Origin of the sequence: Leptolyngbya sp. NIES-2104 (assembly GCF_001485215.1) — a bacterium.
GTDB lineage: Bacteria > Cyanobacteriota > Cyanobacteriia > Leptolyngbyales > Leptolyngbyaceae > Leptolyngbya.
Map to the genome: position 1 here is coordinate 1,722,543 of NZ_BBWW01000001.1, position 461,373 is coordinate 2,183,915.

At 47.5% G+C, this 461,373-nt stretch carries 434 protein-coding genes, 5 tRNA genes and 1 other RNA gene (1 of these 440 cut by a window edge); 219 read left to right on the top strand and 221 right to left on the bottom strand.

Annotation, left to right across the window (positions count from 1 at the left end; genetic code table 11):
- Positions 1–1,159, top strand: partial view of an FAD-dependent oxidoreductase gene (locus NIES2104_RS07895; protein WP_058997380.1) — the 3' portion only. It extends 188 nt beyond the left edge of the window; the window shows 1,159 of its 1,347 coding nt (coding positions 189–1,347); its start codon lies beyond the left edge, outside the window; its stop codon occupies positions 1,157–1,159.
- 18 nt (positions 1,160–1,177) lie between these two features.
- Here the strand turns inward: NIES2104_RS07895 and NIES2104_RS07900 are convergent, their stop codons facing one another.
- The 6 genes from NIES2104_RS07900 to acpP all read right to left on the bottom strand — a co-directional run bounded on the left by NIES2104_RS07900 (position 1,178) and on the right by acpP (position 7,479).
- Complete coding sequence (locus NIES2104_RS07900; RefSeq protein WP_058997386.1) at positions 1,178–3,118, bottom strand: diguanylate cyclase domain-containing protein; 1,941 nt, start codon at positions 3,116–3,118, stop codon at positions 1,178–1,180.
- 138 nt (positions 3,119–3,256) lie between these two features.
- Positions 3,257–3,406 (bottom strand): hypothetical protein, encoded by a 150-nt coding sequence (locus NIES2104_RS31635; RefSeq protein WP_192843568.1) that lies wholly within the window; start codon positions 3,404–3,406, stop codon positions 3,257–3,259.
- A complete protein-coding gene (locus NIES2104_RS07905) occupies positions 3,407–3,616 on the bottom strand; it encodes a type II toxin-antitoxin system HicB family antitoxin (protein ID WP_263970927.1) in 210 nt (69 codons plus the stop codon).
- A gap of 89 nt (positions 3,617–3,705) precedes the next feature.
- Complete coding sequence (gene tkt / locus NIES2104_RS07910; RefSeq protein ID WP_058997390.1) at positions 3,706–5,715, bottom strand: transketolase; 2,010 nt, start codon at positions 5,713–5,715, stop codon at positions 3,706–3,708.
- Between the two features lie 169 nt (positions 5,716–5,884).
- A complete protein-coding gene (fabF, locus tag NIES2104_RS07915) occupies positions 5,885–7,138 on the bottom strand; it encodes a beta-ketoacyl-ACP synthase II (RefSeq protein ID WP_058997391.1) in 1,254 nt (417 codons plus the stop codon).
- An 89-nt stretch (positions 7,139–7,227) separates the two neighbouring features.
- Positions 7,228–7,479 carry an acyl carrier protein gene (acpP, locus tag NIES2104_RS07920; RefSeq protein WP_058997393.1) on the bottom strand — a complete coding sequence of 84 codons (252 nt, stop codon included), beginning with the start codon at positions 7,477–7,479 and terminating at the stop codon, positions 7,228–7,230.
- A 276-nt stretch (positions 7,480–7,755) separates the two neighbouring features.
- Here acpP and NIES2104_RS07925 point away from each other — a divergent pair, with 276 nt between their 5' ends.
- The 4 genes from NIES2104_RS07925 to NIES2104_RS07940 all read left to right on the top strand — a co-directional run bounded on the left by NIES2104_RS07925 (position 7,756) and on the right by NIES2104_RS07940 (position 11,462).
- On the top strand, positions 7,756–8,640 hold the full coding sequence (locus NIES2104_RS07925; protein ID WP_058997396.1) for a CoB--CoM heterodisulfide reductase iron-sulfur subunit B family protein: 885 nt from the start codon (positions 7,756–7,758) through the stop codon (positions 8,638–8,640).
- Between the two features lie 76 nt (positions 8,641–8,716).
- Entirely contained in the window at positions 8,717–10,099 is a 1,383-nt protein-coding gene (locus NIES2104_RS07930; protein ID WP_058997398.1) for a serine/threonine-protein kinase, read from the top strand.
- Entirely contained in the window at positions 10,096–11,133 is a 1,038-nt protein-coding gene (locus NIES2104_RS07935) for a PstS family phosphate ABC transporter substrate-binding protein (protein WP_058997400.1), read from the top strand. Before NIES2104_RS07930 ends, NIES2104_RS07935 begins: the two co-directional genes overlap by 4 nt.
- 74 nt (positions 11,134–11,207) lie before the next feature.
- On the top strand, positions 11,208–11,462 hold the full coding sequence (locus NIES2104_RS07940; protein ID WP_058997402.1) for a hypothetical protein: 255 nt from the start codon (positions 11,208–11,210) through the stop codon (positions 11,460–11,462).
- A 162-nt stretch (positions 11,463–11,624) separates the two neighbouring features.
- On the opposite strand, the gene NIES2104_RS07945 is transcribed toward NIES2104_RS07940, so the two are convergent.
- Positions 11,625–12,098: an NAD(P)H-quinone oxidoreductase subunit N gene (locus tag NIES2104_RS07945; RefSeq protein ID WP_058997403.1), complete on the bottom strand. Its 474-nt coding sequence runs from the start codon at positions 12,096–12,098 to the stop codon at positions 11,625–11,627.
- A 118-nt stretch (positions 12,099–12,216) separates the two neighbouring features.
- Positions 12,217–12,960 (bottom strand): MinD/ParA family protein, encoded by a 744-nt coding sequence (locus tag NIES2104_RS07950; RefSeq protein WP_058997404.1) that lies wholly within the window; start codon positions 12,958–12,960, stop codon positions 12,217–12,219.
- A gap of 274 nt (positions 12,961–13,234) precedes the next feature.
- Here NIES2104_RS07950 and NIES2104_RS07955 point away from each other — a divergent pair, with 274 nt between their 5' ends.
- The 4 genes from NIES2104_RS07955 to NIES2104_RS07970 all read left to right on the top strand — a co-directional run bounded on the left by NIES2104_RS07955 (position 13,235) and on the right by NIES2104_RS07970 (position 17,027).
- On the top strand, positions 13,235–14,329 hold the full coding sequence (locus NIES2104_RS07955; RefSeq protein WP_225895217.1) for an MFS transporter: 1,095 nt from the start codon (positions 13,235–13,237) through the stop codon (positions 14,327–14,329).
- A 513-nt stretch (positions 14,330–14,842) separates the two neighbouring features.
- A complete protein-coding gene (locus NIES2104_RS07960; protein WP_082689950.1) occupies positions 14,843–15,664 on the top strand; it encodes an antibiotic biosynthesis monooxygenase in 822 nt (273 codons plus the stop codon).
- A gap of 60 nt (positions 15,665–15,724) precedes the next feature.
- Positions 15,725–16,507: a YoaK family protein gene (locus tag NIES2104_RS07965; protein ID WP_058997406.1), complete on the top strand. Its 783-nt coding sequence runs from the start codon at positions 15,725–15,727 to the stop codon at positions 16,505–16,507.
- 19 nt (positions 16,508–16,526) lie between these two features.
- Entirely contained in the window at positions 16,527–17,027 is a 501-nt protein-coding gene (locus NIES2104_RS07970) for a hypothetical protein (protein ID WP_058997411.1), read from the top strand.
- A gap of 82 nt (positions 17,028–17,109) precedes the next feature.
- Here NIES2104_RS07970 and NIES2104_RS07975 read toward each other — a convergent pair whose 3' ends face one another.
- Positions 17,110–18,123 carry a glycosyltransferase gene (locus tag NIES2104_RS07975; protein WP_058997414.1) on the bottom strand — a complete coding sequence of 338 codons (1,014 nt, stop codon included), beginning with the start codon at positions 18,121–18,123 and terminating at the stop codon, positions 17,110–17,112.
- A 69-nt stretch (positions 18,124–18,192) separates the two neighbouring features.
- Positions 18,193–18,675, bottom strand: coding sequence for a Cys-tRNA(Pro) deacylase (gene ybaK / locus NIES2104_RS07980; RefSeq protein WP_058997415.1), 483 nt, complete (start codon positions 18,673–18,675; stop codon positions 18,193–18,195).
- Positions 18,676–18,752: 77 nt separating this feature from the next.
- On the opposite strand from ybaK, the gene NIES2104_RS07985 reads away from it, so the two are divergent.
- Positions 18,753–19,640 carry a transporter substrate-binding domain-containing protein gene (locus tag NIES2104_RS07985; protein WP_058997416.1) on the top strand — a complete coding sequence of 296 codons (888 nt, stop codon included), beginning with the start codon at positions 18,753–18,755 and terminating at the stop codon, positions 19,638–19,640.
- Positions 19,637–21,466, top strand: coding sequence for an ATP-binding protein (locus NIES2104_RS32955; protein WP_058997417.1), 1,830 nt, complete (start codon positions 19,637–19,639; stop codon positions 21,464–21,466). The genes NIES2104_RS07985 and NIES2104_RS32955 overlap by 4 nt, the downstream gene beginning before the upstream one ends.
- On the opposite strand, the gene NIES2104_RS07995 is transcribed toward NIES2104_RS32955, so the two are convergent.
- Positions 21,461–21,958 carry a DinB family protein gene (locus tag NIES2104_RS07995; RefSeq protein WP_058997419.1) on the bottom strand — a complete coding sequence of 166 codons (498 nt, stop codon included), beginning with the start codon at positions 21,956–21,958 and terminating at the stop codon, positions 21,461–21,463. The genes NIES2104_RS32955 and NIES2104_RS07995 overlap by 6 nt on opposite strands.
- 9 nt (positions 21,959–21,967) lie before the next feature.
- Positions 21,968–22,156, bottom strand: a complete 189-nt coding sequence (locus NIES2104_RS08000; RefSeq protein ID WP_058997422.1) for a hypothetical protein — start codon at positions 22,154–22,156, stop codon at positions 21,968–21,970.
- 119 nt (positions 22,157–22,275) lie between these two features.
- Here NIES2104_RS08000 and NIES2104_RS08005 point away from each other — a divergent pair, with 119 nt between their 5' ends.
- Positions 22,276–23,691 carry a PLP-dependent aminotransferase family protein gene (locus NIES2104_RS08005; protein WP_225895218.1) on the top strand — a complete coding sequence of 472 codons (1,416 nt, stop codon included), beginning with the start codon at positions 22,276–22,278 and terminating at the stop codon, positions 23,689–23,691.
- A 2-nt stretch (positions 23,692–23,693) separates the two neighbouring features.
- Here the strand turns inward: NIES2104_RS08005 and hpsU are convergent, their stop codons facing one another.
- From hpsU to NIES2104_RS08020, 3 genes are all read right to left on the bottom strand, one after another.
- Positions 23,694–24,281: a hormogonium polysaccharide biosynthesis acetyltransferase HpsU gene (hpsU, locus tag NIES2104_RS08010; protein ID WP_058997425.1), complete on the bottom strand. Its 588-nt coding sequence runs from the start codon at positions 24,279–24,281 to the stop codon at positions 23,694–23,696.
- Entirely contained in the window at positions 24,278–25,204 is a 927-nt protein-coding gene (locus tag NIES2104_RS08015; protein WP_058997428.1) for a glycosyltransferase family 2 protein, read from the bottom strand. Before NIES2104_RS08015 ends, hpsU begins: the two co-directional genes overlap by 4 nt.
- 332 nt (positions 25,205–25,536) lie before the next feature.
- Positions 25,537–26,814, bottom strand: coding sequence for a glycosyltransferase family 4 protein (locus NIES2104_RS08020; RefSeq protein ID WP_058997430.1), 1,278 nt, complete (start codon positions 26,812–26,814; stop codon positions 25,537–25,539).
- A gap of 475 nt (positions 26,815–27,289) precedes the next feature.
- On the opposite strand from NIES2104_RS08020, the gene NIES2104_RS08025 reads away from it, so the two are divergent.
- Positions 27,290–27,937: a Uma2 family endonuclease gene (locus NIES2104_RS08025; RefSeq protein ID WP_058997433.1), complete on the top strand. Its 648-nt coding sequence runs from the start codon at positions 27,290–27,292 to the stop codon at positions 27,935–27,937.
- Between the two features lie 18 nt (positions 27,938–27,955).
- Here the strand turns inward: NIES2104_RS08025 and NIES2104_RS08030 are convergent, their stop codons facing one another.
- A complete protein-coding gene (locus NIES2104_RS08030; protein ID WP_058997434.1) occupies positions 27,956–28,828 on the bottom strand; it encodes an NAD(P)-dependent oxidoreductase in 873 nt (290 codons plus the stop codon).
- A 45-nt stretch (positions 28,829–28,873) separates the two neighbouring features.
- A complete protein-coding gene (locus NIES2104_RS08035) occupies positions 28,874–29,791 on the bottom strand; it encodes an Hpt domain-containing protein (RefSeq protein ID WP_058997436.1) in 918 nt (305 codons plus the stop codon).
- Positions 29,792–30,103: 312 nt separating this feature from the next.
- Here NIES2104_RS08035 and NIES2104_RS08040 point away from each other — a divergent pair, with 312 nt between their 5' ends.
- Positions 30,104–31,036, top strand: a complete 933-nt coding sequence (locus NIES2104_RS08040; RefSeq protein ID WP_058997437.1) for a type IV pilin-like G/H family protein — start codon at positions 30,104–30,106, stop codon at positions 31,034–31,036.
- Positions 31,037–31,232: 196 nt separating this feature from the next.
- Here the strand turns inward: NIES2104_RS08040 and map are convergent, their stop codons facing one another.
- Genes map through NIES2104_RS08060 form a run of 4 tightly spaced genes read right to left on the bottom strand, consistent with a single transcriptional unit; the run spans position 31,233 to position 34,713 of the window.
- Positions 31,233–32,039: a type I methionyl aminopeptidase gene (gene map, locus NIES2104_RS08045; protein WP_058997438.1), complete on the bottom strand. Its 807-nt coding sequence runs from the start codon at positions 32,037–32,039 to the stop codon at positions 31,233–31,235.
- Positions 32,040–32,080: 41 nt separating this feature from the next.
- The gene (locus tag NIES2104_RS08050; protein ID WP_058997441.1) at positions 32,081–33,607 is read right to left on the bottom strand and encodes a hypothetical protein; all 1,527 of its coding nucleotides are present in this window, start codon (positions 33,605–33,607) and stop codon (positions 32,081–32,083) included.
- Positions 33,608–33,640: 33 nt separating this feature from the next.
- Complete coding sequence (locus NIES2104_RS08055) at positions 33,641–34,117, bottom strand: GNAT family N-acetyltransferase (protein ID WP_058997443.1); 477 nt, start codon at positions 34,115–34,117, stop codon at positions 33,641–33,643.
- Entirely contained in the window at positions 34,117–34,713 is a 597-nt protein-coding gene (locus NIES2104_RS08060; RefSeq protein WP_058997444.1) for a tRNA-(ms[2]io[6]A)-hydroxylase, read from the bottom strand. The genes NIES2104_RS08055 and NIES2104_RS08060 overlap by 1 nt, the downstream gene beginning before the upstream one ends.
- Before the next feature lie 9 nt (positions 34,714–34,722).
- Here NIES2104_RS08060 and NIES2104_RS08065 point away from each other — a divergent pair, with 9 nt between their 5' ends.
- On the top strand, positions 34,723–35,586 hold the full coding sequence (locus NIES2104_RS08065; RefSeq protein ID WP_058997445.1) for a DMT family transporter: 864 nt from the start codon (positions 34,723–34,725) through the stop codon (positions 35,584–35,586).
- A gap of 210 nt (positions 35,587–35,796) precedes the next feature.
- Positions 35,797–36,732, top strand: a complete 936-nt coding sequence (locus tag NIES2104_RS08070; protein ID WP_225895219.1) for a phosphodiester glycosidase family protein — start codon at positions 35,797–35,799, stop codon at positions 36,730–36,732.
- A gap of 47 nt (positions 36,733–36,779) precedes the next feature.
- Here NIES2104_RS08070 and NIES2104_RS08075 read toward each other — a convergent pair whose 3' ends face one another.
- The gene (locus NIES2104_RS08075; RefSeq protein WP_058997449.1) at positions 36,780–38,648 is read right to left on the bottom strand and encodes a M48 family metallopeptidase; all 1,869 of its coding nucleotides are present in this window, start codon (positions 38,646–38,648) and stop codon (positions 36,780–36,782) included.
- A gap of 100 nt (positions 38,649–38,748) precedes the next feature.
- On the bottom strand, positions 38,749–39,351 hold the full coding sequence (locus tag NIES2104_RS08080; RefSeq protein WP_058997451.1) for a Uma2 family endonuclease: 603 nt from the start codon (positions 39,349–39,351) through the stop codon (positions 38,749–38,751).
- Positions 39,352–39,928: 577 nt separating this feature from the next.
- Between NIES2104_RS08080 and NIES2104_RS08090 the strand changes: the two genes are divergently transcribed.
- From NIES2104_RS08090 to rplO, 19 genes are all read left to right on the top strand, one after another.
- Complete coding sequence (locus NIES2104_RS08090) at positions 39,929–40,237, top strand: hypothetical protein (RefSeq protein ID WP_058997455.1); 309 nt, start codon at positions 39,929–39,931, stop codon at positions 40,235–40,237.
- Positions 40,238–41,068: 831 nt separating this feature from the next.
- Positions 41,069–41,707 (top strand): 50S ribosomal protein L3, encoded by a 639-nt coding sequence (rplC, locus tag NIES2104_RS08100; RefSeq protein WP_059001617.1) that lies wholly within the window; start codon positions 41,069–41,071, stop codon positions 41,705–41,707.
- Positions 41,708–41,709: 2 nt separating this feature from the next.
- Complete coding sequence (gene rplD / locus NIES2104_RS08105; protein ID WP_058997460.1) at positions 41,710–42,345, top strand: 50S ribosomal protein L4; 636 nt, start codon at positions 41,710–41,712, stop codon at positions 42,343–42,345.
- Positions 42,335–42,634: a 50S ribosomal protein L23 gene (locus NIES2104_RS08110; protein WP_058997462.1), complete on the top strand. Its 300-nt coding sequence runs from the start codon at positions 42,335–42,337 to the stop codon at positions 42,632–42,634. The genes rplD and NIES2104_RS08110 overlap by 11 nt, the downstream gene beginning before the upstream one ends.
- An 18-nt stretch (positions 42,635–42,652) precedes the next feature.
- Positions 42,653–43,516, top strand: coding sequence for a 50S ribosomal protein L2 (rplB, locus tag NIES2104_RS08115; protein ID WP_058997464.1), 864 nt, complete (start codon positions 42,653–42,655; stop codon positions 43,514–43,516).
- A 20-nt stretch (positions 43,517–43,536) separates the two neighbouring features.
- Positions 43,537–43,815, top strand: coding sequence for a 30S ribosomal protein S19 (rpsS, locus tag NIES2104_RS08120; RefSeq protein WP_058997466.1), 279 nt, complete (start codon positions 43,537–43,539; stop codon positions 43,813–43,815).
- Positions 43,816–43,820: 5 nt separating this feature from the next.
- A complete protein-coding gene (gene rplV / locus NIES2104_RS08125) occupies positions 43,821–44,180 on the top strand; it encodes a 50S ribosomal protein L22 (RefSeq protein ID WP_058997468.1) in 360 nt (119 codons plus the stop codon).
- An 11-nt stretch (positions 44,181–44,191) separates the two neighbouring features.
- Complete coding sequence (gene rpsC / locus NIES2104_RS08130) at positions 44,192–44,944, top strand: 30S ribosomal protein S3 (RefSeq protein ID WP_058997469.1); 753 nt, start codon at positions 44,192–44,194, stop codon at positions 44,942–44,944.
- A gap of 142 nt (positions 44,945–45,086) precedes the next feature.
- The gene (gene rplP / locus NIES2104_RS08135) at positions 45,087–45,515 is read left to right on the top strand and encodes a 50S ribosomal protein L16 (RefSeq protein WP_058997470.1); all 429 of its coding nucleotides are present in this window, start codon (positions 45,087–45,089) and stop codon (positions 45,513–45,515) included.
- A 3-nt stretch (positions 45,516–45,518) separates the two neighbouring features.
- Positions 45,519–45,725: a 50S ribosomal protein L29 gene (rpmC, locus tag NIES2104_RS08140; protein ID WP_058997471.1), complete on the top strand. Its 207-nt coding sequence runs from the start codon at positions 45,519–45,521 to the stop codon at positions 45,723–45,725.
- Positions 45,726–45,730: 5 nt separating this feature from the next.
- Positions 45,731–45,976, top strand: coding sequence for a 30S ribosomal protein S17 (gene rpsQ / locus NIES2104_RS08145; RefSeq protein WP_058997472.1), 246 nt, complete (start codon positions 45,731–45,733; stop codon positions 45,974–45,976).
- Between the two features lie 18 nt (positions 45,977–45,994).
- Positions 45,995–46,360, top strand: coding sequence for a 50S ribosomal protein L14 (rplN, locus tag NIES2104_RS08150; protein WP_058997474.1), 366 nt, complete (start codon positions 45,995–45,997; stop codon positions 46,358–46,360).
- Positions 46,361–46,711, top strand: a complete 351-nt coding sequence (gene rplX / locus NIES2104_RS08155) for a 50S ribosomal protein L24 (RefSeq protein ID WP_058997476.1) — start codon at positions 46,361–46,363, stop codon at positions 46,709–46,711.
- 50 nt (positions 46,712–46,761) lie between these two features.
- Complete coding sequence (rplE, locus tag NIES2104_RS08160) at positions 46,762–47,307, top strand: 50S ribosomal protein L5 (protein WP_058997478.1); 546 nt, start codon at positions 46,762–46,764, stop codon at positions 47,305–47,307.
- A gap of 23 nt (positions 47,308–47,330) precedes the next feature.
- Positions 47,331–47,732 (top strand): 30S ribosomal protein S8, encoded by a 402-nt coding sequence (rpsH, locus tag NIES2104_RS08165; RefSeq protein WP_058997481.1) that lies wholly within the window; start codon positions 47,331–47,333, stop codon positions 47,730–47,732.
- Between the two features lie 12 nt (positions 47,733–47,744).
- On the top strand, positions 47,745–48,293 hold the full coding sequence (gene rplF / locus NIES2104_RS08170) for a 50S ribosomal protein L6 (protein WP_058997483.1): 549 nt from the start codon (positions 47,745–47,747) through the stop codon (positions 48,291–48,293).
- A gap of 3 nt (positions 48,294–48,296) precedes the next feature.
- Positions 48,297–48,662, top strand: coding sequence for a 50S ribosomal protein L18 (gene rplR, locus NIES2104_RS08175; RefSeq protein ID WP_058997485.1), 366 nt, complete (start codon positions 48,297–48,299; stop codon positions 48,660–48,662).
- Positions 48,663–48,674: 12 nt separating this feature from the next.
- Complete coding sequence (gene rpsE / locus NIES2104_RS08180) at positions 48,675–49,202, top strand: 30S ribosomal protein S5 (protein WP_058997487.1); 528 nt, start codon at positions 48,675–48,677, stop codon at positions 49,200–49,202.
- Positions 49,203–49,211: 9 nt separating this feature from the next.
- Positions 49,212–49,655: a 50S ribosomal protein L15 gene (rplO, locus tag NIES2104_RS08185; protein WP_058997489.1), complete on the top strand. Its 444-nt coding sequence runs from the start codon at positions 49,212–49,214 to the stop codon at positions 49,653–49,655.
- 116 nt (positions 49,656–49,771) lie between these two features.
- Here rplO and NIES2104_RS08190 read toward each other — a convergent pair whose 3' ends face one another.
- Entirely contained in the window at positions 49,772–51,031 is a 1,260-nt protein-coding gene (locus tag NIES2104_RS08190; RefSeq protein WP_058997490.1) for a carboxypeptidase regulatory-like domain-containing protein, read from the bottom strand.
- 850 nt (positions 51,032–51,881) lie between these two features.
- On the opposite strand from NIES2104_RS08190, the gene NIES2104_RS33360 reads away from it, so the two are divergent.
- Complete coding sequence (locus NIES2104_RS33360; protein ID WP_263970928.1) at positions 51,882–52,190, top strand: hypothetical protein; 309 nt, start codon at positions 51,882–51,884, stop codon at positions 52,188–52,190.
- Between the two features lie 52 nt (positions 52,191–52,242).
- Here NIES2104_RS33360 and NIES2104_RS31640 read toward each other — a convergent pair whose 3' ends face one another.
- Positions 52,243–52,419, bottom strand: a complete 177-nt coding sequence (locus NIES2104_RS31640; protein WP_156426894.1) for a hypothetical protein — start codon at positions 52,417–52,419, stop codon at positions 52,243–52,245.
- Between the two features lie 64 nt (positions 52,420–52,483).
- Here NIES2104_RS31640 and NIES2104_RS08205 point away from each other — a divergent pair, with 64 nt between their 5' ends.
- The 7 genes from NIES2104_RS08205 to NIES2104_RS08230 all read left to right on the top strand — a co-directional run bounded on the left by NIES2104_RS08205 (position 52,484) and on the right by NIES2104_RS08230 (position 54,632).
- Positions 52,484–52,669 carry a hypothetical protein gene (locus NIES2104_RS08205; RefSeq protein WP_058997494.1) on the top strand — a complete coding sequence of 62 codons (186 nt, stop codon included), beginning with the start codon at positions 52,484–52,486 and terminating at the stop codon, positions 52,667–52,669.
- A 105-nt stretch (positions 52,670–52,774) separates the two neighbouring features.
- A complete protein-coding gene (locus tag NIES2104_RS08210; protein ID WP_058997497.1) occupies positions 52,775–53,050 on the top strand; it encodes a hypothetical protein in 276 nt (91 codons plus the stop codon).
- Positions 53,044–53,484, top strand: coding sequence for a PIN domain-containing protein (locus NIES2104_RS08215; RefSeq protein ID WP_058997498.1), 441 nt, complete (start codon positions 53,044–53,046; stop codon positions 53,482–53,484). Before NIES2104_RS08210 ends, NIES2104_RS08215 begins: the two co-directional genes overlap by 7 nt.
- Before the next feature lie 9 nt (positions 53,485–53,493).
- Positions 53,494–53,658 (top strand): transposase, encoded by a 165-nt coding sequence (locus NIES2104_RS33795; RefSeq protein ID WP_082690112.1) that lies wholly within the window; start codon positions 53,494–53,496, stop codon positions 53,656–53,658.
- Positions 53,659–53,685: 27 nt separating this feature from the next.
- Positions 53,686–53,880 (top strand): hypothetical protein, encoded by a 195-nt coding sequence (locus NIES2104_RS08220; protein ID WP_058997500.1) that lies wholly within the window; start codon positions 53,686–53,688, stop codon positions 53,878–53,880.
- A gap of 255 nt (positions 53,881–54,135) precedes the next feature.
- Positions 54,136–54,372 (top strand): type II toxin-antitoxin system Phd/YefM family antitoxin, encoded by a 237-nt coding sequence (locus tag NIES2104_RS08225; RefSeq protein WP_058997502.1) that lies wholly within the window; start codon positions 54,136–54,138, stop codon positions 54,370–54,372.
- A complete protein-coding gene (locus NIES2104_RS08230) occupies positions 54,348–54,632 on the top strand; it encodes a Txe/YoeB family addiction module toxin (RefSeq protein ID WP_263970929.1) in 285 nt (94 codons plus the stop codon). Before NIES2104_RS08225 ends, NIES2104_RS08230 begins: the two co-directional genes overlap by 25 nt.
- 31 nt (positions 54,633–54,663) lie before the next feature.
- On the opposite strand, the gene NIES2104_RS08235 is transcribed toward NIES2104_RS08230, so the two are convergent.
- Both NIES2104_RS08235 and NIES2104_RS08240 read right to left on the bottom strand, forming a co-directional pair.
- Entirely contained in the window at positions 54,664–55,062 is a 399-nt protein-coding gene (locus NIES2104_RS08235; protein WP_058997505.1) for a hypothetical protein, read from the bottom strand.
- Positions 55,063–55,072: 10 nt separating this feature from the next.
- Positions 55,073–55,348: a hypothetical protein gene (locus tag NIES2104_RS08240; protein ID WP_058997507.1), complete on the bottom strand. Its 276-nt coding sequence runs from the start codon at positions 55,346–55,348 to the stop codon at positions 55,073–55,075.
- A gap of 334 nt (positions 55,349–55,682) precedes the next feature.
- On the opposite strand from NIES2104_RS08240, the gene NIES2104_RS31645 reads away from it, so the two are divergent.
- Positions 55,683–56,477, top strand: coding sequence for a CAP domain-containing protein (locus NIES2104_RS31645; protein WP_225895220.1), 795 nt, complete (start codon positions 55,683–55,685; stop codon positions 56,475–56,477).
- Positions 56,478–56,520: 43 nt separating this feature from the next.
- Positions 56,521–56,646 (top strand): biotin/lipoyl-binding protein, encoded by a 126-nt coding sequence (locus NIES2104_RS30750; protein WP_225895221.1) that lies wholly within the window; start codon positions 56,521–56,523, stop codon positions 56,644–56,646.
- A gap of 1 nt (position 56,647) precedes the next feature.
- On the opposite strand, the gene NIES2104_RS08250 is transcribed toward NIES2104_RS30750, so the two are convergent.
- The 4 genes from NIES2104_RS08250 to NIES2104_RS08265 form a co-directional block, all read right to left on the bottom strand.
- Positions 56,648–59,959, bottom strand: a complete 3,312-nt coding sequence (locus tag NIES2104_RS08250) for a filamentous hemagglutinin N-terminal domain-containing protein (protein WP_058997509.1) — start codon at positions 59,957–59,959, stop codon at positions 56,648–56,650.
- Positions 59,960–60,058: 99 nt separating this feature from the next.
- Positions 60,059–61,249: a sugar MFS transporter gene (locus NIES2104_RS08255; protein ID WP_058997511.1), complete on the bottom strand. Its 1,191-nt coding sequence runs from the start codon at positions 61,247–61,249 to the stop codon at positions 60,059–60,061.
- A gap of 3 nt (positions 61,250–61,252) precedes the next feature.
- On the bottom strand, positions 61,253–62,584 hold the full coding sequence (locus NIES2104_RS08260; protein ID WP_058997513.1) for a hypothetical protein: 1,332 nt from the start codon (positions 62,582–62,584) through the stop codon (positions 61,253–61,255).
- A 152-nt stretch (positions 62,585–62,736) separates the two neighbouring features.
- Positions 62,737–63,093, bottom strand: a complete 357-nt coding sequence (locus NIES2104_RS08265; protein ID WP_058997514.1) for a DUF1257 domain-containing protein — start codon at positions 63,091–63,093, stop codon at positions 62,737–62,739.
- Between the two features lie 199 nt (positions 63,094–63,292).
- Here NIES2104_RS08265 and NIES2104_RS08270 point away from each other — a divergent pair, with 199 nt between their 5' ends.
- Complete coding sequence (locus NIES2104_RS08270) at positions 63,293–63,754, top strand: DoxX family protein (RefSeq protein ID WP_058997515.1); 462 nt, start codon at positions 63,293–63,295, stop codon at positions 63,752–63,754.
- Positions 63,755–63,848: 94 nt separating this feature from the next.
- Here the strand turns inward: NIES2104_RS08270 and NIES2104_RS33365 are convergent, their stop codons facing one another.
- Both NIES2104_RS33365 and NIES2104_RS08275 read right to left on the bottom strand, forming a co-directional pair.
- Positions 63,849–63,977, bottom strand: a complete 129-nt coding sequence (locus NIES2104_RS33365; protein WP_263970930.1) for a hypothetical protein — start codon at positions 63,975–63,977, stop codon at positions 63,849–63,851.
- A 165-nt stretch (positions 63,978–64,142) separates the two neighbouring features.
- Positions 64,143–64,223, bottom strand: a tRNA-Leu gene (locus tag NIES2104_RS08275).
- Between the two features lie 378 nt (positions 64,224–64,601).
- Here NIES2104_RS08275 and murF point away from each other — a divergent pair.
- The 4 genes from murF to NIES2104_RS33800 all read left to right on the top strand — a co-directional run bounded on the left by murF (position 64,602) and on the right by NIES2104_RS33800 (position 70,112).
- The gene (murF, locus tag NIES2104_RS08280; RefSeq protein WP_058997516.1) at positions 64,602–65,939 is read left to right on the top strand and encodes a UDP-N-acetylmuramoyl-tripeptide--D-alanyl-D-alanine ligase; all 1,338 of its coding nucleotides are present in this window, start codon (positions 64,602–64,604) and stop codon (positions 65,937–65,939) included.
- Between the two features lie 189 nt (positions 65,940–66,128).
- A complete protein-coding gene (locus NIES2104_RS08285; RefSeq protein WP_058997520.1) occupies positions 66,129–69,326 on the top strand; it encodes a hypothetical protein in 3,198 nt (1,065 codons plus the stop codon).
- A gap of 211 nt (positions 69,327–69,537) precedes the next feature.
- Positions 69,538–69,816 (top strand): hypothetical protein, encoded by a 279-nt coding sequence (locus tag NIES2104_RS08290; protein WP_058997522.1) that lies wholly within the window; start codon positions 69,538–69,540, stop codon positions 69,814–69,816.
- An 11-nt stretch (positions 69,817–69,827) separates the two neighbouring features.
- Positions 69,828–70,112, top strand: a complete 285-nt coding sequence (locus NIES2104_RS33800; RefSeq protein ID WP_225895306.1) for a type II toxin-antitoxin system RelE/ParE family toxin — start codon at positions 69,828–69,830, stop codon at positions 70,110–70,112.
- Positions 70,113–70,250: 138 nt separating this feature from the next.
- Here the strand turns inward: NIES2104_RS33800 and psb27 are convergent, their stop codons facing one another.
- Positions 70,251–70,649, bottom strand: a complete 399-nt coding sequence (gene psb27, locus NIES2104_RS08300) for a photosystem II protein Psb27 (protein ID WP_058997523.1) — start codon at positions 70,647–70,649, stop codon at positions 70,251–70,253.
- A gap of 184 nt (positions 70,650–70,833) precedes the next feature.
- Between psb27 and ssrS the strand changes: the two genes are divergently transcribed.
- The 3 genes from ssrS to NIES2104_RS08310 all read left to right on the top strand — a co-directional run bounded on the left by ssrS (position 70,834) and on the right by NIES2104_RS08310 (position 73,954).
- Positions 70,834–71,018, top strand: a non-coding RNA gene (ssrS, locus tag NIES2104_RS30585) — 6S RNA.
- Between the two features lie 324 nt (positions 71,019–71,342).
- Complete coding sequence (locus tag NIES2104_RS08305) at positions 71,343–72,641, top strand: pitrilysin family protein (protein WP_225895222.1); 1,299 nt, start codon at positions 71,343–71,345, stop codon at positions 72,639–72,641.
- Positions 72,642–72,670: 29 nt separating this feature from the next.
- Positions 72,671–73,954 (top strand): pitrilysin family protein, encoded by a 1,284-nt coding sequence (locus NIES2104_RS08310; protein WP_059001622.1) that lies wholly within the window; start codon positions 72,671–72,673, stop codon positions 73,952–73,954.
- A gap of 54 nt (positions 73,955–74,008) precedes the next feature.
- On the opposite strand, the gene NIES2104_RS08315 is transcribed toward NIES2104_RS08310, so the two are convergent.
- Both NIES2104_RS08315 and NIES2104_RS31650 read right to left on the bottom strand, forming a co-directional pair.
- Positions 74,009–74,698, bottom strand: coding sequence for a pentapeptide repeat-containing protein (locus NIES2104_RS08315; protein WP_082689951.1), 690 nt, complete (start codon positions 74,696–74,698; stop codon positions 74,009–74,011).
- Between the two features lie 436 nt (positions 74,699–75,134).
- Complete coding sequence (locus NIES2104_RS31650; RefSeq protein WP_156426896.1) at positions 75,135–75,308, bottom strand: hypothetical protein; 174 nt, start codon at positions 75,306–75,308, stop codon at positions 75,135–75,137.
- A 380-nt stretch (positions 75,309–75,688) separates the two neighbouring features.
- Between NIES2104_RS31650 and NIES2104_RS08320 the strand changes: the two genes are divergently transcribed.
- Together NIES2104_RS08320 and NIES2104_RS08325 are read left to right on the top strand one after the other, a co-directional pair.
- Positions 75,689–76,099 carry a hypothetical protein gene (locus NIES2104_RS08320; RefSeq protein ID WP_156426897.1) on the top strand — a complete coding sequence of 137 codons (411 nt, stop codon included), beginning with the start codon at positions 75,689–75,691 and terminating at the stop codon, positions 76,097–76,099.
- A 59-nt stretch (positions 76,100–76,158) separates the two neighbouring features.
- Positions 76,159–77,358: an S-layer homology domain-containing protein gene (locus NIES2104_RS08325; protein WP_058997532.1), complete on the top strand. Its 1,200-nt coding sequence runs from the start codon at positions 76,159–76,161 to the stop codon at positions 77,356–77,358.
- Positions 77,359–77,499: 141 nt separating this feature from the next.
- On the opposite strand, the gene NIES2104_RS08330 is transcribed toward NIES2104_RS08325, so the two are convergent.
- The gene (locus NIES2104_RS08330; RefSeq protein ID WP_225895223.1) at positions 77,500–79,458 is read right to left on the bottom strand and encodes an AarF/ABC1/UbiB kinase family protein; all 1,959 of its coding nucleotides are present in this window, start codon (positions 79,456–79,458) and stop codon (positions 77,500–77,502) included.
- Between the two features lie 330 nt (positions 79,459–79,788).
- Between NIES2104_RS08330 and recN the strand changes: the two genes are divergently transcribed.
- On the top strand, positions 79,789–81,624 hold the full coding sequence (gene recN / locus NIES2104_RS08335) for a DNA repair protein RecN (RefSeq protein WP_058997536.1): 1,836 nt from the start codon (positions 79,789–79,791) through the stop codon (positions 81,622–81,624).
- Positions 81,625–81,631: 7 nt separating this feature from the next.
- Here the strand turns inward: recN and NIES2104_RS08340 are convergent, their stop codons facing one another.
- Both NIES2104_RS08340 and NIES2104_RS08345 read right to left on the bottom strand, forming a co-directional pair.
- Entirely contained in the window at positions 81,632–82,051 is a 420-nt protein-coding gene (locus tag NIES2104_RS08340; protein WP_058997537.1) for an HNH endonuclease, read from the bottom strand.
- Positions 82,048–82,395 carry a hypothetical protein gene (locus tag NIES2104_RS08345; RefSeq protein ID WP_058997538.1) on the bottom strand — a complete coding sequence of 116 codons (348 nt, stop codon included), beginning with the start codon at positions 82,393–82,395 and terminating at the stop codon, positions 82,048–82,050. The genes NIES2104_RS08340 and NIES2104_RS08345 overlap by 4 nt, the downstream gene beginning before the upstream one ends.
- A 50-nt stretch (positions 82,396–82,445) precedes the next feature.
- Between NIES2104_RS08345 and NIES2104_RS08350 the strand changes: the two genes are divergently transcribed.
- Positions 82,446–82,676 carry a hypothetical protein gene (locus NIES2104_RS08350; protein ID WP_058997539.1) on the top strand — a complete coding sequence of 77 codons (231 nt, stop codon included), beginning with the start codon at positions 82,446–82,448 and terminating at the stop codon, positions 82,674–82,676.
- On the opposite strand, the gene NIES2104_RS08355 is transcribed toward NIES2104_RS08350, so the two are convergent.
- A complete protein-coding gene (locus tag NIES2104_RS08355; protein ID WP_225895224.1) occupies positions 82,673–83,380 on the bottom strand; it encodes an anti-sigma factor domain-containing protein in 708 nt (235 codons plus the stop codon). The two genes, NIES2104_RS08350 and NIES2104_RS08355, sit on opposite strands and share 4 nt — an antisense overlap.
- A 16-nt stretch (positions 83,381–83,396) precedes the next feature.
- On the bottom strand, positions 83,397–83,960 hold the full coding sequence (locus tag NIES2104_RS08360) for a sigma-70 family RNA polymerase sigma factor (RefSeq protein WP_058997544.1): 564 nt from the start codon (positions 83,958–83,960) through the stop codon (positions 83,397–83,399).
- Between the two features lie 194 nt (positions 83,961–84,154).
- Here NIES2104_RS08360 and NIES2104_RS08365 point away from each other — a divergent pair, with 194 nt between their 5' ends.
- A complete protein-coding gene (locus NIES2104_RS08365; protein ID WP_058997547.1) occupies positions 84,155–84,694 on the top strand; it encodes a thioredoxin family protein in 540 nt (179 codons plus the stop codon).
- Here NIES2104_RS08365 and NIES2104_RS08370 read toward each other — a convergent pair.
- On the bottom strand, positions 84,691–85,251 hold the full coding sequence (locus tag NIES2104_RS08370; protein WP_058997549.1) for a thioredoxin family protein: 561 nt from the start codon (positions 85,249–85,251) through the stop codon (positions 84,691–84,693). The two genes, NIES2104_RS08365 and NIES2104_RS08370, sit on opposite strands and share 4 nt — an antisense overlap.
- Positions 85,252–85,274: 23 nt before the next feature.
- Positions 85,275–86,015 (bottom strand): HAD family hydrolase, encoded by a 741-nt coding sequence (locus tag NIES2104_RS08375; RefSeq protein ID WP_058997551.1) that lies wholly within the window; start codon positions 86,013–86,015, stop codon positions 85,275–85,277.
- A gap of 82 nt (positions 86,016–86,097) precedes the next feature.
- Here NIES2104_RS08375 and NIES2104_RS08380 point away from each other — a divergent pair, with 82 nt between their 5' ends.
- Positions 86,098–86,868, top strand: coding sequence for a hypothetical protein (locus tag NIES2104_RS08380; protein ID WP_058997553.1), 771 nt, complete (start codon positions 86,098–86,100; stop codon positions 86,866–86,868).
- Here NIES2104_RS08380 and NIES2104_RS08385 read toward each other — a convergent pair.
- Both NIES2104_RS08385 and NIES2104_RS08390 read right to left on the bottom strand, forming a co-directional pair.
- Positions 86,865–87,971, bottom strand: coding sequence for a molybdopterin-dependent oxidoreductase (locus tag NIES2104_RS08385; protein ID WP_225895225.1), 1,107 nt, complete (start codon positions 87,969–87,971; stop codon positions 86,865–86,867). The two genes, NIES2104_RS08380 and NIES2104_RS08385, sit on opposite strands and share 4 nt — an antisense overlap.
- Positions 87,972–87,981: 10 nt before the next feature.
- Positions 87,982–88,929, bottom strand: a complete 948-nt coding sequence (locus tag NIES2104_RS08390; protein ID WP_058997555.1) for a calcium-binding protein — start codon at positions 88,927–88,929, stop codon at positions 87,982–87,984.
- Positions 88,930–89,207: 278 nt separating this feature from the next.
- On the opposite strand from NIES2104_RS08390, the gene NIES2104_RS08395 reads away from it, so the two are divergent.
- Positions 89,208–90,674, top strand: coding sequence for a serine/threonine-protein kinase (locus tag NIES2104_RS08395; RefSeq protein ID WP_058997557.1), 1,467 nt, complete (start codon positions 89,208–89,210; stop codon positions 90,672–90,674).
- A gap of 144 nt (positions 90,675–90,818) precedes the next feature.
- On the opposite strand, the gene glmM is transcribed toward NIES2104_RS08395, so the two are convergent.
- The 7 genes from glmM to fraC all read right to left on the bottom strand — a co-directional run bounded on the left by glmM (position 90,819) and on the right by fraC (position 97,713).
- Entirely contained in the window at positions 90,819–92,273 is a 1,455-nt protein-coding gene (glmM, locus tag NIES2104_RS08400) for a phosphoglucosamine mutase (RefSeq protein WP_058997558.1), read from the bottom strand.
- Between the two features lie 87 nt (positions 92,274–92,360).
- The gene (locus NIES2104_RS08405) at positions 92,361–92,660 is read right to left on the bottom strand and encodes a hypothetical protein (protein WP_058997560.1); all 300 of its coding nucleotides are present in this window, start codon (positions 92,658–92,660) and stop codon (positions 92,361–92,363) included.
- Between the two features lie 18 nt (positions 92,661–92,678).
- Complete coding sequence (locus tag NIES2104_RS08410; protein WP_058997562.1) at positions 92,679–93,284, bottom strand: DUF3177 family protein; 606 nt, start codon at positions 93,282–93,284, stop codon at positions 92,679–92,681.
- A 57-nt stretch (positions 93,285–93,341) separates the two neighbouring features.
- Positions 93,342–95,129 (bottom strand): ATP-binding protein, encoded by a 1,788-nt coding sequence (locus NIES2104_RS08415; RefSeq protein WP_058997564.1) that lies wholly within the window; start codon positions 95,127–95,129, stop codon positions 93,342–93,344.
- 143 nt (positions 95,130–95,272) lie between these two features.
- Positions 95,273–96,073 (bottom strand): ABC transporter permease, encoded by an 801-nt coding sequence (locus NIES2104_RS08420; protein ID WP_059001624.1) that lies wholly within the window; start codon positions 96,071–96,073, stop codon positions 95,273–95,275.
- Positions 96,074–96,127: 54 nt separating this feature from the next.
- Positions 96,128–97,168, bottom strand: a complete 1,041-nt coding sequence (locus tag NIES2104_RS08425; protein WP_058997565.1) for a DUF5357 family protein — start codon at positions 97,166–97,168, stop codon at positions 96,128–96,130.
- Between the two features lie 11 nt (positions 97,169–97,179).
- On the bottom strand, positions 97,180–97,713 hold the full coding sequence (gene fraC / locus NIES2104_RS08430) for a filament integrity protein FraC (protein ID WP_058997566.1): 534 nt from the start codon (positions 97,711–97,713) through the stop codon (positions 97,180–97,182).
- A gap of 151 nt (positions 97,714–97,864) precedes the next feature.
- Between fraC and NIES2104_RS08435 the strand changes: the two genes are divergently transcribed.
- A complete protein-coding gene (locus NIES2104_RS08435; RefSeq protein WP_058997568.1) occupies positions 97,865–98,737 on the top strand; it encodes an S-methyl-5'-thioadenosine phosphorylase in 873 nt (290 codons plus the stop codon).
- 268 nt (positions 98,738–99,005) lie between these two features.
- Here NIES2104_RS08435 and NIES2104_RS08440 read toward each other — a convergent pair whose 3' ends face one another.
- A complete protein-coding gene (locus NIES2104_RS08440; protein ID WP_192843569.1) occupies positions 99,006–99,482 on the bottom strand; it encodes a hypothetical protein in 477 nt (158 codons plus the stop codon).
- Between the two features lie 144 nt (positions 99,483–99,626).
- On the opposite strand from NIES2104_RS08440, the gene pyrE reads away from it, so the two are divergent.
- From pyrE to NIES2104_RS08455, 3 genes are all read left to right on the top strand, one after another.
- Entirely contained in the window at positions 99,627–100,244 is a 618-nt protein-coding gene (gene pyrE / locus NIES2104_RS08445) for an orotate phosphoribosyltransferase (protein WP_058997572.1), read from the top strand.
- An 87-nt stretch (positions 100,245–100,331) separates the two neighbouring features.
- Positions 100,332–100,532 carry a cation transporter gene (locus NIES2104_RS08450; protein ID WP_058997574.1) on the top strand — a complete coding sequence of 67 codons (201 nt, stop codon included), beginning with the start codon at positions 100,332–100,334 and terminating at the stop codon, positions 100,530–100,532.
- A 75-nt stretch (positions 100,533–100,607) separates the two neighbouring features.
- A complete protein-coding gene (locus NIES2104_RS08455) occupies positions 100,608–101,150 on the top strand; it encodes a pyridoxamine 5'-phosphate oxidase family protein (RefSeq protein WP_058997576.1) in 543 nt (180 codons plus the stop codon).
- 89 nt (positions 101,151–101,239) lie between these two features.
- Here the strand turns inward: NIES2104_RS08455 and NIES2104_RS32250 are convergent, their stop codons facing one another.
- Positions 101,240–101,851: a hypothetical protein gene (locus NIES2104_RS32250; protein ID WP_058997577.1), complete on the bottom strand. Its 612-nt coding sequence runs from the start codon at positions 101,849–101,851 to the stop codon at positions 101,240–101,242.
- A gap of 107 nt (positions 101,852–101,958) precedes the next feature.
- On the opposite strand from NIES2104_RS32250, the gene zds reads away from it, so the two are divergent.
- Both zds and NIES2104_RS08470 read left to right on the top strand, forming a co-directional pair.
- Positions 101,959–103,428, top strand: a complete 1,470-nt coding sequence (zds, locus tag NIES2104_RS08465; protein ID WP_058997578.1) for a 9,9'-di-cis-zeta-carotene desaturase — start codon at positions 101,959–101,961, stop codon at positions 103,426–103,428.
- 303 nt (positions 103,429–103,731) lie between these two features.
- Positions 103,732–103,980: an RNA-binding protein gene (locus NIES2104_RS08470; protein WP_058997579.1), complete on the top strand. Its 249-nt coding sequence runs from the start codon at positions 103,732–103,734 to the stop codon at positions 103,978–103,980.
- 152 nt (positions 103,981–104,132) lie between these two features.
- On the opposite strand, the gene NIES2104_RS08475 is transcribed toward NIES2104_RS08470, so the two are convergent.
- The 3 genes from NIES2104_RS08475 to NIES2104_RS08485 all read right to left on the bottom strand — a co-directional run bounded on the left by NIES2104_RS08475 (position 104,133) and on the right by NIES2104_RS08485 (position 106,573).
- On the bottom strand, positions 104,133–104,402 hold the full coding sequence (locus tag NIES2104_RS08475) for a GlsB/YeaQ/YmgE family stress response membrane protein (protein ID WP_058997584.1): 270 nt from the start codon (positions 104,400–104,402) through the stop codon (positions 104,133–104,135).
- Positions 104,403–104,526: 124 nt separating this feature from the next.
- Positions 104,527–105,609 carry a lipopolysaccharide heptosyltransferase II gene (gene waaF / locus NIES2104_RS08480; protein ID WP_058997589.1) on the bottom strand — a complete coding sequence of 361 codons (1,083 nt, stop codon included), beginning with the start codon at positions 105,607–105,609 and terminating at the stop codon, positions 104,527–104,529.
- The gene (locus tag NIES2104_RS08485; RefSeq protein ID WP_058997591.1) at positions 105,590–106,573 is read right to left on the bottom strand and encodes a bifunctional heptose 7-phosphate kinase/heptose 1-phosphate adenyltransferase; all 984 of its coding nucleotides are present in this window, start codon (positions 106,571–106,573) and stop codon (positions 105,590–105,592) included. The genes waaF and NIES2104_RS08485 overlap by 20 nt, the downstream gene beginning before the upstream one ends.
- 172 nt (positions 106,574–106,745) lie before the next feature.
- Between NIES2104_RS08485 and NIES2104_RS08490 the strand changes: the two genes are divergently transcribed.
- From NIES2104_RS08490 to NIES2104_RS08545, 12 genes are all read left to right on the top strand, one after another.
- On the top strand, positions 106,746–106,994 hold the full coding sequence (locus NIES2104_RS08490; RefSeq protein WP_059001625.1) for a DUF4351 domain-containing protein: 249 nt from the start codon (positions 106,746–106,748) through the stop codon (positions 106,992–106,994).
- A 167-nt stretch (positions 106,995–107,161) separates the two neighbouring features.
- On the top strand, positions 107,162–107,533 hold the full coding sequence (locus NIES2104_RS08495) for a cation:proton antiporter subunit C (protein ID WP_339375079.1): 372 nt from the start codon (positions 107,162–107,164) through the stop codon (positions 107,531–107,533).
- 4 nt (positions 107,534–107,537) lie between these two features.
- Positions 107,538–108,980 (top strand): cation:proton antiporter, encoded by a 1,443-nt coding sequence (locus NIES2104_RS08500; protein WP_058997595.1) that lies wholly within the window; start codon positions 107,538–107,540, stop codon positions 108,978–108,980.
- A complete protein-coding gene (locus NIES2104_RS08505; protein ID WP_058997597.1) occupies positions 108,977–109,360 on the top strand; it encodes a Na+/H+ antiporter subunit E in 384 nt (127 codons plus the stop codon). Before NIES2104_RS08500 ends, NIES2104_RS08505 begins: the two co-directional genes overlap by 4 nt.
- Positions 109,357–109,614 (top strand): hypothetical protein, encoded by a 258-nt coding sequence (locus NIES2104_RS08510; protein ID WP_058997600.1) that lies wholly within the window; start codon positions 109,357–109,359, stop codon positions 109,612–109,614. The genes NIES2104_RS08505 and NIES2104_RS08510 overlap by 4 nt, the downstream gene beginning before the upstream one ends.
- Positions 109,611–109,919 (top strand): monovalent cation/H(+) antiporter subunit G, encoded by a 309-nt coding sequence (locus tag NIES2104_RS08515; RefSeq protein ID WP_058997603.1) that lies wholly within the window; start codon positions 109,611–109,613, stop codon positions 109,917–109,919. Before NIES2104_RS08510 ends, NIES2104_RS08515 begins: the two co-directional genes overlap by 4 nt.
- Positions 109,912–110,433, top strand: a complete 522-nt coding sequence (locus tag NIES2104_RS08520; RefSeq protein WP_058997606.1) for a DUF4040 domain-containing protein — start codon at positions 109,912–109,914, stop codon at positions 110,431–110,433. The genes NIES2104_RS08515 and NIES2104_RS08520 overlap by 8 nt, the downstream gene beginning before the upstream one ends.
- Positions 110,430–111,089 (top strand): Na(+)/H(+) antiporter subunit B, encoded by a 660-nt coding sequence (locus NIES2104_RS08525; protein ID WP_058997608.1) that lies wholly within the window; start codon positions 110,430–110,432, stop codon positions 111,087–111,089. The genes NIES2104_RS08520 and NIES2104_RS08525 overlap by 4 nt, the downstream gene beginning before the upstream one ends.
- A gap of 118 nt (positions 111,090–111,207) precedes the next feature.
- Positions 111,208–112,155 (top strand): GDSL-type esterase/lipase family protein, encoded by a 948-nt coding sequence (locus tag NIES2104_RS08530; protein ID WP_058997610.1) that lies wholly within the window; start codon positions 111,208–111,210, stop codon positions 112,153–112,155.
- A 287-nt stretch (positions 112,156–112,442) separates the two neighbouring features.
- Positions 112,443–113,069 carry a Uma2 family endonuclease gene (locus NIES2104_RS08535; protein WP_058997612.1) on the top strand — a complete coding sequence of 209 codons (627 nt, stop codon included), beginning with the start codon at positions 112,443–112,445 and terminating at the stop codon, positions 113,067–113,069.
- Between the two features lie 77 nt (positions 113,070–113,146).
- A complete protein-coding gene (gene polA, locus NIES2104_RS08540; protein WP_058997614.1) occupies positions 113,147–116,059 on the top strand; it encodes a DNA polymerase I in 2,913 nt (970 codons plus the stop codon).
- An 84-nt stretch (positions 116,060–116,143) separates the two neighbouring features.
- Complete coding sequence (locus NIES2104_RS08545; protein WP_058997616.1) at positions 116,144–116,722, top strand: Uma2 family endonuclease; 579 nt, start codon at positions 116,144–116,146, stop codon at positions 116,720–116,722.
- 4 nt (positions 116,723–116,726) lie between these two features.
- Here NIES2104_RS08545 and NIES2104_RS08550 read toward each other — a convergent pair.
- Positions 116,727–116,808: transfer RNA gene (locus tag NIES2104_RS08550), tRNA-Leu, on the bottom strand.
- A gap of 111 nt (positions 116,809–116,919) precedes the next feature.
- Here NIES2104_RS08550 and NIES2104_RS08555 point away from each other — a divergent pair.
- A complete protein-coding gene (locus NIES2104_RS08555) occupies positions 116,920–117,918 on the top strand; it encodes a glycosyltransferase family 2 protein (RefSeq protein WP_059001626.1) in 999 nt (332 codons plus the stop codon).
- On the opposite strand, the gene NIES2104_RS08560 is transcribed toward NIES2104_RS08555, so the two are convergent.
- Positions 117,857–118,738 (bottom strand): beta-1,6-N-acetylglucosaminyltransferase, encoded by an 882-nt coding sequence (locus NIES2104_RS08560; RefSeq protein WP_058997617.1) that lies wholly within the window; start codon positions 118,736–118,738, stop codon positions 117,857–117,859. The genes NIES2104_RS08555 and NIES2104_RS08560 overlap by 62 nt on opposite strands.
- Positions 118,739–118,741: 3 nt before the next feature.
- Entirely contained in the window at positions 118,742–120,655 is a 1,914-nt protein-coding gene (locus NIES2104_RS08565) for a S9 family peptidase (protein ID WP_059001627.1), read from the bottom strand.
- A 231-nt stretch (positions 120,656–120,886) separates the two neighbouring features.
- Here NIES2104_RS08565 and NIES2104_RS08570 point away from each other — a divergent pair, with 231 nt between their 5' ends.
- The 3 genes from NIES2104_RS08570 (at position 120,887) to NIES2104_RS08580 (ending at position 122,260) form a co-directional block, all read left to right on the top strand.
- Positions 120,887–121,207, top strand: a complete 321-nt coding sequence (locus tag NIES2104_RS08570) for an RNA-binding protein (protein WP_058997620.1) — start codon at positions 120,887–120,889, stop codon at positions 121,205–121,207.
- Between the two features lie 67 nt (positions 121,208–121,274).
- Positions 121,275–121,568: a hypothetical protein gene (locus NIES2104_RS08575; RefSeq protein ID WP_058997622.1), complete on the top strand. Its 294-nt coding sequence runs from the start codon at positions 121,275–121,277 to the stop codon at positions 121,566–121,568.
- A 32-nt stretch (positions 121,569–121,600) separates the two neighbouring features.
- Positions 121,601–122,260, top strand: a complete 660-nt coding sequence (locus tag NIES2104_RS08580) for an HAD family phosphatase (RefSeq protein ID WP_225895226.1) — start codon at positions 121,601–121,603, stop codon at positions 122,258–122,260.
- On the opposite strand, the gene NIES2104_RS08585 is transcribed toward NIES2104_RS08580, so the two are convergent.
- On the bottom strand, positions 122,226–122,420 hold the full coding sequence (locus NIES2104_RS08585; protein ID WP_058997624.1) for a hypothetical protein: 195 nt from the start codon (positions 122,418–122,420) through the stop codon (positions 122,226–122,228). The two genes, NIES2104_RS08580 and NIES2104_RS08585, sit on opposite strands and share 35 nt — an antisense overlap.
- Positions 122,421–122,603: 183 nt before the next feature.
- On the opposite strand from NIES2104_RS08585, the gene NIES2104_RS08590 reads away from it, so the two are divergent.
- Positions 122,604–123,155, top strand: coding sequence for a peroxiredoxin (locus NIES2104_RS08590; protein WP_058997627.1), 552 nt, complete (start codon positions 122,604–122,606; stop codon positions 123,153–123,155).
- Positions 123,156–123,821 (top strand): SDR family oxidoreductase, encoded by a 666-nt coding sequence (locus NIES2104_RS08595; protein WP_058997629.1) that lies wholly within the window; start codon positions 123,156–123,158, stop codon positions 123,819–123,821.
- A 4-nt stretch (positions 123,822–123,825) separates the two neighbouring features.
- Here the strand turns inward: NIES2104_RS08595 and NIES2104_RS08600 are convergent, their stop codons facing one another.
- Both NIES2104_RS08600 and speA read right to left on the bottom strand, forming a co-directional pair.
- On the bottom strand, positions 123,826–124,482 hold the full coding sequence (locus NIES2104_RS08600) for a type I restriction endonuclease subunit R (RefSeq protein WP_263970931.1): 657 nt from the start codon (positions 124,480–124,482) through the stop codon (positions 123,826–123,828).
- A 23-nt stretch (positions 124,483–124,505) separates the two neighbouring features.
- Positions 124,506–126,530, bottom strand: a complete 2,025-nt coding sequence (gene speA, locus NIES2104_RS08605; RefSeq protein WP_082689952.1) for a biosynthetic arginine decarboxylase — start codon at positions 126,528–126,530, stop codon at positions 124,506–124,508.
- A 142-nt stretch (positions 126,531–126,672) separates the two neighbouring features.
- On the opposite strand from speA, the gene ndk reads away from it, so the two are divergent.
- The gene (gene ndk, locus NIES2104_RS08610; protein WP_058997633.1) at positions 126,673–127,122 is read left to right on the top strand and encodes a nucleoside-diphosphate kinase; all 450 of its coding nucleotides are present in this window, start codon (positions 126,673–126,675) and stop codon (positions 127,120–127,122) included.
- Between the two features lie 287 nt (positions 127,123–127,409).
- Here the strand turns inward: ndk and NIES2104_RS08615 are convergent, their stop codons facing one another.
- On the bottom strand, positions 127,410–128,159 hold the full coding sequence (locus tag NIES2104_RS08615; RefSeq protein WP_058997635.1) for a TerC family protein: 750 nt from the start codon (positions 128,157–128,159) through the stop codon (positions 127,410–127,412).
- A gap of 670 nt (positions 128,160–128,829) precedes the next feature.
- Between NIES2104_RS08615 and NIES2104_RS08620 the strand changes: the two genes are divergently transcribed.
- The 3 genes from NIES2104_RS08620 (at position 128,830) to NIES2104_RS32255 (ending at position 130,141) form a co-directional block, all read left to right on the top strand.
- Positions 128,830–129,054 (top strand): DUF2811 domain-containing protein, encoded by a 225-nt coding sequence (locus NIES2104_RS08620; RefSeq protein ID WP_058997636.1) that lies wholly within the window; start codon positions 128,830–128,832, stop codon positions 129,052–129,054.
- Between the two features lie 36 nt (positions 129,055–129,090).
- Positions 129,091–129,885 (top strand): PD-(D/E)XK nuclease family protein, encoded by a 795-nt coding sequence (locus NIES2104_RS08625; RefSeq protein WP_058997638.1) that lies wholly within the window; start codon positions 129,091–129,093, stop codon positions 129,883–129,885.
- Between the two features lie 115 nt (positions 129,886–130,000).
- Positions 130,001–130,141, top strand: coding sequence for a hypothetical protein (locus NIES2104_RS32255; protein WP_192843570.1), 141 nt, complete (start codon positions 130,001–130,003; stop codon positions 130,139–130,141).
- A 359-nt stretch (positions 130,142–130,500) separates the two neighbouring features.
- Here NIES2104_RS32255 and NIES2104_RS08630 read toward each other — a convergent pair whose 3' ends face one another.
- Positions 130,501–131,958, bottom strand: a complete 1,458-nt coding sequence (locus tag NIES2104_RS08630) for a hypothetical protein (protein ID WP_058997640.1) — start codon at positions 131,956–131,958, stop codon at positions 130,501–130,503.
- Positions 131,959–132,212: 254 nt separating this feature from the next.
- Between NIES2104_RS08630 and NIES2104_RS08635 the strand changes: the two genes are divergently transcribed.
- Positions 132,213–132,509 (top strand): hypothetical protein, encoded by a 297-nt coding sequence (locus NIES2104_RS08635; RefSeq protein WP_072218043.1) that lies wholly within the window; start codon positions 132,213–132,215, stop codon positions 132,507–132,509.
- A 55-nt stretch (positions 132,510–132,564) separates the two neighbouring features.
- Here NIES2104_RS08635 and NIES2104_RS08640 read toward each other — a convergent pair whose 3' ends face one another.
- A complete protein-coding gene (locus NIES2104_RS08640) occupies positions 132,565–134,841 on the bottom strand; it encodes an MASE1 domain-containing protein (protein WP_058997645.1) in 2,277 nt (758 codons plus the stop codon).
- Between the two features lie 249 nt (positions 134,842–135,090).
- Between NIES2104_RS08640 and NIES2104_RS08645 the strand changes: the two genes are divergently transcribed.
- Genes NIES2104_RS08645 through NIES2104_RS08655 form a run of 3 tightly spaced genes read left to right on the top strand, consistent with a single transcriptional unit; the run spans position 135,091 to position 137,245 of the window.
- Complete coding sequence (locus NIES2104_RS08645; protein ID WP_304608000.1) at positions 135,091–135,756, top strand: ABC transporter ATP-binding protein; 666 nt, start codon at positions 135,091–135,093, stop codon at positions 135,754–135,756.
- On the top strand, positions 135,744–136,370 hold the full coding sequence (locus NIES2104_RS08650; protein WP_058997648.1) for an ABC transporter permease: 627 nt from the start codon (positions 135,744–135,746) through the stop codon (positions 136,368–136,370). The genes NIES2104_RS08645 and NIES2104_RS08650 overlap by 13 nt, the downstream gene beginning before the upstream one ends.
- Complete coding sequence (locus NIES2104_RS08655) at positions 136,367–137,245, top strand: glycine betaine ABC transporter substrate-binding protein (protein ID WP_058997651.1); 879 nt, start codon at positions 136,367–136,369, stop codon at positions 137,243–137,245. Before NIES2104_RS08650 ends, NIES2104_RS08655 begins: the two co-directional genes overlap by 4 nt.
- Before the next feature lie 2 nt (positions 137,246–137,247).
- Here the strand turns inward: NIES2104_RS08655 and NIES2104_RS08660 are convergent, their stop codons facing one another.
- Entirely contained in the window at positions 137,248–137,871 is a 624-nt protein-coding gene (locus NIES2104_RS08660; RefSeq protein WP_058997653.1) for a Uma2 family endonuclease, read from the bottom strand.
- A gap of 273 nt (positions 137,872–138,144) precedes the next feature.
- Here NIES2104_RS08660 and NIES2104_RS08665 point away from each other — a divergent pair, with 273 nt between their 5' ends.
- Positions 138,145–138,363 (top strand): hypothetical protein, encoded by a 219-nt coding sequence (locus tag NIES2104_RS08665; RefSeq protein ID WP_058997655.1) that lies wholly within the window; start codon positions 138,145–138,147, stop codon positions 138,361–138,363.
- 101 nt (positions 138,364–138,464) lie between these two features.
- Here NIES2104_RS08665 and NIES2104_RS08670 read toward each other — a convergent pair whose 3' ends face one another.
- From NIES2104_RS08670 to NIES2104_RS08710, 9 genes are all read right to left on the bottom strand, one after another.
- Positions 138,465–139,220, bottom strand: coding sequence for a phycobilisome rod-core linker polypeptide (locus NIES2104_RS08670; protein WP_058997656.1), 756 nt, complete (start codon positions 139,218–139,220; stop codon positions 138,465–138,467).
- An 87-nt stretch (positions 139,221–139,307) separates the two neighbouring features.
- Positions 139,308–140,048: a phycobilisome rod-core linker polypeptide gene (locus NIES2104_RS08675; RefSeq protein WP_058997658.1), complete on the bottom strand. Its 741-nt coding sequence runs from the start codon at positions 140,046–140,048 to the stop codon at positions 139,308–139,310.
- A 266-nt stretch (positions 140,049–140,314) separates the two neighbouring features.
- Positions 140,315–141,157: a phycobilisome rod-core linker polypeptide gene (locus tag NIES2104_RS08680; RefSeq protein WP_058997660.1), complete on the bottom strand. Its 843-nt coding sequence runs from the start codon at positions 141,155–141,157 to the stop codon at positions 140,315–140,317.
- Between the two features lie 24 nt (positions 141,158–141,181).
- Positions 141,182–141,814, bottom strand: a complete 633-nt coding sequence (locus NIES2104_RS08685) for a HEAT repeat domain-containing protein (RefSeq protein ID WP_058997663.1) — start codon at positions 141,812–141,814, stop codon at positions 141,182–141,184.
- Positions 141,815–141,885: 71 nt separating this feature from the next.
- The gene (locus NIES2104_RS08690) at positions 141,886–142,710 is read right to left on the bottom strand and encodes a HEAT repeat domain-containing protein (RefSeq protein ID WP_058997665.1); all 825 of its coding nucleotides are present in this window, start codon (positions 142,708–142,710) and stop codon (positions 141,886–141,888) included.
- A 5-nt stretch (positions 142,711–142,715) separates the two neighbouring features.
- Positions 142,716–142,952, bottom strand: coding sequence for a phycobilisome linker polypeptide (locus NIES2104_RS08695; protein WP_058997668.1), 237 nt, complete (start codon positions 142,950–142,952; stop codon positions 142,716–142,718).
- A gap of 199 nt (positions 142,953–143,151) precedes the next feature.
- Positions 143,152–144,015 (bottom strand): phycobilisome linker polypeptide, encoded by an 864-nt coding sequence (locus tag NIES2104_RS08700; RefSeq protein WP_059001630.1) that lies wholly within the window; start codon positions 144,013–144,015, stop codon positions 143,152–143,154.
- A gap of 183 nt (positions 144,016–144,198) precedes the next feature.
- A complete protein-coding gene (gene cpcA / locus NIES2104_RS08705) occupies positions 144,199–144,687 on the bottom strand; it encodes a phycocyanin subunit alpha (RefSeq protein ID WP_058997669.1) in 489 nt (162 codons plus the stop codon).
- A gap of 64 nt (positions 144,688–144,751) precedes the next feature.
- On the bottom strand, positions 144,752–145,270 hold the full coding sequence (locus tag NIES2104_RS08710; RefSeq protein ID WP_058997671.1) for a phycocyanin subunit beta: 519 nt from the start codon (positions 145,268–145,270) through the stop codon (positions 144,752–144,754).
- A 651-nt stretch (positions 145,271–145,921) separates the two neighbouring features.
- Between NIES2104_RS08710 and serS the strand changes: the two genes are divergently transcribed.
- The 3 genes from serS (at position 145,922) to NIES2104_RS08725 (ending at position 148,037) form a co-directional block, all read left to right on the top strand.
- Positions 145,922–147,193: a serine--tRNA ligase gene (serS, locus tag NIES2104_RS08715; protein WP_058997673.1), complete on the top strand. Its 1,272-nt coding sequence runs from the start codon at positions 145,922–145,924 to the stop codon at positions 147,191–147,193.
- A 124-nt stretch (positions 147,194–147,317) separates the two neighbouring features.
- Positions 147,318–147,581 (top strand): hypothetical protein, encoded by a 264-nt coding sequence (locus tag NIES2104_RS08720; protein WP_058997675.1) that lies wholly within the window; start codon positions 147,318–147,320, stop codon positions 147,579–147,581.
- Positions 147,582–148,037 (top strand): HNH endonuclease, encoded by a 456-nt coding sequence (locus NIES2104_RS08725; RefSeq protein ID WP_058997677.1) that lies wholly within the window; start codon positions 147,582–147,584, stop codon positions 148,035–148,037.
- A 36-nt stretch (positions 148,038–148,073) separates the two neighbouring features.
- On the opposite strand, the gene NIES2104_RS08730 is transcribed toward NIES2104_RS08725, so the two are convergent.
- The gene (locus NIES2104_RS08730; RefSeq protein ID WP_263970932.1) at positions 148,074–148,358 is read right to left on the bottom strand and encodes a Uma2 family endonuclease; all 285 of its coding nucleotides are present in this window, start codon (positions 148,356–148,358) and stop codon (positions 148,074–148,076) included.
- Positions 148,359–148,536: 178 nt separating this feature from the next.
- Between NIES2104_RS08730 and NIES2104_RS08735 the strand changes: the two genes are divergently transcribed.
- The gene (locus tag NIES2104_RS08735; protein ID WP_058997680.1) at positions 148,537–150,084 is read left to right on the top strand and encodes a serine/threonine-protein kinase; all 1,548 of its coding nucleotides are present in this window, start codon (positions 148,537–148,539) and stop codon (positions 150,082–150,084) included.
- Positions 150,085–150,108: 24 nt separating this feature from the next.
- Here NIES2104_RS08735 and NIES2104_RS08740 read toward each other — a convergent pair whose 3' ends face one another.
- The 17 genes from NIES2104_RS08740 to NIES2104_RS08825 all read right to left on the bottom strand — a co-directional run bounded on the left by NIES2104_RS08740 (position 150,109) and on the right by NIES2104_RS08825 (position 166,839).
- The gene (locus NIES2104_RS08740) at positions 150,109–150,837 is read right to left on the bottom strand and encodes a glutathione peroxidase (RefSeq protein ID WP_058997682.1); all 729 of its coding nucleotides are present in this window, start codon (positions 150,835–150,837) and stop codon (positions 150,109–150,111) included.
- 146 nt (positions 150,838–150,983) lie between these two features.
- Positions 150,984–151,865, bottom strand: a complete 882-nt coding sequence (locus NIES2104_RS08745) for an alpha/beta fold hydrolase (RefSeq protein WP_058997684.1) — start codon at positions 151,863–151,865, stop codon at positions 150,984–150,986.
- Positions 151,866–152,014: 149 nt separating this feature from the next.
- The gene (locus tag NIES2104_RS08750; RefSeq protein ID WP_058997686.1) at positions 152,015–152,365 is read right to left on the bottom strand and encodes a DUF1815 family protein; all 351 of its coding nucleotides are present in this window, start codon (positions 152,363–152,365) and stop codon (positions 152,015–152,017) included.
- A 444-nt stretch (positions 152,366–152,809) separates the two neighbouring features.
- Complete coding sequence (locus tag NIES2104_RS08755; RefSeq protein ID WP_058997688.1) at positions 152,810–153,022, bottom strand: DUF2839 domain-containing protein; 213 nt, start codon at positions 153,020–153,022, stop codon at positions 152,810–152,812.
- 30 nt (positions 153,023–153,052) lie between these two features.
- Entirely contained in the window at positions 153,053–154,639 is a 1,587-nt protein-coding gene (locus NIES2104_RS08760; protein WP_263970933.1) for an ATP-dependent DNA helicase, read from the bottom strand.
- 38 nt (positions 154,640–154,677) lie between these two features.
- Positions 154,678–155,532 (bottom strand): hypothetical protein, encoded by an 855-nt coding sequence (locus tag NIES2104_RS08765; protein ID WP_059001632.1) that lies wholly within the window; start codon positions 155,530–155,532, stop codon positions 154,678–154,680.
- A gap of 103 nt (positions 155,533–155,635) precedes the next feature.
- Positions 155,636–156,241 carry a DUF1517 domain-containing protein gene (locus NIES2104_RS08770; RefSeq protein WP_058997691.1) on the bottom strand — a complete coding sequence of 202 codons (606 nt, stop codon included), beginning with the start codon at positions 156,239–156,241 and terminating at the stop codon, positions 155,636–155,638.
- 294 nt (positions 156,242–156,535) lie between these two features.
- Positions 156,536–157,072 (bottom strand): YqeG family HAD IIIA-type phosphatase, encoded by a 537-nt coding sequence (locus tag NIES2104_RS08775; RefSeq protein ID WP_058997692.1) that lies wholly within the window; start codon positions 157,070–157,072, stop codon positions 156,536–156,538.
- A 188-nt stretch (positions 157,073–157,260) separates the two neighbouring features.
- Entirely contained in the window at positions 157,261–158,370 is a 1,110-nt protein-coding gene (mltG, locus tag NIES2104_RS08780; RefSeq protein WP_058997694.1) for an endolytic transglycosylase MltG, read from the bottom strand.
- Between the two features lie 229 nt (positions 158,371–158,599).
- Positions 158,600–159,163 carry a DUF3727 domain-containing protein gene (locus NIES2104_RS08785; protein WP_058997696.1) on the bottom strand — a complete coding sequence of 188 codons (564 nt, stop codon included), beginning with the start codon at positions 159,161–159,163 and terminating at the stop codon, positions 158,600–158,602.
- Positions 159,164–159,357: 194 nt separating this feature from the next.
- Positions 159,358–161,244, bottom strand: coding sequence for an ATP-dependent zinc metalloprotease FtsH2 (ftsH2, locus tag NIES2104_RS08790; protein WP_058997697.1), 1,887 nt, complete (start codon positions 161,242–161,244; stop codon positions 159,358–159,360).
- Between the two features lie 443 nt (positions 161,245–161,687).
- Positions 161,688–163,127 carry a glutamate--tRNA ligase gene (gltX, locus tag NIES2104_RS08800; RefSeq protein ID WP_058997702.1) on the bottom strand — a complete coding sequence of 480 codons (1,440 nt, stop codon included), beginning with the start codon at positions 163,125–163,127 and terminating at the stop codon, positions 161,688–161,690.
- 40 nt (positions 163,128–163,167) lie between these two features.
- Positions 163,168–164,334, bottom strand: coding sequence for an ATP-binding protein (locus tag NIES2104_RS08805; RefSeq protein ID WP_058997704.1), 1,167 nt, complete (start codon positions 164,332–164,334; stop codon positions 163,168–163,170).
- A gap of 434 nt (positions 164,335–164,768) precedes the next feature.
- The gene (locus NIES2104_RS08810) at positions 164,769–165,293 is read right to left on the bottom strand and encodes a DUF1643 domain-containing protein (protein ID WP_058997706.1); all 525 of its coding nucleotides are present in this window, start codon (positions 165,291–165,293) and stop codon (positions 164,769–164,771) included.
- Positions 165,259–165,870 (bottom strand): hypothetical protein, encoded by a 612-nt coding sequence (locus NIES2104_RS08815; protein WP_058997708.1) that lies wholly within the window; start codon positions 165,868–165,870, stop codon positions 165,259–165,261. The genes NIES2104_RS08810 and NIES2104_RS08815 overlap by 35 nt, the downstream gene beginning before the upstream one ends.
- Positions 165,871–165,948: 78 nt before the next feature.
- Positions 165,949–166,503 carry a thylakoid membrane photosystem I accumulation factor gene (locus NIES2104_RS08820; protein ID WP_059001633.1) on the bottom strand — a complete coding sequence of 185 codons (555 nt, stop codon included), beginning with the start codon at positions 166,501–166,503 and terminating at the stop codon, positions 165,949–165,951.
- Between the two features lie 42 nt (positions 166,504–166,545).
- Positions 166,546–166,839 (bottom strand): hypothetical protein, encoded by a 294-nt coding sequence (locus NIES2104_RS08825; RefSeq protein WP_058997710.1) that lies wholly within the window; start codon positions 166,837–166,839, stop codon positions 166,546–166,548.
- Positions 166,840–166,948: 109 nt separating this feature from the next.
- Here NIES2104_RS08825 and NIES2104_RS08830 point away from each other — a divergent pair, with 109 nt between their 5' ends.
- From NIES2104_RS08830 to pruA, 3 genes are all read left to right on the top strand, one after another.
- Positions 166,949–167,404: a hypothetical protein gene (locus NIES2104_RS08830; RefSeq protein WP_058997712.1), complete on the top strand. Its 456-nt coding sequence runs from the start codon at positions 166,949–166,951 to the stop codon at positions 167,402–167,404.
- Positions 167,394–167,774: a type II toxin-antitoxin system RelE/ParE family toxin gene (locus NIES2104_RS08835; protein WP_058997714.1), complete on the top strand. Its 381-nt coding sequence runs from the start codon at positions 167,394–167,396 to the stop codon at positions 167,772–167,774. The genes NIES2104_RS08830 and NIES2104_RS08835 overlap by 11 nt, the downstream gene beginning before the upstream one ends.
- Positions 167,775–167,938: 164 nt before the next feature.
- Entirely contained in the window at positions 167,939–170,908 is a 2,970-nt protein-coding gene (gene pruA / locus NIES2104_RS08840) for an L-glutamate gamma-semialdehyde dehydrogenase (RefSeq protein WP_058997716.1), read from the top strand.
- Positions 170,909–170,983: 75 nt separating this feature from the next.
- Here the strand turns inward: pruA and NIES2104_RS08845 are convergent, their stop codons facing one another.
- The 6 genes from NIES2104_RS08845 to NIES2104_RS08870 all read right to left on the bottom strand — a co-directional run bounded on the left by NIES2104_RS08845 (position 170,984) and on the right by NIES2104_RS08870 (position 179,981).
- A complete protein-coding gene (locus tag NIES2104_RS08845; protein WP_225895227.1) occupies positions 170,984–172,606 on the bottom strand; it encodes an alpha/beta hydrolase in 1,623 nt (540 codons plus the stop codon).
- 131 nt (positions 172,607–172,737) lie between these two features.
- Positions 172,738–173,916: a glycosyltransferase gene (locus NIES2104_RS08850; RefSeq protein WP_058997718.1), complete on the bottom strand. Its 1,179-nt coding sequence runs from the start codon at positions 173,914–173,916 to the stop codon at positions 172,738–172,740.
- 152 nt (positions 173,917–174,068) lie between these two features.
- The gene (locus NIES2104_RS08855) at positions 174,069–176,288 is read right to left on the bottom strand and encodes a polysaccharide biosynthesis tyrosine autokinase (RefSeq protein WP_225895228.1); all 2,220 of its coding nucleotides are present in this window, start codon (positions 176,286–176,288) and stop codon (positions 174,069–174,071) included.
- A gap of 249 nt (positions 176,289–176,537) precedes the next feature.
- Positions 176,538–177,347 (bottom strand): WecB/TagA/CpsF family glycosyltransferase, encoded by an 810-nt coding sequence (locus NIES2104_RS08860; RefSeq protein ID WP_058997720.1) that lies wholly within the window; start codon positions 177,345–177,347, stop codon positions 176,538–176,540.
- Positions 177,348–178,072: 725 nt separating this feature from the next.
- On the bottom strand, positions 178,073–178,687 hold the full coding sequence (locus NIES2104_RS08865) for a serine O-acetyltransferase (protein ID WP_058997723.1): 615 nt from the start codon (positions 178,685–178,687) through the stop codon (positions 178,073–178,075).
- A gap of 28 nt (positions 178,688–178,715) precedes the next feature.
- Positions 178,716–179,981: a glycosyltransferase family 4 protein gene (locus tag NIES2104_RS08870; protein WP_263970934.1), complete on the bottom strand. Its 1,266-nt coding sequence runs from the start codon at positions 179,979–179,981 to the stop codon at positions 178,716–178,718.
- Positions 179,982–180,413: 432 nt separating this feature from the next.
- Here NIES2104_RS08870 and NIES2104_RS08875 point away from each other — a divergent pair, with 432 nt between their 5' ends.
- From NIES2104_RS08875 to NIES2104_RS08885, 3 genes are all read left to right on the top strand, one after another.
- Positions 180,414–181,472: a Gfo/Idh/MocA family protein gene (locus NIES2104_RS08875; protein WP_058997727.1), complete on the top strand. Its 1,059-nt coding sequence runs from the start codon at positions 180,414–180,416 to the stop codon at positions 181,470–181,472.
- Positions 181,469–182,533, top strand: coding sequence for an NAD(P)-dependent oxidoreductase (locus NIES2104_RS08880; protein WP_058997729.1), 1,065 nt, complete (start codon positions 181,469–181,471; stop codon positions 182,531–182,533). The genes NIES2104_RS08875 and NIES2104_RS08880 overlap by 4 nt, the downstream gene beginning before the upstream one ends.
- A gap of 234 nt (positions 182,534–182,767) precedes the next feature.
- Complete coding sequence (locus NIES2104_RS08885) at positions 182,768–184,000, top strand: glycosyltransferase (RefSeq protein WP_058997732.1); 1,233 nt, start codon at positions 182,768–182,770, stop codon at positions 183,998–184,000.
- Between the two features lie 204 nt (positions 184,001–184,204).
- On the opposite strand, the gene NIES2104_RS08890 is transcribed toward NIES2104_RS08885, so the two are convergent.
- The 4 genes from NIES2104_RS08890 to NIES2104_RS08905 form a co-directional block, all read right to left on the bottom strand.
- Positions 184,205–185,512, bottom strand: a complete 1,308-nt coding sequence (locus NIES2104_RS08890) for an O-antigen ligase (RefSeq protein WP_072218044.1) — start codon at positions 185,510–185,512, stop codon at positions 184,205–184,207.
- A 247-nt stretch (positions 185,513–185,759) separates the two neighbouring features.
- Positions 185,760–186,884 carry a hypothetical protein gene (locus NIES2104_RS08895; RefSeq protein WP_058997734.1) on the bottom strand — a complete coding sequence of 375 codons (1,125 nt, stop codon included), beginning with the start codon at positions 186,882–186,884 and terminating at the stop codon, positions 185,760–185,762.
- Positions 186,885–187,129: 245 nt separating this feature from the next.
- A complete protein-coding gene (locus NIES2104_RS08900) occupies positions 187,130–187,453 on the bottom strand; it encodes a hypothetical protein (protein WP_058997735.1) in 324 nt (107 codons plus the stop codon).
- A gap of 78 nt (positions 187,454–187,531) precedes the next feature.
- Positions 187,532–189,424 carry a tetratricopeptide repeat protein gene (locus NIES2104_RS08905; protein ID WP_225895229.1) on the bottom strand — a complete coding sequence of 631 codons (1,893 nt, stop codon included), beginning with the start codon at positions 189,422–189,424 and terminating at the stop codon, positions 187,532–187,534.
- Between the two features lie 135 nt (positions 189,425–189,559).
- Here NIES2104_RS08905 and NIES2104_RS08910 point away from each other — a divergent pair, with 135 nt between their 5' ends.
- Complete coding sequence (locus NIES2104_RS08910; protein ID WP_058997739.1) at positions 189,560–190,048, top strand: hypothetical protein; 489 nt, start codon at positions 189,560–189,562, stop codon at positions 190,046–190,048.
- Positions 190,049–190,108: 60 nt separating this feature from the next.
- Complete coding sequence (locus NIES2104_RS08915) at positions 190,109–191,311, top strand: glutathione S-transferase family protein (protein ID WP_058997742.1); 1,203 nt, start codon at positions 190,109–190,111, stop codon at positions 191,309–191,311.
- Between the two features lie 192 nt (positions 191,312–191,503).
- On the opposite strand, the gene NIES2104_RS08920 is transcribed toward NIES2104_RS08915, so the two are convergent.
- From NIES2104_RS08920 to NIES2104_RS08930, 3 genes are read right to left on the bottom strand one after another with little or no spacing between them, the layout of a single operon-like run.
- Positions 191,504–191,917 (bottom strand): DUF2752 domain-containing protein, encoded by a 414-nt coding sequence (locus NIES2104_RS08920; protein WP_058997743.1) that lies wholly within the window; start codon positions 191,915–191,917, stop codon positions 191,504–191,506.
- Between the two features lie 3 nt (positions 191,918–191,920).
- Complete coding sequence (locus tag NIES2104_RS08925) at positions 191,921–192,637, bottom strand: DUF429 domain-containing protein (RefSeq protein ID WP_058997745.1); 717 nt, start codon at positions 192,635–192,637, stop codon at positions 191,921–191,923.
- Positions 192,634–193,020, bottom strand: a complete 387-nt coding sequence (locus NIES2104_RS08930; protein WP_058997747.1) for a hypothetical protein — start codon at positions 193,018–193,020, stop codon at positions 192,634–192,636. Before NIES2104_RS08930 ends, NIES2104_RS08925 begins: the two co-directional genes overlap by 4 nt.
- A 207-nt stretch (positions 193,021–193,227) precedes the next feature.
- Here NIES2104_RS08930 and NIES2104_RS08935 point away from each other — a divergent pair, with 207 nt between their 5' ends.
- The gene (locus NIES2104_RS08935; RefSeq protein ID WP_058997749.1) at positions 193,228–194,298 is read left to right on the top strand and encodes a DMT family transporter; all 1,071 of its coding nucleotides are present in this window, start codon (positions 193,228–193,230) and stop codon (positions 194,296–194,298) included.
- Between the two features lie 49 nt (positions 194,299–194,347).
- Positions 194,348–195,256, top strand: coding sequence for a HEAT repeat domain-containing protein (locus NIES2104_RS08940; RefSeq protein WP_058997752.1), 909 nt, complete (start codon positions 194,348–194,350; stop codon positions 195,254–195,256).
- Here the strand turns inward: NIES2104_RS08940 and NIES2104_RS08945 are convergent.
- Complete coding sequence (locus tag NIES2104_RS08945; protein WP_058997754.1) at positions 195,253–198,477, bottom strand: caspase family protein; 3,225 nt, start codon at positions 198,475–198,477, stop codon at positions 195,253–195,255. The genes NIES2104_RS08940 and NIES2104_RS08945 overlap by 4 nt on opposite strands.
- A 359-nt stretch (positions 198,478–198,836) precedes the next feature.
- Here NIES2104_RS08945 and NIES2104_RS08950 point away from each other — a divergent pair, with 359 nt between their 5' ends.
- The gene (locus NIES2104_RS08950) at positions 198,837–199,328 is read left to right on the top strand and encodes a CGLD27 family protein (RefSeq protein WP_058997756.1); all 492 of its coding nucleotides are present in this window, start codon (positions 198,837–198,839) and stop codon (positions 199,326–199,328) included.
- Positions 199,329–199,627: 299 nt separating this feature from the next.
- Here the strand turns inward: NIES2104_RS08950 and NIES2104_RS08955 are convergent, their stop codons facing one another.
- Positions 199,628–199,837 carry a chlorophyll a/b-binding protein gene (locus NIES2104_RS08955; protein WP_058997758.1) on the bottom strand — a complete coding sequence of 70 codons (210 nt, stop codon included), beginning with the start codon at positions 199,835–199,837 and terminating at the stop codon, positions 199,628–199,630.
- Positions 199,838–200,137: 300 nt separating this feature from the next.
- On the opposite strand from NIES2104_RS08955, the gene NIES2104_RS08960 reads away from it, so the two are divergent.
- The 4 genes from NIES2104_RS08960 (at position 200,138) to NIES2104_RS08975 (ending at position 204,498) form a co-directional block, all read left to right on the top strand.
- Positions 200,138–200,452 (top strand): hypothetical protein, encoded by a 315-nt coding sequence (locus NIES2104_RS08960; protein ID WP_058997760.1) that lies wholly within the window; start codon positions 200,138–200,140, stop codon positions 200,450–200,452.
- Between the two features lie 64 nt (positions 200,453–200,516).
- Positions 200,517–202,031: a pitrilysin family protein gene (locus tag NIES2104_RS08965; protein WP_304608001.1), complete on the top strand. Its 1,515-nt coding sequence runs from the start codon at positions 200,517–200,519 to the stop codon at positions 202,029–202,031.
- Between the two features lie 7 nt (positions 202,032–202,038).
- Positions 202,039–203,493, top strand: coding sequence for a pitrilysin family protein (locus NIES2104_RS08970; protein ID WP_058997764.1), 1,455 nt, complete (start codon positions 202,039–202,041; stop codon positions 203,491–203,493).
- Positions 203,494–203,862: 369 nt separating this feature from the next.
- A complete protein-coding gene (locus tag NIES2104_RS08975; protein ID WP_156426902.1) occupies positions 203,863–204,498 on the top strand; it encodes a hypothetical protein in 636 nt (211 codons plus the stop codon).
- On the opposite strand, the gene NIES2104_RS08980 is transcribed toward NIES2104_RS08975, so the two are convergent.
- Positions 204,475–205,161 carry a class I SAM-dependent methyltransferase gene (locus tag NIES2104_RS08980; RefSeq protein ID WP_263970935.1) on the bottom strand — a complete coding sequence of 229 codons (687 nt, stop codon included), beginning with the start codon at positions 205,159–205,161 and terminating at the stop codon, positions 204,475–204,477. The genes NIES2104_RS08975 and NIES2104_RS08980 overlap by 24 nt on opposite strands.
- Here NIES2104_RS08980 and NIES2104_RS08985 point away from each other — a divergent pair.
- Positions 205,148–205,552 (top strand): hypothetical protein, encoded by a 405-nt coding sequence (locus NIES2104_RS08985; RefSeq protein WP_156426903.1) that lies wholly within the window; start codon positions 205,148–205,150, stop codon positions 205,550–205,552. The two genes, NIES2104_RS08980 and NIES2104_RS08985, sit on opposite strands and share 14 nt — an antisense overlap.
- A gap of 51 nt (positions 205,553–205,603) precedes the next feature.
- Positions 205,604–205,888, top strand: a complete 285-nt coding sequence (locus tag NIES2104_RS08990; RefSeq protein ID WP_058997772.1) for a type II toxin-antitoxin system Phd/YefM family antitoxin — start codon at positions 205,604–205,606, stop codon at positions 205,886–205,888.
- Here NIES2104_RS08990 and NIES2104_RS08995 read toward each other — a convergent pair.
- The 4 genes from NIES2104_RS08995 to NIES2104_RS09010 form a co-directional block, all read right to left on the bottom strand.
- Positions 205,885–206,226 (bottom strand): transcriptional regulator, encoded by a 342-nt coding sequence (locus NIES2104_RS08995; protein WP_058997774.1) that lies wholly within the window; start codon positions 206,224–206,226, stop codon positions 205,885–205,887. The two genes, NIES2104_RS08990 and NIES2104_RS08995, sit on opposite strands and share 4 nt — an antisense overlap.
- A gap of 250 nt (positions 206,227–206,476) precedes the next feature.
- On the bottom strand, positions 206,477–206,851 hold the full coding sequence (locus NIES2104_RS09000; RefSeq protein ID WP_058997776.1) for a hypothetical protein: 375 nt from the start codon (positions 206,849–206,851) through the stop codon (positions 206,477–206,479).
- Between the two features lie 88 nt (positions 206,852–206,939).
- Positions 206,940–207,218 carry a hypothetical protein gene (locus tag NIES2104_RS09005; RefSeq protein ID WP_058997777.1) on the bottom strand — a complete coding sequence of 93 codons (279 nt, stop codon included), beginning with the start codon at positions 207,216–207,218 and terminating at the stop codon, positions 206,940–206,942.
- Positions 207,219–207,282: 64 nt separating this feature from the next.
- Positions 207,283–207,636, bottom strand: coding sequence for a hypothetical protein (locus NIES2104_RS09010; RefSeq protein WP_058997779.1), 354 nt, complete (start codon positions 207,634–207,636; stop codon positions 207,283–207,285).
- A gap of 400 nt (positions 207,637–208,036) precedes the next feature.
- Here NIES2104_RS09010 and ahcY point away from each other — a divergent pair, with 400 nt between their 5' ends.
- Positions 208,037–209,314, top strand: a complete 1,278-nt coding sequence (gene ahcY, locus NIES2104_RS09015) for an adenosylhomocysteinase (RefSeq protein ID WP_058997780.1) — start codon at positions 208,037–208,039, stop codon at positions 209,312–209,314.
- Between the two features lie 117 nt (positions 209,315–209,431).
- Here ahcY and NIES2104_RS09020 read toward each other — a convergent pair whose 3' ends face one another.
- Complete coding sequence (locus tag NIES2104_RS09020) at positions 209,432–212,278, bottom strand: cation-translocating P-type ATPase (RefSeq protein ID WP_058997784.1); 2,847 nt, start codon at positions 212,276–212,278, stop codon at positions 209,432–209,434.
- Positions 212,279–212,449: 171 nt separating this feature from the next.
- Between NIES2104_RS09020 and NIES2104_RS09025 the strand changes: the two genes are divergently transcribed.
- Positions 212,450–213,538 carry an ATP-binding protein gene (locus NIES2104_RS09025; RefSeq protein WP_059001636.1) on the top strand — a complete coding sequence of 363 codons (1,089 nt, stop codon included), beginning with the start codon at positions 212,450–212,452 and terminating at the stop codon, positions 213,536–213,538.
- Between the two features lie 95 nt (positions 213,539–213,633).
- Positions 213,634–213,873, top strand: a complete 240-nt coding sequence (locus NIES2104_RS09030; protein ID WP_058997786.1) for a helix-turn-helix transcriptional regulator — start codon at positions 213,634–213,636, stop codon at positions 213,871–213,873.
- A gap of 3 nt (positions 213,874–213,876) precedes the next feature.
- Here NIES2104_RS09030 and NIES2104_RS09035 read toward each other — a convergent pair whose 3' ends face one another.
- From NIES2104_RS09035 to NIES2104_RS09045, 3 genes are read right to left on the bottom strand one after another with little or no spacing between them, the layout of a single operon-like run.
- Positions 213,877–214,968 carry a Gfo/Idh/MocA family protein gene (locus NIES2104_RS09035; RefSeq protein WP_058997788.1) on the bottom strand — a complete coding sequence of 364 codons (1,092 nt, stop codon included), beginning with the start codon at positions 214,966–214,968 and terminating at the stop codon, positions 213,877–213,879.
- A gap of 37 nt (positions 214,969–215,005) precedes the next feature.
- On the bottom strand, positions 215,006–215,437 hold the full coding sequence (locus tag NIES2104_RS09040; protein WP_058997790.1) for a PIN domain-containing protein: 432 nt from the start codon (positions 215,435–215,437) through the stop codon (positions 215,006–215,008).
- A gap of 8 nt (positions 215,438–215,445) precedes the next feature.
- On the bottom strand, positions 215,446–215,703 hold the full coding sequence (locus tag NIES2104_RS09045; protein WP_058997792.1) for a hypothetical protein: 258 nt from the start codon (positions 215,701–215,703) through the stop codon (positions 215,446–215,448).
- Between the two features lie 176 nt (positions 215,704–215,879).
- Here NIES2104_RS09045 and NIES2104_RS09050 point away from each other — a divergent pair, with 176 nt between their 5' ends.
- Both NIES2104_RS09050 and NIES2104_RS09055 read left to right on the top strand, forming a co-directional pair.
- On the top strand, positions 215,880–216,722 hold the full coding sequence (locus NIES2104_RS09050; RefSeq protein ID WP_058997794.1) for a M48 family metalloprotease: 843 nt from the start codon (positions 215,880–215,882) through the stop codon (positions 216,720–216,722).
- Between the two features lie 7 nt (positions 216,723–216,729).
- Positions 216,730–217,269 carry a DUF456 domain-containing protein gene (locus tag NIES2104_RS09055; RefSeq protein WP_058997796.1) on the top strand — a complete coding sequence of 180 codons (540 nt, stop codon included), beginning with the start codon at positions 216,730–216,732 and terminating at the stop codon, positions 217,267–217,269.
- On the opposite strand, the gene NIES2104_RS09060 is transcribed toward NIES2104_RS09055, so the two are convergent.
- Genes NIES2104_RS09060 through NIES2104_RS09070 form a run of 3 tightly spaced genes read right to left on the bottom strand, consistent with a single transcriptional unit; the run spans position 217,266 to position 222,514 of the window.
- The gene (locus tag NIES2104_RS09060) at positions 217,266–218,759 is read right to left on the bottom strand and encodes an HlyD family efflux transporter periplasmic adaptor subunit (protein ID WP_072218045.1); all 1,494 of its coding nucleotides are present in this window, start codon (positions 218,757–218,759) and stop codon (positions 217,266–217,268) included. The genes NIES2104_RS09055 and NIES2104_RS09060 overlap by 4 nt on opposite strands.
- A 15-nt stretch (positions 218,760–218,774) precedes the next feature.
- The gene (locus tag NIES2104_RS09065) at positions 218,775–221,717 is read right to left on the bottom strand and encodes a type I secretion system permease/ATPase (RefSeq protein WP_058997798.1); all 2,943 of its coding nucleotides are present in this window, start codon (positions 221,715–221,717) and stop codon (positions 218,775–218,777) included.
- A complete protein-coding gene (locus NIES2104_RS09070; protein WP_082689953.1) occupies positions 221,714–222,514 on the bottom strand; it encodes a peptidylprolyl isomerase in 801 nt (266 codons plus the stop codon). Before NIES2104_RS09070 ends, NIES2104_RS09065 begins: the two co-directional genes overlap by 4 nt.
- 715 nt (positions 222,515–223,229) lie before the next feature.
- On the opposite strand from NIES2104_RS09070, the gene NIES2104_RS31665 reads away from it, so the two are divergent.
- Positions 223,230–231,446, top strand: a complete 8,217-nt coding sequence (locus NIES2104_RS31665) for an Ig-like domain-containing protein (protein WP_058997799.1) — start codon at positions 223,230–223,232, stop codon at positions 231,444–231,446.
- A gap of 307 nt (positions 231,447–231,753) precedes the next feature.
- Here NIES2104_RS31665 and NIES2104_RS09080 read toward each other — a convergent pair whose 3' ends face one another.
- From NIES2104_RS09080 to NIES2104_RS09105, 6 genes are all read right to left on the bottom strand, one after another.
- Positions 231,754–234,441, bottom strand: coding sequence for an isopeptide-forming domain-containing fimbrial protein (locus NIES2104_RS09080; RefSeq protein WP_202815040.1), 2,688 nt, complete (start codon positions 234,439–234,441; stop codon positions 231,754–231,756).
- A 73-nt stretch (positions 234,442–234,514) separates the two neighbouring features.
- Positions 234,515–237,895: a hypothetical protein gene (locus NIES2104_RS09085; RefSeq protein ID WP_058997802.1), complete on the bottom strand. Its 3,381-nt coding sequence runs from the start codon at positions 237,893–237,895 to the stop codon at positions 234,515–234,517.
- Positions 237,892–239,388, bottom strand: coding sequence for a DUF11 domain-containing protein (locus NIES2104_RS09090; protein WP_225895230.1), 1,497 nt, complete (start codon positions 239,386–239,388; stop codon positions 237,892–237,894). Before NIES2104_RS09090 ends, NIES2104_RS09085 begins: the two co-directional genes overlap by 4 nt.
- A gap of 67 nt (positions 239,389–239,455) precedes the next feature.
- Positions 239,456–240,016, bottom strand: a complete 561-nt coding sequence (locus NIES2104_RS09095; RefSeq protein WP_058997807.1) for a DUF11 domain-containing protein — start codon at positions 240,014–240,016, stop codon at positions 239,456–239,458.
- A gap of 21 nt (positions 240,017–240,037) precedes the next feature.
- Entirely contained in the window at positions 240,038–242,491 is a 2,454-nt protein-coding gene (locus NIES2104_RS09100; RefSeq protein ID WP_058997808.1) for a hypothetical protein, read from the bottom strand.
- A gap of 536 nt (positions 242,492–243,027) precedes the next feature.
- On the bottom strand, positions 243,028–244,215 hold the full coding sequence (locus NIES2104_RS09105; RefSeq protein WP_058997810.1) for a tetratricopeptide repeat protein: 1,188 nt from the start codon (positions 244,213–244,215) through the stop codon (positions 243,028–243,030).
- A 175-nt stretch (positions 244,216–244,390) separates the two neighbouring features.
- Here NIES2104_RS09105 and ftsH3 point away from each other — a divergent pair, with 175 nt between their 5' ends.
- Both ftsH3 and NIES2104_RS09115 read left to right on the top strand, forming a co-directional pair.
- Positions 244,391–246,232, top strand: coding sequence for an ATP-dependent zinc metalloprotease FtsH3 (gene ftsH3, locus NIES2104_RS09110; RefSeq protein ID WP_058997811.1), 1,842 nt, complete (start codon positions 244,391–244,393; stop codon positions 246,230–246,232).
- Positions 246,233–246,351: 119 nt separating this feature from the next.
- The gene (locus tag NIES2104_RS09115) at positions 246,352–248,394 is read left to right on the top strand and encodes a prolyl oligopeptidase family protein (RefSeq protein ID WP_058997813.1); all 2,043 of its coding nucleotides are present in this window, start codon (positions 246,352–246,354) and stop codon (positions 248,392–248,394) included.
- Between the two features lie 111 nt (positions 248,395–248,505).
- Here the strand turns inward: NIES2104_RS09115 and NIES2104_RS09120 are convergent, their stop codons facing one another.
- The 11 genes from NIES2104_RS09120 to NIES2104_RS09170 form a co-directional block, all read right to left on the bottom strand.
- Positions 248,506–251,307, bottom strand: coding sequence for a PAS domain-containing protein (locus tag NIES2104_RS09120; RefSeq protein WP_058997815.1), 2,802 nt, complete (start codon positions 251,305–251,307; stop codon positions 248,506–248,508).
- 135 nt (positions 251,308–251,442) lie between these two features.
- Positions 251,443–251,793, bottom strand: coding sequence for a co-chaperone YbbN (locus tag NIES2104_RS09125; protein WP_058997817.1), 351 nt, complete (start codon positions 251,791–251,793; stop codon positions 251,443–251,445).
- Positions 251,794–251,840: 47 nt separating this feature from the next.
- Positions 251,841–252,554 (bottom strand): NnrU family protein, encoded by a 714-nt coding sequence (locus tag NIES2104_RS09130; protein WP_058997820.1) that lies wholly within the window; start codon positions 252,552–252,554, stop codon positions 251,841–251,843.
- A gap of 30 nt (positions 252,555–252,584) precedes the next feature.
- Positions 252,585–254,378 carry a serine/threonine-protein kinase gene (locus NIES2104_RS30590; protein WP_225895231.1) on the bottom strand — a complete coding sequence of 598 codons (1,794 nt, stop codon included), beginning with the start codon at positions 254,376–254,378 and terminating at the stop codon, positions 252,585–252,587.
- Positions 254,379–254,397: 19 nt separating this feature from the next.
- Positions 254,398–255,054, bottom strand: coding sequence for a V4R domain-containing protein (locus NIES2104_RS09140; protein WP_058997822.1), 657 nt, complete (start codon positions 255,052–255,054; stop codon positions 254,398–254,400).
- Positions 255,055–255,058: 4 nt separating this feature from the next.
- Positions 255,059–255,556, bottom strand: a complete 498-nt coding sequence (locus NIES2104_RS09145) for a hypothetical protein (RefSeq protein WP_058997825.1) — start codon at positions 255,554–255,556, stop codon at positions 255,059–255,061.
- Positions 255,557–255,573: 17 nt separating this feature from the next.
- On the bottom strand, positions 255,574–255,882 hold the full coding sequence (locus NIES2104_RS09150; RefSeq protein ID WP_058997826.1) for a hypothetical protein: 309 nt from the start codon (positions 255,880–255,882) through the stop codon (positions 255,574–255,576).
- Positions 255,879–256,559, bottom strand: a complete 681-nt coding sequence (locus NIES2104_RS09155) for a V4R domain-containing protein (RefSeq protein WP_058997828.1) — start codon at positions 256,557–256,559, stop codon at positions 255,879–255,881. Before NIES2104_RS09155 ends, NIES2104_RS09150 begins: the two co-directional genes overlap by 4 nt.
- Positions 256,560–256,849: 290 nt before the next feature.
- On the bottom strand, positions 256,850–257,323 hold the full coding sequence (locus tag NIES2104_RS09160; RefSeq protein WP_058997830.1) for a phycobilisome protein: 474 nt from the start codon (positions 257,321–257,323) through the stop codon (positions 256,850–256,852).
- Between the two features lie 48 nt (positions 257,324–257,371).
- The gene (locus NIES2104_RS09165; protein ID WP_058997832.1) at positions 257,372–257,857 is read right to left on the bottom strand and encodes a 2Fe-2S iron-sulfur cluster-binding protein; all 486 of its coding nucleotides are present in this window, start codon (positions 257,855–257,857) and stop codon (positions 257,372–257,374) included.
- A 5-nt stretch (positions 257,858–257,862) separates the two neighbouring features.
- On the bottom strand, positions 257,863–258,567 hold the full coding sequence (locus NIES2104_RS09170) for a hypothetical protein (protein ID WP_058997834.1): 705 nt from the start codon (positions 258,565–258,567) through the stop codon (positions 257,863–257,865).
- Between the two features lie 225 nt (positions 258,568–258,792).
- On the opposite strand from NIES2104_RS09170, the gene NIES2104_RS09175 reads away from it, so the two are divergent.
- Complete coding sequence (locus NIES2104_RS09175; RefSeq protein ID WP_058997836.1) at positions 258,793–259,815, top strand: LysR family transcriptional regulator; 1,023 nt, start codon at positions 258,793–258,795, stop codon at positions 259,813–259,815.
- A 292-nt stretch (positions 259,816–260,107) separates the two neighbouring features.
- Here NIES2104_RS09175 and NIES2104_RS09180 read toward each other — a convergent pair whose 3' ends face one another.
- Entirely contained in the window at positions 260,108–260,794 is a 687-nt protein-coding gene (locus NIES2104_RS09180; protein WP_058997838.1) for a Bax inhibitor-1 family protein, read from the bottom strand.
- Between the two features lie 785 nt (positions 260,795–261,579).
- Here NIES2104_RS09180 and NIES2104_RS09185 point away from each other — a divergent pair.
- Positions 261,580–262,560: an RNA polymerase sigma factor, RpoD/SigA family gene (locus NIES2104_RS09185; protein ID WP_058997840.1), complete on the top strand. Its 981-nt coding sequence runs from the start codon at positions 261,580–261,582 to the stop codon at positions 262,558–262,560.
- Between the two features lie 163 nt (positions 262,561–262,723).
- Here the strand turns inward: NIES2104_RS09185 and NIES2104_RS09190 are convergent, their stop codons facing one another.
- Together NIES2104_RS09190 and NIES2104_RS09195 are read right to left on the bottom strand one after the other, a co-directional pair.
- Entirely contained in the window at positions 262,724–263,473 is a 750-nt protein-coding gene (locus NIES2104_RS09190; protein ID WP_202815041.1) for a CAP domain-containing protein, read from the bottom strand.
- 78 nt (positions 263,474–263,551) lie between these two features.
- Positions 263,552–264,421, bottom strand: coding sequence for a DMT family transporter (locus NIES2104_RS09195; RefSeq protein ID WP_058997841.1), 870 nt, complete (start codon positions 264,419–264,421; stop codon positions 263,552–263,554).
- Between the two features lie 154 nt (positions 264,422–264,575).
- Here NIES2104_RS09195 and NIES2104_RS09200 point away from each other — a divergent pair, with 154 nt between their 5' ends.
- The 6 genes from NIES2104_RS09200 to NIES2104_RS09225 all read left to right on the top strand — a co-directional run bounded on the left by NIES2104_RS09200 (position 264,576) and on the right by NIES2104_RS09225 (position 270,355).
- The gene (locus tag NIES2104_RS09200; RefSeq protein WP_058997843.1) at positions 264,576–265,478 is read left to right on the top strand and encodes a LysR family transcriptional regulator; all 903 of its coding nucleotides are present in this window, start codon (positions 264,576–264,578) and stop codon (positions 265,476–265,478) included.
- A 124-nt stretch (positions 265,479–265,602) separates the two neighbouring features.
- Entirely contained in the window at positions 265,603–267,810 is a 2,208-nt protein-coding gene (locus NIES2104_RS09205) for a PAS domain S-box protein (RefSeq protein WP_058997846.1), read from the top strand.
- A complete protein-coding gene (locus NIES2104_RS09210) occupies positions 267,782–268,363 on the top strand; it encodes a response regulator (RefSeq protein ID WP_058997847.1) in 582 nt (193 codons plus the stop codon). The genes NIES2104_RS09205 and NIES2104_RS09210 overlap by 29 nt, the downstream gene beginning before the upstream one ends.
- 13 nt (positions 268,364–268,376) lie before the next feature.
- Positions 268,377–268,832, top strand: a complete 456-nt coding sequence (locus NIES2104_RS09215) for a response regulator (protein ID WP_058997850.1) — start codon at positions 268,377–268,379, stop codon at positions 268,830–268,832.
- Between the two features lie 467 nt (positions 268,833–269,299).
- On the top strand, positions 269,300–269,515 hold the full coding sequence (locus NIES2104_RS09220; protein WP_156426906.1) for a hypothetical protein: 216 nt from the start codon (positions 269,300–269,302) through the stop codon (positions 269,513–269,515).
- A 69-nt stretch (positions 269,516–269,584) separates the two neighbouring features.
- Positions 269,585–270,355, top strand: coding sequence for an Rpn family recombination-promoting nuclease/putative transposase (locus NIES2104_RS09225; protein WP_058997855.1), 771 nt, complete (start codon positions 269,585–269,587; stop codon positions 270,353–270,355).
- Here NIES2104_RS09225 and NIES2104_RS09230 read toward each other — a convergent pair.
- Together NIES2104_RS09230 and NIES2104_RS09235 are read right to left on the bottom strand one after the other, a co-directional pair.
- Positions 270,352–272,049, bottom strand: coding sequence for an ATP-binding protein (locus NIES2104_RS09230; RefSeq protein WP_058997856.1), 1,698 nt, complete (start codon positions 272,047–272,049; stop codon positions 270,352–270,354). The genes NIES2104_RS09225 and NIES2104_RS09230 overlap by 4 nt on opposite strands.
- 78 nt (positions 272,050–272,127) lie before the next feature.
- Positions 272,128–272,667, bottom strand: coding sequence for a 5-formyltetrahydrofolate cyclo-ligase (locus NIES2104_RS09235; RefSeq protein ID WP_058997858.1), 540 nt, complete (start codon positions 272,665–272,667; stop codon positions 272,128–272,130).
- A gap of 84 nt (positions 272,668–272,751) precedes the next feature.
- Between NIES2104_RS09235 and NIES2104_RS09240 the strand changes: the two genes are divergently transcribed.
- The 5 genes from NIES2104_RS09240 to NIES2104_RS09260 all read left to right on the top strand — a co-directional run bounded on the left by NIES2104_RS09240 (position 272,752) and on the right by NIES2104_RS09260 (position 279,196).
- Complete coding sequence (locus tag NIES2104_RS09240; RefSeq protein ID WP_202815042.1) at positions 272,752–274,317, top strand: peptide ligase PGM1-related protein; 1,566 nt, start codon at positions 272,752–272,754, stop codon at positions 274,315–274,317.
- Between the two features lie 50 nt (positions 274,318–274,367).
- Positions 274,368–275,540 (top strand): M20 family metallopeptidase, encoded by a 1,173-nt coding sequence (locus tag NIES2104_RS09245; RefSeq protein WP_058997861.1) that lies wholly within the window; start codon positions 274,368–274,370, stop codon positions 275,538–275,540.
- A 507-nt stretch (positions 275,541–276,047) separates the two neighbouring features.
- Entirely contained in the window at positions 276,048–277,097 is a 1,050-nt protein-coding gene (locus NIES2104_RS09250) for a Fe(3+) ABC transporter substrate-binding protein (RefSeq protein WP_304608002.1), read from the top strand.
- A 10-nt stretch (positions 277,098–277,107) separates the two neighbouring features.
- Complete coding sequence (locus tag NIES2104_RS09255) at positions 277,108–277,749, top strand: MotA/TolQ/ExbB proton channel family protein (RefSeq protein WP_058997865.1); 642 nt, start codon at positions 277,108–277,110, stop codon at positions 277,747–277,749.
- Between the two features lie 58 nt (positions 277,750–277,807).
- Positions 277,808–279,196 (top strand): PQQ-binding-like beta-propeller repeat protein, encoded by a 1,389-nt coding sequence (locus NIES2104_RS09260; RefSeq protein ID WP_058997868.1) that lies wholly within the window; start codon positions 277,808–277,810, stop codon positions 279,194–279,196.
- A gap of 32 nt (positions 279,197–279,228) precedes the next feature.
- On the opposite strand, the gene NIES2104_RS09265 is transcribed toward NIES2104_RS09260, so the two are convergent.
- From NIES2104_RS09265 to NIES2104_RS09305, 9 genes are all read right to left on the bottom strand, one after another.
- Positions 279,229–280,020 (bottom strand): IS5 family transposase, encoded by a 792-nt coding sequence (locus tag NIES2104_RS09265; protein ID WP_058997871.1) that lies wholly within the window; start codon positions 280,018–280,020, stop codon positions 279,229–279,231.
- A gap of 293 nt (positions 280,021–280,313) precedes the next feature.
- On the bottom strand, positions 280,314–281,666 hold the full coding sequence (locus tag NIES2104_RS09270; protein WP_058997873.1) for an anthranilate synthase component I: 1,353 nt from the start codon (positions 281,664–281,666) through the stop codon (positions 280,314–280,316).
- A 51-nt stretch (positions 281,667–281,717) separates the two neighbouring features.
- The gene (gene treY / locus NIES2104_RS09275) at positions 281,718–284,474 is read right to left on the bottom strand and encodes a malto-oligosyltrehalose synthase (RefSeq protein ID WP_058997875.1); all 2,757 of its coding nucleotides are present in this window, start codon (positions 284,472–284,474) and stop codon (positions 281,718–281,720) included.
- A 10-nt stretch (positions 284,475–284,484) separates the two neighbouring features.
- Complete coding sequence (gene treZ, locus NIES2104_RS09280) at positions 284,485–286,341, bottom strand: malto-oligosyltrehalose trehalohydrolase (RefSeq protein ID WP_058997877.1); 1,857 nt, start codon at positions 286,339–286,341, stop codon at positions 284,485–284,487.
- A 142-nt stretch (positions 286,342–286,483) separates the two neighbouring features.
- Positions 286,484–287,008 (bottom strand): DUF2808 domain-containing protein, encoded by a 525-nt coding sequence (locus tag NIES2104_RS09285; protein ID WP_156426907.1) that lies wholly within the window; start codon positions 287,006–287,008, stop codon positions 286,484–286,486.
- Positions 287,009–287,285: 277 nt separating this feature from the next.
- Entirely contained in the window at positions 287,286–288,671 is a 1,386-nt protein-coding gene (locus tag NIES2104_RS09290) for a hypothetical protein (protein WP_156426908.1), read from the bottom strand.
- A gap of 372 nt (positions 288,672–289,043) precedes the next feature.
- On the bottom strand, positions 289,044–290,507 hold the full coding sequence (locus NIES2104_RS09295; RefSeq protein ID WP_058997883.1) for an HlyD family type I secretion periplasmic adaptor subunit: 1,464 nt from the start codon (positions 290,505–290,507) through the stop codon (positions 289,044–289,046).
- Positions 290,504–293,491, bottom strand: a complete 2,988-nt coding sequence (locus tag NIES2104_RS09300) for a peptidase domain-containing ABC transporter (protein WP_058997885.1) — start codon at positions 293,489–293,491, stop codon at positions 290,504–290,506. Before NIES2104_RS09300 ends, NIES2104_RS09295 begins: the two co-directional genes overlap by 4 nt.
- A gap of 33 nt (positions 293,492–293,524) precedes the next feature.
- Positions 293,525–294,295, bottom strand: a complete 771-nt coding sequence (locus NIES2104_RS09305; protein ID WP_058997886.1) for a peptidylprolyl isomerase — start codon at positions 294,293–294,295, stop codon at positions 293,525–293,527.
- A gap of 808 nt (positions 294,296–295,103) precedes the next feature.
- Between NIES2104_RS09305 and NIES2104_RS09310 the strand changes: the two genes are divergently transcribed.
- The 4 genes from NIES2104_RS09310 (at position 295,104) to NIES2104_RS09325 (ending at position 298,138) form a co-directional block, all read left to right on the top strand.
- Positions 295,104–296,009, top strand: coding sequence for a hypothetical protein (locus NIES2104_RS09310; protein ID WP_058997889.1), 906 nt, complete (start codon positions 295,104–295,106; stop codon positions 296,007–296,009).
- A gap of 250 nt (positions 296,010–296,259) precedes the next feature.
- On the top strand, positions 296,260–297,120 hold the full coding sequence (locus tag NIES2104_RS09315) for a hypothetical protein (RefSeq protein WP_156426909.1): 861 nt from the start codon (positions 296,260–296,262) through the stop codon (positions 297,118–297,120).
- A 10-nt stretch (positions 297,121–297,130) separates the two neighbouring features.
- Positions 297,131–297,574 (top strand): hypothetical protein, encoded by a 444-nt coding sequence (locus NIES2104_RS09320; RefSeq protein WP_058997892.1) that lies wholly within the window; start codon positions 297,131–297,133, stop codon positions 297,572–297,574.
- Positions 297,575–297,781: 207 nt separating this feature from the next.
- Entirely contained in the window at positions 297,782–298,138 is a 357-nt protein-coding gene (locus NIES2104_RS09325; RefSeq protein WP_059001640.1) for a hypothetical protein, read from the top strand.
- 19 nt (positions 298,139–298,157) lie between these two features.
- On the opposite strand, the gene NIES2104_RS09330 is transcribed toward NIES2104_RS09325, so the two are convergent.
- The 3 genes from NIES2104_RS09330 to NIES2104_RS09340 all read right to left on the bottom strand — a co-directional run bounded on the left by NIES2104_RS09330 (position 298,158) and on the right by NIES2104_RS09340 (position 302,196).
- Entirely contained in the window at positions 298,158–298,982 is an 825-nt protein-coding gene (locus tag NIES2104_RS09330) for a hypothetical protein (RefSeq protein WP_058997894.1), read from the bottom strand.
- A 67-nt stretch (positions 298,983–299,049) separates the two neighbouring features.
- A complete protein-coding gene (locus tag NIES2104_RS09335; protein ID WP_058997896.1) occupies positions 299,050–300,393 on the bottom strand; it encodes a hypothetical protein in 1,344 nt (447 codons plus the stop codon).
- Positions 300,394–300,681: 288 nt separating this feature from the next.
- Positions 300,682–302,196 (bottom strand): PAS domain S-box protein, encoded by a 1,515-nt coding sequence (locus tag NIES2104_RS09340; RefSeq protein WP_058997899.1) that lies wholly within the window; start codon positions 302,194–302,196, stop codon positions 300,682–300,684.
- Between the two features lie 707 nt (positions 302,197–302,903).
- Here NIES2104_RS09340 and NIES2104_RS09345 point away from each other — a divergent pair.
- The 3 genes from NIES2104_RS09345 (at position 302,904) to NIES2104_RS09355 (ending at position 308,254) form a co-directional block, all read left to right on the top strand.
- Entirely contained in the window at positions 302,904–304,760 is a 1,857-nt protein-coding gene (locus NIES2104_RS09345) for a serine/threonine-protein kinase (RefSeq protein ID WP_058997901.1), read from the top strand.
- A gap of 362 nt (positions 304,761–305,122) precedes the next feature.
- Positions 305,123–306,817 (top strand): hypothetical protein, encoded by a 1,695-nt coding sequence (locus NIES2104_RS09350; protein ID WP_058997903.1) that lies wholly within the window; start codon positions 305,123–305,125, stop codon positions 306,815–306,817.
- 33 nt (positions 306,818–306,850) lie between these two features.
- The gene (locus NIES2104_RS09355) at positions 306,851–308,254 is read left to right on the top strand and encodes an FHA domain-containing protein (protein ID WP_058997905.1); all 1,404 of its coding nucleotides are present in this window, start codon (positions 306,851–306,853) and stop codon (positions 308,252–308,254) included.
- Here the strand turns inward: NIES2104_RS09355 and NIES2104_RS09360 are convergent.
- The 3 genes from NIES2104_RS09360 to argS are packed head-to-tail and all read right to left on the bottom strand — an operon-like array spanning position 308,251 to position 310,754.
- Positions 308,251–308,739 carry a GNAT family N-acetyltransferase gene (locus NIES2104_RS09360; protein ID WP_059001641.1) on the bottom strand — a complete coding sequence of 163 codons (489 nt, stop codon included), beginning with the start codon at positions 308,737–308,739 and terminating at the stop codon, positions 308,251–308,253. The genes NIES2104_RS09355 and NIES2104_RS09360 overlap by 4 nt on opposite strands.
- A gap of 25 nt (positions 308,740–308,764) precedes the next feature.
- The gene (locus NIES2104_RS09365) at positions 308,765–308,995 is read right to left on the bottom strand and encodes a hypothetical protein (protein WP_058997907.1); all 231 of its coding nucleotides are present in this window, start codon (positions 308,993–308,995) and stop codon (positions 308,765–308,767) included.
- A gap of 1 nt (position 308,996) precedes the next feature.
- A complete protein-coding gene (gene argS / locus NIES2104_RS09370; protein ID WP_058997909.1) occupies positions 308,997–310,754 on the bottom strand; it encodes an arginine--tRNA ligase in 1,758 nt (585 codons plus the stop codon).
- A gap of 199 nt (positions 310,755–310,953) precedes the next feature.
- Between argS and NIES2104_RS09375 the strand changes: the two genes are divergently transcribed.
- The 4 genes from NIES2104_RS09375 (at position 310,954) to NIES2104_RS09390 (ending at position 313,904) form a co-directional block, all read left to right on the top strand.
- The gene (locus tag NIES2104_RS09375) at positions 310,954–311,739 is read left to right on the top strand and encodes a C39 family peptidase (RefSeq protein WP_058997911.1); all 786 of its coding nucleotides are present in this window, start codon (positions 310,954–310,956) and stop codon (positions 311,737–311,739) included.
- 128 nt (positions 311,740–311,867) lie between these two features.
- Positions 311,868–311,939, top strand: a tRNA-OTHER gene (locus tag NIES2104_RS09380).
- Between the two features lie 2 nt (positions 311,940–311,941).
- Positions 311,942–312,018, top strand: a tRNA-Phe gene (locus tag NIES2104_RS09385).
- A gap of 350 nt (positions 312,019–312,368) precedes the next feature.
- Entirely contained in the window at positions 312,369–313,904 is a 1,536-nt protein-coding gene (locus NIES2104_RS09390) for a slipin family protein (RefSeq protein WP_058997913.1), read from the top strand.
- A 117-nt stretch (positions 313,905–314,021) separates the two neighbouring features.
- Here NIES2104_RS09390 and NIES2104_RS09395 read toward each other — a convergent pair whose 3' ends face one another.
- Entirely contained in the window at positions 314,022–317,501 is a 3,480-nt protein-coding gene (locus tag NIES2104_RS09395; protein ID WP_058997915.1) for a filamentous hemagglutinin N-terminal domain-containing protein, read from the bottom strand.
- A gap of 203 nt (positions 317,502–317,704) precedes the next feature.
- Here NIES2104_RS09395 and NIES2104_RS09400 point away from each other — a divergent pair, with 203 nt between their 5' ends.
- The 3 genes from NIES2104_RS09400 to NIES2104_RS09410 are packed head-to-tail and all read left to right on the top strand — an operon-like array spanning position 317,705 to position 320,081.
- Complete coding sequence (locus NIES2104_RS09400; RefSeq protein ID WP_058997917.1) at positions 317,705–318,658, top strand: S1C family serine protease; 954 nt, start codon at positions 317,705–317,707, stop codon at positions 318,656–318,658.
- Positions 318,658–319,500: a S1C family serine protease gene (locus NIES2104_RS30755; protein WP_072218046.1), complete on the top strand. Its 843-nt coding sequence runs from the start codon at positions 318,658–318,660 to the stop codon at positions 319,498–319,500. Before NIES2104_RS09400 ends, NIES2104_RS30755 begins: the two co-directional genes overlap by 1 nt.
- Entirely contained in the window at positions 319,497–320,081 is a 585-nt protein-coding gene (locus tag NIES2104_RS09410) for a response regulator transcription factor (protein WP_058997919.1), read from the top strand. The genes NIES2104_RS30755 and NIES2104_RS09410 overlap by 4 nt, the downstream gene beginning before the upstream one ends.
- Here NIES2104_RS09410 and NIES2104_RS09415 read toward each other — a convergent pair.
- Positions 320,078–322,420: a tetratricopeptide repeat protein gene (locus NIES2104_RS09415; protein WP_058997920.1), complete on the bottom strand. Its 2,343-nt coding sequence runs from the start codon at positions 322,418–322,420 to the stop codon at positions 320,078–320,080. The two genes, NIES2104_RS09410 and NIES2104_RS09415, sit on opposite strands and share 4 nt — an antisense overlap.
- Before the next feature lie 108 nt (positions 322,421–322,528).
- On the opposite strand from NIES2104_RS09415, the gene NIES2104_RS09420 reads away from it, so the two are divergent.
- From NIES2104_RS09420 to NIES2104_RS09430, 3 genes are read left to right on the top strand one after another with little or no spacing between them, the layout of a single operon-like run.
- Entirely contained in the window at positions 322,529–323,278 is a 750-nt protein-coding gene (locus NIES2104_RS09420) for an HAD family hydrolase (protein ID WP_058997922.1), read from the top strand.
- Positions 323,275–323,637 (top strand): hypothetical protein, encoded by a 363-nt coding sequence (locus tag NIES2104_RS09425; protein WP_058997924.1) that lies wholly within the window; start codon positions 323,275–323,277, stop codon positions 323,635–323,637. Before NIES2104_RS09420 ends, NIES2104_RS09425 begins: the two co-directional genes overlap by 4 nt.
- Positions 323,638–324,027: an MGMT family protein gene (locus tag NIES2104_RS09430; protein WP_058997926.1), complete on the top strand. Its 390-nt coding sequence runs from the start codon at positions 323,638–323,640 to the stop codon at positions 324,025–324,027. It abuts the gene before it with no gap.
- Positions 324,028–324,128: 101 nt separating this feature from the next.
- On the opposite strand, the gene NIES2104_RS09435 is transcribed toward NIES2104_RS09430, so the two are convergent.
- A complete protein-coding gene (locus NIES2104_RS09435) occupies positions 324,129–324,554 on the bottom strand; it encodes a hypothetical protein (RefSeq protein ID WP_058997928.1) in 426 nt (141 codons plus the stop codon).
- 148 nt (positions 324,555–324,702) lie between these two features.
- On the opposite strand from NIES2104_RS09435, the gene NIES2104_RS09440 reads away from it, so the two are divergent.
- Positions 324,703–324,774: transfer RNA gene (locus NIES2104_RS09440), tRNA-Gln, on the top strand.
- A gap of 109 nt (positions 324,775–324,883) precedes the next feature.
- Here the strand turns inward: NIES2104_RS09440 and NIES2104_RS09445 are convergent.
- The 3 genes from NIES2104_RS09445 to NIES2104_RS09455 all read right to left on the bottom strand — a co-directional run bounded on the left by NIES2104_RS09445 (position 324,884) and on the right by NIES2104_RS09455 (position 327,016).
- Complete coding sequence (locus NIES2104_RS09445) at positions 324,884–325,648, bottom strand: COP23 domain-containing protein (RefSeq protein ID WP_058997930.1); 765 nt, start codon at positions 325,646–325,648, stop codon at positions 324,884–324,886.
- A gap of 181 nt (positions 325,649–325,829) precedes the next feature.
- Positions 325,830–326,462: a hypothetical protein gene (locus NIES2104_RS09450; protein WP_058997933.1), complete on the bottom strand. Its 633-nt coding sequence runs from the start codon at positions 326,460–326,462 to the stop codon at positions 325,830–325,832.
- Positions 326,463–326,806: 344 nt separating this feature from the next.
- Entirely contained in the window at positions 326,807–327,016 is a 210-nt protein-coding gene (locus NIES2104_RS09455; RefSeq protein ID WP_058997935.1) for a hypothetical protein, read from the bottom strand.
- Between the two features lie 110 nt (positions 327,017–327,126).
- Here NIES2104_RS09455 and NIES2104_RS09460 point away from each other — a divergent pair, with 110 nt between their 5' ends.
- Genes NIES2104_RS09460 through plsY form a run of 3 tightly spaced genes read left to right on the top strand, consistent with a single transcriptional unit; the run spans position 327,127 to position 329,264 of the window.
- Positions 327,127–327,516 (top strand): DUF3119 family protein, encoded by a 390-nt coding sequence (locus tag NIES2104_RS09460; protein ID WP_058997937.1) that lies wholly within the window; start codon positions 327,127–327,129, stop codon positions 327,514–327,516.
- A 16-nt stretch (positions 327,517–327,532) separates the two neighbouring features.
- Entirely contained in the window at positions 327,533–328,582 is a 1,050-nt protein-coding gene (locus NIES2104_RS09465; RefSeq protein WP_058997939.1) for a DUF3086 domain-containing protein, read from the top strand.
- 1 nt (position 328,583) lies between these two features.
- Positions 328,584–329,264: a glycerol-3-phosphate 1-O-acyltransferase PlsY gene (gene plsY, locus NIES2104_RS09470; protein ID WP_058997940.1), complete on the top strand. Its 681-nt coding sequence runs from the start codon at positions 328,584–328,586 to the stop codon at positions 329,262–329,264.
- Here plsY and pgsA read toward each other — a convergent pair.
- The 3 genes from pgsA to NIES2104_RS09485 all read right to left on the bottom strand — a co-directional run bounded on the left by pgsA (position 329,261) and on the right by NIES2104_RS09485 (position 331,803).
- Positions 329,261–329,827 (bottom strand): CDP-diacylglycerol--glycerol-3-phosphate 3-phosphatidyltransferase, encoded by a 567-nt coding sequence (pgsA, locus tag NIES2104_RS09475; RefSeq protein WP_339375082.1) that lies wholly within the window; start codon positions 329,825–329,827, stop codon positions 329,261–329,263. The two genes, plsY and pgsA, sit on opposite strands and share 4 nt — an antisense overlap.
- A 46-nt stretch (positions 329,828–329,873) precedes the next feature.
- Positions 329,874–330,581 (bottom strand): sugar transferase, encoded by a 708-nt coding sequence (locus NIES2104_RS09480; RefSeq protein WP_082689954.1) that lies wholly within the window; start codon positions 330,579–330,581, stop codon positions 329,874–329,876.
- Between the two features lie 181 nt (positions 330,582–330,762).
- Positions 330,763–331,803, bottom strand: coding sequence for a hypothetical protein (locus NIES2104_RS09485; RefSeq protein WP_058997944.1), 1,041 nt, complete (start codon positions 331,801–331,803; stop codon positions 330,763–330,765).
- Positions 331,804–332,178: 375 nt separating this feature from the next.
- Here NIES2104_RS09485 and NIES2104_RS09490 point away from each other — a divergent pair, with 375 nt between their 5' ends.
- Complete coding sequence (locus tag NIES2104_RS09490; protein ID WP_058997946.1) at positions 332,179–332,880, top strand: Crp/Fnr family transcriptional regulator; 702 nt, start codon at positions 332,179–332,181, stop codon at positions 332,878–332,880.
- Between the two features lie 22 nt (positions 332,881–332,902).
- Here NIES2104_RS09490 and NIES2104_RS31670 read toward each other — a convergent pair whose 3' ends face one another.
- Positions 332,903–333,052: a hypothetical protein gene (locus NIES2104_RS31670; protein WP_156426911.1), complete on the bottom strand. Its 150-nt coding sequence runs from the start codon at positions 333,050–333,052 to the stop codon at positions 332,903–332,905.
- A gap of 95 nt (positions 333,053–333,147) precedes the next feature.
- On the opposite strand from NIES2104_RS31670, the gene NIES2104_RS33370 reads away from it, so the two are divergent.
- The 4 genes from NIES2104_RS33370 to NIES2104_RS09505 all read left to right on the top strand — a co-directional run bounded on the left by NIES2104_RS33370 (position 333,148) and on the right by NIES2104_RS09505 (position 336,233).
- Positions 333,148–333,282, top strand: a complete 135-nt coding sequence (locus NIES2104_RS33370) for a hypothetical protein (RefSeq protein ID WP_263970936.1) — start codon at positions 333,148–333,150, stop codon at positions 333,280–333,282.
- A 34-nt stretch (positions 333,283–333,316) separates the two neighbouring features.
- The gene (locus NIES2104_RS09495; protein ID WP_058997948.1) at positions 333,317–333,817 is read left to right on the top strand and encodes an orange carotenoid protein N-terminal domain-containing protein; all 501 of its coding nucleotides are present in this window, start codon (positions 333,317–333,319) and stop codon (positions 333,815–333,817) included.
- Between the two features lie 173 nt (positions 333,818–333,990).
- Entirely contained in the window at positions 333,991–335,568 is a 1,578-nt protein-coding gene (locus tag NIES2104_RS09500) for a B12-binding domain-containing radical SAM protein (protein WP_058997951.1), read from the top strand.
- Positions 335,568–336,233, top strand: coding sequence for a glutathione S-transferase family protein (locus NIES2104_RS09505; RefSeq protein WP_058997953.1), 666 nt, complete (start codon positions 335,568–335,570; stop codon positions 336,231–336,233). The genes NIES2104_RS09500 and NIES2104_RS09505 overlap by 1 nt, the downstream gene beginning before the upstream one ends.
- Here the strand turns inward: NIES2104_RS09505 and alr are convergent.
- Positions 336,230–337,432 carry an alanine racemase gene (gene alr, locus NIES2104_RS09510; RefSeq protein ID WP_058997955.1) on the bottom strand — a complete coding sequence of 401 codons (1,203 nt, stop codon included), beginning with the start codon at positions 337,430–337,432 and terminating at the stop codon, positions 336,230–336,232. The two genes, NIES2104_RS09505 and alr, sit on opposite strands and share 4 nt — an antisense overlap.
- A gap of 277 nt (positions 337,433–337,709) precedes the next feature.
- Here alr and NIES2104_RS09515 point away from each other — a divergent pair, with 277 nt between their 5' ends.
- The 5 genes from NIES2104_RS09515 (at position 337,710) to NIES2104_RS09535 (ending at position 343,246) form a co-directional block, all read left to right on the top strand.
- Positions 337,710–338,222: a hypothetical protein gene (locus tag NIES2104_RS09515; protein WP_058997957.1), complete on the top strand. Its 513-nt coding sequence runs from the start codon at positions 337,710–337,712 to the stop codon at positions 338,220–338,222.
- 67 nt (positions 338,223–338,289) lie between these two features.
- Entirely contained in the window at positions 338,290–338,799 is a 510-nt protein-coding gene (locus tag NIES2104_RS09520) for an HNH endonuclease (RefSeq protein WP_058997960.1), read from the top strand.
- A gap of 276 nt (positions 338,800–339,075) precedes the next feature.
- On the top strand, positions 339,076–340,344 hold the full coding sequence (locus NIES2104_RS09530) for a bifunctional oligoribonuclease/PAP phosphatase NrnA (RefSeq protein ID WP_058997964.1): 1,269 nt from the start codon (positions 339,076–339,078) through the stop codon (positions 340,342–340,344).
- Between the two features lie 424 nt (positions 340,345–340,768).
- Positions 340,769–340,885: a 4-Cys prefix domain-containing protein gene (locus tag NIES2104_RS33805; protein WP_370561179.1), complete on the top strand. Its 117-nt coding sequence runs from the start codon at positions 340,769–340,771 to the stop codon at positions 340,883–340,885.
- Positions 340,886–340,888: 3 nt separating this feature from the next.
- Positions 340,889–343,246, top strand: a complete 2,358-nt coding sequence (locus tag NIES2104_RS09535; protein WP_058997965.1) for a bifunctional serine/threonine-protein kinase/ABC transporter substrate-binding protein — start codon at positions 340,889–340,891, stop codon at positions 343,244–343,246.
- Positions 343,247–343,305: 59 nt separating this feature from the next.
- Here the strand turns inward: NIES2104_RS09535 and gpmI are convergent, their stop codons facing one another.
- The 6 genes from gpmI to NIES2104_RS09560 form a co-directional block, all read right to left on the bottom strand.
- Positions 343,306–344,904, bottom strand: a complete 1,599-nt coding sequence (gpmI, locus tag NIES2104_RS09540) for a 2,3-bisphosphoglycerate-independent phosphoglycerate mutase (protein ID WP_058997967.1) — start codon at positions 344,902–344,904, stop codon at positions 343,306–343,308.
- 252 nt (positions 344,905–345,156) lie between these two features.
- Positions 345,157–346,875 carry an ABC-F family ATP-binding cassette domain-containing protein gene (locus tag NIES2104_RS09545; RefSeq protein WP_058997969.1) on the bottom strand — a complete coding sequence of 573 codons (1,719 nt, stop codon included), beginning with the start codon at positions 346,873–346,875 and terminating at the stop codon, positions 345,157–345,159.
- A gap of 66 nt (positions 346,876–346,941) precedes the next feature.
- The gene (locus NIES2104_RS09550; protein ID WP_058997971.1) at positions 346,942–347,271 is read right to left on the bottom strand and encodes a DUF952 domain-containing protein; all 330 of its coding nucleotides are present in this window, start codon (positions 347,269–347,271) and stop codon (positions 346,942–346,944) included.
- Positions 347,271–347,417 carry a hypothetical protein gene (locus NIES2104_RS31675; protein ID WP_156426912.1) on the bottom strand — a complete coding sequence of 49 codons (147 nt, stop codon included), beginning with the start codon at positions 347,415–347,417 and terminating at the stop codon, positions 347,271–347,273. Before NIES2104_RS31675 ends, NIES2104_RS09550 begins: the two co-directional genes overlap by 1 nt.
- 331 nt (positions 347,418–347,748) lie before the next feature.
- Positions 347,749–348,204: a VOC family protein gene (locus tag NIES2104_RS09555; protein WP_058997973.1), complete on the bottom strand. Its 456-nt coding sequence runs from the start codon at positions 348,202–348,204 to the stop codon at positions 347,749–347,751.
- Positions 348,205–348,232: 28 nt separating this feature from the next.
- Positions 348,233–349,405: a pyridoxal phosphate-dependent aminotransferase gene (locus tag NIES2104_RS09560; protein ID WP_058997975.1), complete on the bottom strand. Its 1,173-nt coding sequence runs from the start codon at positions 349,403–349,405 to the stop codon at positions 348,233–348,235.
- A 60-nt stretch (positions 349,406–349,465) separates the two neighbouring features.
- Between NIES2104_RS09560 and NIES2104_RS09565 the strand changes: the two genes are divergently transcribed.
- Positions 349,466–349,753, top strand: coding sequence for a DUF3288 family protein (locus NIES2104_RS09565; protein ID WP_058997977.1), 288 nt, complete (start codon positions 349,466–349,468; stop codon positions 349,751–349,753).
- Here NIES2104_RS09565 and NIES2104_RS09570 read toward each other — a convergent pair.
- Complete coding sequence (locus tag NIES2104_RS09570) at positions 349,750–350,373, bottom strand: cadmium resistance transporter (RefSeq protein ID WP_058997978.1); 624 nt, start codon at positions 350,371–350,373, stop codon at positions 349,750–349,752. The genes NIES2104_RS09565 and NIES2104_RS09570 overlap by 4 nt on opposite strands.
- Positions 350,374–350,427: 54 nt before the next feature.
- On the opposite strand from NIES2104_RS09570, the gene NIES2104_RS09575 reads away from it, so the two are divergent.
- The 4 genes from NIES2104_RS09575 (at position 350,428) to NIES2104_RS09590 (ending at position 354,208) form a co-directional block, all read left to right on the top strand.
- Entirely contained in the window at positions 350,428–351,252 is an 825-nt protein-coding gene (locus NIES2104_RS09575) for a creatininase family protein (RefSeq protein WP_058997980.1), read from the top strand.
- Positions 351,253–351,334: 82 nt separating this feature from the next.
- Positions 351,335–351,535: a hypothetical protein gene (locus tag NIES2104_RS09580; RefSeq protein WP_058997982.1), complete on the top strand. Its 201-nt coding sequence runs from the start codon at positions 351,335–351,337 to the stop codon at positions 351,533–351,535.
- 92 nt (positions 351,536–351,627) lie between these two features.
- The gene (locus tag NIES2104_RS09585) at positions 351,628–353,760 is read left to right on the top strand and encodes a cation:proton antiporter (protein ID WP_058997984.1); all 2,133 of its coding nucleotides are present in this window, start codon (positions 351,628–351,630) and stop codon (positions 353,758–353,760) included.
- Positions 353,744–354,208 (top strand): hypothetical protein, encoded by a 465-nt coding sequence (locus NIES2104_RS09590; protein ID WP_058997986.1) that lies wholly within the window; start codon positions 353,744–353,746, stop codon positions 354,206–354,208. The genes NIES2104_RS09585 and NIES2104_RS09590 overlap by 17 nt, the downstream gene beginning before the upstream one ends.
- A gap of 90 nt (positions 354,209–354,298) precedes the next feature.
- On the opposite strand, the gene scpB is transcribed toward NIES2104_RS09590, so the two are convergent.
- Entirely contained in the window at positions 354,299–354,838 is a 540-nt protein-coding gene (scpB, locus tag NIES2104_RS09595) for an SMC-Scp complex subunit ScpB (protein ID WP_058997988.1), read from the bottom strand.
- A gap of 98 nt (positions 354,839–354,936) precedes the next feature.
- Here scpB and NIES2104_RS30760 point away from each other — a divergent pair, with 98 nt between their 5' ends.
- From NIES2104_RS30760 to NIES2104_RS09620, 6 genes are all read left to right on the top strand, one after another.
- Positions 354,937–355,113 (top strand): DUF3285 domain-containing protein, encoded by a 177-nt coding sequence (locus NIES2104_RS30760; RefSeq protein ID WP_072218047.1) that lies wholly within the window; start codon positions 354,937–354,939, stop codon positions 355,111–355,113.
- Positions 355,113–355,607 (top strand): rRNA maturation RNase YbeY, encoded by a 495-nt coding sequence (gene ybeY, locus NIES2104_RS09600; RefSeq protein ID WP_058997990.1) that lies wholly within the window; start codon positions 355,113–355,115, stop codon positions 355,605–355,607. Before NIES2104_RS30760 ends, ybeY begins: the two co-directional genes overlap by 1 nt.
- Positions 355,608–355,804: 197 nt before the next feature.
- Complete coding sequence (locus tag NIES2104_RS09605) at positions 355,805–356,263, top strand: diacylglycerol kinase family protein (protein ID WP_058997993.1); 459 nt, start codon at positions 355,805–355,807, stop codon at positions 356,261–356,263.
- A gap of 32 nt (positions 356,264–356,295) precedes the next feature.
- Positions 356,296–356,892, top strand: coding sequence for an aminodeoxychorismate/anthranilate synthase component II (locus tag NIES2104_RS09610; protein WP_058997995.1), 597 nt, complete (start codon positions 356,296–356,298; stop codon positions 356,890–356,892).
- Positions 356,893–356,916: 24 nt separating this feature from the next.
- Positions 356,917–357,663 (top strand): MBL fold metallo-hydrolase, encoded by a 747-nt coding sequence (locus NIES2104_RS09615; protein WP_058997997.1) that lies wholly within the window; start codon positions 356,917–356,919, stop codon positions 357,661–357,663.
- Positions 357,664–357,890: 227 nt separating this feature from the next.
- Positions 357,891–359,528: a glycosyltransferase family 39 protein gene (locus NIES2104_RS09620; RefSeq protein ID WP_058997999.1), complete on the top strand. Its 1,638-nt coding sequence runs from the start codon at positions 357,891–357,893 to the stop codon at positions 359,526–359,528.
- Between the two features lie 104 nt (positions 359,529–359,632).
- Here NIES2104_RS09620 and NIES2104_RS09625 read toward each other — a convergent pair whose 3' ends face one another.
- Together NIES2104_RS09625 and NIES2104_RS09630 are read right to left on the bottom strand one after the other, a co-directional pair.
- On the bottom strand, positions 359,633–362,161 hold the full coding sequence (locus NIES2104_RS09625) for a peptidase domain-containing ABC transporter (protein ID WP_058998001.1): 2,529 nt from the start codon (positions 362,159–362,161) through the stop codon (positions 359,633–359,635).
- A 46-nt stretch (positions 362,162–362,207) separates the two neighbouring features.
- Complete coding sequence (locus NIES2104_RS09630; RefSeq protein ID WP_058998003.1) at positions 362,208–362,969, bottom strand: peptidylprolyl isomerase; 762 nt, start codon at positions 362,967–362,969, stop codon at positions 362,208–362,210.
- 375 nt (positions 362,970–363,344) lie between these two features.
- Here NIES2104_RS09630 and NIES2104_RS09635 point away from each other — a divergent pair, with 375 nt between their 5' ends.
- Positions 363,345–363,986, top strand: a complete 642-nt coding sequence (locus tag NIES2104_RS09635; protein ID WP_058998005.1) for a peroxiredoxin — start codon at positions 363,345–363,347, stop codon at positions 363,984–363,986.
- 159 nt (positions 363,987–364,145) lie between these two features.
- On the opposite strand, the gene NIES2104_RS09640 is transcribed toward NIES2104_RS09635, so the two are convergent.
- From NIES2104_RS09640 to NIES2104_RS09665, 5 genes are all read right to left on the bottom strand, one after another.
- Positions 364,146–365,003, bottom strand: coding sequence for a polysaccharide deacetylase family protein (locus NIES2104_RS09640; protein ID WP_058998007.1), 858 nt, complete (start codon positions 365,001–365,003; stop codon positions 364,146–364,148).
- On the bottom strand, positions 365,000–365,821 hold the full coding sequence (locus NIES2104_RS09645) for a WecB/TagA/CpsF family glycosyltransferase (RefSeq protein WP_058998009.1): 822 nt from the start codon (positions 365,819–365,821) through the stop codon (positions 365,000–365,002). Before NIES2104_RS09645 ends, NIES2104_RS09640 begins: the two co-directional genes overlap by 4 nt.
- A gap of 397 nt (positions 365,822–366,218) precedes the next feature.
- Positions 366,219–367,145, bottom strand: coding sequence for a MarR family winged helix-turn-helix transcriptional regulator (locus NIES2104_RS33375; protein ID WP_156426913.1), 927 nt, complete (start codon positions 367,143–367,145; stop codon positions 366,219–366,221).
- Between the two features lie 197 nt (positions 367,146–367,342).
- Positions 367,343–367,831 carry a phosphohistidine phosphatase SixA gene (gene sixA / locus NIES2104_RS09660; protein WP_058998010.1) on the bottom strand — a complete coding sequence of 163 codons (489 nt, stop codon included), beginning with the start codon at positions 367,829–367,831 and terminating at the stop codon, positions 367,343–367,345.
- 26 nt (positions 367,832–367,857) lie between these two features.
- On the bottom strand, positions 367,858–369,123 hold the full coding sequence (locus NIES2104_RS09665; protein ID WP_058998012.1) for an NB-ARC domain-containing protein: 1,266 nt from the start codon (positions 369,121–369,123) through the stop codon (positions 367,858–367,860).
- 177 nt (positions 369,124–369,300) lie between these two features.
- On the opposite strand from NIES2104_RS09665, the gene NIES2104_RS09670 reads away from it, so the two are divergent.
- Both NIES2104_RS09670 and NIES2104_RS09675 read left to right on the top strand, forming a co-directional pair.
- Positions 369,301–370,626: a hypothetical protein gene (locus tag NIES2104_RS09670; protein WP_058998014.1), complete on the top strand. Its 1,326-nt coding sequence runs from the start codon at positions 369,301–369,303 to the stop codon at positions 370,624–370,626.
- A 93-nt stretch (positions 370,627–370,719) separates the two neighbouring features.
- Positions 370,720–371,694, top strand: coding sequence for a glutathione S-transferase family protein (locus tag NIES2104_RS09675; protein ID WP_058998016.1), 975 nt, complete (start codon positions 370,720–370,722; stop codon positions 371,692–371,694).
- Here the strand turns inward: NIES2104_RS09675 and NIES2104_RS09680 are convergent.
- Both NIES2104_RS09680 and NIES2104_RS09685 read right to left on the bottom strand, forming a co-directional pair.
- Positions 371,685–372,269, bottom strand: a complete 585-nt coding sequence (locus NIES2104_RS09680; protein ID WP_058998019.1) for a DUF99 family protein — start codon at positions 372,267–372,269, stop codon at positions 371,685–371,687. The genes NIES2104_RS09675 and NIES2104_RS09680 overlap by 10 nt on opposite strands.
- A gap of 151 nt (positions 372,270–372,420) precedes the next feature.
- Complete coding sequence (locus NIES2104_RS09685) at positions 372,421–373,068, bottom strand: DUF2996 domain-containing protein (RefSeq protein ID WP_058998021.1); 648 nt, start codon at positions 373,066–373,068, stop codon at positions 372,421–372,423.
- Between the two features lie 78 nt (positions 373,069–373,146).
- Here NIES2104_RS09685 and NIES2104_RS09690 point away from each other — a divergent pair, with 78 nt between their 5' ends.
- Positions 373,147–373,971: an alpha/beta fold hydrolase gene (locus NIES2104_RS09690; RefSeq protein ID WP_058998023.1), complete on the top strand. Its 825-nt coding sequence runs from the start codon at positions 373,147–373,149 to the stop codon at positions 373,969–373,971.
- Between the two features lie 70 nt (positions 373,972–374,041).
- On the opposite strand, the gene NIES2104_RS09695 is transcribed toward NIES2104_RS09690, so the two are convergent.
- From NIES2104_RS09695 to carA, 6 genes are all read right to left on the bottom strand, one after another.
- Positions 374,042–374,311, bottom strand: coding sequence for a DUF1816 domain-containing protein (locus tag NIES2104_RS09695; protein ID WP_304608003.1), 270 nt, complete (start codon positions 374,309–374,311; stop codon positions 374,042–374,044).
- A gap of 170 nt (positions 374,312–374,481) precedes the next feature.
- A complete protein-coding gene (gene rlmB, locus NIES2104_RS32650) occupies positions 374,482–375,366 on the bottom strand; it encodes a 23S rRNA (guanosine(2251)-2'-O)-methyltransferase RlmB (RefSeq protein ID WP_082689955.1) in 885 nt (294 codons plus the stop codon).
- Complete coding sequence (locus NIES2104_RS32655; protein ID WP_058998027.1) at positions 375,342–376,145, bottom strand: hypothetical protein; 804 nt, start codon at positions 376,143–376,145, stop codon at positions 375,342–375,344. Before NIES2104_RS32655 ends, rlmB begins: the two co-directional genes overlap by 25 nt.
- 101 nt (positions 376,146–376,246) lie before the next feature.
- A complete protein-coding gene (locus NIES2104_RS09710) occupies positions 376,247–376,642 on the bottom strand; it encodes a Mini-ribonuclease 3 (RefSeq protein ID WP_263970937.1) in 396 nt (131 codons plus the stop codon).
- 347 nt (positions 376,643–376,989) lie between these two features.
- Positions 376,990–377,361: an STAS domain-containing protein gene (locus NIES2104_RS09715; protein ID WP_058998029.1), complete on the bottom strand. Its 372-nt coding sequence runs from the start codon at positions 377,359–377,361 to the stop codon at positions 376,990–376,992.
- A gap of 72 nt (positions 377,362–377,433) precedes the next feature.
- The gene (gene carA, locus NIES2104_RS09720) at positions 377,434–378,567 is read right to left on the bottom strand and encodes a glutamine-hydrolyzing carbamoyl-phosphate synthase small subunit (protein WP_263970938.1); all 1,134 of its coding nucleotides are present in this window, start codon (positions 378,565–378,567) and stop codon (positions 377,434–377,436) included.
- Between the two features lie 131 nt (positions 378,568–378,698).
- Here carA and NIES2104_RS09725 point away from each other — a divergent pair, with 131 nt between their 5' ends.
- On the top strand, positions 378,699–379,541 hold the full coding sequence (locus NIES2104_RS09725) for a TIGR02281 family clan AA aspartic protease (protein WP_058998031.1): 843 nt from the start codon (positions 378,699–378,701) through the stop codon (positions 379,539–379,541).
- A 459-nt stretch (positions 379,542–380,000) separates the two neighbouring features.
- Here NIES2104_RS09725 and NIES2104_RS09730 read toward each other — a convergent pair whose 3' ends face one another.
- The 4 genes from NIES2104_RS09730 to NIES2104_RS09745 form a co-directional block, all read right to left on the bottom strand.
- Positions 380,001–380,210, bottom strand: coding sequence for a hypothetical protein (locus NIES2104_RS09730; protein ID WP_058998033.1), 210 nt, complete (start codon positions 380,208–380,210; stop codon positions 380,001–380,003).
- Between the two features lie 62 nt (positions 380,211–380,272).
- Entirely contained in the window at positions 380,273–380,755 is a 483-nt protein-coding gene (locus NIES2104_RS09735; protein ID WP_058998035.1) for a CAAD domain-containing protein, read from the bottom strand.
- Between the two features lie 11 nt (positions 380,756–380,766).
- Entirely contained in the window at positions 380,767–381,204 is a 438-nt protein-coding gene (locus NIES2104_RS09740) for a DUF2382 domain-containing protein (protein WP_058998036.1), read from the bottom strand.
- A 63-nt stretch (positions 381,205–381,267) separates the two neighbouring features.
- The gene (locus NIES2104_RS09745) at positions 381,268–382,092 is read right to left on the bottom strand and encodes a DUF2382 domain-containing protein (protein ID WP_058998037.1); all 825 of its coding nucleotides are present in this window, start codon (positions 382,090–382,092) and stop codon (positions 381,268–381,270) included.
- A 166-nt stretch (positions 382,093–382,258) separates the two neighbouring features.
- On the opposite strand from NIES2104_RS09745, the gene NIES2104_RS09750 reads away from it, so the two are divergent.
- Positions 382,259–382,837 carry a Uma2 family endonuclease gene (locus NIES2104_RS09750; RefSeq protein WP_058998038.1) on the top strand — a complete coding sequence of 193 codons (579 nt, stop codon included), beginning with the start codon at positions 382,259–382,261 and terminating at the stop codon, positions 382,835–382,837.
- Here the strand turns inward: NIES2104_RS09750 and NIES2104_RS09755 are convergent.
- The 3 genes from NIES2104_RS09755 to NIES2104_RS09765 form a co-directional block, all read right to left on the bottom strand.
- Complete coding sequence (locus tag NIES2104_RS09755; protein WP_063270204.1) at positions 382,834–384,216, bottom strand: HEAT repeat domain-containing protein; 1,383 nt, start codon at positions 384,214–384,216, stop codon at positions 382,834–382,836. The two genes, NIES2104_RS09750 and NIES2104_RS09755, sit on opposite strands and share 4 nt — an antisense overlap.
- A 48-nt stretch (positions 384,217–384,264) precedes the next feature.
- On the bottom strand, positions 384,265–384,504 hold the full coding sequence (locus tag NIES2104_RS09760) for a hypothetical protein (protein WP_058998039.1): 240 nt from the start codon (positions 384,502–384,504) through the stop codon (positions 384,265–384,267).
- A 75-nt stretch (positions 384,505–384,579) separates the two neighbouring features.
- Positions 384,580–384,954: a ubiquinol-cytochrome c reductase iron-sulfur subunit gene (locus NIES2104_RS09765; RefSeq protein WP_202815043.1), complete on the bottom strand. Its 375-nt coding sequence runs from the start codon at positions 384,952–384,954 to the stop codon at positions 384,580–384,582.
- 289 nt (positions 384,955–385,243) lie between these two features.
- Here NIES2104_RS09765 and NIES2104_RS09770 point away from each other — a divergent pair, with 289 nt between their 5' ends.
- From NIES2104_RS09770 to NIES2104_RS09815, 10 genes are all read left to right on the top strand, one after another.
- On the top strand, positions 385,244–387,193 hold the full coding sequence (locus NIES2104_RS09770; RefSeq protein WP_058998041.1) for a ferredoxin--nitrite reductase: 1,950 nt from the start codon (positions 385,244–385,246) through the stop codon (positions 387,191–387,193).
- 84 nt (positions 387,194–387,277) lie between these two features.
- Positions 387,278–388,609: a CmpA/NrtA family ABC transporter substrate-binding protein gene (locus NIES2104_RS09775; RefSeq protein WP_058998042.1), complete on the top strand. Its 1,332-nt coding sequence runs from the start codon at positions 387,278–387,280 to the stop codon at positions 388,607–388,609.
- 263 nt (positions 388,610–388,872) lie between these two features.
- Positions 388,873–389,706: a nitrate ABC transporter permease gene (gene ntrB, locus NIES2104_RS09780; protein WP_058998043.1), complete on the top strand. Its 834-nt coding sequence runs from the start codon at positions 388,873–388,875 to the stop codon at positions 389,704–389,706.
- 21 nt (positions 389,707–389,727) lie between these two features.
- On the top strand, positions 389,728–391,743 hold the full coding sequence (locus tag NIES2104_RS09785) for a nitrate ABC transporter ATP-binding protein (RefSeq protein WP_058998044.1): 2,016 nt from the start codon (positions 389,728–389,730) through the stop codon (positions 391,741–391,743).
- Positions 391,744–392,013: 270 nt separating this feature from the next.
- Complete coding sequence (locus NIES2104_RS09790; RefSeq protein ID WP_058998045.1) at positions 392,014–392,850, top strand: nitrate ABC transporter ATP-binding protein; 837 nt, start codon at positions 392,014–392,016, stop codon at positions 392,848–392,850.
- Between the two features lie 417 nt (positions 392,851–393,267).
- Complete coding sequence (locus tag NIES2104_RS09795) at positions 393,268–393,513, top strand: DUF1830 domain-containing protein (RefSeq protein ID WP_058998046.1); 246 nt, start codon at positions 393,268–393,270, stop codon at positions 393,511–393,513.
- Positions 393,514–393,527: 14 nt separating this feature from the next.
- Entirely contained in the window at positions 393,528–395,738 is a 2,211-nt protein-coding gene (locus tag NIES2104_RS09800) for a molybdopterin oxidoreductase family protein (protein WP_058998047.1), read from the top strand.
- Positions 395,739–395,879: 141 nt separating this feature from the next.
- Positions 395,880–396,344, top strand: coding sequence for a phosphate-starvation-inducible PsiE family protein (locus tag NIES2104_RS09805; protein WP_058998048.1), 465 nt, complete (start codon positions 395,880–395,882; stop codon positions 396,342–396,344).
- Positions 396,345–396,355: 11 nt separating this feature from the next.
- Positions 396,356–396,808 (top strand): nitrate reductase associated protein, encoded by a 453-nt coding sequence (locus NIES2104_RS09810; protein ID WP_058998049.1) that lies wholly within the window; start codon positions 396,356–396,358, stop codon positions 396,806–396,808.
- 134 nt (positions 396,809–396,942) lie between these two features.
- The gene (locus NIES2104_RS09815) at positions 396,943–397,554 is read left to right on the top strand and encodes a DUF938 domain-containing protein (RefSeq protein WP_058998050.1); all 612 of its coding nucleotides are present in this window, start codon (positions 396,943–396,945) and stop codon (positions 397,552–397,554) included.
- 209 nt (positions 397,555–397,763) lie between these two features.
- On the opposite strand, the gene NIES2104_RS09820 is transcribed toward NIES2104_RS09815, so the two are convergent.
- From NIES2104_RS09820 to lpdA, 4 genes are all read right to left on the bottom strand, one after another.
- Positions 397,764–398,672, bottom strand: coding sequence for a hypothetical protein (locus tag NIES2104_RS09820; RefSeq protein ID WP_156426915.1), 909 nt, complete (start codon positions 398,670–398,672; stop codon positions 397,764–397,766).
- Between the two features lie 63 nt (positions 398,673–398,735).
- On the bottom strand, positions 398,736–398,999 hold the full coding sequence (locus NIES2104_RS09825; protein WP_058998052.1) for a DUF5340 domain-containing protein: 264 nt from the start codon (positions 398,997–398,999) through the stop codon (positions 398,736–398,738).
- Between the two features lie 118 nt (positions 399,000–399,117).
- A complete protein-coding gene (gene trpC / locus NIES2104_RS09830) occupies positions 399,118–400,002 on the bottom strand; it encodes an indole-3-glycerol phosphate synthase TrpC (RefSeq protein ID WP_058998053.1) in 885 nt (294 codons plus the stop codon).
- Between the two features lie 249 nt (positions 400,003–400,251).
- Positions 400,252–401,676: a dihydrolipoyl dehydrogenase gene (gene lpdA / locus NIES2104_RS09835; RefSeq protein ID WP_058998054.1), complete on the bottom strand. Its 1,425-nt coding sequence runs from the start codon at positions 401,674–401,676 to the stop codon at positions 400,252–400,254.
- A gap of 187 nt (positions 401,677–401,863) precedes the next feature.
- On the opposite strand from lpdA, the gene NIES2104_RS09840 reads away from it, so the two are divergent.
- Complete coding sequence (locus tag NIES2104_RS09840; RefSeq protein ID WP_058998055.1) at positions 401,864–402,073, top strand: hypothetical protein; 210 nt, start codon at positions 401,864–401,866, stop codon at positions 402,071–402,073.
- Positions 402,074–402,108: 35 nt separating this feature from the next.
- Here NIES2104_RS09840 and NIES2104_RS09845 read toward each other — a convergent pair whose 3' ends face one another.
- The gene (locus NIES2104_RS09845) at positions 402,109–402,297 is read right to left on the bottom strand and encodes a hypothetical protein (RefSeq protein ID WP_202815044.1); all 189 of its coding nucleotides are present in this window, start codon (positions 402,295–402,297) and stop codon (positions 402,109–402,111) included.
- Positions 402,298–402,572: 275 nt separating this feature from the next.
- Here NIES2104_RS09845 and NIES2104_RS09850 point away from each other — a divergent pair, with 275 nt between their 5' ends.
- Positions 402,573–404,012 carry a TerB family tellurite resistance protein gene (locus NIES2104_RS09850; RefSeq protein ID WP_058998056.1) on the top strand — a complete coding sequence of 480 codons (1,440 nt, stop codon included), beginning with the start codon at positions 402,573–402,575 and terminating at the stop codon, positions 404,010–404,012.
- Between the two features lie 74 nt (positions 404,013–404,086).
- Here NIES2104_RS09850 and NIES2104_RS09855 read toward each other — a convergent pair whose 3' ends face one another.
- Positions 404,087–404,272, bottom strand: a complete 186-nt coding sequence (locus tag NIES2104_RS09855; RefSeq protein WP_058998057.1) for a hypothetical protein — start codon at positions 404,270–404,272, stop codon at positions 404,087–404,089.
- A 300-nt stretch (positions 404,273–404,572) separates the two neighbouring features.
- On the opposite strand from NIES2104_RS09855, the gene ileS reads away from it, so the two are divergent.
- Positions 404,573–407,443 (top strand): isoleucine--tRNA ligase, encoded by a 2,871-nt coding sequence (ileS, locus tag NIES2104_RS09865; protein ID WP_058998058.1) that lies wholly within the window; start codon positions 404,573–404,575, stop codon positions 407,441–407,443.
- Between the two features lie 131 nt (positions 407,444–407,574).
- On the opposite strand, the gene leuB is transcribed toward ileS, so the two are convergent.
- Together leuB and NIES2104_RS09875 are read right to left on the bottom strand one after the other, a co-directional pair.
- Positions 407,575–408,654, bottom strand: a complete 1,080-nt coding sequence (leuB, locus tag NIES2104_RS09870) for a 3-isopropylmalate dehydrogenase (RefSeq protein ID WP_058998059.1) — start codon at positions 408,652–408,654, stop codon at positions 407,575–407,577.
- Between the two features lie 249 nt (positions 408,655–408,903).
- Positions 408,904–413,727, bottom strand: coding sequence for a caspase family protein (locus NIES2104_RS09875; protein WP_058998060.1), 4,824 nt, complete (start codon positions 413,725–413,727; stop codon positions 408,904–408,906).
- Between the two features lie 392 nt (positions 413,728–414,119).
- Between NIES2104_RS09875 and NIES2104_RS09880 the strand changes: the two genes are divergently transcribed.
- The 3 genes from NIES2104_RS09880 (at position 414,120) to glmS (ending at position 418,511) form a co-directional block, all read left to right on the top strand.
- A complete protein-coding gene (locus NIES2104_RS09880; protein ID WP_058998061.1) occupies positions 414,120–415,340 on the top strand; it encodes an MFS transporter in 1,221 nt (406 codons plus the stop codon).
- A 25-nt stretch (positions 415,341–415,365) separates the two neighbouring features.
- Positions 415,366–416,523: a hypothetical protein gene (locus tag NIES2104_RS09885; protein WP_058998062.1), complete on the top strand. Its 1,158-nt coding sequence runs from the start codon at positions 415,366–415,368 to the stop codon at positions 416,521–416,523.
- Between the two features lie 101 nt (positions 416,524–416,624).
- Entirely contained in the window at positions 416,625–418,511 is a 1,887-nt protein-coding gene (glmS, locus tag NIES2104_RS09890; RefSeq protein WP_058998063.1) for a glutamine--fructose-6-phosphate transaminase (isomerizing), read from the top strand.
- A gap of 402 nt (positions 418,512–418,913) precedes the next feature.
- Here the strand turns inward: glmS and NIES2104_RS09895 are convergent, their stop codons facing one another.
- From NIES2104_RS09895 to NIES2104_RS09905, 3 genes are all read right to left on the bottom strand, one after another.
- On the bottom strand, positions 418,914–419,813 hold the full coding sequence (locus NIES2104_RS09895) for an alpha/beta fold hydrolase (RefSeq protein ID WP_058998064.1): 900 nt from the start codon (positions 419,811–419,813) through the stop codon (positions 418,914–418,916).
- Between the two features lie 39 nt (positions 419,814–419,852).
- A complete protein-coding gene (gene glcD / locus NIES2104_RS09900; RefSeq protein ID WP_058998065.1) occupies positions 419,853–421,325 on the bottom strand; it encodes a glycolate oxidase subunit GlcD in 1,473 nt (490 codons plus the stop codon).
- A 135-nt stretch (positions 421,326–421,460) separates the two neighbouring features.
- Entirely contained in the window at positions 421,461–424,970 is a 3,510-nt protein-coding gene (locus NIES2104_RS09905; protein ID WP_058998066.1) for an NB-ARC domain-containing protein, read from the bottom strand.
- Between the two features lie 296 nt (positions 424,971–425,266).
- Between NIES2104_RS09905 and NIES2104_RS09910 the strand changes: the two genes are divergently transcribed.
- Positions 425,267–425,794 (top strand): LuxR C-terminal-related transcriptional regulator, encoded by a 528-nt coding sequence (locus NIES2104_RS09910; RefSeq protein WP_058998067.1) that lies wholly within the window; start codon positions 425,267–425,269, stop codon positions 425,792–425,794.
- Positions 425,795–426,067: 273 nt separating this feature from the next.
- On the opposite strand, the gene pdhA is transcribed toward NIES2104_RS09910, so the two are convergent.
- Positions 426,068–427,099: a pyruvate dehydrogenase (acetyl-transferring) E1 component subunit alpha gene (pdhA, locus tag NIES2104_RS09915; protein ID WP_058998068.1), complete on the bottom strand. Its 1,032-nt coding sequence runs from the start codon at positions 427,097–427,099 to the stop codon at positions 426,068–426,070.
- 349 nt (positions 427,100–427,448) lie between these two features.
- On the opposite strand from pdhA, the gene NIES2104_RS09920 reads away from it, so the two are divergent.
- The 9 genes from NIES2104_RS09920 to NIES2104_RS09965 all read left to right on the top strand — a co-directional run bounded on the left by NIES2104_RS09920 (position 427,449) and on the right by NIES2104_RS09965 (position 438,537).
- Complete coding sequence (locus tag NIES2104_RS09920) at positions 427,449–429,530, top strand: IMS domain-containing protein (RefSeq protein WP_072218049.1); 2,082 nt, start codon at positions 427,449–427,451, stop codon at positions 429,528–429,530.
- A 95-nt stretch (positions 429,531–429,625) separates the two neighbouring features.
- Complete coding sequence (locus NIES2104_RS09925; RefSeq protein WP_058998070.1) at positions 429,626–430,594, top strand: AEC family transporter; 969 nt, start codon at positions 429,626–429,628, stop codon at positions 430,592–430,594.
- Positions 430,595–430,673: 79 nt separating this feature from the next.
- A complete protein-coding gene (locus tag NIES2104_RS09930) occupies positions 430,674–431,435 on the top strand; it encodes a response regulator transcription factor (RefSeq protein ID WP_058998071.1) in 762 nt (253 codons plus the stop codon).
- A gap of 33 nt (positions 431,436–431,468) precedes the next feature.
- The gene (locus tag NIES2104_RS09935) at positions 431,469–432,749 is read left to right on the top strand and encodes a cell wall metabolism sensor histidine kinase WalK (protein WP_058998072.1); all 1,281 of its coding nucleotides are present in this window, start codon (positions 431,469–431,471) and stop codon (positions 432,747–432,749) included.
- Positions 432,750–432,910: 161 nt separating this feature from the next.
- Positions 432,911–433,702, top strand: a complete 792-nt coding sequence (locus NIES2104_RS09940; protein ID WP_058998073.1) for a pseudouridine synthase — start codon at positions 432,911–432,913, stop codon at positions 433,700–433,702.
- Positions 433,699–434,508: a RodZ domain-containing protein gene (locus NIES2104_RS09945; RefSeq protein WP_058998074.1), complete on the top strand. Its 810-nt coding sequence runs from the start codon at positions 433,699–433,701 to the stop codon at positions 434,506–434,508. Before NIES2104_RS09940 ends, NIES2104_RS09945 begins: the two co-directional genes overlap by 4 nt.
- Before the next feature lie 43 nt (positions 434,509–434,551).
- The gene (locus NIES2104_RS09950) at positions 434,552–436,381 is read left to right on the top strand and encodes a DNA/RNA helicase domain-containing protein (RefSeq protein WP_082689960.1); all 1,830 of its coding nucleotides are present in this window, start codon (positions 434,552–434,554) and stop codon (positions 436,379–436,381) included.
- 334 nt (positions 436,382–436,715) lie between these two features.
- On the top strand, positions 436,716–437,960 hold the full coding sequence (gene sigC / locus NIES2104_RS09960; RefSeq protein ID WP_202815045.1) for an RNA polymerase sigma factor SigC: 1,245 nt from the start codon (positions 436,716–436,718) through the stop codon (positions 437,958–437,960).
- Between the two features lie 112 nt (positions 437,961–438,072).
- Positions 438,073–438,537, top strand: coding sequence for a Fur family transcriptional regulator (locus tag NIES2104_RS09965; RefSeq protein ID WP_058998078.1), 465 nt, complete (start codon positions 438,073–438,075; stop codon positions 438,535–438,537).
- Between the two features lies 1 nt (position 438,538).
- Here the strand turns inward: NIES2104_RS09965 and NIES2104_RS09970 are convergent, their stop codons facing one another.
- On the bottom strand, positions 438,539–439,585 hold the full coding sequence (locus NIES2104_RS09970; protein WP_058998079.1) for a peptidoglycan-binding protein: 1,047 nt from the start codon (positions 439,583–439,585) through the stop codon (positions 438,539–438,541).
- A 244-nt stretch (positions 439,586–439,829) separates the two neighbouring features.
- Here NIES2104_RS09970 and NIES2104_RS09975 point away from each other — a divergent pair, with 244 nt between their 5' ends.
- Positions 439,830–441,191, top strand: a complete 1,362-nt coding sequence (locus NIES2104_RS09975; RefSeq protein ID WP_058998080.1) for an APC family permease — start codon at positions 439,830–439,832, stop codon at positions 441,189–441,191.
- A 19-nt stretch (positions 441,192–441,210) separates the two neighbouring features.
- Positions 441,211–441,831, top strand: a complete 621-nt coding sequence (locus NIES2104_RS09980; RefSeq protein ID WP_082690121.1) for a cyclopropane-fatty-acyl-phospholipid synthase family protein — start codon at positions 441,211–441,213, stop codon at positions 441,829–441,831.
- Between the two features lie 240 nt (positions 441,832–442,071).
- Here the strand turns inward: NIES2104_RS09980 and NIES2104_RS09985 are convergent, their stop codons facing one another.
- Together NIES2104_RS09985 and NIES2104_RS09990 are read right to left on the bottom strand one after the other, a co-directional pair.
- Entirely contained in the window at positions 442,072–442,923 is an 852-nt protein-coding gene (locus NIES2104_RS09985) for a hypothetical protein (RefSeq protein WP_072218050.1), read from the bottom strand.
- Positions 442,924–442,986: 63 nt separating this feature from the next.
- Positions 442,987–443,526, bottom strand: coding sequence for an NADPH-dependent FMN reductase (locus NIES2104_RS09990; protein WP_058998082.1), 540 nt, complete (start codon positions 443,524–443,526; stop codon positions 442,987–442,989).
- Positions 443,527–443,647: 121 nt separating this feature from the next.
- On the opposite strand from NIES2104_RS09990, the gene NIES2104_RS09995 reads away from it, so the two are divergent.
- A complete protein-coding gene (locus tag NIES2104_RS09995) occupies positions 443,648–445,450 on the top strand; it encodes a M3 family oligoendopeptidase (RefSeq protein WP_058998083.1) in 1,803 nt (600 codons plus the stop codon).
- A gap of 37 nt (positions 445,451–445,487) precedes the next feature.
- Here NIES2104_RS09995 and glgA read toward each other — a convergent pair whose 3' ends face one another.
- Positions 445,488–446,966: a glycogen synthase GlgA gene (gene glgA / locus NIES2104_RS10000; RefSeq protein ID WP_058998084.1), complete on the bottom strand. Its 1,479-nt coding sequence runs from the start codon at positions 446,964–446,966 to the stop codon at positions 445,488–445,490.
- 155 nt (positions 446,967–447,121) lie between these two features.
- On the opposite strand from glgA, the gene NIES2104_RS10005 reads away from it, so the two are divergent.
- A complete protein-coding gene (locus NIES2104_RS10005) occupies positions 447,122–448,555 on the top strand; it encodes a hypothetical protein (protein ID WP_058998085.1) in 1,434 nt (477 codons plus the stop codon).
- Between the two features lie 250 nt (positions 448,556–448,805).
- Here NIES2104_RS10005 and NIES2104_RS10010 read toward each other — a convergent pair whose 3' ends face one another.
- Positions 448,806–450,035, bottom strand: coding sequence for an LL-diaminopimelate aminotransferase (locus tag NIES2104_RS10010; RefSeq protein WP_058998086.1), 1,230 nt, complete (start codon positions 450,033–450,035; stop codon positions 448,806–448,808).
- 182 nt (positions 450,036–450,217) lie between these two features.
- Between NIES2104_RS10010 and mrdA the strand changes: the two genes are divergently transcribed.
- Both mrdA and NIES2104_RS10020 read left to right on the top strand, forming a co-directional pair.
- On the top strand, positions 450,218–451,993 hold the full coding sequence (gene mrdA / locus NIES2104_RS10015; protein WP_058998087.1) for a penicillin-binding protein 2: 1,776 nt from the start codon (positions 450,218–450,220) through the stop codon (positions 451,991–451,993).
- 56 nt (positions 451,994–452,049) lie between these two features.
- On the top strand, positions 452,050–453,858 hold the full coding sequence (locus NIES2104_RS10020) for a DNA polymerase III subunit gamma/tau (protein ID WP_058998088.1): 1,809 nt from the start codon (positions 452,050–452,052) through the stop codon (positions 453,856–453,858).
- 42 nt (positions 453,859–453,900) lie between these two features.
- Here NIES2104_RS10020 and NIES2104_RS10025 read toward each other — a convergent pair whose 3' ends face one another.
- The gene (locus NIES2104_RS10025) at positions 453,901–454,740 is read right to left on the bottom strand and encodes a fatty acid desaturase (RefSeq protein ID WP_058998089.1); all 840 of its coding nucleotides are present in this window, start codon (positions 454,738–454,740) and stop codon (positions 453,901–453,903) included.
- A 172-nt stretch (positions 454,741–454,912) separates the two neighbouring features.
- On the opposite strand from NIES2104_RS10025, the gene NIES2104_RS10030 reads away from it, so the two are divergent.
- Positions 454,913–456,112 (top strand): TetR family transcriptional regulator, encoded by a 1,200-nt coding sequence (locus NIES2104_RS10030; protein WP_058998090.1) that lies wholly within the window; start codon positions 454,913–454,915, stop codon positions 456,110–456,112.
- Positions 456,113–456,378: 266 nt separating this feature from the next.
- On the opposite strand, the gene NIES2104_RS10035 is transcribed toward NIES2104_RS10030, so the two are convergent.
- Positions 456,379–457,143 (bottom strand): ABC transporter ATP-binding protein, encoded by a 765-nt coding sequence (locus tag NIES2104_RS10035; protein ID WP_202815046.1) that lies wholly within the window; start codon positions 457,141–457,143, stop codon positions 456,379–456,381.
- A 2-nt stretch (positions 457,144–457,145) separates the two neighbouring features.
- Positions 457,146–458,267, bottom strand: coding sequence for a branched-chain amino acid ABC transporter permease (locus tag NIES2104_RS10040; RefSeq protein ID WP_058998092.1), 1,122 nt, complete (start codon positions 458,265–458,267; stop codon positions 457,146–457,148).
- A gap of 93 nt (positions 458,268–458,360) precedes the next feature.
- On the opposite strand from NIES2104_RS10040, the gene NIES2104_RS10045 reads away from it, so the two are divergent.
- The 3 genes from NIES2104_RS10045 (at position 458,361) to NIES2104_RS10055 (ending at position 459,659) form a co-directional block, all read left to right on the top strand.
- On the top strand, positions 458,361–458,603 hold the full coding sequence (locus NIES2104_RS10045) for a hypothetical protein (RefSeq protein WP_263970939.1): 243 nt from the start codon (positions 458,361–458,363) through the stop codon (positions 458,601–458,603).
- On the top strand, positions 458,600–458,902 hold the full coding sequence (locus NIES2104_RS10050) for a cytotoxic translational repressor of toxin-antitoxin stability system (RefSeq protein WP_082689961.1): 303 nt from the start codon (positions 458,600–458,602) through the stop codon (positions 458,900–458,902). Before NIES2104_RS10045 ends, NIES2104_RS10050 begins: the two co-directional genes overlap by 4 nt.
- 64 nt (positions 458,903–458,966) lie before the next feature.
- On the top strand, positions 458,967–459,659 hold the full coding sequence (locus tag NIES2104_RS10055; RefSeq protein ID WP_082689962.1) for a phosphoribosylanthranilate isomerase: 693 nt from the start codon (positions 458,967–458,969) through the stop codon (positions 459,657–459,659).
- A 4-nt stretch (positions 459,660–459,663) separates the two neighbouring features.
- Here the strand turns inward: NIES2104_RS10055 and folE are convergent, their stop codons facing one another.
- Together folE and NIES2104_RS10065 are read right to left on the bottom strand one after the other, a co-directional pair.
- The gene (gene folE / locus NIES2104_RS10060) at positions 459,664–460,341 is read right to left on the bottom strand and encodes a GTP cyclohydrolase I FolE (protein WP_058998093.1); all 678 of its coding nucleotides are present in this window, start codon (positions 460,339–460,341) and stop codon (positions 459,664–459,666) included.
- Between the two features lie 55 nt (positions 460,342–460,396).
- A complete protein-coding gene (locus tag NIES2104_RS10065) occupies positions 460,397–461,122 on the bottom strand; it encodes an SDR family oxidoreductase (protein ID WP_058998094.1) in 726 nt (241 codons plus the stop codon).
- Positions 461,123–461,373 lie beyond the last annotated feature (251 nt).

The following is a 461,373-nucleotide window of genomic DNA, read 5'->3' on the forward strand; positions in this document are numbered from 1 at the left end:
GAACTACAGTCTAGAAAAAGCGCTCAAAGTGCGGCGATCGGCAGACATGCTCGTGCGCTATGCCACCGAATTACCCTCTGAGATTCGCGATCGCGTTATTTATCGCTTTGACAAAATGGTCATCGGTGTCGGAGCCGAAGAATGCAACATCGTCCGGCAACGCTACGAGACTTTTAAGCCGCACTTTACAGGAATGCAACTGCTCGAAAAGTCACAGATTGCAGAGATTGAACCGCACGTCGTCAAGGCGAACGGACACGATCGACCTGAAGAATTAGTCGCGATCGCGGTTCTAAATGAACACAGCGCGGTGAACTATGGCACTCTAGCGCAGTCGATGGTCGAGCAAGCTCAGGAAGTTTCAGATAAGACCGTGAACCTGATTTTAGGGAGTCCGGTGCAAGCGATCGAGCAAGTGGGGGAAAATTATCAAATTACGATCGCCAACGATTCGATCACGGCTCGATTTGTGGTGGTTTCTGCTGGAGGGCACAGTCTATTATTCGCTCACCGAATGGGCATTGGATTGGAATATTCTTGTTTACCTGTTGCGGGAAATTTCTACTACACGCCTCAAGTTCTAAATGGCAAAGTGTACACGGTTCAAAACGATAAACTGCCGTTTGCGGCGATTCATGGCGATCCGGATGTGACTGAGCCTGGAAAGACTCGATTTGGTCCGACTGCGCTCCCGTTGCCCTTGTTAGAGCGCTACAATCTCCAGACTTTTGTGGACTATCTAGAAGTGTTGCGGCTCGATCGTAGTGTGAGTGCTGTGCTTTGGGATTTGTTCAGCGTGCGAGACATTCGCAACTATATTTTCAAGAATTTCGCCTTTGAAGTGCCGCTGATCAATCGTCGTCTGTTCCTCAAAGATGCGCGGAAGATTGTGCCATCGTTGCAGCTAGAGGATTTGACCTTTGCTCAAGGGGTCGGCGGCATTCGTCCTCAGCTTATTGATAAAACTCAGAATAAGTTAATTCTGGGACAAGCAGAAATTGATCCAGGTCACGGCATTCGATTTAATGTCACTCCTTCACCGGGCGCGACTACTTGTTTAGGGAATGCCGAAACGGATTTGCTACGAATTCAGCAACATTTAGGGTGCAATGTCGATCGGACTTGGTTTGATGCAGCGGATTTTGCGCGATCGATCTGATTCACTTCAGAAAAATTTCTACTTCTCAGCAGCGATCGAACATGGCTCACACCCCATTTGAATTCGATCGCGCCCCTGCTGCTTTGCACTGTAAAGAGCTGCATCAGCCTGCTTGATTAGGGATACAAACGTTGTTTCTGAATGGGGGATGAAACTCACGACACCAAGACTCAGCGTTACGAATTCGCTGATTTTAGAGCCAGAGTGAGGAATCTGAGCCTGCAAAATTTGCGCTTGAATTTTTTTCGCAACAGTCACCACTCCAGTCAACGAAGTATTCGGCAAAATCACGGCAAACTCTTCACCCCCGTAACGCGCCACTAAATCCGCTGGACGAGCGATCGCACATTTGATGTGCTGCGCTACCCGCTGCAAACACTCATCTCCCGCTAAATGTCCATAGCAATCATTGTACTGTTTGAAAAAATCGACATCACAAAGAATCAGTCCGAGCGGTTGCTGTTCACGACGGAGCCGCAACCATTCCTGAGCTAAATACTCATCAAAACACCGCCGATTTGCAACCTGAGTGAGTCCGTCTAGGTGCAAAAGTTGCTGAAGTTCTTGATTGGCAGCCTCTAGCTCAACCGTCCGCTGAGCAACCTGCTCCTCTAGGGTGGCGAACATCATTTTTAACTGGTCTGACATTTGGATAAATGCTTTCGACAGTCGTCCCAGTTCGTCCTGCCTTGAGGTCGGTAACTGCACCTCAAAATCGCCCTGAGTTAACTGCTCGGTCGAGTGCAGAAGTTGAGCGAGGGGTTGGGTGACTTGCACATTTAAAGCACGATAGATAAACACCATTTCGACCAAGAGCGCAATTCCGCCAGACAGCAAAACGAATCGTGCTGCACTCCCGGCACTACCCTGCATCAAAGATTGAGGATAAACCGTGACAAAATACCAGTCCGGACCCGCTAGTCGAGTCACTGCAATATATTCGCGATCGCGATCGTTTTCAATCACTCGTGCAGTCTGCAACTGATCATCCGAGTTGGTGGATTGAATCAAAGCGAGAATACGACTGAGATGGGGATCGGCTAGGTCTTGTACTCTCAATGTTCCGCGCTTTGCCGCGATCTGAGTCGTGAAATCGGGATGAGCAATCAATTGACCATCCTGCCGCACAATCAGGTTATACGTTCCAGCTAAGCGATCGACATTTGTGCGGTCGATCAAACTGTTCAACACAATATCATTGCCCACACTGGCAACGTGCTCTCCTGCGGCATTGTCGATCGGAGTGACGACAGAAACGACCCAATCTGGGCTAGCTGGATCTTGATAAGCATCTGTCCAAACGGTTTTCCGCTGCGGATCATGATCGCGATCGGAGAGGTAGAAAAACTTTTCATTGCGAACATCAAAATCACCCGCGACCATTAGCGGTCCGGGCACTTCGGGCCAGTAAGTGACAGCGACATTTTCCGGGGATGCGATCCAGGTATTGATAAAGCGATCGCGCCATGCAGGGGCATACTGCAACAGCAACTGCTCAAAGCGCTGAATCTGACGTTGAAGCGGTACAGTTAGAGGAACATTTCGCCCGACAAAAATCGATGGCTTTGACTGACCCTCAAACTGATGCCAATCCTGGTGTTCTGGAAAATTGCGGTGCGTGCCATCTGACCAATCAAGCAACCGCGTCAAAGGTTGAGCAGGCGAGGGTTGAGCAGCAAAAGCTTGCTTGAGCAAATTATGACGATCGGCGGCAAGTTGAAAGATAGCTTCCTCACGCTTACCCCGCTCAGTGACGTATTTCTGAAGCTGTTCCTGTGTGGCAAACTGCGCTTGTCCGACAATGTGCCCATAAGTCAGCAGCGCAGAAATGAGGAATATTCCTGTCATCCGAATCAGCAAATTGATCAAGGTATGGCGCGTCAACGAAGGCTGAACTTGCACAAGCGGAATCAATGGCTGAATCAAGAATTTTCCAGCTTGGCGCACCGTAAACATCATTGAAGCAATCTGAGTCAACTAAGATGAGAGACAGGAGAAGGTTAGTCAGTTCGTAGTGTACCTGTCAGGGAAGATTTCCGACACACAAAAATTTTCATTTCTTGTGAAAAAGCCAGCCAGGCTGAGTTTTGGTTAGTTTTAGCGTGCTGCGATCGTACTCAAAAATTTTCCGCTTTGCAGATTCAACCGCAGTGTTGATTGGTCTAATAGCTCGATCGACATTCGATCGGTTTCAATTGACCAATCTGTTGCAACATCAAGCAGTTCTTCAAACCGTAGTTGCATCATTCAAGCTTCTACATCGTTGCAAAGCGTTGTAGGCTCTGGGATTTGTAATTCTTCTTCCCGCATTCCCTCTAAATGAAACTCTACTGCTTCCCGGATTTGCTGTTCGATTTCTTCAAGCGTTAATCCAGTTGCCACGCAGCCAGGTAAATCCGGCACGTAGGCAGAATAATTTCCAGGTGCTTTTTCTATCACAACTGCGTAGCGCATCATAATCTTCCTCCTTGAAATCTTCAGTAAACAGAAAAGCCCCCAGAATTTCTGAGGGCTTGCAATTTATCACTCAAAGCAAAACTTGCAGGTTATTTGCCGATGACCGCTTTCGCACGATCGACAACATTTTCAACGGTGTAGCCGAATTTCTTCATCGCTTCACCGCCCGGAGCCGAAATTCCGAAGCGCTCGATGCTGATCATGTCGCCTTCGCTGCCCATGTATTTCTGCCAACCGAAGCTAGAAGCTGCTTCAACGACGAGACGTTTTTGATCCGCTTTCGGGAAAATGGTGTTCTTGTAAGCTTCGTCTTGCTCCTCGAACAGTTCCCAACAGGGCATCGATACGACGCGAACTTTGTGACCTTCAGCCCGAAGTTTTTCAGCCGCAGTGACACAAAGACTCACTTCGCTTCCAGTTCCTACCAAAATGATGTCGGGTAGGTCGTCGCTGCCAGAAAGGATGTAAGCACCGCGAGAAACGGCATCGATCGAGCTTCCATCCAAGTTCGGTAACGCCTGACGAGTCATTGCCAAAAGTGACGGCTGATTGCGACGCTCGATCGCAATTTTGTACGCGCCAGAGGTTTCGTTACCATCTGCGGGACGGAACACTAAGAGATTCGGGATTGCACGTAAAGATGCGATCGTTTCAACCGGTTGGTGAGTCGGACCGTCTTCACCTAACGCCACTGAATCGTGCGTCATCACATAGATCACTTGAGCTTCGGACAGTGCCGAGAGACGAATCGCTGCTCTCATGTAGTCGGCAAACACCAAGAAAGTCGCGCAGTACGGAATCAGACCGGAACCGTGTAGAGCAATCCCGTTACAGATTGCGCCCATACCGTGTTCGCGCACTCCGAAGCGGAGGTTACGATTTTGGTAAGAGCCTTTTTGGAAGTCACCGAAGCCTTTGAGTAAGGTCAAGTTCGAGTGAGTCAAGTCAGCGGAACCGCCGATCAGTTCGGGAACAACTTGAGCGATCGCATTCAGCGTTTTTTCTGAAGTTTGACGAGTCGCCAGTCCTTTATCTTCGGGGGTGTAAGTCGGTAAAGCTTTCTCCCAACCATCAGGAAGTTTGCCGCTGATTTGCCGCTCGAATTCTGCCGCTTCGTCTGCATACTTCGATTTATAGTTTGCAAATGCTGCATTCCAGTCTTCTTCGAGTTTTGCACCGCGCTCGATCGCTTTACGCCAGTGGTTCAGTGCATCTTCAGGCACTTCAAACGGTTCGTAATCCCAACCTAAATTCTTCCGAGTTGCGCTCACTTCATCGCCACCCAACGCTGCACCGTGAACGCCTGCGGTGTTGGCTTTGTTCGGTGAACCAAAACCGATCGTGGTTCTGACTTTGATCAGGGTCGGTCTTTCGGTGTCTTTTTTCGCTTCTTCGATCGCTGCTTGAATGGCTTCTAAATTAGTATCCCCATCGGGAACGACAATGACTTGCCATCCGTAAGCTTCATAACGCTTACCGACATCTTCAGTAAACGAAACAGCGGTGTCACCATCGATCGAGATGTGGTTATCGTCGTACAGTGCGATCAGTTTGCCCAGTCCCAAGTGTCCAGCCAGCGAACACGCTTCACCGGAAACGCCTTCCATATTGCAGCCGTCGCCCAAAATCACATACGTGTAGTGATCGACGATCGTGGCATCGGGCTTGTTAAACTTCGCGGCTAAGTGCGCTTCCGCCATTGCCAGACCGACACCGTTACAGATGCCTTGACCTAAAGGACCTGTGGTGACTTCAATGCCCAGAGTTTCAAAGTTTTCGGGGTGTCCAGGAGTGCGCGATCCGAGTTGGCGAAACTGTTTGATATCCTCGATCGTTACACTGTCGTAACCCGCCAAGTAAAGCAGTGCATATTGCAGCATCGAACCGTGACCCGCGGACAGAACGAAGCGATCGCGATTAAACCATTTCGGATTCTTCGGATTGAACCGCAGGAACTTATCCCACAGCACGAACGACATCGGAGCCGCACCCATCGGCAAACCTGGGTGTCCGGATTTTGCCTTTTCAACGGCATCGATCGCTAAAAAGCGAATCGAATTAATGCAAAGTTCTTCGAGTGACTGGGCTGCAACGACCATGATTTCTAGTAAGAATGAACGACGAGTGAGCGATAACGGAACAATCCTATTTACCTGGTTCCATTATGTAGTTAAGTAGGTAAAGATACCTAATCAGAAAAAACTATCGAGGATCGGAGATTCGATAACGGCTTCCTAATAATCCTCGATAACGGTAGACAGTTCAAGCTCAAGGCACAAACTTTTTAAACGCCAGCGTGACATTGTGACCGCCAAACCCAAACGAGTTTGAGAGTGCCACATTGACAATATGATCGCGGGACTCATTCGCCACGTAATCCAAGTCACACTCTGGATCGGGTTCGACTAAGTTGATGGTCGGAGGAACGCGATCGTGTTGAATCGCCATCACGGTCGCGACTGCTTCGATGCCACCCGAACCGCCAAGTAAGTGTCCGGTCATGGATTTGGTCGAACTGACGAGAATTTGACGAGCGCGATCGCCCAATGCCGTTTTAATTGCCATCGTCTCATTTGGATCGTTGACAGGTGTACTCGTTCCATGAGCATTCACGTAGTCCACCTGATCCGGAGTCAATTCTCCGTCTTTCATGCAGAATTGCATTGCTCTAGCGGCATCTTTTCCACCTGGAGTCTGGCTTGTAATGTGGTACGCATCGCAGGTGACACCATAGCCGACAATTTCCGCGTAAATCTTCGCACCACGGGCTAAAGCGTGTTCCATTTCTTCGAGCAAGAGGATTCCTGCACCTTCACCAAGAACGAAGCCATCACGATCTTTGTCAAAGGGACGACTGGCATGAGTGGGATCGTCATTTCTCAATGAAAGCGCTTTACAGGCGGCAAATCCAGCGACCGCCAGCGTAGTCACAGCGGCTTCTGTTCCACCGCAAATCATCGCTTGAGCATAACCGCGCCGAATCCATTGGAACGCATCCCCGATCGCATTTGATCCTGCCGCACAAGCGGTGACAGAACAGGAGTTTGGACCTTTTGCGCCGATGTGAATCGCGGTTAAGCCTGCTGCCATGTTCGCGATCATCATCGGAATCATGAACGGACTACAGCGATCGGGTCCTTTGGTCAGATTTACTTCTTGCTGATCTTCGAGGACTTTCAAGCCGCCGATTCCAGTTCCAATCAAGACTCCGACCTGTTCCGCGTTCAGATCAGTGATTTTGAAATTTGCGTCTTCAAGGGCTTGTTTGGTGGCTGCGATCGCGAATTGACAAAAGCGATCCATGCGTTTCGCTTCTTTGCGATCCATATACTGATGCGGGTCGAAGTTTTTGACTTCCGCCGCAAACCGGCAATCGTGCCGAGCCGCATCAAACAGCGTAATCGGACCAATTCCGTTACGCCCCGCCATTAAGCCGTCCCAATATTCAGAGAGCGTATTGCCGATCGGTGTAACCGCACCCAGACCAGTCACAACGACGCGCTTATTTACCGAATTTGTCATGATGTCCAAAAAAGAAAGGGAGTAGGGAGTAGGGAATTAGGGAGTAGGGGAGGGTAACGATTCTGCTCCTGACTCCCAACTCCCGCTCATTATGCGGAGGCTGCAACTTTTCCGCTGATGTAATCAACCGCCGATTGAACGGTGGCAATTTCTTCTGCCGCTTCGTCGGGGATTTCGATGTCGAATTCTTCTTCGAGTGCCATGACTAACTCGACGGTATCGAGTGAATCTGCCCCTAAATCATTCGCAAAGCTTGCAGCAGGAACGACTTTCTCAGCATCTACGCCGAGTTGGTCCGCCACGATTTTCTGGACTTTATCAAAAATTTCAGTCTCGCTCATATTTCCTCTTGGGTTGCAGCAGCAACAAATCTGACTAAATGAAAGAACTTACTCAGCCGATGTCTGGTGTTTGTGACGATACGGTTTTGAGCATTTTTTCATCTTAATCTGAATTGTGGATACACTCATCAGATTCAAGGACGCGGAAAATATTTTGCCATGTTTCTGTGTTGAATCTTGAAATTCCTAATGATTGATCGCGATCGCACGAGAAAGTTTCCCAGCGGGAATGATTCGGCAGTACCATCAGAGGCGAACGCTTCTCTATAGAATGTTATGGCACTGAAGTACGCTTATTTTCCCGGTTGTGTGGCGCAGGGAGCTTGCCGCGAGTTGGATCAATCGACGAAAGCCGTGACGCGATCGCTCGGTATCGAGTTGATCGAACTCAAAAAAGCCTCGTGTTGCGGATCGGGAACGTTTAAGGAAGATTCTCAACTGCTCGAAGATACGGTCAATGCTAGAAATATCGCATTAGCTGAAGAATTAAATCTGCCGTTATTGACGCATTGCAGTACGTGTCAGGGTGTGATCGGTCATGTCGATGAACGGTTAAAGTCGGCGGATTCAGAGTATTTGAATCAGGTGAATGGATTTCTGAAAAAAGAAGGCTGTTCGCCGTACAAAGGAACGAGCGAAGTTAAACATTTACTGTGGGCACTGGTGGCAGATTACGGATTAGAAGCGATCGCCCAAAAAGTCACAAATAAACTCTCTGGGCTAAAATGTGCAGCGTTTTACGGTTGTTACTTACTGCGCGGACAAGAACACCCCTACGATGATCCGTTTAATCCGAAATCGATGGAAAACTTGTTTGAAGCGATCGGCGCAACTCCAATTTACTACCGGGGTCGGACTCAGTGCTGTGGATGGCCGCTTTCGAGTTATGCGACTGAGCAATCTTTCAAAATGGCAGGAACGCATATCGAAGAAGCGATCGCTGCGGGAGCCGATTGTATCGTTACCCCTTGCCCGCTCTGTCACTTAAATTTAGATTCTCGTCAGCCGGAAGTCGAACAAGTGATCGGAAAAACGCTCGGTTTACCCGTGTTGCATTTATCGCAATTGGTGGCACTCGCGATCGGCGTTTCACCGCAAGAATTGGGACTCGATCGACATATTGTTTCGACGAAATCCGTTCTGGCAAAACTGGGACGATAGAGAATTCCTGATACATAGTGCCAGCCCTGGACAGACTGAGTTAATTTAGACCTAAACGCCCCGAATCCAGGAATTTATGCAGCTACACTGCACCCGTCCGAGTTGTGCCCGTCCGTTGAATCATCTAGCTGACTTAGATGATCCGAATGTGTTGAAGTCGGTTCCGCAAAAGTTTTGTACGTGCTGTGGAATGCCTTTGATTTTGGCTGGACGATACCTGCCGATGAAGCTGTTAGGAAAAGGCGGATTCGGGGCGGCATTTTTGGCACGCGATCGCTACACTCCAGGATTCAGACAGTGTGTGGTCAAACAGTTTCAGCCTTCTGGTAATCTAAGTTCTACTCAACTTAAAATCGCTCAGGATCTGTTTGAGCGAGAAGCCGAAGTTTTAGAACAATTAGGGCGTGAACATCCACAAATCCCCGATTTGTTTGCATTCTTTGAACTCACAGTTCCAAATTCTCAGAACGGAAAAGACGAAAAGTTTTTCTATCTCGTTCAAGAATATATCGACGGACAAACGCTCGAAGAAGAACTCGCACAAACCGGAAAATTTCCAGAAACAGAAATTCAAAAAGTGCTGGAACAAGTTCTAAAAATTCTGGACTTTGTTCACGAAAACGGTTCCATTCACCGAGATATTAAACCCTCAAATATTATTCGACACAAAAACGGGCGATTTTATCTACTCGATTTTGGTGCAGTGAAATTTGTCACCAAAGCGGTTGGACAGCCTCAGAATTCAACCGGAATCTATTCAGCCGGATTCGCACCACCCGAACAAATGTCAGGCGGTCAAGTGTTGCCCTGCAGCGATTTGTATGCGTTGGCAGTAACGTGCTTGATGTTTTTAACGAACAAGCTGCCGCAAGAATTGTTCGATAGTTATAACAACACTTGGAAATGGCGAAATTATGCCCAAGTAAATTCGCAATTAGCAGATGTCCTCGATCGTATGTTGCTTTATGCGCCCGCCGATCGCTATCAATCTGCGACAGAAGTTTTAGACGCGCTCACTCCAAAACCCGTTGTGACTCCGCCGCCAATCAATCCACCGCCGCAGAAAGTAAAGGCGCGTCCTACGATGCCGCAGTTTTCAACGATCGAACTGCTCAGTAGTGCATTATTTACCGGATTCGAGAGCGGAATTATCGCGATCGCGCTTGTAAGTTTACTTGGAACGACTTTGATTAGTGCCGGATTTTGGTTTGTGCTAGTTGGCATTCTGATCGGGGCACAATTGGCACGATTTATCGAAAAAGTTGATTTCTTAATTCTGGCGGTAATTTCTCTCTTAGTCGTAGGATTTGTGGGACAACTGAACTGGGCGAGTTGGTTCATTCAAGCTGGACATCCATTTCTGAATATCTTGGTCATTGCTGGATTTACAGGATTATTAGCGCTGGCGATCGCGATTCTATTTCGTCTGATTTATAAACTCATCTCTCGACTTTTATGACCCAGAAAAACGAAACTCCCGCTCTCATTGCGTCGTTGTTGATTACTGGTGGATTGATCGGTGGAGGAATTTGGTGGTTTACGAATCGATCGGGCTTCAATTTGACTCAGATCAACAATTCATCGCCTCAATCTACAGCAACAAACAACGCCAATTCTCAAACTTCCAATACAGATTGGTCAAGCGTTCAGAATGTGCCATCTGGTATTTTTAACTACGGTGGCAGTACCAGTTGGGCACCGATCCGATTAAGTGTGGATTCAGCGTTGCAAGCGGCTCGCCCTGAATTTCGGTTGCGCTATATTGATCCCGCAGGTAGCGCAGCGAGTTCGACTTCTGGAATTCGGATGCTGATCGACGGTCAGATTCAGGTTGCTCAATCGTCGCGTCCGGTGATGACTCAGGAACAACAAGAGGCACAGCAAAAAGGATTTAGTTTAAGAGAAATTCCGATCGCGATTGATGGACTCGCGATCGCGGTCAATCCCTCGCTGAACATTCCTGGTTTAACGTTCGATCAACTCAGAGGCATCTACACCGGACAACTCACGAACTGGAAACAAGTCGGCGGCACTGATTTGCCGATCACTCCTTTTTCTCGCGATGCTAAATCCGGCGGAACAGTCGAACTTTTTATCGAGCAAGTTCTAAACAAACAATCTTTTGCCCCGTCGGTTCAAATCGTTTCAACGACCACGGAAGCTTTGAGAAAACTGGGATCAACTCCGGGTGGAATCTATTTTGCGTCGGCTCCGGAGGTCGTTCCACAATGCACAGTCCGACCGATCCCGATTTCTAGAGGCAGTCAATTTGTTTCACCGTATCAAGAGCCGCTTGCTACTTGTCCGACTCGCAACCAACTGAACACGGGTGCTTTTCAGGATGGAACTTATCCGCTGACTCGCAATTTATCGGTGATTGTGAAACAGAACAATGGCACAGAACAGAAAGCGGGTGAAGCGTATGCGAATTTGTTGCTGAGTGCACCCGCGCAAGATGCGATCGCGAAAGCCGGATTTGTCCGAATTCGTTAAATTCTTTCCTGTGGGGGAGACTCGATCGCGTACGTATCTTCCAAACTAGATTCCATTGAATTTAGGAGTTTCCGATGGCTTCTCCCACTCGTTTGACCGGATTAGATTTAGTCGATTGCGCGAGAGCAAACGCTAAACAAGGAATCGAAACCGCTGCAAATCTCTGTGGTTATGGAACGGATTTAGAAGGATTTCGATCGCAGTTAAAGCAAGCCTGTGATCATATGCGGATCGAGTTTCACGAACTCAGCGATTTGATTAAAGATCAGCCTGTTGCCGTGAGTTTAGATGGGGTGATTGTTGAGCCAGATTCACCGGGAGAATTGTAGGGTTTCTAAAACTACAGCAGTTCGATGAAATTTTTCGCTTCGCAGACAGCGAAGCGAAAAATTTCATCGAACTGACATTAATTCATCGATTTTTGTGTAACAAACGAAAACCTCCCATTCTTGTAAGACAATAGGGGGCTTCCATAAAACTAATTAGTTTATCTACGCCGCAATCACTTGTGCTAAAGGTTGCCAACGGAAATATCGCTCACCACCAACTTCAATCACAACCTTGACACGCGGTTCAATCTTCGGCAGATTCGCTAAATACTCAAGCTCTTGGCTCGACAGAATGTGCCCCTCAATAATCCAGAGCAACAAGCCTTTCGATTTTGGCGGCAACTGTTCGATCTGCGTCGTCACGATCGGCGGAATGAAATAGGTATACCCTACTGCCGCTCCCGATCCCGTACTCTTCTTACCCAAGTGAGCCGGACGAACGCCATGCACTCCGGTCAAATATGCCGCGACATCTCCTAATCCCCGTGCCGTAATGCTGAGCGACTTGTAGCCAGCGGAGCGAATTCGACGACGATACCGACCTTCAAAGCCACCTTCGAGCGGCACATAAGCAGCGATCGCGCCGTGAGTTTCCAGGTCTTTGATCAATTGTCCACCAGTGGTCAAAAGTGCCATGTCGCCCGAACCTTCCTAAATAACGAGAGTGACCAATGCTTTTTCAAGACGCGAAGCATCCATTGATATTCTAATGGGTTATCCCACCGGAAACCTTCAAGAATCTCTATATTGGGTATCAATTACTCACGATTTGCACGACCAGCGATCGGAGTGCGATCGTAAAGGGATGCTCTGGATACTGTAAGCAAAATAATCGGCTACTGCCCGTTTGTGCAACCTCTTTCGTCCACTCAAATACTCCCGCAACCGGAAGCCGATAAGCCCGCTCAACTTGATCTTTCAAACTTTGACTCTGCGATCGATCCGCGACTTGATTCAAAATGACCCGAACCGAACCGCCAAAGCCCTTTAATGCGGTCGCGATCATCGCAGTGCCCTGAAAATCCTGCTGGTCTGGACGCATCACCAGCAAAACGAGATCCGCAACGGTCATCCAGGGCGCGTCGATGCCAGGATAGGTATCAATTAATAAATAATCGAGATCCAATGCTCGAATTAATTGTCGGCTGCCTTGTCTGAGTTGCATTGGATCGTAGCTCTCTTTCAAAGTTTGCGTGAGGACGGGAAGCGTGGCACTGGATGGAACGATGAATAATCGACCTCGATCGCTCAAGAAATGCGTTGCATCGTAAGCGAGTTCTGCGATCGGTTGTCCATTTTGTAAATATGCAGCATTGAAGGTTCGATTCAGAGATTCGCCAGTGATGCCAAATAGTAAGTGCAATCCAGGCGTATACAAGTCCGCATCAATTACGCCTACTCGCGCTCCACGCATGGCGAGCAAGATCGCTAAATTTGCAGTTAAGCTCGACGTTCCCGATCCGCCTCGATAGGCATGAAGAATCACAGTTTTGGGCATCTAAAACCTCAAATGCACAGGATTGACTTATCTCAATGGTTGTGCATTACACATTTTCAGATTAAACAAAATTGCGCTTGATTTCTTCTCCCTATAGGAATGATGAAGACTTCTTTAAACTTGACCTGCCTTTAGAGGGGTGAGATTTCTCGATCTCCAGTTTATTTGTATACAGTATGCCTTTCTACAAATTAGTGATAAAGTACACCGCTTCATTCGCTTGTATACAGGATACTCTTGAAGTAAAAAAGCCATCCCTTGCCCGACGAAACTCATGAATTCAGCGATATCTCTGCATCAGAAAACTCTTTGGCTAATCACGATCGCTTGTACGATTTCAATCGGTAGCCTCTATTACAATCAACCGCTTCTAGCACTGATCAGTACTGATCTTCAGATTTCCGTGTCAGATGTCAGTGCAGTGCCAACTTTGACTCAGATTGGATACGCGATCGGGCTTTTATTATTTGTGCCATTAGGCGATCGCATTGATCGAAGAAAGTTGATCGTGGGACTGAGTGGGCTAAATGCGATCGCGCTCATTCTGGCTGCTCTTTCTCCAAGTTTATTTGGATTGTTAACGGCGAGTTGTGCGATCGGGCTGACCGCAGTGGTTCCTCAGTTGCTAATTCCATTTGCAGCACAGTTAGCGGATGCTGAACAGCGAGGGCGAATCGTAGGAACGGTGATGAGCGGGTTACTCGTTGGAATTATTCTAGGTCGGGTTGCAGGGGGATTGGTTGGCGGCTCGTTGGGTTGGCGATCGATGTTTTGGATTGCAGCCGCGTTGATGATTACATTAGGAATCGTGTTACTTAAACAATTGCCGTTTACGGTTCCTTCAGCGATTAATATTTCATATTTTGGCTTACTACGATCGTTACCGCTGCTGTTGTCGGAACATGCTGCCTTGAGAACGCGATCCATTGCCGGAGCAGTTTTATTTGCATCTTATAGTGGGTTCTGGGCAGTGTTGCCTTTCTTGTTAGAGCGTCCGCCGTTTGAATTTCACAGCGAGGTTGCGGGATTGTTCGGCTTGGTTGGAATGATTAGCGCCACGGCTTCTCCTTGGCTGGGACGAATGACCGATCGAACCAGTCCACGCTTAACGTTGAAGATTGCGATCGGGCTTTTTGCGATCGCGCTTCTGATTCTCTGTCAGTTCTACACCACTCTTTGGGGACTGATCCTAGGCGCGGTCTTACTAGATTTGGGAACGCAAACCGGGCAAATCTCGAATAAAGCAAAAATTTACAGTTTACCGATCGAGTTTCACAATCGTCTCACCACAATCTACATGGTGATCTTCTTTACTGGAGGCGCGATCGGCTCTTGGCTATTCGCTTATGGTTTGCGATTCACAAGTTAATACAATTCTCAATATTTTTAATAATTTTAAGCATCTGGAAGAATGTAAAAAATATACATACAGCACACTACCGCGGTGGTCAATTTGTATTGAAGAAAACAGTTTCATGATTTTCTTGCCGCTATAAGTAGTATCGAACGTACTCAATATACGGTATACGCTTCTCAAAAGATTGCTCGATCGCTTCATGAAGCCCGCTCATTCCTAGTCCATATTCACAATTTGTAAAACAGATCTATCTTGAGAGGAACAAGACTCTTTTGTATACTGCATACCTAAGAGCGAATCAATCTCAATTTGTAAACAGAGCCAAAGTTCAGAGCGCCCGTTCTCGCAAACTATATGATCACTTTTGTATTCGTTTAACTAATTAAAAAGTGTTGTAGCATTCGATACTGTTTGCGTTGTTTCAAATATTGTAAAAGTCTTCAAAGTTCTTAAGACTTTTAATTCTGTACGATGTTTTTAACAATCTTTTATGTAGCTTTTCTTGCAAATAACTAACATCGAAAAATGGAGAAAGATAGTCCTATGGGTAGCTTGTTCCGCCGTCAGTTCAGTGCGATCGCACTGTCGATTCTCCTGAGCTTGATGATCCTCATCGGGTTTCCCGCTCGTGCGGAAGCGATGAAAGCTCTAAAAGCGATCGCATTTGATCCAGGTGCAACCGCTGTGAATGTGGCAGCGATCTACGAAACCACCCCTACCACGCAGAAATCGACGATGAAATCGCTCAAAAGCACGAACAAAGCCCTGAAGAAAGCACCGGGTTTTGCTGGATCTGCAATGCTACAAGGCGATGACGGAACTCGATTCATTGTTCTGTCACAGTGGCAAGATCTCGCGAGTTATCAAGCCGCGATCGCCACTCCAACCGCTGAGAGCAGCAAAGAAACAAACACAGAGAAAGCCACTGCGATCGCGCCCTCTCGCACCGTTGTCTTTGAAATTAGTAAAGCGCAAACCGCTCGTGAAGGACTGGTTCCCGCTGTAAAAGGCAAGCAGGCTGTCGTGGAATTTAGCGAGTTCAAGCTAAAAGCTCCCGAAGATCAGGCAAAGATTGTTGCGAGTGCTGAGAAGCTTATTCCTGCAACTTTACTGAAACAACCAGCGCCCCAGTCCGTTGTGTTGTTGAACAGTACGGATAGCACCGATGTCGCGCTGATGGCGAACTGGAACTGTACGGCTGACTTTGCAGAAGGCGAAAAGCCCGCTGCATTCGATGCGCTCGATGCTGAGGTCGCTGCATTAGTCGATGTCGATGAACATCTGTACAACGTCGTTGGAATCATGCCCGCAGAAGTCAAAAAACCGAAAGAATCCGAAGAATCATAACGGCTCGATCGATGACGGCAATCATTTCCTCTTTCCCTTGCATCCCAGAGAGATCTCGCCATGACTGTTACTCTGCCAGAAAAAGAATCCTTTAGCCTCAGTGCGTTTCTCATTCGCGATAATCCTGCTCGATTTTTGCTGAGTTGGGTTGCTGGATTTGTTGATACTGCTGCGTTTATTGTCTTATTTGGTATCTTTACGGCTCACGTCACCGGAAACATCGCGCTGGCAGGTTCCGCCTTTGCCAGTTCAGAACCCCAAACTACCGCTTTACGGCTTTCGATGCTGCCGATCTTTATGCTGTCGGTAGTTTGTACTTCGTTGTTAGCGCGGCTTGCCCGCAAAAAAGGGTGGGATGTGCTGACGGTGTTGCTCAGTGCTGAAGCGATCGCGCTCGGTTTGTTTATGGTGGTCGGGTTGCAGTATTCTGGAACGCTGATCATTGATGCTCAGAGTGATCTGATTTTTCCGATCGCGGTTTCAGGCGTGATTGCGATGGGGATTCAAAACGCGCTGATGAAGGAAGCGGCTTCTGCGTTTACCGGATATTTTCCAACAACTGTAATGACCGGAAACTTTACGCAGTTCACGATCGATCTCGTTCATTATTTCAGCGCAAAACTATCCGAGCAAACCGAAGAAACGAAGACAGAAGCCGAGGACGCGATCGTCAAAATCAAGCGGGTTGCTCCTTTGTTGGTTGGATTTTTTCTCGGTGGAACGGGCGCGGCTTATTTCGTGCCATCGGCTGAATTCTGGTCTTTATCAATGCCGTTGTTGATTGTCAGCATGATGGCAGTTGCAGCCTATATTCAGGCTGGTGTGAAAGCTCAAAGTGTTTAATAACTGAGGTAATGAAAGGATGAAACGGATTTTAGTGAGTGTATTGGCTTGTGTGATGATGGGGCTGAGTTTTGCGGTAGCTCCGCTGGCTCATGCAATTCCATTATTTGCAGCGGTGGAAGCACCCCCTACAACAACTGATCCTTTAGCAGAGTTGAAAGCGAAGATTGTGCCGCAGCTTGAAGCGATTTTAACTCCAGAGCAGCGCACCCAGCTTGAAGATGCGATCGCGAATGGGACGAGTGTGAAAAAAGCGTTTAAGTCGATCGCGCTCACTCCAGAGCAAAAAGGCAAAGTCGGAATGATGATGAAGTCGGTGCCGAAAGATTACTTTACGTCTCTGACTCCGGCTCAAAAGCGTGAGTTGTTTATGCAGAAGAAAGATTTCTTCATGACGAGCGGTAAGGCGAAAGCAGAAGCGGCGATGCAAGCAGCAAGCGAGAAGGTTGAAGAGGTTACGAAAGCGGCAAGCGGTAAAGTTGATGATGCGGTGAAAGCGGTTCAAGACGTGGTGGATTAGAGTATGTTTTGAAATTTCTCGCTTCGCTTCGACCTCGCCCCGGAATGAAATTTGCGGCGGTTGGACGACGAAGCGAGAAGACTCATCGAACTGACTCTTTTTTCCCAACCACTTCACGGACGCGATAAATCGGACGACCTTGAGATTCGTGATAGGTTCGCATCGAAATTTCAGCTAACAAGCCAAAACTGAAAAGATTTAAACCTGCAAGAAAGAGCACGACCGCAAGAATTAACAGGGGGCGCTGTCCGATTTCTTCACCAAAACCGAGCTTCAAAATTGCGAGATAAAGCCCGATCGACATTCCCGATAACAGCGACACTAATCCAAACAAGCCGAAAACGTGCATCGGACGAGTGAGAAACTTCCGCATGAAGGATACAGTAAGCAAATCCATCACCACGCGGAATGTGCGATCGAGTCCATATTTACTTTTGCCAAACTGCCGTGAATGATGTTTGACCGGAACTTCTGCAATTCGCGCTCCTTCGATAAACGCCAAGGCAGGTAAGAATCGGTGCAATTCTCCATAAAGGTTCATATCGGCAACGAGTTCCGATCGATAAGCTTTCAACGAACAGCCGTAATCGTGCAATCGCACACCCGTCACCTGTCCAATCAGCCAATTCGCAATCTTAGAAGGCAAAACGCGGGTGAGAGAAGCATCCTGTCGATTTTTCCGCCAGCCGCTGACGAGATCGTATCCTTCGTCTAATTTTTCCAACAGCATCGGAATATCGCTCGGATCATTCTGCAAATCGCCATCGAGTGTGATGATCACTTTCCCGATCGCTTGCCCGAATCCGGCTGCCATTGCGGGAGTTTGTCCATAATTTCGCCGCAGAATCACCGCTTTGAGATCGTTCCGAGCGTGTGCCAGTTGTTTCAAGAGCGCATCTGAGCCATCACGAGAGCCATCATCGACGCAGATGATCTCATAGGTGAGCGCGGCATTTCCTAAATGAGTCGCGATCGCATCAATCAATCTGGGAATGCTTTCGACTTCGTTATAGATCGGAACCACGATCGACACATTAGGCTGAAGCGTGGATGCAAGCGCAGTCGATACTCCGTCGGGAATCAAGGGCGAATTCATGAATGGTTCAAATCTAAACGATATGCAATCAGGATTTAGCTTAGAGCATTCGGACGATTTTAAAGCAAATTAAGTTGCAGATTTGTCTTGAGCAATTGCCCCGATCGTTCCTTTGACTGCCCGTAAATAATCACTGGGAGCTAATAAAATCTGCAATCCGCGCATTCCCGCCGAAATCGAAATCACGTCAAATAGCTCGATCAATTCATCAACGTAAACGGGATAGTCTTTTTTGCAGGCAAGAGCCGTTACACCCCCTCGAATATATCCGGTGAGCGGTTGAACTTCTTTGAGCGGAACGGTTTCAATTTTGCGATCGCCCGTTAATTTCGCCAACGCTTTGAGGTCTAGCTGCATATTGCCACCAATGACAGCGAGACAAATCCCGTTTCTGTCTCCCCGTGCAACTAATGTTTTGAACACTTGTTCGGGTGGAAGCCCGATTTTTTGGGCAACGGATTCTGCTGCTAAATTGTCGGGATCGACTTCGTATTCTCTTAGTTCGTAAGCGATTCCTAAGTTGTCTAAGATACGAGCAGCATTCGTTTTCATGGTTGACGATAGTAAATTCTTGAGCGGATTACTAATGGGCTGGGAAATCTACAGACAGTCCTTTACCGCGATCGATCATGACAATTCCTAGACGGTTCGTGCTTCAGACTGGAGCAAGTTTTTTAGTTACGGCAGGGTTTCAAGGCTGTATCCAAACCGCGCAAACTCAGCAATCCACCTTTAAAGTCAGTCAAACGTTAGCAGACCGAGTTCAACGACGCGGATATTTAAAGGTTGCGACCGAAGATGATTATCCACCGTTCGAGTTTTTGGTCAACGGTAAACCGACCGGATTTGATCATGAATTACTAGCGCGATTTCGGCAAGTCGTTCCATTCCAAATTCAGCAAGAGATCATGGCTTGGCAGGGATTGCTTCCCGGAGTCGGTGAGGGTAAATACGATGTCGCGCTCACCGCAGTTGGTGTGACCGACGATCGCGCTAAATTTCTCGACTTTACGATGCCGATTGCAGAATCGACGATCGCTTACATCAAACGCAAAGACGATGCCTCGATTACGGGAGTTAAATCGCTTTCAGGAAAAGTTTTGGGTGTCCAGCAGGGCGGAGTGTCTCAAGCTGCCGTCCCAGATTTAGAAGCCGAACTGAAAAAGCAAGGCGGAACGCTTGGAACAGTGAAACAATATCGAGGATTTTCAGAAGCTTATCAGGATTTGATTAGCAAAAAATTAGATGCTGTTTTGCATAACATTGTGTCGCTCTCGGTGTTGGTGAGTGAGAAACCTGCAATTTTTGAGCTAGGAGAGCGAGTCAGCCGGAAATCCTACGCGGCTTGGGCGGTGAAAAAAGGCGATCGAGAATTATTAGCATTGCTGAATCAATTTTTGCAGCAACAACGCGATCAAGGAGAAATGCGAAAACTTCAGCAAGATTGGTTTAAGTTGACGTTTGACAATCTACCGCAAGAACCGCTTCTGCCAGGAGATCGTCCGATTGCATCATGAAACTAAATCTCCGCAAATTGGCTTCGCGGCAGCGTCCTTTGTCGATGCGATTTCTGATCGGCAGTACGATTTTGATCGTGAGTTGTGGCGCTTATTACAGTTATCAATTAGTGCGGAATACGCTGCTTGAGAGCTTAAAAAAGAATGCGTTTCTCGAACTCGCTCAAGGTCGAGAAAGTCTCGATCGCTGGCTGTCTAACCAGAAAACCCATATCGAAACTCTGGCGAACACGCCTCAAGTCCGATCGATGAATTGGGCGGAAACGGAACCTTACTTAAAAGCAGAAACCTTACGATTTAGTGATCTTTATGCGCTTGCGATCGGCAAGCCTGATGGCTGGCGGAATGTGATCGGCGGTGAGACTGCTTATATTGGCGATCGCGACTATTTCAAGAAAGCGATGGCGGGTATTACCAATGTCAGCGATCCGATGATTAGCCGAGTGAATAACCTACCCGCAATCGCGATCGCTGCACCGATTCGACAAAGTTTTGACACCACGAGTAAACCGATTGGGGAAATTCACAGCGCGGTACGATTAGAGCGAGTTAATCAGGTTGTGAGCAGTGTGAGATATGGTCAATCTAGCTATGCGTTCGCGATCGATTCTCAAGGGCGAATTGTGGCTCATGCGGATCGCTCTTTTAATTTCAGTGAGCAGCAATCTCATGACGACCGACTACTCGCGGTGATTCAGCACATCAGCAAGCATCGAGAAGGCATTGAGCTACTAAGGATGGGTGACCAGAATCAGTATGTTGCTTATCTTCCGCTTCAAGAGGCAAGCTGGTCGGTCGCGCTGGTAATTCCGAGGGAAAATATCGAATCTCAACTGCGATCGCTCGATACAATCGCGCTGATTCTTGCAGGAATGGCGATCGCGCTTTTGATCATTCTGGGGCAGATTCAATCGATCGAACAGCGACACCTGAAGAAATCAAATGAACTGCTAGAGCAGCGAGTCGAAGAGCGAACGGCGGCACTCTCTGACGCACTGTCACAGCTCCAACAATCCCAACTGCGCCTGATTCAAACTGAGAAGATGTCAGCGCTTGGAAATTTAGTTGCGGGAGTAGCTCATGAGATCAATAACCCGGTGAGTTTTATCTATGGCAACATTAACCACGTCAACGAGTATGCTAGAAATCTGCTGCATTTGATTGATTTGTACCAACAGCATTTCCCCGCTGCGTCAGACGCGATTCAGGAGTATTTAGAAGAGATTGATTTTGAATTCGTCGCCAAAGATTTACCGAAAACGTTGACCTCAATGCAGGTGGGAACCGATCGCATCAAAGAGATTGTGTTGTCGCTGCGGAACTTTTCTCGATTAGATGAAGCCGAAGTTAAACCCGTTGATATTCACGATGGTATTGATAGCACGCTGCTGATTTTGCAACATCGAACGAAAGCAACTCCTAATTTAGCGGCGGTTGAGGTAATCAAAGAGTATGGAGATTTGCCGCTCGTTGCCTGCTATGCCAGTCAGTTAAATCAAGTATTTATGAATATTTTGGCGAATGCTTTGGACGCGCTCGAGGACCAACGCGCTCAATCGCATCTCTGTACGATTCGGATTAAAACTCAACTGCTCGAACAAAACTGGGTGCAAATTGCGATCGCAGACAATGGTTCAGGAATGCCGCCAGAAGTACAGCAACGAATCTTTGATCCTTTCTTCACAACAAAACCTGTCGGCAAAGGAACAGGGATGGGAATGTCAATCAGCTATCAGATCGTGACCGAACGGCATCGAGGAAAGCTGTATTGCGTTTCCGAGACAGGTAAGGGTACGAAATTTCTTATTGAAATTCCGATTTCATAATGTTGGCATATACGGAAGATCAGTAATTCCCGGATCATAGCCGAGTTGATTTAATAAGGTCGTTAGCTGCCCTCGGTGATGGGTTTGATGATTGAAAAAATGTGTCACTAACAACCATGCAGAGCGAGTAACGTGTTTCGTCGGAGTTGTAATTGTTGTGTAGGTAAATGAAGCTTCAAGCCATTCGGATGTAAATTGCTGTGACCAGTTGAGAATATCTTGGTCAGTACGATCGCGTTCTCGTCGCAATTCGTCAAAGTCAGAGTACAAAGCGTCATTGAGCTTTGAGACAAAAGGCTTCTGAGTGAAACGACCGAGCCATATCCGATCTGCTACCAGAATATGATTGAGCGTTCCATCGATCGATTTAAAGAACGCACCTAAGTTTTCATTACGTTTTGCATTTGGAATCTCAGCACAGATTGTATAAATCTTCTGATTCATCCAGTGATTATACTTTGCTAGCGTTGTGTAATATTGTGTGCTGGTCATTTTATCTTCTCAATGATGACGTTGATCAAGCCACATTCTAACTTCTTGCTCTGTTCCGAATGCGTTATGTTTATCAGCTTGTGGATCGTAGATTTGATAATACCAATTTCCTTGATGATCTTGGCGGTGATTGACTTGAGGTTCACCGCTGTTAGAAATTCGACTAACAACAGCATTCCAAAATTGATTGAGCTTCATGATGAGTATTTTCGATCAATGATTTATTTTCTTCTCGATCGCATCTAGCCAACCAGGGACAGTTCGCCTAAATTGTAATGGTTACAGTTCAAGTTCTAGAAACTGTTATGCTCAAAAAAATGGAGAATTGTGATGCTTCGACGCTTTATGAACAAGTTGCCAATCGCATTCGCACCCTGATTGAGGAAGGAACACTAAGGTCAGGCGATCGTTTACCGTCCGTCCGCAAACTGCATCGACAATTCTCAGTCAGCATTTCAACTGTTCTAGAAGCCTACCGATTATTAGAAGATCAGGGCTGGATTGGAGCACGTCCGCAATCGGGCTATTATGTCAAACCGTTGCAGAATCGAGCAGAACCGAGTTCCTGCACCTCACTGAGGTATGACAATCCCGTGGATGTCTCTTTGGCGTTTCGAGTCATGCGCGATCCGAGAAGTTTGGGATTAGGTCATGCGATTCCAGGATTGGAACTTTTACCGATCGCTTCTCTCAATCGCATCGCCAATCGAATTGTTCGAGAACAACCAACTGCTCTACATTCTTACAATGCACCACAAGGATCAGAAATATTACGGCATGAAGTGGCACGTCGATCGATCGAATCGGGCTGTACGTTCTCACCCGATGACTTAATCATCACTAATGGTGCAACCGAGGCGATCAATTTAGCGCTGCGGGCGGTGACTCAACCTGGAGATATTATTGCGATCGAGTCCCCAACCTACTACGGCTTTCTCGAAATTCTGGAATCACAGCATTTGAAGGCGTTAGAGATTCCCACTGAGCCGAAAGACGGCATTGTGTTAGAGCATTTAGAATTCGCGCTGAAGCATCAGAAAATTGCAGCTTGTTTGATTGTCTCCAACTTTAGTAATCCGCTGGGAAGCTGTATGAGCGATCGTAAAAAACAGCAGCTTGTGAATTTACTCAATCAATACGATGTGCCTTTAATTGAAGACGATGTTTACGGAGAACTCTATTTCTCGAATGTGCGCCCCAAAGCGATTAAAGCGTTTGACACGGACGATCGCGTCTTGTACTGTGCATCGGTGAGTAAAACGCTCTCACCTGGATTGCGTGTAGGTTGGTGTGCCGCAGGGCGATATCACGTTAAAGTTGAACGATTGAAAATGGCGATGAATTGGACAACTGCTATCGTGCCTCAGTTAACGGTTGCCGAATTCTTATCGAATGGCGGATGCGATCGACATCTGCGGCAAATCCGGCGATCGTATCAAACTCAAATGCTGAGAATGATGCAAGCGATCTTTGCAGAATTCCCGATCGAAACGCGAGTGACTCAACCGAATGGCGGTCAAGTTTTATGGTTAGAGTTACCGATCGAGTTCGATGCAATGGCACTCTATGACACTGCGTTACAGCATCAAATTACGGTTGCTCCAGGAATGATGTTTTCCCCATCTGGAGCGTATCGCAACTGTTTACGGTTAAATTGTGGCTTACCTTGGTCAACAGGAATCGAAACTGCAATGAAAATGCTAGGAAAACTCTGTAAAGAACAGTTAGCCTAGCACTAATTCATTTCTCGGAAATAGTGCGATCGACAAGGTGATCCCCAACAGACAAATTGAGCAGGCATTGATTTCAACACCGTACTTCGAGCACCAATCACGGCATTTGAACCGATTTGAACTCCCGGAGCAATAAAGCAATCTGAGGCAATCCAAGCACCGTGACCGATTTCGATTGAACTGGTTTCGAGTCCAAATGCTCGATCGCTAAGATCATGACTCCCAGTGCAAAGGTAGCTTTTTTGAGAAATCACACAATGATCGCCAACGGAAATGCGATCGAGACTGTAAAAGACAACATTATCGCCAATCCAACTGTGATCGCCAATCTCAACTTTCCACGGATAAGTAAATCGCGCCGTTGGACGAATTAGAACATCTTCGCCAATCTTGGCTCCAAATAATCGCAAAATCGAGCAGCGAACCGAATTAAGCGTTTGAGGCGTGATCGGAAATACGATCGCTTGCACCAGCCACCAGAGCAGCACATACCAGCCTGGACGACCGCGATCGTACCAGGACTGATCATAGTTACGAAGATCGACGAGCGGTGGCGCGTTTAAGTCGATCGAAGGTCTGATTTGCGTCATGATTCTGGTTGTACGATCGCTTGAGGAGTCATCGGTTTTGGAGTGTTCAACGTGCCGCCGAACTGCTGCAACTCGTACAATTTCACCCCAATCTGAAATTCGTACTGACTCAGCAGACGAGCATAGATATAGCCCGCTCTGCCGTCGAGGAATCCCAACCGAAACACGTACGCTAATAAAAATCGCAATGTTGGCTTGAACGGCAATCTCACCCAAATCCGTTTCAAGAACCGCTTGCGCTGCACTGAATCCCCGAACAAATCAGCACCGATCGTGCCGTGATCGCCTTTGCCTGTAAGCAAGTTGAGATACACCTGAGCTTCCCAATTTGAGTAGCGATTGTGCCGTTCTAACCAGTGATACAAATCCTTGAAGTCGATGTGCAGCATATCGTTTTTCAGATAGCCAACTTTGCCCGACATCACGACGTGTTCATGAACTTCGTTATCTCCAGTGTTCCGAATCGCTTCGGTGCTGAGATTTTCGTAGCGTCCTTGCTTGTGTTTGAAAAGTCTCAAATTCCAGTCTGGATATTTGCCACCGTAGCGAATCCATTGACCTAGAAAGAACACTCTACGATTCAGGTAATAGCCTTCAAACTCTGAATTCTGAATCGCTGTCTCAATCTCGTCCCACAATTCCGGCGTGATCCGCTCATCACAATCAACAATCAGCACCCATTCATTCCGAAACGGTAAATTTTCCAGTGACCAATTCTTCTTTTTGGGCCATCGCCCATTGAAGTGAAACTGAACTACCGTTGCCCCGTAGCTTTCTGCAATTTCAACTGAGCGATCGCTACTCTGCGAATCCACGACGAAGACTTCATTGGCTCTTGCAACACTCTCAAGACAAGCAGGCAAGTTCGCTTCTTCATTGCGGGCAGGAATGAGAACCGAAACCGGGAGTTTGGAGACAGTCATAATCTGAGTACAAAGAGGGCACGACACAGCTAAATCAACGTTAGTTCGACAGGTTTTTCCGCTTCGATTCGACCTCGCCCGTGACTGGAAGTCTGGGCTAACAGTGCGAAGCCCACTGAAGGGGGCTAAAGACCAATTACTATCGGACTTGTAGTCCTGGAGGGACTTCGCACCGTTAGCCCCGAATTCTATTCCGGGGCGGGTGAGCAACGAAGCGAAAAGCTTTGTCAACCTCACGTTAAATCAGCTATGACAGCCTCAGTATTCCCATTCACACTAAAAAAATCGGAGCCATTTTCAGACTCCGATCGACGAACTCAGGGGATCACACCTTAACTACTCGACTTATCCACACTGAATCGATAAGCAGGCTTGACCGCTGGAGTGTTCGCCACTTTCTCGAACAAGGTTTCATACTGCGTTAATGCCTGCTCGAATGAATAGCGCTCGATCGCATACTGTCTTCCTTGTTTTCCCAGTCGGGTCGCTAATTCTGGATTCTGATACAGTTCCAAGATCTGATCGGCTAACGCTTCTGGATTTTCTGGCTCAACCACAACGCCACCGCGACTTTTCTCGATCGCTTTCGCCGCACTTCCAGTACTCGGAACTGATGCAATTACAGCCCGACCGCTGGCAAGCAAGACCTGAGTTTTTGACGGCATATTAAACGAAACGACATTTCGCTTCTGCACAATCAAGCCCACATCCGCCGCCGCTAACATTTCAGGCAATTTCTCGCGAGGTTGGAATGGTAAAAGTTTCACATTGTCCGCGCCGAGTCGTTCACAGTGTTTTTTTAACTGCTCGATCGCTTTCGGCTCTCCCACGATCGCAAATGCAATCTCTGGAATATGTCGCACCTTTGCAGCCGCCTCGATCACCGTCTCTAAGCCTTGTGTGAGGGCAATATTCCCCGCATAAAGCACGACAAATTTTCCATCTAGCCCGTTCTCTGTCCGAAACGCATTGTCTTCCTTGGACATTGGACGAATGAAGCCTGTATCGACCCAGTTTGGAATACAAGCCAATTTATTCGAGGGTACACCCTTGTTTTCTAGATTTTCGACAAAGCCATCTGCAATCACACTAATCGTATGAGCCGTTCTGTAAGCAAACTTCTCCAATGCTTCAAACACTCGAATCATCGTCTTACTCTTCAGCAATCCGACGTGAACTGCTGCTTCAGGAAGAATATCTTGGACATTAAGCACGATCGGGCAATTGTGCAACCAGCTTAGAAGAGCGGCAGGAACGCAAACCGGGAGCGGCGGAACCGTGAGTAAAATTACATCCGGTCGCCAACCTTTCAGCGCTTGAAAGAAACTGGTAAAAACAAAACTGCTGTCTAATAGAACTCGATCGATCAAACTCGGTTTCGGTTTAACCCACATATAACTGCGCTGAATTGTTACGCCGTTGCGTTCTTCAGTGGTGTAGAGCTTGCCGCGATATCCTTCGTAGATCTGGCGTTGTGGATAGTTCGGCATTCCGGTGATGACTCTGACTTGATGCCCCCGTCTGACTAGCCCTTCAGCAAGTTCTGTCATTAAAGGCGCGATGCCTATCGGTTCTGGATGATAGTTATAGGAATAGATCAAAACACGCATAGCTTAGGAACCCAAACGGCAATGGTCGCAGTATCGAAACTCAGCCGCCAAGCGTTCAGAAGCCACAGATGACTTGAACAAAGTCGATATTCAGATGTGCTAGGGGGGTCACATGATGCAGAGCTAAATCTGCGATCGGGTTCAATCAATCCTGTGAGTTCTGGGCTGAACGTTCGGAAGAAATTTAGGGACGCTGGTTCTAGATTGCCCAGAAAACAATAGTCTTCACATTGCTTTCTAAAAAGCGCTCATTTCAGCTTTTCTCTGATGTGTTGAATTTGGACAAATACGATGAGAATCTGACCTTTTGCGGGGGCGGTCTATATTCCATTTCAACCTAAAATGTGCAACTCCGGAAAGTGTTGGATGTTACAAACGTAAAGTATTTAGAGAAAAAACATATTGCAGTTCATCAAAACTTGCTTCTGATAGGATCTGGTAAAGTAACAGGACACACGTTTAGGGGCTTCGGGCTATGGTTTCCAATCTGCAAGAAACCGTCGTTTATCCGGACAGTGACGGGAAATTAATGTCAGATAATACCAAGCAGTTTCGTTGGATTGTTGAGATTAAACAGAATTTAGATTGGCTATTTGCTGATGACCCGACAGTTTTTGTTGCAGGGGATTTACTGTGGTATCCGATCGAAGGTCGTCCTGATATCCGAAATGCTCCGGATGTGATGGTGGTGTTTGGTAGACCCAAAGGAGATCGCGGCTCTTATCAGCAATGGAGAGAAGAAAATATCCCGCCTCAAGTGGTGTTCGAGATTCTGTCTCCAGGAAACACAAAGACGGAGATGGAAAAAAAACTCTTATTCTACGATCGCCATCGAATTCAGGAGTACTACATTTACGACCCGGATACGAACGCGCTGAGTGGTTGGCAGAGAACTGAAGATGGACTGGATGCGATCGCAGATATGACAAATTGGACAAGTCCACGCCTAGGAGTTCGCTTTGATCCTTCGCATGAGGAATTACAAATTTATTATCCGGATGGAACTCGATTTCGTTCTTTTAATGAAATAAACGAATCGTTAGAGCGAGAACGCCAAAGAGTAGAAGATTTAGAGGCGACCTTACAGCAATACCGAGAGCGTTTCGGAGAATTACCAAATTGATTTCTTTAAGAAGCACGTTTAAAGATTCTTTTTGTTGCTATCAATAGGACAAACGATCGCAAATAAAGCTGCATAGTCAAGATCTGATAAATTCTCGGAAATTGCCTGGTTTAAGATTTCTTGAACTCCCTCAACTGATGCGGTTTCAAGATTTGACGATCGCGCCGCTTCAATAAATAATCCAATGTCTTTTTGTAAGTGCTTTGTCGGAAAATTCGGATTTTCAAAATCTCGATCGATCATTCTTTGTAATTTCTTGTCAAAAGTCGGTGCATACAATGCACTTTGCCGCAGAATCTTCATGAATGCTTCAACATCAACATTCTGACGCAGCACTAATCCAAGACTCGCAGCAAACGCACTTGTTAACGATCCAATCAATTGATTTAACGCCAGCTTCACAGTCGCAGCGGAACCGACTGAACCTAGTAAAACTGGATTTTCTCCGAATATTTGCAGAAGTGATCGCCATTTTTCAAACTGTTCGGGTTCTGCCCCAACCATCACGATCAATTTTCCCGATCGCGCTTCGGGAATACTGCCTAGCACCGGAGCTTCGAGATAAGTTCCACCAGCGGCGATGACTTGATCCCGAATCGATTGGCTTTCATCAGGCGCGATCGTACTCATTTGAATCACAGTGCGATCGCGTAAAACGGACGAATCAGCAAGCAGCGTTTCTTGAATTGCCTGAGCGTTCGTGAGCATCAGGACTACACACTCAGAAGCCGTGATCGCTTCCGAAGCAGAAGAAGCAATCACGGCTCCAGTCAAGGATTCTAATTTTGCAGCGGTGCGATTGTAAGCGGTGACAGAATGACCAGCATCGATTAGGCGTTGCGCCATCGGTAAGCCCATCAATCCGGTGCCGATAAATCCAATCTTTGCCATTGCTACACTCCAGACTGCTCTTTCACCAGTCTAGAGGCAAAGGCACTATTGGATCGCTTTCATAATGAAGTCGGCAATTTCAATCAACTCCGATTTATTAAAGGATTCGAGGAGCGATCGGGCAGCCGCTCTCGGTTCAAGCGGAATCGAAATTTGCTGTTTAGTGGTAGGTGCAGATGGAGATTTTGCAGGCTGTGCAGGCGGATTCACCAGATTTTTCAGATTTGCGCTGACGGCGATCTTGTTTGCGCTTCCGGTGAGAAGAAGATCGCTCGCTTGTTTGAGATTTTTGATGACGATCGGCGCAAGAGTTGCGTAAGTATTTCTGGGATTCGCGATCGCTCTTTGCGCCGTTTGCAGGAGTGACACCCAGGTTGGTGTGGTGCTGCTGATTTGGATCAATCGATTGCAGAGCGCGACTAGTTGCTGCCGACTTTTTTGAGAATCACCCTGTTTGAAGAGTTGCAGCATCGCCTTGAGAACGGCTGTGATTTGGGTAGCAGCATTCTGAGAAGAAGCAGATCTTGAAGCAGTGCTTTTTCCTGCAATCAGCTTGTTGAGATAGGATTGCAGCTCTCGGAAGGTTGGTTCTGCCTCGGAAACCGCTTGTTGGGCATCTTCTTCTCGTAAGCCAAAGGGACTTTGAAGCGCTTCGATCAATTCTTTCAGCGTGTCGAAGCCTTTGAGAAATAGATCTTCTAACCGCTGATCAATCTTAACAGGATGCTCTTTGAGAATTTTGAAGCAATCCTCGAAATGGTGCGCGGTTCTTTGAATGCCATCAAAACCGAGCATTGCAGCGCCACCTTTAACCGAGTGAGCCGCTCGAAACAGTTCGTTCACGCGCTCAGAATCTGCCATCGTTGCTGCTAGATCGACTAAGCCTTGCTCGATCGTGTCCAGATGTTCTTTCGCTTCTTCGATGAAATAGCCGAGAATTTGCTGTTGCTTAACAGATTGCACCGGGGACGCTCCTGACGTGACAGATCCACAAAATTCTGGGGCGACTTGCCCATATAACTTGAGTGTTCCCTGGCGCGGTAAGAATTCACAGCAAAAATAGGCTAAATTGCTGGTATGACAAATCTTTACTGCAATTTCATTAGATCGCGATGAAATGTTAATTCCTGATTGAGAAGCTTAAAATTCTCTAAATCAAATGGTTCTAATCCTGAACGATCGTCGATCGAGCGGATAATTAGACAGAACCGGGGTTACAGCGGTAAAGTAAGGCATTCCCGCAACTACCCTTTTATCACTGCCCGTTTAGTGTCTATGGAACAGTCCAATCTCTTAGAACTCGCCAAGCAGGGTGAACCAAATGCGATCGCTGCTTTGATGAATGCGGTGTTGTCCCCGAAAGGTATCACGGCGCATGCGGGAATGGATGAGGACTGTTTGTGTATCTTTCTAGAGTCGCAAAAGCCGCTGAATCAAGAAACGCTAGTGGCGTTTATTCAGAAAGGGTTATTGGAATTAGGAAATGACTCGATTCGATCCGTTCGAGCGCAAGGGAAACGCATCGGGGAAGAAGGCGTTGCTTGGACACGGGAATTTACAGTGCGATCGACGGAACCCACTTCACGAGTAGCAACCCTAACTCCTCCGGCTGAAATTGAAGCGCATGAAGAAGAAATCGTAGAAGAGCATCTCGAAGAGGAAGTTGAGGAAGAGCCGCTATCGTTCCGAGGATGGCTAAAAACTCGGTGGCGCGTTTATGCGATTCCAGTGGTGTTGGTCGTGATTGGTGGCTTTATCGCAGGTGGAACAACTGCTTTTTGGTCAACGGCAAAAAGTCAGTCTCAGAGCGATGCGAATCCTGTGGTGAACGCCTCTCCGGATGGTGCCCTTGAAAAACAAAAAGAGGCAGAGGTTTATCTCAAGGCAATGACCGCTGCACAACAGAAGTTTTATCAGCAGAATAATCGCTTTGCGAACAGTTTAGAAGAGCTGGAGCGATCGGCAAATATCATTTCTCAAAGCTATAGCTATGCGTACCGATTACGAGTTGGAAAGGATTCGGTGATCACAGCAATTCCAAGAGAGGCAGATCTTCAGAGTTATGTTGGCGTAGTAACAGTGACTGCATCGGGGACAGAGAGCTTGATCTGTCGATCTTTGAAACCTTCTGTTCAAGCTCCTGAGAAACCGCCATTGGCGAAGGGCAGCAGGAAATTGGCTTGTCCGGCTCGATCGCAGAAACTTTAGAGTGTGTTTTAGGATCTTCTCGCTGCGTTGCGAGTCCGCCCCGGAATGGAATTCGGGGCTAACAGAACGAAGTCCACTAAAGGGGACTGAAAGCCAAGATTAGTATCTTTAGTCCTTTGAGAAGGACTTCGCACGATTAGCCCCAAATTTCATTCCGGGGCGGGTGTGAACGAAGCGAAGAATTTCAAAACGTGCCTTAGAGTTTTGTGCGATCGGTCAAGATTTCATATCCAGTTTCAGTCACTAACACCGTGTGTTCAAACTGAGCGGAAAGCGATCGATCTACGGTCACCGCTGTCCAGCGATCGGGCAAAATTCGCGTATTTTTTGAGCCAGCATTAACGATCGGCTCGATCGCTAATGTCATTCCCGCTTTTAGTTTCACATTCGGCATCTGATAAGTTCTGAAGTTAAACACAGACGGTTCCTCGTGCAAATTCCGTCCAACTCCGTGACCCGTGAAATCTTCTACCACCTTGCAGCCGTTGGATTCGACATAATCTTGAATTGCACCAGCAAGATCTAATAAAAATGCACCTGCTCGAACTTGCTCAATGCCCTTATAAAGCGCTTGTTCGGCAACGTGAATCAGTTTTGCGGCATCGGGAGAAACTTCACCGACTGCGATCGTGACACAGGAGTCGCCATGAAACCCTTCATAGAATGCGCCCGTATCTACTTTCAGCACGTCACCCGTACGAATGGTCTTCTTCTTATTCGGAATGCCGTGAACGACTTCGTGATTGATGCTAGAACAAATCGAGGCGGGAAAGCCGTGATAGCCCTTAAAGCTCGGTGTTGCACCCATTTCGCGGATCCGCTTTTCGGCGTGAACATCCAGGTCCCAAGTCGTCATTCCGGGTCTAACAAGTTCGGAAATCTCTTTTAGTACAGTGGCAACAATGCGAGAAGCCTGCCGCATCGTCTCGATCTCGTGCTCAGATTTAATTTCAACGGTGCGACGTTTTTTGGGAGTCGGTAGAAGGTTGGTCAGAATGTTCATGAACTGCGATCGCTAAGAGTCCTTTACTAAGTTAACTCAAACTACGGCAACCATCGCGGGTGTAATCCCCGGAACGGAAGTTCTTCAGGCTGAGTTTTGTTGTTCAGATCACCTTTGAGCGGAAGTAACCAGAGTTTACTTCCTGCGAGTGCTTGACTCACTTCGGCTTTAGCGCGATCGTCTGCCTGAGTTTGATCGAAAATTAACGCCTTGCCATCAGGAGCGAGGTCAACCTGAATTTCTCGCTGATTGGGTAGTAGAACTAGAGGGCGCAAGGTTTGTTCCATTGGCTTGCCTTCGCGTGCAGCTTTGAGGTCAACTGCGGCGAGAAACGGCTGTTCTTGGAATGTATTGCCTGGAACGAGATTGGTTAATAGGCAATACAGAATGTCACCATTTGGATCAAAATTCGCGCTGATGATTGATCCTGGAATTTTGAGGATTTCTTTTTGAACGCCTTGAGAGACGAGGAACATCGATCGAGTGTAGTCGGTGTTGAATTTCACCATGACCGCTGATGTTCCATCCGGCGAAAAGCTCAGAACCGTTCCAAACTTTGGCAAAAAGTCTAATGGGTCTGCGGGTTGTTCGGATTCGGGCTGGAGGGGCAAAATGGCGAGTCCTTGCCCTTGAGCGACTGCCAGCGAATCGCCATCGGGTGTGATAAGAAAATCGCCGCCTGTTTGTTGATTGCTGATCGCTTTTGCAGGTTGACCATCTCGAATTAACCACGCTCCGGCATCATTCGGATCACGGCGACTCAATCGCTGAACCACAATCGATCGACCATCTTTCGACAAGTCAAATCTCAAATTCTGATAGTCTCGATTGTCTAGAATTTGCGTGATTTGTCCGGGTTGGGATGGAGACGCAGACGCGGTTGGAGTGGATGTGTCTCCAAGCTGTGCGGGATCGTTGATTTGAATCCCAGTTGTGACCGTGTAGATTTTTTGTTCTGCTAGAGACTGTGGTGGATTGGTGCGCTCAATTGCACTAAATACAATCTTGTCGCTACCTGGATAAGTTCTAAAATCCATGACAGCAAGATTTTCTGGTGTCAAAATTTTCTTGTCTTGCTGCGTCAAGTTGTACAGAATTAGCCGTCCTGCTTCATTGCCTTCGGCTCCGATGAATGCGAAAACGCGATCGCGACTTTTAAACTTTTCATTGAAGTCTCGCAAAATCCCATGATCAGATCCTTCTTTGCTGAATCGATCTCTAGCATTGGTTAGCGAAACTGTGAATTCTGTTCCATAGGGAGCAGGCTGATCGAGCGTGTAAGCCATTCGTCGTCCTGCCCAACTCACTTTTCCTTTCAAATCGGGCTGAATCTTCAAATTCTGCTCGACGCTCGGATGATCCATTGGGCGGCTAAACGTGAGCAGAAAAGCGCGATCGTCGGCTCCGACTTGTTTTCCTTGCCAGTTGAATTCTCGAACTCTAGGGGCACTGCGATCGCCGCTCAGCAGTAGAATTCCAATCAGCACAATGAGAACTAGCATTAAGCCGATCGCCACTCGATCGAGCGGTTGCGGAAACTTGCGGAACGATTCAGAGGACGGTTGCATAGGGTTGTGATCCACTCGATCAACGTGAGTTCCTTAGACCAAGTATTTTACATAAACTCGATCGCATCTCAATGTTTCTACTCCAGTACTCGGCTGATATCCGGCACGTTCATAGAGTTGAACTGCTTCTTTGAGAACGCTTGCAGTTTCGATCCAGATTTGCTCAAAGCCTTTTTTAGCGATCACATCTTCCAACTGATTCAACAAAACTTTTCCGAGTCCAACGCCTCGCGCTTCAGGCAGCAAATACATTTTGCGAATTTCAACTGCGTTCTGACCGCGTGAAATCGGATAATAGGCTCCAGTTCCAACCAGTTGATGATTACGCTCAATCACCCAAAATTCGCCGTTTTTCTTTTGATAAAACTCTTCAACTTCCAGAACATCGCGATTGGCTCCTTCGGGTTCTTGTTTCAAATCGTATTCAGCCAGCACAGATCCAATCAGATTGAAGGCAGCCTCCCGATCTGACCGTTGCCAATTACGAATCAGAAAATCTTTATACTGCATTAGCTATGAATTCTCGGTTGAGGATAAAGCGTGGAGAGGATTTCGCTTTCGATCGCGCCTAATTCTTCTAAGCGTTGATTGACCTGCGATCGCTCAAAATAAGTATCCGCCAGTGTCCAATACATGCCATAATGCCGCGCTTCGGATGCCATCAATGCCCGGTAAAATTTTGCCAATTCTTGATCGTCGCAATGTTGCGCTAGTAATCCTAAACGCTCGTGGCTCCGGGCTTCAATCAATCCTGAAACTAACAATGAATCCAACATACGATCGGGTTCTTCACGTCGAATTTGTTTATTGAGACTCGCACCGTACGGAGGTGCGGCAAGTGGCGCGAGAGGGATAGACCGACGCTCTAAAATCTGGTTTACTTGCTCAAAGTGTTCTAACTCTTCTTGCGCGATCGCGGTTAACGATCGAACTAATTTCGCGCTAGATGGATAACGAAACATTAGATTAAGTGCGACTCCTGCGGCTTTTCGCTCACAGTGAGAATGATCAAGCAAAATCGTATCTAGGTTTGCCACTGCCTGATTGACCCAAGCTTCAGAAGTAGGCTGTTGAAGAAAGCGAATCGTCGCAAAAGAAGAAACCACGGAATTCTCATGATTTGGTTAGCATTTGCAATTTTAACGGCTTTCTTTGAGTCTTTGAAGGATGTTTCTAGTAAACACAGTCTCAAAAATCTAGATGTTTACATTGTTGCTTGGGTTGCAAATATCTTTGCTGTAATTTTTCTGATCCCATTACTGCTATTGGCTGGAATTCCCAAGATAGAACCTCAGTTTTGGATAGCATTGCTGATTGGTGGTAGTTTGAATGTGGTTTCCTTTACGCTCTATATTCGTGCGCTTCAGGTTGCAGATTTATCATTAACGGTTCCACTAGTAACGCTCACACCGTTGTTTCTTTTGGTCACTTCACCGTTGATCGTGCATGAAAATCCGACGTTTACCGATGCGATCGGGATTTTTCTCATTGTGGTTGGCTCTTATGTGTTGAACTTACGAGAGCGTAAAAATGGGTACTTTGCACCCTTGAGAGCTTTGTTTCGCAATCAAGGCAGTCGCTTTATGTTGATGGTTGCATTTATCTGGAGCATTACTTCAAACTTCGACAAAGTGGGTGTAGTTCACTCCTCACCGTTGCTTTGGTCTACGGCTTTGTATAGCTATTTAGCAGTGGGAATGTTTCCGATCGCGCTTTTCAACTCCCGCCACAAGTTCCATCAAATCTTCCCTAATCTTAAACCGTTGATGGTGATCGGATTCTTTCATGCGATCGCGATTACATTTCAAATGATTGCTGTCACTTATACCTTGGTTACACAAGTAATTGCAGTCAAACGGATGAGCGCTTTAATCAGTGTTTTATTCGGACACTTCCTCTTTCATGAACGAGGATTACGAGAGCGATTATTCGGAGCCACGATCATGGTATTGGGCGTAATTGTGATGACCTTGTTCTAACTTTATCGATCGATAAATTTTTGCTGAACTGGGATGAGATCTCTCGGTCAAGTCCGTATTTCTATGGAGAATAAATCCAGGTGTGAGAAAAGCAATTCTTCCTCTATCTATAGGAGGACTTTCGCTAAAAGATATTACGTATTTTTAATCAGTTTTTGAAAAATACATAAGCAAGGCATGATTGACAGAGTTTCTCATCGCAAACGCTTCATGATTCGCTGGTTGTCGTCTGTTCCCGGTAGCTTCTTAGTTACAGCGACCTGTACGCTCTTTACTTGTGCAATCCTGTTTCCTCGGCTCTCGATCGCACCCGAACCTGTTGCGATCCCGATCGCGGTTGCAAGCACTGAACGTTCTGGAATTGCTCGCCCGATCTCGGTAATTAAAAAGACGATCGAAGGTGTTCCGATTCGAGTTGCGACAATCGATCTCACTGATCCCAAAACCTTTATCAGCATCGGACTTGCAAACCGGGCAACTCAGGCGAATAGTTCTCGATCGACTCGTGGTGATGAACCTTTTGAAGCAATGGTACGCCGTCATAAAGCCGCTGTTACAGTGAGCGGAACTTTCTTCAGCATGGATGCTCAAAAGCGCGTCATGGGGAATATGGTCGCAGGTGGGCGCATTCTCAAATACAGTCCTTGGGAGAACTATGGAACGACTTTAGGGATTCGTCGCGGCAATCGTCCTGAGATGATCACAGCCCGAACTGAAGGGAAACCCCAATGGGATCAGCACTGGTTTTCGTTGACTGCGGGTCCTCGACTGTTAAAACAAGGCAAGATTTCGATCCATCCGAAACAAGAAGGTTTTAGTGATCCAGCGGTTTCAGGTGTGGCATTGCGAGCAGCGATCGGCTTTCCCGAAAATGGAAACCGATTGTATCTAGTCACGTTTCACAAGCCAATCACGCTAGAAAAAGAAGCGGCAATTCTACGATCGATCGGTGCTTATGAAGCAATGAACTTAGATGGTGGAACTTCGGTTGCTTTAGCGGTTGGAAATCGGATTATAAAACCTGCGGGACGTGAACTTACAAATGTCATTACCGTGTATGATTCGCGGTTTCCTGCACCAGAGGAGTTAAAGCGATCGTGGGTCGAGTTTCAGGAAAGCAATCCAGTTCCACTACAGTTCAAATAGCTTAAAAAATTAGAAGTGTAGACTAATCTACACTTCTAATTTGATTATTACCGCTGAAGAATCAGAGCGTGATCGACCTTTGCCATTCTGCTCTTCAGGTCATCATCTTCGAGAATCACAATGTAAAAGCCCTCGATCGGGAACTGAACTTCTTGAGCAATTCGCCCAAAGAGTTCGCGATCGCCATCTTTACCATCGAGTATTCCCTTCTTGCGGACAATGCCCAAAACACAGAATCGATCTTCAGGAAAATAGTGCACTACCTTCTCAACAACGTAAGCTTCTTTGATCTCTGTGTATGCTTCTAACTGTTGCTTCAGTTCATCTAGCTCCGAGGTTGTTAAAGAATGAGGCTTCAGCTTGTCTTGAGGGCTAATGCTTTCTCGTTCTAGCTCGGCTTTTTGCACCAATTCGTAATGTTGTTCTGCTCGATCGCGATATTCGTCTGCTTTCTCAGTTTGACCTTGCTCGATGTAGAAATCGTGAATGAGCTTGCATCCATCAACGACTAGATTGTATTGTTGTGCGATCGCAGTTTCCACACATTCAATTCCCGCTGCATCTCCTTGCTTCAACAACACACCACCATATAGATAGTTCGCTGCAATATGCTTCGGTTGGCGCACTAAAACATCTCTAAAATAAGGTGTTGCTGCTTCTGTTCCGCGCAGTTCCATCACATAGTAAGCCCGCTTCCACAGTTCGGAGTCAGAAAGCTCTGTTTTTTGTTCCAAAGCTTCTAACTTAGCTTTCACCTCAGACAACTCAGCATAGCGCTGTCTCCAAGGGGTTGCTTGTGTTTCCTTCCACGATTGATCAAACACTGCAACAAAGTCTTTCACAGTGTTTCCTAATAGTTGTTCGGCTGCACTCACTTCAATTGGCGCAGGTTGAACGGGTTCGAGACAGCCTAATGCTTGAAGTCGATCGCGAAAACAAGGATGAGTATCTGCATTCGTTGTTTGTTCTGACAATGCTTCTTGAATCCATTGATTGCTCTTTTCTTGGGCGATCAGGTGGCGTAATGCAACCAGCATCGAAGAGTAAGCATCATCAGGCGGATCAGCTTGATTTTCCACTTTCTCGTAAACCGTTGACCAAAATTCCCGCTCTAGATATCGTGCTTTCAGTTCAACATTCGTCAGTGCATCAGCGGTCGCTTGTCTTCCTGCAAGTTCCACCGCACAGCGATCGGCATCATATTCATTCAATCGCCCTAAAACGAATGAGTAAGCATTGAATCGAGGAAAGTACCAATCGAGAAAGCGATCGAACAAGACCGAAGTGCTTCTACGATCGCTTTGATGAATGCGATCGTAAAGCTGATACCAAGTTTTCCGCAGTCGATAAATCCAACCTGCAAAGCGTGAGTGATTCCCCGAAAGATGCCCTAGTTCATGTGCTAAAACAGCTTTCAATTGATCAAGCGTCAGTCCTTGTAATAGTGGAAGCCCCAAAATCAGATAGTTCTCTTGCCATCCAAAAATCCCTAATCTTGGAACTTGAACAACCGCTGCATTGAAATCGGAGGTTAGCAGAATGTTATGGAACTGTGGGGCTTGTAGTTTAGCAGTGAGTTCATCAACGAGATTAAACAATTGAGGAACTTTTTCGCGATCGAGCTTCAATCCTTCAGGCGGCGGGAATGTCACCCACAGCGATCGCGCAATCATCCACGCAGGAACCAGCAGAAGGAACATCAATTGTACGATCGTAGAATTGACCCGACGCACTGACAGCGCCAACGTCACCACGAGCCAAATCCCAATCAGTAATGCAGCTAAAATTAAAAAGATGTAACCGTAACCGAGAACTGCAAGGAGTGCAACTCGAAAGCGATAACTTTCAGGTGACTTTTGCGAAAAGACTTCTAACTTTTTGACAAGCTGATCAAATTGTTCTTGTGTAATTGCCATTCGGATTATTCTCTAAGAACCATTTCGAGTCGTGGTTTGATTACCTGACTTGAATTATTGATTCCCGAAAATCGCGATCGAATCCGAAACAATTTCCGATCTACCAAATCTTTGCCATTCGCAATACAAATCCTGGTAACTCTGGCTCACCACTCACCGTTTCAGGTTTTTCTGGAATTTCAGGTGTGTGATTTGGACGATAAACGTGAACTGTACTGTTTTTACGATCGATTAAAAACCCTAAAACCGCTCCATTCTCGATGTATTCCTGCATCTTGGCTTGTAGTCCAGTCAATGTATCGCTTGACGATCGCAGTTCAATGACAAAATCAGGACAAATGGGAGCAAACGACGCTTTCTGCTCATCGGTTAAAGCATTCCACCGCTCAGATCGAATCCAGGACGCATCCGGCGATCGCGTTGCTCCATTCGGCAGCGTAAACCCACTACTAGAGTCGAATGCTTCACCTGTTCCATCTTCATCAGCCCAGTTCGCGACCTGCTGACTGATTCTCATGTTCCGATTTCCTGTATCTGAAAAAGCGGGCGGCATAATAATCAATTCTCCTTTTGCCGATCGCTCAATCCGTAAGTCTCGATTGGCTTGGCAAAACTCATAAAACTGCTCATTGCTCATGTCTACCAATGCTGGAAAGCTAACCGTCAAGGGAATCTGTTCGGTCTGAATCAGTAGTGTTGTCATCGCTCCTGCTCCTGAATAAGTTCTGCGCTTTCACAGCTTGTGTGTCGATTGATTGTAATTCAAATAAATTCAACTCGCCCCCGCATCTCATTTGGCTCAAGCACTTCTCAAATCAATGTCAGGCTTCTGATAATGTCGCCAATGGAGCGACTACTTTTCGCACAATACACAATGCCTGCATTGAGTTCAACAGCACCGTGTGCGTTGGTTCTTTATGTTGCAGACCCTTACTTCCCTAAACGAATAGGCTCAATAATCCTTGGGGTGATTGTGGGAGCGATTGTTGGTTTTTGCAAATCTCCTTTCATTGCTCTTACCGCTTTCGTACCTAAACTGGTTTGGCGCAGAAGAGTAATTCTAATTCTCGCAGCAGTATCAGCGGTAGCGGAAGGACAGCTATACTATGATTTAGCACTCGTCTGGTGAAAGCACTGAGCGATCGTGTAGACTTGACAAAATCAAATTTCTTCCAATCTACATAAAACTTTTAGACAGTTTCGGCGCTCACATCTGCAATTTTCTCTACTGTCTGTCGTTCGATTGAGATGTCCATATAGCTTTGAAAGGAAGTAAGTCAATGTCTTCTCACCAGCTTCGATATAGCAATGAGGAAATTGCTCGACGGGGACGCGAAATTTATGAATCGCAAGTACGATCGCAAGTCGAAGAAGGCAATCACGGTAAGATTGTCGCGATCGACATCGAAACCGGAGCCTTTGAGGTTGCCAAAGATAGCTTAACCGCTTCTGATCTCTTACTCGCTCATCATCCTGATGCTCAAATCTTGTTCGTGAGAATTGGACATCGTGCAGTTCATCAGATATCACTTCTTACCAGATTGTTAACACATCATCAGCCGAAAGGAAGCGTCAAATTCCAGATGTAATAATAGGTAGCTCCTTCTAGCAAAGATAGAAACAGTGTTCCTCCCAAAATTAACCACCATCGAATCTCGTCAGAGCGTATGCTGCCAGCAAGTACAGCAACAATGAAGGCTTTGAATACTCCTACACTGATGGTTGTGGCTAAAAGGATGAGTACAGGTACAAGTGGACTAAAGAATACATCGAAAAAATTACCTGGTTTAGAACCGATGACTAATAAATGCGTAAGCACTGAACTTACCACACAGCAAATTAGAGAAGCAGATGGAACTTGATACGGGGGTAACGGAGGTAGCATTGTTCTAAATTACAAAACAGAATTCAGATCGCTTTATTTTCCTCCAAATCTCCCCACCTTAAAAAATTCCTGGACAGTTTTGCCAATCTTGGCTTACACTGTTTAATTGTCGCTAAAATTCAGTTGGGCGGATTCCGGGAACTCTCTCTGGAAAAGATTCAGAGAGCATTTTTATCGTGTGGCGCGATCGCACAATAAAACAATTCCCAAAATTCGCACCTCTTCAAGCGTTGAAGCTGATTCTTTCGATAATCAGTTTTTCTTCGCGAATGAAATTCCATCACCGGAAACTGAATGGTTCGCTATTCAAGTCCGATCGGAATTCGCAGTTTTAGAGCATGATGCACCATCAGCTTTAGTCCGCTTTGAAGAACCAACTTAAACAAACGCGGAATCCGCTGCCTCTAATCTCCTAGAGGCAAGATTCTTCTGGTTGTCCGACCGTGGAATCCGTTGGAGTGACAGAGACACAAATCGGCGATCGCTAATCCCGTTCGCTGTATTTGTCATGATGTGTAAACAAGGAGAAAAAACAGTGGCTGTCGGAATTGTCGGCACGAAACTGGGCATGACTCAAGTGTTTGATGAGCAGCGGCGAGCAATCCCCGTTACCGTCATTCAAGCAGGTCCTTGCCCCGTCACCCAGGTCAAAACAAAGGAAACAGACGGGTATTCTGCAATCCAAATCGGATATGGCGAATGCACAGAGAAAGCTTTGAACAGACCGGAATTGGGTCATTTGAAGAAATCGGAATCACCGCCTTTGAGACACTTGATCGAGTATCGAGTGGACAATGCGGGAGAGTATACCCTTGGTCAGCAATTAAAGGCTGATTTGTTCGAGGCGGGTCAAACTGTCGATGTGATTGGAACGAGCATCGGGCGAGGTTTCGCAGGCTATCAAAAGCGGCATAACTTTGCGCGAGGTCCGATGTCTCACGGTTCTAAGAATCACCGTGAACCCGGTTCGACCGGAGCGGGAACGACTCCCGGACGGGTTTACCCAGGGAAGAAAATGGCGGGTCGTTTGGGTGGCACTCAGACTACTGTTCGCAAATTGACGATCGTGCGTGTGGATGTCGATCGCAATGTGATTTTAGTCAAAGGTGCTGTTCCCGGAAAGCCTGGTGCGCTGGTTCAAATCGTACCTGCTACGATCGTCGGGGGTAACTAGAAATGGCAGACTTTACAGTAAAAACGTGGGACGGAACGGACGCGGGAACTGCCGCGATCGAGCTTAAAACCGCAAGACCCGAATCCGCTGCTGGGATTTTGCATCGGGCAGTGATTCGCCAGATGGCAAATTCGCGTCAAGGAACGGTTTCGACAAAAACCCGCGCAGAAGTTCGGGGGGGTGGTCGCAAGCCTTGGAGACAGAAAGGAACTGGACGCGCTCGTGCAGGTTCTAACCGTTCTCCGTTGTGGAGAGGGGGCGGTGTGATCTTTGGACCAAAACCCAGAGATTACTCGATTAAAATGAACCGCAAGGAGCGGAGATTAGCGCTCAGAACGGCATTCCAAGGACGAGCAGAAGATTTGATCGTGGTGCAGGACTTTGCAGATAAGCTGCCTCGCCCGAAAACGAAAGAGCTGGTTCAAGCGTTATCGCGTTGGGGTGTTGAAGCAGGATCGCGGGTTTTGATGATCGTGGCTGAACGGGATGAAAACGTTTATCTCTCGGCTCGAAACGTTGAGCGTTTGAGACTCATTTCAGCGAACAACCTCAATGTTTATGATTTGCTCCACGCGGATCATATTGTTGCGACTTCCGCAGCACTCGAAAAAATTCAGGAGGTGTACGGTGAAGACTGATCCCCGCAATCTAGCTGATATCATTCGTCGCCCTCTGATCACAGAAAAAGCGACACGGTTGCTCGAACTGAATCAATATACATTTGAAGTTCAGCCGAAAGCCACTAAGCCCGACATCGTAGCTGCGATCGAATATCTTTTCGACGTTAAAGTAACGGGCATCAGCACGATGAATCTTCCTCGCAAGAAGAAGCGCGTCGGTAAGTATCTGGGCTATAAGCCGCAGTACAAAAAAGCGATCGTGACCTTAGCTGAAGGCAACACGATTACTCTGTTCCCCGAAGTATAACCATCCAGAGAAAAAACTATGGGAATCCGAAATTTTCGACCCTATACCCCTGGTACACGCCAAAGAAGCGTCTCTGACTTCAGCGAAGTCACCAAATCGGAACCCGAAAAGTCTTTGGTGGTGTACAAGCACCGTAACAAAGGACGGAACAATCGGGGCGTGATTACCTGCCGTCACCGGGGCGGCGGTCACAAGAAGCTGTACCGCATGATCGATTTCAAACGCGATAAGCGCAATGTCGTCGCAACCGTTGCCGCGATCGAGTACGATCCCAACCGCAACGCCCGGATTGCATTGCTGTTTTACGCGGATGGTGAAAAGCGCTATATCTTGCAGCCTGTCGGTTTGAAGGTTGGCACGAAAGTGCAAGCGGGCGACAATGCCCCGATCGAAGTTGGAAACGCTTTACCGTTGGAAAAGATTCCGCTCGGTACGATCGTTCACAACGTCGAACTACAAGCGGGTAAAGGCGGTCAGATTGTTCGTGCTGCGGGTGCTGCCGCGCAAGTTGCCGCAAAAGAAGGTGACTATGTAACTCTGAAACTGCCTTCGACTGAAGTTCGGATGGTGCGGAAAGAGTGTTACGCCACGATCGGACAAGTGGGCAACACCGATCACAGAAACCAAACGCTTGGAAAAGCGGGACGTAAACGCCATTTAGGTCGTCGTCCTGAAGTGCGTGGTAGTGTGATGAACCCTGTGGATCACCCACATGGTGGGGGTGAAGGACGTGCGCCAATTGGTCGATCGGGACCTGTCACGCCTTGGGGTAAACCGACCTTGGGCGCGAAGACTCGCAAGAAGAAGAAACTGAGTAACGCCTTGATCGTGCGTCGTCGTCGTAAGACTTCTAAGCGCGGACGTGGCGGACGCGAATCGTAAGTTAAGGAGACGCACAAACGATGGCACGTTCATTGAAAAAAGGTCCCTTTATTGCTGACCACTTGATGAAAAAAGTGGAAAACGCAAGAGCAAAAGGTGACACGCAAGTGATCAAAACTTGGTCACGCGCATCGACAATTCTGCCGCAAATGATCGGTATGACATTTGGCGTTCATAACGGGAAAGTTCATGTTCCCGTGTACGTGAGCGAACAAATGGTCGGTCATAAGCTGGGAGAATTTGCGCCAACTCGGACTTACCGAGGACATGGCGGCGGCGATAAGAAATCGCGGAGGTAGGAACAATGGCGACACAAACACCAGGAGAAGTCAAGGCGGTAGCCCGCTATATTCGGATGTCACCGTTTAAGGTGCGCCGAGTGCTGGATCAAATTCGCGGTCGTTCCTATCGGGAAGCGCTAATTATCCTCGAATTTATGCCGTATCGCGCTTGTGAGCCTGTTCTTAAAGTTCTAAGATCGGCTGCTGCTAACGCAGAACACAACGAAGGTTACAGCCGGGGCAATCTGGTCGTGAGTCAAGCATTCGCTGACCAAGGACCAGTCTTGAAGCGGTTTAGACCGAGAGCACAAGGACGGGCATATCAAATCCGCAAACCGACGTGCCACATCACGATCGGCGTTGCACCTAGCGCAGATTCATAAGGGAGAACAACATGGGACAGAAGATTAACCCGAATGGATTTCGGCTCGGTGTGATCAAAGAACATCGATCGCGCTGGTTTGCAGATTCCGATCGTTATCCCGACTTGCTTCAGGAAGACCACAAAATTCGGCATTTCTTCACCAAGAATCCGAGAAATCTGGACAACCTGAAGAAGCCAGGGATTTCTGAAATCCGCATCGAGCGCAAAGCCGATCAAATTGATTTAGAAATCCGTACCTCACGTCCCGGCGTTGTCGTCGGTCGCGGTGGTGCTGGAATCGAAGTGCTAAGAACCAATCTTCAGCAAGCATTGGGAGCCAGCGATCGACAAATCCGCATCAACGTCGTGGAAGTTGCTCGTGTGGATGCCGATGCTGCGTTGATTGGTGAGTACATTGCTGAACAGCTAGAGCGTCGGGTTTCGTTCCGTCGCGTCGTGCGTCAAGCGATCCAACGCGCTCAACGGGCAGGTATTGAGGGCATCAAAATCCAAGTGAGCGGTCGTCTGAACGGAGCTGAAATTGCTCGTCCAGAAGCTTCTCGCGAAGGAAGTGTCCCGCTGCACACCTTGAGAGCAGATATCGATTACGTTTGCACGACTGCCCAAACGATCTACGGAACGTTGGGCATCAAAGTTTGGGTGTTCAAGGGAGAAATCTTACCCGGACAAGAGCGTGAAGCGGAAGTCGTTGCACCGAATCAACAGCCGCGTCGTCGTCAACAGCGTCGTCAGCGTTTTGAAGATCGATCGAACGAAGGGTAGGTAAGAAGGTGCGAGGTGTGAGGTTTGAGGTGTGGGGTGTAAGAGGGCAAGAGAACTTGAAATTTCTTCCCACACCCCGCACCCCACACCCCACACCCCACACCCCACACCCCACACCCCCAAACCTTACAGGTATCGACCAATGTTAAGCCCAAGAAGAACAAAATTCCGTAAGCAGCAGCGCGGTCGGATGAAAGGATTGGCGACACGCGGAAGTCAACTCAACTTCGGTGACTTCGGCTTACAAGCCCTAGAGCCAACCTGGATCACATCGCGCCAAATTGAAGCCAGCCGTCGTGCGATGACGCGCTATATCCGCCGGGGTGGACAAATCTGGATTCGGATTTTCCCCGATAAGCCCGTCACCGCTCGCGCCGCAGAAACCCGGATGGGATCTGGTAAAGGTGCGCCCGAATACTGGGTCGCAGTCGTGAAACCTGGTCGGATCATGTTTGAAATCGCTGGAGTGCCCGAAGAGACTGCAAGAGAAGCCATGCGACTCGCACAGTATAAGCTCCCGATCAAAACCAAATTCATCACCCGTCAGCAAGTCGTTGAGGAGGAATCATAAACGATGGCACTTCCAAAAATTGCAGACGCTCGATCGCTTAACGACGAGGAACTTTCGGAACAGATTCTTTCCACTAAGAAAGACCTCTTCCAGCTCCGAATGCAGCAAGGGACTCGTCAACTCGAAAAACCCCATCAGTTCAAACACCTGAAACACCGCCTCGCGCAGTTGCTGACGGTGGAACGTGAAAGACAGTTGAAAGGTGAGTAACTCCAATGGCAGTCAAAGAAAGAACGGGTGTCGTAGTTAGCGACAAAATGGATAAAACGGTGGTGGTTGCAGTGGAAAACCGCGCAGCACACCCCAAATACGGAAAAATCGTAGTTCGGACAAAGCGCTACAAAGCACATGACGAAGAAAACAAGTGCAGACAAGGCGACCGCGTCCGAATTCAAGAAACTCGACCCTTGAGCCGCACCAAACGTTGGACTGTGCTTGAGATCGTGAGCACTAAAGCCTAACCCTACTAGGAGACGGACATGATTCAGCAGGAAAGCTATCTCAATGTGGCAGACAACAGCGGCGCTCGGAAGCTCATGTGCATTCGTGTACTGGGTGGAAATCGTCGCTATGCCGGAGTTGGCGATGTGATTGTTGCTGTCGTGAAGGATGCAATTCCGAACATGGCAGTGAAAAAGTCGGATGTTGTGAAAGCCGTGATTGTTCGCACTCGTAAAACCTTACGACGCGACAGCGGTATGAGCATTCGATTTGATGACAATGCCGCCGTGATTATTAACGCAGACGGCAACCCCAGAGGAACCCGTGTGTTTGGTCCCGTGGCGCGTGAACTCCGCGAAAAGAACTTCACCAAGATTGTTTCTCTAGCGCCGGAGGTGCTGTAGATGGCATACAAACAGAAAAAATCTCTCGTTGCACTCAAAATGCACGTTAAAGCGGGCGACACAGTTCAAGTGATTTCTGGAAACGACAAAGGAAAAGTGGGCGAAATTATTCGCGCATTTCCGAAGCTCAGCAAAGTGATTGTCAAAGGGGTCAACCTTAAGACCAAGCACATCAAGCCGAGACAAGAAGGTGAATCCGGTCGGATTGAAACTTATGAATTTCCGATTCATAGTTCCAATGTGATGCTGTACTCCGAAAAAGAAAAAGTGGCTTCTCGCATTTGCTACACTTTCACCGAAGATGGACGCAAAGTGAGAAAGCTCGTCAAAACAGGCGAAATCATCGATTAAGCCTTTTCAACTCTTAGCCCTGACCAAGCCCAGGGAGGAACTAACAAACCATGTCCAACAGACTGAAAACCTCGTACCAAGAAAAAGTCGTTCCTAAGTTAACCGAGCAGTTTGGTTACAAGAACATTCATGAAGTCCCGAAAGTCGTCAAAATCACCGTAAACCGGGGTTTAGGCGAAGCGTCTCAAAATGCGAAAGCGCTTGAAGCATCTGTCAACGAACTCGCAGTCATCACTGGTCAGAAACCCGTCGTCACTCGCGCCAAAAAAGCGATCGCCGGATTCAAAATTCGTCAAGGAATGCCAGTTGGGGTGATGGTGACGCTCAGAGCCGATCGGATGTACAACTTCCTGGATCGTTTGATGAACCTCGCACTGCCTCGGATTCGGGACTTTCGCGGCATCAGCCCGAAAAGCTTTGACGGACGCGGAAACTATACCCTCGGTCTGAGAGAGCAACTGATCTTCCCCGAAATCGAATACGACAGCATCGATCAAATCCGGGGGATGGACATCTCGATCATTACGACTGCAAGCACCGATGAAGAAGGACGTGCCCTGCTGAAAGAAATGGGCATGCCGTTCCGAGATAACTAACGCAGTCACACACAGAGGCAACTATGGCAGCAAACGATACCATTTCAGATATGCTGACGCGCATTCGGAACGCAAGCTTAGCGCGTCACCAAACGACCGAAGTTCCATCGACCCGCATGACTCGCAGTATTGCTCAAGTCCTAGTCGCGGAAGGCTTTATCGCTTCCATCGAAGAAGTGGGCGAAATTCCGAAAAAGAATCTCGTTCTCGGACTCAAGTACAAAGGCAAAAGTCGCAAACCGATTATTACTGCCTTAAAGCGCATTAGTCGCCCTGGATTGCGCGTCTACTCGAACCACAAAGACCTCCCTCGCGTCTTAGGTGGAATCGGGATCGCGATCGTATCAACATCAAGCGGCATTATGACCGATCGCGAAGCTCGTAAATCGGGTGTTGGCGGTGAAGTCCTTTGCTACGTCTGGTAGGAGGAAAAAACAATGTCTCGTATTGGAAAACGTCCGATTACAATCCCTGCAAAAGTAACCGTCACGGTGAATGGTCAGGAAGTCGTCGTCAAAGGACCGAAAGGCGAACTATCGAGAGTGCTTCCGGCAGGAGTCACGATCAATACCCAAGACGACGTGGTTAATGTGAATCGCGTCAACGAATCCCGCATGGCTCGTGAGCGTCATGGTCTATGTCGTACGCTGGTCGCCAACATGGTCGAAGGAGTCTCTAACGGATTTCAACGCCGTCTAGAGATTCAAGGGGTCGGTTATCGTGCCGCAGTTCAAGGTAGAAATCTGAACCTGAGCATGGGTTACAGTCACCCTGTCTTAATCGAACCGCCCGAAGGAATTCAATTCCAAGTGGAAAACAACACTAACGTGATTGTGACCGGAATTGATAAAGAGATTGTCGGCAACACGGCTGCGAAAATTCGATCGGTGCGTCCCCCGGAACCTTACAAGGGCAAGGGAATTCGCTATCAAGGCGAAGCAGTTCGCCGCAAGGTTGGTAAGACTGGCGGTAAAGGGAAGAAATAAACTATGAGCAAAGTAAGTCGTCGAGAATCTACACGGGTTCGCCATGCTCGGATTCGCCGCCGTATGTCTGGCACTCCAGAGCGTCCCCGGTTAGCGGTCTTCAAGTCGAATCATCATATCTATGCTCAATTGATTGATGATGTGGCGCAACATACGATCGCATCTGCTTCCACAGTCGATCCTGAACTCAAAGAAAAGATCGAATCAGGAGCAAACTGTACGGCTGCATCAGAAGTCGGCAAATTGATCGCTGAACGTGCGAAAGCGAAAGGGATCGAGCAAGTGGTGTTCGATCGCGGTGGGAACTTATATCATGGTCGCATCCAGACCTTAGCGGATGCTGCCCGTGAAGCGGGTCTGAACTTCTAGGAGCAAACACAAATGGCTAAGGCAAAAGGAAAAGAAAAGAAATCGCGTGAAAAGGAATCTGAATTCCAAGAGCGCGTGGTTCAGATCCGCCGGGTAACCAAAGTGGTGAAAGGTGGTAAAAAGCTCAGTTTTAGAGCGATCGTGGTCGTCGGTAACGAGAAAGGTCAAGTCGGTGTCGGTGTCGGCAAAGCGAGTGACGTGATCGGAGCCGTGAAAAAAGGGGTTGCAGACGGTAAAAAACATCTAATCGATGTCCCTCTAACCAAAGCAAACTCGATTCCTCACCCTGCGACTGCAACAGGCGGCGGCGCGAAAGTGCTGATGCGTCCTGCGGCTCCGGGGACTGGGGTAATTGCGGGTGGTGCGGTTCGTACCGTGTTGGAACTTGCTGGCGTGAAGAACATTCTGGCGAAACAGCTTGGATCAGATAACCCGCTGAACAATGCGCGTGCGGCGGTGAATGCGTTAGCTGGACTCCGCACTCTATCGGATGTAGCACAAGAGCGCGGCATTCCGGTTGAACAACTCTACAGCGTTTAGGAGTCACAAATGAGATTAGAAGATGCTGTGCCCCAACCAGGCTCTACCAAGCGGAAACGTCGCATCGGTCGCGGCATTTCTGCGGGTCAAGGCGCGAGTGGTGGCTATGGAATGCGGGGTCAAAAATCTCGATCGGGTCGTCCGACTCGTCCGGGGTTTGAAGGGGGTCAAACGCCGCTGTATCGTCGCTTGCCGAAGTTGAAATACTTTACGGTGATCAATCGTAAGTTCTTCACGGCGATCAATGTGGGCGATTTAGCTGAGTTGGATGCCAATTCTGAGGTGACGTTATCTTCGCTGATGGATGCGGGGATTGTGACACAAGATGATGGACCGCTGAAGATTTTGGGCGATGGTGAGTTGTCGGTGAAGCTGAGCGTGAAAGCGGCAGCGTTTACTGAGGGCGCGAAGTCGAAGATCGAAGCGGCTGGCGGAACTTGTGAAGTGGTTTAACTTCCTAAGCTTACTTCTGATGAAACCTACATCGAGCTTTTAATCTTGATGTAGGTTTCATGTTAAAGATTGCCGTGATATTGCGAACTCTCATTTCGTTCCTCTAATGCACTAAACTAAGCTTGATCTAAGCTGATAGTCACTCTTGTCTCTGTATTCTCTTCATCATTTAACAGAGGTACAAGAGTTTCAGATCCTCTGTGCCCGTTTGATTCTACAATTACGCGAACTGTATCTTTGGAGCTTTGAAAAGAAAAGAAGAAATATCCATTTTCGTCTGTATTCGTAACCTGTGGTACACCTTGAGCTTCCAGAATTACACGCGCCCCTTTGATTCCAAATTTACTATTATTCACTACGCGACCAACGATTGTTCTGTTTCTGCGTAGCTGCGAAATCGAAAGTGGAGATAATTTGATGTCTTTAGTTATTTCTTGTTCATCAGCAAGATTGATCAGTTGATCGAATCTTGTATAACCATTTGCGTCTACACATACACGTACTTCATCTCTAGTACTCTGAAAAGAAAAAAAGAAATATCCATTTGAATCTGTACTCCTACTCAATGGTGCGCTCCCTGTCTCCAAGATCACTTGCGCTCCTTCAATTCCAATATTAGTTACGTCATTTAGCACCCGACCGATGATTCTTCTGTCTGCGCGTTGAGGCGTTTTCGTATTCCCTTGTATCCAACTACGTATCGTGCTAATAATTGCGCCAACAAACTGAGGATTGAGAACAGCAACAACAATTGATGCAAAAGCAGCAACTAGAGCAGCAACGATTCCAGGCTCTTTCCACCAGCCTTTAGTCCCCTGATCTGTTGTAGAACCTGTTGGATTTGTAGGTGACGAGTTGCTTTGCGATGGGCTATTCTGCGGATTCAAAGATTCTTGAGTCTTCAAATAGTCTTGAGCCTTTCTCAAGGTGGTTTCTGGCTTATTTAAGTCACTCAAAGCATCATCAATTAATCTTCGTAACTCATTGGTGTTGTTGGTTCCTGCTCTCACTGCCATTGCATAAGACTCCCTATCTGTTCTCGGTAAGTACTCTTTATTGTCAGGAGACTTGAACTCTCTGGAAGGAAAGACAGCGAACCCTTGATTTTTGAATGCAGATCTTCCACGTACAAAATTCATTTCTCCTTGTTTTCCTCCTTCTGCTACACCCTCTTCTAGAAAGGACTGAACAATAGGAGCGTCACTAGCAAGTGCATCAATTTCTCGCTTTTCCAAGCTCTCTAGAGCTTTTTCTAAAGCGTTTGTACCTAGTTTTGGAGTAGTTGGATCGGGAGTAAATGGTTCGATGGGACGAATGTTATAGTAATTTCTCCTATAGTCGTCTTGAAGCTGCTTCAAAGTTGTTGTGCCACTCATAACTCCAATCTTGAGATTTCTAAGATCTGTTTCAAGAGAATTAGAAGAACTTAACCGTTGAGCAAGCTCTCTAGAAAGAAGTAGCCTTATACCTGTTCTGTGAAAGTCATTCGAGAAAGTAATGTCCCTAGAAAAAAATCATTACTTTTTGGATTGAGAAGATTTGCCGATGCTGTAGAGTTTGGTCCACATTCGATATCAATTCTCTTATCACTTGAGAGATCCATTAGTAACCCAAAGTATCTAGAGTAAAAAGCATTCATATACTGATTTGCTATACCTCTAGGCTCTATCTGTATTCCCTCTTGTAGTCTTCTCCTTAATGAAACCTCAAATGCGTAACAGAACTGAGCTACTGGAGATGATATAGTCCGAATACCCAAAATAATAGTATTGTTCGGTAAGTTAAGGTTGTATCGATTCGGTTGGGGAAAGGCACTTGTAGAAAGGGCAACACACAAAAGAAGCGAAATAGTAAAAATAGCTACAGACTTCATCATTTTCTTCTTAGCGCACCACAGAGCCATAGAATAAACACGGGTAGAATTCACTAATTATTATCCACTAGATTTTATGAAAATCAGGGTATAAATTTGAAATTTCTCCGAGAGAGCGCCCTTGACATTATTTCAAGTCATACATCTAACCCGATCGCAAATTCTCAATCTTTAAGGGATAATGGTTGAATGGCACCGTTAGATATTAATTGCACTTCTGCTCTTTATTCCTTGTGGCTTAATCAGTCTTACCCCTACGCTTCTCGCTCTGAGGAACGTAGAGGATGAAACAGCGCTTGAGGGCACAGGGTAGTGTGGTTCGACGGCTGTTGAATGCAATTATGCTGCGTTAGATGGGATTGTTCGACCTCTTTATTGGATTGTCGATCGCATATCCGTGTAGCAAAACCAAAATCCAAATTCTAGATCGCCTTTTTGTCCGCCATTCTTGGCATCGACGGGTGAAGCGTAAAAATATGTTGGATGAAACCGAGATCGAACATCGTTTAGCAAAAATTGAGCAGGAAGTAGCAGCCCTCAAGCAGAAATCAGCCTCGACGAACTGGCTGGAAAATCTGATTGGCTCGATTTCAGACGAAGAAGTGTTCCTAGAAGCCTTAAAGTATGGACGGGAGTTTCGAGATTCTGACCAAGCGATTTAGGGGGGTACCTTTTGATGCACTCGCGATCGCTCAACTTCTCGATCGCCCTCTCCTAAAAAATCGTAAATGCTAAATTCTGACCATCAAACTCAATCCGATACCGATTCATCAAATCGCGTCCAATGATCAACAGTTCGCCAATATCATCAATCGGACAGCCAAAGACTTCAATCCCGGCAAGATTGTATTGGTCAAATTGCAAGCCGACTAAATGAGGAATTGCGATCACCCAATCTCTTGATCGCCTTTCTATCAGTAAGCTATTCTTGATATTGACGGTAAAGCGTAGACCTATGCTGGATGAAACTGCGATCGAATATCGTTTAGCAAAACTTGAGCAAGAAGTAGCTGCACTTAAGCAGAAATCAGTCTGGGCGAACTGGCTTGAAAATCTGATTGGTTTGATTTCAGATGAAGAAGCGTTCCTAGAAGCCTTAAAGTATGGACGGGAGTTTCGAGATTCTGACAAATTGATTTAGAGAGTATCTTTTAGAGATCGCTAGTTTTTTGCTTGAGTTTGACGGTGAAGCACAATGACACGATCGAGGGATAAGATCAATTCACTATCGTTTGGAGCTTGCAAAATGCTGGACATCGATAAGCAATACGTTTTCAACGAACAGGGTGAAGCGATCGCAGTACAGATCCCGCTCGATCAGTTTGAACAGATTGAGCAACTTCTCAGCAACACATCGCAACAGAATAATCTTTCATCAGAAGAGACTGAATCTGAGCAACCCGAAGCCGAAATCGAATACGTGAATGGTTTTCCAGTGATCAAATCTCAAGGAAGTAAGATTCCTGCTTCGATTGTGGATGACATGAGGGAAGCAAGAATTCGAGAACTTGGCGGATGGTAAAAGTTTTATTGGATACGAATGTTATCGTTGCCGCTCTCTCGCAAGACCATGAGATGTACTCAATCTGTAAACCCTTGCTCGATCGAATCCGTCTTGATCAAACCACACAAGGTTTCATCTCAACTCACAGCTTGGCAGAATGCTACAGCATTCTGACTCGAATGCCACCTCCCTATCGAGTTAGCCCAGCGACCGCCGATTATCTTCTAACAGAAAACCTGTGCCAATTCACCAAAATCAGTTTGACGGCTGAGAACTATCAGGCTGTCCTCCAAAGAGTCGTGCAACTCAATATTTCAGGTGGCGGAATTTACGATGCGCTGATCGCTCAAGCTGCGCTAATTGCCAATGTAGATTCGCTCCTCACTTTTAATACTCGGCATTTTACTAGATTGGGCGCGGAAGTCGCTCGACTCATTCAAATTCCGAGCTAATGTCTAGCGATCGAACATCAGCATGGCGACTGCTTTAGAGCGTCACTTTATCAATTCATTCATCACAAAACCAAGAAGTTAGGCGGATGTCTTCATGCGATCGCTGGCATTGAAGATCATCTTCACCTGATTGTTTCAACTCCACCCAGTCTTGCTCTGTCTGATTATGTTTGATTGGTCAAAGGAAGCAGCACCCGCTACATGAACGCTAATCATGCCTTTCACATCAAATTTGCATGGCAAAACGAGTATGGTGTCTTTTCGATTAGTCCGAAAAACCTCGATCGTGCGATCACTTATGCTCAAAATCAGAAAACCCATCACGCCGAGAACACGATTTTTCCTCATCTAGAACCCGATGCCCTACCACAACCCAAACCGCGCAAACAATCTTAGTCCCCGGAGCGCGGACTTCGCACCGTTAGCCCCGAGTTCCATTCCGGGGCGAGAAAACAACGCAGCGAAAAATCTCGATCGACGACTCGCTCCCAATCATTGAATCGAAGGGCTAAATGCTCGATCGCTCAAGTTCTCGATCGCTGTTCTGTTCATAAGCTATTCTTGATAGATACTGACGGTAAAGCGTAAACCTATGCTGGATGAAACCGCGATCGGGCATAGTTTGGAAAAACATGTATAAGAGAAAAACGTATGATTCCAGTCGATGACGCTCGACAGCAGTTGCAGGACTTAATTGATGCAGTCAGCCAGTCGCATCAACCGATCGTAATCGCAGGACAAACCAGCAATGCTGTACTACTCTCTGAAGCGGATTGGGCGGCAGTGCAGGAAACGCTCTATCTGCTTTCAGTTCCAGGAATGCGAGAGTCGATCCGGGAAGGATTGGCAACCCCGACCGAGGAATGCGATCGAGAATTAGAGTGGTGAGTTGGGAACTGGTTTATACGAAACAAGCACAGAAAGATGCTAAAAAACTTGCTTCTAGCAACTTGCGAGACAAGGCGCAGGCATTACTCGACATCCTGCAAGAAGATCCTTATCAAAACCCGCCACCTTACGAAAAATTAGTCGGAGATTTGGAAGGGGCATATTCTCGACGCATCAATATTCAGCATCGCTTGGTATATGAGATCATTGAGTCTGAGAATACGGTGAAGATTTTGCGAATGTGGACGCATTATGAGTGACTCGATCGCTCAACTTCTCGATCGCCCTCTCCTAAAAAATCGTAAATGCTAAATTCTGACCATCAAACTCAATCCGATACCGATTCATCAAATCGCGTCCAATGATCAACAGTTCGCCAATATCATCAATCGGACAGCTAAAGACTTCAATCCCGGCAAGATTGTATTGGTCAAATTGCAAGCCGACTAAATGAGGAATTGCGATCGCATTGTTTCCTGCAACTGGAATCCGCATCGATCGACCGATAATTCTTGCATTCACTTGCATCAACAATGGCAGTGGAATGAGCGTGCAATCAGAACCCGTATCTAGAATTGCTTGGGTCTCGATCGTTCTTCTTGGTTCAAGTCCTGGTGTTGCTAGATGTACAGAGAGTAATGGAATTGGTGGAATATTAGAATCCAGAAAAGTGTATTGGTGTGTACCCACGGAAGCTCGACTAGCGAAACGGTGTTCTGACGACTGGTTGTGGATCTTGAAATACAACCTTTTTAATAAACAAGGGTCGATTTTCGTCCTCTCTGCAAACTCGAATTGCAAGAGCCTCAGAATTCTCGTCAGCATCTAGCACTTGTCCCCCTTCAAACCAAACATATTGATTTAGGTGCGTTTCGACAAGCTGCGATCTCATTCTCTCGAATTCTTCCGCTTGTTGCTCCATGTATACCAGCACTTCAGCAGAGGGATAAGTAAAGCGATCGTTAGAAACTGACATAATTCTACTGCTTACACCTTTTACCAAATATCATATCTCACCGTGCCGCTTTGCAAACTCTACTATTATTCCGTTTAGTCAATACACGATCGACTTCCGTTGATCACGGTCGATCGAGAAGCATCACTCTATCAAAGTTTCAGCAGATATCATTTCGAGTGGAGATCTCGATTGTCATAACTTTAGAATGTGAAAAAGGTGAAGATTCAAGCGCGAACTTCTCAACCTCAACGCATCCTCACTGCGATCGCCTGTCGCGCATTTTCTTCCAATTGTGCGAGGAAAACCATACTGAACTTTGATGCAATTCAACTATCAATCCATTGGAGGCAGCATGGCAACTCTTTTTCCTGGTCAGTCTCTAGCACCCGGACAAAGCTTGAAATCTGATAACCAGCTTTACACCTTGATTTTGCAAACGGATGGTAATGTGGTGCTTTACAATCAGCGATTTCAGCCCTTGTGGTCAACTCAGACGGGCGGAGCAGCTCAGCCCGGTGTATTGGTGATGCAAACCGATGGTAACTTGGTGCTGTATGACGTTGGATGGCAACCTAGATGGGCGACGGGTACAGCGAACTATCCTGGGGCTTTTCTCAGAGTTCAAAACGATGGCAATCTAGTGGTTTATCGATCGGGTTCCCAAACTGAAACAGCCGACAATGCAGTCTGGGCATCAGGCAGTGTCGAGCAACCCGGAGGATTGAATGCTCAAGCTCAGGAGATTTTGGCGGTTCACAATCGCTATCGGGCGGAAGTCGGTTTGCCTCTTTTGCAATGGTCATCCGCTCTCAGTGCAAGTGCTCAACAATGGGCGAATCAATTGGCACAAACAAACACCTTTCAACATAGTGGAAGAGGTGGAGAAAATCTCGCGAAAGGAACGGCGGGCGCTTTTTCTTTGACGCAGTTTGTTGATCTGTGGGGCAATGAAAAGAGAAGTTTTATCAGTGGTATCTTTCCAAACGTTTCTAGTACCGGGAATTGGAAAGATGTCGGACATTACACGCAAATGATTTGGAGAAATACTAACGAGGTTGGGGGTGGTGTCGCGACCGGAAATGGCAGTGATGTGCTTGTGTGTCACTACAGTCCAGCAGGCAATGTAATGAATCAGCCAGTGCTTTAAGTTTCCCGCGATCGGACATGTTCAATCTGATTTAACGGTTTCTGTGATTCCTCAAGCGTCTGGGAGAATTACGGGCGTTTTCTTTCAGAAAGGTCAGGAAGTGCATAAAGGGCAATTGTTATTTACGCTAGATGATCGATCACAAACTGCAACGATTCAAGGAAGTTAGACTAATCTCTCGCTGCTCCACAAGTGATGGGTTGGTGCAATACCATTGGTCGATCAACAATTAGCTCGATCTGACCGGTTTGGGAATTGCGATACCAGGAAGTCGCTTCTCGTAACGGTTGAGCAACAGGAGGCAACATAGAAGTCGAAGTCGATGGAGTTACTGGACGCAAATCTGCCCAAGTGGAATACACGGTAAACTCATTGATCGGGCTTTCAGGAATTCCGCCGCGTCCTGTGATAATAAAACTACTGCCCTGCGTCGTAGAGCACCCTTCTGCAACCTTTTGACCCGCATCCGCAAGTTCCGCAGATAGTTCAATTAAGCCTGAATTTGGATCAAGACCAATATTATTGATTTGCACCGTACCATCAATACCAAAATCTGAGCTTGCGGTAATATCACTTTCAGGCGTTAAGCGATCGCGGTACTGTAAACCAAAAATTCCCTGGGTTGTAATGTTGATCTTTCCACCCTGACCTTGAACCGCATTTGCAATAATATCGCTGTTTTCTAACCCCAACAGAATCGGAGCATTGATCGTGATATTGCCTCCTTCAGCGTTTTTCGTCGCGTTCGTTGTGATCTGACTGCCACGCCGCAGCGTGAGTAGATTTGTGTTGATCTTAATGTTGCCTTGTCTGCCGCCCGCAACTTCTGCCGCTAAACTGGCTTGATTGTTTAACCGAACTCGATCGCTGGTAATTTCTAAGTTTCCGGCTCCTCCTTGTCCTCGACTGTTCACCTCGATCACAGCTCCATCGCTCAGGGTCAAGAGCGGCGTTTGGATGTTTACTGAACCCGCAGAAGCATTCGACAGAGAACTTGCAGAAATACGGCTGGGATGGGAAGTACGATAGCCAAACAACGGAGCAGGTAAAGGACTCACTCCGCTTAAAGTAATCGATTCACGGGCACGAATTACCGCATCTCCCGCATTCCCCTGTCCCAATGTTCCAGCACTAATCAATGCTCCGTCAGAAACGCGAATGCGATCGCTGTTGATGGTTAAACTTCCGCCCTGACCTCGACTGCCGGGAAAAGTGCCGCTACCGATGAAGCTCGGTGTCGGTGTCATTCCCACGCCTCGAATCTCGGTGTTAGCCACTCCCGCAATATCAATTTCTTTGACATTGACGCTGACATTTCCTGCATTTCCCGCGCCTGCTGTCACAGCGGATAGCGTTGAACCTTCTCGCAGCACCAGTCGATCGCCGCTCACCTGAATTGTTCCTCCCGTCGCTGTTCCCTGAACGTTGGTGGTGATGCGGCTGGCGCGATTGAGTCTAAGATCGGCGGCTTCGATCGTGATATTTCCACCTTGTCCGGCTTGCTGAACATTCGATAAAACTTCTGATTGGTTCGATAGCTGCAATTTACCCCGCACCGCTAATCGAATATCCCCAGCTTGTCCAGACAGTGTGGAAGCATTCACTTGTGCACCATTGTTGAGGTGTAAGCTTTGAGCATCTAGACTGATGTTGCCACCTCGTCCATTGAGTGCAGGTGCTGTCAGTTTGCCTTGATGGTCGAGCAAGACAGAATCCGCCTGAATCTGTAGCGTTCCAGCATTCCCATTGACGCTATCGTTGCGAACCGATATTTCTCCACCATTCAAAACCTGCAATTGGGGAGTTTGAATCGATAAGCTACCTGCTGTTCCTGTTGGCAAGGGCGGTAGACCAAAAGCGAGACGGACACTCGGAACAGAAAGATCACTCGCAGCGATGATTTGACTTGGACGAGACGTAATATCTGTGACAAACTGCCCTTCAACCCGAATAAATTCAGAAGCACGAATGATTAAATCCCCAGATGCACCACTCGCTAAGGTGGAAGCGGTGATATTACCGCCATTCGTTACAGTAATCTGCTTAGAATCGATCGTTAATCGTCCAGCATTTCCAGACGCAAATGCGATCGTGCTAATTAACGAAGGAGTCAGCACGATCGGGGTTATCCCGGAAACTTGAATCGATTCTCTCGCATTGATAGTGACGTTGCCGCCCCGACTCACGCCAGCACTCGTCGAAGTCAAAACTCCACCATTTGTGACACTAAGCTGGCTTGTCGAAACCAGAACATTGCCCGATGATCCCGCAGTTCCAAAATTCGCGCTTCCTAGAAAGCTGTTTCTAGCAGAATTTCCAGATGCAAATCCGATAATCTGAAGGCTGCGATCGGCATTCACTTGCAAGGCTCCTCCAGTTCCAGAACCCAGTGACCAAGCTGAAACTTGCGCTCCATCTCGAATCGCGATCTGAGGCGCATTGATCACAATATCGGCACCTTTGCCGCTCGATAGGTTTTCTGTACGAATTTCACTCACTGCCAGTCCACCTAAGTCATCGCCTTGTAACGTTAGCGCTTCAGAGGCATTCACTCGCATTGTTCCTGCGGCTTGTGTTCCGATGTTTTGAATCAGCAGTGTCGAGCCGTTTAGTAAATCAATTTGTCGTCCTTGCAGTTGGATCGAACCGTTGCCGATTCCACTTGCATCGACCAGCGATCGCTGATTGAGACGAATATCGCCATATTTTGCAATGCCATCGTATCCGAAGCCCCAACCTGTCTCGGTTTGACTCAAGCGAATTGGAATTTGGGACTCGGTGACTGCACCTAATTCGACGTGTCCACCTTCTGCGGTCAAAATCCCACGCTCTAAAACTAAGTTGCCTCCGATTAAGCCCAGCGTTTTGCCTGCTGGAACAGATAATCCACGATCGCTATTATTCCGGTCAAATGGAACATAAGGCGATCCAGGATAGGTTTGTGTATGTCCTGTTCCTCGGACTCGAATTTCGCCGGGAGTCTGCCCCATTTGCAGTCCAATTGGTGCACTGATCGTTAACAATGGTCGATCGGTTGATGTGGCACTAAACTCGCTACCATCTGCAAATTTAACGCGATCGGCAGTCGTTCCGATAAAGGAACCTCCTATGTTCAATCGAGCATTCGCGCCGAAAAGAATTCCATTCGGATTGAGCAGAAATAGACTGGCACTGCCATTCGTCTGTAGCAAGCCATCAATATTTGAGGCGGTTCCTCCGGTGACTCGGCTGAAGATTGTTTGAATATTGGTAGGATTGGCGAACCGTGCAGCTCCGTTTGTGGGAATCGAAAATTCACGGAAGCTGTGAAAGAGATGAGTGCCAGCAGTGATGCCACCCGTAATCGTAAAGTCTCGGTTGTTAGACGTGTTGACAACCGTGTTTAGTGTGCTGTCAGGAATGATGATTTGAGCTTTGCTCTGTTCAGCAATAACACTGAAGCTCATCATTACTAAGCCTAAACCCGTAACGGTACGGCGCATCAAACTACCCTCACTCGGAATTGCTCGGACATGACTAAGATTCCCAAGTATTCCTCGTCACGCCCTTGTAGAGCAGGTTAATTCTCATGCAAAGTTCATTTAACTTCTTGCGGATTGATTTCGCTTCAAAGTTAACCAACTCTGTAGCCCGAACATGACGATCGCGAGCGGTAACATCAATCCCGGAATCACTCCAATTCCTGCCCGATTTGCAATCCAGCCCATTCCCGTCGGAATCATCGCGGCTCCGACACTCGCCATACTCGCCAATAGCCCGATCGCAGCCGGAACTATTGCGCGATCAACTCGTTGCGGAGTTAACCACATGATCGCTGGAAAAATCGTTGCTAAAGCAAATCCCAGAACAGGCAAAATCAGCCATGCACTCGGAATCTGCCACCACACGAGCAATCCAACAATGAGCAATGCTAATGAATAAGTAATGGTGCGATTTGCTCCCAATCGGTTGACTAATTGACCGAAGCTTAATCGCCCGATCGTTAATCCAACCCAATAGCCTGCAACGCTATATCCTGCCGTCTGTGTCGAAATTCCTCGGCTCACATGCTGAACGGTATACGCCCAGTTTCCGATCCCTGCTTCGGTTCCAACATAAATCGCGAGTAGTACTGCTGAAACAATCACGATCGGGTTTTTCACTGCGGCGGCAAGATTCGATCGACCACTACTTTCACTGGTAAATCGCTGCTGTAGCGGTGTGTATTGATGCAGAACTGCCCAGAGTAACCCGACGATCGACAAACTCACGATCGTGGCAATCACTGCATAAATTTGTCGCCATTGCACGCCAAAAGTGAGTAATGTAGTCGCAAGGGCTGGACCTGAAAGTGCTCCTACACCATAGAACGCATGAAGCAATCCCATCAGGTTGGCATTCCGTTGATCACTGGCGATAAAAGTATTGCCGCCCGCATCAATTAATCCAATCCCGAATCCTAACAATGATCCGGTTGCGATCATTACGCTCCAGTGATTGGTTGAAGCGTAGAGACACAAAGCACTGGTGAGCAGAATTACACCCAATAGCATTGTTCTTGCTAAACCGAATCGATGAGTTAAGAGACTGGTTGTGGTTGCCGCGATCGCATATCCCGAAACTTGGCTAATAAATAACAATGTCACTGTAGCAGGAGTGAGCTTGTAAGTTTCGAGAATCGAGGGCAAAAGAACACCCAAGCCACCTTCAGCAATCCCGATCGCAACGAACGAGTAGAAGATCAGAGCAACCCCAATCCATAATCGATCGCTGCTTCGAGATTTTAATCGCACAATCTAACCCCGTTTAAATCCTTTCGATGGCTGTTTTGCTTTGTCTTTCGCCTTAGTTTTGCTCACTTCTGCTAATGCTTCTTGAAAGAGATTATGCAGATGGAGCGGAACACTGGCGATGTCTGGCAATTCGGGCACTAAAGGCTTGTGGTATTCCTGCAACAGCGGATCGAGATCTTGCTTAAGAGTGAACTCTGGTCGATCGAGAAACGATCGCAGTAAATTCTCTAGCTCAGTCGGGTACTGTTCTGCTAACCGATGCCACACGAAATAGTTCGTCTCAGCATCCGTGAGATACTTCCGAATCAGCTTATCTGCACCTTTAATAGATTTCCAATCCTCGGATTTTAGTACGGTTTCAAACTGCGTGTAGGTTGTGAGTAACATCTGTCCCCAGCGTGGATGTGCAAGAACGGTTACTTCTTCGGCTTTTTTCAGTTCAGGAGGTAACTCAATTTGTGGTGTTACCATTTTTGCCGCTGCTTTGTTTTGAATCATTTTTGCAGCAGATTCGGCATCGAGTCCCATTGCTTCCGCCATTTCGCTCAGTTCTTCATCGCTCACACCTGCATCTTTGGCGAGTTCTGCTAAAGATTTATTAGAATCAAGTCCCACTTCATCCATGCGCCGCTGAGTGAGAAAGTCCTGAAACTCTGCGATCTTTTTGCCCAGATGATAGCCTGACATCGTAACTTGATCGCTACCAAAGAAGTCAAGAAAATCTTGGTGATAGCGATCGACTGATTTCCAAGCTTCTTCGAGCAGTTCGGGCGCATCGCCGTAAAGATCAGATTTATAGTTCTGGCGGAAATTGCCGATCGCGACTGCTAACTTCGGTTTGCCTAAATTTCCTAGTTGCACATACGGACTAAAGATCGTCCAGTAATCCTCGATCGGTGCAATCCGCGTCACTAACATTTCGCCTTGTTTCAATCGCGCCATTGCTTCGAGCGTTTCTGAATCGTTTGGCTTCACAATGTACATTTTTGTAGTGAGCCAATTCATCAATTTGAAGCCATCGGGAATAATCTCTTGAATCGCAAATAGTCCTGAAAAGTTGCGTTTCCATTCTAAAAGGAGTTGTCGATCGTGCGCTGACAGTTCCGGCTCTTCTTCGATAAACAGTTCTAGCGGTGTTTTCGTTCCGACTTGTCCATGCGTCAGAAAGATATCGACTACAGTATCTCGGTGTTTGCTGTCCTTTGATTGTGATTGCGCTAATCGCTCTGCGACAAACTTTTCAAATGCAGTCGCTAACTCACCTTCAGCATCGTACACAAAATCGGTTAGCGATTGTCTGAGTTCTTTCGATCTCGCCAAAATTGCATCTACCATAAGTTACCTCGATCGTCCTTGCACAGACTAGCTTTTACCTGACCCATCTCCGAAGCATCTTGAGGTAGATTTTCCGATTGGCTTAAAAAAATAATCCTTTACAGAATACAAGACTCTGTAAAGGATTACGACGACTTCTAGAATTTGAGCAATTAACCGCGAACCTTCACTTGAACATTGGCACCTTGCAGTCCAGGACGGCTTGCAACTGCGCTAAGGGTTTGTTGCACAGCGTATTTTTGGTTCACAGAGGTCATCAATTCTGCAAGGTTGTGCTTTCTCGCGACACCCCACAAATCCGCCACGATGCTGTATGTTCCATCTTCATTGTGAACCCAACCAATGTCATAGCTACCGTCCAAAACGGCAACAATGTCAGCATGAACGCGCTGACAGCCCATTCCCCGAACTTCGGTATTGGTTTCAACCGTGAAACCGAGGTCGCGCAACGAAACCTTGAGCAGTTCTGCATCGGTGATCTTGCTGCGGAGTGTACTAAAGTGTGACATACGTTTTTCCCTTGCTTGAATTGAGTGATCGTTTACTTGTTTGTTAACGGTAGCAGCGACGGATTGCAGCGACCGTCTATCTAAAGACTTCTTTTTTTATGTTACGGCAGACCTCAAAATGCGAGGTTGAGTTATGTAACGATTTCGGGGTTTCGATTGTTCGTTAAAATTCAAGTGCTGTCTTCTGAGAAATCTATCCATGACCGTTACACAGTCTCAGCCACGATCGATTCTTTCAACGCTTTTACAATCCGATCTTAGTCCGAATCCAACTTTTCAAGCGGCTTGGTTAACGGTGCGGGTTGTCGTCGGTGCATTAATGATTCACAACGGCTTTAGTAAATTAGCAGACGTGCCAGGATTTGTGGATCATGTCATGACCGTGATTGGCTTTCCGTTTCCGGTCTTTTTCACCTACTGTGCAGCATTTGCGGAAATTGGAGCTTCGATTCTATTAATCTTTGGATTTCTCACGCGCATCAGTGCATTGTCACTGGCATTCACGATGCTGATTGCGGTTTACTTCCACTTGAAAAAAACTGGGTTAGATGTTGGACCGTTGGAAACCGCTTCACTGTATTTACTGATTTATCTGTTGTTTACCGTGGGCGGTGGGGGAAGTTATTCGATCGATTATCTGTTATCGAAAAATCGCTCCTAAAACGAATGGTCTAGATCTGTAAATCTGCAAAACTTCTTCAGCCTTGTAGATCTACGGGTCTAGACCATTTTCAATTTTTGAATCAAAGTGAGGCTTATTCTTCCTCTTCCAGTTCGATCTCTTCTTCAGCCTGCTGACTTTCTGCGGCAATTTCTTCTAACGCTTTCTGAATCCAGAGTCTTGATAAATCAAGTAAGCTAACGCTATCAGGCACGGTCGTCATGGATTGATTCCTCCTTCTCTATCTTAGAGCGTAGCGAACTCTGTCTAAGGTTTCATGATTAGATCTACCTATTGAAACATTTGTTTACAATTCGTTGAATTTCTCAGATTTGGCTTCATTTGCACAACAAAAAAGGGAAGTGGTAAGCTTCCCCTTCTAACTATATGCGGATGGCGAGACTCGAACTCGCAAGGCAAAGCCACACGCACCTCAAGCGTGCGCGTATACCAATTCCGCCACATCCGCCTAAGCCTTAATTAGAATAGCAGAGAAGTGGCAAATTTGTGACAAAGATTTTTCAGAGTTGAAAATTTTGGAATTGTTGCAGAGTTCTGTTGCTCGATCGTGCTGGGTTGTGGTTTAAAGTTTTCTCACTGCGTTGTAACTCCGCCCCGGAATGGAATTCGGGGCTAACGGTGCGAAGTCCTTTGAAAAGGACTGAAGAGATATCAATTTGGCTTTTAGTCCCCTTTAGTGGACTTCGTTCGATTAGCCCCGAATTCCATTCCGGGGCGGGAGTGAACGAAGCGAAACGTTCTAAAGTACCCGCAAATCGGATGTAATCAAGGCAGTATACTCAAATGCGGTACACTCAGAACTTTATCAATTTCTAGAGAATTCTTCATGTCGTTTCATGCAACGCTCGATCGATTAATCGCAATCCTTGGGGCATCTTTCCAAAATCTACCGAGTTCGGACGCAAAAGGGATTACAACGGATACGCGATCGATTCAACCGGGCGAGGTGTTTCTAGCGTTGCGGGGTGAGCGGTTTGATGGGCATGATTTTGTGCGATCGGCAATTGAACAAGGTGCGATCGCGGCGATTGTTGATTCTGAGTTTGAAGCGGGTGATTTGCCTGTTCTGATTGTTCAAGATACGTTACAGGCATATCAAGCGATCGGGCATTGGTGGCGAAAACAATTCAAGATTCCGATCATTGCGATTACTGGCTCAGTCGGAAAAACGACGACAAAAGAATTGATTGCAGCGGTTTTATCGAAATACGGCAAAGTGCATAAAACGCAGGCAAACTATAACAACGAAATCGGAGTTCCAAAGACTCTATTGGAATTGAATTCGGATCATGATTTTGCTGTGATTGAAATGGGAATGAGAGCGCTCGGAGAAATTGCGCTGCTATCACAGATTGCAAGTCCAGATATTAGTGTGATTACAAATGTGGGAACGGCGCATATTGGGAGATTAGGATCGAGAGAAGCGATCGCACAAGCAAAATGTGAACTCTTAGCCGAAATGCCGGAAGATGCAGTTGCAATTCTGAATCACGATAATCCATTGCTGCTCGAAACTGCGAACACCATTTGGCATGGAAAATCAATCACCTACGGATTGCAGGGCGGCGATTTACAAGGGCAATTGATTGATACTGAAACGCTGAAAGTTAGAAACGATCGATACCCGTTACCGCTTCCGGGTGAGCATAATGCGCTTAATTTCTTAGCAGCGTTAGCGGTGATCAAAGCTTTAGATCTCGATGCTTCTAATTTAACCACAGGCGTTGAAGTGGAATTGCCAAGCGGACGGGCGCGACGGTATGAACTTTCTAATGATGTCGTGATTTTGGATGAAAGCTACAACGCGGGATTAGAATCGATGCTGGCTTCATTGAAATTGCTGGCTCAAACGAAAGGCGATCGCAGAATTGCCGTACTTGGAACGATGAAAGAACTCGGTGATTGGTCGATTCACTATCATCAACAAGTCGGTGAACAAGTGAAGGAATTAAAACTCGATCAATTATTGATTTTGGCTGATCCGGATGAAGCACAAGCAATGGCGATCGCAGCTTCTCCGATTCCTGCGGAAACTTTTACCGACTATACAGAAGTGATTGCCCGATTAAACGCTTTGATCCAACCTGGGGATCGACTATTGTTCAAGGCTTCTCGCGCGGTTGGACTCGATCGGGTTGTCACGGCTCTGATTCCGTCTAAATAAATACTGCGTACTCAGTATCGAACATTCGCACTTCTCAATTTCCTCCTTTTAGTCGATCGCCCCTATCCCCTGCGAAAGATGATGATCACTCTATAGATAGGCGATTCTGGCATCTAAAGTAGTGTTTCAAAATGACAGCTTCACTGACACAGTTACTTGTGTTAGGCGCAGTCTGATGAGGGAATTTCTATGAGTCAAGTCACAAATTTAACATGGGAACTCGGTCAGATCCTGGCGCAAGTTCCACTCGATCGAGGCGTAACAACCCCGGAGGAAGCCGCTTTGGTGTTTTCTGGTCCTCGATTTTTCGTTGCTTTAATTTCGGGAATTGTATTAGCATTTGCATTCCAATTACTGTTCACAAACCTATCCGTAGCGGCTGGGATTTCCTATCTGGGACGCTCTTCGGATGATCATGACACGCATTCTCATTCGAGCGGAAACGGCGGCGGTACGATTCGCAAGATCGGTTTTGCAGTCGGAATGTGGACATTGATCACCGTTACGATTTCGCTGTTTATCGCTTGCTTATTAGCGGTGAAATTGAGCTTGCTGACAACTGCGGGCTTAGGCGCGATCGTGGGTCTAGTGATCTGGGCGGCATATTTCACGCTGCTTGTCTGGGTTAGTTCTACAACCGTTGGATCGCTGATCGGTTCCGTAGTCAACACTGCAACCTCTGGGTTTCAAGCGATCGTAGGAACGGCAACCGCAGCACTCGGAGCAAAAGCCGTCAATCAGCAAGTCGTTTCGACCGCAGAAGCAGCAGCAGCAGCAGTCCGACGCGAATTAGGATCAGCAGTTGATCCTGCTAACATTCGCGATTCCCTCGAAGACTATATTGAGCGTCTCCGTCCAGCACAAATGGATTTCGGTCGAGTCCGTCGTGAAATCGAAGGCTTGGTGAACGATCCAGAACTACAAAATGTGGTCGGTGGTGGTTCGCCTACGGAAGTGATGGATCGTCTGCGAAATGTCGATCGCAATACGTTTGCGAAACTGATTAGCGATCGGACTGATTTATCAAAACGCGATGCAAATCGCTTAGTCGATCAGTTGGATGCAGTCTGGAAAGAAACGATCGGACGCTATCAGCCGCGCAAAGATCCCACTCAAGAATTAGTGGAATATTTGAAAACGGTGCAATCCGGGCAAGTCAACACCAATGATCTGAGCCGTCGTTTGGATCAGTTGACCGAAGAACTGCGCCGTCAGGGTCAAATGTTGCAGAACACCCAGCAAGATCAAATGTCGGGAATGCGGGATGCGTTCTCGAATTTGGCGCAACAAGGATCGAAGCCGCAGGAACAAGCGAGCTTAGTCGATCGAGCTGTGCAAATGGGTCTTTCAACCTTGATGGGAACAGTTGTTGGACGTACCGACCTGCACGATCTCGATGTTGAAAAGATCATTGGACAGATTCAATCGGTTCGCGACAAAGTGACCACAGGTGCACAGAAAGCGACTCAGCAAGTTTCTTCTGGCTTTAGTCCGATTAAAACGGATGTTGAGAACTATCTGCTGAATACCTATTCTTGGCACTTTAATCGCGAAACCTTGGACACTGAATTCCGCGAAGTCCTTTACGATCCAGAGGCTGATCCAGGTGCAGTCCGCCGCGAACTCGAACGCCTGAATCGCGGTGATTTTGTCAATCTCTTAACTCAGCGTGGAGATTTATCCGCTGCACGAGTCGCTGAGATTGCGGATCAACTCGAAACCATTCGCACAGCGATTCTCGGTCAAGTTCAAACCGCTGAAGAGCATACAGAAACAACCGATCTGCGGAGTCGGGTTGAAAACTATCTACGATCGACCGACAAATCCGAACTCAACCCGGATGCGATCGAGCGGGAAGTTTCATTGCTGCTCGAAGACCCCGAAGCTGGTTACGACGCGCTTAAGAACCGTTTAAGTCATTTCGATCGCGATACGCTGGTTCAATTGTTGGGACAGCGCCAAGACTTGTCACCGGAAGAAGCGGATCAAATCATCAGCCGCTTTGAAGGCACTCGCGATCGCGTGCTCAATTCGGCTCAAGAAGCTCAAAACCGCGTTCGTGCAGAAGCGGAAGCATTGCGTCTGAGAGTGGAATCCTACTTGCGGAACACCAACAAATCAGAACTCAACCCTGACGACATCAAGCGCGAATTTCAATTGTTACTGGACGATCCGCAAGCTGGAGCGGCTGCACTCCGATCGCGATTAAGCCATTTCGATCGCGATACCTTTGTTCAATTGCTATCGCAACGTCAGGACATGACTCCTGAAGAAGCCGATCGCATTGTGTCTCAGATTGAAGATGTCCGTCGTAACATTCTTCACGCGCCTGAACGAGTGGTTCACACCGCGAAGGATCAGGTCGATTATGTGACTTCAACGATCGACCAAGTTCTTCGCAATACCAATCGCGCAGAACTCGATCCCGAAGGCATTAAGCGTGATTTGAATGTCTTGCTCAATGATCCGAAAGCAGGTGCATATCGCTTAAGAAGAAGACTGTCTCAAGTCGATCGCGATACCATTGTTCGACTGTTAGCACAGCGTCCTGATTTAACCGAAGCTCAGGCAAATCAACTGGTCGATCAAACGTTAGCTTCGATTCGCAGTGTGGTACGTTCTCCGCGTCGTTTGGCATCGAGAACCCAACAGCGGGTGCAAAACTTCCAATCCACCTTTGAGAACTATCTGCGGAACACACACAAAGAAGAACTCAATCCCGATGGCATCAAGCGCGATTTACAGTTGCTCTTACGTGATCCACGGGCTGGTTTTGGAAGTTTTAGCGATCGCTTATCGCACTTCGATCGCGCCACGATCGTCGCGCTCTTATCTCAGCGCAACGATATGACCGAAGAAGAAGCCAACCGCATTGTTGATCAAGTGCTGTCTGTGCGTGAGCAATTCATGGCACAAATCCAAGCAATTCAGCACCGGATTCAAAGTGTGATTGACGGCATTCTCGATCGCATTCGCAACTATCTCAATTCGCTCGATCGTCCCGAACTGAACTACGACAGCATTCGCGCTGATGTGCGTACGATGTTCCACGATCCACAGGCTGGATTTGATGCGTTACGCGATCGGTTGGGTAGCTTTAATCGCGATACGGTTGTTGCTTTGTTGTCTTCTCGTGATGACATTTCTGAAGCGGAAGCAAATCGGATTGTCGATCAAGTCGAGAATGCGAGAACTTCGGTCTTGCGTCGAGCAGAGCGGATTCAGACTGAGGCACAGCATCGGTTAGAAGAAGTGAAGCGGCAGGCGAAGAAGCAGGCAGAAGAAACTCGTAAAGCGGCGGAAACGGCGGCTTGGTGGCTGTTTGGAACGGCGTTAGTGTCGGCTGGCGCGGCAGCTTTGGCGGGTGCGTTGGCAGTTGGACTGTAGGCTTCGTTTGAGGGGGTTTGTGCCCCCTAAATCCCCTATTCTGGGGGACTTTGAGATAGGAAGCCTTTAAGACGAATGTGAAAAGATCCTGGTAGTGAGTGTTCTACCGGGATCTTTTTGTTTGAGCGATCGACTTCATGCAATCCGCGATCGTCATTTGTAAAATTTGACAGTGCTACACTGAACTCACAACACCGTCATTGTTCAAAGAATGAACATTAACCTGACTCCCGAACAAGCCCAGATCGTTCAGCAGAAGTTGCAGAGCGGACGTTATCAAACCTTGGATGATCTTCTCGCTCAAGCCTTCCAACTGCTCGACGATTGGGAGGAACAAAGCTTAACTGAAGACCCAAATTGGATCGACTCAACCCGCCGAAAAGTCGATGCAGCGGTTCAGTCATTAGATCAAAACGGTGGAACAGACGGCGAAACGGTGGTCAATCAACTTCTCGATAAATTTCGACAGGCTCGGCAAAATCAAGGATGAGCTAATACGTTATTTCCGATGAAGCGATTCAAGATCTCGACGATATTTCTGATTACTTTCTACAAACAAGTGTGGAAGCAGGCGAACAGTTCCTGATTGCTTTTAATGCAAGATGTCAGCAACTCGTTAGCTTTCCTAATCTAGGACGTAGTTATGCTCACATTCGCTCTGATCTACGGGGGTTGTCAGTGCGTGGCTTTATTATTTTGTATCGAGTGAGCGGAATAGACGATCTGGCTAGAATCGAAATTTTGAGAGTTGTCAGCGGACGACGGAATTTAGAAGCACTGTTTTAAGCCTCGGTTACCATCGCGTCTTTAAACGATAGAGTATTTCCGCTTAAAACGCGATCGACGCTCGAATCACATTCTTTCAAGATGAAAAAGACCCAGGCGCGGGGACTTGCTGCCTGGGTCTTATCGTGTCAAATTCAATTAGTTGCCGCGCTTAAGTGAGGCTTCGACTTGACTGAACTCGGTATTTAATCGATCGATCATTTTCTGCGGCACTGGACGATTCGGATACGAGCTGTAGTGTCCTGCCAGCGAATTTAATGCTGTTCGCATCGTTGTAAAAGAACTCAGCTTTGCCAGCGCCGTATCGCGACGATAACGGGCAGCAAAATCATTGATTAGTTTGCGAGCATCGCCTTGAATTGCCGCTTTGTTCGGTGCATCGGCGGGGAGCGTTATCGCAGTTTTGAGGGTATTAATCACCGTGAGAGTATCATCACGGTAGTTGCCCGTCAGACCACCCGGTGCATTGGTACACCCGACAAGCCCGATCGCGACAACCATCACTAGCGCCAGCAGGCGAGACAATAAGCGCTTCATAAGCAGTTCGCGTTAAATGAACAAAAGTAACAGTCTTTTCATCGTACCGTGATTAGGAGCGGTGGGATCGGAGGAGAAAAATTTCAATCGATCGGAAGATTCGCGATCGTTCTCTTCAATTCGTTGGTGAGGGAATTGAGCGATCGCTTCCCAACTCGAAATCGACCCGCTAGAATAAGTGAAGGATTTGCTGCGGCGTTGGTGACTGCCAACAATGTTTTATGATCTATGTTTTTTGAATCTGGGAGTCAATATTGACGGATGGCAGTAGACCGAGCTTGTACTCGGAAACTTTATATCCGTTCCATCGACACCCACCTGGTTTCGACCAGGTCAAAAGCTGAGGTAAGACGGCGCTGCGGTGTCCTACTTTGATCCCTTGCTAGTTTAGTGAGGGAATTTTTATTGTCAAAAATTATGTTGAGAATCAGTTTCTAATTCCGTTTTGTGCAAAGAATGTTCTAATTAAATTGATGAGTTGCGTCACGAAATCTCTGCATTTTGGCGCAAGAAATCCAGAATAAATAGCTACAAGAATAAATCTATAGCGCTAATGTTGTCATATAGACCTTGCGCTTGTCAGTCAACGAGATCACATTCGGTTTTTTCGAGAACTATCCCCAATTCTGTTATTCAGTTAGTCCCTTGAATATTCATCGATCGCCCCAACTTTCTCTGTCCCTTCCTGCGACTGTGCATCGATTAGACAATGGTTTGACGCTGATTCACCATCATCTTCCCGCTACCGGAGTCAGCGCGATCGATGTCTGGGTCAATGCAGGCTCGATCGTCGAACCCGATGAATGGTCGGGAATGGCGCATTTTCTAGAGCACATGATTTTCAAAGGAACGCAGCGGATCGCACCCGGAGAATTTGATAGCGCGATCGAGAATCGGGGCGGGATGACGAACGCTGCGACGAGCTACGATTATGCTCACTTTTATATGACCACTGCATCGAAAGATTTTGCAGAGACATTGCCTTATTTAAGTGAATTGCTGTTGAATGCAGCAATTCCAGAGGATGAATTCGATCGCGAAAGAGAAGTCGTACTCGAAGAAATTGCCCAAACGTATGATGATCCTGATGCGATCGCGTTTCAAGTGCTCTCTGAACTCGTTTATCAGCGGCACCCTTACGGGCGACCGATTTTAGGCACCGAAGAAAGTTTAATGCCGCGATCGGCAGACGAAATGAGGTCGTTTCATCGATCGCACTATCAACCGGAAAACATGACCGTTGTCATTGCAGGGGATGTTGATTTAGATCAGGCGAAACTTCAAGTCGAAAAAGCCTTTCACCCTTTTCCTGATTCCGGTTCTTGCCCGCGTCATGAAGCCGAAGCTGAACCTCCAATTACCAGTATTCGACGGGAAGAATTGCATCTTCCACGATTGGAGCAAGCTCGATTGTTGATGGCTTGGATTGCTCCAGGAGTCGAACCGTTCACCTGGCACGATGAAGAGAATCTATTGCCTTGGAAACGGTTCGATCGCTCAAATCAGCAAGACCCTCTTAAAGCTGCCTGCGGACTCGATTTGCTCTCTGCGGTTTTGGCATCCGGGCGAACTTCTCGATTGATTCAGGAATTGCGTGAAGAGCGGCAACTGGTACAGGCGATCGATTGTAGTTTTTCACTCCAGCGCGACTCAAGTTTGTTCACGATCGCGGCATGGCTTGATCCGAAAGATTTAGAGCGCGTTGAAGCTTTGATTTGCGATCGCTTATCTCATCTGATGACGATTCCCATTTCTCGTGCCGAACTCGATCGGGCTAAACGGTTACTCTGCAACGATTACGCTTTCTCGACCGAAACCCCCGGACAGCTTGCAGGACTGTACGGCTATTATCATTCGATGGCAGAGATTGAAGCTGCGATCGCGTATCCGCACTGGATTCAATCGTTTACCGCTGAAGATTTGCGCGATTTAGCCAGCCATTATCTTTCGCCGTATCACTATGCCGCGATCGTGGTGAAACCAGATTGCTAGAATCAACAGATGTCTTTTGTACAACGATCGTGACCTCAACAATTGCCTCGCCCCAAAATCGAACGATTCACCGAACTGTCCTGAGCAATGGCATCACCGTTCTCGTGACCGAAAATCCGTCTGCTGACATCATTGCAGCGCGTCTCTTTTTCAAAGCAGGGACACGCTGGGAGCCACACAACAAGGCGGGACTTTCCCACCTCGTCGCGGCGGTGATGACCAAAGGAACAGAGCGGCATTCATCTTTAGAAATTGCGGAGCGGGTGGAATCGATCGGGGCAAGTCTCAGCACAGATGCCGCATCGGACTACTTTTTACTCAGTTTGAAAACGGTGTCGGCAGATTTCTCGGAAATGCTGATGCTGGCAGGAGAACTTTTACGATCGGCAACTTTCCCAGAATCCGAAGTCGAACTCGAACGCCGATTAACTTTGCAAGCGATCCGATCGCAGCAAGAACAGCCCTTTACCGTAGCACTCGATCGCTTACGTCATGCAATGTACGGCGATCATCCGTATGCGCTCTCAGGTCTAGGAACGACCGAAACTGTTGAGCAATTAACCCGCGAGGATTTGCAAACATACTACAAAACGCACTTTCGCCCGGATAATTTGACGATTAGCATTGCAGGTCGAATTACAGCAGATCAAGCGGTGTCACAAGTTGAGAAAATTCTGGGCGATTGGACAGCACCTGCGATCGCGATCTCACAATTAACGTTACCCAGCATCACACCGAATCCGATTCGGAATACCGTTCCACAAGAGACGCAGCAATCGATCGTCATTCTTGGTTATCATGCGCCATCGATTCAAGCCGATTTGATGGAAGATTACGCTGCTTTAAAACTGTTGAACACCTATTTAGGCAATGGTTTATCGAGTCGATTATTTGTCGAACTGCGAGAAAAACGAGGATTAGCGTATGAAGTGTCTGCGTTTTACCCGACTCGATTAGATACGTCGTATTTTGTCACGTACATGGGAACGGCTCCGACAAATACCGCGATCGCGCTTTCGGGCTTGAAAACCGAAGTCGATCGTCTTTGTGCCGCACCTTTAAGTGAGGAAGAAATCCAGGTTGCGAAAAACAAGCTACTCGGACAATACGCGCTAGGGAAACAAACGAATTCGCAACTAGCACAGATTTTCGGTTGGTATGAAACGCTGGGATTAGGGGTTGAATTTGATACGCAGTTTCAAAGCGCGATCGCTAGTGTGAGTGCAGAAGCAGCACAAGAAACGGCTTGTCGATATTTTGGCGAACCGTATATCTCGCTATTGGGACCTGAGAATGCGATCGCAACCGCATGAAAAAGGAGACACATCAGCTTTGCTAAAGGTGCTTGCGTCTCCCTCCTGCATTTCCTAAACTTCAAAGATTGCGCCGCGTTGAGTCAAATCCCGTTTTGCTTCTCTCGAAAACCAGCGAGGATTGTTAAATCGGGTTCTCTCAACATTAGCACCGACAAAATTCGTGTCTGATAGCGTTGCGCCGCGTAGGTCTGCACCCGCTAAATCTGCACCATACAGACTTGCACCACTCAAGTCCGCGTTAATCAGATGTGCTCGTCGCAGCGTGGCATAGCTCAGATTCGTCTCATTCAGGTTCGTTCCGTTCAAATCTGCACTGGTCAACATCGATCGACGAACATCGGCATAACTCAACTTCGCATCGGTCAAGATAGCACCGGTTAAGTTTGCACTATCTAAGGTGGCATTCACCAGAATCGCACCGGATAAATTTGCATTAATCAAAGTGGCTCCGGTGAGCGTCGCATCGGTCAAGTTTGCGTGCGTGAGATTGCTGCTAATCAGTCGAGCATCCGTCAAATTGGTGCTAATCAAACTTGCGCCAACGAGGGTCGCTTCGATCAAGTCGGCTTTGGACATATTTTTCGATCGCAGATCGATTCCACTCAGATTTGCTTCTGAGAAATCTCGAATCGGATCGAGTCCGGCAATGTTTGAGAGTGCAAAAAAGTCGTCGGTTTCAGCGGTCTTGACTTGTTCGATTAAGTCTAAAAGAAGTTGAAGAGATTGATCGGTGGTCATCATATTTGCCTTGCCTAACTGAGACCATGTGGGGACACAGGACGCTGCACAGTTAGGAATACAAGGTGGCTCTAGTCGATTTCGTAAAAAGTACCGTCAGAGCCATCGTAATCTTGCAGAGGGTCGCCTGTCTCAGTCCGTATAAACAACCCCAAACCTGTGAGAAGTTAGGAACTACATTGTAGTACAGGCAAAGCAAGTTAGTCTTGTTTTTGACAAGACTATATCTCAGGATAGAGAGCGGGTAATCTTTAAAGTTCTTCGCTTCGGTGAGTCCCGCCCCGGAATAGAATTCGGGGCTAATCGTGCGAAGTCCGTTGAGACGGACTGAAGAGATTTCAACTGGTTTTTAGTCCACTGAAGGGGACTTCGTTCTGTTAGCCCCGAATTCTATTCCGGGGCGAGTCAGTAGCGCAGTGAAAAATCTTCAAACCCCGCCCTAACGATCAAGATGACTTTGTTGATAGCGTCTTACCAACTGCTCGATCACGGCTCTTTTGTTGCTGCTGAGATTCTTGGGAATCAGCGATTCGAGCTTAGCGCGATCGTTCAATTGTTCCGGTGACTGCTGGGATTGAGTCGCAGTTTGACCGTTTTGGTTGGAAGAAGACATGGTAAGACTTGGGGTAAATAAACTGCAATGATGAGCAAATCGAACCTGTCAATGGCGCGGATCAAGTCACTGACAGCTTGTGAGGTAATATCCTCTGATAGTTCCACTATAGCCTGGGCGACTTTGCGATCGCAGTCCCTAATCGGGTAGTGGTATCCGGAGTGAACCCTGCTGATTCCTTGACCCAGGATAGCACCGTCATTCTAAGTACGCTGCGGATATATAAAATCTTTATGTCAACGAGTTTGAAGTCTAATTATAGAGAATTGCAAAACAACTCAGAATTTCAGCGAAAAATCCGCTAATTTATAGAGCATAAAAGCCTCCAAACTTTCGTCTCGATACCTAGCTCCAACATGAAAATACACTTGGATCGAAAGTTGACAACTTGCCCTAAAAAACTAATTTGCACCGTTCGCAACACTGCATTTGAGGTAGGCAAAATTCGACTTCTTCTGTATACCGATCGTGGACTTCTCTTAGGCGATCTTTCCCCCGAATGTCTAAAACTTTCTGCCTCTGAAATCCGCACAAAACTCCGAGAACGCGCTTGTGCGATGTTGCAAGATGACAATCCCGATCTCGATTCTCAAAGAGATTCTGCATTAGAACTGTTGCAGGCGGCTCAAGAACATGTCCGGTTTCCCGCCGCGTTTGATTGGTGGTTGAAGAAATTTGAAATCTTTTCTGAAGAGTCTCAAGAAGTCGAAGCGACTCGCAGCGGGCTTTCTGACTATTATGTGCTGGAAAGATCGCGCTTACAGAAAATGCTCGACGACGATCGCGACTAACCCAAACTGAAGCCGATTTGCGCTAGTGTTGACGAAGTAATGATGGATGTTCGATCGTGATGTCGCTTCAGAAAATTACGGCTTCTTTTGGGTTGGCAATGCTTTGTGTCTTGCCGCTATCGAGTTGTTCAAATTCGCTGCGAGATTCGCTGGCGGCTGACCCAAGACTGACGGGGACTGCAACCCCCCAAGCTTCTCCTCAATCAACGGCACAATTGCCGCCCACGTTTCCGGCAGAAATTCCCAAGTATCCGAACGCAACTTTAGTAGAAGCGCGATCGACCGGAAGCACTCCGGTAGAGCAGAGTACGGATTTGTTTACGCGCTGGTCGAGTGCAGACGATCGCGATCGCGTCTTCAATTTCTACCGCGATGAACTGCAAAAGAACGGCTGGACGTTGAATGAGCAGAATGCAGAACAAGGACGACTGGTGGCATCGCGTCAAGGTTTAAGGATTGGTATCGGGTTGGCGACGGCTCAGAGCGGGGTGAATTTCTCGATCGAAACCAAATCCGAACAAACGGCACAAGTGACCGAATCACCCGCTGCAAGTCCTTCTCCGACTCCAGGAACTTCTAATCCGAGCTTCTCAGATATCGAGAAAGCACCTCAAGAACTGCGATCTTTCATCGGAGATTTGGCGCAGCTTGGCGTTCTGACGGGTCAGACAAAAGACAATAACACGCTGTTTGAACCGAATAAGAATGTGACACGGCGAGTTTATGCGCGATGGTTGGTTGAAGCGAACAATCGGATTTATCGCGATCGACCTGCGCGTCAAATTCGCTTAGCGGTCGAAACGGGACAAACGGCGTTTCGAGATGTGTCCGCGAAAGATCCCGATTTTTCAGTGATTCAAGGATTGGCAGAAGCGGGATTGATTCCCAGTTCGCTATCGGGCAGTAGTAGTGCAGCGTTATTTCGACCGGACGCGCCTCTGAGTCGGGAAGATTTGATTCTGTGGAAGATTCCGGTAGATACCCGTCAGCCGTTGCCGAATGCCACGATCGATTCGGTAAAACAAACCTGGGGATTTCAAGATGCGAGTCGGATTGATGCGAATGCGCTAAGAGCGGTGTATGCCGATTTTCAGAATGGCGATCAGGCGAACATTCGACGGGCGTTTGGGTTTACGACGATTTTTCAGCCGAAGCGATCGGTGACTCGTGCAGAGGCGGCGGCGGTGTTGTGGTATTTCGGATTTCAGGGGGATGGGATTTCGGCGCAGCAGGCGTTGAAGGGTGAGAAACCGCAATAGGGCGATCGGGGTTTTGGGGATGTTTTGGGGACGATCAATTTCGGGGAACCAATTGACAAATTCTGCATTTACCCGATGCCGTAGAGACGCGATTAATCGCGTCTCTACCCGGATTTCGGCGTTGGGTTGCACGTACGATCGTTAACGCACAACCGTTAATGCCGCCGAGGGTTGCACCGTCGATCGCTGATTTAATTCATCTTTTAACAACACTTCCCGAATCAATCGAGCTGCCAATCGCTGAGTAAAATCGCTCACAATCTGTTGCCCCATCTGCTGGGTTTCCGGTTTCGCTAACAGTCGCGGAATCAAAGACAAAATCTTAGTTTGATTAAATCCGCGTGTTTCTCTCAGAATGTTCCATACTCGTTTGAGATGGTCTAGAGTGGCTTGATTTTCCGGCGGTAATGGTGGACGTTCCACCGCTAATCCAACTCGTTCACGGAAACCATACGAAAGATTTCTCCAAGCAGATTGACTGAGAGAATCGATCGCTTTAACAATTTCATTCACTAAATTGGCGCGGATAAATTCACCTCGATCGCTAAACAGATAATCGGTTGCTTGATCGAGTGCCTGATCCAAGTTGTAATCCGAATTGTCTCTGGCATTCTTCAGCAAGTTCTCTAAACGATTCCAGCGGAAGCTACCATCTTTGAATAAAAGATCGCGCAATGATGCCCGAAGTTCTGGAGCCGGATCGGTCAAGAGCCGCTTGGAAACGTACGGATAGGCTTTGCTCAGCACTTTGAACTCAGGATCGACATTGATTGCGATTCCTTCTAAGGTGACTAGCGATCGAATAATTAACGCAAAAAATGCAGGCACCTGAAACGGATATTCGTACATCAACGCTGACAATTTATCGGTAATGCTTTTGATATTGATTTCTGCAACAGAAGCGCCTAATGCCTCGTTAAATACTTCTGCAAATGCTGGAACGATCGGAGTGAGATCCATCGTGGGAGATAAGAAACCAAGATTCACATAATCTTGAGCCAAACCCTCGAAATCCCGATTGACTAAATGCACGATCGCTTCGATCAATCCATACCGCTGATAGGGTTCAACCTGGCTCATCATGCCGAAATCAAGATACGCTAATCGTCCATCGGGCATCGCTAATAAATTTCCAGGATGTGGATCAGCGTGAAAGAATCCGTGCTCTAAAAGCTGTCTGAGCGAACATTGCACCCCAACATCGATTAAGTGCGTCGCATCAATGCCCTGATCGCGAATCGCATCGAGTTGAGTCAGCTTCATTCCGGTAATCCATTCCATTGTCAGAACGCGGCGACCCGTAAACTCCCAGTAGATCTTCGGGACATAGATTTCTGGCAAATGCCCGTAGAGGTCTTGGAATCGTTCAGCGTTGCGACCTTCCTGGGTGTAGTCCATCTCTTCAAAGATGCGAGTCGCTAACTCGTCCGCGATCGCAACGAGATCACTTTTCACGCGCTTGACGTTTTTCATCACCCATCCTGCCAATCGCCGCAGAATGAACATATCGAGCGCGATACTTTGAGCCAGTCCTGGACGCTGAACTTTCACCGCCACCGTTTCGCCCGTTTTCAGCTTGGCTTTGTACACCTGACCAAGAGAAGCCGCTGCGATCGGTAACGGACTCAGTTCGTCATAAATCTGATCCGGAGTTTTGCCCAACTCTTCTCGAATAAACTGAAACGCGACTTCATTCGGAAACGGCGGCAATTGATCCTGAAGTTTGGTTAATTCTTCTAAATAAGTGGGCGGCACTAAGTCGGGTCGGGTCGAGAGTGCTTGTCCGATTTTGATAAAAGCCGGACCCAAATTCGTCAGCATCTCGCGCAGGTGAATCGCTTGTTTCTGCTGATTTTTAAGGCTATTTCCAGTGAACCGATCCCACCAAAGCCGCACAGCAAAAAAGAGAAACGGTAGAAAAATGCCAAACGTCCGTCGCCAAACCGACAGCGATCGCGTCCGATAATACGCCGCAATTAAATCGGGGTCATAGCGCAAAACGGTCATGTCCGCTTGATTCGGAACCAGCGCTAACTCCGATGTGATCAGTCCATTCTCAGTACGAATAAAGGGAAGCGAGTCAGGCGCTTCAGGAGTCATAGCGTGGGACGGATTAGAAGTTGGGTTCATCGATCGACACCGGAGGCAATTATTATGTAACGTATTGTAACAAGAAGCATTCGAGGACTTCCTGTTTTCAGTTAATCATTTTGGCGAAGCCTTGAGGGGATTCGCGATCGCCAGATTACCGAATCACTCCTATCAGGAAATCCTCATCAAGAACGAGAAGCGGGTAGAAATCTTAATTCATCTCCCTCTTGACGCTTTCTTAGAACGGATTTACTATAGTCAAAACCAAATCATGCTTGTACTCCAGCCTGTCCTCGCTAACATGGAAAAGAAGTGCAGATCGTTGTTTTGTGAGTCTTCATGCTATTGTCCCTGCGGATCGAAAATTTTGCGCTGATTGATCACCTCGACTTGACGCTTGGGGCAGGACTGCACGTTCTGACCGGAGAGACAGGTGCCGGAAAATCGATTATTTTAGATGCGATCGATGCCGCGCTCGGTGGCAAGGTCACAGGTCGGGCAGTCCGAACCGGAGAAGAACGCGCCTCGATCGAAGCGACGTTCCGAGTGAATGACTTGCTGAAATCTTGGTTCGAGCAAGAACAAATCGATTTGCTCGATGACGAGCTTGCGGTTTGTAGTCGTGAAATCGTCGCGCTTGGTTCTGGACAGCGGAATCGATCGAGAATTAACGGCGTTTTGGTGAACAAGCAGCAAATGGAAGCTTTGCGCGATCGCTTAGTCGAAATTACGGCACAAGGGCAAACGGTTCAACTCGGACAGCCCGGACTTCAACGTGATTGGCTCGATAGCTACGGTGGTGTAGCGCTTCTAAAACAGCGAGAAGTCGTGTCTCAGGTATATTCGAGCTACCAGCAAGCCGCACAAGCTCTAGAGAAACGGAAACATTCGGAGAAACAACGCTTACAGCAGCTTGATTTATTCGACTATCAACTGCGCGAACTGAATGCTGCGAACTTGAACGATCCAGATGAGTTGGATTATTTAGAGCAAGAACGTAAGCGGTTGAGTCACAGTGTCGAATTACAGCAGCAAAGCTATCAGGCTTACCAAGCCTTGTATCAGAACGAGAACGGTGAAGATGCCTGTGCAGACCTACTTGGCAAGGCAGAAGGCTTACTCACCGACATGGCGCGGTATGACGAGCAAATTCAACCGATTCTAGAAATTGTCACTTCTGCGCTTGCTCTCGTCGAAGAAGCAGGACAGCAAATCAACGCTTACGGAGACGATCTCGAAACTGATCCACAACGATTACAGGAAGTTGAAGAACGGGTTGTTGAACTGAAGCAAATTTGCCGGAAATACGGTCCGAATTTGAGTGATGCGATCGCACTTCAACAATCGCTTCAAGCCGAACTTGAAGAACTCACCGGTGCAGGACAATCGATCGAGGAACTCGAAAAACTCACCGAAACCCGCAAAGCTCAATTAACCGAAGCGTCCTTGCTTCTGACCCAATTGCGCCAGTCCACTGCTCAAGGTTTAGAAGCGCGACTGATTGCTGAATTGAAACCGCTGGCAATGGAAAAGGTGCAGTTTCAGGTTGGAATCACGCCAATTTCGCCAACCGCAGCAGGAAGCGATCGCATCACGTATCTTTTTAGTCCAAATCCTGGTGAACCCCTGCAACCGTTAACCGATATCGCATCGGGCGGGGAAATGAGCCGATTTTTACTCGCGTTGCAGGCTTGTTTTTCTCAAGTCGATTCGGCGGAAACCTTGGTATTTGACGAAATCGATGTTGGGGTTTCTGGTCGAGTCGCACAAGCGATCGCAGAAAAACTCTACCAACTCGGACGACATCACCAAGTTCTTTGTGTGACTCACCAACCGATTGTAGCAGCCATGGCAGATCACCATTTCAACGTGGCGAAACAAGTGGTCGAAATCAGTCACGAAGCCCAGAACGGTAACGGAGCAACTCCGGATTTAAGAACGATCGTGAAAGTGAATTTGCTTAATCAAGAACAACGCCGTCAAGAGTTGGCACAGTTAGCGAGTGGACAAGTCGGCTCGACCGAGAACGCCACGACCGAGGCAGCGGCGATCGCGTTTGCAGATTCGCTACTGGCACAAGCCGCAAGCCTACGAAATGGAGGAACGGTTGAGGCATTACCAGAACCTGTGGAAGCACCACCGAAGAAAAAAGCGCGATCGACTCGAAAGCGTTAAAGCTTTTTTACTGTAATAGTTCTGGCGCGATCAATAACAATCGTTGTCTTTCTTCAATTCGCTCATTGCCATTTAGTTGAAGAAGTTCGATCGTTGTTCTACCTTCGGGTGTGAGTCCAAACAGAGATGCTTGATCAAATCTAAAATGGTCTGACCATTGCTGAGTTCGAGGATTGAACAGAAAAGAAAAATCACCCGTTTGTGGATCGAATGAGCCTAAATCTGATCCCTTATGCCGATTGCACCGCCAACAGGTCAGCGCTAAGTTTTCTGCGATCGTTTCACCTTTGTGTTTCTCGGCAATCACATGGTCAATCTCATGGGAATAAAATGCAACTCCAGCAGGCAAGCGGCAATACTCGCATCTGAAGTTCGCTCTATTCTCAACTTGGCGACGTAGAGGAGCAGGAATATATGTCGTACTCACGAGGCATTGAGTAAAGCTTGCAAATTGTTCGTTTTCAGCAAGATGATCAAATGCTCAATATGCTCATATTCATCTAATTCAGCTTGTTCGATCGACGTTAAATTTCCCGTCTTGCTTCGCGCTAAAAGGAGCTGAAGCCGCTCCTGCATTTCATCGGTCGGTTTGAAGGCTGCAATCTGCTCAGGAGTAGGATTTTGGCTAATGAAATCGAGAATGTATCGGTAGAAATTAGCCGGGATTGCGGGCTGTCGCAAGCTCAACGCCAACAACTCTGGCAAGCGATCGCCTACTGCCGTAAGCTGCTGTAACAACTCGTCTGGAAGTTCTAGGGTAATTTTCGCCATAACAAGAGAAACAGAACCTTTTCAATCCTATTACGATTAAGCTAACTCAAATGCAGTTCTGTCAGATTAGTAAATGGCTGGAAATCCAACATGCAAGACTTCTACACACTAATCCGAATGATTCAAAAGGCTCCTTCGATGTATTTGGGGAGACGATCGACATTGTATTTGGGGAGACGATCGACATTCTGCAAGATATGAATACTTACACAGCAGAGCATCATCAAGAGTCTGCCTTTGAAGACCTCTTCCAAGCCGTCTCAGACAAAATCAATTATTAAAGCTGCGAGGTCAAAACGGCTTTTCCTTGATGGCGCTGAGGGGCTGCCGCATCTTCCGAGGTGACTGCGACCCGCGTGACCAAATTGCCCGTTCGATACACCTTGGGAACCGGAATCGTTTGTGTAGCATTTCCTTGAGCATCGACGGTAAACGCTACTGTCAAAATCGCATTCTGACGATCGACGGTGAAAGGCGCTTCGGGTTTTAGTACTGTCCAAAGCGCATACACTTTTCCAGGTGGCAACGGGGGCAAATTCTGAACGGTTAACACTCCTTCTAGCGTATTTGGGTCAACCTCGAACTTCGCGGAAGCTTCTTTTGCTCTTGCTGTGCCTTGAAGTGCAAAATTGAGTTCGGCTAATCTTTGTGTTTCAGCCTGTGATTGGAGCAGCGATCGACGTAACGCATAGTTCTGAATACCCAATGCAGCAATTATTGCCGCAGCGGCAACATTCAGGATGCGGTTCCAAGGAATCGATCGACGAGTCCGGACGGTTGTATTCAGAATCGCTGAACGTAAACGAGCAGGAGGCGCAACTTCGGGTGGATCGTAAGCCAGTGTTAGAGTTTCCTGCATTTGTTCTACTTCTTGGGCGATCGCTGGATTTTGCTCTAACAATCGCTCGAATTCTGCCACCTCAGCCGGATCGAGATCGCCGAGGACATACCCAGCGATCAAGAGTTGTAAGTGTTCTGAAGACATCGACGACAGCATAGGATTAGAGAAACTCAGTAAGGATTTGGCGAAGTTTGAGGAGACTGCGACGGGTGCGGGTTTTGACGGTTCCGAGGGGGAGACTTAAGCGATCGGCGATTTCTGATTGACTCAAGCCTTCGTAGTACGCCAATTGTAGAAGTTGCTGTTCGGCTTCTGAGAGTTGGGTGAGGGCGGATTGGACGGCTTCGGATTGTTCAGTGCGGAAAATCTCTTCAAGTGGGACATTCGGGGTGGCTTCGGGTGTATTGGGTTTTAACCGGGCTAAGAATGATACGGATGAGTTGCGCGATCGTATTCGATCAATTCCTCTCGATCGCGTTAAAACTGCCAAATAAGTCTTGAGCGAACCGCGTTTCGGGTCGTAAGAATTTGTGCGCGTCAGACTCAGAAATACGTCTTGTAACAGATCCTCGGCTTCTTGAGGGTTGCTCAATGTCTTGATCGCGATGCCATAAACGAACGCGCTATATCGATCGTACAAAATTCCTAATGCAGACGGCTGCCCCGCCTTCATCGCAGCATAAATCTCTGCATCGGTTCGATTGTCAGGAAGATCAGGGGGCATAGCGATCGCAGAACAAGACGTTCGAGAGGAACGTTTCATCAGTGGACTTTAACTTAGCACTGGATGGATGTTCTAGTATTCGTAGCCCTAATATTTCTTCATCAATAAGAGCGCAGAGTTTGAGACTCAAAGTGTAAGTTTTTTCGGCAAGCTGGTCTATAACTGGAAAGACAAAACCGTTTCAGTTGCTACCCATGGACAGTCCCCTTATCGGTAAATATGCACCTGACTTTGAGATTCCTGGTGCAGATGGAGCGATTCACCACTTAGCGCGATATTTGGAGCGTCATCGAGCGATCGCAGTGGTTTTTATGTGTAATCACTGTCCGTATGTGAAGCTGTATCTCGATCGCTTAAAGCAACTTCAAACTGAATTGCAATCTCAAGGTATGACGCTCATCGGGATCAATCCAAACGATGAAAAGCAGTTTCCTGAAGATTCTTACGAAAAGATGCAGTCTTTTGTCACAGAGCATCAATTGAATTTTCTATACCTGCGCGACATGAATCAGGATGTGGCGCATTCGTTTAATGCAGAGAAAACGCCGCATGTGTTTCTGTTAGATCAAAAAGGAATTGTGCAGTATGCAGGTGCGATCGATGACAATGCTCAAGATGCAACTGCGGTAAAGACGCCGTATTTGAAAAATGCGATCGCGGCTCTTTTGAATGATGACGCGATCGCACCTGTTTCGACGGCTCCGGTGGGTTGTTCGATCAAGTGGCGCGATTAGGATTTTTCCACGACTTGGCTACCGTGACCACGTGGATCACCTGGATTAGCGCTGACGGGTGCAGAGAATTCTGAAGTTTGCCCGATGCTTTGGGCGTGAGGCAGATTCGAGCCAGTCGATAACGCGATGAGATTGTCTTCGACGATCGATTTCGGTTGTTCGCCGATTGCTTGAGCGATCGCATTGCCTTTTTGATCCATGTAGACAAAGTGAGGAATGCCATCGACGCGGTAATGAAGGATTTCAGGCAGCCACTTCTCGTTATCGACATTCAGCATAACGAAATTAACGCGATCGCCGTAGCTATCTTTGAGCGATTTTAACTCTGGAGCCATTGCCTGACAGCTTGTACACCAATTTGCATAAAACTCCATCAGCGTCGGTTTGCCGTTCGTGAGTGCGACTTCTAAAGGAGTCGAAGCGGCGGACATTTCATTAAGGGAAACGCCTGTGTTTTGTGTGCGGAGTCCGAGCGCCATCGCGACCGAAAGCGCGATCGCGGCTAGGACAATGAGGAAGTTGCGGATACGCGCCGCAGTCGGGGTTGAAGTTTCCATAGTGCATTCGTGTCTTGCCTCTTCTAGAGTACCGCGTCTACGAATTCACAGAATCCCAGACCTTCAGGTTGAGTTGTAATGTAGGTGGGTAAATGTTCTAGCTGTGTTTGATAGTGCTGAATGTTGGCAACGCCGATCGACATGGGAAATTGTCCAAACAAGCTTTCATCATTTGGGCTATCTCCGACCGTTGCGATTTGCTCTAGTGTGTATTGTGGAAAGTGCTTTTCTAGAACCTGCAATAGTCCTTGTGCTTTGTCTTGATTTGCTAATTTAATATGACATTGAACATTGCTATAAGTGAAGCCAAAGTCGTTATTCTGACAGAGTGAGTTTAGTCGTTTTAGGTCTTCGAGATTCAATCCAGACACATCAAAAGTCCAATCCGTTAAGCGAAAAGCGTTGTCATTCGATTCTTGAATTTTTGGGAAGAACGATCGCAATTCCAAAAACATTTCTGCTAATCTTTGACGATGCAATTTGATATCAGAAATGGGCACTAATAACTCCTGAGTTTCGCCTTGATAAAACAATCCGCCATTTTCCGCGATCGCACCCACGATCGGTAAATAATTCACCAGTCCGCTCACCCATCCGGCAGATCTTCCGGTCACGATCAAGACTGAAATTCCGGCTTGATTTAATCGATCGAATGCTTGTAATAATTGAGGCGTGAATTTTTGATCGATCGTCAAGGTTCCATCCATATCGGTCGCGATCAATCGGATGGAATTCAAATTAGCAGCACGGTTTAGCGGTTTCATCTTTTTGCAAAAATCACTGAGTCAATTCATTGTTTCATCTGGGCATTCTGAAAGCGAACGATCTTCGCTCTGAGAAAGTCATATGTTGCTTCAGATAGTTTCCCCCCTACTGGCTCAAGCTGCCAAACCCGTTAAGACTCAACCTGCATCCAGACCGCCAGCGCAAGCGGGTAGCAATATCTGGATGATGACTTCGGGCGGACTTTTCTTGCTGCTCGTGGTTCTGGGTGTTTTCTCGACGCTCCAAGCCAACAAGCTGAAAAAACAAGTGAAATTTGAAGTGCTGAAGAATCGGGAATATCAGAAAAAACTCAAATATGCCGTGGAAACGATCGGGAAAATGGAGCGCAACCCTGATTTGATTCACTCGCGGGAATTTAACTTAGATTATTTGCGGATGCGGATGGCGGAAGAAGTGTTTCACTTCGCGATCGTCAATCAAATCAAAATCAAAGTCAAAGATAAAATCACGCTGGCATTACGTCCGACTCAGGCAAATCAGGGCGAAATCGGCATTGCCAGCACAGGTCGCCAAGTCGATGAAATCTTTGATGTGCTGTATAAAACGGGTGAAACGGCACAATCGACGAGAGTTCTTTTTCGGATTCAAATCAAGATTCTCAAGCTTCCGACTCAGCCTACTTCGGTGACGATTAATCAAATTATTGATTGTTTTGAAACTTTCTTGAGTCCGACTCACGAGAATGATACTTGGCAGCCTGCAATTCAAGGCAGAATCGCGAATATGCGCTGGGATCAGAACGCGAAACCAACCCCATTATTGGTGTTAGAGCAAACGCAAGAAGGATCAAATGTGACCTTTAGAACGAATCGAATGGCGAATAAATCCTAGCCTTCTAGTGTTGCCTGAATGCGTAAAATTCCAGAGCTGCCGTCTCGATCGTTGGAATCGTCGATCGCTTGCTGTTGCCGTCCTGAAGTGGCTCGTGCCATTAGCGAATATTTTCCAGCCCGATCCGGTTTCCAGAGATGCCGCCACAGTGTCCATTCATGCGGCGATTCAGGGCGATTCTGTTCTGCTGTTTGCCACGTTGAACCGTTATCAGTGCTGATTTGAATGGTTTTGATTAACGTTGATCGATCTAACGCCATTCCTGCAAGTAAAACACCTTGTTCCCACGTATCACGCGTCAAAGTCACCTGATGCCGCTTATTCCACACTCTCGTATCTTGCACTTGTCGCATCAGGGAATGGGTCGGAATCTCTGCGGTATTTGACCAACCTAGATTCTCCCACAGTCCGGTTTTGCGTTTCGCGATCGCGTCAATGCCGACAATCCATTTCGGTTGCTTTTGCCCAAAATGTCCTGGAATTAAGATTCTCACTGGATAGCCGTGTTCAGGCGTGAGCGGCTTCCCATTCATTTGATGCACCAATCGCACCTCTGGGCGCAGCAATTCTGCTACGGGTAACGTCGTTTCGTACCAGTCAGCGCCTTTCATTGAAAACTCGATCGCGTTCGGTTTCACTCCTGCTTTTTTCAAGAACGGTAAAATCGGAGTCCCCGTCCATTGAGCATTGCCGATTAAATTCCCGCCTGCTGGATTCCCGATACATTCCATCGTGAGATAAAACTCTTCCTGCGGTGCATTGAGAATGTCTTGCAGCGTTAGCTCGATCGATTGATTCACTTCACCACCGATCTTGAGCCGCCATTTTTCTGCATTCACTTGAGACGGCAGAGCATAAGACTGCACGTAAAACTCACCCAGCGGCGTGATCAAATGATCAGGAATCGGTGCATTCGGATCAAGTGAGAATAAAAGATCTTTGGGTTGCGATCGGCATCCACCTAAAACGCTTGCTGCAATCAAGCCGCCTGATGTCTGACCGAGTAATTTCAGAAGTTCTCGACGGTTCACGAGGAATTTAATGATCGTTACATTGAGATTATACCGAGTTGAAGCTTCCCGCTGAGTGTCAAGAAGCTCCAACTCTCGAATGCTAAGCCTGAATAATGAAATCTGCGATTGACAAGGGTGAACTTAATGAAGTTCCGAAGAGGGCAAATTGTCCACCAGAGCCAAATCCTGCTAGGCTGCCATTCTGGTTGTAGAACAAGCGACGAGCCGAGGAATTGTAGACGATCGTGGCGCTACTCGTTGCGGCTGCCGTATCCGTTGTCACAGTTGCAAAATCCCCCACTACATTAAATCCGTTCCCTGCTCCACTTCTGAGTGCGGTAAATGTGGTTTTGTCTAAAACAATTTTGTCTGTTCCAACCGTAAAACCCTGAATGATATCAACCTCGATCGTGCTTGCATTAAAGACAGCATTCGTATCAAAAACAAAGCGATCGCTGCCATCTCCACCATTCAGCGTATCGGTTCCCAACCCACCGTTCAGAATGTCGTTGCCTGCGCGTCCAGTCAAGCTGTCATTTCCTAAACCACCGAGTAACGTATCTGCATAATTACCGCCACTGATATTATCGTTTCCTTCACGTCCATCAAGGAATACAGCTCTCGTTGCAAGAGAACCAGTAATGCTATTGTCTAAGACGTTACCAATCCCGCCATCACCATCTCGTAGCAGTAGGTTTTCAACATTTGCTGGCAATGTATAAATGCCTTGAAAGCCGTACCAAAGTTCAACGATGTCTCGAATGCCCTCGTTAGCGTATTCGGTGACAATATCGTTAAACTCACGAACCCAATACGTATCTTCTCCCTTGCCGCCAAATAAGCGATCGATGGCTCCATCGACGTTTCCAGAGCGTAAACTATCGTCTCCGTCGCCGCCGTATAGAGTGTCACTGCCCGCAAGCCCAATTAGAACATCGTTGCCCCCGAATCCATACATCACATCATTCGTCGGTTGAGTGCCTCCTCCACCAAAGAGATTATCGCCATAAAACACGTCTGAACTTGATGTACCGTTATAGACTGCCATGATAACTGTCTCCTGAAATTCTGATGCTGTGTGACATCTACTACTAAAGAATGTCAGTAAAATTATAGAGGAAGGCAATGGATTAAAAATTAAGCAAAAATAAATAATCCGAATGGATTCCTCAAAAGCGCAGCAATTATTTCGTTAAAACGAGAAAAATGAAGCCCTAAATCTAAAAACTTGAACAGGGTGCGACAGAACAAAAAGCGTCTAAGTGTTTTCGCTCAAACTAAAAACCAGTGATAGAGTTGATTAGCGTTATTACCGTTCACCGCGTTATGGGTTTACCGCTTCCTGATGGCACGATCGTTCAAAATCGCTACCGGATTCTGCGAGTCCTGGGGCAAGGCGGCTTTGGGCGGACGTACTTGGCACAAGACACGAATCGCTTTAATGAAGTTTGCGTTCTTAAGGAATTTGAGCCGCGATCGCAAGGGTCAAAACATGCTCAGAAAGCGGAAGAACTCTTTACACGCGAAGCGAAAGTGCTTCATCAACTCCAGCATCCTCAGATTCCCCAGTTTCGCGAACTGTTTCAGGTGAAAACGCAGAATCGCGAATTGCTGTTCCTCGTGCAAGACTATGTGGAAGGTCAAACGTATGAGGAATTGTTGAACGATCGAGCCAAACAAAATCTCACGTTCAGCGAACAGGAAGCCGTTCAGCTTCTCCAGCAGCTTTTACCCGTGCTGGAATACATTCATCGATCGGGAATTGTTCACCGCGATATTTCTCCGGATAACATTATCCTCCGAGAGCGGGATCAAAAGCCTGTTTTGATCGATTTTGGAGTGGTAAAAGCGGCAGCGACTCAAGCGGTTCATTCGGCTCAAACGCTAGTTGGAAAGCCGGGATACGCCCCGATCGAACAACTCCACAAAGGTAAAGCAGAACCGAGTAGTGATCTCTATGCGTTGGCAGTCACAATCATTGTTCTCTTAACCGGACGAGAAGCACAATCCCTGTTTGATCCGCGTACACTCAATTGTGAATGGAAGCAATACGCGAGAACTTCTCCATTGTTTGCTCAAGTGATCGATCGCATGTTGAGTAATCGACCGAGCGATCGTTATCCTTCCGCTCAAGCTGTTTTAGATGCTTTATCAATGGTGTCTCCGGTCGTCACGGTACAATCCACACCTCCAAAACTGGTATCTCAATCGAGTACGCAAGCCGGAACAGTTGCACTAGCGGGAAAACGGCGATATCGATCGGCGATCGCAACGACTGGAACTTATCCGCGTCCTTGGTTTGAGGCGGCGTTTGATCTGCCATTAGCTTTAATCAATGGAACCTACAAAGCACTGAAATCTGTATTCCGTCTCATGTTTGGGATTGTGCGATTTACAGTGTTTGGAATTTCTAAGCTGGTTCTGAAAATATTGTTCTGGATTTTAGCGATCGTCAGTCTGATCTGGCTCGTACCGCAGGTTTTCCCTTATGTAGCGCGATCGATTCCAAGTCTGCCAAGTCTGCCAAGTCTTGATAAGGTTGTACCAAAACCGCAGACGGCTCAAGCAATTGACTATGAAGCAGAATGTCGAAAGCTAGGAATCGATTACAGTCAGTTTATTGCTGAAGTTAACGATCGCTTTTATCGAAAATATCCCGATCGACGGGGTCGTCCATTAAGTCAAAGTCAAGCGGATGAAAGATTGCGGAGTGAATGGCATCGAATGGCTCAGAATTTGCTCGATCAAAAAGCAGCGGAACGTCGATCGCAGCGCAAAGTAGCAGAATTTTAAATCGCTTATTCTAATCGTTCTGATACTCAATTGGTTTTAGGTGCCACAGATTTTGGTAGCCCCCTAAATCCCCCAATTTTCGGGGATTTAGGGGGCAGAAGCCGTCACCACCGAAGCGAGACAATCCATTGAATTCACGTTAAACTAGCTCAAATGTTTCTCCACGGTCAAATGCTGCTGAACCGTCGAAACCAGTTGCTCAGTCCAGTAAGTCGCTAACTCTGAACTTTCTGCCTCAACCATCACCCGGATTACAGGCTCCGTTCCCGATGCTCGAACCAGAATCCGTCCCTGATTGCCCATTGCAGATTCCGCTTCGGCGATCGCACGTTGTACCGCTTGATTCTTCTGCCAGTTCATTCGCAGCGCTCGATCTTCAACCCGCACATTTCGCAGCAGTTGCGGATAGGTTTTGAAACTCCGATCGACGAGTTCCGAGAGCGAAACGTTCGATCGCGCAATCAAAGCCGCCAAATGCAACGCCGTCAATAATCCATCGCCACTCACACTATGCTGAGGACAAAGAATATGCCCGGATTGTTCACCACCTAGAGCCGCACCGCGCTTGATCATTTCAGCGTGAACATATTGATCGCCCACTGCCGCCCGAATGAGTGTTCCGCCCAATTTTTCCCAGGCGCGTTCAAACCCCAGATTTGACATCACGGTTGCCACGATCGTCGCTTCTGGTAGTTGACTCTGTTTTAAGAGGTGCTGACCCCAGAGATAGAGAATGTAGTCACCGTCAACCGTTCGACCTTGAGAATCTACGGCTAAAACGCGATCGGCATCGCCATCAAACGCAAATCCGACATCAGCGGAATGTTCTTTTACCGCAGCTTTGAGCAGGTTCAGATGCGTTGAACCGCAGTTGACATTAATGCGATCGCCATCGGGAATGTCATGCAGTGCAATCACATCTGCACCTAGTGAGCGAAAAACTTCAGTTGCCGATCGAGTTGCCGCACCCCAAGCCAAGTCTAAAACGACTCGTAATCCGGCTAACGGTTGCTCGGATGGAGTCATCAACGGTTTGCGAATCGCCTCGATGTATTCATTGATTAATTCTGGACGATAAAAATGCTTGCCCCACTGATGCGAAATCGTTGCGATCTTGCTTTCACCACGCAAGCCTGCTTCGATCTGCTGTTGAAGTTCTGGAGCCAGCTTTGAGCCGTCGGAATTGAAGAATTTGATGCCGTTATCTTCGGGTGGGTTGTGACTGGCAGACACCATCACACCGCCGATCGCTTCACTGTAATGTGTCAAATGCGCCACCACAGGAGTCGGACACAATCCCAAATCCCAAACTTCAATCCCCGCAGCGGTCAAACCCGCCGAAAGTGCCATTGCCAGCATATTACTGGAATTGCGCGAATCCTGACCAATGACGACAGGTGCCCGATGTCCGGCTCCCAAAACTTGACCCGCCCAATAGCCAATTTGCATTGCCAGCGGTGCAGTTAACAGTTCACCCGCTTTTCCGCGAATGCCATCGGTTCCAAAAAGTGCCGATTCGGGCAACGGGAGTGCATCCCAGTGATGCAGTTGGGGACGCAACGAAACACGGCTTAGCGATTCAGCCTTTAATGACACCATAAATTGTTCACATCCTCACACAGTTAACGGATTCGATCGCACCCTTGCAGTCTATCGTGACCGTCTCATTTCCTCTAGATGCGTTAGTTACACTCCGACTGCATCCAGAAGCCGCCCAAACGCCTCCCAACTCAATCCTTGCTCTACATAGCGCGGTGAATTTGGGTTGTAGGGACTTTCTAATCGATCGATCGAGTGCACGATCGCATGATCCGGAAGCACAGGCACATCCGGATCGAATGAAGTGGGATTCATCAGCGAACTGGAAAATCCCTTAAAGATTGCCACTTGATCCGGTTGTCCATCAATCTCGATCGACAACAGCAAAACTTCATTCGGACACTTGATCGTGTATTGTTCTAGGCGCTGCCCAATTGATTTGCTCATGAAGGTCTAAAAGAATACTTAATTTTCCATTGCAGAACGCTTGCGCTTCCCTAACCGGAAGAAAACGAAGTAGCCCAAATACAGCACGTAAATCACTAATCCTAGGATGCCAAAGAATCCGAGCACAAAGGGTCTGACTCCAGAGTGAAAATATTCGCGGAACAGAAACGGCGGATCAAGCCATACGCGACAACTCGCATCGTTCAAAATTTGCTGACTCGCAAGCGTGGCGCAACGTAATACCGGAATTTGTCCGATCGCACCGATCGCGCAGTAAATTGACACTGCCCAACGCCAAGAAACAAGCGCGAGTTTCAATGAATTGGCGGGAGAGTCGCGAATTTCTTCATTCAAATCGACCCAGTACCACAGCCCGATCGGAATCAGGATTCGTGCTAACCAACCGGAGACAAAGCCGATCGGTAATACGCCGATCAGTAGATACACGGTAATCGCCAGCAAACTTGCAACGCGCCAATAAATCAGGAGCAATTTTTGGATGGCTTCAGCGCGTTCGACGGTTGCCCAGATCAGTAAGCCAAGCGGCAGAATGACAGTAAACAAGACTGCCAATCGGTAATCTGTCCAGACGATTGAAGATAACCAGGCGGGAACGTCTTGCATAACTCAAACTATAAAACGGGGTTTAGCTCCATCAGTATATAGAGGAAATCTAAAGTTTCAGCGTTTTTGACTGTACTTTGCGACAGTTTGTGCCAGTGCAGTGAGATCGATCGGTTTAGAAACATAGTCAGCAGCTCCAGCGGCAAGACATTTTTCTCGATCGCCTTTCATTGCCATCGCGGTTTGCACAATCACCGGAATCGATCGATAGCGTTTTCTCGATCGTAGTTGCTGAGTTAGCGTTAATCCGTTGACATCCGGTAAGTGAATGTCCATCAAAATCGCCGCCGGAAGGGATTGTTTTAGCGATTGCCACATTTCTTCACTGTTCTTTGACCAGGTGACCTCATAACCAAGTTTGCACAGGTACGTGATGATTAAACGGGCGTTGTGGGCGTTGTCTTCGACTAAGAGAATGTGATTCGATCGAGCGGCATTTGGACGCGGTGCAGTGGAAAGCTGAGACTGTACAGCGCTCGAAATTTGAGGCGTGGGACAGATTTCGGTGGGTGTGGCAGTGGGAGAAACGGGAGCAGTACAAGGAAGCGCGATCGTAAATCTTGAGCCGCGATCGGGTTCGGATTCAAGACGTACCCAGCCCCCGTGTAATTCTGCGAGTTTCTGAGTGAGCGCGAGTCCTAATCCGGTTCCTTCTCCGGGAGTGGCGTTATTAAGTTGGGTGTAAGGACGGAAAAGAAGTTGCTGCTGTTCGAGAGAAATTCCGGTTCCGGTATCCCAAACGGTGAATTCAACAAACTGGTCAACGGTTTTGACTTCAAGACCGACAGAACCACGATCGGTAAATTTCAGAGCGTTCGATAACAGGTTGAATAACATCTGCTTTAATCGCAGCGGATCAGCAACCACGGTCGAAACATCAGGAGCAACCACCAATTTCAGCGGCAGTCCTTTATCGTTGGCTTTTTCCTGAACGAGTTTGAGCGCGAGTTTGCAAACTTCGATCACGTCGATCGATTCTTGCTGCAAAGTCAATTGATTCGCTTCGATCTTCGACAAATCAAGAATGTCGTTGATCAAAGCAAGAAGATGCTGACCGCTGCTGAGAATGATTTTGAGATATTCCTGGTGGCGCAGATTTGAAGGGGTGTAGCCTTGTTCTCGAAGCAGATGAGTGAAGCCTAGAATCGAACTTAAGGGGGTGCGAATCTCGTGGCTCGTATTGGCGAGAAATTCGCTCTTTAATTTGCTGGTTTGTGCGAGTTCTCGATTTTTCGCTTCCAGCGTTTGGGCTTTTTTAATCAAGGCTTCGGTTTTTTGACCGTGGCGAATCAGTTGGGCAGTTTGCGCGATCACACGACTCACACACTGATCGCGCAACTGAATCAATGCCGTGTCAGAACTGGTAGAAATAGGTGAAGAAACGGTCACAAGCCAGCCATAAGTGGTTTTGCGATCGCACAATTCCCATGCGCTTTTCCATTCAAGCTGACCGAATTTTTGCAGTTCTGAGCGAGTGAATGTCTTACCGATTTCGAGTTCGATCGCATGACGAGAAAGGCAAATCGACGGGCTAAGCTGCATCATTGAACCCGCGAGATGTTGCACCTCAAATTGATCCTCGATTGGAAGCGCAATCGCCACAACTTCACCGGATAAAGCTTGTCCTAGCTCGTCTGCCAAAATTTGCCACAATCGCGCTTCGGTCGGGGACGCATTGAGGCAATCTAGCAGACGAGCATTTAAATGATTGAGAAAGCGCTCGATCCAGAGTTCTGCTGCAAGCTGATTGGTCGCACAGGAATCCGACTCGGTAAAGACTTGCCGCAAAGAGGCGCTAATCGCGTTGCCTCGAATCGTCTGGTGTAGATGCAGATGCAGAGTCATGCAGCGCTCTCGGTTGAAACGTCACGGAATCCGGGTAGGGAATTTTCTCTTGCTCACCATCCTACCGAGATCTACTGAGAAGTCAGAACGGATCAGCGGTGAGCTTAACCAAAGCCTTAATAATTCCTACGCAAGTATGAAGATCAGAATTCCCGCCGTGAAAAAATAAGCGACGCGATCGATAACGTAAAGGCAATGTAAAGCGCTGCGTACAAGACACTACCGAGCAAAACAGACGACGATGGAATCAAGTTGTAAACCGCTTGATTTTTCAAATCGAGCCGCGCTAAATCAGGCAGCACAAGATACAAGCCTTGAGTGAACGTTTCGATCGATGGATTTTTCGTCAATCTGCCAAACTTCACGATGTCCTGGCTCAGTTGTCCCATTAGGTAAACGCCAAAGGTCAGCATCATCGCGAGTAGAGAGCCTGTGAAAACGCTGAAGAGAATCGCAATCGCGCTTACAAGCGACAATTGCAGAAATAGGAATCCCGATGAAATCAACAGATTCGGTAGCGAAAATGGAATCTTGAGCACGAATAAAAGCGAAATTGCGATCGCGCTCATGGCTGTGATCAAAACGGCTAATACCGCTGACAGTCCCCAATGCTTACCGATGATGAATTCTGCACGAGTCACAGGTTTTGCAATCAGTACAAAAACGGTTCGCTTTTCAATTTCCTTATTGACTAAGACAGTGCCCACGAAGATCGAAATGATTAAACCCAGAACAGGCATCGCTGCGAGGGCTAGATCGAGAAAGATTTTGTCTTCGGTTGCAGCAGCGACTTCGGGTAAAAGGCGACTTGCCAACATTAAGCCGCCTGCATACAGTCCAATCAAATAAAGAACGCGATCGCGAATCACTTCTCGAAATACATTCGACGCGATCGCGTTAATCCGCGTAAAAGTGCCGCCAACCGTATACACCGCTTCACTCATCGCCATTCTCCTATGGAAAATCACACTGGGGATTCCCCATTTTGCCCGAAGAACCTACGATCGACTCGGTTCAATTCGTCTGACTGGATCGATCGCGCCACATTGCACCGTTGCAACAATTTGCTGACGATTTGGAGCGGTCGCAGGAGGAGCTTGTTCATTGAACCTGAATTCTGGAGCCGCTCCAGGTCTGCCCACTTGTGTAATCCGACAAGTGCGGGTCAGTTCGTAGCCTTCTCGACGCGAATTCGGACGGCTCGATAGGGCTTGAAGCTGTAAATCGTATGCCGCAGAAGTGACTTGAGCATTTAGCGTCCACAAATCAGTTTCAGGCGATCGCGGTAATTCGTTCCGGACTTGCTGTCTCAATCTAGGAACTTGCTGATCGAGTTGGGTTAGCCAGCGTTCGACTTGTCCCCAGGGCTTGCCTTCAAGTTCAGTACGGACATTTTGAGCCGCAAGATTGAGAATATCGGCTCCACGAGACAGCACCGTTGCTCGATCGTATCGCTGCGGCTGCCACACGAATGAGCTACGCGAAAAATCTTCCGCTCGTAATCCTTGATTCGTCGTCAGCCAATCTTGGGTTTGGAAATAGAACTGGAACCAGCAGCTAATCACCAAATTTGCTAACAAAACCAAAATAATGTCTTGGCGCTTCGGTTTGGTCGGATTCGCGTAGACTGGGCTTTTCGTGCTGGGGTCTGATTTGACAAACTTCGGAGATGCCCAAATGATCGAAGAAATGGGGGGCCAACTGATAAAGGCGGTCTGAGAAGGAACGTTATTTTCGATCGTGCCAAACAGATAAACGCACACCAACGCCCCGACGATCCAAGGACCTAGAAACAGATCGTAGACGGTTAATTTCTCTTTTACGGGCTTCTCATACACAAACCACCAAACGCTGAGGATCAAGAACACCCAGCCAAACGAAGAAATGATGCGTTGGGCAATTTGCGGTTGTGGCGATGTGGTGAGAGCCGCGACGATCACACTAAAAATACTTAGAAATAATAGCGTCTGCCAAGATGCCCACTGTGGTGGCTTGACGCGATCGCGAATCTGCTTAAAAACTTCATTCATCCACAGCATCGATTCTGCCCCTAAAACAACACAGGCTGTTCTGAAAATGTCCGAATAAAAATAAAGATTGAGATAACTGTAAAACTCGCGGCATTCGCCCAAAGCACTGCCAGCGCCCGATTCGGAACATCTGCAAACGGTTGACGCTGAGCTTTTCGACCTTGAAATTTTGAGCGATCGCGAACTTCGCTCACCACTACGGGCTTTCCTTCCAGAATCAGATCAAGCCAATTCAAACTTTGCAGCTTGATAATAAACGTTCCTAAAAACATCAAAAACGCGAGTCCGACCAGTAACGGCGGATTATTCGTTTCATCAAAAAAGATATACGTAATAATTTGCTGTCGTAACGGTGCGGGCATCCAAGGGACGCTAATAAAAAAGACAAACCAACCGACCACCGTCGAGAGCAAATTCGCGGTAGACGCATACTGAATACTAGATTTTCTACCGATTCCTAAATATTTTTGTAGTACTAAGGCTTCAACGGCGATCGCTAAAACAATAAATAAAAGCTGATAGATAATCATCCGCAGAGGCAACACATCTGACATAGTTCAAACCGCACAAATTCACACACAGATTGTAAATGCAACAGTTCAGGATTGCAGCAAAAAAGATTGAAAAACTGAAGAAAAAGCAGATACCACGCAACATAAAAATAAATCGCACTAAAATAAGCGCGTATTCGAGCGAGAAAGCAGTATGTCTGAAATCAAAATTGGCATCATTGGCGGCAGTGGTCTTTACAAAATGGACGCGCTCAAAGACGTGGAAGAATTGTCGATCGAGACTCCATTCGGTTCTCCGTCAGATGCGTTGATTGTCGGAACGCTTGATCAAACTCGCGTGGCGTTTCTGGCGCGTCACGGTCGCCATCATCATTTATTGCCGTCAGAATTGCCGTTTCGCGCCAATATTTACGCGATGAAAAGTTTAGGAGTCGAGTATTTGATTTCGGCTTCGGCGGTTGGATCGTTGAAAGAAGAAGCGAAACCGTTGGACATGGTGATACCGGATCAATTTATCGATCGAACGATTCACCGCATTGGAACGTTCTTCGGTGATGGGGTTGTGGCGCACGTCGCTTTCGGTGATCCGATTTGTCTCAAACTTGCAAACGTGTTGGGTGATGCGGTTGACAGTCTCGATTTAGAGAACGTGAACTTACATCGGGGTGGGACTTACGTATGTATGGAAGGTCCTGCCTTTTCGACGAAAGCGGAATCGAATTTGCATCGCAGTTGGGGCGCGTCGGTGATTGGAATGACAAACCTCCCGGAAGCAAAATTAGCGCGAGAGGCGGAAATTGCTTATGCAACTCTGGCACTGGTGACGGACTACGACTGCTGGCATCCCGATCACGATAGCGTGACAGTCGAGATGGTGATTGCTAATCTTCAGCGCAATGCAATGAATGCTCAGAAAGTGATTCGAGAAACGGTGAAGCGATTGGCAGAAAATTCGCCTGGATCTGAAGCACATTCGGCTTTGAAGTATGCGATTTTGACTCCGAAAGATCAGATTTCTGGTGCTGCGAAAGAGAAATTGGGATTGCTGCTGAAAAAATATCTTTAGATCGAATTTGCAGCGATACAGAGCAATTTAGGGGTGATCTGTATCGCTATGGAAAATTTAAGAGGACGTTTAAAGAGTATCGTTCGTTGCAATGTCCCGCCCTGAAATGGAATTTCGGGCTAATCGGCGAAAGTCCTTTTCAAAGGACTAAGAACTTGAAACTAGCTCCTAGTCTACTTCAGTAGACTTTCTACGATTAGCCCGAAATTCCATTTCAGGGCGGGAGTGCAACGAAGCGAAGCAGCTATTTATACTCTTCAAACATTCTCTAAAACCGTTGGGGGAGCAGTTGAGTTGGGCGAGGGGGTTGGACTGGAAACTGGGGCGATAACGGTTGTTCGATCGCGAATTCGCTCCCCATCACCCGATTCCCCGCATCGGGTAGGGTCTGCACTGAGAGATTAAACGGGTTCGGTAAATCCGCAGTCCGAATCAGTGGATCGCTCGAAACCTGTTGATTCAACAAATCGACGTAGAGACGATGAATCCGCTCACCGTCCCGCGAAATCTGGTTTTCAGGATATCCGAAGGGAGTTCCGATAATCGTTTGGGTCGATCGTAAAGGATTGCGATCGGAGAATTCACCCAGCGATCCGAAAAATGTGCGATTGATCTCGTTCGGAATCGTTTCACGGGGTCGAAATACTGGAGACGTTGCCTCTTGCGCCGTTGCGGACATGGCAATCAAACTCGACACGGCACTTAATCCAAATGTGCAGATTAGGCTCTTGATCCTAGCGCCCATAGTCTTTATCCTCAATGATTGGCTAAAGGGTGACAGCTAGATTCGGTGATTCGATGAATCGACTCCGTATATTTCGTGATCGATGTGATGAATTTAACCAAATCTATACTTTTTGCCACGTAATATTCATTAGTTTGCCCTGATATGACAAATGTGACTAAGTTTGATAGCAAATCATTTCCCTGGGCGACTGCTCCAATTGATGAAGTCCGCGATCGATTGCTCGATTTGTTCTGTGTCGGGGCATACCGAGAAGGCGATTTTCTGCTTTCTTCTGGACAACGCAGCACTTACTACATTAATGGAAAGCAAGTGACGCTCCATCCTCAAGGTGCGTTAGCAGTGGGGCGAGTGTTGCTCTCGATGCTCGATGCGGAAACGGTTGGAGTCGCAGGATTGACGTTAGGAGCTGATCCGATCGTGACCGCTACGAGTGTGGTTGGAGTTTATGAAGGTCGCTCGATCGCGGCTCTGATCGTTCGTAAAGAGGCGAAAGGACACGGAACACAAGCTTATATTGAAGGATTGACTTTACCCGAACGTAGTCCGGTTGTCGTGCTTGAAGATGTGGTGACGACGGGACAATCTGCGATGAAAGCGGTCGATCGATTACGCGATGCGGGGTATCGCGTCGAGGAAGTGATTTCGCTCGTCGATCGACAACAAGGCGGAGCGGAATTTTATCAACAGCAGGGCTTGAAGTTTCGGGCGGTTTATACGATCGAAGATCTCCAAGCGCGTTGGAAACAGTTGCAGAGCTAAATATTCTGCAACAAAATCTATCTCTAGCAGGGGTGAAACGATCGGGGATCGAAACAGCATTGAAAGTGTTGTTATGAGTCACTTGTTATGGCGTTAAAACTACACGTTCCGACCTTGGACAGTCCCGAAGCGGCAGAAGACATCAAAGACACGATTCTGACGCATGAACCTGATGCAAAAGTTGAGATTGATTTGGAGCAGAAGACTGTAACCGTTGAAGCGAAAGCCTCAGAGGAAACTTTTAAGCAGGCGATCACCGCAACCGGACATGAAGTCAGCGGTTACTAAAAATGGTAACAATGAGCGGTTTACGAAACTAAAGAGTGTTACCGTTTGAACCGCTCATCGTTCACTATGCTTAACATGGCAAAGTTCTACCCGGAATTATCAGACGCGCTCCAGCAATTTATCGAGAAACAACACATTTTTTTCACGGCAACAGCCCCGATCGCGGGACGGATTAATCTTTCACCGAAGGGGATTAATTCGTTTCGAGTTTTGAATCATCAGACGGTGGCTTATCTTGATCTAACTGGAAGCGGTAATGAAACGAGCGCTCATCTGCTGGAAAACGGTCGCATGACGATTATGTTTTGCAGCTTTGAAGGCAAGCCTGTGATTTTGAGGCTGTATGGGACAGGGTTTGTGATTCGACCCTGTGACGAGAAGTGGGACGCGCTTTATCCATGCTTTGAGTCGGTTCCAGGCGCGCGACAGATTGTTTTGCTTCAGATTGAATCGGTTTCGACTTCGTGCGGGAGCGGTGTGCCACTGTATGAATTTGTCGGCGATCGAGAGACGTTGATCAATTGGGCAGAGAAGAAAGGGAAGGCAGGTTTGGAGAAATATTGGAAAGATAATAATCAGGTCAGTATCGATGGATTGCCCAGCCATTCGTTGATTTGATGATCAATCGCGTAAATTTGGGTTGTCGATCGCGTAAATCCGGGTAGAGACGCGATTAATCGCGTCTCTACGGTCGTCGGGTAAACCGATCAATTTGATTTGGATTCCGGCGACGGTGATGCGGAAGGTGACGGCAATCCTGACGGCGATGGTGATGGTGACGGCGATCCTGATGGCGAAGGTGACGGGGAAGCTGTAGATTGCACCGTCAACGGAATACCATTGCTGGTCGATCGAGCATCTAACTCCAATTGCCGAGGATTCGTCTTCGCCTGAATCTGCGCCTCAGACAAATTTCGCTGATACTCTGATAACGCTTGCCGCACACGCGGAATTTGCGCCGCAGGTTTGAGAATGTCGATCGCTAATTTCCATCGATCGATCACCAAACTCCAATCTTCTTTCGACTGTGCCGATCGCGCTAAACTTTCCGCTCCGATCGCTCGATCTTCCGCTTGACTGAGTAAAGTACTCAAATCGTCTTCAGACAGCTTCTGACCGGGTTTTGCCACAACGGTACGCGGCACTTTAATCTCTGATTTTGGCGGCAGTTGATCTGCGGGAATGCCTGAACGGTAGCCTTTTTTCTCGTATGGAGTCGGATCAACCGGACGCGCTGGTGTATATTCAACAATCCGAGTCGGCAGCGGGCTACAACTCATCAACACACCGAGCATGAACCATCTCAAACGTTTGAGCATACAACCTGGAACAAAATCGACCCCGTTAGAATGCCTCGATTTCGGTTTTCTCGCACACAAAGCGCGTTAAAATTTCTTAAGAAAGTCGCGAAATGTAGGGTTGTAGAATGCGTGTTGCGATCGTTGGTGCGGGTTTGGCAGGGTTAGCCGCCGCTGTGGAATTAGTCGATGCGGGTCACGAAGTGGAAATCTTTGAAGCTCGATCGTTTGTCGGGGGCAAAGTCGGCAGTTGGATTGATGCCGATGGCAACCATATCGAAATGGGCTTGCACGTTTTCTTCAACAATTACGCGAATCTGTTCGCTCTGATGGAAAAAGTCGGTGCGTACCAGGAATTGCTGCCAAAAGCTCATGTTCATACCTTTGTGAATCGCGGCGGACAGTTAGGGCAACTCGATTTCCGGTTTCTCCTCGGTGCGCCGTTTCATGGATTAAAAGCGTTTTTCACAACTGGACAGTTGACGCTTCAGGACAAATTACAAAACGCAATCGCGCTGGGCACAAGTCCAATCGTTCCGGGACTGATCAACTATGATGTCGCGATGAAGATGATTCGCGCTCTAGATGATGTCAGCTTCGCAGATTGGTTCCGTAGTCACGGCGGTTCTCAAAATAGCCTCAAAAAAATGTGGGACCCGATCGCGTTAGCACTCGGATTTATCGATACCGAAAACATCTCGGCTCGGTGTATGTTGACTATTTTTATGATGTTCGCGGCGAAAACGGAAGCATCGAAATTGAATATGCTGTCGGGATCGCCTGCGGAACAGTTGAATAAACCGATCGTAGATTACATCGAAGCGAAAGGCGGTAAGATTCATACCCGCAGACAAACGCGGCGAATTCTGTTTGAAGGTGAGGGACAGAATGCGAAAGTGACTGGGTTAGCGATCGCCAACGGTGACACCGAAGAAGTAATCACCGCTGATGTCTACCTCGCCGCTTGTGATGTGCCAGGAATTCAGCGACTCTTACCGCAAGAATGGCGCAGTATCAAAGAGTTTGACAACATTTACAAACTCGAAGCAGTTCCCGTTGCTACGGTTCAAATGCGCTTTGATGGCTGGGTGACGGAATTGCACGATTCAGAAGCTCGCAATCAAGTAGAACGAGCCGCAGGAATGGATAACTTACTTTATAGTTCCGATGCGGATTTCTCTTGTTTTGCTGATCTCGCCCTGACCAGTCCGAAAGACTATTACCGTGAAGGGCAAGGTTCGCTCATGCAGGTCGTTCTCACACCGGGCGATCCCTTTGTGCCGATGAGCAATGAAGACATCGCAAAACACGCCTTGAAACAGATTCACGATCTGTTTCCCAGTTCGCGTGAGTTGAATATGACTTGGTACAACGTTGTGAAACTGGCTCAATCGCTGTATCGAGAAGAACCGGGAAAAGATCCGTTCCGACCTTCGCAGAAAACACCGATCGAGAACTTCTTCTTAGCAGGTAGTTATACTCAGCAAGACTACATCGATAGTATGGAAGGCGCGACGATTTCTGGAAAGCAAGCCGCTCAGAAAATCTTAGAACCTACTGGCTACAAGGTTCAGGGTGTGGGACTGTTCAGGTACTAAACTGGTGGGCTGTTTGAGAAAGCAACCTTAACTTGAACAGCCCCACCCTCGATTTTTATAAAAAACAAATTAACCTAAAGATGCACAAATTTAATATAGAAAATTGGATATTTTTATGAAGATGTAGTCAGCAAAACAAAAATAATGCAAAGAAACAAGAGATGATCAGAGTGGATTTCTGACACTTCGAGCCAGAAGACAGTTCCAATTCTGAAATCGCTCTTTGCAGCAACAGCATGGGGAAAAATTCTGAGGCTCGATCGTCAACTCAATCCAGATTTGCTCTTCGTTTCGGATATTCCCATGACCATTTACATTGGAAATCTTTCTTACCAAGCGACCGTAGACGACCTCAAAACCGTATTTGCCGAATATGGTGAAGTGAAGCGCGTTGTGCTTCCAACCGATCGAGAAACAGGACGAATGCGGGGCTTTGCTTTCGTCGAAATGGAACAAGATGCCCAGGAGGATGCCGCAATCTCTGAGTTGGATGGCGCGGAATGGATGGGGCGACAATTGCGAGTGAATAAAGCGAAACCGAAGGGAGAGTAGATCGAACAACAGGCTATCGAAAACTAAATAGTTATAAATGCACAACCGCTTTCTCTAGCTTTAGAGAAAGCGGTTGTCTTTTGAAGAGGTGCAAAATCTTGAGCCAGGAACTTTGCACCGACTTCTATCGAATTTCGAGACGATCGCCGAAACTACGCTGCACGACGAGTCAACAGACCCCAAAGGAAGATTGCCACGATCGCGCCCAAGACTGCGATCAAAATACCACCAAAGCTCAAAGATGCAGCGGTCAAATTCAGCGCCCCTGTCGTCAAGAAGGTGTAGAGGCTACCACCCACAAATGCACCGATGATACCCAAAATAATTGTTCCGAGAATGCCGCCGCCTTGATCGCCGGGGTAAATTGCTTTCGCGATCGCACCTGCAATCAGTCCTAAAATAATCCAAGCGATAAGATTCATAATCAGTTTCTCCTAAAGTTTTTAGCTCACAACTAGAGAGTATCAATTTGAGTCGAAGTTACCCATCTGTCAGAAGTGATAATCAAAAAGTGTCCGAAGGAATAGTTACTTTTGCGAATGGGATCTAAGCCGAAATTTCCAGGGTTCGTGCCGCTTCTTCGAGCAGTTCACACGCTGCTTTCACAACCGTTTCTGGAGCAACTTGCGCTAAACAATGATGATGTCCTTCCGGGCAAATACTTTTGTAACAGTACTTACAAGGTACATCTTGAAATAACAATCGGTGCGGAACTTGCCAAGGAGTATGTTGTGGATTGGTCAAAGCGTATAAGTCTACAACGGGTGTTCCGACTGCGGCGGCAATGTGAGCGGGAGCCGTGTTATTTGAAATCAGAACGGGTGCAAGTTCGATCAGTGCGGTTAATTCGCTCAGGTTCAATTGACAAACCAGCGAATGAGCTTCCGCCTGCATTCTCGATCGAATCTGAGCGACGATATCGAGTTCAAGCGTAGTTCCGGTAAAAATAACCGCACAGTCATGTTCAAGAATGAGTTGATCCGCCACGATCGCAAATTGTTCGATCGAGTATCTCCGAGAGGGAGCCGTTGCCCCAGTGTGAATGACAATCCATTGTTTCGGCAAATTCATCGAACTTAGAAGCTGAGAAACACGATCGCGATCTTTCTGTGCAATTCGCATCGATAACTTCTGATTCTCAGTGGTTGCCCCAATTTCAGCAACGAGATCAAGCTGGCGTTGAACCTCGTGCCGAATTCCGCGATCGGGTTCTGGATCTTTGATCCAATCGGTGAGCAATTGATAGGGATTCTCGTGACAGTGCGCCAATCTTAGCGGAATTCCTGCCATGTAGCACATAAATGCCGATGGTAAGGGATTCTGACTATAGACGGTGAACACGATGGCACCATCGAACTGATGTTGTCTCAGTAGCTCGATCATTTCGTATTCAGGTTTGGGGGATTCTCGTGGCGCGGTCGCTTTGAGCCAGGGAGAATCATAGATGATCGTGTGATCAATTTCGGGAATCAGAGGCGCGATCACACTTCCTGCCGAAGAAGTCAGCAAGGTTAAGCGACGATCCGGCATTGAGTCCTTGAGTGCTCGAAATGCGGGAGTGGTCATCAAGACATCCCCGATCGTATCAAGTCGAATGCAGAGTAGATTTTTAGCTTGGTTCCAAGACATGGTTAAACATTGATTGAAGTTCTTCGAGTGTGCAGCGAGCCGTTCCCGGTTTTTGTACCACGATCGCTGCTGCTGCTGCTGCAAGTTCTGCGGCGATCGTTGAATTGTTTGTGATCGTTAATGCGATCGCGAATGTAGCTGTAAAGGTATCACCCGCGCCGATTGTTTGAGTGGGACAAGCGGGATTTGCGCGAATTTGGTACGGAGCGCGATCGCGTTGCAGCAAAATTACACCTTCTCGATCAAGTGTCACCGCAACAATTTTTGCTCCAGTTTTCTCTAAGATTTCTGCCGCATTGTGTTTCACGAACTGAATTCTAGAGAAATTGATATCTTCTTGATTCAATAGATTCAACATTTGCTGATAGTTTGGTTTAACCGCAGTCACATCTAAGTGCTGATAGTTAATGAGATTCTTTGCATCAACAATGAGTATTTTCGGATGGTGTTGCTGAAGTTGGTGAATTGTATTAATGATGCGATCGGTTAAAATTCCATACCCATAATCCGAAATGATGATCGCATCATAGTGATTCCAATGAGTTCTCAGTTCGGTAATGAGCTTGTTTTCTAGTTCTGTGCTTAAAGCGGCTGTGGTGCCTTGATCGAATCTGAGTAACAAGCGATCGCCATTCATGACCCGCTGTTTAGTAAGCGTTGTGCGATCGCTTGCTGTAAAAATTCCTTGAATTCCTGGTAGAACTCGCTGAAGCCGCATTCCTTCCCAATCTTCGCCCACGACCGAAAGCAATGTGACTTCTGCCCCTAAACTTTGCAGATTCATTGCAGTGTTCGCGGCTCCTCCGGGTTGGTCGATCGTTTGAGAAAGCGTCACCACAGGAACCGGAGTTTCTTGGCATAAGCGAGTTGCATCACCGTAAAGATAGCGATCGAGCATCGCTTCCCCGATCACTAAAATGTGCGATCGGGAAAACTGCTCTAACACCGAAAGAAACTCACTCATGCTTGAATCCGTAGCAACAAAACTACCAATAGAGCCTGAGTGAAAGAAAATTAAACGCTCTTGAGATAGATTTGTTAAATTACTCCTTCATCTGCTTCACTGAATTTTGGCAAACTGGAAAGTTAAAATCGAACTAGGCGAGATTGAAGGATTTTCCCAACAGGAGGCATTCATGGCGTTTTCACAGGCATTTTTGGAATGGGAACAAGTCACGCGACAAGAGGGACGACAAGAGGGACTGCAAGAAGGGCAGATTGCATTGATTCTACGCCTCTTAACGCGGCAGTTTGGAGAGTTACCGGAAGAAGTGCGATCGCAGATTAACGCTTTATCGATCGAACAACTCGAATCACTCGCTGATGCCTTATTTGAGTTCTCAAATTTGCAGGACTTGGAAACCTGGCTTGCTGATCATTCTTAGCTATTGCTTAGAATCTATACAACCTTAACCGAAAAGCGAATAGTCTCAACGGTAGCGATTAGGTATGATAACTCATAGCTGACAGCTAAAGATTGAAATAAATCTATCAACGTTATGGAGTCTTAGCAACCTTCGTTTCAATTGGAAACAGGTTTGCTCAGCTTGTCGTGTCTTGCCGTACAAAAGCTGTTGGGGGAAGCGTCGTGTTGGAAGCGTTTGTGTTTGCCACTATTTTGATTGGTTTTTTCGGCATCATCCTCAAAAAGAATCTGATCATGAAAATCATTTCGATGGATGTGATGAGTAGTGGAGTGATTGCATATTACGTGGTGGTAGCAGCGCGGGGAGGGGTGTTTACACCGATCGTGGGCGGTGAGCCGAAAGGGGCGTTTGCTGATCCGGTTCCACAAGCGGTGATTTTAACCGCGATCGTGATTGGTCTCTCGATTCAAGCGTTGATGTTAGTGGGAGTGATGAAGCTGTCACAGGACAATCCCACCCTAGAAGTAAGCGAAATCGAGAAAAGCAATACCCCATAAAACCATGACAGAACTAACCCTGATTTGGATTGCCTTTCCGTTTGTGGTGGGCTTTATGATTTATCTGCTGCCAAGGCTCGATCGAGTGTTGGCAATGCTCGGAGCACTGTTTTCGGCAGCTTATGCAGTTCAGCTTTTTGTATCGCAGACCCCAATTGATTTAAGATTGCTCGATCATTTTGGAGTGAGCTTGGTGCTCGATCCACTGGCGGGATTCTTTATCATCACAAATGCGCTGGTGACGATCGCAGTTCTGATCTACTGTTGGGGCACGAATAAGACAACCTTCTTTTATGCTCAAACGCTGATTCTACACGGCAGTATTAATGCAGCATTAGCATGTTCAGACTTTATTAGTTTGTATGTCGCGTTAGAAGTTCTCAGTATTGCCTCGTTTTTGCTGATTGCTTATCCGAGAAGCGATCGATCCATTTGGGTCGGATTGCGCTATCTCTTTGTCAGTAACATTGCCATGCTGTTCTACTTGGTTGGGGCAGTGCTGGTTTATCAAACCCATCATTCATTTGATTTTGCTGGCTTGCGTGGCGCACCTCCAGAAGCATTGGCATTGATATTTTTAGGACTATCAGTAAAAGGTGGGATTTTTGCATCTGGACTGTGGTTGCCGATGACACATTCGGAGTCAGAAGCGCCAGTTTCAGCACTCATGTCCGGTGTCGTGGTGAAAGCGGCGGTGTTGCCGTTAGTTCGATGCGCGTTGTTTCTCGAAGAAGTTGATCCGATCGTTAGAATCTTCGGAGTTGCAACTGCGTTATTGGGTGTGTTTTACGCGGTGTTCGAGAAAGATACGAAGCGGATTCTGGCATTTCACACCGTTTCACAGTTGGGATTTATCTTAGCAGCACCGGAAGTTGGGGGATTTTATGCGCTCACACATGGATTGGTAAAGTCTTCCTTGTTTTTGATTACTGGAGTGTTACCGAGTCGGAACTTAAAGGAATTACAACAGCAACCGATCCCACGATCGGTTTGGATTGCATTGGCGATCGCAAGTTTCTCGATCTCTGGATTTCCTTTGCTGTCAGGCTTCGGGGCAAAAGTACTCACCATGAAAAACCTCTTACCCTGGCAAGTGATCGGAATGAACATCGCAGCATTAGGAACCGCGATTTCGTTTGCTAAATTTATCTTTCTGCCACATCAGACCATCAGTGATGCGAAACCGCTTCGGAGAGGATTTTGGGCAGCGATCGCGCTCTTACTGGGCGGTTTAGTGGTTGCAAATGTAGTGTATTACGAAGCCTATAGTCTAGAGAACATTGCAAAACCCTTGATTACGATCTTCCTCGGTTGGATTGCTTATCTAGCAGTTTTCAAACGATTAAACGTGAAGCTTCCTCGCACTTTCGAGTACTTTGATCATCTTGTCGGAATGATGAGCTTGACCATGATTTTGCTGTTTTGGTTCTGGAGGGCATTTGCATGATCGGGCACTTTATCTTGAGATTAACTATTTGGTTATTACTGACTGCAAATTTTGGTTGGCTGAACATTCTAATTGGAGTCGCGATCGCGCTTGTTCTCCCGCGTCCGTCTACGCCTCCAGAACGATTGAAAAGCTTGCTGCGATCGCTTGGAACAATCATTTTGGCAATTCCACAAGCTTATAAAGAGGCGGTGGAACTGATTCTAAAGCCGCACACCGAAGAAGAAATTGTGATGGAGCGGGTGAAATCGGGTCGATCGCGGGGACTGATTTTTCTTGATATTTTCTTGATTACCTTTACGCCCAAAACGACTGTTCTAAACTATCTCGATGAAGGTTGGTACGAAGTGCATCACGTCACACCGAGGAAAGAATCATGATTTTGAACCTTGTTCTATTCGCCATGATCGCGGCAATGTTAATTCCAATTTATCAAGCTTGGAAAGATGAAGACATCTGGCAGACGATGTTGGCGTTGTCGAGTGTTTCAACCAAAGCGGCGGTGATGATTCTACTCGTGTCGGTGCTGCGAGATGATTGGATGATCGGAGTCGTGGGTGTGATTATTCTGACGGTTGGTAATGCTGGATTTATGTTGTTAGCACATATTCTGAAGCAGTTGGGGGACGCATGATTGATCTATTAACCTATGTTTCTATTGGAATCGGATTGATCTTTTGGTTCTGGGGAACTTCGTTTCTACTCGGAACGCGATCGGTGTTATTCAAGCTGCACAATCTATCTGTATCTGATACGTTAGGCTCGATCGCGATCATTTTCGGCTTACTGCTTCAGCGTCCGAGAGAATTACCGCTGTTGATTCTAGCGATCTTGTCTTTAGCGCTTTGGAATACGATGCTTGGATATGTGTTAGCGAACTGTTCGAGTCGGCAGATTGTGGCAAATCTCGCGATCGCGCGGAGGAATGTGGATGGATAGCTATATCTATGTGATGACAGCATTAATCCCGATCGCAGCTTCGATGCTCGTATTCCAGGTGAATCCGTATCATGCACTCGTGATCCGAGGAATTTTGGGAGCAGTCTCGGCGTTAGTTTATACAGTGTTAGGTGCAGCAGATGTGGCATTGACCGAAGCCTTAGTGGGAACATTGTTAGCGGTTTCTCTCTATGCAGTTGCAGTGCGATCGTCGTTAGTTTTTCGGCTGGGTATTGTCGAAGGGAGCCAAGCCGATCCACAGTTCCAAGAAGTCGCTGAAAAATTCCGCAAAATCTTTAAACCGTGGCATCTACGAGTTGAATTAGTGTTGTATTCGGATCATGAAAGTTTGCAGCAAGCGTTATTGAGCAAAGAAATTCATGCAACCTGTGTGCGATCGAGCGCATATCACACGACCACTCGACTCCACCGCCTTTACGAAATTCTGCAACCAGAACTCGGCGAAGCTGATATCCGCTATCTCAATCCAACTCAACTGGAGGTGCACTCGTGATCTGGGTTTATATCGCAGCAGGAGTAGTGTTTTTTTTCAAAATGGTGCTGCTCGTTGATCCAATGCCTCAGTTGCCCTATTCGATCGTGGATGCGGTGCTAAAAGATAGCGGTGTGCCGAATGTTGTTTCTGGAATCATTTTGCGAAATCGGTTGTATGACACGATTTTTGAAGTGATTGTGTTTACGATCGCAATTATGGGCGCAAGTTACTTACTGGCAAACGAACGACCTTTAAGCCAAGTGCGCCAGTTCACCGATGAAACTTCGATTCTGTTGGCGCGATTAGGAGCGACGATCGCGGCATTAGTCGGAATCGAACTTGCGATTCGAGGACATCTCAGTCCGGGCGGTGGATTTGCGGCTGGAGTCGCAGGTGGAACTGCAATCGGGCTTGTGGCGATGACTTCTTCACCGGAATGGATGCAGGGCGTATATCAACGGTGGAAGGCGGCGACTTGGGAAAAGGTGTCGGTGCTGGTGTTTATTGTGTTGTCGATCGTGACACTAGCGGGGTATGAATTGCCGCATGGACAACTAGGGGAGTTGTTCAGTGGGGGAATGTTGCCGATTTTGAATATCTTGGTCGCGATCAAAGTGGCGTTGGGATCTTGGGCTGTGATTCTAGTGTTTATTCGATATCGCGGGCTGCTCTAGAAATTTCCTACTCAAGATAGACAAAAATTTAGACAAAAGTCTGTCTGAGGATTGCGAAACGATCCTGAGTGTGTGATATTTATCACGTTAAGGATAAACAGCCCTTATCCGATCGTCTATGTCATCCTCTACAGCCTTTACATTTGCCGTTCTTTCGACGTTCGCTTCGTCTCCTCTGGCGCTCTCCCTGCTCGAAAAGTTCCCGGCACCTGTAGCAGATCCGCAAGCTGCTACTCCAAGCTTGTCGCCATTGATGCTTAGCACGATTCCGACGACTCGCACAGTTGCGCCTGTGGAATCGATCGCGCAACCTGAGTTTTCGATCGCGACAGATTCAGCCCGATCGATGCCTCAATCCGGTGGGCAACTTTATCTACAACGATTAGCGGCTCTGCGAGTTGGTAAGCTTTATACTCGATTGCCGAGCGATAGTTTTCGAGAGGTTTGGCAAGATGCAGCCGTACAGCCGACGTATGAACAGTGGCGGAAACTGTTGGCGATGGAATCGAGAGCAGTTGCAAGACGGAATAGCGATCGAGATCTGTCGATTCTCCTAGGTGATTCTCTGAGTTTGTGGTTTCCAGTCGATCGATTAAAGTCCTCTCAAATCTGGCTCAATCAGGGCATTTCAGGTGACACAACCTGGAATATTTTGACGCGGCTTCCCGATTTAGCGAACACACGACCGTCTGAGATTTATCTAATGGCAGGCGTGAATGATTTGAAAATGGGCGCAAGTGATACTGAGATTGTGTGGAACATTCAGCGGATTATTGCACAACTTCAAGCAATGCACCCGAACGCGAAAATTGTGTTGCAGTCGATTTTACCGACCCGATCGCCTCGCATTCCAAACGATCAAATTGCGGGAATCAATCAGCAGCTAAAAGCGATCGCCGAGCGATCAGGGATTTCTTTTCTCGATTTGTTTTCTCAATTCGTCGATCACGATGGACAAATTTTATCGGAATACACGACAGACGGAATTCATTTGAGCGCTCAAGGTTATGCGGCTTGGCGATCGGTGTTTGAAGAATCCGGTAGTACTGTGGCAGCTTCAAATTAGCGATCGTGTTCTCTAAGAGGACGTTTGAAAAGTATTTAAGGACACTTCGCTACGGTTCGATCCCGCCCTGAGCTAAACCTCTGGGCTAATGGGCGCAACCCTGCTAAAGCAGGCTAAATTGCAATTTCTGCGGCGCTTAGTCCCGTTGAGGGGGCTTTCCTCGGTTAGCCCGGAGGTTTAGCTCAGGGCGGGTGAATGCAATCAACGGCTACTTTTAAAACACCCTCTAACTTCGCCCAAACTTTGCATCGGTTATGATTGAATACCTGCATTATTGAGGCTTTGTGATGTACGCTGTGATTTCACAAAACAAAATTCAACTTCCGCCGGGTACAGTCGTGCGAATGCCAGGAACATGGCAAGACTATTGTGTGCTGCGGGACAGTCGAGGGGATAAATCGATTCCTCGAATTAAGTTTCGCGATGGAGAGATTTTACTGATGAGTCCGATGCCCCGCCACGGTCGAGAAGCCCATCTACTTGCACGAGTTGTGGAAGCATTGCTCGACAGTGAAGACCGAAATTATGAAGCCTTCACGCCAATTACGATGGACATTCCTGAATCATCGGGAATCGAACCGGATTACTGCTTCTATATCGATAACTGGCAAGCAGCGGTTGGAAAAAATCGGATTGATTGGCAAAGTGAGCCACCACCGGATTTAGTGATTGAAATTGATGTGACCACCTACAGTGCTGCGGAAGATTATCTACCGTATCGAGTTCCAGAGGTGTGGTTATTCAAAAAAGGACGATTCTCGATTCATCAATTGAAAAACGATGAATATGTGCTGAAAGCCAAGAGTAGATTCTTTCCTAATATTGATGTGAAAATGCTCGCGTTTCAATGCTTAGAAGATGCGGCAGAGCGGGGAAGCGGAGTTGCGATTCGAGAACTGCGATCGCGATTATAAAAGCATTTCCTGAGTAGAGGATTGAATCTGCAACGGGTCGCTACAATGGAATCTGTCTTCATTCCCCGATCGGTATTTTGAGCGCTACTTCTTCTCCCAAAATCGTTCTCGTTGACGGTCATTCTCTCGCATTCCGCGCCTATTTTGCGTTTGCGAAAGGTCGCGATGGTGGCTTACGCACTTCAACTGGAATTCCAACGAGCGTTTCTTATGGCTTCCTCAAGGCGTTACTTGAAACTGTGGAAGCTGAGAAACCGGATTATTTAGCGATCGCGTTTGATCTCGGTGGTGCAACCTATCGCCACGAAGCCGATGAAACGTACAAAGCAGGTCGCCCAGAAACGCCTGAAGATTTCATGCCGGATCTAGAGAATCTTCAGGAATTGTTGAAGGCGATGAATTTACCGATCGTTATTTCCAAGGGCTACGAAGCCGATGACGTGATCGGGACAATGGCGCGAAAAGCGAGTCAGGAAGGCTTTACGGTGCGGATTTTGAGTGGCGATCGCGATATGTTCCAGCTAGTCGATTCCGAGGGCAAAATCAAAGTCCTCTACATGAGTACGACTTATGGAAAAGGTGCGCCGCCGCCTAAAGAATTTGGAGTTGAGCAAGTCAAAGAGAAGCTTGGAGTTCTCCCTTCTCAAGTGGTAGATTTCAAAGCGCTTTGTGGGGACGCTTCCGATAACATTCCGGGTGTGAAAGGGATCGGAGAGAAAACAGCGGTTCAATTGCTGACGACTTATGGATCGCTGGAGAAAGTGTATGAATCGATCGACGAAATCAAAGGAGCCGTCAAGAAGAAATTAGAAACGGGAATCGAAGATGCACGTCACTCCCAATGGATGGCGCAAATTCATTTAGATGTTCCGTTAGAGGTCGATCCGCAGGATTGTAAACTTCAGGGATTCGACGAAGACAAGGTTAAATCCTGGATCGAGCGATTGGAATTCAAATCGTTCATCAACAAGATCGAGAAGTGGAAAGCACAACTGAGCGGCGAAACAGACTTTTCTGAAACAGAAGGGTCAAAGCAAGCGGCAAAACAAGCTCCGATCATTCCTCAATACGCCGATGATGATCTGTGGTTCTTTAGTGCAGAAGAAACCGAGAAAGCAGAAAAATTTGAGCCAGTCTCGATCGCACCTCAAATCATTGATACCCAAGCGAAATTAGACGCTTTGGCAAAACAACTCAAAACCCATAAGAGCGATAAAACTCCGGTGGCTTGGGACACAGAAACCAGCGATCTTGATCCGATCAAAGCTGACCTCATTGGAATTGGTTGCTGCTGGAATTCTGGATCAGATTCATTGGCTTACATTCCGATCGGTCATACCTCAGGAACGAACTTAGATAAAGCGATCGTGCTTGAAGCCTTGCGTCCAATTCTCGAAGATGTGAACTATCCGAAAGCATTGCAAAATGCAAAGTTCGATCGCTTAGTCTTCCGCTTTCAAGGCATCGAACTTGCAGGTGTCGTCTTCGATACGATGTTAGCAAGCTATATTCTCAATCCCGAAGCGAGTCACAAATTAAGCGATTTGAGCTATCGCTATCTCGGCATTCATGCACAGGACTACGAAGACTTAGTTCCGAAAGGAAAGCACATTGGAGAAGTGGAGATTCCAGCCGTTGCGAACTATTGCGGCATGGATGTCTATGGTGTGTTTAACCTCGTGCCAAAACTGCGATCGGAACTCGAAGTACTACCAACGCTGCATGAGTTACTGATTGAAATCGAACAGCCGCTTGAACCAGTACTCGCAGAGATGGAAGCAACTGGAGTCAGAATCGATCGTGAGTATCTGCAAGAGTTTTCTAAGAACTTGAAAGAAGACCTCGATCGCATCGAAATCGAAGCCTACGAAGCCGCAGGAGAAAAGTTTAGTCTCGGCTCTCCGAAACAATTAAGCGAATTGCTATTCGAGAAATTGGGACTCGATCGAAAGAAATCCCGCAAGATCAAAACAGGGCATTCCACTGATGCAGCAACCTTAGAGAAACTTCAGGGTGATCATCCAGTGGTGGATAAAATTGTCGAACATCGAACTTTAACGAAGCTTAAATCTACCTATGTGGATGCACTTCCAACCCTGATTAATCCAAAGACCGATCGCGTTCACACCGACTTTAACCAAGCCGTCACTTCGACAGGTCGCCTCTCTTCCTCGAATCCGAACCTGCAAAACATTCCGATTCGGACAGCCTTTAGTCGCCAAATCCGCAAAGCTTTTATTCCCAAAGAAGGCTGGCTGATGGTTGCAGCAGACTATTCTCAGATTGAATTGCGAATTCTGGCGCATCTGAGCCAAGAGCCTGTCTTGCTCGAAACCTATCGGAACAATGAGGATGTTCACTCATTGACCGCTCGATTGTTGCTAGAAAAAGAAGACATCACTTCTGAAGAACGGCGATTGGGTAAGATTATCAACTTTGGTGTGATCTATGGCATGGGCGCACAGCGATTCGCACGAGAATCCGGAGTGACCACCGTTCAAGCGCGAACCTTTATCGATCGATTCAACACCCGTTACGCCCGCGTTTTTGAATATCTCCAACAGATGCAGCGAGAAGCGATCGCCAATGGCTATGTCGAGACGATCAAAGGACGACGACGCTACTTTAATTTCTCATCGGATTCGGTGAAAAAACTGCGCGGAACTTCCCCCGATGAAATTCAACTCGATAAGCTGAAGTTGCGCGATCAGTTCGAGGCACAAGCCCTCAGAGCCGCGGCTAACGCCCCAATTCAAGGCTCTAGTGCTGACATTATTAAAATCGCCATGTCGCAGTTACATGAAGTCTTGAAAGCTTACCCGGCTCATTTATTGCTACAGGTACACGATGAATTAGTGTTTGAAGTCGAACCCGATGCTTGGGAAGAATTGCAGCCTAAGATCAAGCGAGTGATGGAAAATGCTGTTTCTCTAAGTGTGCCGCTGATGGTTGATATTCGCGCTGGAAACAACTGGATGGACACAAAATAGTAAACAAACCGAAAAAGCCTTGAACTTCAAAATTAGGGCTTTTTTCATGCCTTATCATATTGCTTAAGCATTCAATTTCTCGGCATGAAGACGCAAATTCGCGCTCAACTCAATACAATCTCGATTCCCGATCGAACTTGGGCACAGTTCAAACTGCTGCAACAAGCGTTTGAGAATTCCCGCAACGTCAAACTCAGCTTCTTTGAAAATACGATCGGGATTTCCATGCCCTCCGAAGCCCATGATCTATTCAGTCGCATCATCCTTTTTTTAATTGGGATTTACTGCCTTGAAAAACAGCTCCAATTTATCCCGGTCGGATCAGCCGATCGAGAAAGAGAAGGTGTAGCGTTTCTTCAGCCTGACGAAAGTTTCTATGTGGGGGAACGTAAGGCGATTCCAGATTTAGCGATCGAGATCGTCTTTAGCAGTGGAAATGAATCTAAGTTGCCTCGATATCAAGCTTTAGAACTCCCGGAGGTTTGGTTTTGGGAGGATGGAGTCTTCGCACTGTATCGATTATCGGAGGGAAGATATCGGAAAATTCAGCGGAGTGAGATTTTAGGATTCGAGGATTTGGACATTGCCACACTGAGCCGCTGTGTTCTAGTGGCTGAGACAGATATGATCGGTGCTATCTCTGAATTCAGAAGAGGTTTATAGCCTATGGGCGGAGGGAGAATCGAACTCCCATACCTTTCGGTGCCACATTTTGAGTGTGGTGCGTCTACCAGTTTCGCCATCCGCCCGGATGTGTCTTTATTATACAGCATCGATCGCATTTCAATCAAGAATTAATTACCAACGGAAGATCGAATTGGCAATTAATGGCACGATCGAGCAAGTCGCGCTCAATTGCTATGTCGCCAAAGTACTCCCTGATCATCCCGATCTACAACGAAGAAGCCACGATCGCAGCATTATATGAGCGGATTCGTGCGGTAATCGATCGTCTGGATGGTTCGACCGAAATCATTTTGATTAACGATGGCAGTCGCGATCGATCATTACCGCTCATGCGCGAACTCCATCACCATGATCCACGAGTCTGCTATCTCAGCTTGGCGAGAAATTTCGGGCATCAAGTGGCAGTGACCGCTGGATTGAATCACGTTCGGGGTCGGGTTGCGATCGTGATGGATGCAGATTTGCAAGATCCGCCTGAGTTGATTCCAAAAATGATCGAGCAATGGCAGCAAGGCTATCAGGTCGTTTATGCTCAACGGACACAGCGACGCAAAGAAGGCTGGTTTAAGCGATCGACAGCTTACGTATTCTATCGATTGCTAAAACAGCTTGCAGATGTGGAAATTCCCACGGATACCGGAGATTTTTGCTTGATGGATCGGCAAGTGGTCGATGTCTTGAATGCGATGCCGGAACGAAATCGGTATATTCGGGGACTGCGATCGTGGGTTGGATTTCGTCAGACTGCTGTGAAGTTCGATCGCGATCCAAGATTTGCGGGCGATGCGAAGTATACCTTTCACCAATCGCTGACGTTGGCGATTAGTGGGTTAGTGTCGTTTTCAAGTGTGCCGCTGCGGATTTCGACGTATGTGGGATTGTTCGCGGCGTTTGTGGCAGTGATTATGATGATTCTGGTGTTTTACTGGCGGATTGCTTATCCTGGATCGCCACTCACCGGACTATCCACGATCGTCGTTGCGATTTTTTTTCTCGGTGCAGTGCAACTCTTGAGCATTGGAATTTTAGGCGAGTACATCGGGCGAATTTACGAGGAAGTGAAAAACCGCCCGCTCTACACGCTGTCAGAGGTTGCAGGGTTTGAACAAGTTACGGAAAAAGCATTCGATCGAGATCATCCAACACAGGCGCATCCGGAGGAAATTTCCTAGCAAAGTGAGCCGAAGACGCTTGGAATTTGGGTAAATCGGATTGATCGAGAATTTTTGGGTGCGGTTCCCCGGCTGACCAATCTTTGTAGCGCCAATCGTTCGGATCAAGCTTCAGATGTGGAGCATTGCCGATGATCGTTTGGAAGTAGACTTCATCGGCAAACATCACCCAGCGAAAGTGAGTCGCAATCTCAGGATGCTTGTGATGAAAGTCGATAATGTAATCGATCGCTCGTTGATTCGCACAAAACCAAGATTCTCCCGCGTAACACTGAAAGTTCGCGTTGAACGGAACGAACGGACGCATGAACTTTTCTGGTTTTAATCGGAGTTTTTGCCAGTTGAGTTTTAGTGGATTGGCGATCCATTTTGGCATTGGTATCCAGCGCGTGTAGTAGCGGGCATACATTTCTCGATGCCAGCCTGTTTTGAGATTGGCTGGATCGATGCGATCGGCAACCATGTGAAAATCTGCTGGACTCGATTCTAGGTCAGCAATGATTTGAGCGGCAGGTTTGATCGGATAATCGGCACTGCTGAGCGAGATTGTCCATTCGGGTCGATCGCGCCTTTGCTGCATCAATTCCATTGCTTTGATCACCGCTTCATTCGTGGAGAACTCACCCCAGCGAGTTTTGACGTGCGGCTGTACAAAAGAGACGTTTTTGGGGAAGTGCTCGATCGACATCGGACACTGCGAAAAATCGTGGTGAAAGACGATCGGCGGATGATCGAACAATCGATTTAAGCGATCGACCAACCGTTGAATCTGTTTCGGTTGAGCATGAGTCAGCAAAATAAATCCAACGGGTGGAGACATAGGCTAGAGATTTGCGATCGAGACAGGTTCGATTTTATCCGCTGGCTCAAATCTAAACACCTGCGAATAGAAATAGAATTCTCCGTCTAAGGCGCGTTTAATGTTTTCTGCTTTACGAAATCCGTGTTGTTCCCCCTGAAATAAGACATACGCCACAGGAAGTCCTTTACGTTCGAGCGCATCAACCATCATCTCGGCTTGATTCGGTGGCACGATTTTATCTTCGTCACCTTGGAAGAAAATCACCGGGCACGATAAGCGATCGACCGCACTAATCGGAGAGCGTTCATCATACAAATCGGCTCGCTCTGGATAAGCTCCGATCAATCCATCTAGATAGCGCGATTCAAACTTATGAGTATCTTCGGCTAACGCTTTTAGATCACTCACACCGTAGTAGCTTGCTCCCGCTTTGAAGGTATCGCGGAACGTTAATGCACAGAGCGTGGTATATCCGCCTGCACTTCCGCCTGCAATGACTAATCGATCGCCGTCTGCTTTTCCTTGTTCTGCCAAATATTTCGCGCCATTCGCACAGTCATCGACATCGACAATGCCCCAAGCTCCTTTTAATCGCTCTCGATAAGCGCGTCCATACCCGGTACTACCGCCATAGTTCACATCCAATACTGCAAATCCGCGACTCGTCCAGTACTGAATTCCTAAGTTAAACGATGCTGAAGTCGAAGCGGTTGGACCTCCGTGGCTTTTGACTAACATCGGAGGACGTTCGCCCTCTGGAGCCGTGTAGTCTTTGTTTTTCGGGGCGTAGTACAACGCATGAGCGGTGAGATTGTTCTCAGTGGGAAACTCGATCGCTTCTGGAGTCGATAGATAGCCTGGATCGATCTTCAATTCGCTGGCGCGTCGGAGCACTTCAAACTGTCGAGTCTTGAAATCATATTTGACGATCGCGCTTGGTTCGGTCGATGATCCACCATTAAACACCGCATGATCGAAACATACTTGCAAGCCTGCAATACTGGTATACGGTGTTTCAATCGGTGATAGTTCAAGACTGGTTAAATCTAAGCTGGCAAACTGACTTAAACCGTTTTCGGTATAGCTACAAATGATTTTGTTTCCAGCAAATCCATAAGTAGACATCCCAAACACCCACAGCGGTAAACCAAATTCTGCGGCTTTTTCACAGAGCGGTTCGATCGTTCCGGAGGTCGGATTCCAGCGGTAAAAATTCCACCATCCAGTACGATCGCCAATAAAAATTAAATTCCCATCCGGCGACCATTCCGGTTGAAAGATCGATTCTTCTAAACCGCCTGCAATCTTTTCCGGTGTTCCTAATGTGCCATCTGCATTAATAGATGCCGTCCACAATTCTGTCCCATCCCAAGGCATATTCGGATGATTCCAGCAAATCCAACTCAGGCGAGAACCATCTGGACTCAGACGCGGAAACGCATAGAAATCAGCACCAGACACGAGAATCGTTTGGCTTTGATCCGCGAGGGAAATTGCAGCGATCGTATTCTCAACCGTTGCCCCATGTTCTTCTCGCACACAAATTAAATGATTCCGAGTTTTGTCTAAAACTGCATCCGCATATCTTAATGGTGCTTCTGGAGTAATCGCGATCACTTCAGTTCCAACCGTCTGCTGATACAATCTCTGATCCGCAAAATTCGAGAAATAAACCGTTCCACCAACTGCAATAAATGCCCCTCCCCCGTATTCATGCACTCGTGTTCGAGCATTAAACGGCGCGGGTGTCACATCTATGTTTTGACCATTCTCTGAATGTTGAATGATCACATTTCGTCCTCCCTCTGTCGGACGAGACTCGCTCCAATAAATTGTTTTTTCATCTAACTTAATTTGTCCCAGCCCGATCGTGCCTGCCACAATCAGATCCGAGCTAATCGGGGACTTCCACGTCCCATACGAAGCCACAACCATAAAAATTCTCCGAATCACCATCTCTAAAACTATCGCAATTGTACAAACCTGTTCGCTCTAGAGATTCGTGTTACAGTAAATAGAGAGAGGTGTCTCAACTCGGTTGAATCGTTTGTTTTTTCTGACAGTGACTCGTTTGTTTTCATCGAAACTAGCAAGTTTGTTTGAGCTAAAGCAGGCACACTCCGATACGATTGCCTCGTTCATTTTTGCTTCTGGAGAATTTTTTCAATGTCGATTTATGTCGGTAACCTGTCCTATGAGGTTACACGCGAAGATTTAACGGAAATCTTTGCAGAATACGGATCTGTCAAGCGCGTTCAGCTTCCCGTTGACCGTGAAACTGGACGGATGCGCGGGTTCGGATTCGTGGAAATGGAAACGGATGCCGAAGAGCAAGCCGCGATCGATGCGCTAGATGGCGCGGAATGGATGGGTCGCGATATGCGCGTGAACAAAGCGAAGCCTCGTGAAGAATCGCAATCTCGCGGCGGCGGTGGCGGCGGTCGCAGTGGCGGCGGTCGCAGTGGCGGCTTTTCACAACGCTATTAATCGAATTCGCTAGAATTGATTCCCCTGTGGTGTTTGCTACAGGGGAATTTCTTTTGATGTGGGAAGCATGAGAGCGAGAATCGAACAAGAAATTTTATATCTGCATCACGAAGATGTGCCCCCGTTCAAAAAAGGCGGCTCGATCGTACGGAATAGCTATTTTTGGGCGCTTAAGTCGATCGCGGGTCGGGCGAAACGAGGGCGCGATTGGGAATATGAACCGGAAGTGTGGTTTGCGTTGCAGCGGATGTTGTTGTCGTTTGCGGAGTCCGGTTATTTGGGATTGTCGGAAACGATGTTGGAATTTGCAGACGATGCGATCATTCCAGACGAATTACGATCGATTTCGACGCGAATTTAATCGCAATCTGCGTTACGCTGAGTTGAAGTTTTGTGAAGGTAAGACTCGTGCTGGCAGCGCTGCTTTACGACTTGGACGGAACGATCGCGGATACTGACCCGGTGCATTTTATCGCTTGGCAGGATGTGTTACAGGGGTTTGACCTGCACATTGACGAGACGATTTATAAACAGCGCCTGAGCGGAAGGACGAATCCACCCATTATTGCGGAGTTTCTCCCTCAGCTTACGGCGGCGGAAAGTGAAGAACTTGCCGATCGTAAAGAAGCCCGATTTCGAGAATTGGCTGAGCAACTCGAACCGATCGCAGGCTTGCGAGAGTTGATTGAGTGGGGAAAACAAAATTCTTTGAAACAAGCGGTCGTGACGAATGCGCCGCGTGAAAATGCTCGCTTTATGTTGAAAGTGTTGAAGCTGGATCAAGTGTTCGATCGCGTAATTCTGGCAGACGATTTAGGCATCGGAAAACCTGATCCAGCCCCGTATCTTGCCGCATTGAAAGAATTTGGAATTGAACCGCAGCAGGCGATCGCATTCGAGGATTCTCCATCGGGTGTCCAATCTGCGGTAGCAGCAAAGATTTCAACGATCGGGATTACTTCAACTCAGCTACCAGAAACGCTGTGTGAGTTGGGGGTGAAATTTGCGATCGCGGACTTTACGGCTCCTGAACTGTGGGCATTGCTGAAATAGCAGGGTGAAAAATTCCCCAAGTATCAGCGATCGCTTCGAGCCAGTCGAGATCAGGCGAAATTTCTTCTAAGTTCTCAAACGCATCGAACATTCCGCCGATGTCCAGAACCGTCTGTGCTTTTGGAGCGGCTTCTAAGTCGTGAAAAGATGAAGATTGCATAAATCAAATTCTCGGTAGGAACTCGCAGATCTTTACAGCGTCTTTCAAATGGTAGAAGCTCTTCTGTAAGAATACTGAGGAAGATTCGTGCACGTCAATCCGTGTGTGCCAGTCTTGCAATTCTCAGAAACAATCCAGCCGACGCGGTAAACTTTAATTAAGTTTTATTTCAGAGATGTTTCTATGTCGCGTCGAAACTTGATTCGAGTTTTACTGGTGAGTGTGTTGGCGATCGCTGCCAGTCTGAACTTTACATTTCCCGCTTTTGCCCTCGGTGGAGCATTACCCCTGCTGAACCAACCTGCACCCGAATTCGCACTTCCCAGCAATGACAGCGATGGAACGGTTGCGCTCTCAGACTACCGCGGGAAATGGGTCGTCGCTTATTTTTACCCAGCAGACTTTACCCCCGGTTGCACGATCGAGGCGCGAAAGTTTCAGGAAGATATGCCGAAATATCTCGATCGTAATACCCAAATTCTCGGAATCAGTGCCGACGATGTGAACTCACACCAGGATTTCTGCGATTCCGAAGGCTTAAAATTTCCGCTGCTTGCAGATGCGAACGGCAAAATTAGTAAAGCTTACGGTTCTTGGTTTGGGATTCGTTCCGCCCGTCACACTTACATCATTGATCCAGAAGGAATTCTCAGAGCGACATTTACGGGAGTTAACCCGATCGTCCATAGTCGCGAAGTGCTGGCAAAATTAGATGAACTGCAACAAGCGAGCTAAATGGCAACTTATCTAATCACAGGTGCAAATCGCGGAATTGGCTACGAGTACTGTCGCCAATTAAAAGCGCGTGGAGAAACCATGATCGCAGTTTGTCGGACTGCCTCTGAGGAATTGCAGCAGCTTGGAATTCAAGTTGAGGCAGGGATTGATATTACCTCAGAGGCTTCGGTTGCGGAATTATGCGATCGCTTAGGTGATATGTCGATCGATGTTCTAATCAACAATGCAGGCATCATCAAGCGCGTCACCTTAGATAACTTAGATTTCGATAGCATCCGCGAACAGTTCGAGGTCAATGCTTTAGGTGCATTGCGGGTTACTCATGCGCTGTTACCTCGCCTTAAAGCAGGTTCCAAGATTGTGTTGATGACGAGTCGAATGGGATCGATCGCAGATAATACCTCTGGAAGTTCCTACGGCTATCGAATGTCGAAAGTCGCTTTATCGATGGCGGGAAAATCTCTCGCGCATGACCTTGAACCGCGTGGAATTCCAGTTGCCATTCTGCATCCTGGATTAGTTCAAACTCGCATGACGAACTTTACAGCAGGCGGGATTACAGCAGAACAATCGGTGAAGGGATTACTCGATCGAATTGATCAACTAACGCTGGAAAACACAGGCACATTCTGGCACGCAAATGGTGAAGTACTACCTTGGTAAGCTACTACTCCCCAATGACTTGTGCAATCCGCTTTAGAATTTGCAGCACTATGTAGAGTTCTCGCCCAGAAGTAAATGGTGCAAACACTCGTGAGAGCGAATAGAAGCGAGATTCAGCCTGCACCAGTTTTACGAATAAGATGTCATCTCCATTCGTCAACAGACCAAAACTAGGTTGTTGCGGGTGGGGATTCGCCATTAAATAAGCCAACGTTTGCGGTAGAGCCGTCCAAACTGAAAGAGCAGTTTTCTTCGATTCCAACACAACGACCCAAAGCTGATTTAATAGCACTAAGGCATCAATTCGCCCCTGCAATACTTCTTCGCTATCATCAAGAGTCAAGACTACAGATTCTTCTGCTCGGACTCGAAAGGGTGGATCATAAAAACCAGCGATCGCTAATAGCGGCGAAGTCAGCAATAAAGTCACCGTTCCCTCTAACAACTGTCCGGTCGATCGCTGATAAAGATACCGCCGTCGCAATTGATCTAATTCAGCTTGCTCCGTTGCAGAAATTTCCGGTAAATCCGCCTGCCATTCTAAGAAAAACGATTCATCCTCTGTTCTGGTCAGGTTGAATCGTCGTTCTGCCTCATCGAGCGTTGAAATGGCATCTGTAATCGCGATCGACATAAGCGTAAAAATCAGGGGTGCTTTCATTATCACACCCCCAATATCGACATTTACGACAGTAGGTAAGTGTAACCGCTCAAACTGCGCTCGTAGTTTTGGAGCAACAGTTGAGATTCTTGTAAGGTAATGCGATCGTCTTCTAGCGCGTGTTCGGTTTGCAGTCGAATGCTTTCGATCATGTCTTCCACATCGTATTGCACATAGCCGAGCACTTCTTCGATCGTATCTCCGCGAACGACGTGCTGAATCTGATAGCCCTTCGGTGTGAGTTGAATGTGAACCGTGTTAGTGTCCCCAAACAAGTTATGTAAGTTACCCATGATTTCCTGGTATGCACCATTGAGGAACATTCCCAGATAGTAAGGCTCTCCAGACTTGAGTGAATGCAGTTCTAACACCGATTTCACATCGCGCAGATCAATGAATTGATCAATCTTGCCATCACTATCACAAGTCAAATCGACTAAGGTTGCTCGTTTCGTTGGCTCTTCGTTCAAGCGGTGGAGTGGCATGATCGGGAACAGTTGATCAATGCCCCAAATGTCCGGAGCCGATTGAAACACTGAGAGATTCATGTAGTAGATCGAAGCCATGATTTTCTCAAGGTCTTCGAGGTCATCCGGGATGTATTCAAGCTGACGGGTGAAGCCGATGATTTTGTGGCAGCACGACCAATACAATCTTTCTGCTCTTGCCCGCTCAGTTAAAGTTAGATAGCCGAATCCAAACAGGTTGACCGCTTCTTCTTTGAACTGAGTTGCATCGTGGTACATCTCTAGAAAATTCTCGGCACCGATCGAGGTGTAAGTTTCGTAGAGATTTTGAATGATGATATGTTCGTCTTCTTTCGTCGGTTCGGGCGTTTCAGCGGCGACATCACTGGTTCCGAGAATGTCGAACACGAGCACCGATTGATGAGACGCGATCGCTCTTCCACTTTCACTAATCAAAGTCGGAACTGGAATCGTTGCTAGCGCACACGCATCTCGCACCGCTGCGACGACATCGTTTGCATAGTTCTGAGTGCTGTAGTTTTTCGAGGCGTGGAAGTTCGTTTGTGAACCGTCATAGTCCACACCTAAACCACCACCCACATCGAAATACTGCATATTCGCGCCCAGTTGAACCAGTTCGACATAGATTCGACTGGCTTCGCGCATGGCTTCTTTTAGCACACTGATCGCTGAAATCTGAGAGCCGATGTGAAAATGCAGTAGTTGAAGACAGTCCAGCATATCTGCGGCTTTCAACTGGTTCACCGTGTGAATGATTTCGGGAATCGTTAAGCCGAATTTTGCTCGATCACCTGCTGACGTGCCCCAGCGTCCGATACCTCGTGCGCTCAGTTTGGCTCGGACTCCCAAGATCGGTTTAATGCCGAGTTTCTTACTCGCTGCGATCGCGAGTTCTACTTCTTCGATCTGTTCTAGAACAATGATCGGCGTTTGTCCTAACCGTCTCGCCAACATCGCCGTTTCAATGTATTCACGATCCTTGTACCCGTTGCAAATTAGTAGCGCACCGGGAGTTTTCAGCGTTGCCAAGGCGATCATCAATTCCGGTTTCGATCCGGCTTCGAGTCCGAACTGATGCGGCTGTCCGAAGCGCACCAAATCTTCGACTAAATGCCGCTGTTGATTGCATTTGACCGGGAAAACGCCGCGATAAACGCCAGGGTAGCTGTAACGTGCGATCGCTTTAGAAAACGCCGAATTAATCCGCTCAATTCGATCCTCCAAGATATCCGAGAACCGAATCAGCAACGGTAAACCAAGATTTCGCTGCTTCAGCGCATTGACTAAATCAAACAAATCCAGCGACCCGCCTCGATTGCCTTTTGGGGAAACGGTCACATGTCCAGCAGCATTGATGGAAAAATACGGATCGCCCCAGCCTTGAATGCGGTAGAGTTCTTCGCTATCTTCGATCGTCCATTTTTTCAGAGTGGTTTCGGGTACGGGGGCTTTCCCGTTCGATTTTCCGTTCTTGCCGTTTTTGGCGTTTAAATCCTCATCTGTCAAACCTGAGTCTGGTACTTGTTTTTCAGGCTTGGCAGTGGCGGAGCGTCCTCCCATCGTGGTTTGTCCTCATTGCAACGAATCTTCAAGCCTCCAGTCTATCGCGCCTGCCCAAAAACAGAAGTCTTTCACATCACGGAATTGCCGTTGTGAGCTAATCTAGGTTTTGTAAATTTCACTTCATTTTTGGGAGTCCAGCTTGGAACGCACATTTTTAGCCATTAAGCCCGATGGCGTACAGCGCAAATTGATCGGTGAAATCATTCGCCGTTTTGAAACGAAGGGCTTTACTCTCGTCGGTTTGAAGTTTATGAATGTCAGTCGCGAACTGGCAGAGAGCCATTACGGGGTTCACCGGGAACGTCCATTTTTCGGGAGTCTGGTTGAGTTTATTACGTCAGGTCCGATCGTGGCGATGGTTTGGGAAGGCGATGGTGTGATTGCGGGTGCGCGGAAAGTGATCGGCGCAACGAATCCACTGGCTGCTGAACCGGGAACGATTCGGGGCGATTTTGGCGCAAATATCGGACGGAATTTGATTCACGGATCGGATGCACCGGAAACTGCACAGAGCGAGATTGCACTGTGGTTTAAGGAAGAAGAATTGGTAAATTGGCAACCGACCGTGTTGTCGTGGATTTACGAATAATATCGATCGACGCTGAAATTTGAGAACTCCAGCTTCTATTAAAGAAGCTGGAGTTCTGTTTTTTAGAAGGTATTTGAAAGGTATCAATCGTTCCTTCGCTCCGTTGCGCTCCCGCCCTGAAATGAATTTCGGGCTAACGAGCGAAAGTCTACTGAAGTAGACTGGGAGCAAGTTTCAGACTCTTAGTCCATTTCTAATGGACTTGCGCCGATTAGCCCGAAATTCCATTTCAGGGCGGGGCGCTGCAATGAACAACACGTTTCAAACATCCTCTTAGACTTAATTTTCTAGACTGGATCTTTCTCCGAAACAGGTTCAATCTCCGGCATCGTTTCAGATTGTGATTCGACGATCGCTTCAATTTCCGCGATATCGTTTCGCTTGGAAAATCCCCACGCAAACACGATCGCAACCATCGTAATCATCAACCATTCCGGCGGCACGAGTTGATCATTGAACACCCGCAGCAACAATCGAATGCCCACGAACGCCACGGTAATGTAACCCGCGTCTTCTAAATGCGTGAACTCTTCCAACCAGCCGATAAATAAGCCTGCCATAAATCGCAGTGCCACAATCCCGATCGTGCCTCCGAGCAAAATCAGCCAGGTATCTTGGGAAACCGCGATCGCAGTCGTCACACTATCTAATGAAAACGCCAAATCGGTCAGCGCAATCACCGGAATCGCCTGCCACAACGACGCAAATCGGGGTTTATGTTGCGCTCCTTCGTCGTCATCGGAGGGCTTAAAATGCTGAAATACCAGCCACAAAAGGTAGAGTGCGCCAGCTAACTCGAATTGCCAATACCCAATCACCCAAGAGGCAGCCAGAATCAACGACATCCGCAGCACATAGGCAAAAATCAGCCCGATATTAAGGGCCCGACCTTCTAGTTTTGGGTCTTCTAAGCCTTGGGTGAGGGCGGCAAGCGCGATCGCATTATCCGCCGACAGAACGCATTCCAACGAGACTAAGACCAGCAGCAGCAGGAAGGTTTGGGGACTGAGTTGAGCCGGAATATCTATGTCAATCATTCGAGAACTTCAAAACAACGATCGGGGCAAGAACACCCTATTATCTCTCCTTATGTCTAGATTGGCGATGACCGTCAGAAAGAGAGAAGCCCGTCCAGATTCGTAGATCTACGGAAGTTTTCGGCATCGAGAATAGAGAATTCCCAATCCGATCGCCCAACTCACAGCCGAAAGTCGAGTTCTTCAAAATCTTAACAAAACTTTACAAATGCCTTGGTTTTCCCCAAGTTCTCCACAGGCTATCCACAAGTTGCCGATTTCTTTTCCACACCTTTTCCACATCGAATCGAAAGTTTTCCACAGGGGATCGGGCTAGGATCGTCATTTTTCGGAGGACTGTGGAAAAGTCAGACGATTCAGTAATCCACAGTTCAAAATCGCTCAATTTATGAAGCCGCGTAACGAAATAATGGCTGAAACACTGATTCTACCGTTCAGTAATTTTGATCTAGCAAGCGATTTTTACGTTTCTTGATGTTGATCTTCTGAACGCGATCGCGCAGAATGTAGCGACTAACCGAAAGCGCTCAGACGAACGGCGACACAGGATTTCCACAAGTTGGAGATTGAGAAACCGGATCGAACTGGCGTAGATTTTTGTTGCAAATTTTTGCAGAAATCGGACGGTTGGAATTCACATACTGCGATTCATTTTTGAGGTTTGATGGATATGGATAGCAACATTAGTCTTTTCGTCGAAATTCCTGAAGCATTGCATCAATCATTTCAATCGTTCCTCGATTCGCGTCCCGATTGGGATCAAGATCGGGTGATGTCTGCTGCTTTGTCATTGTTCTTGTTGCAAAATCGTCCGGCGAGTGAACGTCAGACCGATCGTGCAACCGCTCGGATTTACCTGGACTCCATCTTCAAGCGTCCAGTCGAACAGATTTAACCGATTTTCGCTCTATAACCTTGTTTGCCACGAATCATGCCTTACCAGATTTCTGCCACAAAACTTCAGTCGTATAGTCGCTGTCCATATGCGTACTACTTGAGGTACGAGCGGCGACTGACCACCAGTGATTTCTTCGGTTCAGCAGCGTTAGGAACTGCATTGCATCAAGCTTTAGCAATGGTCTATCGGGATTGGCACTACCACGAAGCCACACCCGATTTACACTGGATTCATCGCTGTTGGGAAGAACATTCCACGGGTTTAACTCCGGGTCAAATTGAAGATGGTCGATCGATTCTTGAGCGCTACTATGAGAAGTTCATTTTGAATGCTCCATCGTTGCGTCAGCCGTTAGCTGTTGAAGGACGAATTCAGGCGTTTCTGAGAGTCGAAAGCCTCGAATTCTGCATTACGGGAAGATACGATCGCATTGATTATCTCAATGATGGTTTGGAGCTAATCGATTACAAGTCGAGTCGCGATCTGAAAGTTCCAGAGTCTGATGAGATGGATTTGCAGATCGGATTGTATTATCTGGCGTTGGAGCAGACGTATCAACAAAGTCTGAAGTATCTTACTTTGCTGCATTTGCGAACGGGCGAAAAGGTTCGCTATCGGGCAACTCGTCGTCATAAGAAGCAAGTGCAAGCGGTGATTTCAGATTTAGCAGTCCGTTTGCGACATGACGAAACATGGGAACCCACGCCAGGGAAACAGTGCGATCGATGTGCTTATTCCCGCTATTGTCCCGCGTTGAGTGTGAATCCGGCTCCGTTGCCGACAACGATGAGCGCGACTCCTGAGTTGCAGCTTGCATTGGGATTGTAAGGGTGATGGATTGTAGGGTGAGTGTTTGCGTTGGAGGTTGGGTGGAAAGTCTGCAAAGTCTTTTCGCTCTCGTTGCTGTCCTGCCCCGGAATGGAATTCGGGTCGGGAGAATGCAATGAATGACAATTCTCAAGCGATCAACAAACAGCACAATTATCGATACTTCTTCAAGACGATGTTTGAAAAATTCTCGTTCGCTGCTACAGCCCGCCCTGAAATGAATTTCGGGCTAACCGACGAAAGTCTACTGAAGTAGACTCGGAGCTAGTTTTAGGTTCTTAGTTCTTTTCAAAGAACTTACGCCGATTAGCCCGAAATTCATTTCAGGGCGGGAGACAATCGGAGCGAAGAGCCTTTCTACACTCCTCAAACATCTTCAAACAATCAATAGAACGATACTTCTCAATCAGACTTTTGAAATGACTATCACGATCGCTATTCAATTAAACAATGGTGTGTAAACAATGAATCGCTTTATTGCTTACTCTAGAAAGTCTTCTAATCTTCCGTTTCTGATTTCAATCTACCGGGACTATCGAACCTATAGCGGTTATGGTGCAGTTGCTTACTCAAATCTGCGCTGTAGCTCGATTCAACGAACTACCCAGCATCAGCCTATTTTGAAGAAGTTGAGCTAGTCTCGATCGACAATTCATAGTCAGCCGTCCCGATCGTATTTGGAACTATCACAATTTCATAGTTGCTCGATCGACTAACTTTTCCCGTCCAAGTCGATTGGCTGAAGTTTTTGATCAATGTAGTATCACCCGCAAAGATCCAAACGGAGACTGAATCTGATTTAAGGTTCAGCTTGATCGTTTGTCCTTGCTTAAATGCAGCGCGATAAATCTTACCTGTTCCATTTTTCAACGTTTCACTTGCCGGAGACGAGAAGGTTTCGGGTTTTACCTTCGTTTGATCGCGAGCGATCGCATACCAAATCTGCCCGAATGTTCTCGGATTGATTCCTTTTCCTTTCTGCTCAGGAAAACGCAGAACGAATTGGTAGTCTGTGAGAAGCTCGATCGCTTTTTGACTCACTTTCGCATCCGACAGCCATCTATCATAGTTTGCACGCTTATAGGCTCCGATTCCACTTCGAGCTTCTTGGCTCAGAGGTTCTAATTGATCTAGCAATTGCTCGATCGTCCCACCAGATTCTTTAACAATCAAGCTTAGAACATCATCACGGAGTCCTAATCTTTTTGCTCTTTGTTGTGTGGTTTCTTTTGGTGTGGGTGCAGCATCTACAGCAATTGAAGGCGTTACCATTGCAGGCTGCAAATCTGAGATGTGATTGATCAATCGATAAGCAGAGATTGCAGCAAGCCCGATTAGCACAAAGGTAAACACGATCGATGCAAAATCCGGCGGTGAGAACAATGCTTGGAGGACTTTCGCAGCAGAAGGATAGCGCTGTTGTGGATGTGGAGAAAGCATTCGATCGAGAACTTGCATGAATCGGGGTTGCACTTCTGCGCGATGATGCCATTTCCAAATTTGAGTTGTTTCGTCATAGAGTTCTTTCGGTTCGCATCCGGTCAGAAGCACGATCGACATCATCGCCAACGGATACAGATCCACATCAAATTCTTGCTCTACAAAGCTTGCTTGTGTGAATTCAACCAGCATTAACGAGCCATCTAACCGCTGAATGATTGAATTGAAAGTTAAATTCTGATGTGCGATTTCTTTGCGGTGTAGCGATCGCAATAATAATAAAACCTGCTTTAAGAACCGGAGAACTTCCTTTTCTGAAAAAATGCGATTCTGCTCGAACAATTCGCGATAAGAATGACCTTCTACATAATCACGAACGAGAAAAAGACGATCGAGATCTGCGATCGCACCTTGATAATATGCCAATTTCAAAGCAGCGAATAGTTCCGTAAATTGTTCCTGCAAAACAAGTAACGCTGCTGGATCAATCACTGGAACTTCTTCTAAAACATAGAAACCTTTTGTCGCTTGATCAATTGTCAAATACACCCAACCTGCCGCACTCTGATGTAGAACTTTCAGAATGCAAAAGCGATCGACTAAAACCGTATCGACAGACAATGGTGTTTGCATCACAAAATCGTTAGCCAAGGTTTAAGCACTTGACTAATCATAGTATTTGTGTACTAAACTAACACGATTCGATCGAGAAAGCGCAATTCACTCAATATGAAAAAGAGATGAAGTTTACCTGTTAAAAAATAAAAAGATTGAGGCACTCTAAGGACATGAGACTTACGGAACTCAACCCCGTCGTGAGCGAGATTTGCTGTCCTATGCGAACGAAGAGATGACGTAAGTTTTCCAACTTACACACAGGTGTTTTTATGCGTCCTACCTCATTGACTGATTCCCGCCCCAAGATCAGCACGATGCCCCGTCCCCAAACGGAAGCTACGGCTTATCTCAATCTGTACAAGTTAGCGATCGAGAAAAAACGGCTTCAATACGAACTCGACTCGATCGACCAACGTCGGCATCGCATTCAAAAACGTCTATCATTTCTCGAAAGTCAAGTCGCAGAAATGCAGCAGACAACGCAAGCATCAGCGCCTAAACTCGCTCCGGTTTCAAAAAATTCTGCTCCTGATTCAGCATTGAATACGCTGTTTTTAGACTATTAAATCAGATTTCAGTGTTGTGCTGAGAGGCTCGATCGTGTTGTTCGATCGAGCTTTTTTATGCGATCGGTAAACTAAACCAAACCGCTGTCCCCTGATCCAGTTTGCTCGAAATCTCAATCTGTCCCCGATGCCCTGCAATGATTTGATGACACAGAAATAAACCGAGTCCTAATCCCGTTCGATGCTGATTCTGTGATCCTCGAAGATAAGGTTTTCTGAACAACTGATGACACTGATCGGGTGAAATTCCGACACCGTTATCCGCGATCGTACATTTCACCTCAGCCCCCACTTCTTCAGCCCGCAACGTTAAGGTAATTTCAGGCGGATTATGTTTAATCGCATTTGTAATTAAGTGATCCAAAACTCTTCTAAACTGAGTCGGATCAGCAGAAATCAGCGGTAGATTATCTGGGATTTGATTATTCAGATGAATTCGATTCTGAGACAATAACGGTTCTAGCTCAGCTAAAGTTTGACTAACCATTTCAGAACAAGAAATCGACTGCGGACTAATCACAACTTTCTGCGGTTCATGCGAATAGTCTTCGAGCAGCGAGCTAATCAGTTCAAGCTGGCGATTGCTACTGTCTACAATGCGATCGAGCGTTGATCGAGAAAGCGAAATCGTATCTTCTGCTTTTGATTGCAATCGTTTTAACACCATCAACATCCCAATCACAGGCGTTCTCAGATCATGAGTGACGGCATGAACTAAGGTATCTTTCACTTGATTCAACGATTGCAGTTCTAACATTCGTTGCTGCAATTCTGCGGTGCGATCCTGCACCTGAGTTTCCAAATCCGCAGCAAATCCTTGCACTTTTTCATACAATCGACCCTGTTGCAGCGCCAATTCTACCTGAGTTGCTAATCGTTCGAGTAATTCCACCTCAAACGATCGCCATTGTCTCGGTGCACCGCACTGATCCACGTTCAACACCCCAAACAATCGCCCATCCTGGTAGATTGGAATGCCAATACTCGCTTTGATTTGGTACATCCGATAGTAAATTTGGAGAAACTCACTCGTCTCAGTCTTCTCCGAATCTGGATTCACGCGAATTGGAGTTTGAGTAAAAACCTGTTGAATATCGGGAAGAATCGGACGAGGCGATCGCGTTCCTAACATCGGACTCCATTGAGGTGCTACCGATTCCGCCACCATCTCCGCAAAGCCTTGCTCGTCAAACACACTGATGTACACTCGATCGGCATTCAAAAACGATCGAACTTCCGCCACCGTTGTATTTAAAACCTCTTTAACATCCAGCGATCGACGAATTCGCAGCGTACTTTCTGCCAAGAATTGATCCTGCTCGATTCGCTGTCTTAGCAACGATTCGACCTGATGCCGTTCTGCGATCGCTGCCGCCAATACAAGTGCGATCGTCGCCATCACTCCAATAAAGATCTGAATCTGAAACAGTGCATTTTGCAGCGTCTCACTGTTCGATTCCCCAAAATAGCGATAGTTCTGGGACACACCCCATATCGAAACAAACGAAGCAATCAACAAACAGACGACTGTGCCCCGCTGACCCAACCGCAACGCCGACCAGACAATAAATAAAAACGGCGAATATTGCAGAATCGGAGACACCGCCCCTCGAATTGTTGCCATTGTCCCCGTTGCCGAAGTAGGAACCTGAGCCAATGGAGAATTTAAAATCATCCAGCTAGACATTACAATCAACCCTAACCAAACCGCGAACTCGATCACCCGTTGCCGTAATAGAGCCTTTTTGACCTCCCGCCGCAGTTCACTCCAAGACCTCGGAATTTGAACCGATCGACTGCCCCACACCACGATCGCTGGAGTCAGCACCAAAATCGAAACCGCATCGCCCAACCAAATCACCATCCAGTTCCCGGAAATCTCAGCACTGGGAACAATGCCAGCTAGATAGCCATTGATCGTGCTGATTGTCGCATTCAAACTCGGTGCGAGTACCGCTCCAATGCTTGCAAACGCCAGCACATCCCGAACGCGACGCAGCGATCGCCGAAATCCCAACCGTTTAAGTAACCCAACCGCGACCAAGACTTCTAGAGTGCTTCCCAGTCCTGCCACGATCGCAGTGATCCAACTCACTCCATCGAGCGATCGACCAAACAGAGTCGCACCCACAAAAACACCAATCCAGGAGAAGCGTTCTAGCAACATCACTGCTGCAAGGGCGATTCCAGCGGGCGGATACAGCACCGAAGCTTGAGCTTGGGCATCGAGTTGGACAAAGGTAAAAGCAAGCTTGGCACTGACAAAATAGACGATGGCAACCAGTGCGATCGCGAATAGTGTGGGTACCCATTGAGTCTGCTTCAACCACATGGCACAAGAAGACGCTTGAGGCTTGCCATGCTTCCAATCTCCGTGTCTGAAGGTCTGCTTAGTCAACGAAATTCAGGAACACCGACTACCCTAAATTAAAAGGGATACCGCTTTGATGACTTCCCCCAACTGGGTGAAGGAGATCAGTTTTACCGTCGTGTTTCCCCAAATTAGTGTGTACCTAAGATGAGCATCATCGAGTTTTGTCAAGTTTGTTACCAATTAAATCAAAGGCAACTTATTTCTGATTTGAGTTTTACCATTTTTTCAGGCGAAACGCTGGTGCTACTGGGTCGGAGTGGATGCGGAAAAACAACGACGCTGAGATTGATCAATCGATTATTAACGCCCACTGCTGGAGAAGTCCGGGTGAACGGTCGATCGACAACCGCTTGGAATGCGATCGAACTCAGACGACAAATCGGCTACGTGATTCAAGAAATCGGATTATTCCCGCATTTCACCGTGGCGCAGAACATTGCGGTCGTTCCCTCACTGCTGAAGTGGGAACGCGATCGCATTGAAAGCCGCGTAACTGAACTATTAGAGCTTGTCGGATTAGAGCCGCAACGCTTCAAGAATTGCTATCCACATCAGCTATCCGGTGGACAACGGCAACGGGTCGGAGTCGCGAGAGCATTAGCGGCTGATCCTCCGGTGTTATTGATGGATGAACCATTCGGAGCATTAGATCCCATCACACGGGCAGAACTTCAGCGAGAATTTCTCCGATTGCAGCGCCAGTTAGGAAAAACGATCGTGTTCGTGACGCATGATATTCAGGAAGCCTTTAAGCTAGGAACGCGGATCGGATTAATGCAGGCAGGACAGCTAGTAGAACTCGGAACGCCACAGGAATTTGCTCGATCGACCCATCCCGAAGCCCAAGCATTTTTAAACGTATGGAATTCCTAACCCGATACGGCGCTGAGATTCTAGAACGCCTCGGACAGCACTTGTTTTTAGTTGGAACGGCGACATCGATCGCGATTCTCATCGGCATTCCTTTGGGAATTTTAATTACTCGCAGTCCCAGTTTAGGCAAACCGATTCTAGGATTTGCGAATATCATGCAAACGGTTCCCAGTTTGGCATTGTTTGGATTTTTGCTCCCGATTCCGATCATTGGGGGAATTGGCGCGAAAACTGCGATCGTCGCTCTTATTCTCTATTCCTTGCTTCCGATCATTCGCAATACCGTTGTGGGAATTAACAACGTCGATCCGGCAGTTCGAGAAGCAGGGCGAGGAATGGGAATGAGCGATCGCCAACTCCTATTTCAAGTCGAGCTACCGTTAGCGATGGGTGTGATTCTTTCAGGTGTTCGAGTTGCAACCGTGATCGGAGTGGGACTCGCTACAATTGCATCAGCGATCGGAGCGGGAGGACTCGGCGAATTTATTTTTCGAGGAGTCGCGATCGTAGATAATCAGCTTATTCTGGCTGGGGCAGTTCCAGCCGCGATCGTGGCATTGGGTGCGGATTGGGGATTAGGTTGGATTGAAAGACGGTTAACAATCAAAAGATGAAAAGATTTCTTGCACTCGGACTTCTAGCACTTTGTTTAATGGTGTCGATCGTCGCTTGTCAAGGTGGCGGCGAGCGGATCGTGATTGGCTCGAAGAACTTTACCGAGCAGATTATTTTAGGCGAAATCTTAGCGCAACAAATTGAGCGAAAAACAAATATAAAGGTCGATCGTAAATTCAATTTAGGCGGCACATTTGTCTGCTTAACGGGCATTCAAAAAGGCGAACTCGATATCTATCCTGAATACACCGGAACCGCTTACGGTGCAATTCTAAAACTGGGTGCAGAAAGCGACCCCAAGAAAGTTTTGGAAACCGTACAAGGTCGATTTGAGCGAGATTTCCAGTTACTTTGGACAAAGCCGTTTGGATTTAATAACTCTTTTGCAATGGTGATTCGTGGAGACGATGCTAGAAAGTTAAACCTTCAAACCCTTTCGCAAGCAGCAAACTACACACCCAAATGGCGTGCGGGTTTTGGTCCTGAATTTCTCAATCGTGAGGATGGATTTCCGGGACTTGCAAAGGCTTACAATCTCAAACTGGTATCACAGCCGAAGGTGATGGATTTGGGATTGTTGTATCGATCGCTGCAAGCCAAAGAAGTCGATATCGTCGCTGGAAGCACCACCGATGGTCTACTTTCAACGCTCGATCTAACCATTTTGAAAGACGATAAGCGTTATTTCCCACCTTATGAAGCCGCCGCAGTTGTTCGACGCGAAACTTATCAAAAACATCCAGAACTCAGAGAAGTGTTAGATCAGCTTGGCGGATTGATTTCTGACAAGACAATGCAAGAGTTGAACTATCGCGTCGATGGTAAGAAAGAAGACGTAAAACAAGTGGTTCAAGAGTTTCTCAAGTCGAAATAGAACTAAGCTTGAAAGGCTTGTGCAGCGGTCAATTGCAACTCTGGAAAAGTCGGGGAAATGATGCGATCGTTTCCCCGAAATGGAGTCATCTGATATTCCCCTTCCACTAATTCACACACCCAAACCGTGGGCTGTTTTGGATTGCCTAAAAATCTCCGTCCTCCGAGTGCTGCATAGTCCACAATCCAGTATTCTGGAATGCCTAAAGCTTCGTAAGCTGCAAATTTCGTGTGATAGTCGTCGCGCCAATTCGTACTGACAACCTCGATGATGAGTTTGATCGTTTTGCTGTTTTCGATCGCAGATGATTTTTCCCACCTCGGTTCATTAGCAATTTCACGACGATCTAAAACAATTCCATCGGGTTCGTACGCAGATTCGCCCTCATCTTCGATCTGATCGACTTTTACAACACACTCTTTCGGAACGAAAAAGGGTAAATTTAATTGCCGAATTAAGATACCAGCCTCGATCGAGAGAAATCCTGCAATATCCGAATGTTTTCCTCTTGGCTTTGGCACTTTGACAATGACTCCACGACGTAATTCATATCGAAACTCTGAGTTCTCTGGATACCATTCGAGGAACTGATCAAAACTGACGGGTTTTTTCAGGGCTTGAATCATCTCGATCGACCAATGCACGTTAATCCGATCATACTGGTCTGAACAATTGATTTTTTGGTGGATGGTAATATCAGGGTATGTGGAGTGAGTAATTTTAATGCCAACCGATGCCCAATTGAGAGGATTATACCGTCTTAGTTATTGGTTAACGTACATTATGCTTCAGCCTGTACACCTTGTCTGTATTGACGATCGCACAAACAATTTGTACGTTTTGGCTGGAAATACTGAAAATTTGGAATTCCAAATTACGCCAACTGGAGAGGTATTCTGATGAGTCAAGTTAATTATGCGGCGATGTCCGATGAGGAATTGAAGCAATACTTTCTCAAGCATCGTGAAGACAAGATGGCGCTTCGAGCCTATTTGGATCGTCTTGGCGATCGTCCGCGCGAAATTATTACATCCGTCGATGATCCTGATTTTGAAGCCAAGATGCAAACGGCAATCCTGCGGAAAATGCACACAGGCACGAACAATGATTTGACTTGAATTTTCTCAAAAACAAGTGGGCTTAACTCTCGATTCCAATCCATCTAAGACAGACTGCAATCGAAAATTAAGCCCACAGTTCAAGCGCGATCGCACCAATCTTAACGACGGCTGCGGTTCGGCACTTTGCTCATGTAGTCTTCAGAAGTGGAAACGCTACCATAGTTAGACTTCGGTGCGATCGCGGCTGCCACACTGAGGAAGCGACGCGGATCACCTTCGGGTAGATTGCGCTCTTGCGACTTCTTGGAGTAGTAGTTCTTCACCACAAACTGCCAATCGTTCTTCACCGTTCCCGCCGTTTCGCGGAAGTCTTCACCGTAACGAGGGGTAACCAAGTTAAACGGACGCGCTTCCATGCGACGACGCTGATAAGGAACGGTATAGTCACCAAATGCGTCTGTGTACTCTTCGCTATCCAACAGTGCATCGACGAATCCATCGAAGCCTTTGGTACCGATCACGATCGACCAAGCGACTTCTTCATCTCGATCGTAAGAATCACGACCCAAGAACCGCTTGAGGCAGATTTGCACTAAGCGATAGTTGTTGTTTACTTCTACAACCGTGCTGTAGAAGCGCTCGGATTTTGCCAATTCACGAATGAAGTCGCGCACCGTGATTGCACCATTTCTCACACGAGATTCAGACGCAATTTGGCGATTGAACTTCAGCGTTTCATGTTCACTGAACACTTGACGATAAGCAGCCCAGATCAGAGCTTCCATGTCGGTTACAGAGCTTACATCCTCGATTCGATAGATGTAAGGCGTGTCTTCGTTTTGGTCAGCAATGCCGAAGTTTTTTACCCGATGGTTTTGGGTGGTCGGCTTGTAAGCTAACAATGGCAATGCCATGTCAGAATCTCCCTCGTATTAATAAACAGCAAGACTTTGAAGAAATGATCTCATTGCTACGCTTATTATCTCGTGTCTGGGACACGTTTAGCGTAACGGGAAGCTCGATGAGGTACTGATCGAGGCGGGAGTGCTACCAGCGAGTTCGCGGGTCATGTCAGGAATCGCGATGTTTGCCGTCGATACGGGTTTATGTTCGACGGTTTTGATATTGAGCGATCGAGCCAAATCCCGGAAGTTGTTAATATCGCCCCACTTGTAGCGGCTCGTTTCTTCCTGATCGCGCCAGTAGTCCGCATAGCTCGGAGTCACCAAGTTAAACGGACGACCTTTATAACGACGACGCTGATAAGGAACCGTGTTATCGCCAAACGCAGTCGCGTACTCTTCACTATCGACCAGTGCATCCACGAAACCATCCCAGCCAAGAGTGGCGATTTTGATCGACCAAGCGATCGTTTCTTCGTTGTTGTACGCCGATCGACCGAGTAAGCGCTTCAGAGCAATATCGACCAAACGATAGTTCGAGTTTTTCTCGATCACAAGGGTTCTGAAGGTTTCCGATTTCGCCAATCCGCGCACAAAGTCGCGAACGGTAATCGCTCGGTTCTTTAGTTGTGATTCAAGATTTTTCTGACGGCTGCTCTGTAAAATGACGTGTTCGCTGAACACTTGACGATAACCCGCCCAAATCAGGTCGGTGATATCGGTTTGATCGATAGAATCTTCGAGCCGATAAATGTACGGCGTGTCTTCGCCTGGAACTTCGTACCCATCGACTCGCTGGTTTTGCGAGGAGGGTTTGTACTCAAGTAAGGGAATCGACATGGTTAATCAAGGGTAAATGGGTGTGGCGATCGCGCTTAGCAAGGTTGCTGGCATTCAAGGCACTTGGTAGCGGGTATTTGAAGAGTTTCTTCGCTTCGATTGCGTCTCGCCCTGAAATGAATTTCGGGCTAACCGTGGAAAGTCTACTGAAGTAGACTCAGAACAAGTTTCAGTTTCTTAGTCCTTTTTAAAGGACTTTCGCCGATTAGCCCGAAATTCATTTCAGGGCGGGTGTTGCAACAAACGAAGAACCTTCAAACCTCCTCTTAAACTTTCGTAGTGCCCGGAATGTAGCTATAAGGTAAGTTCACCTTCGGACGGCTGACCGTCGGTTTTGTCACCTCAGCCGCTTCACGACTCGAATCCGGTACTTTGACCGCGCTCGATGTTGCCCGCGCCACGTGACGTTGCGTATCGAGGTGAGGCGTACTCAGGCTTTGTGCCATATTCAAGAACGTGAACGGAATCGCTTGGCGAATCACTTCTTTATCGAGATCGCCCGCGTTGTAGCTGCGAACTTGATAGTACGATCGAGTTGCCAATTCCCGCTCTAACAACCGATTGCGCCAGAAATCGCCATAGCGCGGATTCGTCAAGTTAAACGGACGACCTTCTAACCGACGACGTTGATAAGGAACAATGTCATCACCAAAGTTCTCGCGATATTCTTCGCCATCGACAAGTTCATCAATGAAGCCGTGTAAACCTTTAGTCGCAATCACGATCGATTTCGCGATCTGTTCATCCCGACCATACGATGCCCGTCCTAAAAACCGCTTCAGGGTAATATCCACCAAGCGATAGTTCGAGTTCGTTTCAGCGACCAACTCACGGTAAATGTCGGACTTACCCAAGCCACGAACAAAGTCAGCGACACCAATTTTCCGATTCCGCAGTTGCGATTCGAGGAAAACCTGACGGTTGCTCTTGAGAATTAAGTGTTCAGCAAAAATCTGGCGATACGCTGCCCAGATAATCCGATCGACATCTTCTGACGATCGCGCATCGGTTAAGCGATAAATCACCGGATCATCTTCATCAGTGACATCGTATCCATCGACTCGCTGATTCTGAGTTTTGGGATTTACTTTGAGAAGTGGGATTGCCATTAGGAGAAACCCAATAAAGTGAACTTACGAAAGTTGCTGTTTCGCAAGGGCGGCTCTCGCTCGAACCGCACCATCGGAATCAGTTTGCAGTAATCGATCGAGTTGAGCAATTGCACGAGATCGATCGACCAAATCCGCAGAATTGAGCCAGCTTTGTAACCCGACGATCGCGGCGTACCGAGTCGCCCAATCGACATCTTGAGCGACAAATAAAAGCGTGTTTAAAGCTTGAGATTGAGCAGATTCGCGGGCTGTGGGTTCAAGTTGTTGCCAGCGGATTTGTCCCAATCCTTTGATTGCCGCTCGTCTGACGCTCGGAGCAAAATCGGCTTCAGCAGCTTTGATCAAAACATTTAAGGCGAGTGGATCAGCGATCGCGGCAAGTGCGCGTAAACTGTAAGCTCTTGCCCCGTAGTTATAGCCATCGATTTGAGCTAACAATTCGGGAATTGCGACTTCACCCAACGCTACCAAACCAGAAACCGCCGCTAATGCTGCACCCGGATTGTTAAACCCTAGAGCGCGAATTAGCGTCGGAATGGCTTCAGTCGATCGCACATTTGCCAAAGCGTGAACGGCTCCAACCAATTTGGCGGGAGAGTCTGCGGCTTCGACTGCATTAATCAACGATTGAATTGTGGGATCAGTTGCAATCATAGAATCCTCGTGAGGGGGCACTTTGGCGATCCGATCTCGATTGTCTCGCTTCCGAATCACCGCTTACCAGTTCACAGTAAGTTATCCATGAGGGTCATGAGCTTGATTGCATCTGGAGACATCGGATCATCCGTTTCGCCTAGATGATAATCGAGCAAACCTTTACAAGACAGCAGCTTAAAGCTGTTTTCTACTGGAGATGCCGCGATCGCGTCTGCTGCCGGAAGATATCCGATCGCACCCAAATCCGCTAACGCCGATCGTCTCAGTTGCACATCGTTCCCCTGTAGCGCTTCAACCAGTCGCTCCCCGTAAATTGGATCGCGAGTTAACTGGTACATCGATCGCGCCGCAGCGTATTGAACTCGTGCCACCGAGTGATCGAGAAACGGACGAACGAGATCGATCGCTTCAGTTGCTCCTAATGCGCCCAATGCCTCTAATACTGCCTCTACAGGCTGTACTAAATGCGGACGACCCGGAACAAACTGAGCCGCTTCAATCCCGCCCTTGAGCAATGCCATTAATTGAGGAACACACGACGAATCGCCAAGTAATCCCAGGGCTTGAGCCGCTGACTCCCGGACGTAGAAATCATCACACTCAAGGCAGCGAGTCAGCCCAGGAACCGCTCGACGATCGCCTAATTTTCCCAACGCCCGCGCCGCATTTCGCCGCAGCGGATAGCCGCCCATTTCGGTTCGATCGTCTCCATCTTCCAACGCTTGGATCAAAGCGTCGATCGCTCTTGAATCTTTGATCTGAAATTTCCCCAGCCACCAAGACGCGTAGTATCGCAAACTCGTATCGGGACTCGACAGGTTCGCGATCGCGCTTTCGACCGTTAACGGTTCGGCTCCTGGTTGCGGTTCAAGTTCAGAATTAGATTCAAGCACGATAATTACTCAGCCGTTAGCGGTTCAATGTTAACGATGCGACCACCCAGACGGGTAATCCGCTGCATTTCTTCGTTCATGCGGTTGTAAGGAACCGTGATAAACACACTGCCGCTATTACGGATTTCATAGTTATTGCGATCGGTTTGGTCGTTTTGACGCAAACCCACCACTTCATACCGAAAAACACGTGCGCCCGATGGAGTGTTTGCGGCGCTTCCCACTGCGGTTTGACCGAACATGGTTAAGACTCCTTTAGAGTTGAGATTTAAGAAAAAACTCTGAATGATTGGATGCCCGGCGAATAGAATTCGCGGCTACACAGACGAAACCTGCCTTCGCAGGTTAAAGAACTTCTTGGCTTCTCCAGTCCGCGCAGGCGGACTTTGTTTGTATAGCCGCGAATTCCATTCGCTAGGGCAACCATCCAAACCCACAGATTTACGCAGGCGTAACGCTCACGATCTTCGCGCCGGTGCGCTGAATTTGCTGCATCTTATTCGAGAGCTGCTCATAAGGCACAAGGAAAGCTGTGCTCGATCGGCGAACCTTCGGATATCCCGGTGACAGCACACCTGCCACTTCCACCCGAAAGATCCGACCGCTTTCGCCATACGATCCGCCCAGAGCCTTCTTCGGAGCGAGATCATCCGACGCGCTAAAGTGCGACCAGCCGCCATCTGCCTGAGACGGAGACGCGATCGACGACGACGTATTTTTCGCCAAATTCCGCGCTAAGCGAGAATTCTTTCCAGCCGCTTGAGCGCGATCGCTGTTCGCATAACCGCGATACAACTGGAACAGATTCGTAAATCCGATCGTTCTTGCTCCAGTCTCATACTGGAAGCCCCGATAGTACGGCACCACGTTATCACCAAAGTTGGCTTCGTACTCTTCGGAATCAATGTAAGAATCGATTTCCGCATCGAACCCTTGAGTTTCGTAGATATCCAAGTGTTCGACCACTGCCGACTCATCGAACGGAGCGCGACCCAGCAAATGCTTGTGGTTTAGCTCGATCACGCGGGTCTGGAAGTTGTTATACAAAAACTTCTCTTTATATAATTCTGATTTCGCCACGGCGCGGACAAATTCTCTGACTGAGATCTTGCCGTTGCGTAACAGCGATTCTGCACTCGTCAACCGCTCCGACTTCATCAGGTAGTCATTGCCCAACACCTGACGATAAGTAGCACGAACCACTGCTTCCACATCATCTTCTGTCCAAGGATGGCGCAATTCCACCTTGGGGGTTTCCTGAAAAGGCGCAGTACCCAACCGCGCTGCTGCTGCTGTAATAGCCATCGATTTCTCCCAAAACAACGGCGAACGTGAATTTAAGCTTTGCGTCAGCATCCAGCCATCAGCTTTGAGAAAACCGATCGCCGATCGCTAACCCAAATTTTGATAAAACAATGCCCGGAAGGGTAAACAATAGCCAGCACTTGCCAGCGAACCGCATACCTTTCCGGGCAAGGTGAAGCTAAATTAGCTCAGCGCGTTGATCGCGTAGTCGAGGTAGGTGTTTGCTTCGTTTGCAGCTTGTCCGCTCAGACCGTGGCTTGCTTTGATGTTCTTCAGCGCTTCCACGTACCAAGAAGGAGACAACTCGAATGCTTGGTTGATTTCAGCCAAACCAGCAACCAAGTACTCATCCATCGGACCCGTTCCACCTGCAACCAAGCAGTAGGTCACCATGCGGAGGTAGTAGCCGATGTCACGAGCACATTTTGCTTTACCTTCGGGGGTCGAAGAATACTGCGAACCTTGCATTTGGGTGGTGTACGGGAACTTCTGATACACCGCGTTTGCAGCACCGTCGATCAGTTTTTGTGCGTTGGTGGTCAATGCACGAGCCGCTTCCATCGAAGCAACCGCACGCTCAAAGCGTCCGTTCACTGCTTGGAGTTCAGTGTTGCTCAAGAAACGTCCTTGGGTATCCGCAGCAGCGATCGCTTCAGTAATCGGGGTCTTCATTGTCAGTCTCTCCCTTTGGGTTTATCGTTTTTGAAAAAGTAAAAGAGTTGGAGTCGCTCAGAAACTAAGCAACAGCAGCAGCCGCACGATCGAAGTAGGAAGCAACTTCCGACATCAATTGCGAACAGTCACCTTTGGTGATTCCGTTGGGGTCGTTTGCCAGTGCGAGTGCAGCTTCTTTCATTTTTTGAACGCCAGCAGCGGTCGAACCACCAGGAACGCCCAGTGCTTGGTAGGTTTCGCGCAGACCGTTCAAGCAACGATCGTCGAGGACGCTTGCATCACCTGCGAGGGTTGCGTAGGTCACATAGCGCAAGATGATTTCCATGTCGCGCAGGCAAGCTGCCATGCGACGGTTGGTGTAAGCGTTTCCGCCGGGAGCGATCAATTGGGGCTGTTCTGCGAACAATGCACGAGCCGCGTTTGCAACGATCGTCGATGCGTTGCTGGTGATGCGGTTCACGGTGTCAAGGCGCTTGCTGCCATCACGAACCACTGAGGTCAGAGCGTCGAGCTGACCGGTGCTGAGGAATTCGCCTTTGGCATCAGCCTGAGAGACCACCTTTGCGAAAGCATCTAACATTGGAATTCTCCTAAAAACTGGGTATGAGTTCGGTTTGGTTCAGAACTGGAAGGTGTTACTGAAGCCATTTGGAGGTTTGATTGCAAGGAGCGCACATCACCCCACTGTCTGAATTTTACAGAATTGGTTTCTCATTAAACTCGATCAAGTTGAGTTTTTTAAGAAATCTGAGAGAATGTCACATTTCTATGAGAAAGCGCGAATCCCATTCAGATAGTGTTTTAAGCGGGTTTGTTTTGTGTGTTTTCCCCTTCGATTTCCTTTTATACAATGCTGGAGTGCCTCAGTTTGTTACAAGTTGTTGATTTGTATCACGCTCAACGAAATATTCGTCGAAAGTGTTGCTAAACAAGGGTTTATCGAGGGTTGAAGCTTAATTTTTCCTGCATTTCTGAGAACGATCGAGCTATTTTTATGTAGTTTTGTTAAGTTAATGATTTCTTAAGATTCTCAGAAAGCACCCGGTGATTGATTTGTAGAGCTTTTCAGAGATACAAGCAAAGCTGAAGCTTGTAAAGAAAGATTGAGAAATTTAGCAGAAATATTATTTCGGATTGTTAAGACGGAATTTGTTTTCTGAGACGCGATCGCATTTCTCGCCGTTCAATCCCCGATGTATCCTAGTTGAGGAGCCATTTTGGATGTTGTATCGTGCTAGACCTAAAGCTAATTCGCGAAAATCCTGATCTTGTGCAAACTAAACTGAATCAGCGCGGCGGGAGTTATGACATTTCTGCGATCGCGTCGCTCGATCAGCAGCGTCGTGAATTAGAGGTCGAGCGATCGCAACTCCAAGCCCGAAGTAACGAAATCGGGAAACTCGTCGGTCAAATGATGAAAGCCGATCCAAAAAATCCTGAAGTTCAACCGCTTCGAGATGAAGGAAATTCGATTAAGGCAAAATTGAGCGAATTAGAGCCGCGAGAGAAGGAAATTCGCGACCAGATTGAGACGCTATTATTGACGTTTCCGAATTTGCCGAGTGACACGACTCCGATCGGCAAAGATGAAACCGAGAATGTCGAGGTGAAGCGGTGGGGCGATGAATTTAAACCGTCGATCGAAGTTCTTCCCCATTACGAAATTGCTGAGAAGCTCGGAATTCTCAACACCGAACGAGCGACGAAAATTGCTCAAAGCCGATTCGTGATTCTGATGGGTGCGGGTGCGGCGTTGGAACGAGCATTGATTCAGTTCATGTTGAATCAGCAGATTGCAGCGGGATACGTGGAAGTGATTCCTCCAGTATTGATTAATTCTCGATCGATGACCGCAACCGGACAGCTACCCAAATTCGCCGAAGAAAGTTTCAAATGTGCCGATGACGATCTGTGGTTAGCTCCAACTGCGGAAGTTCCAGTCACGAACTTATATCGTGATGAAATCATTTCTGCTGAACAGCTACCGATTTATCACTGTGCCTACACACCTTGTTTTCGTCGGGAAGCCGGAAGTTACGGCAGAGATACACGCGGCTTAATTCGACTGCATCAATTCAACAAAGTTGAGCTAGTCAAGCTCGTGCATCCTGAAACATCTGAGCAGGAACATCAAAGCTTAGTGAAGAATGCAGAAGCGATTCTAGAGGCGTTGAAACTGCCTTATCGCACAGTTGAGCTTTGTACCGGAGATTTAGGATTCGGGGCAGCAAAATGTTATGACCTCGAAGTTTGGTTGCCTTCTGCGGGAACCTATCGAGAAATTTCTAGCTGCTCGAACTTTATGGACTTCCAAGCGCGTCGAGGCAGCATTCGATTTAAGGGAGCGGCACAGAAAGGAACGCAGTTTGTTCATACGCTGAATGGATCAGGATTAGCGATCGGGCGAACAATGGCAGCCATTCTCGAAAACTACCAGCAAACAGATGAAACCGTGAAAATTCCAGAAGCATTGCAGCCGTATTTAGGGCGAGAAGTGCTTTAGACAATCTCCTAAAACGGTCGCGACTTGACCGACTTCAAGGCAGAAATTCACAAGGCGCGATCGCGCTTCTTCCCCCACGATTTAAGCCAAAATAGTAGCAACCTATCGATCGCGCTCACATCCTATGTCCCTGCTTCCAGCCTTACAAAATCTTCCCGCTACATTTCCGATCGAAGGAGCCGTCCGCATCGAATTAACAGAAGGGATTCCCATTTTCAAAGCTTCGAGTAGTGTACAAAACCGCATCGAAACCTTACTCGACAAACAGCAAATCGAAAACCTCACACCAGAAGAAAACCAGGAACTCGATCACTACGAAGCGATCAACGATTACTTAAGCTTCGTCAATCGCACAATCCGCAATCTTTATCTGAACCAGTCCGCTTAAATGTCTTCTCGTCGAAAGCTTTCCGCCGAGCTTCAGCAACAGGTCCGAACCCGCGCCAACTTCCTCTGCGAATTCTGTCACGCTTCCGAACAATGGCAATATGTTCAGTTCACGATCGATCATCTTCTCCCGATCGCTCAAGGCGGAACCAACGATCCAAATAATTTGGCACTCTCTTGCTTCCACTGCAATCGCAGGAAAACTGACCAAACGAATTGTCTTGATCCACAAACTGAGCAAGTTGTTTTGCTGTTTAATCCTCGTCGCGATCAATGGAGCGAACACTTCATCTGGTCACCCGATGGACTTAGAATCCTTGGATTAACGGCTACCGGACGAGCAACGATCGCGGCTTTAGATTTAAATCGACTCCGAGTAATCAACATTCGAGCCGCTGATCTGCAAATTGGAAGACATCCGCCTAGCGACGATCCGATCCAACCCTTCACTTTATGATTGTTAGCAACCTCCCGTCACTTCTACCTAGAGCATTCAATCTTCCAGCCCAGACTGAAATTGACTCATTAACCAAGCACTGACCTTGCCATGATTCATCTCACGACTGCGACGAAACGCCTCTTCTAACAGCGCAATCTCTAAACCTGGCAGCACGAGAGATTGATCAATCCGCCGACTTCCTCGATCGGCGATCGCAAACGCCCAGATACTGGCATTCTGCACATCGATAATCCAGTACTCTTTTACGCCCAGCGACTCGTACAGCAATCGTTTCTCACCGCGATCGCGATGAACTTCTGCCAAGAGATCGGAATCCAAGCTTCCATCTGCACTTGAGTGTGTAATTGGCTCATGAGACTGTTCCTTGTGCGGATTGGCTTTATTGTATCGATAAACCAGAATGAGGAATTCTACGGACAGAAAGAGATGACTTCATAAAGTTACTTCAAAGGCGCAAGTGTCCATACTGAAGCCATCTCGTTGACTCTCTCGGCGCATGACTGACCCTAGAATCGGACAACTACTCTCAAACCGTTACCAACTGATTCAGCTAGTGGGACGGGGTGCGATGGGGCAAGTGTACAAAGCAGAAGACGTTTTATTGGGCGGCGTGATCGTTGCCGTGAAATTTCTGTCTCAAACCTTGCTGACTCGGAAAATGCGCGATCGTTTTCGGAGTGAGGCTCGGACTTGTGCGCTCCTCAGCACCAAAAGTATGCACATTGTCCGCGTGATGGATTACGGAGTTGATGATCAGGAAGTGCCTTACTATGTGATGGAATATTTGGAAGGTAATGGTTTAAGCGAGATCATTAGCGCTCAAAATCTTCCTTTGCCTCGATTTTTGAACTTAGCGCGACAGATTTGTGCGGCGATTCAGTGCGCTCATCAAGGCATTACGATCGATGGAAATCTCTATCCCATTATTCACCGAGACATCAAGCCGAGCAACATTCTAGTCACGCAGGACTCAGGGTATGGGGAACTGGTAAAGATTCTTGATTTTGGGATTTCTAAGCTGCTGCAAACCGATGCAAGTCAGACCAGCTCTTACATGGGAACGCTAGCGTATTCGTCGCCCGAACAAATGGAAGGACGGGAACTTGATTCACGATCGGACATTTATAGTTTGGGCGTGATGTTCTTTGAGATGCTGACCGAAAAGATGCCGCTTCAAGCGGATACCCATTCTTTTGGGAGTTGGTACAAAACGCATCATTTTCAACCGCCTCAGACGATTTCAGAGGTCAATCCAAACGCAAAAGTACCCAAAGTTTTAGAGTTGCTGGTCATGAGTTGTTTGGCAAAATTGCCGCAAGACCGCCCGCAAACGATCGAGGATATTCTTAAAGGTTTAGAGCCATTAGAACAGCGATACAATGCCACTCGCCAAATTAGCTATCGGATCGGGGAAGCGTTACTTAGAAGACCTATCGTAGCTCCGGCTCGAAACGCAGATGATCTTTCGCCCGATGAAGCGTGTCAGCTTACGACTTGGCCCAGAGATAAGCCGATCGCGCAAATTGTCTTTCCGCACATCCTCGAAACCAAACGGGAAACTTCAGCCACGATTTGGGTGATGTTGCCGCAGCAGGAGATCGAGAACATTCAGATTGGAAAACTGTACAATCGGTTTTTCAAAACGTTTCTGTGCATTCAATCGCCGCATCCTGTCCTGATGTGGGTGACAGCGTTGTATAACCAGCTTCAGCACAAAGATGGTAATCCGCGGTGGTTGAAGTGTTTCCTAGATTTGAAAACGGATCAGGGGCAGAAGCTGACGAAGCTATTAATCGAAAAGCAAAGCTATTACATTTTGTTTTTTGCGATCGAAGATCCGCATCATTGCGCCTATGTGATGCCACTTCAACTTTCAGCCCTACAGCGATCGCAGCTTCTCGAATGGATGCTGACAAGTCAGACTTGGGCTTCGATGGGAAAAGCTGCGATCAGTAAAGATTTGCTGAAAGCTGAATTTGAAAAGATTAAACCGAAAGTGATCGAGGATCTAGCTCGCGCTCAAACGATCAAAGCGTTGACCTGAGCGCGAATAGAACTGAGGCTTGGATTATCCCAAATATGCTGCTAATTCTTCAGAACCACCAATCAAAACGCCGTCTACAAAGACTTGTGGAACTGTAGAAGCTCCAGTCATCGCACGCAAGGTACGAGGACTCGCATCGCGACCGAGGACAATCTCCTCGTAATCGAAATCATGCTCACTTAACATCTGTTTTGCTTTCGCACAGAACGGACAGCCGATTTTAGTAAACAACGAAATCGCTTTCGGCTTTTCTGCATGTTCGTTGACGTACTTCAGCATCGTATCGGCATCAGAGACTTTGAACGGGTCGCCGGGTTCATCGGGTTCGATAAACATTTTCTCGATCGTGCCGTCTTTTACCAGCATCGAATAGCGCCATGAGCGCTTACCGAATCCTAGATCAGTTTTGTCTACCAACATTCCCATGCCGTCAGTGAATTCGCCGTTTCCGTCTGGAATCATTCTCACGTTGTCGGCTTTTTGGTCTTTGCACCATTCGTTCATGACAAACGCATCATTCACAGAAATGCAAATAATGTCATCTACACCATTCGCTTTGAAGATTTTTGCGAGTTCGTTATAGCCTGGAACGTGCGTTGATGAACAGGTTGGTGTGAATGCGCCTGGAAGTGAGAACACAATCACTGTTTTGCCAGAAAATAGTTCGTGTGTGGTAAGACTCACCCATTGATTGTCTTCACGGGTACGGAATGTAACATCCGGAACTTTTTGCCCTTCTCGGTTGGCGAACATATGCGGCTCTTTCTTGAGTCAACTACTTCTAAAGCGTACTCGGAATGAGTTCGACTTGTCAAGTAAATTGTTGACATGACAACTGCTGCAAAAGCAAAAATTTACGATCGCACGTTAGTTCTTACTTGTTCGCTAGAAAAACTGACTTAAGCCCAAGCGGGACTTCTCAAAAATTCGATCAATTCCCGATTCACGGTTTGGGGTGCTTCTTGCTGAATCCAGTGTCCACAGTGTGGAATCAGCTTGAATTTGAATGGAGCCGTGATCCAATTCTCGATCCCATCCATTAGTTTTGGACTGAGAATCGAATCTTCGTCTCCCCAGAGAACTAAAGTCGGAGCCGAAATCGGATCAGGCGATCGCATCCAATCTCTCACCCAATGCCCAGAGAGAAATAACTGTCGATAATGATTCACGGCTGCACGAATTGCGCCCGGTTTCTGAAGTGCCGCCTGATATTTATGAATCAAGTCCTGAGTAAATGCCCCTTTTCGCACAGCTTGTTCTTGAAACATACTTTGAATGAAGGCGGTCATGTTCAGTTGAATCAGCCACTCTGGAAGGGTCGGAACTTGAAACGCCAAAACGTACCAGCTTCGACGGAGTTGATCGAGATTACTGAGTAAATCTTTCGTAAATCGCTGCGGATGGGGAGCACTTAGAAGAGCTAAACGATCGAGCGAATTCGGAAATTTTTGAGCAAATCGCCACGCGATCGCACCACCCCAATCGTGCCCGACAACGTGAGCGCGGGAGTACCCTAATTGATCGATTAAACTGCGAATATCTGAACTTAAAGTGTCGAGATCGTAGCCGCTCTCTGGCTTTTCTGAATCGTTATAGCCTCTGAGATCGGGAACAACGACTTTGAAATGTCTTGCAAGGGCAGGAATTTGAAACCGCCACGAATACCAAAACTCAGGAAATCCGTGCAGCAGGAGGACTAAATCGCCTTCTCCTTGAGTCACGTAGTGCAATCGGATTTGATTGGCTTCAATGAATTGATGCTGCCAATTTGAGTCGGTCATAGTCGCCTTCTATACACCAGCCACGAAATTCTACGTTGATGAGGAGCATCGGGCTGTGTGAATAGACGCACCTCGCTTTCTGCTGAATTATCTCATTGAAAGCGTACCAACAGAAACGAGGGAATCACTCACAGTTCAACGAATTCAGCCTATCGCAAGCTTTCGATCGGCGCAATCGGGCGATAATCAGACGGTTTAATTTGATACTTCACTAGATTGGCGAGTTCTTGAAGTTGGTTGATGGCTTCTGCGCCCTCTAGTTTCATCAATTCTCGATCGTCGCGCATTTCTGTCCAGGTGATTCCGTAGTCGGATACCAAAAACCGAATCAGGTGGTTATTTCCCAAACTCACCATGAACGATGCGCTGTTCATTTGACCGCCACAGGTGTAGCAAGAAGCCAAATAGCCCCGATTCTCTAATACGGTTGCTAAGGCTTGGAGATTCATCACCAAGTCTTGAACAAATTGACGGTGTTGCTCTGCTAGTCGTAAGAACACAATTGCCCTCCAATCACCACAAACAATTCTAAACCTTCTCTTAAGAATTTACCGAACATTTCCTTGATGATATACCGCAGTTTCTGAAGGTCATAGTGTACCCAATGTTAAATCGGATACATCTGATACATTAGCTATCGTAACTGACTGGATCTGAAGCCAAAGTAGCGAACGCAACAAGTCTAAGAAACCAAAGAATTCTTAATCTTTTGTACCAATTTCCTTGAACGAAATTTGAACAGTTGTTGCATGAAGCAGGATTGAAAATCAGGAGCCAGTCTTGTTTAAGCTATGCACATTCTAATGAGGGGATCAGGAAAGTGGAGTAAATCGATCGATAGATTTCGTAGAAACAATACATAAGTTTTATGACAACAATAAGGGGGATCAATTGATCCCCCTGTTTCAACAAAATGATGCTTTTTTTCTAACCAAAAATAACGACTAATTTGCCTGCCACCAGCCCGCCGCTGGACCCACAAATCGAACGACAATCCAAGCAACAACTAAGAGGGCAATTCCCGCCCAAGCTCCAGTCGATGTCCACTGCACAAACTTCTGAGATTGCGTTTTGGTAACTGGAAACCAAGGCGCGATCGTAGGTTCTTTGCCGTAGTTTTCACCTAGCGATTCTTTACGACGTTTTGCTTCTCCCATAGTTTTTTATTAATTAAGGTCGTGTGTTGATCATATCGCGTTTGTCTCGTCGCCTACATTACTAAATAAGGTGGCATCAAGATAATTAATTCGAGCAAATGGACTGAGTGCCGTTAACACTTGGCTGCCGTAACTACGATGAAGGACACGACTATCTAAGAGCGCGATCACACCTTGACTTTCCCGAACTGGAGAAACGGCGCGTTGTAATTCACCCAGCGCTTCGGGAAGCAGATACAGCCGAAACCAATCTTGACGATGCTGTTTGTAATGAGCGACCCGACCCGCGACTAAAGGATGTTCGAGTGAGGGAATTGGAAGAGTTGCGATCGCTAAAACTTGCGGTGCGGGCAATACACTCTGATGCTCGCGCCAAAATTCCCACCCGGTTACAAGAATGCCGTTTTCTTCTAAGCAGGTTCGCTCAACTTGAACTCTAGAACCAAATTCCGCCGCCAGAATTGATCCGACCTGAGATCTCAGCGGAGTATCGCCCACGAGAATAACCGAAAATCCTTGGAACGAAACGCTGAGGAGCGATCGCAGTTCTCGAAGCAGAGCAGGCTGAAACTGTGGCGTATTCGGAAGCGGAATCCCTTCAGGTTGATAAAGCTGGACGAGATCTTCTTGACGATCGAGCGCGAATTTCAAACACGTCAAATCATCGTTCAACCCAATTGACGATCGATAAATTGCGGCATCTGAATCGAGATCGAGCGCACCTCCGATCAATACGGTCGGCTGTTGTGACCAAATTGGAGCCAGCGAGGAAGCCACTTCAATCGGAGCGCAATGAAGCGAAAATTGTCCGGCTTGACGGGCGATCGTGACCCAAGTTAAGCGATCGTTCTGATTAAATTGCTCAAAGAATTTCGCCCAATTCGACGGTAATGATTCGGTTAATCGCTGCTGTAACTCAGTTAAAATATCGCGTTCCGCTTGCTCAAATAAGTAACATTCGTAAGGATTAGCGGGATGCTGAAAAACGGCACGAATCAATTGAATTCGAGTATCGCGGATTAAATCAACATGAGCGGGACAAGCTAACATCAGCGATTCCCAATCCGCTGATTCGATCTGGAGCGTCAATCGATCGCGTGTCCAAGTTTCCAAATCATCGACACCATCGATCACGGTCGGAATTCCCGGTGGAAATCTGCCTTCGTTGTGAAGTCGATCGCTTAACCAAGCTTGCGGAGTCGTGATCAAAATACCTTTGTAATCTGGAGAAATCCAGCGATCGCCTGTTTGGATCGGCTTCGGATAACTGATCCACTGCCGCAGTCGTGGTATTTCTACTCTCAAGATCCGCTGTTGGATCATTTCCGGTACGACTAAAATCACAGGCTCGTGCCACATCAGAAGCGGCACGAGATAGCTCAACCGATAACGCCCCTGAAGATCGGACGGTGCACCCGTTTGAATCAGCGCACTCCGACCAATCCGAAGCGCACGAGCAACTAGACGCGCCATCGTTAAGTGATGCGACCAGTACAATTCGCCTTGTTCTCTCAGAAAGGCACGTAGTTGTTGGTGGACTTCTACCTCGATCACACGCTTCTCTCGTTGCGGAACTAATTCACCATTTTGACACACCCATAAAAAACCCTGCGGCAAGTTATCTCACCACAGGATTTTTAAGATTCAATCAACGCTTAGCGTCTTCTACCGCTGCCGAAAGAAGAGCGTGGTCGTACTCCACTACCAAATCCACCCGGACGATTCACACGGCTCGGAGTCGATCGATTCGATCTTCTCAATGTACTGGTGCCATATCCCGATCCAGTGGGTCGATCGTTAGAAATCCGAGGACGATTCACTCGTGTACTTGGCGATCCCAGTCTGCCTGTCGATCGGAAAACTTGACGATTGCGTTCAACAGCGGGCGGTGCTTGATAGCGTTCCTGATAACGCGAAACGGCTTGACCGTAAGAAGAACCGTATCCGCCAAAACCAGTCAGACCGACACCCGGACGATAAACGGGAGGCACATAGTACTGAGGGCGGAAGAGAAGGCTACCGATCGCTTGACCTGCGATCGCGCCCGCAAACGGTGCCCAGAAATTCGGCTCTTGACGGACGACAACCGTTTCAGTTCGTCCAGTTTGTGGATCAGTCACGTTCTCAGTGACATTGTGGACGTATTCAATCTTGAAATCTTCGGGAATGTGAAGTGAAACCTGACCGTTTTCAGACTTCAGATATGCTTTCTGACCCGCTTTCACTTCGTCCGGGGTCAGTTGTGCCAAGGGTAAATTCTCCGTTCTAAACGATGAATTCACTCCCGCAGGCGTGTCTCGTAATAAAACGGTGTATTCCCCAGATCCGTCGTCAAATGTCGCTTGTTGAACCGAATACTGTCCATTCGGTAAAGGTTTGGTGGCACGCGCCTCAGTCGTGGGGCGATTCGTCTGGGTGCGGGCGGGATCACCGAGAGAAGCACTACCGCAGCCTACTGTTGTCCAACAGAGCGCGACCGTCATCGAGAGAGCAAGAAATTTCCGCATCATTGGAGCGAGTTTAATAAAGGAGAACATAGGCGCTTCACTTAATCCTGTTCTAGAGTCTTTTCCTACACTATTCAGCATCCTATCGAGAGAACACCGCATATTTCTAGAGAGGGATCAGTTCCGGGTAAAATTCCAGCAACTGATCAGAACTAAGTTCATCACCGAGGCGCGAAGGAGAAAAGTGAATTTGAATCGCTCTTAGTCGCTCTTGGTACTGCAAGTTAATGATTGCTTTCAGTCCAGTCGCCAGCGCTCTCAGATCCGCTAAATCTGTTTCGAGTTCAGGAACTTCCCCTTCTGCTGCGATCGTAATCATTACAATCAGGTTCTGCGTCACGGGTAACGTCAATTCATCGTTAGGGCTTTCCGTACCTGTCTCCAATTCCGGCGCACTCAAGTACCGCTGAGCCGAGTCTGTGAACAGTTCATTCACATAATCGCCCGCTTCACCTTCGTTCCAAACCGCGTCACCTTCATTGGCAGCCGATCGCCAATAGGTTTGATATTGCAGCAAGCTTTGACATACCTCGACCAGTCCTTCGCCTAAAACTTGCAGATCGCCCTCGGACTCGATCGCATCTCGTCCTGCTCGATTCAAGATTCCGAGCAGCGGAGCTACTTCATCCCCAGCCAAATGAATAAACAGCCGACAGACCATAAATCGGCTTTTTCCCGAAAATTGGTTCAATCGATCGCGCCAAGAACTCATAAAAACAACCTAAACTCTGTTTATTAACAAGGGATAACGTACTAAACCTCGTAGAAACAAGCGTCTGCCGTTAGTTAGGCGTTTTCGTGCGCTTTAGGGATGGGGCTGAACAATGAAGCGGTTTGTATCAATTTCACCCCAAAAAGCAAACTGCCAACCCTCGAAGAGAAATTAGCAGTTCACCTAGTATTCACAGAGATTTATGGGTTAGAGCCTTTAAATTCGCTGGCTCCATTTGATCTATATCTAGAATCTCAGACATCCGGAGGATGTTTCGGCTCTCTAACCTTTTCTTTAGATTTGGTGCTTATGCGGAGTCAGAGTGGCACCCAGCGCTTGAGAGAGCCAAATCTCGATCGCATGAACCGGATATTTGCGTGCCACTTCTGCGGCTGGATCGACCATCGGCTGCACCAAAATCGTGAACATGCCTAAACGGTTTCCGGCTAGAACATCGGTAAATAAGCGATCGCCCACCATTCCCACTTGTTCTGGCGGCAAATCCATCGCCTCGACCGCCCGTCTCAACTTCCGGCGCGAAGGCTTGCCTGCACCCGTAATGTAGTACGGCACTTTCAGCACATCCGCAATCCGTTTAATCCGGTTCTCACTGATATTGTTGCTGACCAGCCAGATTTGGGTGATTTCTCGAACTTGCTCAACCCACGGTAAAAGTTCGGCTGAAATTTGTGCGGTGGTGATTGGGACTAGCGTTTCATCCACATCAAGCACGAGACCGCGTAGTCCGCTTTGTTGAAGGAGTTCCGGTGTTAATCCAAGAATGGTCGTATCGAGAAGAAGATCGGGTTGGAGAAGTTTGCCCCAAGACATGGCGTGACACTCGTGAGGTTGAACAATTAAAAAGTCTATTGACTAGCGTACGAGTTGAATTTGGTTAAATCAATCACAATTCGATTTACTGTGACAATTTGTTTATATCTTTATGAAAGAGTGCTCTAAACCTAATCAACAGTTTAGAGCGATCGTGTCTCGATTTCGTATCGGATTCTCACAGAGTGCTATCGAGTTTTTGCAGGTTTGGATTGTTCTTTTTGTGCCTGGGCATCGACACGATCGCGAATTTTACCTTGCGCCGCTTCATGTTCTGCCAGAGTACGACTAAACACATGAGAGCCATCGTACCGCGCTACAAAATAGAGATAATCGGTTTGTTCAGGGTCTAAGGTTGCTTTGAGGCTGGCAATTCCCGGAGCCGCGATCGGAGTCGGTGGCAGTCCGGGTGTGACATAAGTGTTGTACGGCGAAGGAGTCGCGACCTGAGCGTAAGTTAACGGATTCTCAGGAGTTTGCTGTACTCCAAGGGCATATTCCACCGTTGGATCAGATCCAAGCGTCATGTTCTTCTTCAGACGATTGTGAAATACGCCAGAAATTCGAGCACGTTCGGTTGGAATCACCGCTTCTTTCTCGACGATGCTGGCAAGCGTGACCCATTGCAGCAGAGAAAGATTAGTTTTACCGCGATTCTGGTTGTAAATCGGGAGTGCAACCTGCTCGAAACGATTTAGCATTTGGCGCACGACTTGTTGAGAAGTGATCGCTGATCCGGCTTCGATCTGATAAGTATCGGGGTAAAGAAAGCCTTCTAGAAAGGGCAAATTCGGCGGCAACCAAGGAAAATCTGCGATCGGAACTTGGCTTGCGGCGTTGAGAAAATCTTGAGCTTTGAAAAATCCTTCTTTCTCGAAATAGTTCGCCATCTGTTTTAGCGACCAGCCTTCAGGAATCGTAAAGCTGCGTTGTGCGACTTGTCCTTCCCAAATTTTTTGCGCGATCGCTTGCAAACTATCCCCGGTCGAAAGCTCATAGTTTCCGGCTTGAAATCCGCCATCGGGATTTTTCCACATCAGCCAGCGTGCCCAGACTTCCCAGGCTTTCGCCGATCGAATTAATCCAGCAGCTTCGAGTTCTTGTCCGATCTGTTGAGCCGAAGTTCCTTGAGGAATCTGAATCAGAACTCGTTTTCCTTGCTCTGGAGCGGCTTGAGCAGCGATCGGAGAACTGGCGAAATTCCACCAGGCTTGAGCACGCCAAGCAGATAGACCGAGTGCAGCCCCGACGAGAAACAGGAAAAACGAAAATCTCGCAACACTTTTAGCGATTTTCATCTCGAATGAAGGTGAAGAACTGAGCAAATCACTTTGCTGAGAACAAATCTTAACGGAGTTACGAAATAAGTCAACGGATATAAAAATGATTTATCAACAAGATTTGCGATCGAGGGGATCGCGACCAAATAAGGATTGTAGCGCTGAATTTAGATGAGGAAAAATATTTTTTTAGGAGTCGGCTTTTATTTCTGAACGCGAGTATTCAAAAATACCGACTCCAACTAAACTAATCCATTTCATCGAAGAGTTGATCTTCGATCATCGGTAACATTGGCTCAATTTTCTTAAGCTCTTCTTGCGATAACAAATGTGGCGTTCCATCGTCATCGAGTCGCGCCAAAATGAAATAAGGATCAAGCGGTGTATAAATTGCGTATTCTTGTTCCTCATACCAAAAGCTGGCTAACAGTTGTAGTTCTTCCTGATCATCGTCTGAGTCGGATTCTACGCCTGCCCAAGCTTCGTCATCGTCTAAATCGGGTAAGTCACCTTCAACGGTTAGCACAACGGCTGTTTGCTTCAGAGCCAAATTTTGCTCTTCTAGCACCGCTTTTGCGATCGGAAACACCTGATCAATGACTGCCTGATCTTCGACTAATACTGCTTCATCCTCGTCGCCATTTTCCTGCCAAGCGAAAATCTCGATCGGCGAGTCAACGGGAAGTAACAGCACATATTCTTGGTCTTCCACGTCCAAAGAATGCTCGATGTAGCAGGTGAGGGTCAAGCCTGACTCATCTGTGAGGGTTACGGTGGGAGCATCCATGCTGTTAATGCTGTCTTCGTCCATTGGACTCTCTCTATCTCAACTTACATAAAACGAATTTTGGACTCACCGAAATCAACAGTTGCGATCGCGGTTTGTCCTCCCAAAAGTATCTCGTAGAATGGGCACTTTTGCTCAAACCAAGAGCGGGACATCGATTGAACAAAAAATCGGGATGGTTCTCACCACCCCGATCGAATTGAATTTATCTTAGCGAATTACAGTTGCGGGACATATCGATCTTTCTCAGGAACTGCGGTGTATTCTGCAACGATCTGACGGAATTCATCGCCATCGATCGTTTCTTTTTCCACCAGCAGATCGACTAAGCGATCGATCACTTCCCGATTTTCGCGAACAATCCGACGGGTATCTTCTAAGCAATGTTCGACAATCGATCGCACTTGAGCATCGATTCGAGCCGCGATTTCTTCGGAATATTCCGATCGCGTCGTCCAACCTGCACCTAAGAAGACTTCGCCTTGCTGACTTTCGAGCGACAACGGACCGAGATCCGACATTCCGTAACGAGTCACCATCTGACGAGCCATTCCAGTAACTTGCTGAATGTCGCCACCTGCGCCCGTCGTGACTTCCGCATCTCCGAAAATCACTTCTTCCGCAGCGCGTCCACCTAAAGCACCTTTGATTCGCGCTAGGATTTGCGATCGCGAAATCAGTCCTTGATCTTCACTCGGCATAAACCAAGTCAAACCACGAGCCTGACCACGAGGAACCAGAGTCACCTTCTGTACGGGATCGTGCTCTTTTACTAAAGTACCTACGATCGCGTGTCCGATTTCGTGATAAGCGATCAATCGCTTGCTCTTACTATCGGTCAGCGGTGTGCCTTCCATTCCCGCCACGACGCGATCGACAGCATCATCGATTTCGAGCATCGTGATGGCATCTTTACGGCGACGAGCGGTGAGAATTGCGGCTTCGTTCAGCAAGTTCGCTAAGTCTGCTCCAGAGAAACCTGGAGTCCGACGTGCGATCGCTTCGAGTGAAACTTCAGGTGCAATCTTTTTGTTGCGAGCGTGAACGTTCAGAACTTCAAGACGACCTTTGATATCGGGGACATCGACGGTAACTTGGCGATCGAAACGACCCGGACGCAATAAAGCAGAGTCAAGTACATCAGGGCGGTTCGTTGCTGCGATGATGATGATGCCGGTATTGCCTTCAAAGCCATCCATCTCGGTTAGGAGTTGGTTCAGGGTTTGTTCCCGTTCATCGTTACCGCCACCGATGCCCGCTCCACGCTGACGACCGACCGCATCAATTTCATCGATAAAGATGATACAAGGTGCGTTTTCTTTCGCTTTTTTGAACAAGTCGCGGACGCGGGACGCACCCACACCGACGAACATTTCGACGAATTCGGAACCAGAGATCGAGAAGAAGGGAACACCCGCTTCACCTGCGATCGCTTTTGCTAACAGTGTCTTACCTGTTCCAGGAGGTCCAACGAGCAGAACGCCCTTGGGAATTTTTGCGCCGACTGCGGTAAAGCGTTCGGGCTTTTTCAAGAAAGTAACAACTTCTTGAAGTTCTTCCTTTGCTTCTTCGATGCCTGCGACATCATCAAATAAGACACCCGTTTTCGCTTCCATTTGGAAACGAGCGCGAGACTTACCGAAGCTCATCGCTTGTCCAGGACCACCGGGAACATTCCCCGATCGACGGAACAAGAAGAACAATCCACCCAAGAGCAGAATCGGGAAAATCAGGTTTCCGAGCAGGTTCCAGACTGCGCCATCGTTGCGGATGGGATGAGAATCGAGGTTTACACCAGCGGTGCGAAGACGGGTCACGAGTTCGGGAGTATTGCCGGGGAGATCGACTCGTAAGCGTTGTAGCCGATTATCCAAATCTGGATCAACTGCTTCTACGATCGCAGTCCGACCGCCATCATATAAATCAACACTAGTAATTCGATTGGCATCTAAATACTCCAGGAACCGTCCATAAGTCATCCGGGTGCTGGCGGTGTTTCGACTTGTACTGGGTGCGGTTGGAGCGATTGATCCTTGCCATAGGAAAAACCCAACGACGAGCGCGGGTAATGCCCAGAGCAGGATGGTTCTCCAAGAAGATTTCATAAACTAGCAACCTCGCGATACGGCTACAACGGTAAAGATCGATCGTTATTTAAGTATGGAGCTTCCATACGAGTTTGTACGGTGCGATTTGGCTCAAGAATTAAGCTCAGATGAAGCGCAAGTACTTTTACGGATTCTCTACCAAGGGATTAATGAGAAGAATCTTAACTAAATTTAACAGAAATTCGGGTCTTCCGACAAACGGGAGTTTGGAAGGGGAACTTCTTGGGGTTTGGTGCGATCGATTGGAGGCTGTTTGGAAAGTTTTCGCTGCGTTGTGCGCTCGCCCTGAAATGAATTTCGGGCTAATCGGCGAAAGTCTACTGAAGTAGACTAGGAGCGAGTTCTAGGCTCTTAGTTCATTTCAATGAACTTGCGTCGGTTAGCCCAAAATTCATTTCAGGGCGGGGTGTGGCAATAACGACTACGTTTCAAACACCTTCTTAAGCCACGATCGACAATGCCTGCTCAAACCGTTCTCGATCGAGTCCTTTCTGATTCAACAGCAACCAGGACTGGACTAAATCAGGTCCTTGAAGCGCCCCAGTTAGCGAGGCTCTGAGCGATTTCATCACGACACCTTTCTTCAAGTTCTGCTCTTTCACGACTTGTTTAATCACGTCTTGAGTCGCAGCTTCAGTTAACGGTGAAGGCATCGCCTCTAAGATTGCCTTAATCGCTGTGGATGCGCCTTCTTGCTGCATTTGAGCTTTCGCATCTTCGTTCAATTCCACGGATTGGAACAGATAGCGCGTCATTTCTACCGCTTCATTTAGGCGAGAAAGGCTCGGAGCAACTAGGGCAGCGATTTGTTCCAGCCATGCACGATCGCTCTTTTCATCAAATACATACCCAGCTGATTTCCAGATCGGAACTAATAAATCCGTCACCTCTGGAATCGGCATTGCGTGAATATACTGCCCGTTCAGCCAGTTCAATTTATCCCAGTCGAATTTAGCTCCAGCTTTATTGACGCGATCGAATCCGAATTTCTCAGCCGCTTCTGTGAGCGTGAAAATTTCGGTCATCGGTTCGGGAGGCGACCAACCGAGCAGCGTCATGTAATTCGCGATCGCGTCCGATGTGTATCCCATATTTCTAAAATCAGAAATCGAAGTCACGCCATCGCGCTTGGAAAGTTTCGCGCCTGCTTGATTCAAAATCAGTGGAGTGTGTCCGAATTCTGGTAACGTCGCGCCTAATGCTTCATACAGTAGAATTTGCTTCGGCGTATTTCCGATGTGATCTTCGCCCCTGATCACATGGCTGATTTGCATATCGATATCGTCAATTACCACGACAAAGTTATAAAGCGGTTGACCGATTTCTTCGCCTTCTGCCGCACGAGCAATCACCATATCGCCGCCCAAATCGCGACCTTTCCATGTGACCGTTCCGCGAACGAGATCCGTCCAGGAAATTTCTCGATCGTCCTCGATTTTGAACCGAATCACAGGCTTGCGACCTTCAGCCAAGTAAGCCGCTTCTTGTTCGGGAGTCAGATTACGATGGCGATTGTCGTATCGGGGCGCTTCGTTTCTGGCTTTTTGTGCTTCCCGCATCGCATCCAGTTCTTCAGGCGTATCATAAGCGCGATAAGCAAGTCCTTTTTCAAGAAGTTGCTTAATCTTTTCGCCGTACAAACTCATCCGAGCGGTTTGATAGACGGGTTCTTCGTCCCACGTCAAACCGAGCCAAGTCAACCCGTCGAAAATGTTCTGCGTGTATTCGGGTTTCGATCGCTCTAGATCGGTGTCTTCGATGCGAAGAATGAATTTTCCACCATGATGACGGGCAAACAGCCAGTTAAAAACCGCAGTTCTAGCCGTTCCGATGTGGAGATTCCCAGTCGGGCTGGGTGCAATGCGAACGCGAACTGTCATGAGTCAAATAGGAAATTGTGCATTCTCCATTGTGGCGCAATTAGGATTTCGTGGGTAACTCAACCTGAGCCGTCGTACCTTGTCCGAGTTCGCTTTGGATTGAGATTGATCCACGCTGAAGCTCGACGCATTGTTTCACGATCGACAATCCCAATCCACCGCCCGGAATCGTGTCAACATTTTTCGCTCGGTGAAACGGCTCGAAAATCATCGGCAAGTCTTCTTCAGGAATGCCTAAACCGCGATCGCTCACAGTAATTAAGATGTGCTGAGAATCAGTGCGAACTTCGAGATCGATCGATTGCTTCGAGAATTTGAGCGCATTAGCGACGAGATGATTCACAATCAAACTGAATAATTCAGGATCAAGATTGACTCGCCGACTGTTGCCCAGAAAGCGGAACTGAATACGATCGTGTTGCTGAAGGTCAGACACAAGACTGGTGCAAAATCGCTGTAAATCAAACGAATCCAGTTTTGGAGCAATTTCATCTGCACCCATTTTTCGTAACGTGAGCGCATTCGTCAGAATCGTTGTCATCGATCGCACCGCATCGCGAATCTTTTGAAAATAGCGCGATCGTCGATCTTCGGGGCAGTCTGTACCGAGCCGCTCTAATAATTCTGTAGACGTGAGAATGATCGACAACGGCGTTCTAAATTCATGGGATGCGGTCGTGATAAAGCGCGATTTCAGTTCGTGCAGTTCTTCGATCGCTTGAGTGATTTGGGATTCTGTCCGTTGTCGTGCTGCAATTTCGTGCTGCAAACGGGCGTGAATCACGGCAAGCTCTTGAGTTTGATGCTTAAGCCGCTGTTCTAATTCTTGTTGATGTTGATGTTTCTTGAGTGCAACTTGAATCGCGCTTTCAAGTTCGATCAGATTAATCGGCTTAATTAGATATCCAAAAAGATCGGTTTGTTGAGCCGAATAAATTATTTCTGGATCGGCATAGCCTGTTAGAAAAATAACTGGGATTTTCCAGCGATCGCGAATGGTATGAGCAACTTCAATTCCGTTCTGTTCGCCCTTCAATCCCACATCCATTAACACTAAATCCGGTGTTGTATTTGCAACAAGAGATAAAGCGGAATGTGCGGAATCAGCAATGCCAGTCACCGAATAATTTGCAGCTTCTAAACGGGATCGCAAACTCAGTGCGACCACACCTTCATCTTCGACAATAGCAATCTTTTCACCCACCATTTCTGACTCACCTACCTGTGCAGACGATCGCAATGGTGGAACCGATAAAATCGGGAATTAAATGACCACGTTTAACTCGGTTTATTTCAGGAACAAGGTTCATTATGATGAATCAAAGATTAAGCTAGAGTGCTAAACGACACAATTAGAAAAATAATGCACTTAGAAGTATGAAATGTAACATCGGTAGGCTCATTAATACTGGTTAAAAGTATTAGTAAAAAATTACCTCGACAGGCGTGAAATACGCAGATATTTGAATTCGTCAGTATACGCTATTCTAATGTAAGTTTAGTCCGTTCAACGAGTTCAAGCTGGACGACTCTTCTAAATCTTTCTTCGTTAAATTAGCATCAGCGTGAATCGAATCTTTGCTATCTTAATCACCTTGATGCGGAACACCTCATGATAGAAAGTTCTATTGAACTTGCAGTTTAAGTAACATTTATTATTGTCTTAATTGAAGATTGTTCGATCCACGGAATGCGATCGCTATCTTGCCGCAAATACAGCGGATGTTTCGGATGTCCTAATTTCGTAACACCTAATGTATAGACATTTTCTGTTTGGAAAAACGGCAATACTTGGTGATGACGCTCTCCAAATTCGCCCCAATTGCCCCAAGCTAAAATAATCAGATCGACTCGTTCGGATAGCGTGAATAAATAGCGATCGTTGTCTTTCCCGATCGGCTCCGCTGCCTGTTTTAACAACTGTGGCGTTTTCGCCCGGTACGCGAATAAATTTACGACTTCCAGCCCGCCAAATCCCCAACGTTTCGCAAACCCGATACAGCGTCGAATCGTTGGATCATTCAATTCGGCATCGGCTTGATTGGGATTGAGCATGACAAATCCGACCCGCGCTGAGGACTCCCAAGTCCGCCAGAGCGCATATCGATAGTCGCCATCAAAAATTGCCCCATTACCCGATCGGTATTTGTCCGGGTCGGACGGCATGGATATATTCACTGCCTGAGTCTGGAAATCCTCGACGATAAACCGCTTCTTCGGGCTTGCCCCATCCCAACTGCAAAATAATTTCGAGCGTTTCAGCTTTTCCCTGATGGCTCAACGCTGCCCACTCCGATCGCTGCAAAATTCGCTCAATATCATTCTGGGTAATGAATTGATGCAGCTTGCCGCTATTCATGCTGAGGTAGAAATCAAATCCGATCGTAATTGATCGCCAAAATTCGACGATCGCGCTTTTCTCCGCCTGCAAAATCGCCAAATCTGAGGGCAAGCTGGTCAACTGTTCGTGAATTCTTGGACAGCGAAACGTTTTTCCCTGAATATTCAGCAGCGTCCAAACCAGACCAGAAACCTGATGCTCGATTTGATACTGGTGAATTGCGTTGCGAAAATCTCGATAAGCCGTGAAGCGCTGAATGCCATCGGAATTGACAAAGCGATCGAGCAAGGGATTGATTCCAGAAGGCATCGCGGCAAGATTCAAGCGTTGCCCGTTCATGCAGGCGTGGCGCTCTTGCGACAGGATTTGGATCAGTTCCTCAGTGCTGTAGATTTGGGGCATCTCAGGAAATGGGGCTAGGTGTCCTACTCGAAATCTTACCGGGGAATCTCTAAAGCGCGAAATTTCTCAACGTGATTCTTAAGGTTTCGCCTGCGGCACGAGTTCAGTGTTAATTTCATTCACCGGACGACGCTTGAGGATGACGGATTCCGATCGCGGAAGTAAATCAAACACTTTACGAAATTCATCATCGATTTGTTCATACGAAATCGCGCCCACTTCGTTTAATCGCACTTTCCCCGTTTGATCAAACACGATCGTCTGCGGCACAAAGCCTTTGTAGTAATAGCCGGGTTCAGTTGGCTCAAATTTATCTTTTAGCGGCAGCGAATCAACTCGAATCGGCAAAATATCAATCACACGCCCGTAAAAAGCCTGAGTTTGAGAAACCACATTAGAGAACCGCTTACAATCGCTGCTGTCATCGGTGTAGAACACCAGTAAAGCTGGCTTTTTCTGCTTCATCGTGTCGGCTAGAGTCATTTTCGGCGGTACGAGCGAACCGTTTCCGGCATAGAGCGCAAAGATTTCGCCATCATAGCGATCGTCGTCGAGACTTGCCCAAGCGGGTTGTGCGATCGTCAAACAAATCATCAACAGCGCGACAAACGCCAACATGAAACGATTCAACATAAGGGTCAGAGAAATAACATCACTCTCTCCCATTGTGACGGATTACTGATCCAGTTTTTCAGGTTTGCGAATCGTGAAAGAAATTTCTCGCGGAAATTTAGCAGTCGTTGATTGGGCGATCGTTGGCGGCTCGACTGGGGGAGCTTCAGTGGGAGAATTGATCAAATTAAAGGGAAATCCCGCCCGTCGATCGAAGTTTGATGCGATCGCTAATAATGCGCCACTCAGAATAAAAAACGGTAACGGTAAAGTGATTTCTTGCGCCCATTGGAACACCTGAGAAATTAGAAAAAATAGAACAAAGCAAACAATCCCAAACTGTACCGTAGAATTCATCAAGTCTGCCTCACGTTATCAGCTTCTATAGTACACATGGTTTCCTCAAGATTAATGTTAGATTTGAGGTACTAGAGATTTTTGTATAACACTTTGGAATCAAAGCTGAATGTTAGACACATTGACTCTTCATCTAAATACAATTCAGCAAATCTCGCAGACTAGAAGCTTTCTGTTTGAGCGTACCGATCAGGTTACGAAGTTAGCAGACGAAATTGAAGTGCTTTGTCAGACTATAGATTTTACGATCGATCTGATTCAGAAAAACTGGGATAGTTTACCTGAAGACGAGCGGCAACTGATTCGGAAACAGCAATGTTTGATCGATCGTGCATTAGAAAATCAGCAGGGATGGTCAGGCTTGATAAATCGGCTGTCTTTGCTGCCTGAGTCAATTCGCAGAGGCAAAAATCTACAGCATTGCTTCGTACAGTCGCTCTCTCGCCTGGAAGATGCCATTTCTGACAAGATTGCAAGACAAAGTATTCGGGATGGCTGGAAAGATGTAATGACTGGAAACACTATCCCACTGTCCGAACTATGGGATGGATTGGATGACGAATGACGAGGCTTCACCGACTGTCGAAGTTGTTGCTGCTTCGTCTTTTAAGCGTGAACTGAAGGGATTAAAGAAACGTTATCCAAGTATTCGTTCTGATCTTGAACCCACACTGAAACAACTTGAGGCAGGACAAACTCCAGGTGATCAGATTTCGGGTGTGAAGGATACGGTTTATAAGGTTCGGATTCCAAATCGAGACGCAAACCGCGGTAAGAGCGGGGGCTACCCAGTAATCTATTACATCCGTACACCCATCAAAGTCTTGCTAGTTGCGATTTATTCAAAATCAGAACGATCGGGCATTTCTGCGAGTGAAGTGAAAGAACTCATTGGGCAAGCGAACAAGGAGTTAGATGCAGAAAACCTTGAATGAATTGTATTCATGACGAGATGTATCTGAACAAAGCTTTTTATTGTAAGGAGTGAACCTTTGTGAAGCATTCTCGCTGTGATGCTCCTCACAGAATTCAGAATAGAACTATAGGACACTAGACAGCTACCGATTTCTCAGATTTATCTACCGGAGACGTTCAAGTTATGGTGAGTCAGACTTTCAATGACCGCTATGAATCTCAGACACAAGCGATCGCACGTCAATTACTTAGTGCGACTCGTGAATCGCGATCGTGGTTCGCTCAAATGCGCGATCAGATGCAGTGGGATGATAAGTTACTCGGCTGGGCAATGGGCAATCCAGGGTTACGAGTGCAGTTGTTTCGCTTGATCGATTGTTTGCCATCGCTCAAAAGTAAGCCGGAAATTGCGCGGCATTTGCAGGAATATATGAGCGATCGAACCGTTGAACTTCCTGCGGCTCTAAAAAATCTGCTCAATTTTGCGAATGCGGAATCGATGCCAGGACAGTTAGCGGCAACAACGCTTTCAACTGCGGTCGAGACTTTGGCACATAAGTACATTGCGGGTGAAAATCTCAAGCAAGTGCTAAAAACGATCGAACGTTTGAGAAAAGAAAAGATGACGTTTACGGTTGATCTGCTCGGTGAAGCGGTAATTACCGAAGCGGAAGCGCAATCGTATCTCGATCGCTATTTAAATTTGATGACTCAACTCACCGAAGCCTCGAAATCCTGGTCGAAGGTCGAACAGATTGATTTCGCAGATGGAAACCCGATTCCGAAAGTTCAGGTTTCCGTGAAGCTCACCGCATTTTATTCACAGTTCGATCCGCTCGATGAAGAAGGGAGTAAAGCGCGAGTTGCCGATCGAGCAAGAACACTGTTACGTCATGCTCAGGAACTCGGTGCAGCGGTTCACTTTGACATGGAGCAATATGCTTACAAAGATCTGACTTTGGCGACTTTAAAGGCATTGTTGATGGAGCCGGAGTTTCGATCGCGTTCTGATATCGGTATGACGATTCAAGGCTATCTTCGCGATAGCAAGGAAGATTTGCAGGGCTTGGTCGATTGGGCGAAAGAGCGCGGAACTCCGGTGACAGTTCGATTAGTGAAAGGCGCATATTGGGATCAAGAAACGATCAAAGCGGTTCAGAAAGACTGGGAACAGCCTGTGTTTAACGATAAGGCTGAAACCGATGCAAACTATGAACAGTTGACAGAATTGCTGTTGGAAAATCACGAAGTTTTGAATGCTGCGATCGGAAGTCATAATGTGCGATCGCAAGCTCACGCACTCGCGATCGCGAAATCTCTGAACATTCCCAAACATCGAATCGAGTTCCAAACCCTCTACGGAATGGGGGATAAGTTAGCGAAAGCGATTGTCGATCAAGGCTATCGAGTGCGGGTCTATTGTCCTTATGGGGAACTGATTCCAGGAATGTCTTATCTGATTCGTCGCTTGTTGGAGAACACAGCAAATAGTTCATTCTTGCGGCAAAACTTAGAGGAAAGACCGATCGAGGAACTGATTTCGGCTCCGAAAGTGGGTGAACATTCAGAACTAAAGTCACTCAATAAGTTTGAGAATGCAGCCGACACGGACTATGCAGACAGTGCGAAACGCGATCGCATTCAAGCCGCTTTGCAATCTGTTCGCGAACAATTCGGACAGACTTATTTACCTCTCATCAATGGTGAATTTGTCGAAACGGCTGAGAAGCTCAAATCCGAAAATCCATCCCGGTTTAGTGAGACGGTTGGCACGATCGGCATGATTAATATTGAGCAGGCAGATCAAGCGATCGAGGCGGCTAAATCTGCTTTTCCCGCATGGCGACGCACTCCCGCAACCGAACGCGCTCAAATTCTTCGCAAAGCTGCCAATCTGTTTGAACAACGGCGCGAAGAATTGATCGCTTGGATGACGTATGAAGTGGGTAAGCCTGTAAAAGAAGGGGACGGGGAGGTTTCAGAAGCGATCGATTTCTGTAACTATTACGCCTCGGAGATGGAAAGACTCGATCGAGGGGTGGACTATGATTTTCCAGGTGAAACGAATCACTACCGCTATCATCCACGCGGACTTGTTTTAGTGATTTCTCCGTGGAATTTTCCGTTAGCAATTCCCGTAGGTATGACCGTTGCTGCATTAGTGACAGGTAACTGTGCCTTGTTCAAACCTGCGGAAACTTCTTCGGTGATTGCTGCCAAAATTGCAGAAATCTTAGTCGAAGCGGGAATTCCTCGTGGTGTGTTCCAATTTATTCCCGGTGAAGGGCACGTCGTTGGAGCGCATCTCGTGAAGCATCCTGATGTTCACATGATCGTGTTCACCGGATCGCAAGCAGTAGGCTGTCAGATTTACAAAGATGCTGCCGTTCTGCAACCCGGACAGAAACATCTCAAACGGGTTGTGGCTGAAATGGGCGGTAAGAATGCCATCATCGTTGATGAAAGTGCGGATTTAGATCAAGCGGTTCAAGGTGTGGTGCAATCGGCGTTTGGATACAGCGGGCAGAAATGTTCGGCTTGTTCTCGTGCGATCGTGCTTGAACCTGTGTATGAGACATTCTTAGCGCGATTGATTGAAGCGACTCGATCGCTCAACATCGGAGAAGCCCAATTGCCTAGTACTAAAGTCGGTCCGGTGATCGATGGAGAAGCACAGCAACGGATTCAGGACTACATCGAAAAAGGACGGACTGAGGCAGAAATCGCGATCGAGCTTCCGACTCCTGAAGGTGGCTACTTTGTCGGTCCGGTGATTTTCACGAATGTTGCTCCAGATGCCAAAATTGCCCAAGAAGAAATTTTTGGTCCAGTCTTAGCAGTCATGCGATCGAGTTCGTTCCAGGAAGCTTTGGATTTAGCGAATGGAACTCCGTATGCGTTGACGGGTGGGCTATATTCCCGCACTCCATCGCATATCGAGCAAGCACAGGCAGAGTTTGAAGTGGGCAATCTGTACATCAATCGGGGAATCACAGGCGCGATCGTGGCTCGTCAACCGTTTGGCGGCTTCAAGCTTTCGGGTGTGGGTTCTAAAGCAGGTGGAGTCGATTATTTGCTCCAGTTCCTTGAGCCGAGAGTGGTGACGGAGAATGTTCAGCGTCAGGGATTTGCCCCGATCGAGGGTGCGGAATAGTTAGCAAGTTGTGTGGGTCGGGCATCTTGCCTGACCCCGATTCCAGAAGCAGGCAAGATGCCTGCACCACAAAGATCAAAACATAGTCGCTAAACTCAGCCAGCGCGTGAGATTTTCAGGCAACTCTGTGTTTAGTCGCAACGGTAAATCAGGCTTCGACAACGATCGGGCATACTCCGGAGTCAAAAACGGCTGATACGTTTTCGCTTCAGAAGTTGATTGTTGAATAAACGCCAAACTCACCCCCTGCAACAATCGCCGCAGCGGTTCGACCTCTTCACCTCGACGCTCTTTCACCAAGGTTCCTTGTGCAATCGCGCCCGAAAAATTTCCTGGATCACTCACACTCAGATGCGTTGTCCCGATCGCAGTCAGCAAATACTTCGGAGTCGGTAACTGTAAAAATGGCTGAAGTTGCTGACTAAATGCAGGCGCTAACGTGTCATCGGTACTGGTCAAAATCAAGGTTGGAGTCGCAACCGATTTCAATCCCGACTTACCAAAAATTTGCCCGATCGCAGGATTAAGCGCGATCGCTTGAACCACTCTTTGATCCCGCAGGCTTAATCGATTTTTCGGCTGCTCGATCGCGGCACATTGCAACCAATCCGCCGGAACTCGATCGAGCAATCCACTCGATCGACAAAATTCCCGCAGTTCATCAAATCGCAGTTCTGCTCCAGCTAACGCTAAAGCTTCAAATCCACCCAGAGAATGTCCTATCACCGAGACTTTCCGAGCATTGAGCTTGCCTTGAAGATCTCCCGGTTGCTGATTCAATCGCTCAAATTGGTCTAGCAGAAAACTAATATCTTTCGGTCGATCGACAAATTCACTCGATGGAATTAACCGATCTGGATTGAGCGAGGATAATGAACCATTCCGAGCCACAAAGGGATGCTCGATCGCCGCAACGGTCAATCCATGCGAGGCTAAATGTCGCGCTAAGTAAGCCAAAAATTTCCGATTCGCCTCAAATCCAGGCGCAATCACGACCAAAGGCGCATCCGGTTTCGTGGAAGTACTCGAATAGATATCGACAGGCAATCGTCGATCGCGCTGTGCATCATAAAACGAATAAAAGCTTTCTCGAACCGTTTGTGAGCCAGCCGTTGACGGATCAAACGAAGCTCGAAACGGCTGATTTCCCGTACTCAAACTGCGCTCTAACAGCGATCGAATGCCCTGCGTCTTCCAGTACGAAAAATTCAGTTGCGAAGCGATTCCCACCGCTTGTGTCACATCGATCGTTACAGTCTCCTGTGGAATGGCTCGTAGAACTGCGATCGCATCGAGTCCATTCGCCTGTCGCGCCGCTAACCAAAATCCCGCCTGCAACGTTTCTAAACTCAATCCCGGTGCCGCTTGCCGAATCGAATTTAACACCTGCTGACCCGATGGCGACTTTAGCAAATCCTCAACAATCTGTGTGCCCAAATTCGGATCAAGCTGCAATCGACTGGTCAAAGCACGACGCAATTCGGGAGTTAAAACCGCTGAATAGAGTTGAAGCGATGAGGGAACAGTGCCCGTTTTCGCAAACTGTTCTAAATCAGAAACCGCGATCGATTGCTCAAACGGTCCCAACCGCAAATTTAACCGCTCAGCCGCAACACTCGGAGAAGCCCCTGTGAATGCAAGCGCCACTCCCGTCAAAACTCCAACCCCGATCGTCTTCCAAGAGGTATCTCGCTTCACTGTAAAAAATCCTGTCAAACTTTTTTTGCTAACTCAACCAAAACGAGGTGCGACACTTCAATGGGCTGCACCTCGTTCTCAATCTCATTCAATTGTAGATCTGACAGAAATTCTCTCCCTGAGTTCCCCGCTCAGTCTCTAGCTGTCCGAATCCAATCCCGTTGTGGACGCACTAAGAACTGCAAATAAACTGGAATTTTCCACAATATATAAAACGGAATTGCCAGTAATTCTCTCAAAGGTAAATCTTCACGACCGAATTTCGCCCAAGCTCCAAAAACAGTCATGAGTAAAAACATTCCAGCAACGATCGCGCAAATTCCCGCTGGCCAAAATCCAGTGAAAACTCCCCAAACAATCGCGATCGTACTTACCCCGATCCAACTCATGACTAATAAAGAGAGCGGCGGTACACTCAATTCGATCGCAAGCACGATCGCAGCAACATTCCACTTCTCAATTGCAGCTTTCAGCAATACCGGAACATACACAGCAATTGCTTGTAAATGCCCATGTTCCCAGCGCGTTCGCTGACTCTGAGTGGCACTATCCTGTTGTGGTAATGTCCCAATCACTCGCGCCTCCGGACAGTAAACGGGGGCGTACCCAGCGATCGTCAAGTCCACACTCAGCTTCATATCTTCAACCAGGTGCCCACTGGCAAAGTCCACCGCCTGAATTGCCGCCCAAGGAAACGCCATTCCTGTCCCGGTCAATAAACACGGCAACCCCAGTCGCCACAATCCCAACGGACGCACTAGGTTTTTTGTCGTGAATGCAAACGCCGAAACGGAATCTTTCGCGGTCGCCTCAGCAGGTTTTTGCATCAAATAAGTTGCTTGAGCCGGACGCTTTTGTTTTAGAACGGTTTCGGTCAAGGTCGCGATCGCACCCGGTTCAACTCGACAATCCGCATCAATCACAATCACCACATCAGGCGGCTCACTCAACAGACTTCTCAAGCCATAATCAAGCGCATATCCTTTTCCTCGCTGAATCAAATCCTGCCGCTCAATCACGATCGCACCCTGCTTTCGAGCAATCTCAGCAGTCTGATCCGTACAGTTATCGGCAACGACAACGAGACGATCCTGCGATCGTAACTGTGGCATCACATCGATTAGTGTGTTTTCTAGTCCGGCTTCTTCGTTGTGTGCTGGAATCAAAACGACCACTCGCTCTTTTCCTCTGATACCCAGTTGCGACGAAACCTTAGAACTTAGTGCGAAAATCGTTTCCAACCCAGTCCAGATACTCCATCCCAACAAAACTCCAACGAGTCCCACCAGGGCTGCATTTAATATAAACATGGAAATCTGCAATTGCTAACAGGGGGCTTGCGGCATTATTTCACAGATTTTACGGCTGCAATAGTGCCTAAAGATAGGTATCTTTCCATGAAAAAACGCGATCGCACTAAGCGCGATCGCGCAATTTCCTCTTTATTTCAGCGCGAGATAATCTACTTGGTTAACAGCGATCGCGTCCGCTCGCCGCGCTCTGGACGGTCCGCAACCTGCTCACGCGGGCTGGTGTAGTAGAAGTAGCTGTCCGGCTCGTACCGCACGTTCACGCCGTTCGCTACGAGTCCGAGAATGTTCGGCTCTGAGCGATCGAGCAATGATTTCGCAGCAGCAACACTGCCTGCATCTGCCACACCCGGACGGACTGCAATCAGAACACCGTCTGCCATCTTGCCGAGCACGGCTGCATCTGCTGTTCCTGCCAGCGGCGGCGTGTCAAACACCACATAATCGTAGTCTCTCGACACCGTTTCTAAGAAGGCAGTCATCGCTTCCGAGTCCAGAATCGATAACGGGTTCGGCGGCATCACGCCTGCGGTCAGCACCGAGAGATTGCTGGTAATCGGCTTCACAGCTTGCCGCAGTTCGCTCTGATCCACCACCACGTTACTCAGACCCACTGAATTGACCAATCCCCACAGGTGATGCTGTGATGGATTCCGCATATCCGCATCAACTAAAAGCACTCTCCGACCGGATTGCGCCATCGTTGCTGCCAGGTTCGCTGCTACTTCAGATTTACCTTCACGGGGGACAGCACTGCTGATGACGATCGTTTTCACGGGCTTATCAAGGCTCATGAACTTCAGATTCGCTTGCAGCATCTGATAAGCTTCGTGGATCATTGATCGCGGTGTACTCATCGCAATCACACGGGGTGAAATGTCATCCGCACCGGGAGACAGAATCGTTGGGGTGTCGCTGGTTTCAAAGCGAGGCACCAAGCCCAACAGAGTATAGCCATATTGCGCTTCGGCATCTTTGACGGTCTTGAGCGATTTGTCGATCGTATCGACCAAGAATGCCGCCGCGATTCCTAACAGTAAACCGACCATTGCGCCTGCTGCCAGCAAGATCAACCGCATCCGACCCGCCGGACGAGTAGGCACCATGGCGCTTTGCAGCACTCGTGCGTTGCCGACCTGCTGATTTTTTGCCACTTCAATCTCTTGTTTGCGAGCATTGAGGTTTTGATAAGCGGTGAGAGCAATCTCTTGTCTGCGCTCTAGTTCGCTCTCTTGCTGAATCAGTGCTGGAGTCCGAGCCGCACGGCTACTGTAGTTTATGAGTAGTCCAGAGAGCGTCGTAATCCGACCTTCTAAACCCGCCCGCTGAGATTGCAGAGTAGATAAAGCCGCTGCCAAGTTCCGCTTGATGTCGCCGACTTGCAGCCGATTCGGAGAGACTTGCACACTCGATCCAACTGCTTCAGAGACTCGCGCCTGCAACAGAGCGTTCAAATCATCGCGCTGCTGCTTCAAGGTTTGAATCTGTGGTGTCGTGTCTTTGAAACGCGATGATTCGGTCACGAGACGCGATTCGACGGTCTGAAGCTGGCTCAAAACGTCCTGTACGCCTGCGGACTGGCTTAGAGAAGCAAGGTCGATCGCTTGTCCGAGTTCGAGTCCTAACTGGTCTGCGACGGCTCTTTCTTGGCGACCCACATCTGCAAGTTGGGCGCGGGCTTGACTCAACTGATCTTGCAGCACAGCAGCGGAGTTGATATTTGCTGCTGATTCTCGCTCTAGATCAACAATGCCGTTTCGTGCACGGAAGTTCTTCAGGTCTTCGGATGCCCGATTCAGCGCTTCTTCTGCGGGGGGAATTTGATTATCGATAAAGCGACCTGCTTTATTCGCTTCTTCTTGGTTGGTCTTCAGGTTGTTGTCGATGTACGCCTTGAGTACCTGGTTGACCACGTTGGCTGCCATCTCTGGGTCGTCATCTGCATACTTCACATCAAGAATGTCGGTTGTGGGAACGGGTTCAACCTTGATTTGGCGACTCAGTTCATCTGGCTCCAGCGGTCGTCCCTGGGCATTCTTCAGTTGTAGAGTATCGATGACGCGCTGCAAAATCGGGTAGGATGTGACGACTGCTGCCTGCGTGTCAAGCGGGTTGCCCTCTCTTCTAAGGGCTTCGAGGGTTCCGACTCGCTCCCCAACTCCGGTCAGCGAGGTGGTGCGGTTCGACTGAACCAAGGCGCGTCCGTTGGCTTCATAGTTGGGTCGTTGCAGTGAAGTTGCGAGTCCAGCGACTCCAACCGTTGCGGCGAAAACCCCCGCAGCGACGAGCCAGCGACGTTTCAGGACGAGCCAATAGCTTTGAAGATCAAAATCTTCAGAGTAGCGCTTTGTCTCAATGTTCATGCTTGTCATAAAGAGGAATCTCAGAAAGTGGGTTGCTCAATACCTTTGGGAGACACGAAACCGAGAATTGAGAGCGTTCGGGTGAGTCAGAGATAGATGCGCCTGAGCGTGTTTCTTCGGTACAGGTTCGCTAGATGGTAGCGCGATCGCCTTGCACTGTCAGTAGATCTTCCCATCACTATGCCATATCTTGTCGTTCAAAAAGCTGAGATAAAGATTGAACTAGATGAAATCTTCAAAAAGTCATCCGTAATCTTGCTAGATTGTTTTTATCAGCGATCGTGACTTTTTTTGCGCGGCTGACACAGATTCGACAGTTCCCCAGGGATTGTGGTACAGCCGAAATCGCTGTTGAAGCAGCAACCAGAAGAACGGCAAATCGTGAATCAGATAGCGCTTCCAGAGCCGTCTCGGTTCACAGAGAATCCGAAACAGCCATTCTAGCCCGACGTTGCTCATCCACTGGGGCGATCGCTGGACGGTTCCAGCTTCAAAGTCGATTGTTGCCCCGATCGCGAGGAAAGTCTTCACATTGGGTAGCTGATCCTTGTACCGGGTGATCCATAGCTCTTGTTTCGGTGCACCGACTCCGATCGCGAGGACGGTCGCACCAGAGCGATTGATCATCTCGATGATGGCTTGACATTCTGCCTCGTTCTTCTCGAAGCCGAAGGAAGGCGAATGTGCCGCGACGACGATTTCGCGTCCGACCTTGGCATTGATTCGGCTTCGGGCTGCTTCCGCAATTCCGGGAGCGGCTCCCAGCAAGAAGATTTTGACACCAGGGTCATTGCGGTAGTACATGTAAAACGCAGGAAACAAATCCGATCCAGAGATTTTCTCCTGAACTGGGGTTCCTAAAAAATACGAGGCATAGACTAGCACCCGACTGTCACACACCTTGAAATCCACACCTTGATACGCCCTGTAAAATTCAGGGTCGCGCTGCAACTTCATCAGGTGATCCACGTTGGGCGTGAACACGATTCCTCCGAGTCTCAGCTTTTCGAGCAGCTCGATCATCGTGAGGTTGTGAATTCCAATGTTAAGAAGGTGAACCTGTCTCATTACTTTGCCCGAAAAATCTCTACTACGGCTCCCTCTCAATAGAGCCAAAGCCCTGATATTGGCGATCGTCCGATCTGGACAATCTGAATTTGCTTGCTCATCTTGCACCCAATCGTCTTGCAGTTGTTTTGAAAAACCCGCTCTGTCTAACTTCGAGGTGGCTCATTACGTAATCTAAGTGGCTTGCCGGAGGTACGTCTACTTGCTTCACTGAATCTTTACGCCATCATTAAGAGATTACCGATGGTGAAAACCGTGGAACTACGGAAAAACCTACCTGCTGCTCTAAGAAACGATCGAAATCCTATTTTGGGACGATGACAAATTGAGATGCAATGCTAATGAAATGGAGCCACGGTGAAGAACGCATCTGAACTTTAGATAGCTTGAGAATAAGCTACTGCAATTAGTCAGTCGGCTCAAAAATTAGCAGCAAATAAATGCCCCTCTACCGTTCTCGATCGACAGGTTTAGCTTAAATAATCAGTGAATACACGGAACAATTCTCAGGACTCAATTTCAACTGCTAAATGTCTGGTTTTGCTTCATATCAATAATTTTTCTGATTTGCATCTTTACTAAAGATGTTTGAGTATTGATTCTGAAAGTAGCAACTCTCACGTCTCTAGTTCTGTCTTTACAGCGAAATTGTTAAGTGCGATCGCAGCACAGTTGTTGCTAGAAGTTGAAGGTGCTGAACGGTCCAGACTTCATCAAGCAAAGCCCTATTCGTCCACCAAAGCTGCTGGAGCCGCCATTGCCACTTCTAAACTCAAGACATCATTTGCAGAAATTGTGTGTTCAACCGCTCGCTTGCGCTTGAGAATTTTTGCCGGAATACCGATCGCAGTTTCTCTAGCCCCTACATCCGACAACACAACTGCATTCGCACCAATGCAAGCATCGTCGTCAATCTGAACGCGTCCCAGAATTTTTGCTCCTGCACCTACGTTCACTCGATTGCCCAAAACTGGTGCTTCATCTAAACGATCGAGATAGCGATTTCCAAGCGTGCAGCCTTGCCGAATCACACAATCATCACCGATCACACAGTTACCGTGAATCACGATCGCGCTTTGATGCTCGATGATCACTCTACGTCCGACTTTGGCACTGTAAGGAAGCTCAATTCCGTAGCTGTTGCGGACTTTGCGGAACATCATGCGGTAGAGAATGCTAAGGGGTGCTCGTAACATCAGCGGTTTAATCGCCATGCGCCACACGCCGAAACGATACACTGCGATCGCTCGAAATCCAGGTTTTGTCCAGTCGCGTCCGTGCGCGTTCCAGTCTTCGACAATTTGCTGCCAGAAACTTAGGGAATCGGTTGTGTGATTCATCGGTTGCGTCCTCTAACACAAGGTTGGGTTATTGTGCGATCGAAACAGCGGTCGGCTGTACTTCGGTCAAAACAGTCTCAATCACAGGCTGCTGGATGACTTCCATAAATAGCGCTGCGAGTTTTCGCGCTTCTGTGGCGGCATCATGATGGCGTGCAACTCTTTCTGCCCCGATTTGTCCCATTTCAGCCAGAACTTCGGGGGAAAGCGCGATCGCGTCTTTGATGGCATTGGTGAGATCCGCGATCGAGCCAGAGGGAACGAGCCATCCGCATTGATTGGGAATGACGAGTTCAGGAATCCCAGCGATGTAAGTGCTAATTACCGGACGATGAAGCGCAAGGGCTTCCATTAGTGCTACGGGCAAGCCTTCAGCGAAACTCGGAAGCACTAAGGCACGAGCTGCAAGGATTTGTTTGCGGACTTCCTCGTTACTTGCCCAACCTGTGATTTCGATGTGATCTTCTAGTCCAGCCTCTGAGATCATTGCTTCAAGCTGTGGACGGATCGAGCCATCGCCCACGAAAACGAGCTTGATTGGGATGCCTGCGGCGACGATCGGTTTAATTGCTTCAATCAAAAGAAGCTGTCCTTTTGCTTCACACAGTCGCCCGACACAAACGATTCGCGGCGCAGCAGGAACGGGAGTTGCTTCGGTGAAAAAGGCTCGATCGACTCCGCAATGGATAATTTTGATTTTGTCCCACTGAGATTGATCACACCAGCGATACAGTTGGCTTTTGCCGAATGAACTGACTGTGGCAACAAAAGACGATCGCTCAACTTTTTCCACGATCGACAAGGCTTGGATTGTGTCGAACTCTTCAGGTCCATGAATGGTAAAGCTGTAGGTTGGTCCACCTAAAGCTTTACAGAGCATCGCGACCGTTGTGGAGTTTGTGCCGAAGTGAGCATGAATGTGTTGAATGCCATCTTCTTCAAACCAATCGTTCAACACGCAGGCTTCAGCGAGATAGATCAGATGTCGTAAAACACCGCGATCGGAACGCCGCCCGAATTTCACCGCGAGTTTAAGCGCTTGAAAAACCTGGTGCGGTCGGGTGAGAACTGCTTTGGTCAAACTTTTTAAGAGCGTTGCTACACCATTTTCTAGAACTGTTCGAGTCAGGGCGAGTTCTTTTTGATCGGCTTCATCGACTAACTCAGCGCGGCACGATCGAATTGCATATCGTCCAACTGGGAGACCGCATTTTTCGATCGCATGGATTTCGCGACGAACAAAACTATGACTAACCTTCGGATATTGATTAATCAGATATGCGATCTTGGGCACACCTCTATTCATAAACCGGGTACTAATACTTACGTAAGAATGCTGAGATTAGTATAGGAACTTGCTGTTTAAGAACAAAATCTTTTCTTCAGTCTTCTCGATTTTTTGTTTGAATTTAGCTCAATGTAAAGGCTTCATGAAAAATGAGAGGTGGTTAAGAGATATTGCTGAGAAACTATGCAGTACTATTTCCAATAAGTCACAGGAGGTTGACTTTCTTCACAATTTAGTGTTTTTGCTACACTTATTCAATCTAGCAACTAATTATTTTGGCATATCAGAGCCTGTGACCGTTATGTAATAAGCGCCGTCAACTGTCCGGAGGGGGAGAAACAATCTTTAAGATTTCTGGTAGTTATAGGGTGTTCTTTAAAACATGCCGTGAGTTTTAGTCATTTTTTGGATACCTGATGGACTCGGTGGAGGGTTGGTATGGCGATCGCTTTGAAGGCTGCGGTGATTGGAACTGGAGTAATTTCTAGAGAGCATTTGAGCTTTTTAGAGCGATCGCGAAATGCGAATCTGGTCGGAGTTTGTGATCTGTCGAAGATCTCAGCCCGCTATGCCGCAGAACGTTTTCAGGCTGAGGCAGCTTACACCGACTATCGGCAACTTTTAGCAGAAACAAAACCCGATGTCGTGCACGTTCTCACGCCGCCTCAGACGCACTCCTGGATCGCGAAAGACTGTCTTGAATCGGGAGCGCATGTCATTTGTGAAAAACCGATCGCGCCAACTTACGAGGAGTTTCAGCAGCTTTGGTCGATCGCACAAGCGAATCAGCGGTATTTGATTGAAGATCAGAATTATCGATTTAATCAGCCGATTTTAGCGATCGAACAACTTATTGCTCAAGGTCGTCTGGGTGAAGTGGAAGAAGTCGAGATTCGGATTTCACTGGCAGTGCGAAAAATGGCGATGTTTGCCGATGAGAATTTGCCGAATCCGATTCACAAACTGCCTGGAGGTGTGATCCACGACACGATCACGCACATGGCGTATTTGGTGCTGCGATTTTTGCCTATGGAGTTCGATCGAGTTCGAGCCAGTTGGAGCAACTACGGCGGTGGTGATCTGTTCAAATACGATGACCTTGATGCTTTGCTCATTAGTGGGTCAAAACACGCTCGCATTCGGTTTAGCTCAACAACACTACCAGAATGCTTTGAAATCATCGTGCGCGGCTCGAAAGGTTACGCACAAACCGATTTATTTCAACCTTATGTTCGCGCCGTGTTACCTCGGAAAGTGGGCAAGCAACTGTCACCTTTAGCCAATCACTTCATCAATGGCGCGGAACTTATGCGCTGTAGTGTGCGGAATTTCAATCGAAAAATCATGCAGCGAACACCTTATGAAGGACTGCATGGATTACTCGATCGAACTTACACCGCATTGCTCAATGGCGATCCACCTCCGATTTCTTACGAAGACATGGAGCGTACAAGTCGATTAGTCGAAGCATTATTGGTAGAGGAGAATCGTTTATGAAGCTACTAATCACGGGCGCGTCTGGCTTTCTAGGACAATATGTGGTGGCGGAAGCTTTAAGGCGGGGTCATCAAGTTCGTGCGATCGTGCGTCCGGTGACGAAAATTGAAAAGTTCTCCTGGCATGATCATCCGAATCTAGAGATTGTGCGGTTAGATCTGCGGCGCAAAGATGGATTGATTGCAGCGATTGAAGGAATCGATGCTGTGATTCATCTAGCAGCGGCAAAATCGGGCGATTTCTACGCTCAGTTTGCGGGAACTGTGATTGCGACTGAAAATCTGCTAGAGGCGATGAAAGCGGCGAATGTGCTGCGCTTGATTGCGATTAGTACGTTCTCGGTTTATGACTATTGGAACTTGCCGATCGATACAGTGCTAAATGAAGATTCAGCGATCGAGCAAAATCCACTAGAGCGCGATGAATATGCTCAAACTAAGCTAATTCAAGAACGATTAGTGCGCGAATTCGAGCAAGAGAACAATGCACCTGTGACGATTCTTCGACCCGGCATGATCTATGGTCGTGACTATCTCTGGAATCCTTGCTTAGGTGCAGAACTGACAGATACACTCTGGCTCCGAATCGGTGCACGGGCACAGATGCCGATGAACTATGTTGAAAACTGTGCAGAAGCGATCCTTCTCGCCGCTGAGAAAGATAGTGCGATCGGTCAAACAATCAATCTCGTTGATGATAATTTGCCGACTCAGCGAGAATTTGCTAAAAAGCTATTTGCAAGACAAAAGGACTTTCCGCGAATGGTTCCGCTCAATTGGACATTCATGCGGGGATTCACTTGGATACTATGGCTATATAACAAAACAGTGCTGAAAGGACAGGCAAAGTTTCCGGGTATCTTTGTTCCGGCAAAACTTCATGCTAGATTTAAGCCCTTGCTTTACACAAATGATCGAGCGAAACAAATTTTGCAGTGGATTCCGCGATACAGCTTAGATGAAGCGTTCGATCGCAGTTGTAGCTCGATCGATTTGTTAGCGGTTCCGGTTGTCGCTCAACCTGCTCAAGATCAGGAACCTCAGCAAGCATTGGTCAGTTAGAGGGTGTTTGAAAAGTATAAAAAGCCTTTTCGCTTCGATTGCCTCCCGCCCTGAAATGAATTTCGGGCTAACCGTAGAAAGTCTACTGAAGTAGACTCAGAGGCAGCTTCAGGTTCTTAGTCCATTTCTAATGGACTTTCGCCGATTAGCCCGAAATTCATTTCAGGGCGGGAGGCTGCAACGAACGACAAACTTTTCAAACATCCTCTTAAGGGTTGCTCAGAGGCAAAACGAATGCGAATCGCCTATCTAACCGGAGAATATCCCAGAGCCACTGATACTTTCATTCAGCGAGAAGTTGCTGGACTCAGAGATTTAGGCGTTGAGGTTCACACCTTTTCTGTGCGTCGTCCCGGTGTTGAACAGTTAGTCGGGGAAGAACAGAAAGCAGAATTCGATCGCACAACTTATCTCCTGCCGCCCAAAGCGATACAATTGCTCGGATCGCATCTGAAGTTACTGCTCGGCGGGCGATATTGGCGATCGCTAAAACTCGCTTGGAAAACTCGACAACCCGGATTACGCGGATTACTCTATCAACTGTTCTACTTCTTAGAAGCTGGAATCCTCGCCCAACAAGTTCAACTCCGCCAAATTCAACATCTACATAACCATCTCGCAACTTCTAGCGGCACCGTTGCGATGTTGGCAGCGGAACTCGGTGGCTTTACCTTCAGTTTTACGCTTCATGGACCTTATATCTTTTTCGAGCCGTATCAGTGGCAATTAGCAGAAAAGATCGATCGTGCTTTGTTCGTTTGCTGCATTAGTCATTATTGCCGCAGTCAAGGAATGGTATTTGGCTCGATCGCATCCTGGAATCGAATGCACATCATTCACTGTGGCATTGATCCTGCCTTGTTTAAACCTGTGAGACATCAAGGCACTGGAAATCGATTGCTTTACGTTGGACGATTAGCAGCGGTGAAAGGCTTACCGATTCTGCTCGAAAGCTTGGCGAAATTGGTGTCGAACTATCCAGATTTAGAATTAACCGTGATCGGAGACGGAAGCGATCGAGAACAACTAGAAGCCTTGACAGATGAACTCAATTTGCGATCGAATGTCAAATTTCTGGGCTATCAATCCCAAGCCGAAGTTCGTCACCATCTTCAGAAAACCGATGTGTTTGTGATGGCAAGTTTTGCAGAAGGCGTTCCTGTCGTTCTAATGGAAGCAATGGCGGCAGGCGTTCCCGTGGTAGCGACTCAGATTGCTGGGGTGAGTGAATTAGTCGAACATGGAAGCAATGGCTATCTTGTTCCAGCCGGAGATGCAGAGACATTAACCGATCGAATTGGGGAACTGGTACAAGATGCGGAACTGCGATCGAGCTTTGGAACCGCTGGACGGGTAAAAGTAACCGCAGAATTCAACATCAAAACCGAAGTTGCACGACTCCATCAATTGATGAACCGTGCGCTAGAAGGAAAACCTGAAGCGATTCGTCCAGCGATCGATCCTTAGAGGATGTTTGAAAAGTTGTCGTTGTTGCCGCAACCCGCCCTGAAATAAATTTTGGGCTAATTGGCGCAAGTCCATTGAAATGGACTAAGAACTTCAAACTGTCTCCCAGTCTACTGAAGTAGACTTTCCACGATTAGCCCGAAATTTATTTCAGGGCGGGAGACAATCGAAGCGGAGAGACTTTTTATACTTCTCAAACACCTCTTAAACCTGCTCTCGAACCTTACCAACCTGCGCTTGAGGCAATTCTCTATACGATCGCGTCAAACTTGGCAACTCTGATTCATCATCAAAAATCGGAACGCGCTGCTTCACAGTGAGCAATGTGGCAATAAACAGCACCCAATAAACATTCGCCAATCGCAGCATATAGCTTTCGGTCATGTTATTGAGTGCGAGAAACGTGAGAAAACCCAACGACCAGAGATGCTCTGGATGCTTAGAACCATAAGCCCGCATCAACGCTTTAATAAAGCCCGACACATAGCAAATCAGGAACAGAGTCAAACCGATTAAGCCAACATCCAGTGCAATTTCAATAAATCCGTTGTGGGCGTGCGGTGCTCTGAATGCTTGCGATAGATAGGAGCTAATCGCTCTGGGGTAAGGACTATCCGGTGACCAAAAAGCACTACGACCAAACCCAAACAAAGGACGATCGAGCAAATAATCCAGCGAAACTTTCCAAATATAAGTCCGTCCGGTGAGGGTTGGATCTCTTCCTAATGCAGTGAGTAGCGCCACCCAGTTTGTGAGGACTGTAACAATCGCTGCCCCACCAATCAGAACTCCTAAGCTACCCAAGACAATCGATCGCTTGCCTCGCCACCGATAATGCCGATAAAACAGCATTAGTGCCAGTAGCGTGACTGCCAGCACAAGTGCAGTTCTAGAAGTCGAGAGCAAGATCAATGCTGCTGTACTCCCGATGCCGATTCGCTTAATCCAGCGATCGCGGGGTCGCTCTACAGGTAGCGCAAAAAACGCCAAGAACGCCATCACCATCATGCTGCCAAAGGTGTTTTTGTGTCCGTAGATGCCTCGCCACGCGCCAACGTGATCAACATCTAGCCCGACTGACGGTAGACCAACGGCAAACAGCACACTCGCGATCGCGCCAATTGTAAAGGTCAGCGCATAGAGCTTGACTTGTTCTCTAAGAGAAAACCGAGTTGCAATATATAACCCGAAGCAAGTCATTTGTGCCATCTCACGATTTGCCAGCAGCGTCCATTCTGGAAAATCTGACCAAGCAAATGAGAAGAGCACGAGCAGTGTGAGAATCCACAGTACCCAGTCTCGCCGCATCGTAATCAGCGTCCGCTTGCCATTGAGTAAAAGCAAGAGGGCACTGACAAACCAGATAAAATATCGAACGGTTGTGACAACGATTTCTGGAACCAGACCTGTATCGACACCATCGGTGGTGGCACCGGGCGTGAGACCGCCTGTGAAGAAGGTCAATCCGAAGACGACGAAGCAAATTTCAGCAAATAAAAGCAGCTTTTTCACACTTAGTCAGCCCCTGAATTCAGTGGGGGTCGATCGCAATACAGTCATGCCATGCAGTTTAAACGCTTATTGATCCTTCTAACGTAGGCTGCTACCCAAAATCCGCAGAATCTTGATATTCGGATCGCAAATTATGAGGAAACTGTCAGCCGTGAAACTCAGGAATTTTCGCGGCTAAACTCCGAATTTCTACGAACAGTAATTCCCGTAGCGATCGAGCACCTCTACCAGGGGGCAGAAATGCAAATCAACTAGCCTTAATAACGTGAGTACGCGAATCGCCTGAAATCTTTTGGTCTTTCGCTACTTCTCGCCATGCGTCTTTCGTTTCTGAATGCAGCCAAGCGACTCGATCGAGTTTTTCTACCCGCAACCGGCGAAAATCACGTCGAATCGAGTCAGCCAAGCGATCGACGTTTGAGCGTTTCAGGCTTTCGATCGCGATTTTTGCCCACACATTCGCATATTCTTCATCTTGACTTGCGTAGGAAAAAGCACACCGATAGCTGAGATAAGCAAATCGGTAATCATCATCCCATTTATAAAGTTTGCTCAATGCGCTGGTTATGAGCTTATCTCGAAGCGATTTTTCTGGGTAACCCAGTTGAGCAGGAAAGGGAAGTTTTAATAACTTCTCTAGTGTTTTTGCTGAAAAATCTGTGAACAATTTGCGGCTCTGGACGTGGATAAAATATCTGGAATAGCCCCAATAATGAGCAACGATGTCATCACTCGTAGACAAGGTTGTTTTCTGATTTAGAACAAGTCCGATCGATAATTGCTCCACATTAAAGATGGGACAAATACGGTAAATCTCATTCAACATCTCGATCGATTGATCAATCAGCGCTAAGTGACTCGAATCTACGCCGATCACGCCTGAGTTGTACATCGGAGAGTGTCGAGTGACGTTGATTCCCTGCACATTTAGCCCGTTTCCAATTCTGGGTAGGAACGGCTGATAGAGGGAATGATTCTCGATCGCATCCACTTCTTTACAGTGCATAACTGTTTGAGTGGGCGAAATTCTGTCAAAGAGTTCAGAGGGAGAATTGAGAAAGTAAGTGTCTGTATCGACCATCACCACTGGACATTGATAATGCTCCAAGAGTTTTTTTAACGCGAAACACTTAGCGCGATGGTTATAGGCTCCACCATCTGTCCAAGCCACTAATTCATCGGATGAGATGTGAAGAATGTCGATCGGTAGATCTGGGTCAAAGTCGATTTGATCAGTGACCACACTGATTCTGATTTCACTGGCAGTATTTTCCAACTGTTTCAGCGCTGAAAGGATGCTGAAAAAGAGTTCTAGTTTATACTTTTCATCTCCACCGTATAGGAAATAGCCGAGAACTCGGTATTCTGCCATTACGAATAAATCCTTGTGATCATCAGTAAAGTCTCTAACCGTTAAGATACTGAATTCCTCTGGATTATCGGCGTTACCCCGGAAAATTCTTAAAATCTTTGTAAAGTTACCTTGTATGAAGAATTTATTCTGAAGGTTCAGTAGGCTGCAAGCTGAAATTCACGAAATTCTTGTAAACCGTAGTTCCAAAGAATTGTCGCGGTGTAAAGAGTGTGGCGAGAGTAAACGATTCTCGCCCGTTTCGATTAGCTTCGTAGAGTTGTGCTTGCTTCCGTCAAGAGACTAGACAGGCGGCGAATCTTCTCAGCAACTTCTTCAGAAGTCTCGATCGTTAATTCGCTCGATGTGTCTCCGCCTAATTTACTGAGCAAATTCGCGATCGCGTCTGCGCTCTTTTCTTTACGAAGTGCATCTTTCAACTCTCCTAAGTCATTCGCGATCGCAAGCCCGCTAAGCTGTTGTTGCCATGCTTCAATGACCGTGATTGCTTGCTCGATCGGAATTGCGCTTACACCTTGTTCTAAAGCTGCGATCGTATTGTCAATGTTTGCCTGATCAACGTCTGCCATGATGAAATTCATCGATACAACGGAATTGATTGTGCTGAATTTTAATCATGCAGATCGTCACTCCAAGGTTTGAGACGATTAAGATTGACGATAGCGATCGAGCAATTCCGTCAAATAGTCAAAGCCATCGACTCCAATTTCTGTCGTCAATCGCGATCGTTGTTCCTGCATGATCTGATCGAATTGCTCTCCAAGTTGTCCTCGCAGAATCGTGAGCAAACCTGCTGGAGCACGCCAATCCGTCGTTCCCATTTGTTCAAGTTTGTACATTGCGATCGCGGATGCAAACACAACTTTTGAATAGTCCTTCTCTTGATAGAATGCTTCGCCAAAGTTCGCCAAACACAGTGCATGAAGATAGCGATCGCCCGCGTCCGCAGCGGCATAACTCGCTTGTTCTAAGTACTTCAGAGCTTGGTCAACGTCATTCAAGGTTACATAGGCACTTCCCAAACTGAGCGCACAAAGGGCTTGACTTTGTAGATCTTTCAGCTTTTCAGAAAGTGCTAAACCTTGTTCGAGATACCCGATCGCTAATTCGTACGCATCGGGATCAGATTCGAGTAGCTGCGCTTGGAATACTTCCGCATATCCCAGGTTTGCGAGGGCATTCGCTTCACCCATGCGATCGCCCGATTGCCGACTGAGAATTAATGCCCGTTGACTGGTACTGATCGCTTCTGCATATTGTTTTTGACTGATACTGATACGGCTCAGATGATTGAGATTTGCAATTTCACATTTGCGATCGCCTGCTTCTTGAGCTATTTCTTTTGCCAGTTCATGAATTTCTTTTGCGATGTCAAATGCTCCAAAGACTCGCTGTGCGGCTCCGATTAAAGTCAGAATTCGCGCTTTTTCTTGAGTGCCTTCAGTCTGTTTCAAAGGTTCGCTCAAATAGTTCATTGCTTCCCGGAAATGCCCACCTGTAAAGGGTGTGTAAATCGTTCCATACAGAGGGAAGTAATCGCGCTGAGCAAAAACGCGGAGGATTTGTAACGTCACTCGAAAAGATGCCTCTGAAAAGCGCGATCGATGAATCGAATTCAAGGACGAAGACTGAGCAAATCCATTCGCTAACTCTGACCAAATGAGAGCAAACGTGAGAAACAGCGAAACACAGAGCGATCGTCCCGCTTTGGAACTATAGCTTTGATTTTCTGCCCAACTGACTAACCCACGCTGTAGGGTTTGAACCACGATCGACAACTCCACCCAATCGGCAACACTTAGATCCGGCTGATCCTGTGCCCAAAATCTGACCGGATCATTACGATCGAGAACCTCGAAAAAGGATTTTAGGTTTTCTCCAATCGGTTGTTTTGCCCACACTTCCCAGGGATTGATTCCTTTGGGTGAGCCTTCAAATCCGAGTTGATTTGGGTCATAAATCCAACTGACTAAATGCGGCTGTAATATATTCCAAGATTGAAAACCTCGGAGAATTCCTTCGCTCAATTGTGCAAGTTCCTGCTGAGTTTCAGGATCAGAAATCGGTTGTTGTCTTGACGTGAGTGCGACTTGTTTAAGCTGATCAGCATTTAAGCTATCGGGATGATTGGGATCGCTCAAGTTTAGAAAAATGAGTAAGCGATCGCTTTTATCCGCTTGATTTAAACGTCGAACGGCAGTTGCGATCGCGCTTCGATTTCGATTTTCAGATTGCCAGCGGCTCCATTCTCCATCCAGCGTTTTCAAGGCTCGCATTGCCCGCATTGCTTTCGCTTGCTTCAATTCATCGCTTTTATCGTTTGCCTGAGTTTCAGTTTGCATATAGCGATCGCGAAATTTCACCTCAAAAATTTCGCCGCTATCCGGTTCAATCTCCTGCACCAGCATTTGATAAACCTGTTCTTTCGATCGAATATTGCCTTTGAGCGTCATTTGGATAATTTGTTCGATCAGATTGGAATAGCGATCGCCCAGTGCAGAATCAGACATATAAATTTCAGCGATAGAGGCTTTTCTCATTCTAAAAGTTCTGCTGAAAGTCAATCATTTTCCAATCAAAATTCAAAGAAAAAATCGACGAGTTGCGTTTGTGAATCGGGCAAACTTGTATATGATTAAAAATAATTCAGCCGATTTGCTGTGAGGAGTTGATCGATGAAAGGTTTAACAAGTTTATTTGGAGCCGCAGTGGTTGGATTGATCGCGTATCAATCTCCTGCTTCTGCTCAAGCCGCCTATGGAAGTTATATCGGGATCGGTCCGGCGATCGGACTCACAAGCGGCAACGGAGACGGAAGCAGTGTCTCAGCGGTCGTCTCTGGACGCTATAAGTTTCTAAGAGCGCCGATTTCGCTACGAGCACAGGCATTTTTGGGCAGCGGAACCGCGATCGTGCCCACGGTTTCTTATGACTATCCGCTGAATTGGCAAACTGATATCTACATCGGTGCAGGTGCTTCGATTCCACTCGGTGGCGATTCGGTCGTGGGCAACCGCACCAGTTTCGCGATTCAGCCGGGAATCGATTATGTTTTGCCAAATAGCAATCTCGTGGTCTTTGGCAATGCGGTGATCGCGTTCGATGGATACCGTGGTGGAGGAGCCGCAGCGACCTTACAAGGTGGAGTCGGCTTACGATTCTAGGTTGACGGAAGAGTGCGAAATTCGTAACGATAAAGAAGTTCGTTGCGATCGCATTTCTTTATGACCGCTTTAAGCTGGACAGAACTCGAAGCCCTGACTGATTTCGACCTCGATCGCGTGAATGGTCCGACCAATTCCCAAGCCCGACTCCGCTTGTTTGGGCATTCGGAATCGGATGTGCGCGTGACTTTGTATCGTGATTATCACGCCTGGTGCCCTTACTGTCAGAAAATCTGGCTGTGGCTCGAAGAGAAACAAATCCCGTACCGCATCGAGAAAGTGACGATGTTCTGCTACGGGGAAAAGGAAGCTTGGTATAAGCGAAAAGTACGATCGGGAATGCTACCCGCGATCGAGCTTGATGGTCGAATCATTACCGAAAGCGATGATATTCTGATTGCACTCGAACGGGCATTCGGTGTTTTGACGTTCGGAATGGAAGATCCCAAAGTGAAGCCGCTTCGCTGGTTGGAACGACTTCTGTTTCGGGGTTGGTGTAACTGGCTCTGTTATCCCTCATACTCTGCGCGGGAAGAGCAACAAAAGCGCGAGAAATTTATCGAAATCGCGGCACAGGTCGAAGAGGCTCTGAGCAAAACGCCAGGAGACTACTTTTTAGAAGAATTTAGTACAGTTGATGTGATTTTCACGCCGTATGTTGAGCGGATGAATGCCAGTTTGTACTACTACAAAGGCTATTCGATGCGCGAGGAGAATCCGCGACTCAAGGCTTGGTTTGATGCGATGGAAACTCGATCGGCGTATCGCGGCACTCAAAGCGATTTTCACACTCATGTTCACGATTTGCCGCCTCAGATGGGGGGATGCTGGGAAAATGGCGAACCGCAAATGTTAGTCAACAAAGCGCGAGTAGATCAAGGTGATTGGTTTGAGCTACCGGATGTGAGTTATCCAGAGCCGGAAACCTCGCGCCAAGAAGCGCTGCATCGAGTGATCAAACATCGATCGAACATCATCCGAGTCAATCCCGCAGCCGATCGATTGATCGATGAAGCTTTGCGCTGTGCATTGACTCGAATGATGACGGGTGAAAGTTGTGTACCGCCAATCGGATCAGATGTGGCATTGCGATATTTGCGCGATCGAGTTAGCGTCCCGCGTGATATGTCGATTTATGCTGCAAAGCGATTTAGAACTGCACTCGAAGAGACAGCCGCTCTAGTTGGAGAGGATCAAGGTCTGCCGATTCCGATTAAGCATCGACGCGATCAAGATCCGGCGAATTTTGCCAAACCAGTATGAATTTGACGAGTCTTTCCGCTTCGATTCAGTCCCGCCCCGGAATGGAATTCGGGGCTAGTTGAACGAAGTCCACTGAAGGGGACTGAAGACCAAACATCAGCCTTGTAGTCCTGAAGGGACTTCGCACCGTCAGCCCCGAATTCTATTCCGGGGCGAGTGAGCAACGAAGCGCAGAACCTCACCAAACTCACGTCACATCACCCATTGATAGAGGTCGCTCCGGAAGAAGAACAAGCGGATCAACCAATAAACGAAAAAGCTAAAAAGCAGCACGATCGTAATTCCCGTCCGCTGTTCAATTTGATTAATCGTTCTAACTAACTGAATTCGGCTCGACTTCGGAAGAACGATCGCGCTCAATACCAATCCACCCACGAAAACGACGATCGGTGCGAAAGCGTGAATTTTGAAGGCGTGATCAAAGTGACCTTGTAAAAGCTCGATCGTAGCGCGAGAAATTCCACAACCCGGACAGGGAACTCGCAAACTATGACGAATCGGACATTGCCAACTCGGTAAACCGAGCAACATCAATCCAAAGTGAACGATCGCTGCTGCGACGAGAATCAGACAGAGTTTACGCGATCGCAGTAATGAAGCCAGCATCGTTTAGCTCACAGAAGACGGAACCACAATATACCCAGATGCTCGATCGCCCAAAACTAGATTTTTTTCCGCTCCCCAATACCACCAATACGCCGCCACATAAGCACAAATCAAACTATCAAACTGATCTTCAACGGCTTTCAGATCGGCTCCTTTATTTGGAATTTCTGGAAGTGTTTCTAATTTTAGTTTCGGTTCGATTTGAGGTAATCGCTCTAGGATAAACTGACGTAATTTTTCTAGTTCAGGTTTGCGTTGTGCGATCGTGCCTTTCTTGTATTTCAAAATCTGATTCAGCCCGAATAAATGCACCATTGCCGGATGTGGAAACACTTCGATTTGATAACGCCCCGAACGTTGTGCCTCAATGGTTGGCGCGTGTTCAAATCCGCGTGATTCCAGGCTGAGTCCTAAACCAACCGTACGATCGGCAAACGGAAGCCCTAAATTCGCGGGGTAGCATCCGGCATGATATCGCCCGAAGTGTTTGTGTGCTAAGCGATCGGGAAGTCGCATTCCGGTTTGATTTGGAATAATCGTTGGGGCATCGACTGCCACGATCGCGGAATCTGGAGCGTGTTGATCAATCCAGGAAAGCACTTCATCGATCGAGCTTTCTCGCCGCAAATCCCGCAGCGTCAACACCCCATTTTCCAGTTCTAAACAACACAAACCGCTGGGATTCGTGCTCCAGCCTAAATCAATTCCGAGGCATTTCACGATCGATTCTCTTCGATTCTTAGGCGCTCGATTTCTGCTCGAATCGCTGCAAGTTGTGCAGTCAATTCTTGCAATTCAAGCTGAACCTCTGGGGAAGGCGTAGTCGTCACAACCGGAGTCGCTGTAGTTGTCACCGTTGTACCAGAATTCATCTCGCCTCGACGTTGAGCGATGAACTGATCGACATAACTCCGCGCCTCTTGCTCGGTCACTTCTCCCTTCTCTGCCCATTCGCGAGCGAGTTGATCGAGGTCGGTTTTGATTTTAGTCAGATTCACTTCTCGCTTGTAGGGATCTTGGAGAATTTCGACGAGGGATGCAGTCGCTCCAAGCGTGACGCGGAAGCTTCTTTGTAAGATGCGAACAACAGTATCAGAATTCATAGATTCAGACCGTGCAACTCAATGATCCGATTCTACTCTAAGGAATTTTGCTGCACCGTTTTTGTCGCATTCAGCAACTTGAGTGAATGTGCAAAAGATCGATCGCATCAGCCTTCAGTCCCCTTTCCTGATTCATTCCATTGGAAACCTTAACAGTTCTACATAATTTCCTTAAGATAAGAAGAACCGCATTCCCGAACTTGACCCATGCAGATTAAAGCTCGCTCTCCGTTTCTGTTGATTGCTCCATTTTTCCTTTGGGGTACGGCGATGGTCGCGATGAAAGGTGTGATTCCAAATACGACTCCGTTTTTTATGGCGGGAGTCCGGTTACTGCCCGCTGGAATTTTGGTTTTGCTGGCGGCGGTGTGGATGAAGCGATCGCAGCCGAAAGGATGGGCAGCATGGCTCTGGATTAGTCTCTTTGCGCTGGTGGATGGTGCGATGTTTCAGGGGTTTCTGGCGCAGGGACTGGTTCGGACTGGCGCAGGATTGGGATCAGTGATGATCGATTCTCAACCGTTAGCCGTTGCGCTGATGGCATTGTGGTTGTTTGGGGAAAAGATTGGAGTTTGGGGCTGGTTGGGATTAGCGATCGGGGTCGGTGGAATTAGTCTGCTCGGATTGCCGGAAGAATTGCTTCTCTCGGCGGGATCACGGCTCGGAGATGCCTTTGTTGATGTGGGTTCGTTTACCGATTTACTTGCAGGCTTGTTCGATAACGGTCAGTGGTTGATGCTGTTAGCTGCGTTGTCGATGGCAGTTGGTACGATTCTTTCTCGGTATGTTTGTCAATATGCCGATCCGATATCTGCGACAGGTTGGCACATGATTTTAGGGGGATTGCCGCTCTTTGGATTGTCGAGCCAGTTGGAAAGTGAGCAATGGAGTCATTTAACGGCTGCAAATTGGACATCGTTGTCTTATTCGACGATTTTTGGAAGCGCGATCGCATACGGGTTATTTTTCTATTTCGCCGCTAGTGGAAGTCTCACAAGTTTAAGTTCGCTAACATTTTTGACACCCGTATTTGCATTGCTATTTGGCAACCTTTTCTTATCGGAAGTGCTGAGTCCGATTCAATGGGCGGGTGTGGGATTGACGCTCGTGAGTATTTATCTAATCAATCAGCGGGATGTCTTGGGTGAGAAACTCAGCGGATCAATTTCTGAGTCGATCGAGGAAGTTCAGGGTAACATAGCCGAGAATAGGCAATTGCTACCGCAAGCCGAATCAAATCTCCGTGAAATTACGACCCTATCCGATTCCGACTCGTAGCGATAAGCCGAGCCGGATGGCGATGTGACCTTCCGTTCTGGATTTCGTTATGGTTCGCCTTCAACTCCTGATCGTCACTTGTGCGGCTTGTCTTGGCGTTTCGACTCGCTCAGTTGCAACTGTTCCATCTCAACCCATCCTGCTCACACAAACCGCACAGCAAGCTAAAACTCCATTTTGGGCATCGCCTCTAGTTCTCGGTGGCATCGGTGCGACGAGCGTTGTGGGCGCGATGACGGTGTTTGTTTTGAAACGATCAGGTCGCTCGACTCCTGAAATTTTAGAGCCGATTACGCCTGATCCCCAACCCGTTACACCACCAAAACTACCGACACTCAACAGCTCGAATGGCTCGAAGCCAGATTTTCCTTCGCGCAACGGACACACGCAAACCGAGACGCTTTCACAGGCTGAAACTTTAGAAGCCTTACTGCAAGTGGTGGAGCCACCGAAACCCGCGCTGCCTCCGAAATTAGAAGAAACGACGCGACTGGCGAAAGTCAATATCGTCGATGAACTGATTCAAGATTTGCGATCGCCCGATCCAGCAAAACGCCGCAAAGTGATTTGGGAACTGGGACAGCGTGGTGATACTCGTGCGGTTCAGCCTTTGGTCGATTTGCTAATTGATTCCGATTCTAAACAGCGGAGTCTTATTCTCTCAGCCTTGTCAGAGATTGGAACCCGGACGCTGAAACCGATGACACGAGCATTGGCGGTTTCACTTCAGGATGAAAATGCTGAGGTGCGGAAAAATGCGATTCGGGACTTAACCCGTGTCTATGACATGGTTTCGCAGATTAGTAATTTGCTGCACAAGGCGACTGAAGATTCAGACAAGGACGTGCAAGAAACGGCGAAATGGGCGTTAAATCAATTGAGTCGAATTCGATCGACTCCTACGGATACGTTGCCTGCACTCAAAAATTCGGTCAGTCCTCCAGAGAGTTTGCCTTAGAGACACTCTGGGGGTGGACTATCGCCCATTAAGCGGCAGCCCGATCGCATCAGCGAATCTAGATCAAGATTCCAATCTTTTAGACCGTATCGATTTCCGACGCTGAAGAGTGCTTTATCATTACCCGCGAACGAGACGTGTTCGATCGGCTCTTGAGATCCGAGTAGCGTTTTTAGAAACGTTCCATCCTGCATATTCCAGAGGCGAATGGTGCGATCGCGTCCCGCAGATGCTAGAACCTTCCCATCTGCACTAAAGCTCAAACTGGTAACGGTATTCTCATGTCCTGACAGCGTTTGATTCGGGATCGTTTCTCGTTCAGAGTTCGCATCACCGACTGTCCAAAGTTTGATTGTGTCGTCTGATCCCGCTGATGCGATCGTCTTTCCATCTGGAGCGAATGCCAGGTCGTTAATGCCCTGGATCTTTTCAGATTGGCTGTCATGATTGCCTAACAGCACAGGATTCTGACTGTCCGGATACCATAAATGAATCGAGTTATCGATCATTCCTGCCGCCAGAATTCGACCATCTGGACTAAAGCGAATCACATTTGCAGTGGCATTATGCCCTTTGAACGTGTCTAGAATTCTGCCTTGGCTCACACTCCAGAGTTTGATTGTTTGATCCGCACTTCCTGAAGCAAGCACTTCCCCGTCCGATCGAAAACTCAGCGCTGTCACCGCTTGCGTATGCGCGGATAAGGTTTGAATCAAAATGCCTTTCTCCACATTCCAGAGCTTGATCGTTTTATCCTGACTCGCGGAAGCTAACCGTTTTCCGTCTGGACTAAAGGCAAGTTGAGTAATCGTGCCTTGGTGTCCTTTGAAGCTTGCGAGTTGTTGGAACTTTTCACCGTTGCGCTGCCAAAGTTGGATCGTATTGTCACGAGTCGAAACAGCGAAGGTTTTGTGATCAGGACTCATGCTGGCATTTGAGAGCGAAACGCCGACGGGTGTAGTAGGTTGTTCAAAAAGTACGATCGCTTGTTGCAGTGTTGTGGTCGTGCTGAGTTTGAGAGTTTCGGGTACAAAATTCCAAGGTCGATCGATTTGCTGAAGTTTGTGTCCAGCTTTTAGAGCAGTGCTGAGCGCTCCCGGTTGACTGGATTCAATCTGAGTAGTTGCTGCGCTCGATAGTTTTTGTACAGCTTGAATCTGCTCATTGCGCGATTGGTACAGTCCCACACCTGTTACGGCAACTGCAACAACTCCAAGGATTTTCAGACCTGCTGTGATCAATTGACGGGTTTCAGGTTTTTGAGTGTGTTCAACTGCGGATTGGGTCAGATTCCGAGTAGAGCGATCGACTTGTTGCACTGTATTTGCTGCAATCTGACTGGCTTCAGTAGTGCGCTGACGATAGATTGCTTGCCCAGAATTTGCAGCGTGATGAATGGATTGATTGAATTCACCTAGTTTTGTCGTAATCGTATTTTGAAGCTGGGCGACTCGCTGTTTTGATTGAGCGTGTTTAGCGGTTGCAAAACTTCCCGCTGCTTGGGTGGCTTGTGCGATCGTATTTGCAGTCTGTTTGAGCTGCTTCTGAGTCGCAGTTTGCAGCCGCTTGATCTGTTCTTGAGTTTGATTTGGTTTCGCAGGTTTCGCGATCGGACGTGGAGCAGGTTTAGAAGTAACTTCTCGAACTGGAGGAATCGCAGTTTCAGAAACGGGGTTTTGAACTGGAGCGACGATCGGTTCAGAAATGTGTTCTTGCTTGAATGGTGTAGCGACTTCAGAAACAGTTTCTTGAGGTTCAACTTTCGCAACTTCGGAAGGTTGAATTGCTAAAGGAATGACTTCTCCAACCGTTGGAATACTAGATTCAATAACGTGAGGCTCAGCGGGTTCTTCAGTCTGCTCGAATTGAATGACGGGTTCAACTGCGGGCAAATCAGCTTTCTGAAATTGAACCAAAAGTTCTTCCGCTGTTGGTGAAATCGGTTCAGGCTCGATCGAAGATTCTTCAGATTGCTCGAAGTGAATTGCAGGTTCTTCGACTTTTGGTAAAACTGGCTCAGGATGCTGCTCGATCGCAGATTCTTCAAAAGAGGATTCGGCTTGCTCAAACCGGATCAAAAGTTCTTCTGGTGTTGGCGAAATGGTTTCAGGTGCGTCCTTCGAGGCTTCCTCAACGAATGATTTCGCTTGAATTGCAGGTTCTTCAACCTTTGGCGCAATGGGTTCGAGAACAATCTTTTGGAGAATGGGAATTGCAGGTTCGATCGAGGACGGTTTCTCGATCGGGGCTGGAATGACGATTTCTGGCTTTGGTTTGACGAGTGAAGCTGAACGATCGAGCGGCGGATCGATATTCGTCGCTTTGATATTTGGAAAGAGAAGCTCTAGCGGATCTTGAGGTTTGATTCCTAGAACGATTTGGGATTGTGCTTGACCGATGCGGCTCGGCGTTTGTGTGATCGCTTTCGAGGGGCGATCGTCTGTGTCCCGGTGCAGCCATGACAATTGTTGGTTCGTTCGATCGATGTATTGAATCGTGCGATCGTGAACATAATTCGCCAACACCGAAGCGGTCACAACGCCCTGCGGATTTGCTGCGGCTCCTCTGAGTCCTTCGATTAGAAAGTGGCTAAAAATTCCATGTCCTAGCTCTGGAAACTTCCAGGATTGTTGCCGCCCTTTTCCGCTAGGGGTGTCACACGACAACAAAGCATGAAATCCAGAATTCTGACTGGCTGAGTGTCGAAACATTTGACTCAACTGCTCAACCGGACTATCGAGCAATTCCGGTGTCTCGCTTTGAGCCGTCATTCCATTCGCGTGACAGACATCGATCCACAAAATTTGCTGCTTTGCCGCACAACTTCCGAGCATTCCCAACAGTTTGATCGCGCTCAATCCGGTTTGCAGCATCGCGTCTTTCTGCGTGTCTGCTAAACAAAACACCGCTTGCTGTAACCGTGAATCGATCGAACCATGCCCACAAAAATAAAAAACAACCGTATCGTCTGGTTTTGCTTGATTGACGATCGCTTCTAATCCCGATCGCACTGCTTCCAAGGTCGGAACCGTTGCCTGATCGTGATACACCTGAACCGATGTGTTTGGAAACTCTTGAGTGGCATCCGCGAACGCATCCGAGAGTCGCTGAGCATCGATCGTGGAATATTGCAGAATTGGAAATCGTCGATCGGCATACTGGCTCACTCCCACGAGGAGAACCCAGAGCTTTGCTTGTCCAGTCTTAAGCGTAGATTGCATGAAGAGTAGATGTTGGGCTAGTTCAGAGGTCGTAACGCAAATGGACGCACCCGGTAGATTCCGCTACTTACGTCCGATTGTGACGTATCCGCTTAGGTGCGTCAAATGCGAAGCTGATTCCGTTGACGAAAATCATGGGTTTGTGATCCCATGCGGGTCAGAGATTTACAGAATCAACAGTTGGATGAAGCGATCGTAAAGTTCAACGTGAGATGAGATCGAAAAAGTGCGATCGATGCGGGTGGACTTGAAACGATTGTTTGAATTCTCAACCCAATTTATTTAATCGGTCTTGCCTTTCATCCTCTAGCTAAGTCTTTTATACTAAACGATAGCTTTCTACTTCTTCGGCTTGATCCATGAACTCTGTTATTTGTCCCGTTCCCGACGAACAGCGACCAATTAATGAATATCAAGACCTGAAGGAATCTTGGTTTTTTCGGTGGGCAACGCTTGATCCAGTTGCGTATATTAAGCCGATCGTGATTCTCTGGGCGCTGACCTGGTTGATCTCGGCTCCGGTCGCTGCGGTCAGTTTCCCGCCTGCAAAACATTTACCGCAATTTTTGTTATTCGCCTCCGCAGGTGCATTAGTACTCCCAGGATTGGCATTGTTACGCCTTTATCTAGGATGGGCGTATGTGCAGAGACGATTGCTTGACCCAGCCGTGTTTTATGAAGAGTCGGGCTGGTATGACGGGCAAATGTGGGAAAAGCCGCCCGAAGTGTTGGCACAAGATCGATTGGTGGTGAATTATCAGGTGCAGCCGATTTTAGAACGATTGAAAAAGACGTTTGTATCGATCGTGGCGATGAGTGCGATCGGGATTTCGATCTGGTTTTTCCTTTAAGAGGGTGTTTGAAAAGTATAAAAAGTTTCTTCGCTTCGATTGCCTCCCGCCCTGAAATGAATTTCGGGCTAACCGACGAAAGTCTACTGAAGTAGACTGGGAGCAAGTTTAAGACTCTTAGTCCATTTTTAATGGACTTGCGCCGATTAGCCCAAAATTCCATTTCAGGGCGGGACGTTGCAACGAACGATACTTTTCAAATAGCCTCTAAGAGACTATCGATACTTTTCAAGAATTCTCTAAACAAAAAAGGTGATGTCTGAAACAGGCATCACCTTTTTATAAATCTGTAACAAACTTTAGAGGCTGGTTAGAAATCCAATCACGCCTTGTCCAGTAAAGACTTCTAACAACAAAAGTGATACGAAACCAATCATTGCGAGCCGACCATTTAAGAGTTCTGCGTTAGTGTTGAACCCGAATTGGGGCTGATCTGTCACATACATTTGAGGCTCGATCGCGAAGTTATTCAGCTTGCCTTGATCGTCCACAATAGAACCACTTTTCATAGAATCTTCTCACTTTCTTGTTTGATTTCTTTACAAAGCTTAACAGTTGTATTGAGATTTGTAAAGAAACTCTAGAGCATTCGTCTGAATCTGGGCGAAAAGTCGATGTGTATCACTCTGTGAAGTCGTAAACGCAATTACAGCTTTTCAGGGTTTACTGGTACATAATTCAGTCAGTCCTTCACCAAGTTTCTTTATAAAGATTTAAGATTTGGTAACATCCAGACCCGAACTGAAAATTCCCTCGTATTCTTAGAGGAAGCTCCAACCTGTTTCAAGTTCGTTTCATGTAGGTGGTCTATGTCGTTTAGCCTCACCCTTAGTTATCTTCGATCGCTCCTCTTAGCCAGTCTATTGAGTTTCCTTGCCCCGCTCACGCTCCTCGGCGGCATGATTATGATTCTTCTGTTTCTTGGAGCGATTCCAGGACTCACCCTATTCGGACAAGCCTGCACCACTCAAATGCTGTCATTTCTTCAAACCTTTGGAAATGGAAGTGCGCTTGAAGGCGCGATCGTCATTGGATGTGCTTGTGCAGTCGTCGGTGCACTGTTCGACACTTATAATTTCACGGTGACAACCGCGATCGACGCGAACAAACCCCTCTCTGAATAAGTCAATTCTGACGAAACTCTCTATCCTAGAAAACGTGCCTTCAAAGGTCGTAAACATGGTGAGAATGAGTCGGACAATTGTCAGTTTTGTATTAATTTTTCTCCTTGGTTGGAGTAGCGTTCCGGGTGCTGGATTTGCACGAACGCTACCTACTCAGTCGATTCAGCCGTATCTCGATCGTGTGATTCAAAATGTCACCGAATTTAAGTTAGAGAATGGTCTGAAATTTATCGTGTTAGAGCGACACCAAGCGCCTGTGGTTTCGTTTCTAACTTATGCGGATGTCGGTGGCGCAGATGAACCGGAAGGAAAAACCGGAGTTGCTCACTATTTAGAGCATTTGGCGTTCAAAGGCACAACGCGGATCGGAACCTCGAATTATCAGGCAGAAAAGCCGCTGTTAGATCAGTTAGATCAGCTTGCAGCGCAGATTAAAGCTGGAAAAGAACAGAAGAAAGATGTCAGCGCCTTGCAAGTCGAGTTCGATCGCATTCAAGCCGAAGCGACGAAACTAGGACGGCAAAACGAACTCGGTCGCATTGTGGAGCAAGCAGGCGGAGTCGGTTTGAACGCGAATACATCTTCTGATGCGACTCGGTATTTCTATAGCTTCCCCTCGAATAAGCTAGAACTCTGGATGTCGCTTGAATCGGAACGGTTTCTAGAGCCTGTATTTCGGGAGTTTTTCCAAGAGAAATCGGTGATTTTAGAAGAGCGACGATTGAGAACAGAGAATTCTCCGATCGGGCAATTGATCGAAGCCTTCGTCGGTACTGCATTTCAAGTTCATCCTTATCGTCGTCCGGTGATTGGGTACACGGCTGATTTGGTGAATTTGACGCGAAAAGATGTGCAGGACTTTTTTGATACACATTACGTTCCGAATAATTTGACGATCGCAATTGTCGGTGATGTGAATCCTACTGAAGTGAAACGCCTCGCTCAACTCTATTTCGGTCGTTATAAAACGAAGCCTACCCCACCTGATGTGATCGCTGTTGAACCTTCGCAAACCAAACAGCGAGAAGTGACGCTAAAACTGCAATCTCAGCCTTGGTATTTGGAAGGCTATCATCGTCCAGCGTTGAACCATCCTGATAATGCGATCTATGAAACGATCGCATCGATTCTCAGTGATGGTCGGACTTCGAGACTGTATCGATCGCTGGTTGAGCAGAAAAAACTCGCATTAGCGGCTCAAGGAATTAATGGTTTTCCGGGCGATAAGTTTCCGAATTTGATGGTGTTTTATGCGTTGACGGCTCCGGGTCGATCGATTGAAGAAGTCGCACCTGCATTGAGAGCGGAAATCGATCGATTAAAAACTCAGCCTGTTTCGGCAGAAGAACTCGATCGCGTAAAAACTCAAGCGAGAGCCGGATTATTACGATCGCTCGATTCAAACATGGGAATGGCTCAGTCGCTCTTAGAGTACGAAATCAAAACGGGAAGCTGGCGAAACTTGTTTAAGCAGATTGACGCGATCGCGAAAATTACACCTGCTGATATTCAGCGAGTCGCCAAAGCCACGTTTATCGACAACAATCGCACGATCGGGCGCATTTTGCCCCAAGGATAAGCCACGAATGAAACTACTCCGAATCACTACGCTATTTATTTCAGCGTTACTTTTTGTATTACTATCTGTGCATCCCGCCGTTGCAGATACACCAAAGCACTACACCGATCTAAAGTTCTCACCGCCTCCAGAAATTCGCGTTCCAGACTATACGCGCTTTCAGCTTCAAAACGGCATGATCGTGTACTTGATGGAAGATCACGAATTGCCTTTAGTTAGTGGAACCGCGATCGTGCGGACAGGCGATAAATTCGATCCCACGAATCAAGTCGGACTTGGAGAACTGACCGGAACTCTAGTTCGTGCGGGTGGAACGCAAAAACGCACCGCTGATCAACTCAATCAATTACTAGAACAACGTGCCGCAGTGATTGAAACGGGAATTTCCACCACTGCGGGAAGTGCAGGATTCAATACGCTCGCAGAAGATTTGCCCGAAGTGTTCGATCTGTTTGCGGAAGTGATTCAGCAGCCTGCATTTGCAGAAGATAAATTCGCGATCGCGAAAGTTCAACTTCAAGGCGGAATTGCCCGCAGAAACGATGATCCCAACGGCATCGCAGGTCGAGAATTTCAGAAATTAATCTACGGCGATGAAAGTCCTTTTGCTCGAACGATCGAATATGCCACGATCGCGAACGTTTCGCGCAATGATTTGATTGCGTTCTATCAGCGATCGTTTCGTCCTGATCAGATGCTGCTCGGAATTGTTGGCGACTTTGAACCGAAACAAATGCGATCGCTCATCGAAGCGAAATTTGGCACTTGGAAACCTGCGGCTCAAGCAGCATTACCAAAACCGACTCCAGAACCCGTGAAACAAGCAAAACAAGGCGGCGTGTTCTTCGTAAATCAGCCGCAATTGAATCAAAGTTACATTCAAATGGGTCATCTCGGCGGAACCTTGAACAGCCCAGATTATCCGGCTTTGAGCGTGATGGAAGATGTCTTGAGTGGATTTGGGCGGCGATTGTTTAACGAAGTGCGATCGCGTCAAGGATTAGCTTATTCAGTCGGTGCAAGTTGGAGCGCTCAGTTTGATTATCCGGGTGTATTTATTGCGAGTGGCGAAACGCGATCGGATGCGACCGTTCCGTTTATTCGATCGGTGAGGCAGGAAATCGATCGGATTCGGAAAGAACCAATCTCAGCCGATGAACTCGCTTTTGCAAAAGATACAGTGTTGAACTCGTTTATCTTTAACTTCCAAGATCCGAGTCAAACCTTATCGCGGTTGTTGCGTTACGAATATTACGGGTATCCAAACGACTTCATTTTTCAGTATCGCAAAGCTGTGGAAGCGACTTCGACTTCTGATGTTCAACGAGTTGCACAAAAGTATCTTCAGCCTGACAAGATCGTGACTTTAGTGGTTGGAAACGAGAAAGAAATTCAGCCTGCGCTATCGAGTTTAGGGCAACCTGTAGCAGCAGTTGATATCACCATTCCGAAGCCTCAGTGATTTTTTTAACATAGCCTAAATTAACCCTCTGATTCTGCAAAATTTGCTAGAGCCAGAGGGTAATTTGTATGTTTAACGTTTTTAATTTCAAACATTCATTTAGATTGAACTAATTAAATTACAAGATTCGTTATCTATCTATTGGTAGATTTCAAATTTCTTGTGTCTGTTTAGGTTAAGTGGAGAATAAGAGAAAGTTAAGGCATTCACTGATACATCAATGCTGAGCGGCATGTCTGGGTGCTTACGGATGAAATCATCTAAAATTACCGAAGAACTCAATTGAAAAAGATAGACAGACACAGGATTGTGAGGGGTTTAAGCAGGCAAGGTTCACTTGAATTTCTTGCACTATTGCTGCTCACCGATTTGACTATCATTGGGATTCATACTGCTGCTTATATTCTCTATATTGATACTCCTCCTTCTTATTGGTCGATCGCAGCCGATCGCAGTTTTGGAGAAACATTCCAATACATTAAAGAACTTTGGTTAGTGTTTAGTTTTGCGATGTTGACCCGTATTCGCTCTAACTGGCTATACGGATCATTGTCGCTACTATGTTGCTATTTATTCTTAGATGACTTGTTTCTAATTCATGAACGAGTTGGAGAGATGATCGCACTGAATTTCAATTTTCAGCCGATGTTCAAGCTTCGAGCGATCGACTATGGAGAGCTAATTGTGAATGCGATCGCAGGAAGTTTCTTTGCTGTTCTCATTGGTAGTTCCTACTGGCGGGGAAGTAGGGCGTTTCGTCAGGTCTGTTATCGAGTTTTAGTCTTATTGGGCGGAGTGGTGTTTTGTGGCATTGTGCTAGATGTTCTTCACATCATTGTTACGACACTCTACCCCCGCTTGTATAGTGCTTTTGACCTGCTTGAAGACGGCGGAGAAATGCTATTTATGAGCGTTTTGTGTTGGTACGGTATATCGCTAATTAAACAGCAAGAAAAAGTTGTGCAGCAACCTGAACTTGAATTACCGCTTCAACGCAAGGGTTAATCCATCTGCGATCGGTAAAAGGCTAACCATCACTCGATCGTCTTGCGCGACTTTCGCATTGAAGTCGCGAATCGTGTTCGTAATCTTATCGTGATCGGTTTCATCAGCCACACGACCCGCCCACAAGACATTGTCGATCGCAATTAATCCACCAGATCGCACGAGTTGAACTGCTCGATCGTAGTAATTCGCATAGTTGCCTTTATCCGCGTCGATAAAGGCGAAGTCGAATGTTCCTGCTTGATCCTTCAAAAGTTCATCGAGTGTGTCGATCGCGGGTGCGATGCGTAGATCAATCTTGTCTGCGACTCCTGCGAGTTCCCAGTATCGACGAGCGATCGCGGTATATTCTTCACTTACATCGCACGCAATCAGTTTTCCATCCGGCGGTAACGCGATCGCAACCGAAAGCGAACTATATCCGGTGAAGACTCCCACTTCTAGCGCTTTTTTTGCCTGCATTAATCGCACCAAGAGCGCCATCAATTGACCCTGATCCGACGAAATCTGCATTCGAGCTTGGGGCATCTGTGCGGTTTCTTCACGAAGTTGGGCGAGAATGTCCGATTCTGGCTGCGAGTTTGAGAGAATATAGCGGTAGAGAGACTCATCGACACCAAACGCTTGCTTATACATGGGAGTTATGACCGTGAAACGAACCATACAAATTATCTTATCGATTGTTCTAGCAATTGGTTTAGTCGCGTGTGGTGGGCGATATTCAGTTCCTGGAAATGTATTGAAAAAAGCGATCGCGATTACGGTCGATCAGACTCAGCAAGAAATCAGCCAGCAGATCAAACTCTCAGGCATTCCGAAAGTGAATGTCGATCGCGTCAAAATCACCGATCAATCTCCGCTCAAGATCGAAGGTATCGAGGGCTATCACGTTAAAGGCGAGTACGATTTCACTCTGAAGCTACCGAAGCGACAAGATCAATTGTCAGACAATTCTTTCGATCTGTATTTGCAGCGGCAGATTGTCGATAAAAAGCAGATTTGGAAGTTAGCTCAGCGTGAAGGTGAAGACTGGAAACTCAAAGCGATCGAGTAGGATTCAGTTCTTTCCTGAATTACAATGAGGCATCGCGTTGAAATTGCACCTATGGCAAAACAAATTTCTCATACTGAAGCCATCGAAAATTTCGCACAACTATGTGAGGAAGCGATTTCGACAGGAGAAGCGATCGAAATTACCCGCGAAGACGCTGAGAGCGTTTCGATTATCTCGACCGCAGAGCTAGAAAGCCTACGCGAGACCGTTTATCTGTTTAGTTCACATGCAAATGCAGTTCGTTTGCTTGATGCGTTAGAACGCGCACAATCTAGAACGAACCAACCTCGTACTTTGGATTCGCTACACGCTGAATATTACTATTACGATCGCTAAATCTTGCACTTATCAGAAATTGTCTCGATCGCTAAACTGATTTGCGCGATCGTATCTTTAATCTCGGAAATTTCATCGTTTAAATGATCAAGTCGAGCTTCGATCGTTTTCAAATTCGACGGCAATTGCCACATTGAGAATTTCAACGCTGATAAAATCTTCTCAACCGTTGCAAAACTTGGCTCATATTTCGGATCGTTCAGAATTCGATTAATTTGCTGTGTGTAGCCTAATGCACTGCCACCATGCTCTTCAGCGATTTTTGCCGAAATCTGACGAATACTCACGCCTTGTAGTTTCATTAACTCCCGAATCACCACCACCACTCTTTCTTGCATTCGATCCACCTTTCGATTAATCTATGGTCTGAGAACTTGAATCAACTGAACGACCTTGCCGCGAGTGGTGGAGGTCTTTTTTTCATCAGAAAGCAGTAGAACCAATGGGCGCTCTACTGCTACACATCAACCGGGATAGAATGCGGATAAGAAAACAAGTAATAAATGTGGGGCAGGCATCTTGCCTGCTTCCCTAGGCGGGCAGGATGCCCACCCCACAATTATTTACTTAACTCCTTGAATCGTGTCTCTACAAGCCGACCAATTCACGCGACTCTAATCCGCTCAACTGCTGCGCGATCGCGAATCTGGCTTCTAGCTTGGCGACGCTGAACTCGTTCCGCAACCGCTCCAAATGAGCGAACGCATTCGCTTTCTCGGTCGTGGAGCGATTCAGGGCATCGATCGCCCGCTGATATTCATTATTCACTTGCAGCACTTCAAAGCGGCGGGCTTTGCGCTGATTGTCATTCTTCAAGGCGGCTTCAAACGCGACGACCATATCGGCATTGCCTTCCAGTCGAGCGATATGATAGCGAACCTCAGCGATATTCTGCTCCAATTCATTCACATGCTGGGAAGCTTGAGCGATCGCACTGGGATATTGATCTAAACGAAGTTTCATGACTGACATTCCTGAAAATAATAAGTGGTCAGTAGCCATCGGGTCAAAACTGACAACCGACTACGAACAACAACAAACCTTTCAAGCTCTAAGCGACGCGACTCTGTAACACCGGAACGCGAGTCGGTAGCTCAGAGGAAAGCTCGGAAATCGGGGGAAGCTCTCTTTGAGACTGCGGTGCCGCTTGCTCTAGAACTTGCACTTCAATCTTGACGGACACGAGATACGAACCGGGCTGCTCTCCGACTGCTTGCGCGATTAGCCCAGCAAACTCTGGTCGATCGGCAGTAATCGGATCACGAAGCGAACACCGATCCCACTCATACTTGGCACTCGGATCAAGCTGAAGAATGTAATGCTTCGTCATGGAACAAGAACCTGAATCACATGTACTAATTGTAGTGTAAAACGGCTACGATTTCAAGTGATTTCTACGCCGCAATTACAGAACTTTGTCGAGAAGTTTGGGCAGCACGATCGTGATCTTTACGATCCCAATATGCCAGCCGCTTCGCCGTCTCAGTATCGCCGTACAACTTAATCTCATACGGAAACTGAGTCAGCGCTTGACTCTTCTGCACCGAAAACCGTAACCTTGAACTCGCAAGCGATTGAGCAAATTTCTGAGCTTGGCTCAACTTCTCAAAGCCGAGATAACAGACATCATTCGATCGAGAATATCGACGAAACGGAGTCCTCACACTTAAAACTCTAGTCGAAAGATACTGTCCAACCCGTCCATCGCCCATCGAGAAAAACCGACCAACTGGAACGAAACTACTCATGGAAAGGGGAGGATTCATTACTTCTTCATTGTAGTGAACATCAACTACAACTTGGGAGGGATTAAAGCGCGATCGCCGTACCCAAAAAGGGCGGTTTTCGGCTTTACTGGTATTCTTGTACTATATTATCTGATTTCCGTGAAATTGACCATTCTCTATAAAGAAACGTTAAGCTTTTGAGAGAAGTCCAGAACAATCCCGTAAAGCCTGTAAAAAGCTTTACCCGTATCCTTGACTTCACTCCGAACCCGTTTGAAATTAAGGTTTAACTTGCCTTCTAGACCGTTTCGGCAGTCGTGAGAAAATTCGAGCGATCGCTGGATCGAATCTAGCGATGCAAGCTAACGTGTTAAGGAGTCTTCACAACTCCAATTGATGTCTCTTTGTAAGGAACAGTTACATGACTGCAACCCCCGTCCGTTTGAAGTACGAAGTTAAAGACCTTGCCCTTGCGCCTGCTGGTAAACAGCGGATCGAATGGGCTGGGCGGGAAATGCCAGTGTTGAAGCAAATCCGCGATCGTTTCGCTCAAGAAAAACCGTTTGAAGGCATCAGACTCGTGGCGTGCTGCCACGTCACGACCGAGACTGCAAATCTCGCGATCGCCCTCAAAGCGGGTGGAGCCGATGCGATTTTGATTGCTTCTAACCCACTTTCCACTCAGGATGATGTAGCTGCAAGCTTAGTTGCAGACTACGAAATCCCCGTTTTCGCAATCAAAGGCGAAGACAATGATACCTATCACAAGCACGTCCAAATCGCGTTGGATCATCGTCCCAACCTGATTATCGATGATGGTTGTGATGTAGTTGCCACTCTGGTACAACAACGCAAACACCAACTTGCAGACTTGATCGGAACGACCGAAGAAACCACTACTGGAGTCGTCCGCTTACAAGCGATGCTTAGAGACGGTGCGCTGACTTTCCCCGCTGTGAACGTCAACGATGCTGAAACCAAGCACTTCTTTGATAACCGTTACGGAACCGGACAATCAACCCTCGACGGAATCATCCGCGCAACAAACATTCTGTTGGCGGGTAAAACGATCGTCGTTGCTGGATATGGCTGGTGCGGTAAAGGAACTGCAAATCGCGCTCGTGGTTTAGGTGCAAACGTGATCGTGACCGAAATCAGCCCCGTTGCAGCGATCGAAGCTGTGATGGATGGTTTCCAAGTGATGCCGATGTCTGAAGCGGCAGCGAAAGGCGATATCTTCATCACCGTCACAGGCAACAAGCACGTCATTCGGGGTGAACACTTCGACGCGATGAAAGATGGCGCGATCGTATGTAATTCCGGTCACTTCGACATCGAAATCGACCTCGAAGCCCTGAAAGAACGCTCAACCGATGTTAAGACCGTTCGCAACTTTACCGAAGAGTACAGCCTCAAATCCGGTAAATCCGTCGTGGTCTTGGGCGAAGGTCGTTTGGTGAACTTGGCAGCCGCAGAAGGACATCCGAGCGCGGTGATGGATATGAGCTTTGCAAACCAAGCGTTAGCAGCAGAATATCTGGTGCAGAACAAAGGTAAGTTAGAGCCTGGTGTTTATCCGGTTCCGACTGAGTTGGATCAAGAGATCGCCCGCTTGAAACTGCAAGCGATGGGTTTCTCGATCGATAGCCTGACCTCTGATCAAACCGAGTACATCAACTCCTGGACTTCTGGAACCTAATCGGTTCAATCCGTCTGATCTACACTTTAGGTAGGTAGCGTAATGTTGCCTACCTTTTTTAGTGGAAAAAATCGCCGTCCTCGATTCGAGAACGGCGATCGCTAACAGAAGTCAAGATTAACGCTTCTTGCGGAAATAGAACCGGAAGAATAGTTTCTCCATTTCAATCCAGACAAACATCAGCGCACTCACGCCGAAACAAACCATCAATTCGTTAAACGGTAGATAGTGTGTACCGAAGAACGCTCGAAGCGGTGGCACATACACTAACAATAATTGCAGAATGGTGGTCAGGATAACTGCACCCCATACATAGAGGTTCGTGAATGGATTTAGCTCGATCGTTAATTTACTGTTCGATCGAATGGCAATCGCGTGCCCCATCTGCGCTAAACATAGGGTTGTAAACACGATCGTTTTCCAGCGATCGTCATCGAGCGGTCCACCAAAGTTCGTCGTTGTCCAGTTATATGCCCACACCATTGTGGCAGTCGCAAGAATCGCTAACACAATCCCGATTCGGATGATGTAAGCACCCAAGCCTCGTGAAAAGATGCTTTCTCTGGGATGATTCGGCGGACGATCCATTACATTCGGTTCCGCAGGTTCAACCGCCAACGCCAACGCGGGTAGACCATCTGTCACCAAGTTCATCCACAGGATTTGCAGCGGCGTTAGCGGTACACTTCCGGTTGCAGCCACCGCAGGAATCAGAAGCACAGAAAGCCCGATCGTAATGACTTCCCCGATGTTCGATCCCAAGATGTATTTGATGAAGCGGCGAATGTTTGTGTAAACAGTTCGACCTTCTTCGACCGCTGCCACGATCGTTGAAAAGTTGTCATCGAGAAGCACCATATCCGACGCTTCCTTACTCACATCAGTCCCGGTGATGCCCATTGCGACTCCGATGTCTGCTTGTTTGAGAGCAGGTGCATCGTTCACACCGTCTCCGGTCATCGAAGCAATTTCACCTTGCTTTTGGAGTGCTCGGACAATTCGCAGTTTATGTTCAGGAGCAACCCGCGCAAACACGCTGACGCGATCGACATGTTGTTCTAGTTCTTGGTCGCTCATCGCTTCGAGTTCGCGTCCGACTAGAACTTCATCACCAGGTTTAGCAATACCGAGATCTTGAGCGATCGCGCTTGCTGTGAGTTGGTGATCTCCAGTAATCATCACCGGACGAATTCCGGCTGTACGGCACCGTTTCACCGCTTCACGCACTTCTGGACGCGGTGCATCGAGCATATCAACTAAACCGAGCCAAACTAAACCTTGTTCCGAAGCTTCATCCGCATCTTCTGGCGGAACTTCTTTCAGCGGTTTGTAGGCAAAACCGAGAACCCGTAGACCATTTCCAGCAAGTTCGTTGTTTCGTTGCAGAATTTGAGCGCGTTGTGCTTGGGTAATCGGTTCAACGCGATCGCTAATCTGAATCTGCTGACACCGCTCTAGAACAATTTCCGGCGACCCTTTCGTAAACATCAGATAAGGCGTTGCTAGAAAATCGGTCTCTGATTGCAGCAAGCCTGCCGCATCTTTCACGATCACGCTCATCCGTTTGCGATCGGATGAGAACGGAAATTCTGCAATCCGCGGCAGTTTACTGTTCCACTGATCTTTTTCAAGTCCAGCTTTTGCCGCAGCGGTTAACAATGCTCCTTCGGTTGGATCACCTAAGATAATCCATTGCCCTTCCTCTTGTTGCAGAATCGAGTCGTTACACACGGTACAAGCGAGTAACAACGCTCTGAGTTCTGGACTATCGGCAGGAATGACTCTTGAACCGTTGCTTAGGAACTCTCCATCTGGGGCGTATCCTTCTCCGGTCACTTTTGGACTAGAACTAATTGTGTGGAGCGATTGCACCACCATTTTGTTTTGCGTCAAAGTTCCAGTTTTGTCAGAACAAATCGTCGTGACCGAGCCGAGCGTTTCAACCGCTGGTAGCTTCCGAATCAGGGCATTTCGACGCACCATGCGCTGAGTCCCGATCGCTAATGTCACCGTAATCACCGCAGGTAAACCTTCCGGTACAACCGCGACCGCCATACTTAGCGCGGTTTGCAGTAGGTTTTGCAGCTTGGTGAAGTCGCGGGTGAAGATTAGACCGCCACCCACCACGACCGCAACCAGAATCAGTGCCCCAGTCACAAGGGCTTTACTGAGTTGATCCATCCGTTTCTGCAACGGAGTCGGTTCTGATTCCACGCCTTGAATCTGAGCGGCGATCTTGCCTAGCTCCGTCCGCATTCCCGTACCAGTCACCAAAATCGTGCCGCGACCGTTAACGACTTCAGTCCCCTGATAAGTCATGTTAATGCGATCGGCAGGCATTGCATCTTCTTTGATGACCGCATTTGCATTCTTGTTGACCGCTTCAGCTTCTCCGGTGAGTGCCGCTTCTCGGACTTGCAGGTTGGCTGCTTCTAGAATCCGACCATCTGCTGCAAGTTGCACTCCCGCCTCGACGAGCATCACGTCACCCGGAACGAGATACTTAGAATCGACTTCTGTGATTCTTCCACCCCGCAGGACGCGAACTCGTGGTGATGAAAGTTGTTTCAATGCAGCAAGGGCTTTTTCTGCGCGGCTTTCCTGAACATAGCCCAGCGCACCGTTGAGAATGACGATCGCTAAAATCGCGATCGTATCTTTGAAGGGGACTTCGCCTTCTCTGAGATTGCCTTGAGTAAGCGCGAGTAAATCTAGCAGTCCGGAGATTAACGCGACTCCGATCAGCAGCAGTAACATCACGTTCTTGAACTGATCAATCAGAATTTCCCAGGCGCTTCGACCGCCTGATTCTTCGAGTTCATTCGTTCCGTATTGTTCGAGGCGGGTTGCCGCTTCTTGGTCGCTTAATCCGGTCTTGGGATCGCTGTTCAAGGTAGAAAGCGACCCGGCTGTGTCTAAGGTATGCCAAGCCGTGGTTGGCGATGGGAGGGAATGGGCAGACATAGAAAAACTTAGGAGTTAGGGGATAAATGCCTACAGCACCTTATGATAGTGCCAATAAGCAGAATATAGCACTATTAAATAGTATTATTTTTGAAAGTTCTGTTATAAGATTCAGACAATAGCGCTGTGGAGAATCGTTGTGAAGCGTCTAAAGGCACAGATTTCGATCCGATGGTAAGTTCTCCATTCCCTTCTTCTAGGCTCGTGGGACGGCAGCAAGAACTCGCACAAGTGAGTCAAATTTTGCTGAGCGATCGCGATTTGCTCCTCGCTGGTGTTCCCGGTATCGGACGACGGACATTAATTCGGACTGCCGCCCGCAATTGTGGTGCGAAAGTGCTCGAAATCGATTGTCTGCGCGCCACGAACTATTCGCGATTTCTGCAACTTCTAGCTGAAGCGATTCTCTCAACTTATGAGACTCCAGAAGAAATTCGATTCATCGATCGCTGGAGCAAAGAGCAGCCCTTCATTCTGCGATCGACCAATGGCAGACCTCAGCTTACCTGGCATTCTGCTCCTGGTAAAGAATCGATGCTGTTTGAAGCGCTATTAACCTTGCCACAAGCGTTAGCAGAATGGTCAAATAGTCGGGTCGTGATTGTTTTTCTCAATTTTCCGCATCTGCGATCGTTCGATCGAGCTAACAAATGGGAGCAATATCTGCGCCAAGAAGTTGAGCGGCAAAGTCGAGTGAGTTACGCGCTGATTGCGACCGTTGCAGAACGCTGGTCAGAGTCAAATCATTTACCGATCGTCGCTCTGAGTCCGGTTTCTAATAGCACGATGCAGGCTTGGATCTCAGAAACGATGCTGGCAGAAGGCTTAGAATTCGAGCCAGAGAGCTTACTGCTGTTTCTCAACTATGTGCAAGGACATTTTGGAGATGCGATCACGCTTGCCCGTCGGGTTTGGTTGGAATATGGAAAGCGGGAAAATCATGAACTTCTGACAATTGTTCAACCGCATCAAGTCGAACGAAGTGCGATCGCGCTCATCGAGGATCTTTCCGTGACGTTTGAATCACTTATTTTGCTGCTGCCACATAGTCAAGTCCGAGTTTTAGAGAGTCTGGCGCTTGATCCCACGGACAGTCCTCACGCCCGCGAGTATATTCAGAAACATAATTTGTCGCGAGGTGGCGGACTACAAGGTGCGTTAGCCAGTCTAGAACAGAAAGGATTAGTCTACGGAGCCGAACTGGGATATCGAATTGCGCTTCCTTTGCTCGGTGCATGGTTGAAGCATCGATTATCGTAGAAAATTCTTTGATTAGGATAGGAACCACTCTATTTATTTGCACAGAGTTTAAAACCCGATATAGTCAAAGCATCCACTGTTGTCCAAAACGGAGCATGTCAAAAGCGGGGAGTGCATTGAAACAGGTGCTGGAATCTTACAGCATCACGCAGTATCAACTATCTGCGATCATGGGTGTGAATCGATCGAACTTCAGTCGCTGGCTGAGGGGTGAGCGCGATCCGCTGGCTGAAGTCGTCGTCGAGATCTACAAGGCGTTAAAGTCTCTCAATCCGAAGGCGGCATCTGAGTTTATCCATCTGTATTTGGGGTTAGCACCGGACGAGGAGGTTTAATTCTTACCACCGTGGCACTTTAACCCAAGTTCCAGTTTCGTTTGACTCATGTGCCAAATCCATGAGTAGTTGTGAATACACGCCTTCTTTAAGCGAGGGCGCGATAGATTCTTGTCTGTCAATACTGATGAGCCATTGATCAATAATGCGGATGAATGGCGCAATTCGTCCATCACTGAAAACTTGCTCAAACGCATACTGCTTCGAGATTTCAATCTCTGTTAGGTCTTGTCCGATCGATGCCCCCCAGAGTTTGAATCCGTGTACATAGTCTTTCTGATTATCGCTACCAAGGACTAAAGTTCCGCGATCGCCGTACACTTCGATCCAGTGTCCGCGTCCTTGAGTGGTCACCGAACTAATACAGATTTGGCAAGGAGTCCCGTCTGCTAACTCCAAAGTGAGATTGCAAGTATCATCTGAATCGACGGGCTTGAGTTCGCCTGTGGTTGGATCAGGACGTTGAGGAATCGCTGTACTGAGATTGGCAGTTAAGCGATCGACTTCTCCAAACAGCCAAGCAACATAATCAAACGTATGCGATCCTAATGCGCCTAACGCGCCGCCTCCTTGTTCTTTGCGGGCGTACCAGTTCCAAGGACGAGACGCATCCGCCCGACTCGAAACCAACCAGTCAATCTTGATCAATCGTTTCTGTCCGACATAGTTCTGAGCTAGAAGATCCGCGAACTGCTGCCATGCTGGAACAAATCGAAATTCAAAATTCATGCTGGTGATAGCGCGATTCTTCAGCGATCGACCATACAAATCTTTCGCCTGATCAACATCTAAAGCAGTCGGTTTTTCAAGCAACAAATGTTTTCCTGCATCTAGCATCGATTTCGCCATTTCATAATGCAGAAAGGGCGGTGTTGAAATGCTCACTCCGTCAACGTTCGAGAGGTTTAGAATTTCTTCGATCGATGAACAAGCCTGGGGAATCTGATGAGTTTGTGCGATCGATTGTGCTTTCTGCAAATCTCGATGATAAACCGCGACAATCTCAGTTCGTGGATGCGCCTGAAACCCTGGAATATGAACCTTCTGCCCAAATCCCGTTCCGACGATTGCCACACCAAATTTAGAGCCAGCCATTTGTTTTGTTCGATCGCGTCTTGATCAGTTTAGACGATTAAGGAGCTTGCACGATTTGTGCGATCGTAGAACTTAGCCGAGTAAAATGCTTAAGATTCAAAGTCAGAATGCGGTCAACCGCTGCTTTTAACGCCGCCTGAGCAATCAACGCATCGAAAATTCCGCCTCCAGGCAAATTCAGTGCAGCCATTTGATCCATTGCAGCTTGATAATCTCTTAACTCTAGTGAGATCGCCTGTATGTAGGACAAGTGTGCGCTTAACAAAGCTTTGGCATCAGAAGGAGACATCCGAGGCTGGCTCGGCATTCGAGTCAAAACAGAATAGGCTTCCGCTAGGGTATGAGTTGAAATATAAGCCTCAATCTGACCGCTTTTTGCCGCTTGAAGCTGTATGAAACAGGAAGAATGATTGGGATGTTTTGGCAGAGAAGCTGCAACAATTACGGAGGTATCAAACAGAACTTTCACACTTCAATCTACTCCTGGTCGCAGTCTTCGCGGCTCTGCTGAATCAGAAGATTGAAGTCAATATGCTCTAAGGAATCTGTATCAAACACGAGGATGCCATCTTTTTCACGGAGGTGAGAACTTGGTAACTCAGAGGGCTTCTGAGCCTGCTGCTTTAGACTGCTGATTTTTTCTAGTAAGGTTTGAGAAATGAAGTCCTCTGGTGAAATACCCTGAAGCGATGCAATTTCCCTGATTTCTCTTTCTAAGGCGGGAGAAAGATTCATTGAAGATCCCTCGTAACCTACATTTTTTCAAGTCTACTGCAAAAATTGCAAGCCGAAGCCAAGTAACAGTATCGAATGTTCATGCAACAAATAATGAACTGTACCGCTAGAGTGATTGATTTATTTCCTTGGAGTATTTGAAAATACAGTCGATCGTATTTTGATAAAGCCTGACCGTGAGCGTTTTAATTCGATTGGTTTTAGGATTGTTTTTTGTCATTGGTGGGCTGTTTAGCTATTACGGCAACACCAGCGTCAATCCGGTGACTGGGGAAAGTCAGCGCGTTCAACTGACACCGCGCCAAGAGATCGTGCTCGGACTGCAAAGCCGTCAGCAAATGGCAGCCCGACATGGAGGACTTTATCCCGATGAAGCATTGCAGGCATACATCGAGGGTGTGGGACAGCGGATTGTTCAGCGATCGGAAGCTTCAAAAGCTCCCTACCCGTTTGAATTTCACTTATTGCGTGATGCTCAAACGGTGAATGCGTTTGCGCTTCCGGGTGGACAAATCTTTATCACCGCTGCGCTACTGGGGCGCATGTCTTCCGAGGCGCAATTAGCGGGAGTGTTCGGACATGAAGTGGGACATGTGATCGGAAGACATGGAGCCGAACACTTAGCAAAACAACAGTTGGGAGCTTCTTTAGTGAATGCGATCGGGGTTGCTGCAAGTGGTGGACAAGATGGCGGACAGGGAGCCGCTGCGATCGCGCAAGCGGTGAATCAAATGGTCGATCTGCGGTACGGTCGCGAGGATGAGTCAGAAAGCGATCGCTTTGGGCTAAAATTCATGACCGAAGCAGGCTACACCCCACGCGGCATTCTAGAAGTGATGCAAATTTTGTCCAAAGTAAGCGGGAGTGGACGACAACCGGAATTTCTTAGCTCTCACCCTGATCCTGGGAATCGGTTACAAGCCTTGAAATCTGGGATTCAGAAGATCTATCCACAAGGCATCCCGACCGATTTGGAAGATGGACGCGATCGATTCACACAAGCCGTTCTGCGCAGATAGGAGCATCATGAATTTAATGGTTTTGTATTGGATATTGCTTGCGGTCATGCTGGTTGGAGTTGCTGGAGCCGTCTTACCAGGGGTTCCAGGACCGAGTTTAATTCTGGTAGCAATTCTCGTTTGGTGTGTGGTGACAAAATTCGCGATTCCAATCTTGCCGCTCGGTTTAATCTTCGTGGCATTGATTCTCAGCGCGGTGGTGGAATGGTTAGGATCGTACTGGGGCGCGAAACAAGTCGGAGCCAGCAAATGGGCGCAGTATGGGATGTTTGCGGGGATGGCGGTAGGATTTTTTGGGTTGCTGCCTGCTTTGCCGATCGGAGGACCGATCGCGGGAATTCTCCTCGGTGGATTGCTCGGCGGCTTTGTTGGGGAATATCTTTATCAGCGCAATCTTCCCACTTCTGAACGGGTTAAAACCGCTGGAAAAGTCAGTCTTGGAATCGGTTTTGGTGCTTTGATTGGGAACTTGATCGAAGTCGTTTTAGCGATCGTTGCCGTGGGGGTTTTTGTCTGGTCAACCTGGTCTTCGGTCATGTGGACTTAACGAACCGATTTGAGGTGGTCGATTTGTTGGGTAAAAGCATCCGTTAGAATACTCATCACCGTACGATCCCGTAATTTAATATTGACGCTCACCGACATCCCAGACTGAAGCGCAATTTTACGATCGCGCACTTGTAGCGCTTGTTGGTCGAGTTGAATCTTTACGGGAAATCGGTAGTAGGGGTGGACTTGATCCGGTGGGAGCGCATCGGAACCGATCGAGATGATCTTTCCTTTGATGTCGCCAAATTCGCTGAATGGAAAGGTATCGAGCCGGACATCAACTTCCATCCCTTCTTTGACAAAACCAATGTCTTTGTTGGTGATGTAGGCTTCAGCAATTAAAGCATTGTCGGGAACGATCTTTAGAACAGGCTCGATCGCGTTTGCCACAAACCCAGACCCTGTGACTTTGAGATCGAAAATGGTTCCATTTGCAGAAGCACGAATCTCCTGATATCTCAAAGTTTGCTCGGCTTGACTGATTTGACTGTCGGTTTCCGCAATGCGCTTACTGTTTTCGACGATCACTTTATTGAGTTGGTCATCAATGTCGGCAATGCGCTTTTCATTGTCCGCAATTCTAGTCAACAGTTCTTGAGTTGAAACCGCGATCGTGTTGCGTAATTTTTGTTGGGCTTGAGCGATCGCATCTCTGAACCGCGCTTGTTCTTCTTGGAGTTGTTCGATTTGAGATTGTCCGGTTTCGACTTCTTGCTTTTGGCGCAGGTATTGCACACGAGCGATCGCGCCAATTTCTACAAGCGGTTCAATATCATTCAAGATTCGCTGATTGACGGTGAGCACTTTTTCGACACCGATTTGTTTAGCGCGGCTTTCTTGAAGTTGTCGCACGAGTTGAGACGTATCGAGTTCAGTGGCGGCGATTCGAGAAGCAACTTCTGACTGAGCGGATTGCAGTCTTAGGCGTTGTTCTGCGGTAAACCCAGCACTAGAGCCGTTTGTTAACTGAGCGCGGTACAGTTGGGTTTCTTGGGCTAAGACAGAACGATTTTGAGTCAGCGTGATTAGTTCTTGCGATCGACGAGTTTCGAGCCGTCCCGCTTCGGGTGGTGCAATTCCATTCGTTGCAGCTCGATACAGTTGCGTTTCTTGCTCAAGCGCAGTGCGGATTTTTCTAAATGAATTTAGCTGTGATTTTGCAGCGGTCGGATCAAGCGTCATCAATAGATCGCCTTTTTTTACCCGTTGTCCATCTTTGATGTTAACCGCTTTGACGACTCCGTTGATCGGTACTTTAACTTCTTTGACGGCTCCTTGGGGTGCAAGTTTGCCAGTCGCGGGAATCGCTTCATCAATGGTTGCAACACTCGCCCAAGTTGCAGAAAAAATTGATACGCCTGCAATGCCCCAGATTAAGGAGCGCGATAGTACCGGAGAAGGTTGTAAGATAACAGGCTGATCAAAGGGTGCAGGCTGCTTGCTTGGAAGCGGTGAAGAAATTGGAGAAAATAGATTAGCGTTCGTCATGATAGCTTCGGCGAGTTAGAGTTGGGCTTCTTGTTGTTGATAGAGGCAGTAGTACCGACCTCTGAGGGCGATCAGTTCTTCGTGGGTTCCTTGTTCCACCACTGAGCCTTGATCCATCATTAAAATGCGATCGGCGTTGCGAATGGTGCTGAGTCGATGGGTGATAAAAAAGACAGTTCGACCTTTGAAAGCATGAGCGAGATTCAAACACACCTGACGTTCTGATTCATAGTCGAGAGCACTGGTCGCTTCATCGAGAATTAGTAAGCGAGGATTTTGTAAAACCGTTCGTGCGATCGCGATTCGTTGTCGTTGTCCGCCTGACAGTGATGATCCGCGTTCGCCGACTGAGGTGTTGTAGCCGTTTGGAAGGTTCATGATAAAGTCATGAGCGGCGGCGACTTTGGCAGCGTAAATAATGTCTTCAGGAGAGGCATCGGGAACATTGAGCGCAATGTTTTCTTGAACTGTGCCTTCAAATAATAGAGAGTCTTGTGGAACAATCCCAATTTGGCGGCGCAGTGAATAGAGTTCGACCTTGTGAATGTTATAGCCATCGACTGTAATACGTCCTGCTTCAGGCAGATACAATCGGGGTAAAAGCTTCATCAAAGTACTTTTACCAGACCCACTTTGCCCCACGATCGCGACGAATTGCCCTGCTTCAAATTCGACCGATACATCCTCTAACTGTAGCGCTCCATTCGGATCAAAGCGGAAAGAGACATTTTCGTATTTCACCTGACCCACGATCTCTGGCAATGGAATGTTACTACGATCGAGTTCGTCAGCTTCAGGCTGTGAGTCTACAATGTCACTCAATCGCTCTAATGATAGGGCGGTCTCCTGAAAGTTTTGCCAGAGTTGTGTCAGTCGTAGTAAGGGACTGGTTACATAGCCTGCAATAATCCGAAAGGCGATCAATTCACCTAACGTCAATTGTCCATTCAGCACTAAATAAGCACCTGCCCACAGTACCAGTAAACTCGATAACTGATTGAGAAAGGTACTGGTTGAACTAGCAGCCGTGTAGGTTGAAACCGTCTTAAAGCCAGCAGAAACATATTTTGCATAGCGTTCCTGCCATTGCCATCTCGATCGTAGTTCCACATTCTGAGCTTTAACAGTTTGAATTCCAGACAGAACTTCGACTAAATAAGACTGTGCGGAGGCGTTTAGCTCTGATTTGACGCGCAGTTGACGGCGGACGATCGGGGACACCGAAACTGTGAGGATCACAAACAATGGCAGAGTGGCTAACGCGACTAAAGCCAGCACCCAACTGTAGAGAAACATCACCACAATGTAAACGATCGAGAAAAGCGCATCTAAGACAACCGTGAGTGCAGTTCCGGTGAGAAATTGCCGAATGTTTTCTAGCTCATTAATGCGGGTTGCAAGTTCACCAACGGGACGACGATCGAAGTACCGGAGTGGCAGTTTCAACAGATGATCGATGATTTCTGAACCGAGTGCTAGATCAATTCGATTCGTGGTATCGACAAAGAGATGGGTTCGTAAGCTTGATAGTAAGGCTTCAAAAATGGCGATCGCAACTAAAAAGAAGCCAAACACTTGAAGCGTATTTGGGCTGTTTTGAACAATGACTTTATCAATGATCAACTGCGTGACCAGTGGATTTGCTAAACCAAATAGCTGAACTAGAAAGGACGCGATAAAGACTTCGAGCAGAATCCGACGGTACTGAATCAGCGAAGGAAGAAACCAACTCAAACCGAATTTTTGTTTGGGAGTGGTGCGTGTCGGCTGAAGTAACAAAGCCGCTATCGTGCCTGCATTTTGACTCTCTGTGGATTGTGCTGCGATTAAATCCGCAGGTTGACGGCGAACAATCCCAATCTCAGGAATTGCAAGGGTCAAACTGCTCGAAGTGGTTTCATACACGATCGCAAAGCTTTCTTGCCATTGCACGATCGCAGGTGTGGGAAGTCGATGAACCGATGACACGGGAACCTGTGCGAGTTGTGCTTGTAGTCCAAGCAGTTCAGAAACTGCACCACACTGTATCAAAGATAATTTACCGCGTGATTGCTGATTCTGTAAAACGCGCCGTAGAACATCTTTGCGAAATGGGATTTTCCAGAACTGCGCCAGCATATTAAAGCAAGCGATCGCGCTTTCAATGTCGCCTCTCCCCCGGACAAAAGGATACACTCGCTTCGTTTTACGATCGAGTACAGGCGGCTCTGATGGTGCGAGATCAATGTCTAAAACATCGTTGCTTTGTTCTTCGACAGTCGGGGCGGTGTTGTGAAACAGCGATCGAGGGAATCCTACTAAGCGAAGATTCCCAGATAGCTTTGTTGCGCTGAATTCTTGCCCGATCGGTAAATTCATTGCATTCTGATTGCTCACGAGCCAGACCTGATCTGGCGGTAAAGCTTGAAAGCGCTGTAGGTGAACAATTTGCACTTGGGAAAAAGCTTTTGAGGCAAATTCTCGAATGCTGTTCACACCCGCTGATTCTAAGATTAATGCTTCATCGGCTCGATGCTGTAGATACATCGCCAACACATCAAACACTTCAATCGCGCTCTTTTGCCGCTCGAAGCACTGTCGAAATGTGGCATCTTGTTCCAAAATCGTTAAGAACGCAGCCGCAGGAATCGTGAGACAAACCGTTTCAGTGGACGCGATCGCAGTTTCACAAGATCGATCGCGCATCAAACTAACCCATCCTAAAATCGCTCCCACCTCTAAGCGTTGTAGCGTGATCAAGCTTTGAGTTGCCGCATCATAGCCCAGAAGACGCACTTGTCCTTGATAAACAATGCTAATTTGTCCGGGTAGTTGCTCTTTCGTTAAGATCGGTTGCCCGACTTCATATCGGTAGAGTTTGATGTGTTGCGTTAGTTTTGCGATCGTAGCAGGTGCAAGTTGATGGAACGGGGGCAGAGTGGCGAGAAAGGCTTGGGGAGAGGGGGCGGTAGAAGTCATGATGGGGACAGATGCGATCGGATTTTCACAGTTTGCAATTGTTCAGTGAGCCAAGCTTCAAATAGTTCGTTTAATAGACGTTGCTGCATCGGCGAATCAAGTTGGGCTGGAATCAACTTTTCGAGCCGCACTAATACAGTCCATTCACCGAGTTTGGTTGGCGATAGTAATTTTCCGGGCTGAGTGATGCTTAGTTTTTGAACCAGTCCAGGATGAAGCGTGTGAAGTTCAACAGGTCCCACTAGCCCCCCGGTTTGAGCTTCCGGACCCTGAGAGTATTGCCTCGCCAAATCTGCAAACGATCGCTCCCCTTCTTGAATCTGAAAGTATAGCTCTTGAGCGAGGTTGGCATTCTCAAGCCGCAGCAATGAATAAATCACGCGATCGTAGTGTGCTTTGCGCTTGAGGAAGTGAGACTCTAAGGTGTGGCTCCAAGTTGCTTGCTTAAATTTCTCGATTTTAAGAGTGCGTGTGATCAAGTGTTCAAGTTCGCTCAGGTTCAAATGATTGCGATCGAGCCAAGCTTGTCGCGTTTCATCTGAGTGAATTTGATTTTGCTGATAGAACTGTTGGCAAGCACTGAGGGTTTCTTCGATCGTGCAATCAATCGAAGCGATCGCTTGATCAATTACCAATTCTCGCGTCAACTGGGGCAGCAATCGATAGCGACTTAACAAGGGGACGATCTCGGTTGCAGCAATTGTACGATCGCCAATTTGCAGAACAGATAGAGCATTGGGGGCGGGCGGTGATGCAGTCGAGTCCGGGCAGTCGCTCACAGATAAACTCAGGGGCATAGAGTGGGATGAATCACGATTTTGAACTAGGAGAAGCGAGGCAGTATCAATGACCCAACCATCAAGGCTTGAGTCACAAATTAAATCGATATCAATTCCGTATTACGAGCAACAAAACGCACAACAGGAAGATTTTTCCTTTTCTTATATAAAGTCGAAATTAGCAGGTCTGGAAGAGTGGGAAAAGTGAGGAAATGTGAAAAATAGATTTTTCTCATCGCTCTTTTCTAAATTGCGGTATAGAATAATTTTGCGATTACTCAGTGACAAGTATGTGATTCAAGAGACACGACTTGAAATGAGAATACGTACTTATCTCGATCGCATACTCAGACGACTATTTCTGTTTCCGCTAAATTGCTGAATTCGATTTCTGTCACTTGACAATTCAGAGGAAACATCTATCTCGAATGACCAGTGATTTACTGTTCGCAACGATCGTTCAGCGTTAGAGCAGTATTCAGAATCCTGAGCAATTCGGTCGGATTGACTTTCAATTTTTGATCTTGGTGTGCTTCGACTTTCAAACCTTCCGCAAGTTCAACGTTGAGCCGATCAATGCGCTCAGCCTGCGGGTGCAACTACCAAACCATTCAACAATCCTGATCGCTGTTTTGATCGCGATCGAACTCGAATGCAGGCTGTCATGTTCGTGCGGATAGCGCTTGACTGAAATTTGGTCACTGTTTTGCAACCCCTTAAGGAATTTTCCACGATGATTACGCTTTCTATTCAATCTCCCGTGATGCAAGCTTCGACGCTGGTGGTGTTCGATCGCCGCGTTGAGGATTTAACGACCCTTTATAATGCTCTGTTGCCGCAAAGCGTGGGATATACGCTTGATACTGATGAAGATGCACTGGTTTCGATTACTCGATTGCTGACTCAAACGGGTGCAAAGCGACTCGCGATCGTCGCTCACGGGGAACCCGGTGTGGTGCATTTGGGAGCGCGATCGCTGGATTTGGCGCAAGTAAAAGCGCGATCGGGGTTGCTGCAAGAATGGAGCGTGGAAGAAATTGCGCTTTATAGCTGCGAAGTTGGTGCGGATGCTCAATTTATTCAAGCGCTGGAGCAGGCAACTAGAGCGCGAGTTGCTGCTGCATCAGAGAAAGTAGGGACACAGGAAAAGGGCGGAAATTGGGACTTGCTGAATAGTAGCAATACTGCTTATTTTGCTTTCGATCGACTGATTGGCTATTCAGGTCTGTTAGCCATTATCTCTCAGAATCTTGACAGCGTTGCTACTGATGGTCGCATTAGCTCATCTGAAATCTCAACTCCATTCACCATCACTGGAAGCGCAAACAGAGTTCAACAGAATCAAGACGGCAACGAATTTCTCTTGGCAATTTACAGTGGTTCCAAACTACTATATTGGCAAATTGCGAATAATGTTTCCAATGGGTATAGTTTCAACGTTAACCTGAATAGTATTCTGGGAAGCCAAGTCGCGAACTATCAAGGTCCCCTCACGTTCAAAGTCTATCAAGGCAATGGAAGCAATGGGTCTGGCAGCTTAAATACAACCACCAATGCTTCTCCCACAAATCCAGGGTTTGAATTTCTGAATAACGGCAGTGCGGTGCAACTCACTGATGCGACGACGATCGGGCTATTTACTCCAAGTACTATCACACTCGATACGATCGCGCCTTCCGCTCCCTCGATCGATTTGAGAGCGGCATCGGACACTGGCATTTCCAACACAGACAATATTACGAATCTGGAGGTGTTGACACTTGATATTGATTTGACGGGCACAGGAGCCGTTGCAGGTGATACTCTGCGAGTCTCTAGTAGTCTCAGTGGGGTTTATTTCACATACGCTCTTACCGCACAGGATATTCAAAGCGGGCGAGTTTCACTTTCCAGCACCTATGCTTCTAACCAAACCCGCACAATCACTGCCACCATTACCGATGCTGCGGGTAATCAGAGTGCTGTTTCACCCGGACTCTCTATCACAACCGATCAAACTGCTCCGACGGTCACAATCACCGACAACGTACCCGGAACCGCAAACACCACGACGAATACGATCGCTTACACCTACACTTTCAACGAAGCCGTTGTCGGTCTTGCCTCAGATGATTTCACAGTAACGAACGGCACAATCAGCAGCGTCACAGGTTCGGGCGCATCTTGGACAGTGAATGTCACACCGAACCCAAATGTTGCCAGTGGGAACATTAGCTTAGTGTTGAAAAACGCTGCGGTCACAGATGTAGCAGGCAATCCGAATGTTGCGGTGACTAATAATGCTCAAGCGATCGACACTGTAAGACCCACAGTGATGATCGCGGACAATGTTCCCGGAACCGCAAACACCACGACGAATACGATCGCGTACACCTACACCTTTAGCGAAGCCGTCACAGGTCTCGCCGCAGATGATTTTAACATCACGAACGGCACAATCAGCAGTGTCACGGGTTCGGGCACGGCTTGGACAGTCAACGTGACCCCAAATGCAAACGTTTCCAGCGGCAACATCAGCTTAGAGTTGAAAAATGCTGCGGTGACGGATGTAGCAGGTAATCCGAACGTTGCTGTGACCAACAATGCTCAAGCGATCGACACAGCGAAGCCTACCGTTGAAATTACCAGCGACAAAATCAGCTTCAAAGCGGGTGAAACCGCAACGGTCACTTTCAGCTTTAGCGAAGTCCCGACTGGATTCGATAGCTCTGACATCACGGTGACGGGTGGCGCAATCGCGGGCTTGACCGTTGATCCTTCCGATCCCAAAGTCTACACCGCAACCTTTACTCCGACTGCGGATACTAATTCACTCACAGGAGCTATCTCGATCGCGCAAGACAAATTCACTGATACGGCAGGCAATAACAATACTGCCAGTGCTTCCCTGAGTCTAAACGGCGATACCCTCAAGCCCTCCGTTACGATTTCCAGTGATAAAACCACTTTCAAAGCAGGTGAAACCGCAACCGTTACGTTCACCTTCAATGAATCACCGATTGGATTCGATGCCTCTGATGTCACGGTGTCGGGCGGTACGATCGCAAATCTCGTTGCGAGTGCTTCTGATCCCAAAATCTACACCGCAACCTTTACCCCAACCGCCGATATCAACTCACTCACGGGTGCAATCTCGATCGCAAAAGACAAGTTTACGGATGTCATCAGCAACAACAATGTTGCCAGCAATTCCCTGAGTTTGAATGGCGATACTCTGAAACCCGCAGTTACAATTTCCAGCAACAAAACGACGTTCAAAGCGGGCGAAACGGCAACGGTTACCTTCACCTTTGATGAAGTCCCCACCGGATTCGATGCTTCTGACATCACCGTATCGGGAGGTACGATCGCAGGCTTGATCGTTGATCCTTCGGATTCCAAAGTCTACACCGCAACCTTTACGCCGACTGCCGATACTAACTCGCTCACAGGTGCGATCTCGATTACCGCTGACAAGTTCACCGATGCAGCAGGCAACAGCAATACTGCGAGTTCTCCGATTAGTGTAGATGGTGATACCTTAAAACCCACGGTCACAATTTCGAGCAACAAAACCACCTTCAAAGCAGGCGAAACGGCAACGGTCGCGTTCACCTTTAGTGAAGTTCCCACTGGATTCGATGCTTCTGACATTGCAGTATCGGGCGGGACACTTACGGATCTAACAGTTGATCCTTCCGATCCCAAAGTCTACACTGCAACTTTTACGCCCACTGCGGATACCAATTCGCTCACGGGTGCAATTTCGATTGCTGCCAACAAGTTCACCGATACTATTGGCAACACCAATATTGTTAGCAATGAGATTGATGTAGAGGGTGACACTCTGAAGCCTACAGTTGCTATCACAAGCGACAAAACCGACTTCAAAGCAGGCGAAACCGCAACGGTCACTTTCAGCTTTAGTGAAGTTCCAACCGGATTCGATAGCTCTGACATCACGGTGACGAGTGGCGCGATCGCAGGCTTGATCGTTGATCCTTCCGATCCCAAAGTCTACACCGCAACCTTCACACCGACTGCGGACACCAATTCGCTCACAGGTGCAATTTCGATCGCTGCTGCCAAGTTCACCGATGCTGCTGGAAATGACAACATTGTCAGCACTCCGGTCAATGTAACGGGAGATACATTAAAACCTGAAGTCACGATCGCCAGCAATAAAACAGCATTCAAAGCAGGCGAAACAGCAACGGTCACGTTCACCTTTAGTGAAGCGCCTACGGGATTTGATGATTCTGACATCGCGGTGACGGGTGGCGCACTCACGGGTTTAACCGTTGATCCTTCGGATTCCAAAATCTACACCGCAACCTTTACCCCAACTGCGGATACTAATTCACTCACAGGGGCTATCTCGATCGCAGCTAATAAATTCACCGATGCTGCCGGAAACGACAATATTGTCAGCACTCCGGTCAGCGTAAATGGCGACACCTTGATCCCCAATGCCCCGGTGATTACTCAGACAATCAGCACCGACTCAGGCACATCAAACAGCGATCGCATCACCAAAGACAAAACCCCAACCCTCACCGGAACCGCTGAAGCAGGAAGCATCGTCGAGATTTTCAACGGAAACACCTTGCTTGGGAATGAGATCGTTGATATCAACGGAGATTGGAGCTTCACCCCCGCAGAGGATTTCGCAGATGGCACCTATACGCTTACTGCCAAAGCAACCGATAGTGCAGGGAATGTCAGTATTGCTTCTCAACCGCTGCAAGTGACGATCGATAGCACGCCTCCGACTGTTGTAGCGGATACGGGAACCGCGACCGAATCAGGCGTAGCCACTGGCTCTAATACCACTGGAAATGTTCTCAGTAATGATACATCTGCGTCTATCGTGAGTGCGATCTCCTTCGGTTCGACTTCGGGTACAGTCGGAGTTGGTGTCAGCGGGGCTTACGGCGATTTGATGCTGAATGCGGATGGAACCTATACCTATGTCATTGACAACGAGAACGCGGACGTACAAGCCCTACAACTCGGCAGTTCATTAACAGAAGAGTTCACCTACACAACCCAAGATGCTGCGGGTAACTCCTCCACGTCCAGCCTGACCATTACGATTGCAGGCGCGAATGATGCACCGATCGCAGAATCAGCCTTTAATAGCGTTAATGAAGATGCCACTATTAGTGGGTCTGTTTCAGCGATCGATGTCGATGCGAATGCAACACTCACTTATGAGTTGGTCGATCCTGCTCCAACTGGATTGGTCTTCAATACGGATGGCACTTATTCGTTTGATGCCTCCAGCTATGACCTCTTGCCGCAAGGGATCGATCTGCCGCTGGTCATTCCATTCAAAGTCACCGATGAGAAGGGAGCAACATCAGGAGCCGAACTGATCATTACGGTCACAGGCACGAATGACACCCCGATCGTCACAGCAGTTTCTAGAAGTGTCACCGAAGATGCAACGATCAGCGGCTCGGTGACGGGTACAGATGCCGATTCAGGTGAAGCGGAAACGCTCACGTATGCAGCCAACGGCACACTCCCAACCGGGCTAACTTTCAATGAGGATGGTTCTTACTCGTTTGATGCCTCCAGCTATGACTCCTTAGCTGACGGTGCGACTCAAACGTTCACCATTCCATTTACCGCAACCGATGACCAAGGAGCGACCTCTGCCCAAGCAAATCTAGTGATTACCATCACGGGCACGAATGACGCGCCCGTCGTGGCAACTGCGATCGTAGACCAAACTGGAACTGAAGACACGGCGGTTAGCTTCACCATTCCTGCGAACACCTTCAGTGATGTTGATAATGCATCACTCACCCTCTTAGCCACTCTAGGCGATGGTAGTGCGCTTCCAGGTTGGTTAACTTTCAATGCCGCAACCCGTCAGTTCTCTGGCACTCCACCGCAAGACTTCAATGGCACGATCGCGCTCAAAGTCACTGCAACTGACGCAGGCGAACTATCCGCTTCTAGCTCGTTCAATCTAGCGATCGCCGCTGTGAATGATGCGCCCTCTGGTACAGACAAAACTATCACACTGTCTGAAGATAGTTCTCTGATCTTGAATGCTGCGGACTTCGGCTTTACAGATGCGAGTGATAATCCTTCTGCAAATGCCTTCAGTGTGGTCAAGATCACCACGATCGCTAGTGCCGGATCGCTGAAACTCGATGGTGTCGATGTCGCGGCAGACACGCTCATCAGCATCGATGACATCAATAGTGGTAAGCTCACATTTTCGCCTGCTGCCAACGCCAACGGAACAGGATACGCCAACTTCACGTTCCAGGTTCAAGACGATGGCGGTACAGCGAATGGTGGAGTCGATCTAGATGCGAGTCCAAACACGTTCACCTTTAATGTCACTCCGGTCAATGATGCACCGATCGTTGCAAATGCCATCCCAGGACAAACCGGAACTGAAGATACGGCGGTCAGCTTCACCGTTCCTGCAAATACCTTCAGCGACGTTGATGGAGATACTTTAACGCTCACGGCAACAGCAATCAATGGCGACCCGCTGCCCAAGTGGTTAAGCTTCAATGCCACAACTCGCGAATTTTCAGGAACTCCGCCCCAGAACTTTAACGGTACGCTTGCCTTAGAAGTCACTGCTACTGATGCAGGTGGACTCTCTGCGACTAGCCCGTTCAATCTGGTGATTGCCGCTGTGAATGATGCGCCTGTAGTTGCGAACCCGATCGCCGACCAATTCACTCGCGAAGGCGCAACCTTTAGCTTTGCTGTTCCTGCCAATAGCTTCAGCGATGTCGATAGCGCTACGCTAACTTACACCGCCACCAAAGCAGACGGAACTGCACTGCCCGATTGGTTGACCTTCGACGCAGCGACCCGCACCTTTAGCGGGACTCCAACCAGTGCCGATGGCGGTTCTTTTGATGTGAAAGTTCGCGCCTCTGACGGCTCTCTGTCTGCCGAAGATACCTTCAAACTCTCGATCGCAGGAGTCTCAATCACTGAATCCGGAGGCAGCACCGCGATCGCTGAAGGTGGAGTTGGAGACTTCTATACGGTCGTGCTTGACACTCAACCGACTAGCAATGTCACCCTCACGCTCAATTCAGGCACTCAAACCATTGGTTCACCGACAACGCTCACCTTTACTGCCGCAAACTGGAACATCCCACAAACGGTTGTAGTCACAGCGGTCGATGACAATGCTGTAGAAGGCGATCACTCCGGTACGTTGAGCTACACCGCAGCCAGCAGCGATACAAACTATAGCGGGATTGCGATCGCACCTGTGACCGCAACCATCACCGACAATGACACCAGCGGCTTAGTCATTACTCAGTCTAATGGCGGTACGGCTGTCACCGAAGGCGGTGCAACCGATACTTATACAGTTCAACTCAGTAGCCGACCGACGAGCAATGTCACGGTGAATATCAGCGGTTCGCAAGTCGGAGTCAACAAAACCTCGCTCACGTTCACAGCCGCGAACTGGAACGTGCCACAAGTCGTGACGGTTAATGCGGTGAATGACCCGATCGCAGAAGGCGCACACACCGGAACGATCACCCACACTACCGTGAGCAGCGATGCGAACTATAGCAACCAAACCAGTCAGCTTACCGCCAACATCATCGACAATGACACGGCTGGAATCAGCATCGTTCAATCCAATGGCAACACCGCAGTCACCGAAGGCGGCGCGACAGATACCTTTACGATCGCTCTCACCTCTCAGCCTGTTGCAGATGTCACGGTGAGTTTTGGAACCGGAACCCAACTGTCCGCGATCGCACCGATCACCTTTACGGCAGCGAACTGGAATACACCCCGCACTGTCACCGTAAGTGCAATCAATGATTCTGCGATCGAAGGAAATCACAGCGGCACGATCGCCGCAACCGTGAGCAGCACCGATCCGTCCTATAGCGGACTCTCGATCGCTCCGATCACCGTTGCGATTACCGACAACGATTTCCCCGGCGGCACAAACACCATCACCGGAACGCTCAGCGCAGACACCCTAATTGGTGACACCCGTGCAGATACGATTCGAGGACTGGGCGGCGACGATCGCATCGAAGGACGCGGCAACAATGACACCCTGTTCGGCGATGAAGGCAACGATACGATTCTCGGTGGCGATGGCAATGACACCCTCAACGGCGGCGAAGGTAACGACACGCTCAGCGGTGAAGCAGGCAACGACACCCTCAACGGCGATGCGGGTAACGATGTACTCGATGGCGGCATCGGCGACGATACCTTAAACGGTGGAGTTGGCAACGATACCTTAGCGGGCGGTACTGGTTTGAACGATCGCTTAACGGGTGGCGACGGAAACGATACGCTCACCGATACTGACGGAATCGCCAGTGCGCTCGGTGGCGGTGGCAATGACACCCTTAATGTCACGTTTGCCAATTCCGTTCGTGCTTCAAATAATGCGATCGTTGGGGGCTTCGAGAGCGACACGATCACGGTCACAATGAACAATGCCGCTTTTGCCCTAAATCTGCTCGCAGATGAGGCGACCGCCAACACTCGTGATGGCAATGATACCGTGACGCTTCTCGGTACCTATGCGACCGCAACCGTTTCGCTCGGTGGCGGCAATGACAGCTTCACCGGTGGAAACGGTGCGGATACGGTCAACGCAGGCGCGGGAAATGATAGCCTGATCGGGGGCGGCGGCAACGATCGCTTAGTCGGGGAAGCAGGCGATGACACGCTAAACGGTGGACTCGGTAACGATACGCTGATTGGAGGACTTGGGCGCGATTTGTTTGTGATTGGGCGCGGTTTGGGCAGTGACACGATCGCTGATTTCAGCCGGACTCAAGGCGACAAAATTGGACTCTCCGGTGGACTGTCTTTCGGCGCAATCACGCGAGTTCAAAGTGGTGCAAATACCTTGTTGCGAGATGGAGCAACCACGATTGCAACGCTGCAAAATGTGACAGCCAGTAGTTTAACTGCTGCTGATTTCACTGTAGTGTAATCGCTCTTCTGCATGAAGGGTTGCAGCCCTCACCCGCTTCCCGTGGGAGCGGGTGAGGGCTGCTTTCTATGGAAGAGGGTTAGGGCAGGGGTTTCGCCACGCTGATCGCAGGAATTCTGTTCGATAAATTCATCGGGGAATATCTTTATCAGCGCAATCTCCCGACTCTTGAGCGCATCAAAACGGCTGGAAGAGTCAGCTTTTTCATTGGCTTTAGCACTTTAAGCGGGAACTTGATCGAAGTCGTTTTAGCGATCGTTGCAGTGGGGGTTTTTGTCTGGTCAACCTGGTCTTCGGTGATATGGACTTAGTTCACTCTGGCACGAAATCGAATCAAACCAAACGAAGTGCTGGGTGTTCCCGATCCTGTGCTGCGTTGTAGCGTTCCAGCATTCACGACGATTGCCCCACGTCCATTATTCGTACTGCCCGAACACGCTCCTGGGAAACCAGTTGTATAGTATCCACCATCACTATCTGTAAGGATATCGGTCACAGGAACAGCAGGATTAAGCCCGATCGCAAGCTCAAGACTATTCACAACATAAGTCGTATTTGCTGGAATAAAATCACATAGGCTAACCGTGCTGGCATCTCGATCGCCATCTGAGAGGAAGTAAATGGTGTACTCGACTTCATCTCCAGGCTTTGGCTTTTGTGCAGTGGAGAGTGTCGCGGTATCAATCACACCTCTCAAAAATGCGCTGAAATTTGGAGTTGTTCCAGAATTGTTCGATCGATTCGCTGTAACCGAGGAATTGATCCAATTTGGGGCATTATCGCTGGCTGCACCTACCCCAGACACCACATCAACATAACTAGAAAGTGCGGTTCCTTGGATTGCAGTCACTCGCTTCACTAGTCGCAAGCGGGGTGATAGTGGAACTGTAATCACAGTTGGATCATCATCGGCAGATGTCGCAAGATCGTTGCCTGAATTAATACCGTCATCTGCAAGTTGAAAGAACGGATTGCCAACGGTAGGTGGATTGAGTGTTGCTCCAGCTGAATTTGCATCAGATAAAACGGTGCCCGCGACTGAGCCAGGATTGTCTGGAGTACTGAAGGTGGCGCTGGCTTGGTTAACGATCGCGGCTCCATTATTTGCATCATTGATTGTCGCAATGAGTCGAACCGTAATCGTATCCCCGACTCTGAGCGTTCCTGAATTGGTCAATGCACCCGTGCCATTGTAGCTGGAATTAATGCTGATCGTATTACCTGGGGTTTGTGTCAAGGTAGCGCTTCCCGGAACATAGGATAGCTGTGCTGGAAGACTATCACTCAAGACAAAATTAGTTGCATTACTATTTCCGGGTGAAAGGTTCGAGTAGGTGACAGTGTACTCAACACGATCGCCTATGGTCACTTTTCCATCTTCGTCGGCATCGGCTAAGAAACGCACTGATTTTCTACCAATTACATTCGCTCGCTCATTGGTCGTAATCACCAGGGGAGCCGTTATCGCTTCGCTGGGAAAGAATGTCCAAGTATCAATTCCCTTAAAGTCTCCATAGTTACTGCTAAATTCGTGTTCGCCGCTGGTGCCGCTATTCACCCCTCTACTCGCGTTAGTAGGACTGGTAGCTCCTGTACCCGTAAGCGTTACACTTGTTCCATTCGCGGTTGTGTAGTTGGTGTCATTGTAGTAGATTGTCGCAGGTCCAACGGACTGCCCATTCGTGTCCAAAATCGTTGGGAAAGCAGCGGTATGATTTTCCATCGTAATCTTGAAGCCGCTAGGATTATTTTCCACGTCTAGCAGCGGGAAATGATACTCTCCACCTCGCAACACGACTTGGGCAGGATAAGCAGCATTTCCGGTACGAGGTGGCACGTTCGTTCCATTGGCATCTTTTCCATCCCAGGATACGATATTCACGCCTGCGGATGCTGGATTTTGTAAAACTCGATCGACGGAAGGATCAAAGATTCCATCGGCATTTGTGTCAATGATAATTTGATAAGTGCCAGGAGTATTGGAACTAAAGCTAAAAAATCCTCCCGCTCCGACAGGGGTTTGGTTGCCGCTGCTTCCACTCGCACCCGTGAATTTAAAGTTTTGCGGGACACCGGGCATGATGGGGCTGAGTGGAATGTTGAGTTCAGTCAACGTGTTGGAATCAGGACGATTGAAAAAGATTAAGTGCGTAATGTCGGTTGCGGTATCGACAGTGCTTGGGGCTTGAACTGCAACGTTACCGATAAAGTTCAGTGCATTGTCAGTTGCTCTAGCAGATCGATAAAGTGTAGCGCCGTTTTGTCGATCGATGTAACCTCGACTGTTCGCAAAAAAGATAAATCCAAAGGGATCAAGCCCGTTCATATCAGTCCGATAGCGGAATCCATCTTTGGTTTGAATAAAAAAGTTGGAATTTAGCGATCGACTATTAGCACCAAGATTCATCGCCACGTAGTACGTGAAGACTCGTCCAGGCAGCGTCGTCGTGCCTGTACTATCCTTTACTGTAATGTCCCAAGCACCAACTGTTTGAATTTGATTATTGAGGAACGTGAATGCAGTGGTACTGGTGGGAGACTCCACTGTTGTGGCAGGTGGATTTCCGACATCGTTCGTGCTACGCTGTTGACCTCGAAATTCAACTTCGTAGATTCCTGTTGCGGTTGCAGTAAACGTGCAGGGAGTATAGCCTCCTGGATTTGGTCCAATGTTCTCTTTTACTGGGGTATTGATGTAGCCAAATCCAGTTGCTAAGACATCACAGCTCCCACTTTGTCCGCCACCCACTCGGCGGTAGACAATATCATTTTTTCCAGCTCCACCACCATCGTCGTAACTGTTTGCCACACTTGATCCAAGGTGAACGATTTCTCCTAGGCGAACAAAAACTCGAAGTGTGGTACTGCGTGGAATGCTGGCACTGATTTGTCCTGACCATTCAAGAAATGGGCGGCTACCGCCATCTTGAACCAGTTCTTTACTGCCTTCTGCTCTGACGGGAGTTGCGATCGGTGCAATTGCACAAATGCACAAAGCAATAGTTCCCAATAGCTGGGATGATGTTCGGAGAGTTAAAAGAAGTTGAAGTCGCATAGCACAGAGTAATCTAATGAGACGGAGAAGGTTCTTGTGTGACGGTCGTTTGGGTGGGTGGATTTTGTGGTTTGGGAATGCGTTGCAGTCCGAAGCCGTTGAATAGTTCGTTGATTTTGACCGTTACGCCAAAATACAGTCCGCCGGTCGATCGCGCTCCCGTAAAATCTCGATCGTTTGCCCGTCCGAAGCTATAACCTGCGGATAATCTCAAATTTGGCGATAGATAATATCCCGCTTCCAATGCCCAGCCGAGTTCATTAAAATCGCCTGATTGACCGATCCAGCGTCCTTCTGCGGCGACATCCCAGCGATACCCCAATCGGTAAACAGCGCGTCCTTGTCCTAGCAAAACGGTACTGGTTCCTGCTAGATCGCTTGCAAGGTAAGAGGTGCTATCTCTGAGGGCAAATTTTCCGTAGAATTCCCAGCGCCAGTTTGGGGCGTAGATGGCTTCGATCGCGAAAAGATGTTCATTTGTGCCTGTGCCGCTACCGAAGAGAATCGAATCGGGAATGAGTGCGGGATTTTTGCGGTATTCGTAACGCAGCAGAGCATTAAAGCGATCGTCGTTCGGATCGCGGTAGGCAAGCCCAATTCTTAGAGTCTTCGTATCATCTAAGCCCTCTAAAGTTTGATTGGCTGCGTTTGCTTGCTGATAGTTCGCCAATGCGGTCAAGGCAGGACTAATCTTACCTGCCGCACCCGCTGAAATTACCGTGTTTGCTCCTGCCGATGAGGTGCGATGTTCATACCGGGCACTCGCTTGGAATCTTGATTCGTCAGAGTATTCGAGTCCGATACTATAGTTATCGCCGCCATCGAGTCCTAAGCTTGAAGCACTTTGTCCAACTGCAAACGGTTGAGCGAAGATTGTTCCTGCGGCACTGCGACTAGAAATCGTACTAAATACGTGTTCGTATGCAGCATTAATTCGCAATCCGGGAGAGAGCTTAAAGATTTGGTTGAGTCCGATCGCGGCTTGAATGTTCGTGCCGTTTGCGCCACCTAGCAAAGTGTAGCGACCCGTTAAAGTCGTATCACGTAGCAGTTTGTATTCACCTAACACACTCAAATTCGTCAGCGATCGACCTGCAAATTGCCCACGGTGATAAAACTGCTGTGAGAGTTGGACATTCACACCTGGAACTGCACGCCAATTTAAGCCGAGTAATGTTCGATCGTTGTACACCTGATCGACTTCAGATGATAAAGTCGTTTCGTTTTGTGCGAGGAAGGTGAGCGTTTGTGTGAGGGGGAAAGTGAAGCGCGATCGCAGTTGATCCGAATTGGTATCAAACACCGAAGGAGTTAGCCGATCTTCACGATTTCGGTGCAACCAATCTAAGCTGAAGTTCGCCGTCCCAAATTTTTGTTCAACGCCTGCTGTGATAGTGGTTAGTGAGTTATCGACTCGTGATCCGGGAGTCGGAGCCGTTTGAGGTGTGAGGAGTTCATCGATGAGTGTGAGTGGACGCGGTGCAATTCCGGTGTTGTCTTCTCGATCGTATTGCACTCGAACATTGGTTGTCGGAGAAACCGCAGCGGTGATTTGTGCCCCGTAGCGGGTTTGTCCGGGTGTGAAGCTTGTAGTCGCATTGTTGTTAAAGCCTGCATCAGTTTTTCGATAGTAAAGCCGTCCAAGTACACCTTGAGCAATTTGACTATCAAGTTCAACTCGATACGCTGAGCCGCTTACGCTGTTACCAAAATCAAGTGAACTCTCAGAATTAGCGTATTCTGCCACTAGCTGACTGGTTCCGAATGTTAATAGTGCATCGGCTCCAAAGAGTTCAAACTGGCGCACACCTTGATTTTCTTTGAAGTAAGTTAGTCCGATCCAACTTTCTCGATCGAGTCCTCGCGCTAGATTGTATTGAACCCTTCCCGCATAGATATTGTTGTTCGATCCAGGCTGATCATATTGGTAAGTGACAACAATTCGACGCACTAAAGTTTCGCCATTCTGACCGACATCAGTTCTAAGGATTGGCTGACGAAATAAGAGAGAACCTCGATCGTAGTCAATTTCGTAGTCTGCACCTCGATTGAGGGGTTTACGATCGATAACTGTTCCCGGTCGATTCAATTCCTCGGTTTCAAGAAAAACATTCTCACTGCCTTCGAGCAACAATCGGCGTGAAACAAAGTAAAATCCACTCGTTCCATCCGGTGCGATCGTATCTCTTTGAAATCCTTCTAAGCTATCCGCAAAGATTCCTGTGATTTGCAAATTCCCAACGTTATAGTTGGCTTTGAAGCCGTGAAGCTGGCGAGTGGTCGCGGTGAATTGCTGCGATCGACGGGCGAATTCCTCAGTGTTGTAATCGCCCCACATTGCATAATCAATGCCTGCACCGATAACCGGAGAAGTCCGCTCGAATCTGAGATATAAACTATCTTGTGAAGGTGTAACTGCTGTTGTTGAAGAGCTATCACCATAAATTGGATAGTTCTGATCACACGGCTGAATATCTCTGTAAAGCCTCGAAGTCGAGTCACAGGTTTCATTCAATGTTCTGCTATTGTTAAACGCTCCTGTAAACAACCAAGTCCCGATTCGACCTGTGGCAAACACAGCCGCTTTTGCATCTAAGCGGTAAGGATTGTCTCGATCGACCGGATTAAAGTTTCTCAATCGGTCAAAGTAATCCGTTCCCCGTTTTCCCAATCGGAGATCAATTACACCTGTTGCGATCGGGGGTCTGAGATCCGTTTCAAAGCTCAGTTGTGAAAAGGCTTCTAAGTTACTGGTACGCGCTTGAATCGTGACGGTTCTCGGTTCTAATCCCGATCGCAATGTTGCTGTAAATCGTCCTTGTTGCGCTTTGACTTGAAATCCAGGCTGATCTCGATCGACATCTACCCCAGTAAACTCGCCTGCGGTTGCTGACAAAGTAACCGTTGCTTCTCGATTGGAAAGATTGCCTTGAGCATCGAGCAATTGACCTGCGATCGTGGCAATCGATCGACCATCTGCCGGAATGCGCGACTCAGCGGAACTCACCGTTAACTTTGTCGCTTCTCCGCGAACTTGCACATTAACAGAAGCATTCTCCGCTCCGTCTGTTCGAGCAGTTAATGTGTTATTCCCTTCTTTGAGTGAAACCCCGTACCACGTTTGAGTAATGGTTGTGCTGCTCGTTTCGGTACGTCCGATTAAGCGATCGCTCACTTTTTCCCCATTCGCAAACAGTTCAACCTTTGCCCCTTTCGGATAGCTCAACACCACCGTTGCAGAAGGTAGATCGAGAACACTGTTAACGGTTGGAGAAACGAACTTTAGAGAAACTTGAGACTGTGCTGGAACGGGATTTGCAATCGATCGAGGAGCTTGGAATGCGAACAGTGAAATCAGACAAACTGCATAGATAGAACATTGATTAAATTTCATTTGCCTGCCTCCCGTTGCGCTGGAGTAACTGCAAAATTCATTCGCACTAAACTACCCGGTGCAAGATGAACTAAGCGAGATTGACTATTGCGTTCGTGAAACTTCTGATTAGGGGCAAGGGTGTAACCTGGAACGCTACTTAGATCTAAAACTCCAGTGCGGTAACCAGCGAGAACATTCGCCACCGAGAACAATCCGTTTTGATCTGTTGTAATCCGGTTGCCATCATCGAGAAAAACAACTGCATTCGGAATTCCTGGCTCTCCAGGCTGTTGTTCACCGTCAAAGTTTTTATCTTCAAACACGCGCCCGATAATGGTTCCACAGTCGGTTAACAGTCCATTACGAACCCTGAGACGATGCAGAGCTGGACCATCTCGCACAATATCTTGATTGTCCGATCGCGTTCCTTGTACCAATGCTCGATTCTGTCCGGTTCCTCGAATTGCATCGGGTGTTAAAGTCGCCGCATACGCAATATTGACCACTGGGGTTTGTGCTCCAGTGTTGGCAGGTAGCGTTACACTCGGCAGTGTAAAGGTAATCGTCGAACCGTTAGAACTTGCAGTAACAGGAATGCTTGTATTTTGAAACTCTGCTTTGGCGCTATTTTCTCGGAACCGGAAGCCAAGCGGAAGTAAATCGGTAATCGTTAAATTACTAACAGGAGCACTGGCGAGATTACGAATGGATAATCGGTAGAGAACAGTATCACCAGGGGCTGCATTAGATCGATCGCCTGTTTTGATAATTTGAATGGCTTGAGCTTGACACACACTTGCATCAACATCGATCGCAGCCAGGGATAATCCCACTTGTTCGGCATCTTGAATCGTTAACTGTCCCTCGATCGAGGTTGCACCCGTAGTGGTACTCAGTGCTTTGCCATCAAGTGAAGTCGCATTGTAAGAAACTTGCCGTCCATTTCGTGCTGTAATCGTCAATCGCACCCGTCGCTGACTGTAAATCGAGCTTTGGGGCGGAGTGATCACAAGAATGTATCGTTTCCCGATCGCGAGTTGCCCTCGTGCATCATCGAGCAGAAAGTTATACCGCCCATCACTGTTTGCACCAAGAAAATAAGGATTGCTATTCTGACGATTCGGATCAAGTCCTGCGGCGATTCCATTGTTCGGAACATCAGGAAGCTCAGTTCCAGTCAATGGCACTAACGCACCGAGTTCAACTCCAGAGGCATCTGCTTCATACACACTCACACTAAAGCCTGAGTAACTTGATAGGACTTCACCCGCACACCCTGTAATTCGACCCAAAGGATCAATCAGACCTTGCTGGAGTTGATTCGTAAAGCTACTAAAAGTTTGACCTGATGGATCACTGTAACTGTAGCTTGCACGATTTGTGATGGATGAAATCTTTGGTTGTGCTTGTGCAGAAGTAGAAACACCTAAAGAGCTAATCAGTAATGCAGCAGTGCAAGCTTTGAACCTGGAATAGAAATGATCCGCTTGATTCGGAGGCAATTTGTTCACGATCTTGAAGGCGTAGGATTTTCAGGAGAAAGAACTCCAATTCTGGAAAAATTGGAGTTCTATGGAACTATCGAACGCTGACTTCGTAGTTCACTTCCAAAGCATTCTTAGGCGCGATCGCTTTCTCAAATGTCCACCGCACATGGCTGTAAGCTTCCACAGGTGCAGGCTTCATCTCCGTTCTGCCATCCGGTAATGTGACCTGCACCATCGGATTTGCCGTAAACGTTTTACCACCATCAATGCTGTAAGTGAGTTCCGCTCCACTCGAAGTGGCAGAATCAGCCGCATAAGTTGTTCCCTTCGGAACGGGCTGCGTCACCACGAACTTCTCAGCCGCCCGATCGCCTGTGTTCTTTGCAACCACCTGAAAGCGCAGAACGGTTCCTTTCTGCACCATCGTGTCTTTCGTCAGCACATTCCAAGACACTTGCTCTTTGCCTTGGGCATCTTTCTGAATGACTTTCTGTTTCGCGATCAAGTTCAGTTCGACTTTCGGCTGCTGCAACGATTGAGCGATCGACAATCCTCGATCGAACAGTCGAGCTGCCGCAGGTGCTCCATCGATCGGCAACATTGCCACAGTCGCCGCAAGTCCCAATCCTATCCAAACAAAATTCCGTTTCATTGTTTTCTCCTGATGAGTCCACTACTTGATCGTGCGGCGGAAGATAAATTCGCCTGTGCCTTGCGGGGCAACCGTTCCAACCTGATTGGTATAGATTTGAATGTCTGTACCGTTGAGCGTGACTGTGATCGTGCCGCTTGCGATTCCATAGCCTGGGGCTGGACCCAGCGATGAATGCGTTGTCGGGTTGAACCAATTGTTTGGAGCATCTAACCCGTCTTCGGTGATCGTCAGACTGTTTGCAGGAAGATCGATGCTGCCAGAATTTGCAGGCGCGAGCGTTGAAACGTTGCGGTATCGGATGCGATATTCGATCGTTCTTCCGGGTCTTGCTGCGGCATTTAATGCGGCTTGACTCGCACCAAATCCAACAACTTCAGTTCCACCATCCAGAATTCGAGCATCTTTTTGCAGTTCGACATATCCGGTGTAGAGGCGATTGATCGTTGTGTTTCCGGGTTCATTAGTTGGACTTCCATCATTGTTCTGATCGACAAACGCCAGGATTAGAACGGGGAAGCCTGTGTTTTGTGCGATCGGGTTTGCTACCGTACTGTCAGGAAGATCGATCGTTACCGTGTAATTTCTCTGATCAGTTCCACCCGGATTGTTATCGTTTGCAGGAAGGTCTACCAGTTCGACTGGATCATTGAGTCCTGTATTGCTGCTTCCCGTAGGTTCAAAGTCAAATGTCGCCCCGTTATAACGGTAAACTGCAACATCGCTTCCAGCAGTAATGGTAACTAATGTTCCAGGCGGTAAATCCGCTGCGTTAGTAGGTGGAGTGGGAAGCAGTGAAATCGTTTGCGGGCTACCACTGGTATTTTGAACAGTGTTCGTGAAGGTGATGGCTGGTGTTTGAGCATCCGTTAACGGGGTTGCAGGATTGAGATCTGCCGGAAGCTGAATCGATCGATTCGTAAAGTCATCATTGTTCGTGGTGTTGACCGCATCGGGACGATTCACGGGACCATTCAATGGAGTCGCTGCGATCGTATACAGCGTGACTTCACCTCCATCCGAATCGTTGAGGTCTCCTTGGTTCGTGTTGCCTGCGGTCGGAGATGATCCTTTGCCTGGATCTTCTCCATCTGTGACGACATCTGCTACCCCATCATCGATTCCCCGTCCTGTTGCAGGGGCACCTCCAGTTGTCGCTGGATCAGGATTACCGCCTTCGAGCTGGTTATTTGCGGATTGATCTCCAGATTCGTCATATACCAACTGTGTTGCAGTTCCAGGAGCGACTGTCCCAGGCTGTGATTGACCAAACACTTGGGCGATGTTGGCAATTCGTCCTCCGGTGAAGCTTGCGGTCGGATTGACTGAGAATGAGAAGCCCTCGATCGGGGTGGAATTGTTCGCAACAGGAGTCGATCGTACAAAACCAACCCGCGTGATTGTTCCAGAGGTCGGACGAGTCGTGACCCAAGCTGCTTGATGCGCTGGAGTCGATAAAGGACTGATCGTGTAAACGACTGTCCAACTTGAATCTGGTGCGGTGGGAGTAGTCGAACTCAAAACGGTTGCATCTGGAATCGCATCAGAAACGAGAATGCGGTCTTGACTTGAACCATTCAAGTTCAGTGCGGTGGGATGCAAGTCTGAAGCGACAAGTCCAGTGGGCAATGGTGTGGGAGTTGCAACCTTGAGCGCTAACGAATAGTTCAGCGTGTCATCGCTCAAGACCGCAGGCGTGTTGTTATTGCTATAGCTAGACACTGCTTTGAGAATGGTTGCAAACGCCTGCAATCGAGCATTCACGGTGATTGCAGTACTTGTTGCCATTGCTTCGTGCACGCGAGAGAGAACACCAGGGGTTTCGCCTGTGGTTCCGTCTGGATTGTCTACCGTGTAAACATCAAGTGTGTTATTGACATTGCCAGTTCGATCGATGTTTTGATCATTGGCAGTGGCAGTGTTTCCGAGGGCAACGGTCGTCGTCGCACCGGCTACAGCCGTTCCCCGGACTCGAACCGGAACGCGAACGGTAATGGTTCCATTCGCTGCAATTGATCCTTGAGTCGCTCCAAGCAGTGTACCTGTTGAATCACCCGCTGTCGGTATGGGTACTGGAGTGATAGCAGTGCCATTTACAGCAATAATTTGGAGCGGACCATCGACGAAGAAATCTGTGGTATTTAGGGTAGCAGTTCCAGGAATAAAGAACTGTGTGGGGTCGTTTCCAACGTTGGTGATAGTGAAATCGACGTGCAGTGGATCATTTGCGTTTGGGGCGGCGTTGCTGGGAGCCTGAGCCGCAACGTTAATTCCTGGAACTTCCGCAACTTGAACAGTTACCGTGTTGGAAGTTGCATTATAAGTAGTTGTCCCATCGGAGTAGGTTGCCGTTGCTGTGTTGCTGATGGTGGTGCCTGCTGCGGTTTGAGTTTGAGCGAGAACGGTGCGGACTCCTGACAGGCTACTTCCGATGAGAAGTGTGGCGGCTAGGAGCTTACAAGTAGTAATTTTCATAGCGATCGACAAAAAGTGGGCTGAAAAAAGGACATGCGAAGCAACCCCCATTCAGAGGTCAGAGCACGATCAAGGTTGGAGAAAATCTCGGTGCAGTCAGACGCAGGCAGTTGACAGTGATGCGATTGTGCAAGCAGCGGACTTATGCAAGCCTTAAATTAGCTTTGGGTTGAAACGCAATTAGGGTTGTCATCAATCTTGGGGAACAAACTTTACAGATAGAACGTGCCCAAACTTCTTTCAATCTTTACCAAGTCAGCACAAAGTTCCGTTAGATTACTGAAGGGAAATTTAAACGGCTTAAGCTAGTTCGCGTAGTTCGATGAATTCCTTCGCTCCGTTGTTCACTCGCCCCGGAATAGAATTCGGGGCTAACGATGCGAAGTCCCTTCAGGGCTGTCAGCCTTAACTTCATGCGTCTTTAGCCCCCTTTAGTGGGCTTCGATTCGACCTCGCCCCGGAATGAAATTCGGGGCGAGGTCGAATCGAAGCGGAAAGACTTGTCGAACTGAGGTTAAAATGTGGCTCTTCACCACCTAATTTGTCAGAAGCCCCATCTCTTTTAATCCTTGTTGAAGTCGTTGCGCCTCGGTTGGATTTTGCTGTTGATGAAGCTCGATCGCAGTTTTAAACGCTTCTAAACTCTCCGGCACTTGACCCAATCTCAACAACACAACACCGAGATTCTGATAAGCTTCCGCATAATTTGGATTTAGCGCGATCGCACTTTTATAATGTTCGATCGCAGTGGTAAATTGTCCCATTGCTTTGAGGGTTGCGCCTAAGTTGCAATGTGCGATCGCAAAATTCGGATCAATCTTCAACGCTTGCTGATAAAGCACCTGGGCATTTTGAAGATCGCCACAGTCTTTCAATAAGCTGCCTAAATTATTAATTGCCCCTAATTTCAGTTTTGACAGAATCGGTTGCTGAATTGCCTCTTGATAATGTTGAGCAGCTTTTTCGATATCAACTTCTGAATACACACTACCTAGGTGATAGTGCAATTCATATTTTGTTGAAACATCTTGAACTGTGGATAATCCTCGCTCTAGAAGTTCAATTCCTCTTGCTGTCTCGCCAATCTGAACGTAGAGCGCTCCTAACTTACTGCAAACATAGGGATCATTCGGATGCGTGGCGAGAAAACCTTCCATCGTCGATCGCGCTTTACTCATTTTGTCACGTCCCGCAATCATATCTGCCTGATAACCCTCATGCAAAATCGCAACTTCTGGAATCGCGCCAATTTTCCACTGCCGTTCACGCTCCAATAATTTCATCACCTGATCATCGATCATTGCGTGATACGGACGAGTAAACCAAATCTCAGGATGCCTTCTAAATAATCGTGAAATTAGAGAATAGGGAGATTGCGCGGCTCCGATTTCTTGGCGGACAAGATTAAACACTAAATAATCGGGTTGGGCGATCGCGCTTTTCAAAATCGGCACAATTTCCGGCACTAACACCTCATCCGCATCCAGCACTAAGACCCAATCGCCTTGAACGTATTTCAGCGACTCATTCCGAGCAGCGGAAAAATCATTGCACCATTTAAATGTGTGAACTTGTGCGCCGAACGATTTCGCAATCTCGATCGTGCGATCGCTTGACCCCGTATCCAGCACGATCATTTCATCGACAAAACCCTGCACACTCGACAAACAGCGAGGCAAATTCTCTTCCTCATCCTTCACAATGATGCAAAAACTCAGGCGCATCGGAATTTCCCTCGGAAATCAAAGTCCATTGTTAAACCATTACGTTACATTGGATAAACCAGGAATTCTCAGATTTCGACCGTATAGCTGCAAGAAGTCTTAATACGGAGTAATATAAATTAACAATACAAATCTGAGATCCCTTTAATTCCTATTTTCAGGAGGATACACCCCGGTGAACAAGCGGTGGAGAAATGCAGGGCTATATGCGCTTTTAGCGATCGTCGTGATTGCGTTAGCAACGGCGGTTTTTGATAAGCAACCCCAAACTCGTGAAACCTGGCGCTATAGCCAGTTTATTCAAGAAGTTGAGAATAACAACGTCAATAAAGTCAGTCTGAGCAGCGATCGCTCTCGCGCACTGGTTCAATCCCAAGACGGCAGCCGCATCTTGGTCAACCTGCCGAGTGATCCTGAACTCATCAGCATTCTGACCCGCAACCAAGTCGATATTTCCGTCCTGCCTGCAACTGATGGCAACGACTTTTGGCTTCGTGCAGTTAGCAGCCTATTCTTCCCAGTTCTGCTGCTCGTGGGTTTATTCTTCCTGTTGCGCCGCGCTCAAAACGGTCCAGGAAGCCAAGCGATGAACTTCGGCAAATCGAAAGCCAGAGTTCAAATGGAACCCCAAACCCAAGTCACGTTTAACGATGTCGCGGGAATTGATCAAGCGAAACTTGAATTGAACGAAGTCGTAGACTTTTTGAAAAATGCCGATCGCTTTACCGCAGTTGGCGCAAAGATTCCCAAGGGCGTTCTGCTCGTTGGACCTCCCGGAACTGGTAAAACGCTCTTAGCGAAAGCCGTCGCAGGCGAAGCTGGAGTCCCCTTCTTCTCGATTTCCGGTTCTGAATTTGTCGAAATGTTCGTCGGTGTCGGTGCGTCTCGCGTCCGCGACTTGTTCGAGCAAGCCAAAACGAACGCACCTTGCATCGTCTTTATCGATGAAATTGATGCGGTCGGTCGTCAACGGGGCGCAGGTCTCGGTGGCGGTAACGATGAACGGGAACAAACCTTGAACCAACTCTTAACTGAAATGGACGGGTTTGAAGGCAACACCGGAATCATCATCATCGCAGCGACAAACCGCCCTGATGTCTTGGACGCGGCTCTATTGCGTCCGGGTCGTTTTGACCGTCAAGTCGTTGTGGATCGTCCCGATTACGCGGGTCGTTTGGAAGTCCTGAACGTTCACGCTCGTGGCAAGACTTTATCGAAAGATGTTGACCTCGAAAAGATCGCTCGTCGGACTCCTGGGTTTACCGGAGCGGACTTGTCGAACTTGCTGAACGAAGCGGCAATTCTTGCGGCTCGTCGCAACTTGACCGAGGTTTCGATGGATGAAATCAATGATGCGATCGATCGTGTTCTTGCAGGTCCTGAGAAGAAAGACCGCGTGATGAGCGAAAAGCGTAAAGAGTTAGTCGCGTATCACGAAGCTGGTCACGCGCTTGTCGGTGCACTCATGCCCGATTATGACCCTGTTCAAAAAATCAGTATTATTCCGCGGGGTCGTGCAGGTGGTTTAACCTGGTTCACGCCTAGCGAAGATCGGATGGATTCGGGCTTATATTCCCGTTCCTACCTGCAAAACCAGATGGCGGTTGCCCTTGGTGGTCGGATCGCTGAAGAGATCGTCTTCGGTGAAGAAGAAGTAACCACAGGCGCATCGAATGATCTTCAGCAAGTGGCACGAGTCGCGAAGCAGATGGTGACTCGATTCGGAATGAGCGATCGCTTAGGTCCAGTTGCCCTCGGTCGTCAGCAAGGCAATATGTTCCTTGGTCGGGACATCGCCGCAGAACGTGACTTCTCAGAAGAAACCGCCGCCGCGATCGATGACGAAGTTCGTAACCTGGTTGAGCAAGCCTATCGTCGGGCGAAAGCCGTTCTGGTTCAAAACCGCCCGGTACTTGATCGATTAGCTGAAATGCTGGTTGAGAAAGAAACGGTTGATTCGGAAGAACTGCAAGAACTGCTCAGCACCAGTGAAGTGCAGATTGCAGCGATCGCGTAACCGTTAATTCAATCAAACTTTTAAGAGATGTTCTACGGGGCATCTCTTTTTTGGTGGAATGAAATCAATCAGTTCTTGAGATACACTCGGTAGTCATTAGCATTCTTGAGTCAGCGATTATGGTGTTTCAGTATCCATCCACTTCAACAGTCGATCAAAAAGATATCTATCACAGTGTAGAAGTTGCAGACCCGTATCGCTGGCTAGAAGACCCCGACTCAGAAGAAACTCGCGCTTGGGTAGAGGCACAAAACCAAGTCACCTTTGGCTTCTTAGAACAAATTCCACAGCGTGAAGCGATTAAACAACGCCTGACAAAGCTTTGGGATTATGAGAAGTACAGCATTCCGTTTCAGCGAGGAGAGCGCTATTTCTACTTCAAAAATGATGGATTACAGAATCAGAGCGTACTTTATACGTTGAACGCTTTGGACGATGAGCCGCGAGAATTGTTAGACCCGAATAAATTGTCAGAAGATGGCACGATCGCGCTTTCAGGTCTTGCCATTAGCGACAATGGCAAGTGGATGGCGTATGGTTTATCAACTTCTGGGTCAGATTGGCAAGAATGGCTTGTACGCGATGTTGAAACTGGGGAGGATAAGAGCGATCGCATCCATTGGGTGAAATTCTCCGGTGCTTCCTGGACAAGCGACCATCAAGGTTTCTTTTACTCACGCTATCCAGAACCAAACGAAACTTCTCAGTTTGAAGATAACAATTACTTCCACAAGCTTTACTATCATCGACTCGGAACGGATCAATCTGAGGATGTTTTAGTGTTTGAGCTTCCAGAGCAGAAAGAAGCTTTGTTAGGGAGTGATGTCACCGAGGATGGAAATTATTTAGTCATTTCTGTGCGCTTTGGTTCAGCACCGAAGAATCTAATTTATTACAAAGATCTAACTGTTCCAAATGCCCCAGTTGTTCCGCTGATTGATGTTTTAGAAGCAGAATACAACTTGATTGATAGCGAAGGAAGTTTGTTCTGGTTTGAGACGAACTTAAATGCACCACGGGGAAGAGTGATTGCGATCGACCTTCAAAATCCTGACGATCGACGAGAAATCATTCCAGAAGCCGCAGAAACGCTTCAAAGTGTGAGCCTTTTCGGAAATCAATTCATTGTGTCTTATCTCAAAGATGCCTACAGCCAAATCAAAATTCTCAACCTGCAAGGCGAATTGATTCGAGAAGTACAGCTTCCTGAAATTGGCTCTGTTGGCGGCTTCGGTGGGGAACGAAAGAACACAGAAACCTTTTACAGTTTCACTAGCTTCACAACACCAACGACAATCTATCGCTACAACCTAGAAACCGGAGAAAGTACTTTATTCCGCCAGCCGCAAGTCGATTTCAATCCCAGCGATTACGAAGTTAAGCAAGTTTTCTACCAAAGCAAAGATGGAACTCAAGTTCCAATGTTCATTACTCACAAAAAAGGCTTAGAACTCGACGGGAACAATCTCACTCGATTGTATGGCTATGGTGGATTTAACGTTTCGCTCACTCCTAGCTTTTCGGTCGCAAATCTAGTTTGGATGGAACGTGGAGGCGTGTATGCAGTTCCAAATCTGCGCGGTGGTGGCGAATACGGGGAAGCTTGGCATCAGGCAGGAACAAAACTGAACAAACAGAATGTATTCGATGATTTTATTACTGCTGCGGAGTGGTTAATTGAACAGAGATATACATCGCCTGCAAAGTTAGCGATCGCAGGTGGCAGTAATGGCGGTTTACTGGTCGGAGCCTGCATGGCGCAACGCCCCGAACTCTTTGGTGCAGCACTTCCCGCTGTCGGCGTGATGGATATGCTGCGATTTCCAAAATTCACGATCGGGTGGGCGTGGACAACTGACTATGGTTCTCCCGATGTTCTAGAAGAATTCAAAGCACTCTACGCTTACTCACCTTTGCACAATCTAAAGCCTGGAACGAGCTATCCAGCAACATTAGTAACCACTGCGGATCATGACGATCGCGTTGTGCCTGCTCACAGTTTTAAGTTTGCGGCTGCACTCCAAGCGGCTCATCAAGGAGAGCAACCTGTCCTCATTCGGATTGAGACGAAAGCGGGACACGGAGCCGGAAAGCCGACCGCAAAAATCATCGAAGAAATTACTGATCAATGGGCATTTCTTGAGACGGTTCTAAATCGATAGAATGTTGCTCAAGCTATAGCTAACAGTCCTGAAGGGACTTCGCACCGCTCTTCCCCGAATTCCATTCCGGGGCGAATGAGCAACGAAGCGCGGGAATCCACCGAAGTTAGATTAATCAATAGATTCAGCCTGATGAGATTCCACCAATTCAACCACGATCGCAATTACCGCATCCGGATCAATCGGCTTGGAAATATGCCGCTGAAATCCAGCGTCTAAGGCTTGTTGTCGATCGCTATCTCCCGCATAGGCAGTTAACGCGATCGCTGGAATGTCCCGATGCTTCGAGTTGCGAATCGTCTGAATCAACGCATAGCCATCCATCTCAGGCATTCCGATATCACTCAGAACAATATCGGGCGGCGACTGTTCGATCGCACTAATTGCTTGCAAGGCAGAATCAACCGAAGTCACGATCGCGCCATTCGTTTGCAGTAAGAAACTGAGATAGTCTCGTGTGTCATTGTCATCATCGATCACTAATGCCCGAATTCCGCTTAAACTTGCTGCTCCGATGATCGTTGGCGAAGCTGCGGAGGGTGACACATTGGAAATGCTCGATCGCATCACAGGTAAACGAACCGTGAAAGTCGCGCCCTGTCCTTCTCCACCGCTCTCGGCTGCGATCGTGCCTCCGTGAAGTTCCACAATTTGACGCGCGATCGCAAGTCCCAATCCTAAACCCCCAAATTTCCGCGTCGTCGAACTATCTTCCTGTCTGAAATATTCAAATAGATAGGGCAAAAATTCAGAGCGAACGCCTTTTCCTGTATCTGTGATTTGGACTTGTATTTGATGTCCGACTTGTGCCAAATCAATCGTGACTTCTCCCTGTTCTGGCGTGAATTTCACTGCATTTGAGAGCAGATTCCAAAAGACCTGTTGCAATCGTCCTGCATCTCCAAACACAAAATAATCATCGCGATCGCACTTCAAGGTCACAGCAATCTGTTTTGCTTCCGCTGCAAGTCGAATCGTTTCTGTAGCCGATGAAATCACCGTGGCAACATTCGCAGCTTCGCGATTAAGCGAAAGTTTGCCGCGCATAATGCGAGAAATATCGAGCAAATCTTCGATCAGTTGAGCTTGCAGTTTGGCGTTTCGCTCGATCGTCTTTAATGCTTCCGCTGTTCTCGCAGCATCTAAGCGCCCAGCTTGTAATAATCTGATCCAACCTAGAATCGGATTCAGCGGGGTTCTCAACTCATGCGATAGAACGGCGAGAAATTCATCTTTGATCCGGTTTGCTTTTTCGGCTTGTTCGCGAGCGACTTGCTCTTGTTCGAGAAGACGATCGCGCTCTCGCTCGAATTGCACCCGATCGGTAATATCGTTCGAGATTCCAATCAAGCCAATCACTTCGCCTGCTTCATTGCGATAAGGCACTTTTGTCCCTAAATACGTCCGAATTCCATCCGGCGATTCTTCGACGATCTCGGTTTGTCCGGTTTCCATAATTCGCTGATCGTTTTCTGCCACGATAATGTTCGTTTCAGAAGAATCGATCTCACGATCGAAAAACCCAATCACTTCGGATTCGGACTTTCCAAACGCTGCTAACGTTGCCGGATTCGCATAGATAATTCGCCCCTCCCGGTTTTTAACAAAGATCGGGGTCGGAGTCGATACATTAATCACATTGAGAATGGCATTCTTTTGGCGGAGTTCTTCTTCGGTGCGTTTACGATCGCTAATGTCTCGAAACAAGATAGCAACCTTGTGCTTCTCTGGTTTTTCAAACGAAAACGCATACACATCAAACCAGCGATTCATCTCCTTCGCTGCATTCTCATATCGAACAGATTGCCGAGTGCGAACGACTTCGCCATATAGTTCAGCCCAATAGCTTTCGATCTCTGGAACTAGCTCACGAATCGTTTTTCCGATCGGATCTTTGATTCCGGTTTGTTGTTCAAACTGAGGATTGACTTCTAAAAATCGATAGTCAACAGCTTTCCCAGCTTCGTCAAACAACACTTCGATCACACAGAAGCCTTCATCGATCGAATCAAACAGCGATCGATACCGTTCCTCAGAGCGTTTCAGCGCTTCATTTGCTTCTCTACGTTCTGCTTCTCGCTGTTTCAATTCGGTGATTTCTTGCACCACCACATTTACACCCAAAACGCGATCGTCTTCGCCTTTGAGCGGATAATAGCTCGATAGCCAAGTTCGCAAAATTCCGGGCTGTGCTGGATTCGTCCCGCTCACTTCCAAATTCAGAATAGGTTCACCCGAATCAATCACCTGCTGATAAATTGGTTCGATTTGATCAGCAAGCTCTGGCAACAATTCGCGCACTGTTCGCCCGATATGGTGTTCAACCGAAGCACCATTGATTTCTGCTAATTGTTGATTGATCCGAACATACCGCAACTTAGTATCGTTAAAGCACAATCCCACTGGAGCTGTCGTATAAATCGCTTCGATTTCTGCTCTTCGACGTTTTGAAGTCTGTTGCTGTTGAAGAATTTCGGCTTGTTCTACTTTTTGTGCGGTGATGTCTTGGAAATAAACGGCAAGCCCTGACTCGATCGGGTAAGCTCGAACTGAAAACCAGGCACTCAACGGCGGGTAAAACGACTCTATGTTAATCGTTACCTGTTGAGCGACTGCCCTTTGATATTCTTGACCAAAGATACTGTCATAAGCTTCTGGGAAGCATTCCCAAATACTTTTTCCAATCAGCTCCTCTTTGGTGCGGTTTAGAACTCGTGTGGCTTGAGAATTGACGTAAGAAAAGTGCCAGTCTTGATCGACCGAAAAGAACGCATCCGAAATACTTTCAAGAATGTCGAGAACCTGCGGAGAGGGTTGGCGATCAAGCGGAATGAGTCCAAATCGCTGCCGAACATTGCGGATGAAATTGGAAAAAACGGATCGCGATCGGAACGTCATGTTGAAGACAGTCACAGTACGGCTCAGGATAGATATATCACCAAATTTGATTGCCCCTGGTCGCTCCTAAGACAGATTTTCATGCCAGCCCTAAAACAGAAAAGCGATCGAATTTAATTCGATCGCTCCCAAATTTATTTCTAATCGTAACTATAGACTCTTCACCTTTGCACTCATCGGCGCAACCAGGATTTCTTGAAGAATCGATCGTAGCTCCTCACGCCGTTGATAGCTATCCAAGCGATGCAACACTTGACCCCCTTCAAACAGCAGCACGGTGGGCAGGGTTTGAATCCGATACCGACTTGCCAGCTTTAAATTGTCATCTGCGTTAATGCCTACGAGCTTTAATCGATCTCCATACTCTTTGAGGAGTAAATTCAACGATGGCTCAATCAGCCGACAGATGCCACACCAAGGTGCCCAGAAATGCACAAGAACCGGGGTCGTCGATTCAAGAACTTCTTGCTTAAACGCCCCTTCGTTAATTCCTGCTTGCATAGTTCTCCAAAATTATTAATTGTCTTTTACTAAGGCTTGGGATCATGCTACCAGGGTACGCTCCCAGATGCACGAATTACAATAGGGTGAAGCCACCAAAACAACAGCGTAAATGCCCCCACCCCAAGGTAGGCAGGACGTAAAAATTCTTTGAGTTCTAGCGTCTGTTTGCCTTCGGCGATCGCCGCAAATGGAACGATCGAGGTTCTCGCTTTTACGGCTTCAAACGCCTCGCCAAACCGCAGAGTCAACCGTCGATCGCCGTTCCACACCCCAAAGAAGTGATGCAAAATCAGCCCGATCGAAGTGACAACCATAAAACTTGTCCCGATCCATACTGTATGAGCAAGACACCAAATAATTTGTCCGACCATTTGCGGATGTCGTGTAATCCGAATAATTCCAGTCTCGTACAAATGCACTTGCGGTTTTTGCACTGCTGCTATCTCTAGCAGATTGAATGTTGCCGGGTAGAGAAACAGAAACGAAATTGCCGACAGTATCCAGACAAATTCCGACACGCCTGGAACACCCTGAACGTTCCAAAGCTGTAACCCGTCATACCGGTGATTAAAGAAATAAATCAGCATCGGAACCGCAATCCCCAAACTAACGAGCGCAAAAACAACTCGATACAGCCTTGCCCCGATTCGTTTTTCTGCTGCCATTCGCAACGATGCCAGCCCACTATGCGCGATCGCGAACCCCATCAGCCACCCAAACATAATGAAATGGCTCGGAGTCAACCAGTCAAAACCCATACCTTACTAACTCTGAAGACTAGATCTAGCTTACAAGTTTGCGGCACGAATCGACTCAAGGCTGAGCGTGTAAAGCCTGCCCTGTCCCTGATGCCAAGTCGCGATCGCTAATCCATCTTCTCCATAACCCGCGATCGCACAAGGGTGGAGCGGAATGTCTGATCGTCCAATTTGCTGCCCTTCGTAATCGAGTGCAATCAATTGATTTTCATTGCAGACCACGACACCCCAAGAGAAGGCAGTGACAAATTTCGGAGAAAGGGCGATCGCAATCTGAATCAGTCGATAAGGTTTGAGGTGAATCAGCAAGATTGATCGTGCCTGATCAATTCCAACTAAGCAAAACGGTTTAGGGGTGGAAAAAACTTGCTTCAGTTGAACAGGCAAATTCAGTGTGCCAAGCACCTGTCCGCGACGGTTAAAGAGATCGATTCGGGTTGCGCGATCGACTTTAGAAATGAGTGCAACGTGTCGGGAACTCATTGCCACGATCGCAATTAATTCTCCTAAAGTAGATTCACAAAGCGTTGGATGCTGCACCAATTTTGGCTGTGGAAGTCTCCAGAAGCTCAAGAGTGTTGCTGCATTACGGCTTCCAAGGGTTGCCACTGCCATCCAGCATCCATTCGGTGCGATCGCGATTCGAGCAGGTTGATGAAATCGAGTTAATAACTGCGGGGCTAGTTCTGAAAGTTTGTAAATTGATCGCGTTGTCAGGGCAAAACAGGTCTGTGAGCGCACCACGAATTCCTGAATTGGCTCTGAAAGGGTCATGAGCGGTGATGCTTTTCCGTCCCGTCGATCGAAAAAGCCCATCGGATACGATCGCTCAGTGACGTTCTGACTATGACCGAGAAAAACACTCATCGATCGACGCAGGTAGCGATCGTATTCGGGAGCTGGCGTTGTATCCATGATGCCGATTTGCTCGACAGGGTAAAGCGATCGTTCTTCTCGCAGCACGATCGAGGCGTGAACTTTCGGCGCGATCGCTAACGGTTCTGGCAAAAATTCCGATCGATCATGTACTGCTAACAAAAGCGCTTCTCTCATCTGAGCCGCAGAGTGAAACCTTCGCGCCTTCAACTTCTCAAGCGCTTTCAAAATCACATCCTGAATCGGAGTCGGAATATGAGTCGGAACGGTTACAGGCTGATTGAGATGCGCCGCTCTCAATTCCGCTGGCAATCCTGAAAACGGACGATACCCGACCAGCAATTCAAACAGCAGAATTCCTACTGCATATAAATCGGTTGAATGTGAGTACTGTCCATAAAACCGTTCTGGAGCCATATACGCAGGCGAGCCAGTTAAATTTGCGGGTTCAGGCGAAATGTCTTGACTTAACCGCGAAATCCCAAAATCGGAAATTCTCGCTGTCCATCCTTGGGCGCTCAAACTCAGCAAAATATTTTCTGGCTTGATGTCGCAATGCACGACCCCTTGACTGTGCGCGTGTTCCAATCCTGCCAGCACATCACAGACCAATCTCACACTTAGAGCAAGATGCAAACGCTGATGATTTTCCATCAACTGTCTGAGCGTTCCACCTTCGCAATAATCCATCACGAGAAAGCGCTTTCCGTGTAAATGTTCGATCGCTTGACACATCACAATATTGGGATGCTGAAGCGTCACCAGAAAGCGCAATTCTCGTAAAAACTGATTTGTCGGGAGTGCGGCTCGATCGAGCGCTTTAAGCGCAACAAATTCACCTGTTTGACGATCGAGCGCACAGTAGACGCGCCCAAATTGCCCTCGACCAACTAATCCCAGAATCCGATAGTTTGAGCGTTTAATTTCAGAACCGATCAGGGTAGACACATCCGTCATTCACCCCGCACTAAACAAATAACCGAGGCAAAATCGATTCATGGTCAAGCTGTTTTTCGACCAAAACTTCCGCAGCTTCCAACCGTTTCTGTACGCCAATCACAAACAAGTTGCTTTCGGCTCCCATCGATTCACAGCGCGTTTGCATACAGTGAAGTTCTCGCCCTGCAAGCTGACTAAACACTGAGGTGAAAATGCCCGCTTCTAGATGACAAGAAGGCAGAGTCGCATCGATCGCTAATCGAGCAAACGGCGAATGATGCGTTTCCACGATGAGAAATCCTCGATCGTGATACGTCTGATCCAAACTCAATTTACCTAGCCCGCAAGTAATCCAGCACTGTTTCAAAGCTTGGAGAAAGTCCGCCATCTGCATTTCAACCAGTGGTGTTCCATAATAATCGCTAACTTCATCTCGGAAGCGACTAAAGAAACTCTTGCCCCACCAGCGACCGCAGTTAAACAAAACAAGGCGAGAAGCCTGACCTGTCTCCTTATTCAAACCCGCGTAAATCGCTTGAATCAGCGTTTCAGGCAGAGACAGTAATCGATCACCCCGACGACTTTCGAGCAAGCCCATTTCCAAATCGCCCCGCACATACACATCGCTGGCGTAATAGTTCGCGGGAAGCCGATCGTGAATCAATAAATCGCTAACAGAAATCATAATCCTAGAAAATTCCTGCGACAGTGAGCATTTCTTCTTCCTCTTGGGCTGGAATCACCGTTTCAACCAAATTAAAGAACGGTTCTAATAGCGCCATTTGCTGAGCATTGAGAGACAGACGGAGTTGCTGTTTGATTAATCCGAAGAAGGCAGCATCCGCACTCTGAGTTTGATGAAGCTCGATCGAGTCTTTCAGCCAGTTCAAAAGGCGCTTCTGCACAAAGTTGTGATCATTCAACAACATCGCTATGCCGCAATGCCGCAAGGTCAGCATTCCGTTTTTCACGCTGCGTTCTAGTACAGCGGTTTCAATTCCGGGCATATCTAGCTGGAATTGATCAGCGGCTTGCTGGATCAGTTCGATTTCTCGATCGCGCAGTACCCGATATGCGCTCATGCGTTCTGCGATCGAGGCAACATACTGCCCGATCTCTTGGAGTTCTTCGGGTTTGAGGTAGCGGTTTTCGGCTTCGTCAAAAATGCCGTCGATGGAAAATTGCATAAGCGGGTTAAGGGAATTTAGAACAAATCAGAAAAATCAGTCAAAGTAAAGCCGTCATCGGGTTCTGGTGTGGGTGCTTCTTCGACGACAGGCATGGGAGTCATTGCAGTGCCATCCCAATTCACAGCAGCGAAAAATTGACGAACTCGCAAATCAAAAGAGAGTTCGGTGAAAGACTCGGTTGCGGCTGCCTGTTCGAGGCGTTGAACTTCTGAAGCCGCGATCGCTGCAACAGGTTTATCTTCCCAATTGCAATTCGCGAAAAAAGACTGAACCGCGGAATGAAGCCAATTCTGAGTATCTTCGGGGGCAAGTGTCGAGATCATTTGAGTTCTCCTGCTTTGAGCCGTTTTTCGATGTCTCGTGCCGTTGCGCCTTCATTCAACCAAAACGATGCCGCATCAATTCTTTCCTGTCCGCCCAGGAGAAATTTACAGTAAGTTTCTCCCATCGAGTAGCACTGAATTTCAATGCAGCTAAGCTGTTTTTTCACGAGTTCAGTGAAGAATCCAGCAAACAGTCCAGCGTATAAGAAACAAACTGGTTTACCAACATCGCCTAATGTCCGAGCGACAGCAGAATCGAAAATATTGATGAACATGAAACCTTGTTTACGATCGCCTAAATCGACTTCCCAGCGACCCCAGCCTTGAGCCGTAAACGACCACCACCAAGTTTCGAGCAGAAACATCAGATTGGTTTGACGCATGGGTCGATCGTATTCTTTCTCAAACCAGTTCTCAAAGAAAAAAGCGTCTTTCTGTCCCCATTCACAGCCGATCGTGTACATCGTGGCGGCGGACGCATCTCCGACTTCTTCTTCGAGTCCTTCGACCAATCCAATGATGAAATCTTCGGAAGTCAGAATGTTTTGACTATTATTCCAATCGACGATCGTGCCTTTGTCTGGATCGAATTGGTAGAAGTCTCGGAATCCGTAATGGTTATGTTTCTTCGGATTCTTCAGTTTTGCAGAGGTTTGGTGAGAAAGTGTAAACGCCATAAATTTTGCCGGGGGAATCGATCGAGTAAAACAAAGTGAAGCGACAACGGGTGCGCTGATTGGTTTCAGTGTGCCCAGATTGGAAATTTGGATTTAGAGGAGGTTTGAGAAGTAATCGTTTATCGCATCACCCGCCCCGGAATGGAATTCGGGGCTAATCGAACAAAGTCCACTAAAGGGGACTGAAGAACACTCGAAGTGGCTGTTTTAGTCCCCGGAGGGGGACTTCGCACCGTTAGCCCCGAATTCTATTCCGGGGCGAGTCAGCGCAAGGAATGACACGCTCTAAATTAGACCGTTCCCAGCATTCGACGATTCACTTCTAAGATCGGCAAAATCAAATTCGCTTCACTCGTAGTGAGCATCTGTTTAATCACGTCTTGCATTACGGTGTAAGTAACTCCGCAGCTTTTTTGAGCATTAAACGCCCGCATGATCGTTTGGAACCAAAATAGAAACCGCTCCCGCAACAATTCTGGATCGTCAATCAACATCGCCGCCGCAGAATAGCGCAACACTCGCAACGTATCGCGCTTCCATTTATTCGTTAAATCCTCGTTGCCTTGACGGAATAACGTTGGATCGATCGCTCTCATTTTGGCTTGCACCTGCTGAATGATCATCATTTCGCAGGTTTGCAATTTCTGGTAAGTCTGGACGCGCAACTCATACGATCGAGCATAGTCCGCTAAAAAACGAAGCTCTTCATCGGTGGCATAGCGTCCTTCGGTTTCTTGGGTTAACCGCTGGATCTGGCTCAACATAATGCTTTGGAATGAATTTACTTGAAGCGTTCCCGGATCTGACTGAATCTAAACCCCAGAAGAATTCAAAAAATAATTTGACATATTGAAACTCGTCGTGTCCTCGATTTTCTTCAGCATCGATCGAGTAATCAATTTTCCAGATTCGACTAGAACCTGTCCGTTGATTGGGTGCAATAGATCCTGTTCTGCTCTGCGCCCGATTAACGCCTCGATATCTTTGATCGAATTGATGTACATTCCCAGTGGCAGTTCCACAATCACGCCGCTACCGATCACTCTTGCTTGGCACGCTAAGCGGGAATTCGATTTACACGAGGTAATCACCTCTAACGTGCGCTGCTCTCGACGGTTAATCGGGGTGAGAGAATCCATCCCATCTTGGACGTAAACATGACAGGTCGCACACATCCCGCGCCCGCCGCATTCTTTAAGAACGTCTAAATCTTTGTTAATTAGAACTGAGAGAAGATTCCCCATTGTTTCGATCGCGCTTTCTTGGGCGATTGGTTCGAGGCGGACCGTTTTCACCATGCTTGTTAGGGCAATAAGAGGGCTTTTTGGGTGTCGGTGAGGGCGCTTTGCTCGACGAGTACCGCATAATCACGCACCGCTTGAGAACAACGGCGAATATATTGAGCGACCCAATGCCGAAATAATTCATGCTCTTGGGCGCTCACCGTTTGTTCTAACCCTGAGAGTTCCCCAATTAATGCAATTTGCCCCGATCGATTGACTTGAAATTGTTCCATCCACTCGGTTTCTGGACGACTCGACTTTAAATAGTTTGTAATGACCGCAACACCGAAATAATTTTTGGTAAATTCGCTTAACTGGTTGAACGCTTCGATTAAATCTTTTAATTTGGGTAACGGTGCAGTCGCTAACGCCTGAAATTGTTCGATCGTGATCGTCGGATTTTGCTCGGTCCAAGCCCTCAATCGTTGAAGTGCATCGACAAATGTTTCATCTATTCGAGAATCATCTTTAATGATCAGAACGATGAAATTTTTCGCGAATCGATGCAGCACAATTTGATTTTTAGAGAAGCGAAATTCTAACGTCTCGTATTCAGATGGAATGGTTTCAACAACTTGTAGAATGCCTTGAGTGAGCAATTCTGGTGGCCCCTGAACAAACGCAGGATTATGACTATAAAAAACTGGCTGAGACTGTCCACTCAATAGAGCGATCCCTACGATTCCTGGTACATTCAGAAAGTCCCGAATAACTTCCTGGTTCATCTTCTAATTCGCTCATCGTTTTGTACAATACTTGCCACGTCTATTATTCATGGAGATTGGTCTTAGTGCGATGCCTCTGGCGCACGCAAACGTGTTCGCGCAACGTCGTTTCAGGATTTCTTAATAATTGTTCACAGAATGTAGCTGGGTTCCCAGTTTAGAGTGGACGCAATCGATTTCCCGGTGTAATTTTCCTTAAGCTCCTCACACATTAGGCTTATCCGTATGTCTGACCTTCCTTTTACTCTCGATCAGTTACGTATTCTAAAAGCGATCGCGTCTGAAGGTAGCTTTAAACGGGCTGCTGATAGTTTATATGTGTCCCAGCCAGCGGTCAGTCTGCAAGTCCAAAATCTAGAACGGCAGCTTGATGTGCCATTGTTTGATCGGGGTGGAAGACGGGCGCAATTAACTGAGGCAGGTCATCTGCTTTTAAGTTATGGCGAGAAAATCCTCACCTTGTGTCAGGAAACAGTTCGTGCGATCGAGGATCTCCAAAATCTCCAAGGTGGCACCCTGATTATAGGAGCAAGTCAAACGACGGGAACGTATTTATTGCCCCGGATGATTGGCATGTTTCGCCAGCAGTATCCTGATGTGGCAGTTCAGCTACACGTCCATTCCACCCGGAGAACGTCGTGGAGCGTGGCGAACGGTCAGATCGATTTGGCGATTATTGGTGGCGAAATCTCTCCAGAGCTTCAGGATTCTCTTGAAATTATTCCCTACGCTGAGGATGAACTCGCTCTGATTCTGCCGCCGTCCCACGCACTGGCACGACTAGAAACGATTCAGAAAGATGATTTGTATCGATTGCAGTTCATCGCGCTCGATTCCCAGTCAACGATTCGGAAAGTGATCGATCAAGTACTCGGACGCTGTGGCATCGAAACTCGTCGGCTCAAGATTGAAATGGAACTGAACTCGATCGAAGCGATTAAAAACGCGGTTCAGTCCGGGTTGGGGGCTTCGTTTGTGTCGGTTTCTGCGATCGAGAAAGAATTACAGATGGGAATGCTGCACCGCGCTCGAATCGATGATGTCGTTGTGAAGCGCAATCTATCGGTGATTATTAATCCAACGCGATATCGATCGAAGGCGGCGGATGCGTTTTGTCGCGAGATCTTGCCGAAGTTTACGAATTTACCGCTGAAGTTTGAGCGACCGACTCCGGCTTATCCAGAACCTCAGAGCCTTAAAGCGATGCTGCAAGCGGCGAGTAATCGGGCAATTTCGGAATTGGAATAAATGCGCGATCGGGTTTCGGGAATTGCAAAAGGATTCGTAGGTGTTTGACAGATCCTTTCGCTTCGTTGCCCACCCGCCCCGGAATGGAATTCGGGGCTAACAGAACGAAGTCCACTGAAGGGGACTAAGAGCCAAGATCAGCATCTTCAGTCCTTTTCAAAGGATCTTCGCACCGTTAGACCCGAATTCTATTCTGGGGCGGACGTGAACGGAGCGAAGGCTTTTAAAGCGCTCCAAATTTATTGCGTTAGAAGTGGCTCATACCCTTTCTATCTCCTAAATCTGAGAACTATTAACGACGTGACATCGACATTACAACTTGCAGCACGTACCAGAAGAGTAATGCAACGGAAGCAAACAGCTCTAAGGACGCGGCGACGTGTTGATGAGTCGCGTAGTGGTGCATGACTTTTGAAGTGTCATACAAAATAGCGATCGACGCAAAAGCGACCATCACCACCGAGAAGATCAAACCGAGCGTAAAGCCGAAAATCACGCTACAAAGAATCAGACCGAGCGCGATAAATCCGCCGATCGTCAAGATGCCACCCAGAAACGAGAAATCTTTTTTCGTGGTAAATGCAACCGCTGTCAGTCCCGCAAACAGCAGTAAAGTCAAAATCCCAGCCGTCGGAATCACTGACGGGTCAGAGAAGACCGCTGCAATGTAAAGCAGTGGAGCAAAAATTAGTGCTTGTGCGACGACGTAGATTGCTAACCCAGTGTATTGAGTCTGAACCGAGTCCGCTTTGGCAGCTAGCGATCGAGCTAACCAGCCCAAAAGCGTAAACCCTCCAAGAATCGCCAGCCAGGTAAATCGACTGGATGCAACAAACCCAGTAATAGCTTCTGCAATTCCTGTGTAGAAGAGCAGAAATTCAATCACAATGAACGCGCCAACGGCTCCAGCCAAATGCAGATAAGTCTTTTGGATGAACTGGGCGCGTTCTGTCGGTCGAGATTGAGCAACAGTAAGCATAATCGTTTCCTAAATTGAACTTGAGCGATTAATCTCTCTTAGCGTAGCGAACTCTAATCAAAATCCGATGAGTACAAATGCGATTTCTATCAAATTGGGGACGCTTCATGAGCTTTGATCGATAAAGTTAAGAAATGAACACTTATGAATGTTTGAGTGCGATTGTCATCGAAATGTCACTGCATTTTCATATTCAAAAATTAGAGTGTATTTCTATTGATCTGTGTCATACAAATTTTGCTCAAAACCATCATGATTTCTGACAGCTTAAATTCGCGAAAGCGTTATGAGAAGCAACTTTCAGAGCGATGAAACATTTAGTAAATTGCAGAGTCAGAGATCCTCACTCTTTTGATTAAAAATGGTACGGTTATCACCCAAGAGAACCGCTATTCACTGCCTCGCAAACCCGTCATCATAGAAGAGTGATTAAGCCGTTTTCTTGTATTGTTTTGGATGATTCCATCATGTCTCGCCTTCTGTGCCACCCCAATCCACCCTTTCAGAGATTTAGCCAGAAAGTTCCGCGAGACTCTTTACTTTTGTTTGAGTCCGTCCTATTATTAAATTAAAGTCGATGTGACTTCGAGATAGGAACCCAACACATCCCTTGATCGTCAGGTTTATTATTCAGACCTTCACCTTACCCCCTTCAGTTCAGGTTGACCCTAATCCAGCGGGCATCGCTTTTCCAGAGATTGGTTCAAGTGCCCCTAAGTTTTCCGCTCTGAATCGATCGATTTTCGCCGCCCCCAATCGTTTTCATTTCACGGAGTTGACTGCACATGGCTACTGCCAACACCAAATCTAAATCCGCTCCCGCTTACAGCGCCGACATGGTGCGTACCTACCTGCATGAGATTGGTCGTGTGCCGATGCTGACCCACGAGCAGGAGATTCTTTACGGTAAGCAAGTCCAGCAGATGATGACGCTGGAAGAGAAGAAGCAGAAGCTTGCTAAGAAGCTCGGTCATGAGCCGACGCAGCAGGAGTTTTCTGAGCACGTTCATCTTAGTGATTCTGAGCTAAGTGGCATCTATCAGCGTGGTCGTCGCGCGAAGCAGAAGATGATCGAAGCGAATCTTCGCTTGGTTGTGTCGATCGCGAAGAAGTACCAGAAGCGCAATCTTGAGTTTTTGGATCTGATTCAAGAAGGCTCATTAGGCTTAGAACGTGGCGTTGAGAAGTTTGACCCGACTCGTGGGTATAAGTTCTCGACCTATGCTTACTGGTGGATTCGTCAGGCGATTACAAGAGCGATCGCTCAACAAGCCCGGACGATTCGCTTACCGATTCACATTACTGAGAAGCTCAATAAGATCAAGCGCGTTCAGCGTGAGTTGGCTCAAAAGCTCGGTCGGGCTGCGACTGCGGCTGAGATTGGTGCCGAGTTAGAGCTTGAGCCGGATCAGATTCGTGAGTTTCTCATGATGTCTCGTCAGCCTGTATCGCTCGATCTGCGGGTCGGAGATAATCAGGACACCGAGCTTCAGGAGTTGCTTGAAGATGATGGTCCTTCGCCGGATATGACCTTGACTCAGGATTTATTGCGGCAGGATCTCGAAACGTTGATGACTGATCTGACTCCGCAGCAGCGGGAAGTCTTGAGCTTGCGATATGGCTTGCGAGATGGGTATGAGTTGTCGCTGGCGAAAGTGGGCGATCGCTTAAATCTGAGCCGTGAGCGTGTTCGTCAGCTTGAGCGCCAAGCGTTGGATCATCTGCGTCGTCGCAAGGCGAATGTGCGCGAGTACATTGCCAGCTAGGTTTCGTTTCTCACATCAGTGTTAGGGACATCGATCGATGTCCCTTTTTTTGTGGGTTTGAAAGGTTCTTTTGCTTCGTTGCTGACTCGCCCCGGAATGGAATTCGGGGCTGACGGTGCGAAGTCCGCGCTCCGGGGACTGAAGATCAGTGATTGCAGAGTTTCTATCGTCTACCTTGCACGTTGCCTTCTGTGTATTCTTTGGTGTAAGTCATCACGCACATTTGACCGTAAACGGAATGACCACCACAGGCTGATCCGGTCAGGCGATAGTCAGGGTTTAACAAGGCTTTTCGGTGTCCTCGGTTTTTTACGCCATCATCAATGACTAATTGCATGACGTGCCATCTAGCAGTTGCGATCGGACTAAAGCTAATGTTTTCACCTGCGACCCCTTGCCAAGTTCCATATCGATTCATGCGCTGAAATGGATTACTGCCATCGGTTCCATAATGTCCCGTTTTGCCTTTGGGTGCGAGATCTAGGACATGATCGCGTGCTCCAAGCGATAAACCTGGTGAGATTGTTAGGGCTGGAAGTGGAGACGTGGCTTTGAGATCTCGAATTGCTTCATCGACAACCGCGACACCTTCTTGAGTTTCTAGAGCGAGATAGCCAGGAAGTCTTAGGATGTTGCCTTTGAAGTAGTGCCGAAGTTCTGCAAGTTCGGCGGCATAGGCTTGGGGATTTGAGCGGAGGCGATTGGTTTCGTTTACGATCGCAGTTTCAATCTCAACCGAGTTATTTGAGGCAGGCTTCGAGACGGGTTGAGACGCAGCTTTAAACGTAGGTTTGTTGAGAACGGATGCTTCAAAAGTGGGGGCGACTTGAGCAGGCGTACGCTGACTAAACATCAGGGTAGCAGTACTCAACAGAACAGCGATGAGCCGTTCAGGTTTTGTCACTCGGATCATTCAGTTCTCCTCAAAACAATGATCCCGTGAAGGATCAGTTGGACGCTGCTAGAGTGCCCAGATTGAGAAGAAAGATGATTAGGAATGCTTCTCTATGAGTCGCTTCAGAGGAACTTGACTAATGAGCGTTGCAGATAGAATCAATGCTGCACCGATAAAGCCTCGAATTCCTAGTGCTTCATGCAGCCAGAAGAACGAAAAGATACTGGCGAAAACAGGTTCTAATGTGTACAACAACGCAGCTTCAGAAGCACTGATCCAGCGTTGAGCTTGTGTTTGCGTCCAAATGGGAACAGCGGTAATGATTAGCCCCAAGTACAGCAAGATAGGGAGGTAAGGAATCGTTCCGGCAAAAGGAGCCTTGCCGTTGAAAACTGCCCAGATAATCCCTAACAGTGCTGCCACGGTAAGCTGAACGGCAACGAGCGGTAAAGTGGGATGTCTGGGCGTGATCGCTTCCATTGCCAGAATGTAGAATGCAATCCCGATCGAGCATCCCAAAGTCAGAAGATCCCCGATTCCGAATCCGCCGCCTTCCCAGGATAGGATTGTGATTCCAGCGATCGCGATTCCCACTGCTACTAGGATCTGCTTCGGTAACTTCCGTCCTAACATCGTGCCAAACAACGGAACCAAAATCACATTTAAGCTAATTAAAAAGGCAGAACGATTTGCAGAAATTGTCTCTAAGCCGATTAGAGCTAACAAACATTCGCCAAAGTAGAGGATGCCGAGAATTGCACCATCTCTGAGCAAGTTAGCATTGACCTGACGCAGATAAGGAGAAAATGCGATCGCAGCAATACTAAAGCGACTTGCCAAAATAATCGGTGTAGGCAAATCCCTTGACATCCCTTTGAGCAATGCAAAAGAAGTTCCCCAGATAGCAGTGGTCAGAATTAGTAGAAGAACACCTTGACTGTGTTGTGGCTTAGAAATCGCTCTCATAACAGTAACTCGATCGGTAAGTCTTCATGGTGCCGAATCGAAGATAGAAACCACAAACGATAACGTGAATCTCATGTATCAGTGCATTCGATAGATGTGTCGAGGATTTATTTTCTTTTTTTGCGACAATGCAAAGATGTGATTGGTGATCGATATGAGCTTAGATCGCTTGAGTCAACTCAAACTTTCACACCTGCGAATTTTCGCTGCGGTTGTGGAGTGTGGAAGTTTTAGTGAAGCTGCTCTACGACTTCAGTTATCGCAATCGGCAGTGAGTTATGCGATCGGCGTTTTAGAAACAGAATTGGGAGTCGTGTTACTGTCACGCGGACGATACGGAGCACATCCGACCCCTGTAGGCGAACAAATTGTCGATCGAGCGTGTCAAATTCTTCATCTGATCGACGACATGGCAAAGCAAGCGAATCTAGCAAAAGGCTTAGAGGGTGGTCATCTGCGGATTTCTTCGTTTCGGAGTGCGGCAACTCACATTCTGCCGGATGTGTTGGCGGAGTTTTGTCGGAGATATCCAGCGATCGCGATTACTTTAACTGAACATGACGATCGACCGGATGTAGAGGAAGATCTGTATAAAGGACGAGCAGAAATTGGAATTACTTATGCACCTGTGGGGTCAGATCTCAAAGCTTGGGAGATTATGCGCGATGAGTTTGTCGTCCTATTCCCGCCTGGATTTCAGCGTTCTGAGCCGACTTTAGACTGGAAGGAATTAACCTTGCATCCGTTGATTATGGCTCCAGAAAATGATGGGTGTGATGCGATGGTGTATGCTCATTGCGCGAACTATGGCATTACGCTACATGCGACTTATCAAGTGCGATCGGATGCCACGATCGTGAGTATGGTTTCAAAAGGGTTAGGGGCGGCAGTCAGCCCTCGATTAGCGGCAGAACCGATTCCAGCAGGCGTGAAAGTTTATAGTTTGCCAGTTCCATTGTTTCGAGTGATCAACATTGCGGTTGTTTCGGATGCGTTGTTGCCGCCAGCGGCGTTTGCATTTTTGGAACTGGTGAAGAAGGCAATGCGGAGTGATTAAGAGGGGATTGAAACGCATAGGAAGCCTTTTCGCTCCGATTCTGCCTCGCCCTGAAATGAACGAAAGCATTTCAACATCCTCTGAAACGTGTTGAATCGATCGAGGATTTTGCAGTACCGTTTCGATGGTGCTTGATGCTGGACTCATGAAACGATCGCTGTCTCGACAACTAAAATTTAGCTTTGGTTTTACGCTTTTACTCTTGCTGCTAAATGCGATCGCGTCTTATCGAAATATTCTCAAACTGGCAGAAAATGAACAAGCGGTCAGCCGAAGCAATCAAGCGATCGCGAATCTTGAAGCCACTCTCTCTACATTGAAAGATGCGGAGACTGGACAGCGTGGGTATCTTTTAACCGGACAAGAGCGATATTTAGAACCTTACAAAAGTGCGATCGCGTTAATCAATCAGCGGGTGCAAGCTTTAGAACAATCTGGAACTTTAGAACCGTCTCGAATTCAGAAGCTAGAACAATCGATCGCGAGGAAACTTGCAGAGTTAGATCAAACCATTCAAGTAAGAAGAACTCAGGGCTTGAATGCGGCTCTACAGATTGTGCAGCTTGATCGGGGTAAGCAAATCATGGATGAGATTCGAGAGCAAATTAGCGCGATCGAAGCTGAGAAATATCAACAACTCCAACAGCGAAGAAACGAATCACAACGAAGTTTAAATGCAACTTTGCTGACGTTTACCTTAGTCACAGGGACAAGTCTTGTTTTACTTGCTCTAGTGGCATCAGGATTCAAACGCTATGAGATCGAGCAGGATCAAGCAGAACAAACTTTACGAGAACGCGAAGGAAGACTTCAGCTATTTGTGAAATATGCGCCTGTGAGTTTAGCAATGTTCGATCGAGAACTGCACTATATTGCCGTGAGCCAGCGATGGATCGATGAATATCACTTAGAGTCGATCGAGTCCGTGTTGGGAAAGACACACTACGAACTGTTTCCGAATCTACCAGAACGTTGGAAATCAGCGCATCAAAAAGGACTGACCGGAGAAAGTGTGAAGTGTGATATCGATCAACATGTGCTACCCGATGGCACAGAACAATTTCTACGTTGGGAAGTGCAGCCTTGGCGGGATGCGGCAGGAACTGTCAGCGGCATTCTGATTTCTGTTGAAGATATCACTGCTCAGGAACAGATTGAAGCAGAATTGCGCGAAAGTGAGGAGCAGTTTAGAGCGACTTTCAATCAAGCAGCGGTTGGAATTGCTCATGTCTCTCCCACAGGCGCTTGGTTACGAACGAATCAAAAGCTGTGTGAAATCGTGGGTTATCCGTGCAGCGAACTACGGCATCTGACCTTTCAAGACATCACACACCCGGATGATTTAGACCTTGACTTAAAGTACGTGCGACAAATGCTGGCGGGCGAGATTCAGACGTATTCGATGGAAAAACGCTATATTCGCAAAGATCGATCGATGATTTGGATCAATCTTACGGTTGCATTAGTGCGCGAATCCGATGGCAGCCCGAAATACTTTATTTCTGTCGTTGAGGACATTAGCGATCGTAAAAAAGTCGAATTTGAGCTACAACACTTAAACGAATCTCTAGAACAACGCATCGAGCAACGCACCGAACAGCTTACTGAAATTAACCAAGAGCTAGAAGCATTTACCTACACGGTTTCTCATGATCTTCGTGCGCCGTTGCGAATCATGCAGGGTTTTTCTCAAGCACTTGAAGAAGATTACGGCGACCAGCTTGATGAAGTGGCGACCTCATACATTCAAAGTATTTCTGAAAGTGCTGTACAGATGGATGATCTCATTCATGATTTGTTGTCTTATAGTCGCTTGAGTCGAACTCAGATTGAACTGCGATCGACGGATTTACATGAAGCGATCGCGACTGCTCTCCAGCAATTAGATGCACTGATCTCAGAAAAACAGGCAGTGATTGAAGTTCCAGCAAGTTTGCCTGCTGTGATTGCTCATCGATCTACCTTAATCCAAGTGATTGTGAACTTAATTGGCAACGGAATTAAATTTGTTGAACCGGAAGTACAGCCGATTGTAAAAATCTTTGCTCAGATTGAGAAAAATTCGGTACGCTTATCGTTTGAAGACAATGGAATTGGCATCGCGGACAAATACCACGATCGTATCTTCGGGGTGTTTGAGCGGCTGCATGGGATTGAAGCATTTCCGGGCACGGCGATAGGACTCGCAATCGTTCGGAAGGGCATCGATCGCATGGGTGGCAAAGTCGGATTAGAGTCACAACTCGACCACGGTAGCCGCTTCTGGATTTCATTGCCAGTTGCTACACACAATGAATCGAATCATGACTCCGCTTCGCATTCTGCTTATTGATGACAATCCAGGCGATCGCGCTTTAGCCATTCGCGCCCTCCAACCTGCATTTCCATCGCTCCAAGTGATTGAAATTTTCGACCAAGGCAGCTTAAATCGTGCAATTCAAGCTAAAACCTTTGATGTCGTGGTCACTGACTTTCAGATTCGCTGGACAACTGGAATCGATGTATTGCTGGCGGTAAAAGAACGCGATCCGAACATTCCTGTGATTATGTTTACCGATACAGGCACCGAAGAAATCGCGGTTGAAGCGATGAAATTGGGGCTGAATGACTATATTTTGAAACGTGCCGATCGCTATACTCGACTTCCGGGTGCAGTGATTCGAGCGATCGACGATGCAAAAACTCACGCTGAACTAGACTATTATCGAAACATTCGTTTTGATGATTTGCAAAAGGTACTTTCAACGATCGAAGAAATTAGCTCACAGCTTCTTCAAGATCAATCTCGCCCTGCGTCTGATCAAACTGATTTACAACAGATTCACGATCAAGCTCGACAAGCAACCCAGCTATTGCAAGCCTTGATCGAACTGCCCACCGAATAATCTTGCGCTCTCAATGGACACTATCCCAGTTCTGCTTGTCGAAGATAATCCCAAAGATGTAGTTCTAATTCAACGCGCCTTTCGCAAAGCGCAAATTATGTCACCGTTGCAGGCGGTGAGTGATGGTGAAAAAGCGGTTTCTTATCTTGCGGGGGAAGCTCCTTATGACGATCGCGCTCAGTACCCGCTCCCTGGATTAATTTTGCTCGATTTGAAATTGCCACGTCGATCAGGAACTGAGGTTTTAGCTTGGTTGCGTCAACAGCCCGGATTGAAGCGAATTCCAGTCGTGATGTTGACCGCTTCGAGAGAAGATGTGGATGTGAATCGAAGCTACGATTTGGGCGCGAATGCTTACATGGTCAAGCCTGTGAGCTTTGATAACTTAGTGAGCATATTAGAAACTTTGAATGTGCACTGGTTAGTGTTGAATGAGAAACCGCAGATTTGTAAATTAGAGGATGTTTGAAAAGTCTTCGTTTATTGCCACAGCCCGCCCTGAAATGGAATTTCGGGCTAATCGACGAAAGTCCTTTGAAAAGGACTAAGAGACTGAAACTTGCTCCCAGTCTACTTCAGTAGACTTTCCACCATTAGCCCGAAATTCCATTTCAGGGCGGGTCTGAACGGAGCGAAGAAGGTTTAAAGCACGATCGAGGTGAATGTTAACGAACAGAGAAATTGCTTGACTCTGTTCTGAAAATCGATTAGTCTCTCAAGTTAAGCAAATCCAAAATTTGCGAGTCCGACCCAAGAGCTAAAACCGCCGCTGCCCAAAGTTGTTACCAGCAACAGTGAGCAGCTAACCATCCAAGACTGTAGCAAGCAGTCCGGGAGGCTAACGTAGGATGATACCATCTCTCGTCGCCACCTCGATTTTTCATGGATTGGGGTGGCTTTGGTTTTTGGGCTTTCCTTGTAGTGGAGAAAAGCCCAATGAATATGAATATTCAGGACTTTCTGGAGCGGTTTGAATCTGATCGCGACGGAGAGAAATTTCAGCACGTCTTGATTGGCTCGATCGAGGGAATTAAAGAGGTGCAGCGATCGTTGCATTCACTCAGATACACCAGGATCGATTTGTGGAGTCCAATCATTCCCATGCCCGGAACCAACTTGTATATGAGTGTGCTGACGCGGTATCGCACTTAGAAGATATTGGGGGGAAATTTATCGATCGACCCCCGAAAACGAACTGTCCAAATCACAATTGCAACTTTTATGTATGACGATACCTGCCGATATCTTGCCGAACATTTCTCAGCCGACTTTGCAAGTTGGCTCTTGGGCGAAGCAATTACACTAACTGAACTCAAACCTTCAGAACTTTCGCTTGATCCGATTCGTGCCGATGCGATGATTCTGCTTCAGTCTGAGGACTCGATTCTCCATCTCGAATTTCAAACACAACCAAACTCAGAAATTCCCTTTCGGATGTTGGATTACCGTGTCCGAGGGCATCGCCGCTATAAAACGAAACCGATGCGGCAAGTAGTGATCTATCTAAAGTCAACCGCCTCTGAACTGGTCTATGAAACCAGCTATTCGCTAGAGCATACTCACCATGAGTTTGAAGTGATTCGACTATGGGAGCTACCTGCATCAGTCTTTCTGCAATATCCAGGGCTTTTACCGTTTGCAGTACTTGGACAGAGCGACAATCCAGCAGAAATGTTGAGACAAGCCACACAAGCCGCTGACCAAATTGAGGAGCCGACGACACAAGCGAGTTTACTAGCAGCTTCCGCTATTCTCGCTGGGTTACGATTAGAAGAAGATGTAATTTATCAACTGGTACGGAGAGACATCATGCAAGAATCTGTAATTTACCGCTCCATCCAAAGAGAAACAGAAGCGAGAGCAAAACGAGAAATCGCCCTCAATTCGTTGCGAGAAGGCTTATCACTTGAGACGACTGCCCGTGTTACAGGATTATCGATCGAAGAAGTTCAACAACTCCAACAACAACTCACTGATCCTGCCCAAAGCTAACGCTGGAGGACAGTCGCGATCGTGTAAATCAATTTTTCTGGCTCGATCGGTTTTGCCAAATGCTCGTTGAATCCAATCTCTAACGCCTGTTCTCGATTGCGTTGGGTCGCATAAGCGGTCAGTGCGATCGCGGGAAGCTCTTCGGCAAATGCTCGAATGTGATGCAGCAAGGTAAAGCCATCCATGTCCTGCATTCCGATATCACTAATCAAAATATCAAACTGCGATCGCTGAAATTGCTCTAATGCAGCTTGAGCAGAAGAAACCGGAGTGACGATCGCGCCTTGTTGCTCAATGATAAAACTGAGAAACTGCAAGGTTGAAAGATCATCTTCTACGATCAACACTCGAACGCTTTGTAGACTTGGTTTTAGCATTTCCCGCATTGGAGCTTCACGGGAAGGTACATCTGGCATTAATGGTAGTTCGACAGTAAACGTTGCACCTTGTCCGATTCCTGCACTTTCAGCTTTGATCGTGCCGCCGTGTGCTTCAACTAATTGACGACAGAGCGATAGTCCTAAACCTAATCCGCCGAACTGACGAGTGATTGAACTATCTTCTTGACGAAAGCGATCGAAGACATGCGGTAAAAATTCTGACTTGATCCCTTGTCCGGTGTCGCTGATTTGAATTCGGGCAGAGCGATCGTGTTTCGATAAAGTGACCGTAATTCGACCTTCAACGGGCGTGAATTTGATCGCGTTGGATAATAGATTCCAAATAACTTGCTGGAGTCGTCCCGCATCGCCCATTACCGGGGAAAGTGCGCCATCTAGATTCGTTTCAATGCGGATCGATCGCGCCTCGGCTGCTAGTCGAACAGTTTCCAAGGCGGCAACAATCACTTCGAGCAATGAAACTGAAGCAAAATTTAGCGTCATCTTGCCGCGAACAATTCGAGCGAGATCGAGCAAATCATCAACGAGTTGAGCTTGACGTTTAGCGTTTTCTTCGATCGTTTCTAACGCTTGCTGCAATTTGTCTTGAGGGAGTTCTTGAGTTCTTAACACCCTTGACCAGCCTAGAATCGGTGTCAGTGGTGTTCTCAATTCGTGTGATAACGTGGCGAGAAACTCATCTTTCGATCGATTGGCGACTTCTGCGGCATCACGGGCGGATTGTTCTTGAGCCAGTAAGCGCTCGCGCTCTTTTTCTAAAAGCTTACGATCAGTAATGTTTCGCTGAATGGCGACATAGTGCGTAATTTTCTGCTGAGTGCTCCGAATCGGTGTGATGTTCCATTCCACATAAAACTCATTGCCATCTTTGTGATAGTTGATCGCTTCTCCGTGAAATGGATTGCCCTGAGCGATATTGCGTCTTAGAGCATCTAAAACGGCTCGTTCTGTATGTTTTCCTTGTAGCATTCGTGGACTTCTGCCTAAGACTTCTTCGGCAGCGTAGCCCGTCATTTCCGTGAACGCCGGATTCACGTAAACGATTTCAGGTCCGGGTGAATCGAGATGAGCATTCGTAATCACGATCGAGTCTCGTGATTGTTGTACGGCAGATAAAAGGAGTTGAATTGCTTCTTCAGCGACTTGCAAATCTCTTAGCGCTGTGGTCAGACGCTCTAAAGATTCAGTCAGCCGACTTTTTTGCTGGTGCGGCAACTGTTGTGCGTCTTGCTGCAATTCTTCGACCTGCCTCTGCACGTCTTGAATCTGCTCGATAAACTCGTCTCCATTCACGGGGATTACTTCACCTGTATGACTTCAGGTTTTATTGTCATTTGTTAATTTCAGAAAAACATTCCTACTAAGACGGATTCAACGCCATCCTGATTCTGTGCAAATTGCACTTAAAGGCTGATCCCAAGGGTCGATCGCGAATTCATCTACTACAGCAAAATCGAATAGAATTCCGATCGTCATTTTCCTCTGCCATTCGGGTTTGCTGAGCATTCGATCGTAGAATCCGCCTCCATATCCCAAGCGATACCCACGTCGATCGCACATCACACAAGGTACGAGAATTAAATCGACTTGAGCAGGATCAATCAGTGGACTGTTTGGATCAGGTTCTTGAATTCCAAATCTGCCCGATCGCAGTGTTCCAGGTTGCCAAACGTGCCAGATGAGATTCTTCTCCATACAGCGAGGCAATCCCCACACTTTCGGAATTGTCAGAAGTTCGTGTAAATCAGGTTCTTGGCGGAAGCTGCAATAAGATAGAACCGTTTTCGCAGACTGTAGCAACCGAGAAGCTTTGAGGTGCTGACAGAGTTGCTCACTCTTGGTCTTCCATTCCTCAAGACAGAGCGATCGACGTTTCTCAAGATAGAGGGTTCGCAAGTCTGATTTATACATTTTTACCGTTCATTACTAATTTCACTTTGCCGTATTTTCAGTGGATATGATTGCAAATAGATGTCGATCGCGGAACTTATTTTTATGAACGTGCTTGATCCTACCGTTCAGTTTCAGCATCTCCAAACTCAATTGCGCGATCGCTGGCGCAATGTTTCTGAGTTTGACACCAGTGAAGCCGATATTATCGTGATTCCATCGATTAGTATTGATCAGCGCGAGTTATTAAAAATCGAAGGCTTTTTACATTACGAAGAACGACTATTGTTTTCTCTGATTCGATTGCGAAATCCCAGAACTCGTGTGGTTTACGTGACTTCGCAGCCGATTCATCCGAGTGTGATCGATTACTATTTGCAATTGTTGCCGGGGATTCCATTTTCTCATGCTCGCGATCGCTTACTTTTGCTTTCAACTTACGATTCATCGCTGAAACCGCTGAGTCAAAAAATTCTGGATCGTCCGCGATTGATCGATCGCATTCGGCAGGCTGTGAATCCCGATCGCGCTTATATGATCTGCTACAACTCGACAAACGTTGAACGTGATCTATCGATTCAGTTAGACATTCCCTTATACGCCCTTGATCCCTCACTATTGAACTGGGGCACTAAAAGCGGCAGTCGGCAGATTTTTGCTGAAAGTGGAATTCCATTTCCAGATGGGAGTGAACTGGTTTGGAATCCGAAAGATTTGGCAGTCGTCACCGCTGAATTATGGGAGCGCAACCCCGATTTACAGCGAGTGGTGATCAAGCTCAATGAAGGTTTTTCTGGGGAAGGAAATGCACTGCTTGATTTACGAAACTTGCGCGAGTATCAGCCTGGAGTGGTGTCACATGAACAGCGCGTCATCAAAGTTTACGATCAGTTTGCTCATCTGAAATTTGAGGCGAAAAAAGAAACTTGGGAAAATTACAGCAGTCAGATTCCAGAGTTGGGCGCGATCGCAGAAGCATTCATCGAAGGTGAACATAAACTGTCTCCGAGCGCTCAAGGTCGAGTCACTCCAGGCGGTGAAGTTGAAATTCTCTCAACTCACGATCAGATTTTGGGCGGACCGAGTGGGCAAATCTATCTCGGTTGTCAGTTTCCAGCCGATGAATCATATCGGATGCAAATTCAGGATATGAGTATGCAGGTCGGTCGCGCATTGGCACAGAAAGGAGCACTAGAGCGATTTGCAGTCGATTTTGTCGCAGTCAAACGTGACGATCAGTGGGAATTTCATGCGATCGAGATTAACCTGAGAAAAGGCGGGACGACTCACCCATTCATGACGCTGAAATTTCTTACAAACGGACGCTATGACTTATCCAGCGGTTTGTTTTACAGCCAACACGGACGACCGAAATACTATATGGCAACGGATAATTTACAGAAACCCCAATACTGTGGGCTATTGCCAAATGATTTGATGGATATCATTGCTCACTATGGCTTGCACTTCGATACGAGTACAGAAACGGGAACGGTTTTTCATCTGATGGGATGCTTGTCTGAATTTGGCAAGTTGGGACTAACCAGCATTGGAAATTCACCGCAGCAAGCCGAAGATCTGTATCGTCGGGTGGTAAAAGCGATCGACGATGAAACTAAATCTTCTGAATGCGGTCATCTTTCCGCGATGCGATGGAATAGCGGCTACTGATTGTTTTAGAAGTCTTATCATTGGAAAAAGTACGATCGAAGCCTTCAACCATGAAAGACCGCATCAAAGATCTCGCCCTGTCGCTGGCTCCGCGCCTCATCGAAATCCGTCGTCATCTGCACAGTCACCCTGAACTGAGTGGACAAGAACATCAAACCGCTGCTTATGTGGCGGGGGTGCTCTCGTCTTGTGGATTGCAGGTGAAAGAAGCGATCGGTAAAGTCGGTGTTGTCGGTGAACTTAAAGGCGGCAACGATCCGCGATTGTTGGCGATTCGGACAGATATGGATGCGTTGCCGATTCAGGAGCGCACAGAACTCGAATTTTCCTCACGCAAGTCGGGGATCATGCACGCTTGCGGTCACGATGTGCACACGACTGTAGGACTTGGAACCGCGATGGTGCTGTCCCAACTTGGGGTACCACTTCCGGGACGAATTCGATTTCTGTTTCAGCCTGCGGAGGAAATTGCTCAGGGGGCACAGTGGATGGTCGAAGATGGAGTCATGACGGAGGTGAATTCAATTCTTTCTGTGCATGTATTTCCCAGTATTCAAGCCGGAAAAATTGGGATTCGATACGGGGCATTAACGGCGGCGGCGGATGATTTGGAACTCACAATTATGGGTGAGTCTGGACATGGAGCGCGACCGCATGAAGCGATCGATGCGATCTGGATCGCGTCCCAGGTCATTATCGCATTGCAACAAGCGATTAGCCGGACTCAGAACCCATTGCGTCCGGTCGTTTTGACGATCGGAAAAATCAGCGGCGGTCGTGCTCCGAATGTGATCGCGGATCAAGTCACAATGTCGGGCACGGTGCGATCGCTTCATCCCGAAACCAACGAAACGCTTCCTGCTTGGATTGAGAACATTGTGTCGAACGTTTGCCAGATGTACGGTGCAAAGTATCACATGAGCTATCGACGCGGAACACCTTCAGTGCAGAACGATCCGAAGCTGACGAACTTGCTAGAAACATCAGCGCGAGAAGTTTGGGGCAATGACAGTGTGCAAATTATTCCAGAGCCGTCTTTAGGTGCAGAAGATTTCTCCTGCTATCTGCAACATGCACCAGGCAGCATGTTCCGCTTAGGAGTGGGATTTGCCGATCGTAAAAATTATCCGCTGCATCATCCCCTGTTTGAAGTGGATGAAACTGCGATCGTTACCGGAGTGGTGACAATGGCGTGTGCAGCTTACGGATATTGGCAAACGTGAGGGCTTTAAGAGGATGTTGAAAGGTTCTCGTTCACTGCTATGTCCCGCCCTGAAATGGAATTTCGGGCTAACCGACGAAAGTCTACTTCAGTAGACTCAGAGCCATATTGAAGTTCTTAGTCCATTTCAATGGACTTGCGCCGATTAGCCCGAAATTCATTTTAGGGCGGGAGCGTAACGCAGCGAATAAACTTTCCATACGTTTCAAACAACCTCTAAACTGCTTCTTGACAAATTCTCACAAATCATCTTCCTGATGACTTGCGATTCTTTATCAAAAACTCAGTTTGGATAGATCGATCGGTATCCAAGCTCTAAAGCCTGAAATGTCTGAATTGCCTAGCTTGAGGGTGATTCAGACATTTTTGTTGAGAAAATTCGTCAATATGCTTGACAGTGATTCCAAACTCCTCTAATTTCCTTATTAGTAGCTAATGTCAATTAAGCTGAAATTTCAAAGCCAGCTTGGGTCACTTAACACGCAGTGGGATACCTATCACAATGACTATGAAGAGAAGACTGTTTCTCGCTTCTGGTGCTGCGATCGCGGCAGTAGCGGCTCACCAACTCCTGAAATCGAACGAAACTGCGATCGCTCAAAATCGCGTTCTCAATCTCTATTCAGCGCGTCACTACGACAGCGACAACGCGATCTATGAAGGCTTCACCAAAAAAACAGGCATCCGCGTCAATCTCGTTGAAGCAGACGCAGACAAACTGATCGAACGGATCAAAAGCGAAGGCGCAAACAGTCCCGCAGATGTGTTGTTGACGGTTGATGCTGGACGCTTGTGGCGTGCTCAACAAGAGAACTTACTCCAGCCTGTACAATCTTCGACGCTCACGGCAGCGATTCCGGCAAGCTTAAGAGAACCCGGCGGACATTGGTTCGGTTTTACTCGTCGGGCGCGGGTGATTGTATACAACAAAGATCGCGTCAAGCCCTCAGACCTCTCGACTTACGAGGATTTGGCAAATCCGAAATGGAAAGGACGGATTGTGGTGCGGTCTTCGAGCCATGTGTATAACCAATCGTTGGCGGGTGCATTGTTGGCGAAGCACAGCCCCCAGAAAGTCGAAGAATGGGCGCGGGGACTGGTGGCAAACTTTGCGCGTCCACCGGAAGGAAATGACACGGCACAGATTAAAGCCGTGGCAGCAGGTCAGGGAGATTTAACGATCGTGAATACCTACTATGTGGTGCGATTGGCAAAGTCGAACAAGCCTGAAGACAAAGAAATTGCTTCTAAAGTCGGTGTCTTTTTCCCGAATCAGAACGAGCAAGGAACGCATGTGAACATCAGCGGTGGGGGTGTTGTGAGAACGGCTCCGAATCGTGATGCAGCAGTGCAATTTCTAGAATATCTAGCAAGTCCTGAAGCTCAAGCAATTTTCGCGGCAAGTAACAATGAATATCCAGCCGTCAAAGGTGCCAAGGTCGATGAAGTGCTCTTGAGCTATGGTAAAACCTTTAAGGAAGATCCATTGAATGCGGCGGTGTTTGGTAAGAATAATGCTGACGCGCTGAAGTTGATGGATCGAGCAGGCTGGAAATAGCAGGATATCAATGTCCACATTGTTTGACTTGATTGCGAAAGGGGGTCCCGTCATGATTCCGATGGCGGGGCTGTCTGTGTTAACGATCGCTTGTGCATTAGAGCGATCGTGCTTTTGGCTGCAAGTTCTTCGAGGTGAAGATCGCTTAGCACACCGAATCTTAGAAACTGCAAGATTCGATTTAACCGAAGCGCGACAGATTGCGGAATCGGGTTCTAATTTGCCGATCGCACGATTTATGTTAGCGGGATTGAGGCTGCATGAACCGTCACCGGAAACGATGCGATTGGCATTAGAGGCAGCAGGCGATCGAGAATTTGTCCAAATGCGGAAGGGCGATAAGCTACTCGAAACGGTAATTGCGATGGCTCCATTGTTGGGACTGTTAGGAACCGTTACCGGATTGATCATCACGTTCTTTAATCTCAGGATCGGTAGTGGTGCTGGATTTGATACGTCTCAAGCTGCCCTTGGAATTGCTGAAGCGCTGATCACGACAGCAGGCGGAATGATTGTTGCGATCGTGGCTTTAGCAATCTTTCGGATGTGTGTGGCATTGCAGGCGAAACAGGTCGATTATTTTGCGGATATGGGCAGTGAGTTGGAATTGATTTACCGCCAATGGTATGAAGGAAAGCGCGATCGTGACTAAGTTTTTTTCTCTACTAAATCTGAGTTAGAACTGAAGCATCAATTTAGGTCTGCTCTGGATGTTGAAACATTGGCGGTATAAGTTCGTTCTTGGAATCGCCCTAATTGCTGGAGGCGCTTGGACAATTTACGTCGGACAACAGCGATCGACAACGCTTTTAGCGATCGATACGAATACAGGCAAAATTCAATGGGTTCAACCGCTTGGCGGAGCTAGAAATCTCTACAGTCGTGGCGCGATCGCAGCAAATGGAACAGTCGTTTTAGGATTAGGTGAATCGAGTTCACCTGAATCGCGATTAGATATCTATCGGCTACGGGCGTTTGATGTGCGATCGGGTAATCCACTGTGGACGACCGCATTAAATTCTCCTGCTGATGGGACTTCTGATGCGATTGGTTACTGGTTTGCTTCGACTTACGCGATCGATCTGCAACCGAATGCAGTTTATGCTCAGATGGGCGATGAACTACAGTCGCTCGATCCAAGAACTGGACAGAAACGCTGGGCGATTAAGCGTCCGTGGTTGGATTATAAAGACCGACCCTTGCGATTTGGATTAGGGATTGCGGCAACAGAAGAATTGCTGGCTGTGTTGCAGTTGAAACAAAATCAGCGATCGCTTTTAACGATCGACGCAAACACCGGAAAAGTGATCCGCCAAACTGCAATTCCGTTTAAAAATCTAGAAGAAACGAACAATCGCATCACCGCTAGAAATCGCCTTGCTTTTCTTGAAACATCAGGACGAATTCCGGTTGATAACGGCTCTCTTTCAAATGGTCGATCGACGATAACGGCTTACAACTTAGACACTGGGCAAGTTCGATTTCGCGTTCCAATCACAGGCGGAATTAGCAACTTGCAAGCGTTCGGTCAAACAATTCAACTCAGTACTGATCCGGTGATCAACTATCAGCGTTCAGCGATCGATCAGAGCAGTCAATTCATGGGTCTGGCGTTAGAAACGGGACGAACATTATGGAAAAAATCGGTTGAGCAGATTCAGTGTGGTGATTTTGGCTGGTCTTGGCGAGTTGATGCTGAATCGGTGTACTTCAATTGCAGGCAGCCCAAGCAGTATTCAAGTACGATTTTTTCCCTTTCAGCTAAAACCGGACAGATTCAGTGGCAAACGTTAGTTAGTCCAAATGGTTATTCTGATAAAATCCCCGTTGCGATCGCACCGCGCCAACTGCTGACTTTCCGCAACGTTTCGCAGAGCAATCAGTCTCAAACTCAAGTGATCGCGCTCGATCGACAAACCGGACGATTGCTCTGGAGCGTTCCGCTGTTTGATGCTCAGTATATGAATGCGTTTCGAGCCATTGTTACCGTTGATCAAGAGAAAGTTTTTATTTTAGATGTTTTACCTCAGTGGCAGCTTTGGTTATTGAAATTGAATCGAGATTGGTATTTGAACCGCGCTATTGAGGTGAAATCTTAGAGGGTGTTTTAAAAGTTGAATCGGGTCAAATTTTATGCCAAACGCCTCACCATGATGCGAATCATCGCCAGATAAATAAAAGTCTCCGAAGTTTCCGGCAGTAGCTCATAGTCTCGCACTAAGCGACGACAGTGCATGATCCAACCGTTTGTCCGCTCCACCACCCAGCGCTTTTTGAGCAAGACGAAACCTTTGGTTTGCTCAGGACGTAAGACGACCTGGACAAGCCAATAGCAGATACTGATGACCCACTGCATGAACGGTGCGCCATCAAATCCGCCATCGACCCAGATCGTGTGCAATCGAGATACGGCTTTGCCTTGTTTTCGGACTCGTTGCAGCGCCGTTTTGCCGCCCTCGCGTTCTGGGGTGCTAGCAGCAGTCACAAACACGCGCAAAACCAGTCCCAGCGTATCGACGGTGATAAATCGCTTGCGTCCTTTAATGATCTTTCCGGCATCGAAGCCCACGGCTTCATGGACACCCGCAGCGCTTTTCACCGACTGACTATCCAACACGGCTTCCGATGGACTGGGCATCCGTCCCTGTTCAATCCGACTGCAACGATACAGACAATCATGAACGTTGATCCAGGTTCCATCTTTGCGCCAGTTGCGAAAGTAGGTATAGACGGTTTGCCATGCCGGAAAGTCTCCAGGCAACGATCTCCAACGCACCCCTTCAACCAGAATGTAGAAGATCGCATTCAGGACTTCCCACAAATCCACTTCTCGCGGTCGTCCGCCCGGTTTTGCTTCGGGCAGCAAATCTCGCAACAGTTCATATTGAGCATGGCTCAAATTACTCGGATATGATTTACTCATGTTGCTCTCTCGGTGCTGTGTGTTTTATGTATCTACAGCGTATAACCGGAGAGCTTTTTTACCCCCTTGATTGTCTTTTCAAACACCCTCTTAAAAGGGTGAAAAGCATAGAAAGTCTCTTCGCTTCGTTGCGCTTCCGCCCTGAAATGAATTTCGGGCTAATGGTGGAAAGTCTACTGAAGTAGACTCGGAGCAAGTTTAAGTTTCTTAGTCCTTTTCAAAGGACTTGCGTCGATTAGCCCGAAATTCATTTCAGGGCGGGATGCAACCAAGCGAAGGATTTTCAACGTTCTCTAACTCTGCTGCCCTAATGCCGCGAGTTGTGCGCGTGCTTTTTGCAGCGATTCAAACCATTCGCGTTCTGGATCGCTATCTGCCACGATTCCCGCTCCGACCTGTCCCCAGACGATAGCCAAATCTCCATCTTTTGCATAGAGCAATGTTCGGATCAGAATGTTGAGATCGAGATTGCCACGTCGATCGAGATAACCACAAGAACCATAAAACAAACTTCGCCGCACAGGTTCTAATGTTTCAACAATCTCCATGCAGCGTACCTTTGGGCATCCGGTAATCGTTCCACCGGGAAACAAAGCGCGAATTACATCAATTGAATCGAACTCAGAGCGCACTTTTCCAATCACATTACTAACCAAGTGCATCACGTGGCTGTAATGTTCAACCACTAGTAATTCATCAACCTGGACTGTTCCCCATTCGCAAACCCGCCCTAGATCGTTGCGCTCAAGGTCAACAAGCATGATATGTTCTGCTTGCTCTTTGGTGTTGTCTAATAGCTCTTGTGTCAGTTGTCGATCGTGTTCGGGTGTCGTTCCACGCGGACGAGTTCCAGCGATCGGGCGCGTTTGAGCGATGCCATTTTCGAGCTTGACTAATCGTTCTGGAGAGCAGCTAATCACATCGCCACAAGGCGTTTTCCAATAGCTAGCGAATGGTGATGGATTGATCGATTGTAGCGATCGATAAATTGCCCAACTTTCTGATTGAGTTCTTGCTTCAAATCTCAGAGATAGATTTGCCTGAAAGATATCGCCTGCTCGAATATGTTGTTTTGCTTTAAGTACGATCGCTTCATAGTCCGCTTGTTCCATGCAGAATTGTGTTTGAAACGCAGAACTTCCACCCGTTGCTTGAACGACATCAGAAAGCCGTTTTTCAAGCTGATTTAACTGAGATTTATCACTCGCTGCAAGCCATAAAATTTGTTGTTCATGATCTAACACCGCAAAACATTCTGGCTCATACCAAAATGCTACCGGAAACGGTAAGCTATCTTCTTTCAAGTAAGGAAGCCGTTCGATTTCCCAAGCGAGATCATAGCCTAACCAGCCTAACCAACCGCCCGTAAACGGTAGATGCTCCGGTGCTTTGGATGTTGAGGGTTGAGCAATTAACTGATTGAGAAAGGGCAAAATTTCACCGATCGCAGGTGTCCAAACTTGGTTTGCTCTTGGTTGACCTGCACAAATCGAAAAGCGCCCCAACTGTGGATAGTCCGGCGACGTAGGATAAGGACTTTCGAGCAGCACCGCAATCTCATCCGACAAAAACAGCGCAGCGAACACATCGGAACCTGTCCGTTTTTGCAGAGGAATCGATCGCCAAATCCAAGGAGACAGAGACATAAAAGAAAACAGCACAACGTAAGCTAATATCCTACGATGTGCTGTTCCAAATTAGTGTGTTAACAATGCCACCGGGAAATTTTTCAGCGCATCTTTGAGCGCGATCGCAGTTCCAGCGTGTTCCGTCTCAGAAATTGCATCTTTCCAACCAGAGGCGGGAAGCTCGATCGCGGTATCTTCCCAAATTTCACCCAGTGGCAGTTGATCCGGTTGAATCAATCGAGTGAAAAATCGAGGTGCGATCGTGACGACCATTCGATCGCCATCTTTTCGTGCAAACGCGACGATGTGATCTTTAAACTTGCCTGTCGCTTCTAGCGGAATGTATTCACCGTTGAGGAAGACCGACTTAAACTGATTCCGAACCTTCAGCGCTTGAACAATCAAGAAGAGCTTAATTTGTCCGTCTTGGGGCTTCTCTAGAAGTTTTGGCATCAATTCGGAGATAGTCGCGGATTGAATCGCATCGAGAAATGCTTCGCGCTGGATAAAATCAACCGGACGGCGATTATCCGGATCAACTAAACTTAAATCCCAAAGTTCTGTTCCTTGATAAAAATCAGGAATACCAGGGGAAGTAATTTTAATCAAAGTTTGGGATAGAGAATTGAACACGCCGTAGTGTGTAATCTTTTTCTGGAAAGGAATGAACTCAGCAAGAAAGCGATCGTCTTTCAGAATCGATTGTACAAACTTTGTGCAGGCTTCTTCATAAGCACCATTTGGACGGAGCCAAGCGGTATGAACTTTTGCTTCTCGAATTGATTTAATCGCATATTGCTCGATTCGATTTGCAAATTCCTCCATCTCGCTATCCTGAAACGGATAAGCGCCGATCATATTTTGATAGAAAGCATACTCATCATTAGCACTGGGCATGAACGCTTTACGGTTCTGAGTTCTGTGCTTTTGATTAATCTCACGCCATTTTTGGAGTTGTGCTTGCCATTCATCAGGAATTTCTGAAAGTACATTAATTCTGGCGCGAGTGTCTTCACCTCGTTTTGTATCGTGTGTAGAACTTGCATTCATTGCAATGTTCCAATTTTGTTGGCGATACTGATTAAATTGGTGAAACTCAGTTGCGCTGATTCCAAATCGATTGGGATCTCCACCCACTTCATTGAGCGAAATCAAACGGTTATAAACAAAGAACGCAGTGTCTTCAACGCCTTTCGCCATCAGCGGTCCAGTATACTGCTGAATTCGCATCACAAAATAAAGCCAGCGTTCTTTATCGGATTCGGTGAGTGAATCATCGTACTCTAGCAGCAAGAGTTTTTCGATGAAATCAAGTTCTTTTTGTGAGAACGGCGCGTTTTCACGTGCAGTTTCGATCGCTGTTTTAATGTAGTTGCGATCGTCTTCTGCGATTCCTTCGTCGGTGGTGTAGGTTCGGTAAATCGAGAATTGAACGAGCACTTCAGCGATCGCTCGTTTCAGTCCGTTAATTGTAAAATCATTTCCGTACCGATCTTTTAGCGAAATGTCTTTCAACAAAGCCGCTAAATTGTCCAAATCGCCCGCTAAGTTCTTATCAAGAATTAGGTGTTTCTTGTCGAGAACAACTTCTTCAAACGCAATCGATCGACCCTGAATCTGTTGATAAATCTGATCGAATCTTTGCTCGTTTTGAACATAGCAGAAAAGACTATTGAGATAATTCAAATAGTCATATCCTGATGTGCCTTGAATATTCCAATCTTTCGGTAAATCTTCACCAGGCTGTAGAATCTTTTCAGCCACAATATACGCATCACCGACTTTCTCTTTTAGTCGTTGCAAATACTGTTTTGGATTCGATAAGCCATCGATATGATCAATTCTCAATCCGGTCACTTTACCGTCTTGAACCAATTGAGCAATCAACTCATGTGTTTGATTGAAAACCTTCAAATCTTCAACTCTCACAGAAATCAATTCATTCACTGTGAAAAATCTGCGATAGTTGATTTCTTCGGCTCCAACTTTCCAATAAGATAAACGAAAGAACTGTTCAGATAAGAGTTTGTCAAGCCAATCAACGCTATGAGGATTTCCTGCTTCACCATTGAAGAATTTAATATTTTCATCAATATAATCTTTGACTTCAGGATTTCCTTCATACAATTCCCAGAGTAAGCCTTTGACAAACTCAGCCTGGTCTTTTCTCTGTTTACCACCCGACTCTGTAGGCAGGCTTCTTAGCATGTAGAGAACTGCAAGAAGCTTGACGAAATCAGGATGTCGTCTTCCCAAAATTCTCGTCAGTTTCCCCAGATCACGAGTCAAAAAGATTGAATAAGATTCCAGTCTTAATGGAACTCGAAGTGCATAATAATTAACTGTTAATCCATCTTGATTGTATTGAAGTTGAATGTCGCCATTCTCTAAACAAGAACCATAAAAATCGCCAAGCAACGGAGCCAGAATTGGGTCTTGACTACTCCTAAACGGAGAATTCCAAGCTAAATCAAAGTACTGAACGTAATCCGAATTCAGACCGTTTTCGAGGACATCCATGAGATAGTGATTATCTTGATCGTAGGACATATGATTCGGCACAATGTCCTGCACCCAACCCATTCGATGATGCTGTAGCTTTTCAACTAATTGATTAAAAATTTCTTCGGTTCCCAACTCAGGATTTAACTGAGTCGGATCAACCACATCATATCCGTGGGTACTTCCTGCTTTTGCCTTGAAAATAGGCGAAGCATAGAAATCAGAAATTCCGAGCTTTGCCAAATATCCAACAATTTTGGTTGCCTCTTCAAACGGAAACCCTTGATGCAATTGAATCCGATAAGTCGTGACTGGAGTTTTCATATATCCTCAATTAAATGCGTTCATAAATCACGAAACTTTGCCCGCTGACTTGTCCAGCCTCGCCGTGTTCTCCCTTTTCTGGAGCGGTCACGCTTGCGTGTGCCGAAGGCAGCGCACCTTTGCCCATCCAGCATTCATCAGATGAGTCGAACACCTTGCGCCATCGTCCTTCTGGGAACTCAAACGACTGTTCAGACTGGTTGAAACTCATGAGCGTTAACAAAGTTTGCTTAGTACTCGATCGCTCAACCCAAACGAATTTTTTATCATCTTCCGCACAGGCTGAAAGAGAATTGCGATCGCGATTCACAAACGCAGGCATTGATCGCCGCATTTCCAGCAATTTCTGATAAAACTGCCACAGTGTTTTGTGTTTTCCTTCTTGATGCCGCTCCCATTGCAAAATACAAGTGTCAAACGTTTCTTTTGCTTCTGGATCAAGCGGTTCACCGTCGTAATGGAAATGCTTAAACTCTTGTTTCCTACCTTGGCGAACCATCCGAATTAGATCCGGATCAGAATGGCTAACAAAGTAAGTAAACGGCACTTCTTCGCCGTACTCTTCACCCATAAACAACAGCGGAATATAAGGCGAAAGAATAACTGCTCCTGCTGCTAATTTCAGCCCTTCAAACGAAATCAAATCTGCAAGTCGCTCACCGAGCATTTGATTACCGATTTGATCATGGTTCTGAATGCACACCACGAACTGAGTCATTGAACGATCAAGCGCGGGCGCACCATGAAATCGATTTCGATGGGGTGCATATTTCCAATCATACACAAACGTATCGCGGTAAGCTTTCGCTAAATGCTCACAGGTTCCAAAGTCCTGATAGTAGCCAATGTCTGTTCCGGTTAACAGTGCATGTAAAGCATGATGGAAATCGTCACTCCATTGTGCATCTAACCCATACCCGTTCGCGTTCTTGGGTCGAATCAGCTTCGCATCATTGAGATCACTTTCAGCAATCAGATAAAGCTTACGATTCTGCTGTTGGGATAGTTCATCAACGCGATCGGCCAATTCCGCCAGAAAGTGACGTGCCCCCAAATCATAAATTGCTTGCACTGCATCGAGTCTCAGCGCATCAATGTGAAACTCTCGCAACCAATACAGTGCATTTTCTAGAAAATAACTCCGCACACAATGGCTATACGCATCATCATAGTTAATTGCTTTACCCCACGGCGTTTTATACACCTCAGTAAAGTAATCACCAAACTGATGAATGTATGTTCCTTCAGGTCCGAAATGGTTATACACCACATCTAACACCACAGACAATCCATGCTGATGACAAGCATCCACGAGCTTCTTCAGTCCAGCAACCCCACCATAGGAATTCTGTGCGGCATAAGGATAAGTGCCATCATAGCCCCAATTTCGGTAGGCTTTCGGATCATCCGTTTTACTATCTCCGGGAAACTGTGCGATCGGCATCAGTTCGATCGCTGTAATTCCCAATTCCTTTAAAGTCTGCAATCTCGGAATGATTGCCTCAAATGATCCTTCTGGCGTAAAGGTACCGACATGCAGTTCGTAGATCACCAAATCTTCTAAAGCGATCCCCGTCCATTCAGAATCGTTCCATTCAAAATGATGATCGACTAGCTCAGAAGCTTCATGCACCCCGAACGGCTGAGAAAGCGAGGCAGGATCAGGATATAGCTGCTGATCATCTAATCGATAGCGGTACTGTGTGCCCGGCTGAATGTCTGAAACGATCGCGCTCCAGTAGCCTTCATTTTTCTGTATTAATTCGATCGAACGATCAGGCAACTCCAGCGTCACGGTTTGCGATCGCGGTGCCCAAACTGTAAACTCAGCGCGATAATCGCCTAGATACCAAGCCCCTACTTTCATAACAATTCTGATACGTGAAGGTTTGAACCGCAGTTCCCAAAGCTTTGAGAAATGTTACAAGCGGCTTCCTGTCACAGTACTCGAATCGCTCGATCGAGCTTATCTATCCGAAGTGAGAGTAGCAAGGTAGATTTTTAAGCCACTATCGGGAAACGAATGTTCCATCTTTGACGAATTCTGCACTAGCACCACTGGTGGGATAAGCTGCAATCTGATATTGGTATTGTCCTGCTAGGAGTGGCTCTTGTGCTTTGAAAGTCACCGTTAATGGGGTGTTTGCAGGAATAGACGAATTGAATTCTACCCAAAGCGTTCCGGTTTCATCGATGAACGTGCTCTTGAGTGCGATCGCGTTCTTTGTTCTTACCACTGTGTTTTTCAGATTGAGTGGGAGCGGGACGATAGATTGTCGATCGAGATTCATCAATGAAAAGGATAGTTTTTTGTAATTGCTCGATCGCTTTGGTAGCGTCATTGTGAAAGTGTATGCTTGTCCGCTGACTGCTGCGAGATGTGGCTTAGAATTGAGCGGCGGATAAGGTTGAGCGATCGCGGTTGTGCTGAAGAGAGTATTCGCGATCGCAACGGTGAAAACGATTTGTAGTTGATTGAGCGTTTCTTTCATGAGGTAATTCCCTTGTTCTAATGTTGTCTGAGTTGCTTTCACCTTAACTTCCTTCGGGGAGAAGGGTTAAGGTGAAAGCGTACTCTAGGACGTATTTGGAGCCTTTTCGCTGCGATCGCTTCCGCCCCGGAATGGAATTCGGGGCTATTGGTGCGAAGTCCGTTGAAACGGACTGAAGAGATTTCAATTAGCTTTTAGTCCCCTTCAGTGGACTTCGTTCTGTTAGCCCCGAATTCCATTCCGGGGCGGGTGAGCAACGAAGCGAAAAAGCCTTAAAGCATCCCCTAGACTTCTACCGACGAACTGAATCCAGTCAACTCTAAGTAAACTGAATCACATCTCGGTTAAAGTTAATCCGGTTCTCACCTGTTGGGAATCCAGCTCTACCATCTCCATCTCCATCCACGTTGCTGTGAATGTTGGTATAGAAATCGCCTGCCAAGAAAGCAGCTTGCTCTACTGGACTCAGCTCAAATTCACCTGAAATCGTACCCGATTTTGCATCAGTTGGAGTGTTCGTAAAATAGCGAACCACTGTTGCATCAGCAAAACTTCCACGCGAATCGCCTGAAGGACTAAAGTGCAAGTGCGTTCCAGAAATCGGATTGCCCTCAACATCTTTCGGAACTTTCAAGAAGCCATCGATCAATGCTTTCGGATCTGAACCATTAAGGATTTTAGCTTTAGGATCAATCTCTTTCTCTCCTTGGCTAAACAATGGGAACGCTTCAAAATCTTTATAGTTACCCGTGACTTTCAGAACACCATTCTTTAGCTCTGGAGTGAGTTCGGTTGTGCCTTGAGTCTCATCCACTCGGAATGGAAACTCGGTTTTTCCTGAACCTTTCGCCGTGTTGATTTTGAAGCCATCATCGCCCACATAAAGGAAGTCATCGCCATCACCGCCAACTAAGCGATCGTGTCCCTGAGTTCCAGTCAGTTTCCCATTGCCTCTCTGAGACTTAAAGCCCTCGTTCCTTAGATTTTGAAGGCTTTTGTTTGCTTCCGCGCTGTTTCTAGCAAAGTTCTTTTCAGAAAGATCGGATGCTTTCACAAACGGAAGCGTCGCAAGAATATGTTCGGTCTTCTTGTCGATGACCAAGGCATTATTCACCGAATCTAGCGGCTGATCCAGTCCGCCTTTACCAGGGTTTTTGCCTTGAGCAATGATGATGTCTTTGGGATTAAGTCCAGAAAGGACAAAGCGATCGTTGGCAGGGTCAAAGTCCAACACGCGATTCGTGGTTTCTTTGCCCAGCGTGATCGTATCTTTGCCGGTTCCGGTGGTAATCGTATTAAAACCGCCACCTGAACCCCGGATGATATCACTATCGCCCGAACCAATTACGACGTTGTTTCCCCCTTTAGGATTGAGGTAGTCGCCTCTCGCGCCCAGATCGTCCCGAAAGTTGGTTTCACGCTTGAGTTGCTTAACATCTAAGCCTCTAGCATTTGCAACCTGATCTAACTCCACATGCAGTTGGAATTTATTCACTACAGGAGCATGATCATGATCGTCGGGCTTCGATGGAACAATCTGGCTCTCATCAGCGGGTAGCGCTTGGTTGAGTGCTTTTTCGAGTTCGGTCGCCTGCGCTGATGATCCTTTTGAAGGAATTGCCAAATCAGCATCTGGATTTGTGCCCGGAACAATGCTAGCCGCATTGGGCTGATTCTGTTGTGTTTTGTTGTCAAAAGCTTCCATTATCACTCCTGGAAATTGTAGAAACGCAAAAATTGAATGATAGATACCAATGTAGGGATTGCTCATCAATTCTTGCAGCGTTGAGGCGATCGAGAAATGCTGCTGAACTGTTGTTGTGAGTTACGCCATGTTTTTAGGTAGTGTTACACCCTGCACTACTTCAGTTCTAAAAACATTGATGCGATCGCACTCACGAATCAATAAACAACGGCGGATGAAGACTTCTTAAAACCGCAGCGTTGTTGCTAATGAAGCTATTTGCGGTAGAGAGTTGAGTCTGGTTTTATCCGTTGCTCTGGGTCTACTATAACAAACTTCGATCGAATGGCAACCCTTAATTGGAACTTTTTTAGAATTGGTTCTAATTGAGTTCTAACGAACCGATTTCATTCCATCAAACGCCTTGGTAATCTCCTCGGTGACGTAGCTAATGGGTGCACGTTGTCGAACTTTCACCATTGCTGTAATCGTCATCCCAGGCTTGAGTGTAAAGCGCTCCGATCGACGTTCTAGAAATTGGCGATCGAGCCGGACTTCGATCGGAAATGCAGTCGATCGAGGCGTTTGCTGGCTCGTTGGAACTGCCTCGCTACCCACTTTAGAGACGACTCCTTTAATGGCTCCGAACTCTGTAAACGGATAAGCATCAATCCGAACATCTACCGGAAGCCCAACTTGAACATTGGCGATGTCGGCATTGGCAACCTGAACCCGCGCAATCAAAGCTTCATTCGGAACGACCTGTAATAGGGTTTGTCCGGGCTGTGTGACTGCGCCAGGAAGCTTTGTTGCAAGTTCAAAGATCACACCATCGGCAGGCGATCGCAGTCCTTGATTTTTCAAATCGAGTTGAACTTGATTAAGCTGTGAAATGACTTCTACTAACTGTCGCTGATTGTCTTTGATGATGCTATCGAACTTGGTATCTAGTTCAGCTAATTGTTTTTGTAAATCTTGCTGTGTTTCATTCAGTGATTTACCTGCTTCAACTTGACCTTGTACCTGACCAATTTCGACTTGTTGACGTTGGAGGGTACTTTGGACTAATTGTTTTTGCAAATCACCGATCGCGACTTCACGCTGTACCATACTCACACGCGGAATTGCACCTTGCTCGACGAGGGGGCGTAGTCGGTCTAATAGTTCTTGTTCGCGTTGAAGCTGGAATTCGGTTTGACGAATTTGGGCATCCGCTTCAGCCATCTTTGATTGGAGGGTGGAAGCTTGTAAACTGGTTAAGGATTGTCGATCGCGTAATTGTTGTTGATATAAGTTGAATCGCTGCTGTTGTTCGGGTGCAAGGTTTCCTGCATCTCCCGACAGTTGCGCTATGAGTAACAATCGGGTTTGAACTTGGCTCATCAATTCCGGTGAAATCGTGGTCTGACTATTGCTGACGGATGCGATCGATTTTCCTTGCTGAGCGAGTCTAAGAACAGCGGTTTCTTTAACTAATCGCTGTCGTTGAATTAACAATTCCTGCAATCGATTCAACAATGAAGTGCGATCGAATTGCATTAATAACTGTCCTTGTTTAACGGATTCCCCCTCACGCACTAAAACACCTGTGACAACTCCGCCAGACCTTGATTGTACGACCTGCGACTGTGATTGTGGCTCTAGTTTACCGCTGGCATTCACAACGACATCCACTCGTGCGAGGACTGACCAACCCGCTCCAGCCGCAACACCTAGCAAAATAATCTGTGTGAGCCGCTTTGTCCAATTTGCAGGGGCGGGTAATCCAGTTGCTTTTGATTCCAGCGTATTTTCAAATTGATCTTGTAGAGTTTGATAGCGAGATTGGAGTGATGCAAAAAATCGAGGGTTCTTCATGAGTCTTCTCCTGGTTGTCGTGATTGTTGTGTATAAAGGCAGTAGTAAAGCTGTCGAAGTGCGATCAATTCTGAATGTGTTCCTTGTTCAGCGATGATGCCCGACTGCATAAACAAAATCCAATCTGCATGAGTGATTGTATTCAACCGATGAGTGATAAAGAAACAAGTCCGACCTTGAAATCGCCGCATCAAATTTGTACACACACGACGTTCCGTTTCGTAATCTAAAGCACTAGTTGCCTCATCAAAGATCAACAATCGCGGATTCCGAATCACCACACGAGCGATCGCGATTCGCTGTCGTTGCCCACCAGAAAGTGATGATCCACGTTCACCGATTTGAGTTTGATAGCCTTCCGGCAACTGCATAATAAAATCATGTGCTTCTGCAACTCTCGCGGCTTCGATCACGACTTCATCGGGCAAAGGTTCAAACAAAGTGATGTTATCGCGAATGGTTCCTTGAAACAGAACCGCATCTTGAGAAACGACACCAATTTGCGATCGTAAAGCGTGCAAGTCTACTTTGCACACGTCATAGTTATCGATCGTGATTGTGCCGCTGTCGGGTAGATACAATCGCGGCAGTAGCTTCATCAATGTGCTTTTTCCAGAACCGCTCTGCCCGACAATTCCCACAAAAGTACCGGGTTTAATGTCGAGAGAAATATCAGAGAGTTGTCGCTGTCCCGGTTTGAAGCCGAAACAAACATCTTGATACTGCACTCGTCCGACGATCGCTGGAATTTGAAACGGTTGAGCTTGCGCTAGTTCTTCCTCGATCGGTGCATCCGCAATATCCGCGAGGAGTTCCATCGAAAGTGAGGTTTCTTGAAATCGATGCCAAAGTCTCGCTAATCGAAGTAAAGGTCCGGTCACATAGCCCGTCAAAATCCGGAATGCAATCATTCCACCGAGCGTTAATTCTCCTTGTAAAACGAGTTCAGCTCCGACCCAGAGCACCAGTAAGCTACTAATCGTGTTGAGAAAGTTGCTGTATGAATAAAAGATGGTGTTAATGTTTGAAGTCGTGAATCCGCTAGACAGATATTGCACATAGCGATCGCGCCAAGTGGCTTCGACTAATGATTCCATGTGCTGAGATTTTACCGAGGTAATGCCGCTCAACACTTCCACAATGTAAGACTGCACTTTTGCACCTTGATCCGCTTTGAGCCGAATCAATTTTTGCTGAATTTTAGACATCAGCAAAGTTGAAACAATTACGATCGGAACTGTGACCAGCACACAGAAGGTTAACCGGGCACTGTAGAGAAACATCACAAGAATGTAGAACACCGAAAATACAACATCCATCACGGTTGTAATGGCGGTTTCGGTCATGAATTGGCGAATGTTCTCAAGCTCGATTAGTCGAGAAGATAGCTCACCGACCGATCGCTGTTCAAAAAATTTCAGTGGCAGGTGTAACAAATGCCGAACAATCTCAACACCCAAATGCAAATCTAAGCGATTTGTCGTACTCACTAACATTTGGGTGCGTAAGATCGTTAGAACACCTTCTAAAAGCGCAAATCCGATCATCAATGCTCCAAAGGTTGGCATTGCTCCAGCATTTGCACTGATAATCACGTTATCAATCACCTGCTGTACTAAGAGCGGATTTCCCAAGCTCAAAAGCTGAATGACAACAGAGGCAAGTAATACCTGAACCAACACCGCCCGCTGCTTGATCACCATCGGTAAAAATCGATGAAAGCCAAATCGCTTCGTCGATGTGGTCGCTAATCGATCGAGCACGATCGCCTGACAAATCACGGTTTCTCGTTTTGAAGTCGGCTCGATCGTTAATCGCGCTGCTAAGCGATCGGGAGCTAGTTTGAGCAGTCCCGTTCGCGGAGAAGCTAATACAGCGGTGTTCTGAGTGACCGTGTATAACACTGCAAAAATATCTCCGAATTGAATCAGAGCAGGCGTTGTTAGTCGATTGAGTCCGCCTCCGGTCGGTGTGAATCGAACAATTTGAGCATTTAGCCCGATCGCTTGAGCAATTTTGATATACAAATCCATCGGCTCAAATCGATCGAGATTTTGCTGCTTTAACCAACGGCGCAAAGAATCCGGACGATAGGGAACTTTGAGAACCTCACAAACCATACCAAAACTAGCGACAATATCTTCGATCAACTCTGGCGATCGCGATTTCCACACCGGATAGTTCGTATCTGCTACAGTTGGAGCTTCGTGAGTGGTAGCATTTGGAATTTCTGCCGTCAGTGACGCAGAAGCGGCGGGTTGAATTGTCGAAGTTAAGCATTCTCGATCGATACCCAACAATCGAATTGGAAATCGTGAAGGATGCGACTGTCGTAATTCTCGAACATTTGTAATGCGCGTCCCAATTGGAACATTGAGAAATTCACCACCGCTCACAAGCCAGATGCGATCGTTGGGTAACTGCTCCGACGTTTCCATTGTGTAGTGTTGTGCGATCGCGAATTGCTCTTGCTCGATGTATCGAACAATTTCCGGCAAATCTGACACGGGAGCCGATCGCTGAGAAAGGGACTGATGAAGTGTGTCAAATAGCTCTAGAACGCTAACCTGCTGAGTTAACTGTGGCATCAAATACTTCAACGCAAGCACTTCAAACGCATCGGCAGGAAGCGCTAATGTAATGACGGATTTGTCGATCGCTTGAGCATCCATCGCAGCGCGAACTTCTCCCGAACTCACTCGACGCAGCAAACTATCCCAACCCACGATCGAGCCTCTACGAACAACGGCTAAAGTTGGAGAATGATTCGCCGCTGTCCCTAAAATCCTGACGGTTCCTTGAACAATGAAATGCACCGCAGACGGGAGTTCCAGTGCAGAATAAATAATTTCTCCAGGCTGAAAAGAACAAATTTGTAGTTTAGCTGCGATCGCAGATTGTACCTTCGGCGGCAAATCCTGAAATAGCCATGTCTTAAAAAATTCTTTGAAGTAGAGTTGCAGCCGTTCATTGCTTTGAGTCATTCATAAGCCTCCTGAACTTCAATGATTTAAAATCTATGCCACTGCTAAAACTGGTGAAGCTGAATCAGAATGAACCGCGATAGCGCCCGGTGTATTCATGACTTTCTGAATCTGAGTTTGCAGCCACTGATTGTAAAGTCGATCGATGACTTGAGCACGAGTTGCATCAGTTAATCGTGCAGCGATCAATCGCTCTAGTCGAACAATCCAAAATCGCTGATTGATTGCAATTGGAGGATAAACAATTCCAGATTTTTGATGGCGAAACTGATTGAAAACGTCGATCGGTAAACTAGACAATGCAACCGGACCAACCCAACCGTCTGATTGCTTTTCGCTTCCTAATGAATGTTCTCGTGCCAGTTGTGCAATCTCAACTCCATCATCACGAATCTGAAAATATAGTTCTTGCGCGAATGATTGATCCTCAACTTGAATCAACGAATATTCCACTTGATCCAAATCTGGCTTCATCCGAAGAAACTCAGATTCCACCTGAGACGCAAACTGGATCTGCTTAAATTTTTGCAGTTGCCAGTCTCGCACAATCACAGATTGAAAATACTCTAATGTAATGTTTTTCTGTTCACACCACTGCACGATAAAATGCTCGAAATTCTCTGGAATCTCAGACTTCCCCGTCATTGCTTGACAGACTTCTTGTTTTAGCAAAGGAACTTCTTTGAACACTTCATCTAATAATAAATGTCCAACTAAAGGTTCGAGAAGCTTGTACTGCACCAAGGCAGAAATCATTTGATCACTATCGAGTAAGCGACTTCCAATCTTTAAATGGCTACTCATAGGAGCGCTCCAGACTTGCAATTAAACAGCGTTTCCGCGATCGAGCGATGATTGCTCAGCAAACTTAGCCAATACAAAATTTGATGTAGCAGAGACAGTCATTTTTCTCTCTACATTGCACAGTAACTTCTTTACTACAGAATAATCAAACCCTGATTGATTGAAAAAACTCTACATCTAACCCAGTGCAGAATTAATACAGGAATAGGCTACACCACAAGTGATCAAGTGTCTAGAAATAATTGGAACTATTTTCAAGCAAGTTCTAGTTAAAATCGGTTGCTGTAACTTTAATCACACCCTAACTACTATTTATACAGTGTTCAGCAAGTCCATCCGGAGATTAAACAATGTCTTAATAAGTTAATTAGAACAGCTTCCGAAATTGATGTGTTCCAATTAATCAAAATACGGCTCAAATTGTATAAATAAATATCAGTATCTTCAAAATACAAGCCCAAATTCCTGTTACATATTCAAGTTTTATGTATAAACTAGTACAAACTATTAACGAAAGTTCTGAGAATATCAGGTTGGCTAAATTCCGAACAGTCTTTACTCTAAGTACAAAGTGAAGGTTGTTTTCACAGCTAGGTTGCAAATCTCTCATAAAAGTTTAGTTGCATCAACCCCTACAGAAAACCTACAGAGCATTGAAAAATTAGCTCCAGAATCCTTATTCTTCTGCTGATTGCCAGACCACGATCGAGATTTTGCATCTTCACGCATCTATCCCCGCTGGAATTTCTATCACCTGCGCTCCACTGAGCTTTTCCAGCCCTGTTCACTCACACAAGGAAATTTCATCATGAATAATGTTCAGACTGGCTTGCAGACCGTTCTTGCCAACTTAAACAGCACTCCACTGCACAGTCGTGGATTGAATACACTCACCCCGCCCACGGTCGCACTTGAAGCCGCTCCACCCGCTCCGATTCCTGTCTCTCCTCCACCCGCTCCCACTCCAGTCCAGCCTGCTCCCGTCGCTGTCCAACCTGCTCCCGTGTTTACGCCGTTTGGCGGAGGTTCATTCGACGATCGACTTAGAGGAACCGAAGGCAACGATGCTATCTTTGGAGGCGACGGCAACGATCGTATTTTTGCTAGTGCAGCCGATGATCAATTGTTCGGAGGCAATAATAATGATGCGCTGAGTGGTGGCACTGGAAACGATGCGGTCTTAGGTGAACTCGGTGATGATGTATTGATCGGAGACGACGGCACAGATACGCTCACAGGCGGTGCAGGGCGCGATCAGTTTGCTTATGTTGGGGATGTATTTGCCAATGGAACGCCCGCACTGGCTGGACAGACGGGAATTAAAGTTCTCAACAGACCCGATGTGATCACTGATTTTACGATCGGAGAAGATCAGTTCGCGCTCGGCAAGTTCGATCTGAATCTTGATGACTTGAAGTTTCAGAAAGGTAAAGTTGCTGAACTTTCGGGTGATAGCAACGTGATTGTTTTAACTGATCCATTTCCGGCAGCAGGCGCAGCAGCGCGTGCGATCGCCAACAATGACAAGATCACCGCTGATGAAGGTGTGTTTGTCTATTTCAATTCCACGCTTGGTTTAACTCGGTTAGCGTACTCCCAAGATCTCAGTGACGGCGGCGACCTCAGTGTTTTGGCAAACCTCACCAATCAGCGAGGCGATGCTGGACTTGCAAACTTAGGACAATTCTCAGCCGCAGATTTCAAACTTGTCTAGGAGGATATTTGAGCAGTCTTCGTTCATTGCAACAGCCCGCCCTGAAATAGAATTTCGGGCTAATCGACGCAAGTTCATTGAAATGGACTAAGAGTGTTGCAAATGGTTTCGGAGTCTACTTCAGTAGACTTTCGTCGGTTAGCCCGAAATTCATTTCAGGGCGAGGCAGAATCGGAGCGAAGAAGCTTTAAAGCTCGCCCTAGTTCGATTCACAGTGATGCGTGTTGTTCCTTTAAGGAGATATTGAGCCTTGACACTTTCAACTAATAACCCGGTTTATTCCACCAGAACCATTCGGTCTAAACATCGTCGATCGCGGTTCAATCTACGATCGACGAATGTGAGAATCCTCGCCAGCAGCAGTATGGTTCTTTGTTCTACACTGTTGATCAACACTGCTCTAGAAGCCACAGGATCAGAAACCCCGGCTCCGTCCTGTGACAAAGGTTCTGATGCAAAGAACAATTGTCGATCGACCGAAGTTCAACCGATTAATCTCGCTCCAGAAGCCAATTCCAAACCGCAATGGAGCGAACTGGAAAAACTCCAAGTCAACAAACAGCCGACCGAGTTACCGAAAGAAGTTGAAACCACTTACTCTCAGTTACTCAATCGTGCTCAATCTGCTGCGAGTCGCGATCAATTAACGGCGGCAGTTGAGACAGTCGCGAGCATTCCCAAGAACAGTCAGCACTATGAAGTGGCTCAACAGCTTGAGGAAGATTGGTCAAAAGAACTGGTTCGACAAGCGACGAATCATTTCCAGCAAGCCGAAGTCACAACCTCGATCGCGCTAATCGACAAGATTCCCGAATCGAGTCAATGGCACGATCGCGGCGTGGAACTCAAACAGCAATGGAAAAAACAAGCTCAATTGTTGAATCAAGCGAAGTCCGCGAAATCTGCTGAAGATTGGCAAGGCACGATCAATGCAATCAAAGCTTTAGAGGGAACACCGCTTTATCACAGTTTGCCTGTGCAGGAATTGTTACAGCAAGCCATGGTCAATCGGTATGAACCTGATCCAGCTTTGCTAAAAATTGCGATCGAAGATGCTCCAATGCTGCCTCAATCCGAACCAGTCAAAACCATTGCGACTCGTGCCCCATAAGGAAAGTGTCATGAATAAAATCCTGCCCATTCTCGGCTTAACAGTCGGTGGAATCGCGATCGCATCGATCGCGGTTCCGAATTCAAGTGCTCATCAGAAACTGATCAGCAATAACAATGTTGCGGTCATGGTTCATTTTGATCCGAATGATCTTCCTTACGCAAACAAGCCATCGGAAACTTGGTTTATGTTGATGCGGAATGGTGGAGAAATGATTTCCCCAGCGAATTGTGATTGTCAGGTTGCAGTGTATGATTCGCAAAATCGAGCGATCGCGAAACAGTTACCGCTTTCGACAAAGCCGATCGAGGGTCACCAAAAAGGTCATGAAGCGATTCGCACTGCAATCACATTTCCGATGGCAGGGGCTTATACCGTGATTCTAACAGGGCAAGCCAAGGATCAAAGCTTCGCGCCTTTTGAACTCAAAGTTTCTGTAACGGTTCGACCTTAATATTGTTCACTTCTCCCAAGGAAAGAGAAATGGCTAGACTTCGATATCGCTCTCTACAATCTCTAATTTTCGTTCCAGTTTTCGCGGCTGCAATGTACCTGATCTGCACTGTGCATTGTGCGATCGGGCATTAATGTGCCGATCCAGTTGACGGAGAGGATCAGGGTGCTCACCATTTCTTCAAACTGTCAAACGAACGGAGCAACAATGATTCGAGCACTTGAAAAGCCAGTCTCAACCAAAGCGCAAACACTCAGCCAGAAAATTCATGCTGCGCTGGAATTTGCCAAGACTCTACCGACACAAGACTGTGTAGCAGAAATTAGAATCAGTCTTGCAGCGATTCAAGCTTATTGTGAAACGATCGAGAAAATATTCATCGTCGTTGAAGAGCGAATTACCTGCAATCAGCATGATTTAAGCGGCTCTTCACAGGATCAAGCAACGCTCTTTCGCGGACCTTGCAAAGATGCGTCTGTTGCGATCTGTATTACCGATCGCGGTTCTTTGCTCTACCGCAATAGTAACGAATGGCAAATTTACCGGAATGCAGGCGATCTCTAACCTGCATTCCATTGGGTGCTTACAGATCTAAGTGATCTGCATAAACTAATCGGGTTGCCGATCGCAGTTCAAACAACAAGTATTCCTCCATCACACTCCAGAAAAACGCCCGCAGCGTCTTTCTTCGAGCTTCACTAGGAATCGTATAGTGAAAGGGTGAATCACATGTGTTCAGCTTGGCTAAATGACTTTCGCAACCACAGCCATGCTCAAAGAAGTAACCATGCTGACTTGAAATACTGTCGATCAATCTTCTCAGCATCGACACATAGCCACCATGTAAAATCGCATCGAACTTACGAGCAACATCAAGATCTTGCTCACTAAAGCGAAACGATCGGACTTCAAACAAGTTCGATCGTTTTAGCGGATGCAAAAATGTCCAATAGAAAGTCGCAGGAACATCGTAGCCCAGTTCATCAAACAGAGCACTGACAATCTCAACTAATGCAGTGCATTCTTTCTGCTGAGTGTCGCGGGTATAAACCGCTGCACGAATTTGCTCAATATCTGGATAGTTTTCTGGTAAAAATGCCTCCCCGAAATGGGTGACGGCTTCCCAGGCTAATCGTCCATTTCCTTCACAGTACGCATTCTTGAGATGCTGACTGTCGGAGCGCTCTGTAAAAAGAATGCTGCCTTGTTGATTCTTTGCTAGAAAAACTTGCGCCATTGCGGTATACACACGCGGTTCGCTCATCCAGCTTCCTGCGGCGATCCGCTGCCAGCTTTTGGGCATTGCAGCTAACGGAACGGCGGGTTCACCTGCGATCGTCGTTAAAGCCGTTTGGGAGATTGCAACCATTTGCATCGAAAATCCTCCACTTGATACAGTTTCGGTCATTTCAATTCTTGAATTCTCAAGAACCTCCCTATTGAAGCATTGGATCGAGATGCTGTATACCCGTGTGTTAAGTTTTTGCAGCTTTGGAAAAATCAACGCCGAACAGCTTTTTTAACACGATCGCTGGATCAGTCTGCGGCAAACTCATCTCAATAAACAGCGTATGTGCAAGTTTTAACTGTGCTGCACTGTATTGTCTTCGATTTTGCGACTGAGACACTGCTAAGCTCAAATCATGAAACCATCGCATCAAAACAGGCAGAGAGTTTTCTAATACGATCGTGCCTGATTCAGGCGTAAACCGCAAAATTCGCCGCTTAAATCGAGCATTCATCAAGGTGTAGCTTCCCGCATCTTGATGAATTTCCCACCTTGATTGGGGCATTGCTTTCTCGCTCCAAGCCACCCACAACCGAATCCGCTTTAGAATGCCGTCTGCATCACTTTGATTCGACAGGTGAAAGGTCAAGAGTTTTGGCTGTACTTCCAATACTCGACGCTGCGGCTCATCTGAAATCCCTTCATTGGGAAACGGTGAAGCGATCGACTCTGGGCGTGACGGCGCTTCCATATCGAAGTTAGGCGACGAATCAACGGTCGGTAGCGGTTCAGCCACCGAGGTCGGCAGAGCGCCACGAGATGACACAGAGAGTTCGGGGGAAAGCTCGATCGCTTTGACTTCCCAGCGATAGCGATCGAGTTCGCCGCCCTCGTACATACATTTCGGAAAGGGATAAGTTTGCTTAGAGAGTGGTTGATAGGTTTGGGGGTTGAGATACTCTAAATGGAGTTGAATATCGGGAACATCATTTTGCTGTTTATCAAAGGTGTAATCGGGTGGAGGCGGCTCTAGACAAATCAGGCGAACCGTTTGGACTAGACCAGGAGTTTTGCTATCTCGAAGTTCAAAAACGTTATACGGTGGATTAAAGATCAAGCGTTCTTCTGTGTCAAGAAAGTAAGACAATGTACAGCCTTGAGGAACGTGGAACAATGCGCCGATATATCGATCGAGCTTTGGTTTTCGTCGTCTCAGATACACAAAGTATTGCGTCGGCTCGGTGAGTCCGCGTGTTTGATAGCTGTAGTCTTTTTTGAGCAACAGACGGGTATTGTGTTCGATCGCACTGGTTCCGGGGCGATGCCGACTGCCGATTTCTTTTAGTCCAAATTCAACGATCGCTTGAATGTGATCGGATTCAAGCTGGGCAATGAGCTTGCGGATTAAAGCGACTTTAGCTTTAGGTGAAAGCTGGGCTGCCTGGCTCAGCAGGGCAGTTGAATTCGAGGTTGAGTCTTCCGCATCAAGTCCAGACTGAAGAAGTTCCTCGTTCGCCGCATCAACTTCTGGCTTAATTGTTGCGTTTGTCAGCCGCTCTTCAATGTCCGCTTCGGGAACTTCACGACTCATAGTTAAGGCGAATGAATGGTTGGGGCAAAGCACTAGGGAACTAACAATCTGTCAGCAACTTGTTGGTCAAATCGCTCACATTACAAACCATTTCGTTTGCAATAAACTCATTTTATCCTAAAGCTTTCTAAATCTAGGGGGGTTCGATAAAAGATTAGACGAAGATGAGGACTGATTTATGAAGGCTTGATGAGAGGCAAATAATAAACATCACGCAAAAAAAGCCAGAATGTGAATCATTTCTGACTTTTAATCAATTAGATGATGTGTGATATTTTTGACACGTTTCTAATCAGATAGCTCAGCTTTAATCGGTTCTCGATCGCTCATCTCTAATAGCAGTCCATCTAAACACAATAGGTAGCCATTTTGATTAAAAATTCCTTGCTTTCGTTCAGTCACCCAGCGAATTGCACCATTCGCATCGATGATTCGATACTCAATGGAATGCGGATGGCGATCGAGGATCGTTCGCATTAACGAATCTTTCAAAATAATAATGTCATCGGGATGCACAATGCTCAAATAAGATCGGATTTGATTGTTGACAAAGACCGAGGCTGGATATCCAGTAATTGCTTGAATTTTGTCGCTAACAAACTGCATCATGTAACTAGAATCACATCGAAATGCCACACCCATACTGTTAACAATCAGCGATCTAAATTTCTCCTCATTCTCTCTTAGTTCAATTTCTAACGCTTTACGATCGGTGATATTATGACCGCTCATCATGACCCCATCCATCTCCAGCGTTGAGGGAAATCGTTGACCCTGAATCGCCAGCGCGACCCATCGATTGGATTTGGCTCTCCACCACCATTCAACTCCAGACGGGTTCGTCTGAATATTGTTGCTCCACAATTGCAAAGCCAGATCAATTTCATTTAAATTAGTGGGATGAATTAGCTCTTTAATTTGGCGACCGAGCAATTCCTCAGATTGATATCCCAAGAGGCTTTCTACCGCAGGACTGATGTAAATAATTTGTCCGCTGTAACTAGTTTGAATAAATAAATAAGGGCTATTTAAGAATAGCGTTTTCCATTTTTCTTCGGTTCTGACCAGTGTGCTGTATATCTTTTTATTCTCGGTAATATCTTCTAATATCACGGCGAAAAATTGGGATTCAGATGGCTTCGTCAAGACTTCGATCGATGAAACACTCAGATTCACCCAAATCATTCCATTGTTTTTAGTAATCAGCCGTTTCTCGATCGTGTAAAACCCAATCAATCCGTCCAGTAAATTCCGCTTTGACTGCTCATCGCTGCTTCGATCTTCTGGGTGCACAAATTCTTCAAGATTAATCGCTTCTTGTGTATCTGCTCCCAGTAAATTCAGTAGGTTTTCATTACACTGAATCACATCTCCGCTTAAATTAATTAATGCAGTTGCAAGGTTCAGATGTGCCGATTGTAAAATTGCTTTCTCGTAGGCTTCAGTAAGATTACGAGTGTCGCTCTTTTCGATTGTCAAAAACATTAATTTTGAATTTTGATCAAATTCTAGGGAACATTCTAAAGTCTCCTTTACGTCTTTCATCTCAATTGTGAATTGAACGGCTTCTCCTTGCGAAGCTCGCTGCCAAAATTTCGCTAATTTCGAGCGAAATTCAGACCGAAAACAATCGAAAAAGTTAGCTTGATTTGCTTGAGTTTGTAGCAGATTTAAGAAGCTTTGGCTGATGTAAACTCTTTCGCCTCGATCGTTGTAAACGCAAATCGGTTTTAGCGATCGCTCTAGAAACGCGGTCAGTTGATGAGTTTGAAGCTCAGAAGCTTTCCAAAATGGTGAGATCATTGTAATGCTGTGCCAGTATCGTCGTTTTGCAATGGGGTGAGTCTGGATAAAACGCTACGAAATATAGTGTTGTTGACTCGATTCAGTTGCACTCACTTGAGTTAGGTTGCCTCGATCGAGGAACGCTCTGGCAGTTACACCCGCACTAATACAGACTCCTGAATCATAGAGGAGTGTGGAAGCATTCAGTTGAATGATGTTTGCGAAATCGCCCCAGTTTGGCGCGATTGCCCTGATTTAACAGTTTTAGACTCAAGGATTATGGCTCAATCATAATCAAGCATTGTGACACTTTACGGAGTGTCACATCTTCTAGAAATCATCTCGATAAGTAATTCTACTTTTTTAGCTCAAGAATTTAATTAGAACCTAACTTTAGGATGCAGTTCTAATTAATTTAATGATTTTTCTAAGGCAAATCTCGCAGAATATCTAGTCAAGCGCGGCATCAGTGGTTATAATCTATGCCAGCATCTCACCATTAACTATCATTCACCCAAGCTTAAGCGACACTTTATTCACGACTCCACTTTAAGTCGCCACAGTGTTTGTAAACGGATTTAGAAACCTTACGACTTCGCTGAATCGCACGTTACGCTGCGACAAAGTTTAGAACTGCTTTAAATTGACGATCGAGCAACTTGCTCGACCCGTTTTGCAATAAATGAATTGTGCATCTCAGCATTGTGCATTGAGGCTGATGAATTATGATTGGGCAACTCTTAACCGGGCGTTACCTCATTCTGGAGAAACTAGGCACAGGAGGATTTAGCGAGACTTATCTAGCTCGTGATAAGTATCTTCCTCAGCATCCTCTCTGTGTGGTGAAACAGCTTAGACTTCCTGTACAAAGCAAACTTTCAATCGAAACCGCTCGTCAACTCTTTGAAGCAGAAGCCCATTTGCTCGGACAGCTTGGACAGAATTATGCTCAGATTCCGACGCTGTTTGCTTACGCTCATGAGCAGGATTCGACTTACCTTGTACAGGAATACATTGAAGGTGATACACTCGCCGCTTGGGTGAACTCGCCAAAGCCATTTAGTCCGAAAAAAGCGATCGCGCTTCTCCTACAATTGCTCCCCGTCCTGAGCTACATTCATTCTCACGGTGTAATTCACTGTGATATTACGCCCAGCAATCTAATTTACCGCCGCCGAGACAGTAAGATTGTGTTGATTGACTTCGGTGCAGCTTCTAAAACCAATGCAACTCAGCAACCTGCTCTGCTCGGAACTCCTGGCTATATTCCCGATGAACAATGCTTAGGAATGCCTCAAATCAGCAGTGATCTCTATGCGTTGGGAATCTTGATGATTCATTTATTAACAAAAGCTGATCCCCGACAGTTCAAACAAGACTTAATTTCGGGAGAACTCGACTGGCAGCATTACCTAAAGACCTCTCTTCCAGCTAGTTTAATGATGATTCTGAACCGTTTAGTGCGAAGTCGAGTCAGCGATCGCTATCAAGACGCTTCTGAAGTATTAGCTGATTTGAAACAATGGCGTATCTCTCAACGACCTCGACCGAATCGTCTACGCACTGTCCAAAAAGTGCTCTTACCGATGAGTGCGGCGCTATTTTGCGGTGCTCTGATCTCACAGATCCCTAAGTTAAATCAGAACTATGGTGAACAAGCGAAAAGCGCAATCTCACAACTCGAACAGCAGATTATTCCACAGACAGAGAACCATTTAACGATGCTGCGCGAATTGTCCATGAAATCCGGGATCGATCGATTACTCATTGCTCCAAATAAGCAAGTGATGGTCAGTGTGGGTGTCGATCGTCGATTACAGTTATGGTCGTTACCGGATGGCAAGCAAACGGCAACTCTGGCAAATGATCGAGTTCCGATTACAACACTCGTGATTAGTTCAGATAGTAGATTTTTAGTGAGTGGTCGCGAAGATGGTACACTTCAGCTTTGGGATATCAATCGGGGTCGATTGCTGCAACAATTTACAGGGCATAAAAAATCTGTGATTGCGATCGCAATTAGTCCGGATCTCAAAATAGTGACCAGTAGTAGTAAAGACAGAACAGTTCGTCAATGGAATCTACAAACAGGCACCTTGATTAGAACGCTCAATTCTCCTGCATCAGAAGTGAGCGCGATCGCTTATCCAGCTATTTCTGACAAACTGATCACTGCAAGCCGCGATCGCAAGCTTCAAGTTTGGAATCTCCGAGATGGACAAGTCGATCGTACATTCTCCGGACACACTGACGAGATTGTAGGACTACAGATCGTCAATGATCACACCCTCATTAGCTTTGGTAAAGACCGAGGAATGATGTGGGATTTAAAGCGTGAAACGCTTGCCCAAGTGCTACCAGAAGCATCTGCCAACTCAATTTTAGTGTCTAAATGTAAGCGCAACATTATGACAGTTCATAGTAACGGGAGTATTCGCGCTTGGATTCCAAAAGATGGACAGCTTGTGATGCAAGAGACGGGTAAGCTGGACAATCCAAAGAACGTCGCATTTAGCCCAGCTCATGACTACCTCGTGAGTTGGAATGCAGATCAACGGTTACGCTTCTGGCAAATTCACTAAGAGGATGTTTGAAAAGTTGTCGTTCGTTACAACGCCCCGCCCTGAAATGAATTTCGGGCTAATCGGTGAAAGTCCTTTGCCAAGGACTAAGAAACTGAAACTGGCTCCCAGTCTACTTCAGTAGACTTTCCACGATTAGCCCGAAATTCCATTTCAGGGCGGGAGGCAATCGAAGCGAAGAGACTTTCTATACTTTTCAAACACCCTCTAACAGCGTTTGATCAATTAGCAATGTTCTTTCTACGATTCAAAGTTTCTCAAAATGGGAATTTAGGGGGCGAAGAATCTATCGCATCAACAGATTGATTGGGTATTACCCCTGACTTCTCATTGCTATGTACTGCTCCAAGAGGCAAAACTCTATGCTGCATCAAGTTCCCGAAAAGACCATGCACCGCGTTCGCTGGTTGTTGACGCTCGGCTGGCTATTGTTAATCGCATCGCTGTTCTACGACCCCATCACACCCGCATTCACTGATCCTGGAAATCTCGCCAGTCCATTTCATGTAAACCTGCAACAGTGCATTAAAGTTCGAGAAACTTGCCTACCACAATCTTCGTTCTCAATGAGTGCTTTGATTTGGTGGGCGATGATTGTTCCTTGTGGGATCTTTATCTTGTTAGTGTTGGGGCACGAATTCTGGCGGCGAATTTGTCCGCTGTCGTTCCTTTCTCAAGTGCCACGTGCGTTAGGAATTCAACGACGGCGAAAAGTGGTCGATCGTACCACTGGAGAAATGCGGCGCGAAGTCGTCACCATTAGTGAGCAGTCCTGGCTCGGACGAAATCATCTCTATGTTCAGTTTGGGCTATTTGTTCTCGGCTTAGGACTACGAATTCTCTATGTGAACTCCGATCGCTTTTCGCTAGGAGTATTCCTGCTTGCTACCATTTGCTGTGCGATGCTGATCGGTTATTTGTATGCTGGGAAAAGCTGGTGTCAGTATTTCTGTCCGATGGCTCCGGTGCAGATGGTTTATACCGGACCTCGATCGCTCTTTGGTAGCCAAAATCATCTCAGACCTGCATCTGCTATCACGCAATCGATGTGCCGTACTGTTGATTCTCAGACGAATCGAGAACAAAGTGCCTGTGTGGGTTGTAAAGCGGCTTGCCTTGATATTGATGCAGAAAAAAGCTATTGGACTGAGTTGAATAAACCAGGTCGTAGACTGGTGCAGTACGGATATTTAGGCATGGTGATTGCATTTTATCTCTACTATTTCCTTTATGCCGGAAACTGGGATTACTATTTTACGGGCGCATGGACACACGAGGATGATCAGGTTAAAAATGTCTTGGACATAGGCTTTTATCTTTATCATCATGCGATCCCGATTCCAAAAGCGATCGCAGTTTTCATCACTTTTGCTGTTCTGATTGCGATCACATTCAGCTTAGGAATGATCTTAGAAAAGTTCTGCCGCAAACTTCCAACTCACAAAGGTCGAACGATTTCTAAAGAACAAGCTCAGCATTTAGCTTTTACGATTTTTACGATCGCGTCATTCTGGACATTTTTCTCTTATGGTGCGCGTCCTTCTCTGAATCGATTGCCAACGTATCCTTTATTAGCGTTCAACGCATTGATTGTTCTGGTGGGTTCACTTTGGCTCTACCGCACTCTGCGCCGGACTCGCAGCCAATACGAGCGGGAGAACATGGCAATCAGCTTGCGAAAACAACTTCAGAAGCTCCCGATCGATCGGAGTTTGCTAGAAGGTCGATCGATCGATGAACTGACCCCCGATGAAATCTATACGCTGGTTAAAGTACTGCAAGGCGTTTCGCAACAAGTTCGACTACAAACTTATAGTGATGTTGTTCTCGATTTACTGCGACAACAAACAGTAACCGCTTCTGGCAGCTTTGAGTTTTGCCGTCAACTGAGACAAGAACTTCAGATTACTGATGCTGAACATTTCTCGACGATCGAAGCGATCGCGCTGCACAGTCCAGAAATTTTATCTGCTGCACAGCCTCCTGTAGCAGAACTTCACACTGCGACCACGGTGGCACGAACGATCGCGAAACCTTCCAAACGCTTTAATCAATAATCTCGCTGTTCAGGATAAAAGAGGCGATGCCCCATGTTGACACTAAAATCAGTAAACTTTGAGCAACGAGAATTCCAGATTCATCAGCTTGAAAAATCTCACCCCGAACAAACCGAATGGGTCATCGGACGGCATACGACTTGTGATCTGGTGCTTGCGAGTCCCGAAGTCAGCCGAGTTCATGGACGGATTGTTTATCTAGATAGTTCCTACTACTTTGTTGATGTCGGCAGTGCATCTGGATCTGTCTTAAATGGTGAGATTATTCCTGTGGAAGAACCGCGTCAACTTCAACTTGGTGATTTACTTCAGCTTGGAGAAACGTTCTTGCACGTTGAAGAACTCACTCCTCTAACTGATGTAATGTCGATCGAGCCTTCTAACCAATCTTGGAACAATGAAAATCTCGTTTGTCGCTGTTGTCGCATCATTAACGAAACACCGGATGTGAAAACCTTTTGTTTTGTCGCTGAACCTGCGATTCAGTTTGCGTACTTACCCGGTCAGTTTGTCAACATCGAAGTCACGATCGACAATCAAACGATCATCCGCCCTTACTCGATTTCTTCGTCTCCGACTCGTCCGTATCATCTGAGCATCACAGTCAAACGTGTTCCTGGCGGGCTGGTTTCTAACTGGCTACAGGATCATCTTAAAATTGGCGATCGCGTTAAGCTCATCGGTGGTGCAATGGGTCGCTTTACCTGTGTGCCGAATGTTCCAAAAAAGCTACTGTTCATCTCTGCGGGAAGTGGTATCACACCGATGATGTCCATGTTGCGCTGGCTGCAAGATACCTTATCGGATTGTGATATTACGTTTCTTCATAGTGCTGCAACTCCGGAGGATATTATCTTCCGAAAAGAGCTTGAAGCGATCGCGGATCAGATGCCAAATTTGCGCCTTGCGGTCACGATGACTCGAACTCATCAAGCTTGGATGGGTCTAATCGGGCGGATTTCTGAATCGATGCTGTCGATCGTTGTACCCGATTTGCTCGATCGCTCCGTTTACGTGTGCGGCTCAGAACAGTTTATGCAAAGCATTCGCACTCTGTTAGAGAGCATTGGATTTCCCATGCAGAACTATCAGGAGGAAAGCTTTGGGGGTCAATCACTTAAACCCACTATCCAGGTTGAGCGCAATGGAAAAGGTTCTACTCAAAAGAATTCGGCTTCCATCCTTCACTTTACTGAGTCAGACCAGCAAGTCTTGATCGAGCATGATACTCCGATTTTAGAAATTGCAGAACAAGCAGGAGTACAGATCCGCCATGCTTGTCGGGCAGGGGCTTGTGGAATGTGTAAAGTCAAAGTTCGCAAAGGGGAAGTTCGATATGAAACTTCTCCGACTGCATTATCGATCGCAGATCAAGAAGCGGGATATGCTCTTTGCTGTGTTGCTTATCCAGTGGACTCTTTAGAAGTTGAGGCTTAATTATCTAAGAAGCGATACATTACATAAGCATCAACGTATCCAAGAGTTTTGTGATGAAATGATTTGGGTAAGGTTCCAACGATCGAGAATCCTAGCTTCTGCCACAAGGCAACAGCGGCATGATTCGTACTCACCACAAAGTTAAACTGTATCGCTAAGTACCCTAACCGCTTTGCTTCTTGAAGGCAGTGAATTCCCATTGCTTTGCCAATTCCTTGACCGTGACAATTTGGATCAACCATAAAACTAGCATTCGCAACATGCGATCCGAGATCTCTTTGATTCGGAACTATCTTGTACATTCCGACAATTTGACCTGCTGTTTCTGCGACGTAAGCTGTGACTCCTGCTCCAAACCAGTAGGAGAACGCATCTTCGCGGCTCGTATCGGGAGCGAAAACATAGGTATCACCGGGTTCGATCACGGTCTTGAAGATTGTCCAGATTGAGGTGAAGTCGGTGTCGATCGCTTTCCGAATCAGCATTGTTGAAAATCTGCAACTGCTTGCATCATAAATTTTCGCCAAGATTCGCATACATTTCTTGACGAGTTTGATTAATTTCTGATTTGGAGGGAGCCTTTCCAAGTTTTGCCAAAACTCCGAATGAGGAGATTTTCGAGGGCTGTGATCGACTTAACTTCGTCAAATCCATTTCTGCTATTAACTGTTGAACTAGGCGCAGTTTATCGATTTCTGAAAGCTGATTCACAACGGTTAAAACTTGCTCTAATGTTGTCATTTTACATTCTCTCCAATACCTGAATTCCCAGCAACGATAATCCGAGCTTCAGAGTTCTAGCTGTCAAATCACACAATACCAATCGAGAAGTTCGAGAGGGTTCTTCCGCTTGTAGAACAGGAACACGATCGTAAAACACATTATATTTCTGACTCAGTTGGAACAAATAATCACACAACTGATTCGGAAATAGATCTTGCTCAACTTCCGATAAAACAGTACTAAACTGGAGCAGATATTTTGCTAAAGCTAACTCTGCTTCATGTTCTAGCGCCAATTGAACATTAGAACCAAGTTGACTAAAATCAATGCCACCTTTACGACTGATGCCTTGAATTCGAGCATAGGCATACAACATATAAGGTGCTGTATTGCCTCGTAGTGCCAACATCTTATCGAAGCTGAAGATGTAGTTACTGGTACGATTCTGGCTCAAGTCAGCATATTTGACAGCACTAATACCAACCGTTTTGGCAACATGATTGATAAAATCTTCGGTTTCATGTCGATCGTCGTTTGCAAGTTGAGTTTCTAAATCGGCTTTTGCTCGATCGATCGCTTCATCTAGCAAATCCCGCAGTCGAACCGTATCTCCCGATCGCGTTTTTAACTTCTTCCCATCCTCACCCTGCACCAATCCAAACGGCACATGAACGACTTCCAACGTATCGGGAATCCATCCCGCTCGACGGGCAACTTGGAAGACTTGAGCAAAGTGATTCGCTTGTCCAGCATCGGTAATGTAAATTAAGCGATCGGCATGATCTTGCTGTACCCGATACCGAATTGCTGCTAAATCAGTCGTCGCATAGTTATAACCCCCATCCGACTTTTGAATAATCAAAGGCAACGGATTACCTTCACGATTGGTAAAGCCTTCGAGAAACACACATTTCGCGCCTTGATCTTCTACCAGCAAGCCAGATTTTTCTAAGTCTTCGACCACTTGCGGCAGAAGTGGATTGTAAAAAGACTCTCCCCGTTCTGTGATGTGAATGTCTAGCAGATCATAGATGATCTGAAATTCTCGACGAGATTGATCACATAACAATCGCCAAGCCTTTAAAGTATCTTCTGCACCCGATTGCAATCGCACTACTTCTTGACGCGATTTCTCCTGAAACTCTGAATCTTCATCAAATCGCTGTTTCGCCTTTTTATAAAACGCTACTAAATCACCCAAATCTAGAGCATCTGCGGTGGTGAGTGCTTCCGGTGCAACTTCTCTGAGATAGGTGATTAACATTCCGAACTGAGTGCCCCAATCTCCGACATGGTTGAGGCGTAATACGTCGTGTCCTTGAAATTCTAGAATTCGGGAGATTGAATCACCGATGATCGTCGATCGCAAATGTCCAACGTGCATTTCTTTCGCAATATTCGGACTGGAGAAATCAACAATCACTTTTTTCGGATCTTTGACAGGTGGAATTCCTAAGCGTGAATCACCCGCCATTTCGCTCAATTGCGCCTGAAGATAAGCGGGTTTCAGCGTCAGATTAATGAATCCAGGACCCGCGATCGACGGTGCTTCACACAGATCATCAATCTGCAAATTCTCCATAATTTGTTGTGCGATCGCTCTTGGCTGCTGACCCAATCGTTTCGCCAACGACATCGCCACATTCGCCTGATAATCCCCAAACTTCGGATTACTTGTTGGAACCAGCATCGGGTCGGTTCCTGCCCACTCAGCCCCAAACGCCGACACCAACGCGGCTTCCAAGCGATTTTTTAATTCAGCGACGGTTGCGTTCATATTTCCTCAGCCTTACAGCGCGTCCTTCTAGGATAGCGACCCAACCTATTTATGATTCAGTACTGTGCTCGTTTAGGCAAGAGAAGCGGGGTAAATTTCAATTTTTATTCCCGAAAAATCACGAAGTTGCTGTTCGGAAAAATCGGGAATGCTAGGGAAGCAATTTACAACAGTCGTTAATCTGTAAGGGATGCTCTCAATGCCGCTGACCCTCCGAATTGAAACCAATACCGTTCTCAAGCGTAAACCGATTCAATCGTCTGAACTGCCCGAAGACCAAAAGCAACCGATCGAAGCGGGTCGAGAATTTCAAATTGATTCGTATACTATCGATCGAGGTCATGTCCGCTGCTTTTTCAGCAAAGACACATTCAAAGATACGAATGTCTGGTACGCCTTTGGTAAGCACGTCAAGATTTTTCGCGAAACGCAAGTTTTCCCCCGCACGCTTCCCGCCAAAATCAAGCTGGAAATTCCTTACAAGTCGCAGCGGGACAATGTTCTAAATCCAGACGGCGCTTGTAATGTCACCTCGATCGCGATGTGTTTGCGCTATCTTGGAGCCGCTCGCAAAGAAATGGCGGGACAATTCGAGGATGAACTGTATAACTATGCCACTCGTCGGGGTTACAGTCGCCACAATCCGTATGATTTAGTCAAGATTGTTCAAGACTATGGAATGCGCGATGAGTTTAGAACCGATGCCACGATCGAACAAGTGCGCTCCTGGTTAGCGGATAGCAATCCGGTTGTGATTCATGGCTATTTCACCGATTTTGGTCACATTGTTGCGGTCGTTGGCTACGACGAACTCGGCTTTTCAGTTCACGATCCATATGGAGAATGGTTTTGGTGGGGCTACGACCTCAACGATCCAAGCGGCAACAACAACAAAGGTGAGTCGCTGCACTACTCCTATACGATGATCGAGCGTTTGTGCATCCCAGATGGTAATTTCTGGGTTCATTTCATCTCCAAACCTTGATTTTTGTGTTAGCGTCTCCAATAGGGAAGAAACAAAGGTTTCTGTAGCGGTTTCGGTTCTCAATGCCGAACTGTCACGCGATCGATTCGATGCCAGCGTGTGTCACAGTGCCAGAGATTTAACCCGCTGTTTGATTAGCTCAATTGGAAGAGCAATCGACTGAAATCGATGCGTTACAGGTTCGAGTCCTGTATCAAACACCCGAAAGTTAGCCCAATCGGAAGAGGCAATCGACTGAACATCGATCGGATGCAGGTTCAACTCCTGCACTTTCTACCACCCCGCCCTAGGTTATCGGGCAGCAGTTCGCCAAACTGACACTTCTGGTAAAGGGAGAAATCCCTGTGGTTCGACTCCACATTACTCTACTGCCCCGCAAGGTTCGTGTTCGGCTGAATCAACCCGATTCAGCAACAGTTGAAAGGCTTGTGCGATCGTCGTTTCCTTTTCGCTTGAGTATGTCTCTGCTTTGAATTGCTTGCAGTTCGTAGCACAGCGTATCTGAGGGATGGCTCTCTTAATCCAGCGTCCAGAGCGCGATCGCCCGCTCTGGATCTGTGAACACAAATCTTGTGGGGTTTTCAATTTTTGATGTAGTATATGTAGTATGACGAGCGGGTCAATAGACGATGTTCAAAACGTTTTATATCAAAGAGAGCGATCGCGGTGTTTTATACTACCGCGATGATTTCCAGCAAATCCTACAGCCCGGAACCTATCGCCGTTCGTGGGCGACTCGCTGGCGCGTGGTGAATTACGATCTAGCTCAACCCGAAGCGAAAATTCCCAACTTAGAATTTCTTTTACGATCGCATCGTGCTGAACTTGAGGCGCACTTAGTTGTAGTACAAACTGCGTTCAATGAGGTCGCGCTCGTGAAAGCGGGACAACAGTGGATTAGTGTCGCTCCGAATCAATTAAAGGCGTTTTGGCGCGGGTTTGCTGAAGTAGAAGTTCACCGTTTCAACTTAGATCAACAGCTTGAACTCCCGATCGCATTAGTTCAACAAGTCCGAGGAATTGCGATCGACAATCTTCTAAAAATCCAAGTTTCCGAAGCTGAAATTGGCTTGCTCTATGTGCAAGATAACTTTGTGCGTCCGCTCGAATCGGGAGAATATGCGTTCTGGACATTTAACCGCAAAATTCAAGTACGATCGCTCAGCAAAATTGTTCCGAATCCTCAGTTTCCCTTAGTCGATGTCCTGATTGATCAGCATCCTGACTTTGTGACAACTTATTGTGAGTTAGTGCAACTAAGCAGCAATCAAACTGCGATCGTGCGCTATCAATCGAAAGCGATCGAACTGGTTCCCCCTTCAAGCCGCAAGCTCTTTTGGAAAGGTGTCGAAATTGAAATCGTAGACATTGAAGCCGAACCGAAACTACCTGTACGACTGGTGAAAGAACTAGTCACAGGCTCGATCGAGGTATCAATGCTCAGTCACGAATCGCTGCACACATTAGAAGTTCCAGCACAGCACATTGGACTGCTCTACCTCGATAGTGTGCTTCAAGAACCACTGACGGCAGGAACACATACTTGGTGGAAATTTGGTCGATCGATTAAAACCGAATCGCTCGATCTTCGCCTGCAATCGATCGAAGTCTCTGGGCAAGAAATCCTTACCAAAGATAAAGTTCCACTGCGGTTGAATCTCACAGCAGGCTATCGATTTGCTGATCCGATTCGCGCAAAAACAACGCTAGTCGATATTTCCGGCTTTTTATACAAAGAGCTTCAATTCGGCTTACGGTCTGCGGTCGGAACGCGATCGCTCGATCAATTGCTAGAGGATAAAAGTGCGATCGATACGACGATTTCCGACTACATTCGCGCTAAAGTAGTCGATTACGGAATTGAAGTGGAATCGATCGGAGTCAAAGACATTATCTTGCCTGGAGAAATCAAAGCGATTCTCGGAAAAGTGGTCGAAGCTGAGAAAGCAGCTCAGGCGAATGTGGTGCGTCGTCGGGAAGAAACCGCTGCCACTCGCAGTATGTTAAACACCGCAAAGGTAATGGAAGATAACCCGGTGGCACTGCGGCTAAAAGAACTCGAAGTGTTAGAGCGCATTGCTGAGAAAATCGAACACATCAATGTAAATGGAGGTTTAGAAAGCATTCTGACTGAACTAATCCGCATCAAAGGACAACCGAACTAAGAGAGTGTCTGAAACGTAATCGTTTGCTGCATCACTTGCCCCGAATTTTATTCCGGGGCGGGTGAGCGCAATGAACAACACGCTTTCAATACTCTCTAAGAAACTGCACCATACCCGTTATTGGGTAATGCCTGCACAAGTCGCCATCAACGTTGGCATCGATCGTTCTGCAATTAGTTCTACTTGACCCGTGGTAGGATTGCGTCGCCAAGTGCTGGCTTCCATTAACGGCGCTGAAACCTGAATAGGTTGAATGGCTGACTGCCCAACTGGAGAAAGCGATCGTACATCACCCCAGACCACAGGCGCAGGGCTGATATTTTCTAGCGGATTTGTGGGCAGTCCGCCCCGACCCGAAACAATAAAGCTACTGTCTTGAACTGATTGACAGCCTTTTGCAATTTGCTGATTCGGATCAATCACTGCCACGGGTAACTCGACCAAGCCAGAGTTCGGATCAAGGCTCAAAACATTAATCTGAACACTACCATTGATACCGAACTGAGAACTTGCAGTGATGTCGTTGTTCGGCGTGAGTTGGTCGCCATACTGAAATCCGAAGATGCCTTGCGTAGTAATTCCAATATTCCCGCCGCGTCCTTGAAAAGCGTTTGCAACAATATCACTATTGCCCAAACCCAAAATGTAATCGGCTTGAATCGTGATGTTACCGCCGTTCCCGATCCCCCCTGCTTCAGCAGAAACTAGACTCTGATTGTTCAGGGTGAGCAAGTTCGCAAGCGATAGAAAAATATTGCCGCCATCGCCCGAAGCGGTTTGAGCATTCAAAGCAGAACCTTGATCAAGCGACAAACGGTTCGCTGTGACATCGATCGTGCCGCCATTCCCAGTTCCACTACTGCGGCTTGTGATTTGGGAATTGTCGCGCAGAGAAACGCGATCGGATCGAATCAAAACATCGCCTGCTTGCCCCTCATTCGTCGTTGCAGTGGAAAGCGTTGAGGCTTGATCGATCGCTAATGTAGAAGTAAAAATCGAGAGCGTCCCAGCATTCCCGCTACCTGTCGATTGACTACTCATCTGACTCTGCCGTAAAGCTGCACTATTCGCGTTCAGCGTGATTTTTCCAGCATTGCCACGCCCCGAAGTACTACTATCGATTTGACTATTTTGCAGTTCGACTTGATTGGCACTCAGACTGATTGTGCCGCCGATCCCGTTGATCGTTGAAGTCGAAATCGTTCCGCCACGAGCTACAAAGCGATCGCTGACTGCTAAATCTACTGTTCCCGCATTGCCGCTGCCCGTATTGCTGCTCGTAATTTTGGATTGATCTAGCGTCAGCAAGTCGGTTGTCATACTGATTTTGCCTGCATTTCCAGCGTTACTACTCGCGGTCGAAATTTCAGAACTTGCCTCTAGCGATGCTGTATTGCTTCTTAGTAGAATTTCTCCAGCGTTGCCCTGTCCAAGAGCCTCTGTCGTAATGTTGCCGCGATTGGTTAATTGCAGTTGTCGAGTCTGAAGATTGATTTGCCCACCTTGTCCCACTCCATTTTTACCCACGCCGCTTAAAATGATGCCCCGATCGACTTGAATCGATTCAGTCGCTTGCATCCGAATTGATCCAGCATTGCCCACACCAAACGTACTGGAAGAGACTTCTGCTCCGTCTTTGACAACGACGCGATCGCTCATGATCGTGATACTTCCAGCGTTTCCTGTCCCGCTTCGATTAACAGTTGCATAAATGCCAGAATCTCGACCAGTGGCAAGAATTTCCTGACCTCGAATGGTGATATCACCGCCAGTTCCAGTGCCCAATACACTACTTGAAACTTCAGCACCCGCACTCAAACTCAGTTTCCCGGCTTCAATTTCTAGATTGCCAGCGTTACCTTGAGCCGTTCGGTTAATCGTGGCAGTGATTCCACTCGACACGATTCCAGAAATTGCTTCTGTTCCTACTCCCACTGCGGTAATTTCATCGGCTTTGATCGTCACTCGACCCCCGTTTCCAACTCCAGCGGTGCCACCAAAGATTTGAGCACCATTGAGCAGCGTTAGCCGCTGAGCTTGAACCTCGATCGCTCCAGCATTTCCAGTCGCTCCCGCTGCAACCGACGAATTTAGCCCGGTCGAAAATCCGCTTGTAGCATTGGCGCGATCGGCATAAATTTCAGTCGCTTGAATCTTTAAACTGCCTCCATTCCCAGCACCACTGGTTCCCGCATAAATTTGAGTATCGTCGGTTAAAGTCAGTTGCTCTGTTGTAATCGTGGCGATTCCAGCATTTCCTGTCGCTCTCGCCGCAACGCCGATCACACTCGATCGCGAGTTCGGCACTTGAGGGTTGCCAAATCCCGCTATGGATCTAGCATTAATTGTAAGATTGCCGCCCTGACCCGATGCTCCGGTTTCTGCGTAAATTCTACCGCCTTTACCCACTTGTAGATGCTGCACATTCAGGGTGATGTCTCCTCCTCGTCCTTGAGCAGGTTGGTCAACCAGGCTATAAACTACGCTAGAAAACCTTCCATCCGTTGAAGTGCCTAACACTTCAAGGCGATCCGCCCGCACCGTCAAGCGACCGAGGTTTCCTTGACCTCCAAACGCTTCTACACCCACCAGTGCACCCTCGACGACGCTAAATAATGGTGTGCTAATCGTTAGATCACCACCATTCCCGCTTCCTGAAACAATGCCTGCGAAAAATCCACTTCCAACATTTTGACTGTTCAGACCAGCGACCGTTACCGACTCGGCAGCTTGAACCGTGACCCCACCGCCCGATCGCGCTCCATAAGTCAGAGTGTAAATCTGCGCTCCGCCTGTTACATCGACTTTGTTACCCCGAAGTTGAATCGTTCCGCCGCCATCGCCGCTCACTTCTACAAAGCTTTCATTTACAGCAATATTCCGAAAGGTTGCCGCATTACCGTAGCCAAATGTCCAACCTGTCGTACTAGGAGCGATCAACACAGAGCCATTACTACCAACGCTGTCTAGCTCAATGTGACCATCAGGAACATAAAGATAACTATCTTGGATTGCAATGTCGCCACCGATTAACGCCAAAGTTTGTTCAGGATTTACCTCAAGCTGAGATTGAAGCGCGATCGTGCCCGGATTGCTGCCCATTTGTAGACCGATTGGAGCACTGATCGTGAGAAGCGGCGCGGGTAATGGCGTTTCAGTTGCTAAGAATTCCGCACCATTATCAAACCGGATGCCACTGGCTGTACTCCCGATAAACGATCCGCCAATGCTCAAACTGGCATTTGGTCCGAACAGAATTCCATTGGGATTGAGGAGAAATAGGCTGGCATTGCCATTCGCCGCGATGATGCCATTGATGCTAGAGGCGGTTGTACCTGTGACGCGACTAAAGATGGTTCGCACTGCGCCTGTATTGTTAAAGTAAGCGAAACCGCCTGTGGGAATTGAGAATTCTCGGAAGCTATGAAAAAGGTTGCTTCCTCCTGAAGTGCCGCCTGTGATGGTGAAATTACCGCCGCTGGAGTTGACGATCGTATTGAGCGTTCCATCGGGTACAACGGCTTGAGCCTGAACGCGATCGACAAACGCAAACAATCCAGCCCCGGCGATTCCCAGACACAGTGCGATGCGATTCATAGTTCTGAATATAGAGTGACAGGTGTAGGGTGCCCAGTCCCTCCTATTTCCTCTCAATGGAAAAACCCCGCATCGTCAGGATTTAGTGCGTGGGTAGGACTTGACCTAGACAAATGGCTAGGTCAAGTTCTACCCGAATCTCCGATGCTGCTTGGATAGAGGTTACGGCATTCTGAAAACAGGACATCGTTTACCTAAACTCTATGACAGATTCAACATTAACAGCGTTAGCGTTCTCGAATCAGCTATCAGATGCGGTTGAAAAAGCATCTCGCTCGATCGTTGCTGTCAACGCCCGCAGAAGACGCACCTCTAGTGGCATTCACTGGCGCAAGAACTTAATCATCACGGCTGATCACACGATTCAGCAAGACGAAGAAATTAATGTAATCTTGCCCGATGGTCGATCGACATCGGCATCGATCGCGGGACGAGATTCGACAATGGATATCGCCGTTCTCCGCCTCGAATCGATCGATCTACCCACGGCTGAAATTGCTGATTCTACTCAAACCAAAGTTGGTCAGATTGTTCTCGCTGTCTCTAGAAGCGCAGAAGGTTCAACCAGTGCCAGCATGGGGATCATCAGTTCGATTAGCGAAGGCTGGCAGCATTCTGGTAGACCTGATCATCATCGCCATGGCAGACGATCGAGAAGTACGATCGCACAATTGATTCAACCTGCACTCATGATGTATCCGGGCTTTTCCGGTGGTGCATTGATTAATCCTGAAGGACAAGTGCTCGGAATTAATACAGCAGGTGCGCGACAGTTCCCACTAACGATTCCAGCAGCAATGGTCGATCGAGTGTTAGATCAATTGCTCCAAACCGGACGAATTGCACGCGGATATCTAGGGTTAGGAATGCAGGCGATTCGATTACCGGAAGCACTTTGTCGATCGCTGAATCTCTCGAATCCTGGCGGTGTAATCATTGTTAGCGTTGAACCCGATGCGCCTGCGGACAATGCGGGAATGTTGCTTGGAGATATTTTAGTAGCGTTGAACGATAACGCGATCGAGGATGTCACCGATGTTCACTCAATGCTGAGTTCTGAGCAAGTTGGGCAACCGTTAACTGCAAAGATTGTTCGGGGCGGGGTGCTGACGGAAAAAACCATCATTGTTGGAGAAAGACCAGGGAGGAATGGCTAATGTCACTCACAGAAAGCTTTGCGGCAATTGTCGAGCCGATGCGTCGATCGACCGTGCAAGTTCGTGTCGGAAGACGGGAATTTGGCTCAGGCGTGATTTGGCGATCGAATGGATTGATCATTACCAATAATCATGTTGTGCGGGGACAAGATGCGATCGTTGAACTCTCAGATGGTCGAACCTTCACAGCCGAAGTGAAAGGTCGAAACTCACAGCGTGATTTAGCTGCGCTCCAGATTGATGCAACGGATCTTCCTGTGGCTACTGTAGGTGATTCTGAGCAGCTACGGGTTGGAGAATTGGTGTTTGCGGTGGGACATCCAGGCGGAAGGATTGGTGCAGTGACCGCAGGGATTATTCATACGATCGAGTCTAAGAATGCGTGGATTCAAGCTGATATTCAATTAGCTCCGGGTAATTCTGGCGGTTTATTAGCGAATGCGAAAGGGGAAGCGATCGGCATCAATACCATGATCGTGAATGGTAAAGGGCTTGCGATTCCAAGCAAAACAGTCGAACAATTCCTGAATAACATGGGCAATGTTCCTTATCTTGGTGTGGAGCTTCAGTTTGTTCGCGTGATCATTGATCGCCGTCCAGCTTATGGATTGTTAATTACTGCGATCGAGCCTCATGGCTCAGCCGAGAAAGCGGGATTGTTGCCTGGAGACATTCTGATCGGAGTTCGTGGCACTGTGTTCCAATCGCAGAATGAACTATTCTGGATTCTACAAAACTCGAATGTCGGGGATGGAATCACGATCGAGTTTCTGCGAGGTGGGCAACATCTGAGCCGAAACGTTATTCTAGAAAGCCGACACAGTGAGCCACAAGCCGCATGATTCGCGTGTTTATCATTGCTCAATCGATCGTGACTCAAGCAGGACTTACAGCGCTTCTCACCCCAGATTTAGCGATCGCTGGAAGTGCAATCCGTCCTGCTTCGATTTCTTCTGCGATCGATGCTTCTGATGCGACGGTGATTTTACTCGAACAAGATGCAATGTCAGATGTTTCTGAAGTTGAAATTCCGATTGTTCTATTGCTAGATGATAGTTCTGCGATCGCTGAATTTCTACAAGCTGGAATTCGCTCGATTCTGCCGAGTGATGTTTCTCGCGAACAACTCACAGAAGCGATTAAAGCTACTTCAGCAGGGTTAAGCGTCCTTCATCCTGAGTTGATTGATTCGATGTTTGTGCCGACAGTCCGATCGTCTGAACCGATGCCGCTCACACCGCGAGAAGTTGAAGTTCTGACGATGTTAGCGGAAGGACTGGGAAATAAAGCGATCGCGCAACATCTCAATTTATCGGAACATACTGTGAAATTTCACATCAGTTCGATTTTTAGTAAGCTAGATGTTTCGAGCCGAACCGAGGCTGTTATTCTCGGTGCAAAACAAGGATGGATTCTACTCTAGGCTTCTTGCACTAATCGCAGACTTGGAACTTCTGTGTGAACAAAGCGTTTCCGCAGTTTGTGAATCGCTTCGATCGCATGTTGATGTTTCGCTTGATCTCCTTGCACCGAGAACAACCAAGCTGCTTCTTTCAAATCTTGAATGGCACCCGTTTTATCATTCATCGTGCTCCGAGCTAATCCGCGATGAAAATAAGCCACAGCATTTTGAGTATCGATCGTTAGCATTGCAGTAAAGTCATCGACCGCACCAAGTTTGTTGTCGAATCTCAGGCGGGCTAGACCTCTTTGCACATACGCATTTAGACAAGTAGGATCGACTTGAATCGCATAGCTAAAATCCTCGATCGCATTCACTTTTTCACCAATCTGCAACCAAATCACCCCTCGGTTACAGTACACAATCGGATTACGACCCTCGATCAAAATGGCACGATTGAGATCCGCGATCGCACCTGCATGATCTCCGGTTTCAAACTTCACTAAGGCACGATTGTTATACGCGACACTCTGTTTTGCATCAAGTTTAATCACAGTTGTGTAGTCTTCGATCGCGCCTGCTCGATCGCCCATTTCATAGCGAGTAATTGCTCGATTGAGATAAGCGATCGCATTGTTTTCTAGCACTGGATGATCAAAGCGATCGATCAAACCTTGAATCACAGTTGAATTTTGAGTGCGAAGCCCGATCGCCATTTCAGGAAAAGCAGTGCTCGCAGTAGTAACCGGATGCAGTCCCAGAATGCTGTAGGTTGAATCGCATACCAGGAAATTCTCGCTGGTTCCCAATACTTTGAAGCGAAATTGTGATGGATAGTTGCGCTTGAGTTGGGTTAACTGTCCGAGAACCTTTCTGAGAAAGTTCTTTGGAATCGATGGAGTTTCCCGATCGTGAATGTATCGCGTCTGCTGTGCGGCTTGTTCATCTCCTAAATGTCCCCAGCCAATGTCGAGTGAACCGCCGCGATCGAGGAACGTTTGAAAGTTCTGAAGCAGTTCATCATCGAGTGTGGCGCGATCGGGATAAGGAAAAACGACAATCACCCGCGATTTCGCCGTTTCGAGTGCTTGCTTCAAGACTGTCCGTGTATTCTCAAACGGATCAGTATTCTGTGCCAAATTAAACAGCAATTCATACTCAGACTGAGCAGAAGTAGCAATCTCTGCAAGCTGACTTTCCGTGACTTCTAACCGTGAAGTTAGGTACTTAATTTGAGTCTGAAGTGCACTTGCATCAAGCATTTCTGGCAGGCGGGTCATCCATTCTGACAAATGCTTTTGTTGTCGATCGAGGTTCTGAGTATGTTGCTGCACACTGTCGAATTGCTCCTGTAAATGGCTCAAATGTCCATTGATCATTGTTTGCATCTCAGTGTGTAGCTCAGCTAAATTCGCACCACTTGAAAAAGTATTAAGGCGATCTTCAAGGTGTGTGACTGTTGCTTGTAGCTTCTCAACATCTACCATCGGTGCTCCAGGATGTCCGGTTGTCATCCAGGTTGAGAGAGTATCCATTTGCTTTCGCATGATACTGTTTATCGATCGCAAAGGTGCAACGGTCTGCTCTAAGCTCTGATGCTGTTGTTTGATCTTCTCAATCTCAGCCATCAATTTTGCTAAATCCCGCCGAGAAACTAGCTCACCAACGACTTTCACTAATCCATCGACTTCTTGTTTTAGTGCGGTTGCATCAAATGGCTGAGGCAAACGATTCAATCGTCGATGAATCTGATGAATTTCATCTTGCATCACACGTGGAATCACTTGCTTCTGAGTCGTTGCAACTTCGGTCAGCTTGTTTTGAAGGTATTCCACTCCAGAACGCAATTCTACGATCGCAGTTTCCGCGCTCTCGACTCGATTGTTCGTCGCGAGTCGTCCTAACTGCTGTGAAACGGTTGCCAAAGATTCCGAGAGTTGAGAGTACTTGCTTTTGAGATATGCCAGTTCTTTTTCAAGCTGATCAAAGTCTCGCTCCTCGATCGCGCTAATCCGACTCGAAACATTGTGCTGTAATTGTGCGATCGCGTTATCGTGTCGCTGTTGAATTGTTTTCCGAACGCTGGCAAGATCGACAAAGCTGGGAAGGGTACGAACTTGCTGATCGAGGACTTTGATCTCGTCAGAGATTCGCTGGTCGAGATGTGCAATGCTAGTATCTGCTGCTCTTAATGTCTCTTTATCGAGACGGCGGCGATTGACTAAATTCAGTAACAATAAGCACGAGATAGGGGCAGCCGTAAATGCCAGTTGTTGTGACGCGATCGACGCGATCGAGCCAAAACCTGATCCAATGAGTACCAAGTATTCAACCAGGCTAAGCCATTTTGCATTCTTCATATTGCCCCTGAATCCCACAAGTCACTGAGTAATTAAAAGCACACAAGCGCTATCTGTTTCTACAGTTGCAGTATCCCTGAATCAGGAAATTGATCTGAAAATTTTTCTATGTCTAATCTGAAAGCTTTAATCTTCGATGTCGATGGGACGCTTGCCGATACCGAACGAGATGGACACCGCCTCGCGTTTAATCGCGCCTTCTCCGATTTTGGTCTTGATTGGAATTGGTCGATCGAGCTTTACGGGGAACTGCTCGAAGTCGCTGGCGGTAAAGAACGCATTCAGCACTATGTTCAAACTTATCAAGCAAAAATTCCAGCAGGTGAAGTTCTTAAAGAACTCGCTGCCAGAATTCACAAAGCAAAAACGCAGCATTATCAAGCTTTGGTGAAAGAAGGCATCATTCCATTGCGTCCGGGTGTGCGGCGATTGATTACAGAAGCGATGCAGGCGGGAGTCAGGTTAGCGATCGCAACCACCAGCCGACTCGATAACGTGATCGCCTTACTCGAAACCGAACTTGCACCCGATAGCCCAAACTGGTTTGAAACAATTGCAGCGGGCGACATTGTGCCACACAAAAAACCTGCACCCGATATCTATATTTATGCTCTAGAGAAACTGAATTTAAGTGCAGCCGACTGTATCGCGATCGAAGATTCTTTTCAAGGCTTACAAGCCTCACGAGCAGCAGGAATCAAAACGGTGATTACCTTGAATGCGTATACTCGATCGCAGGACTTCACAGGTGCAGCGTTGGTCATTGATCAGTTAGGGGAACCTGATCAACCGTTTGAACTTCTGAAAGGAAACATCGAACAAACCTACCTTGATTTAACTGGACTCAACCGCTTATGAATCTTCGTTCGCTTCCGTTGCTCAGTCTTTTGATTGCGTTGCCTGCTCATGCGGAGCGAATTGAACTGAAAAATCCAGCCTGGAAAGAAGTTCCAGGGACACAATTCGATGGAACTGCCTACGTAAACCTCAATGGAATCGAGAAAACGGGAGGCAGAATTATCTATGACGTGGTGAACGCTGAAGCCGCTTATTCGAGAGTAGAAATGGATTGCAAACGACAGCAGTTTCGCACTGTGAGACTCGGATATTTTGAAACGCGATCGTTAATCAATTACAAATCGATTAACGATCCTTGGATGAAACCTGAAACCGCTTATCATAAAGCACTTGCAGCCTTTGTTTGCCGTCTCAAGTAAATGTCTAAGTATCATCAGATCTATGAAGTCGTCCGCCAAATTCCTCACGGTCAGGTAGCAACCTATGGACAGATTGCAGAACTTGCCGGACTTCCAAGACAAGCTCGCTTAGTCGGATATGCCTTGTTTCGCGCCACCGATGACACTTTAGAAGTTCCTTGGCATCGCGTGATCAATGCAAAAGGAGAGGTTTCCATGTCGCCGTTTCGAGAAGGCATGGATTACATTCAGCGATCGCTCCTCGAATCTGAAGGCATCGAATTCGACGAAAACGGTAGACTCAGCCTGAATCGCTATCGTTGGCAGCCTAATCTCATACCGAATCAATCTGTTAATGCTACAGATCTTTCGCCCCCTAAATCCCCCATTCTGGGGGACTTTGAAACCTAAACCAGTTCTGACCTCTGAAGAAATTTCACACTCAAAGTCCCCCACTCGTGGGGGATTTAGGGGGCTTCCAAGATCTGTGGCGCTCAAAAATCAATTTGGTATTACGAAGTTTGATTAAAAATCTCTAGCACCCGTTGACAAAAAGTTTTCAGTCTCGCAGCCGCTTCCGGTGCAGGCTGACCTTCTCCTTCAAACCTCCAATTCTGAACGGTTGAAAACTGCCACTGCTTGCCTTTGTGGTCAAATCCCGCTGCTTCAATCCCGATCGCTCTTCTCACCTGCGTCTCTGAATCGGAATGAAACCGAATTTGCACGAGGACGCTACGACATTGAAACAATCGGCTTCGTCCGGGAAAATGAAAGCCAATATCGATCGAGTCTGGATCAATCAGTTCGCGAGTATCAGGATCATTTGCCCAAGGTTTGAGATCGACTCGTGCGTCTGGAAAATCAGTTTTTACTAAATTCGTAATGGTCGCAATTTTGCTGGCGGATTCTAAACTGGTCGCTTGTTCTGCTGCATTCACGATCGTGCGGCTCCAATCGAGTCATGTCAAACGTCATTATGTTAGCCTTCCATCATAAGGATTTCCTTGATCGATGGCGGTACGACTCGATACGAAAATTGTTGACAAAACTTCAGAACTTGATGTTATATTACTAGAGGTGATGCGTTGGGGCGTCGCCAAGCGGTAAGGCACCGGGTTTTGGTCCCGGCATTCCTAGGTTCGAATCCTAGCGCCCCAGTTCTAAATATTTGAAAAAGCGCCTGAATGTAATTCTTCAGGCGCTTTTTGCTGTTGAGCAATTTTCTGCATGAATGCTATATCGATCGCATTCGTGCAGAAAACGAAATTTAACGGCGGAAAATGCTCGGAACCGTCCGGGTTGCAGGACGATTCGATCGCGTTTTCACCCCACCGACCAATCGTTCACCCGTTCCACCATCTCTCGGTGACAGGAACGGCTTCAGATTGATATTGCCATTCGTTGTCGATCGACGACCGCCAATCCCGATCGCCCGTCCAAGCTGATCGAGCACACTCGATCGACCCCCCCCAAACGTCACAACGCCTTGAGTTTGCTGACCGCTATCTGCCACAGAAAGATTTTGGAACACGCGATCGCGGGTCACAGTCGGATCTTGTCCGGGCGGCACCGTCAACACAATCCGACAAGACGGAACTCGATCGGTTGTCACACAAATCGTGTTGTAGCCGTTCTCAGATCCAGTTCTCATTTCGACCAAACCGTCTGGACGATATGACTCTAGACGACGCGCAATCTCATTACATCGACGATCGGAACTCCAGCCCCCACCCAACGTACTCGGAACCGCCCAAGGATAAGCCTGATTCGGTTGGCTCTCCGGGAAGTACATCACCGTATTCTGACCATTATTAGTCTGACAAGCGAACCGAGTTCCTGGAGCGGTCGGAGACGGGATCGTCGTATCACCTGGTCTGGTTGTTGTCGTGCCGCCGGGTTCAGTCGGGATGACCACATCTCCCGGAGCGGTTTGAGCCATCGCCGCACTACCTGCCACCATCAGCGCTCCTAACGACAGCGCTGTTCCTCGAACCACCAAATTTCGCATTCCTGTCAAGCCCTCTAGCGACATGGTATCAACCTCGATCGTATGAATGAATTTTGCAAAAGCTGTATCGAACCCTTCCGGAGTGGCGTTCTCTTGTCGTGACCGATTTTTCGCGCCGAAGTTCCCGGATTTCTATCCAGAGACAGATCTAAAAAGCCTGAAACGCGATCGCATTCCAGGCTTCATCGAATCAGTGGCATCTCTGTTATTGCGTCAATCTAAATCGACCGACCATCTGCTTGAAGTCCCACCGCACCGCGTTACCAGGATATTCATACATCGCACTCAGGACAAAAATACTGCGTCCATCACGGCTTGGAACAATCACACTATCGCCACAGTTACTGTTACCACACCAGGAATATGACACGGCAGGTTGACCCGCAAAACTATAGCTTTGGTAGTTGCTTTGTCGTCCATCAAAAAAGGACTGATTTGGGTTTCGTTCAGCCCATTGTCGGGCGCTCAATCGATTCGGATTCTCGAACCTTGTAATCGTAATGCGATCGCCTGGAGAAGATTGAGCTTGCACATTACTATCGACAGGTGCAGGCTCATCACTTCCAACTGCTTCATTTCCTAAAGAAGGATTACGAACGACGACCGTTCCTTGTCCTTCTTGAGATGTGTCAACAGTGTACGGATCTTTTACATCAAATCGAAATCCAAGTTCGCTTTGGTAGGTTCTCAATGTGCCGCCTGATGCTTGACCTACTGCGTACATCGTCGGTTTAGCAGCGGGTTGAGTCGGCGCAGCTTGGGCAATTCCAGCAATTGCGACACTCAGAAATCCTGAGTAGAAAAATGCTTGAACGGGGGCTAACTTTGTTACTCTCATACAAGAACTCCGACCATCGTTGGATGAAAACGCATATTAGAAAGGCTAAAAAAATCGGCGACAAATCTGTTCTGATTTACAGATTCTGCACCCTCTTAATCTGAATTCTACCATGAAGAATTTAGACTATTGCTAAGTTTATCTCTACCAATTTGTAGACTTTTGTTCCACTTTTTTGATATTTGATGAAACTCTGAGAATTCTAAAAAATAGTTCCGACTCTTATCATTGATCTATTTAAGGATCTCTTCTATTTCTGATGGCTGAATTCACGAATAAGGGAGCAAATCTGAGTAGACTGCTCCCTTATTCGTGAATTACAAGATTGAACCGGATAACGGGTATCAGTCGATCGAGATAGATTTCGGCGTGTTGCCGTTTCCATTCTGCGGATGGGTCACATAGACCGTTGTTCCGGTTTGCTGAGTTAGCCAGCTTTTAACAGGTTCTTCATTCAAACTCAGGCGTAGCAACCCTGTGAACAAGCCACCGAGAAAGGCGACAGGTTGCTGGGCGAGTTCTTGGACGAGCGGTGAAAGTTCTGTGATAAACATCGATATAACCCCTTGAAGTGACCTACATTCTAAGAGCGATCGTACCGCGAGTCTTCGAGATTCGTCCCAGTCTAGAATATGAATTGTCCCTGACCTGCGAGGAATGTCCCATGACCGATGCTAATTTCATTGGAAATTCTGACCAAACGATCGAACTCGCTCCGAGCTATACGATCCCGATCGTTCTAATCACCGCTGCAATTCCGCTATTGTTCGTGCAAGTCTGGGTCGCAAGCGCGATCGCGTTATTCGGGGCGTTTTTGCTGATTCAAACGGTGATGTTACGGCTCCGTTTCACGCCGACGGATTTGGATGTCTATCGAGGTGAAACGCTGATTCGGCGGTTTCCTTACCAGGAATGGCAGAACTGGGAAATCTTCTGGTCGCCTGTACCCATTCTCTTCTACTTTAGAGAGGTTCAGAGTATTCACTTTCTCCCAATCATTTTTGATCCTAAAATGTTACGGATGTGCCTTGAACACCGTTTTCCCAAGGCTTAACTATTGAGTGTTGCGTATGAGTTCTGATGAGTTGCCAATTTCCGATGAGACTACGCCTTCTGAACCGGGGGCAGCGTTGCCAGAATTGAAGTTACCCGATGCTCAATCTGACCTAACGCAGCAAGAACAAGCTCTTCAGCGCGAAATTGAGATGCTGATTGCGACTCGTGACGATTTGCAGGCGCAGCTAGGTCAAACACGAGACGCTTTAGGGCGAGTCGTGCAGCAGAATTTAGCGGAATTGGAGCAGCGCAGACAGACTTTACAACTGTCGATCGAACAATTAGAGCGCCGCCAAGAACGCATTCGTAACGAGATGAGATCTAGTTTTGCAGGCTCATCTCAAGAAATCGCGATTCGAGTTCAGAGTTTCAAAGATTACCTCGTGGGCAGTCTGCAAGATTTAGCGATCGCTGCCGAACAATTAGAGTTACCCACCTTCCAAGCCGAACTGCAACCCGCTCCGATCCAAGAGGAACCAAAACCGCGATCGGCAGCGGCTCCCAGTCCGAATTTTGCCGAATCGACTTTCGAGGAACAATCCCAAAAAATTCGCAGCATTATCGATCAGTTCCGTAATCAGCCCGATTATTACGGTCCCGTTTGGAAACTGCGCCGCACGTTCGAGCCAGTTCACGCGGAACGGGTTTCAAATTGGTTTTTCAAACAAGGGGGACGAGGAGCGATTCGGACAATGGGATCGCGCTTACAGAACATTTTGATTGCATCGGCATCGATTTCGATTCTCTATAATCTGTATCGCGATCGCTTACGAGTCCTAATTCTGGCAAATTCTCCGGAGCGCCTAGGAGAATGGCGACGCGGACTGCAAGATTGTCTGGGTGTGACTCGGAGTGATTTTGGGAGCGATCGCGGAATTGCGTTGTTTGAAGTCGCTGAACCGTTAGCACTCAAAGCCGAACGACTCGATAAAGATGGGTTTCTGCCGCTGATTGTGGTGGATGAAACCGAAGAAAGTATCAATCTCGCGCTGCTTCAGTTTCCGTTACTGCTTGCGTTTGCGCCGAGTCCCCAACAAATGATCCAGCAACAATCGTACTACTAATATGCTTCCTTGGTTTATCAACAACGCACTGCTGCTCATCGTCGCTTATTTGCTCGGTTCGATTCCGACGGGCTATCTCGCGGGTCGATTGCTCAAAGGCATTGATATTCGAGAAGCGGGATCGGGATCAACTGGAGCAACGAATGTGTTGCGGACGATCGGGAAAATTCCAGCCTTGATCGTGCTCTTGATTGATATTGGCAAGGGTGCTTTAGCGATCGCGGCTGTGAATTACGCTTTCACCTATCTTCCAGGTTGGCTCTATTTCTCGAAAATCGTCGGCTTAAATTTCGCCATTTGGCAGCCTGTGATGGTGACTTTGGCTGGACTTGCTGCGTTGTTCGGACACAGCAAATCAATCTGGCTCGGATTCTCAGGCGGAAAATCCGTTGCGACTAGCTTGGGGATTCTGCTGGCGATGAATTGGATGGTGGCATTATCCACCGTTGGCGTATTCGCGCTGAGTTTGGGAATCACGCGGATTGTTTCGATTAGCTCGATCGCAGGAGCCGTTTCGGTGATTGCGTTTATGGTTTTGTTTGCTCAACCCTTACCGTATTTGCTGTTTGCGATCGCAGGTGGCGGATATGTGATCTGGCGACATCGATCGAACATTCAACGCTTAATCGAAGGCACAGAACCGAAACTGGGTCAGAAACTCGAAGAACCTGAAGCCAGTTAATCCGATTTCTGGGGCAGTAGATAGATCAAGCCTGAAATCCAAGTCAGCGCGACGGAAATCCAAAACAGAATCAGGGTCGGAAGTTGCCACTCTGAAGATAAAGGAGCGATCAAAAGCGCGATCGCTGCAATTTGGCTGACCGTTTTGAGCTTGCCCCAGAAATTCGCTCCCTGAACGGATTTCTGAAGATTTGGATCGACGCGCCAACCTGCGATCGTCAATTCCCGCGCCAAAATCGCGAATACACCCCAAGCTGGAATTTGCTGAAGTTCCACGAGCGACATCAACGGAGCCAAAACCAGCAACTTATCCACGAGCGGATCGAGAAACTTACCTAAATCCGTCACTTGATTGAGCTTTCTTGCTAAATAGCCATCGAGCCAGTCGGTTCCAGCCGCAATGAGAAACACAACCACCATGATCCAACGAGTCTCAGCGCTCGGTGACTGCAATCCATAAAGCAAAATCGGAACCCCAAACAATCGAGACACCGTAATCCAGGTTGGCAAATTCATCACGTCGTACAAAGTAGAACAGACTCCAGCATAAAAAAATTGGGACAATCCTGAAAGGACTCTCCCAATTCATCAGTTATCGATCGCTTTTTTCTTAACAAGCGCCTTTCTTATTCAGTACAACCACGATCGTTTTGAAAATCAATTGCAGGTCATACAGCACCGACCATTTCCGCTGATATTCCAAATCCATCGCGACAATCTCTTCAAAGTCTGTCACGGTCGATCGACCATTCGCCTGCCATTCTCCAGTAATTCCAGGCTTCACATTTAATCGATTCCAGTGATGCGCCTCGTACTGTTTGACCTCATCAACAGTCGGTGGACGAGTTCCAACTAAGCTCATTTCGCCTCGTAGCACATTCCAGAACTGCGGCAACTCATCGAGACTCGTACGGCGAAGAAACTTACCCACCTGGGTCACTCTCGGATCGTCTTTGCTCTTGAAAATATTTCCGGTCGCCTCGTTCTTGACCATATGCTTCAAATTGTCCGCATTCGTCACCATCGACCGAAACTTCCAAATCCGAAACGGGCGACCATTCACACCGCAGCGAATTTGACTGTAAAAGATCCTGCCAGGATTATCGATTTGAATTGCGATCGCGATCGGCAACAACACCAAGCCAGTGATCAATAATCCAACTGAAGCACCGAGAATATCGATCGTACGTTTGAGCTTGCTATTGACTGAAGCATGAAGCGTTCGGGGTTCGCGGACTAAGCGCAACGCATGACGCATCGACGCGAAATCTTGAGCACTTGAATCAGTAGAACGGGTTGGAGAATCGGTGAATGTCATCACGAGAGCAGCCCAGAATAAAAGAATCGATAAAACTTATCTGTCACTATATTCACGGCTACTGATCCCGACCCTGACATCTCGGCAGCGTTTGTCCAATCTTTGAACTGCTGCGGTTTTCCATGAAGTTTAAGTGTGGCTGACCGGAAATCTGTCGATCTGCTGTTGCAAATTGTCAACCTCACTCTTTAGTATTATTTTCCACATCCTCATCAAATAGATTTTCGACTCCTTCCAAGGTGAAGATCACTGGATTTTGAGTGGAAGCAGCAATTTTTAGCTGATCAAATGTGGTTTCTTGAGTCAGAGCACCATAACCATTTGGCTCGATTAACGGCTCAACTTTTGGCGAATCTCCCTGAAAGAGAGATTTCAATTCTGCTGGAGCTTCTCGCCCACTGATTGATCCCTTACGGGGCGGAACGACTGGCACTGCGATCGGAAATTCATCGACCTCAACCGCTAACTGATCGATTAACTCCGTGAGAACGGTGATGGAATCGATCGCGGCTCCGGTTGATTGACGCTGCGATTTGGCTGAGGGTAATTCGGTTCCGGCATACGGCATTGCAAGCTGAGGGAGTTGATTCGGATCAGATGCACTTTGGAGAAACGCCGAGGCATTTTGTCCCATCTGAGTCGCCAACCGTCCGACGATACCGGAAAACATGACTTCGCTCTGCTGTCCCAGACTATGTAATTTATCAATCCCTTGAGACAGTGAATCTTGATATGCCTGAATATCCTTCTGTAGCGATTCAAACACGACATGTAGCGTTGAATCGAGCGTGGTGAGGACTTGATCGGCTCGATCGTGAATGACTTGAAGTTTCTCGACAGGCAAATTTTCCGAAGTTTGCGGACTTGGTTGCTCTAATAATTCGCGATGTGCCTCAAGCTGACGAATTTCGCGCAGTAAAGCATTTCGCTGCTGCATCAGACTCGAAACTTCAGAATGAAGCGGACGTAACAGCGTCGATCGTAGAGCGTTCATCTCCTCGATCACCGCTTGCATCACGTCTTGAGCCTGATTGTCCTTTTCTGGCTTTTCCTGGCTCAAGTCGTACAGCGCATATTGTAAATAGGTGCGAACTTGTTCTAAAACTTGACGTTGACGGGTGAGTTGTGCAGCCGTTCCCCAAGGCAAACGGGCGTTTCCTTGAGCGAGTACGTCTTGAACTTCCGTAAGAAGACGCTGAATCTGATCCTGATTGGCAGTCACAATAACAATCCTTGATTAGAATTCGGCAATACCGGACATCCCATTGATCTCAACTTAGTTGTAGGTTGCCCGAACCGAATCATCTTTTGCCAGTTTCACAGGGAATTAGAAAATCAATCTACTTCACGAAACAAAGCTTCACGACGAAATCAGGACGATTTTACAAGAAGCTCATGTTCTTGTTTTTACTTCGGAACGGGCAATCTGAGTGAAACGTGCGCTCTTATTCAGTAAACCCTCTAAAATAATCCCAGACTGTCCGAGTGCATGGCTGTGCAATCTCTGGGACAGATGGGCATTTTAAGCTCATCCCTCATTTGATTTTAAGGGTCATCTTGCGTTCTTTTTTCTGCCGCACTCTGGTTAGTACTCTCAATGGAAGACCGTTACACTCTCCGCGATACTACGATCAATGCGTCGATCCGCTCTGCCCCGTTCTTTGAAGGACTGCCAGATAGTGCGATCGAAAAAGCAATCTCTCATGTCGTGATGCGAACTCATCCGGCGAATCAGGTGATTTTGCTTGAAAACGACTGGGGCAGTTCGGTCTACTTTATTCTCAGTGGTTGGGTGAAGATTCGGACTTACAACCTCGACGGCAAAGAGGTGACGCTCAACATTCTAGGCAAGGGTGAACTGTTCGGTGAAATGGCTCCGCTTGATGAAGTTCCACGATCGACGGATGTTATTACTCTGGCTCCGACGGTGATCGGCAATATGCCTGCTCAAGATTTTGTGCAGTTGCTGAATTCTGAACCAGAAGCGGGAATTCGACTCGCGCAATTAATGGCACGACGACTGAGACAGGTCAATCGCCGCTTGAGACTGCGCGAATCGGACAGCACATCGCGGGTGGCAGATATTTTGCTATTTCTGGCGGATGGGCAAGGGAAACGGGGACAGAACGGAACTGAGATCCCGAATTTGCCGCATCGGGAATTAAGTAGTTTGAGTGGATTGGCGCGGGAGACTGTAACTCGTGTGTTGAGCAAGCTGGAGAAGAAAGGCTTGATTGTGCGCGATCGCGATACGCTTTGTATCCCGGATGCTCATGCCCTTGAACGGTTGATGATTTAAAAATCAAGTTTCTGCAAGTCGCTTAGATTGGCGCACCTGTGAGCGCGATCGCAAACGTGAGCAGGACGATGAAAAGAAATTTTGCAGTTTTGACGGAGAATGCCGTTTTCGACATCTGATTGAATAAGTACGATCGAGGATTTTGCACAACTCTAGGCGTAAATTTTGACACTTTATTTTATCGATCAGTGAGCGAAGCCAAGACCATAGAAACTGGTAACTCTCAAAGAATTTAAGTCATCTGTAAATTTGATCGAGCTTCACTCTGTGACTACTTGGAAGATTTCAAATGTTCCAGAAGCCATTGGTTATCTAATTGGCGATCGCGATTCGTCGAGCATTCTAGGAATGATTTTGAGTTTCACTCTTTTTGCAGGGGTGGCTTTGATCCCAGAGCGATAACCTGATCGGTGTAAGTGATTTGGGATTTGTGTTTATGACTTCGATTAATACAAGCAACTTGGATCAAGCGATCGTAGAATTTCAGAGTTTGCCCGTTGAGGAAAAACTTGCTGTTTTAGGCTTTTTGTTCAAGGACGTTTCTGGCTCGATTCCTGAGAGTTCGTTTAACGGTGTGAATAGTAATGAAATTACGCCGTTAATCGAGCAAATTCAGGCACAGCGCTCTGATGAACAAATCCAAACGCTCGGAGATTTCCTATCAAGTCAGAATTCTCAAGGCGATGGAGTTGCACTCGATCCGCATCCAAGCAAAGCACTTCTGGAACTGATTCCAGGCAATACACAGCCTGCATTGACTCGTTATAAAGCACTAGATCAGAGTTCTCGCTTGGCATTTTGGTATCAATTAGGTCAACAGTTCAGTAATAGTATTCCAAGCGATGTTTCGCTGTCTCCGAAAGCGAGCGAACTGCTTACCTCATTACGATCGCTGGGTGCTGAGCAACAAGCGGCTTTCCTGAGTCAGATTGCGTAGGGTTAGAATCTGCGATCGTGCCAACAGAGTACGATCGCACTTCATTAAAGAAATTTAACGAAATCCTTTCATTTTAATTACGAAATAAGACATTCAAAGAAGCCAGCGAATAGAACAAGTTAAGCTTGCGAGAGCTTTTCAATTGTCCGTAAAAGAATTCACAAGGCTTCATCATGCGTGTCTTACTGCTTTATCCAGTTTTTCCTCAGAGTTTTTGGTCATTTGAAAAAGCACTACAACTTGTCGGTCGAAAAGCGATGTTGCCGCCACTGGGACTAATTACAGTGGCGGCGATTTTGCCGCAAGAGTGGGAGTTTAAATTAGTCGATCTCAATGTTCGCCCTGTGACCGAAGCAGAATGGGACTGGGCAGATTTAGTGCTCATGTCTGCAATGATTGTGCAAAAACATGATCTTTTAGAACAAATTCGAGAAGCAAAACGACGTGGAAAGCCAGTTGCTGTAGGCGGTCCTTATGCAACTGCACTTCCAGATGAGGTTTCAGAAGCGGATTATCTGATTTTGGATGAAGGCGAAATTACTTTACCGAAATTTATCGAGGCTGTGCAGCGTGGGGAAACTCATGGAACGTTTCGGTCAGATGGCAATCGCCCGGATGTAACAATCACGCCAATTCCTCGATTTGATCTGCTTGAGTTCGATGCCTACGATAATATGTCGGTTCAGTTCTCACGCGGTTGTCCGTTTCAGTGCGAATTTTGCGACATTATTGTTCTTTACGGGCGCAAACCTCGGACAAAAAGCCCTGAGCAATTGTTAGCAGAACTCGATCGCTTATACGATCTTGGTTGGCGACGATCGATTTTCATGGTCGATGATAATTTCATCGGGAATAAACGCAATGTAAAACTGCTCTTGAAAGCGCTTCAAGGCTGGATGGAAGAGCATGAGTATCCCTTTCACCTCAGCACTGAAGCGTCTGTCGATTTAGCTCAAGATGATGAGCTAATGGACTTGATGGTCGAGTGCAATTTCAATGGAGTATTTTTAGGCATTGAAACGCCTGATGAGTCAAGTTTATCGCTCACGAACAAGCATCAGAATACAAGAAATTCGCTTTCGGATGCGGTAGATGCGATCGCATCAAAAGGCTTGCGAGTGATGGCAGGCTTCATCATTGGATTTGACAATGAAACATCGGGGGCGGGCGATCGTATCGTGCGATTTGCCGAACAGACGACGATCCCGATCGCGATTTTCTCGATGCTACAAGCGCTACCAGATACGGCTTTGTGGCATCGCTTAAAACGTGAAGGTCGCTTGGTCGAAAACAATGCGAATTTGAATCAATCGACTTTGATGAACTTCGTGCCAACTCGACCGTTAGAAGAAGTCACCCGCGAATATATTGATGGATTTTGGCGCTTGTATGACCCAGTGAATTATCTCGATCGAACTTATCGACATTTCCTAAAACTGGGTGCGCCCAGACATCCGAAGAAGCTGAGAAAAGTGACTTGGATTGTGATTCGGGCTTTTCTCACCGTTTGCTGGCGACAAGGTGTAATCCGCGAAACACGGTGGAAATTTTGGCATCATTTGTTTAGCATTCTCAAACAGAATCCGACTGTCGCAGAACATTACCTTTCTGTTTGCGCCCTAAATGAGCATTTCTTAGAGTATCGCCAAGAAGTCCGCACCAAGATCGAAGCTCAGTTAGCGGACTATCTCGCCCGCCAGCAATTGGATCAAAACTTAAACTCTGTTCCTTCAAACGCTCAAACGGTCTGATGGCTTTTCTGACGCTAATTATCGGCAACAAGAACTATTCATCCTGGTCATTACGTCCGTGGCTGGCTTTGAAACAGTTCGAGTTGCCGTTTGATGAAGTTCGCATCCCTCTCTATACGCCTGAATCGACTGCCCAAATTCGGCAATATTGCCCAGATGGAAACGGAAAAGTGCCGATTCTGATTCACGAGAGCCGAGCGATTTGGGATTCGATGGCAATTTTTGAATACCTAGCTGAAATGTATCCGGAGCGATCGTGGTGGACAGGAGATCGCTCCGGGCGGGCAATTGCCCGATCGATTTGCGCTGAAATGCACAGCGGTTTCTTTGCACTACGAAATCAGTTAGCGATGAACTGTCGCGGGCATTTTCCGAACTACGAAATCACCCCGGAAGTTCAGCAGGACATCGATCGCATTACAACCGTTTGGAAACATTGCCGTGAAAAGTACGGAACTGGCGGCGGATTTTTATTTGGAAGATTTACGATCGCGGATGCCGTCTATGCGCCTGTGGTTCTAAGATTTCGCACGTATGATGTGAAGCTTGATCCAATCTGTCAGGACTATTCAGAAGCGATTTTGGCGTTACCCGCGATGCAGGAATGGTTAGACAGTGCGATCGCAGAACCAGAAATCATTTCAGCCTTTGATCCAGCAAATTAGCTCCAAAATTTTCGGGTGGATTGCCGAATTTCCCGCTTCACTAACGGTTTACCCACTGCAACACGCGGTAATCGATGTTTGAACCCGCAGAGAATCTCCCAAGAAATGGTTCCAAGCAGATTCGCCCAGTCGTCTGCCAAAATTTTCTCGTTTCCGTCTTGCCCTAACAAAGTGACAACTTCACCTTCTTGCAAAGCTGGAATATGGCTGACATCGAGCATTAACTGATCCATCGTGATCGAGCCGATTTGCTTAGCGTGTTGTCCCCGAACGAGACCAGTCATCTTGTTCGATAAGTTCCGGGGCACTCCGTCCGCATAACCGATTCCGATCACAGCGATTTGAGTTTCTCGATCGGCAATAAATCGATATCCGTAACTCACTCCAGTTCCTGCTTGGATCGTTTTCACTTGAGTCACCCGCGCTTTCACCTGCATCACAGGACGTAAATCGATCGCGGATTTCAAATGTTCTGCTGGATAGAGTCCGTACAGTAACAGCCCGGTTCGTACCATGTCATAGTGCAAGCTCGAATCCACGATCGTACCTGCCGAATTCGCTAAATGAAATCGTGGATGCTTGCCGTTCAAATCATATCCACAGGCGCGAATGGCAGTTTCGTATCGCTGTTGTTGCTGGTTGCGAATCGTGGAATCGAGATCTTCAGCAGTGGCGAGATGAGAATAGATACTCGCGATCGACAAATTTGGCAAGCCCTTCACCAGTTGGACAAACTCAACCGCATTTTCCCAAGAAGTCCCCAAGCGCGACATTCCTGTATCTAGTTTGAGGTGAATCGGAAGCGTCCGACGGGCAGACTCTGAATAAACTAAAGCTTGTTTGGGTGTACAGAGCGTGGGTTGAAGATGCCAATGCTCGATCGCTCGAATTTGCTCAGACGTATGAGTCGCACCTAAAACGAGAATCGGCGCTTCGATTCCCGCTTCTCTCAGTTCAATCCCCTCCGGAATCGTTGCCACTCCGAGCCAACTCGCGCCTGATTGTAAAACCGTTTGTGCGACCGTCACGGCTCCATGTCCATACGCATCCGCTTTCACGACCGCCATTAATTCCGTCCGGGGCGAAACCAGGCTGAGAATCTGCTGCACGTTATGAGACAGTGCCGCGAGATCAATTTCTACCCAAGCCCGTTCTCGCTGCATCAGCGCAATACTCGAACTTTGATCCCAACTCAACATCACTTACACTCCTCGATCACACCAACTCGATCGACTCCTACCTCTATTTCAACAATTCTTTCAAAATCGGGAAATCTAGGGCAAAGCTTTATTTCTCGATCTTTGAAAATGCCGCCACCCTAATCTTCAACTCGTCGATTGACTTCACTTTATATCGTTTCACTCGGTACAGTGGCATTTCTCGCCCTCCTAGGTCAAGCGATCGTGCAAAGGACACGGAGAAATGGCAACCTATTGGTTGAAAGGTAAAAAGCAGCTTGCCCACACAGTTTAAACGATGAAAATTTTCCACCTGAGCTTGCGCGAATTTGAAACCCTGAATAAAGACCACGCCGATCAACTGGTCTTTCAAGAAAAAACTTATGTCAAAGGCGACGCGTTTTCAGAACGAGTTTACGATCGCGTCATTGAAAATCTTCATTTAGAAGGCAACGATCTCACCTCGTGCTTAGTTGTGGATATGGATGGCGGCTATTTTGTATGGCGAGAAGTCAAGCTGCCTGAAGGGGTCGCTGAAGAAGAGACTCCTGAATCGATCGGGTCTGAAGAAATCGCTAACTTAATCGCATTCTCGATCGATCAAGTGATTGAGGAAATTTTCACCCACAAGCAACCGATCACACTTGAATTTTTTAGTGATCGACTCAAAAACCCTGAACTTGCCCAAAAAATATTCGCCAAATTACAAGAAATGGGCACCCTGCTGCAAATCGCTGAATTTCTTGAACCAGCGAACCAAGCGTCCCCGCAAGCTCGAACCTCCCGCATTTATCGAGGTGTTTCGTACTAACTTGCAAGCATCGACTCGATTGGATATGTTAGCATCAGTGCAAATAAGCGCGTCTTAAACAATCCGAATGGGAAAGGTTCTGGTGCTCAATGCCTCATACGAACCGCTCAATATTACCAGTTGGCGGCGAGCAGTTGTTCTGCTAATTAAAGGCAAAGCTGAGCAAGTCGAGCATAATGGAAAGTTCATTTATTCGGGGTTTCCACTCCCCACAGTGATCCGCCTGCGCCACTACGTGCGCGTCCCCTACAAAGAGATTCCCCTCACGCGGAAAAATCTTTTACACCGCGACGGACATTCCTGTCAGTACTGCGGCTATACCGGGGACGATTTGACTTTGGATCATGTGATTCCTCGATCGAGAGGCGGCGGCGACTCCTGGGAAAATATTGTCACGGCTTGCGTTCGCTGCAACGTCAAGAAAGGCAATCGTACGCCAAAAGAAGCCGGAATGCCCCTCTACAATTCGCCACACCGTCCGCACAGTAGTCTCTACTTTGAAGTGACGAAGCATGTGAAGAATGGCGTAAACCAGGAATGGCAGAAATATGTCATCGGGGGAGTCCGCGAAGAATAATCTTCTGATAAGGATTTGATGACCGAGTTCGGTAATTCTCTCTATCTAATGAGGGAAACTGAACAAATCGGTCTGCCGTTTTTTGAAGTTTTTTGCGAAGATCAGGAAGTGCCTTCGATCGAGAACGAAATTAAGTCTGGCGATTCTATAGCGTTAGATATTCTACCTGCTTTGTCGCCAATTATTTCATTTCTTATCGACTAGGCTGGTTCTATTTTTCGCACAACTTCTAGTATGCAATCCGATTCGACTGTGCCATTCACTTCACTGATTACAATGGAACCAGACTCCGGCATTTCTGGGCTGAATCCAACTGAACTCGCCACTAACGGCATCGCTCCACCGATCAGCAGCGAGATCTCCAAGTCGTTAAATGGTTCGAGCTACGATCATCGAGGGCGCTTTCCCTACGACATGATGCGTTCTCCCGAACAAGAACAGAAGATCGAGGCATTTCGCCAAGCTCTAGAACGGCACAGAGGCGATCGACAATTAATCATCCTACAAGACTTTCCCGACCCGGATGCCCTTTCTTCTGCTTGGGCGTACAAACTGATTGCTCAAAAATTCGAGATTCAGTCCGAAATTGTCTACGCTGGGACGCTTTCACACCAAGAAAACATTGCGCTGGTCAAATTAACCGCCCTGCCACTTCAACGCTTAACCACCCAAACGGCAAAAAACAAAGATTTCTCGAACTACAAAGGCTGTGTGCTGATTGACAACCAGGGAACTACGAGCCAACTGCTTACGTCGGTGCAGCAGGCGAATATCCCGATTACGGTTGTGATCGATCACCACAGTATGCAGGACGACCTCAAAGCTGAATTTGTCGATATCCGCTCTTACACTCGCGCCACAGCAACGATTCTGACGCAGTACATTCAAGCCGGTCTGTTGAAATTCGATACGAGTACGCAAGAACACGTCAAATGTGCGACAGCGCTGATGCACGGATTACGATCGGACACGAATCGCTTAATGCAGGCGCAGGAAGAAGATTTTCTCGCTGCCGCATTCTTGAGCCGATATTATGACGCGCAATTGCTTAATGCTGTGATGCAGTCATCGCGATCAAAGCAAGTGATGGATGTGATCGAACGATCGCTAAAAAATCGTACCGTTCACAACAACTTTTCGATCGCTGGAGTCGGCTATTTGAGATATGACGATCGCGATGCAATTCCGCAAGCCGCCGATTTCCTTGTGACTGAGGAGAATGTTCATACTGCGGTTGTTTACGGCATTGTTCACGACGAGGATGAGGAACTCGAATTCGTTGTGGGATCGTTACGGACGAATAAATTGACGCTCGATCCAGATGAATTCATCAAAGAAGCCTTTGGGCAGGATACTCAAGGGCGCTTTTTTGGGGGCGGTCGATCGCAAGCGGGCGGATTTGAGATTCCGATGGGATTCCTCTCTGGCTTTACCGAGAATAGCGAATACGCCAAAACAAAATGGTCGGTGTTTGATGCTCAGGTGAAACAGAAATTGCTGCGGCTTGTGAATCCAGAGCAACACTATCCGAAAGGAGTTAATTAGCGGTTCTAATTTCGACTTTATCCACGGCATTTATGCAGGAAGTCTACTGGCTTGGAAAATACCACAGCAAACGGTAGCATGAAAGCAAGAAATTTTTGTAAGAGGGTGTTTGAAAAATTGTTGTTCGTTGCAACTCTCGCCCTGAAATGAATTTCGGGCTAATCGGCGAAAGTCCATTGGAAATGGACTAAGAGCATGAAACTGTCTCCCAGTCTACTTCAGTAGACTTTCTACGGTTAGCCCGAAATTTATTTCAGAGTGGGGGCGTAACGGAGCGGATGGACTATTTATACTTTTCAAACACCCTCCAAGAGCAAGGTCATCAGAGACATTGCAAACAATCTGATTCCTGATCTTGCTCCCATTTCCCCTTCAGTAAATGGATAAAGTCGAACTGAGAGCTAATGCTGCCCCAACAGACCCTATGAGTTATTGCATCAATCCCTGGTGCCCCCAGCGACACAATCAAGCTTCTACTAGTCATTGCCAAGCTTGCCAAACGCCGCTAGTAATTCACGATCGCTATCGCATTGTGCGATAGCTGTTGGAAGAGCATGAACATCCCTACACCGAAGTGTTTGAAGTCGCAGACCTCGACGAAGGCGGAAAGCGCAAAGTTCTTAAAACTCTCAAAATCCATAACAATTCCATCATTCGACAAGCGTTTGGACAAGAACGCAGAATCTTGTCAGAACTGAGGCATCCCAGCATTCCAAGGCTTGAAGATGCGTTCTCGATCGCCATTACAAATCCAGTTTCTCGTGAGATCCCCTGTCTCGTGATGCAGTGGATCGAAGGAGAAAATCTCGAAGACTGGCTCGATCGAGGTCAGCGATTGACGAATGAAACAACTGAGATCGATTGGTTTGCTCAACTGGCAAGAGTGCTCGATTACGTACATCAACGACAGTTTTTTCATCGCGACATTAAACCGTCAAACATTATTCGTCAGCCGAGCGGCAGACTGGTATTAATTGATTTTGGCACTGCAAGAGAACTGACTGAAACGGTGATCAACGGTCATTCTGTGACCCAATGGCGTTCTCTTGGCTATACCGCCCCAGAACAATTACTTGGTAAAGCAGTGCCGCAGTCGGATGTTTATGCTTTGGGTCGAACACTGTTGCATTTGCTGACAGGAACGCGCCCTGACTATCTCGATGTGCCGTACTGGTACACAATGCTCGATTTCACGCCTTCGGAGCGGTTTCGGAACTTGCTCGATCGCTGCCTTGATGAAGCTCCCCAACAGCGTCCTACTACAAGAGCCATACTAGCGGAACTTCAACCCAGTTCAAATTCTGGAACAACCACGCTGCCACCCTTAACTATTCCCTCATCGCAGCCGAAACAATGGAAGCTCTCAAAGTATGCCAAGTGGATTGCCTTGGGCTTGATTGCTTTGATTGTTGCGATCGCAATCCCATTTTGTCAGTCTCAGTTTGCTTCAGTCAGTCCACAAAAGTCTGAAGCAACACAAACCAAACTCATTTCGCCCGATCGACTAATCAGCTACGGACAACTCACCGAGATCGCAGATGATCAAGTGTCTCCGCTTCGATTAGCCTTTCAAACTCGAAAAGACAGCGGCATTGAACAACTCAGCCAAGGAAACTTCGCTGAAGCCGTCAAAATCTTCGATGCAATTCGCGAAGACTATCGCAATCCAAAACGGCAATTGTCGAAAGATGAACGAGAGCAAGCAAAACAAGCCTTCAAAGACCCTCAAATTCTGATCTATCGCAACAATGCGGAATCTCGTCGGCGCAGTCTTGCTGAGAAAACGCCGCTTTATACGATCGCGGTTGCGACTCCGCTCAATCTTGAAGATACCGACGTGAGTCGCCAAATTCTATTCGGAGCCGCACAAATGCAAGATCGAGCGGTGAGAGACAAGCTCAATTTAGAAATCATGATTGCGAACGATCGCGGCAATACCGAACAAGCAAAGGCGATCGCACAATCGCTCGTCAAAGGTGTGGATCAGCGATCAGTTCTAGCGATTGTCGGACATTACACGAGTGCGGTTACTTGTGCTGTACTTGGAACTTACAGCGAAGCCAATATCGTGGTCGTTTCTTCCGCGAGCACCGCGAAAAATATTCGGAACGATGCAAACTGCAACGACAGAAATAAAGTTTTTTTCCGCACCACTTCAACGACTGAAGATGAAGCCGTTGCGTTATTGGGTGCTTTTCAGCGTCAAAATCCAAACGGGAAAAAGATTGGCATTTTCTACAGTGATGAAAAGTTTAGTCAAAGTCTAGCGGAACAATTCAAAGATTTGCTCCGGTCAGCCAGGCTTGATTTTGTTGAGAAGAACCTTTCGGAGAACGGTTTTGATGTGGCTCGATCGCTTTCTGAAATGAAGGATGTCGATGCGATCGCGCTCTTTGCAGATGGACAGACCAACAGTTCAACGACGTTCAGACGATCGGTTGAAATCCTGCGGCAGAACCAAGGAAAGAAATTAGTCCTAGCAGCAAATACACTGTACAACAGCAGCATTTTAGGAGAAATGAAAAAACTTGCCGATCGCATCGGATTTGATCAGTTAGACGGAAAAATGATTGTGGCTGCCGATTGGTTTTTTGAGCTACCTGGAGCCAGCGCGTTTCGTGAAGAACTCAACTCTTACTGGGCGGGCGACTTCAATCACAAAGCCGCGTTGTCCTATGAAGCAGTACAAGTACTCACGAAAGTATTTCAGTCTCCTAACTTTAAGCTAAGTCCGAATGCGATTCGCGATCGCTTGAATGATCCAGATTTCATTGTGAACAGCGATATTCTGCGGGGTCGGACGATTAGTTTTGATCCTGATACTGGCGATCGACGAGAACGCAAACGGGTTGCATTGAAGATGACTCGCAGCGGGGATCAATTTATTTTTGATTCGCTGTAATAACAAATCCCCTCTGCAAGCGTGAATCTTACAGAGGGGATTTTGAGCTAAAAAATCTCTTACCGCGCAATCTTCACCGGAGTTCGATTTGCCCGAACATCAAATTCAGCCTTCTGAATCAATGAACGCCCCGTCATTTCTTCAGGGATCGGCAACTGCAAAATATCAAGAATCGTCGGAGCCACATCCGCTAATCGTCCATCGTCTCTTAGCGACACATCGGTTCCATGTCCCGGAATTTTCCGACCTTCGCCTTCTACGAGAATAAATGGGACAGGGTTCGTGGTGTGAGCCGTCCAAGGATTGTGATTCTCATCCCACATTTGCTCAGCATTTCCGTGATCGGCTGTGATTAATGCAGTTCCACCTGCGCGAATGATCGCTTCTAACAATCGTCCCAAACATCGATCGACGGTTTCTAATGCCTCGATCGTGGCTTCAATTTGTCCGGTATGTCCAACCATGTCAGGGTTTGCATAGTTGAGAATCATCATCGAATAGATGCGTTTTTCGATCGCAGCGATCGCACCTTCGGTGACTTTTTCCGCCGACATTGCAGGCTTTTTATCGTAAGTCAGCACCATCGGACTCGGCACCATTTCTCGATCTTCTCCAGGGAACGGCTCTTCTAAGCCTCCATTGAAAAAGTACGTGACGTGAGCATATTTCTCGGTTTCAGCCGTTCGCAATTGGCGCAATCCGTGACGAGAAACAACTTCACCCAGAATGTTATTAAAGTTCTGCGGCTCAAAGGCAACTTTCACCGGAAGCGAGGGATCGTATTGAGTGAAAGTCACAAACGAAAGGGGTGTGATTGGCGATCGCTCAAATCCATTAAATTTCGGATCAACAAATGCTTGGGTTAACTGCCGCGCCCGATCCGGTCGGAAATTAAAGAAGATCACACCATCGCCCGCTTCAACGGCTCCCGGTGCAATTCGCACAGGTTCAACGAATTCATCGGTGATCCCTGCGTTGTAAGCAGCTTTGATGACCTCGATCGCACTTTGACCTGTGCCTTCTCCGATTTCGGTCATTACTTTATAAGCCTTTTCGACGCGATCCCAACGTCGATCGCGATCCATTGCATAGTAACGACCGCTCACCGTGACAATTCGCCCAACTCCAAGACGGTCAATCTCTAACTGCAATTTCTGAAGTTCATCGATCCCCGATTTAGGCAACGTATCACGCCCGTCCGTAATCGCATGGATGCAAACTTCTGAAATGCCTTGTGATTTCGCAAGTTCAAGTAATCCGACTAAATGCGAAATGTGTGCGTGAACGCCGCCTTCTGAACACAAACCAACTAAATGCAGCTTTGAGCCTTGCGACTTCACCGCTTCACAAACTTCAACTAACTTCGGATTCGTCAGCAGGCTTTTATCTTCGACCGCATCGGAAATTCTCACCAGTTCTTGAGGAACGACGCGCCCTGCACCAAGATTCAGGTGTCCGACTTCTGAGTTGCCCATTTGACCATCCGGCAATCCCACATCTTTACCCGATGTGCGAATCAGCGTGTGAGGATACGCTGCCCATAAGCTATTCATCACGGGCGTATGGGCTTGTGCGATCGCGTTTCCGTCACGATCTTCACGATATCCCCAGCCATCCAGAATAATAAGCACCACAGGAGAAACAGGCGGTTGCCCCATATTGTTCTGCCCTTTCACTGAAATATTCTCCGCAAATCATACCATTGCTACTGTGACCATTCACTTTTTCCCTACATATGAAATCCTGAACTGATTGTTTTATTAATCATCTTTTAAGATTTCTATCAGCTCCGCAAATCATAGCGGGAAATTCCTCTCAACAATAAATGGTTTGCTATTCGTGAAAAAGCTCACCGCAAACCATCTATGCTCTGTTCTTCTGTTTTGAATCGTAGCGGTTTTCAACAAAAATTACGCGCTTTTTTGAGCTTTCTTTTCCTTTTCTTTGGTTTTTTGTTTGGCGCGTTTTTCTGCGACTTTTTCGGCTTTCTCTGCCTCGATCGCGGCAAGTTTTGCTTTTTCTCTCTCTTCCGCCGTTTTGTCTAGGTAATAGTGGTAATCACCCCGATACAAGCGGAGTTCACCGTCACGGATTTCGACGATTTTGTTTGCGGTTTGCGAAATAAAATAGCGATCGTGCGACACAATCACGACGCTACCGTCATAGTTCTGAATTGCTTCTTCGAGCATTTCTTTGGCGGGAATATCTAAATGATTGGTCGGCTCATCGAGAATGAGTAAATTTGCGGGTTGAAGCAGCATTTTCGCGAGTGCCAATCTCGCTTTCTCGCCTCCGCTCAGCGATTCTACTTTCTTGAAAACGGTATCACCACTGAACAAAAATCGTCCTAAATGTGTCCGAACTTCTTCGTTTTTCCAGTCCGGAACCTCATCGTGAATTGTATCAATGACCGTTTTATTTAGGTCGAGCGCTTCGGCTTGATTCTGCTCGAAATAGCTCGGAATTACGTTATGATCCCCTAACTTAACGGTGCCTTCTGTCGGCTGTTCGCTCCCGGTCATCAGGTGAAGTAAGGTCGATTTTCCGGCTCCATTCGGTCCTAAAATCGCAACATGATCCCCGCGCTCAATTAACAGTTCTGCACCCAGAAACAGAATTTTGTCGCCGTACATGTGTGTGAGATCTTCAATGATTACAACCTCACGACCACTTCTAGGCGCAGGTGGAAATCGGAAATGCAGCGTTCTCACATCCGAATCCGGAGCTTCGATCCGTTCAACTTTGTCTAATTGCTTCTCGCGGCTCTTTGCTTGGGTGCTTCGGGTCGCGCTGGCTCGGAATCGCTCGACAAATGCCTGCTGTTTCTCAAGTTCTTTCTGCTGCCGCTCAAATGCACTCATCTGAGCATCTCGCTGTTCTTGTTTCTGCTGCAAGTAAGCGGAATAGTTGCCCAAATACGTCGCTGATATGCCCCGTTCGGTTTCAACAATCTGGGTGCAAAGTCGATCGAGGAATTCACGATCGTGCGACACAATCACCATCGGTGTTGTCAATTCCTTCAGATAGTTCTCCAACCATTCGATCGTTTCTAGATCTAAATGGTTCGTCGGCTCGTCGAGCAGCAACAGATCTGGAGATTGCAGCAAGATCTTGCCTAAACTCATCCGCATTTGCCAGCCGCCGCTGAACGCGCTGACTAATCGATCGCCATCATCGGAATCGAATCCCATCTCAGGCAGAATCTTCTCGATCCGCGTTTCCAGCCCGTAACCGTCCATCGCCTCGTATTTTCGCTGTAACTTATCCATCTTGGTTAGCAGCTTATCTAATTCTTCTGGCGTTGCGGTTTCCATGGCGCGATGCACTTCAGACAGCGCTTCATGCACTTCATTCGCTTCTTTGAATGCTCGCCAAAACTCTTCTCGAACGGTTCGAGTCGGATCAACCTCAAATTCTTGCGTTAGATAAGCGATGTGCAGACTCGAAGGACGAATCACTTCGCCATCGGTCGGTTCAATTTCGCCCGCAATGATTTTCAACTGCGTGGACTTGCCTGCACCGTTCACACCAACCAAGCCGATCCGATCGCCGGGTTTCACTTCCCAGTTCACATCTTTGAGAACTTCGCCAGTCGAATAAATTTTGCTGACGTGTTCGAGTCGCAACATATAAAACTCCAAGGGTTAGGGCAGGCAAGTTTTAAAATCTTAACAAAACCTGTGATTTTCGGAGTTTTAAGTTAACAACTGATTTGGCAATATAAACGATCCATCAGAATTTGGCGGAAAATCGATCACGTTAACGATCGCATCTGCATTTAACGCACCGTAAATATGAGGAAAGTCGCCCACTCCCTCGACAGGTTCGTATTTCACTTCTGCGCGAACGCGATCGACATCGATCACCAGCAGCACAAGACCCGATTTTCCACGATAAAACTGATTCGCCACCCAAACGACCTGATCTGGTGTTGAGCAGTGAATGAAGCCTTCTGTATCGAGTGAATCTGCTCGGTAGTCTCCAGAGCGGGGAACACGTTCGCGCTCAGTGATGTGCAGAATCATTAATTCAACGATCCCAGATTCAGTAACGGGAGAGAAAAGGCGTGAAAAAATGGGTTCGGTACTTCTTTCGGTTTCGGTGTACCAATGCCAGCGAACAATGCCATCAGTAGCGTAATGGCGATCGCTTGTAGGAGTTTTTCTAGCATCTCAAACCTCGCTCAATTCTCAGGAAAGCAAAAAAGCATCCACCCTTTGCAAGATCTTACTCAAAGATGTGGCAAATGAGTGTATCTTTTAGAGTCTTATAAACTTGAGACTTAACTAGTGATCTAACTCACTTCAAGGTTAGAGATAAATCGCCTGATCGGGTAAAAATTAATGACCTCATTGGGTGAGGCGAATCAGAGAAAAAAAACGGTACTGTACCTACATCGCTACTCTCACCGTTCAGGAGCCATGTTGAACTTTCGACCGCTTTTGGACGACTAGCGGATTTCTATGTTTCCGCTAAAAATGTGCAGCCGTTCCGCTGTGATCCTATGGTGCAGGATTGCAGCGGATTTCTAATAGAAAACCGTCCGGATCATAGAAGTAAATGCCGCGACCTGTGGGGCGAGTCACGGGACCGTGATCAATTAACACATCGTAATGATGGAGGACTTCAACGGCTCGATCGAACAATTCCGGCGCAATCCCAAACGCAAAATGATTCATCCGCGTAAAGCCTTTCTTGGGGTCAGGATCAGGCGGGGTTAAATCTGGCTCCCAAAATAAGTCGATAATCGTGCCATCGGGTGTTCTGAAGTTTGCAACTTTTCCCGCAGCAACCTCATTTTTCAGCGTTTCGGGGACTTCTGCGCCCGTCAATTCATGCAGACCCAAGACAGTACCGTAGAAATAGCGCGAAGCCTGCATATCTTTGACATTCAATGCCAGGTGATGCACTTCGGATAAAAGACCTGCAAGAGAGACAGCGGGAGGAGTTGAAAGCATGATTTGTGATTCCGATTTTTTCTCAGTTTTAGCGTGTCTCGACGATCGTTTTCAATCCAGTGACCAGGCGTTGAATTCCTGCGATCGCAGTCTCTTTCTCTAACGCCCCATAGCCCACCCGCAAGTAACAGCCATTCTCTAAACCAAAGGTGAAACCCGGAAGGACTGCCACTCGATGGTCTTGAATCAATTGTTTCACCAGTTCCATCGTGTCCATCTCGGTATGAACTTTCAGCAAAAAATAGAACGCGCCATCGGTTTGTGGAACCGTGCAGAGATGGCGAATGGTTTGAAGTTCGTCTAAGACAATTTCTCGAACTTGGGCGATCGCATTTAATTTTTCCTCACAGTACGATCGTCCTGCTTCTAATGCTCCAACGGCTGCAAACTGAGCGATCACCGATGGACAAATCACATTCGTATCCTGAATTTTCTGCACCGATTCGAGCAAAAACGACGGAATCATCATGTATCCGATTCGCCAACTCGCAAAGCCATACGCTTTAGACAGACTAAAGATCGAAATCGTATGGTTAGCACTATCGGCAATGCTGGCAGCCGAGAAATGATCAACGCCATAGGTGAAATATTCGTAAGCTTCATCGGTAATGTGAAAGCAATTAGAGTCGCAACACATTTGATTCACTTCGCGCAAGGCTGATTCGGAATACACTGCACCTGTGGGATTATTTGGGGAAATTGTAATGATCGCACGAGTTCGATCCGTGATTGCAGCCCGAATTAAATTCGGTTGAAGCTGATAATTTTCATCAGTTGGAACTAAAACGGCTCGACAGCTTGCAATCTCGATCGCCATTTCATGATTAAAGTAAAACGGCGTTTGCAAAATGATTTCATCTCCCGGATCAGTAATCGCTAACACCACATTCAAGAAAGCCATATTGCTGCCTGCGGTGACAACGATCTCGCGATCGCTTAAATCGAGTTTGTTTTCGATCATCAGCTTGTGAGCGATCGCATTCTTTAAATCCGGAATTCCTTCAACCGCTTGATATTTATGATGATTCGGATTGCTGAGAAACGTTGTGATTTGGTCGATCGCGCTTTGAGGCGGCGGATAGTTCACCACACCTTGACCGAGCGAGATTGTTCCTGGATGTTGGCGAATCAGTTCACCGACGATCGGAATAATCGGGGACTGAACCGCTTGCATTCGAGCCGGAAGACGATTGAAATTCATGCCAAAATTTGACGACGCTTAGAACTATCATGGTATCGAACATCATCCGAGTCGTTAGCGATGGCACAAGAGCAAAAAGATCAAGAACACCCCTTGTGGAAAAGCGATCGAGAAATCGTAGACGGCTTACTCACAGGTGAAGCCACCGATTGGAATCTCGCAGAACTGGCGCGGCTTCGGATTCGGTACAACGGATTTCCGGGTGCACGAGATATCAAAGCCGATTTAGACAAAGTACTTCAGCAGTGGAGTTTATCTGAGGATGCTTTGTTTGAAAAAACTCGACAGATTCATGCGGAATCTCAACCCTATAAAGGACGAGGCGCAAAGCGAGACGATTGGAGCTAAGAAAAAATTTTCCAAGTTTCGTTCTCAATCAAAATATAGATTCCCAAGCCAATGAGAACGATCGGAACTAAGATTCGGTTGTATCTTTCCAACACAGGCGCGATCGCGGGATGACTTGCTAACCAATTCGCGATCGCACACCACACCGCAACGAGAATCACAAACACTGCTAATACGATCGCGAGTCGCTGTCCGTCCAAACTCGCGAATAGCGGAATATACGTTGCGATATTGTCTCCACCATTGGCAAAAGTGACGATCGTAACGCTCAAAACGTCTGGCTGAAAGAATCGCAACAGAAACTTAGTCATCGGATTATTGGGCAGCGTTGCGCCTTGAATTTCATCCCCTTCTTCGCGAGTGACGATCGCTCGAATTCCTAAAAATATCGGCAAAAGTCCGAGCAATCCAATCCAAGCTTGAGGAATCAACAAGCCGCCCAAAAATCCGAGCAGACTACAAGCCACAATTCCCCCCAATCCCAAATACTGACCGAGATAGATCTGAGTTTTGGTAAAAGAAGCCTGAGAAAAGAACAGCATCAGGACAAGCAAATCATCGATATTTGTCGCTGCAAATGCGATCGCGCCAGTCAAAACGGTTGAGAAGAACCAAAGCATTGAACGCAGTCACCGTAAAATCTGAAGTCAACCCTATCAGATTTGAGAGCCGCTATGATGCACGGTTTTATTCCCAGCGATCGCTATTTTCCCTATCTCAGTTGGACAGATATCGCATCGATGCCCGATAAAGAAAACGTCGTGATTGTTCAGCCGATCGGCGCGATCGAACAACATGGCGCACATTTACCCTTAGCGGTCGATTCTGCTATCAGTGTCGCTGTTTTAGGTAAAGCACTCGACCAACTTGATTCAAACATTCCCGCCTATTCTCTGCCGCCTCTGTACTACGGCAAATCAAACGAACACTGGCACTTTCCCGGCACAATCACCCTCAGCACTCAAACGCTGTTAGCGGTCTTAATGGAAGTTGCAGAAAGCATTTATCGAGCGGGATTCCGCAAGCTTGTATTCATGAATTCTCATGGAGGACAGCCTCAGATTCTCGAAATTGCGGCACGCGATTTGCGTCAACAATACGAAGATTTCGCAATTTTCCCGTTATTTACCTGGAGAGTTCCGACCGTGGGCGCGATCGCACAAGAACTCTTCACTCCAAAAGAATTAAAATTCGGGATTCATGCAGGCGATGTTGAGACAAGTTTACTACTGTCGATTTTGCCGGATCACGTAAAGATGGAGCGGGCGAAAGCAGAATATCCACTCGGCGAACCGCAATCCGGCGTTTTGAGTATGGAAGGCGCGTTACCGTTTGCTTGGATGACTCGTGACTTGAGCAAGAGTGGAGTTTTAGGCGATCCCACAACTGCTACTAGGGAAAAAGGCGATCGCATTCTTACGGCACTCGTCACTGGATGGGTACAGGTTATCGAAGATGTTTATCAATTTTCGTTACCAACTGCGTGGAAGTGTAAATAAGTTGAAGAAATTGTCGCAATTTTTACTGCAATTTTCGGTGGATCAGTAGAATTAGAGCAAATCGCATCCTTTGGAGGTTTGTATGAATAGTGCGATCGTCGCTCCAGTGCTTCAAGTGCTGCAAACAGTACAAGAACTCGACGAAGCCGTCAGAAGCTACGTTACATCTGATTGGCAAGGCGAAGAACTGCTGCAACACTGGCAAGCGATTCGAGATGCTTCACTCACCCTGCTCAGTCCTGATTCTGATCCCCTCAAAGTTCCAGGAGAAGATAGCTACTAACCAGCCTACAGAAATGTGAAGATTCGCGGGTGAATCGTGCATTTGTCAAGGTTCACCCGAAATACTTTTGAGGTGTCCTTCATCGCTCCACTATGCACCTCGATATTGTTGTCCAAGTTTTAATCCAAATCCTTCTCGTGATTGGCTTATCACGCTTGATCGGGCTTGGATTTCGACGACTGAACCAACCGCTCGTCATTGGTGAAATCGTAGCGGGGATTATGTTGGGTCCGTCGCTATTCGGGATGATTGCGCCGAATGTTGCAGCGTGGATTTTTCCACCTGAAACGATTCCATTTCTCGGTGTTCTTTCTCAGATTGGACTAATCTTTTTCATGTTCCTCATCGGATTGGAACTCGACCCGAAATATCTCAAAAATGGGTTAAACGTTGCGATTCTCGTTTCACACGTCAGTATATTAGTTCCATTTTCACTTGGTGCATTAGCATCACTATTGTTATATCCGTTAGTTTCATGTGACGGCGTATCGTTTACAGCGTTTGCGTTATTTTTAGGCGCAGCGATGTCGATTACGGCGTTTCCAGTATTAGCAAGAATTATCACAGAAAATAATCTACAGAATACTCGATTGGGTGCATTGGCGCTGACTTGTGCGGCGGTCGATGATGTGACGGCTTGGTGTTTATTGGCGTTAGCGATCGCAGTCACACGCTACAACAATATGATTGCGGCAATTCCAACGATCATCGAAGCGATCGCTTATATCGCTCTGATGTTCACGGTCGGGCGATTGGTATTGAAACAGTTTGCGGTTTTGTACGATCGTAAAGGCAAACTTACGCAGACTGTTCTCGCCAGCATTTACATGGTGGTGGTGATTTCAGCACTGATCACAGAATTAATTGGCATTCATTTGATTTTTGGCGCGTTTCTCGTCGGCGTAACGATGCCGAAACATCCCGGTTTAACTCGCGAACTTGCCCAAAAAACTGAAGATTTTGTGTTGACTTTTTTGCTGCCCGTGTTTTTTGCTTATAGCGGTTTGCGAACTCAGGTCGGCTTGTTGAATCGTCCGGTGCTGTGGGGGCTTTGTGCGATCGTGGTTGCGGTGGCAATTATTGGAAAATATGTCGGAACTTACGTAGCCGCGAGAGTTTCAGGCGTAGAGAAACGAGAGGCTTCGGCACTCGGTTGGTTGATGAATACTCGCGGTTTAACGGAACTGATTGTTTTAAACATTGGTTTGAGCTTGAATGTCATCTCACCGTTACTGTTTACGATGTTGGTAATCATGGCGTTAGTGACAACTTTCATGACATCGCCATTGTTAGAAATGATTTATCCGAAACAACAAATTCGCCAAAATCAAATCAATCAACCTGATGTTTCTGATCAATACCATGTGTTAGTTCCGATCGCGAATCCAACCACACAACGAGGATTAATCGAACTTGCAATGTCGATCGCAATTGGCAATTCTTCTAATGCGATCGTAACTCCGCTCAGCTTAATCCAACTCGATCAAGATTACGTTTACGAAAGCCTTCCGAGTGAAGCAAATCGCCAAATCGCACTAACGAACGAGAAACTTCAAGCTCTAATTCAAACATTAGAGCCTGCGGATTATCGTCATTTAGTGCGTCCGATCGTGCAAGTTGATCGCGATGTTGCCCGCGCCACGACTCAAATTGCAATGCGCGATCGAGCGAATCTTATTCTCGTCGGCTGGCATCGTCCCGCGTTTCACAGTAATCGATTAGGCGGACGAGTCGGGGAACTTCTCACAATGGCTCCGGTTGATGTCGCTGTGTTTGTCGATCGACATTCGACAAAGTTAGAAAATCTCTTACTTCCCTATGTTCCAAATCTCCACACTGATTTAGGTTTAGAACTTGCATTGCGGCTTTTAATCAATCGAGATCAGACTCGTTTAAAGATTCTCAGAGTTCAACCTTTTAGTGAACTTAGCTCTGAATTTAACGCACTGTTGGATCGCCTTCCTAATCGCGTTCGTCGTCGAATTGATTTGCCGATCGTCGAAGCGAGTTCTCCGATTCAAGCCGTAATTGAATCCTCCGAATTTGCAGATTTAACGATCGCGGGAGCAAGTCGCGAATGGGGAATCGAGCGACAAACATTAGGACGATACACCGATGAACTGGCGGAAGCATGTCGATCGTCGCTTTTGATCACACGACGATACAGTCAGGTTGCATCTCATCTCACTTCAATTCTGGAGGTTGCCGATGAAAAGCCTGTTTAGTGCAAAATGGCTGACGTTTTATGGAAGTACGATCGCGTTTGTGATTGCGCTCTTTAGCGTTGTCACGAATTATGGAGAAGCGAATTTGAAAGCACAGCCGAAAATCTCAGGAAGATACAAAATATCGGCAGCAGAATTACCGGGATGTTTGAAAGGGAAAGACTTAGTTTTATCGATCGAACAATCCGGAGTGTATCTAAACGGATCACTTCTAGAAACGTCTCATTCAACACAAGAGCAAACGGCTTCGAGAAAAAAACCTTCGCTTATGGGAACGTTTAGACAACCGAATTTAGAACTATCGGGCACTCTAGCGCAGATTGAAGGATGTGCCAATTCTGCGATCGCACTTCAAAGCACGCTCAATCAATCGACGCTCATAGGTAAGCTTAATTTTGATAATACGGCGATTGATTTTGTAGCAAATTCTGAATCGATTAAGAAGTAATCTGAAAGGCTTTGTAGATGTGAGCGTAAATTGCGATCGCACAAACATAGTTGAACAAGCACAATAACGCTGCTTACTACAGTCGCATTTTTACGACTCCACTAAAGCAGGCTCTTCCACGACCTCTTCCGGTTCAGGTTGGGTCGATCGCTTCTGAATCAACTGCCCAATATCTTGATTGATTTGGAAATACTGATGAAACTTATCCGTTACTTGCACTAACGACGATCGACCATCTGAATTTTTCCGCTTCCGCACAAATCCCATCTCGACTAACTCTGGAATGTGCTGATACACGCCAGATCCCCGAATTTCAACTAGTTCTGTTTGGCTCAGCGGACCTTTTAGCGCCACAACCGCCAACGTTCTGAGCGCTCCGACTCCGATATCTGCGGGAATCAGCGCATTAATCAAATTCTGATACGTTTCTCGTAGTTGCAAACTATAGCCTGAATCGGTTTCAGCAATTTCTAAAGCACCGTCGCGATGGGCATACTCTGACATCAATTCCATCAAAGCTTCCTCGATCGTTTTGCGATCGCATCCCGCCAACTCGGACAATTGCGCGATCGTCAACGGCTGCGCTTTCAGGTACAGAATGGCTTCGAGAGTCGTCGTTAACCGAGACATAAGCAATCGATCAGAAAAAGAGTGACTAATAGAGTAGCAAACTTCAGCCGAGTCGCTTAACTTGTTACAGTGGAATTGCACGAATTCTGCTTAAACCTATGAGCGATACGCCTGAAACTCCCGTAACAGAAACCTCCCAAGAACCAAAACCTAGCTACGTAAAGTTAGCGATGCGGAACATGGTACGCAAGCGCGGAAAATCAATCTTTCACTTCGCCCTCACCACGATCGGGCTGTTGGGAACGCTCGTTGTCCTTTCGTACTTGACCCGGTAATGCAAATCGAAGTCAGTGTTCAGGACTGTTTTCATCAAGAATTGCCGATTCAGGCGGAAACTTGGGAAATTTGGTTTCGCAGATGGCTCGAATTGATCAAGCCAACCCAGAATGGGGAGCCGCTGCATCCTCACGAACAGTACGAATTGAGTCTACGATTGACTAACGATCGAGAAATTCAGTCGCTCAATCAGAATTATCGATATAAAGATCAGCCAACCGATGTACTAGCTTTCGCCTCTCTAGAGGTAGACTATCCGCAGTTCGATGAATTAGACACAGAGCCACTCTATCTAGGGGATATCGTGATTTCGGTCGAAACTGCCGATCGACAAGCCGATCCTCACAATCTAGAGACAGAACTCGCTTGGCTTGCCGCTCACGGACTTCTTCACCTGTTGGGCTGGGATCATCCCGATGATGCGAGTTTGCTGCGAATGTTAGATCAGCAACAGATCTTACTGAATGCAGTGGGATTAGAGGCGAAACGTTAGAGAAAAATTGAAATTGTGATTTTAAGGACAACCTAACTTGAGGAAGTGATTAAGATTACAGGCTTAACTTTGATTTTCTCAAATGGCGCTTTACCTTTCCAAACAATGTTGTAATACTGTGTGTTGGATTCTGATGCGATAGTCGCGCCATCGGGTATTCATAAAGTATCTTGATTGGCTGTTCACCTGGTTTGCTTATGTCCCAAGAACTTCCCACGCCAACCCCGAAGCGATCGAAAGTGATCCCGCTCGTGAAGCCTGAGCGAGATCTTGCTTGGCAAGTAGCTCCGACGCTGTTCACCAGTTTCCGTTACGCCTGGATGGGAATCAGCTACGCCTTTGTGACGCAGCGAAATTTCAGAATTCATGTGTGTCTGGGGTCGATCGCGATCGGGTTCGGTCTGCTGCTGAAAGCTTCAGTGGTCGAATTGGCGGTGATTGGATTGACGATCGGGCTGGTTCTGGCGATGGAATTACTCAATACCGCGATCGAATCGGTGGTCGATTTGACAGTGAAGCAGACCTATCACGAATTGGCGAAGATTGCCAAAGATTGTGCGGCGGCAGCAGTTCTCGTCGCAGCGATCGCGGCAGTTCTGGTGGCGGGCTGCATTCTATTTCCGAAAGTTTGGGTGTTATTGCTCCAGATCTTCTGAGAAACTGAGAAAGCTAATGCACGGCATTTCTCATGATTCTAGTTATTGATAATTACGACAGCTTTACGTATAACCTGGTGCAATATTTGGGCGAATTAGGCGAGGAATTCGCGATCGCATCCGATGTCCAGGTTTATCGAAACGATCAGATTACGCTCGATCAAGTTCGGGAATTGAAACCAGATGCGATCGTCATTTCTCCAGGACCCGGACGACCCGAAGATGCCGGAGTTTCGATGGAATTGATTCGACAATTGGGAGTCAGTACGCCGATTCTGGGCGTGTGTTTGGGGCATCAGAGTATTGGACAAGTCTTTGGCGGCGATATCGTTTCCGCACCTGAACTGATGCACGGGAAAACTTCGCCTGTGAATCATACGAACATGGGTGTATTCGAGGGATTGGACAATCCAATGACCGCAACTCGGTATCATAGTCTGGTGATCGATCGAGAAAGTTGTCCGGCAGTCCTGGAAATTACCGCATGGGTGGATGATCAAACGATCATGGGCGTTCGGCATCGGGAGTATCCGCACATTCAAGGGGTGCAGTTTCATCCAGAAAGCGTGTTAACCGCTTCGGGTAAGCAACTGTTGAGGAACTTTTTGCGATCGATCAAAGATCAATAAATTCAAACCTTGGTGTGAGCAAGTATGAAACGCAGGCAGTTCATTCAGTACGCGACCGCAGGATTGGCATCGTCGGTAGTTGCCGGACAAGCACAGGCACAATCTGGAGGGCTTTCTGTCCGCTATCTCGGTCATATGTGCTTTCTATTCACGGGAAGCGGTCAGCGAATTTTAGTTAATCCGTTTCGGAGTCAGGGCTGTACGGCGGGATACCGTCCCCCAAATGTGCAGACAGATTTGGTGATGATTAGTAGCCAGCTTTTGGATGTAGGGGCTGTTGATGTGGTGCCCGGAAATCCGAAATTGCTCGTGGAAGCAGGTGCGTACAATGTGGGCGGTTTGAAGATTCAGGGCGTGGCGACCGACCAAGACCGGGTTGGGGGTAGACGATTCGGGCGGAATATTGCTTGGCGTTGGAATCAGGGCGGTTTGAATCTGCTGCATTTGGGCGGAACGGCTGCACCGATTACGTTGGAGCAGAAGATTTTGATCGGGTCGCCGGATGTGGTGTTTATTCCGGTGGGTGGGAGTGCAAGAGCTTATAACCCACAGGAGGCACGACAAGCGCTGCAAGTCTTGAATGCGAAGATGATTGTGCCGATGTATTTTCGTACCAGTGCAGCGAAGGGAGAATGTGATTTGGGTGGATTGGATGCGTTTCTTAGCTTGATGAGTGGAACCCCTGTACGGAAAGGGGGAAATTCATTATCGATGAGTCGATCGGATTTACCGAAGGAAGGATCAGTGATTCAGGTGATGAATTACGCTTAAGTGAGATCGTTTGGGATTGGTCGATCGTTGCTGAAGTTTCTCGCCCCCTAAATCCCCCAAATTTGGGGGACTTTGAACAGTTGAAACGGTTCTGAATTCTAGAAGTTTTTCTGACTCAAAGTCCCCCAGAATGGGGAATCTAGGGGGCACAAGCCGACTGAAACGAAGCGAGGGGTTCCAGAACGTTCCAAGCAAAATTCGCAATCTTTCTGCCAGAAGTTGCACCAATGCAAATATTAAAAGCCATTATTCAAGCAATTTCAGAAGGCAAAAGATTAGAAATTGAATTAGTCTTTCAAAGCTTTTTCGCCCTATTTTTGATTGGATTAATTCCAGCATTTGTCATTTTCAAATTTCGGAACCAATTCAATCGAATCATTCATCCAATTTTGCTGATTCTTGCCAGTTTAATCCTGGTCAATTACCTCGGTTTAGTCATCCTTTATCCAACTTGGGCAGACTATGCTGATCCGGCTGAAGCCAATGTTGCGATCGTATCCTGGCTATTCCGAAGCGGTCAACCGATTTATCCCTATCTGAATGCGGCTGAACGCTATATCAACAACTACGGTGCATTCTCTTACGTAATTCAAAGCGTATTTCTCAGCCTGTTAACACCCAGTATTTTCTCCTCAAAAGTCGCAGGGTGTTTGGCAGGATTTTCTAGTCTAAGCTTAATCTTTTTGCTGATTCGGCATCAATTAGGATGGAAAATAGCGATTTATGGAAGCGCGATCGTATCTCTCTGTTTTCTCGCTCAAACCTCTGCATCCGGATTATTAACCTCATCATTTTGGGTTAGACCCGATGCGTTGCTGCTATTTTTTACGGTGTTAGGATTATTTCTTACGGTTCGAGGCAGAAAATGGACTGCGATACTTGGAAGCGCGATCGCACTCGGAATCAGCACCAATCTCAAAATCACAGCCTTTCTACACTTCGTTCCAATTTACGTTTTACTAGTGTATCGTTTTAGATTCGCTTCTATATTAATTTCATCGAGTATTGCTTTATTAACTACGATATTACCTTATCTAATCCCCCAAATTTCATTTACAAATTACTGGACGTGGTTACAGCAAGTTCGACTCAAAGGAATTAACCCTGAACAAATTCCTAAGAATCTTTTATGGACGGGATTTGTTGGAGTACCTACCGCGATCGCATTTCTTCAATCTGTCTTAACCGATTCCTTCAAACGCTGGCTCCCAAAAAATCTACTTTTTTGCATCACTTTAATCATTGGAATTGTGATCAATGCGGTGATTAGCTCCACCCGTGGCGCGTTAGAGAATAATATGTTGCCATTTGTGCCACTATTGGTCTACTTGGCGATCGAGCTTTTTCGACAGGCGAAACCTTCTAAAATCCTGACTCCGGTTAGTTTAAGTGCTGTGATCGCGTTCATGTTATCCATCGGTTTAGCCGTTTATTCAACTGAAGTGAAGTTTATCGATCGCATGCTCACGGCTCCTGGACACCAAGCGATCGCAGATTTGAATCAATTCATGGCAGCAAATCCGAATCGCACGATCGGAATGGGATATGGTGCAGTCAGCTATCAGCTTTCAACCTACCGCCCACAGCTTGTGTTCAAAGGCAATCCTTATCTACTTGATTCTGCCTCCCTGATGGAAATGCAGGCATCAGGATTGAACAATACGCCAGAAAGCACACTGAATGCGATGAGAACTTGTCAAACTGAGATTTGGCTGCTTCCAAAAGGCAAGCCACCGTTTCAGGTTTATAGCTACTATCCGCCGCTGCAGAAACTATTTAGCGATGAATTTAGAAAGATTTTTGCTGAGAACTACGATCGACAATTCAGCACCAAATTCTATGATGCTTGGTTCTGCAAACGCTGAAGTCGAGCTTAGAGGGTGATTGAAAAGACTTTTTATATTTTTCAATCACCCTCTAACACCAGATTGACCTTTGACCGCTATAGATCGATTTGGTGTTAGACAATCTAAACCGAAGCCTGCTGACGCTGATACAACGACCAATACAATCCCTTCTTCCGTAACAGTTCATCGTGCGTGCCCTTCTCAGCGATCACACCCTTCTCCATCACCAGAATCAAATCTGCCCGCTTCAAAGGTGCAAATCGGTGAGCAATCAGAAACACCGTACGATTCGCCGAAATCGATTGCAAACTCTGTAAAACTTGCTGCTCTGTCTCACTATCTAAGGCACTCGTCGCTTCATCAAGCACCAGAATCGGATTGTTCGAGAGGAACAATCGCGCCAGTGCAATCCGCTGCCGCTGTCCCCCAGATAACGCCGTTCCCCGCTCTCCTACATTCGTTTCATACCCTTGCGATAACTCGCTAATAAAGTCATGCGCCGCTGCCATTCGTGCCGCTTCGACGACTTGTTCTGCACTAATATCCGGACGACCGAGGGTAATGTTATCCACGATGTTGCCGTTAAAGATAAAGTCCTCTTGCAAGACTACGCCCATCTGACTTCTCAAAGAGTGCAGATCCGCGCTCTTAATGTCGAATCCATCTACCGTAATTCGACCCGCTTCCGGCAAGTATAATCGCTGCAAGAGTTTTGACAGCGTACTCTTACCCGAACCACTTCGCCCCACCACCCCAACTAACATTCCAGGCTCAACATCAAAGGAAATTCCTTTCAGCACAGGTTCTTGATTCGGGCTGTAGCGGAAAAAGACTTGATCAAACGAAACCTGTCCTCTCAAAGGCGGCAAAACTAACCCTGATCCCGGTTCTGCTTCTGGAGCCACGTTGAGAATATCGCCAATGCGATCGACAGACAACAACACCTGCTGTAAGTTCTGCCACAGTTGCACCAGTCGCAGTAACGGACCCGTCACCCGTCCCGATAGCATCTGAAACGCGACCAACTGACCCACCGTTAATTCCTGCTTGATCACCAAGTGAGCACCGACCCAGAGAATTAACAGATACGAGAAATTCGTCAGAAAGTCCCCTAAGTTATTGCTGATATTAGAAGTCGTCGATGCCTTGAAGCTGGTGCGAATGTATCGGGCGAAAAGTCCTTCCCAGCGATCGCGCGATGGCTTCTCTGCACTATGCGCTTTCACCGAGTGAATCCCCGTCACCGTCTCAACCAGAAACGATTGACTATCTGCGCTCCGGTTAAACGTCTCATTCAGCCAATTTCTTAAAATCGGGGTCGTCGTCAGCGTTAATGCTGCATATAACGGAAGAACCGCTAACGCCACTCCAGTCAGCGGAATACTGTAGAAGAACATCAACGCCAGATACACGACAGCAAAAATCGAATCGAGCACCACGGTCAAAGCTGTTCCGGTCAAGAATTGCCGAATGTTCTCTAACTCTTGAACTCGTGCAACCGTATCTCCGACCCGTCGCGATTCAAAGTACGCCAACGGCAACCGCATCAAGTGACGAAACAATTGAGCAGAAAGGCTCAGATCCAACCGTCGAGCAGTATGCGTGAAAATGAACAATCGTAGAATTCCGAGCACTGCTTCAAATATGGCGACACCCAAAAGCGCGATCGCCATTACATCGAGCGTCGGAATACTCCCCTGCACCATCACTCTGTCAATCACAACCTGCGTAATCAACGGAGTCGCAAGTCCTAACAATTGCAGCGTGAATGACGCAAACAGCACTTCACCGAGCAAGACTCGATACTTCCAGACCGCGGGCAAAAACCAAGTTAAGTTAAATCTCTCCTGCTTCTGAACCGTTTCAACTTGCCAGAGTTGCCGATCCCAAAGCTGCTCGACCCTCGATCGATGAATCGCTTGCGGAGTCATCATCGGATCGTGCGGATCAGAAATAATTAATCGATCGCCTCTCACCGCGTACGCTACAACCCAATGCGGCTCTTCAGTATCGCCCCACAGCATCAGCGCCGGAAACGTCAACAGTCGGGCGCTCTGCCAATTCGTTTCAATTCGTCGCAGTTGTAACCCTAACTTTTCCGCCGCATCGACCACATTCGTTGGGCGCTGTCCTCGCAGTTGTCGCTGCACCCAATCCATCTGAACTGGATTTTGCAGGTGATTCGCCACCATCGTCAGGCACGCTGCCGCACTATTCATTCCTGCAACAAATGGAAAGCCTGTCACAGCCTGCGGCGATTGATCCGTTTGAGGAAGATACTTCGATCGTGCAATTGCCCAATAGCGATCGACATCCGATGAATTCACCGTTGTCCACATCTCGCTGCGCCAGAGAACCGCTTGAACATCGCTACTTGCGGCTCTCGCTTTCCACCCTGGCAACTCGATTAAGTCTCCGATCCATTCTCCAGGCTGCAAGACACGAGTGCTGTTATCTTCTCCGACAAGTCGAACCTTTCCAGACAGGACGATCAACTGAACGCCTGCTTCGTCACTCGACCACAGCACCTCGCCCAACTTAAAGCGTCGGACTTCGGCTTTCGTTTTGAACTGCACCTGTTGTTCAGGATTCAAGAAACACAGAGGGGGCGATTCCCAGGGTAAGCTGGCAGCGAGATCGTTCGTTAGCATGAGGGCGGTATTAAAATTAGGGGGCTGAAATCAAGAGTTCTTCAGTTTAGTCGTTGACTTGCAGTTTCACCGTCATTTTCTGAATTTTTTCGGCAATCCAACGATCGAATAATTCCGTCGTTAGCATCTGCTTCAATTGAGAATTGTCTAAAGTTGCAGGTAGAACTTCTTCCACCCGGAAAAGCGCCCATCGATCCTCTAATTCAATCGGTCCGACAACATCGCCCGGATTAGCAGAATCGATCACCGCTCTGACCGTATCCGGCATTGTACCGCGACTGACCGGACCCATCATGCCATTTGCAATACGATCGTCGGCGATCGAATGCTCTTTCGCTAACGCCTCAAAACTTTCCCCTTCACTGATTTGCAGCTTTAATTCGTCTGCGACCTCTTTACTTTCGACAATAATGCGAGATAGCACGACGCGATCGAGAAACACTTTTCGCTCAATGAAGTACTCTTGCAATCTCGGTTCAGTCGCAACAATCTTTAGCTTTTCGTTCTTAAAGTTCGTTGCAATCTGCTGATGAAATGTGGTGTAATCGAGTCCGTTACGATTCAGCCATTCTTGAAATACCTTCGGATCGGTCAATTGTTGCTGAAGCCGAAAATCGACGACCGCTTGTTCAATCACTGCCGGATTGATATCCAAATCTTCGCGGGTTTTAATTTCGGTTTCGAGTACGTGCTGCCGCAAAATATCACCAATAAAGCCTTGCAGCTTGCCAGAAGTCTGTAAATAACGAAGACAATCCCGGAGACTGAGAGATGTATCGTCGATCGTCAAAAAAGCGTTTGTGTCCATGAAGGTAATCTGCTGCGATGTCCAAAATGATGTTAACGTGCCTGAATCTTCTGCGATCTTGCCACGAGTCCGAGCGATCAGCGCGTAATTTCACGCTGATCCAATGCGATTAAACTAGAATCTTTCATCCTCAGAGTCCGCAATTTCAACGAATTCCCACGGAACCTTCTCTAAATCTTCAAGAACGATACGGAGAACCGAACCCAGTTTAATTATTTCTCCGCACAGTAAAATATATTCGGCTCAGGAAACTTTACGGAATTCTTCATCGATTATAGAATCTTTAAAAGATCTAAACTCCGACCGGGAAACCGGGATTTGTGGCATGATCGATAAGTCATGCGATCGACAGAAATAAAGAGGAAACTACGCGATATGGCTCTTCGACTTGGTGATACCGTTCCCAACTTTACGCAGGATTCGTCTGAGGGAACGATCGATTTTTATGATTGGGCAGGCGATAGCTGGGTAGTGCTGTTCTCGCACCCCGCAGACTATACTCCTGTTTGTACGACCGAATTAGGTCAAGTGGCAAAGATCAAGCCCGAATTTGACAAGCGCAATGTGAAAGTAATCGCGCTAAGTGTGGATAACGCTGAATCTCACAAGGGCTGGATTAGCGACATCAACGAAACCCAAAGTACCACCGTCAACTATCCGATCTTGGCGGATGGCGACAAGAAGGTTTCGGAACTGTACGACATGATTCACCCGAATTCCAGCACAGGCAATACGCTGACTGTTCGATCGGTGTTCATCATCGACAACAATAAGAAACTGCGCCTGACCTTTACTTATCCTGCCAGCACCGGACGGAATTTTGATGAGTTGTTGCGGGTGATTGATTCGCTGCAATTGACGGACAACTACAGCGTTGCGACTCCGGCAAATTGGCAAGATGGCGGCGACTGTGTGGTTGTGCCTTCGATTCCGACCGAGCAAGCGCGTGAGAAATTCCCGAAAGGATTGACGGAAGTGAAGCCTTATCTCCGGATGACTCCGCAGCCGAACAAGTAAGGTTTCAATTGCTGTGATTTCATTGACTGGGTGAGGATTCTCGCCCAGTTTTTTTAGGTGAAGTCAATGATTCTTTTCGCTTCGTTGCTAATCCGCCCCGGAATAAAATTCGGGGCGGATTAGCAACGAAGCGAAAGAACTCAGCAAACTCACATTTTTTTACCCCTGTACCCGCCCCGGACTTTGCTGCAATTTCCACAGCGTTTGATCGATCAGCCGCCAGTGATCTAATCCACCGCCCACCAACAGCCGAAACATCCAAAGCCCCTCACCCCCTTCAACCTTGATACGCGGTAGATAAAACCGATTCAGCGGTGATTCTCGTTCTGCGATCGCGCCATGCTGCGAGGTAAACGCAAATTGATACTGACTTTCCTGTAAAACCGTCGCAGTTGTTGCATTAAAATCAGCCATCGTTCCAAACGGGTAGGCAAACGCTGTTACCGGAATTCTGAGTTTCTCTTCTAGCATTCGTCGCGATCGCGTCACTTCCAACCGCATTTCCTCAAGACTAATTTTGCCTAGAGATCGATGTGTCCATCCGTGTGAAGCTACCGTCAGATGAGATGCTAACGTTTTAACCTCATTCCAAGTTAAATGCGGCTCTGGATCTTCGTGATGATCGATCGCGCTCACGGTGACAAAGACGACCGCAGGAATTTTGTACTTCTTCAAAATCGGTAGAGCGAGGTCATGAACGCTTTGATAGCCATCATCGATCGTCACTAGCACCGATCCCGCAGGCAGATCAATTTCACCTCTTAAAAATCGCTCGACTTGTTCCATTGAAACCGCTCGTTTGTGACGGGCAAGCCAAGCCATTTGCGCCTCAAAATCTTCCGGCGTGACACAAAACGGATCACGCGGCTGATCTCCAAAGCGGTGATACGTCAACACTCGAATCTGCGATCGTCTCGCGTTTCCGAATGGATTGAGCACCAAACTCGACAAAATCATCAGCCGCCGTGCCAACTTCTTGAGGTGCCAGCGCATCGGACTAATTGATGTAGAATTCATGGGTTTCTTCTGCGGTTAAACTTAGACTGCACGACACGATCGGATTTCCAATACATCAAGGCATAAAACAGGAAAGTGAAATTTCCGATCAAATAACGCTGCCATTTTTTCGGCTGTTGGCACAAAAGTTGCAGCCATTCAAATCCAAAATATCGCACCCATCGCGGTGCCCGTTTTAAGTTACCACCCCAGTGATCGAACAAGCCACCGACTCCGATCGCTAACGGCACTTCCGCAGGCTGATACTGATCGATCCAGCTTTCCTGAATCGGATTGCCCATTCCGACGAGGAGCACATGGGGACGCGCCGCTTTGATTTGCGCGATCGCTCGTTCTCTGAGTTCTGGACTGGTCAAATATCCGTGATGATATCCCGCAAGTTCCCACCCTGGAAAGTGTTGCCCAGCAAATCGCGCCGCTTGCTCGATCGTGTCTGGATCGGCACCTAGCAGAAAATAACGGTAGCCTTGATTTGCAGTCGCTTGAAAGAAGTCTGGAATCAAGTCGGTTCCGACCAGGTTACTTTTCATCTTGACTCCCCGCATTGATGCAGCGATTCGGACTCCAGAACCATCCCCAAAGCAGTAAGTTGCACGATTGAGGACAGCGTGATAGTTTGAGTCTGCGATCGCAAGATTCAGCGTGTGAGCGTTGGGAAGAAAGATTTGGGCAGGAGTCGATTGCTGGACGAGTTCTTCCATGATGTCGATCGCATCTGAGCGGGAAGCATTGGCGATCTGAATACCAAAAATAGAGACAGGTGAAATCGATCGTTTACGGGGACGCGATCGGGTTGAGTTGAATGGTTGTGGGATCATCTAAAGCGAAGGATGAAAAGCTCAATTAGCGGTTTTTTCGATGTCTAGATTTGGGAAACCGACGTGTCTCCCTCAGATGAGCCACCCTGTATCAATTACATCAGCTTCAATTAGTGTAAAAGGATACTGTTATAGTGATCGATATCATTCAGCATGTTTACGTAGATATCATGATCACTACTGAGTTTGTAAAATACACGTAAACTATACGAGTACGTTAGATTGAGAAACGGAACATTTACCAGAGGCGTTTTGCGTACTCTTACGGCGGATGGGCAAATCTGCCACTGGCTTGCTCAGGTTAGAGAACTCGTTCTCGATTCAGACAGCAAAATCTCAATCGAACCAACTGGGATTTGTGACTCGATCGACATTCTCAATCTTTGAAAAGCGTGTCTTATACGGCTGTGAGATTCGCAATGGCGCGATTGACCCAATCCGACAGTGCCGCTTGCTCCTCGGTTGAAATTCCCGTCATCATCACTTCAGCCAGCGACAAAGCGACCGGAGGGAGCGTTGTTTTCATTCGTTCGCCTTCTTCAGTCAGCCAAATGCGCCAAATGCGTCGATCGTGCGTATCCCGCTCACGCCGAATCAAGCCGCGCTCACACATGCGATCGAGCACTCCGGTCAGCGTTCCGCCCACTTGCTGAAGCTTTTCACCGATTCCAGAAGTTGCCTGTCCGTCCTCTTGCCAGAGACAGCACAACACCACCCAGTGAAACGGTGTCAATTCAAAGGGATCAAGTCGTTCTTGAAATCGACGGGTTCCTAGTTGAGCAATGATTTTAATCCGATAGCCCAAATTGTGTGGAGCAAGAAGCGCTTGCCAACCGTCAGGAGAATGTACCGGATCTGTATTCGCAAAGTTTGCAATGATGCGATCGACTACATCCGAAAACTGTTCGCGCTCTGAATAGGGAATACCAGAGAGGGCTGCTTCGCGAACTTCGACCGCGATCGGTGGCAAAATGTCTTCAAGCTGCCGCCCAGAATCGGTGAGCCAAATGCGCCAAATGCGTCGATCTTGGGTATCGCGTTCTCGTCGAATCAAGCCGCGATCGCACATTCGGTCTAATACTCCGGTTAACGTGCCGCCAACTTGTTGAAGTCGATCGCCGATACTCGAAGTCGCTTGTCCGTCTTCTTGCCAGAGACAGCATAAGACGACCCAGTGAAACGGCGTAAGTTTATGCGGTTCGAGACGTTCTTGAAATCTGCGTCCTAACAGTTGGGAAAGGAGTTTGATGCGATATCCGATACCATGAGGGGCAAGTAACCGCTTCAGATGTGCGGGAATTTGTTCAGTTTGGGAAGAGAGCATCTACGTTACAAAAAGAGCGTTTAACAAAATTCGATCAAGAAGCTCAGAACGGGTAAAACAGCAGAAAAAACTGAGTAAAGAAATTTTAGCTTAAAGTAATTTTTCTAAAATGGAATTTTGCAGATGTTCACTAATATCCGTATCGTAAGTGATGATTGCTGCACTAAATTGCACTTTTTGGCGATCTTAATCTAATTTCACAGCAAAAATCTTGGCGGCGTTAACCAGAATAATTGACTGTTCGCAACAATAATTCCAGTGTCCGGCACTTCTAAGCCGATCGCACCTGCTTTTTTAAGAATCAGTCGATCTCGAACTTCTCCCCAAATCAGCGTTTCTGCCCAGCTACTTAAATCCGGTTCATGTCCGACCAATGCTAGCGATTTCTCTGGAGTGCGCCAAGACTCGAACCAAGCTAACCATGTCTGAATATCCCCGCCTGGTGCAAGATAGCCTTCAACTTCTAACGCATCACTCAGGTGAGCCGCTTTCAAAATTTCAGCCGTTTGTTTTGCTCGTGTCAATGGACTCGTCAGGATCAGATCGAATTTTAAGCCCAACGCTTGTAGTCGTTTTGCGATTTGTTCGGTTTTGCGCTTTCCTTCTGAAGTTAAAGGTCGCTCATCGTCATTGCCATAGTCCCCATGCTGTCCTGCCAGTCCATGTCGGATGATGTAGAGTTTCATAGCGATCGAGTGAAATAGAGGGATTACTATCGTAAGCGATCGTGTGATTGAGTCATCTTTAAATGTCTTCGTACCACTTCTAGAATCATCGGTTGCAGTGTGTATAAAACGTCATGCCCCTCGATCACTTTCTCGATCAGCGATCGTCGTCCTAAGCGATCGAGTCCTTCGATCAAACTTCCTTGTCCTTGTAATTCATCTTGTAATTCTCGCTGTGATAGCGGTTCTGATTGTGCGAGTAATCGTAAGATCGTTCGCTCGAATTCTGTGAGCGTCTGAATTTGTTGAATCAATGCTTGCTGCATCAGTTCTGAAACGTAGATGTCGGAATGTTCCAGAAACTTGTGAACTTGACCTTGAAACAGATCCCGCACGATCGGACAAACTAACTTGAGCGCGAGTGGATTGCCGCTATAGCGATCGACTAATTTTTGTCCAATCTCCGGTTCAAATCTCAATCGTCCATCTTCTATGATCTTGCAGCCTGATTCTGAATCCAGACCGATTAGAACTTGTGAAACGGCTTGTTCGCGCATCAATGCTGTAAAGTCTGGTGGACGTTCACGAGTGGTGACAAGAATGCAGCTTTGATGATGAGTTTGTCCTAGGTCTTGTAGAGTGCGAATCAAATGTTGATAATTCACTCGATCGCCTTGATCTGGATTCACTTCATCGAGAACAATTAACAGTTTAGAATTCGCTAAATCTTGCCGCAAAATTTGAGTTAACCGCGTCAGATCCTGTGGAAACGATCGAGGAGTTTCAGACAAAGTATGCAGCAGATTTAGTAACAATTGTTCGATCGGTAAACGGTGATCAAATTGCACCCAAATTCGTCGATCGAATAAAGGTTGTACTTGCTCAACGAGCTTAACCGCGATCGAAGTTTTTCCAATTCCAACGGCTCCATACAAAATCACAAATTGATACTTGAGCAATAACGCTGTGAGATGCTTTAGTTCGTCGCTGCGACCATAGAAGTTTTGAAGCAATGGCATCAAGCTCAAATCATCGCGAGAGGCTTTTGGATCGGGAACTTCTGCGATCGTTTTCCAATCGAGTTCAAGCACTTCACAGTAAACCTGAAACGTACGGCGATGAATGCGACGACTGGCATAAACAAATCGCTTCCAGGTCGTTTCAGAAACGCCTTTTGCATAATCGCCGCGTGAACTTCCGAGCCGTTGACTTGCAGCCATCAGTGCCCGTTCATCGGTCATATTCCAGTTTCGGGCTTCAATGACCTGTCTAATTTGTTGTTTTCCTGTTTCCGAAGCTCGTAATCCGACCATGATGATTCGCACCAATTTGGGTCTATTTTACACTGACCCAAAAGTGACCCGATTGCAGAAACCCGCCAACCATCGGGGCTTGAACAATTTGCAAAAGTGACCCAAATTCCGATCTAGTAAGACCCGAAATGAATTGATTACGATGCTGCTCAACAAGGCTGCTACTGGACAACAGAAATGAGCGCATCAAACTACTGGACTCTATTCCGTTTAAGTGCTTCTGGTCGAGCAATTCCAAAACTGATGCTATCGGCAAAATCGTTTTTCCAAAAACAATTTGCTAACCATCAAGATACTCGATCGATTCAATCTCAACTGCTTGCTTTGAGTCAAAGTTCGGATCAAACTGTGGCTGATCTCGCTTTACTCTGTCTGCGGTGCTATGTTTCTTATCAAATTGTTTCGAGTTGTCTGCGATTAGTCGATCGATTTGGCGATCGTCATTCGTTCAAGCTATCTGATATTCTCCCGCTAGTTCTCCACGATCAAGGACAAGCCAAACTCCGCGAAAAAACGCTACCGTTTGAAATTCTGCGATCGTTCCAGCCCGAAAAAGGCAGTTTATCGACTTGGACTGCTCGATTTGTTCAACAATATCCGGCTCTGACTCGGTTTTTGGCTGAACAAGGATTGCTTCTCATCAGTAATTGGGCGCTATTGAATGACACAACAGAGAAGCAACTTTGCCGAATGCTGAGCGAAATTTATCTTTTATCGCCGCGAGAAATCGATCGCTCGATCTCACTTTTGAAGGCTTATCACGCGGTCTATCGCGACGATCCAACGCGGTCGGGTCGCTGCATTCCACCCTCGATCGCGCAATTAAGAGCGATCGCTCAATCTTTGGGTTCCTCTGATTCGCTTGATGGCTTAATGTCGCGCCTGAATCGACTCGGAAACTACGTTCGACAGTATCGGGTGTGGTGCCGCCGAGGATCAGTGCTGACTTGTCCGCTCGATTCTGTCGTGATTCCGCAAATGGCGATCGAGAAACAAGTCTGCCCGTTAGAAACTCGCTTCTTACGCCGTTATCGTCAAGCGCTAGTGACCGAGTTAGATGCAGTAATCTTGGATATTTTGACCACTCGAATTCAGAAGATGCACGAAGTCGCGGCTGAACACTTTTTGTTGTCGCTGTATGGCTTGTACTGTGAGCAGAAAACGATGAGACAGATTGCACTTGAACTGGGTTTACCGGGACAGTATCGAGTCGTGCGACTACTGCAATTGTCGAAACTACGATCGACGATTCAAGCCCAATTAATCGATCGATTGAAGCTACGGCTTGCACCTTTCTTGCCGACGACTGGAATTGATCTCGATCGAGTGTTGCAAGAAGAACTTGAACCCTTATTCAAGCTAGATTCACAGTACTTACAGACTCCAGTATCGTTTCGATCTTCAGAGTCACGCAGTGTGTTCACGTTGAGAATGGAGCATTGTTTGGAAAAACTAGTTACTGGGAGAAGAAACCCGCTAGTAACAATGGTACAAGCAGGATAGCGATCGCGACCACTAACAAAGTTCCAGCATCGACATCAATCACGTTTTTGGGTTTATTGTTCATAATTTGAGGTAGTGTGCTGGTCTTATCCTATGCCCCCGAAACTGATCATTCAACTCGGTCGCTTCATCTGGACAACCCTGTGGCGGATTATGATGTCTAAACTGGCTCCGCGTGATGCGTCTGGTGCCTATATTCGCCCAGAAAGTCAGTTTCGCGATCGCATTGGTTCACAGACTTATCCAGCAGCTTCAGGACGCTATAAGTTGTTTGTGGGAATGAGTTGCCCCTGGGCGCATCGAACATTAGTAACACGAGCACTAAAAGGATTGGAGAACACGATCGAGAAGTCGATCGTGTCTCCCTCTCCCGAAAATGGCGGTTGGATTCTCGACCAGCCTGAATTTGGCTGTACAACGTTGGCAGAACTCTATCGATTAGCGAAACCGGAGTACAAAGAACGATCGACTGTTCCGGTGTTGTGGGACTGCGAGACAAATACGATCGTTAATAATGAAAGCTCTGAAATCATTGTAATGCTTAATCGTGAATTTAACGAATTCGCAGCACATCCAGAACTTGATTTATACCCAGATTTATTACGAGATGAAATCGATCGTTGGAACCTGAAAACCTATAACTCAGTGAACAATGGCGTGTATCGTTGCGGATTTGCTCAAACACAAGCCGCTTACGAATCAGCCTGCAATGAATTATTTTCGATGTTAGATACGATCGACAAAACGCTAGAAAACAATCGTTATCTCTGCGGTGATACGCTAACACTCGCTGATATCAGACTGTTCACAACGCTATTTCGCTTTGATGCTGCGTACTATGGCATTTTCAAATGTAGTCGTCGCCGCATTCAAGATTATGAAAACTTAGGCGCTTATGTGCGGGATATTTATCAGCTTCCGGGTGTAGCAGACACTTGTGATTTACAAGCAGTCAAACGAGACTACTACGGTAATTTATTTCCACTAAATCCAGGGGGAATTATCCCGATCGATAGCGACTCCCAGAACTTACTCGCACCCCACAATCGAGATAAAATTTACGCCTGACGACCACTCTCACCATTCATTACTGCTGAAGCGATTAAGTGAGCCAGCCTCAACGCTTCGGGAACATGACCGCGATCGGTTAATCGTGCCAACACTCGTGCAGTCGTTTCCGGTGTCGCTCCCTGCACTTGAAATACAAATGGCGGCGATTGATAAATTTCTCCAGCTTTAGCGATCAGCGCTAATCGGCGTTCGGGTTCGGGCAATCGTCTGAGTGCAAATTCGACTTTTTCTAAATTTGGATAGCGTCGCATCACACTCACACAAGGACGCTCGATCGCATCAGACAATGCAGGCAAATCGACCACATTAAAGCCACCGAGCGAAATGCCATCGAGTAAAACAATGTGAGCTTGAGGAAGAAATTTACTGTTTAAGAGCATGTTCGCGATCGTTTCGGTCGCATCCCAGCCATCGGGTTCGATCTGCCCCCACAACATCCCTTCAAATCGAGTCCCCGCACAGACAATTCCAGCGATCGACACGGGTTTTCCTGCTTTGCGAATGAACGGAGCATCATCAAACCCGATCGCCCGGATCAATCGATGCTGTTCTAATAATGCTTCTAGCTCCATTGCGCTCTATTTCAGCCCACTTCGCCTTTATACCTAACATCTCTACCCAATGGTTGCGCGATCGACCCCTCCCCAATGGAAATTTCGCCAATTCGCAAACAAAACGCCCCCAATCGCACATTCACGATCGAGGGCGTTCTTCGTTTTCAATCTAATTCAACGCCAGCCACTTCTGACCATTCAACCGCTGAACGGCTCCAAACACCAGCAAATCCAATGACACTTTTCGTTCATCAATCAGAAAAGATTCCATTGTGCTCAAACGATCGCCCTCTGCACACGCAAACCCTTTTAAACCATTGATGTTTTCATCAAAGAAATAGATATTGAACTCGCGCAATTGTTTATAGCTCGGTTGCCATTTTCCAATCACTTGCCAGCATTCCGGCGCTTGGTCGTATCCCTTGATCGGAATCTTGCGCTTCTCGAAATGCAGCTCTAGCGATCGCGTTCCCAATTTCTCTAATCCTTGCTTCAGAGCAGGCAGATAATCTTGCTGAATAAAATCACCAAACGGCTTATCCTCAACGCCCGGAGCCTTTGCTTTCTTTTCCTTGGCAGGTTTTAGCGCTTCATCGGTTGGCGTATCTTTCCCAGGTTTACCAGCTTTGGGCTTCGCTGCGTTAGGATTATCTCCATCGTTTACGGCAGTGGGATCAGGCGCATTTGCGGTTGGGATCGTTGTGGCAGTAGGTTCGGATTCACTGCTGATATTTTCCTTAATCACATCGGGCACAGTATCCGTGACCGTGGGTGGGAGTTCCGATTCGCCTTGAGGCTTGGTTTCTTCCGTTGCCATAACACCAGTTTGTTTGCGAGTACTCGCTTCTAATCATAACGAAGAGCGAGTCTCAGGTATCGAGATTTGGAAGTAGAGATGAATCGATTTTCTTTGAAGGTATGGATTGATGGAAGCGGCTATCCGATCGTATGTCTCCACGGGCATCCCGGATCAGGTCGCAGTATGGGCGTTTTTACACAGCATTTATCAAAACGATTTCAAACAGTTGCGCCAGATCTCAGAGGCTATGGTCAATCAAAAACTCGCGAAAATTTCGTCATGCTGGATCACTTGGATGATCTTCAAGGCGTATTGGATAGCTACGGCATCGATCGCGCTTTGATCCTCGGCTGGTCACTCGGTGGAATTGTCGCGCTAGAACTTGCCGCTAGATTTCCTGAAAAAGTCAGCGGTTTAATTCTCATTGGCACGTCTGCGCGTCCGTGGGGTGATCATCCGAAAATTAGCGTTCAGGACAATCTCTACACTGGGATCGCAGCACTGTTAAACATCATCAAACCGGGCTGGAAGTGGAACATTGAGACATTTGGCAAGCGATCGCTTTTCCGCCATCTCATCCAACAACACACGCCAGAAACCTACCGCTACATTGCCAGCGATGCTGTTTATGCCTTTCTCAACACTTCACCCGCAGCCAATCGAGCACTAACGGCGGCACTGAGACAAGGCGCTTATCGAGTTCAAGATTTAGAAAAAATTACTTGTCCAGTCTTGATGTTAGCAGGAGAGCACGATCGACATATCAATGCCTCATCTAGCGTCCACACAGCCGAACAGCTAACGAACTGTGAATGTAAGGTCTATCCGAAGACAGCGCACTTACTGCCGTGGGAAATTCCAAACCAGATGTTAGCGGATGTAGATGAATGGCTCGATCGACATCCTGAAGCTTGGCACTAAATGATCCCCTTCTTTGTAAAAGAACTCCGACCTTTGAGAAAAAATCGGAGTTCTAGAACAAGCTTGAATCTTAGTATTGACCGCTTAGCACACCGTTCATCGGCTTAAACCCCACGTCCGCCTTCTCATCGTAGATGGTCAAATCCGACGGCTTGCACCGCTTAATATTAACCTTAATGCTCGTCGCACCTTCCCGTTCAAGGTCTTCAACATAGCCACCTTGATGAGATTTTGCTTCTTTCTCGCTGAGAAACGGACCGAAATAGTAGACGCATCGGGGGTTCTCTGTGGTCACTTCAGCCCACCAAGCAAAACCGATCGCGCTAAGGAAACTTGTCAAGAGTTCATTCATAAGCTTGCTAATTCAATCAAAGAACTACCTGCAAACAGGAGCGAACATTGTCAGAGCGGAACAGACGATCGCCGCATCATTCAATCTTGCAACAGAATGCTGGGAGATTGTTGTACTTGACGCTCCAAAAATCGGAGTTCAAGTTTCTTTATACTCCGTCACACTTGATTTTTCAATCCGATCGATGTCTTAAATCCGTCCAGGTGAATCGTGTTTTCCCACCGTTGACGGAACACTTCGTACAGTGCCATTCCTGCTGCAACCGAGGCATTGAGGCTGGGCGTAGTGCCATGTAGTGGAATCGAAACCAGTACATCACATCCGCGCTGCGTCATTAATCCTAAACCTTCCCCTTCTGCTCCGATCACCAACACCGAAGCCTTGGCAAATTTGACAGTGTGAACAGGTTGGCTCGATTCGGAAGCGGTGCCATAGATCCAGAATCCAGCGGCTTTGAGGTCTTCCAGGGCACGGGCTAGATTGACGACTCTAGCCACTGGAATTTTTTCGATCGCGCCTGCCGCTACTTTCATCACAGTTGAGGTAACACCCACAGCGCGACGTTGCGGAATCACGATTCCTTGCGCTCCCAAAGCTTCTGCTGTCCGGATGATCGCACCTAAGTTATGAGGATCAGTAATGCTATCTGCAACTACAATCACGGGCTGATCTGTAGCGGCTTTCGCTCGAACAATCAAATCACCAAGATCAGTGTACTCGTAAGCTGCGATTTGTGCTGCGATCCCCTGATGATTTGCGCCGTGTGTGATCTGATCGAGTCGTTTGGGTGTCACTTCGTCGATCACGGTTCCGTTCGCTTTGGCTTGATTAATCAAGGATAAATAGCGGGGATCGTAGTGCAGTTTTTCGGTGATCCAAATTCGATTTAGCGATCGCTCACCTTGCATTGCGGTCAATACCGGATGACGACCATAGATCAGATCGGGTGCTTCGTTGCTTTCAAACGGTTCATCGTGTGCGACAAAATGCCGAGGAATATCAGAGCGCTCTTGTTCAGCTAAGCGATCGAGCTTCGAGTCCATTCGCGAACGATCGAAGCTTCGTCTTTCTCCGTTGTCCCGATCGTAGCTCCGACGCTCTCCATTAAATTCGCCTCTCGGACGATCGAAGTTCCGTTTCTCCCCACGATCGTAGCTCCGCCGCTCCCCACCAAATTCACCTCTGCTGGGACGGTCAAAACTCCGCTTCTCGCCACGATCGAAGCTTCGTTTCTCGCCATTGAATTCGCCTCTTGGACGATCAGAATTTCGCCGCTCTCCGTTAAATTCTCCTCTACTCGGACGATCGAAGCTCCGTTTCTCGCCGTTAAATTCTCCTCTACTCGGACGATCAAAGCTCCGTTTCTCATCGCGATCGTAGCTCCGCCGCTCCCCACCAAATTCGCCTCTCGGACGATCAGAATTTCGCCGCTCTCCGTTAAATTCGCCTCTAGTTGGACGATCGAAGCTCCGTTTTTCGCCATTGTCAGAATTTCGTCGCTCTCCGTTGAACTCGCTTCTAGGACGATCGAAGTTTCGTTTTTCGCCATTGTCACGCTTCTCAAATCGACCCTTTGACTCGGTTCTGGGACGATCGAAGCTTCTTTCTTTGCGCTCGTAGCGTCGTTCACCGTTTGGTTCGGGGCGATCGCGTCTAGCTTCAGAATCGAAACTGCGGCGATCCCCGTCAAAATTCCGTTTTTCAGAAGAGCCTTGAGAATCGCGATCGAAATCACGGCGTTTTGGAGCGCTCGATCGCTTACCTTTGAAATTTGGTTTTTTACCGCCAAAGTCACGATTTGACCGACCTTGTGAGTCGGCATTGCGGTTATTCGGATTAGCCATAGTAATTTTTGTCCTGGTGGAGAGTCGGAAAAACAGGCGAGGCTCGATAGCAATTTTTGCGTTCTACTATCTTGATTTTTTATTGAAGGTTGAGAAACCCTAATAATTCAAACAAACGATCTGGGTCGGTCAGGTAGAGATAACCAATGAGAGCTTCTAGGCTGGTGGCGTTTTGGTAAATTTCGGGGTCAAGTCGTTTTGGGCGATTCACGGCAGCATTTCGACCACGTTTAACGAACTCATGTTCAGACTCGCTTAGATGGGGCATGAGCGATCGTAAATGGGATGCCTGAGTTTCTGCCCTCACTTGTGACACAACTTGTTGATGATAAATCTCAGACCGCTTGGGTGGCAAGAGACAACGCCGTCGAATATACAGTTCGTAAACTGCATCCCCTAAATAGGCGAGTGCAGCCGGAGAAAGCCGCTGGATCTCAGACGAGGAAGGTACAGGCAAAGCCGTAGATATGTCCAAAATCCCTAGCTCATTCGATGAGATCACATTTTCTCCAACTCCGCACAATGTTCAAAGCTTATTTATCCTAGCAGACCACGAAAAAACCGACTATCCGTCGGACAGGACAGCGGTTTCTTCCTGATTGAATTCGACTTAAGAGGGTGTTTGAAAAGTATAAATAGTTCCTTCGCTCCGTTGCGCTCCCGCCCTGAAATGAATTTCGGGCTAATGAGCGGAAAGTCTACTTCAGTAGACTAAGAGCAAGTTTCAGGTTCTTAGTCCATTTTTAATGGACTTGCGCCGATTAGCCCGAAATTCTATTTCAGGGCGGGACCCTGCAATGAACGACACTTTTCAAACATCCTCTAAGCAGATTGAACGTTCTCGATCGCTTGATCCACCGACGGTTGCAGCGCTAAGAATTGCTCTAAGCGAACGAGCTTTACCGTCTGGGTTACACGAGCGTTCGTCACAATCTGGAGTGTCCCTTCGGCTTGCTGCGCTTTTTTGGCAACTTGTACCAATGCGCCCAAGCCAGAACTGTCCACAAAATCGATTTTAGACAGATCTAAAATGACGTGTTTAGGACCATCCTCAACACATTTCGTCAGCACCTTCCGAAAGGTCGGTTCCGAAAAGGCATCGAGTTGCCCTACGAGGCGAAAGAGTTGGTATGTGTTGTCCCTAACTTCGCGTGTGCCTCGAAGACTGACTGTTAGGGTTAGTTGCTCAGGAATAGCCCCCTCCTACCGCGTTGAAATCTAGTTTTTAATTCGACGCTCCAGTATACACCGCTGCAGCCAGATTTGCTATTTTTTGTTTTCGCGCATGGATTTGACGAAATTCTCGAATAGATAATCGGCATCGTGGGGTCCTGGACTCGCTTCTGGATGATACTGCACCGAGAACATGGGAAGCGTTTTGTGGCGCAATCCGGCAACGGTGCGATCGTTCAAATTCAAGTGAGTGATCTCAACGGTAGCATCTGGCAGAGAATCCGCATCGATCGCAAATCCGTGATTTTGACTGGTAATTTCAATCTGTTGCGTCAAACCACAGGGCTGATTCAATCCGCGATGTCCGAATTTCAACTTAAACGTTTCCGCGCCCAGAGATAAGCCGAGAATCTGATGTCCCATACAGATACCAAATACAGGCTTTTCAGCTTGTAAGAGTGCTTTCGTAGTTTCGATGCCCTCAGTCACTGCGGCAGGATCTCCCGGACCGTTTGAGAGAAAAATGCCATCCGGATTGTGTTTGAGAATTTCTTCAGGCGGCGTATTCACCGGAACAACGACCACCCGACAGCCGTAACTTGCCAATCGACGTAGAATATTGCGCTTGATGCCAAAATCGATCGCGACGACCGTAAACTGCTCACCTTCGGTTGGATTCGCGCTAAATTCCCAAATCGTCTCGGTTTTTTCTGACCATTCGTAAGTTTTCGTTGTGCTGACTTCTTGCACCAGGTTCAATCCCGCCATACTCGGAGCGCTTTGAACTTGTTCGAGCAGTTCAGCCGGATCGAGAATCTCAGTCGAAATACCGCCGTTCATCGCACCGATCGATCGCAGTTTTCGCGTTAAGGCACGAGTATCAATCCCGTAAATTCCTAAAAGATTGTGACGTTTTAGATAATCCGGGAGCGATTCAGTCGATCGCCAATTGCTCGGACGTTCACAAATATTTCGCGCAATCACACCCCGGACGTGTGGCGCGTCCGATTCTTCGTCATCCGAATTCACGCCTGTATTTCCCAGTTCGGGGTAAGTAAATGTCACAATCTGACCCCGATAGCTCGGATCGGTCATGACTTCTTGATAACCCGTCATTCCGGTATTAAACACGACTTCTCCGATCGTGGTTCCCGTCGCACCAAACGAATAACCACAATAAGTTGTGCCATCAGCCAGCACAAGTAAGGCAGGTTGAGCAGAGGACATAAACAAGAGCAACTACAAAGATCTCATCATTATTATCACGTCCGTTGCGAGTTGCAAGTGCTCTCTAAGCTTTTGAACAGAATTTGGGGGAACTCTAACAGGGTCGGGATGTACCCTTGGAAGTTGGGATTATGCTCAGATTTGGTGTGCGGGTGATTCTACCGCTGTTAATGGCGACTTCAGCAGCGATCGGAGTCGGTTGTAGTCGAATGCAATCTAGACAAACTCGATCGCCTAATGTGGTTGCTGCTCCGGTTGAATCGAGTCCAACTCCAGCGACGAAACCGACTCAGGAAGATTTTTACCAAGCTGCGCTCGATCGTGCCGCGAGTGCTCGAACGATTAGCCAGTCGGCGCAATCTCCGGAGGATTGGCAATTGGTCGCGAGTCGGTGGAAAAATGCGATCGCATCCCTCAAACAAGTTCCAAAATCCGATCCGAATCACAAACAGGTGAATCAGAAGTTATCTGAATTCAATCAAGCCCTCGAAAAAGCAGAATATCGAGCGGCGAACACCGGAAAAGAAAAAATTGCTGCCCAAGATCCAGGGATTCGCATCGATCGTCGAATGTCGCCCGAAGAAGTAACCTCGATCGCGGCTCAAAGACAACAAGGCATCCGAGTACCGATCAAATACCGAAAAAATCGGATTCCAGTCATCGATGTGACATTCAACGGCAATCAACGCTTTGAAATGATGGTGGATACGGGTGCATCCGCCACGATGATCACAGAAGAAATGGCGCGGCGACTGGGGGCGCGAGTCGTGGGAGAAACTCAGGCGATGACTGCCGCAGGCGTGACGACGGTGCAAATTGCAATAGTGCAATCGATTGCGATCGCGGGTAACACCATTCGAGAGGTTCCGGTGTCGATCGGTCCACTCGATGTAGGGCTACTCGGTCACGATTTCTTTGGCGATTGTTCTATTTCAATCGATCGCGATTACGTAGAGTTCCGTCAATGCACTTGAGCAAGTTTTTGGGAAGTATGGACAGTTTCTTCGCTCCGATTGCTTCCCACCCTGAAATGAATTTCGGGCTAATCGACGAAAGTCTACTGAAGTAGACTCAGAAAGGGGTTTGGGGTCTTAGTCCATTTCCAATGGACTTGCGCCGATTAGCCCGAAATTCTATTTCAGGGCGGGTGTTGCAACAAACGAAAATTGCTTAAATATCCTCTAAGCTTGCGTAGCTGATCGCTTTGTGCGTTGACTGCGACGATACCGAGCCATACATGCCTCTAGATCTGTACAAGATTCAGCATCAACGCTCGAATCTCCCTGACGCTGACACAGTTCGATACAGTGCTCTAGTGATCGAGGCGATTCCCTCCGCTGCATTTCCATCAGTAGCAAAAGCCAGTCTCGAATCATTTTCTTAAATTTGATAAAAATAAATCTCCAACATTGCGGTTGGAGATTCTATTAAACCTAGTTATTCCGATAGTTAGCATCTACCCAACAGCGGGGAAGTGATTCACCAGAGGGGAACACCAAAGAAGTTTTCGAGTACTTCTCTGGATCTTGCTCTTCTTGTCCTGCTTGGTCACGGGCAGGGACTTTATCTTCATTGGGATCAATCAGGAGTTTTACATCGATAATTTCGATTAAGTTTCCTGTTTCTTTTTCTTGTAACAACATACAGCGCTTCCTTAAGACAACGAGATCAGAATAAAAAAACCATCAACGAATCGAAATTCCTCTTAGGACGGAGATTGTTCAGCTCCGATCGCATTCTTAAAGTCATCCACAGCAGGCTGAATCGCATTTTTGAATTCATCCGTAGCAGGCTTCGTTGCGCCGATCACGTCTTGCTTCATTTCTTCCATCGTCTGCGAAAGCTCTTGGCGCGTTTCAGATTTCAACAGATAGCGATTCACAAACCAGACCGTGTAACCCAGTCCAACCAATTCCAACAATCCGCTGACGATCGGTAAGTGAGTCACAAAGCCAATGATTCCAAACACAATATTCAGCGCGAATAAAGCAGCGAGAATTGCACCGAGAATGTACACGATCGGCTTATATTCTTGCCAGAACGTCGAAACGTACTTCATTGGATCGTTAAAGAAATCGTCGATCTGAGCGCGATCGCGTTCCCAAGCTGCCAATCGACGCGCTTCAATGATTTGTTGCTCAGTCGCATCAATCGTTGAGTTTGATTGCAGGTCAATTTGAGTGGTCATAGTAGTGTCCTCTAAGATTTACGACAGCGATCGAACCAAGCTTGATAAGTCTCTTGGTGCTTCGAGTCCTTCAAAGTAATTTCGATACGGATTTCAGCACAGTTATGATCGGGAGTTCTCGCGATCGCATCGAGCAAATCACGCGCCACGTTAGGAGAATGGAACTCACCCGAAACATCTGCCTTGTGTCCGTTCGCGATCGTGCCGTTCGGATAGCGCTCACCAATGTCGAGTTCTGCGATTCGTTCGTAACCCGGTTCAACTCGTTCCACGATCAGCTTTTCTCGCCGCACTGGAACTTCGATCATTCGAGTTTCGATCTCTTTGCGAACGACGATTTCACCAACTTTGCGTTTCTGCGATCGCACAACTAAACGCTCTTCTAGAAGCTGGATTGCTTCTTCGGGAGTCAGTACTTCAGAGGTCAGGGTTTCATCAAGTGGGGTCATAGTGGCAATGAAGGATGAAGAGAAGGATGAAATCAATCTTTCACCCTTCTGATGTACTGAGAATTAGAGCTTTCTTTCTACGACGGGGCTACCATCGACATCGAGATCCAGCTCTTCACGACGGATTTGATCTTCTGCGGTGACGACATCGCGATCGACGACTTTCTTCACCCGCACTTCTTCGCGCACGAACGCTTCTTTCTGAATGTCCGCTACTTCTTCGTAGACTTCCACTCGTGCAACTTCGCCATCATGGAAATCTGCTTCACCCACCGCTACAGGCATTCCACCCGTGACCGGAGTGCGTTCAATCACGACACGCTCTTTCTCGATCGGCACAGAGACACGAGCAGTGTCGGTTTCGATGTGCTTACCGATCGCGACTTCACCTGTTTTCTGGCGGGTCTTGCTGGCGATTAAGCGCTCTTGATAAAGGCGCAGGCTTTGATCATGGTCAAACCCATAGAGATCCGGATCGCGATCGTATCCGTAGCTAGTGCGGTCGTAGCTCATTTCAGGAGCAGCGACACCCGTTGCAGCGGGACGATACACGCCGCGAACTTGCTCTTCGTGCTCGTAATCCACTAAATGATCCGGGTTGTATTCCGGGAGTTGTTCGACTTGAGTTTTGGTGAGGCTATTTGCATAAACTCGACGATCAGCGTAATTAATGCGACCTTGTGCGATCGGCATCAATACTTTCTTGCCGAGAATCCACAGTCCGGTATTGACAACGAGATAGCGGAATGAACCATTATCATCGACTAAAACATCATCGACTGAGCCGATTTTCTCGTCACCTGAGTAGAAATCAAATCCAATGACATCATTGTTATCGAAATGAGTGCGATAGTCAGGATCAAAGTCCTTAATCTTATGAAGAGCCATAGTAGTTATTTCATGTGTACTCACGAATAACTTTCACGATAAAGAGGTTAATTCTTTGCTACATCAGCCTTTTGGAACGGTCGTAGCAAATCAAAAGCAATAGTTTTCAGACTGTCTTAAGAAATAGACTGTGCGAGAATAAATCAAAGCGATCGCAGGATGACTTATGACGCAAGTTTTATCGAAAAATCTCGATCAACGGATTGTCATTCCGGGAACCTGGGAGCACTTCAAGCTGATTCAGAAAGGATTTGAAGAAGCTCCAGGAGCGAGACTGGCTTACTACAAAGGAACGATCGAGATCATTATGCCTGGGGAAAATCACGAATACTTTTCACACATCGTTGGTTATCTACTGACGACCTTTCTGCTGGGCTTGGGAATTGAATTCAAACCAACTGGGGCAAAAGACCAGGAAAAACCAGGAGAAGTCTCTGCTCAAGCTGATCAATCTTATTGTCTTGGTAACTTTAAGCCGATTCCTGACTTATCGATCGAAGTCGTTTTTACCAGCGGCGGTGAGAAGAAACTGGCACGGTATCGCGCTCTTGGTGTTCCTGAAGTGTGGTTTTGGCAAGATGGTGTCTTGAAACTTCATCATCTACGCGAGAACGAATATCAGCGGATTAGTCGTAGTGAACTACCCGGACTTGATCAACTCGATATCAATCTGCTTCAACGCTGCATTCTGATTGCTGAAACCGATTTTGCTCAGGCAGTTCGAGTATTTCAGGAATTGATCTAGAAGTGCCATTCTCGAAGCGCGATCGCAATTCCGCGCCCTAGTTCAGATTCTTCTGGCTCAATCTGCGCTAATCGCTTCAAATGTTGCTCAGCGTCTAGTGTTTTCAGGGCTGAAATCGCATGAAGTCGCACACCGTCATCGGTATCGGCTAACAATGCAACGAGCGCATTGATCGCATCAGGATCGCCCAACTGACCGAGAGAAAGCGCGATCGCTTGTCGAATCCCAACCGATTCAAGCTTCGGCAGTCCATTCAATAAAATCTGTGTGGCTTGAGGTTTCAACTCAACTGAATCAATTCGCCCCAAAGTTTGAACGATTTCGAGTTGCACCATTTCAGGCAGCGAGAGTTGTAACAATGCAGTCTCTAAATAGTTCAAAGCTTCCGGTAACGCAATCCAACCGAGAGCACGAACTAGCTCGATCGCTAAATTTTCCGGCGTGTGTTGAGATTGTAGAACTTCATAGAGTGCAGTTGCGGCTTGCAAAGTTCCGAGTCTTCCCAGTGCGATCGCAGTTTGCCGACACACTTCTAAGTTCAAATCAAGCAACAACGGACGAAGCTGTCCGACCAAGTTTGAACGATCCGAACGAAATCCTAATCCCGTCACCGCTGCAAGTCTGACTTGAACGGCAACATCTTGCAGCGCTGCGATTAAAACAGTCGTAATGTCATCAGAATGGAAACTGCTGAGGGCTTCGATCGCGATCGCTCGAATCTGAACTTCTGGATCACGAATCACTTGCATCAAAAGCGGAACTGTTTCCGATCGTCGAATTTGACCCAATGCCTGAACTGCAAACAATCGGGTCGAATCTTCTTCTAACAATGTTTCGAGCACTGAGACAGCGGTTTTTCCCATGCTGGCTAACACCGAGACTGCCATTGAATTAAGGTCTTCACTCTGGGATGTTTTGAGCAATTCGATTAATGCTTCAATCACACGCGGATGGTTAAAGCTTCCCAGAATCCGAACAGCAAACCATTGAGCTTCAGGATCAGCTTCTTCGTCGTTTAGAAAATCGATCAAAGGCGCGATCGCGTCAATCCCAAAATTCGGAAACAGCTTTGCAATGTCCCATCGATCCTGAAAACTGCCCCACTCTAGAACCTGCATTGCCAAATCGAGCAGGATAGCAGTCGCGTTCGGATCAGAGAACAATTTTGACTGTTCTTCGCTGGTGAGAAGTTGCTGTAAATCCTGACTCAGCCGTCCCCAATCCTGAAGCGTTGCAGCAGTGTTTGCCTGTTCTAAAATCTCGAAATCACTCAGCTTTTGCACGATCGTCGCCCGTTGTTCGTTCTTGAAAATTACTTTGCCACAGAACTGAGCGATCGTGCGAACACAAATTGCAGTCAAAGCATCGATCAATTGCAATCTTTACATTGAAGCGGTAGAGAATTCCTCCCTACCGCCTAAAAAGCCCTACATCTTGCCGTTTTGCATCACTTGTTGAAGATGATGGCGGATTTCTTGAGCCGTTTGCATGTCCGCATCTCTTAACTTGCGAAATAGCTCAGCACAAGGCTGAGATTGTTGCTGTTCGGCATCTTGAATGTAGGTTTCGTATGCTTTTACTGCTTCTGCTTTATTTTGAAGAGCCGTTAGCAAGTCATATTCGAGGTTGCTGAGGGCGCGATCGTTCTGTGTTGCTGCTTGAGTCATGGTCAAATCTCCAGTAATTAGACTTCACTCAACGGTGGATCAATGTCGATCGACCTTCCTCTACCCAAATGGGCATTACCCTAATTTGACCTGAACATTCTGCCCATCCACCTGAACGGGATACGTCGTCAACGCCTTCGTTGCTGGAGCTTTTTGCACCGAGCCATCCACTCCATACGCCGCCCCATGACACGGACAGACGAACAATTTTCGCTCCGCATTCCAAGCCACTAAGCACCCCTGATGTGTACAAGTCGAATTCACGGCGATCAATGTTTTTGAATCAGCCGGATTGCGAATCACCAGAATTGGGGCAGGCGATTCCGTTTGCAAAACGCCTTTCGCATCCAAATCCGCGATCGTGCCCACCGTTTCGAGTCCAGTTGCACTCTTTTGCTGACCCGTACAAGCCGCAAGAAACGCAGTCAGTCCAGCCGGGATTCGACTCATGAGCCAACCCATAGAAGCCCACGATAAAAAGGTTCGACGGTGCATAGTGTTCTCCGATTGCTCTTTGTTCTAAGGTACGCGCTATCTACTATTTCTGGGGGTAGATGACGAAAGCGAATCGCGTCTATGCAGAAACGTCATATTACGAAATATTTTGTAACTATAGATACGAATTTACTCTGGAATCCCAATTACCTTTACTTCATCGGTCAGCGTTACACCGAATCACGGTTGCGAAAAGACCGCTTTTGTGTTCGCTCTGGAACACCTTTATCTATAGGCTCAACCCATGACAGACACCCTCACATCTGCGCCTACCCTGAATAAGTTTGAAAAACTCAAAGCAGAGAAAGATGGTCTTGCGGTGAAAGCAGAGTTAGAGCAGTTTGCTCGGCTCGGCTGGGAAGCAATGGATGAAACCGATCGCGATCATCGCTTGAAGTGGTTGGGCGTGTTCTTCCGTCCGGTCACTCCGGGGAAGTTCATGATGCGGATGCGGATTCCCAATGGAATTCTCACCAGTGGACAAACCCGCGTGCTAGGGGAAATCCTACAGCGTTACGGCGATGACGGCAATGGGGACATCACCACGCGCCAGAATATTCAACTGCGCGGGATTCGGATCGAAGATTTACCCGAAATTTTTCGCAAGTTTGATCAGGCTGGATTGACGAGCATCCAGTCTGGAATGGATAACGTTCGCAACATCACCGGATCGCCTGTCGCGGGCATTGATGCAGATGAGTTGATTGATACACGCGGACTGGTCAGAAAAGTGCAGGATATGATCACGAACAATGGTCGTGGCAATCCGAGCTTTAGCAATCTGCCGCGTAAGTTCAATATTGCGATCGCAGGTTGCCGCGATAATTCCGTTCATGCAGAAATCAACGACATCGCTTTCGTTCCAGCTTACAAAGATGGCACGTTAGGATTCAATGTTCTCGTCGGTGGCTTCTTTTCCGCAAAACGCTGTGATGCGGCGATTCCCTTAAATGCTTGGGTTGATCCGCGTGATGTGGTTGCCGTTTGCGAAGCTATCTTAACTGTATATCGCGATCTAGGATTGAGAGCCAATCGCCAAAAAGCCCGCTTGATGTGGCTAATTGATGAAATGGGCTTAGATCAATTCCGGGAAGCCGTTGAGAAACAGTTAGGCTATGCGTTCATTCCCGCTGCTCCGAAAGATGAAATTCTCTGGGACAAGCGCGATCACATCGGCATTCATGCTCAAAAGCAGCCCGGATTAAACTATGTCGGCTTACACGTTCCGGTTGGGCGAATGTTTGCTCAAGACTTGTTTGATTTGGCTCGAATTGCAGAAGTTTACGGCAGTGGCGAAGTTCGCTTTACCGTTGAACAAAATGTGATCATTCCGAATATTCCAGATTCGAGAGTTTCAGCACTGCTGAGAGAACCACTAGTTAAAAGATTCTCGATCGAGCCTCAAGCTCTTTCTCGCGCTTTAGTCTCTTGCACAGGTTCACAGTTTTGTAACTTTGCTCTGATTGAAACCAAGAATCGGGCAGTCGCGCTGATTCAAGAACTAGAGCAAGATTTGTACTGTCCGAAACCCGTTCGGATTCATTGGACAGGTTGCCCGAACTCTTGTGGACAGCCGCAAGTCGCAGACATCGGACTGATGGGCACGAAAGTTCGCAAGGACGGTCGCACCGTTGAAGGCGTTGACCTTTACATGGGCGGAAAAGTGGGCAAACACGCTGAACTTGGAACCTGTGTGAGAAAGAGCATTCCTTGTGAAGACCTCAAGCCGATTCTGAGCGAAATTTTGACCGAGCAGTTTGGAGCGCGTCCCTGGTCAGACGTGCCAGAGTCGATGCGTCCGGCTCAAGCTGCGTTGATTACCTTAGAGCGTCCCTTAGTTGAAACGCCGAACGGTAAATCGACCCTTCAAGAATTCGAGTATGTGCTGAGTCCGCAGCCCGTTGTAAAAACTGAACCTGTTGTTGCAGCGCCTGCTACTGTGAGTTTTGCTCAGTCTGGAAAAGAAGTGACCTGTACGCAGGCTGATTTCATTCTGGATGTCGCAGATCAAGCAGAAGTTGCGATCGATTCCTCTTGTCGATCGGGCACTTGCGGAAGCTGCAAATGCACATTACTCGAAGGCGAAGTCAGTTACGACGGTGATCCGGATGCCCTCGATGATCTCGATCGAGCTTCTGGAAAAATCCTCACCTGCATCGCTCGTCCCGTGGGTCGCATTGTGATCGATGCCTAACCCTTAAAGTTTGTTCGCTCCCACACCACAGCAACGGCTGTAGTTTCCCTTAACTCCCCAGTACATTTCCCAAAGGACGATTCAATGTCTAATCTCTCACGACGTAAGTTTCTCTTCACCGCTGGTGCAACCGCTGCTGGAGCAGTGGTGGTCAATGGTTGTAGCACTGGACTGAACAAAAGCGCTTCTAGTGGTTCCTCTCCCGCTGCGGCTCCCGCTGTGAATGTGAGTGCAGCTGATGCCCCCGAAACTACGACTGCCAAGCTTGGATTTATTGCACTGACCGATTCGGCTCCGTTGATCATTGCCTTAGAAAAAGGCTACTTTGCTAAGTACGGCATGAAAGATGTGTCCGTGACCAAGCAAACTTCTTGGGCAGTCGTGCGGGATAATTTGGAACTCGGTTCAGACCGGGGCGGAATTGATGGATCGCACATTCTTACCCCGATGCCTTACTTCATAAGCGCAGGTAAGATTACCAAAGGTAACACGCCTGTCCCGATGTACATCTTGGCGCGGTTGAACACGGATGGACAAGGTATCTCGATCTCGAACGACTATGCAGATTTGAAACTTGCAGTCGATAGCACGCCGCTGAAAGCAAAAATCGAAGAGTTGAAAAGTGGAGGCAAAAAGTTCAAAGCTGCGGTGACGTTCCCCGGTGGAAACCATGACTTGTTTATGCGCTACTGGTTATCGGCAGGTGGAATCAATCCTGAAACCGATGTCGATATCGTCGTCGTTCCGCCGCCTCAAATGGTCGCTAACATGGAGACTAAGACGATGGATGCGTTCTGTGTGGGAGAACCCTGGAACGATCGCTTAGTCACTAAGAAGATTGGCTACACCGCGATTACCACGGGCGAATTCTGGAGAAATCACCCAGAGAAATCGTTCGCAATGAGAGCAGATTGGGTCGATAAGAATCCGAAAGCTGCAAAAGCATTGTTGGCAGCCGTGCAAGAAGCTCAAGTCTGGTGCGACAAAGACGAAAACAAAGAAGAAATGTGCAAAATCATTTCGGCTGATAAGTACATCAAAGCTCCGGTGGATGACATTCTCGAACGGGCGAGAGGCACGTTTGATATGGGTAACGGTCGTGTCTTAACCAACAGCGATTTACTCATGAAGTTCTGGCGTGAGAGTGCCTCCTTCCCATTCAAGAGCCACGATACCTGGTTTGTCACTGAAAATATGCGCTGGGGCAAGTTTGATGCCAATACCGATGTCAAAGCATTGGTGGACAAAGTGAATCGATCGGATCTGTGGCAAGACGCTGCAAAACTGATCGGGCAAGAAGCGGCAATTCCGAAAGATACTGCATCGCGTGGAGTTGAAACCTTCTTCGATAAAGTGACTTTCGATGCAGCAAATCCGAAAGCTTACCTGGATAGTTTGAAAATCAAGAAAGCCTAAGTGACTCCGAAGGGCTGAGGCGTGTTTTAGAATTTCTCGCTTCGTTCGCTCCCGCCCCGGAATAGAATTCGGGGCTAATCGAACGAAGTCCATTAAAGGGGACTAAAAGACAAATCAAGCATCTTCAGTCCGTTTCAACGAACTTCGCACTGTTAGCCCCGAATTTCATTCCGGGGCGGACTGACACCGAAGCGAGAAGATCCCTAAAACACGCTAAACTTCAAGCCCTTCCCTGTTCATCCTTCACCAAAACCTCCTCCTCCATGACTATTAACCCCTCTCTTCGTCCCGCTCGATCGTCTAAGTCCTCAGAAGCGCTGAAAAAATATGGCAGCTTACTGATCCCAGTTCTGATTTGCGTTGGTGTTGCTCTCGTGATCTGGCAAGTTCTCTGCATGGGTCCAGAATCGAAAATGCCCGGACCGATTAAAGTCATAGAACAAACCTGGAAATTGATTCTTGATCCGTTCTATGACAATGGTGGTACCGATAAAGGGTTGGGTTTGCAAATTCTGATTAGTTTGCAGCGTGTGGCTTTAGGCTATTCGATCGCGGCTGTCGTGGGTGTGGCGCTCGGTGTATTGCTCGGTGTGAGCCAGTTTATGCAGCGCGGTTTAGACCCGATCGTGCAAGTCCTTAGAACCGTTCCGCCGCTAGCATGGTTACCGATTTCGCTAGGGATTTTCCAAGATAACAACCCCGCTGCGATCTTCGTGATTTTCGTGACTGCAATTTGGCCCATCGTGATTAATACTGCCGTGGGTGTACAGCAGATTCCGCAAGACTACAACAACGTTGCGAAAGTGCTGAAGCTATCGGGTAAAGAGTATTTCTTTAGCATTTTGGTGCCGTCTACAGTGCCGTATGTGTTTGGTGGATTGAGAATTGGGATTGGTTTGGCGTGGTTAGCAATTGTGGCTGCCGAAATGCTGAAAGCAGAAGGTGGAATTGGCTTCAAAATCTGGGATGCTTACAACGCGGGTAACGAAGACAGCATGAGCCAGATCATTATCTGTGTGTTGTTAGTGGGTTTAGTCGGTTTAGCGCTCGATCGCTTCGTTGGCTGGCTCGGTTCACGCATTACTTCTGACCACTAAACCCTTCACCTTTAAGTTGCTATGTCTGTTTTCCTAGAAGTTGACCACGTTGATAAGGTATTTCCGCTTAAGGATGGCGGCGAATACATTGCACTGAAGAACATTGAACTGAAGATCAAACAGGGCGAGTTCATTTCGTTTATCGGGCATTCGGGCTGTGGGAAGTCCACACTGCTAAACATTATTGCGGGACTCGATCGAGCTTCGACGGGTGGCGTGATTCTCGAAGGTCGGCAAGTGACAGAACCGGGACCCGATCGCATGATGGTGTTCCAAAACTATTCGCTCTTACCTTGGAAGACAGTCCGCGAGAACATCGCGCTGGCAGTCGAAAAGGTGATGAAAGAGGCTCCGAAATCTGAGCGGAATGAAGTGGTAGAGCGTCACATCGACATGGTGGGACTGCGCCACGCAGCCGATAAGAAGCCGAAAGAGCTATCGGGCGGGATGAAACAACGAGTCGCGATCGCAAGAGCGCTGGCAATTCGTCCGAAGTTACTTCTACTCGATGAACCGTTTGGGGCATTAGACGCGCTAACCAGAGGAAATCTACAACAGCAGTTAATGTCGATCGCGCAAGAAAACAATGTGACTTGCATTATGGTGACGCACGATGTGGATGAAGCATTGTTGCTTAGCGATCGGATTGTGATGCTAACAAACGGACCCGAAGCACACATCGGTCAAATCTTGTCTGTGCCGATTCCCCGCCCCCGCGCCCGATTGGAAGTGGTGAATCATCCGAGCTACTACGCTCTGCGAAACGAGATGATTTACTTCCTCAATCAGCAAAAACGAGCAAAGAAACGTCAGACGAAAGAGAGAATCGCGATCGCCAAAAACGGCTTAGAGAAAGTCAATCTCGAAATCGGCTTTGTTCCCTTAACCGACTGTGCGCCGCTCGTTGTTGCTCAAGAAAAAGGCTTCTTCAAGAAGCATGGACTTGAAGAAGTGACGCTCAGCCGCGAACCTAGTTGGAAAGCCATTTCCGAAGGCATTCGGACGGGTAGACTCGATGCCGCTCAAATGGTTGCAGCAATGCCGTTAGCGATGACGCTTGGATATGGTGGTCATGCTCCGCAACCCGTTACGACAGCACTGGTGCTATCGCGAAATGGAAATGCAATCACGCTGAAAAAATCGCTCCTAGATCAAAGGGTACGATCGCTGTCTGACTTTAAGCGGTTCATCGAAACCACACAGGATCGCGCTCATACGTTGGGCGTGGTTTATCCAACTTCGATGCACAATTTGATGCTGAGGTATTGGTTAGCATCGGGCGGCATTGATCCAGACCAAGACCTTTCACTCACAGTCGTTCCACCACCACAAATGGTGTCGAACCTGGTGGCAGGAAACATTGATGGGTACTGTGTGGGTGAGCCTTGGAACTCTCGTGCGGTGAAAGAAGGTTCAGGATATGTGATTGCAACAGATATGGAGATCTGGCAAGGACACCCGGAGAAAGTGCTAGGTGTGCGCGAAGCGTGGACGAATCAGCATCCAGAAACGCACAATGCGTTGGTAAAAGCACTCCTTGAGGCTTGCGAATACTGTGACGATCGCAGAAATCGCGAAGAAATTCTCAGTCTGTTAGCCCGTCCTCAGTATGTCGGTCCGGCAGCAGAATTTGCTCGCCCTGGGTTGATTGATGCCTACGACAAGGGAACGGGTGAAGCTCCCGCGAACTTGCTGCGCTTTAACCAGTTCCATGTGGACAACGCAAACTGTCCCGGTCGCGTCGAAGGACTATGGATTCTGACACAGCTTGCACGCTGGGGCATTACTCCCTTCCCACGCAACTGGATCGAGGTCACTGAGCGGGTTCGTCGCGTTGATTTGTATGGTCGTGCAGCGCGGGAAATCGGCTTCCCAGACCATGAGGGCGATCGTAAATCTTTCGCCTTGTTCGATGGCAAAGTGTTCAACCCGGATGATCCGATTAGCTATCTCAATAGCTTTGAAATTCACGGCGAAGTTCGCATCGAAGAAGTGAACCTTGATCCGGTTGAAATCAAAACAACTGTCGCTGCTTAGAGGACGTTTGAGAAGTATGGAAAGCCCCTTCGCTTCGTTTTGCTCTCGCCCTGAAATAAATTTCGGGCTAATCGCGGAAAGTCTACTGAAGTAGACTGGGAGCCAGTTTCAGTTTCTTAGTCCTTTTCAAAGGACTTTCGCCGATTAGCCCGAAATTCATTTCAGGGCGGGACGCTGCAACAAGCGAAGACTTTTCAAACTTCCTCTTAAATTCTCCAAGCATTAAGCTCGCCTCTGAATCCTCTGTTCTCCCTACTTCCCCATTCCCTTATGCAAATTCTCTCAACTCAAGCCGCTCAAACCGAAGCCCAATCAGCCGCTCCCTTTGTCGAGATTGAGGGAGTTTCTAAGGTTTATCCGAAGCGAGACGGTGGTGAAAACATTGTTCTTCAAGATGTCAATTTGACCGTTGGCGAAGGTGAATTCGTTTGTGTGATTGGTCACTCTGGTTGTGGTAAGTCTACGCTGCTCGATATGGTTTCTGGTTTTCGTCAACCTTCGTCAGGTGAAGTGCGCGTTCAAGGCAAACGAGTCGAACAACCGGGACCCGATCGCATGGTGGTCTTCCAAAACTATTCGCTCTTACCTTGGAAGACCGCGTTCGAGAACATTTACTTGGCAGTCAACGCAGTCTATCCCGAAAAATCCAAAGCTGACAAAACTGAGATTGTCAATCAGCACTTAGCAATGGTGGGACTAGAAGAAGCAGCGAACAAAAAGCCCGGACAGCTATCCGGTGGGATGAAGCAACGGGTGTCGATCGCTCGTGCATTGTCGATCTATCCTGAAGTGCTCATTCTCGATGAGCCGTTCGGTGCGTTAGATGCAATTACCAAAGAAGAATTGCAAGAAGAACTGCTTCAAATCTGGGCACAGCACAAAGTTACTGTCATGATGATTACGCATGACATCGATGAAGCGCTGTTCCTTGCCGATCGCATTGTGATGATGACCAATGGACCTGCGGCAAACATTGGCGAAGTCATGACTGTTCCTTTCCCGCGTCCCCGCGATCGAGCAGCACTCATGGAAGACCCGCAATACTACACGTTGCGAAACCAAGCACTCGACTTCTTGTTCGGTCGGTATGCTCATGATGATGACTAAATGATTACAATTGCGATCGTATTCAAGCAAATTAAATACTGTATACAATGAATACGATCGCAACACAAAAAGAAACATTTTTGGATACGAACTTTAAACCGATTGGTGTAACGACTCTACACAGCAGCAAGAATTCTAGAACGCCTGTTACAAAGCAATTTCTTCACCTTCATTCATTCAGCTTTGTATATTTTTTTCTTGCAGAAGCACTTGATTGAGACGGGGCAACTATGATCAAAATTGTCAGCCCGTAATCTACAACACAGTTCGATTCTCAGTCGTCTGCTCAGAATGAACGATGTCGTAGATTTTAACTTCTCGAAGACGACTCTCCACAACCGCTGTCCGAAGCTATCGCTCGCTTTTTCGCTCCCGGTTTGACTTGTCCTCTTTTACGGGTGAATCCCCCTCCGATTCATGACCTCGATCCTGTGCTATTACACCAACCGTTCCCAAGCCATTCAACAGATCCGATTGCAAAAGAATCCACAGCGATCGCTCGATCGCATTGTGTTCCCTGGTGAGAAATTTATGTTTGAAGCCTTACCAGAAGGACTACTAGAGATTTATACTTACACTGCAACTGGATTGCAGTTACTTCAAACGATTGCCTGTGAGCAGCTACAAGTCCTTCAACGCGACTCAGCAGAACTTGAGACATAAGGGAGAACACCGTCATGGCTGAACCAACTAAAACGCTCTGCCCCTACTGTGGGGTGGGTTGCGGCTTAGAGGTACTGCCGCCTGCAATACCGGGAAAAGCCGTCAACCGCGACAAAGATGGCACACCGATTTGGAATGTGCGGGGCGATCGCGCTCACGCATCGAGTCAGGGTATGGTCTGCGTCAAAGGAGCCACGATCGCTGAATCCCTCCACAAAGATCGTCTCCGCTACCCGATGATGCGCGATTCGCTCGATGAGCCGTTTCGTCGAGCGACTTGGGAAGAAGCATTGACAAAAATTGTCGATCGCATTCGCATGGTGAAATTTACCCAAGGCGTGGATGCGATCGGGATGTATGCTTCAGGACAGTTCCAAACCGAAGACTACTACATCGCTCAAAAGCTGATGAAAGGCTGTCTCGGCACCAATAACTTTGATGCAAATTCGCGTCTATGTATGTCTTCTGCGGTGGCGGGATACATTCAAAGCTTTGGTGCAGATGGTCCACCTTGCTGCTACGAAGATTTAGAGCAAACCGATTGTGCTTTTTTGATTGGAACCAACACAGCGGAATGTCACCCGATCGTGTTTAATCGCTTTCGTCGCTATCACAAAAAGAACTCGAATGTGAAGCTAGTCGTGGTTGATCCCCGCTGTACTGAAACGGCTGAGGCGGCTGATCTTCATTTAGCAATCAATCCCGGTACAGACATTGATTTAATGTACGGAATTGCTTACTTATTGCTGCGGTGGGGCGACATTGATCCAGCCTTCATCGAGTCTCACACCAACGGCTTTGAAGAGTTCAAAGAAGTCGTTAAGCACTATCCGCCCGATGTGGTTTCGATTCGGTGTGGAATTGCTGAGACTGATTTGCTCACGGCGGCACACTACTGGAGCAGATCAAAGCGGGTCATCTCCATGTGGTCGATGGGGATCAATCAATCCTCGGAAGGAACGGCAAAAGTTCGATCGATTATCAATCTACATTTGCTCACGGGACAGATTGGTAAACCGGGAGCCGGACCTTTCTCGCTCACCGGGCAACCGAATGCAATGGGGGGACGTGAAGCAGGTGGACTCTCTCATCTTCTGCCAGGCTATCGATTAGTCAAAGTTGCAGAACATCGCGCCCAACTCGAACAATTCTGGCAACTTCCAGCCGGTTCGATTTCTGCAAATCCGGGTCGAACCGCTTGGGACATGATCACCGGACTTGAAACCGGAGAAATTGGCATGCTTTGGGTGGCGGCAACCAATCCAGCCGTGAGTATGCCCGACATTGAGCGGACGAAAGCGGCACTTCGTCGATCGCCGTTCACGGTTTATCAAGAATGCTACTATCCAACGGAAATGGCAGATTATGCTCATGTGTTGTTACCGACTACACAATGGAGCGAAAAGACCGGAGTGATGACTAATTCCGAGCGGCGGGTGACTCTGTGCCCACAGTTTCGAGTGGCTCCGGGTGAAGCTCGCACCGATTGGGAAATCTTTGCAGAAGTCGGACGTAGATTAGGCTATCGCAAGCAATTCGCGTTTAACTATTCAGCGGAAGTCTATGCAGAATTTGTGCAAGTCACCCGCGATCGACCGTGTGATCAATCCGGACTCAGCCATACGTTCTTGCGCGAAATGGGTGCGACACAATGGCCTTTTTCCAATAAAGCAGAACCCTTGCCGCAAAAGACTGACAAAGCAAAACGGCTCTATACCGATTTGAAATTCCACACCCCAGACGGCAAGGCACGTTTCTCATCTGCCCATTCACGCGGACTTGCAGAACCTCCAGACGATAACTACCCCTTTGTGTTAACAACCGGGCGATTGTATGGACATTGGCACACTCAGAGCCGCACTGGACGAATCGAGAAAATTCGCCAAATGTATCCGAATCCATTCATTGAGATTCACCCGAAAGATGCAGCCAAGTTAGGCGTTCAAGCTGATGAACTGATCGAAGTGCGATCGCGTCGAGGCATGGCGCGTTTTCCCGCCAGAGTCACCAAAGCGATCGCGCCTGGAACGGTTTTTGTGCCGATGCACTGGGGCGCACTCTGGGCTGATCACGCAGAAGCGAATGCACTCACACATGAGATTGCTTGCCCGGACTCGAAACAACCGGAACTGAAAGCTTGTGCAGTGCAATTAATTCCAATGAGCGCGATCGACAATCTCAGTGTTGAAGCTCAAACCCCTGTGTTTGCTTCTACATGGTTGTAAACGATCGGGTGTTCATTGCCCTGTCCATAGACTTTGCTCAATTCTTCCTGATAGAATCCCCCATGTAACAAAGCGCACGATTTGCTTTACTCCGATCGCACTGTCTGGGTATGCTCACAGCAGTAGAGGTGGTAGGTATTTATGCGGCGTTCTCTGTGGAAATCATTGCGAGAAGGAATGAAAGACAACAATTTTCTCCATTTCCTCGAACGCATCGAAGGTTGGGTGGCAAAAATTTTGTCGCTCATGATGCTGCTCGTGATCTTTCTCTCGGTGTTTCAACTGGGCAGAGTTTTAGTAGCTGAGCTGACTTCGATTTCGCCGTATGACTATTCCACGAGAGTTTTGTTTACCATTTTTGGTTTATTTCTCAACGTTCTCATCGCGTTTGAAATTCTAGAGAACATTACCGCCTACTTGAAAAAGCACGTGATTCAAGTGGAATTAGTGATCGTAACTTCATTGATTGCGGTAGCTCGAAAGATCATCATTCTAGATTTGGAGAAAACGGCTGGGATCGATTTGATTGCACTGGCGACGGCGATCTTTGCGCTTTCTATCAGTTACTGGATTGTTCGGAATGTTGCTCCTAAAAGTAATCATTAAGGAGTCGATCGATGAGTCCTTTCTTTCAATTTGAATCTGATTTTGTTGATTCGCTGCGCTGCGTTCCGATGATTGTTCGATTCAAGCTCGATACATGCGGCGTGAAGTTAAAGCTGCATCAATGGAATAAGTTTACAGAACACGATCGCCATCAAACCGTCGAGCGACCTTGCACAACAGCAGATGAGATTCAGCACTATCACGATTTTTTGCACGACTTGATCAAACAGCGAACGGGAGAAACAGCGACGGATTTAGCGATCGATCCTGCTCCCCCGTGGACTGATCCGACGACAGTTCCTGAGAGTGTGCAAACCAAAGCAACAGACATTGGTATACAAATTACAGTCGCGCAATGGGAGTCGCTTGCGCCGATTCAACGATTTGTATTGATTAAGCTCAGTCGATCGGCGCACGAAAACGCGAATTTTCTTCCGGCTGTGAAAGAATTTCAGTTGGTCTAAAAAGCTGTCGGATAGCGATTGATTCAGAAGCTGTTTCTTTTGCGACTTGTTCTGCTAATGCTGTTTGAGGAACGCTTCTAGCAATCTGTTTTACTCTGCAATTTCTCTTGAAAATCTCCGCGAATTCTGAAGACATGAACGACTCTGACGATCGACAATACGCACCCGCGACTCAACGCAATCGAGACCCCATTCTGGAGGTCTTGCACGAAGTCTTGCCCGCGACTGGAACAGTGTTAGAGATTTCTAGCGGGACTGGAGAACATGCTGTTTTCTTTGCGCCTCGGTTAGCTCCTCGACTGTGGCAGCCATCTGATCTCAATCCAGTCGCCCTAGCGAGTATTGCCGCATGGCGTGAGGTTGAACCGAGTGAAAATTTAGCCGCCCCGATCGCGATCGATGCGCGTGATTCGGTTTGGAATGTTGAAAAGCCGATTTGTGCGATCGTCAATATCAATATGATTCACATCTCGCCTTGGTCAGCGTGTTTGGGATTGATGGCGGGCGCAAATCGGATTCTGCCATCCGGTGGAATTTTGTATTTGTATGGTCCTTACAAACAAGGTGGAACGCATACAGCACCGAGTAATGCGATGTTTGATGAAAGCTTGCAGCTTCAAAATCCAGAATGGGGTGTGCGAAATTTAGAGGATGTGACTGCTGCGGCTGAAGATCAAGAATTAGTACTGCTAAAAGTGGTTGCAATGCCAGCGAAGAATCTATCGGTTGTGTTTCAGAAGCGTTAGAGGATATTTGAAAAGTTGCCGTTCGTTGCAACGCCTCGCCCTGAAATGAATTTCGGGCTAATCGGCGCAAGTCCATTGAAATGGACTAAGAACTTGAGACTGGCTCCCAGTCTACTTCAGTAGACTTTCCACGATTAGCCCGAAATTCATTTCAGGGCGGGAGGCAATCGAAGCGAAGAGACTCATCAAATTGACTAAGATAACGCTCCTCAAGTTTTACGAGTGCGATAAGTGCGACGGCGAACTAAGAATTCAGGAATGTCGCTTTCTGGCTTGAACGAATTCGATCGAGCCGTTGATTTCAAATCTGGCGGCGCAGACGTATCGATCGCATCAATTAGCGCTCTCACTTCCGGCGGCAATTCCTGATCGGTTAATGCTTGCTTTAGCACGATCGCGGTTTCGTGCAATCCCTGAAAGCGCGTTTTCCAGTGCTGTACTGCCGTTTCGTACTCGCTCGCCTGTTGCGCCTGACTCAGAATCTGTTCCTGCATCTCTGCGGTTTGGCTTTCGAGTTCGGTGATCCGAGTTTGGCTTTGTTCGCGATCGACTTCGAGTTCTTGACACACTTGCTGAAGGAGCGCCTGAGTCGTCATGTGTCGGGCAATCCGAGATTCTAGCGCTTCGACCTGCGCTTCGAGTTCAATGATTCGCGTCTGAGCTTCTTGCTTTTGGGATTCGAGTTCTTGTAGCTGCTGCCGTCTCAGGTGCAAATCGGTTTGCAGTACTTGTAACTGTTGCTCGATCGCGAACGGTTGAAGCTCAGCGGATTCGCTTTGTCTTGCTTCCGCCGCATCTAAGAGAATTTGATAATCACGCTCTCGCTGCTGTGCCTGTTGTAGTTTCAATTCGAGTTCTGCTTTTTGCTGTGAAAATTGCAGCTTTAGTTGATGAATCGCCTGCTGTTGCACATTCGCGATTTCTTCAGTCGAAGCGAGTTGTCGTTCGAGGAAATGCTGATTCACGACTTGCGATCGCAGTTCCTCTAAACTTGCGATCGACTGATCAAGTGCTTGTTCTAGATCACGAATGCGACGCTGCTGTGCCTGAACCTGTTGTAACAAGTCCGAAACCGTAGAATCATCAAACCTCAAACTGAGTTGCTCCGGTTCTGACACCGCTCGATCTCCAAAAACTCGACTACCAAGGTACACGCAGTCTCGAAATTGTGCCTCCGTAACTCAGTGTTTCGGTTCTGAAGGCAGGGTTACGGCTTCGGTCGGCATCTCTACACTGTTGAGTGACCAGCGATATTCGATCGGAATATTCAATCGATCGAGTTCGCCTTCAAGATGTTTTTGCTGAGAGAGTGCCTTGCGAAGGGCGATAATCAGTTGCTGGACTTGTTCTCGCTGTTTCGCATTGACCGCAAACATCGTCTGACGTTCTAACAGTTGTAAGAGCAGCTCGTAGTGAATGTGCGATGGCAAAGGAATCGGTTCCATGAAAGACCTACAAGGAAGGATTGAATAGCGAGAGAGCACTCTCTAGACTGTATACGCTGAATCCCTAGAAACTCAAGGATCACGCGAAAAAATTATTGCAGTCAGAACTTGCTTCGGGTCATCCCGCCAGTAATTGTGCCAGGGCTTGTCCAGGATCAGGCTGTTTGACAAGCGATTCTCCGATTAAAACGGCTGTGGCTCCCGCTTCTGAAACTCTGGTTAAATCGGCTGCCGTATAGAGTCCGGATTCACTCACGATCGTAATGTTTTTTTCTGCTAACGCTGAAGCGCGATCGCGCAAGATGTCCTCTGTGGTTTTCAAGTCCACCTCAAAATTCTTCAGGTTGCGATTATTCACGCCAACAAGCGTTACACCATCGAGAGTGAGAACGCGATCGAGTTCTTCTACCGTGTGAACTTCAATCAGTGCAGTCATTTCCAAAGCTTTGACGATTTTGAGGAAGTATTGCAAATCTTTATCTGAAAGAATTGCCGCAATCAATAAAACGGCATCGGCTCCATGCAGTCGCGCCCAAGACATCTGATACGGGTACACGATGAAATCCTTACACAACAGCGGTAAATCAACGACCGCCCGGATTTTTGCCAAATTCTCGAAGCTGCCTTGAAAGAATTTGGTATCGGTAAGGACAGAAAGACAGGTTGCGCCACCGGATTGATAAGATTGTGCGATCGCTTCTGGATCAAAGTCTTCGCGAATTACGCCTTTACTGGGTGATGCTTTCTTGACTTCAGCGATCACGGCAGGTTTCGTTGAGCTATTTTTCAGGGCAGCTAAGAAATCTTTTGGTGCGGGTAAATCTTTCACCTTACGCTGAAGTTCAAGCAGCGGCATTTTTTCCCGTAGTTGATCGACTTCGGTTTCTTTTTGCCAAACGATTTCTTCGAGAATATTCTGGGGAGCGCTGTCTGGTACTTTGACTTGATAGCGCAGTTCTTGGACAGCGACAGCGGGATTGGGGCGACGACGACGAATTTCCATTGATGATTGTGAGGGTTAGAGGAATTAATCTAGGTTCTGATGGTTTGGGGGAGTGCCCCCTAAATCCCCCACGAGTGGGGGACTTTGAATTGCTACAGCCCTTTCAATTGCAGGAACAATTTCTTGGAATCACAGCTTAGCTTCGGTTTCAAGATTGTCCTTGAATTCCAGAGTGTTTTCCCCTCTCAAAGTCCCCCATTCTGGGGGACTTTGAGAGGGCAGAAGCAGACTAAAACGAAGCGAAATCATTTACGCATGAACCGCAGCCCGTTTATATGCCTCATCCAAAATTTCAGACAGCGTAGGATGCGTATGCACCAAAAACGCCAACGATCGCACTGATTCCCGTTTCGCGATCGCATTCGCCGCTTCTTGAATCAGATCTGCCGCATGAAGCCCGATAATATGCGCTCCTAACACCTCTCCGGTATCTTTGCGGTAAACGATTTTCGCGATTCCTTCGGATTCTCCTTCTGCGATCGCTTTTGCATTTCCTTTGAAATACGTCCGCACCACCGCCACCTCAAATCCTTCTGATTTCGCGAGTTCTTTCGCTTGCGGCTCAGTCAACCCGACAAAACTAATTTCAGGATGAGTAAACGCCGCTGCCGGAATACTACGGTAATCGATTTCGCGCTCTCGACCGCACATATTCTCGATCGCCACCACTCCTTGAGCCGAAGCCGCATGAGCCAGCATCATTTTCCCGGTCGCATCCCCGATCGCCCACAAATGCGGCACAGGTTTGCCCTCGGATAACACTTGCATCTTGTCGTTCACGGGAATGTACCCGCGATTGAGTTCGACATTGACGCTTTCAAGCCCTAACTCTTTCGCAAACGGAATTCGACCCGCAGCCACGAGACAGGCATCGACTTCGAGCACTTCGACTAATTCCTTAGTCTTGGCATCGATAAGCTCGATCGTCACCGGAGATCCCGGAATCACTTTCGCCGCAAATACGCCCACTTTCGTTTCGATATCGCGAGGCGCAATCAGAATTCTCTGAGCCAGTTTTGCAATATCTGGATCAAATCCGGGCATCAGTTGATCGAGTCCTTCGATCATCGTGACTTCGCAACCAAGCGCCGTATAAACATCGGAGAATTCTAAACCGATGTAGCCGCTACCGACGATCGCAACCCAAGGCGGCAACGATTCCAACTTAATCGCGTCATCGCTGGTGAACACGGTTTTTCCATCGGTCTGAACTCCCGGCGGTACGAATGGAATCGACCCCGGAGCCAGAATGATTTCTTCTGCGGTCACGGTCTTTTCGCCTTCTGGAGTCGCGACGATTAATTTCTGCTCTCCAGCCACTCGCGCTTTTCCATGAATCACATCGACCCCCAAACGTTTGAGGCTACCGATCAAGCCTTCACGCTGTTTGGTCACGATCGACATCGCATGATTCGCGATCGCCGCTCGATCGAAGGCAACATCCCCGACTTCAATCCCCAACGACTTTAAATGATGCTCGTTCTGTAACTCTCTGACTCGTCCGGAAGCTGCCAAGAGTGCCTTAGAAGGAATGCAGCCTCGATTGACGCAGGTTCCGCCCATATCCGCCGCTTCAATGATTGCAGTCTTCAAACCACAATCGATCGCGTGAAGAGCCGCGCCGTGACCGCCCACGCCCGCGCCGACAATCACCAAATCATAATCGTAAGCCACAGTTCCCTCCCGTTCTCAATGCCTATTTATTCTCATCTGTGAAGCGTCGATTCGACAATACGGCGAGGCTAAATCGACGAATGAAATCCTTTTTTCTGAACTGGGCATCCTGATTCAAGCGGAGTCACCGTGAAAAATGAAGGGATCGCGTGGAGATGACTGTCTCACACTGTTTAGGAGTAGCCTCATGGATCGACAACAGCGAGAATTACGTCGTGCTGCTGCGGAAGCCTTTGCAGAATCGCTCAGTAAACTAGAGCAAACGCTTTCTATTTCTGAATCTGAGGCAGCCACTTCGGATAATTCGTCGAACGTGCAGCGCGGTGAAACCATCGACCTTGAGCAAGCTTTTGCCGACCTCGAACGCTTCATGCAGGAGAAAGAAGAACAGAATTAAGAAGGGGAAGCGGTCAATCACTTCCCCTTTCCTGCTTAAATTTCTCCCTCAATTTTCTTACGGATAATCTCGTAAGTTTCCTCAAAAGAATTCGTCTTATATCGCACCGCATTCGGACTTCGACGACTAAAAAGCTCCCGAATTGCTTCATCATCGTCTCGATGAGCTAAGACATAAGCTTTCAAGTCTTCTCTACTCATGGCTTTAAAGTCTGGTTTCATCATACAAACTCCCAGTTTCCATCTTGAAAAATGACAACTTCGATGCTTTCCTCAGCCAGAACATAAATGATTCCGCTTAGGGGATCAAATCGGAAAAGGTTGATATCTCGCAACATCGTCGAGAGACTTTGGCAAACTTCAACGGCTTTAATTGCCTGTGCAACGGTGAGATTAATAATCTGTTCCTCAATTCTGACATAAGAATACCCAGCGAGTTAGTGACTGATAGACGCTGGGTACGCTCAGGTCAAACTTTTGTCCTGAATAGGAAACTTCCAATGCCAGCAATCATTTCCTTAATTTTGCCTGTGATCCTACCCTCAGTCAGTGCAATTTTTTCTGCGATCGTGCCGTTTGCGATGATGGCACTGGGGAGCCTGTTAGGATTTGCAGTGTCTCGTGTGGGTCAATTGCCAAAATACATCAAGATTCTAATTCTGCTCTACCAAGATTCAGCACCAGATTCGCAGACTCGTAAATATCTCACTACTGCTTTGTTAATTTTAGGCAGCATTCTCACATTCATGGCTCATTCTTTCATTCCATTCACGGGCGTTCCGTTCATCGGGATGGTCACGGCTCCGATCGCGTTGCTTGTCGCGATCGTGGTTGCATTAGCCACCTTGGATCTAGTGAGCAACCTGAACGAAGACCATGTGCGAAATTTCAAGACAATTCACGCGAATGGCGACTTTCAATCAATGCAAGACGATATGTTGACCCTGAAGGTGGACATGGGCGATTCTTGGGTCGATTTGACAAGGAAAATTCAGACCGTCTTTGAGAAAGCAATGCCGCAAATCGAGGCTTTGGGACAAGAACTTGCTAAAGACGGAAGGGATTTGTCTCAAGAAATCAACAAGTGTTTTAGTTATCAGCTTGTTGAATTAGCGGTTTATTTTAATGGTGAAACTGGCAGCAAGATTACGCTGGGAGAATCAGAAATTGCAGCCGTGCGAGAAAGCTTAGAGCCTTGGCAAAAAGTAGGAACGTCGCTGTTTGCTGGAAGTGTTGCAGGAATCGGCAGCGGTATGATTGCGTCTAACGCTGCAACTGCCGCTTTTATGCCTGCTGCTTGGTGGACTCCAGTAGCGACACAACTGCCCGGAGCGCTTCGAGCGGCGATCGGCATGAAAACTGTGGTGGGTGCTTCGAGTTATGGATTGTTGACCGTTGGGGCACCGATCGCATTAGGACTTGCAATTGGGGCTGGAACATTTGGAGTCACGATGTATGCGTTCAATCAAATGGAAGCCCGAAATTTGAGTAGCTTTCTTGCAGATGTGATTTTGGCATCGTTACCGATGGTGAAAGCCGATGGAGTGTTTGACGAAGAAGAAAAAACTGCGATCAATCAATTGCTGGCAAATCCTCAAATTCAGGATCACGATCGACAACGGGTTCGAGCAGTGATGAGCAACATTTCTACGTTTGAGGACGTTATTCATCAGAATTTGTTGAGCGAGAAAAACTCTGACAAGGCGGACATCAAGCGGAAATTGCTGCTGTCTCTGACTTGGGAAATCGCGAAAGCAGATGGCAAAATTGCGGAATCGGAGCAATTGTTGCACGATCGAATGGCAAAAATCTTGCAAGTTGATTCACAAACCGTGCATGAGATTCGGCGGTTAATTGCGCCTAAAATTCTAGCGGCTTCAACGAATTCACCAGTTCAGGTGGAGGCGAATCTTCAGAAAGAGAGTGCAGTTGCTGGATAGCATCTTATTTCAGACTCGACCAGTTGCGATGCGATAGAGAAGGGGATCGAAATTGCGCCGATCCCCTTCGTTATTTAGATTTCACCCGCGATCTTCTTTCTCAAAATCTCCTTAATTTCTTCGGGGTCGTTTGTGGTGTATTTCACTGCGTTTGGATTGCGTCGATTAATGAGTACTGCAAGTGCCTCATCATCTTCTCGATTTTCAAGCACATACGCTTTCAGTTCTGCTCTGGTCATGGCTTCAAAATTCGGTTTCATTGACAAACTCCCAGGTTCCATTTTGGATGATGACAATTTCGATATTCTCGCGGGCGAGGATGTAGATTGTTCCAAACGGGACTGAATCGAAATAAGTAGATGTCTCGATACAAATCAGACAGTTTTTGGCAGAGTTCGACAGATTTGATTGCCTGTGCAACGGTGAGATTGATAACTTTTTCCTCAATTCTGACAGATTCCGACTGCCCAGCAAATCCGAAACAAATTTCGCGCTTCTCTCCACAGTGGCGAAATTCCTGACAAAATAGACGGATACTTGATTTTTCTAGCCCTTTTCTTATGACTGCGACAGAACCCGGTTCATACAAAAACAGCGTGAACCTGCCCCAAACGAAGTTTGATATGCGTGCCAATGCCGTCAAACGTGAGCCTGAACTGCAAAAATTCTGGGCAGAGCAACAGATTTACGAACACCTGTCGCAAGAGAATCCGGGTGAGGTGTTTATTCTGCATGACGGACCGCCTTATGCGAATGGTGCGCTGCATATCGGTCACGCCCTGAATAAAATCCTCAAAGATACGATCAATAAGTATCAATTGCTAAAAGGGCGAAAGGTGCGCTACGTGCCGGGATGGGATTGTCATGGATTACCGATCGAGCTAAAAGTCCTGCAAACCCTCAAGCCCGAAGAACGGCGGCAGTTGACTTCATTATCGCTGCGGCAAAAAGCGCGAGATTTCGCGATCGATACGGTTGCCCAACAAGCGACCAGCTTCAAACGCTACGGTGTTTGGGGCGATTGGGAGCATCCTTATCTGACGCTGAAACCTGAATACGAAGCGGCTCAAATCAGTGTGTTTGGGCAAATGGTGCTCAAAGGTTACATCTATCGTGGATTAAAGCCGGTTCACTGGAGTCCTAGCTCTAAGACAGCACTGGCGGAAGCAGAATTAGAGTATCCAGAGGGTCATACGTCTCGGAGCTTGTACGCAGCGTTTGAAGTGCTGAATCTGTCGAAAGATTTGCAGATGCCGCTCGATCCGTTTTTGGGTGAGTTGGGTGTGGCAATCTGGACGACGACACCTTGGACAATTCCGGCAAACTTAGCTGTGAGTGTGAACCCGGAGCTAGTTTATGCCGTGGTGGAAGTTGGAGAGAATGCACCGGGACGATTTAAGTATCTGATCGTGGCGAAAGATTTGGTCGATCGCTTATCTGAAGTTCTTGGTACTTCGCTCGAAGTCAAAGCGACGATGATGGGTCGATTGCTGGAGCATTGTACGTATCGACATCCATTGTTCGATCGCGTTAGTGAAATCGTAATTGGCGGCGATTATGTCACCACTGAATCCGGGACAGGTTTAGTTCATACGGCTCCAGGTCATGGTCAAGATGACTATTTAGTGGGACAGCGATATGGATTGCCGATTTTGTCTCCGGTTGATGATGATGGCAACTTTACCGAAGAAGCAGGACAGTTCCAGGGCTTGAATGTGTTGGGTGATGGAAATCCTGCGGTGATTGAAGCACTGCAAGAGGCTCGATCGCTGCTCAAAGAGGAACCTTACCAACATAAATATCCGTATGATTGGCGCACGAAAAAGCCGACGATCTTTCGTGCGACTGAACAATGGTTTGCCTCGGTGGAAGGTTTTAGAGATGAAGCATTGCAAGCGATCGCCTCAGTGCAATGGGTTCCAGCACAGGGCGAGAATCGGATCACATCCATGGTGGCTGAGCGATCGGATTGGTGTATCTCTCGTCAGCGCAGTTGGGGCGTTCCGATTCCGGTGTTTTATGACGAGGAAACTGGAAAACCATTGCTAAACGAAGAAACGATCGCATATGTGCAAGCGATCGTAGCTGAGAAAGGTTCTGACGCTTGGTGGGAATTGTCGATCGAAGAACTTTTACCCGAAAAGTACCACGGTAAGAACTATCGCAAAGGAACCGACACCATGGATGTCTGGTTCGATTCTGGATCATCTTGGGCGGCAGTTGTGGAACAGCGATCGGAATTGCGATATCCCGCTGATCTCTATCTCGAAGGGTCAGATCAACATCGCGGTTGGTTCCAGTCCAGTTTGCTGACGAGTGTTGCAACTCAGGGACAAGCTCCTTACAAAACGGTGTTAACTCATGGTTTTACCTTGGATGAACAAGGACGCAAACAAAGTAAATCCTTGGGCAATGTCGTTGATCCAATGATCGTGATCGAAGGTGGTAAGAATCAACAGCAAGAACCGCCTTACGGTGCGGATATTCTGCGCTTGTGGGTGTCATCGGTGGACTACACGACAGATGTGCCGATCGGTAAAAACATTCTGAAGCAAATGTCAGATGTGTACCGCAAGATTCGCAACACTGCACGATTTTTGCTAGGGAACTTACACGACTTTGATCCAGCGAAAGATGCGATCGCTTACGAGCAGTTACCAGAACTCGATCGCTATATGCTGCACCGAATCACCGAAGTATTTGACGAAATCCAAGACTCGTTTGAAACTTATCAGTTTTTCCGCTTCTTCCAGACGGTTCAGAACTTCTGTGCGGTCGATTTGTCAAACTTCTACCTCGACATTGCTAAAGATCGGTTGTACATCAGTTCACTCAATGCAGAACGTCGTCGCAGTTGTCAGACGGTGCTCGCGATCGCGCTTGAGAACTTAGCCAAATCGATCGCGCCTGTTCTGTCACACATGGCAGAAGATATCTGGCAGTACTTACCCTACAAAACACCTTATAAATCAGTGTTTGAAGCAGGTTGGGTGAAGCTTGACGATCAATGGCGTAATTCAGATCTCGCTCAGAAGTGGGAACAATTGCGCGATATTCGCGGAGAAGCTAACAAAGTACTAGAACAAGCACGAACCGATAAAGCGATCGGGTCTTCACTCGAAGCAAAATTATTGTTGTTCGTGGCTGATCCAGCTTTGCGATCGGAGCTTCAATCGCTCAATCCATCGGATAGTTTGAAGGGGAATCATGTGGATGAATTGCGCTATCTGTTCATCACTTCGCAGGTTGAACTGAGCGATCGATTACCTGAAGCAAAATACACGGCTCAATCCGAAGGGTTAAGTATTGGTGTTGTGAACGCAGAGGGTGAGAAATGCGATCGCTGTTGGAACTATTCGACTCATGTTGGTGAATCGACAGAGCATCCATTATTGTGTGAACGGTGTGTTCCTGCGATCGAAGGACATTAGCTTCCTAGTATCAGCGATACTGTTGGCGCATGGTGAGCGGGACTTTTACTCCCTAGCCATGCGCCAACAGTATCTTTTATTCCAGGGCAGATGAATAATGGAGCGCAAAACATCATCGAATTCACATTAACCTACAGTGCGGCAACGATCGCATCTCCGATCGCTTGACATCCCACAAGCGTTTTACCCTCAGACATAATATCTCCGGTACGATAGCCCTGATCTAACACTTTCAAAACCGCTTGCTCGATATGGGTTGCAGCTTCCGCTTGATTGAAACTATAGCGCAGCATCATCGCAGCACTGAGAATCTGTGCTAGTGGATTTGCTTTATCTTGTCCCGCAATGTCTGGAGCAGAACCGTGAACAGGCTCGTAAACGCCCGGATTCGAGGCACCTAAACTGGCAGATGGTAACATGCCGATGCTTCCTGTTAACATTGCAGCCGCATCCGAGAGAATATCTCCGAACAGATTGCTAGTCACGATCGTATCGAACTGTTTTGGAGCGCGAAGGAGTTGCATCGCTGCGTTATCCACGTAAAGATGCGTCAATTCAACATCGGGATACTCAGCCGAGAGAGCAATCATACGATCGCGCCAAAACTGCGAGACTTCCAACACATTCGCTTTATCGACCGAGCAAAGACGCTTCGATCGCTTTTGTGCTGTTTCAAACGCGACTCGTCCGATACGATCGATTTCTGATTCGGTGTATGCCATTGTATTCACACCGCGTTTTTCGCCTGTTTCGGTGGTAAATACTCCTCGTGGTTGTCCGAAATAAATTCCGCCCGTTAATTCGCGTACGACCATGATATCGACCCCTTCCACGACTTCGCGTTTCAATGTGGAAGCATCAATTAACTGTGGAAGAATGGTTGCAGGGCGAAGATTCGCGAATAACTGTAAGCCCGATCGTAGTGCTAACAATCCCGTTTCAGGTCGCTGATGACGTGGGAGAGCATCCCATTTGTAACCGCCGATCGCAGCGAGTAGCACAGCATCACTTTGTTTACAGGTTTCAAGTGTCGCAGCGGGGAGCGGTTCACCTGTGGCATCGATCGCAGATCCGCCGATTAAAGCCTCTTGAAACTCGAAATTGAGATCAAATTTTTCACCGATGGTTTTGAGGACACGGACGGCGACCGACATGATTTCAGGTCCAATGCCGTCACCGGGAAGAAGTGTGATGCAATACTGCTGTGTCATAGCGCGTTTCTCAAGACTGCGGAAAGTATCATATCGCTAAACATAGAAGAATTCTCCTTGTTCTCATGATCTTGTAGTGTTTAGCAGAATTAATCTCGCGATCAATCTGGTGGTGTTTGTTTATCTATTGAAGACTTTTCCGCGTCATTCTTCCACGGATTCTTAGTTCCCATTTCGGTGAATGCTGAGAAAATTAGATACAAAATCAAAATACTGACACCGATTAGAAAAGAAGTGAGTTCGTTCATATCAATTGCAAAGGTTCGAGGATTGCGATCGCAGATAAAATCGAGCGCGATCGCAGCTTTGATCAATCAAGCTATTCAAGTTTAGATTCCAGCGGGTTAATCCTAATCGATCGCTTGTGCTTAAAAGTTCATCAGGCTGAAATACAACACTCACCACACGATCTTGAGTTCCAACGAGGGCTGCGACTGGATCGCCCGTTTCAGGATTCCAGAGTCGAATTGAAGTGTCATCGCTACCGGATGCTAGTACTGATCCATCTTGATTAAAGCTCAGCGTATTTACACTGCTACTGTGTCCGGTTAATGTTCGACGCAGTTTGGCATCCTCGACTGACCAAAGCTGGATGGTGCTATCTCGACTGGCAGAAGCGAGAGTTTTTCCATCTGGACTAAAAGCGAGGGCTGAAACAATTCCGTTGTGCTTTCCTAAAATTGTGGAAGTTCTGCGATCGATATCCCACAGTCGCACAGTGTTATCAGCACTGCCTGAAGCGAGTTGTCCCGTTGAACTGTAAGCGATCGTTGTGACTTCATTAGTATGTCCTTGCAAGATGGTGCGTAAGTCTCCTTCGATGCTCCAGATTTTGATCGTGCGATCGGTGCTGGCGGAAGCGAAACTTTCTCGATCGGGACTGAAGCTGAGAGCCGTGACGCGCTCATTGTGTCCGGCAATAGTTCTAATCAATTCCCCGGTGCTGATGTTCCAGAGTCGAATGGTTTTATCGGCACTAGCAGAAATGAGTAAGGAATCATCAGGACTGATTTGAACTTGGGTAATGGGAGCCGTGTGACCTGTGAGCAGTAGAAAATCAGTGCTGTTTTGCAGTTGGATTGTATTGTCTGGAGCCGCGATCGCAATAATTCTTCCATCTGCACTCACACTCATTGCTGAAAATCCCGTGTTCAATCGAGGTACAGGATTGACCTGCCAGATTCGAGCCGTTTTATCAGTACTAGCGCTTAAGAGTTGAGTGCCAGCCGGACTAAAACTAATGTGGGTGATCGTTCCTTCGTGCCCCTGAATGGTTTCGAGTAGTTCACCTTTGAGGTTCCAAAGTCGAATCGTTCGATCGACTGATCCGGTTGCGATCGTTTTTCCATCCGGGCTATAACTTGCGGTATTCACGCGATCGCGATGTCCTTCAAACGCAGCAATCTCTTTGCCATTAAGCGTCCAAAGCTTTGCAGCATTGTCTCCGCTCGTGAGGAACGATTGACCATTCGGAGCGATCACCACACTGGTTACACCCTCTTTGTGAACGGTGAAGCTTTTGAGAGCATTTGATCGATCCGTTCGCCAAAATTTTACAGTGCCATCTTCACCAGCGGAAACGAATTCATTCCCTTGTCCGAAGCTCACACTATTTACCCATCCTTTGTGTCCTCGCCATGTCTGAACTTCTTTGAACTTCTCTAAATTCCACAGCTTGATCGTGCTATCTCTGCTGCTAGAAATCAGCGATCGATTGTCTGAACTAAACTGAATCGCAGTGACCCAATCTTCATGACCGCTAAGGGTTTGAATCAATGCTCCGTCTCGATTCCAAAACTTAATCGTTTTATCAGCGCTAGAAGTTGCAATGCGTTGATTGTCAGGACTAAAGGCAACGGCAAGAACGCGATCGCTATGTCCAGTTAAATCTCGAATCAATTGCCCTTCTCGATTCCAAAGCTTAACTAAGTTATCATTGCCGACGGTTGCGATCAGTTGACCGTCAGAACTCATGCGAACATCATTCACCGCTTGAGTGTGACCGCTGAGCCGATTGGCTTCTTGAGTGCGTGAGAAAGATTGCTGTAGAGATGCGATCGCGCTTGTTCTCACATCAATTGGAATCGAATTCCAAGGCTGATCAAGTTGCTGTAACTGTCTTCCTGCTTTGATTGCGGTGGTTAAAGATTCTAATTGCCGATTGGAATTCAACAATGCTTCAGATGAGGTCGAAAGTGCTTGAATTTCTCGAACTTGAGCATTGCGCTGATTCCATACGGCAAAAGCTCCAAGACCAAATGCCGCAAGCGCGATCGCCCCAATCGATGCGATCGTGTGTTGAGCGCGTCTGAGATGACGTTTTAGAGTAATCCGATCGCCTTGACGTGCATCTAGACTCGATTGAATTAGAGCTTCAGTATTTTGGGATAGTTCATCGTCGGACTTCGCGTATAGTTCTTCAGCTTCTGCGAGTTGCATTCCTCGTAGCAGCAATTCTGGGGAACGATTGCTTTTTTTCCACTCGACCGCGGATTGATCGATCGACTGTTGAACTTTCAACTGTTTGCGATGATCATCAATCCACCAGCGTAATGTTGACCAATATCGAATTAGAACTTCGTGAGCAAGCTCGATTCGTTCATCATTGATTGTGATGAGCTTTGCAGCACTGAGAGATTGTAATGTTCGATCGATTAATTCTTGAGGATAGCGAGAGAGGTCTGATCTCAACACTCTGCGGCGCGTGTGTTCGGTGCCTTCTCCGATTTGAATCAGGGATAAAAAGATCCGTCGGGCGCACCGTTGCTCATCGGGTTCAAGCTCATGGAAAATAGCTTGTGCTCGATTCTCTAATGCCCCTTGCAATCCGCCAATTTGTGACCAGTAACTTTCAAGCGTTAACACATCTTTTTGACGGTGTTCCCAAAGCTGCTGTAGAACAAATTCTAAGATGGGTAGATCACTCGGAGTTCGGTCGAGTTCTTGCAGCAACACCTCGACTAGTCCTGGCTCGACATCGATTCCGACTTGTTCCGCAGGTCGCACAATCACATCGTAGTATTCTTCATCGCTCAATCCGGGTGGAACTAGAATACTCGATCGCTGAAGAATCGCCGCTAGCTGCGGAATTTCCAAACCTGCTGCAACCGAATCGGCTCTTAGTGTCAGAACTAACTTAAAGCGATCGTTTGTATATTCCAGAACTTCAAGAATAATATTGAGAAAATCTTGCCGAACGGGTTCTGAACACAGCGTGAATAGTTCCTCAAACTGATCAATCACAAGTAACACCATCGGTTCCGATCGCGTTCGTAACCATTGCACCAATCCTTCAGTTCCCTGGTAAACCAAGCCTTCAATCTGTTCTTGTTCTGAACCTGCCAAACAATACGAAAGCGCCTCAAACGGTAGACTTCCCGGACACATTCGTCCCATCCACCAATCTTCACTCCCAAGAACGCGCTTTCCTTGTCGCAATTGCGCCATCAATCCCGCTTGTACAAGCGAAGACTTTCCACTCCCAGAGGCACCAATCACCGCCACGCAAGCATACTTCTGAACTGCCTGTAAAAGCTGATGAGTTAGCGCCTCTCGTCCGTAAAAGAACGCTGCATCTTCTTCTGTAAACGCTTGCAAGCCGCGATAAGGGCACATACCAGTCTTTGATTTAGGGTGAGATGGTTGCTGACCCGAAAAGAGTTCGATCACTTGCTGTGACCCGGAGAGCCAAGCATGGAGCGCGACTTTTCCTGCGATCGCGAATCGAATCTGAGTGATCCAGGTGGCGATCGAATAGCTCGATCGTCGATCGACTTTCTGCAAGGTTTCAACCAGCGATCGCGCAAACAATTCACCATCATTCCGAGGAGAAGCCGCCGCGATCAAACACTGTCCCTCCTCTCGCTGCAACTCTTCAAGCCAATCAGAGAGATCGCTTGCACCCGGACAATCGAGAATGATGATCTGATGCGGAATTGTACAGTGCCGCAGAGCATGACGCAACCACGATCGAGAAATTCTCTCGGTTCCCAAAATCACACAGGGTTCGCCTTCTGCGGTAGTTCCAACTTTCGCCCGTAGATACAGTAAAACCGTGGTCGCTTCAGGAGTTTGTAGCTTAGATTGAATGCTCGATCGTACGGTTTCCCAATCGTCGGAATGATAAGCTAACTCGAATCCAGATCGAAGAAGTTGACTCAGTTGCAGCGTTAACTTGTGATGTGGAAAGGTATCTAGAATAATTGCTTGTCGAGAAGGGATCGCGATCGACATCGGTTTCACACCGACAATTAGCGGTTTTGCTCCGACTCGCTTTGGAGTCTGCAAGGAATACTCAGATTGAAGCTCTATTTCGTTTCGTTGTCTTAACTGGTGATTGATCAATCGAACTTGTTGATTGTGCTTATCAATGTACTTTAGTGTTTGGTGATAAACGTATTTGTACAATCGCTCAGTGTCGATCGCTCCGGTTTTGTCTGCTGCGGCTCCTCTCAATCCCTGCATCAAGCAATAAGTAAACACACCATGCCCTAGTTCTGGAAACTCCCAGGCTTGTTGGGTTTGATCACAAGAGAGTAACGCAGAAAAATCTGAATGTTGTGCCGCGTATTCTCTCAGTGCTCTCGTTAGCTGAACGGTGGGAGCTTCTTGGCTGTGGCAAGCATCCAAACATAAGATTTGTTGAGTCGCTGTACAACGATTTAACTGTTCTAAAAGTTCAGTTACACTCAGCCCGGTATTGAGTAAGTCTGATGTCTGAGTGTCGGTTAAACAAAGAATCGGTTGGCGAGTGTTGGAATCTAGGGAGCTATGACCCGAAAAGTAGATGAAGACAGTATCTGAAGGTTGCGCTGATTGAACGATCGACATTAAACTATCGCGCACCTGGCTCAAAGTCGCAGGCACTCCAAAATCGTGGCGAATTTGCATTGATCGATTTGGAAAGGCTTGTGTCGCATCGATCAGAGCTTCAGAAAGTCCCTGACAATCGATCGCGCAGTAATGCAGCGAGGGAAGATCGGGATCTTTGTAGCGATTCACACCGATTAATAAGAACCAGAGTTTGGCTTGTCCGGTTTCGAGAAGGGTTGAACGGTCGAGAGCGCGGGGCATATAAGTCTTTTTGAGAGTAGAATGCGGCTGAAGCACGATCGCTACAACCCCTGATGATAGATGTCGCTGGCGTAAGTATATCGAACTGCTGATTCACTTGGTGCTACTAGGTCGCGAATTGATACAGTGAAGACCCTGAGAGGATGGTTAAAGAGCGTCGTTCGTTACCACAGCCCGCCCTGAAATGAATTTCGGGCTAATGGTGGAAAGTCTACTAAAGTAGACTCCGAACGAGTTCCAAGCTCTTAGTCCATTTCAATGGACTTTCGTCGGTTAGCCCGAAATTCATTTCAGGGCGGGAGCACAACGAGAGCGAAAGGACTCTCCATACTTTTCAAACCTTCTCTAAAATCCCCTACACTAACCAACAGGACTAAAAGAGTTGGGATTTCATGGGGTTTCTGCCGCGTCTTCAGCATCAAGTTTGGTTATTAGCATTCGGGCGGTTGTTATCTCAGGTTGGCACTGGATTCACCTTGTTCTATGCACCGATTTTCTTTGTGAATCAGGTGGGATTGTCGGCAACTGCGGTCGGAGTCGGCATCGGAAGTGCATCGATTTCGGGCGTGATCGGTCGGGCACTGGGCGGATCGTTCTCAGATTCTAAGTTTTGGGGACGCAGAAGAACGCTGTTACTCTCGGCAATGATTAGCGCGATCGCATCTTTTGCGTTAGCGATCGCGTACAATTTCCCAACCTTTGTGATTGGCAATCTCTTGATGGGATTGGGGACAGGAATCTATTGGCCCGCCACTGAAGCAGTTGTCGCTGACCTCACCACACCAGAACAGCGCAATGAAGCCTATTCGATTACGCGGTTATCCGATGCTTTGGGGCTAGGAATCGGAGTCGTTCTCGGTGGATTGCTAATCAGCACGACTGGATTGTATCGCGCTCTATTTGTCGTCGATGGTATTTCGTTTCTGGTGTTCTTGGGAGTGATTTACTTTCTCATCAAAGAAACGAATCGATCAATGAGTTCTCAATCTCAATGGAGCGGCTGGAAAATTGCGCTGAACGATCGACGATTGATGATTTTCGCGATCGTCAATACGATGTTCACGACGTACATTGTGCAAATCGATAGTACTTTGCCGCTGTATCTCACGAACTTTGTCCGCGTGACGGGTGAGAAAGGCTTTGAACCGGGAACGATTAGCCTCTTTTACACGGGCTATCTGACGCTTTCGGTGTTGACGCAATTACCGATCGCGAAATTAATAAATCGCATGAGACGCACTCAGGTCTTAATGATTTCAGCCGGGTTTTGGGCGGTAGCATTTGGATGCGTTTGGCTGACTGGAACGGTGCATCATGGATGGGCGATCGCGACTTTTGCAATGTTGGCGTTGGGAATCGTGACGTATATGCCCTCCGCCGCATCGTTCGTGGTCGATATTGCGCCCGAATCGGTTCGCGGCGTTTATCTCGCGGTGAATTCTCAGTGTTGGGCGTTGGGATACTTTATCGGACCGCCGATCGGGGGTTGGGCATTGGATCAGTCGCGATCGATTGCCAGCGGATACTGGTTGATTTTGATTGGCACAACTGCGATCGCGGTTCTGATTTTACGAGTCTTAGATAAAATGGTCAGTCACAGCCCTTCCGCGTGATCGTGTTATGTTCAAAAGCCGTTTAATGCTGAGTCTCGTTGCGTTCAGTGTGAGTTTTGCGATTAGTTTACTGATCACGCGAGATTTTGGGCGATCGCTCATTAGTGGTGCCGTAACTTTATTTGCGAGTTTAGTCGGAGCAGCGTTCTCAGAAAATCAGCATCGACAGGCGTTGTATCGTCGATCGGAAGAACTCACCGGACATATTCGATCGCTCAAACAAAAACGGGCTGAGGCGTACGAATCGTTAGTTTTGATCACGCAAGAACGCGATCGCATTTCCAACAGCCTCAATTCTCTCCAAACTCAACTCCGAAATCTCCAAGTCCAAAGCGCGAATCTCTGGCAGCAAAAAGAAGAATTAAGCTGGAATATCACCTCACCGCAGGCATCTCCAGCCAATCAAATTTACGCGCTGCAAACGAAGTTACAAGAACTCGAACAAAAAGAAGCCGAATTAAATAAATCACTCTCAGCAACGCTAACCGCAAAACAACGAGCAGAACTGGGATTAAAAACCACACAAGCCCAATTGAATCAATTTCAGGCACAACTCGCAGAACAGCAGAGCCAAAAAGCTGAACTCACAAAAGAAGTGAATGCGTTATTATCACAGCGACAACAATTAGAAGTGCAATTAACAACGCTCCAGCCAAAAGTTAAAGAACTAGAAAAATATCGCAGTGAATTAAGTCAATTCCTCGAATCCGCAGAACCGAAACGCCAACAAGTCGAAAGCAGTTCCAAATCTCTCCAAGGCGCGATCGAGAATCTCCAAACCCAAATTTCTTCACTCCAAGGCGAACTCGGTCAACTCGAACAGCAAATCCTAGAGCGTCGCCACCAAAAAGAATCACTCGATCAAGAACTGTCCACCCTTCGCCGTGAACTCGAACCCGATGCGGAAGCTGAAGCGTACTCAGAATGGAAAATCTTTTTCAACCAATTGCAGCAACCGGAATTTGAAGCCTTAAACGCGATCGCCCATCAATCGAATCCCAATCCTACCCTGAAGCAAATTGCCGAAGCGAACTTAACCATGCCGGAATTATTGATCGACTCGATTAATGAACGAGCGATCGAAACCATTGGTGATTTCGTGATTGATCCGACTCCGAACACTGCGCCCTCGATCGCTCCGGAGTATTTAGACACCGTGAAACAATTATTACAGCGATCGTAAATTGGTTGCAAAGTATCGCGAAATGTCTGATGTGTATCTGGTATCTTAACCAAACTCAGGCTAAATTATCGGGGTAACAATCCTCAGTTAAGGAGTGAGCTATGTGCGGAATTGTTGGCTATATCGGCACCCAAGAAGCTAGTGGAATTCTCCTCGAAGGGCTACGGAAGTTGGAATATCGGGGATACGATTCTGCCGGAATTGCCACGATTCTCAATGGTGAAATTCACTGTGTCCGCGCAAAAGGCAAACTCTACAATCTCGAAGAAAAACTCGCAGGCGAAACAAATCCCGCCCGTACCGGAATCGCACACACTCGCTGGGCAACTCACGGCAAACCCGAAGAATACAATGCTCATCCGCACATGGATATGAAGCAGCGAATCGCTGTAATTCAAAATGGTATCATCGAGAACTATCGCGAACTGCGTGAGGAATTAAAAAGTCGCGGCTGTGAATTTCGATCGGATACTGACACCGAAGTGATTCCCCATTTGATCGCAGAAGAATTGAGCAAAGCGGAACTCGCGGCTGAATTTCCCTTACTCGAAGCGGTGCGATCGGTCGTGAAACGATTAGAAGGCGCATTCGCGATCGCAGTCATTTGTGCCGATTATGCCGATGAATTAATCGTCGCTCGTCAACAGGCTCCCGTCGTTCTCGGCTTTGGACAAGGTGAATTTTACTGTGCCTCAGACACACCCGCACTGATTCCCTACACTCGTGCGGTGTTGAATCTGGACAACGGCGAACTCGCGAGAATGACCCCGATCGGCGTTGAAATCTACAGCTTTGAAGGACAACGATTAAAAAAGAAGCCCCGCACCTTAGATGTGAATCCGGTGATGGTCGAGAAGCAGGGCTTCAAACACTACATGCTGAAGGAAATTTACGAACAGCCTGGAGTGGTTCGAGCTTGTCTAGAAGCGTATTTCGACACTGAATGGGACGCTTCAAACGAGCAATCTCCAGTCAAGCTCGGATTGCCTAACAGCATTTTGAATGACCTCCAACAGATTCAAATCATTGCTTGTGGAACCAGTTGGCACGCAGGATTAGTCGGCAAATACTTGCTTGAACAATTAGCGGGTATTCCGACCTCAGTGCATTACGCTTCTGAGTATCGCTATTCTGCATCGCCGCTGACTCCAAACACATTGACGATCGGCGTAACTCAATCCGGTGAAACGGCTGATACGCTGGCAGCTTTGGCGATGGAAAAAGATCGTCGATCGACGCTCAGCATAGGTCTAGAAGCTCGATTACTTGGCATTACGAACCGTCTCGAAAGTTCGCTGGGTCATCTCGTTCCGAACATCATCGAAACTCATGCAGGGATTGAAATCGGTGTTGCTGCGACTAAAACCTTTGTGGCTCAAGTGATGGCGTTTTACGCGTTAGCGATCGATCTGACCTTCCGCCGCCAATCGAAAGATCCAAGCGCGATCGAACAATTGCTCGACGGATTGCGCCAGCTTCCCGCACAGATCGAAATCATCCTCGAAAGCCAAGAACGCTACATCGAAGAACTCGCTCACGACTTTGCCGAAACGCAGGATTTCATCTTCTTGGGTCGGGGAATTAATTTCCCGATCGCACTCGAAGGTGCACTGAAACTCAAAGAAATCAGCTACATTCACGCAGAAGGCTATCCCGCAGGCGAAATGAAACACGGACCGATCGCGCTTTTAGATGCCAAAGTTCCGGTGGTGACGATCGCGATGCCCGGATTAGTGTTTGAGAAAGTGCTATCGAATGCTCAAGAAGCACGAGCGCGGGATGCCCGACTGATCGGAGTGACTCCAATGGACGAACAAGAAGCAGCCGATACGTTTGATACGTTGATTCCGGTTCCTCATGTGGATGAAATTCTGTCGCCAATCTTGACGGTGATTCCGCTGCAATTGTTGGCGTATCACATTGCGGCACGACGCGGGCTAGATGTGGATCAGCCCCGAAATTTGGCGAAGAGTGTGACTGTGGAATAACTGCTAGATTTTGTTTGAAGCTGAGATCCTGAACGTTAGGTTTGCTCGACGTTTAGGATCTCAGCTTCGTTGAAAGTATTTAAGAACAGTTAGATTGACGAATTAACGTCAGTTCGATGGATTCTTTCGCTCCGTTGTTTACTTGCTCCGGAATAGAATTCGGGGCTGACAGTGCGAAGTCCCTTCAGGACTGCAAGCCTTAACTTCATGCGTCTTTAGCCCCCTTTAGTGGGCTTCGCACGATTAGCCCCGAATTTCATTCCGGGGCGAGACAGAATCGAAGCGGAAAGACTTGTTGAACTGAGGTTGATTAGAAGCGCGATCGCGAACCCCAAACTTTGAACCGCTGATCTCGAAACTCTACCTTTCAAGCCTCAATCGAGAGCAGCAGCTCATACCCGCTTAATTCACTGCGTGTTCCAACACCCAATCGCGAATCAATTGATTGACCCGATCGGGAATTTCGTCATGCGGACAATGCCCCGCGTTGAGATAATATTCCGTCAATTGTGGGTGATAGCTACGGAACTTTGCACCCCGCTCCCGCGCATTAATCCACGGATCACCTTCACCCCAAAGCATTAACAAGGGTCGGGTCAACTGTCCCAACAACACATCGACCTTTTCCCCTTGAGGAGTCCGAAACACCGAAGCAAACACCTTATCTGCTCCCGGATCAAATGCCGGACGCTGAATTTCTTCGATTAAGCGATCGCTAATTGCACTTTGATCGAGATACACCTTTTGCAGCGTGTTCCGAATCACCGATTTTTGCCGCACATACTGAAACAACAGCCAACTCGCCCAATCCTGATGAAACAAAGCCATCACCAAATTTCCCATCACTTGACGAATCGGATCAGGTTTCGTGGTGCCTTGAATATCGGTAAACGGACCTGCACTATTAATCAAAATCAAACCCGCTGCCGATTCGGGACGCTGAGAAGCCACACATAGCGCGACATAGCCACCCAGCGAATTCCCCGCAATCACCGCAGGCGCACCGATCACTTCAGCAATAAAATCATGAATCTGATCGCGCCAAAGATCCCCGCTGTATTTCCAATCCGGTTTTGCCGATCGACCAAATCCAAGTAAGTCGATCGCCCAAACTTCAAACTCCGAACTCAGACCAATCACATTCTTGCGCCAGTGATCGGTCGAAGCTCCAAACCCATGAATCAACAACAACGGCGGGCGCTGCTGCTGACTTCGCTCACCCATTCGCACATAGTAAACCGACTCGTTGCGCCAGTTCCAATACTGTCCGGGAACTGTCTCGATCGAAGAAGCGACCTGCATGACACAATCCGCAATACATCACATTTTCCATTGTAAATGCTAAAAGCGATCGACGTTTTCAAACGTCTTTTGTCCAGATGCTTTTGCTGCTTCTCCACAAGTCCGAGGAGTCGGAAACAGCTTCGTTGGATTGGCGATTCCCTTCGGATCAAAGGCTTCTCTTACCCATTGCATCGTGTCTAAATCCGCAGGCGTAAACATTTCCGGCATGTAACACCGCTTATCGGCTCCGATGCCATGTTCTCCAGAAATACTACCGCCGACTTTCACACACAGCTTAAGAATTTCGCCACCGAGTTCTTCAACCTGCTCTAATGCACCCGGAACCGCATTATCGTACAGAATTAGCGGATGTAAATTTCCGTCTCCCGCATGAAATACATTCGCCACTTTGTAGCCGTGTTTTTCTCCGAGGGCTTCAATCTCACTCAACACATATTCGAGTTTGGTGCGCGGAATCACCCCATCCTGCACATAGTAATCAGGACTCATCTTACCCATCGCCGCAAATGCCGCCTTCCGACCTTTCCAAATCGTCAAGCGTTCATCGGCTTCGGTCGCAACTGTGACATTTCGCGCCCCATTCTTGCGACAAATTTCTGCGACTCGCTGACTATTGACTTCGGCTTCAACTTCTAAACCATCGACTTCAACCAGCAAAATTGCCGTTGCATCTCGCGGATAGCACCCGGTTGCGACGACATCTTCGACCGCATTAATGCTCATGTTATCCATCATTTCCATGCCGCCCGGAATGATGCCCGCACTGATGATGTCGGAAACGGTCGCACCTGCGGCTTCTACACTGGTGAAGTCGGCTAAGAGAACGCGAATCGATTCAGGAGTTTTGAGAATTTTCAGCGTGATTTCCGTCGCGATTCCTAGTGTTCCTTCAGAGCCAACAAACACTCCAGTCAAATCATATCCTGGCATTTCAGGCAGATCGCCGCCCAATTCCACGATCGAGCCATCCGGGGTGACAATTTTCACGCCCAAAACGTGATTTGTTGTCACGCCATATTTCAGACAATGCACCCCGCCCGAATTTTCAGCAACATTGCCACCGATCGAACAAATAATCTGACTCGACGGATCAGGCGCGTAGTAAAATCCTGCCCCGCTGACCGTTTGAGTGACCCAGCTATTGATCACCCCAGGCTGAACCACCACCCGCTGATTTTCCAAATCGACCTTGAGAATCTTCCGCATCAGCGACGTGACGATCAAAACGCAATTCTGAATCGGTAACGCGCCGCCCGATAATCCGGTGCCTGAACCACGAGCGACAAAAGGAACGAGATGGCGATCGCAAATTTTCACGACTGCCGCCACTTGTTCGGTCGTTCGGGGCAACACCACGAGTTCGGGGCGTTCTCGATAGCTCGTCAACCCATCACATTCGTACACCAACAATTCTTCGCGCTTCCGCACAACGCCGGATTTTCCCACGACTGCCTCAAACTCTCGTGCGATCGCTTGCCAATTCGGTTGAGTTACTATCGCCGTCATCATGGTTTTCCGTACAACACTATGTTTAACGTACCAAAGATCAGCTTATACCAAATCTATCTGTGAATGCCACAGATGGACTCGGTATTAGTCACTTTGTCTGTATAGCTGCGGTTTCTAACCGCCAAGCGCATCACCTTAACCATCAATTGCACCTAAAGCCTTTAATGTTGTTTTTTGTGCATTCGTAATTCCGCTCACGTTTGTAATATTCATGCCGTCATAAGGCTGCGGTTTCTGTAGTACTTTCAAGCATTCTCCAGTTTCCACACTCCATAATCGAACCGTTTGATCTTCGCTACCACTTGCAATCACCAAACCCTCTCGATCGAACTTCACCGACCAAATTCGATCTAAATGTCCTCGTAAAATTTGACAGTCTCCAGTTCTGAGATTCCAAAGTTTCACGGTTTGATCAATTCCGCCACTTGCAATGTGATCACTCGTTGGCGAAAATGCGACTGACATAATACGATCGTTATTCTGAAACACGCTTTCACACTGTCCCGATTTCAAATCCCAAATTCTAACTGTACCGTCTTCACTACCGCTCACTAACTGTTTTCCATCTGTGCTAAATGCGATCGACATGACGCGATTGGTATGTCCTTGTAGCGTTTGCAAACATTGACCTGTGTGCGGATTCCAGAGATGAATCAAATGATTCTCTTCACCGCTGGCGAGAAATTCACCATCAGGACTATACGCGATCGACCAAATCCGGCTCTGCGCCGCTAAGATATGCAAACATTCGCCAGTGTTCGGATTCCAAAGTCGAATCGTTTGATCAAAGCTTCCACTTGCGAGAGTCGTTCCATTCGGACTAAATACGACTGACCAAACCCAATTTGTATGTCCGCGTAGCACTTTTAGGCATTGATTTGTCGATCGTTCCCACACCCGGATCGTATGATCAAAGCTTCCACTTGCCAGCAATTGATCATCAGGACTAAATGCCACTGTCCAAACCCAGTTCTCATGCCCATAAAAGCTACTAACACAGGTTCCAGTCGCACTATCCCAAAGATTCACAGTTTGATCAGTGCTAGTACTTGCTAAGAACTGATTATCGCAGCTAAATTCAACTGATAGAACGAAGTTGGTATAGCCTTGGAGTGTTTTACAACATTCTCCAGTTTGAGTGTGCCAGAGTCGAACCGATTGATCAGCGCTACCACTAGCAATCATGTTTCCGGTGGGGCTAAAAATTGTCGATCGAATCACACCTCGATGCTGTTGTAATGTCTTCAAACACTTACCTGAAGCAATATCCCAAAGCTTGATCGTTTCATCAAAGCTACCACTTAAGAGCGTTTGTCCATCCGGGCTAAAGTTCACACATCGAACTTGATCTAAATGTCCTGTTAATGTTTTTACACAGTTCGAGGTTTCAATGTCCCAAAGTTTAATCGTTGCATCTTCACTTCCTGTTGCAAGCAGTGTTCCATCAGGACTAAAAGCAACGCTCCTCACTGTATTTGTATGTCCTTCAATCGTTTTCAGGCATTTACCCGTTTGCACATTCCAGAGTTTGATTGTGCGATCGTCACTTCCACTTGCTAACATTCGACCATCAGGACTAAAAGCAATCTTACAAATCCAATGTTGATGTCCTTCCAACACTTGTAAGGGCTTGCCTGTGTTGAGATCCCAAAGTCGGATGGTGCGATCGGCGCTACTACTGGCAAGAATCGGAGCCGTGGGAGAAACGGCGATCGAGATTACCCAATCCTGATGTTCCGTCAATGTTCGCAAACATCCGCCTGTTTTTGCATTCCAGATTTTAACTGTGTTGTCTCCACTTGCCGAAACAATCCAGTTACCATCTGGACTAAATGCAATCTCACACACCCAATGCTGATGACCATCACAGGTGAGAATCTTTTGCCCGTCTAGAACATTCCAAAGATGAATTGTTCCTACCGTGTCACTTGCTGCTAATGTTGCACCATCAGGACTAAAAGCAACCGACCAAACATTTCCTAGGGTTTCAGAGAAGACAGATTTCTTCAAATCAGCATTCGTAAAATTGACTTGATGTAGACTTACTCCTTGTAGCTGAGCTTGCCACACTGCTAAATCTGAAAAGTCATAGTTCGTTAAATCCGTTTTTAGACAACACAATAGATTGAGAATGTTTCCTGCTGCATATCCCGGAGCACAACCATAGTGTTGTCGAAGCTTGATTAAAACGTTTTTTAGCTTTTCTTCTAAGTCCGTCTGGCAATGAGTCGGAGCCGTTAAACGATCGACTAACGGCTGCATGATCATCCGAATTTGTCGATCGCGAATGTGATCTTCCACCGTTGCTTTAATCAACGCATGAGACATCAATAGCCCAAATGATTCTGAGCAAAGCTCGTGATAGATACGATCGATAAAGCGATCGATCACGTATTCCATCACCACAGGCTGCTGAGTGAATTTTGCTCCGCGCCTTTCTACGATCGGTCTTCGTGCCAAAGTTGCTAATGCTTCGATCAATTGACGTTTTGGAACTGCAGGCACTAAATCCTCTGCAAGTTCTGACAACGATGCACCATCCCGATCGATCGCAATCCAGTACATGATCTGCTGTTCGAGATGCGATAAGCGATCGAACTGTTCATCTAATAAATCTGAAATTCCACCAAAAACCGCTGTTCCTTGGGTGAGAAATTCCCCAACATCGCTATCAAACAAATCTTGAATCGTCGAAGCCGCAATTTTAAGCGCTAATGGATTACCGCCGTATAGATTGATAAATCGCTGAAATGTTTTTGAATTCGCTTCTAATTGTTTCGGTTTTAAAAATTCTCCAGCTTCGGTCGAATTCAATCCATCCAATCGAATTGATCGCACAAATTGCCCTTCTAACGCTGCGACTTCTTTCGGTTTCTCGCGGCTCGTCAACACCAGACAACTTTGGTGCACTGTTTCCCCGATCCGCCGAAATAACTCGCCATAAGATTCATACCCGATCGGGTAATGTCCAGCCCGATCGCCACTCTCTAGAATAGATTCAACATTGTCCAGGATGAGGAGGCAGCGCGACGATCGCAAATAGTGCATTAATCGAGCCAATTTCCCATCCACCGTGTCCGGTAGTTCCGTCTCTTGTTGACGCGACAAAAACGGAATCCAGTCCGACAAAATCACATCGAGCGGCGGCGCATCTTGTAACGATCGCCAAATCACCGCCTCAAACTTCCCCTGTACCTGTTGCGCCAACTTCACCGAGAGAACCGTTTTTCCGATGCCCCCCATCCCCAAAATCGTCACGAATCGACATTGCTCCTCGGTCAACGCCCGATCGAGCGATTCTAATTCCTGCGATCGCCCACAAAATCCCGACACATCCACCGCTTCCCCCCAATCGATCAGCGCGTGCGATGTGGGAATCGTTGGGCGATCGACTTGGGTAAATTGGCGTAGTGCCACGCGGAAATTGCTCTTCGTCACCCGCTGCCCTAAGCGATCGGACAACAGTTGCCACAATTGCGCCCCGACCAGCTTGATATAGTCCGGATCGTAATCTTCAGCCGTTGCAATCTGTTCATACGTCAACCCTTCCCAAGCGCATCGGAACACAACTTCTTGAAGATGAGTCAACCGATCCTGCTGCAACACCCGATCCAACACACCCAGCGCATCTTCGATCGTGATCACGGTAGTTCACCTTTTCTGATTATTCTCGTTTGGCAGATATTAACTGCTTCAACTAGTCTCAGAGAAATTACGGATACCTTAATTTTCCGACAAAGTTGGGTGGCACAAAATAACGTTTTATAACCTTGAAATCACTAACCTTTTCATACTGTCGATCGCACTTTAGTCGCGTATCGTCGTAGAACAAAGGTGAATCGGGTGCATAAAACCAATGTTTCAACCGTATTCAGCCTTATCGGAACTCGACTGCTCGGCTTCCGTATTCATTCGTTCATTCGCCCCTGAAGATGATGAACATGGCTCTAAATACTTCTAATGATTTCCTGTTGTCTGTGCTTGAAGGTTTAGTCGATGGTATTTTGCTGGTCAGTCCGAATGGTGAATTAATGTTTGCTAATTCTGCTGCCACCCAACTGTGCCAAAAACTAAACCCGAAAGAGCACTATCCTATTGAGGTCTGGCGTTCCTGCGAAGCGTTGATTGAAAGTCGCGAATGGTATGGCGATCGACCACTCGTGATCGAGTCCGAACTGCAAATTGAAGATCATCAAACCTATCGAATCCGAGTTCAATGGTTGCAGTTAGATGAGCCTTGTCTGCTCGTTCGTTTGGAAGATCAACAGCGATCGCTACAAAGTCTTGCCGTCACCGAAGCGAAAAAATTCGGTCTGACTCCAAGAGAAGCCGAAGTCTGGTTTCTCAAACGCTGTAATCTATCTCGAAAAGAGATTGCGGCTCGATTGTTTATTACGATCGATACTGTGAAAAAACATTTAGGTAATATCCAATCAAAACGTCAGGCGCACCAAGAAAGTTGGTGTTAGGAACAAAAAGCTCCGATCTTGGAAAAGATCGGAGCTTTTTCTATAGAAATACCAGATTGGGGTATGTTTTAAAACCTTTTCACTCCGTTGCTGACCCGCCCCGGAATGGAATTCGGGGCTAATCAAACGAAGTCCACTGAAGGGGACTAAAAGCCAATTTGAGCCTCTTCAGTCCGTTTTAACGGCCTTCGCACTGTTAGCCCCGGAATGGAATTCCGGGGCTAACAGTGCGAAGGCGTTTCAAAACACGCCCTAATCCTCAGCACACACGCCCTAATCCTCAGCAAAAATGTACTTATACAATTCGCTCGGATCAGGCTCAGGACTTTCCAATCCAAACTTCACCGCATCTTCCACCAACGCCTGCACTTTCTTCTCAATCTCCTTGATCTCGCTCTGACTGACCAAATTCTGCTCAATCAAATACGAAGAAAACTTCTTCAGGGGATCACGCGCCAACCACGCCTCTTTTTCCTCTTTCGATCGCAGTTCATCCGGATCAGCCAACGAATGCCCCCGAAATCGATACGTCAAACACTCAATCAACGTCGGACCTTCGCCCGCTCTCGCCCGTCTCACCGCTTCCTGCGCGACTCCCCGAACCGCCAGCACATCCATGCCGTCCACTTCATAACCGGGCATTCCAAACACGCTGGCTTTCTTGTAAATCTCAGTTTGCGAACTGGCCCGATCGTGCGCCATCCCGATCGCCCATTTGTTATTCTCAACCACGAAAATGATCGGCAACTTCCACAACGCCGCCATATTCAGACATTCAAAGAACTGTCCGTTATTCGTCGTGCCATCACCAAAAAATGCAGCCGTGACCTGATCCGCAGTTTCATCGCCCATCACTTCCCGCCGATACTTCGACTGGAACGCTGCCCCAGTCGCCACCGGAATCCCTTCACCGATAAACGCAAATCCGCCCAGCAAACGGTGTTCCGCCGAAAACAAGTGCATCGAACCGCCGCGACCTTTACTGCATCCAGTCGCCTTACCGAACAATTCCGCCATCACTTCCCGCGCGGGAACACCACACGACAGCGCGTGAACGTGATCGCGATACGTGCTGCAAACATAATCTTCACCCGGACGCATCGCCCGAATTACACCCGTTGAAACCGCTTCTTGACCGTTATATAAGTGAACGAATCCGAACATCTTGCCGCGATAGTACATTTCGGCACACTTATCTTCAAAAAAGCGACCCAACACCATATCCTCATACAGCATCAACCCTTCTTCGCGGGTCACTTGTGCGGGCACTGTTTGAAATGCCGGAAATGCTCTTTCTTGAACCATGAGAATCAATTAACCTCGCTGCAATAACCCCAGATCGAACAGTGTAGGTGAAGCCTCGCAAAGAATCACGCGCCATTCTGAATAATCTAATCTAAAATACCTTCCTGATGTATCAAAGATCAAATGCTGCAACCGGAAACCCTAACAGAATTATGGTTCGAGATTGACAAACTTCAAGATTTATTTATCTTGAAGTGATGGTCTCAATCCTCAGATACCTTTATTGTTAGGATTACTGTTTCCGAAGTTGCGTACCATCTCTGACTTTGCATCTACAGGGTATGATGTCTGTCAATTCGATCGTCATTCTCTCAAACCTATCTCTGACACTCTGCTGGGGACGTGACCTGTGCGTATACCGCTCGACTACTACCGAATCTTAGGGCTGCCGATGCAAGCGACGGCAGACCAGTTGAAGCAAGCTCATCGCGATCGCACTTTACAATTGCCCCGCCGTGAGTATTCCGAAGCCGCGATCGCCACTCGCCGGGACTTACTCGATCGCGCCTTTGCGATCTTGTCTGACCCCGCTCAACGTAAATCCGTTGACGAGGAATTGTTAGGACTTCAATATGAAAACGATGCGGATGCGGCAACGATCGGACTCGACGATCGACAATTGATCGGAGCGCTTCTGATTCTTCAGGAATTAGGCGAATATGAGCTAGTTCTGAAAATCGGACGACCGTATCTGAGTAGCGGAACGGCATCAATTCGAGATGGACGCTTTGGCGATCCCCGCATTGCTCTGTCTGATATTGTGTTGACGATCGCGCTTGCCTGCCTCGAACTCGGACGCGAACAATGGCAGCAAGGACAATACGAAAGTGCGGCTGAAGCGCTGGAAACCGGGCAGGAATTGTTATTGCGCGAAGGATTGTTTGCCGGAGTCAGAGGCGAAATTCAATCGGATCTCTATAAGCTGCGTCCGTATCGAATTTTGGAATTGTTGGCGATGCCCGATGACGAACAAAGCGATCGACAACAGGGCTTACGACTGCTTAAAGATATGCTGCGAGAACGGGGCGGCATTGATGGCACTGGAAATGATCAATCTGGCTTGAGTATTGATGATTTCCTCAGATTTATTCAGCAACTGCGCGGATATTTGACCGCAGAAGAACAACAGGCATTATTCGAGGAAGAATCTCGCCGCCCGTCTGCGGTCGCGACTTATTTGGCGGTTTATGCACTCCTGGCACGAGGATTCGCGGATCATCAGCCTGCTCTGATTCGACGTGCGAAATTAATGTTGTTGCGGCTGGGTAGTCGGCAAGATGTTCACCTAGAACAATCTGTGTGTGCATTGTTGTTAGGACAGACCGAAGAAGCCAGTCGAGTGCTAGAACTCTCACAAGAATACGAGCCGCTGGCATTCATTCGCGAAAATTCTCAAGGCGCACCGGACTTACTGCCAGGATTATGTCTTTACTCAGAACGTTGGCTTCAGGATGAGGTTTTCCCTCACTTCCGTGATTTAGCGAAACGAGAAGCTTTACTAAAAGACTATTTTGCAGATGAGCAAGTTCAGGCTTATCTCGAGGAATTGCCCGTCGATGGGGAAGTGCTGACCGATTGGTCAATGGCAGAACGCGGTTTAGTTCACCATGAATTGAGCTACGGAGCCACATCAAGAAATGGTAAATCGATCGCAGTCGAAGACAACTACGGCGGACATCGATCGACTACTGCAACCTTAACCGCAACGCCTGAAGTCGCGGCTTCAGAACGATCGACAAAATTGGCTGGCACAGAAACCCGTTCAACCGTTGCGCGTCCCGCTCGTAATGGTCGCCCGCGCCCGCCACAAACTCGTCATCAAGAGCCGGATCACACCGAACCGAGAGCAAGAGCACCGAGGGAAAATCGTCGATCGCGCTGGTTACCGATCATTCTCGGACTGGCACTGGCGATGGGTCTAGGCTTTTTGATTATCCGAGCACTCCGAGCGTTCACCAATCCAAACGCTCAAACCGCAAATGATGCCATTCCAGTCCAGCTTGATCAACCGATCGTGCATTTAGTCCCGCCTGGGCAAGCCGTGTCGCTTTCCGGCGAGATGAATCAACCTCTGGCTCAGAAAGTGTTAGAAACTTGGCTAGATGCGAAAAAATTGGCGATGGGTAAAACTCATGACCCGTCCAAGTTGTCGCAAATTCTCATCGACCCTCGACTGTCCGAGTGGCAGCGCAATGTCGAGGAAAGTAAGCGGGATAACTTATATATCGAGTACGATCATGCGGTCAAAGTCGATCGCGTTGAAGTTAGTCCAACTGATCCGAATCAAGCCAGCGTAAAAGCGACTGTTACCGAGGTTCGGAAGTATTTTCCGGGCGGTCAGGCAGGCGAAGTTCAGACCGATCGAGATATGTCAGTTCGCTATACCTTAGTGCGACAAGACAATCAGTGGCGGATTAAAGACTGGCAGTAAAATTAACTCGAAAATGTCCGTCCTTTGACTGCGCTAAATGGGGATACGATCCAGTACGATAGTGCAGGGAGTAGCGCCCGGTGGCGGGGCATGGCATGATCGGAAGTTTGGTTCACGCTTATACCCCCTTGATCTTCTGGACAGGGGTGGGTGCTTTGTTGTTTAAGTATTTGCCTCAATCGTTTCCAAGACTTTTAGGGCGAAGTTTATATTGGATCGGCGTACCGTGGCAGATTTTCGCCTTGGTGCGGCAGACGGATTTTAATGCGAATGCGGGAATCGCCCCAGTAGTCACGATCGCAACTCTCGGTACGGGATTAACGATCGCTTGGATCACGCTGCAAATTTTGGTCTGGCTCAAAACTGTCTCGAAACCGACTTGGTTAAATGCGATCGATTCTTGGTTGCCGCCGCTCGATCGTTCTTCTCAAGGCACATTCGTCATCGCTTCGATGATCGGCAATACGGGCTTTGTTGGACTGGGATTAATTCCAGCACTGATCGGAGATGGTGATCTAAGTTGGGCGGTCTTCTTTAGCGTCACCCAGAATTTGATCGGCACGTATGGGATCGGGGTTCTGATTGCGAGTCACTATGGACGATCGGAAAATCAAAGCTCGATTTTGACCTTGCTGCGCGATCTCATCACTGTTCCTACTCTTTGGGCGTTTGCGGCAAGTTATGCGACTCAATCGATCGCGTTTCCAGAATGGGGAGAAACGATCGTACATTCGTCGCTATTGTTCGTGATCCCCGCATCTTTTCTATTGATGGGAATGCGATTGATTCAACTTAAAGGAATTGACAGCCTCAAAACCGCTACAATTCCGGTATTGCTGAAAGCTTTAGTGTTACCAATCTTAGTCGCGATCGCGGTTGCACTTCTCGGATTAAATCACGATGCCCGCCTTTCTTTGACGATCATGGCAGGTGTTCCCACTGCATTTGCCAGCTTGATTTTGGCTGAGGAGTATAACTTAGACCATGATCTCGCTGCCAGTAGTATCGCTCTGAGTACGATCGCGATTCTGGTTACGATTCCGATTTGGTTATTTGTTAGCTAAAGATTGAAAAATTGTATAAACGCATACGTACCGCTGGATCAATGGTAGAATTTTGCCGACAAGTCGAGACGCACTTTTTATGTCGCCTACGCTTCTGACCGAACCTGCATCCGTCACACCGAGACTCACTTTAGGACGAATCCTAGTAGTGGACGATGAACATTTGATCCGAGATACGATCGCGCTCACTTTGTCCGATGAAGGTTATGAAATCATGACCGCCGTGGATGGTCGTGAAGCCTTAGAAATTCTTCAAGCGGCACTCAGTCCAGAATCCGATCAGGCTGCGATGCCTGACTTAATCATTTTGGACTTGATGCTGCCGTACGTGAACGGATTGGATATTTGTCGCTGGATGCGTCGTGAAGGAAGCAGTGTTCCGATTCTCATGCTGAGCGCGAAAGGGAGCGAAACCGATCGCGTCGTCGGGCTTGAAGTGGGAGCCGATGACTATCTTACAAAACCGTTTGGAATGCGCGAATTGATTGCCCGGTGCCGCGCTCTTCTGCGCCGTCACCAACAATTTCAGACAACACAACCTGTTCCAACGCTGCAATTTCAAGATGTCACGATTTACCCTCAAGAATGCCGTGTGACCGTTCGGGGTGAAGTCGTCAATTTTTCGCCTAAAGAATTCAAGTTATTAGAGCTTTTCTTGCGCCACCCCAAGCGAGTTTGGTCACGGGATCAACTTTTAGAGAAAATTTGGGGTCATGATTTTATCGGGGAAAGTAAAACTGTGGATGTGCATATCCGCTGGTTGAGAGAAAAGCTCGAACTCGATCCCAGTAATCCCCAATATTTAGTCACGGTGAGAGGCTTCGGATATCGTTTCGGTTAAGCTAAAGGGGAAATTACTCGCCCCTCGCTGCCTGTGTCTGTTCTCTGGTTTCTGGCTGGACTTGCGATCGGGATTCTGCCGTTTACGCTGTATCGGGGTCAACTCAGTTCCCGCATCGATCGCTTAACAAAAGACTTACCGCCCGACGAAGCCGCGATCGATTTGTCGGTGACTTCTCGCTTGTCGATGTTGATGCACCACAATCAGGAACGGATGGAGGAGTTGGAACGCTCGATTGAGGCGTGGAAACAGATTCAGAATCTTTGTCCGATCGCTTATCTTCAAGTCGATGAAGAAAACCAGCTAATTTGGTGCAATCCTGCCGCCGCAGAACTTTTAGGAATCACTCAGAACGAAGATTACGCCCCGCGATTATTGCTGGAACTGGTGCGATCGTATGAACTCGATTCGCTGATTGAAAAGGCACGCGATCGCAATCAACCCCATCAGCGCGAATGGCTGTTTTATTCGATCTCCGCCGATGCTGATGATCTTTCTCATGCTCGATCGACTCCGATTCGAGGATTTGCTTTTCCCTTATCAGCGGGTGAAGTAGGAGTCTACCTCGAAAATCGTCAGGAAGCCACGAACCTAGCACAACAGCGCGATCGTTGGACTTCTGATGTCGCACACGAACTCAGAACGCCCCTCACTTCGATTCGTCTCGTCGCGGAAACGCTACAATCTCGGCTTGATCCCCCCAATCGGCAATGGATCGATCGTTTACTGAATGAAACGATTCGCCTCAGTCGATTAGTTCAAGATTTACTTGATCTCAGTCAGCTAGACCTTAATCCCTCACAGCGATTACGGCTCACTTCTGTAGATTCAGTCAAACTGATTTATTCCGCGTGGCAAAGTCTCGAACCGCTTGCCTGTGAAAAGAACGTGCAATTTTGCTATGACGGGTTAGAGTCGGTCATTCTCAAAGCAGACGAAGCTCGAATGCACCGGGTTTTTCTAAACCTGCTCGATAACAGTCTCAAGTACAGCCCACCAGGAAGCGTGATTCGAGTCGAAACTACCTTACGAGAGCAGTCCAAACCGCGAATTCAGATCGACATCATCGATTCAGGTGAGGGATTCCCTGAAGACGCGATCGATTACGTCTTCGATCGCTTTTATCGGGCAGACCCATCCCGATCACGTCCCGTTCGGGAACAGGAAGCCACTCAGTTGACCAGTGGCAGCGGATTAGGACTCGCGATCGTGCGCCAAATCATTGAAGCGCATCAAGGCACCGTCCGCGCCCAAAATCATCCCAATGGGGGTGCGTGGTTGCAACTAAATTTACCGTGTGAGCGGACTTCATAATTACTTATCGCTCTCTGTCAACGGATTACGAATTCTGAATGACGCTGATTTTCCGCCATTTTACTGAATACAGGCTGGTGTAATATTTGTACATATTAGTATTTGTACGGTCTTTGCATTTTTAGCTTCATCATTTGCTCACATTGTTGTTCTGAATCTGTATGCCTGAAAGAGTCCAGAAAATTCTTTCGCAATGGGGAATCGCCTCGCGTCGTCAGGCGGAACAGATGATCCTGGAAGGGCGCGTGAGACTTAATGGAACTGTCGCAGAGTTGGGTCAGAAAGCTGATCCAGAATGTGATCGCGTCGAAGTTGACGGGCAACTGATTCAAATTGTCGATCGACCACAGTTTCTCTACTTTCTGCTGAATAAACCCGCAGGAGTGATTTCAACCTGTGACGATCCGCAGAACCGAAAAACCGTTCTTGAACTCTTACCGAAGAATTTACGGCAAGGACAAGGACTTCACCCGATCGGTCGATTAGATGTAGAATCAACCGGAGCAATTCTGTTGACGAATGATGGCGAATTGACTCATTATTTGACTCATCCTCGCCATCACATCCCTAAAACATATGAAGTCTGGGTTGAACAAGAAGTGTCACGATCCGTCTTGCAGCAATGGCGCGAAGGCGTTATCTTAGACAACCGAAAAACCCTTCCTGCTTCGGTGAATGTGTTGCGCCGTACTCCATCGAGTACACTCCTGCGCGTCATCCTTCGCGAAGGTCGGAACCGTCAAATCCGCCGAGTCGCTGAGCAGTTGGGTCATCCCGTGATTCAGCTTCACCGCAGTGCGATCGGAGAAATCCAGATCAATCCACCGGGCAGACCCGCTTTACCCACGGGACACTACCGCCCGCTAGAAGATTTTGAAATTCGTGTACTTAAACAGGGCATGAACCCGCCGTTAGAGAAGTTGCCAGCACAGACGAAGGAGCAGCGCAGATGAACAAGCAGACCCTCCAAACAAATCGAGAACAGGCGGAACGGCTGGCAGAGTTGGGCAATCGACTCCGCGATCGTCGTCAATCGCAAGATATTTCTCTCGAAAAAGTGGCAGGAGCAACCTGTATTCAACCCCGGTTATTGAAAGCGATCGAACAAGGAAAGATTGAGGAACTTCCCGAACCTGTCTACATTCACAGCTTTATTCGCCAGTACGCAGACGCGATCGGGCTAAATGGCGTGGAATTTGCCAGTGAATTCCCGACGACGGGCGTGATGGCGTTGCCTACAATTCGCACTTCTTGGCGATCGCTGCCAGGAGCACAGTTACGCCCGATGCACTTGTATTTGATGTATATGGTGCTGATTTTTGGAGCGGTGAACGGGCTGTCGTATTTTCTCAATCGATCGACTCAAGCTTCACTGCCCGCGATCGAGGTACAGCAGCCTATTGTTCCTTCACCGATGGGACCGATGCAGCCCGTTCAACAGCCTGCTAGTACAAAGAAAATTACTCCGGCTCCGGCTTCTAACAAGCCGATTCGGGTAGGAGTGACGGTTGCTGAAGAATCTTGGGTGCGGGTGATGGCAGATAATCAAGTCGCGTTTGAGGGTGAATTGCCCAAGGGGACGCAGCGGACTTGGACCGCCGATCGACAAGTCGTTGTTCGGGCTGGAAATGCGGGCGGCGTGATCGTGTCTTATAACGAGAGTCAGGCAAAACCGCTGGGACAACCGGGAGAGATTGAAGAAATGATTTTCCCGCCTGATCCGCAGATGGCGACTTTGCCCAACGAGAATTTGAGATAATAGGCTGTGGGGCGAATTCCGCCCCTTTATTTTTTGGATCAGCATGTCTGTAAATTACGGTTGGATGGGGTCGATCGCTGATTTTCTCGCTTGTTCTGGGCAAGACTGGTTCGCAACGATGCAGGCGAATTATCAGGCGATGTATCAAATGCGATCGACCACAACGCAAAATCAGGCTTGGGAAGAATGCGGGGAAATTTTACGGGCAGCTTTCGCTGTGCCGGAGGCAGCGCAGTTCGCCACCCTTAGCCGCAAATCCTGGACGCTCATTTTTGAATACGAATTGCCCGGTGAAGGCGGACGGCGACCCGATTTAGTAATTTTAGGAGCGGGACACATTCTCGTTTTCGAGTTCAAGCAAAAAGCAACGCTCTCGACTGCGGATCTCGATCAAGTTGCAGCATACGCACGAGATTTGACGGAATATCATCAAGCCTCCGCAAATCATCCGGTAAGTGCAATTCTGATTCCAACGCGCTACACAAAAGAAAATGTAATCAGAAACACAGTTCAAATTCTAAATCCAACGCAAATCGGAAAGTATTTAGAATCATTGACTGAAACAGAATCTGAAATCGATTCAAATCAATGGGTGGATTCAATCTATGAACCATTACCGACCGTAATCGCAGCCGCAAGACGAATTTTTCAGCAAGAACCGTTACCGAGTATCAGACGCGCTCAGAGTGCAAAAATCCCTGAGATTCTGGATTATTTGCGGCAAATTGTCGATCGAGCTTCTCAACAAAAAGAACGCCACCTAATTCTGATTACAGGCGTTCCCGGAGCCGGAAAAACGCTCGTTGGATTGCAGTTCGTTTATCAAAGCGATCGACCTGCAATTTTCCTATCTGGTAATCGTCCTCTGATCTCTGTGCTTCAGTACGCCCTTCAAAGTAAAGCCTTTGTGCGAGAAATTCGGAATTTCTATTTACAACACGAAGCCCGTCGCCAGTCCGCACCGAGAGAAAACATTATCGTGTTCGATGAAGCGCAGCGGGCTTGGGATGCCGATCGCATGTCTGAAAAGTACGGGATTTCGAGCGCGGCTCCGGGTGCCGTGTTACGAATTTGTGAGCGGGTTCCAGACTGGTGTGTCTTACTCGGCTTAATCGGAGAAGGGCAAACGATTCACGTCGGGGAAGAAGGCGGAATCGAACAATGGAATGAAGGCTTAAGTGAATCTTGGCAGGTTCATTGTTCGTCTGAGCAATCAAAATATTTTGATACAAGCGTTCATGTGAATGATTTATTAAATCTCACAACTTCTTTACGATCGCATCTCGCCCATCATGTTCAAACCTGGGTGGCTCATGTTCTAAATCACGACATTGATCGCGCCAGAGCAACGATGCCTTTATTAATTGAAGAAGGATTTAATTGTTATCTCACTCGCGATTTAGAAGCAGCGAAAGAGTATTGTCGATCGCGTTATCAGAATCAATCCGATAAACGTTATGGATTCGTTGCCTCTTCTCGATCGCGCAATTTAGTCAAATACGGGATTCGTAACGATTACATTTCTACTCAGAAGCTAAATATTGGTGCTTGGTACATTGATCCGCCAGATTCTGAGAATTCTTGCTGTACCTTCGATCGCGTTGTCACCGAATTTAGCTGTCAGGGATTGGAATTAGATTTTCCCATCATTGGCTGGGGCGATGACCTGATTTGGAAAGATGAGGCTTGGATCACCACCACACGTCAAAAGAACGTTCGTGATCCGCTACAACTCCGACTCAATAGCTACCGCGTTCTACTCACTCGTGGACGAGACGGATTCATCCTCTACGTCCCGCCCGAAACCAAAATGGATCGCACTTTTGAAATTTTGCGATCGTCCGGATTATCACTTCTTATCGCCGAAAGGTGATGTCATGAAGCCCAGACGCAACATGACACGCTTTGAAGTGATCTCAGTCAAAACACGGATTGATCTCGGTCACTTCATAAAGCTTTTAACATCACTATACTGACTCCAACCCGTCATCACGCAAAACTTTAATCGCGCAAATTCCGAATCGCAGTCTTGATCGTGTGTAGTAACGAGTAGCTCCTTCGCACGATAGCAACCTGCGATATTCATCCTGTCTTTACAGATAAGTAATTTCAACGTTTTCTGGAACTCGCAACTCTGTTCCTGAGTCCCAGACCACGGGAACACTAAGCGAAGCAACCGACCGATTTCCACATAGCGCACAGAACACATGATGCCAGCAACCTCTTTCTACGCTGATGCAGAATTTGACCCCTCCACCCTGGAGCATTCCTCGATCGTGACAGACTCCGAGTTTGATCCGAGCGAAGACCTTTCAGAACTCGACGCTGAACTGTCGGGACAGCGAGGAATGCGTGCCACTGGGCGGAAAACCACCGATTTGGTCAGGCTCTACCTTCAAGAAATCGGGCGCTACCGCCTCCTCGGACGCGATGAAGAAGTCGCGGAGGCGCAAAAAGTCCAACGCTACATGAAGCTCTTAGAACAGCGCAACCATGCCGCAGAAAAAGGAAACGCCCTGATTCTTCAATATGTGCACTTGATCGAGGTTCGCGATCGCTTAGTCTCCACGCTGACTCATCGCCCTTCCCTCGAACGCTGGGCGACCGAAGCCAAAATCGATGTTGCTGACCTCAAGCCGATGTTGGCAGAAGGAAAACAACACTGGGCAAAAGTCGTCAACTTAACCGTTGCCGAACTGGATTCAATTCAAAATCAAGGACTGGCAGCCAAGACCCGAATGATTAACGCCAACCTGCGCTTAGTCGTCTCGGTCGCAAAGAAATATCAAAATCGCGGCTTGGAACTGCTTGATTTAATCCAAGAAGGAACACTCGGATTAGAAAGAGCGGTTGAGAAGTTCGATCCGACGAAAGGCTATCGATTCAGCACTTATGCGTATTGGTGGATTCGTCAGGGAATCACTCGTGCGATCGCAACTCAGAGCCGCACGATTCGCCTTCCCGTTCACATCACCGAAAAGCTCAACAAAATCAAAAAAGCTCAGCGTAAAATTTCTCAGGAAAAAGGTCGTACCGCCACGATCGAAGATATTGCTTCGGAACTGGAAATGACTCCGCCGCAAGTCCGTGAAGTCCTTTTACGGGTTCCACGTTCAGTATCGCTCGAAACCAAAGTCGGAAAAGAGCGCGACACGGAACTTGGCGATCTACTCGAAACCGAGGAAATCACGCCAGAAGAAACGCTGATGCGGGAATCGCTGAGACGCGACTTGATCCAATTGTTGGCGGATTTGACCGATCGCGAACGTGATGTCATCGAAATGCGGTTTGGTTTGGGCAGCGATGGTCATCCTTATTCATTGGCGGAAATTGGACGCGCTTTAGAACTGTCGAGAGAACGAGTCCGGCAAATTGAAGCGAAAGCGTTGCAGAAATTACGTCAGCCAAAACGTCGTAATCGTGTGCGCGACTACCTTGAGTCACTCAGCTAGACGATTCGATCCCCTGCACAATTGAAGAATGTTCTCAATTAGGCGAACTTATTGAAAATCGCCTAATTTTTTTGTTATGCTATGGTTCTCAAGAAAGGAGACTTTGTTGACAATGCTGAACGCTCCTACTTACACCAGTGCTTCGCTCAAGGCTGAATTGAATGAAAAAGGATGGCGTTTGACTCCACAACGCGAAATCATCCTGCAAGTGTTTCAAAAACTTCCAGAAGGGCAACACTTAAGCGCTGAAGATCTCTATCACGAACTTCAAACCAAAGGTGAAGGAATTAGTCTCTCGACGATTTATCGCACCTTAAAATTGATGTCGCGGATGGGCATCCTACGCGAACTCGAACTTGCTGAAGGTCACAAACACTACGAGATTAATCAACCGTATCCGCATCATCATCATCACTTAATTTGTGTCCGCTGCAATAAAACGATCGAGTTCAAAAGCGATTCGATTCTCAAAACCGGAACCAAAGCAGCCCAGAAAGAGGGATACCACATCCTGGACTGCCAACTGACGATTCATGCGGTTTGTCCCACCTGTCAGCGATCGCTACTCCCGCTCTGAGTTATTCAAACACGACACGAGCATTACCGAGTCCCCGCGATCGCAACAATCCCGCCCGACGTTCTGCCACTTCTGGAGTGGTATAGCTGCCTGCGTTGACAAAATCGCCCAAGCGCGACTGTCTCGGAACCGCATTCGGAATCACATCTTGAATGCGATTGAGTTCAACGGTGTTACGGAATGGAATCACCACAACATAGCGGCGGGTATTTTGTGGAGTTTGACCATTTTCCCCGCTTCCGCCTGCCACTCCGAGCGCCGCTAATGTCTGACGGTCAGCTACCCCAGTCGGAGGTAATCCTTGCGCCTGTTGGAAGCTTGCGAGGGCTTGCTGAGTCTGAGTGCCAAAATAGCCTGTCACCGGAACCGGGTAACCCAGTCGATTCAGTTGTCGCTGAAGTTCAGATACTCGCGGACCTTGATCGCCAAATTGCAGTCCAACGACTCCTGGGAGTGTCGTCGGTGGGACTGCTCCACCCGCGAGCGCAGTGTAAACCGCATCATCGACAACACCCGTTTGAGGCAGACCCCGATCGCTTTGCAATTGAAGGACAGCAGTGCGGGTGTCCGGACCAAATACACCATCGATCGTGCCGTAGTAGTATCCTTGCGCTTGTAGCTGGGTTTGGAGTTGTTGGACTCCCGGACCACGATCGCCTAACTGTAAAGGTTCTCCAAACTGCGCCGATCCGGTTCCTGTCGTGGGATTGCCAAGTCCAAAAGCGCGATAAGTGTCCGCTCCGACGACTCCATCGGCGGTAATTCCGCGCTGTTGTTGGCATTGAATGACTGCATCACGAGTTTGAGAACCAAAAAATCCGGTCGCTGAACCGTCGAAACAGCCTAATGCTCTAAGGCGCTCTTGTAACTCGGTAACGGCAGTACCCGAATCACCTTCGCGTAACACTAATTGAGCGTAGGCAGAAGAAGCAAATCCAACAATGGCGCATCCTACCATTGCACTCAGCAGTTGAATGCTTCGTCTGCGGATACGCGATCGATCATCGGGGGCTGGAGTGGCGAGATGCAGGGTTGCGATCGTGTCCATATTTTTCTGAGCAATGTTTTTGAAGAAGAGTACAATGGGGGATTTCTCCTTAAAAATATATTACCCAGGTGACGTTTTACAAGGATAAGTCCAGAACCAGTCCCTCACAGCCCCGGATTTCTACCATTAGATCTATATCGGAAGTCAGAGCGCAGATGTTACCGACGCGAACTAAAATCCTTTGAAAGATTGCTCTCAAGTCTGTTTTCGCGCAACTGATCCGGATCTTTAGTTAGGTATCACTATGGGTTTCCCGAAATCTTCAGATTATTCAGAGTCGATCGCTGCAAATGCGTCTTCTGAAGAGTCTGCAAGTCCGAAGACTGCTTTATCGATGATCGACGCAGTAGCGCTGATCGTAGGAATTGTAATTGGAGCGGGCATTTTTGAGACTCCTGCTCTAGTGGCATCCAACACAGGCACAAATTTCACCGTGTTGTTTGCCTGGATTATTGGTGGAGTTGTTTCTCTGATTGGGGCGCTGTGTTATGCAGAACTCGCCACCACCTATCCGCATGTGGGCGGCAATTATTATTACTTGCAGCGGGCTTATGGAAATTCGATCGCGTTTTTGTTCGCTTGGGCAAGAATGACGGTTGTGCAAACAGGATCGATCGCTTTACTCGGATATGTCTTTGGCGATTATGCGTCTGAGATTTTGCCGTTGGGAAGCTATTCGGGCGCGATTTATGCAGCAGGTGCGATCGTCCTTTTCACCCTGATTAACATTCTGGGACTCAGACAAGGAAAAGGGGTTCAGAACTGGCTAACGGCTGCAAAAATTTTAGGATTAATTCTTGTAATTTTGGCAGGTCTGACCCATTCAGGAAGCGCCGCACCTCAAGCCGCTACTGAATCGCCAATCTCAACAAATTGGGGCATGGCAATGATTTTTGTGCTGTTGTCTTATGGCGGATGGAATGAAGCGGCTTACATTTCAGCCGAGATTCGCAATCCGAACCGGAACATTGCTCGATCGCTCTTTTGGGGCATCGGAATTATTGCGGCAATCTATATCGCGATTAATTTTGCCTATCTCCAAGGCTTGGGAGTCAACGGAATGGCGAATTCGTCAGCGGTCGCGGCGGATTTGATGCGAAATGCCTACGGACAGCCGGGAGTCGTGTTTATTAGCTTGCTGGTTGCCATTTCCGCGTTGGGTGCTCTAAATGCAACTGTATTGACGGGAGCGCGAACTAACTACGCGCTAGGGCAAGATTTCAAAGTGTTCGGCTTTATGGGAAGCTGGCAGGGTGAAAAGAATTCGCCAATTCCAGCCTTGTTGCTTCAAGGTGCGATCGCGCTTTTGCTCGTCGGACTGGGAGCCTGGCAGCGAAAAGGTTTTGAAACCATGGTCGATTATACGGCTCCGGTGTTTTGGTTCTTTTTCTTGCTGGTGGGCTTTTCGCTGATCATTATGCGTTTTAAGGAGCCGAATCGATCGAGTGCATTTCGGGTGCCGTTTTATCCGATTACACCGATTTTGTTCTGTGGCATCTGCGGATTTTTGTTGTATTCCAGTTTGGTGTATGTCACCACTGGCGCGATCGCAGGTGTGATTGTTTTGGCTCTGGGGATTCCGGTTTTACTTTGGCAGCGTCGATAGTGATTGAGGAGAAATGAAAATGATTGTTCGTCCTTTGGTGATGACGGTTGGAATTTTAGGTTTGATGGTAGCGGGTTGTTCGCAATCTCCGACTGCAACAGCGGACGCTCCCACGACTCAGGCACAGAGTCCTGCTCCAGCAACTCAGGCTGAAAGTCCAACACCGCAGTTAGATGTGCCATATGTGCCGACTCCAGAGCCTGTTGTCGATGCGATGCTGAAAGTGGCAAAGGTCGGTAAGAACGATGTGCTGCTGGATCTCGGTAGTGGAGATGGACGGATTCCGATTACAGCAGCGAAGCGGTTTGGAACCCGTGGATTTGGAGTGGATATTGATCCGGAGCGGATTAAGGAAGCGAATGCGAGTGCGAAAAAAGAGGGTGTAACGGATTTAGTGCAGTTCGCTCAGCAAGATTTGTTCAAAACGGATCTGACGAAGGCAACGGTGATCACGTTGTACTTGCTGCCGAGAATTAATCTTCAGTTGCGTCCTAGCTTGTTGAAGCTAAAACCGGGAACGCGGATTGTGTCTCATGCGTTTGATATGGGCGATTGGAAACCGGATCAGACGGTGAGCGTGAATGGAACGAATGTTTATTTCTGGACAGTTCCGAAGACGATTCCGCCGAATTTGAAATAGTTGGAGAGGGGTAGGTGAGGATATTTACCTCTCTTTGATGTGAATTCGGTGATTTCTGCGCTTCGTTGTTTATCCACCCCGGAATGAAATTCGGGGCTAACGGTGCGAAGTCCCTTCAGGACTGCAAGCCTTATGTTTATTCGTCTTCAGTCCCCTTCAGTGGACTTCGTTCGACTAGCCCCGAATTCCATTCCGGAGCGAGCTGAAATCGAAGCGAGAAACTCATTGAATTCACGCTTTTTAAACTGAAACTTCATAGTTCACAGTCCCAAGCCAAGGGGCTTGGGGTTGTTGATAAGGCTTGAATTTTAAGGGTGCAAGATTGCCTTTTCGGATGAGGTGCGACATGAAATGCAGCGAACCTTGAAGCAGATCAGCACTCAGTAAGTCTCGCTCTGGAGTCGATCGCAGTTTTTGAGTAAATGATTTCATGATTTGTTTCAGCCGTCCTGCATTCTGTGAAAGTTCCAGATAGGCAAACGTTGCATTCCGAATTTCTGCTTCGATTTTGGCGGGATTGGTTAGCGTTTGATTCTCGAAGATGCCGTTAAACCGTTGCTGAATAAAGGTTTTTACATGATCTGAATACGGTTTAGCGTGATATTGCTGTATGGCTTCAGAAAGCCGAATTTGCTGAGTTTGATTGATCATTTCTCCAACTGTCCAAGCTGCAATATTAGCGGAATGATCTGAATCGGGAGCAAAGCGATCGAGTGCTTCCGCCAGCGATTTCAAGTGACCAGGAGTTGCGCGATAAAGCTCGATCGCTGATCCAATATCGCCCGCCCAAGAGGTATGATCACCTGTCCAACGAGCAAAGTCCGACCATTGCAGACCGGGTTGATTAATTTGATCGGAAAGTGCGGCGACGAAATGCCCGAAATCAGTCAGTTCGCCTGCAAATACAATATTTTGATCTAATTTGGCTTCGACAAAGGGTTGCTCGAATCCGGTAACGATCGTCCAAGCTTTCGTTGTGTAGCTTGGTTTGGTATATCCGCGTAATCGATTCGTAATCTCGTAAGCTGAGGCATCTGGATGTAATTGTTCAAAACTGCGGATGAATTCCAAAACGCTTGAGAAGTCTGTCATAACATTAAAAAAATACTGCGCCTAGATTTAGACACAGTATCCGATTAAGATGCTACGGAAGAACTATCCTCGCAGTTTTTGGGTCGCTTCGACCAAACTTTGAGCAAACGCATCAAACCGCTTCGACAGTCCTTCATCGAGCAATTTACCGTCTTCGCTAAATGCCTTCCAAGCCTGCCCGACAGCAATCTGTTCAGGAATCGTCCAAGCGTGAATCCAGCGGAGAATCACTCGTAAATCATTCAGCGAATTATTGTTCGATTGACCACCCAAAACGCTAATCACACCTGTGACTTTTCCGGTGAATTCTTCAAATCCCATCAAGTCGAGTGCATTCTTCAAAACACCGCTCACACTGCCGTGATACTCCGGAGTTGCTAAAACGATCGCATCCGCTTCACTCACTGCCTGTTTGAGCTTGGCAACCCCTGGATCATCCGGATATTCGTCGCTACCATCACAGAAGGGCAGGTTTAGCGATCGTAAATCCAAGATCTCGACTTCCGCGCCCAATGCAGCAACGCGATCGATCGCAACCTTGAGCGCTTGCTGACTATACGAACCGGGTCTTAAACTTCCAGCGATGCCAACTACTTTGACCATTGGGCTGATTCCTTGGAAACGATATGCTATCATCATAGACAAAACAAACTCGTAATGACTACGCCTTAAGCAGGAATCTCTACTACAAAGGTTCGGTTAGAAAAAATTAGGAGTACGTTCGATGACACAGGCGATTGAACTCACACAGCTCGACAATCCGCAAGAATGGGATTTGTCTGATCTCTACAAAGGCTTTGATGATCCGCGACTGACTCAGGATCTCGACTCATTGCAAACTGAAGCCGCAGAATTTCGCGAGTCGTTTCGCGGCAAGGTAAAAGACTTGAGCGCGGAACAATTAGCGACGTGCTTTAAGACGTTAGAAACCATTTCTGAAAAATCAGGCTATCTCTACGCATTCCCGTCTCTAATCTTTAGTGCTGACACCCGCAACACCGAAGCGAAACAATTCCTCGACAAAGTGATGGAAGCGCTCACGAGTGTTGAGAATCAATTATTGTTCTTTGACCTCGAACTTCAGAAATTAGAGGCAGCGAAGTTTGAAGAACTGCAAAAAGCCTCAGTGCTTTCTGACTATCAGCATTATCTCAATCGAATTGCAAAGTATCGCCCTCACACACTATCTGAAGAAGTTGAACAGACTCGAAATCAAGACAGTTTGACGGGAAGACAAGCCTTTATTCAACTGCGATCGATTCATCTAGGTGAACAAGAATACGAACCTGTCACGACTCCCGACGGTCGCACAGTCAACACTGAATCTGAGCTAAGCGCATTACTCTATCATCCCGACCCGGAGATCCGCACCGCCGGCTACCAATCGGTTCGTAAAGTGATGCAGCAGCACAATTCGCTGTATAGCTACATCATGAACACGGTCGCGCAAGATCACAAGGTTGAAAACCAGATGCGCGACTATGAATCCACCTTGCAAAAGCAGCTTTTAGTTGATGAAGTGTCTGAGCCTGTGTTTAGAGCGATCATGTCGGGAACTGGCGATCGCTTTGACCTGTTCCAACGCTACTACACATTAAAAGGTCAAGCACTCGGACAAAAGATTCGCACCGCTGATCTTTATGCTCCTTGGACAACCGAAGCCGCTCCGCCTGTCACTTATAAATCAGGTGTTGAGACTTTACTTGCAGCACTAGATCAGTTCGATCCGAACTATGCTCGACGGGCAGAAGAATTCTTCCTCAAAAACTGGGTTGATGCGAAAGTTCGTCCAGGTAAGCGTGGAGGTGCATTCTGTTCCTACACTTACGGCAAACATAGTTATCTCTTGATGTCGTATACCGATGATTACAATTCGTTGTTTACCCTAGCACACGAGATGGGTCACGGATTGCACTTTGCTTGGATTGACGATCGACAAACTTATTTCAACAGTAACCCGCCAATGGTACTGGCTGAAATTGCTTCAACTTTTAATGAATTGCTATTGCTCGATTATCTATTGAAGCAAGCGAAAGAGGATAAATCACTGACGAAATCACTGATTACACGGCAGCTTGAGGATCAGTTAAATCTATTGTTCCGACAAAGCACGATCAGCCGATTGGAACTGGCAATTCACGATCGAGCCGCTCAAGGTAGCTTTGATCATACGTTCGTCAACGAAGAATGGATGAAACTGTATCAAACTCTGTGCGGTGATGCGGTTGAAGTGCTACCTGAACATCAGTATGATTGGGCACGAATTGGACATATCTATTTCAAGCCATATTACTGTTACCAGTACACAGCATCGAACATTGTGAGCCTTGCCTGCTATCAGAAGTATCTCGAAGTTGGGAAAGACTTCATTCCTGGCTATTTGGAGCTTCTAGCGGCTGGTGGCAGCTTAGATCAAGTAGAAGCACTTCGTCGATATGTGGGTGTGGACATTGAAGATCCAGCCACCATTCGAGGTGCATTAACTTACGTTGAGAAGTTGCTAGACCAATTGCAGGCGAGTCTGTAACACAGAAAAGCCTCCGAATTTGGAGGCTTTTTGCTGTTTAATCCTTGTGACGAATGCGATTGTACAATGCCACATACTCTTTCGCTGGATCTTTCCAAGAGTAGTCGTATTTCATCCCCTGAATCGCTAACTGATTGAAGATTTTCCGATTCTGTCCCCACAGATCAAACGCTCTGGTCATGCCCGATTCTAGAGCAACATTGTCCGATTCGTAGAAGACAAAACCATTGCGCTCTTCAGGTGGATGAGCCTGATCATAGTCATGATCAAACACGGTATTGACTAATCCACCAACCCCCCGCACGATCGGGACTGTTCCATACTTCAAAGCAATCACCTGTGTTAGTCCACAAGGCTCGAAGTTACTCGGAACTACGATCATATCTGAACCTGCGTAGATTAAATGCGATAGTTCCTCGTTAAATCCAAGCTCGATATGACAGTCTGGATTGTTGTTGAGGAACTCTTTTTCGTGCCTGAACCATTTGTCGATCGCGCTTTCCGTCGCTGATCCCAATAACACGAACTGTCCGCCTCGTTCTAGCGTGTAGTACATCGCATGATGAACGAGATGAACACCTTTTTGATCATCTAAGCGACCGATAAAACATACGATCGGCTTATTTTCTTCTCTCAACAACAACCGTTCTCGGAGTGCTTTGGTGTTGTAGTGTTTTTGCTCAAAGCTTTCAGCAGAATAGTGATAAGGAAGATATCGATCGTTTTCTGGATTCCAAAAGCCATAGTCAATTCCGTTAAGAATACCTATGAACTTATCTTGATGTAGCTCTAAGGTATGTCCTAAACCATAGCTAACATCAGTATGGCGAGCTTCCCAAGCATGATGAGGCGAAACTGTGTTCACTGCATTCGCGTAGACAATTCCACCTTTCATGAAGTTGATCGAGAACGGATTGAAATTGTCTCTTAGCTTGTCATAGTTAAAGTAGTATTCAGGTCGTCTTAGCTGTGTGGCTTCTAAGATATCTGAACCACCATAGCCTTGATGTTTGAAATTGTGAATGCTGTAGCAAACGCGCTGATTTGCCATTCCGTGATACTTATAAATCTCATACAGCATCACCGGAACTAACCCAGTCTGCCAGTCGTGACAATGAATCACATCCGGTCGCTTATTACTTTGCAGTAAGAACTCTAATGCTGCCTTACTAAAGAAAGCAAACCGCATATTGTCATCGTTGCAGCCGTAGTAACATCCTCGATCGAAGAAAAAATCATCGGTATGCGGCTCAATGAAGAAGCACATTTGCCCATGTACCCAACCGCAGTAGACTGAACAATGCACCCAGCTATCATACCAAGGCACATATAAATCTTTGTAAGCGTCGTGCAGTCCCCAAATGTGGTCGTACCGCATACAGTCATACTTCGGCAGAATCACTTCGACACAATGCCCTTGACTCTCCAGTTCTCGACTCAGACCGTAGACGACATCTCCTAATCCTCCAGCTTTAATTACCGGGGCGCATTCGGAGGCAATTTGCACGATGTACATTTGTATCCCCTTACTTAACAAAAATTCATTTTTGATGTCTTTATTCAATATGCAAGCCTGCTTTTTTGCAAGAGGAATCTCAATTCTGTCTTAAAACTTAAACCCGCTCTCAGAACGTCCGATCTATATTTGAGCCATAGATTCAGGCAATTTTCATGACTGCAACCCTCACCAAACTGCCACCAATTTTTGGCGCGACACTTCCTAAAATTTCTTCTGATCCGGTCTTTCTTCCCACAACAAACCTCCGTTTAGAGTCAATGAATGCTTCGTTCGCCTGTGCCCTTCATATGCACCAGCCGACCATTCCCGCTGGGATGAATGGCGAATTGATCAGCAATTTGCAAAATATGTTCGAGCATCCGAACGATGGCGACAATCACAATGCGGGTGTTTTTGCGTGGTGTTATGGTCGCATGGGCGAATTTATTCCTGATTTAGTCGCTCAAGGCTGCAATCCTCGAATCATGCTGGACTATTCAGGAAATCTGCTCTGGGGACTTCAGCAGATGGGACGCGAAGATGTTTTGAACAATCTGAAGCGAATTACCTGCGATCGACAATTTCAACCGTATGTGGAATGGCTCGGTACAATGTGGAGCCATGCCGTCGTTCCCTCAACTCCAATTCCTGATCTCAAACTGCATATTCAAGCCTGGCAGCATCATTTCGCTTCGATCTTTGGAATTGACGCGCTTCAACGAGTTCGAGGATTTTCGCCGCCAGAGATGCACTTACCAAATCATCCTGATACTTTGTTCGAGTACATCAAAGCGCTGAAAGACTGTGGTTACCAATGGTTGTTAGTTCAGGAACATTCTGTAGAGCAGCTTGATGGTTCGGGATTACCGCAGGATCAAAAGTACATTCCAAATCAGTTGGTCGCTCGTAATTCTAGTGGGGAGACTATTTCAATCACCGCATTGATTAAAACTCAAGGCTCAGATACGAAATTAGTCGCGCAAATGCAACCCTATTTTGAAGCGAAGACTCGATCTAAACAATTGATCAACGATCGTGCAATTCCATCACTCGTTTCTCAAATTGCAGATGGAGAAAATGGCGGCGTGATGATGAATGAGTATCCGCGTGATGTGTTCCGGGTCTATCACGAGATTCGAGACTCAGGGAATAACAATTCTGGGACTGTGGCGATCAATGGAACAGAGTATTTGGAGCTAATTGAATCAACTGGAATTCGTGCAGATGACTATCCACAGATTCAAGCCGTTCAGCAACATAAGATTTGGCAGATTGTTGATCAAGTCACACCTGAAAATGTGGAAAAAGCGATCGCACAATTGAAACAAAATGACGATCGCTTTCACATTGATGGCGCTTCCTGGACAAATGACCTCAGTTGGGTCAGAGGCTACGAAAATGTTCTAGAACCAATGACTGAACTGAGTGCATTGTTTCATCAGAAGTTTGATACGAATGATCCGACTGTGATGGAGCGATCGGATTATCAAGAAGCATTGTTGTACAACTTGCTACTACAGACCAGTTGTTTTCGGTATTGGGGTCAAGGGACTTGGACAGATTATGCTCGTGAAATTTATCGAAGAGGTAAATCGGTTTTGAGTTAAGAAATTGAATGTGATAGGCGATCGAGGTTCGGAGATGTTTTGATAATTTTTCGCGGTCGTTGCCTAACTCGCCCCGGAATGGAATTCGGGGCTAATCGAACGAAGTCCACTGAAGGGGACTAAAGAACTAGATGTAATTCTTCAGTCAGTTTCAACTGACTTCGCACTGTTAGCCCCGAATTCCATTCCGGGGCGAGCATGAACGAAGCGCAAGACTCTGAAAATACCGTCATCGATCGCATCTATCACATTAAAACTTCGCCGTAATCCGATTCATTGCCTCAACTACATTCTCGCGGCTATTGAACGCAGAAATGCGGAAATATCCTTCTCCCGCTGCTCCAAACCCTGATCCGGGTGTCCCCACCACATTACAAACATTCAGCAACTTATCGAAGAAATCCCAACTCGATAAACCGTCCGGAGTCTTCACCCAAACATACGGAGCATTCACGCCACCATAAACCGCAATTCCCGCCGCTGTCAGTTGTTCACGAATGATCTTGGCGTTGTCCAGATAAAAGCTCACCAGTTGTTTAATCTGCGCTTGTCCCTCTTCGGAATAAACTGCTTCGGCTCCCCGCTGAACAATGTAGGAAACCCCATTAAACTTTGTTGATTGGCGGCGATTCCACAGTTTCCACAATTCCACATCAGAGCCATCTGAAGCTTTCGCCGTCAAGGTTTTCGGAACTACAGTAAACGCACATCGAGTTCCAGTAAATCCAGCATTTTTAGAAAACGATCGAAATTCGATCGCACAATCTCGCGCTCCTTCAATCTCATAAATCGATCGCGGCAACGTCGGATCAGTGACATACGCTTCATACGCTGCATCAAAGAAAATGATCGTGCCATTCGCCTTCGCGTAATCCACCCAAGCCTTCAAATATTCCTTAGTTGCTGTCGCACCTGTCGGATTATTTGGAAAACAGAGATACGCTAAATCCACCTTCTGTGAAGGAATCTCAGCCGTAAAATTGTTCTCGGCTGAAATTGGCAAATAAACTAATCCGCCGTATTCTCCTCGATCGTTGGCATCTCCAGTATTTCCCGCCATCACATTCGTATCAACGTATACGGGATAAACCGGGTCTGTAACCGCGATCGTATTGTCGTGTCCGAAAATTTCCAAAATGTTGCCGCTGTCACACTTCGAGCCATCCGACACGAAAATCTCAGAAGCATCAATCTCACAGCCTCGTGCCTGAAAATCGAACTTCGCAATTTTCTCTCTTAGCCATTCATAGCCTTGTTCGGGACCATAACCTTTGAACAAACTTCGATCGCCCATATCTTCGATCGCTTGAATCATCGCGGTGCGACACGCTTGGGGTAGCGGTTCGGTCACATCCCCAATTCCCAAACGAATAATCGGCGCATCAGGATTCAATTGAGCAAAGGCATTCACCCGACGGGCGATTTCAGGAAACAAATACCCAGCTTTCAGCTTCAAATAATTGTCGTTAACGGTTGCCATGTCATTCGGTTAAATCAGATCTGACTCACCATTATTCCTTGATTTTACGCAGTCTTCAAATCAGGATTCCGGAGCCGTTTTGATCCCGCTCGAAATTAGAAAAGGACGATCGCACACCGAATCAACTTTCTGTTACAGTAAGTGCGATGTCCTGCCCAAAAGTAACCTTCATCACGTGACGTATGGCGAACTCGTCTTTCTCATCTGCCAACTCCTGGGTCAGTAAAGCGCGATCGCAGCGATCGTTTCGGGCTGTGATTCTGTTCATGCTTGCTAGTGGCTTGATGAGCGTCTGTGGATTTCGTCTCGCATACCTCCAACTCGTCGAAGGTAGCCACAATCGGCAACTCGCGGATCAAAACCGGATTCGATCGATTTCCATCGTCGCCGATCGCGGAAATTTAGTCGATCGCAAAGGTAAAACGATCGTCGTCAATCGATTATCTCGATCGGTCTACCTCTATCCGCGTGAGCAAACTAAGGAACAATGGCAAGTTTCAGCCCAGCGTATCAGTGAGCTACTCGACATCCCCAAAGAGGACATCATTAAAAAGCTTGAAGAAGTGCAATACAAATCGGTTTCTCCGGTGCGAATTTTGCGCGGACTCGATGAGAAAAAATACACCGCACTCTATGAAATCGGTCAAATTCGCGGTTTAGAAGTTCAAGCCGAATCCACTCGCCAATATCCCTACGGTACTCTCGCCGCCCACGTCCTAGGTTACATCGGAGAAGCCACCCAAGAAGACCTCAAAGCGAATCCCGAATTTCCGAACGGAATGCTAGTCGGACAAATGGGAATCGAGCGAATTCAAGATACGACCCTACGCGGCAAATGGGGCAGTCGTTTGATCGAAGTCGATGCTGGCGGTAAAGAACTTAAAATGCTTGGTGTCAAGCCCCCCGTCGCAGGCTCACCTGTTCAATTAACGCTCGATGTCAAACTGCAACAAGCCGCCGAAAAAACCCTCGCAGGTCGTCGCGGTGCAGTCGTCGTCCTGGATGTGAAAACGGGTGCAGTTCTCGCGATGGCAAGCGGTCCGACATTTGATCCGAACATTTTTACGCGCAAAATTAGCCAAAAAACCTGGGACGCGCTCCAAAGCCAGGATCATCCTTTTCTAAATCGTGCTCTGCAAGGCTATCCACCCGGCAGCACCTTCAAAATCATCACCGCAATGGCAGCGATGAAATCGGGTAAATTCTCCGCAACCTCGATGCTACCCACCTTCAGCGCGATCAACATTGGCGGAACCTTCTTCCACGAACACGGCGATGCCAGCTACGGTACGATCGGGTTTCGAGATGCCCTCGCGGTCAGTAGTAACACCTTCTTCTATCAGCTTGGAATGTCGATCGGTCCCGAAACAATTTCCGATTGGGGTCGTCGCTTCGGAGTCGGCACGACTTCCACAATGGGCTTAGATGGCGGCAGTCACGGCATGATTCCAACCCCGAAACAGAAAGAAGAGCAGTTCAAAGAGCCGTGGTATGTCGGGGATACGGTCAGTACCTCGATCGGTCAAGGCATGGTGCAAGTCACCCCGCTCGAAATGGCGGTGATGGTTTCGACGATCGCAAACGGCGGTAAGCGCGTCAAACCGCATCTCTTCGCCAATCAAACCTATCAGCCCAATATGCAGCCCGAATCACTAGACTTTGACCCCGCTGCCCTCAAAGTCTTACAAGAAGGACTTACTGCCGTAGTTCAAGAAGGAACCGCCCGCAGCTTAAATGATGGCTCGATTCCCTTAACGGCTGGCAAGACCGGAACCGCGGAAGTTCAAGGACAAGAAGATAACTCGTTGTATGTCGGTTATGGTCCCGTGAACAATCCGCAAATTGCGATCGGCGTTGTCGTCGAAAACGGGGGATACGGCGCGACCGCCGCCGTTCCGATCGCGCATGAAGTCTACAAAGCCTTTTTTGGAGTCAAACCCACCCCGAAAGCAGAATAAGTCCCAAAATCGCGATCGCTTGGTAGGATCAATCAGTCGATTTGCACAAGCGCCCTGTGACCTACATTCCCCTGCATCATAAGTATCGTCCCCAAACGTTCTCACAACTGGTGGGTCAAACTGCGATCGCGACCACGCTCTCGAATGCGCTACTCCAGAACCGCATCGCTCCCGCCTATCTCTTCACAGGCGCACGTGGCACAGGCAAAACGTCGAGTGCTCGTATCTTTGCAAAATCACTCAATTGTATTTCGGTGAATGCTCCAACCGATGAGCCTTGTGGCATTTGTCAGACCTGCCAAGAGATTACTAGAGGTAATGCTTTAGATGTCATCGAAATTGACGCTGCGAGTAATACTGGAGTAGACAGTATTAGAGAATTAATTGAACGCGCTCAATTTGCGCCTGTGCAATGCAGATACAAGGCTTATCTGATTGATGAGGTACATATGCTCAGCAATGCCGCGTTTAATTCTTTATTGAAAACTTTAGAAGAACCACCGGAACGTGTAGTTTTCATTTTAGCAACCACTGATCCGCAAAGAGTATTACCCACAATCATCTCTCGCTGTCAGCGATTCGACTTTCGCCGAATCCCGATCGACGATATGACCCAACACCTGAAACTCATCGCCGATAAAGAACAAATCCCGATCGCTGATGATGCCACCTATCTCATCGCCCAAATCTCTCAAGGCGGACTCCGCGATGCCGAAAGTTTACTCGATCAATTGAGTCTTTTATCCGGTGACATTACGACCGAACGAGTTTGGGATTTAGTTGGCGCAGTTCCAGAGCGAGATTTAATGGCGTTGATAGAAACGATCGCAAAAAGTCACCCCGAATCTGTGCTCGATACCACCCGCCGCTTAATGGATCGCGGACGAGAACCTTTGATCGTTCTACAAAATCTAGCGAGTTTCTATCGCGATTTATTAATTGCAAAAACGGCTCCAGCGCGTGGAGATCTCGTTGCGCTCACTTCATCAACCTGGCAACAGCTTTGTGAATTCGCGAACACAATGTCGATCGAAACAATCCTGTCCGGTCAGAAACACCTCAAAGAAAGCGAAACTCAACTAAAAAACTCCACACAGCCCCGACTCTGGTTAGAAGTAACTTTAATGGGACTGTTACCTTCTAATAGCTCACCTGCGATCGAGCAACCTACTCGATCAATTCCCAGCTTCAAACCGACCAAATCCGTTAGTCCATCTGTGAGAGAAACACCAAAATCTACAGAAGAACCGACTCCACCAATCGAGGAACCTACTCAAGCCGAAAAACCGACTCCATCAATCGAGGAACCCATTCAAGCCGAGGAAACAGATCTCGATCGCTTATGGCAAACGATTATCAACAATATTCAACCTTTCGGCACTCAAGCCTTATTCAAACAACACGGCAACCTGATTGCATTTGACGGTGAAGCCGCACAAATCAGTTTTCCTCAGAAGCTTTTACCAATGGCGCAAAGTCGATCAAAAAGTATCACTACAGCTTTAAGTAGAACCTTCGGAAAAGAGATCAAACTGAGCTTAGTTGCCGCCTCACTCACTACAGCACCGACGAGCACCGATCCAGTCACTCCTCCAACCGTTGAACCCTCAGATTTAGAGCCTGAACCATTCGCACCTCGCACCCCAGACCCCGAACCTGCTCCTGAAGAACCTACGCTAGAAGCTTACAGACCAGATTGGGAAGATGACGATGAAATTACTCGTGCTGCTAGAACACTTGCAGAAGCGTTCAACGGTTCTTTAGTGAATGAGGAGGCTGAAATCGATCAAATCGAAGCTTCGGATCTTCCCTCAGACACCTTAGAAGATCCGATCGAAGAAGAGGACGACGATACTGATTTCTAAAGCAAACCGCGATCGCCAACTCGACGATCGCGGTTCAATCTCTCAATTCGGCGGCATCACCACACGACGGGCAAGACCGAGCGATCGTAATACCTGAATCGCCCACCACGTCACATCAATCTCCCACCATTTCCGACCTGCTTTCGCCACATTCGGTTGAGCATGGTGATTGTTGTGCCAACCTTCTCCGTAGGTAATCAACGCCGCCCACCAGAGATTCCGCGAATTATCTTCCGCCTCATATGTTCTATAACCAAACAAATGAGTCGCAGAGTTAATAAACCAAGTACTGTGCCACAAGAACACGGCTCTTAGCACCAAACCATAAATAATAAACGACCAGCCACCCAGCAGATAAAGCACGATCGCGACTGGAATTTGCAGCATCAAATAGTTCTCAGTTCGATCGAGCCAACGATAAAACGGATCGCGATCCAAATCCGGCGCAAACCGTCGATAAGACTCATAGTTGAAAAACTTTTCACGCGGATACAGCACCCAGCCCATGTGACTCCACCAAAATCCGCGCTTCGCCGAATACGGATCATTGTCTACATCTTCCGTATGCAAATGGTGCATCCGATGTCCCGCTACCCAAAAAATCACTCCTCCTTGCAATGCCAGCGTTCCGATTACCGCCAGCGCATACTCCACCACTTTAGGAACCTGCAAACTCCGGTGTGTCAGCAATCGGTGAAAGCCCAAACAAATCCCGATACTACCGAACAACCAATGCAGAAGAATCATCACACCCAGCGCTTTCCAGGAAAAAAACCAGGGGGCAGTCAGCGCCAGCGCGTGAAAGGCTCCGAAAAACGCAACGTTCGTCCACTCCAATTTCAGCGTTTGTTCAGAGTCCACTTGAACAGAATTAGAAGTCATGAAAATCCCTTACTGAGTTAACTGATTGATCGACCCACAGCAGACCGACCTCGATCGCATTTCCCAACTTACGGCAAAATCCGTTACAGTTGATAAACACATTTGCAAGTGACACTTGCATTTGTAGCCTAACAACGAATGCGCTTTTCTGCAAGTGCCACTTGCATCTTCTATGTCTACTCCCCGCAACACGACCCGCCAAAGGCTGATTCAAGCGGCACTGGAGCTATTTACAGCCCACGGTGTCACCGACACCACCACAAGACAAATCGCTGAATTAGCAGACGTAAATGAAGTGACGCTGTTTCGGCATTTCGGCAATAAACACGGATTACTGTTAGCCGCGATCGAAGAAGCCGCTGTGTTCATCGAACTCGGTCAAACGCTCGTGCACCAAGCCGAACAAGCCGCAGGAATGGATCAGGCACTCAAAGAATACGCCACCGCCTGCCTTGAAGCCCTTGAACGAGTTCCAGAAATGGTGCGATCGGTGGTCGGAGAAGCCGGACAATATCCCGCTGAAAATCGTAAAGCGATCGGGCGGGGTTTCACCCAAGCAAATCGCTACGTCGCTCAATACTTCGATGAAATGATCCAGCGTCGTCAAATGCAGCCCAATCTTCCAGCAGAAACCCTTGCAAGTCTGCTTAATGGAATGCTGCTCGGATACGCTGTGATCGAATTCACCAGCGAATTTCACGAACTTTGGCAAAGTCGAGAAGAATTTCTCACCAATCTTGTCACCCTATTTTTACAGGGTGCGATTCAACCTTCTGAACCCATCTACTCTGAGGTTGAGGATCTTCCCGCTGATACTGTTCACCTGATTTTGCAACGCGCCAAGAAGCGAGGATTACAAGATTACGCGATCGCTTATGTGCTGTTTGGTGCAGGACTTAGTGCCGAGGAAGTTGTGCAATTAACGCGATCGCACTACCATTCCACGCGACATCAACAAGCACTACACATTCCCAACGGACAAGTTCGTCCGCTCAATCAGTGGATTTTAGGAAAACGCTATGGTTCTTACGCAAAAAATCCATTAACTCAGTGGCTCAAAAGTCGAAAAGATGTTGTTCCTGCCATGTTTCTGAATTCCAGCGGTCAGCCGATCACCGAAGCTGATTTATCACAACGCTGGAATCATTTTACTGAAGACATTCAGAACGAACCTCCCCCAAAAATCGATCAAGCTTACCCGACTTGGTGCGTTGAATTGCTCATGCGTGGAATGCCGATCGCAGATTTACAAGTGCTCACGCGACAAGACCTGAAACAGTTGCAGCCCTTTGTCGATCGAGCTAGGGAAAAAGCCGCTTTAGAACAAGCGATTCGCCTAGATCAGCCGCCTCGAATCAAATCAAATACATAGAGTACGCTCAAAGAGGCGATGTCTAAGAGGATGCTTGAAAAGTATAAAAAGTCTTTTCGCTCTCGTTTGACTCCCGCCCTGAAATGAATTTCGGGCTAACCGTGGAAAGTCTACTGAAGTAGACTGGGAGCTAGTTTCAAGTTCTTAGTCCATTTCAATGGACTTGCGCCGATTAGCCCGAAATTCATTTCAGGGCGGGCTGCGGCAACAACGATTACTTCGCAAACATTCTCTCAGACCGTAGAGATTTTGTCAGTAAACTAAATCTACTGTCCCAAGTAAGCCTCAAGCACTTTCGGATTTGATTGAATCTCAGCGGGGCTACCATCTGCCAGATTTGTGCCTTCGGCTAACACCCAAACACGATCGCATAACGACATAATCACATCCATATTGTGCTCGATAATCAAAAAGGTAAGTCCTTGACGATTCCAATACTGGATATATTCACAGATTTGATTAATCAAAGTGGGATTCACACCCGCAGCAGGTTCATCGAGTAGAACAAGTTTCGGGCGGGTCATCAGAGCACGAGCAATTTCTAAAAGTTTGCGTTGTCCGCCGGAAAGTGCGCCTGCGTAATCGTTGGCTTTGGCGGCGAGTCCGACGGATTGGAGAATTTCGATCGCTCGATCGCGATTTTCTCGTTCTTCTTGCCGAATCCGTTTCGAGAAGAGCCAGGTGTTTAAGAAATTTTCTCCGGTTTGTCTCTGAGCCGCTAACAGCATATTGTCCATTACCGACAAGCGGGATAAGACTCGTGCCACTTGGAAGGTGCGAATCATACCGCGTTGGGCGATTTCGTGCGGTTGGAGAGACTCGATCGATTCGCCATCGAAAAAGACTTTGCCTTGGTCGGGATGAATGAAGTTCGAGAGGAGGTTGAATAACGTAGTTTTTCCGGCTCCGTTGGGACCGATTAAGCCAGTGATGCTACCGGGAGCAACCTCGATCGCTGCCTCATTCACGGCTTTGATTCCACCAAAGCTTTTGACTAATCCTGTGGCTGAGAGAACTGCTGAAGTCTGCATCGTCATTTTCCTAGTGTCAATTCGTCTTTGTTGCCTAAAATGCCTTGCGGTCTAAACAACATCAGCACCATCAGAATTAAACCGATGAGCATAATTCGCATCGCACCGATTTGATCGGCTCCGAGTGGCAGAATCCGTTCTAAATCGCGAGTGAAGGCAGTGTAAGCCCAATAGATTCCCGCACCGAGCAGCGTTCCAGCATTGTTGCCTGCACCACCGAGAATCATAATGATCCAGGCTTGAAAGGTGACGATCGGCTCAAAATTCGTCGGGTAGACGGTGCTCAATTGCCATGCAAAGAATGCGCCTGCAATTCCAGCAATGAATCCGCCCAACATCAAGGATTGCAACTTGTAGAGAAAGACATTTTTACCGAGCGCGATCGCAACTTGCTCATCTTCGCGAATGGCTTTGAGAACGCGACCCCAAGGAGAATGCACTAATCGTTCTAGTGCCCAGTAGACGATCGCAACTGTGATGAGTGACAGAAACAGTAACCCATTTCGAGACTGATTGCTGGAATAGTCGTAAAGCGCGATCGCGCTGACGAGCAATAACCGCAGCGTCAACAAAATCAAAATTCCAGAGAAGATTGCTCTAAGGGCTTGCCGTTTTTTAAAGCGTTCAATCAGTTGTCCAGCGAGTTTCCAAATCACAAAGCCAAAGATTGGGGCAACGATCGCAATCATGCCGATGCGTGTTCCAACCGTCGGACGAAACTGGGACAAAGGCAGCGGAAAATCTTGAATGCCAAATGCTCCTTTCGTGAGCCAGTCTTCGTTGAGCGCAAAGAGGCGGACTAATTCAGAAACCCCGATCGTGACGATCGATAAATAATCCTCACGCAGTCGCAAGGTTGAAAATCCCATCAACAATCCTAAGAATGCTGCTAGAAACGCCCCAATTAAAACCGCAACGAAGATCGGAGTGCCTGAAAGTGTCAATAGTGAAGTCGTATAAGCTCCGACGGTCATAAAGGCAACATGACCGAAATTGATCAGTCCGGTATAGCCCCATTGGAGATTTAGACCCAAGCTAAAAATTCCGTAGATAGCAACAGACACAATCAGAAACACAAGGTATCCGATTAGCCCAGGATCAAACGAAAAGAGATAATCCAACATAGAATGAGATTCACGCGCTCGGTAATGAAATCGTACCGTAAGCCGGAACACATTCTGTGGCAATTCCTACAGTAGGCGTGGGCACTCTCAAACATGACAAGATTGTTGCCTCCTGTTATGAATCTCTATCGCAGTCGCGCTCACCATTTGATCGATCGATTGTCGGATGCGGAACTTGAAACGTTCTGGGCAGTGCTGGAAACGGCATATTGTGATTTTTATGTTTTAAGAGCGATCGAGGATGCCCGTCGCACTCATAAACCAGGCGATACGCTGACTCGCGAAGAAGCGATTCAACTCTTACCCCTAGTACAACCTGCACCCCGCACTTTATGAAAACGAATAAAACCGGGTCTGTGGGCGGGATGATTCTTCCGGCTCGCTTGGAAGTGCGATACGATCGCGCTTTTTTAATCGACCTGAAAAGCTTAGAAGCGGCAGCAATGCAGAAAATGAATCGATTCGTGTTTGAAGACTTTTTCACAACGAATCAGCTTCAAGATTTGCCGGAGTTTCAAGCGTTGGAAAATAGCGGAATTCTGTATCGATTTACGATCGATCACTGTATTATTGCGATTGAAGTGATAGGTCAAATTATTAAGTTCTTGCGAATTTTGCCAGAGCCAACCATTTAACTTTGAGCATACAGCTTGGGTAACGACGTTTCCAGAGATTGCGATCGCGCTTACATTCACATCAATGAGTTTACAAGTCAAAATCTGCGGCATTACCAAACGCGATCAAGCGATCGCGATCGAACACTCCGGAGCAAGCGCGATCGGCTTTATTTGTGTGCCTGGAACTCCCCGCTATCTTGATGCTTATAACATCCGAGCAATCACAGATCAGCTATCCATTGATCGAGTCGGTGTGTTCCTTGATGCTTCAATCGATACGATTCGGGAAACAGTCACGATCGCAAATCTGAATGTCGTTCAACTCCACGGCAACGAATCGCCTGAATTTTGTCAGCAACTTAGAGCATTGAATATCAAATTGATCAAAGCGCTCCGAATCCGATCGCAAACTGACTTGGAACAATCGATCGACTATCAACCGCATGTAGACGTGCTACTACTCGATGCCTATCATCCAGAGCAAGCAGGCGGAACAGGATTAACGATCGATTGGACAATGCTGAAAGAATTTCGTCCTACTTGTGATTGGTGGTTAGCAGGTGGACTCAATCCAAACAATGTCACCGATGCTCTGCGCTTAGTTAAACCCAATGGTATTGATTTATCGAGCGGATTAGAAAACGCCCCAGGCGATAAAAACCTAGAGCGTGTAGCAGAGTTATTTGCAAAAATCGAACATCATCAGTCCACTTCAGTGACCACACCGTTAGCCCCGAATTCTATTCCGGGGCGGACTAGCAACGAAGCCAACTAACCCTTTACCAGAACGAAGGCTGATGACGAATCAAGTTCAGATACTCCTCACGAGTCTTCTGATCATCTTGAAACACCCCGACCATCGCACTTGTCACCGTCCACGATCCCGGCTTCTGCACCCCACGCATCACCATACACATGTGCGAAGCCTCCATCACCACCGCAACTCCACGCGGCTGAAGTACTTCCTGCAACGCTTCCGCCACCTGTCGAGTTAAGCGCTCCTGAACCTGCAATCGACGCGAGTACATCTCCACGATCCGCGCCAACTTACTCAAGCCCACAACCTTTTCATTCGGAATATAAGCCACATGCGCCCGCCCCATAAACGGCAGCATGTGATGCTCACACAAGCTGAAGAAATTAATGTCGCGCACCAGCACCATTTCATTGTGCCCTTCATCAAAAATCGCGCCGTTCACTAACTCTTCCAGCGATTGATTGTAGCCACTCGTAAGGAACCGCATCGCATCCGCTACCCGTTTCGGAGTCTTGAGCAATCCTTCGCGATCGGGATCTTCACCCACTCCAACCAACATCGTCCGCACCGCGTCCATCATCTGTTCGCGAGTTTCTTCACTCGGTGGAACAATTTTCGCTTCTTGACCGTTTTGCGTATTGCGATCGGGTCTTGATTCTAATTTCTTGCCGCTAAATCCATTGGGAGAAGCAATAGTCATGATTGTTGCAAAATTAAGTGTGCAAAAAGGAAACCGTTTAACTGAAAAACTCGACTCAGAACGTTCCGGCGTTGGGCATGAGAATCATCTCTTCGACCACTGCGCGATCGTTCATTGTGGCAGCCTGTACGATCGCGTCTGCCACAATGTCCGGGGTGAGCATTGCCGAGCGATCGAAATCTGCCTGCACCGTTTCGGTATCCCAAATGGGCGTATTCACCGACCCTGGTGAAAGGGTTACAACTCGAATCCCGTGAGCGCGTTCCTCTGCCGCTAAGGTTTTCGAGAGTGCCAGTATCCCGAACTTACTGACGCAGTACGCGCCCCAGTCGGGAAAAGCTTGATGCGCCGCGATCGAAGCGAGGTTAATGATCGTGCCGCGTTTTTGCGATCGCATTCCCGGTAAAACCGCTTGAATGCACTGAAATACACTGGTGAGATTGAGATCTAAAACTCGCTGCCAGTCGCTTAAGGGCATTTCCGCAAGTCCGCCTGTGTATCCCATGCCTGCGTTATTCACCAGAATGTCGATCGTGCCAACTTCAGAAATCAATGCTTCAAGCTTAGATCGAACCATTTCCACTTGAGCAAGATCGATCGCGCAAGTTTGGGCATCGACACCGAGCGATCGCGCTTCTTGGGCAACGGCATCGAGTTTCGATTGGGTACGGCTGACGAGGACGACATCGATTCCGGCTTTGGCGAATGCGATCGCGCTTGCCTGTCCGATGCCGCTACTTGCCCCAGTAATCAGGGCGCGTCGAGAAGTGGAGGAACTCATGAATCCTCAAAAAACTTAGTAGGGGGCTGAAAATTTGACAAAGAATACGAGAGAACGTTTTCGGCTGTCACAACAAAGAATACGAGTGCAGAGAAAAGGTTAGGCTTGAATCGCAGAACCGAAAGACGCTTGAAAATGAGTAAAGGTTTTACAAATCGTTACGTCAGTTACTGATTATATCTTGCCGCGGTGCAATTTTGGGAATTTTGTCGATTCGCACCGTTCAAGACTCGGAAGATGTACGAAAAATC

Bases quoted from the DNA above. Each gene is read 5' to 3' on its own strand.
- NIES2104_RS09330 (WP_058997894.1), bottom strand. From the start codon at position 298,982: ATGACCGAAACTGTATCAAGTGGAGGATTTTCGATGCAAATGGTTGCA.
- NIES2104_RS08425 (WP_058997565.1), bottom strand. From the start codon at position 97,168: ATGCTGTGGATGAATGAAGTTTTTAAGCAGATTCGCGATCGCGTCAAG.
- NIES2104_RS09775 (WP_058998042.1), top strand. From the start codon at position 387,278: ATGTCTAATCTCTCACGACGTAAGTTTCTCTTCACCGCTGGTGCAACC.
- NIES2104_RS08345 (WP_058997538.1), bottom strand. From the start codon at position 82,395: ATGGCGAAAATTACCCTAGAACTTCCAGACGAGTTGTTACAGCAGCTT.
- NIES2104_RS10035 (WP_202815046.1), bottom strand. From the start codon at position 457,143: ATGCAGACTTCAGCAGTTCTCTCAGCCACAGGATTAGTCAAAAGCTTT.
- NIES2104_RS08650 (WP_058997648.1), top strand. From the start codon at position 135,744: ATGGAATTCCTAACCCGATACGGCGCTGAGATTCTAGAACGCCTCGGA.
- gltX (WP_058997702.1), bottom strand. From the start codon at position 163,127: ATGACAGTTCGCGTTCGCATTGCACCCAGCCCGACTGGGAATCTCCAC.
- NIES2104_RS09255 (WP_058997865.1), top strand. From the start codon at position 277,108: ATGTCCACATTGTTTGACTTGATTGCGAAAGGGGGTCCCGTCATGATT.
- NIES2104_RS08590 (WP_058997627.1), top strand. From the start codon at position 122,604: ATGTCGCGTCGAAACTTGATTCGAGTTTTACTGGTGAGTGTGTTGGCG.
- NIES2104_RS08755 (WP_058997688.1), bottom strand. From the start codon at position 153,022: ATGGGAGAAGCAAAACGTCGTAAAGAATCGCTAGGTGAAAACTACGGC.
- NIES2104_RS09825 (WP_058998052.1), bottom strand. From the start codon at position 398,999: ATGGAACCGATTCCTTTGCCATCGCACATTCACTACGAGCTGCTCTTA.
- NIES2104_RS09310 (WP_058997889.1), top strand. From the start codon at position 295,104: ATGAATAATGTTCAGACTGGCTTGCAGACCGTTCTTGCCAACTTAAAC.
- NIES2104_RS07900 (WP_058997386.1), bottom strand. From the start codon at position 3,118: ATGATGTTTACGGTGCGCCAAGCTGGAAAATTCTTGATTCAGCCATTG.
- NIES2104_RS08885 (WP_058997732.1), top strand. From the start codon at position 182,768: ATGCGAATCGCCTATCTAACCGGAGAATATCCCAGAGCCACTGATACT.
- NIES2104_RS08785 (WP_058997696.1), bottom strand. From the start codon at position 159,163: ATGGACGAAGACAGCATTAACAGCATGGATGCTCCCACCGTAACCCTC.
- NIES2104_RS08500 (WP_058997595.1), top strand. From the start codon at position 107,538: ATGACAGAACTAACCCTGATTTGGATTGCCTTTCCGTTTGTGGTGGGC.
- NIES2104_RS08810 (WP_058997706.1), bottom strand. From the start codon at position 165,293: ATGCCGTCCGACCCGGACAAATACCGATCGGGTAATGGGGCAATTTTT.
- NIES2104_RS09795 (WP_058998046.1), top strand. From the start codon at position 393,268: ATGACCTCGATCCTGTGCTATTACACCAACCGTTCCCAAGCCATTCAA.
- fabF (WP_058997391.1), bottom strand. From the start codon at position 7,138: ATGACAAATTCGGTAAATAAGCGCGTCGTTGTGACTGGTCTGGGTGCG.
- NIES2104_RS09045 (WP_058997792.1), bottom strand. From the start codon at position 215,703: ATGAATCTTTCTCCCGCCTTAGAAAGAGAAATCAGGGAAATTGCATCG.
- NIES2104_RS08075 (WP_058997449.1), bottom strand. From the start codon at position 38,648: ATGGCAATTACACAAGAACAATTTGATCAGCTTGTCAAAAAGTTAGAA.
- NIES2104_RS08765 (WP_059001632.1), bottom strand. From the start codon at position 155,532: ATGATGCGGAAATTTCTTGCTCTCTCGATGACGGTCGCGCTCTGTTGG.
- NIES2104_RS08940 (WP_058997752.1), top strand. From the start codon at position 194,348: ATGGTTCGCCTTCAACTCCTGATCGTCACTTGTGCGGCTTGTCTTGGC.
- rpsC (WP_058997469.1), top strand. From the start codon at position 44,192: ATGGGACAGAAGATTAACCCGAATGGATTTCGGCTCGGTGTGATCAAA.
- NIES2104_RS08895 (WP_058997734.1), bottom strand. From the start codon at position 186,884: ATGGCAGAATACCGAGTTCTCGGCTATTTCCTATACGGTGGAGATGAA.
- NIES2104_RS08265 (WP_058997514.1), bottom strand. From the start codon at position 63,093: ATGTCACACTTTAGTACACTCCGCAGCAAGATCACCGATGCAGAACTG.
- NIES2104_RS09460 (WP_058997937.1), top strand. From the start codon at position 327,127: ATGACCGATGCTAATTTCATTGGAAATTCTGACCAAACGATCGAACTC.
- NIES2104_RS09925 (WP_058998070.1), top strand. From the start codon at position 429,626: ATGATCGGAAGTTTGGTTCACGCTTATACCCCCTTGATCTTCTGGACA.
- NIES2104_RS09940 (WP_058998073.1), top strand. From the start codon at position 432,911: ATGCCTGAAAGAGTCCAGAAAATTCTTTCGCAATGGGGAATCGCCTCG.
- NIES2104_RS10065 (WP_058998094.1), bottom strand. From the start codon at position 461,122: ATGAGTTCCTCCACTTCTCGACGCGCCCTGATTACTGGGGCAAGTAGC.
- NIES2104_RS08405 (WP_058997560.1), bottom strand. From the start codon at position 92,660: ATGAGCAAATCAATTGGGCAGCGCCTAGAACAATACACGATCAAGTGT.
- NIES2104_RS08510 (WP_058997600.1), top strand. From the start codon at position 109,357: ATGATTTTGAACCTTGTTCTATTCGCCATGATCGCGGCAATGTTAATT.
- NIES2104_RS09930 (WP_058998071.1), top strand. From the start codon at position 430,674: ATGTCGCCTACGCTTCTGACCGAACCTGCATCCGTCACACCGAGACTC.
- NIES2104_RS08960 (WP_058997760.1), top strand. From the start codon at position 200,138: ATGTCGTTTAGCCTCACCCTTAGTTATCTTCGATCGCTCCTCTTAGCC.
- NIES2104_RS09685 (WP_058998021.1), bottom strand. From the start codon at position 373,068: ATGGCAACGGAAGAAACCAAGCCTCAAGGCGAATCGGAACTCCCACCC.
- NIES2104_RS08720 (WP_058997675.1), top strand. From the start codon at position 147,318: ATGTCCCTGCTTCCAGCCTTACAAAATCTTCCCGCTACATTTCCGATC.
- NIES2104_RS09735 (WP_058998035.1), bottom strand. From the start codon at position 380,755: ATGACCACTCAAATTGACCTGCAATCAAACTCAACGATTGATGCGACT.
- NIES2104_RS08905 (WP_225895229.1), bottom strand. From the start codon at position 189,424: ATGAGAAAAGCCTCTATCGCTGAAATTTATATGTCTGATTCTGCACTG.
- NIES2104_RS09025 (WP_059001636.1), top strand. From the start codon at position 212,450: ATGGTAAGTTCTCCATTCCCTTCTTCTAGGCTCGTGGGACGGCAGCAA.
- NIES2104_RS32655 (WP_058998027.1), bottom strand. From the start codon at position 376,145: ATGCCGACTCACAAGGTCGGTCAAATCGTGACTTTGGCGGTAAAAAAC.
- NIES2104_RS31635 (WP_192843568.1), bottom strand. From the start codon at position 3,406: ATGATGCAACTACGGTTTGAAGAACTGCTTGATGTTGCAACAGATTGG.
- glmM (WP_058997558.1), bottom strand. From the start codon at position 92,273: ATGGTGTCATTAAAGGCTGAATCGCTAAGCCGTGTTTCGTTGCGTCCC.
- NIES2104_RS08000 (WP_058997422.1), bottom strand. From the start codon at position 22,156: ATGAAGCTCAATCAATTTTGGAATGCTGTTGTTAGTCGAATTTCTAAC.
- NIES2104_RS09895 (WP_058998064.1), bottom strand. From the start codon at position 419,813: ATGCAGGTCGCTTCTTCGATCGAGACAGTTCCCGGACAGTATTGGAAC.
- leuB (WP_058998059.1), bottom strand. From the start codon at position 408,654: ATGACACAGCAGTATTGCATCACACTTCTTCCCGGTGACGGCATTGGA.
- NIES2104_RS07965 (WP_058997406.1), top strand. From the start codon at position 15,725: ATGACTGTTACTCTGCCAGAAAAAGAATCCTTTAGCCTCAGTGCGTTT.
- NIES2104_RS08065 (WP_058997445.1), top strand. From the start codon at position 34,723: ATGATTTGGTTAGCATTTGCAATTTTAACGGCTTTCTTTGAGTCTTTG.
- NIES2104_RS08995 (WP_058997774.1), bottom strand. From the start codon at position 206,226: ATGCAAGAAAGAGTGGTGGTGGTGATTCGGGAGTTAATGAAACTACAA.
- NIES2104_RS09570 (WP_058997978.1), bottom strand. From the start codon at position 350,373: ATGCTTTGGTTCTTCTCAACCGTTTTGACTGGCGCGATCGCATTTGCA.
- NIES2104_RS10045 (WP_263970939.1), top strand. From the start codon at position 458,361: ATGACAAGATTGTTGCCTCCTGTTATGAATCTCTATCGCAGTCGCGCT.
- NIES2104_RS07925 (WP_058997396.1), top strand. From the start codon at position 7,756: ATGGCACTGAAGTACGCTTATTTTCCCGGTTGTGTGGCGCAGGGAGCT.
- NIES2104_RS08670 (WP_058997656.1), bottom strand. From the start codon at position 139,220: ATGGCATTGCCATTGTTAGCTTACAAGCCGACCACCCAAAACCATCGG.
- argS (WP_058997909.1), bottom strand. From the start codon at position 310,754: ATGAACGCAACCGTCGCTGAATTAAAAAATCGCTTGGAAGCCGCGTTG.
- NIES2104_RS08805 (WP_058997704.1), bottom strand. From the start codon at position 164,334: ATGGTGGGTGAAAAGATTGCTATTGTCGAAGATGAAGGTGTGGTCGCA.
- NIES2104_RS30755 (WP_072218046.1), top strand. From the start codon at position 318,658: ATGTCACTCACAGAAAGCTTTGCGGCAATTGTCGAGCCGATGCGTCGA.
- NIES2104_RS08055 (WP_058997443.1), bottom strand. From the start codon at position 34,117: ATGCAGTATAAAGATTTTCTGATTCGTAATTGGCAACGGTCAGATCGG.
- NIES2104_RS08850 (WP_058997718.1), bottom strand. From the start codon at position 173,916: ATGTTTATATTAAATGCAGCCCTGGTGGGACTCGTTGGAGTTTTGTTG.
- NIES2104_RS08835 (WP_058997714.1), top strand. From the start codon at position 167,394: ATGACGAATGACGAGGCTTCACCGACTGTCGAAGTTGTTGCTGCTTCG.
- NIES2104_RS08620 (WP_058997636.1), top strand. From the start codon at position 128,830: ATGGATAGCAACATTAGTCTTTTCGTCGAAATTCCTGAAGCATTGCAT.
- NIES2104_RS08775 (WP_058997692.1), bottom strand. From the start codon at position 157,072: ATGTCTTGGGGCAAACTTCTCCAACCCGATCTTCTTCTCGATACGACC.
- NIES2104_RS09190 (WP_202815041.1), bottom strand. From the start codon at position 263,473: ATGATCCGAGTGACAAAACCTGAACGGCTCATCGCTGTTCTGTTGAGT.
- rplD (WP_058997460.1), top strand. From the start codon at position 41,710: ATGGCAGACTTTACAGTAAAAACGTGGGACGGAACGGACGCGGGAACT.
- rlmB (WP_082689955.1), bottom strand. From the start codon at position 375,366: ATGGACTCGAAGCTCGATCGCTTAGCTGAACAAGAGCGCTCTGATATT.
- acpP (WP_058997393.1), bottom strand. From the start codon at position 7,479: ATGAGCGAGACTGAAATTTTTGATAAAGTCCAGAAAATCGTGGCGGAC.
- NIES2104_RS09760 (WP_058998039.1), bottom strand. From the start codon at position 384,504: ATGACTCAAGCAGCAACACAGAACGATCGCGCCCTCAGCAACCTCGAA.
- NIES2104_RS09125 (WP_058997817.1), bottom strand. From the start codon at position 251,793: ATGCAAGCAGGAATTAACGAAGGGGCGTTTAAGCAAGAAGTTCTTGAA.
- NIES2104_RS09840 (WP_058998055.1), top strand. From the start codon at position 401,864: ATGGATCGACAACAGCGAGAATTACGTCGTGCTGCTGCGGAAGCCTTT.
- NIES2104_RS08210 (WP_058997497.1), top strand. From the start codon at position 52,775: ATGCTGGACATCGATAAGCAATACGTTTTCAACGAACAGGGTGAAGCG.
- NIES2104_RS33360 (WP_263970928.1), top strand. From the start codon at position 51,882: ATGGGATTGTTCGACCTCTTTATTGGATTGTCGATCGCATATCCGTGT.
- NIES2104_RS08675 (WP_058997658.1), bottom strand. From the start codon at position 140,048: ATGTCGATTCCCTTACTTGAGTACAAACCCTCCTCGCAAAACCAGCGA.
- NIES2104_RS09580 (WP_058997982.1), top strand. From the start codon at position 351,335: ATGAATAGTGCGATCGTCGCTCCAGTGCTTCAAGTGCTGCAAACAGTA.
- NIES2104_RS09100 (WP_058997808.1), bottom strand. From the start codon at position 242,491: ATGAAAATTACTACTTGTAAGCTCCTAGCCGCCACACTTCTCATCGGA.
- pdhA (WP_058998068.1), bottom strand. From the start codon at position 427,099: ATGGTTCAAGAAAGAGCATTTCCGGCATTTCAAACAGTGCCCGCACAA.
- rpsH (WP_058997481.1), top strand. From the start codon at position 47,331: ATGGCAGCAAACGATACCATTTCAGATATGCTGACGCGCATTCGGAAC.
- NIES2104_RS07935 (WP_058997400.1), top strand. From the start codon at position 10,096: ATGACCCAGAAAAACGAAACTCCCGCTCTCATTGCGTCGTTGTTGATT.
- NIES2104_RS08900 (WP_058997735.1), bottom strand. From the start codon at position 187,453: ATGGCAGACGTTGATCAGGCAAACATTGACAATACGATCGCAGCTTTA.
- NIES2104_RS08555 (WP_059001626.1), top strand. From the start codon at position 116,920: ATGTCGCCAAAGTACTCCCTGATCATCCCGATCTACAACGAAGAAGCC.
- NIES2104_RS30760 (WP_072218047.1), top strand. From the start codon at position 354,937: ATGAGCGATACGCCTGAAACTCCCGTAACAGAAACCTCCCAAGAACCA.
- NIES2104_RS09020 (WP_058997784.1), bottom strand. From the start codon at position 212,278: ATGTCTGCCCATTCCCTCCCATCGCCAACCACGGCTTGGCATACCTTA.
- NIES2104_RS08515 (WP_058997603.1), top strand. From the start codon at position 109,611: ATGATTGATCTATTAACCTATGTTTCTATTGGAATCGGATTGATCTTT.
- NIES2104_RS09630 (WP_058998003.1), bottom strand. From the start codon at position 362,969: ATGGACACAAACGCTTTTTTGACGATCGACGATACATCTCTCAGTCTC.
- NIES2104_RS08190 (WP_058997490.1), bottom strand. From the start codon at position 51,031: ATGAGTGGCACAACAACTTTGAAGCAGCTTCAAGACGACTATAGGAGA.
- NIES2104_RS33365 (WP_263970930.1), bottom strand. From the start codon at position 63,977: ATGACGACCGTGCCTGATAGCGTTAGCTTACTTGATTTATCAAGACTC.
- NIES2104_RS07970 (WP_058997411.1), top strand. From the start codon at position 16,527: ATGAAACGGATTTTAGTGAGTGTATTGGCTTGTGTGATGATGGGGCTG.
- NIES2104_RS08225 (WP_058997502.1), top strand. From the start codon at position 54,136: ATGATTCCAGTCGATGACGCTCGACAGCAGTTGCAGGACTTAATTGAT.
- NIES2104_RS09670 (WP_058998014.1), top strand. From the start codon at position 369,301: ATGAGCGCATCAAACTACTGGACTCTATTCCGTTTAAGTGCTTCTGGT.
- NIES2104_RS08535 (WP_058997612.1), top strand. From the start codon at position 112,443: ATGTACGCTGTGATTTCACAAAACAAAATTCAACTTCCGCCGGGTACA.
- NIES2104_RS09375 (WP_058997911.1), top strand. From the start codon at position 310,954: ATGCCGCTGACCCTCCGAATTGAAACCAATACCGTTCTCAAGCGTAAA.
- NIES2104_RS08505 (WP_058997597.1), top strand. From the start codon at position 108,977: ATGATCGGGCACTTTATCTTGAGATTAACTATTTGGTTATTACTGACT.
- ntrB (WP_058998043.1), top strand. From the start codon at position 388,873: ATGACTATTAACCCCTCTCTTCGTCCCGCTCGATCGTCTAAGTCCTCA.
- NIES2104_RS09640 (WP_058998007.1), bottom strand. From the start codon at position 365,003: ATGAATTCTACATCAATTAGTCCGATGCGCTGGCACCTCAAGAAGTTG.
- NIES2104_RS10030 (WP_058998090.1), top strand. From the start codon at position 454,913: ATGTCTACTCCCCGCAACACGACCCGCCAAAGGCTGATTCAAGCGGCA.
- NIES2104_RS09200 (WP_058997843.1), top strand. From the start codon at position 264,576: ATGAGCTTAGATCGCTTGAGTCAACTCAAACTTTCACACCTGCGAATT.
- NIES2104_RS08485 (WP_058997591.1), bottom strand. From the start codon at position 106,573: ATGAGTGAGTTTCTTTCGGTGTTAGAGCAGTTTTCCCGATCGCACATT.
- NIES2104_RS09290 (WP_156426908.1), bottom strand. From the start codon at position 288,671: ATGGAAGCTTTTGACAACAAAACACAACAGAATCAGCCCAATGCGGCT.
- NIES2104_RS09545 (WP_058997969.1), bottom strand. From the start codon at position 346,875: ATGTTGCGACTCGAACACGTCAGCAAAATTTATTCGACTGGCGAAGTT.
- NIES2104_RS08585 (WP_058997624.1), bottom strand. From the start codon at position 122,420: ATGCAATCTTCATCTTTTCACGACTTAGAAGCCGCTCCAAAAGCACAG.
- NIES2104_RS09805 (WP_058998048.1), top strand. From the start codon at position 395,880: ATGCGGCGTTCTCTGTGGAAATCATTGCGAGAAGGAATGAAAGACAAC.
- NIES2104_RS08415 (WP_058997564.1), bottom strand. From the start codon at position 95,129: ATGACTCTGCATCTGCATCTACACCAGACGATTCGAGGCAACGCGATT.
- NIES2104_RS09430 (WP_058997926.1), top strand. From the start codon at position 323,638: ATGTCTAAGTATCATCAGATCTATGAAGTCGTCCGCCAAATTCCTCAC.
- NIES2104_RS08665 (WP_058997655.1), top strand. From the start codon at position 138,145: ATGAGTCAAGTTAATTATGCGGCGATGTCCGATGAGGAATTGAAGCAA.
- NIES2104_RS07945 (WP_058997403.1), bottom strand. From the start codon at position 12,098: ATGGCACTTTTGACCACTGGTGGACAATTGATCAAAGACCTGGAAACT.
- NIES2104_RS09365 (WP_058997907.1), bottom strand. From the start codon at position 308,995: ATGACAACATTAGAGCAAGTTTTAACCGTTGTGAATCAGCTTTCAGAA.
- NIES2104_RS09270 (WP_058997873.1), bottom strand. From the start codon at position 281,666: ATGTCTCTGTCTCCTTGGATTTGGCGATCGATTCCTCTGCAAAAACGG.
- NIES2104_RS09005 (WP_058997777.1), bottom strand. From the start codon at position 207,218: ATGACGAAGCATTACATTCTTCAGCTTGATCCGAGTGCCAAGTATGAG.
- NIES2104_RS09235 (WP_058997858.1), bottom strand. From the start codon at position 272,667: ATGTATAAATCAGACTTGCGAACCCTCTATCTTGAGAAACGTCGATCG.
- NIES2104_RS08005 (WP_225895218.1), top strand. From the start codon at position 22,276: ATGGAGAATTGTGATGCTTCGACGCTTTATGAACAAGTTGCCAATCGC.
- NIES2104_RS09810 (WP_058998049.1), top strand. From the start codon at position 396,356: ATGAGTCCTTTCTTTCAATTTGAATCTGATTTTGTTGATTCGCTGCGC.
- rplN (WP_058997474.1), top strand. From the start codon at position 45,995: ATGATTCAGCAGGAAAGCTATCTCAATGTGGCAGACAACAGCGGCGCT.
- NIES2104_RS08655 (WP_058997651.1), top strand. From the start codon at position 136,367: ATGAAAAGATTTCTTGCACTCGGACTTCTAGCACTTTGTTTAATGGTG.
- NIES2104_RS09980 (WP_082690121.1), top strand. From the start codon at position 441,211: ATGATTGTTCGTCCTTTGGTGATGACGGTTGGAATTTTAGGTTTGATG.
- NIES2104_RS07930 (WP_058997398.1), top strand. From the start codon at position 8,717: ATGCAGCTACACTGCACCCGTCCGAGTTGTGCCCGTCCGTTGAATCAT.
- NIES2104_RS08290 (WP_058997522.1), top strand. From the start codon at position 69,538: ATGAACATTAACCTGACTCCCGAACAAGCCCAGATCGTTCAGCAGAAG.
- NIES2104_RS09205 (WP_058997846.1), top strand. From the start codon at position 265,603: ATGGTGCTTGATGCTGGACTCATGAAACGATCGCTGTCTCGACAACTA.
- rplX (WP_058997476.1), top strand. From the start codon at position 46,361: ATGGCATACAAACAGAAAAAATCTCTCGTTGCACTCAAAATGCACGTT.
- NIES2104_RS09605 (WP_058997993.1), top strand. From the start codon at position 355,805: ATGTCCCAAGAACTTCCCACGCCAACCCCGAAGCGATCGAAAGTGATC.
- NIES2104_RS08990 (WP_058997772.1), top strand. From the start codon at position 205,604: ATGGCAAAACAAATTTCTCATACTGAAGCCATCGAAAATTTCGCACAA.
- carA (WP_263970938.1), bottom strand. From the start codon at position 378,567: ATGTCCTCTGCTCAACCTGCCTTACTTGTGCTGGCTGATGGCACAACT.
- NIES2104_RS09265 (WP_058997871.1), bottom strand. From the start codon at position 280,020: ATGAGTAAATCATATCCGAGTAATTTGAGCCATGCTCAATATGAACTG.
- glcD (WP_058998065.1), bottom strand. From the start codon at position 421,325: ATGATGACGGCGATAGTAACTCAACCGAATTGGCAAGCGATCGCACGA.
- NIES2104_RS09360 (WP_059001641.1), bottom strand. From the start codon at position 308,739: ATGCTGATTCGGAAAGCGATCGACACCGACTTCACCTCAATCTGGACA.
- hpsU (WP_058997425.1), bottom strand. From the start codon at position 24,281: ATGACGCAAATCAGACCTTCGATCGACTTAAACGCGCCACCGCTCGTC.
- NIES2104_RS08680 (WP_058997660.1), bottom strand. From the start codon at position 141,157: ATGGCAATCCCACTTCTCAAAGTAAATCCCAAAACTCAGAATCAGCGA.
- NIES2104_RS09160 (WP_058997830.1), bottom strand. From the start codon at position 257,323: ATGTTGAGCCAGATCCAGCGGTTAACCCAAGAAACCGAAGGACGCTAT.
- NIES2104_RS09505 (WP_058997953.1), top strand. From the start codon at position 335,568: ATGGCTTTTCTGACGCTAATTATCGGCAACAAGAACTATTCATCCTGG.
- NIES2104_RS10005 (WP_058998085.1), top strand. From the start codon at position 447,122: ATGACTGCAACCCTCACCAAACTGCCACCAATTTTTGGCGCGACACTT.
- NIES2104_RS09215 (WP_058997850.1), top strand. From the start codon at position 268,377: ATGGACACTATCCCAGTTCTGCTTGTCGAAGATAATCCCAAAGATGTA.
- NIES2104_RS08955 (WP_058997758.1), bottom strand. From the start codon at position 199,837: ATGAAAAGTGGTTCTATTGTGGACGATCAAGGCAAGCTGAATAACTTC.
- fraC (WP_058997566.1), bottom strand. From the start codon at position 97,713: ATGTCAGATGTGTTGCCTCTGCGGATGATTATCTATCAGCTTTTATTT.
- NIES2104_RS09415 (WP_058997920.1), bottom strand. From the start codon at position 322,420: ATGAAGAATGCAAAATGGCTTAGCCTGGTTGAATACTTGGTACTCATT.
- tkt (WP_058997390.1), bottom strand. From the start codon at position 5,715: ATGGTCGTTGCAGCCCAGTCACTCGAAGAACTTTGCATTAATTCGATT.
- NIES2104_RS09635 (WP_058998005.1), top strand. From the start codon at position 363,345: ATGGCTCTTCGACTTGGTGATACCGTTCCCAACTTTACGCAGGATTCG.
- NIES2104_RS08325 (WP_058997532.1), top strand. From the start codon at position 76,159: ATGTCGCTTCAGAAAATTACGGCTTCTTTTGGGTTGGCAATGCTTTGT.
- NIES2104_RS08470 (WP_058997579.1), top strand. From the start codon at position 103,732: ATGACCATTTACATTGGAAATCTTTCTTACCAAGCGACCGTAGACGAC.
- ileS (WP_058998058.1), top strand. From the start codon at position 404,573: ATGACTGCGACAGAACCCGGTTCATACAAAAACAGCGTGAACCTGCCC.
- NIES2104_RS09350 (WP_058997903.1), top strand. From the start codon at position 305,123: ATGCTGCATCAAGTTCCCGAAAAGACCATGCACCGCGTTCGCTGGTTG.
- NIES2104_RS08820 (WP_059001633.1), bottom strand. From the start codon at position 166,503: ATGTTGAATCGTTTCATGTTGGCGTTTGTCGCGCTGTTGATGATTTGT.
- NIES2104_RS09345 (WP_058997901.1), top strand. From the start codon at position 302,904: ATGATTGGGCAACTCTTAACCGGGCGTTACCTCATTCTGGAGAAACTA.
- NIES2104_RS09965 (WP_058998078.1), top strand. From the start codon at position 438,073: ATGCTGAACGCTCCTACTTACACCAGTGCTTCGCTCAAGGCTGAATTG.
- NIES2104_RS08285 (WP_058997520.1), top strand. From the start codon at position 66,129: ATGAGTCAAGTCACAAATTTAACATGGGAACTCGGTCAGATCCTGGCG.
- NIES2104_RS33805 (WP_370561179.1), top strand. From the start codon at position 340,769: ATGAGTTATTGCATCAATCCCTGGTGCCCCCAGCGACACAATCAAGCT.
- NIES2104_RS09950 (WP_082689960.1), top strand. From the start codon at position 434,552: ATGTCTGTAAATTACGGTTGGATGGGGTCGATCGCTGATTTTCTCGCT.
- NIES2104_RS09855 (WP_058998057.1), bottom strand. From the start codon at position 404,272: ATGAAACCGAATTTTGAAGCCATGACCAGAGCAGAACTGAAAGCGTAT.
- NIES2104_RS09975 (WP_058998080.1), top strand. From the start codon at position 439,830: ATGGGTTTCCCGAAATCTTCAGATTATTCAGAGTCGATCGCTGCAAAT.
- NIES2104_RS32955 (WP_058997417.1), top strand. From the start codon at position 19,637: ATGAAACTAAATCTCCGCAAATTGGCTTCGCGGCAGCGTCCTTTGTCG.
- NIES2104_RS08020 (WP_058997430.1), bottom strand. From the start codon at position 26,814: ATGCGTGTTTTGATCTATTCCTATAACTATCATCCAGAACCGATAGGC.
- NIES2104_RS09455 (WP_058997935.1), bottom strand. From the start codon at position 327,016: ATGTTTATCACAGAACTTTCACCGCTCGTCCAAGAACTCGCCCAGCAA.
- NIES2104_RS09740 (WP_058998036.1), bottom strand. From the start codon at position 381,204: ATGACCCCACTTGATGAAACCCTGACCTCTGAAGTACTGACTCCCGAA.
- NIES2104_RS09725 (WP_058998031.1), top strand. From the start codon at position 378,699: ATGCTCAGATTTGGTGTGCGGGTGATTCTACCGCTGTTAATGGCGACT.
- NIES2104_RS10025 (WP_058998089.1), bottom strand. From the start codon at position 454,740: ATGACTTCTAATTCTGTTCAAGTGGACTCTGAACAAACGCTGAAATTG.
- NIES2104_RS09790 (WP_058998045.1), top strand. From the start codon at position 392,014: ATGCAAATTCTCTCAACTCAAGCCGCTCAAACCGAAGCCCAATCAGCC.
- ftsH2 (WP_058997697.1), bottom strand. From the start codon at position 161,244: ATGAAATCTTCTTGGAGAACCATCCTGCTCTGGGCATTACCCGCGCTC.
- treZ (WP_058997877.1), bottom strand. From the start codon at position 286,341: ATGAAAGTAGGGGCTTGGTATCTAGGCGATTATCGCGCTGAGTTTACA.
- NIES2104_RS09175 (WP_058997836.1), top strand. From the start codon at position 258,793: ATGTCTGACCTTCCTTTTACTCTCGATCAGTTACGTATTCTAAAAGCG.
- NIES2104_RS08935 (WP_058997749.1), top strand. From the start codon at position 193,228: ATGCAGATTAAAGCTCGCTCTCCGTTTCTGTTGATTGCTCCATTTTTC.
- NIES2104_RS09970 (WP_058998079.1), bottom strand. From the start codon at position 439,585: ATGGACACGATCGCAACCCTGCATCTCGCCACTCCAGCCCCCGATGAT.
- NIES2104_RS09130 (WP_058997820.1), bottom strand. From the start codon at position 252,554: ATGGGTTTTGACTGGTTGACTCCGAGCCATTTCATTATGTTTGGGTGG.
- rplV (WP_058997468.1), top strand. From the start codon at position 43,821: ATGGCGACACAAACACCAGGAGAAGTCAAGGCGGTAGCCCGCTATATT.
- NIES2104_RS09565 (WP_058997977.1), top strand. From the start codon at position 349,466: ATGGCACAAGAGCAAAAAGATCAAGAACACCCCTTGTGGAAAAGCGAT.
- NIES2104_RS09210 (WP_058997847.1), top strand. From the start codon at position 267,782: ATGACTCCGCTTCGCATTCTGCTTATTGATGACAATCCAGGCGATCGC.
- NIES2104_RS08710 (WP_058997671.1), bottom strand. From the start codon at position 145,270: ATGTTAGATGCTTTCGCAAAGGTGGTCTCTCAGGCTGATGCCAAAGGC.
- NIES2104_RS09195 (WP_058997841.1), bottom strand. From the start codon at position 264,421: ATGAGAGCGATTTCTAAGCCACAACACAGTCAAGGTGTTCTTCTACTA.
- NIES2104_RS09690 (WP_058998023.1), top strand. From the start codon at position 373,147: ATGAATCGATTTTCTTTGAAGGTATGGATTGATGGAAGCGGCTATCCG.
- NIES2104_RS09560 (WP_058997975.1), bottom strand. From the start codon at position 349,405: ATGAATTTCAATCGTCTTCCGGCTCGAATGCAAGCGGTTCAGTCCCCG.
- NIES2104_RS09995 (WP_058998083.1), top strand. From the start codon at position 443,648: ATGACACAGGCGATTGAACTCACACAGCTCGACAATCCGCAAGAATGG.
- NIES2104_RS08230 (WP_263970929.1), top strand. From the start codon at position 54,348: ATGCGATCGAGAATTAGAGTGGTGAGTTGGGAACTGGTTTATACGAAA.
- NIES2104_RS31665 (WP_058997799.1), top strand. From the start codon at position 223,230: ATGATTACGCTTTCTATTCAATCTCCCGTGATGCAAGCTTCGACGCTG.
- NIES2104_RS08040 (WP_058997437.1), top strand. From the start codon at position 30,104: ATGGAACAGTCCAATCTCTTAGAACTCGCCAAGCAGGGTGAACCAAAT.
- NIES2104_RS08880 (WP_058997729.1), top strand. From the start codon at position 181,469: ATGAAGCTACTAATCACGGGCGCGTCTGGCTTTCTAGGACAATATGTG.
- NIES2104_RS09320 (WP_058997892.1), top strand. From the start codon at position 297,131: ATGAATAAAATCCTGCCCATTCTCGGCTTAACAGTCGGTGGAATCGCG.
- NIES2104_RS09000 (WP_058997776.1), bottom strand. From the start codon at position 206,851: ATGAAACTTCGTTTAGATCAATATCCCAGTGCGATCGCTCAAGCTTCC.
- speA (WP_082689952.1), bottom strand. From the start codon at position 126,530: ATGGGAGGACGCTCCGCCACTGCCAAGCCTGAAAAACAAGTACCAGAC.
- NIES2104_RS08735 (WP_058997680.1), top strand. From the start codon at position 148,537: ATGACTGACCCTAGAATCGGACAACTACTCTCAAACCGTTACCAACTG.
- mrdA (WP_058998087.1), top strand. From the start codon at position 450,218: ATGGCGAACTCGTCTTTCTCATCTGCCAACTCCTGGGTCAGTAAAGCG.
- NIES2104_RS09420 (WP_058997922.1), top strand. From the start codon at position 322,529: ATGTCTAATCTGAAAGCTTTAATCTTCGATGTCGATGGGACGCTTGCC.
- NIES2104_RS09910 (WP_058998067.1), top strand. From the start codon at position 425,267: ATGGCTCTAAATACTTCTAATGATTTCCTGTTGTCTGTGCTTGAAGGT.
- NIES2104_RS08490 (WP_059001625.1), top strand. From the start codon at position 106,746: ATGGCGTTTTCACAGGCATTTTTGGAATGGGAACAAGTCACGCGACAA.
- NIES2104_RS08770 (WP_058997691.1), bottom strand. From the start codon at position 156,241: ATGAGTTCTTGGCGCGATCGATTGAACCAATTTTCGGGAAAAAGCCGA.
- alr (WP_058997955.1), bottom strand. From the start codon at position 337,432: ATGTTGAGTTGGGATCAAAGTTCGAGTATTGCGCTGATGCAGCGAGAA.
- NIES2104_RS08915 (WP_058997742.1), top strand. From the start codon at position 190,109: ATGACCGCTTTAAGCTGGACAGAACTCGAAGCCCTGACTGATTTCGAC.
- NIES2104_RS07995 (WP_058997419.1), bottom strand. From the start codon at position 21,958: ATGACCAGCACACAATATTACACAACGCTAGCAAAGTATAATCACTGG.
- NIES2104_RS10055 (WP_082689962.1), top strand. From the start codon at position 458,967: ATGAGTTTACAAGTCAAAATCTGCGGCATTACCAAACGCGATCAAGCG.
- NIES2104_RS08435 (WP_058997568.1), top strand. From the start codon at position 97,865: ATGTCTGAAATCAAAATTGGCATCATTGGCGGCAGTGGTCTTTACAAA.
- NIES2104_RS08260 (WP_058997513.1), bottom strand. From the start codon at position 62,584: ATGGTAGATGCAATTTTGGCGAGATCGAAAGAACTCAGACAATCGCTA.
- NIES2104_RS09055 (WP_058997796.1), top strand. From the start codon at position 216,730: ATGAATTTAATGGTTTTGTATTGGATATTGCTTGCGGTCATGCTGGTT.
- NIES2104_RS08015 (WP_058997428.1), bottom strand. From the start codon at position 25,204: ATGACTGTCTCCAAACTCCCGGTTTCGGTTCTCATTCCTGCCCGCAAT.
- NIES2104_RS09340 (WP_058997899.1), bottom strand. From the start codon at position 302,196: ATGATCTCACCATTTTGGAAAGCTTCTGAGCTTCAAACTCATCAACTG.
- NIES2104_RS08390 (WP_058997555.1), bottom strand. From the start codon at position 88,929: ATGGCAGTCTATAACGGTACATCAAGTTCAGACGTGTTTTATGGCGAT.
- NIES2104_RS08355 (WP_225895224.1), bottom strand. From the start codon at position 83,380: ATGTCTTCAGAACACTTACAACTCTTGATCGCTGGGTATGTCCTCGGC.
- NIES2104_RS08695 (WP_058997668.1), bottom strand. From the start codon at position 142,952: ATGTTCGGTCAAACCGCAGTGGGAAGCGCCGCAAACACTCCATCGGGC.
- NIES2104_RS09990 (WP_058998082.1), bottom strand. From the start codon at position 443,526: ATGGTCAAAGTAGTTGGCATCGCTGGAAGTTTAAGACCCGGTTCGTAT.
- NIES2104_RS08450 (WP_058997574.1), top strand. From the start codon at position 100,332: ATGGCGTTAAAACTACACGTTCCGACCTTGGACAGTCCCGAAGCGGCA.
- NIES2104_RS09355 (WP_058997905.1), top strand. From the start codon at position 306,851: ATGTTGACACTAAAATCAGTAAACTTTGAGCAACGAGAATTCCAGATT.
- NIES2104_RS08090 (WP_058997455.1), top strand. From the start codon at position 39,929: ATGTCTTCTCACCAGCTTCGATATAGCAATGAGGAAATTGCTCGACGG.
- NIES2104_RS09180 (WP_058997838.1), bottom strand. From the start codon at position 260,794: ATGCTTACTGTTGCTCAATCTCGACCGACAGAACGCGCCCAGTTCATC.
- NIES2104_RS08365 (WP_058997547.1), top strand. From the start codon at position 84,155: ATGGACAGTCCCCTTATCGGTAAATATGCACCTGACTTTGAGATTCCT.
- NIES2104_RS08315 (WP_082689951.1), bottom strand. From the start codon at position 74,698: ATGATGACCACCGATCAATCTCTTCAACTTCTTTTAGACTTAATCGAA.
- trpC (WP_058998053.1), bottom strand. From the start codon at position 400,002: ATGGAAATTCGTCGTCGTCGCCCCAATCCCGCTGTCGCTGTCCAAGAA.
- NIES2104_RS08070 (WP_225895219.1), top strand. From the start codon at position 35,797: ATGATTCGCTGGTTGTCGTCTGTTCCCGGTAGCTTCTTAGTTACAGCG.
- NIES2104_RS09770 (WP_058998041.1), top strand. From the start codon at position 385,244: ATGACAGACACCCTCACATCTGCGCCTACCCTGAATAAGTTTGAAAAA.
- NIES2104_RS08825 (WP_058997710.1), bottom strand. From the start codon at position 166,839: ATGAATTCTACGGTACAGTTTGGGATTGTTTGCTTTGTTCTATTTTTT.
- NIES2104_RS08625 (WP_058997638.1), top strand. From the start codon at position 129,091: ATGCCTTACCAGATTTCTGCCACAAAACTTCAGTCGTATAGTCGCTGT.
- NIES2104_RS09300 (WP_058997885.1), bottom strand. From the start codon at position 293,491: ATGACTCAAAGCAATGAACGGCTGCAACTCTACTTCAAAGAATTTTTT.
- NIES2104_RS10050 (WP_082689961.1), top strand. From the start codon at position 458,600: ATGAAAACGAATAAAACCGGGTCTGTGGGCGGGATGATTCTTCCGGCT.
- NIES2104_RS09590 (WP_058997986.1), top strand. From the start codon at position 353,744: ATGAAAAGCCTGTTTAGTGCAAAATGGCTGACGTTTTATGGAAGTACG.
- NIES2104_RS09815 (WP_058998050.1), top strand. From the start codon at position 396,943: ATGAACGACTCTGACGATCGACAATACGCACCCGCGACTCAACGCAAT.
- NIES2104_RS09520 (WP_058997960.1), top strand. From the start codon at position 338,290: ATGGGAAAGGTTCTGGTGCTCAATGCCTCATACGAACCGCTCAATATT.
- NIES2104_RS09245 (WP_058997861.1), top strand. From the start codon at position 274,368: ATGAAAGACCGCATCAAAGATCTCGCCCTGTCGCTGGCTCCGCGCCTC.
- NIES2104_RS33375 (WP_156426913.1), bottom strand. From the start codon at position 367,145: ATGCTCTCTTCCCAAACTGAACAAATTCCCGCACATCTGAAGCGGTTA.
- NIES2104_RS09325 (WP_059001640.1), top strand. From the start codon at position 297,782: ATGATTCGAGCACTTGAAAAGCCAGTCTCAACCAAAGCGCAAACACTC.
- NIES2104_RS08740 (WP_058997682.1), bottom strand. From the start codon at position 150,837: ATGTTCGCCAACCGAGAAGGGCAAAAAGTTCCGGATGTTACATTCCGT.
- NIES2104_RS09410 (WP_058997919.1), top strand. From the start codon at position 319,497: ATGATTCGCGTGTTTATCATTGCTCAATCGATCGTGACTCAAGCAGGA.
- NIES2104_RS08025 (WP_058997433.1), top strand. From the start codon at position 27,290: ATGGTTTCCAATCTGCAAGAAACCGTCGTTTATCCGGACAGTGACGGG.
- NIES2104_RS08240 (WP_058997507.1), bottom strand. From the start codon at position 55,348: ATGTCAGTTTCTAACGATCGCTTTACTTATCCCTCTGCTGAAGTGCTG.
- rplR (WP_058997485.1), top strand. From the start codon at position 48,297: ATGAGCAAAGTAAGTCGTCGAGAATCTACACGGGTTCGCCATGCTCGG.
- NIES2104_RS07975 (WP_058997414.1), bottom strand. From the start codon at position 18,123: ATGAATTCGCCCTTGATTCCCGACGGAGTATCGACTGCGCTTGCATCC.
- NIES2104_RS09585 (WP_058997984.1), top strand. From the start codon at position 351,628: ATGCACCTCGATATTGTTGTCCAAGTTTTAATCCAAATCCTTCTCGTG.
- NIES2104_RS09225 (WP_058997855.1), top strand. From the start codon at position 269,585: ATGTATGACGATACCTGCCGATATCTTGCCGAACATTTCTCAGCCGAC.
- scpB (WP_058997988.1), bottom strand. From the start codon at position 354,838: ATGTCTCGGTTAACGACGACTCTCGAAGCCATTCTGTACCTGAAAGCG.
- NIES2104_RS08855 (WP_225895228.1), bottom strand. From the start codon at position 176,288: ATGACAAGCATGAACATTGAGACAAAGCGCTACTCTGAAGATTTTGAT.
- NIES2104_RS09555 (WP_058997973.1), bottom strand. From the start codon at position 348,204: ATGCTTTCAACTCCTCCCGCTGTCTCTCTTGCAGGTCTTTTATCCGAA.
- NIES2104_RS09450 (WP_058997933.1), bottom strand. From the start codon at position 326,462: ATGAGAGTAACAAAGTTAGCCCCCGTTCAAGCATTTTTCTACTCAGGA.
- NIES2104_RS08570 (WP_058997620.1), top strand. From the start codon at position 120,887: ATGTCGATTTATGTCGGTAACCTGTCCTATGAGGTTACACGCGAAGAT.
- glmS (WP_058998063.1), top strand. From the start codon at position 416,625: ATGTGCGGAATTGTTGGCTATATCGGCACCCAAGAAGCTAGTGGAATT.
- cpcA (WP_058997669.1), bottom strand. From the start codon at position 144,687: ATGAAGACCCCGATTACTGAAGCGATCGCTGCTGCGGATACCCAAGGA.
- NIES2104_RS08920 (WP_058997743.1), bottom strand. From the start codon at position 191,917: ATGCTGGCTTCATTACTGCGATCGCGTAAACTCTGTCTGATTCTCGTC.
- NIES2104_RS08030 (WP_058997434.1), bottom strand. From the start codon at position 28,828: ATGGCAAAGATTGGATTTATCGGCACCGGATTGATGGGCTTACCGATG.
- NIES2104_RS09305 (WP_058997886.1), bottom strand. From the start codon at position 294,295: ATGAGTAGCCATTTAAAGATTGGAAGTCGCTTACTCGATAGTGATCAA.
- NIES2104_RS09620 (WP_058997999.1), top strand. From the start codon at position 357,891: ATGCAAATATTAAAAGCCATTATTCAAGCAATTTCAGAAGGCAAAAGA.
- NIES2104_RS09665 (WP_058998012.1), bottom strand. From the start codon at position 369,123: ATGGTCGGATTACGAGCTTCGGAAACAGGAAAACAACAAATTAGACAG.
- rplB (WP_058997464.1), top strand. From the start codon at position 42,653: ATGGGAATCCGAAATTTTCGACCCTATACCCCTGGTACACGCCAAAGA.
- NIES2104_RS09515 (WP_058997957.1), top strand. From the start codon at position 337,710: ATGAAAATTTTCCACCTGAGCTTGCGCGAATTTGAAACCCTGAATAAA.
- rpsE (WP_058997487.1), top strand. From the start codon at position 48,675: ATGGCTAAGGCAAAAGGAAAAGAAAAGAAATCGCGTGAAAAGGAATCT.
- NIES2104_RS09070 (WP_082689953.1), bottom strand. From the start codon at position 222,514: ATGCCCCTGAGTTTATCTGTGAGCGACTGCCCGGACTCGACTGCATCA.
- NIES2104_RS09615 (WP_058997997.1), top strand. From the start codon at position 356,917: ATGAAACGCAGGCAGTTCATTCAGTACGCGACCGCAGGATTGGCATCG.
- NIES2104_RS08395 (WP_058997557.1), top strand. From the start codon at position 89,208: ATGGGTTTACCGCTTCCTGATGGCACGATCGTTCAAAATCGCTACCGG.
- NIES2104_RS08565 (WP_059001627.1), bottom strand. From the start codon at position 120,655: ATGGTTGTGGCTTCGTATGGGACGTGGAAGTCCCCGATTAGCTCGGAT.
- NIES2104_RS09680 (WP_058998019.1), bottom strand. From the start codon at position 372,269: ATGGAGCTAGAAGCATTATTAGAACAGCATCGATTGATCCGGGCGATC.
- NIES2104_RS31645 (WP_225895220.1), top strand. From the start codon at position 55,683: ATGGCAACTCTTTTTCCTGGTCAGTCTCTAGCACCCGGACAAAGCTTG.
- NIES2104_RS09625 (WP_058998001.1), bottom strand. From the start codon at position 362,161: ATGCTAACGAACGATCTCGCTGCCAGCTTACCCTGGGAATCGCCCCCT.
- NIES2104_RS08455 (WP_058997576.1), top strand. From the start codon at position 100,608: ATGGCAAAGTTCTACCCGGAATTATCAGACGCGCTCCAGCAATTTATC.
- rpsS (WP_058997466.1), top strand. From the start codon at position 43,537: ATGGCACGTTCATTGAAAAAAGGTCCCTTTATTGCTGACCACTTGATG.
- NIES2104_RS32255 (WP_192843570.1), top strand. From the start codon at position 130,001: ATGAATGACAATTCTCAAGCGATCAACAAACAGCACAATTATCGATAC.
- NIES2104_RS08375 (WP_058997551.1), bottom strand. From the start codon at position 86,015: ATGAAACCGCTAAACCGTGCTGCTAATTTGAATTCCATCCGATTGATC.
- NIES2104_RS08635 (WP_072218043.1), top strand. From the start codon at position 132,213: ATGCGTCCTACCTCATTGACTGATTCCCGCCCCAAGATCAGCACGATG.
- NIES2104_RS08215 (WP_058997498.1), top strand. From the start codon at position 53,044: ATGGTAAAAGTTTTATTGGATACGAATGTTATCGTTGCCGCTCTCTCG.
- NIES2104_RS09395 (WP_058997915.1), bottom strand. From the start codon at position 317,501: ATGAATCGCATCGCACTGTGTCTGGGAATCGCCGGGGCTGGATTGTTT.
- NIES2104_RS09035 (WP_058997788.1), bottom strand. From the start codon at position 214,968: ATGGCTGGCTCTAAATTTGGTGTGGCAATCGTCGGAACGGGATTTGGG.
- NIES2104_RS09885 (WP_058998062.1), top strand. From the start codon at position 415,366: ATGCTGAGTCTCGTTGCGTTCAGTGTGAGTTTTGCGATTAGTTTACTG.
- folE (WP_058998093.1), bottom strand. From the start codon at position 460,341: ATGACTATTGCTTCTCCCAATGGATTTAGCGGCAAGAAATTAGAATCA.
- NIES2104_RS32250 (WP_058997577.1), bottom strand. From the start codon at position 101,851: ATGCTCAAACGTTTGAGATGGTTCATGCTCGGTGTGTTGATGAGTTGT.
- NIES2104_RS09495 (WP_058997948.1), top strand. From the start codon at position 333,317: ATGACTTCGATTAATACAAGCAACTTGGATCAAGCGATCGTAGAATTT.
- NIES2104_RS08595 (WP_058997629.1), top strand. From the start codon at position 123,156: ATGGCAACTTATCTAATCACAGGTGCAAATCGCGGAATTGGCTACGAG.
- NIES2104_RS08910 (WP_058997739.1), top strand. From the start codon at position 189,560: ATGAAAGGTTTAACAAGTTTATTTGGAGCCGCAGTGGTTGGATTGATC.
- NIES2104_RS09250 (WP_304608002.1), top strand. From the start codon at position 276,048: ATGAAGAGAAGACTGTTTCTCGCTTCTGGTGCTGCGATCGCGGCAGTA.
- NIES2104_RS09985 (WP_072218050.1), bottom strand. From the start codon at position 442,923: ATGACAGACTTCTCAAGCGTTTTGGAATTCATCCGCAGTTTTGAACAA.
- NIES2104_RS09400 (WP_058997917.1), top strand. From the start codon at position 317,705: ATGACAGATTCAACATTAACAGCGTTAGCGTTCTCGAATCAGCTATCA.
- NIES2104_RS08440 (WP_192843569.1), bottom strand. From the start codon at position 99,482: ATGGGCGCTAGGATCAAGAGCCTAATCTGCACATTTGGATTAAGTGCC.
- NIES2104_RS09115 (WP_058997813.1), top strand. From the start codon at position 246,352: ATGGTGTTTCAGTATCCATCCACTTCAACAGTCGATCAAAAAGATATC.
- NIES2104_RS09500 (WP_058997951.1), top strand. From the start codon at position 333,991: ATGCGTGTCTTACTGCTTTATCCAGTTTTTCCTCAGAGTTTTTGGTCA.
- NIES2104_RS09550 (WP_058997971.1), bottom strand. From the start codon at position 347,271: ATGATTCTGCACATCACTGAGCGCGAACGTGTTCCCCGCTCTGGAGAC.
- ahcY (WP_058997780.1), top strand. From the start codon at position 208,037: ATGACTGCAACCCCCGTCCGTTTGAAGTACGAAGTTAAAGACCTTGCC.
- NIES2104_RS08080 (WP_058997451.1), bottom strand. From the start codon at position 39,351: ATGACAACACTACTGATTCAGACCGAACAGATTCCCTTGACGGTTAGC.
- NIES2104_RS09390 (WP_058997913.1), top strand. From the start codon at position 312,369: ATGTTCAAAACGTTTTATATCAAAGAGAGCGATCGCGGTGTTTTATAC.
- NIES2104_RS08950 (WP_058997756.1), top strand. From the start codon at position 198,837: ATGAACTCTGTTATTTGTCCCGTTCCCGACGAACAGCGACCAATTAAT.
- NIES2104_RS08875 (WP_058997727.1), top strand. From the start codon at position 180,414: ATGGCGATCGCTTTGAAGGCTGCGGTGATTGGAACTGGAGTAATTTCT.
- rplE (WP_058997478.1), top strand. From the start codon at position 46,762: ATGTCCAACAGACTGAAAACCTCGTACCAAGAAAAAGTCGTTCCTAAG.
- NIES2104_RS09465 (WP_058997939.1), top strand. From the start codon at position 327,533: ATGAGTTCTGATGAGTTGCCAATTTCCGATGAGACTACGCCTTCTGAA.
- NIES2104_RS09010 (WP_058997779.1), bottom strand. From the start codon at position 207,636: ATGAGTAGTTTCGTTCCAGTTGGTCGGTTTTTCTCGATGGGCGATGGA.
- NIES2104_RS09875 (WP_058998060.1), bottom strand. From the start codon at position 413,727: ATGCCCCGCGCTCTCGACCGTTCAACCCTTCTCGAAACCGGACAAGCC.
- NIES2104_RS09185 (WP_058997840.1), top strand. From the start codon at position 261,580: ATGGCTACTGCCAACACCAAATCTAAATCCGCTCCCGCTTACAGCGCC.
- NIES2104_RS09490 (WP_058997946.1), top strand. From the start codon at position 332,179: ATGGAAGACCGTTACACTCTCCGCGATACTACGATCAATGCGTCGATC.
- NIES2104_RS08700 (WP_059001630.1), bottom strand. From the start codon at position 144,015: ATGGCTATTACAGCAGCAGCAGCGCGGTTGGGTACTGCGCCTTTTCAG.
- NIES2104_RS08250 (WP_058997509.1), bottom strand. From the start codon at position 59,959: ATGCGCCGTACCGTTACGGGTTTAGGCTTAGTAATGATGAGCTTCAGT.
- NIES2104_RS09850 (WP_058998056.1), top strand. From the start codon at position 402,573: ATGCCAGCAATCATTTCCTTAATTTTGCCTGTGATCCTACCCTCAGTC.
- NIES2104_RS09675 (WP_058998016.1), top strand. From the start codon at position 370,720: ATGCCCCCGAAACTGATCATTCAACTCGGTCGCTTCATCTGGACAACC.
- NIES2104_RS09845 (WP_202815044.1), bottom strand. From the start codon at position 402,297: ATGATGAAACCAGACTTTAAAGCCATGAGTAGAGAAGACTTGAAAGCT.
- NIES2104_RS09445 (WP_058997930.1), bottom strand. From the start codon at position 325,648: ATGTCGCTAGAGGGCTTGACAGGAATGCGAAATTTGGTGGTTCGAGGA.
- NIES2104_RS09335 (WP_058997896.1), bottom strand. From the start codon at position 300,393: ATGAGTCGTGAAGTTCCCGAAGCGGACATTGAAGAGCGGCTGACAAAC.
- NIES2104_RS09155 (WP_058997828.1), bottom strand. From the start codon at position 256,559: ATGGCGTTTACACTTTCTCACCAAACCTCTGCAAAACTGAAGAATCCG.
- NIES2104_RS09645 (WP_058998009.1), bottom strand. From the start codon at position 365,821: ATGATCCCACAACCATTCAACTCAACCCGATCGCGTCCCCGTAAACGA.
- NIES2104_RS09765 (WP_202815043.1), bottom strand. From the start codon at position 384,954: ATGAGTCGAATCCCGGCTGGACTGACTGCGTTTCTTGCGGCTTGTACG.
- zds (WP_058997578.1), top strand. From the start codon at position 101,959: ATGCGTGTTGCGATCGTTGGTGCGGGTTTGGCAGGGTTAGCCGCCGCT.
- NIES2104_RS08220 (WP_058997500.1), top strand. From the start codon at position 53,686: ATGAACGCTAATCATGCCTTTCACATCAAATTTGCATGGCAAAACGAG.
- pyrE (WP_058997572.1), top strand. From the start codon at position 99,627: ATGACAAATGTGACTAAGTTTGATAGCAAATCATTTCCCTGGGCGACT.
- NIES2104_RS08980 (WP_263970935.1), bottom strand. From the start codon at position 205,161: ATGGTTCGTTTCACGGTCATAACTCCCATGTATAAGCAAGCGTTTGGT.
- NIES2104_RS08745 (WP_058997684.1), bottom strand. From the start codon at position 151,865: ATGACCGACTCAAATTGGCAGCATCAATTCATTGAAGCCAATCAAATC.
- glgA (WP_058998084.1), bottom strand. From the start codon at position 446,966: ATGTACATCGTGCAAATTGCCTCCGAATGCGCCCCGGTAATTAAAGCT.
- murF (WP_058997516.1), top strand. From the start codon at position 64,602: ATGTCGTTTCATGCAACGCTCGATCGATTAATCGCAATCCTTGGGGCA.
- NIES2104_RS08205 (WP_058997494.1), top strand. From the start codon at position 52,484: ATGCTGGATGAAACTGCGATCGAATATCGTTTAGCAAAACTTGAGCAA.
- pruA (WP_058997716.1), top strand. From the start codon at position 167,939: ATGGTGAGTCAGACTTTCAATGACCGCTATGAATCTCAGACACAAGCG.
- NIES2104_RS09030 (WP_058997786.1), top strand. From the start codon at position 213,634: ATGTCAAAAGCGGGGAGTGCATTGAAACAGGTGCTGGAATCTTACAGC.
- NIES2104_RS08660 (WP_058997653.1), bottom strand. From the start codon at position 137,871: ATGATTCAAGCCCTGAAAAAACCCGTCAGTTTTGATCAGTTCCTCGAA.
- plsY (WP_058997940.1), top strand. From the start codon at position 328,584: ATGCTTCCTTGGTTTATCAACAACGCACTGCTGCTCATCGTCGCTTAT.
- NIES2104_RS09750 (WP_058998038.1), top strand. From the start codon at position 382,259: ATGACGCAAGTTTTATCGAAAAATCTCGATCAACGGATTGTCATTCCG.
- NIES2104_RS08350 (WP_058997539.1), top strand. From the start codon at position 82,446: ATGCAGTTCTGTCAGATTAGTAAATGGCTGGAAATCCAACATGCAAGA.
- NIES2104_RS09085 (WP_058997802.1), bottom strand. From the start codon at position 237,895: ATGAAATTTAATCAATGTTCTATCTATGCAGTTTGTCTGATTTCACTG.
- NIES2104_RS09140 (WP_058997822.1), bottom strand. From the start codon at position 255,054: ATGATTTCTGTTAGCGATTTATTGATTCACGATCGGCTTCCCGCGAAC.
- NIES2104_RS08965 (WP_304608001.1), top strand. From the start codon at position 200,517: ATGAGTCGGACAATTGTCAGTTTTGTATTAATTTTTCTCCTTGGTTGG.
- NIES2104_RS08530 (WP_058997610.1), top strand. From the start codon at position 111,208: ATGTCATCCTCTACAGCCTTTACATTTGCCGTTCTTTCGACGTTCGCT.
- NIES2104_RS09480 (WP_082689954.1), bottom strand. From the start codon at position 330,581: ATGACATTCACCGATTCTCCAACCCGTTCTACTGATTCAAGTGCTCAA.
- NIES2104_RS08545 (WP_058997616.1), top strand. From the start codon at position 116,144: ATGAAGACGCAAATTCGCGCTCAACTCAATACAATCTCGATTCCCGAT.
- NIES2104_RS07940 (WP_058997402.1), top strand. From the start codon at position 11,208: ATGGCTTCTCCCACTCGTTTGACCGGATTAGATTTAGTCGATTGCGCG.
- NIES2104_RS10010 (WP_058998086.1), bottom strand. From the start codon at position 450,035: ATGGCAACCGTTAACGACAATTATTTGAAGCTGAAAGCTGGGTATTTG.
- NIES2104_RS08630 (WP_058997640.1), bottom strand. From the start codon at position 131,958: ATGCAAACACCATTGTCTGTCGATACGGTTTTAGTCGATCGCTTTTGC.
- NIES2104_RS09785 (WP_058998044.1), top strand. From the start codon at position 389,728: ATGTCTGTTTTCCTAGAAGTTGACCACGTTGATAAGGTATTTCCGCTT.
- rplP (WP_058997470.1), top strand. From the start codon at position 45,087: ATGTTAAGCCCAAGAAGAACAAAATTCCGTAAGCAGCAGCGCGGTCGG.
- NIES2104_RS08685 (WP_058997663.1), bottom strand. From the start codon at position 141,814: ATGATTGCAACTGATCCCACAATTCAATCGTTGATTAATGCAGTCGAA.
- NIES2104_RS31675 (WP_156426912.1), bottom strand. From the start codon at position 347,417: ATGCTAGAAAAACTCCTACAAGCGATCGCCATTACGCTACTGATGGCA.
- NIES2104_RS08330 (WP_225895223.1), bottom strand. From the start codon at position 79,458: ATGACTCCTGAAGCGCCTGACTCGCTTCCCTTTATTCGTACTGAGAAT.
- NIES2104_RS08370 (WP_058997549.1), bottom strand. From the start codon at position 85,251: ATGGAAACTTCAACCCCGACTGCGGCGCGTATCCGCAACTTCCTCATT.
- rpmC (WP_058997471.1), top strand. From the start codon at position 45,519: ATGGCACTTCCAAAAATTGCAGACGCTCGATCGCTTAACGACGAGGAA.
- NIES2104_RS08615 (WP_058997635.1), bottom strand. From the start codon at position 128,159: ATGATTGACATAGATATTCCGGCTCAACTCAGTCCCCAAACCTTCCTG.
- recN (WP_058997536.1), top strand. From the start codon at position 79,789: ATGCTATTGTCCCTGCGGATCGAAAATTTTGCGCTGATTGATCACCTC.
- NIES2104_RS07955 (WP_225895217.1), top strand. From the start codon at position 13,235: ATGAATTCAGCGATATCTCTGCATCAGAAAACTCTTTGGCTAATCACG.
- NIES2104_RS09880 (WP_058998061.1), top strand. From the start codon at position 414,120: ATGGGGTTTCTGCCGCGTCTTCAGCATCAAGTTTGGTTATTAGCATTC.
- NIES2104_RS09260 (WP_058997868.1), top strand. From the start codon at position 277,808: ATGTTGAAACATTGGCGGTATAAGTTCGTTCTTGGAATCGCCCTAATT.
- NIES2104_RS08640 (WP_058997645.1), bottom strand. From the start codon at position 134,841: ATGTGGTTGAAGCAGACTCAATGGGTACCCACACTATTCGCGATCGCA.
- psb27 (WP_058997523.1), bottom strand. From the start codon at position 70,649: ATGAAGCGCTTATTGTCTCGCCTGCTGGCGCTAGTGATGGTTGTCGCG.
- sigC (WP_202815045.1), top strand. From the start codon at position 436,716: ATGATGCCAGCAACCTCTTTCTACGCTGATGCAGAATTTGACCCCTCC.
- NIES2104_RS10040 (WP_058998092.1), bottom strand. From the start codon at position 458,267: ATGTTGGATTATCTCTTTTCGTTTGATCCTGGGCTAATCGGATACCTT.
- NIES2104_RS09295 (WP_058997883.1), bottom strand. From the start codon at position 290,507: ATGAAGAACCCTCGATTTTTTGCATCACTCCAATCTCGCTATCAAACT.
- NIES2104_RS07985 (WP_058997416.1), top strand. From the start codon at position 18,753: ATGACAATTCCTAGACGGTTCGTGCTTCAGACTGGAGCAAGTTTTTTA.
- mltG (WP_058997694.1), bottom strand. From the start codon at position 158,370: ATGAAAATCGCTAAAAGTGTTGCGAGATTTTCGTTTTTCCTGTTTCTC.
- NIES2104_RS08410 (WP_058997562.1), bottom strand. From the start codon at position 93,284: ATGCAAGACGTTCCCGCCTGGTTATCTTCAATCGTCTGGACAGATTAC.
- NIES2104_RS09165 (WP_058997832.1), bottom strand. From the start codon at position 257,857: ATGGTGAAAACGGTCCGCCTCGAACCAATCGCCCAAGAAAGCGCGATC.
- waaF (WP_058997589.1), bottom strand. From the start codon at position 105,609: ATGTCTTGGAACCAAGCTAAAAATCTACTCTGCATTCGACTTGATACG.
- NIES2104_RS31650 (WP_156426896.1), bottom strand. From the start codon at position 75,308: ATGTCTTCTTCCAACCAAAACGGTCAAACTGCGACTCAATCCCAGCAG.
- NIES2104_RS07960 (WP_082689950.1), top strand. From the start codon at position 14,843: ATGGAGAAAGATAGTCCTATGGGTAGCTTGTTCCGCCGTCAGTTCAGT.
- NIES2104_RS08600 (WP_263970931.1), bottom strand. From the start codon at position 124,482: ATGAAAGCACCCCTGATTTTTACGCTTATGTCGATCGCGATTACAGAT.
- NIES2104_RS09170 (WP_058997834.1), bottom strand. From the start codon at position 258,567: ATGAACCAGGAAGTTATTCGGGACTTTCTGAATGTACCAGGAATCGTA.
- NIES2104_RS07905 (WP_263970927.1), bottom strand. From the start codon at position 3,616: ATGATGCGCTACGCAGTTGTGATAGAAAAAGCACCTGGAAATTATTCT.
- NIES2104_RS08830 (WP_058997712.1), top strand. From the start codon at position 166,949: ATGTTAGACACATTGACTCTTCATCTAAATACAATTCAGCAAATCTCG.
- rpsQ (WP_058997472.1), top strand. From the start codon at position 45,731: ATGGCAGTCAAAGAAAGAACGGGTGTCGTAGTTAGCGACAAAATGGAT.
- NIES2104_RS08860 (WP_058997720.1), bottom strand. From the start codon at position 177,347: ATGAGACAGGTTCACCTTCTTAACATTGGAATTCACAACCTCACGATG.
- treY (WP_058997875.1), bottom strand. From the start codon at position 284,474: ATGAAAACTCCAGTCACGACTTATCGGATTCAATTGCATCAAGGGTTT.
- NIES2104_RS09145 (WP_058997825.1), bottom strand. From the start codon at position 255,556: ATGCAATTTTCCATCGACGGCATTTTTGACGAAGCCGAAAACCGCTAC.
- NIES2104_RS09220 (WP_156426906.1), top strand. From the start codon at position 269,300: ATGAATATGAATATTCAGGACTTTCTGGAGCGGTTTGAATCTGATCGC.
- gpmI (WP_058997967.1), bottom strand. From the start codon at position 344,904: ATGGGGCAACCGCCTGTTTCTCCTGTGGTGCTTATTATTCTGGATGGC.
- NIES2104_RS08520 (WP_058997606.1), top strand. From the start codon at position 109,912: ATGGATAGCTATATCTATGTGATGACAGCATTAATCCCGATCGCAGCT.
- NIES2104_RS09800 (WP_058998047.1), top strand. From the start codon at position 393,528: ATGGCTGAACCAACTAAAACGCTCTGCCCCTACTGTGGGGTGGGTTGC.
- rplF (WP_058997483.1), top strand. From the start codon at position 47,745: ATGTCTCGTATTGGAAAACGTCCGATTACAATCCCTGCAAAAGTAACC.
- NIES2104_RS08270 (WP_058997515.1), top strand. From the start codon at position 63,293: ATGACCGTTACACAGTCTCAGCCACGATCGATTCTTTCAACGCTTTTA.
- NIES2104_RS09730 (WP_058998033.1), bottom strand. From the start codon at position 380,210: ATGTTGTTACAAGAAAAAGAAACAGGAAACTTAATCGAAATTATCGAT.
- NIES2104_RS08970 (WP_058997764.1), top strand. From the start codon at position 202,039: ATGAAACTACTCCGAATCACTACGCTATTTATTTCAGCGTTACTTTTT.
- NIES2104_RS08560 (WP_058997617.1), bottom strand. From the start codon at position 118,738: ATGTCTCCACCCGTTGGATTTATTTTGCTGACTCATGCTCAACCGAAA.
- NIES2104_RS09240 (WP_202815042.1), top strand. From the start codon at position 272,752: ATGAACGTGCTTGATCCTACCGTTCAGTTTCAGCATCTCCAAACTCAA.
- NIES2104_RS08575 (WP_058997622.1), top strand. From the start codon at position 121,275: ATGAGAGCGAGAATCGAACAAGAAATTTTATATCTGCATCACGAAGAT.
- NIES2104_RS09065 (WP_058997798.1), bottom strand. From the start codon at position 221,717: ATGACTTCTACCGCCCCCTCTCCCCAAGCCTTTCTCGCCACTCTGCCC.
- NIES2104_RS08865 (WP_058997723.1), bottom strand. From the start codon at position 178,687: ATGAATCACACAACCGATTCCCTAAGTTTCTGGCAGCAAATTGTCGAA.
- NIES2104_RS09150 (WP_058997826.1), bottom strand. From the start codon at position 255,882: ATGATCTCGACACTTGCCCCCGAAGATACTCAGAATTGGCTTCATTCC.
- NIES2104_RS09745 (WP_058998037.1), bottom strand. From the start codon at position 382,092: ATGGCTCTTCATAAGATTAAGGACTTTGATCCTGACTATCGCACTCAT.
- NIES2104_RS09105 (WP_058997810.1), bottom strand. From the start codon at position 244,215: ATGCGCCTGAGTTTTTGCATCATTGTGAAGGATGAGGAAGAGAATTTG.
- sixA (WP_058998010.1), bottom strand. From the start codon at position 367,831: ATGAAACTCTACATCATCCGACATGGACTGGCAGGACAGCATGGGGAC.
- NIES2104_RS08475 (WP_058997584.1), bottom strand. From the start codon at position 104,402: ATGAATCTTATCGCTTGGATTATTTTAGGACTGATTGCAGGTGCGATC.
- NIES2104_RS08815 (WP_058997708.1), bottom strand. From the start codon at position 165,870: ATGCCCCAAATCTACAGCACTGAGGAACTGATCCAAATCCTGTCGCAA.
- NIES2104_RS07950 (WP_058997404.1), bottom strand. From the start codon at position 12,960: ATGCCCAAAACTGTGATTCTTCATGCCTATCGAGGCGGATCGGGAACG.
- NIES2104_RS09610 (WP_058997995.1), top strand. From the start codon at position 356,296: ATGATTCTAGTTATTGATAATTACGACAGCTTTACGTATAACCTGGTG.
- ybaK (WP_058997415.1), bottom strand. From the start codon at position 18,675: ATGAAAACGAATGCTGCTCGTATCTTAGACAACTTAGGAATCGCTTAC.
- NIES2104_RS09575 (WP_058997980.1), top strand. From the start codon at position 350,428: ATGATGCACGGTTTTATTCCCAGCGATCGCTATTTTCCCTATCTCAGT.
- rplO (WP_058997489.1), top strand. From the start codon at position 49,212: ATGAGATTAGAAGATGCTGTGCCCCAACCAGGCTCTACCAAGCGGAAA.
- NIES2104_RS08050 (WP_058997441.1), bottom strand. From the start codon at position 33,607: ATGCAACCGTCCTCTGAATCGTTCCGCAAGTTTCCGCAACCGCTCGAT.
- NIES2104_RS08420 (WP_059001624.1), bottom strand. From the start codon at position 96,073: ATGAGTGAAGCGGTGTATACGGTTGGCGGCACTTTTACGCGGATTAAC.
- NIES2104_RS08945 (WP_058997754.1), bottom strand. From the start codon at position 198,477: ATGCAATCTACGCTTAAGACTGGACAAGCAAAGCTCTGGGTTCTCCTC.
- NIES2104_RS09530 (WP_058997964.1), top strand. From the start codon at position 339,076: ATGGAACCAGACTCCGGCATTTCTGGGCTGAATCCAACTGAACTCGCC.
- NIES2104_RS08380 (WP_058997553.1), top strand. From the start codon at position 86,098: ATGTTGCTTCAGATAGTTTCCCCCCTACTGGCTCAAGCTGCCAAACCC.
- NIES2104_RS09095 (WP_058997807.1), bottom strand. From the start codon at position 240,016: ATGAAACGGAATTTTGTTTGGATAGGATTGGGACTTGCGGCGACTGTG.
- NIES2104_RS09945 (WP_058998074.1), top strand. From the start codon at position 433,699: ATGAACAAGCAGACCCTCCAAACAAATCGAGAACAGGCGGAACGGCTG.
- ybeY (WP_058997990.1), top strand. From the start codon at position 355,113: ATGCAAATCGAAGTCAGTGTTCAGGACTGTTTTCATCAAGAATTGCCG.
- NIES2104_RS09060 (WP_072218045.1), bottom strand. From the start codon at position 218,759: ATGACGAACGCTAATCTATTTTCTCCAATTTCTTCACCGCTTCCAAGC.
- map (WP_058997438.1), bottom strand. From the start codon at position 32,039: ATGAACATTCTGACCAACCTTCTACCGACTCCCAAAAAACGTCGCACC.
- NIES2104_RS08930 (WP_058997747.1), bottom strand. From the start codon at position 193,020: ATGAATTCTGATACTGTTGTTCGCATCTTACAAAGAAGCTTCCGCGTC.
- NIES2104_RS08725 (WP_058997677.1), top strand. From the start codon at position 147,582: ATGTCTTCTCGTCGAAAGCTTTCCGCCGAGCTTCAGCAACAGGTCCGA.
- NIES2104_RS09425 (WP_058997924.1), top strand. From the start codon at position 323,275: ATGAATCTTCGTTCGCTTCCGTTGCTCAGTCTTTTGATTGCGTTGCCT.
- NIES2104_RS08360 (WP_058997544.1), bottom strand. From the start codon at position 83,960: ATGCCCCCTGATCTTCCTGACAATCGAACCGATGCAGAGATTTATGCT.